This is a genomic window from Pseudomonas sp. H1_G08, assembly GCF_054681355.1.
In genome coordinates, this window is record NZ_CP162822.1 from 2,510,641 (window position 1) to 2,972,013 (window position 461,373).

General features: G+C 60.2%; 403 protein-coding genes, 6 tRNA genes, 3 rRNA genes and 6 pseudogenes (2 of these 418 cut by a window edge). 206 read left to right on the plus strand and 212 right to left on the minus strand.

Translation table 11 applies throughout. The features are described 5' to 3' along the window. A protein-coding gene (locus AB4N85_RS11345; RefSeq protein ID WP_016775221.1) for a LysR family transcriptional regulator crosses the window boundary here: on the minus strand, positions 1-820 show its 5' portion. 95 nt of this gene lie to the left of the window's left edge; only the first 820 of its 915 coding nucleotides appear in the window; the start codon lies at positions 818-820; its stop codon lies beyond the left edge, outside the window. Between the two features lie 250 nt (positions 821-1,070). Here AB4N85_RS11345 and AB4N85_RS11350 point away from each other — a divergent pair, with 250 nt between their 5' ends. Then, complete coding sequence (locus AB4N85_RS11350) at positions 1,071-2,879, plus strand: monovalent cation:proton antiporter-2 (CPA2) family protein (protein WP_460068069.1); 1,809 nt, start codon at positions 1,071-1,073, stop codon at positions 2,877-2,879. A gap of 121 nt (positions 2,880-3,000) precedes the next feature. Here the strand turns inward: AB4N85_RS11350 and hcnC are convergent, their stop codons facing one another. The 4 genes from hcnC to AB4N85_RS11370 form a co-directional block, all read right to left on the minus strand. Then, positions 3,001-4,260, minus strand: a complete 1,260-nt coding sequence (gene hcnC, locus AB4N85_RS11355; protein ID WP_041477018.1) for a cyanide-forming glycine dehydrogenase subunit HcnC — start codon at positions 4,258-4,260, stop codon at positions 3,001-3,003. Further along, positions 4,253-5,662, minus strand: coding sequence for a cyanide-forming glycine dehydrogenase subunit HcnB (gene hcnB / locus AB4N85_RS11360; RefSeq protein WP_460068072.1), 1,410 nt, complete (start codon positions 5,660-5,662; stop codon positions 4,253-4,255). The genes hcnC and hcnB overlap by 8 nt, the downstream gene beginning before the upstream one ends. After that, positions 5,659-5,973 (minus strand): (2Fe-2S)-binding protein, encoded by a 315-nt coding sequence (locus AB4N85_RS11365; protein WP_130927315.1) that lies wholly within the window; start codon positions 5,971-5,973, stop codon positions 5,659-5,661. Before AB4N85_RS11365 ends, hcnB begins: the two co-directional genes overlap by 4 nt. A 238-nt stretch (positions 5,974-6,211) precedes the next feature. After that, on the minus strand, positions 6,212-6,751 hold the full coding sequence (locus AB4N85_RS11370; protein WP_150634971.1) for a hypothetical protein: 540 nt from the start codon (positions 6,749-6,751) through the stop codon (positions 6,212-6,214). Between the two features lie 490 nt (positions 6,752-7,241). On the opposite strand from AB4N85_RS11370, the gene AB4N85_RS11375 reads away from it, so the two are divergent. Together AB4N85_RS11375 and AB4N85_RS11380 are read left to right on the plus strand one after the other, a co-directional pair. After that, entirely contained in the window at positions 7,242-7,607 is a 366-nt protein-coding gene (locus tag AB4N85_RS11375; RefSeq protein ID WP_460068075.1) for a DUF6124 family protein, read from the plus strand. Positions 7,608-7,620: 13 nt separating this feature from the next. Next, positions 7,621-7,980 (plus strand): DUF6124 family protein, encoded by a 360-nt coding sequence (locus AB4N85_RS11380; RefSeq protein WP_224787204.1) that lies wholly within the window; start codon positions 7,621-7,623, stop codon positions 7,978-7,980. Positions 7,981-8,159: 179 nt separating this feature from the next. Here AB4N85_RS11380 and AB4N85_RS11385 read toward each other — a convergent pair whose 3' ends face one another. Continuing rightward, positions 8,160-9,089 (minus strand): hypothetical protein, encoded by a 930-nt coding sequence (locus AB4N85_RS11385; RefSeq protein WP_056788998.1) that lies wholly within the window; start codon positions 9,087-9,089, stop codon positions 8,160-8,162. A 307-nt stretch (positions 9,090-9,396) separates the two neighbouring features. On the opposite strand from AB4N85_RS11385, the gene AB4N85_RS11390 reads away from it, so the two are divergent. Both AB4N85_RS11390 and AB4N85_RS11395 read left to right on the plus strand, forming a co-directional pair. Further along, entirely contained in the window at positions 9,397-10,080 is a 684-nt protein-coding gene (locus tag AB4N85_RS11390) for a response regulator transcription factor (RefSeq protein ID WP_056788996.1), read from the plus strand. Continuing rightward, positions 10,058-11,452: a sensor histidine kinase gene (locus AB4N85_RS11395; protein WP_123442155.1), complete on the plus strand. Its 1,395-nt coding sequence runs from the start codon at positions 10,058-10,060 to the stop codon at positions 11,450-11,452. The genes AB4N85_RS11390 and AB4N85_RS11395 overlap by 23 nt, the downstream gene beginning before the upstream one ends. A gap of 131 nt (positions 11,453-11,583) precedes the next feature. Here the strand turns inward: AB4N85_RS11395 and AB4N85_RS11400 are convergent, their stop codons facing one another. The 4 genes from AB4N85_RS11400 to AB4N85_RS11415 all read right to left on the minus strand — a co-directional run bounded on the left by AB4N85_RS11400 (position 11,584) and on the right by AB4N85_RS11415 (position 14,303). Beyond that, on the minus strand, positions 11,584-11,994 hold the full coding sequence (locus AB4N85_RS11400; protein WP_150741115.1) for an SRPBCC family protein: 411 nt from the start codon (positions 11,992-11,994) through the stop codon (positions 11,584-11,586). Positions 11,995-12,015: 21 nt separating this feature from the next. Continuing rightward, the gene (locus tag AB4N85_RS11405) at positions 12,016-12,813 is read right to left on the minus strand and encodes an SDR family NAD(P)-dependent oxidoreductase (protein WP_150634968.1); all 798 of its coding nucleotides are present in this window, start codon (positions 12,811-12,813) and stop codon (positions 12,016-12,018) included. Positions 12,814-13,164: 351 nt separating this feature from the next. Further along, positions 13,165-13,833 carry an HAD-IA family hydrolase gene (locus tag AB4N85_RS11410; RefSeq protein WP_460068080.1) on the minus strand — a complete coding sequence of 223 codons (669 nt, stop codon included), beginning with the start codon at positions 13,831-13,833 and terminating at the stop codon, positions 13,165-13,167. Between the two features lie 56 nt (positions 13,834-13,889). Then, positions 13,890-14,303, minus strand: coding sequence for a response regulator (locus AB4N85_RS11415; protein WP_056788985.1), 414 nt, complete (start codon positions 14,301-14,303; stop codon positions 13,890-13,892). A 198-nt stretch (positions 14,304-14,501) separates the two neighbouring features. Here AB4N85_RS11415 and AB4N85_RS11420 point away from each other — a divergent pair, with 198 nt between their 5' ends. Further along, positions 14,502-15,443 (plus strand): class I SAM-dependent methyltransferase, encoded by a 942-nt coding sequence (locus AB4N85_RS11420; protein ID WP_150634966.1) that lies wholly within the window; start codon positions 14,502-14,504, stop codon positions 15,441-15,443. Between the two features lie 122 nt (positions 15,444-15,565). Here AB4N85_RS11420 and AB4N85_RS11425 read toward each other — a convergent pair whose 3' ends face one another. After that, positions 15,566-16,345, minus strand: coding sequence for a helix-turn-helix transcriptional regulator (locus tag AB4N85_RS11425; protein ID WP_460068083.1), 780 nt, complete (start codon positions 16,343-16,345; stop codon positions 15,566-15,568). Between the two features lie 111 nt (positions 16,346-16,456). Between AB4N85_RS11425 and AB4N85_RS11430 the strand changes: the two genes are divergently transcribed. Next, positions 16,457-17,560: a polyamine ABC transporter substrate-binding protein gene (locus AB4N85_RS11430; protein ID WP_460068086.1), complete on the plus strand. Its 1,104-nt coding sequence runs from the start codon at positions 16,457-16,459 to the stop codon at positions 17,558-17,560. Positions 17,561-17,633: 73 nt separating this feature from the next. Continuing rightward, positions 17,634-18,758 (plus strand): DmpA family aminopeptidase, encoded by a 1,125-nt coding sequence (locus AB4N85_RS11435; RefSeq protein ID WP_460068089.1) that lies wholly within the window; start codon positions 17,634-17,636, stop codon positions 18,756-18,758. Positions 18,759-18,975: 217 nt separating this feature from the next. Here the strand turns inward: AB4N85_RS11435 and AB4N85_RS11440 are convergent, their stop codons facing one another. Then, positions 18,976-19,608 carry a TetR/AcrR family transcriptional regulator gene (locus AB4N85_RS11440; protein WP_252876547.1) on the minus strand — a complete coding sequence of 211 codons (633 nt, stop codon included), beginning with the start codon at positions 19,606-19,608 and terminating at the stop codon, positions 18,976-18,978. Positions 19,609-19,766: 158 nt separating this feature from the next. Between AB4N85_RS11440 and AB4N85_RS11445 the strand changes: the two genes are divergently transcribed. Beyond that, positions 19,767-20,207 (plus strand): hotdog fold domain-containing protein, encoded by a 441-nt coding sequence (locus AB4N85_RS11445; RefSeq protein ID WP_095182037.1) that lies wholly within the window; start codon positions 19,767-19,769, stop codon positions 20,205-20,207. Positions 20,208-20,269: 62 nt separating this feature from the next. On the opposite strand, the gene AB4N85_RS11450 is transcribed toward AB4N85_RS11445, so the two are convergent. The 4 genes from AB4N85_RS11450 to AB4N85_RS11465 form a co-directional block, all read right to left on the minus strand. After that, positions 20,270-20,956 (minus strand): GNAT family N-acetyltransferase, encoded by a 687-nt coding sequence (locus tag AB4N85_RS11450; protein ID WP_110600861.1) that lies wholly within the window; start codon positions 20,954-20,956, stop codon positions 20,270-20,272. An 87-nt stretch (positions 20,957-21,043) separates the two neighbouring features. Further along, entirely contained in the window at positions 21,044-21,601 is a 558-nt protein-coding gene (locus tag AB4N85_RS11455) for a YceI family protein (protein WP_252876548.1), read from the minus strand. 62 nt (positions 21,602-21,663) lie between these two features. After that, complete coding sequence (locus AB4N85_RS11460) at positions 21,664-22,689, minus strand: acyltransferase family protein (protein WP_252876549.1); 1,026 nt, start codon at positions 22,687-22,689, stop codon at positions 21,664-21,666. Between the two features lie 88 nt (positions 22,690-22,777). After that, entirely contained in the window at positions 22,778-24,136 is a 1,359-nt protein-coding gene (locus tag AB4N85_RS11465; protein WP_041477039.1) for an MATE family efflux transporter, read from the minus strand. A gap of 198 nt (positions 24,137-24,334) precedes the next feature. On the opposite strand from AB4N85_RS11465, the gene AB4N85_RS11470 reads away from it, so the two are divergent. Both AB4N85_RS11470 and AB4N85_RS11475 read left to right on the plus strand, forming a co-directional pair. Next, the gene (locus tag AB4N85_RS11470) at positions 24,335-24,904 is read left to right on the plus strand and encodes a chorismate mutase (RefSeq protein ID WP_236168587.1); all 570 of its coding nucleotides are present in this window, start codon (positions 24,335-24,337) and stop codon (positions 24,902-24,904) included. 124 nt (positions 24,905-25,028) lie between these two features. Beyond that, positions 25,029-25,508, plus strand: coding sequence for a phage infection protein (locus AB4N85_RS11475; protein WP_423663287.1), 480 nt, complete (start codon positions 25,029-25,031; stop codon positions 25,506-25,508). A 74-nt stretch (positions 25,509-25,582) separates the two neighbouring features. On the opposite strand, the gene AB4N85_RS11480 is transcribed toward AB4N85_RS11475, so the two are convergent. After that, entirely contained in the window at positions 25,583-25,918 is a 336-nt protein-coding gene (locus tag AB4N85_RS11480; RefSeq protein ID WP_024013386.1) for a hypothetical protein, read from the minus strand. Between the two features lie 177 nt (positions 25,919-26,095). On the opposite strand from AB4N85_RS11480, the gene AB4N85_RS11485 reads away from it, so the two are divergent. Next, entirely contained in the window at positions 26,096-27,751 is a 1,656-nt protein-coding gene (locus AB4N85_RS11485; protein ID WP_460068099.1) for a sensor domain-containing diguanylate cyclase, read from the plus strand. A 503-nt stretch (positions 27,752-28,254) separates the two neighbouring features. On the opposite strand, the gene AB4N85_RS11490 is transcribed toward AB4N85_RS11485, so the two are convergent. Beyond that, the gene (locus AB4N85_RS11490) at positions 28,255-28,632 is read right to left on the minus strand and encodes a c-type cytochrome (protein ID WP_252878499.1); all 378 of its coding nucleotides are present in this window, start codon (positions 28,630-28,632) and stop codon (positions 28,255-28,257) included. Between the two features lie 40 nt (positions 28,633-28,672). Continuing rightward, positions 28,673-30,004 carry an aminotransferase-like domain-containing protein gene (locus tag AB4N85_RS11495; protein WP_460068101.1) on the minus strand — a complete coding sequence of 444 codons (1,332 nt, stop codon included), beginning with the start codon at positions 30,002-30,004 and terminating at the stop codon, positions 28,673-28,675. An 89-nt stretch (positions 30,005-30,093) separates the two neighbouring features. Here AB4N85_RS11495 and AB4N85_RS11500 point away from each other — a divergent pair, with 89 nt between their 5' ends. After that, a complete protein-coding gene (locus AB4N85_RS11500; RefSeq protein WP_252878501.1) occupies positions 30,094-30,987 on the plus strand; it encodes a DMT family transporter in 894 nt (297 codons plus the stop codon). A gap of 3 nt (positions 30,988-30,990) precedes the next feature. Here AB4N85_RS11500 and AB4N85_RS11505 read toward each other — a convergent pair whose 3' ends face one another. After that, the gene (locus AB4N85_RS11505; RefSeq protein ID WP_460068104.1) at positions 30,991-31,806 is read right to left on the minus strand and encodes a cupin domain-containing protein; all 816 of its coding nucleotides are present in this window, start codon (positions 31,804-31,806) and stop codon (positions 30,991-30,993) included. A 131-nt stretch (positions 31,807-31,937) separates the two neighbouring features. Between AB4N85_RS11505 and AB4N85_RS11510 the strand changes: the two genes are divergently transcribed. Then, complete coding sequence (locus AB4N85_RS11510; RefSeq protein WP_460068107.1) at positions 31,938-32,456, plus strand: carboxymuconolactone decarboxylase family protein; 519 nt, start codon at positions 31,938-31,940, stop codon at positions 32,454-32,456. Positions 32,457-32,642: 186 nt separating this feature from the next. Then, positions 32,643-34,874, plus strand: coding sequence for a response regulator (locus AB4N85_RS11515; protein ID WP_460068110.1), 2,232 nt, complete (start codon positions 32,643-32,645; stop codon positions 34,872-34,874). Here AB4N85_RS11515 and AB4N85_RS11520 read toward each other — a convergent pair. After that, on the minus strand, positions 34,842-36,287 hold the full coding sequence (locus AB4N85_RS11520) for a SulP family inorganic anion transporter (RefSeq protein ID WP_041477048.1): 1,446 nt from the start codon (positions 36,285-36,287) through the stop codon (positions 34,842-34,844). The two genes, AB4N85_RS11515 and AB4N85_RS11520, sit on opposite strands and share 33 nt — an antisense overlap. Positions 36,288-36,447: 160 nt before the next feature. On the opposite strand from AB4N85_RS11520, the pseudogene AB4N85_RS11525 reads away from it, so the two are divergent. Next, positions 36,448-36,760: pseudogene (locus AB4N85_RS11525) on the plus strand (DUF7693 family protein). A gap of 156 nt (positions 36,761-36,916) precedes the next feature. On the opposite strand, the gene AB4N85_RS11530 reads toward AB4N85_RS11525, so the two are convergent. The 5 genes from AB4N85_RS11530 to AB4N85_RS11550 form a co-directional block, all read right to left on the minus strand. Then, positions 36,917-37,450: a cysteine hydrolase family protein gene (locus AB4N85_RS11530; protein ID WP_095182052.1), complete on the minus strand. Its 534-nt coding sequence runs from the start codon at positions 37,448-37,450 to the stop codon at positions 36,917-36,919. A 64-nt stretch (positions 37,451-37,514) separates the two neighbouring features. Then, positions 37,515-39,242 (minus strand): gamma-glutamyltransferase, encoded by a 1,728-nt coding sequence (gene ggt / locus AB4N85_RS11535; protein WP_252867858.1) that lies wholly within the window; start codon positions 39,240-39,242, stop codon positions 37,515-37,517. Positions 39,243-39,390: 148 nt separating this feature from the next. Further along, the gene (locus tag AB4N85_RS11540) at positions 39,391-39,978 is read right to left on the minus strand and encodes an NUDIX domain-containing protein (RefSeq protein ID WP_252867859.1); all 588 of its coding nucleotides are present in this window, start codon (positions 39,976-39,978) and stop codon (positions 39,391-39,393) included. Between the two features lie 98 nt (positions 39,979-40,076). Beyond that, entirely contained in the window at positions 40,077-40,712 is a 636-nt protein-coding gene (locus AB4N85_RS11545) for a lytic polysaccharide monooxygenase auxiliary activity family 9 protein (protein WP_252867860.1), read from the minus strand. 207 nt (positions 40,713-40,919) lie between these two features. Then, positions 40,920-41,360, minus strand: coding sequence for a hemerythrin domain-containing protein (locus AB4N85_RS11550; protein WP_016775257.1), 441 nt, complete (start codon positions 41,358-41,360; stop codon positions 40,920-40,922). Positions 41,361-41,512: 152 nt separating this feature from the next. Here AB4N85_RS11550 and AB4N85_RS11555 point away from each other — a divergent pair, with 152 nt between their 5' ends. Next, on the plus strand, positions 41,513-41,938 hold the full coding sequence (locus tag AB4N85_RS11555) for a GNAT family N-acetyltransferase (protein ID WP_150634949.1): 426 nt from the start codon (positions 41,513-41,515) through the stop codon (positions 41,936-41,938). A gap of 102 nt (positions 41,939-42,040) precedes the next feature. On the opposite strand, the gene AB4N85_RS11560 is transcribed toward AB4N85_RS11555, so the two are convergent. Continuing rightward, positions 42,041-42,391, minus strand: a complete 351-nt coding sequence (locus AB4N85_RS11560; protein ID WP_041477055.1) for a hypothetical protein — start codon at positions 42,389-42,391, stop codon at positions 42,041-42,043. Positions 42,392-42,524: 133 nt separating this feature from the next. On the opposite strand from AB4N85_RS11560, the gene AB4N85_RS11565 reads away from it, so the two are divergent. From AB4N85_RS11565 to AB4N85_RS11595, 7 genes are all read left to right on the plus strand, one after another. Then, positions 42,525-42,854: a DUF6388 family protein gene (locus AB4N85_RS11565; RefSeq protein WP_041477057.1), complete on the plus strand. Its 330-nt coding sequence runs from the start codon at positions 42,525-42,527 to the stop codon at positions 42,852-42,854. A 165-nt stretch (positions 42,855-43,019) separates the two neighbouring features. Further along, positions 43,020-43,412: a sulfurtransferase complex subunit TusD gene (tusD, locus tag AB4N85_RS11570; protein WP_041477377.1), complete on the plus strand. Its 393-nt coding sequence runs from the start codon at positions 43,020-43,022 to the stop codon at positions 43,410-43,412. 2 nt (positions 43,413-43,414) lie between these two features. Next, positions 43,415-43,771 (plus strand): sulfurtransferase complex subunit TusC, encoded by a 357-nt coding sequence (gene tusC, locus AB4N85_RS11575; protein ID WP_056788922.1) that lies wholly within the window; start codon positions 43,415-43,417, stop codon positions 43,769-43,771. Further along, the gene (tusB, locus tag AB4N85_RS11580; RefSeq protein ID WP_056788919.1) at positions 43,771-44,064 is read left to right on the plus strand and encodes a sulfurtransferase complex subunit TusB; all 294 of its coding nucleotides are present in this window, start codon (positions 43,771-43,773) and stop codon (positions 44,062-44,064) included. Before tusC ends, tusB begins: the two co-directional genes overlap by 1 nt. Next, positions 44,061-44,396 carry a TusE/DsrC/DsvC family sulfur relay protein gene (locus AB4N85_RS11585; RefSeq protein WP_016770652.1) on the plus strand — a complete coding sequence of 112 codons (336 nt, stop codon included), beginning with the start codon at positions 44,061-44,063 and terminating at the stop codon, positions 44,394-44,396. The genes tusB and AB4N85_RS11585 overlap by 4 nt, the downstream gene beginning before the upstream one ends. Then, positions 44,393-45,394, plus strand: coding sequence for a glycosyl transferase family protein (locus AB4N85_RS11590; protein WP_460068118.1), 1,002 nt, complete (start codon positions 44,393-44,395; stop codon positions 45,392-45,394). The genes AB4N85_RS11585 and AB4N85_RS11590 overlap by 4 nt, the downstream gene beginning before the upstream one ends. 91 nt (positions 45,395-45,485) lie before the next feature. Then, positions 45,486-46,487, plus strand: coding sequence for a glutathione S-transferase family protein (locus tag AB4N85_RS11595; RefSeq protein ID WP_150634945.1), 1,002 nt, complete (start codon positions 45,486-45,488; stop codon positions 46,485-46,487). 94 nt (positions 46,488-46,581) lie between these two features. On the opposite strand, the gene cysG is transcribed toward AB4N85_RS11595, so the two are convergent. From cysG to ftsK, 6 genes are all read right to left on the minus strand, one after another. Next, positions 46,582-47,976: a siroheme synthase CysG gene (cysG, locus tag AB4N85_RS11600; RefSeq protein WP_041477064.1), complete on the minus strand. Its 1,395-nt coding sequence runs from the start codon at positions 47,974-47,976 to the stop codon at positions 46,582-46,584. Further along, complete coding sequence (serS, locus tag AB4N85_RS11605; protein ID WP_056788907.1) at positions 47,977-49,257, minus strand: serine--tRNA ligase; 1,281 nt, start codon at positions 49,255-49,257, stop codon at positions 47,977-47,979. Between the two features lie 15 nt (positions 49,258-49,272). Next, a complete protein-coding gene (gene crcB / locus AB4N85_RS11610; RefSeq protein ID WP_016775261.1) occupies positions 49,273-49,647 on the minus strand; it encodes a fluoride efflux transporter CrcB in 375 nt (124 codons plus the stop codon). After that, positions 49,647-50,969, minus strand: coding sequence for a replication-associated recombination protein A (locus AB4N85_RS11615; protein WP_051600478.1), 1,323 nt, complete (start codon positions 50,967-50,969; stop codon positions 49,647-49,649). The genes crcB and AB4N85_RS11615 overlap by 1 nt, the downstream gene beginning before the upstream one ends. 195 nt (positions 50,970-51,164) lie before the next feature. Continuing rightward, on the minus strand, positions 51,165-51,785 hold the full coding sequence (gene lolA / locus AB4N85_RS11620) for an outer membrane lipoprotein chaperone LolA (protein ID WP_016775262.1): 621 nt from the start codon (positions 51,783-51,785) through the stop codon (positions 51,165-51,167). A 67-nt stretch (positions 51,786-51,852) separates the two neighbouring features. Beyond that, positions 51,853-54,261, minus strand: a complete 2,409-nt coding sequence (gene ftsK / locus AB4N85_RS11625) for a DNA translocase FtsK (protein WP_041477069.1) — start codon at positions 54,259-54,261, stop codon at positions 51,853-51,855. A 521-nt stretch (positions 54,262-54,782) separates the two neighbouring features. On the opposite strand from ftsK, the gene aat reads away from it, so the two are divergent. The 3 genes from aat (at position 54,783) to infA (ending at position 56,560) form a co-directional block, all read left to right on the plus strand. Then, entirely contained in the window at positions 54,783-55,463 is a 681-nt protein-coding gene (gene aat, locus AB4N85_RS11630; protein ID WP_095182060.1) for a leucyl/phenylalanyl-tRNA--protein transferase, read from the plus strand. Between the two features lie 58 nt (positions 55,464-55,521). Continuing rightward, entirely contained in the window at positions 55,522-56,229 is a 708-nt protein-coding gene (locus AB4N85_RS11635) for an arginyltransferase (RefSeq protein WP_041477071.1), read from the plus strand. A gap of 112 nt (positions 56,230-56,341) precedes the next feature. Then, entirely contained in the window at positions 56,342-56,560 is a 219-nt protein-coding gene (gene infA / locus AB4N85_RS11640; protein ID WP_002553999.1) for a translation initiation factor IF-1, read from the plus strand. 793 nt (positions 56,561-57,353) lie between these two features. Here infA and clpA read toward each other — a convergent pair. Further along, positions 57,354-59,624: an ATP-dependent Clp protease ATP-binding subunit ClpA gene (clpA, locus tag AB4N85_RS11645; RefSeq protein ID WP_460068124.1), complete on the minus strand. Its 2,271-nt coding sequence runs from the start codon at positions 59,622-59,624 to the stop codon at positions 57,354-57,356. Between the two features lie 30 nt (positions 59,625-59,654). Then, positions 59,655-60,038: an ATP-dependent Clp protease adapter ClpS gene (clpS, locus tag AB4N85_RS11650; protein ID WP_011334948.1), complete on the minus strand. Its 384-nt coding sequence runs from the start codon at positions 60,036-60,038 to the stop codon at positions 59,655-59,657. Positions 60,039-60,262: 224 nt separating this feature from the next. Between clpS and AB4N85_RS11655 the strand changes: the two genes are divergently transcribed. Next, a complete protein-coding gene (locus AB4N85_RS11655; RefSeq protein WP_095182061.1) occupies positions 60,263-60,544 on the plus strand; it encodes a cold shock domain-containing protein in 282 nt (93 codons plus the stop codon). Positions 60,545-60,622: 78 nt separating this feature from the next. Here the strand turns inward: AB4N85_RS11655 and icd are convergent, their stop codons facing one another. Further along, positions 60,623-61,879: an NADP-dependent isocitrate dehydrogenase gene (icd, locus tag AB4N85_RS11660; protein ID WP_056788899.1), complete on the minus strand. Its 1,257-nt coding sequence runs from the start codon at positions 61,877-61,879 to the stop codon at positions 60,623-60,625. Between the two features lie 481 nt (positions 61,880-62,360). On the opposite strand from icd, the gene AB4N85_RS11665 reads away from it, so the two are divergent. The 23 genes from AB4N85_RS11665 to AB4N85_RS11775 all read left to right on the plus strand — a co-directional run bounded on the left by AB4N85_RS11665 (position 62,361) and on the right by AB4N85_RS11775 (position 89,029). After that, positions 62,361-64,586, plus strand: coding sequence for an NADP-dependent isocitrate dehydrogenase (locus AB4N85_RS11665; protein WP_071172899.1), 2,226 nt, complete (start codon positions 62,361-62,363; stop codon positions 64,584-64,586). Between the two features lie 203 nt (positions 64,587-64,789). Beyond that, complete coding sequence (locus tag AB4N85_RS11670) at positions 64,790-65,236, plus strand: NUDIX hydrolase (protein WP_016775271.1); 447 nt, start codon at positions 64,790-64,792, stop codon at positions 65,234-65,236. A 59-nt stretch (positions 65,237-65,295) separates the two neighbouring features. Continuing rightward, entirely contained in the window at positions 65,296-66,420 is a 1,125-nt protein-coding gene (gene mnmA, locus AB4N85_RS11675) for a tRNA 2-thiouridine(34) synthase MnmA (protein ID WP_460068128.1), read from the plus strand. Further along, complete coding sequence (gene hflD / locus AB4N85_RS11680; protein WP_039763308.1) at positions 66,417-67,040, plus strand: high frequency lysogenization protein HflD; 624 nt, start codon at positions 66,417-66,419, stop codon at positions 67,038-67,040. The genes mnmA and hflD overlap by 4 nt, the downstream gene beginning before the upstream one ends. A gap of 126 nt (positions 67,041-67,166) precedes the next feature. Further along, positions 67,167-68,537: an adenylosuccinate lyase gene (gene purB / locus AB4N85_RS11685; RefSeq protein WP_003223822.1), complete on the plus strand. Its 1,371-nt coding sequence runs from the start codon at positions 67,167-67,169 to the stop codon at positions 68,535-68,537. An 86-nt stretch (positions 68,538-68,623) separates the two neighbouring features. Next, positions 68,624-69,793 carry a ribosomal protein uL16 3-hydroxylase gene (locus AB4N85_RS11690; protein ID WP_016775274.1) on the plus strand — a complete coding sequence of 390 codons (1,170 nt, stop codon included), beginning with the start codon at positions 68,624-68,626 and terminating at the stop codon, positions 69,791-69,793. Then, positions 69,786-70,211: a GNAT family N-acetyltransferase gene (locus AB4N85_RS11695; RefSeq protein WP_016775275.1), complete on the plus strand. Its 426-nt coding sequence runs from the start codon at positions 69,786-69,788 to the stop codon at positions 70,209-70,211. Before AB4N85_RS11690 ends, AB4N85_RS11695 begins: the two co-directional genes overlap by 8 nt. Before the next feature lie 287 nt (positions 70,212-70,498). Further along, a complete protein-coding gene (locus tag AB4N85_RS11700; RefSeq protein WP_460068131.1) occupies positions 70,499-71,260 on the plus strand; it encodes a secretin N-terminal domain-containing protein in 762 nt (253 codons plus the stop codon). A 474-nt stretch (positions 71,261-71,734) separates the two neighbouring features. Further along, the gene (gene aceA / locus AB4N85_RS11705) at positions 71,735-73,060 is read left to right on the plus strand and encodes an isocitrate lyase (RefSeq protein ID WP_003223815.1); all 1,326 of its coding nucleotides are present in this window, start codon (positions 71,735-71,737) and stop codon (positions 73,058-73,060) included. Between the two features lie 645 nt (positions 73,061-73,705). After that, positions 73,706-74,119 (plus strand): NADH-quinone oxidoreductase subunit A, encoded by a 414-nt coding sequence (locus AB4N85_RS11710; protein ID WP_003223812.1) that lies wholly within the window; start codon positions 73,706-73,708, stop codon positions 74,117-74,119. A 10-nt stretch (positions 74,120-74,129) separates the two neighbouring features. Beyond that, complete coding sequence (locus AB4N85_RS11715; RefSeq protein WP_016775278.1) at positions 74,130-74,804, plus strand: NuoB/complex I 20 kDa subunit family protein; 675 nt, start codon at positions 74,130-74,132, stop codon at positions 74,802-74,804. 69 nt (positions 74,805-74,873) lie between these two features. Beyond that, positions 74,874-76,658, plus strand: coding sequence for an NADH-quinone oxidoreductase subunit C/D (nuoC, locus tag AB4N85_RS11720; protein WP_252884465.1), 1,785 nt, complete (start codon positions 74,874-74,876; stop codon positions 76,656-76,658). Positions 76,659-76,660: 2 nt separating this feature from the next. Next, positions 76,661-77,158: an NADH-quinone oxidoreductase subunit NuoE gene (gene nuoE / locus AB4N85_RS11725; protein ID WP_003223804.1), complete on the plus strand. Its 498-nt coding sequence runs from the start codon at positions 76,661-76,663 to the stop codon at positions 77,156-77,158. After that, positions 77,155-78,510 (plus strand): NADH-quinone oxidoreductase subunit NuoF, encoded by a 1,356-nt coding sequence (gene nuoF / locus AB4N85_RS11730; RefSeq protein ID WP_024013417.1) that lies wholly within the window; start codon positions 77,155-77,157, stop codon positions 78,508-78,510. Before nuoE ends, nuoF begins: the two co-directional genes overlap by 4 nt. 136 nt (positions 78,511-78,646) lie before the next feature. Further along, positions 78,647-81,361: an NADH-quinone oxidoreductase subunit NuoG gene (nuoG, locus tag AB4N85_RS11735; RefSeq protein WP_095182067.1), complete on the plus strand. Its 2,715-nt coding sequence runs from the start codon at positions 78,647-78,649 to the stop codon at positions 81,359-81,361. Then, positions 81,358-82,365 carry an NADH-quinone oxidoreductase subunit NuoH gene (gene nuoH / locus AB4N85_RS11740; RefSeq protein ID WP_150634937.1) on the plus strand — a complete coding sequence of 336 codons (1,008 nt, stop codon included), beginning with the start codon at positions 81,358-81,360 and terminating at the stop codon, positions 82,363-82,365. Before nuoG ends, nuoH begins: the two co-directional genes overlap by 4 nt. Before the next feature lie 11 nt (positions 82,366-82,376). Then, positions 82,377-82,925, plus strand: coding sequence for an NADH-quinone oxidoreductase subunit NuoI (gene nuoI, locus AB4N85_RS11745; protein WP_016775283.1), 549 nt, complete (start codon positions 82,377-82,379; stop codon positions 82,923-82,925). A gap of 9 nt (positions 82,926-82,934) precedes the next feature. After that, positions 82,935-83,435 carry an NADH-quinone oxidoreductase subunit J gene (nuoJ, locus tag AB4N85_RS11750; RefSeq protein ID WP_007951462.1) on the plus strand — a complete coding sequence of 167 codons (501 nt, stop codon included), beginning with the start codon at positions 82,935-82,937 and terminating at the stop codon, positions 83,433-83,435. 3 nt (positions 83,436-83,438) lie between these two features. Next, the gene (gene nuoK / locus AB4N85_RS11755; RefSeq protein WP_003180046.1) at positions 83,439-83,747 is read left to right on the plus strand and encodes an NADH-quinone oxidoreductase subunit NuoK; all 309 of its coding nucleotides are present in this window, start codon (positions 83,439-83,441) and stop codon (positions 83,745-83,747) included. Then, complete coding sequence (gene nuoL / locus AB4N85_RS11760) at positions 83,744-85,597, plus strand: NADH-quinone oxidoreductase subunit L (protein WP_024013419.1); 1,854 nt, start codon at positions 83,744-83,746, stop codon at positions 85,595-85,597. The genes nuoK and nuoL overlap by 4 nt, the downstream gene beginning before the upstream one ends. Before the next feature lie 39 nt (positions 85,598-85,636). Next, complete coding sequence (nuoM, locus tag AB4N85_RS11765) at positions 85,637-87,169, plus strand: NADH-quinone oxidoreductase subunit M (RefSeq protein WP_016775285.1); 1,533 nt, start codon at positions 85,637-85,639, stop codon at positions 87,167-87,169. A 7-nt stretch (positions 87,170-87,176) separates the two neighbouring features. Then, positions 87,177-88,640, plus strand: a complete 1,464-nt coding sequence (gene nuoN, locus AB4N85_RS11770; RefSeq protein WP_024013420.1) for an NADH-quinone oxidoreductase subunit NuoN — start codon at positions 87,177-87,179, stop codon at positions 88,638-88,640. 131 nt (positions 88,641-88,771) lie between these two features. Next, positions 88,772-89,029 carry a hypothetical protein gene (locus AB4N85_RS11775; protein ID WP_236168571.1) on the plus strand — a complete coding sequence of 86 codons (258 nt, stop codon included), beginning with the start codon at positions 88,772-88,774 and terminating at the stop codon, positions 89,027-89,029. 267 nt (positions 89,030-89,296) lie between these two features. Here AB4N85_RS11775 and AB4N85_RS11780 read toward each other — a convergent pair whose 3' ends face one another. From AB4N85_RS11780 to AB4N85_RS11805, 6 genes are read right to left on the minus strand one after another with little or no spacing between them, the layout of a single operon-like run. Next, positions 89,297-91,039 carry an ABC transporter substrate-binding protein gene (locus AB4N85_RS11780; RefSeq protein WP_016775286.1) on the minus strand — a complete coding sequence of 581 codons (1,743 nt, stop codon included), beginning with the start codon at positions 91,037-91,039 and terminating at the stop codon, positions 89,297-89,299. Between the two features lie 47 nt (positions 91,040-91,086). Next, entirely contained in the window at positions 91,087-91,359 is a 273-nt protein-coding gene (locus AB4N85_RS11785) for a DUF2160 domain-containing protein (RefSeq protein ID WP_038861868.1), read from the minus strand. Positions 91,360-91,369: 10 nt separating this feature from the next. Further along, the gene (locus tag AB4N85_RS11790) at positions 91,370-92,170 is read right to left on the minus strand and encodes a carbohydrate ABC transporter permease (RefSeq protein ID WP_041477086.1); all 801 of its coding nucleotides are present in this window, start codon (positions 92,168-92,170) and stop codon (positions 91,370-91,372) included. Positions 92,171-92,179: 9 nt separating this feature from the next. After that, entirely contained in the window at positions 92,180-93,046 is an 867-nt protein-coding gene (locus AB4N85_RS11795) for a carbohydrate ABC transporter permease (protein WP_007912484.1), read from the minus strand. After that, positions 93,043-94,155 (minus strand): ABC transporter ATP-binding protein, encoded by a 1,113-nt coding sequence (locus tag AB4N85_RS11800; protein WP_252867870.1) that lies wholly within the window; start codon positions 94,153-94,155, stop codon positions 93,043-93,045. Before AB4N85_RS11800 ends, AB4N85_RS11795 begins: the two co-directional genes overlap by 4 nt. Further along, positions 94,155-95,249, minus strand: coding sequence for an ABC transporter ATP-binding protein (locus AB4N85_RS11805; protein WP_016775291.1), 1,095 nt, complete (start codon positions 95,247-95,249; stop codon positions 94,155-94,157). Before AB4N85_RS11805 ends, AB4N85_RS11800 begins: the two co-directional genes overlap by 1 nt. A 383-nt stretch (positions 95,250-95,632) precedes the next feature. Here AB4N85_RS11805 and AB4N85_RS11810 point away from each other — a divergent pair, with 383 nt between their 5' ends. After that, a complete protein-coding gene (locus AB4N85_RS11810) occupies positions 95,633-97,468 on the plus strand; it encodes a sigma-54-dependent Fis family transcriptional regulator (protein ID WP_460068139.1) in 1,836 nt (611 codons plus the stop codon). Positions 97,469-97,649: 181 nt separating this feature from the next. Here the strand turns inward: AB4N85_RS11810 and cysS are convergent, their stop codons facing one another. After that, complete coding sequence (cysS, locus tag AB4N85_RS11815; RefSeq protein ID WP_460068141.1) at positions 97,650-99,032, minus strand: cysteine--tRNA ligase; 1,383 nt, start codon at positions 99,030-99,032, stop codon at positions 97,650-97,652. 18 nt (positions 99,033-99,050) lie between these two features. Beyond that, entirely contained in the window at positions 99,051-100,748 is a 1,698-nt protein-coding gene (locus tag AB4N85_RS11820; protein WP_024013424.1) for a glutamine--tRNA ligase/YqeY domain fusion protein, read from the minus strand. A gap of 251 nt (positions 100,749-100,999) precedes the next feature. Between AB4N85_RS11820 and AB4N85_RS11825 the strand changes: the two genes are divergently transcribed. Next, positions 101,000-101,506, plus strand: coding sequence for a peptidylprolyl isomerase (locus AB4N85_RS11825; RefSeq protein WP_423662201.1), 507 nt, complete (start codon positions 101,000-101,002; stop codon positions 101,504-101,506). Beyond that, complete coding sequence (gene lpxH / locus AB4N85_RS11830) at positions 101,503-102,249, plus strand: UDP-2,3-diacylglucosamine diphosphatase (RefSeq protein ID WP_016775296.1); 747 nt, start codon at positions 101,503-101,505, stop codon at positions 102,247-102,249. The genes AB4N85_RS11825 and lpxH overlap by 4 nt, the downstream gene beginning before the upstream one ends. A 179-nt stretch (positions 102,250-102,428) precedes the next feature. Here lpxH and AB4N85_RS11835 read toward each other — a convergent pair whose 3' ends face one another. From AB4N85_RS11835 to AB4N85_RS11865, 7 genes are all read right to left on the minus strand, one after another. Then, a complete protein-coding gene (locus AB4N85_RS11835) occupies positions 102,429-103,958 on the minus strand; it encodes a DHA2 family efflux MFS transporter permease subunit (RefSeq protein WP_206421885.1) in 1,530 nt (509 codons plus the stop codon). Between the two features lie 238 nt (positions 103,959-104,196). Beyond that, a complete protein-coding gene (locus AB4N85_RS11840; RefSeq protein ID WP_024013427.1) occupies positions 104,197-105,399 on the minus strand; it encodes an HlyD family secretion protein in 1,203 nt (400 codons plus the stop codon). 15 nt (positions 105,400-105,414) lie between these two features. Further along, positions 105,415-106,884, minus strand: a complete 1,470-nt coding sequence (locus AB4N85_RS11845) for an efflux transporter outer membrane subunit (RefSeq protein WP_460068145.1) — start codon at positions 106,882-106,884, stop codon at positions 105,415-105,417. Then, positions 106,874-107,356 carry a MarR family winged helix-turn-helix transcriptional regulator gene (locus AB4N85_RS11850; RefSeq protein ID WP_016775300.1) on the minus strand — a complete coding sequence of 161 codons (483 nt, stop codon included), beginning with the start codon at positions 107,354-107,356 and terminating at the stop codon, positions 106,874-106,876. The genes AB4N85_RS11845 and AB4N85_RS11850 overlap by 11 nt, the downstream gene beginning before the upstream one ends. A 251-nt stretch (positions 107,357-107,607) precedes the next feature. Then, positions 107,608-111,282, minus strand: a complete 3,675-nt coding sequence (locus tag AB4N85_RS11855; RefSeq protein WP_460068147.1) for a translocation/assembly module TamB domain-containing protein — start codon at positions 111,280-111,282, stop codon at positions 107,608-107,610. Then, positions 111,279-113,006, minus strand: coding sequence for an autotransporter assembly complex protein TamA (locus AB4N85_RS11860; RefSeq protein ID WP_460068149.1), 1,728 nt, complete (start codon positions 113,004-113,006; stop codon positions 111,279-111,281). Before AB4N85_RS11860 ends, AB4N85_RS11855 begins: the two co-directional genes overlap by 4 nt. A 66-nt stretch (positions 113,007-113,072) precedes the next feature. After that, on the minus strand, positions 113,073-113,723 hold the full coding sequence (locus AB4N85_RS11865; RefSeq protein ID WP_041477100.1) for a GNAT family N-acetyltransferase: 651 nt from the start codon (positions 113,721-113,723) through the stop codon (positions 113,073-113,075). Between the two features lie 260 nt (positions 113,724-113,983). On the opposite strand from AB4N85_RS11865, the pseudogene xthA reads away from it, so the two are divergent. Further along, a pseudogene (gene xthA / locus AB4N85_RS11870) lies at positions 113,984-114,797 on the plus strand (exodeoxyribonuclease III). A 189-nt stretch (positions 114,798-114,986) separates the two neighbouring features. Beyond that, complete coding sequence (locus AB4N85_RS11875) at positions 114,987-116,321, plus strand: substrate-binding domain-containing protein (RefSeq protein WP_460068151.1); 1,335 nt, start codon at positions 114,987-114,989, stop codon at positions 116,319-116,321. Positions 116,322-116,442: 121 nt separating this feature from the next. Here the strand turns inward: AB4N85_RS11875 and AB4N85_RS11880 are convergent, their stop codons facing one another. Further along, complete coding sequence (locus AB4N85_RS11880; protein ID WP_024013435.1) at positions 116,443-117,672, minus strand: acyl-CoA dehydrogenase; 1,230 nt, start codon at positions 117,670-117,672, stop codon at positions 116,443-116,445. 171 nt (positions 117,673-117,843) lie between these two features. On the opposite strand from AB4N85_RS11880, the gene AB4N85_RS11885 reads away from it, so the two are divergent. The 3 genes from AB4N85_RS11885 to AB4N85_RS11895 all read left to right on the plus strand — a co-directional run bounded on the left by AB4N85_RS11885 (position 117,844) and on the right by AB4N85_RS11895 (position 120,416). Next, a complete protein-coding gene (locus AB4N85_RS11885; protein ID WP_262135995.1) occupies positions 117,844-118,773 on the plus strand; it encodes a LysR family transcriptional regulator in 930 nt (309 codons plus the stop codon). A 199-nt stretch (positions 118,774-118,972) separates the two neighbouring features. Beyond that, entirely contained in the window at positions 118,973-119,371 is a 399-nt protein-coding gene (locus AB4N85_RS11890) for a MerR family transcriptional regulator (RefSeq protein ID WP_039763349.1), read from the plus strand. 145 nt (positions 119,372-119,516) lie between these two features. Continuing rightward, positions 119,517-120,416, plus strand: coding sequence for a hydroxymethylglutaryl-CoA lyase (locus tag AB4N85_RS11895; RefSeq protein WP_137214772.1), 900 nt, complete (start codon positions 119,517-119,519; stop codon positions 120,414-120,416). Positions 120,417-121,066: 650 nt separating this feature from the next. On the opposite strand, the gene AB4N85_RS11900 is transcribed toward AB4N85_RS11895, so the two are convergent. After that, positions 121,067-122,764, minus strand: coding sequence for an AMP-binding protein (locus AB4N85_RS11900; protein WP_460068154.1), 1,698 nt, complete (start codon positions 122,762-122,764; stop codon positions 121,067-121,069). 300 nt (positions 122,765-123,064) lie between these two features. Between AB4N85_RS11900 and AB4N85_RS11905 the strand changes: the two genes are divergently transcribed. The 4 genes from AB4N85_RS11905 to AB4N85_RS11920 all read left to right on the plus strand — a co-directional run bounded on the left by AB4N85_RS11905 (position 123,065) and on the right by AB4N85_RS11920 (position 128,822). Further along, complete coding sequence (locus tag AB4N85_RS11905; protein WP_016775311.1) at positions 123,065-124,228, plus strand: isovaleryl-CoA dehydrogenase; 1,164 nt, start codon at positions 123,065-123,067, stop codon at positions 124,226-124,228. 107 nt (positions 124,229-124,335) lie between these two features. Next, the gene (locus AB4N85_RS11910; protein WP_056788823.1) at positions 124,336-125,940 is read left to right on the plus strand and encodes a carboxyl transferase domain-containing protein; all 1,605 of its coding nucleotides are present in this window, start codon (positions 124,336-124,338) and stop codon (positions 125,938-125,940) included. Positions 125,941-126,060: 120 nt separating this feature from the next. Next, entirely contained in the window at positions 126,061-126,873 is an 813-nt protein-coding gene (locus tag AB4N85_RS11915; protein WP_310216966.1) for a gamma-carboxygeranoyl-CoA hydratase, read from the plus strand. Beyond that, positions 126,873-128,822, plus strand: coding sequence for an acetyl/propionyl/methylcrotonyl-CoA carboxylase subunit alpha (locus AB4N85_RS11920; protein ID WP_460068157.1), 1,950 nt, complete (start codon positions 126,873-126,875; stop codon positions 128,820-128,822). The genes AB4N85_RS11915 and AB4N85_RS11920 overlap by 1 nt, the downstream gene beginning before the upstream one ends. A gap of 42 nt (positions 128,823-128,864) precedes the next feature. Here AB4N85_RS11920 and AB4N85_RS11925 read toward each other — a convergent pair whose 3' ends face one another. Continuing rightward, positions 128,865-129,524 (minus strand): LexA family protein, encoded by a 660-nt coding sequence (locus AB4N85_RS11925; protein WP_071172928.1) that lies wholly within the window; start codon positions 129,522-129,524, stop codon positions 128,865-128,867. A gap of 130 nt (positions 129,525-129,654) precedes the next feature. On the opposite strand from AB4N85_RS11925, the gene AB4N85_RS11930 reads away from it, so the two are divergent. After that, positions 129,655-130,053 carry a DUF6124 family protein gene (locus tag AB4N85_RS11930; RefSeq protein WP_038862224.1) on the plus strand — a complete coding sequence of 133 codons (399 nt, stop codon included), beginning with the start codon at positions 129,655-129,657 and terminating at the stop codon, positions 130,051-130,053. A gap of 104 nt (positions 130,054-130,157) precedes the next feature. Here AB4N85_RS11930 and AB4N85_RS11935 read toward each other — a convergent pair whose 3' ends face one another. After that, a complete protein-coding gene (locus AB4N85_RS11935) occupies positions 130,158-130,376 on the minus strand; it encodes a hypothetical protein (RefSeq protein WP_460068159.1) in 219 nt (72 codons plus the stop codon). A gap of 95 nt (positions 130,377-130,471) precedes the next feature. Here AB4N85_RS11935 and AB4N85_RS11940 point away from each other — a divergent pair, with 95 nt between their 5' ends. Then, positions 130,472-131,623, plus strand: coding sequence for a M14 family metallopeptidase (locus AB4N85_RS11940; RefSeq protein ID WP_056788813.1), 1,152 nt, complete (start codon positions 130,472-130,474; stop codon positions 131,621-131,623). 59 nt (positions 131,624-131,682) lie between these two features. Here the strand turns inward: AB4N85_RS11940 and AB4N85_RS11945 are convergent, their stop codons facing one another. Together AB4N85_RS11945 and AB4N85_RS11950 are read right to left on the minus strand one after the other, a co-directional pair. After that, entirely contained in the window at positions 131,683-132,228 is a 546-nt protein-coding gene (locus tag AB4N85_RS11945) for a cytochrome b (protein ID WP_129999585.1), read from the minus strand. Next, entirely contained in the window at positions 132,225-133,331 is a 1,107-nt protein-coding gene (locus tag AB4N85_RS11950) for a catalase family peroxidase (RefSeq protein WP_252867884.1), read from the minus strand. Before AB4N85_RS11950 ends, AB4N85_RS11945 begins: the two co-directional genes overlap by 4 nt. Positions 133,332-133,487: 156 nt before the next feature. On the opposite strand from AB4N85_RS11950, the gene AB4N85_RS11955 reads away from it, so the two are divergent. The 4 genes from AB4N85_RS11955 to AB4N85_RS11970 all read left to right on the plus strand — a co-directional run bounded on the left by AB4N85_RS11955 (position 133,488) and on the right by AB4N85_RS11970 (position 137,510). Continuing rightward, positions 133,488-133,994 (plus strand): sigma-70 family RNA polymerase sigma factor, encoded by a 507-nt coding sequence (locus tag AB4N85_RS11955; protein WP_150741166.1) that lies wholly within the window; start codon positions 133,488-133,490, stop codon positions 133,992-133,994. Further along, a complete protein-coding gene (locus AB4N85_RS11960) occupies positions 133,991-134,746 on the plus strand; it encodes an anti-sigma factor family protein (RefSeq protein ID WP_122508109.1) in 756 nt (251 codons plus the stop codon). Before AB4N85_RS11955 ends, AB4N85_RS11960 begins: the two co-directional genes overlap by 4 nt. Positions 134,747-134,952: 206 nt before the next feature. Next, a complete protein-coding gene (zapE, locus tag AB4N85_RS11965) occupies positions 134,953-136,083 on the plus strand; it encodes a cell division protein ZapE (RefSeq protein ID WP_252867885.1) in 1,131 nt (376 codons plus the stop codon). 113 nt (positions 136,084-136,196) lie between these two features. After that, positions 136,197-137,510, plus strand: a complete 1,314-nt coding sequence (locus AB4N85_RS11970) for a protein kinase (protein WP_252867886.1) — start codon at positions 136,197-136,199, stop codon at positions 137,508-137,510. A gap of 102 nt (positions 137,511-137,612) precedes the next feature. On the opposite strand, the gene AB4N85_RS11975 is transcribed toward AB4N85_RS11970, so the two are convergent. Next, entirely contained in the window at positions 137,613-138,317 is a 705-nt protein-coding gene (locus tag AB4N85_RS11975; RefSeq protein WP_016775324.1) for a YebC/PmpR family DNA-binding transcriptional regulator, read from the minus strand. Between the two features lie 221 nt (positions 138,318-138,538). Between AB4N85_RS11975 and AB4N85_RS11980 the strand changes: the two genes are divergently transcribed. After that, positions 138,539-139,927, plus strand: a complete 1,389-nt coding sequence (locus tag AB4N85_RS11980) for a type VI secretion system Vgr family protein (protein WP_460068164.1) — start codon at positions 138,539-138,541, stop codon at positions 139,925-139,927. 8 nt (positions 139,928-139,935) lie between these two features. Here AB4N85_RS11980 and AB4N85_RS11985 read toward each other — a convergent pair whose 3' ends face one another. Both AB4N85_RS11985 and AB4N85_RS11990 read right to left on the minus strand, forming a co-directional pair. After that, on the minus strand, positions 139,936-141,327 hold the full coding sequence (locus tag AB4N85_RS11985; RefSeq protein WP_460068166.1) for an FAD-dependent oxidoreductase: 1,392 nt from the start codon (positions 141,325-141,327) through the stop codon (positions 139,936-139,938). A gap of 72 nt (positions 141,328-141,399) precedes the next feature. Next, a complete protein-coding gene (locus AB4N85_RS11990; RefSeq protein WP_016775327.1) occupies positions 141,400-142,725 on the minus strand; it encodes an MFS transporter in 1,326 nt (441 codons plus the stop codon). Positions 142,726-142,995: 270 nt separating this feature from the next. Here AB4N85_RS11990 and AB4N85_RS11995 point away from each other — a divergent pair, with 270 nt between their 5' ends. Beyond that, positions 142,996-143,868 carry a LysR family transcriptional regulator gene (locus AB4N85_RS11995; protein WP_252867889.1) on the plus strand — a complete coding sequence of 291 codons (873 nt, stop codon included), beginning with the start codon at positions 142,996-142,998 and terminating at the stop codon, positions 143,866-143,868. 124 nt (positions 143,869-143,992) lie between these two features. Here AB4N85_RS11995 and AB4N85_RS12000 read toward each other — a convergent pair whose 3' ends face one another. Continuing rightward, entirely contained in the window at positions 143,993-144,859 is an 867-nt protein-coding gene (locus tag AB4N85_RS12000) for a LysR substrate-binding domain-containing protein (protein WP_252867890.1), read from the minus strand. Positions 144,860-144,972: 113 nt separating this feature from the next. Between AB4N85_RS12000 and AB4N85_RS12005 the strand changes: the two genes are divergently transcribed. Together AB4N85_RS12005 and phnX are read left to right on the plus strand one after the other, a co-directional pair. Continuing rightward, entirely contained in the window at positions 144,973-146,082 is a 1,110-nt protein-coding gene (locus AB4N85_RS12005) for a 2-aminoethylphosphonate--pyruvate transaminase (RefSeq protein WP_095182102.1), read from the plus strand. Between the two features lie 142 nt (positions 146,083-146,224). Beyond that, positions 146,225-147,052, plus strand: a complete 828-nt coding sequence (gene phnX, locus AB4N85_RS12010; RefSeq protein ID WP_095182103.1) for a phosphonoacetaldehyde hydrolase — start codon at positions 146,225-146,227, stop codon at positions 147,050-147,052. Between the two features lie 86 nt (positions 147,053-147,138). Here phnX and AB4N85_RS12015 read toward each other — a convergent pair whose 3' ends face one another. Further along, positions 147,139-147,480, minus strand: coding sequence for a hypothetical protein (locus tag AB4N85_RS12015; protein WP_143498023.1), 342 nt, complete (start codon positions 147,478-147,480; stop codon positions 147,139-147,141). On the opposite strand from AB4N85_RS12015, the gene AB4N85_RS12020 reads away from it, so the two are divergent. Continuing rightward, entirely contained in the window at positions 147,458-147,970 is a 513-nt protein-coding gene (locus AB4N85_RS12020) for a hypothetical protein (protein WP_460068170.1), read from the plus strand. The genes AB4N85_RS12015 and AB4N85_RS12020 overlap by 23 nt on opposite strands. 137 nt (positions 147,971-148,107) lie before the next feature. Here AB4N85_RS12020 and AB4N85_RS12025 read toward each other — a convergent pair whose 3' ends face one another. Both AB4N85_RS12025 and AB4N85_RS12030 read right to left on the minus strand, forming a co-directional pair. Beyond that, complete coding sequence (locus AB4N85_RS12025) at positions 148,108-149,031, minus strand: 1-aminocyclopropane-1-carboxylate deaminase/D-cysteine desulfhydrase (protein WP_252867892.1); 924 nt, start codon at positions 149,029-149,031, stop codon at positions 148,108-148,110. Positions 149,032-149,156: 125 nt separating this feature from the next. After that, positions 149,157-151,196, minus strand: a complete 2,040-nt coding sequence (locus tag AB4N85_RS12030) for an NADPH-dependent 2,4-dienoyl-CoA reductase (RefSeq protein WP_056788766.1) — start codon at positions 151,194-151,196, stop codon at positions 149,157-149,159. A 208-nt stretch (positions 151,197-151,404) separates the two neighbouring features. On the opposite strand from AB4N85_RS12030, the gene AB4N85_RS12035 reads away from it, so the two are divergent. Both AB4N85_RS12035 and AB4N85_RS12040 read left to right on the plus strand, forming a co-directional pair. Next, positions 151,405-152,535 (plus strand): nitrilase-related carbon-nitrogen hydrolase, encoded by a 1,131-nt coding sequence (locus AB4N85_RS12035; protein WP_252867893.1) that lies wholly within the window; start codon positions 151,405-151,407, stop codon positions 152,533-152,535. 3 nt (positions 152,536-152,538) lie between these two features. Next, on the plus strand, positions 152,539-153,579 hold the full coding sequence (locus tag AB4N85_RS12040; RefSeq protein WP_095182107.1) for an AraC family transcriptional regulator: 1,041 nt from the start codon (positions 152,539-152,541) through the stop codon (positions 153,577-153,579). A 387-nt stretch (positions 153,580-153,966) separates the two neighbouring features. On the opposite strand, the gene AB4N85_RS12045 is transcribed toward AB4N85_RS12040, so the two are convergent. The 11 genes from AB4N85_RS12045 to AB4N85_RS12095 form a co-directional block, all read right to left on the minus strand. Further along, a complete protein-coding gene (locus AB4N85_RS12045; RefSeq protein WP_252867894.1) occupies positions 153,967-154,821 on the minus strand; it encodes a DUF2242 domain-containing protein in 855 nt (284 codons plus the stop codon). 749 nt (positions 154,822-155,570) lie between these two features. After that, positions 155,571-157,442, minus strand: coding sequence for a SurA N-terminal domain-containing protein (locus AB4N85_RS12050; protein WP_236168547.1), 1,872 nt, complete (start codon positions 157,440-157,442; stop codon positions 155,571-155,573). A gap of 227 nt (positions 157,443-157,669) precedes the next feature. Further along, positions 157,670-157,942, minus strand: coding sequence for an HU family DNA-binding protein (locus AB4N85_RS12055; protein WP_016775333.1), 273 nt, complete (start codon positions 157,940-157,942; stop codon positions 157,670-157,672). 149 nt (positions 157,943-158,091) lie between these two features. Then, complete coding sequence (lon, locus tag AB4N85_RS12060) at positions 158,092-160,488, minus strand: endopeptidase La (protein WP_016775334.1); 2,397 nt, start codon at positions 160,486-160,488, stop codon at positions 158,092-158,094. A gap of 163 nt (positions 160,489-160,651) precedes the next feature. After that, complete coding sequence (gene clpX / locus AB4N85_RS12065) at positions 160,652-161,935, minus strand: ATP-dependent Clp protease ATP-binding subunit ClpX (RefSeq protein WP_016775335.1); 1,284 nt, start codon at positions 161,933-161,935, stop codon at positions 160,652-160,654. Between the two features lie 112 nt (positions 161,936-162,047). Then, entirely contained in the window at positions 162,048-162,683 is a 636-nt protein-coding gene (gene clpP, locus AB4N85_RS12070) for an ATP-dependent Clp endopeptidase proteolytic subunit ClpP (RefSeq protein ID WP_016775336.1), read from the minus strand. A 92-nt stretch (positions 162,684-162,775) separates the two neighbouring features. Continuing rightward, positions 162,776-164,086 (minus strand): trigger factor, encoded by a 1,311-nt coding sequence (tig, locus tag AB4N85_RS12075; protein WP_016775337.1) that lies wholly within the window; start codon positions 164,084-164,086, stop codon positions 162,776-162,778. 401 nt (positions 164,087-164,487) lie between these two features. Then, a tRNA-His gene (locus AB4N85_RS12080) sits at positions 164,488-164,563 on the minus strand. A 77-nt stretch (positions 164,564-164,640) separates the two neighbouring features. Next, positions 164,641-164,725, minus strand: a tRNA-Leu gene (locus tag AB4N85_RS12085). A 57-nt stretch (positions 164,726-164,782) separates the two neighbouring features. After that, positions 164,783-164,858 (minus strand) — tRNA-His (locus AB4N85_RS12090). Positions 164,859-164,890: 32 nt separating this feature from the next. Next, positions 164,891-164,967 (minus strand) — tRNA-Arg (locus AB4N85_RS12095). A gap of 275 nt (positions 164,968-165,242) precedes the next feature. Between AB4N85_RS12095 and folD the strand changes: the two genes are divergently transcribed. Together folD and pbpG are read left to right on the plus strand one after the other, a co-directional pair. After that, positions 165,243-166,097, plus strand: coding sequence for a bifunctional methylenetetrahydrofolate dehydrogenase/methenyltetrahydrofolate cyclohydrolase FolD (gene folD / locus AB4N85_RS12100; protein WP_016775338.1), 855 nt, complete (start codon positions 165,243-165,245; stop codon positions 166,095-166,097). Positions 166,098-166,327: 230 nt separating this feature from the next. Further along, positions 166,328-167,266: a D-alanyl-D-alanine endopeptidase gene (gene pbpG, locus AB4N85_RS12105; RefSeq protein WP_073471341.1), complete on the plus strand. Its 939-nt coding sequence runs from the start codon at positions 166,328-166,330 to the stop codon at positions 167,264-167,266. A gap of 54 nt (positions 167,267-167,320) precedes the next feature. Here the strand turns inward: pbpG and AB4N85_RS12110 are convergent, their stop codons facing one another. The 3 genes from AB4N85_RS12110 to AB4N85_RS12120 all read right to left on the minus strand — a co-directional run bounded on the left by AB4N85_RS12110 (position 167,321) and on the right by AB4N85_RS12120 (position 168,508). Further along, complete coding sequence (locus tag AB4N85_RS12110) at positions 167,321-167,527, minus strand: hypothetical protein (protein WP_252867895.1); 207 nt, start codon at positions 167,525-167,527, stop codon at positions 167,321-167,323. 12 nt (positions 167,528-167,539) lie between these two features. Beyond that, a complete protein-coding gene (locus tag AB4N85_RS12115; protein WP_056788754.1) occupies positions 167,540-167,746 on the minus strand; it encodes a DUF6021 family protein in 207 nt (68 codons plus the stop codon). A gap of 90 nt (positions 167,747-167,836) precedes the next feature. Further along, positions 167,837-168,508 carry a cysteine peptidase family C39 domain-containing protein gene (locus tag AB4N85_RS12120; RefSeq protein WP_252867896.1) on the minus strand — a complete coding sequence of 224 codons (672 nt, stop codon included), beginning with the start codon at positions 168,506-168,508 and terminating at the stop codon, positions 167,837-167,839. 235 nt (positions 168,509-168,743) lie between these two features. On the opposite strand from AB4N85_RS12120, the gene AB4N85_RS12125 reads away from it, so the two are divergent. Beyond that, positions 168,744-168,908 (plus strand): hypothetical protein, encoded by a 165-nt coding sequence (locus AB4N85_RS12125; RefSeq protein ID WP_252867897.1) that lies wholly within the window; start codon positions 168,744-168,746, stop codon positions 168,906-168,908. Between the two features lie 191 nt (positions 168,909-169,099). Here the strand turns inward: AB4N85_RS12125 and AB4N85_RS12130 are convergent, their stop codons facing one another. Both AB4N85_RS12130 and AB4N85_RS12135 read right to left on the minus strand, forming a co-directional pair. Then, on the minus strand, positions 169,100-169,849 hold the full coding sequence (locus AB4N85_RS12130) for a TerC family protein (protein ID WP_016775343.1): 750 nt from the start codon (positions 169,847-169,849) through the stop codon (positions 169,100-169,102). Positions 169,850-169,878: 29 nt separating this feature from the next. Further along, entirely contained in the window at positions 169,879-170,121 is a 243-nt protein-coding gene (locus AB4N85_RS12135; RefSeq protein WP_024013465.1) for a hypothetical protein, read from the minus strand. A 133-nt stretch (positions 170,122-170,254) separates the two neighbouring features. Here AB4N85_RS12135 and nhaR point away from each other — a divergent pair, with 133 nt between their 5' ends. Then, positions 170,255-171,154, plus strand: coding sequence for a transcriptional activator NhaR (gene nhaR / locus AB4N85_RS12140; protein WP_016775345.1), 900 nt, complete (start codon positions 170,255-170,257; stop codon positions 171,152-171,154). On the opposite strand, the gene AB4N85_RS12145 is transcribed toward nhaR, so the two are convergent. Beyond that, a complete protein-coding gene (locus AB4N85_RS12145; RefSeq protein ID WP_024013467.1) occupies positions 171,149-172,306 on the minus strand; it encodes an MFS transporter in 1,158 nt (385 codons plus the stop codon). The two genes, nhaR and AB4N85_RS12145, sit on opposite strands and share 6 nt — an antisense overlap. Before the next feature lie 307 nt (positions 172,307-172,613). On the opposite strand from AB4N85_RS12145, the gene sstT reads away from it, so the two are divergent. After that, entirely contained in the window at positions 172,614-173,846 is a 1,233-nt protein-coding gene (sstT, locus tag AB4N85_RS12150) for a serine/threonine transporter SstT (protein ID WP_460068179.1), read from the plus strand. Positions 173,847-174,004: 158 nt separating this feature from the next. Here the strand turns inward: sstT and AB4N85_RS12155 are convergent, their stop codons facing one another. After that, positions 174,005-174,514 (minus strand): DUF1993 domain-containing protein, encoded by a 510-nt coding sequence (locus tag AB4N85_RS12155; protein WP_041477165.1) that lies wholly within the window; start codon positions 174,512-174,514, stop codon positions 174,005-174,007. Positions 174,515-174,639: 125 nt separating this feature from the next. Between AB4N85_RS12155 and AB4N85_RS12160 the strand changes: the two genes are divergently transcribed. Further along, entirely contained in the window at positions 174,640-175,284 is a 645-nt protein-coding gene (locus AB4N85_RS12160; RefSeq protein WP_150741184.1) for a YceH family protein, read from the plus strand. Positions 175,285-175,416: 132 nt separating this feature from the next. Here AB4N85_RS12160 and AB4N85_RS12165 read toward each other — a convergent pair whose 3' ends face one another. Both AB4N85_RS12165 and AB4N85_RS12170 read right to left on the minus strand, forming a co-directional pair. Further along, on the minus strand, positions 175,417-175,935 hold the full coding sequence (locus tag AB4N85_RS12165) for a cupin domain-containing protein (protein ID WP_460068182.1): 519 nt from the start codon (positions 175,933-175,935) through the stop codon (positions 175,417-175,419). A 187-nt stretch (positions 175,936-176,122) separates the two neighbouring features. Then, positions 176,123-176,941 carry a shikimate 5-dehydrogenase gene (locus AB4N85_RS12170; protein WP_353188765.1) on the minus strand — a complete coding sequence of 273 codons (819 nt, stop codon included), beginning with the start codon at positions 176,939-176,941 and terminating at the stop codon, positions 176,123-176,125. 243 nt (positions 176,942-177,184) lie between these two features. Here AB4N85_RS12170 and AB4N85_RS12175 point away from each other — a divergent pair, with 243 nt between their 5' ends. The 3 genes from AB4N85_RS12175 (at position 177,185) to AB4N85_RS12185 (ending at position 178,276) form a co-directional block, all read left to right on the plus strand. Next, positions 177,185-177,565, plus strand: a complete 381-nt coding sequence (locus tag AB4N85_RS12175; RefSeq protein ID WP_460068186.1) for a hypothetical protein — start codon at positions 177,185-177,187, stop codon at positions 177,563-177,565. 230 nt (positions 177,566-177,795) lie between these two features. After that, positions 177,796-177,990 (plus strand): hypothetical protein, encoded by a 195-nt coding sequence (locus AB4N85_RS12180; protein ID WP_056789862.1) that lies wholly within the window; start codon positions 177,796-177,798, stop codon positions 177,988-177,990. A 103-nt stretch (positions 177,991-178,093) separates the two neighbouring features. Then, positions 178,094-178,276, plus strand: coding sequence for a hypothetical protein (locus tag AB4N85_RS12185; RefSeq protein WP_041477171.1), 183 nt, complete (start codon positions 178,094-178,096; stop codon positions 178,274-178,276). Here AB4N85_RS12185 and AB4N85_RS12190 read toward each other — a convergent pair. After that, positions 178,273-179,334, minus strand: coding sequence for an AI-2E family transporter (locus AB4N85_RS12190; RefSeq protein ID WP_041477173.1), 1,062 nt, complete (start codon positions 179,332-179,334; stop codon positions 178,273-178,275). The genes AB4N85_RS12185 and AB4N85_RS12190 overlap by 4 nt on opposite strands. Before the next feature lie 156 nt (positions 179,335-179,490). Here AB4N85_RS12190 and trhP point away from each other — a divergent pair, with 156 nt between their 5' ends. Next, the gene (trhP, locus tag AB4N85_RS12195) at positions 179,491-180,819 is read left to right on the plus strand and encodes a prephenate-dependent tRNA uridine(34) hydroxylase TrhP (protein WP_252867898.1); all 1,329 of its coding nucleotides are present in this window, start codon (positions 179,491-179,493) and stop codon (positions 180,817-180,819) included. Positions 180,820-180,978: 159 nt separating this feature from the next. Here the strand turns inward: trhP and AB4N85_RS12200 are convergent, their stop codons facing one another. After that, complete coding sequence (locus AB4N85_RS12200) at positions 180,979-181,209, minus strand: hypothetical protein (protein WP_095182117.1); 231 nt, start codon at positions 181,207-181,209, stop codon at positions 180,979-180,981. 91 nt (positions 181,210-181,300) lie between these two features. Then, positions 181,301-182,014 carry a FadR/GntR family transcriptional regulator gene (locus AB4N85_RS12205; RefSeq protein WP_016775357.1) on the minus strand — a complete coding sequence of 238 codons (714 nt, stop codon included), beginning with the start codon at positions 182,012-182,014 and terminating at the stop codon, positions 181,301-181,303. A gap of 354 nt (positions 182,015-182,368) precedes the next feature. Here AB4N85_RS12205 and AB4N85_RS12210 point away from each other — a divergent pair, with 354 nt between their 5' ends. Both AB4N85_RS12210 and gudD read left to right on the plus strand, forming a co-directional pair. After that, positions 182,369-183,715 carry an MFS transporter gene (locus tag AB4N85_RS12210; RefSeq protein WP_024013478.1) on the plus strand — a complete coding sequence of 449 codons (1,347 nt, stop codon included), beginning with the start codon at positions 182,369-182,371 and terminating at the stop codon, positions 183,713-183,715. 25 nt (positions 183,716-183,740) lie between these two features. Then, positions 183,741-185,084 carry a glucarate dehydratase gene (gudD, locus tag AB4N85_RS12215; protein WP_310217041.1) on the plus strand — a complete coding sequence of 448 codons (1,344 nt, stop codon included), beginning with the start codon at positions 183,741-183,743 and terminating at the stop codon, positions 185,082-185,084. Positions 185,085-185,211: 127 nt separating this feature from the next. Here gudD and AB4N85_RS12220 read toward each other — a convergent pair whose 3' ends face one another. Continuing rightward, complete coding sequence (locus AB4N85_RS12220; RefSeq protein WP_056788727.1) at positions 185,212-186,084, minus strand: LysR family transcriptional regulator; 873 nt, start codon at positions 186,082-186,084, stop codon at positions 185,212-185,214. A 160-nt stretch (positions 186,085-186,244) separates the two neighbouring features. On the opposite strand from AB4N85_RS12220, the gene ampC reads away from it, so the two are divergent. Next, complete coding sequence (ampC, locus tag AB4N85_RS12225; protein ID WP_460068191.1) at positions 186,245-187,411, plus strand: class C beta-lactamase; 1,167 nt, start codon at positions 186,245-186,247, stop codon at positions 187,409-187,411. A 282-nt stretch (positions 187,412-187,693) separates the two neighbouring features. Here ampC and AB4N85_RS12230 read toward each other — a convergent pair whose 3' ends face one another. From AB4N85_RS12230 to AB4N85_RS12240, 3 genes are all read right to left on the minus strand, one after another. Further along, positions 187,694-188,257 (minus strand): DUF4174 domain-containing protein, encoded by a 564-nt coding sequence (locus AB4N85_RS12230; protein WP_460068193.1) that lies wholly within the window; start codon positions 188,255-188,257, stop codon positions 187,694-187,696. 186 nt (positions 188,258-188,443) lie between these two features. Beyond that, positions 188,444-189,229, minus strand: a complete 786-nt coding sequence (locus AB4N85_RS12235) for a sulfite exporter TauE/SafE family protein (protein WP_041477188.1) — start codon at positions 189,227-189,229, stop codon at positions 188,444-188,446. A gap of 235 nt (positions 189,230-189,464) precedes the next feature. Beyond that, positions 189,465-190,214, minus strand: a complete 750-nt coding sequence (locus AB4N85_RS12240) for a hypothetical protein (RefSeq protein WP_056788708.1) — start codon at positions 190,212-190,214, stop codon at positions 189,465-189,467. 344 nt (positions 190,215-190,558) lie between these two features. On the opposite strand from AB4N85_RS12240, the gene AB4N85_RS12245 reads away from it, so the two are divergent. The 3 genes from AB4N85_RS12245 to AB4N85_RS12255 all read left to right on the plus strand — a co-directional run bounded on the left by AB4N85_RS12245 (position 190,559) and on the right by AB4N85_RS12255 (position 193,273). Continuing rightward, a complete protein-coding gene (locus AB4N85_RS12245) occupies positions 190,559-191,707 on the plus strand; it encodes an aldose epimerase family protein (protein WP_460068196.1) in 1,149 nt (382 codons plus the stop codon). Positions 191,708-191,956: 249 nt separating this feature from the next. Next, positions 191,957-192,778 (plus strand): aldo/keto reductase, encoded by an 822-nt coding sequence (locus AB4N85_RS12250; RefSeq protein ID WP_460068198.1) that lies wholly within the window; start codon positions 191,957-191,959, stop codon positions 192,776-192,778. A gap of 24 nt (positions 192,779-192,802) precedes the next feature. Continuing rightward, on the plus strand, positions 192,803-193,273 hold the full coding sequence (locus tag AB4N85_RS12255; RefSeq protein ID WP_056788700.1) for a DUF1810 domain-containing protein: 471 nt from the start codon (positions 192,803-192,805) through the stop codon (positions 193,271-193,273). On the opposite strand, the gene AB4N85_RS12260 is transcribed toward AB4N85_RS12255, so the two are convergent. Continuing rightward, positions 193,238-195,598 (minus strand): DNA polymerase II, encoded by a 2,361-nt coding sequence (locus AB4N85_RS12260; protein ID WP_460068200.1) that lies wholly within the window; start codon positions 195,596-195,598, stop codon positions 193,238-193,240. The two genes, AB4N85_RS12255 and AB4N85_RS12260, sit on opposite strands and share 36 nt — an antisense overlap. 398 nt (positions 195,599-195,996) lie before the next feature. Between AB4N85_RS12260 and AB4N85_RS12265 the strand changes: the two genes are divergently transcribed. After that, the gene (locus tag AB4N85_RS12265) at positions 195,997-196,437 is read left to right on the plus strand and encodes a CBS domain-containing protein (RefSeq protein ID WP_056788691.1); all 441 of its coding nucleotides are present in this window, start codon (positions 195,997-195,999) and stop codon (positions 196,435-196,437) included. A 177-nt stretch (positions 196,438-196,614) separates the two neighbouring features. On the opposite strand, the gene AB4N85_RS12270 is transcribed toward AB4N85_RS12265, so the two are convergent. Continuing rightward, positions 196,615-197,238: a glutathione S-transferase N-terminal domain-containing protein gene (locus AB4N85_RS12270; protein ID WP_041477196.1), complete on the minus strand. Its 624-nt coding sequence runs from the start codon at positions 197,236-197,238 to the stop codon at positions 196,615-196,617. A gap of 1,066 nt (positions 197,239-198,304) precedes the next feature. On the opposite strand from AB4N85_RS12270, the gene AB4N85_RS12275 reads away from it, so the two are divergent. The 12 genes from AB4N85_RS12275 (at position 198,305) to AB4N85_RS12330 (ending at position 211,704) form a co-directional block, all read left to right on the plus strand. Then, positions 198,305-199,129, plus strand: a complete 825-nt coding sequence (locus tag AB4N85_RS12275; protein ID WP_252867907.1) for an energy transducer TonB — start codon at positions 198,305-198,307, stop codon at positions 199,127-199,129. 45 nt (positions 199,130-199,174) lie between these two features. Further along, positions 199,175-199,882: a MotA/TolQ/ExbB proton channel family protein gene (locus AB4N85_RS12280; protein ID WP_041477200.1), complete on the plus strand. Its 708-nt coding sequence runs from the start codon at positions 199,175-199,177 to the stop codon at positions 199,880-199,882. Next, positions 199,882-200,283, plus strand: coding sequence for an ExbD/TolR family protein (locus tag AB4N85_RS12285; RefSeq protein ID WP_073471362.1), 402 nt, complete (start codon positions 199,882-199,884; stop codon positions 200,281-200,283). Before AB4N85_RS12280 ends, AB4N85_RS12285 begins: the two co-directional genes overlap by 1 nt. 211 nt (positions 200,284-200,494) lie before the next feature. Beyond that, a complete protein-coding gene (locus AB4N85_RS12290) occupies positions 200,495-203,206 on the plus strand; it encodes a TonB-dependent receptor (RefSeq protein ID WP_460068203.1) in 2,712 nt (903 codons plus the stop codon). A 226-nt stretch (positions 203,207-203,432) separates the two neighbouring features. After that, positions 203,433-205,298, plus strand: a complete 1,866-nt coding sequence (locus tag AB4N85_RS12295) for an extracellular solute-binding protein (protein ID WP_460068205.1) — start codon at positions 203,433-203,435, stop codon at positions 205,296-205,298. Position 205,299: 1 nt separating this feature from the next. Beyond that, entirely contained in the window at positions 205,300-206,364 is a 1,065-nt protein-coding gene (locus tag AB4N85_RS12300; protein ID WP_056788670.1) for a microcin C ABC transporter permease YejB, read from the plus strand. Continuing rightward, positions 206,364-207,386 carry an ABC transporter permease gene (locus tag AB4N85_RS12305; protein ID WP_252867910.1) on the plus strand — a complete coding sequence of 341 codons (1,023 nt, stop codon included), beginning with the start codon at positions 206,364-206,366 and terminating at the stop codon, positions 207,384-207,386. Before AB4N85_RS12300 ends, AB4N85_RS12305 begins: the two co-directional genes overlap by 1 nt. A gap of 1 nt (position 207,387) precedes the next feature. Next, positions 207,388-209,022 carry an ABC transporter ATP-binding protein gene (locus AB4N85_RS12310; RefSeq protein WP_460068208.1) on the plus strand — a complete coding sequence of 545 codons (1,635 nt, stop codon included), beginning with the start codon at positions 207,388-207,390 and terminating at the stop codon, positions 209,020-209,022. A 170-nt stretch (positions 209,023-209,192) separates the two neighbouring features. Then, complete coding sequence (locus tag AB4N85_RS12315) at positions 209,193-209,714, plus strand: DUF3455 domain-containing protein (RefSeq protein ID WP_252882365.1); 522 nt, start codon at positions 209,193-209,195, stop codon at positions 209,712-209,714. 161 nt (positions 209,715-209,875) lie between these two features. Further along, positions 209,876-210,403, plus strand: a complete 528-nt coding sequence (locus AB4N85_RS12320) for a sigma-70 family RNA polymerase sigma factor (protein ID WP_310217083.1) — start codon at positions 209,876-209,878, stop codon at positions 210,401-210,403. After that, positions 210,400-211,092, plus strand: coding sequence for an anti-sigma factor (locus tag AB4N85_RS12325; protein ID WP_150741205.1), 693 nt, complete (start codon positions 210,400-210,402; stop codon positions 211,090-211,092). The genes AB4N85_RS12320 and AB4N85_RS12325 overlap by 4 nt, the downstream gene beginning before the upstream one ends. A gap of 132 nt (positions 211,093-211,224) precedes the next feature. Then, a complete protein-coding gene (locus AB4N85_RS12330) occupies positions 211,225-211,704 on the plus strand; it encodes a hypothetical protein (protein WP_024013496.1) in 480 nt (159 codons plus the stop codon). Positions 211,705-211,774: 70 nt separating this feature from the next. Here the strand turns inward: AB4N85_RS12330 and AB4N85_RS12335 are convergent, their stop codons facing one another. Next, entirely contained in the window at positions 211,775-212,857 is a 1,083-nt protein-coding gene (locus tag AB4N85_RS12335; RefSeq protein WP_310217087.1) for a DUF1615 domain-containing protein, read from the minus strand. A gap of 268 nt (positions 212,858-213,125) precedes the next feature. On the opposite strand from AB4N85_RS12335, the gene AB4N85_RS12340 reads away from it, so the two are divergent. From AB4N85_RS12340 to AB4N85_RS12350, 3 genes are all read left to right on the plus strand, one after another. Further along, positions 213,126-215,330, plus strand: a complete 2,205-nt coding sequence (locus tag AB4N85_RS12340) for a TonB-dependent receptor (protein ID WP_252876609.1) — start codon at positions 213,126-213,128, stop codon at positions 215,328-215,330. Positions 215,331-215,532: 202 nt separating this feature from the next. Beyond that, on the plus strand, positions 215,533-217,059 hold the full coding sequence (locus tag AB4N85_RS12345) for an FAD-dependent oxidoreductase (protein WP_252867916.1): 1,527 nt from the start codon (positions 215,533-215,535) through the stop codon (positions 217,057-217,059). A 122-nt stretch (positions 217,060-217,181) separates the two neighbouring features. Next, positions 217,182-217,625 carry a hypothetical protein gene (locus tag AB4N85_RS12350; protein WP_252867917.1) on the plus strand — a complete coding sequence of 148 codons (444 nt, stop codon included), beginning with the start codon at positions 217,182-217,184 and terminating at the stop codon, positions 217,623-217,625. 96 nt (positions 217,626-217,721) lie between these two features. Here the strand turns inward: AB4N85_RS12350 and hemB are convergent, their stop codons facing one another. Both hemB and AB4N85_RS12360 read right to left on the minus strand, forming a co-directional pair. Then, a complete protein-coding gene (gene hemB / locus AB4N85_RS12355) occupies positions 217,722-218,696 on the minus strand; it encodes a porphobilinogen synthase (protein ID WP_016775388.1) in 975 nt (324 codons plus the stop codon). A gap of 255 nt (positions 218,697-218,951) precedes the next feature. Continuing rightward, the gene (locus AB4N85_RS12360) at positions 218,952-219,650 is read right to left on the minus strand and encodes a glutathione binding-like protein (RefSeq protein ID WP_041477217.1); all 699 of its coding nucleotides are present in this window, start codon (positions 219,648-219,650) and stop codon (positions 218,952-218,954) included. A gap of 283 nt (positions 219,651-219,933) precedes the next feature. Between AB4N85_RS12360 and AB4N85_RS12365 the strand changes: the two genes are divergently transcribed. Next, the gene (locus tag AB4N85_RS12365) at positions 219,934-220,608 is read left to right on the plus strand and encodes a hypothetical protein (protein ID WP_024013504.1); all 675 of its coding nucleotides are present in this window, start codon (positions 219,934-219,936) and stop codon (positions 220,606-220,608) included. A 109-nt stretch (positions 220,609-220,717) separates the two neighbouring features. On the opposite strand, the gene mnmH is transcribed toward AB4N85_RS12365, so the two are convergent. The 10 genes from mnmH to AB4N85_RS12415 all read right to left on the minus strand — a co-directional run bounded on the left by mnmH (position 220,718) and on the right by AB4N85_RS12415 (position 234,331). After that, a complete protein-coding gene (gene mnmH, locus AB4N85_RS12370) occupies positions 220,718-221,821 on the minus strand; it encodes a tRNA 2-selenouridine(34) synthase MnmH (RefSeq protein ID WP_252867918.1) in 1,104 nt (367 codons plus the stop codon). Continuing rightward, positions 221,821-222,855: a selenide, water dikinase SelD gene (selD, locus tag AB4N85_RS12375; protein WP_073471375.1), complete on the minus strand. Its 1,035-nt coding sequence runs from the start codon at positions 222,853-222,855 to the stop codon at positions 221,821-221,823. Before selD ends, mnmH begins: the two co-directional genes overlap by 1 nt. 172 nt (positions 222,856-223,027) lie before the next feature. Beyond that, complete coding sequence (locus tag AB4N85_RS12380) at positions 223,028-224,167, minus strand: hypothetical protein (RefSeq protein WP_252867919.1); 1,140 nt, start codon at positions 224,165-224,167, stop codon at positions 223,028-223,030. Between the two features lie 200 nt (positions 224,168-224,367). After that, positions 224,368-225,483: a SoxR reducing system RseC family protein gene (locus tag AB4N85_RS12385; RefSeq protein ID WP_252867920.1), complete on the minus strand. Its 1,116-nt coding sequence runs from the start codon at positions 225,481-225,483 to the stop codon at positions 224,368-224,370. Then, positions 225,473-229,057 carry a toxin VasX gene (locus tag AB4N85_RS12390; protein WP_460068217.1) on the minus strand — a complete coding sequence of 1,195 codons (3,585 nt, stop codon included), beginning with the start codon at positions 229,055-229,057 and terminating at the stop codon, positions 225,473-225,475. Before AB4N85_RS12390 ends, AB4N85_RS12385 begins: the two co-directional genes overlap by 11 nt. Beyond that, a complete protein-coding gene (locus AB4N85_RS12395; protein WP_252867922.1) occupies positions 229,054-229,920 on the minus strand; it encodes a DUF4123 domain-containing protein in 867 nt (288 codons plus the stop codon). The genes AB4N85_RS12390 and AB4N85_RS12395 overlap by 4 nt, the downstream gene beginning before the upstream one ends. Then, on the minus strand, positions 229,917-231,920 hold the full coding sequence (tssI, locus tag AB4N85_RS12400; RefSeq protein ID WP_252867923.1) for a type VI secretion system tip protein TssI/VgrG: 2,004 nt from the start codon (positions 231,918-231,920) through the stop codon (positions 229,917-229,919). Before tssI ends, AB4N85_RS12395 begins: the two co-directional genes overlap by 4 nt. Before the next feature lie 270 nt (positions 231,921-232,190). Continuing rightward, positions 232,191-233,147, minus strand: coding sequence for a quinone oxidoreductase family protein (locus AB4N85_RS12405; RefSeq protein WP_252867924.1), 957 nt, complete (start codon positions 233,145-233,147; stop codon positions 232,191-232,193). A gap of 31 nt (positions 233,148-233,178) precedes the next feature. After that, positions 233,179-233,352: a DUF1427 family protein gene (locus tag AB4N85_RS12410; protein ID WP_073471384.1), complete on the minus strand. Its 174-nt coding sequence runs from the start codon at positions 233,350-233,352 to the stop codon at positions 233,179-233,181. 211 nt (positions 233,353-233,563) lie between these two features. Continuing rightward, positions 233,564-234,331, minus strand: a complete 768-nt coding sequence (locus AB4N85_RS12415) for an AraC family transcriptional regulator (protein WP_252867925.1) — start codon at positions 234,329-234,331, stop codon at positions 233,564-233,566. A gap of 146 nt (positions 234,332-234,477) precedes the next feature. On the opposite strand from AB4N85_RS12415, the gene AB4N85_RS12420 reads away from it, so the two are divergent. Together AB4N85_RS12420 and AB4N85_RS12425 are read left to right on the plus strand one after the other, a co-directional pair. Continuing rightward, positions 234,478-234,705, plus strand: a complete 228-nt coding sequence (locus tag AB4N85_RS12420) for a DUF6555 family protein (RefSeq protein WP_016775403.1) — start codon at positions 234,478-234,480, stop codon at positions 234,703-234,705. A 49-nt stretch (positions 234,706-234,754) separates the two neighbouring features. Then, positions 234,755-235,027 carry a hypothetical protein gene (locus tag AB4N85_RS12425; protein ID WP_252867926.1) on the plus strand — a complete coding sequence of 91 codons (273 nt, stop codon included), beginning with the start codon at positions 234,755-234,757 and terminating at the stop codon, positions 235,025-235,027. A gap of 21 nt (positions 235,028-235,048) precedes the next feature. Here AB4N85_RS12425 and AB4N85_RS12430 read toward each other — a convergent pair whose 3' ends face one another. The 3 genes from AB4N85_RS12430 to AB4N85_RS12440 all read right to left on the minus strand — a co-directional run bounded on the left by AB4N85_RS12430 (position 235,049) and on the right by AB4N85_RS12440 (position 236,668). Then, positions 235,049-235,216, minus strand: a complete 168-nt coding sequence (locus tag AB4N85_RS12430; RefSeq protein ID WP_016775405.1) for a metallothionein — start codon at positions 235,214-235,216, stop codon at positions 235,049-235,051. Positions 235,217-235,726: 510 nt separating this feature from the next. Then, entirely contained in the window at positions 235,727-236,179 is a 453-nt protein-coding gene (locus AB4N85_RS12435) for a DMT family transporter (protein ID WP_095182148.1), read from the minus strand. A 3-nt stretch (positions 236,180-236,182) separates the two neighbouring features. After that, positions 236,183-236,668, minus strand: coding sequence for a DMT family transporter (locus AB4N85_RS12440; protein ID WP_252867927.1), 486 nt, complete (start codon positions 236,666-236,668; stop codon positions 236,183-236,185). A 113-nt stretch (positions 236,669-236,781) separates the two neighbouring features. On the opposite strand from AB4N85_RS12440, the gene AB4N85_RS12445 reads away from it, so the two are divergent. After that, positions 236,782-237,717, plus strand: coding sequence for a LysR family transcriptional regulator (locus AB4N85_RS12445; protein ID WP_122603781.1), 936 nt, complete (start codon positions 236,782-236,784; stop codon positions 237,715-237,717). Between the two features lie 200 nt (positions 237,718-237,917). Here the strand turns inward: AB4N85_RS12445 and AB4N85_RS12450 are convergent, their stop codons facing one another. The 3 genes and pseudogenes from AB4N85_RS12450 to AB4N85_RS12460 all read right to left on the minus strand — a co-directional run bounded on the left by AB4N85_RS12450 (position 237,918) and on the right by AB4N85_RS12460 (position 241,110). After that, on the minus strand, positions 237,918-238,739 hold the full coding sequence (locus tag AB4N85_RS12450; protein ID WP_370695145.1) for a methyl-accepting chemotaxis protein: 822 nt from the start codon (positions 238,737-238,739) through the stop codon (positions 237,918-237,920). Between the two features lie 84 nt (positions 238,740-238,823). Further along, positions 238,824-239,759 (minus strand): annotated as a pseudogene (locus AB4N85_RS12455) (cache domain-containing protein); the annotation flags it as partial. A 34-nt stretch (positions 239,760-239,793) separates the two neighbouring features. After that, positions 239,794-241,110 carry a Na+/H+ antiporter family protein gene (locus tag AB4N85_RS12460; RefSeq protein WP_024013513.1) on the minus strand — a complete coding sequence of 439 codons (1,317 nt, stop codon included), beginning with the start codon at positions 241,108-241,110 and terminating at the stop codon, positions 239,794-239,796. Positions 241,111-242,655: 1,545 nt separating this feature from the next. On the opposite strand from AB4N85_RS12460, the pseudogene AB4N85_RS12465 reads away from it, so the two are divergent. Next, positions 242,656-242,802 (plus strand): annotated as a pseudogene (locus AB4N85_RS12465) (HAMP domain-containing protein); the annotation flags it as partial. A 102-nt stretch (positions 242,803-242,904) separates the two neighbouring features. Continuing rightward, positions 242,905-243,660, plus strand: a complete 756-nt coding sequence (locus AB4N85_RS12470; protein ID WP_370593523.1) for a methyl-accepting chemotaxis protein — start codon at positions 242,905-242,907, stop codon at positions 243,658-243,660. 203 nt (positions 243,661-243,863) lie between these two features. On the opposite strand, the gene AB4N85_RS12475 is transcribed toward AB4N85_RS12470, so the two are convergent. The 4 genes from AB4N85_RS12475 to AB4N85_RS12490 are packed head-to-tail and all read right to left on the minus strand — an operon-like array spanning position 243,864 to position 246,465. Further along, entirely contained in the window at positions 243,864-245,177 is a 1,314-nt protein-coding gene (locus AB4N85_RS12475) for a sensor histidine kinase (protein ID WP_150634871.1), read from the minus strand. Continuing rightward, positions 245,174-245,842, minus strand: a complete 669-nt coding sequence (locus tag AB4N85_RS12480) for a response regulator transcription factor (RefSeq protein ID WP_016775412.1) — start codon at positions 245,840-245,842, stop codon at positions 245,174-245,176. The genes AB4N85_RS12475 and AB4N85_RS12480 overlap by 4 nt, the downstream gene beginning before the upstream one ends. A 3-nt stretch (positions 245,843-245,845) precedes the next feature. Then, entirely contained in the window at positions 245,846-246,157 is a 312-nt protein-coding gene (locus AB4N85_RS12485) for a PepSY domain-containing protein (protein ID WP_016775413.1), read from the minus strand. Continuing rightward, positions 246,157-246,465 (minus strand): PepSY domain-containing protein, encoded by a 309-nt coding sequence (locus AB4N85_RS12490; RefSeq protein ID WP_016775414.1) that lies wholly within the window; start codon positions 246,463-246,465, stop codon positions 246,157-246,159. The genes AB4N85_RS12485 and AB4N85_RS12490 overlap by 1 nt, the downstream gene beginning before the upstream one ends. Positions 246,466-246,757: 292 nt before the next feature. Here AB4N85_RS12490 and AB4N85_RS12495 point away from each other — a divergent pair, with 292 nt between their 5' ends. The 4 genes from AB4N85_RS12495 to codA all read left to right on the plus strand — a co-directional run bounded on the left by AB4N85_RS12495 (position 246,758) and on the right by codA (position 251,046). Continuing rightward, on the plus strand, positions 246,758-247,837 hold the full coding sequence (locus AB4N85_RS12495) for a patatin-like phospholipase family protein (protein ID WP_460068224.1): 1,080 nt from the start codon (positions 246,758-246,760) through the stop codon (positions 247,835-247,837). A gap of 85 nt (positions 247,838-247,922) precedes the next feature. Next, positions 247,923-248,279, plus strand: a complete 357-nt coding sequence (gene queD, locus AB4N85_RS12500) for a 6-carboxytetrahydropterin synthase QueD (protein WP_007915588.1) — start codon at positions 247,923-247,925, stop codon at positions 248,277-248,279. A gap of 245 nt (positions 248,280-248,524) precedes the next feature. After that, positions 248,525-249,796: a cytosine permease gene (codB, locus tag AB4N85_RS12505; protein WP_122603777.1), complete on the plus strand. Its 1,272-nt coding sequence runs from the start codon at positions 248,525-248,527 to the stop codon at positions 249,794-249,796. A 14-nt stretch (positions 249,797-249,810) separates the two neighbouring features. Next, complete coding sequence (codA, locus tag AB4N85_RS12510; protein ID WP_460068226.1) at positions 249,811-251,046, plus strand: cytosine deaminase; 1,236 nt, start codon at positions 249,811-249,813, stop codon at positions 251,044-251,046. Between the two features lie 129 nt (positions 251,047-251,175). Here codA and AB4N85_RS12515 read toward each other — a convergent pair whose 3' ends face one another. Continuing rightward, on the minus strand, positions 251,176-252,156 hold the full coding sequence (locus tag AB4N85_RS12515) for a diaminopimelate epimerase (protein WP_460068228.1): 981 nt from the start codon (positions 252,154-252,156) through the stop codon (positions 251,176-251,178). Between the two features lie 244 nt (positions 252,157-252,400). Between AB4N85_RS12515 and AB4N85_RS12520 the strand changes: the two genes are divergently transcribed. Next, positions 252,401-253,552 carry an MFS transporter gene (locus AB4N85_RS12520; protein WP_150634866.1) on the plus strand — a complete coding sequence of 384 codons (1,152 nt, stop codon included), beginning with the start codon at positions 252,401-252,403 and terminating at the stop codon, positions 253,550-253,552. Positions 253,553-253,637: 85 nt separating this feature from the next. Here the strand turns inward: AB4N85_RS12520 and AB4N85_RS12525 are convergent, their stop codons facing one another. The 4 genes from AB4N85_RS12525 to AB4N85_RS12540 all read right to left on the minus strand — a co-directional run bounded on the left by AB4N85_RS12525 (position 253,638) and on the right by AB4N85_RS12540 (position 258,419). Further along, positions 253,638-256,064: a TonB-dependent siderophore receptor gene (locus AB4N85_RS12525; RefSeq protein WP_310217149.1), complete on the minus strand. Its 2,427-nt coding sequence runs from the start codon at positions 256,062-256,064 to the stop codon at positions 253,638-253,640. Between the two features lie 98 nt (positions 256,065-256,162). Continuing rightward, the gene (locus tag AB4N85_RS12530) at positions 256,163-257,146 is read right to left on the minus strand and encodes a FecR family protein (protein WP_252867932.1); all 984 of its coding nucleotides are present in this window, start codon (positions 257,144-257,146) and stop codon (positions 256,163-256,165) included. A gap of 88 nt (positions 257,147-257,234) precedes the next feature. Continuing rightward, positions 257,235-257,726, minus strand: coding sequence for a sigma-70 family RNA polymerase sigma factor (locus tag AB4N85_RS12535; RefSeq protein ID WP_406226855.1), 492 nt, complete (start codon positions 257,724-257,726; stop codon positions 257,235-257,237). A 252-nt stretch (positions 257,727-257,978) separates the two neighbouring features. Continuing rightward, positions 257,979-258,419 carry a carboxymuconolactone decarboxylase family protein gene (locus AB4N85_RS12540; RefSeq protein ID WP_016775423.1) on the minus strand — a complete coding sequence of 147 codons (441 nt, stop codon included), beginning with the start codon at positions 258,417-258,419 and terminating at the stop codon, positions 257,979-257,981. A 189-nt stretch (positions 258,420-258,608) separates the two neighbouring features. Here AB4N85_RS12540 and AB4N85_RS12545 point away from each other — a divergent pair, with 189 nt between their 5' ends. Beyond that, the gene (locus AB4N85_RS12545; protein WP_041477257.1) at positions 258,609-258,962 is read left to right on the plus strand and encodes a hypothetical protein; all 354 of its coding nucleotides are present in this window, start codon (positions 258,609-258,611) and stop codon (positions 258,960-258,962) included. Between the two features lie 159 nt (positions 258,963-259,121). On the opposite strand, the gene AB4N85_RS12550 is transcribed toward AB4N85_RS12545, so the two are convergent. The 3 genes from AB4N85_RS12550 to AB4N85_RS12560 all read right to left on the minus strand — a co-directional run bounded on the left by AB4N85_RS12550 (position 259,122) and on the right by AB4N85_RS12560 (position 262,357). After that, positions 259,122-260,690: a sensor domain-containing diguanylate cyclase gene (locus AB4N85_RS12550; RefSeq protein ID WP_252882386.1), complete on the minus strand. Its 1,569-nt coding sequence runs from the start codon at positions 260,688-260,690 to the stop codon at positions 259,122-259,124. Positions 260,691-260,864: 174 nt separating this feature from the next. Next, positions 260,865-261,638 (minus strand): aldolase, encoded by a 774-nt coding sequence (locus tag AB4N85_RS12555; protein ID WP_460068232.1) that lies wholly within the window; start codon positions 261,636-261,638, stop codon positions 260,865-260,867. Between the two features lie 11 nt (positions 261,639-261,649). After that, the gene (locus AB4N85_RS12560) at positions 261,650-262,357 is read right to left on the minus strand and encodes a haloacid dehalogenase type II (protein WP_460068234.1); all 708 of its coding nucleotides are present in this window, start codon (positions 262,355-262,357) and stop codon (positions 261,650-261,652) included. 109 nt (positions 262,358-262,466) lie between these two features. On the opposite strand from AB4N85_RS12560, the gene AB4N85_RS12565 reads away from it, so the two are divergent. Beyond that, complete coding sequence (locus AB4N85_RS12565; protein ID WP_217852083.1) at positions 262,467-263,324, plus strand: LysR substrate-binding domain-containing protein; 858 nt, start codon at positions 262,467-262,469, stop codon at positions 263,322-263,324. Positions 263,325-263,501: 177 nt separating this feature from the next. On the opposite strand, the gene AB4N85_RS12570 is transcribed toward AB4N85_RS12565, so the two are convergent. Further along, positions 263,502-264,170, minus strand: a complete 669-nt coding sequence (locus tag AB4N85_RS12570) for a ribonuclease T2 (RefSeq protein ID WP_252876638.1) — start codon at positions 264,168-264,170, stop codon at positions 263,502-263,504. Positions 264,171-264,334: 164 nt separating this feature from the next. Between AB4N85_RS12570 and AB4N85_RS12575 the strand changes: the two genes are divergently transcribed. The 8 genes from AB4N85_RS12575 (at position 264,335) to AB4N85_RS12610 (ending at position 270,644) form a co-directional block, all read left to right on the plus strand. Beyond that, on the plus strand, positions 264,335-264,805 hold the full coding sequence (locus tag AB4N85_RS12575; RefSeq protein WP_095182417.1) for a hypothetical protein: 471 nt from the start codon (positions 264,335-264,337) through the stop codon (positions 264,803-264,805). A gap of 101 nt (positions 264,806-264,906) precedes the next feature. Continuing rightward, a complete protein-coding gene (locus tag AB4N85_RS12580; protein ID WP_095182415.1) occupies positions 264,907-266,604 on the plus strand; it encodes a copper resistance system multicopper oxidase in 1,698 nt (565 codons plus the stop codon). Between the two features lie 11 nt (positions 266,605-266,615). Continuing rightward, entirely contained in the window at positions 266,616-267,485 is an 870-nt protein-coding gene (locus tag AB4N85_RS12585) for a copper resistance protein B (RefSeq protein ID WP_460068237.1), read from the plus strand. Positions 267,486-267,517: 32 nt separating this feature from the next. After that, complete coding sequence (gene copC / locus AB4N85_RS12590; protein ID WP_056791417.1) at positions 267,518-267,892, plus strand: copper homeostasis periplasmic binding protein CopC; 375 nt, start codon at positions 267,518-267,520, stop codon at positions 267,890-267,892. Between the two features lie 3 nt (positions 267,893-267,895). Then, positions 267,896-268,765: a copper homeostasis membrane protein CopD gene (copD, locus tag AB4N85_RS12595; RefSeq protein ID WP_323621292.1), complete on the plus strand. Its 870-nt coding sequence runs from the start codon at positions 267,896-267,898 to the stop codon at positions 268,763-268,765. A 58-nt stretch (positions 268,766-268,823) separates the two neighbouring features. Beyond that, complete coding sequence (locus AB4N85_RS12600) at positions 268,824-269,609, plus strand: transporter substrate-binding domain-containing protein (RefSeq protein WP_056791423.1); 786 nt, start codon at positions 268,824-268,826, stop codon at positions 269,607-269,609. Between the two features lie 178 nt (positions 269,610-269,787). Next, entirely contained in the window at positions 269,788-270,222 is a 435-nt protein-coding gene (locus AB4N85_RS12605; protein ID WP_315435434.1) for a YeeE/YedE family protein, read from the plus strand. 2 nt (positions 270,223-270,224) lie between these two features. Further along, complete coding sequence (locus AB4N85_RS12610) at positions 270,225-270,644, plus strand: DUF6691 family protein (RefSeq protein ID WP_076563632.1); 420 nt, start codon at positions 270,225-270,227, stop codon at positions 270,642-270,644. A 58-nt stretch (positions 270,645-270,702) separates the two neighbouring features. On the opposite strand, the gene rimA is transcribed toward AB4N85_RS12610, so the two are convergent. The 4 genes and pseudogenes from rimA to AB4N85_RS12630 all read right to left on the minus strand — a co-directional run bounded on the left by rimA (position 270,703) and on the right by AB4N85_RS12630 (position 274,404). Beyond that, entirely contained in the window at positions 270,703-271,512 is an 810-nt protein-coding gene (gene rimA / locus AB4N85_RS12615; protein WP_460068242.1) for a S6 modification regulatory phosphodiesterase RimA, read from the minus strand. A gap of 141 nt (positions 271,513-271,653) precedes the next feature. Then, the gene (locus tag AB4N85_RS12620) at positions 271,654-272,526 is read right to left on the minus strand and encodes a methyl-accepting chemotaxis protein (RefSeq protein ID WP_370695147.1); all 873 of its coding nucleotides are present in this window, start codon (positions 272,524-272,526) and stop codon (positions 271,654-271,656) included. Between the two features lie 33 nt (positions 272,527-272,559). Further along, positions 272,560-273,681, minus strand: a pseudogene (locus AB4N85_RS12625) (methyl-accepting chemotaxis protein); the annotation flags it as partial. 360 nt (positions 273,682-274,041) lie between these two features. Beyond that, a complete protein-coding gene (locus tag AB4N85_RS12630; protein WP_016775441.1) occupies positions 274,042-274,404 on the minus strand; it encodes a DUF6124 family protein in 363 nt (120 codons plus the stop codon). Positions 274,405-274,930: 526 nt separating this feature from the next. Here AB4N85_RS12630 and dusA point away from each other — a divergent pair. After that, a complete protein-coding gene (gene dusA, locus AB4N85_RS12635) occupies positions 274,931-275,917 on the plus strand; it encodes a tRNA dihydrouridine(20/20a) synthase DusA (RefSeq protein WP_460068244.1) in 987 nt (328 codons plus the stop codon). A 27-nt stretch (positions 275,918-275,944) separates the two neighbouring features. Further along, complete coding sequence (locus tag AB4N85_RS12640; protein ID WP_353188501.1) at positions 275,945-276,364, plus strand: DUF2388 domain-containing protein; 420 nt, start codon at positions 275,945-275,947, stop codon at positions 276,362-276,364. Here the strand turns inward: AB4N85_RS12640 and AB4N85_RS12645 are convergent, their stop codons facing one another. Next, positions 276,365-277,198, minus strand: a complete 834-nt coding sequence (locus AB4N85_RS12645; protein WP_016775449.1) for an undecaprenyl-diphosphate phosphatase — start codon at positions 277,196-277,198, stop codon at positions 276,365-276,367. It abuts the gene before it with no gap. Positions 277,199-277,686: 488 nt separating this feature from the next. On the opposite strand from AB4N85_RS12645, the gene AB4N85_RS12650 reads away from it, so the two are divergent. From AB4N85_RS12650 to AB4N85_RS12660, 3 genes are all read left to right on the plus strand, one after another. Continuing rightward, a complete protein-coding gene (locus AB4N85_RS12650) occupies positions 277,687-278,427 on the plus strand; it encodes a winged helix-turn-helix domain-containing protein (RefSeq protein ID WP_460068247.1) in 741 nt (246 codons plus the stop codon). Between the two features lie 277 nt (positions 278,428-278,704). Then, positions 278,705-279,364 carry a winged helix-turn-helix domain-containing protein gene (locus tag AB4N85_RS12655; RefSeq protein WP_041477289.1) on the plus strand — a complete coding sequence of 220 codons (660 nt, stop codon included), beginning with the start codon at positions 278,705-278,707 and terminating at the stop codon, positions 279,362-279,364. Positions 279,365-279,754: 390 nt separating this feature from the next. Beyond that, positions 279,755-281,149, plus strand: a complete 1,395-nt coding sequence (locus tag AB4N85_RS12660) for an undecaprenyl-phosphate glucose phosphotransferase (RefSeq protein ID WP_252867993.1) — start codon at positions 279,755-279,757, stop codon at positions 281,147-281,149. 323 nt (positions 281,150-281,472) lie between these two features. On the opposite strand, the gene AB4N85_RS12665 is transcribed toward AB4N85_RS12660, so the two are convergent. From AB4N85_RS12665 to galE, 6 genes are all read right to left on the minus strand, one after another. Then, complete coding sequence (locus AB4N85_RS12665) at positions 281,473-283,551, minus strand: YjbH domain-containing protein (RefSeq protein WP_460068249.1); 2,079 nt, start codon at positions 283,549-283,551, stop codon at positions 281,473-281,475. Further along, positions 283,548-284,309: a capsule biosynthesis GfcC family protein gene (locus AB4N85_RS12670; RefSeq protein WP_095182396.1), complete on the minus strand. Its 762-nt coding sequence runs from the start codon at positions 284,307-284,309 to the stop codon at positions 283,548-283,550. Before AB4N85_RS12670 ends, AB4N85_RS12665 begins: the two co-directional genes overlap by 4 nt. Continuing rightward, a complete protein-coding gene (locus tag AB4N85_RS12675; protein WP_024013610.1) occupies positions 284,306-284,971 on the minus strand; it encodes a YjbF family lipoprotein in 666 nt (221 codons plus the stop codon). Before AB4N85_RS12675 ends, AB4N85_RS12670 begins: the two co-directional genes overlap by 4 nt. 12 nt (positions 284,972-284,983) lie before the next feature. Next, positions 284,984-286,099 (minus strand): polysaccharide biosynthesis/export family protein, encoded by a 1,116-nt coding sequence (locus AB4N85_RS12680; protein WP_460068252.1) that lies wholly within the window; start codon positions 286,097-286,099, stop codon positions 284,984-284,986. Between the two features lie 91 nt (positions 286,100-286,190). Further along, complete coding sequence (locus AB4N85_RS12685; RefSeq protein ID WP_016775457.1) at positions 286,191-286,427, minus strand: hypothetical protein; 237 nt, start codon at positions 286,425-286,427, stop codon at positions 286,191-286,193. 230 nt (positions 286,428-286,657) lie between these two features. Beyond that, positions 286,658-287,674: a UDP-glucose 4-epimerase GalE gene (gene galE / locus AB4N85_RS12690; RefSeq protein ID WP_252876644.1), complete on the minus strand. Its 1,017-nt coding sequence runs from the start codon at positions 287,672-287,674 to the stop codon at positions 286,658-286,660. A gap of 387 nt (positions 287,675-288,061) precedes the next feature. Between galE and galU the strand changes: the two genes are divergently transcribed. Together galU and AB4N85_RS12700 are read left to right on the plus strand one after the other, a co-directional pair. Then, on the plus strand, positions 288,062-288,895 hold the full coding sequence (gene galU, locus AB4N85_RS12695) for a UTP--glucose-1-phosphate uridylyltransferase GalU (protein ID WP_024013613.1): 834 nt from the start codon (positions 288,062-288,064) through the stop codon (positions 288,893-288,895). A gap of 32 nt (positions 288,896-288,927) precedes the next feature. Continuing rightward, positions 288,928-289,341 carry a mannose-1-phosphate guanylyltransferase gene (locus tag AB4N85_RS12700; RefSeq protein ID WP_016770593.1) on the plus strand — a complete coding sequence of 138 codons (414 nt, stop codon included), beginning with the start codon at positions 288,928-288,930 and terminating at the stop codon, positions 289,339-289,341. 178 nt (positions 289,342-289,519) lie between these two features. Here AB4N85_RS12700 and AB4N85_RS12705 read toward each other — a convergent pair whose 3' ends face one another. The 8 genes from AB4N85_RS12705 to AB4N85_RS12740 all read right to left on the minus strand — a co-directional run bounded on the left by AB4N85_RS12705 (position 289,520) and on the right by AB4N85_RS12740 (position 299,096). Continuing rightward, positions 289,520-290,650, minus strand: coding sequence for an SGNH/GDSL hydrolase family protein (locus tag AB4N85_RS12705; protein WP_252867997.1), 1,131 nt, complete (start codon positions 290,648-290,650; stop codon positions 289,520-289,522). A gap of 110 nt (positions 290,651-290,760) precedes the next feature. Further along, positions 290,761-291,807: an acyltransferase family protein gene (locus AB4N85_RS12710; RefSeq protein WP_252867998.1), complete on the minus strand. Its 1,047-nt coding sequence runs from the start codon at positions 291,805-291,807 to the stop codon at positions 290,761-290,763. A 12-nt stretch (positions 291,808-291,819) separates the two neighbouring features. Beyond that, positions 291,820-292,923 carry a hypothetical protein gene (locus AB4N85_RS12715; protein WP_252867999.1) on the minus strand — a complete coding sequence of 368 codons (1,104 nt, stop codon included), beginning with the start codon at positions 292,921-292,923 and terminating at the stop codon, positions 291,820-291,822. Then, positions 292,914-294,146, minus strand: coding sequence for an MATE family efflux transporter (locus tag AB4N85_RS12720; protein WP_353188495.1), 1,233 nt, complete (start codon positions 294,144-294,146; stop codon positions 292,914-292,916). Before AB4N85_RS12720 ends, AB4N85_RS12715 begins: the two co-directional genes overlap by 10 nt. Then, positions 294,143-295,255 carry a polysaccharide pyruvyl transferase family protein gene (locus AB4N85_RS12725; RefSeq protein WP_041477306.1) on the minus strand — a complete coding sequence of 371 codons (1,113 nt, stop codon included), beginning with the start codon at positions 295,253-295,255 and terminating at the stop codon, positions 294,143-294,145. Before AB4N85_RS12725 ends, AB4N85_RS12720 begins: the two co-directional genes overlap by 4 nt. Before the next feature lie 15 nt (positions 295,256-295,270). Next, positions 295,271-296,353, minus strand: a complete 1,083-nt coding sequence (locus tag AB4N85_RS12730) for a glycosyltransferase (protein WP_252868001.1) — start codon at positions 296,351-296,353, stop codon at positions 295,271-295,273. 40 nt (positions 296,354-296,393) lie between these two features. Beyond that, the gene (locus AB4N85_RS12735; protein WP_252868002.1) at positions 296,394-298,616 is read right to left on the minus strand and encodes a polysaccharide biosynthesis tyrosine autokinase; all 2,223 of its coding nucleotides are present in this window, start codon (positions 298,614-298,616) and stop codon (positions 296,394-296,396) included. Between the two features lie 39 nt (positions 298,617-298,655). Continuing rightward, positions 298,656-299,096, minus strand: a complete 441-nt coding sequence (locus AB4N85_RS12740) for a low molecular weight protein-tyrosine-phosphatase (protein ID WP_073471426.1) — start codon at positions 299,094-299,096, stop codon at positions 298,656-298,658. 289 nt (positions 299,097-299,385) lie between these two features. Between AB4N85_RS12740 and AB4N85_RS12745 the strand changes: the two genes are divergently transcribed. Then, positions 299,386-300,342, plus strand: coding sequence for a glycosyl hydrolase family 5 (locus AB4N85_RS12745; RefSeq protein ID WP_095182384.1), 957 nt, complete (start codon positions 299,386-299,388; stop codon positions 300,340-300,342). 202 nt (positions 300,343-300,544) lie between these two features. Beyond that, complete coding sequence (tal, locus tag AB4N85_RS12750; RefSeq protein ID WP_041477315.1) at positions 300,545-301,471, plus strand: transaldolase; 927 nt, start codon at positions 300,545-300,547, stop codon at positions 301,469-301,471. 214 nt (positions 301,472-301,685) lie between these two features. On the opposite strand, the gene rssC is transcribed toward tal, so the two are convergent. The 3 genes from rssC to AB4N85_RS12765 all read right to left on the minus strand — a co-directional run bounded on the left by rssC (position 301,686) and on the right by AB4N85_RS12765 (position 304,384). Beyond that, entirely contained in the window at positions 301,686-302,168 is a 483-nt protein-coding gene (rssC, locus tag AB4N85_RS12755) for an anti-sigma factor antagonist RssC (protein ID WP_003226553.1), read from the minus strand. Beyond that, a complete protein-coding gene (rssB, locus tag AB4N85_RS12760) occupies positions 302,168-303,349 on the minus strand; it encodes a two-component system response regulator RssB (RefSeq protein ID WP_041477317.1) in 1,182 nt (393 codons plus the stop codon). Before rssB ends, rssC begins: the two co-directional genes overlap by 1 nt. 345 nt (positions 303,350-303,694) lie before the next feature. Continuing rightward, positions 303,695-304,384 carry an MlaA family lipoprotein gene (locus AB4N85_RS12765; protein ID WP_150741249.1) on the minus strand — a complete coding sequence of 230 codons (690 nt, stop codon included), beginning with the start codon at positions 304,382-304,384 and terminating at the stop codon, positions 303,695-303,697. Positions 304,385-304,583: 199 nt separating this feature from the next. Here AB4N85_RS12765 and AB4N85_RS12770 point away from each other — a divergent pair, with 199 nt between their 5' ends. The 3 genes and pseudogenes from AB4N85_RS12770 to AB4N85_RS12780 all read left to right on the plus strand — a co-directional run. Beyond that, the gene (locus AB4N85_RS12770; RefSeq protein WP_252868003.1) at positions 304,584-305,204 is read left to right on the plus strand and encodes an HAD family phosphatase; all 621 of its coding nucleotides are present in this window, start codon (positions 304,584-304,586) and stop codon (positions 305,202-305,204) included. Between the two features lie 108 nt (positions 305,205-305,312). Beyond that, positions 305,313-305,576 carry a DUF4404 family protein gene (locus AB4N85_RS12775; protein ID WP_150741251.1) on the plus strand — a complete coding sequence of 88 codons (264 nt, stop codon included), beginning with the start codon at positions 305,313-305,315 and terminating at the stop codon, positions 305,574-305,576. 56 nt (positions 305,577-305,632) lie between these two features. Further along, positions 305,633-305,737: pseudogene (locus AB4N85_RS12780) on the plus strand (metal ABC transporter ATP-binding protein); the annotation flags it as partial. Positions 305,738-305,763: 26 nt separating this feature from the next. Here AB4N85_RS12780 and queF read toward each other — a convergent pair. Together queF and copI are read right to left on the minus strand one after the other, a co-directional pair. Next, the gene (queF, locus tag AB4N85_RS12785; protein ID WP_252868004.1) at positions 305,764-306,594 is read right to left on the minus strand and encodes an NADPH-dependent 7-cyano-7-deazaguanine reductase QueF; all 831 of its coding nucleotides are present in this window, start codon (positions 306,592-306,594) and stop codon (positions 305,764-305,766) included. 61 nt (positions 306,595-306,655) lie between these two features. Then, a complete protein-coding gene (gene copI / locus AB4N85_RS12790; RefSeq protein WP_252868005.1) occupies positions 306,656-307,189 on the minus strand; it encodes a copper-resistant cuproprotein CopI in 534 nt (177 codons plus the stop codon). Positions 307,190-307,355: 166 nt separating this feature from the next. On the opposite strand from copI, the gene AB4N85_RS12795 reads away from it, so the two are divergent. Both AB4N85_RS12795 and AB4N85_RS12800 read left to right on the plus strand, forming a co-directional pair. After that, positions 307,356-308,036: a heavy metal response regulator transcription factor gene (locus AB4N85_RS12795; RefSeq protein ID WP_252868006.1), complete on the plus strand. Its 681-nt coding sequence runs from the start codon at positions 307,356-307,358 to the stop codon at positions 308,034-308,036. Next, positions 308,036-309,382 carry a heavy metal sensor histidine kinase gene (locus AB4N85_RS12800; RefSeq protein WP_252868007.1) on the plus strand — a complete coding sequence of 449 codons (1,347 nt, stop codon included), beginning with the start codon at positions 308,036-308,038 and terminating at the stop codon, positions 309,380-309,382. Before AB4N85_RS12795 ends, AB4N85_RS12800 begins: the two co-directional genes overlap by 1 nt. A gap of 119 nt (positions 309,383-309,501) precedes the next feature. On the opposite strand, the gene AB4N85_RS12805 is transcribed toward AB4N85_RS12800, so the two are convergent. The 3 genes from AB4N85_RS12805 to AB4N85_RS12815 all read right to left on the minus strand — a co-directional run bounded on the left by AB4N85_RS12805 (position 309,502) and on the right by AB4N85_RS12815 (position 312,751). Beyond that, positions 309,502-310,746 (minus strand): lipoprotein-releasing ABC transporter permease subunit, encoded by a 1,245-nt coding sequence (locus AB4N85_RS12805; protein WP_150741255.1) that lies wholly within the window; start codon positions 310,744-310,746, stop codon positions 309,502-309,504. A gap of 63 nt (positions 310,747-310,809) precedes the next feature. Further along, the gene (gene lolD, locus AB4N85_RS12810) at positions 310,810-311,508 is read right to left on the minus strand and encodes a lipoprotein-releasing ABC transporter ATP-binding protein LolD (protein WP_024013628.1); all 699 of its coding nucleotides are present in this window, start codon (positions 311,506-311,508) and stop codon (positions 310,810-310,812) included. Further along, the gene (locus AB4N85_RS12815) at positions 311,501-312,751 is read right to left on the minus strand and encodes a lipoprotein-releasing ABC transporter permease subunit (protein ID WP_024013629.1); all 1,251 of its coding nucleotides are present in this window, start codon (positions 312,749-312,751) and stop codon (positions 311,501-311,503) included. The genes lolD and AB4N85_RS12815 overlap by 8 nt, the downstream gene beginning before the upstream one ends. Before the next feature lie 94 nt (positions 312,752-312,845). Between AB4N85_RS12815 and AB4N85_RS12820 the strand changes: the two genes are divergently transcribed. Together AB4N85_RS12820 and AB4N85_RS12825 are read left to right on the plus strand one after the other, a co-directional pair. Beyond that, positions 312,846-313,427: a PilZ domain-containing protein gene (locus AB4N85_RS12820; RefSeq protein WP_016775478.1), complete on the plus strand. Its 582-nt coding sequence runs from the start codon at positions 312,846-312,848 to the stop codon at positions 313,425-313,427. 14 nt (positions 313,428-313,441) lie between these two features. After that, positions 313,442-314,164 (plus strand): glycerophosphodiester phosphodiesterase, encoded by a 723-nt coding sequence (locus AB4N85_RS12825; RefSeq protein WP_041477331.1) that lies wholly within the window; start codon positions 313,442-313,444, stop codon positions 314,162-314,164. Between the two features lie 42 nt (positions 314,165-314,206). Here AB4N85_RS12825 and sthA read toward each other — a convergent pair whose 3' ends face one another. Continuing rightward, the gene (gene sthA / locus AB4N85_RS12830; protein WP_016775479.1) at positions 314,207-315,601 is read right to left on the minus strand and encodes a Si-specific NAD(P)(+) transhydrogenase; all 1,395 of its coding nucleotides are present in this window, start codon (positions 315,599-315,601) and stop codon (positions 314,207-314,209) included. Positions 315,602-315,802: 201 nt separating this feature from the next. Then, positions 315,803-316,849 (minus strand): FAD:protein FMN transferase, encoded by a 1,047-nt coding sequence (locus AB4N85_RS12835; protein WP_252868008.1) that lies wholly within the window; start codon positions 316,847-316,849, stop codon positions 315,803-315,805. 75 nt (positions 316,850-316,924) lie between these two features. On the opposite strand from AB4N85_RS12835, the gene tcuC reads away from it, so the two are divergent. Then, on the plus strand, positions 316,925-318,223 hold the full coding sequence (tcuC, locus tag AB4N85_RS12840; RefSeq protein WP_252868009.1) for an MFS transporter: 1,299 nt from the start codon (positions 316,925-316,927) through the stop codon (positions 318,221-318,223). Positions 318,224-318,329: 106 nt separating this feature from the next. Here the strand turns inward: tcuC and AB4N85_RS12845 are convergent, their stop codons facing one another. Next, complete coding sequence (locus AB4N85_RS12845; protein ID WP_236169416.1) at positions 318,330-319,793, minus strand: glyceraldehyde-3-phosphate dehydrogenase; 1,464 nt, start codon at positions 319,791-319,793, stop codon at positions 318,330-318,332. 354 nt (positions 319,794-320,147) lie between these two features. Between AB4N85_RS12845 and mfd the strand changes: the two genes are divergently transcribed. From mfd to AB4N85_RS12860, 3 genes are read left to right on the plus strand one after another with little or no spacing between them, the layout of a single operon-like run. Then, positions 320,148-323,597 (plus strand): transcription-repair coupling factor, encoded by a 3,450-nt coding sequence (gene mfd, locus AB4N85_RS12850; RefSeq protein ID WP_460068267.1) that lies wholly within the window; start codon positions 320,148-320,150, stop codon positions 323,595-323,597. A 10-nt stretch (positions 323,598-323,607) separates the two neighbouring features. Beyond that, positions 323,608-324,174: a CsiV family protein gene (locus tag AB4N85_RS12855; protein ID WP_041477336.1), complete on the plus strand. Its 567-nt coding sequence runs from the start codon at positions 323,608-323,610 to the stop codon at positions 324,172-324,174. 11 nt (positions 324,175-324,185) lie between these two features. Next, entirely contained in the window at positions 324,186-326,876 is a 2,691-nt protein-coding gene (locus AB4N85_RS12860) for a DEAD/DEAH box helicase (RefSeq protein ID WP_252868010.1), read from the plus strand. A 148-nt stretch (positions 326,877-327,024) separates the two neighbouring features. Here the strand turns inward: AB4N85_RS12860 and AB4N85_RS12865 are convergent, their stop codons facing one another. The 4 genes from AB4N85_RS12865 to AB4N85_RS12880 all read right to left on the minus strand — a co-directional run bounded on the left by AB4N85_RS12865 (position 327,025) and on the right by AB4N85_RS12880 (position 332,955). Beyond that, a complete protein-coding gene (locus tag AB4N85_RS12865) occupies positions 327,025-330,318 on the minus strand; it encodes a DEAD/DEAH box helicase (RefSeq protein ID WP_460068269.1) in 3,294 nt (1,097 codons plus the stop codon). Positions 330,319-330,327: 9 nt separating this feature from the next. After that, the gene (locus tag AB4N85_RS12870) at positions 330,328-331,065 is read right to left on the minus strand and encodes an S-methyl-5'-thioinosine phosphorylase (protein ID WP_016775487.1); all 738 of its coding nucleotides are present in this window, start codon (positions 331,063-331,065) and stop codon (positions 330,328-330,330) included. A gap of 13 nt (positions 331,066-331,078) precedes the next feature. Next, the gene (nagZ, locus tag AB4N85_RS12875) at positions 331,079-332,089 is read right to left on the minus strand and encodes a beta-N-acetylhexosaminidase (RefSeq protein WP_252868011.1); all 1,011 of its coding nucleotides are present in this window, start codon (positions 332,087-332,089) and stop codon (positions 331,079-331,081) included. A gap of 158 nt (positions 332,090-332,247) precedes the next feature. Next, complete coding sequence (locus AB4N85_RS12880; RefSeq protein ID WP_016775489.1) at positions 332,248-332,955, minus strand: TetR/AcrR family transcriptional regulator; 708 nt, start codon at positions 332,953-332,955, stop codon at positions 332,248-332,250. 229 nt (positions 332,956-333,184) lie between these two features. On the opposite strand from AB4N85_RS12880, the gene lexA reads away from it, so the two are divergent. Both lexA and sulA read left to right on the plus strand, forming a co-directional pair. Beyond that, complete coding sequence (lexA, locus tag AB4N85_RS12885; RefSeq protein WP_016775490.1) at positions 333,185-333,793, plus strand: transcriptional repressor LexA; 609 nt, start codon at positions 333,185-333,187, stop codon at positions 333,791-333,793. A 10-nt stretch (positions 333,794-333,803) separates the two neighbouring features. Next, positions 333,804-334,277 (plus strand): SOS-induced cell division inhibitor SulA, encoded by a 474-nt coding sequence (sulA, locus tag AB4N85_RS12890; RefSeq protein ID WP_041477346.1) that lies wholly within the window; start codon positions 333,804-333,806, stop codon positions 334,275-334,277. Between the two features lie 97 nt (positions 334,278-334,374). Here sulA and AB4N85_RS12895 read toward each other — a convergent pair whose 3' ends face one another. From AB4N85_RS12895 to AB4N85_RS12925, 7 genes are all read right to left on the minus strand, one after another. Beyond that, on the minus strand, positions 334,375-334,608 hold the full coding sequence (locus tag AB4N85_RS12895; protein ID WP_003226592.1) for a hypothetical protein: 234 nt from the start codon (positions 334,606-334,608) through the stop codon (positions 334,375-334,377). Between the two features lie 106 nt (positions 334,609-334,714). Further along, the gene (locus tag AB4N85_RS12900; protein ID WP_041477347.1) at positions 334,715-335,239 is read right to left on the minus strand and encodes a DUF6586 family protein; all 525 of its coding nucleotides are present in this window, start codon (positions 335,237-335,239) and stop codon (positions 334,715-334,717) included. Positions 335,240-335,383: 144 nt separating this feature from the next. Further along, the gene (gene topA, locus AB4N85_RS12905) at positions 335,384-338,017 is read right to left on the minus strand and encodes a type I DNA topoisomerase (protein WP_056791529.1); all 2,634 of its coding nucleotides are present in this window, start codon (positions 338,015-338,017) and stop codon (positions 335,384-335,386) included. Between the two features lie 114 nt (positions 338,018-338,131). Then, positions 338,132-338,368 carry a DUF1653 domain-containing protein gene (locus AB4N85_RS12910; protein ID WP_016775494.1) on the minus strand — a complete coding sequence of 79 codons (237 nt, stop codon included), beginning with the start codon at positions 338,366-338,368 and terminating at the stop codon, positions 338,132-338,134. A 93-nt stretch (positions 338,369-338,461) separates the two neighbouring features. Further along, complete coding sequence (fadA, locus tag AB4N85_RS12915; protein ID WP_095182362.1) at positions 338,462-339,637, minus strand: acetyl-CoA C-acyltransferase FadA; 1,176 nt, start codon at positions 339,635-339,637, stop codon at positions 338,462-338,464. Positions 339,638-339,666: 29 nt separating this feature from the next. Beyond that, the gene (gene fadB, locus AB4N85_RS12920; protein ID WP_024013640.1) at positions 339,667-341,814 is read right to left on the minus strand and encodes a fatty acid oxidation complex subunit alpha FadB; all 2,148 of its coding nucleotides are present in this window, start codon (positions 341,812-341,814) and stop codon (positions 339,667-339,669) included. 526 nt (positions 341,815-342,340) lie between these two features. After that, positions 342,341-342,778, minus strand: a complete 438-nt coding sequence (locus tag AB4N85_RS12925) for a hypothetical protein (RefSeq protein WP_041477352.1) — start codon at positions 342,776-342,778, stop codon at positions 342,341-342,343. Between the two features lie 103 nt (positions 342,779-342,881). Between AB4N85_RS12925 and AB4N85_RS12930 the strand changes: the two genes are divergently transcribed. Beyond that, the gene (locus AB4N85_RS12930; protein WP_016775498.1) at positions 342,882-343,319 is read left to right on the plus strand and encodes a universal stress protein; all 438 of its coding nucleotides are present in this window, start codon (positions 342,882-342,884) and stop codon (positions 343,317-343,319) included. Positions 343,320-343,511: 192 nt separating this feature from the next. Here AB4N85_RS12930 and AB4N85_RS12935 read toward each other — a convergent pair whose 3' ends face one another. After that, positions 343,512-345,434, minus strand: a complete 1,923-nt coding sequence (locus AB4N85_RS12935; protein ID WP_016775499.1) for an ATP-binding cassette domain-containing protein — start codon at positions 345,432-345,434, stop codon at positions 343,512-343,514. 214 nt (positions 345,435-345,648) lie between these two features. Here AB4N85_RS12935 and AB4N85_RS12940 point away from each other — a divergent pair, with 214 nt between their 5' ends. Continuing rightward, positions 345,649-347,577 (plus strand): transglycosylase SLT domain-containing protein, encoded by a 1,929-nt coding sequence (locus AB4N85_RS12940; RefSeq protein ID WP_252868012.1) that lies wholly within the window; start codon positions 345,649-345,651, stop codon positions 347,575-347,577. A gap of 82 nt (positions 347,578-347,659) precedes the next feature. Here the strand turns inward: AB4N85_RS12940 and AB4N85_RS12945 are convergent, their stop codons facing one another. Further along, positions 347,660-349,441, minus strand: a complete 1,782-nt coding sequence (locus tag AB4N85_RS12945; protein WP_252868013.1) for an ABC transporter transmembrane domain-containing protein — start codon at positions 349,439-349,441, stop codon at positions 347,660-347,662. A gap of 258 nt (positions 349,442-349,699) precedes the next feature. Here AB4N85_RS12945 and AB4N85_RS12950 point away from each other — a divergent pair, with 258 nt between their 5' ends. Next, positions 349,700-349,879: a PA1571 family protein gene (locus AB4N85_RS12950; protein WP_024013646.1), complete on the plus strand. Its 180-nt coding sequence runs from the start codon at positions 349,700-349,702 to the stop codon at positions 349,877-349,879. A gap of 154 nt (positions 349,880-350,033) precedes the next feature. On the opposite strand, the gene pdxB is transcribed toward AB4N85_RS12950, so the two are convergent. Beyond that, on the minus strand, positions 350,034-351,179 hold the full coding sequence (gene pdxB, locus AB4N85_RS12955) for a 4-phosphoerythronate dehydrogenase PdxB (protein ID WP_252868014.1): 1,146 nt from the start codon (positions 351,177-351,179) through the stop codon (positions 350,034-350,036). Positions 351,180-351,339: 160 nt separating this feature from the next. Between pdxB and AB4N85_RS12960 the strand changes: the two genes are divergently transcribed. Further along, positions 351,340-352,749 (plus strand): MATE family efflux transporter, encoded by a 1,410-nt coding sequence (locus AB4N85_RS12960; protein ID WP_041477396.1) that lies wholly within the window; start codon positions 351,340-351,342, stop codon positions 352,747-352,749. 48 nt (positions 352,750-352,797) lie between these two features. On the opposite strand, the gene tusA is transcribed toward AB4N85_RS12960, so the two are convergent. Beyond that, positions 352,798-353,046, minus strand: coding sequence for a sulfurtransferase TusA (gene tusA, locus AB4N85_RS12965; RefSeq protein WP_016775503.1), 249 nt, complete (start codon positions 353,044-353,046; stop codon positions 352,798-352,800). 162 nt (positions 353,047-353,208) lie between these two features. Next, positions 353,209-354,282 (minus strand): 23S rRNA (cytidine(2498)-2'-O)-methyltransferase RlmM, encoded by a 1,074-nt coding sequence (gene rlmM / locus AB4N85_RS12970; protein ID WP_041477361.1) that lies wholly within the window; start codon positions 354,280-354,282, stop codon positions 353,209-353,211. A 222-nt stretch (positions 354,283-354,504) separates the two neighbouring features. On the opposite strand from rlmM, the gene acnA reads away from it, so the two are divergent. Further along, complete coding sequence (gene acnA, locus AB4N85_RS12975; RefSeq protein ID WP_252868015.1) at positions 354,505-357,246, plus strand: aconitate hydratase AcnA; 2,742 nt, start codon at positions 354,505-354,507, stop codon at positions 357,244-357,246. A gap of 314 nt (positions 357,247-357,560) precedes the next feature. Here the strand turns inward: acnA and AB4N85_RS12980 are convergent, their stop codons facing one another. Beyond that, the gene (locus AB4N85_RS12980; protein WP_016775506.1) at positions 357,561-358,049 is read right to left on the minus strand and encodes an SRPBCC family protein; all 489 of its coding nucleotides are present in this window, start codon (positions 358,047-358,049) and stop codon (positions 357,561-357,563) included. A gap of 176 nt (positions 358,050-358,225) precedes the next feature. Here AB4N85_RS12980 and AB4N85_RS12985 point away from each other — a divergent pair, with 176 nt between their 5' ends. Both AB4N85_RS12985 and AB4N85_RS12990 read left to right on the plus strand, forming a co-directional pair. Continuing rightward, entirely contained in the window at positions 358,226-359,140 is a 915-nt protein-coding gene (locus tag AB4N85_RS12985) for an ADP-ribosylglycohydrolase family protein (RefSeq protein WP_252868016.1), read from the plus strand. Positions 359,141-359,180: 40 nt separating this feature from the next. Then, entirely contained in the window at positions 359,181-359,585 is a 405-nt protein-coding gene (locus AB4N85_RS12990) for a lysozyme inhibitor LprI family protein (RefSeq protein WP_056791550.1), read from the plus strand. A 44-nt stretch (positions 359,586-359,629) separates the two neighbouring features. Here AB4N85_RS12990 and mrdA read toward each other — a convergent pair whose 3' ends face one another. The 6 genes from mrdA to AB4N85_RS13020 all read right to left on the minus strand — a co-directional run bounded on the left by mrdA (position 359,630) and on the right by AB4N85_RS13020 (position 366,938). Then, entirely contained in the window at positions 359,630-361,522 is a 1,893-nt protein-coding gene (mrdA, locus tag AB4N85_RS12995; protein WP_056791554.1) for a penicillin-binding protein 2, read from the minus strand. A gap of 191 nt (positions 361,523-361,713) precedes the next feature. Then, positions 361,714-361,829, minus strand: a 5S ribosomal RNA gene (gene rrf / locus AB4N85_RS13000). Positions 361,830-361,983: 154 nt separating this feature from the next. Beyond that, positions 361,984-364,877 (minus strand): 23S ribosomal RNA (locus AB4N85_RS13005). A gap of 238 nt (positions 364,878-365,115) precedes the next feature. Further along, a tRNA-Ala gene (locus AB4N85_RS13010) sits at positions 365,116-365,191 on the minus strand. A gap of 10 nt (positions 365,192-365,201) precedes the next feature. Next, positions 365,202-365,278, minus strand: a tRNA-Ile gene (locus AB4N85_RS13015). Positions 365,279-365,401: 123 nt separating this feature from the next. Next, a 16S ribosomal RNA gene (locus AB4N85_RS13020) occupies positions 365,402-366,938 on the minus strand. Together the 16S, 23S and 5S rRNA genes with 2 tRNA genes alongside form the textbook arrangement of a ribosomal RNA operon. Positions 366,939-367,605: 667 nt before the next feature. Here AB4N85_RS13020 and rhtA point away from each other — a divergent pair. Next, complete coding sequence (gene rhtA, locus AB4N85_RS13025) at positions 367,606-368,493, plus strand: threonine/homoserine exporter RhtA (protein WP_236168541.1); 888 nt, start codon at positions 367,606-367,608, stop codon at positions 368,491-368,493. Positions 368,494-368,660: 167 nt separating this feature from the next. After that, positions 368,661-368,942, plus strand: a complete 282-nt coding sequence (locus AB4N85_RS13030) for a hypothetical protein (protein WP_236168540.1) — start codon at positions 368,661-368,663, stop codon at positions 368,940-368,942. On the opposite strand, the gene AB4N85_RS13035 is transcribed toward AB4N85_RS13030, so the two are convergent. Beyond that, a complete protein-coding gene (locus tag AB4N85_RS13035; RefSeq protein WP_236168539.1) occupies positions 368,943-369,512 on the minus strand; it encodes a TetR/AcrR family transcriptional regulator in 570 nt (189 codons plus the stop codon). 92 nt (positions 369,513-369,604) lie between these two features. Between AB4N85_RS13035 and AB4N85_RS13040 the strand changes: the two genes are divergently transcribed. Continuing rightward, positions 369,605-370,333 (plus strand): SDR family oxidoreductase, encoded by a 729-nt coding sequence (locus AB4N85_RS13040; protein WP_236168538.1) that lies wholly within the window; start codon positions 369,605-369,607, stop codon positions 370,331-370,333. A 41-nt stretch (positions 370,334-370,374) separates the two neighbouring features. Beyond that, the gene (locus AB4N85_RS13045) at positions 370,375-370,971 is read left to right on the plus strand and encodes a 2-hydroxychromene-2-carboxylate isomerase (protein ID WP_236168537.1); all 597 of its coding nucleotides are present in this window, start codon (positions 370,375-370,377) and stop codon (positions 370,969-370,971) included. Between the two features lie 44 nt (positions 370,972-371,015). On the opposite strand, the gene AB4N85_RS13050 is transcribed toward AB4N85_RS13045, so the two are convergent. The 5 genes from AB4N85_RS13050 to AB4N85_RS13070 all read right to left on the minus strand — a co-directional run bounded on the left by AB4N85_RS13050 (position 371,016) and on the right by AB4N85_RS13070 (position 375,714). Continuing rightward, a complete protein-coding gene (locus tag AB4N85_RS13050; RefSeq protein ID WP_236168536.1) occupies positions 371,016-372,824 on the minus strand; it encodes an aminopeptidase P family protein in 1,809 nt (602 codons plus the stop codon). 68 nt (positions 372,825-372,892) lie between these two features. After that, a complete protein-coding gene (locus tag AB4N85_RS13055; protein WP_460068283.1) occupies positions 372,893-374,059 on the minus strand; it encodes an aminotransferase class V-fold PLP-dependent enzyme in 1,167 nt (388 codons plus the stop codon). A gap of 205 nt (positions 374,060-374,264) precedes the next feature. After that, positions 374,265-374,879 (minus strand): LysE family translocator, encoded by a 615-nt coding sequence (locus AB4N85_RS13060; protein WP_076563682.1) that lies wholly within the window; start codon positions 374,877-374,879, stop codon positions 374,265-374,267. 101 nt (positions 374,880-374,980) lie between these two features. Continuing rightward, positions 374,981-375,250 (minus strand): hypothetical protein, encoded by a 270-nt coding sequence (locus AB4N85_RS13065; protein ID WP_016770723.1) that lies wholly within the window; start codon positions 375,248-375,250, stop codon positions 374,981-374,983. A 101-nt stretch (positions 375,251-375,351) separates the two neighbouring features. Beyond that, a complete protein-coding gene (locus AB4N85_RS13070; RefSeq protein WP_236168533.1) occupies positions 375,352-375,714 on the minus strand; it encodes an antibiotic biosynthesis monooxygenase in 363 nt (120 codons plus the stop codon). Positions 375,715-375,807: 93 nt separating this feature from the next. Between AB4N85_RS13070 and soxR the strand changes: the two genes are divergently transcribed. From soxR to AB4N85_RS13120, 10 genes are all read left to right on the plus strand, one after another. Beyond that, entirely contained in the window at positions 375,808-376,260 is a 453-nt protein-coding gene (gene soxR / locus AB4N85_RS13075) for a redox-sensitive transcriptional activator SoxR (protein ID WP_056788635.1), read from the plus strand. A gap of 112 nt (positions 376,261-376,372) precedes the next feature. Beyond that, a complete protein-coding gene (locus AB4N85_RS13080) occupies positions 376,373-376,831 on the plus strand; it encodes a VOC family protein (RefSeq protein WP_056788589.1) in 459 nt (152 codons plus the stop codon). Between the two features lie 215 nt (positions 376,832-377,046). After that, complete coding sequence (locus AB4N85_RS13085; RefSeq protein ID WP_016770800.1) at positions 377,047-378,246, plus strand: PepSY-associated TM helix domain-containing protein; 1,200 nt, start codon at positions 377,047-377,049, stop codon at positions 378,244-378,246. Then, positions 378,243-378,785, plus strand: a complete 543-nt coding sequence (locus AB4N85_RS13090) for a thiamine pyrophosphate-binding protein (protein WP_252868020.1) — start codon at positions 378,243-378,245, stop codon at positions 378,783-378,785. Before AB4N85_RS13085 ends, AB4N85_RS13090 begins: the two co-directional genes overlap by 4 nt. Next, entirely contained in the window at positions 378,782-379,120 is a 339-nt protein-coding gene (locus AB4N85_RS13095; RefSeq protein WP_252868021.1) for a hypothetical protein, read from the plus strand. Before AB4N85_RS13090 ends, AB4N85_RS13095 begins: the two co-directional genes overlap by 4 nt. Continuing rightward, on the plus strand, positions 379,117-379,692 hold the full coding sequence (locus AB4N85_RS13100; protein WP_217851603.1) for a DUF6162 family protein: 576 nt from the start codon (positions 379,117-379,119) through the stop codon (positions 379,690-379,692). The genes AB4N85_RS13095 and AB4N85_RS13100 overlap by 4 nt, the downstream gene beginning before the upstream one ends. 35 nt (positions 379,693-379,727) lie before the next feature. Continuing rightward, a complete protein-coding gene (locus AB4N85_RS13105) occupies positions 379,728-380,657 on the plus strand; it encodes a metal ABC transporter substrate-binding protein (RefSeq protein ID WP_056788579.1) in 930 nt (309 codons plus the stop codon). Further along, entirely contained in the window at positions 380,654-381,505 is an 852-nt protein-coding gene (locus tag AB4N85_RS13110) for a metal ABC transporter ATP-binding protein (RefSeq protein ID WP_122707196.1), read from the plus strand. Before AB4N85_RS13105 ends, AB4N85_RS13110 begins: the two co-directional genes overlap by 4 nt. Then, positions 381,505-382,404, plus strand: a complete 900-nt coding sequence (locus AB4N85_RS13115; protein WP_007917717.1) for a metal ABC transporter permease — start codon at positions 381,505-381,507, stop codon at positions 382,402-382,404. Before AB4N85_RS13110 ends, AB4N85_RS13115 begins: the two co-directional genes overlap by 1 nt. After that, positions 382,405-383,310 (plus strand): metal ABC transporter substrate-binding protein, encoded by a 906-nt coding sequence (locus AB4N85_RS13120; protein WP_073472505.1) that lies wholly within the window; start codon positions 382,405-382,407, stop codon positions 383,308-383,310. Between the two features lie 198 nt (positions 383,311-383,508). On the opposite strand, the gene AB4N85_RS13125 is transcribed toward AB4N85_RS13120, so the two are convergent. The 5 genes from AB4N85_RS13125 to AB4N85_RS13145 form a co-directional block, all read right to left on the minus strand. Further along, on the minus strand, positions 383,509-383,733 hold the full coding sequence (locus AB4N85_RS13125) for an MbtH family protein (RefSeq protein WP_252868022.1): 225 nt from the start codon (positions 383,731-383,733) through the stop codon (positions 383,509-383,511). 82 nt (positions 383,734-383,815) lie between these two features. Further along, on the minus strand, positions 383,816-385,228 hold the full coding sequence (locus AB4N85_RS13130; RefSeq protein ID WP_252868023.1) for an aspartate aminotransferase family protein: 1,413 nt from the start codon (positions 385,226-385,228) through the stop codon (positions 383,816-383,818). A gap of 106 nt (positions 385,229-385,334) precedes the next feature. Then, positions 385,335-385,856 carry a GNAT family N-acetyltransferase gene (locus AB4N85_RS13135; protein WP_122707202.1) on the minus strand — a complete coding sequence of 174 codons (522 nt, stop codon included), beginning with the start codon at positions 385,854-385,856 and terminating at the stop codon, positions 385,335-385,337. 215 nt (positions 385,857-386,071) lie between these two features. Then, entirely contained in the window at positions 386,072-387,397 is a 1,326-nt protein-coding gene (locus AB4N85_RS13140) for an ATP-binding protein (protein WP_016770811.1), read from the minus strand. Beyond that, on the minus strand, positions 387,394-388,074 hold the full coding sequence (locus AB4N85_RS13145; protein ID WP_122700104.1) for a response regulator: 681 nt from the start codon (positions 388,072-388,074) through the stop codon (positions 387,394-387,396). Before AB4N85_RS13145 ends, AB4N85_RS13140 begins: the two co-directional genes overlap by 4 nt. Positions 388,075-388,327: 253 nt before the next feature. Between AB4N85_RS13145 and AB4N85_RS13150 the strand changes: the two genes are divergently transcribed. From AB4N85_RS13150 to dsbG, 4 genes are all read left to right on the plus strand, one after another. Beyond that, positions 388,328-389,020, plus strand: a complete 693-nt coding sequence (locus AB4N85_RS13150) for a hypothetical protein (RefSeq protein WP_252868024.1) — start codon at positions 388,328-388,330, stop codon at positions 389,018-389,020. A gap of 97 nt (positions 389,021-389,117) precedes the next feature. After that, the gene (gene dsbD, locus AB4N85_RS13155; RefSeq protein WP_252868025.1) at positions 389,118-390,851 is read left to right on the plus strand and encodes a protein-disulfide reductase DsbD; all 1,734 of its coding nucleotides are present in this window, start codon (positions 389,118-389,120) and stop codon (positions 390,849-390,851) included. Beyond that, positions 390,851-391,732, plus strand: a complete 882-nt coding sequence (locus AB4N85_RS13160; protein WP_110646813.1) for a TlpA disulfide reductase family protein — start codon at positions 390,851-390,853, stop codon at positions 391,730-391,732. Before dsbD ends, AB4N85_RS13160 begins: the two co-directional genes overlap by 1 nt. Beyond that, on the plus strand, positions 391,708-392,478 hold the full coding sequence (gene dsbG / locus AB4N85_RS13165; RefSeq protein WP_252868026.1) for a thiol:disulfide interchange protein DsbG: 771 nt from the start codon (positions 391,708-391,710) through the stop codon (positions 392,476-392,478). Before AB4N85_RS13160 ends, dsbG begins: the two co-directional genes overlap by 25 nt. A 123-nt stretch (positions 392,479-392,601) precedes the next feature. Here the strand turns inward: dsbG and AB4N85_RS13170 are convergent, their stop codons facing one another. Further along, the gene (locus tag AB4N85_RS13170) at positions 392,602-393,417 is read right to left on the minus strand and encodes an alpha/beta fold hydrolase (RefSeq protein ID WP_252868027.1); all 816 of its coding nucleotides are present in this window, start codon (positions 393,415-393,417) and stop codon (positions 392,602-392,604) included. A gap of 227 nt (positions 393,418-393,644) precedes the next feature. Then, positions 393,645-406,643 carry a non-ribosomal peptide synthetase gene (locus AB4N85_RS13175; protein ID WP_460068293.1) on the minus strand — a complete coding sequence of 4,333 codons (12,999 nt, stop codon included), beginning with the start codon at positions 406,641-406,643 and terminating at the stop codon, positions 393,645-393,647. 370 nt (positions 406,644-407,013) lie between these two features. On the opposite strand from AB4N85_RS13175, the gene AB4N85_RS13180 reads away from it, so the two are divergent. Further along, positions 407,014-407,568 carry an RNA polymerase factor sigma-70 gene (locus AB4N85_RS13180; protein ID WP_008088195.1) on the plus strand — a complete coding sequence of 185 codons (555 nt, stop codon included), beginning with the start codon at positions 407,014-407,016 and terminating at the stop codon, positions 407,566-407,568. 136 nt (positions 407,569-407,704) lie between these two features. Here the strand turns inward: AB4N85_RS13180 and AB4N85_RS13185 are convergent, their stop codons facing one another. The 3 genes from AB4N85_RS13185 to AB4N85_RS13195 all read right to left on the minus strand — a co-directional run bounded on the left by AB4N85_RS13185 (position 407,705) and on the right by AB4N85_RS13195 (position 410,318). Next, positions 407,705-408,718 (minus strand): GNAT family N-acetyltransferase, encoded by a 1,014-nt coding sequence (locus AB4N85_RS13185; protein ID WP_056788546.1) that lies wholly within the window; start codon positions 408,716-408,718, stop codon positions 407,705-407,707. 85 nt (positions 408,719-408,803) lie between these two features. Further along, positions 408,804-409,601, minus strand: a complete 798-nt coding sequence (locus AB4N85_RS13190; protein WP_041478456.1) for a substrate-binding periplasmic protein — start codon at positions 409,599-409,601, stop codon at positions 408,804-408,806. 93 nt (positions 409,602-409,694) lie between these two features. Next, entirely contained in the window at positions 409,695-410,318 is a 624-nt protein-coding gene (locus AB4N85_RS13195; RefSeq protein WP_056788543.1) for a TetR/AcrR family transcriptional regulator, read from the minus strand. A gap of 184 nt (positions 410,319-410,502) precedes the next feature. On the opposite strand from AB4N85_RS13195, the gene AB4N85_RS13200 reads away from it, so the two are divergent. The 8 genes from AB4N85_RS13200 to ppnP all read left to right on the plus strand — a co-directional run bounded on the left by AB4N85_RS13200 (position 410,503) and on the right by ppnP (position 420,009). Next, positions 410,503-412,287 (plus strand): acyclic terpene utilization AtuA family protein, encoded by a 1,785-nt coding sequence (locus tag AB4N85_RS13200; protein WP_460068297.1) that lies wholly within the window; start codon positions 410,503-410,505, stop codon positions 412,285-412,287. A gap of 12 nt (positions 412,288-412,299) precedes the next feature. Next, the gene (locus tag AB4N85_RS13205) at positions 412,300-413,184 is read left to right on the plus strand and encodes an SDR family oxidoreductase (protein ID WP_256809686.1); all 885 of its coding nucleotides are present in this window, start codon (positions 412,300-412,302) and stop codon (positions 413,182-413,184) included. Between the two features lie 3 nt (positions 413,185-413,187). Continuing rightward, the gene (gene atuC, locus AB4N85_RS13210; protein ID WP_460068299.1) at positions 413,188-414,804 is read left to right on the plus strand and encodes a geranyl-CoA carboxylase subunit beta; all 1,617 of its coding nucleotides are present in this window, start codon (positions 413,188-413,190) and stop codon (positions 414,802-414,804) included. 30 nt (positions 414,805-414,834) lie between these two features. Beyond that, positions 414,835-415,992 (plus strand): citronellyl-CoA dehydrogenase, encoded by a 1,158-nt coding sequence (atuD, locus tag AB4N85_RS13215; RefSeq protein ID WP_056788533.1) that lies wholly within the window; start codon positions 414,835-414,837, stop codon positions 415,990-415,992. Further along, positions 415,989-416,786 (plus strand): enoyl-CoA hydratase/isomerase family protein, encoded by a 798-nt coding sequence (locus tag AB4N85_RS13220; protein WP_460068302.1) that lies wholly within the window; start codon positions 415,989-415,991, stop codon positions 416,784-416,786. Before atuD ends, AB4N85_RS13220 begins: the two co-directional genes overlap by 4 nt. 292 nt (positions 416,787-417,078) lie before the next feature. Continuing rightward, the gene (locus AB4N85_RS13225) at positions 417,079-419,040 is read left to right on the plus strand and encodes an acetyl/propionyl/methylcrotonyl-CoA carboxylase subunit alpha (protein WP_236168513.1); all 1,962 of its coding nucleotides are present in this window, start codon (positions 417,079-417,081) and stop codon (positions 419,038-419,040) included. A 70-nt stretch (positions 419,041-419,110) separates the two neighbouring features. After that, positions 419,111-419,653: a 3'-5' exonuclease gene (locus tag AB4N85_RS13230; protein ID WP_236168512.1), complete on the plus strand. Its 543-nt coding sequence runs from the start codon at positions 419,111-419,113 to the stop codon at positions 419,651-419,653. 71 nt (positions 419,654-419,724) lie between these two features. Further along, positions 419,725-420,009 carry a pyrimidine/purine nucleoside phosphorylase gene (gene ppnP / locus AB4N85_RS13235; protein WP_024013687.1) on the plus strand — a complete coding sequence of 95 codons (285 nt, stop codon included), beginning with the start codon at positions 419,725-419,727 and terminating at the stop codon, positions 420,007-420,009. Positions 420,010-420,080: 71 nt separating this feature from the next. Here ppnP and AB4N85_RS13240 read toward each other — a convergent pair whose 3' ends face one another. Both AB4N85_RS13240 and AB4N85_RS13245 read right to left on the minus strand, forming a co-directional pair. Continuing rightward, the gene (locus AB4N85_RS13240) at positions 420,081-420,887 is read right to left on the minus strand and encodes an MOSC domain-containing protein (protein ID WP_252868031.1); all 807 of its coding nucleotides are present in this window, start codon (positions 420,885-420,887) and stop codon (positions 420,081-420,083) included. Between the two features lie 190 nt (positions 420,888-421,077). Beyond that, positions 421,078-422,013 (minus strand): chemotaxis protein CheV, encoded by a 936-nt coding sequence (locus AB4N85_RS13245; protein ID WP_016770829.1) that lies wholly within the window; start codon positions 422,011-422,013, stop codon positions 421,078-421,080. A gap of 454 nt (positions 422,014-422,467) precedes the next feature. On the opposite strand from AB4N85_RS13245, the gene AB4N85_RS13250 reads away from it, so the two are divergent. The 3 genes from AB4N85_RS13250 (at position 422,468) to AB4N85_RS13260 (ending at position 424,951) form a co-directional block, all read left to right on the plus strand. Beyond that, positions 422,468-422,938, plus strand: a complete 471-nt coding sequence (locus AB4N85_RS13250; protein ID WP_095182263.1) for a hypothetical protein — start codon at positions 422,468-422,470, stop codon at positions 422,936-422,938. Between the two features lie 463 nt (positions 422,939-423,401). After that, on the plus strand, positions 423,402-424,295 hold the full coding sequence (locus AB4N85_RS13255) for a sensor histidine kinase (protein ID WP_252869562.1): 894 nt from the start codon (positions 423,402-423,404) through the stop codon (positions 424,293-424,295). Next, a complete protein-coding gene (locus tag AB4N85_RS13260; protein WP_041478445.1) occupies positions 424,292-424,951 on the plus strand; it encodes a response regulator in 660 nt (219 codons plus the stop codon). Before AB4N85_RS13255 ends, AB4N85_RS13260 begins: the two co-directional genes overlap by 4 nt. Here AB4N85_RS13260 and yegS read toward each other — a convergent pair. After that, the gene (gene yegS / locus AB4N85_RS13265) at positions 424,935-425,852 is read right to left on the minus strand and encodes a lipid kinase YegS (protein WP_217851645.1); all 918 of its coding nucleotides are present in this window, start codon (positions 425,850-425,852) and stop codon (positions 424,935-424,937) included. The genes AB4N85_RS13260 and yegS overlap by 17 nt on opposite strands. A gap of 315 nt (positions 425,853-426,167) precedes the next feature. Between yegS and AB4N85_RS13270 the strand changes: the two genes are divergently transcribed. Continuing rightward, entirely contained in the window at positions 426,168-426,476 is a 309-nt protein-coding gene (locus tag AB4N85_RS13270; protein WP_172834003.1) for a hypothetical protein, read from the plus strand. Positions 426,477-426,535: 59 nt separating this feature from the next. Here AB4N85_RS13270 and AB4N85_RS13275 read toward each other — a convergent pair whose 3' ends face one another. Together AB4N85_RS13275 and moaB are read right to left on the minus strand one after the other, a co-directional pair. Then, positions 426,536-427,762, minus strand: coding sequence for a molybdopterin molybdotransferase MoeA (locus AB4N85_RS13275; protein WP_252868032.1), 1,227 nt, complete (start codon positions 427,760-427,762; stop codon positions 426,536-426,538). Beyond that, positions 427,746-428,285 (minus strand): molybdenum cofactor biosynthesis protein B, encoded by a 540-nt coding sequence (gene moaB / locus AB4N85_RS13280; protein ID WP_016770598.1) that lies wholly within the window; start codon positions 428,283-428,285, stop codon positions 427,746-427,748. Before moaB ends, AB4N85_RS13275 begins: the two co-directional genes overlap by 17 nt. An 81-nt stretch (positions 428,286-428,366) precedes the next feature. Between moaB and mobA the strand changes: the two genes are divergently transcribed. Together mobA and AB4N85_RS13290 are read left to right on the plus strand one after the other, a co-directional pair. Beyond that, on the plus strand, positions 428,367-428,969 hold the full coding sequence (gene mobA / locus AB4N85_RS13285) for a molybdenum cofactor guanylyltransferase MobA (protein ID WP_056788518.1): 603 nt from the start codon (positions 428,367-428,369) through the stop codon (positions 428,967-428,969). A 78-nt stretch (positions 428,970-429,047) separates the two neighbouring features. After that, on the plus strand, positions 429,048-429,269 hold the full coding sequence (locus AB4N85_RS13290) for a YgdI/YgdR family lipoprotein (protein WP_016770600.1): 222 nt from the start codon (positions 429,048-429,050) through the stop codon (positions 429,267-429,269). An 82-nt stretch (positions 429,270-429,351) separates the two neighbouring features. Here AB4N85_RS13290 and AB4N85_RS13295 read toward each other — a convergent pair whose 3' ends face one another. From AB4N85_RS13295 to AB4N85_RS13305, 3 genes are all read right to left on the minus strand, one after another. Further along, positions 429,352-430,242 carry a pseudouridine synthase gene (locus AB4N85_RS13295; protein WP_095182188.1) on the minus strand — a complete coding sequence of 297 codons (891 nt, stop codon included), beginning with the start codon at positions 430,240-430,242 and terminating at the stop codon, positions 429,352-429,354. A 70-nt stretch (positions 430,243-430,312) separates the two neighbouring features. After that, positions 430,313-430,630, minus strand: coding sequence for a hypothetical protein (locus tag AB4N85_RS13300; RefSeq protein ID WP_016770837.1), 318 nt, complete (start codon positions 430,628-430,630; stop codon positions 430,313-430,315). 113 nt (positions 430,631-430,743) lie between these two features. Continuing rightward, positions 430,744-430,980 (minus strand): glutaredoxin family protein, encoded by a 237-nt coding sequence (locus AB4N85_RS13305; protein ID WP_095182189.1) that lies wholly within the window; start codon positions 430,978-430,980, stop codon positions 430,744-430,746. Between the two features lie 198 nt (positions 430,981-431,178). On the opposite strand from AB4N85_RS13305, the gene AB4N85_RS13310 reads away from it, so the two are divergent. Continuing rightward, the gene (locus AB4N85_RS13310) at positions 431,179-432,891 is read left to right on the plus strand and encodes a cation:proton antiporter (RefSeq protein WP_252868033.1); all 1,713 of its coding nucleotides are present in this window, start codon (positions 431,179-431,181) and stop codon (positions 432,889-432,891) included. Here AB4N85_RS13310 and AB4N85_RS13315 read toward each other — a convergent pair. Continuing rightward, on the minus strand, positions 432,888-434,096 hold the full coding sequence (locus tag AB4N85_RS13315; RefSeq protein ID WP_041478438.1) for an ammonium transporter: 1,209 nt from the start codon (positions 434,094-434,096) through the stop codon (positions 432,888-432,890). The two genes, AB4N85_RS13310 and AB4N85_RS13315, sit on opposite strands and share 4 nt — an antisense overlap. Before the next feature lie 300 nt (positions 434,097-434,396). Between AB4N85_RS13315 and AB4N85_RS13320 the strand changes: the two genes are divergently transcribed. The 8 genes from AB4N85_RS13320 to AB4N85_RS13355 all read left to right on the plus strand — a co-directional run bounded on the left by AB4N85_RS13320 (position 434,397) and on the right by AB4N85_RS13355 (position 445,772). Further along, positions 434,397-434,711, plus strand: coding sequence for an ElaB/YgaM/YqjD family protein (locus AB4N85_RS13320; RefSeq protein WP_016770842.1), 315 nt, complete (start codon positions 434,397-434,399; stop codon positions 434,709-434,711). A gap of 2 nt (positions 434,712-434,713) precedes the next feature. After that, positions 434,714-435,100: a phage holin family protein gene (locus tag AB4N85_RS13325; RefSeq protein ID WP_008079909.1), complete on the plus strand. Its 387-nt coding sequence runs from the start codon at positions 434,714-434,716 to the stop codon at positions 435,098-435,100. Continuing rightward, positions 435,097-435,435: a hypothetical protein gene (locus AB4N85_RS13330; protein ID WP_016770844.1), complete on the plus strand. Its 339-nt coding sequence runs from the start codon at positions 435,097-435,099 to the stop codon at positions 435,433-435,435. The genes AB4N85_RS13325 and AB4N85_RS13330 overlap by 4 nt, the downstream gene beginning before the upstream one ends. Positions 435,436-435,555: 120 nt before the next feature. Then, positions 435,556-436,719 carry an EAL domain-containing protein gene (locus tag AB4N85_RS13335; RefSeq protein WP_041478435.1) on the plus strand — a complete coding sequence of 388 codons (1,164 nt, stop codon included), beginning with the start codon at positions 435,556-435,558 and terminating at the stop codon, positions 436,717-436,719. A gap of 69 nt (positions 436,720-436,788) precedes the next feature. Continuing rightward, positions 436,789-438,117, plus strand: coding sequence for a deoxyguanosinetriphosphate triphosphohydrolase (locus AB4N85_RS13340; protein WP_252868034.1), 1,329 nt, complete (start codon positions 436,789-436,791; stop codon positions 438,115-438,117). A gap of 380 nt (positions 438,118-438,497) precedes the next feature. Beyond that, a complete protein-coding gene (locus tag AB4N85_RS13345; RefSeq protein WP_041478434.1) occupies positions 438,498-439,124 on the plus strand; it encodes a response regulator transcription factor in 627 nt (208 codons plus the stop codon). 8 nt (positions 439,125-439,132) lie between these two features. Continuing rightward, entirely contained in the window at positions 439,133-442,777 is a 3,645-nt protein-coding gene (locus AB4N85_RS13350) for a transporter substrate-binding domain-containing protein (protein ID WP_460064672.1), read from the plus strand. Positions 442,778-442,826: 49 nt separating this feature from the next. Further along, on the plus strand, positions 442,827-445,772 hold the full coding sequence (locus AB4N85_RS13355; protein ID WP_252868036.1) for an HD domain-containing phosphohydrolase: 2,946 nt from the start codon (positions 442,827-442,829) through the stop codon (positions 445,770-445,772). Here AB4N85_RS13355 and AB4N85_RS13360 read toward each other — a convergent pair whose 3' ends face one another. Both AB4N85_RS13360 and AB4N85_RS13365 read right to left on the minus strand, forming a co-directional pair. Then, positions 445,773-446,255 carry a GAF domain-containing protein gene (locus tag AB4N85_RS13360; RefSeq protein ID WP_016770850.1) on the minus strand — a complete coding sequence of 161 codons (483 nt, stop codon included), beginning with the start codon at positions 446,253-446,255 and terminating at the stop codon, positions 445,773-445,775. Continuing rightward, positions 446,252-447,142 carry an ATP-binding protein gene (locus AB4N85_RS13365; RefSeq protein WP_041478431.1) on the minus strand — a complete coding sequence of 297 codons (891 nt, stop codon included), beginning with the start codon at positions 447,140-447,142 and terminating at the stop codon, positions 446,252-446,254. The genes AB4N85_RS13360 and AB4N85_RS13365 overlap by 4 nt, the downstream gene beginning before the upstream one ends. A gap of 165 nt (positions 447,143-447,307) precedes the next feature. Between AB4N85_RS13365 and AB4N85_RS13370 the strand changes: the two genes are divergently transcribed. Beyond that, the gene (locus tag AB4N85_RS13370) at positions 447,308-449,629 is read left to right on the plus strand and encodes a hybrid sensor histidine kinase/response regulator (protein ID WP_252868037.1); all 2,322 of its coding nucleotides are present in this window, start codon (positions 447,308-447,310) and stop codon (positions 449,627-449,629) included. Here the strand turns inward: AB4N85_RS13370 and AB4N85_RS13375 are convergent. The 3 genes from AB4N85_RS13375 to msrB all read right to left on the minus strand — a co-directional run bounded on the left by AB4N85_RS13375 (position 449,616) and on the right by msrB (position 451,053). Continuing rightward, positions 449,616-450,071, minus strand: a complete 456-nt coding sequence (locus tag AB4N85_RS13375; RefSeq protein ID WP_056788501.1) for a MarR family winged helix-turn-helix transcriptional regulator — start codon at positions 450,069-450,071, stop codon at positions 449,616-449,618. The genes AB4N85_RS13370 and AB4N85_RS13375 overlap by 14 nt on opposite strands. Next, complete coding sequence (locus tag AB4N85_RS13380; protein ID WP_016770854.1) at positions 450,068-450,553, minus strand: glutathione peroxidase; 486 nt, start codon at positions 450,551-450,553, stop codon at positions 450,068-450,070. The genes AB4N85_RS13375 and AB4N85_RS13380 overlap by 4 nt, the downstream gene beginning before the upstream one ends. A 104-nt stretch (positions 450,554-450,657) precedes the next feature. Beyond that, positions 450,658-451,053, minus strand: a complete 396-nt coding sequence (msrB, locus tag AB4N85_RS13385) for a peptide-methionine (R)-S-oxide reductase MsrB (RefSeq protein ID WP_252868038.1) — start codon at positions 451,051-451,053, stop codon at positions 450,658-450,660. Positions 451,054-451,277: 224 nt separating this feature from the next. On the opposite strand from msrB, the gene AB4N85_RS13390 reads away from it, so the two are divergent. After that, the gene (locus AB4N85_RS13390) at positions 451,278-452,489 is read left to right on the plus strand and encodes a pyridoxal phosphate-dependent aminotransferase (protein ID WP_016770856.1); all 1,212 of its coding nucleotides are present in this window, start codon (positions 451,278-451,280) and stop codon (positions 452,487-452,489) included. A gap of 303 nt (positions 452,490-452,792) precedes the next feature. Then, positions 452,793-453,680 (plus strand): protease HtpX, encoded by an 888-nt coding sequence (gene htpX / locus AB4N85_RS13395; protein ID WP_007908619.1) that lies wholly within the window; start codon positions 452,793-452,795, stop codon positions 453,678-453,680. A gap of 172 nt (positions 453,681-453,852) precedes the next feature. Here the strand turns inward: htpX and AB4N85_RS13400 are convergent, their stop codons facing one another. After that, the gene (locus AB4N85_RS13400) at positions 453,853-454,509 is read right to left on the minus strand and encodes a thiopurine S-methyltransferase (protein ID WP_460064680.1); all 657 of its coding nucleotides are present in this window, start codon (positions 454,507-454,509) and stop codon (positions 453,853-453,855) included. A 103-nt stretch (positions 454,510-454,612) separates the two neighbouring features. Between AB4N85_RS13400 and AB4N85_RS13405 the strand changes: the two genes are divergently transcribed. Beyond that, on the plus strand, positions 454,613-455,380 hold the full coding sequence (locus tag AB4N85_RS13405) for a DODA-type extradiol aromatic ring-opening family dioxygenase (RefSeq protein ID WP_252868040.1): 768 nt from the start codon (positions 454,613-454,615) through the stop codon (positions 455,378-455,380). A 159-nt stretch (positions 455,381-455,539) separates the two neighbouring features. Here the strand turns inward: AB4N85_RS13405 and AB4N85_RS13410 are convergent, their stop codons facing one another. Beyond that, positions 455,540-457,213 carry a DEAD/DEAH box helicase gene (locus AB4N85_RS13410; protein ID WP_016770859.1) on the minus strand — a complete coding sequence of 558 codons (1,674 nt, stop codon included), beginning with the start codon at positions 457,211-457,213 and terminating at the stop codon, positions 455,540-455,542. Positions 457,214-457,632: 419 nt separating this feature from the next. Here AB4N85_RS13410 and AB4N85_RS13415 point away from each other — a divergent pair, with 419 nt between their 5' ends. Continuing rightward, positions 457,633-458,424 (plus strand): crotonase/enoyl-CoA hydratase family protein, encoded by a 792-nt coding sequence (locus tag AB4N85_RS13415; RefSeq protein WP_460064684.1) that lies wholly within the window; start codon positions 457,633-457,635, stop codon positions 458,422-458,424. A gap of 109 nt (positions 458,425-458,533) precedes the next feature. Here the strand turns inward: AB4N85_RS13415 and AB4N85_RS13420 are convergent, their stop codons facing one another. Beyond that, positions 458,534-459,289 carry a spermidine synthase gene (locus AB4N85_RS13420; protein WP_056788491.1) on the minus strand — a complete coding sequence of 252 codons (756 nt, stop codon included), beginning with the start codon at positions 459,287-459,289 and terminating at the stop codon, positions 458,534-458,536. A 151-nt stretch (positions 459,290-459,440) separates the two neighbouring features. Between AB4N85_RS13420 and AB4N85_RS13425 the strand changes: the two genes are divergently transcribed. Then, positions 459,441-460,787 (plus strand): class II 3-deoxy-7-phosphoheptulonate synthase, encoded by a 1,347-nt coding sequence (locus tag AB4N85_RS13425; protein WP_095182202.1) that lies wholly within the window; start codon positions 459,441-459,443, stop codon positions 460,785-460,787. An 89-nt stretch (positions 460,788-460,876) separates the two neighbouring features. On the opposite strand, the gene AB4N85_RS13430 is transcribed toward AB4N85_RS13425, so the two are convergent. Next, positions 460,877-461,373, minus strand: the final stretch of a protein-coding gene (locus tag AB4N85_RS13430) for a winged helix-turn-helix domain-containing protein (protein WP_460064688.1). 730 nt of this gene lie beyond the right edge of the window; 497 of the gene's 1,227 nt are visible here — the last part of the coding sequence; its start codon lies beyond the right edge, outside the window; its stop codon occupies positions 460,877-460,879.

Genomic DNA, 461,373 nt, shown 5'->3' on the forward strand with positions numbered 1-461,373 from the left:
TGATGCCGACACTGCGCATCACCTGCGGCTCAATCAGCGGCACCCGCGTCAGGATCGGATGATCCGGCCCGGGCATCGCCATCAACGGCACCGCTGCCACGCCCAGACCCGCCTCTACCAGACCGATCATCGTCGTCACATGCCGCGTCTCGCAGATGCTCTGACGCTGCGGCACCACCCCGCCCAAGGCCTGATCGAGCAGAAAGCGATTACCCGAGGTCTTGTCCAGCGCGATGTAATCCTGCTGATAGAACTCGTCCCAACTGACGCTGCTGCGCCCGGCCAGCGGATGATCGCGACGACAGGCGACAACGTAGCACTCCTGCACAAGCGGTTCGAACTCGACTTTGGCATCCTGCGTGCCGAGAAAACTCAAACCGAAATCCGCCTCGCCATTGACCACCGCACTCAACACATCGTGAGCGCTGGAATCGAGGACTTTGACCTTGATCCGCGGAAACTGCTGGTGATAGCGCGCGACCACGCGGGGCATGAAGTAGTAGGCCGCCGAGGGCACGCAGGCGACGGTGACATGGCCCAGACGGGTCGAGGCGACTTCGCTGATGCCGAGCAAGGCAATGTCGAGATCATCCAGCAAGCGTTCGACGCTGGGCATGAAGCCGCGCCCGGCCTGGGTCAGGCTGACCTTGCGCGTGGTGCGCTCGAACAGTTTCACGCCGAGGGCGTCTTCGAGCTTTTCGATGCGCCGACTCAGCGCCGGTTGCGACAGGCGCACGGTGTCGGCAGCCTTGCGAAAACTGCCCTGCTCGACCACCGCGCGAAAGGCTTGCAGGTCGTTGAGGTCGAAGTTGATGGCCATGGCGTTTCCGGAAATTGATGCGCAGGGGTTATAAATGTAACCAGTTGATGCAAATTATTACAGACCTGATGGAAGCTGCCCTTGTGGGAGCGAGCCTGCTCGCGAACGCGGGGCATCAGTCAATGGATAGATGGCTGACCCAGCGCATTCGCGAGCAGGCTCGCTCCCACATTGGTTCTCGAATGGTCTGGAGACCGCGTAACCCTTATCCTTGTCACCCTCGCCGTAGCCGTAGTCAGGAGTCGTTCCAATGCCCCATGAAGGCAATCTGTTGCAAGCCGCCGTCGTGTTTCTGTTCGCGGCCGTGCTCACCGTGCCTTTGGCCAAACGTCTGCAACTGGGCGCGGTGCTCGGTTATCTGTTTGCCGGGGTGATCATCGGCCCGTCGGTGCTCGGTCTGATCGGCAACCCGCAAAGCGTTGCGCATATTTCCGAGCTGGGCGTGGTGTTGCTGCTGTTCATCATCGGCCTCGAATTGTCGCCGCGGCGCTTGTGGGTGATGCGCAAATCGGTGTTCGGCGTCGGTCTGGCGCAGGTGCTGCTGACCGCGTCGGTGATCGGCGTGCTGGCACTGGCGGTGTTCGGCCAGCCGCTGAACAGCGCGATTGTGCTGGGCCTCGGTCTGGCGCTCTCCTCCACGGCGTTCGGCCTGCAAAGCCTCGCCGAACGCAAGGAACTGACCAGCCCCCACGGGCGTCTCGCGTTTGCGATTCTGCTGTTCCAGGACATCGCCGCGATTCCATTGATCGCCCTGGTGCCGATGCTCGCCGGTGTCGATCATCACACCAGCACCGCCGACGATATTCGTCACAGCTTGCAGGTGCTCGGCGGCATTGCCGTGGTGGTGATCGGCGGACGGTATCTGCTGCGTCCGGTGTTCCGCGTGGTGGCAAAAACCGGTCTGCCGGAAGTGTCCACCGCCACCGCGTTGCTGGTGGTGATCGGCACAGCATGGCTGATGGATCTGGTCGGTGTGTCGATGGCGCTGGGTGCGTTTCTCGCTGGTCTGCTGCTAGCGGATTCGGAATACCGGCATGAGCTGGAAGCGCAGATCGAACCGTTCAAGGGCCTGCTGCTCGGGCTGTTTTTCATCAGCGTCGGCATGGGCGCCAATCTCAGCCTGTTGTTGAGCGCGCCGATCACCGTATTGGGCCTGACCTTGATGCTGATCGGTCTGAAATTGCCGCTGCTGTTCGTGGTTGGGCGCTTGGCAGGAGGATTGAACAAGATCAGCGCAATCCGCCTCGGCATCGTCCTTGCCGCCGGCGGTGAGTTTGCGTTCGTGGTGTTCAAGATCGGTCGCGATCAGGGCCTGTTCGAGCCGCGTCTGTACGACCTGCTGGTGCTGACCATCACTCTGTCGATGGCGCTGACGCCGTTGTTGCTGTTGATCTGCGCGCGTCTGGTCAGCCCGAAAGTGCAGCCGGTGGAAGTGCCGGAGAAATTCCGCGAAATCGACACCGAAGCGCCGCGCGTGGTGATTGCCGGCATGGGCCGGATGGGCCAAATCGTGGCGCGGATTCTGCGTGCGCAGAACATCAAGTTCGTTGCGCTGGACACCTCGGTGGAAACCATCGAACTGTCACGCAGCTTCGGCGGCGTACCGGTGTTCTACGGCGACCCGATGCGCCCGGAAATCCTTCACGCGGCGAAGGTCGGCGAGGCGGAATATTTCGTCATCGCCACGGACGATCCGGAGACCAACATCAAGACTGCCGAAGTGGTGCACAAGCTATATCCGCACATGAAAATCATCGCCCGCGCGCGTAACCGTCAGCACGTGCATCGCCTGGTGGATGTCGGCGCGGAAGCGATTCGTGAGACCTATTACTCGAGCCTGGAAATGAGCCGGCGCACGCTGGTCGGCCTCGGTCTGACGCAAGCCCAGGCCGATGCGCGGATCAAGCGTTTCAAGCATCACGACGAACAGGTGCTGGAGGCGCAACACGCCGTCTACGACGATGCCGCCAAAGTCCTGCAGACCGCCCAGGAAGCCCGGGCGGAACTGGCCAAATTGTTTGAATCGGATCAGCTCGAAGAGGAAGCGCGCAAGTCCTGATCGTGCCTTGGCCAGAACCAACTGTGGGAGCGAGCCTGCTCGCGAAAGCGTGGTGTCAGTCACCCAATACTTCACTGACAGATTGCATTCGCGAGCAGGCTCGCTCCCACAGGGGATTGGGTCAGGCCAGTTCCAGCGCGGGCGCAGGCTCGACGGCTGTGACTGCAAACCGATCCGCCAGAAACGGCGTGATATCCAGCGGCAAGGGCTCGTCATTCACCAGTTTATCCAGCAGCACACCGGTAATCGCCGAGGTCAGAATCCCGGTGCGGAAGTGCCCGCAAGCATTCAGATAACCCTCGACCCCACGCATCGGCCCGAGGATCGGCAACTCATCCGGCGAGCCCGGGCGCAATCCCGCCCAGGTGCGCTTGAGGTTGACGTCCGCCAGCTCCGGCAGACAGCGCACCGCGCCCTGCACCAGCCCGGCGATTTCCGGGTAGGTGGTGGTGACGTCGAAGCCTTTGTCTTCGGTGGTGCTGCCGATAAGGATTTCGCCGTTGTCCTTTTGCGCCACGTAGCAATCGCTGGTGGTCAGGCAGCCGTTGAGGATTTTCGGCATGCGCTCGGTCAGCAGGATTTGCCCTTTCACCGGTTTCACCGGAATACGAATTCCAGTCGCCCACTCGCTCAAATCCGCCGCCCAAGCACCGGCGGCGTTGATCAGCGTCTTGCAGTGGAACACCCCCGCCTCCGCCGTCTGCACGCCGGTCACGCGAGTGCCGTGATGCAGCACGCCGGTGACGTTGGTGTTGACGAAGATATCGACGCCGTTCTGCCGCGCGCCTTCCATGTAGGCATCCGCGAGGCGGAACGGGCTGACCTGATGATCGCAGAGAAACTCCAGCGCCCCGCGCGCCTCATGGCTGACACTCGGTTCCGCCGCGCGCAACGCCGCCTGATCGAGCCAGCGCACTTGATCAGCCAGATGCGGAATGCAGCCGACGATGTGCTCGGCGTAGAGCCGGTCTTCGTCGTCATAGATCACGAATTTCAATCCGGTCTTCTCGAACTTGCAATCCATGCCGTGGTTGTCTTTCAGCTCGCGGTGCAGCGCCGGGTACAGCGCGTTGGACTGCAAGGCAAAATCGAAAAACGACGCCGGCAAGATATGCGGCGTACTGGCGTCCACCGCCACCGCTGCGCCCTGGGTTTCGCGCTTGCGGTTGGCCGACATCATGCGAAAGAAAATCACCCCGCAGCCGAGGCCGACCGACTCGCCGATCGCCCACAAACCGCCAGCCGAAGCGCGAGTCGCGTTGCCGGGGCGCTTGGCGTCGATCAGCGCAACTTTCAGATTTTTGCGCTTGGACAATTGGTAGGCGCAGGAGGCGCCGATCACTCCGCCACCGGCAATGACCACGTCGTAGAACTTACTCATGGCAAGCGCCCTCCTTGCCAAGGGACTGGAACGCGGAAAACGGCACCGGATCAATCGGGAAGCGCGGGCGCAACCAGCCGACATCCTGACGTCCGGTGGCCTGGCGCAGGCGATCGCTGCAATAGCCGACGCACATCCGCCCCTGGCAATCGCCCATGCTCACGCGGGTGCGCATTTTCAGGCTGGCGATGTCTTGCACACCCTGCTCCAGCGCCAGATCGATGTCGGCGCGGGTCGCATGTTCGCAGCGGCAGATCACCGTGTCGGCTGCGGGCAAAGCGATCTGACCAACGCCGCGCTCGGTGTAGCGATCCACCGCCGCACGAAAGCGCACGATGGCTCTGAGCTTGCTCGCGTAACGATCGCGGCGCACCCGGGCCAGCTCGGCGTCGAGCACACCGCGTTGCAGCAGGATCGAAGTGGCGGCGATCTTGCCCGCCAGCATCGCCGCTTCACCGCCGCGGATCCCGCCCATGTCGCCGGCCAGATGCACATGCGCCACGCTGCTTTGCTGCCAGACATTGGCGTGCGCACGCAGGTAGCCATCGTCGCTGAAGCCGTGATCAAGGCCCATCTGCTGGCTCAATTGCGTGCGCGGAATAAAACCGTAACCGACCGCCAGCGTCTGCGCTTCGAAACGCTCGACCCGCGACAGATCTGCCTCCCACGTCGACGAATACGGCGCGACGCTCACGCTTTTCAACTCGCCCTCGCCGTGGGCCTCCACCACGCCCCAGCCATAGTTCATGGGGATGCCGTGCAGCTTCAGATAAGCGAGCATGCTCAAGCCGTCGAGGAACAGCTGCGGTTTGTTCAGCAGCGCCAGACTCTCGCGGGCGATCTTGCCGAACGCACACGCCTCGTAGACGCCAGCGACACGCACGCCGGAGGCATGCAACTGGGTCGCAACCAGCGGCAGCAACGGCCCGGTGCCGGCGATGACCACCGGCCCCCGCGGCTTGACCACGCCACTCTTGATCTGCAATTGAAGACCACCGAGCAGAATCACTCCCGGCAACGTCCAGCCGGGAAACGGCACGCTGCGTTCGTGACATCCAGCGGCCAACAGCAGTTGCGGATAAGCGATCTCGTGCAGTTGCTCATCACCGTCGAGCACCACCACTGCGCGGGTGCCTTCGGCGCCGACCACGCGATGGTTGAGGCGCACGTCAATCAGCCCTGACTGCTGCTGAAATTCACCGTGCAGTTTGTCCAGTACTTCCGAGTAACGCGGCCCGAGATAATCCAGTTGCACACCATCACGCAACGGCCCGCGATAGACCACGCCGCCGAGGCGCGAAGCCTCTTCGAGCAAGGTGCAGCGCACGCCGTGGCGCGCCAGTTCGATGGCCGCCGCCATTCCCGCCGGCCCGCCGCCGACAATCAACGGTTGCAGGCTCATACGACCTCCTGCCCGACGACGCGGTTGACTCGGGTTTCAATCAGCATGCCGTCGCGCACTACGGTCTGGCAGGCGCGGCGCTTGTGCCGACCGTTGATTTTCACCAGACAGCACTGGCACACGCCCATGCCGCAATAGGCGCCGCTGATCTGATCGTGGTCATTGCGTGCGATCTGGCGCACGCCGAGGGACTGGATGACGCTGAGAACGGTTTCGCCGATGGCGGCGCTGACCGCTTGGCCATTGATGTGCACGGTCATGTCCGCCTGCACCAAGGGCTGGATATCGAAGGTTCTTTCTAGGCAGTTCATTACGGTGTTCGTCCGTGAAGATTCAGTTGAGGTTGTGTCAGCTCCTTGCTGCACTACGCCTCGTCGACGCTTTTTATTGCTGTGTTTTCAACGTCGACGCGGATACTTCGTCAGCGCAACAAGGTGCGCGACAAGCACTGTAGCTCATACCTCAGCGAAGGCCTGGATCATTTACGGTAGGCGATATCGCCAGACGAAATATTGATCCAGGCCAGTGAAAATGGCGGGATGGAAACGGTTAGTTGGAGAAGACGAACTGGCCTTTGATCTTCTTTGCGCCGATCAACGCAAGGTCCGGGAACAGCAGGTTTTTCAGCCAAGCGACGTAGAAGATCATCGCCAGCGTGATCGCCACGCCGACCACCGTACCGATCGGGTCATCCGCATATTCCTTGAACATGCGCGGCATCTGGCTGATCGAGAGCATCACGTACACCGTATAGGCATGGGCCGCGTTGCGATAAAAACCCCAGGCAAAAAGCAAAGGCACGCCACCGGCGAACAAACCAAGTCCGATGGCGAAACCGCTGCTGATGGTCAGCCCGAGGAGATAGCCGCCCACCAGACCGATCAGCGCCTGAACGTAAGTCAGTCCGAGAAGGATCTTGATCTTGCCGGCGTGTCGTTCAATCAGATTCGGATCGGGGCGTGAGCCGATCAGGTACGCCAGCGCCTTGTCTTTCAGCGCACCACCGGAGAATGCCTTGAAAGTCTCGGTTTTCGAGCGCCCCCCATCGAGCATTTCGCTGACCTGGCGTTTGGTTTCCTTCTTGTCCAACGTGTTCTTCCTTAATTGAAAAATCGGGGGAGTGAAGCTAGGGCACTTCGGGAACCGATTGTCGCTTTGTTGAGTTGCCGAAAGCAAAAGGCTCAGGCATGCCGGCCCTTACGCGGTGGATAAACGCAATTTTTCGATCATGTTTAAATCACACGCGCTGTTACGGCATCGGACCTACAACGCCTTGCGTCGCTGCCTACGGGTGCATCAGAATCCGCCGGCTTACACGGCTATCGGTAGGGCTATATCGTTTCCCTGTCACTGCAAAACAGTGATCGGGTTTGGTAGCCCGTTTCTTGATAGTTGTATGGCGTCCCTTTAAGCGGCCCCTCCTTTGAGGGTCAGCTCTTCATGGTGACCATGCGTGGGGCTCATTCGTGAGCGCCGGGGTTAACTATCTTGACCGGTCTACCAACCTGCGCGTGGCCGCCACCCTTCGTTTGGTAGCGATAGTGACGGCTCTTCATTCCTTCAAGATAGAGAGTCATCCATGTTCAAAGTAACGCCAAACCCGCCAGAAGCCGATTCGATCCCGTACGACCCCGCTCTGGAGCCTCAGCGCATAAAAAACGCCGCCGCTCGCGCCATCAACTTTTATCTCGATCCGCAAACCCTCAAGACTACGATTCCCAATCGCCAACCGGGCCGGATCTTTCTCGTCGACCCAACGGTGGACGAGGAAACCTTGCTCCTCGAAGCCTGTGAATCGCTGGCTGCGGCGAACGACATGGCCCGCGAGATAAGCAACGTCATCGAGCCTGCACAGCGCCGTTCGCTGCTGATGTTGCAGCAAGTGATCATGCTGAGTGAGCTGGTCGTCAATCGCGTGCTCGACAGCCGACGCGTGTCGAACTAGCCGCAACCGAGGTATGAGGGGGCGTGCTCCCTCACTGCCAGCGTGCACGTCACCCCGTGGCGCTCTCTCTCACACCAAGCGGCTCTCATCGGAGTTAAAGCTGATGTCACACACACCGTCCAATCCGCCGGCCAGGATCAACGCCACGCCGTACAGCCCCAATACTCTGTTCATGGTCAACCCGCAATCCGACACCGAATCCTTGCTGGTCAACGCGTGCGAATCCCTGGCGTCCGCCACGGTGATGCTCGGTGACTTTGCCGGGATGCTCGAAGGCTCACGGCGCAATACCCTATTGGGCATTGCGCAAGTGGTCATGTTGGGAGAACTGGCCGTGAACAAAGCGCTGGATAATGTCGTGCCGACCGAGTAATTCGCCAAGCTTGCGTTTGCAGTTCCCAAACGCAAAAAAGCCGCTTTCACCCGAAGATGAAAGCGGCAGAGGCATCCTGCCTCAGAGGGATCAGTGTACGAACAGGGCGATCAGGATGATGATCGGGATCGGTACGCCGAGGAAAAACAGCAGTAATGAGCGCATGGTGACTCTCCTTTTTAACGGACCGGAGTGGTAGTGGTGTAGGTGTCGACTTCAACGTACTCGACTGCATCGCGACGACGACCGCCGAAGGTGGCTGCCAGGCTGGCGAAGAACGCACCGGCCAGCAGCGCGACGAACATCCACAGCGAGGTGTAGGCCGCGACTTTGGCGGCGGTATCGGCCGCTTGCTGAGCTTTCAGTTTGGCGTCAGCGATGGCTTTCTGGGTGTTGGCGTAAATTTCGTCGACACGACGTTCAGCATCGGCCTGGCTCAGATTGGTACGTTGCGATACCAGTTGTGCGAGGTAGGTACGGTCTTCGGCGCTGAGCTGACCGTTGGCCAGGCTTTGCGTGAAGATGCGGGTCACAGTGCCGCGTGCAGCGTCATCGCTGACGGCAGCAGGACGATCATCGCGGAACAGGCTGTCGACGAAGTAGCCGTACTGATCGCTGTCAGTATTGGCTGCGGCAGAGCCGGCGGCCTGGCTCATCGCACCGGCAGCACCGCCGACTACGTTGGCACCCGCCTGCACACCGCCACTGACGACGCTGCTGACCGAACCGACCACCAGCACAGCGGTCACCAAAGTAGCGACGCACCAGGCGAGGAAACCATGTGCGGTGTCGCGGAAGTAGACTTCGTCACCGTGCATGTTGGCCCACTTAACGCGCAGACGGCCGGCAATGTAGCCGCCCATGCCGGAAGCGATGATCTGCGTCACCGCCAGCCAGACGATCGTTGAAATGCCCAGGCCCTTGGCGCTGACGCCTTCTCCGGCCCACGGTGATACAGCCGAAAAGCCCAGGCCAAACCCGAGCAGCACCAGAATCATCGACAGCGCGGCGGCAGCCGCAGCACCGGCGAAGATCGCGCCCCAGGACACGCCTGACACGCTGCTCGACTCTTCCAAGGCAGGATAATAGCCATCAGGGGATCTATTCATTGTTGTAGTGCTCCAGGCATGAAAAATGGTGTTACAAGTCGTCGTGTGAGGAATTGCAGTGACCGTGCCAGTCAAACACTTTTAATAACTTCTTTTCTTTCAATGAGTTACAAAACTTGAACTTCCTCGGACCGTGCAACTTGCAATAAAGCGCATCCGATTGCGGGTTTTCTGCATTAACCAAAGCGTGGCAAATCCGATCAGTCCTGATTCACCAGGCGACGAAGATGAAAGTTAATTTAAAGCGCCACGGCAAATTCTTGGCAAAATGCTGCCATTCCGTTTGAACCGATCAGCAGGCCTGCCTATGACTCGTATCTTGACCATCGAAGACGACGCCGTGACCGCGCGGGAAATCGTTGCCGAACTGAGCAGCCACGGGCTGGACGTCGACTGGGTCGACAATGGCCGCGAAGGCCTCGACCGCGCCGTGAGCGGCAACTACGACCTGATTACCCTCGACCGCATGCTGCCCGAGCTTGATGGTCTGGCCATCGTCACCACCCTGCGCACCATGGGCGTGGCGACGCCGATTCTGATGATCAGCGCCCTCTCCGACGTCGATGAGCGCGTGCGCGGCTTGCGCGCGGGTGGCGATGACTACCTGACCAAGCCGTTCGCCACCGATGAAATGGCCGCGCGGGTCGAAGTGTTGCTGCGCCGGCAGAACAGCGTCGCCACCCAGGCCACCACGCTGAAAGTCGCCGACCTCGAGCTCGACCTGATCAGCCACGAAGCCCGCCGCGCCGAGCAGGTGCTGACGCTGTTGCCCACCGAATACAAACTGCTCGAGTTTCTGATGCGCAACAGCGGCCAGATTCTCTCGCGGATGATGATTTTCGAAGAGGTCTGGGGTTATCACTTCGACCCGGGCACCAACCTGATCGACGTGCATATCGGCCGGCTGCGCAAAAAGATCGACGCGGCCGGCAACGTTCCGCTGATCCGCACGGTACGGGGCTCGGGCTATGTCATTGCCGAACCCGTCTGACGGCTGGCGCTCCTCCAGCAGCCGCTTGCTGGCGCTCTACAGCTCGCTGTTCGTGGCCTGGAGCGCGATCCTCATGGGGGTCATGTATTACGAGGTGTCCGGCTACCTCGACAAGCTCGCCAAACATTCGTTGATGCAACGTCAGCACCTGTTCTCGCATTTTCGCGGCGAGCAACTCGAAGACGCGCTCGCGGCCAGCATGACCTTCGATATTCGCGGTATCGACGCCTATGGTCTGTTCAGCGCTGACGGTGTTTACCTGGGCGGCGCACTCCAGCAAATTCCCGAAGGACTGCCGCTCGACGGCAAGATCCATATGCTCGCCGAGTGCGCCGATTCTGATGACCCGACCCTGCCGAGCGACAGCTGCGATGCCGTGGCCACGCAAACCCGTGACGGGCGCTGGCTGGTGCTGCTGCGTGACAACGGTTCGCTGTTCGCGGTGACGCGGATCATTTTGCACGCGCTGTTCTGGGGGGTGTCGCTGACGATTATTCCCGGGGTCGCCGGTTGGCATCTGCTGCGGCGTCGACCGTTGCAGCGCATCCGCGCGATCCAGAACAGCGCGCAGGCCATCGTAGCCGGTGACCTGACGCACCGCTTGCCGCTGTCCAATCGCCGCGATGAACTGGACATGCTCGCCGCCATCGTCAACGCCATGCTCGAGCGCATCGAGCGCTTGATGAACGAGGTCAAGGGCGTCTGCGACAACATCGCCCACGATTTGCGCACGCCGCTGACTCGCCTGCGCGCGCAGTTGTATCGCATGCAGCAACAGGCCGGCGAAGGTTCGCAAGAAGCGGCGCAACTGGACTTGGTACTGGCTGAAGCGGATACGCTGATGGCGCGCTTTCGCGGTTTGTTGCGGATTTCCGAGCTGGAGGATCGCCAGCGCCGTTCAGGTTTCGTCGAACTTGATCCGGTGCGTTTGCTGGAGGAGTTGCACGAGTTCTATCTGCCGCTGGCCGAGGAAGGCGATCTGCGTTTCCAGTTGAACATGCCGGAGACGCTGCCGCCGCTCAATGGCGACCGCGCGTTGCTGTTCGAAGCGTTGGCGAACCTGCTGAGCAACTCGATCAAATTCACCCCGCCCGGCGGCACGGTGATGTTGCGTGGGGTCAATGCCAATGGACAGACGCGGATCGAGGTGCACGATTCAGGCCCGGGGATTCCCGAGGCGGAACGTGAAGCGGTGTTCCAGCGGTTTTACCGCACCGAGGGTGGCCAGCCGCAGAGTGGCTTTGGTCTGGGGCTGTCGATTGTCGCGGCGATTGTCAGCTTGCACGGCTTCAGTCTTGAAGTCGGCAGCAGTGATCTGGGTGGGGCGAAACTGGTGCTGGATTGTCGGCAGAGTTTGATTAGTCAGGCCTGACGTCTCGCGCCGATCGTTCCCACGCTCCCCGTGGAATTGCCTCAAGGGACGCTCCGCGTTCCGGCTTTCGAAATGGGACGCAGAGCGTCCCGGGCTGCATTCCCACGCAGAGCGTGGGAACGATCTGCGTCTCAGGTTGGGTAATTGGCCCGCAAGGCTTCAAGACCGCCCTGGTAGATGCCGTTGAACAGCGCCACCACTTCTTCATCGCTCACGCCGACCGCATTGAAGCGCCCCGACCACGTCACCCGCGCGCCCTGCCCCTGGGCTTCAACCTTGATCGTCGCCAGGTAATCGCTGGCCGGAAACGGTGCCTGTTCGATCGAATAGCTGTACGTTCGGGCAGCGTTGTCGAAAGTCTGCAGACGTTCGACCACTACGCCGCCGTCAGCGGTGTGCAGGGTGCGCACTCGCCCGCCTTCGCTCAGTTCACTGTTGGTGATCAACGGCAGCCAGTCCGGCAGCGTGTTGAAGCCGCCGATCAACTGCCAGACCTGATCGGCCGAGGCCGGGATGTCGATGGTTGCAGATGCAGTTGGCATAAAACCTCTCTTTTGGAAAATTCAGATAGTCAGGCTGTCGACCACGCCGCCATCAACGCGCAAGGCTGCGCCCGTGGTGGCCGAGGACAGTGGTGAAGCAATGTACGTGACCAGATGCGCCACTTCCGAAACATCCGCCACGCGCTGGATGATCGAGGTCGGACGGGCCTTGCGCACAAAGGCGTCGGCTTCGTCGCGCAGCTCGCGCCCGGACTCGGCGGCCGCGTCTCTGAGCATGTCCTGCAGACCATCCGTGAAAGTCGGCCCCGGCAGGATTGCATTGACCGTGACACCGGTACCAGCCAGACGTTTGGCCAGGCCGTGGGACACCGCCAGGTTGGCGCTTTTGGTCACGCCGTAATTGAGCATGTCCGCCGGCGTCGCCACGCCGGATTCCGATGACAGAAAGATCACCCGGCCCCAGCCCTGCTCAACCATCGCCGGCACATAATGCCGCGCCAGGCGCACGCCGGAAATCACGTTGACCTCGTAGAAGCGCGTCCACTCGCTGTCGGGAGTCTCGAAGAAATCGACGTCGTTGAAGATGCCGAGGTTGTTCACCAGAATGTCCGCGCGCGGTTCGGCGGCGAACAGCTTTTCCGCCCCCTCGGCCGTGCCCAGATCAGCGGTCAGACCGCGCAACTGTGCGCTGGACACGGCTTGGCGAATGCTCGCCAGTGCCTGCTCGACCTTGGCCGTGTCGCGACCGATGACCACCACCGTGGCGCCGGCTTCGGCCAGCGACTGGCTGATGCCCAGACCGATGCCGCCGGTACTGCCGCTGACGATGGCCAGTTTTCCACTCAGATCGATCTTCATGCGTTTACCTCATTAGCAAGGAGTTCCACCGCGCTCGACTTTAGCGACGATTTCACAAGCATGGATCAGCGTAGTTGCGATATTGCCGGCATGGTTGAGCTGCCGACCGGTGACGGGGATGTTGTTTGATCGACGATCCCCTGTGTCTGGCAGACCGTAGCCCCTCACCCTAGCCCTCTCCCGGGGGAGAGGGAACCGATCGAGTTGTGCTGAGTTTGCCCTCGACCTGAAAGACCATAGCGATTATGGATTCAGAGAAGACCTTTCACGTCGGCGTATTACCTGAATATCCCCCGGTCAGTCCCCTCACCCTTCGGGAGAGGGCTAGGGTGAGGGGCATTTCAGAACAGATCAGATTTCCGTCAGACGAAGCAGACCATCGGCGCCGACCCTGACGCCGATGGCATCGTAACTGGCCAACGTCGCATGCAACGTTTTGATCGGGTGCTGGTGCGTGGTGGTGATGATCATCAACGCGGCGCCCGCCGCTTCCGCAGCCTGAATACCAACCGTGGCGTCTTCAAAAATGAGGCAATCCGCCGGCTCGACACCGAGCTTTTTCGCCGCCAGCAGATACCCCGCAGGATCAGGTTTGCCAGCCTTTACATCTTCCGCCGTGATCATGACCGCCGGCTCGGGGATACCCGCCGCCGCCATCCGCCGCAACGCCAGATCGCGAGGCGCAGACGTCACCATTGCCCAGCGATCTTTCGGCAGAGCGTTGAGAAAGGCTGCCGCCGCAGGAATCTCGACAATGCCTTCAACGTCATTGATTTCCGCTGCGGTGATGAACGCCGCTTGTTCCTCGGCATCCACTCCCGGCAGATTCAGTCGGGTGATGGTGTCGATCGCCCGTGCGCCATGGATGGTCGGCAAAAACGTCTCGACCTCCACGCCATGGCGCACCGCCCACGCTGACCAGATGCGCTCGGCGGCGGCGATGGAATTGAGGACGGTGCCGTCCATGTCGAACAGAAACGCGCCGAATGCGCGATCAAAAACCGATGCTTGTGCAGACAAAAGAACAAATCCTCTGACAGTTGGCCGGGCAGCCTGGCCCGGCAATGTAGCACTAGTCAGTGCAGCTGCGGGGCCTTGGATTTGAACGCACTTTCCACACAGTCGAGCAATTGACCGATCGCCCACGGCTTCTTGATGAACGCCACCGAATGCTTGACCCCGGAGGTCTCGGGCGTCTCGTAGCCGGACATGACCATCACCGGTTTTTCCGGCCAGCGATCGCCGACCAGATTCGCCAGGTCGGCGCCGTTAAGCGTGCCGGGCATGGTGATGTCGGTCAGCAATAGCGCGACGTTCGCCGCGTGTTCTTCCAGATACAGTGAGGCGGCGTCGGCGCTGGTTTGCGGTTCGACCTTGAACCCTTCCTCCTGGAGAATTTCGCAAAGAAACTCCAGAATCAACGGATCGTCCTCGACAACCAGAATCAACCCGCCAGGAAGGTGCGCGCTCGACGTAGGTGTAGGGCACATGAACAGCACTCCCCCGAATTACATTTTTGATAAGCGGTTTTGAATCCGCTGCTTATCTGGTATGAGCAGCGCGCCCTGTAGAAATTCATTTTTGATACAGAGGATTTCGCCAAGGTGTTGTTTTTCGAAGCGCAGCGCCCATCGAATCCCCTCATTTGTGGTTAAAATGCCGGCCCTTTGCCTGGCCGATCCTGATCCATGAACCCTGAAGCCCTCGCTACCCTCCACGCTCATTTGCTGCCCGCACTGGCGGCGGCGCCCAGCGAAACCCGTCGTTTTTTTCACGGGCGCGGGCGCTGCTGGCCGGGGTTGGAGCAGTTGACCGTGGACTGGTTGCAGGGCGTGGTGCTGGTGTCGCTGTTCAAAGAACCGGCGCCTGAGCAACTGCAGGATCTGCGGGATTCGCTGCTGCAACTCGCCGCCTCGCCCCAATGGCAGCAATCCGGCGCGCACACTTTGCTGATCCAGCATCGTTATCTGCCGCAGAGCACGGCCGAATGGCTTATCGGCGAGGAAATCGAAGAAATGACCATTGTCGAGGGCGGCTTGCAGTACCGCGTCGACCTGGGACGCAAGCAGAACACCGGACTGTTTCTCGACATGCGTTACGGCCGCAACTGGGTGCGCGAACAGGCAGCGGGCAAGCGGGTGTTGAACCTGTTCGCTTACACCTGCGGCTTTTCCGTAGCGGCAATCGAGGGTGGCGCCAGCCATGTGGTGAATCTCGACATGTCCCGTGCGGCCCTGAGCCGAGGGCGTGACAATCACCGCCTGAACGGCCACGACCTGAGCAAGGTCAGTTTTCTCGGCCACGACCTGTTCAAATCCTGGGGCAAAGTGATCAACAGCGGCCCGTACGATCTGGTGATCATCGACCCGCCGTCGTTTCAGAAAGGCAGCTTTTTGCTGACCAAGGACTATCAACGCGTATTGCGCCGCTTGCCGGAACTGCTCACCGCGCAAGGCACGGTGCTGGCGTGCATGAACGATCCGTCGTTCGGTTCCGACTTTCTCATTGATGGCGTGACCCAGGAAGCGCCGAGCCTGCGCTTCGATCATCGGCTGGACAATCCGCCGGAGTTTCCCGATATCGATCCAGAGAGCGGCCTGAAAACCCTGATCTTCCAGCGCAGCCACTAACACAGCGTAAGTTCACCTGTGGGAGCGAGCCTGCTCGCGAAAGCGCAGTGTCAGATAACAATTTTGTTGACTGGTACACCGCTTTCGCGAGCAGGCTCACTCCCACACAAATTCTGCGTTGGTCACAAAGACGTCGGCCGCAGCACCAGCGCAAACAACTCACCATGCCCGGTGACGTTGAGCTTGTGATAGAGATTGCGTCGATGCACTTTCACGGTCTCCGGCGAAATCCCCATCTGCTGGGCCATCGCCTTGCTGGAAAAGCCCTGCAGGATCAGACGCGCCGTGTCGATCTCGCGCGCGGTCAGCCGGGCATCGAAACGGTCCAGCAGCGTCGCCAGATCGCCTACCACCGCGTCAGCCACCGGCCCTTGCGGCGGCAGCAACTGCATGTGGCGATGCATCGCCGCCAATACCCAGTCACGAATGCACAACAGTCGGCCCTGCTCGGCCATGCCAAACGCGGTCGAGCGGCCCAGGGACAAGCCGAGTACCGCGCCTTCGACGTTGATCAGAAACTGCAATTCATCCTCGCCCACCACGGCACGAAAGTAGCTCTGGTAATACTCGCTGTGCAGAAACTGATCCGGCGCAACGGACGTCAGGCTGTGCAGGCCGTCGCTGATCCCGCTGACGGCGGCTTGATAGAACGGATCGAGCAGGTACATGCCGGCGGTATAACCGGCCAGCTCCTGCTGGTCGTCCACGCCACCCTTGCTGTCGAAGTCGATCAGCAAACGCGGCGGCTGGCCGGGCTGCATCAGGGCGACGAGGGCATTGTCCAGCGGCACCAGCAGGCGCAGGGTGTCGACCAGCGCGCGCCAGAAACCCTCCTGCCCGAGGTGGGAAAATACCCGCGCCAGACTCTGATGCACCGGCAGTTCCTGCAACAACGCGTCCACGCACTACCCCTTTCGAGTAACCCATGATGGGAATGGGGCTGGTGTGACCGGCCCGTTAGCCTGACCACTCCAGTTCATCACCGGCCTGCGACAGGCCAGGAGTGCCGCATCATGCGTCGTCACCGTGGATCTATCAACCCGGGCCTGCTGGCCTGTTTTTGTCTCTCCTCGGTCGCCATGGCGGCAGACGTACCGAGCGTGCATGTCTACAACTGGTACGACTACATCGGGCCGAACACGCTGCACGATTTCCAGCGCGACAGCGGCATCCGGCCGGTGTACGACACCTTCGACAGCGCCGAAGTGCTCGAAGGCAAACTGATGACCAGCCGCAGCGGCTACGACGTTGTCGTGGCGAGCAACTTCAGCCTGCCGACCCTGATCAAGGCCGGCGCCCTCGCCCCCTTGCCTCGCGATCAACTGCCAGGCTGGCAAAACCTCGACCCCGATCTGCTGAAAAAACTCGCGGTCAACGATCCGGGCAATCAGTACGCTGTGCCTTACCTGTGGGGCACCAACGGCATCGGCTACAACGTCGACAAAGTCCGCGCCGTGTTGGGTGACAAAGCGCCGGTGGACTCCTGGGAGTTGCTGTTCAACGAAGCCAATCTGGCCAAACTGGCCGAGTGCGGCGTGGCGATGCTCGATTCGCCGTCGGAAATGCTGCCGGTCGCCCTGCATTACCTGGGCTTGCCGCCCAACAGCACCGATCCCGAGGACTACAAAAAAGCCGAAGCACTGCTGCTCAAGCTGCGCCCGCACATCGCCTACTTCAACTCCTCGAAGTTCATCAGCGATTTGTCCAACGGCAATATCTGCGTGGCGGGTGGCTGGTCCGGGGCGATGCTCGAAGCCAAAACCAACGCCGAGCAGGCCAGCAACGGCGTAAAGATCGCCTACAGCCTGCCAAAGGAAGGCGCGCCGGTGTGGTTCGACACTCTGGTACTGCTCAAGGACGCGCCCAATCGCGCCCAGGGCCTGGCGTTTATCGATTACCTGCTGCGGCCGGAGGTGATCGCGCCGGTCAGTGATCACTTGTCATACCCGAATGGCAATCGCGCCGCGACAACGCTGGTGGCAGCAGCAACTCGCGACAACCCGGCGGTCTACCCGTCCCCTGCCGCCATGGCCACCCTCTACACCCTCGAACCCTTGCCCAAAGCCGCCGAACGCGTGCGTACGCGGGTGTGGAGCAAGGTCAAGAACGGCCAGTAACCCGCGCAAGAAATCTGCCTGCCTCATCCGAGCGGTAAGCCGCCCGACCTTTTGAATGAAGAGACTGAATCTTATGAATCCGCGTGCCCGTGATCTCGATATCCTGATTGGCCAGATGCAACCCGGCCCGCTCAATGCCATCACCGATGTGCCGGGCGTGCGCGTCGGTCAGAGCAATGTACGCGGTCGCAGCAGCAGCGGCCGTGACATCTGCACCGGCGTCACGCTGATCGAGCCGCGCCCCGGCTCGACCTGCCAGCAACCGTGCTTTGCCGGCGTGCATGTACTCAATGGCAACGGCGATGCGACCGGGCTGGAATGGATTCGCGAGGCCGGTCTGCTGACCAGTCCGATTGCCTTTACCAACACCCACAGCCTCGGTGTGGTGCGGGATGCGCTGATTGTGCTGGACCGTGAGCAACAGCCGGATGACGGGCGGCTTTACTGGAATATGCCGGTGGTGCTGGAAACCTTCGATGGACTGCTCAATGACATCAACGGCTTTCACGTCAAGCCCGAGCATGTCGCCGAGGCACTGAACGGCGCCGTGGACGGCCCGGTGCTCGAAGGTGCGGTGGGTGGTGGCAGCGGCATGATCTGCCATGAGTTCAAGGGCGGTATCGGCACCGCATCGCGCCGTTTGAGTGCTGCCCAGGGAGGCTGGACCGTTGGCGCGATCGTGCAGGCCAACCACGGCATTCGCAGTGAACTACGCGTCGATGGCTACCCGGTCGGACGCTATATGGAACAGAAGGATTCACCGTTCCTGCGGGCAGCGCTGCCGCACCCGGGCATGGGCTCGATCGTCGTTTGCCTGGCGACTGATGCGCCGCTGCTGCCCCATCAATGCACGCGCCTGGCACAGCGTGCCAGCCTGGGCCTGGCGCGTACCGGCGGAGGTAACGAAGACCACAGCGGCGACATCTTCATTGCCTTCGCCACCGGCAATGATCACGTCCCGCCCGCCGCTTATGAGGCTAAACGCGCAGCCACCTGCGACGGCTTGCGCATGGTCAACAACGACCACATCAGCGAGCTGTTTCTGGCCGCGACCGAAGCCGTTGAAGAAGCGATCATCAATGCCCTGCTCGCCAGCGACAGCAGCGAGGGCAACGGCCATTCGGTGCCGGGCCTGGATGCGCAGACGCTTCTGGCGGCGCTGAAAAAATCCGGTTGGCCGGGGTCGCTCCCGGCATAATCCGGCATTGTGCAAGGACGACTGGCGGTACTTGAGTCGTCCATTGCACGCTCCCAGGATGAAGCTACGCGGTGCCTGGATTGATCCGGCGCTGCGTAGGCGTGGGTGTACTGACTCCCAATCAAGCCCAAGTTCTGCTTCACACGCCTCTTGAGCCTCACGGGCTCTACTTCCTCCCCATCAAAGAGCTTTGAGGCTCTTTTTTTGTCTGCGTATTTCAGTCCTCGGCGAGACCTTCGGCGCGAATCGACCGCCATGCCGCCTGCGCAAGCACTTCGCGATAAGCCATCGGACTGCCCTTAACTCGCCCTGCCAGCCAGGCCCGGCAGTAACTGTCCGCCTGGCCGATGATCAGCGATGGCAGCAACTCCGCAGGCAAATCCTTAAGCTCAGCGGCGCGACCCGATTCGGCCAACCACTGGCCCAAGCGCAGGTTGCGCGTCTTGTTGCGCTCGGCCAGCTCTTCCTTGAACGGGCCTTTGGTCACTGCGAATCGTGCGTGGTACTGAAAACGCGCCCACTGCGGCTGCTGCTCGACCCAGTCGACATAGCTGAAGACCAGCGCCTGCACTCCTTCCTCCGTGGTATTGGCCGCGTCCAGATACGCATCACGCAGACACGCCTGATCCTCCAGCGCGGTGAAAAACAGCGCCGCGACCAGCCCTTCCTTGTTGCCGAAATGGTGGTAGATCGCGCCAACGCTGGTGTCGCACTCGGCACGGATCATTTCGATGGTGGTGGCTTCGATCCCCTGTTCATTGAACAGGCTCAGGGCCTTGCGAAAGATATCGCGTTTGAGTTCGGCGCGGCGGCCGGGGTAGCTGCGTTCCAGTAGATCGGCGGTGTCCATGCTGCTCGGGTCCAAAAACGGAGGTTGATAAAGGCGTCACGTGCCCGTGAACAAATCGCGCCTAGGTTGACAGATTTGCCGCGAACAGAATACCGTTCCGTTACAGAACATTATTCTGTGACGGAACATAATTCTGCAAACCACCCAGTGAGGCTTCCATGAGTCAATCTCTCAGCATGTTCAACAGCGTCGGCGCGGATGCATTCAGCAAAATGGCCTGTCAGTTCGCCCCGTACTTCAGCACCATCAATCCGCTGATCAGCGAATTGCGCCCGAACGCCGCCACCGTACAAGTGCCGTTTCGCAAGGAAATTACCAATCACCTTGGCACGGTGCATGCGATCGCCCTGTGCAACGCGGCGGAACTGGCCGGCGGAATGATGACCGACGTCTCGATCCCGCCCGGCGCGCGCTGGATTCCAAAGGGCATGACCGTGGAATACCTGGCCAAGGCGAAAACCGACGTCACCGCCGTGGCCAGCGCCGAAGGTGTGGATTGGCAAAGCGATGGCGACAAGGTGGTCAACGTCGACATTCACGATACCGAGGGCAAAAAAGTCTTCACCGCGCGCATCACCATGAACGTCAAGATCGGTTGAGATTGCAGGCACAAAAAAGCCCTCGTTGCGCAATGCGCAGCAAGGGCTTTTTACTGGCCGGGTCAGTGCAGAGTCAGGCGCTGACGGACAAACTCTTCTACGTGGCGGCTGGTCTGGTCCAGATGGCGGTCGCGTTGTTTTTCCGCATCGAGCATCGCGCGCTTGCCGTTTTTCTGCAGCAAGTAAGTATGAATCTGCTGCACTTCCAGCGAGCGGTAGATCGGCGTGGTGTCGATGAACCCGCGCAAGCCGTTGCTGCGGTAATGCCGCGTGCTCATCAGCACCTGAGTCTCGCGCTGGCCGATCACTTCAAAACCCAGCGCCTCGAAATACGGCACCTTGCCAATGCTGCAGGCCAGTTCCGCATGCGGATAGCGCCCGACCATGTCCGCGAGCATCGCCCGCGCCACACCTTGGCGCCGATGGCCTTCACGCACCGCCATGTACGCGACGCTGCACGCCTCCCAATCGCCCTGCACCGGCAGACAGATGAGAAATCCGATGACTTGCTCTGGATCCTCATCGTCAGTGGCCACCAGCAATTCCACCTCGGTGCCCTTCTGGCCGTTCAACGCCTCGAGGTACAGATGCACCTCATAACCCACCGCGTACTGATAAACGTTGTACAGCAGATTGCTCGGGCCGAGGCCGACAGCACTGATGTCGGTCAGGTAATCGACGACCATTTGCAGGATCTGGCTGTTGACGCTTTCCGGGCATGGGGAGGTGTAGTGGGTGATGCGTGGCATGGGCAAACTCCGGCGATAAAAAACGTTGCCGATGATCAGAGCCGTCGACGAACCGCGACATCATACCGCGCCGAATCTATCGAACCGTCACTGTTGTGGCGCCACCACCCTGAATTTGATGTAGATGTCCTTCGACACCACGCTGTCCGCCCACTCCCCTGCGCCGAGGCCGAACTCCTCACGGTTGAGCACCAGCTCGCCGTCGAAAATGCCAATGGCGTTGTCCGGTTTCAGCTCCACCGGCACCTCGACATCGCGAGTGACGCCCTTGAGCGTGAGCTGACCGGCGACCTGGTAACGATGCTCGGCCACCTGGGTGAAGCGGCGGGACTCGAATACCGCGAGCGGGAATTTTTCAGTATCGAACCAGGCGGGTTTCACCAGCTCGGTATTGGCGTCTTCGCTGCCGGCGTCAATGCTGCTCAGGTCGATATGCAAGGTGGTGCGGGCGTTGGCAAGGTTTTCGGTATCTAAATCCAGAGCCGCCTCGAACTTGCCAAAGGTGCCGTACATTCGCGAGCCCATCTGGTTGTAGGTGAAACTGATCTGGCTGGCGCTGGTGTTGACCCGGTTATATTCAGCGGCCTGCGCACAGGCCATGACAAAGGATGTAAACGCGGCAACCAGCAGCAATCGCGACGTCATGGAATTCTCCGGGCGGCGTGTGTCGTCGAGGGCCTTGGTTGACTTAAGCAAACAGCCGAGCGTTATGCCAGTTCACGCTCACCCAAAGGGGATACAATTTTCTCGGCGCTCCCCGGTTGAACCGGCCTTTCCTTCGCCCTGCCGCGCAGGTGGTGACGCAACTTCAGCGCCGGTCGCTCGACGCAGTAATACGTCAGGCCACTGCAGAAAAATGACAACGCCAGCACCGCTCCGACAACGTAGGCGTCATACGCGACGGGCCAAAAACCCCGCAGTAGATACATCACCACAAAGTGGTTAAGAAACACGCCATAACTGATATTGCCCAGGAACTCGTCCATCCGGTGGAACTTGAGTTTGGTCAACAGGTAGACCAAGGGAATGCCCACGGCGATACCCAGAGTGACTTCGGCATTGAACGGACGACGCTCAATCCATCCGACCATGATCGCTACAAACAGCAGTCCCGCCGCAGCGGCTGTGCCGGTGACAACGACCATTGCTCTGATATTGCGTTGGTATAGATAACAGCCGCACAGGAAGATGAACAACACACCCGGCAACAGACGATATCCATAGACATCGGTATTGATGAAGCCCAGGCAGGCCAGCAGAAAAACCCCGACCGAGACAGCAAAGGCGACACCCTGCGCCTTGCAAATCAGCAGAAATGGAATCAGCAGGTAGAAACTCATTTCCAGCCCCAGCGACCAGCCCGGTGGCAGGATCTCGGTCCCGCCGACGCCGAACATGTAATAGCCAAGCGGTAGCATGAGCAAACTGGTGGACAGGGTCTTCCATGTCAGCTCAGCCGCTTGGGGCGTACCGGGCAACAGAAAATGAATAACCAGACACGAGGCGACGAAGTAGACCAGAAATTGCGGATACAACCTCAGAGCCCTGTCGATATAGAACAGACCGATCTTCCTCGGCTCACGGTAGTTTCGCTCGATGAGCGAAGCCATGACGAATCCACTGATGATCAGGAACGAGATGACGGCGATCACACCAGGATTCAGTCCGGCGAACTTTTTGCCCATATGAGATACAGCGACCAACACCGCCAACAGCAGTCGAAAAGCTCCCACTTGAACCCTCGTCATTCCCTTATTGTTGTGGGCGCATACGCTACGATGCTTTCGTCTCGGGGGACAGAGAAATGTTTGTCCGCCGTGCCTAAATCAACCGCTCGATCTTCTGGTGTTTCCAGACCAGTTTGTAATAGAGCGTCTGCAGTATCAGCATCCCCAGATAGGCAACCGGAAAAGCCATCCACACACCCTGCAAACCGAACTGCCCATCGAGCCAGTACGCCGCCGGCAACTGCACGCCGACCACGCAGACAATCGAAATGACCACCGGCACCAGGACGGTGCCGCTGGCGCGCATGATCCCGCCGATGATGGCCTGGAAGCCGAACACCAACAGGCTCCAGAGCATGATGTGCAGCAGATGCTCGGCCATCGCCCGGGTCGAGTCCTCGGTCAGGAACAGGCCCAGCAACCAGTGCGATAGCAGATAACCCAGCACAATCAGGCCACCGGTCAGGCACACGTTGATCAACAGCCCGGTGCGCAGGATCGGCCCCATGCGTTGCAAATGCCCGGCGCCGATCGCCTGGGCACCGAGGATCGATGCGGTGATCGCAATCGACAGCGCCGGAAACTGCACATAGTTGACGATCTGCGTTACTGCGCCATAGGCCGCCGTCGCTTGCGAGCCGTGCTGGTTGACCAGTGCCAGGATCACCAGCTCCGATAACGACAGCACGATCATCTGTACGCCGGTGGGCAGGCCGATGCGCAGGACCTTGCCGAGAATGGCCCGATCCAGTCGCAGCGCGGCAAAGAACTCTCGATCCGGCGCCAGCGGATGGCCCTTGCGGATCAGCCGCCAGGCCAGCCACGCCATTGCTGAGAGATTCCCCGCCAGCCCGGCATACGCCGCGCTCTGAATGCCCAACGGTGGCAAGCCCAGCCAGCCGCGAATCAACGCCGGCGTCAGCGCCAGCCCCACGGTGGTGGAGACGATCAGCGCGAGTAGTGGCGACAGCGTATCGCTGACACCACGCAGCAATTGGGTGAACAGCACGAATACCAGTAGCGATGGCAGAATCCACAACATGACGTGGGCATAGTCCACCGCGTCGTCGAGCACATCCGCCGGCGTGCCCAACCCCGTCAGTGCCTGTCGCGCAAACACCGTGCCCAGCACTGCCGCGACCAAACCGATCAACACACCCAGTAGCAACGTCGCTCCGGCAATCGCCTTGACCATGTGCGTTTCGCGCGCGCCCCACGCCTGACCGATCAACACGCCCGCGCCAGCTCCAAGGCCGATGACCAGGGCGATGAAAAAGAACACGACGGGAAACATGCCGGATACCGCCGCCAGCGCCTGGGTGCCGAGCATCTGGCCGATGTAGATGCTGTTGACCGTCCCGGACATCGATTGCAGGAAGTTCGACAGGACCATCGGCGCGAGAAACAGCAGATAGGTTTGCCAGAGCGGCTTGGCGAAGGTGGCGCTTTGCATTGAATGGAGGTCCATCTCGACGGCGGCAGGCCTGATTGACGATAGCTTCGGTGAGTTGCGTGCAGCGTGCAATCAACATTTCCCATCGGCGTTGATTGCCTGTTTTGCATTTGTGTAAATGCCAGGCATCGCTTTGTGTCAGTGTGCGGCTGTGGTAAATCAGCGATTCTGTCGACACGTAATATTGAGGCTCGGTTCATGCGTAACGTTGCAAATTTTCTGCTTGGTTCCCTCCTCGCTCTGTCGGCCGCCTACGCTCAAGCGGCCGCACCCGCAGCGGCGCCTGCTTCATTGAAACCGCTACTGGCCACTTTGAATGAACGCCTGAGCATCGGCGATCTGGTTGCGTTGACCAAGTGGGACAGCGGCAAGCCGATCCAGGACAGCCCGAGAGAGGCGCAGGTCATCGCCAATGCCCGAACTCTGGCCGCCGAACATCAACTCGACGCAGACGATGTCGCGCAACTGATCGCCGCACAGATGGAAGCGAACAAACTGGTGCAATACGGCCTGCTCGCGCAATGGCAAGCGGCAGGTGCTGCACCGGACACACCGCGTCCGGATCTGGGCAAACAGATCCGCCCGCGCCTGGATGAACTGCAAAAGCGCTTGTTGCAGCAGTACGCCGCCTTCGCGCCCTATCGCCAGGATCCGAATTGCCCGGCATGGCTGGCCAATGTCCGCAACGGTCTGGCCGCTGATTCGCTGCATGACATGGCGCTGATTCGTGCCAGCGGCGAGTTGTGCATTCGGGCAAAAGCCCTCTGAATCGCCGCTCATGGCAAACATCATCGGCGTCGATGTTCACCATCACGTCAATGAAGTTCTCATAAAAACTGCGCGGCGTAACATCGGCTCCAGACAAACAAACAACTTCCTGGAGCACACGATCATGAAACGCCAAACCCTTCTCGGCATCGCTTTCTCGGTTTTCGCAGTTAACGCTTTTGCAGCAACACCTGCTCACACCCTGGTCGCTGAAGGCGGCTCGGACAAGTTGATCGAAAGCCGCGTCGCTGAGGGTGGCTCTGATCGTCTGATCGAACGCCGCGTCGCTGAGGGTGGTTCGGATCGTCTGATCGAACGCCGTGTTGCCGAGGGTGGCTCTGATCGTCTGATCGAACGCCGCGTTGCCGAGGGTGGCTCTGATCGTCTGATCGAACGCCGTGTTGCCGAGGGTGGCTCTGATCGTCTGATCGAACGCCGTGTTGCCGAGGGTGGCTCTGATCGTCTGATCGAACGCCGTGTTGCCGAGGGTGGTTCTGATCGTCTGCTCGAACGCCGCGTTGCTGAAGGTGGCTCTGATCGTCTGCTCGAACGCCGTGTTGCCGAGGGTGGTTCTGATCGTCTGATCGAGCGCCGCGTTGCATGAATCTACTGCATGACCGCAACACCCATGAAAAAGCCCGGCCTGATCAGCCGGGCTTTTTTGCATTCAACCGTCGCTTACTGCGCGGTTTTCAGCTTGACCACATCACCGGAGATGGTGGTGGTGTAACCGGTCAGGACCCAGGCCCAGAACCAGTTTTCCTGAACCTGCGTGTTGATCATTGCATCGCCGCCCTTGGCTTGGATGGCCGCGTTTTGCGCGCGCACAAATCGGCTGTTCTGGCGGATAGGGATGATGCCAAACAGCAGCAGGCCGGTGGCCGATGCTTCGCTGTGGCCAACCACGGTGTATTGGTTGCTGTCGTAATGGGCGGTTTTCATCGGGGCGCCGGTGCAACCTGCCAGAACCACACCGAACAGTGCGGCGGCGACTACTTTGCTGAGGTATTTCACGGTAAAACTCCATGGGAAAACGCCCGGGATCCGTCTCTCGGGCGGCGCGCATTCTAACCAAAATGATGGCTCATTAACATCAATCTTCTTTATATTTACATGAACCCGTTCGCTGGCCGCCCATCGGCGATGTCGCATACCATGGCGCCACTTCAATAAAGACAGACACCCGCCTCCATGTTCAAAGCCAGTCTGCGTAGCCATCTCACCCTGTGGTTCGGCGGTTTGTCCCTGCTGACGTTATTGAGCGTCGGCTTTTATGTCGGTCATATCGCCACCGAACAAATGAAGCAGGCCAGCGGCAACGCCTTGCTGAACACCGCGCGTGCAGCGGCGACGCTGTTGGGCGAACAACTGCGCGAACGGCAACTGGAGGTCTACCTGCTCAGTCGCGCACCGCATCTGGAGCGCGGAGATCTGGACAACCCAGCCATCCTCAAGTCGATGCAGTTGCGCACCCAGGCGCGCGCCGAATATGCGTGGATGGGCGTCACCGACGCCGAGGGCAACGTCCGCCAGGCCGTCAATGATCTGCTGGTCGGTCAATCGGTGCAGAAACGCCCGTGGTTCCAGATCGGCTTGCGCCGGCAATACACCGGCGATCCCCACGAAGCAGTGTTGCTGGCCAAGTTGTTGCCGGGCCTGCCCAATGGCGAGCCGTTGCGCTTCATCGATTTTGCCGCGCCAATCCACAATGCCGAAGGGCAGGTGATTGGCGTGCTGGGCGCACATGCACACTGGAGTTGGGTGACGCGCATCGTCGAGTCGGCGGCGTTTTCCCACAAAAACTCGGCGCCGGATATCCAGGCGCTGATCGTCGACCACGATGGCAAGGTGCTCTACCCCGAAGCGCTGATGGGCCAACAACTGGCGACCAACGATCCGGTATTGTCGGGCTGGACGGCGGCCAACGGGTACCTGACCAGCATGGTCACCGTGCCGACGCCATCGGGCACGGCGCTGTCGTGGTCGATTGCCATCCGCCAGCCACTGGAGACTGCGCTGCAACCGGCGCGGACGCTGCAATACGAACTGTTGATACTCGGCGTTTTCGCCGCCATCGTTTTCGGTCTAGTGGCTTATTACCTGGCGCTGTACCTGAGCCGGCCGATCGAACAACTCGCGCACTCGGCCAAACAGGTGCAGAACAACCAGTCCGGCGCGCAGTTCCAGCTGCAGCATCCGGTACTGGAAATCGCCCAGCTCGGCCAGTCCATCGACGCAATGACGCAGTCGCTACTAGGCAAGGAGCGCGAACTGCAAGAAGCCAACGCCTCGCTGGAAGCCACCGTGGCGCAACGCACTGCCGCACTCACCGAGGCCAACGCCGAACTGCTGAGTCTGGCCACACACGACGGCTTGACCGGCGTTTACAACCGTCGCCGTTTTGACGAAAAAATCACTGAATACTCGCTGCTGTCCCGACGCACCGGGCGCCCTTTTGCCCTGCTGCTGATCGATGCCGACCACTTCAAACGCATCAATGACAGCCACGGCCACGCGGTCGGTGACGAGGTCCTGCAACAACTGGCGACCTTGATCCAGAACAGCGTACGCAGCACCGATTTCGTCGCCCGCTACGGCGGCGAAGAGTTCGCCGTACTGCTGCCGGAAGTCGCGCAACCCGACACCCCGGAAGTCGTTGCCGAAAAAATTCGCGCAGCGGTCGCCGAAGCGCAGTTTCCGGGCGCCGGCAACGTCACGGTGAGTATTGGCCTTGGCCTGACAGATCCGGCAGACAAAAACCACACGGCCCTGATCAAACGCGCCGATCAGCAGCTGTACCAGGCCAAGGCTGCGGGGCGCAATCAGGTGGCGTTCCATGCTCACTGACACCGGCGTATAGCAACCAGAGACAGGCTGCCATCGCTGGCAAGCCAGCTCCCACAGGGATGGGGTAAAGCCGGCGATATTGGTCGTTTGGAGAACCGCTTTCGCGAGCAGGCTCGCTCCCACAGAAAAGCAAAGCAGCGCAGCTGCCCGCGGCGAAGCCGCCCCACTCAACAATGAGCGTTAGCTCGAGTGCTTTTGATCTTGATCTACCGGCGACGTCGGAAGGCTGAGCGGAGGGATTGATCCGGGCGTGGGAGCGCAGCGACCGTCTGGCGCAGCCAGACACAGCGGAAGGAGGTGCAGCGAAGCAAACCGTAGCCGCTGCGCCCGGATCGATCCCGCAGCGAAGGGACCCGAGCCTGCGAGGGCCGAACGCAGGAGCAAGCCTTTTGGGTTACCTTTTTGGCGTTTGAAAAAGGTGACCCGCCGTAAGGGCGGAACCCTAAGCAGCCGTTACCGCAGCAATGGATATGTACTCAATCAGCCAGGAAACCATCGCCCGACTAGGGCTCAGCACTGAACCTCTGCAGATAAGCCAACAAATTATTCAACTTCTCCTCATCACTCAGCCCCCAGAAAATCATCCGCGTCCCCGGCACCACCCCTTTCGGATCCTTGAGATAAGCCTTCAACGTCGCCCGATCCCAAGTAATCCCCGAGTTCTTCATCGCATCGGAATAAACATAATTTGCCGAAGTCCCCGCAGCCCGGCCAACGATGCCGTTCAACTGCGGACCAAACCCCGAACGAGCCGACTCGCCAACCTGATGGCAACCGCCGCACAGACGCGGAAAGATTTTCGCCCCGGCTTCAGGATCGCCCTCAGCCTGAGCGCTGGTGCTGAAGATCAAGGCGAGAAGCAGTGCTGTGGTGAATTTCATTAAACAGTCCAAACCTGGCTTTTCATGGCGTGAACGCAGTTTACAGATAAGCGCCGACAATCGTTCTGACAGTGATCAACGCCTGACGCAACACGTGCATGTCCACCGACCCGAGAGCCAGACGAATCGCATGGGGCGTATTGGCCGACAGCGAAAACGGCTCGGCGGTGGTGACCGAAATCTGCTGCTGCATCAACTCGACCACGATCTGATCGGCACGCACATCTTCGGGCAACGGCAACCACAGAAAATACGAGGCCGGATGAGCAATGTAGCGCAGCCCTTTCAGCACCTCGGCCGCCAACGTCTGCCGGGCCATGGCATCACTACGCTTCTGCTCCTCAAGCACGGTGACGGTGCCGTCGTCGAGCCAACCGCACGCAATGGCGGTCATCACCCCGGGCGTGTTCCACGTTGTCGCGCGAATGATTCGTTCCAGTGCGGGCACTTGAGGCAGCGGCGCCGCGATGAAGCCGACGCGCAAACCGGTGGCGATGTTTTTCGACAGGCCCGATACGTAAAACGTCCGTTCCGGTGCCAGATCGATCAAGGTTCGCGGCGGATTTTCCACCAGAAACGCGTAGGCCGCATCTTCGATAAGTGTCAGATCATAGCGCCGGGCAATCGCCACCAATTGCTCGCGCTGTTCCAGTGGCATGACCCAGCCCAGCGGATTGTGCAGCGTCGGCATGCTGTACACGGCGCGCACCGCACGCTGGCGGCAGAGCCTGTCCAGTGCCGGCAAATCCGGGCCGTGCTCTGTCATCGGGATCGCTAGCACTTCCAGATGCAACGCGTCGGCCAGCACCTTGAACCCGGAATAGGTCAGCGTATCGGCGGCGATCACATCACCGGGCTTGAGCAGGGTCATCAGCGTCACCGCCAAACCTTGCTGAGCGCCATTGACGATCAGCACTTGGTCGGCTTCAACGGTCACGCCGCGTGTCGACAAATGTCGCGCCACCGAGGCGCGTTCGTGGGCACGTCCGGCGTGGGGTTGATAACGCAGCAACGCTTCGAGATCGCCGGACAACGCCAGTTGCCGCAACGCCGTGCGCAACAGCTCAGCCTGACCGGGCAACGACGGATAGTTGAAATTCAGGTCGATCATGCCGACCGCTACGTCTTTCTGATCGATGCCCTGCCCCGGCGCCAGCGACGTTTCCCGCACAAAAGTGCCGCGCCCGGCTTCGCCACTGACCAGGCCCATCGCCTCAAGCTCGGCATAAACCCGTGAAGCGGTAACCAGCGCCAGTCCTTCCTGCGCCGCCAGTTGCCGATGCGTAGGCAATCGCGTGCCCGGCGGCAGTCGTCCGCCACGAATATCCGCCGCATAACGGTCAACCAAGGTCTTGTAACGGGATCGGGGCATGCAGGCTGTATCCATGACAATTTTTTGATTGTGCTGATTCTCAGCCCTAGGATCGCCGCAATACAACCCACTATTTGAGCGCAACCGACATGCACACAACATCGACTGCGGCCCACCCGGCGCTGGAAAAAACCAGTGGCTGGATCAACGGTTTTATCGGCGTGCTGATTTTCAGCGGTTCGCTGCCGGCCACACGTTTGGCGGTGCTGGAATTCGATCCGGTGTTTCTGACCGTGGTGCGAGCAGCGATTGCCGGCGCACTGGCGGTCGGACTTCTGCTGTTGTTCAAGCAACCGCGACCGTCGCGCCATCAGTGGCTGTCGCTGGTGATTGTGGCGCTGGGCGTGGTGTTGGGTTTTCCGCTGCTGACCGCGTTGGCATTGCAGCACGTAACGTCAGCGCATTCGATCGTGTTTGTAGGATTGCTGCCGCTGGCCACGGCAATGTTTGGTGTCTTGCGTGGCGGTGAGCGGCCACGGCCGGTGTTCTGGATCTTTTCGGTGCTGGGCAGCGCATTGGTGGTGGGCTTCGCCCTGTCCCAGGGACTGAGCGCCTCGCCGACTGGGGATCTACTGATGCTCGCGGCGATTCTCGCCTGCGGCCTCGGTTACGCCGAAGGCGCGAAACTGTCACGCAGCCTCGGCGGCTGGCAGGTGATCTGCTGGGCGCTGGTAATGTCGTTACCGCTGATGGCAGTGCTGAGCCTGTGGCTGGCGCCCGCCTCGTTCGGCAACATCAGCTTGCCTGCGTGGATGTGCCTGGGCTACGTGTCGCTGTTCAGCATGCTGATCGGCTTTGTGTTCTGGTATCGCGGCCTCGCCCAGGGCGGGATTGCGGCGGTCGGGCAGTTGCAGTTGCTGCAGCCGTTTTTCGGTCTGGCGCTGGCGGCGACGTTGCTGCACGAGCAGGTCAGCGTCGGCATGCTCGGCGTAACGCTTGGGGTGATTCTCTGCGTGGCCGGGGCGAAGAAATTTGCCAAATAGTATTCAGTGTCCGGCTTTCCATCGCCGAGGACTCAGCCCGGTCTTGCGCCGAAAGGCCCGGGCCAGCGCGGACGGACTTTCGTAACCGACCTCTTCGGCAATCAGCGCAATCGGCCGGCCTTCGCGCAGGCGTTTCTGCGCAAGACTGACGCGCCAGCTCAGCAGATAATCGGCCGGTGTCTGCCCGACCACGCGGCGAAACTGCTCGGCAAAACCGGCGCGGGACTGGTTCGCCGCCGCCGCGAGATCGGCCACCGTCCAAGGCTTGTGCGGCTGCTCATGGATCAGGTTCAAAGCGCGAGACAAGCGCGGGTCAGCCAGCCCGGCCATCATGCCCGGTTGCTGATCTCGACTGCCGATGAGATGGCGCAGCAACAGAATCACCAGCAATTCGAACAGGCGATCCATCACCGCCACGCGCCCGCAATGCCCTTCAAAGGCTTCATTGAACAGCCAGTCAAGGGTGCTGCGCAGTTCCGGGATGTCGGTGAGTTTCAATACCAGATAGTCGGGTAGCGCGGCGGCCAGGGCATTGCCCGAGCCGCCGTCGAAGGTCAGCGATGCACAGACAATCTGACTGGCCATGGCTTCGTCGGCAAAAATTCGATGGGTAAACGGCCGGGGAAAGAAAATCAGTGACGGTTCGTCCAGACGGATCTCCCGCTCGTTGCCCGGTTTGAGCAGCAACGCCCCGGCTTGCAGAACATGCACGTGCCCGACCGGCTCGCCTTCGTGAACGCTCACGCCGCAAAACGCGCCGCTATGAAAGGTGCCGGCGTTCACGCCGAAATGACTGAGTAATGTGGAAAGGCGATCCATGGCTGACTCCCGAAGGCATATCTGGACGATCTGCCGCATATCCTCGACGATTTGCCGCCAAAGCGCCATTGGCAGCCCCTAAGATCTCTCCATCGCCGCTGCACTTCGCTGCGGAATTTCGGAGAATCACCATGAGCCGCATCCCCGCTATCAGCCTCGACACCGCCACCGATGCCACCCGTCCTGCACTGGAAGGCGTGAAGAAAAAAATCGGCTTCCTGCCCAACGTCTTCACTACCCTCGCCCAAGCGCCAGTTGCATTCGACACTTACCTGCAAGCTTCGGCGATCCTCGGCAAGACCTCGCTCAGCGCCCAGGAAAAAGAAGCCGTCTACCTCGCCACTTCGCAAGTAAACGGCTGCGACTACTGCCTGTCCGCACACACAATGTTCGCCGGCAAGGCCGGGCTCTCGCCACAGGACATCGTCGCGGCCCGTCAAGGCGAACTGAATGCCTACGCAGCCCTCGCCCGCCAACTGACCGAAACCCGTGGCCACTTGAGCGATGAACAGTTGGCCGCTGCTCGCGCTGCCGGTATCGATGACCGCAAGATTATCGAAGTGATTGCCCTGGTGGCCATGCAGACATTGACCAACTACCTGAACAACACGGCGTTGACCGACATTGATTTCCCGGCCGTCGAGGCCTGAGCAGTCGCTCACGAACTGAAGAAAAATCCGCTGGCGAAAAGATGCTCTTTTCGCCAGCGCTGTTTTTTGCTGCCATGATGTAGGTCAGAATAATTCGCAGCGCAAACAGTGTCTGGTGCGCTGAAACCAAACACCCTGCGCGCAGGTCTTTGTTCTCAGACAAATGCCCGGAAAGATACGAACCCCATGACAGACTGGTTGCAAGACAACGGCGAGATGGCCGGGCAGATCCGCCGTCACGACTGGGCGAATTCGCCCCTCGGCCCGTTGGAAAACTGGCCCGATGTACTCAAGACCACTGTCTCGCTCAGTCTCGCCTCGCATTTCCCTCAGGCGATCGTCTGGGGCCCGCAATTGATCACTCTCTATAACGACGCCTTCGTGCCGATTCTCGGCGACAAGCCGCATGCGCTGGGACGTCCTTTCAGCGACATCTGGAAAGAAGCCTGGCATGAGATCAGCCCGATAGCCGAGGCGGCCTATGCCGGCCAAGCCACCTACATCGAAAACTTTGCCCTGAAGATCGAACGCGGCAACGGTCCGGAGCAGGCGTTCTTCACTTTCTGTTACAGCCCGATTCGTGACTCCCACGGCAATGTCGTCGGCATGCTCGACACGGTCACCGAGACCACCCAGACCGTTTATCTCAACCAACGCCTGGCCGTCCTCGATGCCATCGGCGAAGCGGTGACCAATGCCACCGATGCGCAAGCAATCCTGGCGGCGAGCACCCGGCTGATGGTCGAGCAGTTGCAATTGTCCAACTGCGCGTACGCCGACATGGATGCCGACGAGGACGGCTTCACCATTCGCGGCGACTATGCGGCACCGGGTTCGCCAAGCATCGTCGGCCACTACCGCCTGCGCGATTTCGGTGAGAAGGCAGTGCGTCTGCTGCGCGCCGGGGAACCGCTGGTCATCCATGACAACCGCAGCGAGCTACCACCGGAAGAGTCGGCGACCTTTCAGGCCATCGGTATTACCGCGACCATTTGTGTACCACTGATCAAGCAGGGCCGTCTGACCGCATTGATGGCCGTCCACGACAAAGTGCCGCGGGTCTGGTCGCAATTTGAGCAGGCATTGATGAGCGAAGTGACCGAACGGTGCTGGGCGCACATCGAGCGGGTGCGCGCCGATGCCAATGTGCGTGAAGGCCTGCTGGCGCTGGCTGAGCTCAACGCCACGCTGGAGCAACGGGTCGAAGAGCGCAGCTTGCGCCTGGCCCAGGCCGAGTCGGCGTTGCGCCAGTCGCAGAAGCTCGAAGCCATCGGCCAATTGACCGGCGGCGTCGCCCACGACTTCAACAATCTGCTGACGATCATTCGTTCGTCGGTGGATTTTCTGCGCCAGCCCAACCTGCCGGAAGAACGCCGTCAGCGCTACATGCGCGCGGTGTCCGACACCGTCGAGCGCGCCTCCAAGCTGACCAGCCAGTTGCTCGCCTTCGCCCGCCGCCAGCCGCTCAATCCGCAGGTAGTCGACGCCGGCGAACGTTTGGCAAACATCGGCGAGATGCTCGAATCGGTCACCGGCGCGCAGATTCACGTGTGCGTCGAACGCCCGGATCACCCCTGCTACATCCGTGTCGACCTCAGTCAGTTCGAAACCGCGTTGATCAACATTGCGCTTAACGCCCGCGACGCCATGAACGGTCAGGGTGAGCTGAAATTGCGCCTGGAATGCCACAAAGCGCTGCCGCCGATTCGCGGTCACGCCGGGTCCAGCAGCCATTTCGTGTCGATTGCCCTGGCCGACACCGGTGCCGGCATCGACGCACACACCCTTGAACACATCTTCGAACCGTTCTTTACCACCAAGGCTGTCGGCAAAGGCACGGGGCTGGGGCTGTCGCAGGTGTTCGGCTTCGCCAAGCAATCGGGCGGCAACGTCGACGTCTCCAGCGTCCTTGGACAAGGCACCGAGTTCACCTTGTATTTGCCGCAAGTGCCGGCGGACGAGGCTGAACAGGACAGCACCGAGGACGATGGCGAGGTACAGCCGGCCTGCGAAAAACGCCGGGTACTGGTGGTCGAGGACAATCTCGACGTCGGCCGTTTCGCCAACCAGATCCTCCAGGATCTGGGCTATGAAACCGCATGGGCAACCAACGCTGAAGAAGCCCTGCAGTTGGCGGGCAGCGATGCCAGCGCGTTCGATGCGGTGTTTTCCGACGTGGTCATGCCGGGCATCACCGGCGTCGCGCTGGCCAGGGAGCTGCGCCAGCGCCGCCCCGATCTACCGGTGATTCTGACTTCCGGCTACAGCGAAGAACTGGCCCGCAGCGGTTACGAAGGTTTCGAGTTTCTCGCCAAGCCCTACTCCGCCGAACAGGTCTCGCGGATTCTCGGCAAGACCTGGCTCAAGGACGCAAAACCAGCGGCGTCAGTCGTGATCGACGCCGGCGCGCTTGAGTAATTTCTTGCAGCGTTCCGACAGATGAAACACCTGTAAGTGCTTGCCAGCCTTGGCGTAGCGTTCACGCAGGGTTTTCAACGCGGCAATCGCCGAGTAATCGACAAAGCTCAGGTGTCGGCAGTCGAGAGTGACTTTCGCCGGATCGTTGGCCGGATCGAACTGATTGAGAAACGGCGTGGTCGAGGCAAAGAACAGCGTGCCGTGCAGGCGATAGAGCTTGCTGCCGTCGGCCTCCAGGTGTTCATCGGCGTACAGTTCGCGCGCCTGCTGCCAGGCGAAATTGAGCGCGGCGATGATGATCCCGCACAGCACGGCCGTGGCCAGATCGGTGAACACGGTGATGGTGGTTACGGCGATGATCACCAGCACATCGTGCAGCGGCACCTTGTTGATCACCCGCAACGACGCCCAGGCGAACGTCTGCTGCGATACCACAAACATCACCCCCACCAGTGCGGCCAGCGGGATACGCTCGATCAGCGGCGACAGAAACAGAATGAACAACAGAATCAGCACACCGGCAACAACACCGGACAAGCGCCCGCGCCCGCCGGAGCTGAGGTTGATCACGGTCTGGCCGATCATCGCGCAACCGCCCATGCCGCCGAACGCACCGGACACCATGTTGGCCGCGCCGAGCGCCACGCACTCACGATCCGGATAGCCACGGGTTTCGGTGATTTCGTCGGTCAGGTTCAGTGTCAGCAAGGTTTCCAGCAGTCCGACCATCGCCATCAGGATTGCGTACGGGGCGATGATGCGCAGCGTTTCCAGGCTCCATGGAATGTCTGGCATGGCGAAAGTCGGCAGACCGCCGGCAATGTGCGCCATGTCGCCGAGGGTGCGGGTCGGCAGGCCGAAGAGGTAAACCAGCAGGCCGACACCAAGGATCGCCACCAGCGCCGGCGGTACCGCTTTGGTCAGGCGCGGCAGAATGTAAACGATGGCCATGGTCAGCAGCACCAGCCCGGTCATCAGATACAGCGGCGTACCGCTGAGCCAGTGCTCGCCGCTTTTGAAGTGCTCCAGTTGCGCCAGGGCAATGATGATCGCCAGGCCGTTGACGAAACCGAGCATCACCGGATGCGGCACCATGCGCACCAGTTTGCCCAAGCGCAACAGCCCGAACGCCATCATGATCAGACCGCCGAGCAGCACCGTTGCCAGCAGATATTGCACGCCGTGTTGCACCACCAGCGCGACGATCACCACCGCCATCGAGCCCGCCGCGCCGGAAACCATGCCCGGCCGGCCGCCAAACAACGCTGTCAGCGTGCAAATGATGAACGCGCCGTACAGGCCCATCAGCGGATTGAGATGCGCGACCAGGGCGAAAGCAATGCATTCGGGCAACAGGGCGAACGAGGTGGTGAGTCCGGCGAGGACGTCGGCGCGCAGACGAATCGGTTTCATGGCTTACCTGACTGAGCGGCCGCTGGGCACGGCTGCTGTTTTCGCGAAAAAAGAGGGAGGCGAATGTTACGGAATTGTTCGGCCTCGGGCCAGTGAAACGCTGACATGGAGTGGCGCGGGCCTTATCCTTGCAGGCTTGTCCATCGAATCGAGTCGCAGCATGTCAGCGTTTTTGTCCGCCCGGGATGTGTGTCAGCGTCTGCGAAGCTGCGCTGGGCGTGCTTGCGTTCGAAGTCTGCGAGGTAATGTCCCAGTCCGGGCTGATTGCCGTTTACATCGAGGGCTGGCATCTGCTGTTGGACTTCGCCGAGGGACACTTGCATCACTGTGAATACGCGCGCAACTGCGCCGGGGATGAAGCGACGCTGGACACTTGGCAGCGTTATGGCACGGACCCGGTGAGTCTGCTCAGCACATGGGAACTGGCGCAGATCGAGCGGTTGCTGCGTGATGCGAATCGCGTCCAAACCTAGTGCATCGTTTCCGACTGCGGTGCTCTCTGATGTTGAGACCGACCAAATGCCTGTGGGAGCGAGCCTGCTCGCGAAGGCGGTATATCAGTCGGTTTGATGTTGGCTGTCATAGCGCTTTCGCGAGCAGGCTCGCTCCCACAGGGGGTTTGTGTGAGTTCAGAAGGTGATTTGGGCTGCCGGTTTGACGTCGATCCGTGCCACGGAACTGGTCAGGGCGGCGAAGTCCTTGTTGTGTTGGGCAATGATGTCTTCGGCGCTCATGTTGCCGTTATCGACCGTCGAATGTGCATCTTGCGCGACTACGACGTCGTAGCCCAGCTTATGCGCGCTGCGCACCGTGGCGTTGACGCAGTAATCGGTTTGCAGGCCGCAGATGATCAGGCGTTCGAAGTCCTCGCTGGGCAGCAGCTTGCCGAGATCGGTCTGGTAGAAAGAATCCCCGGTAGTCTTGCCTACACGCAGGTCTTTCGTCGAAGTCAGCAAACCTTCGGCCAGTTGCCAACCGTCCGCCCCATGCACGAACGGACCGTCCTTTTCTTCGTGCTGAATCAACACCACCGGAACGCCAGCTGTGCGGGCGCGTTGGCTGAGATCATTGATCGTGGCGATCACGCGGTCGATTTCAAAACACTGATATTCACCAGCACACAGTGCTTGCTGGACGTCGATGATCAGTAATGCGGTGGTCATGTCGAGCCTTCCTTGATCAGTCCTTGAGATGGGGCGGACCTGAGCCCGCCCCTTTTTACTCCGCTCAGTAACCCAGTGACAAGCCGGTATTACGCCGTGGATCATTGGCGCCGTAGAAGCGATTCTTGCCAACCGGTTTGCCGTCCAGTGACGGCGCGCCGACCAGAATCGCGGCGATGTGGTTGGGATCCTGCGGGCCGGCAAACTTGTGGCCCCAGCTCTCGAGGAGCTTTTTCGTATCCGGGCTGGCGGCGAAGTCTTCGAGGTTGGTTTCCTCCGGCATCCACTGCTGATGGAAGCGCGGCGCGTCGACCGCTTCCTGCAGGCCCATGCCGTAATCGATCACATTGAGCATGGTCAGCAAGGTCGCGGTGATGATCCGGCTACCACCCGGCGTGCCGACCACCATCACCACTTTGCCATCCTTGGTGACGATGGTCGGACTCATTGACGACAGCGGCGCCTTGCCCGGTGCGATGGCATTGGCCTCACCCTGGACCAGCCCGTACATGTTCGGCACGCCGACCTTGGAGGTGAAGTCGTCCATTTCATCGTTGAGAATCACCCCGGTCTTGCTCGCCATCACGCCTGCGCCGAACCAGTCGTTGAGGGTGTAGGTGACCGAGACCGCATTGCCCCACTTGTCGACGATCGAATAGTGCGTGGTGTTGCTGCCTTCATGCGGCGCTACACCGGGTTTGAGCTCAGCCGACACGCCGGCCTTTTGCGGCTGGATGGCGTTGCGCAGTTTGGTCGCATAGTTCTTGTCCAGCAGGTGCTCGATCGGATTCTTCACGAAATCCGGATCGCCGAGGTAGCTGTTGCGATCAACGTACGCGTGGCGCATCGCTTCGATCTGGTAGTGCATGCTCTGAGCGGAATGGTAGCCCAGGTCCTTCATCGGATAGCCTTCGAGGATATTCATGATCTGGCAGATCACCACCCCACCGGAGCTGGGCGGTGGCGCCGAGACTACGTGATAGCCGCGATAATCGCATTCCACCGGGGCCAGTTCGCGAGTCTTGTATTTGTCCAGGTCGGCCTGGCTGATGATGCCTTTGTTGGCTTGGCTGGACGTGACAATGGCATCGGCGACCCAACCTTTGTAGAAGCCGTCGGCGCCCTTCTCGGAAATCGTCCGCAGGGTTTTCGCCAGATCCTTCTGCACCAGTTTCTGCCCGACCTGCATCGGCTCGCCGTTGCTGAGGAAGATCGAGCCGGAATCGCGCATGTCCTTCTTGAACACATCCGTCGCGTATTCGAGCAGCTCGACATCGCCCTGCTGCAGCTCGAAACCGTCTTCGGCCAGTTTGATCGCCGGGGCAATCATGTCCTTGCGCTGTTTGGTGCCATATTTGCTCAGCGCCAGCTCCATGCCGGACACAGTGCCCGGCACCCCGACGGCCAGATGGCCGCGCGTGCTCAGTTCCGGAATGACGTTACCGTCCTTGTCCAGATACATGTTGGCGGTCGCTGCCAGCGGGGCTTTCTCGCGGAAGTCGAGAAAGGTCTTACGTCCGTCCGCCAGTTGAATGGTCATGAACCCGCCACCGCCAAGATTGCCCGCAGCCGGATAGACCACCGCCAGCGCATAGCCCACGGCCACTGCCGCATCCACGGCATTGCCGCCGTTTTTCAACACATCGACGCCGACATGGGTCGCCAGATGTTGCGCGGTGACCACCATGCCGTTTTCCGCCGCCACCGGCGCCACTGATGCCGCGTGAGCCATGAGACAGCTGAGCGCCAGGGAGGTCGCAATGAGCGATCTGGCCAAAGGTTCGTACTTCATGAGTCGATCTCTTTTTGTTTTTGGGGACTGCGCAAAACGCAGGGCAACGCTTCAGAAGCAACAAGCAGTATGGTCGGCTTTGCGTATTGCGCCTCCCCGTTCAGCCAGTGTGCTGAGCCATCGCAGCCGTTGGCAGCTCCTGCCCGAATCAAGCGAAGAGGTTATTCATCGCTGCGTATTGCAACAGCATGATGGTCTTGGCGTCACAGATCTCGCCGCGTTGAAATGCTGCCAGTGCCTTATCGAAGCCCCATTCGAGCACTTCCAGTTCTTCGGTTTCCTCTTCCAGCCCACCACCGTCGCTGACTTTGGACGCGGCGTCGTATTCGGCGATAAAAAAGTGCAGCTTCTCCGTCACCGAGCCGGGGCTCATATACGCCTCGAATACTTTCTTCACGTCATGCACGCGATAACCGGTTTCCTCCTCGGCTTCGTCACGAATGCGTTGCTCCGGCGCGGCACCTTCCAGCAACCCCGCCGCCACCTCGATCAACAATCCATCGTGGCCGTTGACGAACACCGGCAAACGAAACTGGCGGGTCAGCACAACCGTGCGCTTTTCGCGGTTGAACAGCAGAATCGCCGCGCCGTTGCCCCGGTCGTAGACCTCGCGGGTCTGGCGCTGCCATTCACCGTTGTTGCGGTGGTAGTCGAAAGTGATTTTCTTCAGCAGATACCAGTCGTGGGACAACACCTGTGTGTCGACGATGTTGACCCGTTCGGCTGTGTTGGACATCGCGTCTGATCCTGTTTTCATGGGGGACTGCCATGGTCGGACAATTGCGCCGACAAAAAAAGCCCGGCAGCGCTACCGGGCTCGTTCAGCTTGGGTTGTTACTGGAAGTCGACGTCGAAGGCCTGGTAGAAGGCGTTGCCGGTGTTGGCGACGATCCACATCAGCACAATGACGTGATGACCCTTCTTGTTCGTCGGCAGTTGCACTTGGTGATCAACCTTGGCCTTCAATTCGCCGGCATGGCTGTAATACGGCACTTGCGGGTAGAAGTCTTCGAAGAACGGCTGGGTTTCGAGCTGCGCACGGCTGATGCGTTGCTGTGGATCCCAGCCGTCTTTGGTGATCAGCCAGCGATAACCACGGGTGGTGTGCGGCGCGGTGTACGCCCAGCTGACCTCGAGAATCTGCCCCGGATCGACATTAAGCAGCGGCCAGTTGAATGAACGGCCGAGCTTCTTGCTCATCTCGTCGTCGGTGTAATTGACGCAATCGCGGGCATCGGTCTTGCCGCCGCTGAGAATGTAGCCATCGGCCGGCGGCGCGACGCTGTCCGAGTCGGTCTCGAAGGGTTGCGGGAACGGCCCGGCATTCACGGCCGGAAAGTTTTTGCCGCCCTCCATTTCATTGACTTGCCAAGCGCCGAGCAAGCCGAGGTCAATGGCCACTGCGCCGCGACTTGCTGGCGTGATGACACGACCGTGTTTGAGTTGGGTTTGTGGGATTGCCTGATTCATCATGTTCACTCCGTTGATTTGAGAACTCTCCTTCCCGAGGAGAGGCCTTCAAGCTAACGGAGGTGAATTTTTTGTCCATCGGCGCTTTTGTCACAGTCCCACCGTGCAAGACGTAAAACGCCCGGAAATACTGGATGCATAACCAGTGCCCGACGACGCATCGCACTCAACGTGTAGCTGAACACCTACACGCCGAGTCGCCTTTGGTCATTCAGACAGTTGCGCCTGATACTCCTTTTCGTACTGCCCGGCGAGTTGCGTTTTCTGTTTATCGTCGAGCAGCTTGCCGGCCATCTGGAAGAATTTGTGCTCTTCTTCCTCGAGGTGATGATGAACCTTGTCGGAGAGCTTCTTGGCCGTGGCCAGCCACGCCGGACTGGACATCTCGGTCTCGTCGAGTTCTTCCATCATCTCGTCCATTTCGTGGTGCTCGGCGATGGCGTGGCGGCTCAGGTCAACGCCTTCGTCGATTTCCATCAACGGGATGTAGAAGTGCCGCTCTTCAGCGGTTTCATGCGCTTGCAGTTCTGCTTTGAGCTGCTTGTAGGCCTCGACCCGCTCAGGGCTGTCGCCGCTGGTCGCGATCAGAGCCTTGGCGTAAGTGCGCTGGCGCTCGTGGCTTTCGCGCAGGGCTTCAAAAATATTCACGGGATTTCCTCATCAATCGCGCTCAGGGAAAGACGCGATAAAAGCCTAGACCGCAACGCTGGTTTGACGGTTCCGCTTGTTCGATCGAAGGGCTTGGAGGCGTTTGCCCGGACGGGTTAGGCTGGGCGTTCAATTACACAAGGAAGTCATGCATGAATTTGCGTATCGAGTTGACAGAAAATCCTACCGAGGAACAGCGCCAGGCCATTCTCCAACCGTTGATTGAATACAACGATGCGAAGACCGGCATATCGAAAACCGAGCCGTTCGCCTTGATGGTAAAAGATGAGTATGGCGCGATACTGGGCGGGTTGTACGGGCGAGTGACTTTGCGCTGGATGTTCATCGATTTGCTGTCAGTACCGGAACAAAGTCGCGGACTGGGGATTGGTTCCCGGTTAATGGCACAGGCAGAAGCGTTGGCCGAAGATAGAAACTGCTACGGAATCTGGCTCGACACCTTCGATTTTCAGGCGCCGGAGTTCTACAAGAAGCTGGGCTTCAGCCAGTTCGGTGAGATCGTTGACTATCCACCGGGGCACAAGCGGCATTTTTTCCAGAAGCGGCTGATCGACTGACTGTATCGCCCTTTGCGCGAGCAGGCTCGCTCCCACACTGGAAAGCATTCAACCTGTGGGAGCGAGCCTGCTCGCGACAGCGCCAGCCGCCTCGACACACAATCAGAGGCAGGTCGCCATCGCCGCCATGCGCCGCATCGCGACAAAATCACTCTGCTGTGCGTAGTAATTCAAAGTCGTACCCGAGGCTTCGGTAATCACATCGACAAACGACTCCGCTGAACGCGTGTAGACCGTCGTGCCGCCAGACTCGCGCGGCTCCAGATAGGCCGCCGCGTCGACGCCGAAAACCGCTTCATCCTGCCAGGCGAATTGCACGCACCGGGCGACGTCTTTCTCCGGCTTGTCCGAGGTCAGGACCTTGTCCGGGCTCTTGCTGCGAGCATCGTTCATCACCGAACCGGCGCACCCGGCCAACAGGGCCGCCGCCAGCACTACCATCAGCATTCGCATTGCATTTGCTCATCGAGAAAAAAGCGGACTGTAGCACTGCAACGCGGCAAATCGTTCTGCTTTACTGTTTTTATGCGCGACACGCGTGAGCAGCTGCGGCACTCTGAGATCTTCAGCCACACAAGGACATTACATGGCGCCTAGCGACCAACGACATGAACACGCCCTGAAACTGTTTCTCGATGCGCGACCCGAACTGCGCGAGACCCTCGACCATCTCAACCCGCTGCTGGCTCAGGCCAAGGGTGAAACCCAGGCGCAGTACCGCGAAGAACGCTTGCATGAAGCATTCGAGGCTGAGGCAGAAAGCCAGGGGTTGTTTGCCTGGGAGCTGACGTTGCAGCTGACCGCTGATTCACCGGAGGACTATCAGGCGCAACGCCTGGAAGTGCATCGGGAAGTGGCGGAAATGGCGGGGATGGACTGGATCGAGTATTGCGATCTTTACGGCATCACCCCGTAATCGATGTAGGAGCTGCCGAAGGCTGCGATCTTTTGATTTTGCTCTTCAAGATCAAAAGATCGCAGCCTTCGGCAGCTCCTACAAAGGTATCTGCGTAAAACTCGGGTTTCGCGGCACGAGCGATAAAGCTTTATCATGGCCGCAGTTTCGCTGATCGAGTCCATCATGAAGTTCGCCATCGCGCTGTTTTCCGCCGCCCATGCGCCCTCCTCGCGCCGTGCCCTGCTGTTTGCCCAGGCCGCGCTGGCCGGCGGCCATGAGATTGTCCGGCTGTTCTTCTATCAGGACGGCGTGTTCAACGCCTCCGATGCAGTGGTGACGCCGCAGGATGAACAGGATTTGCCCAAGCAATGGCGCGCCTTCATCAACGAAAAGCAACTGGATGGGGTGGTCTGCATCGCCGCCGCTCTGCGCCGTGGTGTGTTGAACGAAGAAGAAGCCAAGCGTTACCAGCGTGAAGCGATTTCGCTCAGCGCGCCGTGGGAATTGTCCGGTCTGGGTCAATTGCACGATGCCGTGCAGGACGCTGACCGTCTCATCTGTTTCGGAGGCGCTTGAACATGGCCAAATCGCTGTTGATCATCAGCCGCCAATCGCCATGGTCCGGCCCCGGTGCGCGGGAAGCGCTGGATATCGTGCTCGCCGGTGGCGCCTTTGATCTGCCGATCGGTTTGCTGTTTCTCGATGACGGCGTGCTGCAACTGGCCGCCGGGCAGAACGCCAAGGCCTTGCAGCAGAAAGACCTCAGCGCCAATCTGCAGGCGCTGCCGATGTTTGGTGTCGAAGAGCTGTTCTATTGCGCCGAAAGCGCCAATGCTCGCGGTCTTGGCAAACTGTCGCTGGACGAAGCGCAGCCGCTTGCTGCTGAACACATCACCGCCCTTATTGACCGTTACGATCAGGTGATCACCCTCTGATGTCGACTTTGCATGTGTTGTCTCATTCCCCGTTCGGCGACGATCGTCTGAGCAGTTGCCTGCGCCTGCTCGGCAGCGCCGATGCGGTATTGTTGTCCGGCGATGCGGTGTATGCGCTGCAACCGGACACTGTGCCGTTCTCAACCCTTCAAGAGCGAGCAATCAGACTGTTTGTATTGATTGAGGACGCACAGGCGCGTGCGATCGAGATTCCAGACTGGGCCGAGGCCATCGACTACCCGGCGTTTGTCGAACTGTCGATCCATCACGCCAAGGTCAACAGCTGGCTATGAATTCAATGACCGTCGGCGCCCGCGCCATCGAACTGGACAAGGACGGCTTTCTCGTTGACCTCAGCGACTGGTCGGCTGAAGTCGCCAGCGCCCTCGCCGCCGCTGAAGACATCGAGTTGACGCCCGAACACTGGGAAGTCCTTGAGCTTCTGCGTAGCTTCTACGCCGAATTCCAGCTATCGCCGGCCACGCGGCCGCTGATCAAGTACACCGCGTTGAAACTCGGCGCGGACAAAGGCAACAGCCTGCACCTGAACCGACTGTTCAAAGGCACCCCTGCCAAACTCGCCGCGAAACTGGCGGGCCTGCCCAAACCGACGAATTGCCTATGAACGACTTTCCAGCTTTGACCCTCGAAACGCCTGCCGAGCATCCGTTCGCGCAATTCGTGCGCATTCTCGGCAAGGGCAAGCGCGGCGCCCGCGACCTGACGCGCGAGGAAGCCCGCGAGGCCATGGGCATGGTGCTCGATGACAAGGTCGAAGATACGCAACTGGGTGCCTTCCTGATGTTGCTGCGGCACAAGGAAGAAAGCGCAGAGGAAATGGCCGGTTTCACCGAAGCCCTGCGCGCACGCTTGCAGGCACCGGCACTGAATGTCGACCTGGACTGGCCGACCTACGCCGGCAAAAAACGCCACCTGCCGTGGTATCTGCTGGCGGCCAAGTGCCTGGCGCAAAACGGCGTGCGCATCTTCATGCATGGCGGCGGTGCACACACGGCCGGGCGCCTGTATAGCGAACAACTGCTGGGCGAACTGAACATTCCCCTGTGCCGCAATTGGCAGCAGGTCGGCGCGGCACTGGACAACGGCGGCCTGGCGTTTATGCCGCTCGTGGACTGGGCGCCGCAGTTGCAAAAGATGATCGACCTGCGCAATACCTTGGGCCTGCGGTCGCCGATCCACTCGCTGGCGCGGATTCTCAATCCGTTGGGCGCACGCTGCGGCCTGCAAAGCATTTTTCACCCGGGTTACCAGGCGGTGCATCGCGATGCCAGCGGCTTGCTCGGCGACGCGGCAATTGTGGTCAAGGGTGATGGCGGTGAAATCGAGATCAACCCCGACGCCACCAGCCACCTTTACGGCACCAGCGGCGGTCAGAGCTGGGACGAAGAATGGCCGCAGCTGTCAGCGCAGCGCCACGTCAAACCCGCTTCGCTGGAAATCGAGCACTTGAAAGCCGTGTGGCGTGGCGATGTGGTCGACAGTTACCCGCAAATGGCCTTGATTGCGACCATGGCCCTCGCCCTGCGCGGTCTCGGTCAGAATCGCGAACAGGCCTTTGCGACCGCAGAGCAATATTGGGCGGCACGCAACACATCGATCTAACCGATCATTAGCGCCCGATCTTTGCGCTTTTTGTTCGAACTCATCGGAATAGACTCGACTCCAACGAATATTGGTTTTGGGAGTCTTGATCATGGGTTTACTCGTCGACGGCCACTGGCAGGACAAGTGGTACGAAAGCAGCAAGGACGGCGCGTTCCAGCGCGAACAGGCGCAACGCCGCAACTGGGTGACCGCCGACGGTCAACCAGGCCCCAGCGGTGAAGGCGGTTTCACTGCTGAAGCCGGGCGCTATCACCTCTATGTTTCCCTCGCCTGCCCTTGGGCGCATCGCACGCTGATTCTGCGCAAACTCAAAGGGCTGGAAGGTCTGATCGACGTGTCGGTGGTCAGCTGGCTCATGCTGGAGAACGGCTGGACCTTCGACAAGGCGCTGGGTTCGACAGGCGACAAACTCGATGGCTTCGATTTCATGCATCAGCGATACACCGCCGACACGCCTGATTACACCGGGCGCGTGACGGTGCCAGTGCTGTGGGACAAGAAACTCAAGCGCATCGTCAGCAATGAATCGGCGGAAATCATCCGCATGTTCAACAGCGCCTTCGACGGGATCACTGGTAACGATCTGGACTTTTATCCGGCGCCGCTACGCAACGAGATCGATGCGCTGAACGAGCGGATCTACCCGGCGGTGAACAACGGTGTCTATCGTGCCGGGTTCGCCACCTCGCAACAGGCATACGAACAGGCGTTCGATGAAGTATTCGCCGAACTGGATCATCTGGAGCAACTGCTGGGTGCCAATCGCTACCTGAGCGGGGAATACCTGACCGAGGCCGACGTGCGCCTGTTTACCACGATGATTCGCTTTGACGCGGTGTATCACGGGCACTTCAAGTGCAACCTGCGGCGGATTGCCGATTACCCGAATCTGTCGAACTGGCTGCGCGAGATGTATCAATGGCCGGGTATTGCCGAGACGGTGGATTTCCAGCACATCAAGCATCACTACTATGGCAGCCACAAGACCATCAACCCGACCGGCGTGGTGCCGAAGGGGCCGCAGCAGGATTTCAGCGTAGCGCATGACCGGTCGCGGTTGATCGGGAAAGGGGTTTGGTTAAAGGGCTAACAGCAGAAGCAAAAGATCGCAGCCTTCGGCAACTCCTACATGAGAAAGCGTTCCTCTGTAGGAGCTGCCGAAGGCTGCGATCTTTTGATCTGACTCAGACCTGCGCTTGAGCCCCTTCAAACCACGCCAGCTTCTCGCGCAGCTGCACCACTTCGCCGACGATCACCAGAGTCGGCGCATGCACTTCATGCTCCGCCACCATTCGCGGCAGATCCGCCAGCGTGCCGGTGAAAACCCGCTGATTGACTGTAGTGCCCTGCTGAATCAGCGCCGCCGGGGTATCCGCCGCGCGACCATGCTTGATCAACTGCTCGCAGATAATCGGCAGGCCCACCAGGCCCATGTAGAACACCAGCGTCTGCGCCGGAGCCACCAGGTCAGCCCATGGCAGATCGGTGGAACCATCCTTCAAGTGGCCAGTGACAAACCGCACGGACTGCGCATGGTCACGGTGGGTCAGCGGGATCCCCGCATAAGCGGCGCAACCGCTGGCCGCCGTGATGCCTGGCACCACCTGGAATGGAATACCGTGGGCCGCCAGTTCTTCGATCTCTTCGCCACCGCGGCCGAAGATAAACGGATCGCCGCCCTTCAACCGCACCACACGCTTGCCAGCCTTGGCCAGATCGACCAGTTGCTGGTTGATCTGATCCTGCGGCACGGCGTGTTCGGAGCGCCGCTTGCCGACATACACCCGCTCGGCATCGCGACGGCACAACTCGAGAATCGCCGGCGCCACCAAGCGGTCATAGAGCACCACATCGGCTTGCTGCATCAGACGCAGTGCGCGGAAGGTCAACAGATCCGGATCACCCGGACCGGCACCGACCAGATAAACCTCGCCAGTGGTGACCATTGGCTCGCCATCGACCTTGGCCTGCAACAGGCGCTCGGCTTCAGCGCCCTGCCCGGCCAGTTGACGATCGGCGATCGGGCCCTGGAAAACGTCTTCCCAGAAGCCGCGACGCTGCTGAACATCCGGAAACAGGTTTTTCACCTGATTGCGGAAACGCGCAGCTAATCCAGCCAACTGGCCGTAAGTCGAAGGAATCCAGGTTTCGATTTTCGCGCGGATCAGACGCGCCAGTACCGGCGCATCGCCGCCGCTGGACACGGCGATGATCAACGGCGAGCGATCGACGATCGCCGGGAAGATCACGCTGCACAAGGCCGGCGCATCGACCACGTTGACCGGCACGCAACGGCGGTGGGCGTCGGTGGAGACTTGCGCGTTGAGCGTTTCGTCGTCGGTAGCGGCAATGATCAGCCCGCAACCGTCCAGATCCGTTTCGGCGTAACCGCGCAACAGGCATTCACCGCCGCTGGCAGCGACCAGTTCGGCCAGTTGCGTTTCGATTTCAGGTGCGACCACCCGCAGTAGCGCACCGGCATCGGCCAGCAGGCGGGATTTGCGCAAGGCAATTTCCCCCCCACCGACAACCAACACACGACTGCCGCGCAGGTTGTGAAACAGCGGCAGATATTTCATTTAGCCGATGACCTCAAGGCCACCCATGTAAGGCTTCAGCACGTCCGGCACACGGATCGAACCGTCGGCCTGCTGGTAGTTTTCCAGTACCGCAACCAGAGTACGACCGACCGCCAGACCAGAGCCGTTCAAGGTGTGCACCAGCTCAGGCTTGCCGGTTTCCGGGTTACGGAAACGCGCCTGCATGCGCCGCGCCTGGAAGTCGCCGCAATTGGAGCACGAGGAGATTTCGCGGTATTTGTCCTGGCTCGGAATCCACACTTCGAGGTCGTAGGTCTTGACGGCGCTGAAGCCCATGTCGCCGGTGCACAGCGCCAGGGTGCGGTAAGGCAGGCCGAGCAGCTGCAGGACTTTTTCGGCGTTGGCAGTCAGGCTTTCCAGCGCTTCCATCGATTGCGACGGCTCGACGACCTGGACCATTTCGACTTTGTCGAACTGGTGCTGGCGGATCATGCCACGCGTGTCGCGACCCGACGCACCGGCTTCGCTGCGGAAGCACGGGGTGTGGGCGACAAACTTGATCGGCAGCAGTTTCGAATCGACGATTTCGCCGGCAACGATGTTGGTCAGTGACACTTCGGCGGTTGGAATCAGGTACAAATCGGCTTCGCCTTCGCGGGCAATCTTGAACAGATCTTCTTCGAACTTCGGCAGCTGGCCGGTACCTTGCAGCGCCGGAGCCTGAACCAGATAAGGCGTGTAAGCCTCTTCGTAGCCATGTTCGGTGACATGCAGGTTGATCATGAACTGCGCCAGTGCGCGATGCAGACGCGCGATCGGGCCACGCAACAAGGCGAAACGAGCACCGGACAGCTTGGCGGCGGTTTCGAAGTCCAGCCAGCCGAACTTCTCGCCGAGGGCGACGTGGTCTTTCACTTCGAAATCGAACTGGGTCGGGGTGCCCCAACGGCGCACTTCGACGTTGTCGTCTTCGTCCTTGCCGACCGGAACCGATTCGTGCGGCAGGTTGGGGATACCGAGCAGGATCGAATCGAGTTCGGTCTGGATCGCGTCCAGCTCGACCTTGCCAGCGCTCAGCTCGCCTGCCATGCGCTCGACGTCCGCCATCAGCGGCGCGATGTCTTCGCCGCGCTGCTTGGCCTGCCCGATGGATTTGGAACGCGCGTTACGCTCAGCCTGCAGTGCTTCGGTGCGGGTCTGGACGGTCTTGCGCTGTTCTTCCAGCGCTTCGATGCGCGCGGTGTCCAGGGCAAAGCCACGGGAAGCCAGGCGATCCGCTACGTCCTGAAGGTTGCTACGTAACAGTTTGGAATCGAGCATGTCGGTTTCTCGTTATCAAAGTTTGGTCAGGGACAGGCCGGCCCACGTCGCGAGCAGCCCGCCGAATACGCTGAGTGCCGCGTAGCCCAGGGCCAGCAATACTTGCCCGCTTTCCAGCAGGCGCACCGTATCCAGTGAAAAGGATGAAAAAGTCGTCAGCCCCCCGAGGAAGCCGACCATCAACCCGGCGCGCACCTCGATCGGCACCTCCGGGCGTATCAGAAACAGGCCGTACAACACGCCAATCAGCAGGCAGCCCACGATATTAACGGCCAGCGTCGCGGTATAGAAGTGCCGCGGCCAATTGGCGCTGACCCAATTACCGGTAGCAAAGCGCAATAAAGTGCCGGCAACACCGCCGACCGACACTGCAAGGATCAATGGAACCACTATTTTCTCCGCTGCCGAGGGCTCAGACGATCGAGTTGAGCGAGGTGATTGAGTTTTTCGCCGATCTTCAACTCCAGGCCGCGGGGTACGGGCTGATAGAACGGAATCGGCTCGAGTTCTTCCGGAAAATAGTCTTCACCGGCAGCATAAGCGTCCGGCTCGTCGTGGGCGTAACGGTATTCGTCGCCATAACCCAATTGCTTCATCAGCTTGGTCGGTGCATTGCGCAAATGCAGCGGCACTTCCAGCGAGCCGTTTTCGGCAGCCGCGCGCAGTGCAGTTTTGAAGCCCATGTACACCGCGTTGCTTTTCGGTGCACAGGCCAGATAAGTGATGGCCTGGGCGACCGCCAATTCGCCCTCGGGGCTGCCGAGACGCTCCTGCACTTCCCACGCCGCCAGGCACAGGCTCAGCGCACGCGGGTCGGCGTTGCCAATGTCTTCGCTGGCCATGCGCACCACGCGCCGGGCCAGATACAGCGGATCGCAGCCGCCGTCGATCATCCGCGCAAACCAGTACAGCGCGCCGTCGGGATTGGAGCCGCGCACGGATTTGTGCAGCGCCGAGATCTGGTCGTAGAACGCTTCACCGCCCTTGTCGAACCGCCGGCGCGTATCGCCGAGCAGACTTTGCAGCAGCTCGATGCCGATTTCGCTGTTGTCTTCTGCCAGATCAGAGGCGTTTTCCAGCAAATTGAGCAGACGCCGGCCATCGCCATCCGCGGCCGACAGCAACATCTGGAAGCCTTCATCGCTCAGGGTCAGGTTGCGCTTGCCCAGGCCGCGCTCTTCGGTGAGTGCGCGGTGGACCAGTTTGCGCAAGGCCGCTTCGTCGAGGCTTTTCAGCACGTAGACGCGGGCCCGAGACAATAAGGCGTTGTTCAGTTCGAACGAAGGGTTTTCGGTGGTGGCGCCGATGAAGATCAGCGTGCCGTCTTCAACGTAAGGCAGAAACGCGTCCTGCTGCGACTTGTTGAAACGGTGTACTTCGTCGACAAACAGGATCGTGCGCTTGCCGTACTGGCCGGCCTGCTGCTTGGCAATTTCAACGGCCTGACGGATTTCCTTGACCCCGGCGAGCACCGCCGAGACCGTTTCGAAGTGCGCATCCGAGACTTCTGCGAGCAAGCGCGCCAGGGTGGTCTTGCCCACGCCCGGCGGTCCCCAGAAGATCATCGAATGCAGCGCGCCCTGCTCCAGCGCCTCACGCAAAGGCTTGCCGCGAGCGAGCACGTGTTCCTGACCGACGTACTCATCCAGATTGGCCGCACGCAGACGGGCGGCCAAGGGTTGGGCAATCGGTGCACTGCGAAACAGATCCATCACGTAGCGTTGAAACCTCTGATTTTCTGAAATCTGCTGAAGTACCTGTGGTGAGGGGACTTATCCCCGTTGGGCTGCGAAGCGGCCCCAAAAGCGACGACTGCTGCGCAGCCGGACGGGGATAAATCCCCTCGCCACAATAGCCCCTCAATAGCAGGCCCTCACCACAAAGGCCCTGACACAAAGTGCCGGTGTTTATTCCTGGATAACGTCGGCACCTTTGGGAATGTCGAATTTGAACTTGGACGCAGGCACCGCTTCGTTGGCCTTGACCCCGGTAAACAGGATATTGGTGCGCTGGCCGACGCTGTCAATCAGTTGCATGTCATTGAGCAGGCCGTTGCGGAACGACAGGCGCAGATTGTCGAACAGGGTGTCCTTGGTTTTCGGCTTCAGGGTGAAGTCGATCACGCCGCCCGCCTCTTTCGCGCTGATATCGAAGCTCTGGCTGATCTTCGAGACATCGCCGGACAACAGCAAGGCCGGCGTCTGGGTCAGACGCTCATCGAGCTTCTTGATGGTTGCCTGCTCCAGATCCGGGTCCCACAGGGTGACTTTCTTGCCATCGGAGACCATGGTCTGCTCGGCCGGCGCATTGGTGTGCCAGTAGAACAGGCCCGGACGCTGCAGGGTCATGTTGCCGGTGGTTTCCTGCAACTGGGTGCCGGTGCCATCGAGGGTCAACTGCGAAAAGTTCGCCGACAGGGTTTTCGATGTTTCGAGCAATTGGGTCAGACGCGCCACGTCCTTTTCATCGGCGTGGGCCGTGAGTGTGGTCAGCGCCAGTACTGGCAACAGCATGCGGATAAGGCGCATGAGAGTCCTCTTGAATACTCGTGGGAGAGCGAGTGGCGCGTCATTGCGCCACTCGAGTCGTTGCGTTTCAGTCGCGTACCGGGCCCGGGGCCAGGACTTCACGCGAACCGTTGGTGTTCATTGAGGTAACGACGCCAGCCATTTCCATCGCCTCGATCATCCGCGCGGCACGGTTGTAGCCGATCTTCAGCTTGCGCTGCACAGCGGAAATCGACGCACGACGACTTTCGAGGACGAACTGCACCGCTTCGTCATACAGCGCGTCGGCTTCCGGATCATCACCGTCGCCACCACCGCTGCTGCCTTCAAAGCCGCTGCCCGCCTCTTCGACACCGTTGAGAATGTCGTCGTTGTACTCAGGCGCACCGCGCAATTTCCAGGCCTCGACCACGCGGTGAACCTCATCGTCGGAGACGAACGCGCCGTGAACCCGGATCGGCAAACTGGTGCCCGGCGGCATGTAGAGCATGTCACCGTGCCCGAGCAGTTGCTCGGCGCCACCCTGGTCGATGATGGTTCGCGAATCGATCTTGCTCGATACCTGAAACGCCATACGTGTCGGGATGTTGGCTTTGATCAGACCAGTGATCACGTCCACCGACGGGCGCTGGGTGGCAAGAATCAAGTGAATCCCCGCCGCACGCGCCTTTTGCGCAATACGCGCGATCAGTTCTTCAACCTTCTTGCCGACGATCATCATCATGTCGGCGAATTCGTCCACCACTACGACGATGGTCGGCAGTTTCTGCAGCAGCGGCGCTTCGTCGTGAATGCTTTCGCGCTTGTACAGCGGATCGCTCAACGGCTCGCCGGCATCCTGGGCTTCCTTGACCTTGGCGTTGAAGCCGGACAGGTTACGCACGCCCATTTTCGCCATCAGCTTGTAGCGACGCTCCATCTCGGCAACGCTCCAGCGCAAGGCGTTGGCGGCGTCCTTCATGTCAGTCACAACCGGGCAGAGCAGGTGCGGAATGCCTTCGTAGATCGACAGCTCAAGCATCTTCGGGTCGATCATGATCAGCTTGGCATCGTCCGGGCCGGACTTGAACAGGATCGACAGGATCATCGCGTTCACGCCCACGGACTTACCGGAACCGGTGGTACCGGCCACCAGCAAGTGCGGCATCTTCGCCAGGTCGGTGATGACCGGCTTGCCGCCGATATCGTGACCGAGCGCCAGGGTGACCGGGGATTTGAAGTTGTCGTACTCGGGGGTCGACAGCACCTCGGAGAAACGTACGATCTGGCGGTCTTCGTTGGGAATCTCGATACCGACAGTGGTCTTGCCCGGAATCACCTCGACCACCCGCACACTGGTCACCGCCAGCGAACGCGCCAGGTCTTTGGCCAGGTTGGCGATGCGGCTGACTTTTACCCCGGCGGCAGGCTGGATTTCGTATCGGGTAATCACTGGACCCGGATGGATCGAATCAACGGTGACTTCGACGCCGAATTCCTTGAGCTTGATTTCCAGCAAGTGGCCGACCGCTGCCAAGGACTCAGGCGAATAGTTGAGCTGTTTCTTTTCCGCAGGATCAAGAATGGAGATCGGCGGCAAGGTGCCTTCGACCGCGCTGTCGACGAACAACGGCGCCTGCTTCTCTTTCTGCACGCGCTTGCTCGGCTCCGGCGCCTTGGCCGGTGCCGGCGCGATCACCGGTGGCACCTGCTTCTCGCGGTCGGACATGTGCTTGCTCAACGCTTGCTCGCGCTCGATCAGGCGTTCCTTGACCTTGGCCTGTTCGCGTTTGTCGGTGACAGTCGGTGCGACCACATCGTGGACGCGGTCATCGACCTCACGCAGTTGCGCAACCAGTTGCTTGCGTTCTGTGCGCGCCGACCACCAGCGGTTGAGCGCGCCCTGGAACAGTTCGAACAGATCGAGGGTGATCTTGCCGGTGACATCCATCACCTTGAACCACGACAGGTCGGTGAATACGGTCAGGCCGAACAGGAACAGAGCGATGAACAACAGCGTGCTGCCCTGGATGTTCAGCGCATTCTTCGCCAGATCGCCAAGGCTTTCGCCCAGGGCACCGCCAGCGCCGGCCGGCAGACCGGTCGCGGCATGGAAATGAATGTGCGCCAGCGCAGCACCGGAGAGCACGAGGAATACCAGGCCGATCAGACGCCAGGAAAACAGCCAGCCGCTCCACTGCCATGGTTCGTGGCGTTGACGGAAGATCTGGTACGCCTTGACCGCCAGCAGCAACGGAAAGATATAGGCGAAGTAACCGAGCACCATGAACAGGATATCGGCGCTGTATGAGCCGGCCGGGCCGCCGAAGTTCTGCACATCGTCGATCTTGCTGTTATGGCTCCACCCCGGATCGTCCTTGCCGTAGGTCAGCAAAGCCATCATCAGGAACAGGCACAAAGCGCCAATGGCGATCAATGCACCTTCCTTGAGCCGGTAGTGCAGTTGCTGGCGCCAGAGCGGAACGACTGTTTTGGGTGCTTCGGTGGTCTTCTTCAAAACGCTTCTTTTCCTGCGCCCGAGGCGCGTCCATCTATTGAATGACGATAAAAAACTGCCCAATCCAGGCAGGTAAAAAAGGTGAAAAGCTCAACTGGGACTACTTTTAACACTGTGCCACTGGTTTTATAAACACAGCCATAAACACTGTGCGCAGCGTATAGCCTGTCACAACCCGGCATTGTACGGGTTTGTGCGCCCGATGCCATGTTTCAGACCCCAGCCTTGAGCATAGCCAAACGTACATGCACTGCGTTGCAATTGGAGCATGCATTGTCTTTTGTGACAAAGGCTTATGAGCTGTATTTGATGAACGTAGCGAACCTGGCCGGATCAGGCTCACAGGAATGCTCGACAGCATCGGTACGGTGACGCTTACGACCACGGGCGACACATCAAGTTGCAGCTCAATGCTCACTGCAGCAGACATCCGTGCAGGACAGCGGCGCCGTTTCGCGGCAAACTCTTTCGCGGGGCCTGCACGCCCCTGACTGCCCTCCCCTTCTGCAAGCCTGGATGCCATGCTGACTTGGTTACAACGTAACTCCCTGACCTTTCCGCCACTGGAAAAAGCCATGCGCGAGCCGAACGGATTGCTCGCCGCCGGCGGCGATCTTTCCGCCGATCGACTGATCCAGGCCTATCGCCATGGCTGCTTCCCCTGGTTTTCCGAGGGCCAGCCGATTCTCTGGTGGTCGCCAGACCCTCGCACCGTGCTGTTTCCCGACGAACTGCACGTCTCGCGCAGTCTCGGCAAGCTGCTGCGCAAGCAACGCTATCAAGTGACCTTCGATCAGGATTTCGACGCCGTCATCCGCGCCTGCGCTGCACCGCGTGATTACGCCGACGGCACCTGGATCACCGAGGCCATGCAGGATGCTTACGTAGAATTGCATCGGCGCGGTTTCGCGCATTCGGTTGAGGTCTGGGACGAGGGACAGCTGGTCGGCGGCCTGTACGGCCTGGCGATGGGCCAACTGTTTTTTGGCGAGTCGATGTTCAGCCGCGCTGACAACGCGTCCAAATATGGCTTTGCCACGCTGGTCCAGCATTTGAAAGCCGCCGGTTTTGTGCTGATCGACTGCCAGATGCCGACCGATCACCTGCACAGCCTCGGTGCGCGGTCGATTCCGCGCGGCGAATTCGCCGACTATCTGCGGCGCCATCTAGATCAACCGAATTCAGCGACCTGGGTTTGCTGAGCGACTTTTGCGCAGGTGGCTTACACTTAATCCACCAGCTTATCCCGAGGGTTGATTCATGACCGAGTTGGCGCGTTTGAAGTTTTATGCCACTCAGCCCCACTCTTGCAGTTATCTGCCCGAGGAGCAGGCCACGACGCTGTTTCTCGACCCGAGTCAGCCCATGGATGTGCATGTCTACGCAGACCTGTCGGAAATGGGCTTTCGTCGCAGCGGCGATCATTTGTACCGGCCGCATTGCCAGAATTGCAATGCGTGCGTGCCTGCGCGCATTCCCTCCGCACAATTCATCACTAATCGCCAGCAAAAGCGCATCTACAAACGCAACGCGGATTTGCAGGTGCAGCCGGTCAAACCGCACTTCAGCGAAGAATATTTCGACCTGTACCAGCGCTACATAGAACAGCGCCATGCCGACGGCGACATGTACCCGCCAAGCCGCGATCAGTTCTCGACGTTCCTGGTGCGTGACCTGCCCTTCTCGCGCTTCTACGAGTTTCGACTCGACGGACGGTTGCTCGCGGTGGCGGTGACCGATCTGCTGCCCAACGGTTTGTCAGCGGTGTACACCTTCTACGAACCGAACGAAGAACGCCGCAGCCTCGGCCGTTACGCAATCCTCTGGCAAATCGCCGAGAGCCAGCGTCTGGGCCTTGAGGCCGTGTACTTGGGTTACTGGATCAAGAACTGCAAAAAGATGAACTACAAGACGCAATATCGGCCCATCGAATTGCTGATCAATCAGCGCTGGGTCATCCTGAACTGAAGCTGCGGCCTAAACCCCTTGGCGTAAACACCATTTTTCGGGCACAATGCACGCCGCTTTTGCCTGGCGCAGTTGCACCGGGCCATTCATTGGATACCGAGGGCTTTACTGCATGTCGAAAGAAGACAGCTTCGAAATGGAAGGCACTGTCGTCGACACCCTGCCCAACACCATGTTTCGTGTGGAGTTGGAAAATGGGCACGTCGTAACCGCGCATATTTCCGGCAAGATGCGCAAGAACTACATTCGTATTCTTACCGGTGACAAAGTGCGCGTCGAGCTGACGCCCTATGACTTGAGCAAAGGGCGGATCACTTACCGCGCTCGTTAATCAAGTCAATACAGAACGCCCGGGTTATGCCGGGCGTTTTTGTTTGTCTGGGAATTGGGTTTTGTGGGCATATCCGTTGCTGCGGGCGCTGCCGCTGGCGGCTTCGCTCTTACAGCGAGTCACCTTTTCCAAACGCCGGAGTGCCGGCCCAGCAAAAAGGTAACCCAAAGGCTTTGCCCCGGCGTACGGCCCGCTCGCTGGGGCTCGGGGTACCTTCGTTACGGGATCGATCCCGTAACGAAGCCTGCCGAAGGGGCAAAAGATCAAGAGCCAGAGCAAAAGCAGAAGCCAGATCAAAAGATCGCAGCCTTCGGCAGCTCCTACAGTTGGATCGCGCCACTGCTCAAGAACAGATCGGCTGTCAGGCCGCCTTCGCGAGCAGGCTCGCTCCCACAGAAAAGCAAAGCAGCGCAGCTGCCCCACTCAACAATGAGCGTTAGCTCGAGTGCTTTTGATCCACCGGCGACGTCGGAAGGCTGAGTGGAGGGATTGATCCGGGCGTGGGAGCGCAGCGACCGTCTGGCGCAGCCAGACACAGCGGAAGGAGGTGCAGCGAAGCAAACCGGAGCCGCTGCGCCCGGATCAGTCCCGGAGCGAAGGAACCCGAGCCTGCGAGGGCCGAACGCAGGAGCAAGCCTTTTGGGTTACCTTTTCGGCGTTTGGAAAAGGTGACCCGCCGTAAGGGCGGAACCGTAATCAGCAACACCCGCAGCAACGGATATTCACCTCAAAACCCGCAACGCCAAACAGCAAAAAGGCGCCCGAAGGCGCCTTTCCAATCTACATCAAGCCATCAGGCCATCTCAGCCGTGGTTTCGAAGTCGAACGTCAACTCCCCATCCTTGATGTCGATGTGCACCACACCGCCATGCTCGGCCAGCTCGCCAAACAGAATCTCCTCCGCCAGCGGACGCTTGATCTTGTCCTGGATCAGACGCGCCATCGGACGTGCGCCCATCGCCGAGTCATAACCACCCGCCGCCAGCCAACTACGCGCAGCATCAGTAACCTCAAGCAACACACGCTTGTCTTCCAGCTGCGCCTGAAGCTCGGTGAGGAACTTGTCCACCACACTTTTGATGACATCATGACTGAGGCGACCAAACTGGATAATGGTGTCCAGACGGTTACGGAATTCCGGCGTGAAGCTCTTCTTGATCACTTCCATCGCATCGGACGAGTGGTCCTGATGGGTGAAACCGATCGAAGCCCGCGCGGCCGTCTCGGCACCGGCGTTGGTGGTCATGATCACGATCACATTGCGGAAGTCCGCCTTGCGCCCGTTGTTGTCGGTCAGCGTGCCGTGGTCCATGACCTGCAACAACAGGTTGAAGACTTCCGGATGCGCCTTCTCGATTTCATCGAGCAGCAATACGCAATGTGGCTGCTTGGTGATCGCTTCGGTCAGCAGACCGCCCTGATCGAAACCGACATAGCCTGGAGGCGCACCGATCAGACGCGATACGGTGTGACGCTCCATGTACTCGGACATGTCGAAGCGCACCAGCTCGATGCCCAGCGCCTTGGCCAGTTGTCGCGCGGCCTCGGTTTTACCGACACCGGTAGGCCCGGCAAACAGGAACGAACCGACCGGCTTGTCCGGCGATTTGAGCCCGGCACGGGACAATTTGATCGCAGTGGACAGCGAATCGATCGCCGCGTCCTGACCAAACACCGTCAGCTTCAGGTCACGCTCCAGGTTACGCAGCAGCTCTTTGTCGGAACTGGTGACATGCTTCGGCGGAATCCGCGCGATTTTCGCGACGATGTCCTCGACCTGCGGCACTTCGATACGCTTAACGCGCATCTCCACCGGTTGCAGACGCTGGTAGGCGCCCGCCTCATCGATCACGTCGATGGCCTTGTCTGGCATGTGCCGGTCATTGATGTAGCGCGACGCCAGTTCGGCAGCGGCACGCAACGACTCATCGCTGTATTCGATATTGTGATGCTGCTCGAAACGCCCTTTCAGGCCACGCAGGATACCGATGGTGTCTTCCACCGACGGCTCGACGACATCGACCTTCTGGAATCGACGTGCCAAGGCACGGTCCTTCTCGAAGATGCCGCGAAACTCCTGGAATGTGGTCGAACCGATGCACCGAATGTCGCCAGACGACAGCAGCGGCTTGAGCAGATTGGACGCATCCATCACGCCACCGGACGCAGCACCCGCACCGATGATGGTGTGGATCTCGTCGATGAACAGGATCGCCTGCGGACGTTTCTTCAGTTCATTGAGCAGCGCCTTGAAGCGCTTCTCGAAATCACCGCGATACTTGGTACCCGCGAGCAGAGCGCCGAGGTCGAGCGAATAAACAACCGCATTGGCCAGCAGATCCGGCACCTGATTGTCGACGATGCGCTTGGCCAGGCCCTCGGCAATCGCGGTTTTACCCACGCCTGCCTCACCCACCAGCAGCGGATTGTTCTTGCGCCGGCGCGCAAGAATCTGCGCGACACGCTCGACTTCCGACTCACGACCAACCAACGGATCAATGCGACCCTGGCGCGCGAGTTCGTTGAGGTTGCTGGCATAAGCATCCAGAGGATTGCCTGAAGAAGAAGACTCACCGCCCTCGTCGTCCTGCATATCTTGTTCACCTTCAGAGTGATCGCCGTGCCCCGGTACTTTCGAAATGCCGTGGGCGATGTAGTTGACGACATCGATGCGCGCCACGCTCTGCTGTTTCAGCAGGAACACGGCCTGACTCTCTTGCTCACTGAAGATGGCGACCAGCACGTTGGCGCCGGTCACTTCGCGCTTGCCCGAGCTCTGTACGTGAAAAACAGCACGCTGCAGGACACGCTGGAAGCCCAGGGTTGGCTGGGTTTCGCGATCCTCGTCATGGACGGGGATCAATGGCGTGGTGGAGTCGATGAACTCCTGCAGATCATGCTTGAGTTTGTCGAGGTTTGCGCCGCAGGCACGCAAAACGGTGGCGGCAGCCTCATTATCCAATAGGGCCAGCAGGAGATGTTCGACGGTCATGAACTCATGACGCTTCGAACGAGCCTCCTTGAAGGCAAGATTGAGGGTGACTTCGAGCTCGCGGTTTAACATAGCTTCACCTCATACCCAAGTGGTCGGCGATTAACCGTCCTTCTCGATTTCACAGAGTAGCGGATGCTGGCTTTCCCTGGCGTACTGGTTGACCTGCATGGCCTTTGTCTCGGCGATGTCGCGGGTAAACACTCCACATACTGCCCGTCCTTCTGTATGGACGGCCAGCATGACCTTGGTCGCCAGCTCGCGATTCAGGTTAAAAAACACCTCGAGCACTTCGACGACGAAATCCATCGGTGTGTAGTCATCGTTGAACAAAACCACCTTGTACATCGGCGGCGCCTGTAACGCGGGCTTTGCTTCCTGAACAGCAACGCCTGCCGAATCGTCGTCGTGCTCCTGTGGAAGATCCTTTTGGAGAAGCGGGCGATCCTGATTGAATGTTAGTCGAATCTGGCTGATTGCATGCATGGAAAAAAAGGTTCGTCAGTTGTGCGAATACAGTGGTGGGGGCGGTTGCACACGTTTTCAACTACGACTGCCCGGTCACCTTGACTATCGGGAAAACGGTGTTACAACCAATAGAGCCCACAGTGGGTAAAAAAGATCCGCGGAGTCAATTCTTTTATCGAATTCGATTGCGGATGTCGTGGATGATACTCCAGCGATGGAGTCTGTTGCAGAGGGATTTGAGCATGGCTGTCGGCAAGGTGAAATGGTTCAACAATGCCAAGGGATTCGGCTTTATCAATACCGACGCCCGGGAAGGTCGCGATGAGGATGGCAAGGACATTGATTTCTTTGCCCACTACTCGGCCATTGAAATGGATGGGTACAAGACCCTGAAAGCAGGTCAGGCGGTGAACTTCGAGATCGTTCAAGGCCCTAAAGGCTTGCATGCCGTGAAGATAACTTCGGTCGAAGTCGCTTCGGCGCCGAGCTCGATTGCCACGGAAAAACAAACGGCAACCAGTTGAAGCCTCAAAACATTCGGTCATAAAAAAACCGCCTGACTCAACCCATCGAGTCAGGCGGTTTTTGCGTGCCTGCAACTTTTACATATGCGAAATCAGCGCATCTCCGAACCCGGAGGACGAAACCAGCTTCGCGCCATCCATCAAACGCTCGAAATCATAAGTAACAGTCTTCGCGCCGATCGCACCGTTGGTGCCCTTGATGATCAGGTCCGCCGCTTCAGTCCAGCCCATGTGACGCAACATCATCTCGGCCGAGAGAATCAGCGAGCCCGGGTTGACCTGATCCTTGCCGGCGTATTTCGGTGCGGTACCGTGGGTCGCCTCGAACATCGCTACGGTGTCGGACAGGTTGGCACCCGGCGCGATACCGATACCGCCCACTTCCGCCGCCAGGGCGTCAGACAGGTAGTCACCGTTGAGGTTAAGCGTAGCGATGACATCGTATTCGGCCGGGCGCAGCAGGATCTGCTGGAGCATGGCGTCGGCGATGGCGTCCTTGACCACAACGTTCTTGCCGGTTTTCGGGTTCTTGAACTGCATCCACGGACCGCCATCGAGCAGCGTCGCACCGAATTCTTCGGCCGCCACTTCGTAGGCCCATTCCTTGAAGGCACCTTCGGTGAACTTCATGATGTTGCCTTTGTGCACGATGGTCAGCGAGTCGCGGTCATTGTCGACCACGTATTGCAGAGCCTTGCGCGCCAGACGCCTGGTGCCTTCGCGGGAGACCGGCTTGACGCCGATGCCGCAGTTTTCGTCGAAACGGATCTTGGTGACGCCCATTTCTTCTTTAAGGAATTTGATGACCTTGGTTGCTTCCGGCGAACCGGCCTTCCATTCGATACCGGCGTAAATGTCTTCGGAGTTCTCGCGGAAGATGGTCATGTCGACATCGCCGGGCTTTTTCACCGGGCTCGGCACGCCTTCGAACCAGCGCACCGGGCGCAGGCAGACGTACAGGTCGAGTTGCTGACGCAGGGCCACGTTCAGCGAGCGGATACCGCCACCGACCGGAGTGGTCAGCGGGCCTTTGATGGAGACCACGTAATCCTTGACCGCGTCGAGGGTTTCCTGCGGCAGCCAGGTGTCCTGGTCATAAACCTGAGTGGCTTTCTCGCCGGCATAGACTTCCATCCAGGAAATCTTGCGCTTGCCGCCGTAGGCCTTTTCAACAGCAGCATCGACAACCTTGATCATCACCGGACTGATGTCGACACCAATACCGTCACCTTCGATGAAGGGGATGATCGGGTTATCAGGAACATTGAGAGAATGGTCTGCATTGACGGTGATTTTGTCGCCGACGGCTGGAACCTGAATCTTCTTGTAACCCATGCTGAACTCCATTGTTTGGATTGAACACCTGGCTTGCTTCGAGCGTAACCCAGTTGAATCAACACGCAAACCCTATGTTCCTGCGCCGCGCACATCTCGTTTCCTACAAGCCTGAAAGCAAAGGGAAAAGCGCCAAACTCCAGCATTCGTAACGAGTCTTTGCCCGGTCGCGCCCTGCGACCTTTAGACCAATGGATGAGAATCGTTGCATATGAACCATCGGCAGATTGCCAGCTACCTATGTATAATGCCGCCCGCTGACCACAGGGTCACGACGGCTGGCCTCTCTAGCACGAGACTTTCCGCCTGATTGGTCGGGTTGTTACCGCAGCCTGACTGCTTGACGCTCTACTGATGCACCCAACATCACCGCGAAGAATCTCGACATTCGGTTCATGGATGACTTTGAACGAACGCGCTTACCCGGCGCCCCTCGAGTTTCTGCGCACGCTTTAGCAAAGAAGAGAGAGTTAATCCGAATATGCCCACCCGCTCGAAGATCATCTATACCTTCACCGACGAAGCTCCTGCCCTCGCCACCTATTCCCTGCTGCCGATCATCGAGGCTTACACCGCCTCGGCCGATATCGCCGTGGAAACCCGCGATATCTCTCTTGCAGCGCGCATCCTGGCAAGCTTCCCCGAGCAACTGGGCGACAAAGCCGTAGCCGATCACCTCGCCGAACTGGGCGACCTGGCCGTTACGCCTGAAGCCAACATAATCAAGCTGCCGAACATCAGTGCTTCGGTGCCACAGCTGCAAGCCGCGATCAAAGAGCTGCAGGCGCAGGGCTACAACCTGCCGGACTACCCGGAAACCGTGACCAGCGACGCCGACAAAGACGCCAAGGCGCGTTACGACAAGGTCAAGGGCAGCGCCGTGAACCCGGTTCTGCGTGAAGGCAACTCCGACCGCCGCGCTCCGCTGTCGGTGAAGAACTACGCGCGCAAGCACCCGCACAAGATGGGCGCCTGGGCCAAGGACTCCAAGTCTCACGTCGCGCACATGAGCACCGGCGATTTCTACGGCAGCGAAAAAGCTGTCCTGATCGACGCCGCTGACGCCGTGAAGATCGAACTGATCGCCAAGGACGGTGCTGCCACCGTTCTGAAAGAAAAAACCACCGTTCAGGCTGGCGAGATCCTCGACTGCGCCGTGATGAGCAAAAACGCCTTGCGTGCGTTCATCGCTGCCGAGATCGAAAGCGCCAAGGCCCAGGGCGTGCTGCTCTCGGTTCACCTGAAAGCGACCATGATGAAGGTCTCCGACCCGATCATGTTCGGCCAGATCGTTGCCGAGTTCTATAAAGACGCACTGACCAAGCACGCTGACGTGCTGAACCAGATCGGCTTCAATCTGAACAACGGCATCGGCGATCTGTACGCGCGCATCAAGGCCCTGCCGGCCGAGCAACAAGCGCAGATCGAAGCCGATATCGCAGCGGTCTATGCCGTTCGTCCTTCGCTGGCGATGGTCAACTCCGACAAAGGCATCACCAACCTGCACGTGCCGAGCGACGTCATCGTTGACGCCTCGATGCCAGCGATGATCCGTGACTCCGGCAAGATGTGGGGCACCGACGGTCAGCTGCACGACACCAAGGCTGTGATCCCGGATCGTTGCTACGCGACCATCTACCAGGCTGTGATCGAAGACTGCAAAGCCAACGGCGCTTTCGACCCGACCACCATGGGCAGCGTGCCGAACGTCGGTCTGATGGCGAAGAAAGCCGAAGAGTACGGCTCCCACGACAAGACTTTCCAGATCAAGGCTGACGGCGTTGTTCGCGTCACCGACAGCAAGGGCAAGCTGCTGATGGAACAGGCTGTCGAAGCCGGCGACATCTTCCGCATGTGCCAGACCAAAGACGCGCCGATCCAGGACTGGGTCAAACTGGCCGTCAACCGTGCTCGCGCGAGCAGCACGCCGGCGATCTTCTGGCTCGACCCGATGCGCGCTCACGATGGCGTGGTGATCGAGAAGGTTCAGGCCTACCTGAAGGACCACGACACCAGCGGTCTGGACATCCAGATCATGGCGCCGGTCGACGCGATGAAGTACACCCTGCAGCGCACCCGCGAAGGCAAGGACACCATTTCGGTGACCGGCAACGTACTGCGCGACTACCTGACCGACCTGTTCCCGATCATGGAACTGGGCACCAGCGCCAAGATGCTGTCGATCGTGCCGCTGATGAACGGCGGCGGCCTGTTCGAAACCGGCGCCGGCGGTTCGGCGCCGAAGCACGTGCAGCAACTGGTTGAAGAAAACTTCCTGCGCTGGGATTCGCTGGGTGAGTTCCTTGCCCTCGCCGCTTCCCTTGAGCACCTGGGCGTGAACTACAACAACCCGAAAGCACTGGTGCTGTCGAAAACCCTGGACCAGGCCACCGGCCAGTTCCTCGACAACAACAAGTCGCCATCGCGCAAGGTCGGCAACATCGACAACCGCGGCAGCCACTTCTATCTGGCGATGTACTGGGCTCAGGCCCTGGCTGCCCAGACCGAAGACGCTGCACTGCAAGCGCAGTTCGCGACTCTGGCCAAAACCCTGACCGAGAACGAGGCAACCATCGTTGCCGAGCTCAACGCCGTTCAGGGCAAGCCAGTCGACATCGGCGGTTACTACCACGCCGACGCCGAGCTGATCAGCAAGGCCATGCGTCCAAGCGCAACCTTCAACGCGGCGATTGCTGCGCTGGTTTAAGGTTGTAATGCGGTGAACAGACCCCGGCCTTGTGCCGGGGTTTGTGTTTCCGGGTTTTGTGATCACCACAAAACTTTGTGGGAGCTGGCTTGCCAGCGATGGCGGTTTATCATCCAGCATGGATGGTGACTGAACCACCACTATCGCTGGCAAGCCAGCTCCCACAGGGATTGGGATTTAACCAATAGATTGAGGAAGGTTTTATGGAATGGCTCCCCCACATCACCGTCGCCACCATCGTCGAGGACAACGGTCGCTTCCTGATGGTCGAAGAGCACAAAGGTGGGCGTAATGTGCTCAACCAGCCCGCCGGCCATCTCGATCCGGATGAAACCCTGATCGATGCGGCCATTCGCGAAACCCTCGAAGAAACCGGCTGGGACGTCGAGCCGACAGGCGTGATTGGCATTTATCTGTACACCGCACCGAGCAACGGCGTGACTTACCAGCGCATATGCTTCAGCGCCAAAGCCGTGCAGCATCACCCGGATTACCAGCTTGACGACGGCATCGTCGGCGCCAAGTGGCTGACCCGCGACGAATTAATCGCCCAGCGCGATAACTGGCGCAGTGAACTGATCATCCGTTGCATCGACGATTATCTGGCCGGTCATCACTTCAGCCTCGAACTGATCCGCCCTTCTCTTTAGCCTTGCGGCCGCGAGCCTGATAGAATCGCGCCCTTTTCCAAGACACTCATTGAATCCCTATGCGTGATCCAGCCCCTTCTGACACATCCAAGAAGCGCGTCATTGTCGGCATGTCCGGCGGCGTGGACTCTTCCGTTTCCGCCCTTCTCCTGATCGAGCAGGGTTACGAAGTGGAAGGCCTGTTCATGAAGAACTGGGAAGAAGACGACGGAACGGAATACTGCACCGCGATGGACGACCTGGCGGATGCTCAGGCTGTCTGCGACAAGATCGGCATCAAGCTGCACACCGCCAACTTTGCCGCCGAGTACTGGGACAACGTGTTCGAGCACTTCCTCGCCGAATACAAGGCCGGGCGCACGCCGAACCCGGACATCCTGTGCAACCGCGAGATCAAGTTCAAAGCGTTCCTCGACTACGCGATGATGCTCGGCGCCGACCTGATCGCCACCGGCCACTACGTGCGCCGCCGTGATATCGATGATCGCACCGAACTGCTCAAGGGCCTCGATCCGAACAAGGATCAGAGCTATTTCCTGCACGCCGTCGGCGGCGAACAGATCGCCAAGACCCTGTTCCCGGTCGGCGAACTGGAAAAGCCGCGAGTGCGCGAGATTGCCGAGAAGTACGAACTGGCCACCGCCAAGAAGAAGGATTCCACCGGAATCTGCTTCATCGGCGAGCGCCGTTTCAGCGATTTCCTCAAGCAATACCTGCCGGCACAACCGGGCGAGATCAAGACCACCGAAGGCGAAGTCATCGGCCGTCACCACGGCTTGATGTACCACACCATCGGCCAGCGTCAGGGCCTCGGCATCGGCGGCTTGAAAGATGCCGGTGACGAGCCGTGGTACGTGCTGCGCAAGGATCTGCAGACCAACGAGCTGATCGTCGGCCAGGGCAACAACCATCCGTGGCTGTTCTCCAGCGCCCTGCTCGCCTCGGAAATCTACTGGGTCAACCCGATCGACCTGAGCCAGCCGCTGCGCCTGACGGCGAAAGTGCGCTATCGCCAGAGCGATCAGGCCTGCACCCTGGAAAAAACCGCCAGCGGTTATCGCGCCGTGTTCGACGAACCGCAACGCGCGGTGACGCCGGGCCAATCGGTGGTGTTCTATGACGGTGAAATCTGCTTGGGTGGCGGCGTGATCGAAGTGGCCGAGCCGTGGAGCGGCCAGGCATGAGCCCGACTCAGGAGCAACTGACAGCGCTGGGCGGTGTGTTTCTCGCCGCCGTGCTGGTCGATCGCATCGCCAAGACCGGCCAGACCAACGAGGCCGGCCTGAGTTGCATGCTCGGCAGCCTGCTGGTCCGCGACCCGAAAGATACGCTGGACGTGTACGGCGGCGACGACATCAATCTGCGCGAGGGTTATCGCGCGCTGATTGGCGCCCTTGAGCGCGATCCGAGCACCTTGCAGCGCGAGCCGTTGCGCTACGCCCTGTCGATGCTCGGTCTGGAGCGGCAACTGGCCAAGCGTGACGACATGCTTGAGACGATTGCCAAACGCCTGCCGCAGATCCAGTCGCAGGTGGAGCATTTTGGCCCGGCCCACGAAAACGTCGTGGCCGCTTGCGGTGCGTTGTACCAGGACACTTTGAGCACTCTGCGCCAGCGCATTCAGGTGCACGGCGACATGCGCAACCTGCAACAGCCGAGCAATGCCTCGAAGATCCGCGCCCTGCTCCTCGCCGGTATCCGCTCGGCGCGCCTGTGGCGGCAGCTCGGTGGTCATCGCTGGCAGTTGGTGATCAGCCGCCGCAAGTTGCTTAAAGAGCTTTATCCGTTGATGCGCAGCGAGTAAACGCCGCGTCATGAAGGCTTTGTAGTCTGTAACGCGTAATACGCCGGTCAGTTGGCGACGGACCGGCGGATTTTTTCATGTATGATACGCGCCCCATTTCGTTGCCCGACTGTCCGAGAACACCCCATGCAGCTCTCTTCGCTCACTGCGGTTTCCCCTGTTGACGGCCGCTACGCCGGCAAAACCCAGGCCCTGCGCCCGATTTTCAGCGAGTACGGCCTGATCCGTGCCCGCGTTCTGGTTGAAGTGCGCTGGCTCCAGCGCCTGGCCGCCCATGCTGGCATCCCTGAAGTGCCAGCCTTCTCCGCCGAGGCCAACGCCGTTCTCAATGAACTGGCTGAAAACTTCTCGCTGGAGCACGCCGAGCGCGTCAAAGAGATCGAGCGCACCACCAACCACGACGTCAAAGCCATCGAATACCTGCTCAAAGAGCAGGCGGCCAAGCTGCCGGAGCTGGCCAAGGTCAGCGAATTCATCCACTTTGCCTGCACCAGCGAAGACATCAACAACCTGTCCCACGCCCTGATGCTGCGCGAAGGTCGTGACGACGTGATGCTGCCGCTGATGCGCCAGACCGCCAACGCCATCCGCGAACTGGCCATCCGTTTCGCCGACGTGCCGATGCTGTCGCGCACCCACGGCCAGCCGGCTTCGCCGACTACTCTGGGTAAAGAACTGGCCAACGTGGTTTACCGTCTCGAGCGTCAGATCGCTCAAGTCGCTGCCGTGCCGCTGCTGGGCAAGATCAACGGCGCTGTCGGCAACTACAACGCACACCTCTCGGCCTACCCGCAGATCGACTGGGAAGCCAACGCCCGCGCCTTCATCGAAGACGAGCTGGGCCTGGGCTTCAACCCGTACACCACGCAGATCGAACCGCACGACTACATCGCCGAGCTGTTCGACGCTATCGCACGCTTCAACACCATCCTGATCGACTTCGACCGCGACATCTGGGGCTATATCTCCTTGGGTTATTTCAAGCAGCGCACCATCGCTGGTGAAATCGGTTCGTCGACCATGCCGCACAAGGTCAACCCGATCGACTTCGAAAACTCCGAAGGCAACCTGGGTATCGCCAACGCATTGTTCCAGCACCTGGCGAGCAAGCTGCCGATCTCCCGCTGGCAGCGCGACCTGACCGACTCCACCGTCCTGCGCAACCTCGGTGTCGGCTTCGCCCACAGCGTGATCGCTTACGAAGCCAGCCTCAAAGGCATCAGCAAACTCGAGCTCAACGAGCAGAAGATTGCCGCTGACCTCGATGCTTGCTGGGAAGTATTGGCCGAGCCGATCCAGACCGTGATGCGTCGCTACAACATCGAAAACCCGTACGAAAAGCTGAAAGAACTGACCCGTGGCAAGGGCATCAGCCCTGAAGCGTTGCAGACTTTCATCGATGGCCTGGACATGCCAGCCGAAGCCAAAGCCGAGCTCAAGCAACTGACGCCGGCCAACTACATCGGCAACGCAGTGGCACAAGCCAAACGCATCTGATCGACCGTTTGCTCCGTTTGAGACGCCCGGCCGCGCCGGGCGTTTTTATTCCCGTCTGAAAAGTGCTTTTTTTCAATAGGTTACATATGAATTCCGATATTCCTCTTCAACTTCTGGGCGGCCTCACAGCACGCGAATTCCTGCGTGACTACTGGCAGAAAAAACCGCTGCTGATCCGTCAGGCGATTCCTGACTTCGAAAGCCCGATCGACGCCGACGAACTGGCCGGCCTGGCCCTGGAAGAAGAAGTCGAATCGCGCCTGGTGATCGAACATGGCGAGCGTCCATGGGAACTGCGTCGCGGCCCGTTCGCCGAAGACGAGTTCAGCAAATTGCCAGAAAAAGAGTGGACCCTGCTGGTGCAAGCGGTTGATCAGTTCGTGCCGGAAGTCAGCGAACTGCTGGAAAACTTCCGCTTCCTGCCGAGCTGGCGCGTCGATGACGTGATGATCAGCTTTGCCGCACCGGGTGGCAGCGTCGGCCCGCATTTCGACAACTACGATGTGTTCCTGCTGCAGGGCCATGGCAAGCGCAACTGGAAAATCGGCCAGATGTGCGATTCCGAGAGCCCGCTCCTGCAGCACGCTGACCTGCGCATCCTCGCTGAATTCCACGAGACCGAAGAATGGGTGCTGGAGCCAGGCGACATGCTCTACCTGCCGCCGCGTCTGGCCCATTGCGGCGTCGCGGTCGACAACTGCATGACCTATTCGGTCGGTTTCCGCGCGCCGAGCGCCGCTGAAGTGCTGACCCACTTCACCGACTTCCTCAGCCAGTTCCTGACTGACGAAGAGCGCTACACCGATGCCGACGCCAAGCCGGCGGTCGATCCGCACCAGATTCAACACGATGCACTGGATCGTCTGAAAAGCCTGCTCGCCGAACACATGAGCGACGAGCGTCTGCTGCTGACTTGGTTCGGCCAGTACATGACCGAGCCGCGCTACCCCGAATTGGTGGTCGGCCCGGAAGACGTCGAAGAAGAAGACTTCCTCGCCGCCCTGCAGGACGGCGCCGTGCTGATCCGCAACCCGAGCGCGCGCCTGGCCTGGTCGGAAGTCGATGACGATCTGCTGCTGTTCGCCAGCGGACAGAGCCGTTACCTGCCGGGCAAGCTGCGCGAACTGTTGAAGCTGATCTGCGCCGCTGACGCGCTGCACGCCGACAACCTCGGCGAATGGCTGAGCGATGAAGACGGCCGCAGCCTGCTCTGCGAACTGGTCAAGCAAGGAAGCCTGGGGTTCGCCGATGAATAAAATTCGCGTTCGTGTCGCAGACTGGCAGAAGGATATCGCCGAGATCCGGCGCATTCGTGAAACGGTGTTCATCGCCGAACAATCGGTGCCACCCGAGCTTGAGTGGGACGCCGATGACGCGACCGCCGTGCATTTTCTGGCGTTCGAAGGCGACTTCCCGATCGGCACGGCGCGGCTGTTGCCCGACGGCCACATCGGCCGGGTTTCGGTACTCAAAGACTGGCGCGGAATGAAGGTCGGTGACGCGTTGATGCAAGCGGTCATCGCCGAAGCCGAAGCGCGCGGCTTGAAGCAACAGAAGCTCAGCGCTCAGGTGCAAGCCACGGCGTTCTATGAGCGCCTGGGCTTCAGCCTGGTCAGCGAGGAGTTTCTCGAGGCCGGCATTCCGCATGTCGACATGGTTCGGCATTCGGCCTGATTCCGAGACCTCTAGATCCCTGTGGCGAGGGGATTTATCCCCGCTGGGCTGCGAAGCAGCCCCAAATCCAGAAAACTCGGTGAGTCAGTTAAATCGAGCGCGCTGGGTCGGCGACTGCTGTGCAGCCGAGCGGGGATAAATCCCCTCGCCACAATGGCCGCAAGCACACCACAAAACGCCCCGCCATTTTCGGATGCCGGGGCGTTTTGCTGTCTACGATTCAACTTGCCCCACCCCGGGCCGACAAACTGGCAATATCAAGCCTTTCGAACGCGGAGATAACGGACATGTCCCTACGCACCCTGCTCACCACCCTGCTGCTCGGCTGCAGTTTTTCGGTGCTGGCAGCCACAGAAATCGTCCCCCTCAAATACCACACCAGCGCCGACATGCTGCCGGTGGCGCAGGACTTCATCGGCCAGGACGGTCAGGTCAGCGCTTACGGCAACCAACTGATCGTCAAGGCCGAGCCGGGCAAGATACAGGAACTGAAAGATCTGCTGGCGCAACTCGATACCGCACCGAAGCGCTTGCTGATCACCGTCGACACCAACGAAAACAATGGCCGCGGCGACGAAGGTTATTCGGTCAACGGCGCCCAGCCGAACCAGACCCGGATCATCAGCCGCAGCACCACCAGCCGCAACGGCGGCGTTCAGCAAGTGCGGACCAGTGAAGGCACTCCGGCGCTGATTCAGGTTGGCCAAAGCGTGCCGATCACCAACACCCAGAGCGACTCCTACGGCGGTTACAGCAGCGAGACCCAATACCGCAACGTCACCCAGGGTTTCTACGTCACCGCCAGCGTCACCGGCGAGACCGTTCATCTGGCGATCAGTACCAACCGTGACCGCATGAGCCAGGAACGTCCCGATGTAGTGAACGTGCAAAGCACCGACACAACCGTCACCGGACGCCTCGGCGAATGGATCACCCTGGCGGGCGTCAACAGCCAGACTCAGGCCGACAAACAGGGGCTGACCCGCAGCTACTCGACTCAAGGCCGGGATGACATGACCTTGCGGGTGAAAGTCGACACACTGGACTAAAGCACCGAAAACTGACTGATTAGTCGTATTAGACGAAACATGTAGTGCCTTAAAAAAAGCACTACAAAACGTTTGACGAGGCCAAAAAGCGAAGGCATGATGGCCTCGCTCCCGCTAATCAGAGGCCCTGGCAAGGGCCTTCGAAGCGCCGTTCGCACCTATCCCGCGAACCGTTTCGTGTCTGTACCGCCCACAAGGTGTGTTTGACGAGGTTGCCGACTGGAACGAAGTTGTCCCGAGGGACGGAAGCGTATTTAGGTAACCCGGCTTCACGCTGCTGACCGTATAAAGGCCCACGACGCCGGAATGCGCCCGCACCGCGCCACTACCTGCTCACTTCCCCTCGAGCCCATCGTTCATCCCGTCGCCTACCCCGCCGAATCCGACTTGACCACCTAAGCTTCTGGTCAGCGAGCGCAGGAATTTTCCACCGCAGAACAACTTTTCATAAAAGACGCGACGAGGTTTATCTCCATGGCACTGACACGCGAACAGCAAATTGCAGCCCTCGAAAAAGACTGGGCCGAGAACCCGCGCTGGAAAGGCGTGACTCGCACTTACTCCGCTGCCGACGTGGTCCGCCTGCGTGGCTCGGTTCAGCCTGAGCACACCTTCGCGAAGATGGGCGCCGAGAAGCTGTGGAACCTGGTTACCCAAGGTGCCAAGCCGTCCTTCCGTCCAGAGAAAGATTTCGTCAACTGCATGGGCGCCCTGACCGGCGGCCAGGCTGTTCAGCAGGTCAAGGCCGGTATCCAGGCGATCTACCTGTCCGGCTGGCAGGTGGCTGCGGACAACAACTCCGCCGAATCGATGTACCCGGATCAGTCGCTGTACCCGGTTGACTCGGTACCGACCGTGGTCAAGCGCATCAACAACTCGTTCCGTCGTGCTGACCAGATCCAGTGGAAAGCCGGCAAGAATCCGGGCGATGAAGGCTACATCGACTACTTCGCGCCAATCGTGGCCGACGCTGAAGCCGGCTTCGGCGGCGTACTCAACGCCTACGAGCTGATGAAGAGCATGATCGAAGCAGGCGCCGCCGGCGTTCACTTCGAAGACCAACTGGCTTCGGTGAAGAAATGCGGCCACATGGGCGGCAAGGTTCTGGTGCCAACCCAGGAAGCCGTACAGAAGCTGACCGCTGCCCGTCTGGCAGCTGACGTTGCCGGCACGCCGACCATCATTCTGGCCCGCACCGACGCCAACGCGGCTGACCTGCTGACTTCCGACTGCGACCCGTACGATCAGCCATTCGTGACCGGCGAGCGTACTCAGGAAGGTTTCTACAAGGTACGTGCCGGCCTGGATCAAGCGATCGCCCGTGGCCTGGCTTACGCTCCGTACGCCGACCTGATCTGGTGCGAAACCGCCAAGCCGGATCTGGAAGAAGCCCGTCGCTTCGCTGAAGCAATCAAGAAGGAATACCCGGACCAGCTGCTGTCGTACAACTGCTCGCCTTCCTTCAACTGGAAGAAGAACCTGGACGACGCGACCATCGCCAAGTTCCAGCGCGAACTGTCCGCCATGGGCTACAAGCACCAGTTCATCACCCTGGCCGGCATTCACAACATGTGGCACAGCATGTTCAACCTGGCGCACGACTACGCCCGCAACGACATGACCGCCTACGTGAAGCTGCAAGAGCAGGAATTCGCTGACGCCGCCAAGGGTTACACCTTCGTTGCGCACCAGCAGGAAGTGGGTACTGGCTACTTCGACGACATGACCACCGTGATCCAGGGCGGCTCGTCCTCGGTGACCGCGCTGACCGGTTCGACCGAAGAAGAACAGTTCCACTGATTCGGCTAACCTGAGCAAACGGCCTTTGCGGATCGAATAAAAAGCTAACCGCAGAGCCGCAAGACTGACGCCCCGACTGGATCGGGGCGTTTTTTTGCCTGTTGGAATCTCAAAGACACTACAAATCCCCTGTGGGAGCGAGCCTGCTCGCGAAGGCGATAAGTCAGCTTGCACATCTGGAGGCTGATCCACCGCTTTCGCGAGCAGGCTCGCTCCCACAGGGCTACCGTCAGCCGAGAGATGGAACATTGATCTGAACCGGTACAAGCGTCAGAAATTTCCGCTAAAACGGTAGGCTTCGCTACTTGCAGTAACGCGCAAGTAAGACAACTTCCCAGCCACTCACTCGTTAAACAGTTACAAAACCACGCCAAACGATATCAATTATCATTTAGCAGCAACTATGTTCGTTACAAAGCCTACAAAACATAATTGACGGAAACCCGGCTAATGCCCGCAACGCATGGGCCGCAGCGCCTTCAGGAGACGCTACGTCCTTAATCCGGTAAATAATTTCGCCTTTGGAATTTTACTTGCCGGGTGTTTAGCCATAAAATCAGCCCGATTGATTGCTGCGACATATCGTCACTGCCTTATTTCTTTATCAAGCTCAGAGACCTTTGCTCTCTGTTAAGGATTACCAGCATGCCCGAAGCGACAGGACTCATGGCCCACAACTGGGGCTTTGCCATTTTCCTTCTGGGTGTCGTCGGCCTGTGTGCCTTCATGCTTGGCGTCTCCAGCCTCCTCGGGTCAAAAGCCTGGGGTCGCAGCAAAAACGAACCGTTCGAGTCGGGCATGCTACCTACCGGTGGCGCCCGCTTGCGGCTCTCAGCCAAATTCTATCTGGTCGCGATGCTCTTCGTGATCTTCGATATCGAAGCCCTCTTTCTCTTTGCATGGTCTGTGTCCGTCCGCGAAAGCGGCTGGACCGGATTCGTCGAAGCTCTCGTTTTCATAGCAATTCTGTTGGCAGGTCTTGTCTACCTGTTCCGAGTGGGCGCCCTTGACTGGGCTCCGGAAGCTCGTCGCAAGCGGCAGGCGAAGCTGAAACAATGAGGCTTTGGCAATGCAATACAATCTCACCAGGATCGACCCCGATGCTCCTAACGAGCAGTATCCGATTGGCCAGCGGGAAACCGTTGCCGATCCGTTAGAAGATCAAGTCCACAAAAACATTTTCATGGGCAAGCTGGAAGACGTGCTGAGCGGCGCGGTCAACTGGGGACGTAAGAACTCCCTGTGGCCGTACAACTTCGGCCTGTCGTGCTGCTACGTGGAAATGACCACCGCCTTCACGGCGCCCCACGACATCGCGCGCTTTGGCGCCGAAGTCATCCGGGCCTCGCCGCGTCAGGCCGACTTCATGGTTATCGCCGGTACCTGCTTCATCAAGATGGCGCCGATCATTCAGCGTCTCTACGAGCAAATGCTCGAACCGAAATGGGTTATCTCCATGGGTTCGTGCGCCAACTCCGGCGGCATGTACGACATCTACTCCGTGGTTCAAGGGGTGGACAAGTTCTTGCCCGTGGACGTCTACGTACCTGGCTGCCCGCCCCGTCCGGAAGCATTTCTGCAAGGCTTGATGCTGTTGCAGGAATCGATTGGACAGGAGCGTCGTCCGCTTTCCTGGGTCGTTGGTGATCAAGGCGTGTATCGCGCCGACATGCCATCGCAGAAGGAACAGCGCCGCGAACAGCGAATCGCAGTCACCAATCTGCGCAGCCCTGACGAAGTCTGATCCAGTTCTGTTCCAAGTAACGAGAAGCTGGCTTCATTCTTTACGTTGACCGAAAGCGAAAAAATAACCATGACTACAGGCAGTGCTCTGTACATCCCGCCTTACAAGGCAGACGACCAGGATGTGGTCGTCGAACTGAACAACCGTTTTGGCGCCGAAGCGTTCACCGCGCAGGCAACCCGCACCGGCATGCCGGTGCTGTGGGTGACCCGTGCCAAACTGGTTGAAGTCCTGACTTTCCTGCGCAACCTGCCCAAGCCGTACGTCATGCTCTATGACCTGCACGGCGTGGACGAGCGTCTGCGCACCAAGCGTCAAGGGCTGCCGACCGGCGCCGATTTCACCGTGTTCTATCACCTCATGTCGCTGGAGCGTAATAGTGACGTGATGATCAAGGTGGCCTTGTCCGAAGGCGACCTCAGCATGCCTTCCGTCACCAGCATCTGGCCCAACGCCAACTGGTACGAGCGCGAAGTCTGGGACATGTTCGGCATCGACTTCAAAGGCCACCCGCACCTGTCGCGCATCATGATGCCGCCGACCTGGGAAGGTCACCCGCTGCGCAAGGACTTCCCGGCGCGCGCCACCGAATTCGATCCGTTCAGCCTCAACCTCGCCAAGCAGCAGCTTGAGGAAGAAGCCGCGCGTTTCCGTCCGGAAGACTGGGGCATGAAGCGTTCCGGAGCCAACGAGGACTACATGTTCCTCAACCTCGGCCCGAACCACCCTTCGGCGCACGGTGCGTTCCGCATCATCCTGCAGCTGGACGGTGAAGAGATCGTCGACTGCGTCCCGGACATCGGATACCACCACCGTGGCGCCGAGAAGATGGGCGAGCGTCAGTCCTGGCACAGCTACATTCCGTACACCGACCGTATCGACTACCTCGGCGGCGTGATGAACAACCTGCCGTACGTGCTTTCGGTCGAGAAGCTCGCCGGCATCAAAGTGCCGCAGAAGGTCGATGTCATCCGCATCATGATGGCCGAATTCTTCCGGATCACCAGCCACCTGCTGTTCCTCGGTACCTACATCCAGGACGTCGGCGCCATGACCCCGGTGTTCTTCACTTTCACCGACCGCCAGAAGGCGTACACGGTGATCGAGGCGATCACCGGTTTCCGTCTGCACCCGGCCTGGTACCGCATCGGTGGCGTCGCCCACGACCTGCCGCGCGGCTGGGAAAAACTGGTCAAGGATTTCGTCGAGTGGATGCCCAAGCGTCTGGACGAATACACCAAGGCCGCCCTGCAGAACAGCATCCTCAAGGGGCGTACTGTCGGCGTCGCTGCCTACAACACCAAAGAGGCCCTGGAATGGGGCGTCACCGGTGCCGGCCTGCGTTCGACCGGTTGCGATTTCGACCTGCGCAAAGCGCGTCCGTACTCGGGCTACGAGAACTTCGAATTCGAAGTGCCACTGGCCGTCAACGGCGATGCCTATGACCGCTGCATGGTCCGCGTCGAAGAGATGCGCCAGAGCATCAAGATCATCGATCAATGCATGCGCAACATGCCGGAAGGCCCGTACAAGGCGGATCACCCGCTGACCACGCCGCCGCCGAAAGAGCGCACGCTGCAGCACATCGAAACCCTGATCACGCACTTCCTGCAGGTTTCGTGGGGCCCGGTCATGCCGGCCAACGAATCCTTCCAGATGATCGAAGCGACCAAGGGCATCAACAGTTATTACCTGACGAGCGACGGCGGCACCATGAGCTACCGTACCCGGATCCGTACTCCGAGCTTCCCGCACCTGCAACAGATCCCTTCGGTGATCAAAGGCAGCATGGTCGCGGACTTGATTGCGTACCTGGGTAGTATCGACTTCGTTATGGCCGACGTGGACCGCTAAGCATGAACAGCACGCTTATCCAGACAGACCGTTTCACCTTGAGTGAAACCGAGCGCTCGGCCATCGAGCACGAGCTGCATCACTACGAAGACCCGCGCGCGGCGTCGATCGAAGCCCTGAAGATCGTCCAGAAAGAACGCGGCTGGGTGCCGGATGGCGCCCTCTACGCGATCGGCGAGATCCTCGGCATCCCGGCCAGCGACGTTGAAGGCGTGGCGACGTTCTACAGCCAGATCTTCCGTCAGCCGGTCGGCCGTCACATCATTCGCGTCTGCGACAGCATGGTCTGCTACATCGGCGGCCACGAGTCGGTGGTCAGCGAAATCCAGAACAATCTGGGCATCGGCCTGGGTCAGACCACCGCCGACGGTCGTTTCACCCTGCTGCCTGTCTGCTGCCTCGGCAACTGCGACAAGGCACCGGCGCTGATGATCGACGACGACACCTTTGGCGACGTGCAGCCTGCTGGCGTGGCCAAACTGCTCGAGGGCTACGTATGACCCTGACATCTTTTGGTCCAGCCAACCGCATCCAGCGCTCGGCCGAGACGCACCCGCTGACCTGGCGTCTGCGCGATGACGGCGAAGCCGTGTGGCTCGACGAGTACCAGGCCAAGAACGGTTACGCCGCTGCGCGCAAAGCCTTCGCCGAGATGGATCAGGACGCGATCGTCCAGACCGTCAAAGACGCTGGCCTCAAGGGTCGCGGCGGTGCCGGCTTCCCCACTGGCGTGAAGTGGGGCCTGATGCCCAAGGACGAATCCATCAACATCCGCTACCTGCTGTGCAACGCGGATGAAATGGAGCCGAACACCTGGAAAGACCGCATGCTGATGGAGCAACTGCCCCATCTGCTGATCGAAGGCATGCTGATCAGTGCCCGCGCGCTGAAAACCTACCGTGGCTACATCTTCCTGCGCGGCGAATACACTACCGCCGCCAAGCACCTCAACCGTGCCGTGGAAGAAGCCAAGGCGGCCGGCCTGCTGGGCAAGAACATTCTCGGTTCGGGTTTCGATTTCGAGCTGTTCGTCCACACCGGCGCCGGGCGTTACATCTGCGGTGAAGAAACCGCACTGATCAACTCCCTCGAAGGCCGCCGCGCCAACCCGCGATCCAAGCCGCCCTTCCCTGCCGCCGTCGGCGTGTGGGGCAAGCCGACCTGTGTGAACAACGTCGAAACCCTGTGCAACGTGCCGGCGATCATTGCCGACGGCGTTGACTGGTACAAATCGTTGGCCCGCGAAGGTTCCGAAGACATGGGCACCAAGCTCATGGGCTTCTCCGGCAAGGTCAAGAACCCGGGCCTGTGGGAACTGCCATTCGGCGTCACCGGTCGTGAACTGTTCGAAGATTACGCCGGCGGCATGCGCGACGGCTTCAAGCTCAAGGCCTGGCAGCCAGGTGGCGCCGGTACCGGTTTCCTCCTGCCCGAGCACCTCGACGCACAAATGTATGCCGGCGGTATCGCCAAGGTCGGCACCCGGATGGGTACCGGTCTGGCGATGGCGGTGGATGACAGCGTCAACATGGTCTCGCTGCTGCGCAACATGGAGCAGTTCTTCGCTCGCGAATCCTGCGGTTTCTGCACCCCGTGCCGCGATGGTCTGCCATGGAGCGTCAAGCTCCTGATGGCCATCGAACAGGGCAAGGGCCAGCCGGGCGACATCGAGACCCTGCTGGGCCTGGTCGGTTTCCTCGGCCCGGGCAAGACCTTCTGTGCTCACGCACCGGGAGCCGTGGAGCCGCTGGGCAGCGCGATCAAATACTTCCGTCCAGAGTTCGAAGCCGGTATCGCGCCTGTCAGCGCCGCCGTCCCGCCTCTGGCAAGGCCGATCGTAGTCGGCGCTTAAACGCTTAAAAAGGCGAAGGGTCCGTGCCCTTCGCCTTTCGTCCGATGACGCCCTCCGGGGCTGTTTGGATTCGGACGCATAACAAGATTCCATTAGCCACGCCCGCTGACACCGGGCCAACGAAGACCTTTGAACCATGGCCACTATCCACGTAGACGGCAAAGCGCTCGAAGTCGACGGGGCAGACAACCTGTTACAGGCATGTCTGTCGCTGGGCCTCGACATTCCATATTTCTGCTGGCATCCCGCGCTCGGTAGCGTCGGGGCCTGCCGCCAGTGCGCGGTCAAGCAGTACACCGACGAGAACGACACCCGTGGTCGCATCGTCATGTCCTGCATGACCCCTGCCACCGACAACACCTGGATCTCCATCGACGATGAAGAATCCAAGGCGTTCCGCGCCAGCGTTGTCGAATGGCTGATGACCAACCACCCGCACGACTGCCCGGTGTGCGAGGAAGGCGGTCACTGCCACCTGCAAGACATGACAGTGATGACCGGCCACAACGAGCGCCGTTATCGCTTCAGCAAACGCACCCACCAGAACCAGCAACTCGGCCCGTTCATTTCCCACGAAATGAACCGCTGCATCGCTTGCTACCGCTGCGTGCGTTTCTACAAGGACTACGCCGGCGGTACCGACCTCGGTGTATTCGGCGCCCACGACAACGTGTACTTCGGTCGCGTTGAAGACGGCACCCTCGAAAGCGAGTTCTCCGGCAACCTCACCGAGGTCTGCCCGACCGGCGTGTTCACCGACAAGACTCACTCCGAGCGCTACAACCGCAAGTGGGACATGCAGTTCGCCCCGAGCATCTGCCATGGCTGCTCGAGCGGTTGCAACATCTCCCCGGGCGAGCGTTACGGTGAACTGCGTCGCATCGAAAACCGTTTCAACGGTTCGGTGAACCAGTACTTCCTCTGCGACCGTGGCCGTTTCGGTTATGGCTACGTCAACCGCACCGACCGTCCACGTCAGCCGCTGCTGGCCGACGGCACCAAGCTCGGCCTCGACGCTGCGCTGGACAAAGCCGCCGACCTGCTGCGCGGACGCAACATCGTTGGTATCGGTTCGCCGCGTGCCAGCCTTGAGAGCAACTACGCGTTGCGCGAACTGGTCGGTGCCGAGCACTTCTATTCGGGTATCGAAGCCTCCGAACTGGAGCGCATTCGTCTGGTCCTGCAGGTGCTGAACGACAGCCCGCTGCCAGTGCCGAACATGCGCGACATCGAAGACCACGACGCGATCTTCGTCCTCGGCGAAGACCTGACCCAGACCGCCGCGCGTATGGCGCTGGCTCTGCGTCAGTCGGTCAAGGGCAAGGCTGAAGACATGGCCGAAGCCATGCGCGTACAGCCTTGGCTCGACGCGGCGGTGAAGAACATCGGCCAGCACGCGCTGAACCCGCTGTTTATCGCCAGCCTCGCCGAAACCAAACTCGACGACGTTGCCGAAGAATGCGTACACGCAGCTCCGGATGATCTGGCGCGCATCGGTTTCGCCGTGGCTCACGCGCTGGATGCCAGCGCGCCGGCCGTTGAAGGTCTGGACACCGAAGCCCTGGAACTGGCGCAGCGCATCGCCGATGCCCTGCTCGCCGCCAAGCGTCCGCTGATCATCGCCGGTACTTCGCTGGGCTCCAAAGCCTTGATCGAAGCCGCCGCGAACATCGCCAAAGCCCTGAAGCTGCGCGAGAAGAACGGTTCGATCAGCCTGATCGTGCCGGAGGCCAACAGCCTCGGCCTGGCCATGCTCGGTGGCGAGTCGGTCGACGACGCGCTGCAAGCGGTCATCGATGGCAAGGCCGACGCGATCGTCGTGCTGGAAAACGATCTGTACACCCGCACTGCCAACGCCAAGGTCGATGCCGCATTGAACGCCGCGAAAGTGGTGATCGTCGCCGACCATCAGAAAACCGCCACCACCGATCGCGCGCACCTGGTTCTGCCAGCGGCGAGCTTCGCCGAGGGCGACGGTACGCTGGTCAGCCAGGAAGGCCGCGCCCAGCGCTTCTTCCAGGTTTTCGATCCGCAATACATGGACGCGAGCATTCTGGTGCACGAAGGCTGGCGCTGGCTGCACGCCCTGCGCGCGACCCTGCTGAACCAGCCGATCGACTGGACGCAACTCGACCACGTCACCGCTGCCGTTGCCTCGAGCACCGCGCAACTGGCGCGCATCGTTGATGCTGCACCGTCGGCTGCTTTCCGCATCAAGGGTCTGAAACTGGCCCGTGAGCCGCTGCGTTACTCCGGTCGCACCGCAATGCGCGCCGACATCAGCGTTCACGAACCACGCACTCCGCAAGACCAGGACACCGCGTTCGCTTTCTCCATGGAAGGTTACTCGGGCTCCGCCGAACCGCGTCAACAAGTGCCATTCGCATGGTCGCCGGGCTGGAACTCGCCACAAGCCTGGAACAAGTTCCAGGACGAAGTCGGTGGTCATCTGCGCGCTGGCGACCCGGGCACACGCCTGATCGAAAGCACTGGCGACTCGCTGAACTGGTTCGCTGCTGCGCCGCGCGCATTCAATCCGGCGCCGGGCACTTGGCAGGCCGTGCCGTTCTACCACCTGTTCGGCAGCGAAGAAAATTCTTCGAAAGCCGCGCCGGTGCAAGAGCGCATTCCGGCTCCGTACGTGGCGCTGGCGAAATCCGAAGCGGATCGCCTCGGCGTCAACGACGGTGCCCTGCTGAGCCTGAACGTTGCCGGCCAGACCCTGCGTCTGCCGCTGCGCATCAATGAAGAACTGGGCGCCGGTCTGGTGGCATTGCCTGCGGGCATCGCCGGCATTCCACCGGCATTCGCCGGCGTATCCGTCGACGGTCTGCAGGAGGCAGCGCAATGACCTGGTTCACCCCTGAAGTGATCGATGTGATCCTGACGGTCATCAAAGCCATCGTGATCCTGCTGGCCGTGGTGGTCGCGGGCGCCTTGCTCAGCTTTGTCGAACGTCGCCTGCTGGGCTGGTGGCAGGACCGTTACGGTCCGAACCGCGTTGGCCCGTTCGGCATGTTCCAGATCGCCGCCGACATGCTGAAGATGTTCTTCAAGGAAGACTGGACCCCGCCGTTTGCCGACAAGGTGATCTTCACTTTGGCGCCGGTGGTGGCCATGTCCGCCCTGCTGATCGCCTTCGCGATCATCCCGATCACCCCGACCTGGGGCGTGGCGGATCTGAACATCGGCCTGCTGTTCTTCTTCGCCATGGCCGGTCTGTCGGTGTACGCGGTGCTGTTCGCCGGCTGGTCGAGCAACAACAAGTTCGCCCTGCTCGGCAGCTTGCGTGCCTCGGCGCAGACCGTGTCCTACGAAGTGTTCATGGGCCTGGCCCTGATGGGCATCGTGGTGCAGGTCGGCTCGTTCAACATGCGCGACATCGTCGAGTACCAGGCGCAGAACCTGTGGTTCATCATTCCGCAGTTCTTCGGCTTCTGTACCTTCTTCATCGCTGGCGTCGCCGTGACTCACCGTCACCCGTTCGACCAGCCGGAAGCGGAACAGGAACTGGCCGACGGTTACCACATTGAATACGCCGGTATGAAATGGGGCATGTTCTTCGTCGGTGAATACATCGGCATCATTCTGATCTCGGCGCTGCTGGTCACCCTGTTCTTCGGTGGCTGGCACGGTCCGTTCGGCATCCTGCCGCAACTGTCCTTCGTCTGGTTCGCACTGAAGACCGCGTTCTTCATCATGCTGTTCATCCTGCTGCGCGCTTCCATCCCGCGTCCGCGTTATGACCAGGTGATGGATTTCAGCTGGAAATTCTGCCTGCCACTGACCCTGATCAATTTGCTGGTGACCGCTGCGATTGTGTTGATGAACACGCCTGCGGTTGCGGTTCAGTGAGGATTTGACCCATGTTCAAATATATTGGCGACATCGTTAAGGGTACCGGTACCCAGTTGCGCAGCCTGGTCATGGTTTTCGGCCACGGCTTTCGCAAGCGCGACACCCTGCAATACCCCGAGGAGCAGGTCTACCTGCCGCCGCGCTACCGTGGCCGCATCGTCCTGACCCGCGACCCCGATGGCGAAGAACGCTGCGTAGCCTGCAACCTGTGTGCCGTGGCCTGCCCGGTGGGTTGCATCTCGCTGCAGAAAGCTGAAACCGAAGACGGTCGCTGGTACCCGGACTTCTTCCGGATCAACTTCTCGCGCTGCATTTTCTGCGGTCTCTGCGAGGAAGCCTGCCCGACCACCGCGATCCAGCTGACCCCGGATTTCGAGATGGCCGAGTTCAAACGTCAGGACCTGGTGTACGAGAAAGAAGATCTTTTGATCTCCGGCCCCGGCAAAAACCCTGATTACAACTTCTATCGTGTTGCAGGTATGGCAATCGCTGGCAAGCCGAAAGGCGCTGCGCAGAACGAAGCCGAACCGATCAACGTGAAGAGCTTGCTGCCTTAAGGAAGAACGATGGAATTCGCTTTCTATTTCGCATCGGGTATTGCTGTGGTGTCCACGCTGCGTGTGGTCACCAACACCAACCCCGTGCACGCCCTGCTCTACCTGATCATCTCGTTGATCGCCGTGGCCATGACCTTCTTCGCCCTCGGCGCGCCGTTCGCCGGTGTGCTGGAAGTGATCGCCTACGCCGGCGCCATCATGGTGCTGTTCGTGTTCGTGGTGATGATGCTCAACCTCGGTCCCGCCTCGGTGCAGCAGGAACGCACCTGGCTCAAGCCCGGCATCTGGGCAGGACCGGTGATTCTTGCCGCGCTGCTGCTGGCCGAACTGCTGTATGTGCTGTTCGCTCACCAGAGCGGCCAGGCCATCGGCCACACCACCGTAGACGCGAAAGCCGTGGGCATCAGCCTGTTCGGCCCGTACCTGCTGGTGGTCGAACTCGCCTCGATGCTGCTGCTCGCCGCAGCCGTCACGGCGTTCCATTTGGGCCGTAACGAGGCGAAGGAGTAAGACATGCCTGCTATCCCTCTCGAACATGGTTTAGCCGTTGCCGGCATCCTGTTCTGCCTTGGTCTGGTCGGCCTGATGGTCCGCCGCAACATTTTGTTCGTGTTGATGAGTCTGGAAGTGATGATGAACGCCTCTGCCCTGGCCTTCATCGTTGCGGGCGCCCGCTGGGCGCAGCCGGATGGACAGATCATGTTCATCCTGGTGATCAGCCTTGCCGCAGCCGAGGCCAGTATTGGCCTGGCGATCCTGCTGCAACTGTATCGCCGCTTCCACACGCTCGATATCGACGCTGCCAGTGAGATGCGCGGATGAACCTACTCTTTCTGACTTTCGTATTCCCTCTGATCGGGTTCCTGTTGCTGTCGTTCTCGCGCGGCCGCTTCTCGGAAAACCTCTCGGCGCTGATCGGTGTCGGTTCGATCGGCCTGTCGGCCATCGTCACCGCTTACGTGATCTGGCAATTCAACGTCGCGCCGCCGGAAGGTGGCGTGTACACCCAGGTGCTGTGGCGCTGGATGTCGGTGGAAGGTTTCCAGCCGAACTTCGCGCTGTACCTGGATGGCCTGTCGGTGACCATGCTCGGCGTGGTCGTCGGCGTCGGCTTCCTGATCCACCTGTTCGCGTCCTGGTACATGCGTGGTGAAGACGGTTACTCGCGCTTCTTCTCGTACACCAACCTGTTCATCGCCAGCATGCTGTTCCTGATCCTCGGCGATAACCTGCTGTTTATCTACTTCGGCTGGGAAGGCGTGGGCCTGTGCTCGTACCTGTTGATCGGTTTCTACTACAGCAACCGCAACAACGGTAACGCGGCACTCAAGGCATTCATCGTCACCCGCATCGGCGACGTGTTCATGGCCATCGGCCTGTTCATCCTGTTCCAGCAACTGGGCACGTTGAACGTCCAGGAACTGCTGGTGCGTGCGCCTGAGCACTTCAAGGTCGGCGATTTCTGGATCGTTCTGGCAACCCTGATGCTGCTCGGCGGTGCTGTCGGCAAATCGGCTCAGCTGCCGCTGCAAACCTGGCTCGCGGATGCGATGGCCGGCCCTACCCCGGTTTCGGCACTGATCCACGCCGCGACCATGGTGACCGCCGGTGTCTACCTGATTGCCCGTACCCACGGTCTGTTTGCGCTGGCGCCGGACATCCTGCACCTCGTCGGCATCGTCGGTGGCGTGACCCTGGTACTGGCCGGTTTCGCCGCGCTGGTGCAGACCGACATCAAACGTATCCTCGCCTACTCGACCATGAGCCAGATCGGCTACATGTTCCTCGCGCTGGGCGTTGGCGCCTGGGAAGGCGCGATCTTCCACCTGATGACCCACGCCTTCTTCAAGGCCCTGCTGTTCCTTGCTTCCGGTGCGGTGATCGTCGCCTGCCACCACGAGCAGAACATCTTCAAGATGGGCGGTCTGTGGAAGAAACTGCCACTGGCCTACGCCAGCTTCATCGTCGGTGGTGCCGCGCTGGCCGCTCTGCCACTGGTTACCGCAGGCTTCTACTCCAAGGACGAAATCCTCTGGGAAGCGTTCGCCAGCGGCAACCAGGGTCTGCTTTACGCAGGTCTGGTCGGTGCGTTCATGACGTCGCTGTATACCTTCCGCCTGATCTTCATCGCGTTCCACGGTGAAGCCAAGACCGAAGCCCACGCCGGCCACGGCATTGCCCACTGGCTGCCGCTGTCGGTACTGATCGTGCTGTCGACTTTCGTCGGCGCGATGATCGTGCCACCGCTGCACGGCGTACTGCCGCAAAGCGTCGGGCATGCCGGTGGCGAAGCCAAACACAGTCTGGAAATCGCCTCGGGCGCCATCGCCCTGGCCGGTATCCTGCTGGCAGCGCTGCTGTTCCTCGGCAAGCGTCGCTTCGTCACGGCGATCGCCAACAGCGGCATCGGCCGTTTCCTTTCGGCCTGGTGGTTCGCTGCCTGGGGCTTCGACTGGATCTACGACAAACTGTTCGTCAAGCCGTACCTTGCGATCAGCCATGTACTGCGCAAAGACCCGCTCGACCAGACCATCGGTCTGATCCCGCGTATGGCCAAGGGTGGTCACACTGCCCTGAGCCGCACCGAGACCGGTCAACTGCGTTGGTACGCCGCCTCGATGGCTGCTGGTGCCGTGCTGGTGATCGGCGCCATCGTGCTGGTAGCGGTCTGATATGAACCTTGCGAATTTGCGAAAGGAAACGAGCCCGTCATGATTCTGCCTTGGCTAATCCTGATCCCCTTCATCGGCGGCCTGCTGTGCTGGATGGGTGAGCGCTTCGGCGCTACCCTCCCGCGCTGGATTGCGCTGTTGACCATGACCCTGGAACTCGCGCTCGGCCTCTGGCTGTGGGCCCACGGTGACTATTCATTCGCACCGGCGCCGGGCGCCGATCCGACCTGGGCGCTTGAGTTCAAGCATGTCTGGATCCAGCGTTTCGGCATCAACGTGCACCTGGCCCTCGACGGCCTGTCGCTGTTGATGATCCTGCTGACCGGTCTGCTGGGTATCCTCTCGGTACTCTGCTCGTGGAAAGAGATTCAACGTCACGTTGGCTTCTTCCACCTGAACCTGATGTGGATCCTGGGCGGTGTGGTCGGCGTGTTCCTCGCCCTCGACCTGTTCATGTTCTTCTTCTTCTGGGAAATGATGCTGGTGCCGATGTACTTCCTCATCGCGCTCTGGGGTCACAGTTCTTCGGACGGCAAGAAAACCCGGATCTACGCAGCGACCAAGTTCTTCATCTTCACTCAGGCGTCCGGCCTGATCATGCTGGTGGCGATCCTCGGTCTGGTGCTGGTCAACTTCAACAACACCGGCGTGATCACCTTCAACTACGCCGACCTGTTGAAAACCAAGATGTCGATGACCACCGAGTACATTCTGATGCTCGGTTTCTTCATCGCTTTCGCGGTCAAGCTGCCCGTCGTACCGTTCCACTCCTGGCTGCCTGATGCTCACGCCCAGGCACCGACTGCCGGTTCCGTCGACCTCGCCGGTATCCTGCTGAAAACCGCGGCCTACGGTCTGCTGCGTTTCGCCCTGCCGCTGTTCCCGAACGCTTCGGCGGAGTTCGCGCCGATCGCCATGACCCTCGGTCTGATCGGGATCTTCTACGGCGCGTTCCTGGCGTTCGCACAAACCGACATCAAGCGTCTGATTGCCTTCTCTTCCGTTTCCCACATGGGCTTCGTGTTGATCGGCATCTACTCCGGCAGCCAACTGGCGCTGCAAGGCGCAGTGATCCAGATGCTGGCGCACGGTCTGTCGGCAGCGGCGCTGTTTATCCTCAGCGGTCAGTTGTACGAGCGTCTGCATACGCGTGACATGCGTGAGATGGGCGGTCTGTGGTCGCGTATCGCTTACCTGCCGGCGATCAGCCTGTTCTTCGCGGCGGCGTCGCTGGGCTTGCCGGGCACCGGTAACTTTGTCGGCGAGTTCCTGATCCTGATCGGCTCCTTCGCCAGCGCTCCATGGGTCACGGCGATTGCCACTTCGGGTCTGGTGTTCGGTTCGGTCTACTCGCTGATCATGATTCACCGTGCCTACTTCGGCCCGTCGAAATCCGACGCGGTGCTGCACGGCATGGACGCGCGCGAACTGATCATGGTGCTCGGTCTGGCGGTGTTGCTGATTTACCTCGGCGTCTACCCGCAACCGTTCCTCGACACCTCTGCCGCCACCATGCATGGCGTGCAGCAGTGGCTCGGCACCGCCTTCTCTCAACTCGCTTCGGCCCGGTAAGAGCGCTATGGAATTCACGATTCAACACTTTATTGCGCTTGCGCCACTGTTGATCACCAGCCTCACCATTATCGTGGTGATGCTGGCAATCGCCTGGCGCCGCAACCACTCGCAGACCTTCCTGATTTCGGTGGCGGGTCTGAACCTGGCCCTGCTGTCGATCCTGCCTGCGTTGAAAGTCGCGCCTCTGGCCGTCACCCCGTTGCTGCAGATCGACGCGTTTGCCTGTCTGTACATGGCGATGATCCTGGTCGCCACGCTCGCCTGCGTCACCCTCGCCCACGCTTATCTGGGTGATGGCGGTTCGGGCTACCCGGGCAACCGCGAAGAACTGTACCTGCTGATCCTGATGGCCGCCGCCGGTGGTCTGGTTTTGGTCAGCGCGCAGCACCTGGCCGGGTTGTTCATCGGTCTGGAACTGCTCTCGGTACCGGTCTACGGTCTGGTCGCTTACGCCTTTTTCAACAAGCGTTCGCTGGAAGCCGGCATCAAGTACATGGTGCTGTCGGCCGCCGGTTCCGCGTTCCTGCTGTTCGGTATGGCGCTGCTCTACGCCGACGCCGGTTCGCTGAGCTTCGTCGGCATCGGTCAGGCCCTGGCCGCGACCGGCCTGCCAAGCCCGCTGGCGCAACTGGGCCTGGGCATGATGCTGATCGGTCTGGCGTTCAAGCTGTCGCTGGTACCGTTCCACCTGTGGACGCCGGACGTCTACGAAGGTGCTCCGGCACCGGTGGCGGCGTTCCTCGCCACCGCTTCGAAGGTCGCGGTGTTTGCGGTGATGGTGCGTCTGTTCCAGCTCTCCCCTGCTGCCAGCAGTGGTGTGCTGAGCGATGTGCTCAGCGTTATCGCGGTCGCCTCGATCCTGTTCGGTAACCTGCTGGCCCTGACCCAGAGCAACCTCAAGCGTCTGCTCGGTTACTCGTCCATCGCGCACTTCGGCTATCTGCTGATCGCGCTGGTGGCGAGCAAGGGTCTGGCGGTGGAAGCCATCGGCGTCTATCTGGTGACTTATGTCATCACCAGCCTCGGCGCGTTCGGCGTGATCACCCTGATGTCCTCGCCGTACAACGGCCGCGACGCCGACGCCCTGTACGAGTACCGCGGCCTGTTCTGGCGCCGTCCGTACCTGACCGCCGTGCTCACCGTGATGATGCTGTCCCTGGCCGGCATTCCGCTGACCGCTGGCTTCATCGGCAAGTTCTACATCATCGCCAGCGGCGTCGAAACGCGTCAGTGGTGGCTGGTCGGCGCACTGGTACTGGGCAGCGCCATCGGCGTGTTCTACTACCTGCGCGTGATGGTCACCCTGTACCTGATCGAGCCAAACCTGCGTCGCCACGACGCCCAGCTGCACTGGGAACAGAAAGCAGGCGGCGTGATGCTGCTGGCCATCGCCCTGGTCGCATTCTTCCTGGGTGTGTACCCGCAGCCGTTGCTGGTGCTGGTACAACAGGCGGGTCTGGCGGGCTGATTGCTCGGCTGATCTGGCTGGAAATGGAAACGGCACCTTCGGGTGCCGTTTTTTGTGGGATTTAAGGCTGCGATCTTTTTGACGTTAAACGCTCTCTCCTTTTCAGGAATTTGCCTTCAAAGGAGTGAGCAATGGCTGATATAGCGCAGAAGGTAATTGCGGTTAAATTTGAGAATCACCTATCAAATGGAGATCCACGAACCATGAAGCGCAATATCATTTCAGAGTTGTCGGATGATTCAGGCACATTGACTGAGCAACGCCAAAGCGAAATAACCGAGGAGAAACCGCCGGTAAAACGTATTGGTTTAATGAAGGGCAGATACAAAACTTCCGATGACTTTGATGCACCACTGCCTGACGCCTTGCTGGACTCCTTCGAAAGCTAAAGCTACCGGTGGTTCCTTAATCCGTCATTTCTACAGATATCCCGCTTGGAGGTGAACCTGCCCGCAATGACGTCATGTCAGTTAAAAATGCGTCGGCTGACCCACCGCTTTCGCGAGCAGGCTCGCTCCCACAGGGACCTAAGGTGTCATCGGATGTTTTTGAGCAGACCTATCCATTGTGAGAGCGAGCCTGCTCGCGAAAGCGGCAGATCAGGCAGCAAAAAAAACGGCACCTTCCGGTGCCGTTCGCTTCTTACATTTCCAACATCATTTACGCGCATCCGCCCAGGATTTCAGCAGTTCGCTATAGCTCACCGTTTCACCCTTCGGCTTCTCGTTGGCCAGTTTCGGCTTCGGTGCGCCCGGTTGATCGAACCAGTATTGCGCATCGCGTTCCGGGTTCATCTTCGGCGCGCAAGTGGCCTGGGCCTTGGAGCGTTCGAGGCGTTCCATGATGCGGTCCTGATCCTTGGCCAGGCCATCGAGCGCCTGTTGTGGGGTCTTCTCGCCGCTGGCGGCTTCGGCGATATGGCTCCACCACAGTTGCGCCAGACGCGGGTAGTCCGGCACGTTGGTGCCGGTCGGCGACCATTGCACGCGGGCCGGGCTGCGATAGAACTCGACCAGACCACCGAGTTTCGGCGCCAGATCGGTCATCGCCTGCGAGTTGATGTCCGACTCGCGAATAGGTGTCAGACCGACGATGGTTTTCTTCAGCGAAACAGTTTTCGAGGTCACGAACTGCGCGTACAGCCACGCCGCGAGTTTCTGTTTCTCAGGCGTGGATTTCATGAATGTCCACGACCCCACATCCTGATAGCCGAGCTTCATGCCCTCTTCCCAATACGGGCCTTTAGGCGACGGCGCCATGCGCCATTTCGGCGTGCCGTCGGCGTTAACCACCGGCAGGCCGGGTTTGGTCATGTCGGCGGTGAACGCGGTGTACCAGAAAATCTGCTGGGCGATGTTGCCCTGCGAGGGCACCGGGCCGGACTCGGAGAAGGTCATGCCGGCCGCTTCCGGTGGCGCATATTTCTTCAGCCAGTCGACGTATTTGGTGGTGGCAAACACGGCCGCCGGGCCGTTGGTGTCGCCGCCACGGGTCACGCTGGAGCCGACCGGGTGGCAGTCCTCGACGCGGATCCCCCACTCGTCCACCGGCAAGCCGTTCGGCAGTCCCTTGTCGCCGCCACCGGCCATGGAGAACCAGGCATCGGTGAAACGCCAGCCCAGCGACGGGTCTTTCTTGCCGTAGTCCATGTGGCCGTAGACGCGTTTGCCGTCGATTTCCTTGACGTCTTCGCTGAAGAATTTGGCGATGTCTTCATAGGCCGACCAGTTCACCGGCACGCCTAATTCGTAGCCGTACTTTTCCTTGAACTTGGCTTTCAGATCGGCGCGCTCGAACCAGTCGGCGCGGAACCAGTACAGGTTGGCGAACTGCTGGTCGGGCAGTTGATAGATCTTGCCGTCCGGCGCGGTGGTGAAGGAGATGCCGATGAAGTCCTTGATGTCGAGGGTCGGCGAAGTGAAGTTTTTGCCCTCGTTGGCCATCAGGTCGGTGATCGATTCGGTCTTGCCGTAGCGAAAGTGCGTGCCGATCAGGTCGGAGTCGTTGACCCAGCCGTCGTAGATGTTCTTGTCCGACTGCATCACCGTCTGCATTTTCTCGACCACGTCGCCTTCCTGCAGCAGGTCGTGGGTGAGTTTGATCCCGGTGATTTCGCTGAAGGCCTTGGCCAGCACCTTGGACTCGTATTCGTGAGTGGTCAGGGTTTCGGAAACGACCTTGATGTCCATGCCACGAAACGGCTCGGCGGCCTTGATGAACCACTTCAGTTCTTCAAGCTGCTGTTCGGCCGTCAGGGTCGAGGGCTTGAACTCGCTGCCGATCCATTTTTTCGCAGCATCTTCGTAGGCGTCGGCCCAGGCAGATGCGCTCAAACCGCTGAGTGCCAGCATGGCTGCCAATGAAATGCTATGTCGCAGCTTATTGTTTTTATCGAACATAGAGACCTCCTGTTTAAGTTGTGGAGCCGCGTTGCCGAACGATTCGACTAGCCCCAACGCATCACAGCCAACAGCCACACCAGGGACAACGCGGACGCCACCCAGATGCTCCAGTCGGTGACGCCGATTACCAGCAAATGCAGGTAGGCGCTGCCGAGAAGACCGATAAACAAGCGATCGCCACGGGTGGTGGCAATCGGCAGAAACCCGCGCCGCAGAATGCTCGGCGAGCGCAATTCCCAGGTGGTCATGCCCACCAGAATCAGACCGATGCCGATGAAGAACGCGGCGGTCGGTGTCGTCCAGCTCATCCATTCCATCATCAGCTCCTCAGACTCGACCGAGGGCAAAGCCCTTGGCCACGTGGTTGCGCACAAACCAGATCACCAGCATGCCCGGCAGGATGGTCAATACCCCCGCCGCTGCCAGCACGCCCCAATCGATCCCCGATGCCGACACCGTGCGCGTCATCACTGCCGCAATCGGCTTGGCGTTAACCGAGGTCAGCGTGCGCGCCAGCAACAGTTCGACCCAGGAAAACATGAAGCAGAAAAACGCCGTGACGCCGATACCGGAGCCGATTAACGGGATGAAAATCTTCACGAAGAACTTAGGGAAACTGTAGCCGTCGATGTAGGCCGTTTCGTCGATCTCCTTGGGCACGCCAGACATGAAACCTTCCAGAATCCACACCGCCAGGGGCACGTTGAACAAGCAGTGCGCCAAGGCTACGGCGATGTGCGTGTCGAACAGGCCGATCGACGAATACAACTGAAAGAACGGCAGCAAAAACACCGCCGGCGGCGCCATGCGGTTGGTCAGCAGCCAGAAGAACAGGTGTTTGTCGCCGAGGAAACGATAGCGTGAAAACGCGTAAGCCGCCGGTAACGCCACGCTCAGGGAAATCACCGTGTTGAGGCTGACGTAATACAGCGAGTTCAGATAGCCGGTGTACCAGCTCGGATCGGTGAAGATCACCTTGTAGTTCGCCAGCGTGAATTCCTGTGGGAAAAGCGTCAGGCCGCCGAGGATTTCGGTGTTGCTCTTGAACGACATGTTCAACAGCCAGTAGATCGGCACCAGCAGGAACAGGATGTACACCAGCAACGGAATAAGCTTTCTCTTGCTCATGGCCGGGCCTCAGCGGTTGGCGTCGGAGTGCGTCATGGCGGTATAGAACAGCCACGACACCAACAGGATGATCAGGAAGTACACCAGCGAAAACGCCGCTGCCGGACCGAGGTCGAATTGCCCTACAGCCATCTGCGTCAACGTCTGACTCAAAAAGGTCGTGGCATTGCCCGGCCCGCCGCCGGTGAGCACGAACGGCTCGGTGTAGATCATGAAACTGTCCATGAAGCGCAGCATCACCGCGATCAGCAGCACGCTCTTCAGCTTGGGCAACTGAATGTGGCGGAACACCGCCCAGGCCGAGGCGCGGTCGATCCGCGCCGCCTGGTAATAGACGTCGGGAATCGCCCGCAGGCCGGAGAAACACAACAGCGCGACCAGCGAAGTCCAGTGCCAGACGTCCATCACCAGCACCGTCACCCAGGCGTCCATGGTGTTGGCCGCGTAGTTGTAGCTGATGCCCATCGCATTGAGGCTGGAACCGAGCAGGCCGATGTCCGCGCGGCCGAAAATCTGCCAGATGGTGCCGACCACGTTCCACGGAATCAGCAGCGGTATCGCCAGAATGATCAGCACCACCGAGGACCAGCGACCCTTGGTCGGCATGGTCAGCGCGACGGCGATGCCCAGCGGGATTTCGATCAGCAGCACGCAGGCGGAATAGATGAACTGGCGCAGCAGCGAGTCGTGCAGACGCGGATCAAGCAGCACTTGCTTGTACCAGTCAGCGCCAACGAAGTAGCGGCTGGACTGGTCGAAGATGTCCTGCACCGAATAGTTGACCACGGTCATCATCGGGATCACCGCACTGAATGCCACCAGCAGGAACACCGGCAACACCAGCCACCAGGCCTTGTTGTTCTGCACTTTGTTCATGGCTGCGCCTCCTCGTCGCTGACTTCCAGGAGAAATTCATCGGCATAGACCATCAGCCATTGCGCCGGGAAACTGATGTACGCGGTGCCCTGGGGCACCGGTTTGTCTTCGGCCAGACGCACCTTCAACGGCGCGCCGTCGAGGTTGAGAGTCATGATCTTGTAGGTGCCGAGGTCTTCGACGTGTACGACTTTGGCCTGCATCGCGTCGTCAAACGGCTCGTCCCACACATGAATGAACTCCGGGCGGATGCCGACCCTGAGGTTTTTCCACTGGCCGTGCTCGATATGGCGCTGCAAGGCATCGGACAACGGCAGGTGCGTCGAGGCGAAACCGACGCCCCCGGGCTGCGGCTGCACCTCAATCAGATTCATCCCCGGGCTGCCGATGAAATAGCCGACAAAGGTGTGGCTCGGCCGCTCGAACAATTCCCGTGGCGTACCGAACTGGACGATCTGGCCGCCGTACATCACTGCGATCTTGTCGGCGAACGTCGAGGCTTCAAGTTGGTCGTGGGTGACGTAGACCATGGTGATGTTGAACTGCTCGTGGATCTGCTTGAGCTTGCGCCGCAGCTTCCACTTCAGGTGCGGGTCGATCACCGTCAGCGGCTCATCGAAGAGGATTGCCGAGACGTCATCGCGCACCAGTCCACGGCCCATGGAGACTTTCTGCTTTTCGTCGGCGGTGAGATTGCGCGCCTTCTTGCTCAGCAGATTCTGCAGGTCGAGCACCTCGGCAATTTCCTGCACCTTGCTGTGCACTTTCGCCTCGGCCATGCCCTGGTTTCGCAGCGGGAAAGCGAGGTTGTCGAACACGGTCATGGTGTCGTAGACCACCGGAAACTGGAAAACCTGGGCGATGTTGCGCTTCTCCGGCGTGAGGTCGTTGACCGCTTTGCCGTCAAACAACACGTGGCCCTGGGACGGGCTGAGCAGGCCGGAAATGATGTTGAGCAAGGTCGACTTGCCGCAACCGGACGGGCCGAGCAAAGCATAGGCGCCACCCTGCTCCCAGACGTGATCCATCTCGCGGATCGCATAATCCTCCGCGCCGCTCGGGGTTTTGCTGTAGCTGTGGGCGAGGTGCTGCAAACGGATTTCGGCCATCAGGCAACCCTCGCGACACGCCGGCCCGGTGCTTGCACCAGACGGCCCTGCGCATCGAAAACGAACAGTTTGTGGGTCGGGATATAGATGCGGATCGGCGCATCGACGTCGTATTCATGAACACCCGGCAAGTGCAGCACCAGCAGGAAATGCTCGTTGCGCACATGCAGGAAGGTTTCCGAGCCGCTGATTTCGGCGACCTCGACGGTCACGGCCAATTCGAGATCGTCATCGTTGCTCGGCACCAGCGAGATATGACTCGGGCGTACGCCGAAGCGGAACTCACCCTCGCCCACCGGGCGCAGATCGACGTTCAACGGAAAGTGGACGAAGTTGGCGAAGCTGACTTCGTTGCCGGCAATGCGTCCCGGCATCAGGTTGATCGGCGGTTCGGAGAACAATTCAGCGGCGAGCACCGACTGCGGCTGGTGATAGACCTCGGTCGACGGCCCGCTCTGGATCACCCGGCCTTCGTGCAGGATGGTCGTGGTGCCGCCGAGGGCCAGCGCTTCGTTGGGTTCGGTGGTGGCGTAGATGGCGATGGTGTGGCGCGCCTTGAACAGCTCGCGCATTTCCTGACGCAGCTCTTCGCGCAGCTTGTAGTCGAGGTTGACCAACGGCTCGTCGAAGAGGATCAGTTCAGCATCCTTGACCAGGGCGCGGGCCATGGCCGTGCGCTGTTGCTGCCCACCGGAGAGCTCCAGCGGATAGCGCTGCAAGAACTTCTCGATGCGCAGCATGCGTGCGGTTTCCTGCACCTTGCTGTGGATGATCTCTTTCGAAATACCGGCCTGACGCAGTGGCGAGGCGATGTTCTCGAACACCGTCATGGTCGGGTAATTGATGAACTGCTGATAGACCATCGACACGTTGCGCAGCCGCACCGGGCGCTGGGTGACGTCGACACCGTTCATCAGCACGCGGCCGCTGTCGGGCTTGTCGAGGCCGGCCATCAGGCGCATGAGGCTGGTCTTGCCGGACAGGGTGCGCCCGAGCAGTACGTTGAAGGATCCGGGTTCGAATTTCAGGCACGCATCGTCGATCCAGATCTGGCCCTCGACGGTACGGCTGACGTGCTCCAGGGTGAGTGACATGGCTCGGCCTTTTTTATTTTTGGAGTCAAGCGACCGGAGCAACAGAGCGACATTCGTGCCAGAAATGGCAAGTGGTTGATTTGCCGTGAAAATCGTTGATTACGCGAGGAAATGGCGTTCACAGCTGAACACTTTTGAACAGTCGGGGTGATTGACAATGAACAATAGTGAACAACACTCTATGCACGCTTTTGCCCAATCCTGAATGCAAAATGGATCCCCTGTGGGAGCGAGCCTGCTCGCGAAAGCGGTGTGTCATTCAATGAATCCATTGACTGAACCGACGCTTTCGCGAGCAGGCTCGCTCCCACATGGGGATTTGTGTAGTTTTGAAGATCGGGCTCATAACAATAATAAAATCGCTGCACTCAGAGGCTCGCCCCATGGCCGCACCTGCTTCGCCGCTGTCCCACGACGCGATCGTCCAGACCTCCTGGCAACGTTGCCGCGCGTTCGGCCTCGACCACCAGAACGCGCCGGCCTTCGATCAATTACCCGCCGCCGGCATTGCACGATTGCTCGACAGCCATCATTCGCTGGTGCAGACCACGCATCAGGAAGTCCTGCCCTACTACGAAAACATCCTCAGCAACTCCAATTGCCTGATCATGCTTGCCGACAATCAGGGCCAGGTGCTGACCTCATGGGGCACGCAGCGCTTTATCGAACCGAATCTGGCCCGGGGCTTTCAGGCCGGGGCGAGCTGGATGGAGCGCAGCAGCGGCACCAACGCGATCGGCACCGCCCTGGCCTGTGAGCAGGCGGTGCACATCGAACACGACGAACACTTCCTCAAGGCCAACCGCTTCATGACCGGCTCCGCCGCGCCGATTTTCGACGCCGAGCGCAAGGTCATCGCCGTGCTCGATGTCTCCAGCGACAGCTACCTGCCGCCCTCGCACACCCTCGGCATGGTCAAGATGATGAGCCAGACCGTGGAAAACCGGCTGATCCTCAACCTGTTCCATGGCCAGCATTTTCAACTGACCTTCAACACCGGGTTGAACAACCTCGACAGCCAGTGGGCCGGGTTGTTGATTTTCGATGAGAGCGGACAGGTGCTGTCGGCCAATCGCCGCGCCGACAATTTGCTCGGTGTGCGTTTGTCGCGCGTCAGCGTTGAAAGCCTGTTCAAGGTGTCGCTGCTGGAGTTGATCAATCAGCCCGAGGGTTTGCCGTTTGCTTTGCAGACCTCCGGGCGCAACCGTTTCCAGTGCTTGCTGAAACGGCCGAAACAGGCGCCGGTGCAAGCGCGGGTGTTTGTCGCCGAGGACAAGCCTGCGCCAGCCAGCGTGATCAGCCTCAACACGCTGCATTTCGGCGACAGCCGTGTGGAAAAAGCCGTGCGCCAGGCCGAGCGTTTGCTGGAGAAAGACATTCCGCTACTGATTCACGGTGAAACCGGCGTCGGCAAGGAAGTGTTCGTCAAAGCCTTGCACCAAGCCAGCTACCGGCAAAAACAGGCATTCATCGCGGTGAACTGTGCAGCGATCCCCGCTGAACTGGTCGAGTCTGAGTTGTTCGGTTACGAGAAAGGCGCGTTCACCGGGGCCAACCAGAAAGGCAGCATCGGCCTGATCCGCAAGGCCGACAAAGGCACGCTGTTTCTCGATGAGATCGGTGACATGCCGCTGCCGACCCAGGCGCGTTTGTTGCGAGTGTTGCAAGAGCGTTGCGTGCAGCCGGTGGGCAGCAGCGAGTTGTTCCCGGTTGATCTGCGGATCATTTCCGCGACCAACCGTTCGTTGCGCGAGCAGGTGCAACTGGGCCGATTCCGCGAAGACTTGTACTACCGCATCGGCGGCCTGACCCTGGAGCTGCCACCGTTACGCGAACGCAGTGACAAGCAGGCGCTGTTCAAACGGCTGTGGGAGCAACATCGCGAGCCAACGCAATGGGCGGGGCTGAGCCCGGAGGTGTTGGAGCTGTTTGAAAAGCATCCGTGGCCGGGGAATTTGCGTCAGGTCAGCAGCGTGATGCAGGTGGCGCTGGCCATGGCCGAGGAACAACCAGTGCGGCCTGAGCATTTGCCGGATGATTTTTTTGTCGATCTGGAGATGGAGCCGGTGGAAACAGCGGCGCCGCTGGGGCTGGATTTGAATGATGTTGAGGCGTTGAATCGCGAGTTGAAGGCGGCCGGGGGAAATATTTCGCATCTGGCGCGGCGGTTGGGGGTTAGCCGGAATACGCTTTACAAGCGGTTGCGGCAGGCTGAATGACAAGTTGTCTGGACGGGCCTCTTCGCGAGCAGGCTCGCTCCCACAGGGGATCGATCGTTCCCACGCTCCGCGTGGGAATGCAGCCCGGGACGCTCCGCGTCCCTACAGAGCCGAACGCGGAGCGTCCGTTGAGGCATTCCCACGCAGAGCGTGGGAACGATCATGGTAGGGGCTTTGGGCCTCAGTCAGCCAGACGCCAGGTAGTCCCACCCTTGCCGTCTTCCAGCACGACACCCATCGCCGTGAGCTGATCGCGAATCCGGTCCGACTCGGCCCAGTCTTTCGCCGCCCGAGCCGCCAGACGCGCCGCGATCAGTACATCGACTTCAGCCGCATCGATACGCCCTTCAGCGCCCGCCTGCAGGAAGTCATCGGCCTCAAGTTGCAACACGCCCAGCACACTCGCCAGTTCCTTCAGACGTGCCGCCAGCCCCGCCGCTGCATCAAGATCGCTCTCGCGCAGACGGTTGATCTCGCGCACCATCTCGAACAGCACAGCGCACGCTTCAGGGGTGCCGAAGTCGTCGTTCATCACCGTGGTGAAACGCTCGACGAACGCCTCGCCACCGGCCGGCGCCACGCTCGGCAGGCCTTTCAGCGCATGGTAGAAACGCTCCAGTGCGCCCTTGGCGTCCTTGAGGTTGTCTTCCGAATAGTTGATCGCGCTGCGGTAGTGGCTCGAGACCAACAGGTAACGCACCACTTCCGGGTGGTACTTGTCGAGCACGTCGCGGATGGTGAAGAAGTTGTTCAAGGACTTGGACATCTTCTCGCCATTGATGCGGATCATGCCGCAATGCATCCACGCGTTGGCGTAGGTCTTGCCGGTGGCCGCTTCGCTCTGGGCGATTTCGTTTTCGTGGTGCGGGAACTCCAGGTCGCTGCCGCCGCCATGAATGTCGAAAGTCTCACCGAGGCAGCAGGTCGACATCACCGAGCACTCGATGTGCCAGCCCGGACGCCCGGCGCCCCATGGCGATTCCCAGCTCGGCTCGCCCGGCTTGGCGGCTTTCCACAGGACGAAGTCGAGCGGGTCTTGTTTCGACTCGTCGACCTCGATGCGCGCACCGATGCGCAAATCTTCGATCTTCTTGCGCGACAGCTTGCCGTAGCCCATGAACTTGGCGACGCGGTAGTACACGTCGCCATTGCCCGGTGCGTAGGCGTAGCCCTTGTCGATCAGGGTCTGGATCATCGCGTGCATGCCAGCGATGTGATCGGTGGCGCGCGGTTCCATGTCCGGCTTCTGGATGTTCAGGCGCGCTTCGTCTTCGTGCATCGCGGCGATCATGCGCTCGGTCAGCGCTTCGAACGACTCACCGTTCTCGCGGGCGCGATTGATGATCTTGTCGTCGATGTCGGTGATGTTGCGCACGTAGGTCAGGTCATAACCGCTGAAGCGCAGCCAGCGCGTCACCAGGTCGAACGCAACCATGCTGCGGCCGTGGCCGAGGTGGCAGTAGTCGTACACGGTCATCCCGCAGACGTACATGCGCACCTTGTTGCCATCCAGCGGCTTGAAGACTTCTTTGCTCTTGGTGAGCGTGTTGTAGATCGTTAGCACGTTAGTTCCTTGACTCACTCACTGGCCCCACGAATCACGCAGGGTCACGGTACGGTTGAATACCGGCTGACCGGGTTTCGAGTCCTTCAGATCCGCGACGAAGTAGCCTTCGCGCTCGAACTGGAAACGGTCTTCCGGCTGTGCGTTGCCGAGCGATGGCTCGGCGCGACAACCGGTCAGCACTTGCAGCGAGTCAGGGTTGATGTTGTCGAGGAAGCTGGCGCTGTCTTCGGCCTTCTCCGGGTTCGGCGAACGGAACAGGCGATCGTACAGACGTACTTCGCACTCGACGCTGGCGGCGGCCGGTACCCAGTGGATCACGCCTTTGACCTTGCGCCCTTCCGGGTTCTTGCCCAGGGTATCCGGGTCGTACGAGCAACGCAGTTCGACGATGTTGCCGTCGGCGTCCTTGATCGCTTCGTCGGCGCGGATCACGTAGCTGCCACGCAGACGCACTTCACCGGCCGGTTCCAGGCGCTTGTAGCCCTTCGGCGGCTCTTCCATGAAGTCTTCACGGTCGATGTAGATTTCCCGGGCGAACGGCAGCGCGCGCACGCCCATGTCTTCTTTCGGATGGCGTGGCAGTTCGAGGTTTTCGACCTGGCCTTCCGGGTAGTTGGTGATGACCACTTTCAGCGGACGCAGCACGCACATGGCGCGCGGGGCGCTGTGGTCGAGGTCGTCACGGATGCTGAATTCGAGCATGCCGAAATCAACCACACCGTCGGAACGGTTGGTGCCGATCATTTCGCAGAAGTTGCGGATCGATTTCGGCGTGTAGCCACGGCGACGGAAGCCCGACAGCGTGGACATGCGCGGATCGTCCCAGCCATTGACGTGCTTCTCGTCAACCAGTTGCTTGAGCTTGCGCTTGCTGGTGATCGTGTAGTTCAGGTTCAGACGGCTGAACTCGTACTGGCGCGGGTTCGCCGGCACCGGCAGGTTCTCCAGGAACCATTCGTACAGCGGGCGATGGCTTTCGAACTCGAGGGTGCAGATCGAATGGGTGATGCCTTCGATGGCGTCCGACTGACCGTGGGTGAAGTCGTAGTTCGGGTAGATGCACCACTTGTCGCCGGTCTGGTGGTGATGCGCGTGGCGGATGCGATACATGATCGGGTCGCGCAGGTTCATGTTCGGCGAGGCCATGTCGATCTTCGCCCGCAGCACGCGGGCGCCGTCCGGGAATTCACCGGCCTTCATGCGCGCGAACAGGTCGAGGTTTTCCTCAACCGAACGGTCACGGAACGGGCTGTTCTTGCCCGGCTCGGTCAGGCTGCCACGGTATTCCTTGGCCTGTTCCGGGGTCAGGTCGTCGACGTAGGCCTTGCCGGCCTTGATCAGCTCGACGGCCCAGTCGTGCAACTGGTCGAAATACTGCGAGGCGTAGCGCACTTCACCGGACCATTCGAAGCCCAGCCATTTGACGTCGCTTTCGATGGCGTCGATGTATTCCTGATCTTCCTTGGCCGGGTTGGTGTCGTCGAAACGCAGGTGCGTGACGCCACCGAACTCCTGGGCCAGGCCGAAGTTGACGCAGATCGACTTGGCGTGGCCGATGTGCAGGTAGCCGTTGGGCTCCGGCGGAAAGCGAGTCACGATCTGGGTGTGCTTGCCCGAGTCCAGGTCTGCCTGGATGATCGGCCGCAGGAAGTTGACCGGCACGGCAGGGCCGGACTTGGCATTCGAGGTAGGGTCGACAGTGGGCTTGCTCATAGGATCCTTGACGTACAGGTGCGCGGCCGCAAAGAGGGGCCAGACAAAACAAAGCCGCTATCATAGCCGATGCTGTCAAGGGCCTGACAGAGCAGCTCTTATAAAGGCACGCATTTAATCGCCGGGAAATGAAAAACCGCCTCGAAATTCGCGCCTGTCACGCTAAACTGCGCACCTTGGCCGAAGCAGGCTGAACCGGTTGTGGGGCTAAAGGTCCCAGAACCACGAATTCCCTATGAAGAGTAATGACCATGACTCAAGTCAAACTGACCACCAACCATGGCGACATCGTCATCGAACTGAACGCTGAAAAGGCGCCGATCACCGTTGCCAACTTCATCGAGTACGTCAACGCCGGTCACTACACCAACACCGTATTCCACCGCGTCATCGGTAACTTCATGATCCAGGGCGGCGGTTTCGAGCCTGGCATGAAAGAAAAGAAAGACAAGCGCCCAAGCATCCAGAACGAAGCGGACAACGGTCTTTCCAACGAAAAGTACACCGTCGCCATGGCCCGCACCATGGAGCCGCATTCGGCTTCGGCGCAGTTCTTCATCAACGTCGCCGACAACACCTTCCTCAACCACAGCGGCAAGACCACTCAGGGCTGGGGCTACGCGGTATTCGGTAAAGTGACCGCCGGCACCGACGTTGTCGACAAGATCAAAGGCGTGTCGACCACTTCCAAGTCCGGCCACCAGGACGTACCCGCAGACGACGTGATCATCGAGAAAGCCGAGATCATCGAAGCGTGATATTGCTGATTTCAGACTTGCATCTGGAAGAGGAGCGCCCGGACATTACCCGGGCGTTTCTGGATTTGCTCGCCGGACGCGCCCGCTCGGCGAGTGCGTTGTACATCCTCGGCGACTTCTTCGAGGCGTGGATTGGCGACGACGCCATGACGCCCTTTCAGCGCTCCATCTGCCAGGCCCTGCGCGATTTGAGCGACAGCGGCACGGCCATATTCCTGATGCACGGCAATCGCGACTTCATGCTCGGCAAGGCCTTCTGCAAACAGGCCGGCTGCACCTTGCTGAAGGACCCGAGTGTCGTGCAGTTCTACGGCGAGCCGGTGCTGCTGATGCACGGCGACAGCCTGTGTACCCGCGACGTTGGCTACATGAAGCTGCGCCGCTACCTGCGCAACCCGATCACCCTGTTCATTCTCCGTCATCTGCCGCTGAGCAGCCGCCACAAACTGGCGCGCAAGCTACGCAGCGAAAGCCGTGCACAGACGCGGATGAAAGCCAATGACATTGTCGATGTCACCCCGGAAGAGATTCCGCGAGTGATGCAGGCATTCGGCGTGAAGACTCTGATCCACGGCCACACCCACCGCCCGGCAATTCACAAGCTGCAGCTTGGTGAACAAGCGGCGAAGCGGATTGTGCTGGGAGATTGGGATCGTCAGGGTTGGGCGTTGCAGGTGGATGAGAGCGGGTATGCCTTGGCGCCGTTCGATTTCGCCCCGCCGCTGGCATTGCCGCACGGCTGAAGAGCTTTACCCCCTCACCCCAGCCCTCTCCCCCAGGGGGGCGAGGGGGAAAGGGAGCTGATCGCATGCAGTTCAAAACCTGAGTTCGACTCGGTATCGCAAGTCGATGTACCTCGAACATGCACCGCGGTCAGTCCCCTCTCCCTCCGGGAGAGGGTTAGGGTGAGGGGCTCTTGATTCTAGTGCCCCGAAGCTGCCGGCCCGGCCTTGGCGGCAAACGGCGGTTTCGCCAGCCATACAATCAAAATCAGCCCCATGAACCCCCAGCCCAGCAACGTGAAGTAATCCACGGTCGAAAGCATGTACGCCTGGCTCGTGAGGATCTGGTCCATCTGCGCATACGCCGACTGACTCGCCCCACCCAACTGATTCAAGGTCTCGCGCGTTGCCGGCTCAAACGTGCTGATGCTTTCGCTCATATACGCATGATGCTGATCGGCCCGGCGAATCCAGATCCAGGTGGTCAACGACGCCGCAAAGCTGCCGCCCAGTGTCCGCAGGAAAGTCGCCAGGCCTGCGCCATCAGCGATCTGGCTTGGCGGCAAGTCCGACATCAGAATACTCAGGGTCGGCATGAAGAACAGCGCCACACCGATACCCATGAACAACTGCACCAGCGCGATGTGCTGGAAGTCGACCTCGTTGGTGAACTCGGCACGCATGAAGCAGCTCAGGCCAATCGCCAGAAACGCAATCCCGGCGAGCAGACGCAGGTCGAACTTGTGCGCGTACTTGCCGACGAATGGCGACAGCAACACCGGCAGAATCCCGATCGGCGCCACGGCAAGTCCCGCCCAGGTCGCGGTGTAGCCCATTTGCGTTTGCAGCCACTGCGGCAGGATCAGGTTGATGCCGAAGAACCCGGCGTAACCCAAGACCAGCACCAGCGTGCCGATGCGGAAGTTGCGATAGGCGAACAGGCGCAGGTTGACCACCGGATGGCGGTCGGTCATTTCCCAGATCACGAACACCGCCAGGGCGACCACGGAAATCGCCGCGCCGATGATGATGAAGTTCGATTCGAACCAGTCCAGATCATTGCCCTTGTCGAGGATCACCTGCAACGCGCCGACGCCAATGATCAGGGTGATCAGGCCGACGTAATCCATCGGCTGGCGACTGGTCACCACCGGCCGTTTCGCCAGTTGCGAACGCACCACCATCACCGCAAAGATGCCGATCGGCACGTTGATAAAGAAGATCCACGGCCAGCTGTAACTGTCGGTGATCCAGCCGCCGAGAATCGGCCCGGCAATCGGCGCGACCACCGTGACCATCGCCAGCAATGCCAGGGCCATCCCGCGTTTCGCCGGCGGATACACCGCGATCAACAGGGTCTGCGTCATCGGGTACAGCGGCCCGGCCACCAGGCCTTGCAGCACACGAAAGCCGATCAGCTCAGGCATCGAAGTGGAGATACCGCAGAGAAACGACGCCAGCACAAACAGCATCGTCGCCCACAGAAACAGCTTCACCTCGCCGAAGCGGCGGCTGAGCCAACCGGTCAGCGGCAGCGCAATCGCGTTGCTCACGGCGAACGAAGTGATGACCCAGGTGCCCTGCTCCGAACTCACCCCGAGGTTGCCGGAAATCGTCGGCAGCGCCACGTTGGCGATGGTCGTGTCGAGCACTTGCATGAACGTCGCCAGCGACAGGCCGATGGTGCTGAGCAACAGGCTGGGCGGCGTGAAAGAAGCGTTATTGCTCATTGTGAATCCTATGAAACCTGATGGTCGCTGCGGTCTGATGAACACAGCCGGCCCTGTGGTAACAGGCCCTTGTGGCGAGGGGATTTATCCCCGCTGGGTCGCGAAGCGGCCCCTCTTTTGGCTCAGGAAAAACGGGCCTGCTGCGCAGTCCGGCGGGGATAAATCCCCTCGCCACAGATAAATCCCCTCACCACAGATAACCGCTCACCACAGAGCCTGCTTCTGATCCGGTGTGCTCTCAGCGCTGTGCGGTCTTGCCTGCTGCTGCGCTGTTGTCGTGAATCAACTGGGCAATCATCGCGTCCGCTTCGGCCAGTTGGCGGTCATACACATTGGTGCTGAACGAGGCCTTTTGCGGCGGTTGCTGGGCCAGCACCGGGCCGCTCTGGTCGTGCAGATTGACCTCGACATTGGTCGACAGACCGACACGCAGCGGGTGCTTGGCCAGCTCTTCGGCGTTGATGTGGATACGCACCGGCACACGCTGAACAATCTTGATCCAGTTACCGGTGGCGTTCTGTGCCGGCAGCAGAGCAAACGCGCTACCCGTACCGGCACCGAGGCTGTCGACGGTGCCGCTGTATTTCACGTCGCTGCCATAAATATCGGCCTCGATATCGACAGGCTGGCCGATGCGCATGTCGCGCAGTTGGGTTTCCTTGAAGTTGGCATCGATCCACAGCTGATCCAGCGGAATCACCGCCATCAACGCGGTGCCCGGCTGCACGCGCTGACCGAGTTGCACGGTGCGCTTGGCGACGTAACCGGTGACCGGCGCGATCAAGGTGCTGCGCGCATTGGTCAGATAGGCCTGACGCAGATCGGCAGCCGCCGACATCACGTCTGGATGCGACGAGACCACGGTGTCGTCGACCAGTGCGCTAGTGGTTTTCAGTTGCTGTTTGGCGTTGGCCAGTGCGTTCTGCGCCGAGGTCAGGTCGTCGCGGGCGTGGGACAGTTCTTCCTGGGAAATCGCCCCGCCTTGGGCGAGATTTTTGCGGCGGTTGTAGTTGTCCTGGGCTTTCTGCACTTCGGCCTGCTGCGCGTTGACCTGGGCTTTCATGCCGTCGACGTTGCTGTACAAACCGCGCACCTGACGCACGGTGCGGGCCAGTTTGGCCTTGGCACTTTGCAGGCCGACTTCGGCATCGTTGGGGTCGAAGTTGACCAGCACCTGGCCTTCCTGGACCAGATCACCGTCGTCAGCGCCGATGCTGACCACGGTGCCGGTGACCAGCGGTGTGATTTCCACGACGTTGCCATTGACGTAGGCATCGTCGGTGCTTTCGTTAAAGCGCCCGATGAACTCGTGATAGGCCCAGACGCCGGCAATGGCGAGCAGGACGACCACGGCGAGGGCCAGCAGCATCACCTTGCGTTTGCGCGGGTTGCCGGTGTCCGGGGTGTTGTCTTGAGCTTGGGTGTTTTCGGCAGTGGCCATGACAAATACCTTGAATTAATGGTGCGACGAGGCGGGGCTGGCGTTGGCTGCGTTCAGGTTTTCACCTTGAAAGCCGCCGCCCAGCGCTTGCATCAGTTGAATCGACAGGTCGATCTGCTCGGCATTGAGGGTCGCCAGCTGACGCTGGGCCTGGAGCAATTGCTGCTCGATGCTGAGCACGTCCAGGTAGTTGCCGATGCCGGAACCGTAACGCTGGACGACGGTGTTGTAAGAATCCTGAGCGATGTCGGTGGCATGTTGCTGCGCGCCGATCTGCCGGCCGATATCGCGTAACTGATTGATCGTATCGCCGACATCGCCCAGGGCTTTGACCAGACTCTTGTTGTACTGCGCCACCGCCAGATCGTAATCGGCGTCGCGGGCATCAAGGTTGGCGCGCAGGCGGCCGCCATCGAAAATCGGCAGCGATACGGTCGGCGCGATGTTGAAGAAACGGCTGGCCGAACCGAACATCGCATCACCCAGCAACGACTCGGCGCCGGCCGAGGCCGACAGGTTGAGGTTGGGATAGAAGCGGGTTTTCGCCGCATCGATGCCTTTGCTCGCCGCCTCGACCCGCCAGCGCGCCGCGACCAGATCCGGGCGGCGGCCGAGCAGTTCCGCCGGCAACACCGACGGCACCGCCACGGCGCTGGCTTGCAGAACTTTCGGTCGAGCGATTTCGTTGCCACGATCCGGGCCTTTGCCGAGCAATACCGCCAAGGCAATCTTCGCGCTGTTCAGGCGTTTTTCCGCGTCGATCAGGCTGGCCTGAGAACTGGCTTCCAGACTCTGGGTTTGCTGGAACTGGTACTGGCTGTCGATCCCCGAACTCAAGCGGCGCTGACTGAGGTCGAGCATTTGCCGGGTGCGCTTGAGGTCTTCGCTGGCAAGGTCGTAAACGATGTGCGCCTGACCGAGATCGCTGTACGCACGGGCGACGTCAGCGGCAAGTGTCAACTGCGCCGCCTGACGGTCGACTTCAGCAGCGCGCGCCTCGCCGAGTGCGGCTTCCCAGGCATCGCGCTGGCCGCCCCACAAATCGAAGTTGTAATTGAAGCCGGCGCTGACATTGCGCACCGTCGCGTAAGCCCCGCCCTGCCCGCGCGGATCCTGGTCACGAGCCAGCCGCGAACGGCTGATGCCGGCGCTGGCGTCGAGGGTCGGATAACGTTCGGCATCGGCGGCATAGGCGGCGGCACTGGCCTGATGGGCGCGGGCTGCGGCGATCTGCATGTCCGGGCTGTCGTGCAGGGCTTCGCGGATCAGGCCGTCGAGTTGCGGATCGCCGAGGCTGCTCCACCAATCGCTTTTCGGCCACGCCGCTGGCGACAGGGTGACGCCGTCGAGAGACTGCGATGTCTTCAGGCTCTTCGCGTCGAGGCGCTGGCCTTCGGTGTCGAGGCCGCTGTAATTGGCGCAACCGGCGAGGATCATCGCCGACAACAGCAGCGTCAGACTGCTGCGCAAAGTGTTAGCGCTCATTGTGATCACCTAGACGCTGGATGGTGATCGGGTCACCGGCGGCCAGCAGGATTTTCTTGAGGATGTATTCCAGGGTTTTCAGCTCTTCGCGGGAGATCGCGCCGGCCAGTTCATTCATCGCATCGGCACCGATGTGCGGCAGGCGATCAGCCAGTTGCTGGCCCTGCTCGGTCAGTTTCAACTGCACCTGACGCCGGTCGCCTTCGCTGCGCTGGCGAAGCAGAAAAGCCTTCTGCTCGAGGCGATCGAGCATGCGCGTCATCGACCCGCTGTCCAGCGACAGATGGCGGCACAGCTCGGCCGGGGTGTCGACGCCGAACTGGGCCATGATGATCAACACCTTGAACTGCGCGGCGGTGATGCCGTGGGGTTCCATGTGGGTATCGATGATCCGGTCCTTGAGCAACGCGGCACGACCGAGCAACAGGCCGAGGTGGCAATGTTTGAATTCTTCCGGAGTGAAATGCTTCATGGGTCGACCTGATAACTGCCTAGGCAGTGAATGTATGTCGAGATGTTACTGCTTAGGCAGCGAATGTCAACGCAATAGTTAGGGGGCTTTGTAATTAATCACTGACCGGCCACGCGGGATCGTTCCCACGCTCCGCGTGGGAATGCAGCCGGGGACGCTCTGCGTCCGTTTTTTTTGAGAGCCGGGACGCAGAGCGTCCCTTGAGGCATTCCCACGCAGAGCGTGGGAACGATCATTGGAGAGAACGCGCTCTAGAAATCCCGCTTGTAGAAAATATCCAGCGAACTCGCCACGCCGCTCGCCGCTTCGACGTAGACCTTCTTGCTCAGTTTGTAGCGCAAGGCGATGGTGCTGGCCGGTTCGAAGACGCCGACGCCGTAGCGCAGGCTGAGTTTTTCGGAGATGTTGCCGCTGGCGACGACGCTGGTGTCGTTGCCGCTGCCCTGGGTGTCGAGCTGGAAATCCTCGATGCCCAGATCCTTGGCCAGACCACTGGTGACCCCGGCGCTGCCCATCAGGCCCAGGCCCAGCGCGGCTTGCGCGAGCATGTTGTTGTCTTCGCCATTGGTGCTCAGCGGGCGGCCCAGCACCAGGTACGACAGCGCCTGTTCCTGACTCATCGCCGGTTCGGAGAAGATCTGCGTGGTCGGCTGTTCGGCGCTGCCGCTCAGGCGAATACCGGCGATGACGTCGTCGGTCTGGCGGATCGCTTCGATGTCCAGATATGGCTGGTCGATGGGACCGGCGAACAACAGACGCGCGCGACGCACGGTCAGGCGCTGGCCATAGGCGCGATAGCGGCCGTCGTTGAGCCAGAGCTCGCCACGGGTGTCCATGTTGTCGCCGATGTGCACCTGACCTTGCAGATTGGCGGTCAGGCCGAAACCGGCAAAGCTCAGCTTGTCCTGGCCGACGATCACGTCGATGTCCATTTTCATCGCGATCGGTGGTTTGCCCTCTTCGGTCTGCGCACCAACGATGATCGTGTCGTCGGAGACTTTTACCGTCGATGGCGGCAGCTCGCGCACGGTGATTTCGCCTTTCGGCACCAGCACCTTGCCAGCAACTTTCAGCTCATCGCCGGCCATGGAAATCTTCAGATCCGGGGCCATTTCCAGTTTGGCGTAGGGCTCGACGCTGACCGGCAATTGCGTGCCCTTGAGCGCCAGATCGACCACCAGCGCCTGCCCCCAGGCGACGTTGCCGTTGAGGCTGCCCTGACCGGTCTTGCCGCTTTGCCAGCCGCCGTCCAGGCGTACCGATTCACCGGCAATCGCCGCAGTCAGTTGCAGGTTCTGCAGCTCCATCGGCAGTTCGGCGCCGGACACTTCGCCATCGCTGAGCTGCACAGTGCCGTTGACCAGCGGCGCGAGCAAACCACCGGAGATCGTGCCACTGCCGTTGAGGCGGCCGGTGAGTTTCTCGACCATCGGTACAAACGGCCGCGCCACCGACAGGTCGAGGCCAGAGAGGCGGAACGAGCCGCTCAGCGGTTTGTTCTTCGGCAGCGGATTGAGCTGCGCCTGGACCATCAATTCGCCGAGTTTGCCGCCGACAAAATTGAGCTCGGTGTCGACGCGCTTGGGCGTGAGCTTGCTGCTGAGTTTGAGGGTCTGGTAGGGGAAATCCAGCCAGCGATCCTTGTCGCGCACGCGCAGGGTGCCGCCGCTGGCGTCGACACTGACCACGCCGTTCGGGCCGCTGGCCGGAAGGTCCAGTTGCAGATCGGCGTTGAGCCGGCCCTGCCAGGCGAAGTCCTTGGGCAACCATTGCGCAAGGCTTTCGATCGGGAATTGCTTGAGGTGATAACGCAGCTTAGGCTCGGGCATCAGGCGCTGATCTTCGCCACACAGGCTGGCATTGCCGGACAGCCAGCAATGCGCGCCGAAATTGATCTGGCCGTCCGCCAGGCGCTCCAGTCTGGCCGGGCTTTGCAGCTTCCAGTCCTGGCCACCGGCCTGAATGTCGCCACTGGCCAAGCGTCCGCGCCAGTTGCCCTTGTCGAGATTGCCGTCCAGACCCAGCGCCAGTTTCAGCTTCGGTCCGATCAGGTCGAGGTTGAGTTTCTGGCTTTTGATATCGCCCTGAGCACTGGCGGTCAGGGTGCCCAGCGAGGTGTCGCCGGTCTGAATGCCGCTGCCTTTGAGATTGATCTTCGCTCGTTGCGCGCTGTCGAGCGTGGCGTCGAGGTTGAGGCTTTGCAGGCGATTGTCCTGGAAGGCCAGTTGCGAACCTTGCAGATCAAGCTTGCCCTGTGGCGCCTTCAGCGTACCGGCGACGTTGATCTGGCCGTTGATCTGCCCGCGCAATTGCGGCCACAACTGGGCCAGACGCGGCAGCTTGATGTCGATCTGTCCGCCGAGTTTGTCCTGCAGGCTGCCCTTGCCGTTGATGCTGTTGTCGCCGAGGCGGATCTGCAGGGCATTGAGGTTCCAGCGCTCACCCGCGCCGTCAGCCTTGGCCTGCAGAATCGCCGGTTGGCCGCGCAATTTGCCTTTGAGGTCGAGGTCGGCGCTGAGGCTGAGCTGATCATTCTTCATTTCGCCCTTACTCTTCAACGGCCCGGCCAGAGTACCCGGCAGTTCGGCGACCCAGTACGCCGGGTTGAGCGCCGACAGATCCAGCGCAGTATCCCAGGCGATGCCATCGGCGAAGCGCACATTCACGTGTCCTTCGGCCTTGCCCTGCCCGGCCTGCATGACCAGTTGCGGCAAGGCGATCTGTTCCAGACTGCCACTGAACGGACTGCTCAAGGTGAACGCCCCGGCCGGGCCATCCAACGCAGCGTCGAAGTTGCCGAGGTACTGACCGTCGGTGTAGGACACTTCGCCAGTGAAAGTACGCAATGCGACTTGTGGCTCGTCGATCTCCGGATAGAGCCGGTGCCACGGGAAGTCTTGCCAGTTGATATTGGCCTGGGCGCTGAGACCCTTGCTCCAGTCGACATTGCCGGTGAGCTTGAGGCTTTGCGTGTCGTTGGCGTTGAGGTCGAGGCCGGCGATCTGCGCGCCGTTGGCGTCAACCTTGCCCTTGAGCAGCAGCGCCACCGGTGATTTCTCGGCGGGCAACGATGCGTTGCCGAGCAGTTGATAACCGTTTTTCAGGTCGCCTTCGCCCGTGAGCACAAGCTGATTGAATTGCAGGGTGTCCGGCAGATCGGCGCTCGGCTTGAACGCGTCGCTGGTGATGCGCACCCTGGCCGGCAGGTTTTCCGCCAGCGCTTGCAGCTCGCCGTTCAACTGGCCGTCGAGGTAGCCACGGCTGTCGGCGTGCAGGTTGAGGGTTTTCAGCAGGTCGCCGTCGACTTTCAGCGCCAGCGTCCACGGCTCGCTGCCGGGAGACGGCAAAGTCAAATCGCCCTGAATCGTCAGCGGCCAGTTGCCGCTCGGTTGCAGCAGGCCGGACAGGTTCAGGCTGAGCTCGTCGCGCTGCAATTTCACGCTGTCGATCTGCAGGCCCTGAGCAGTCCAGTGCGCCGCCAGTTGCAAGCCCTTGAGCTGTTCGCTGCCGTTGAACAACAGGCTGCCCACCTCGACGTCGCCCAATTCGATGGCCAACGGCAATTGCAGGTCCGACAGTTTGATCGGGCCGCTCTCGGTGGTTTCTTCGCTCGGCGGGAATTGCAGGATCACCTGATCGGCCTTGAGCTGATCAATGCACAAGGTCATGCGCGTCAGGCACAGCGGCGACCAGGCGAAGATTGCCTTGTTCAGCTCGACGCGGCTTGTGTCCTGCTGCCACACCAGGTGATCGGCACTCCACTGCCCAGCGAGGCGACCGTGGAAATTCTCCACGGTCAAGCCGGGCACAAGGCCCAGCGCCCAACGACTGCCGGCCTGCGTGCCAAGCAGTGCGGCCAGGCTCAAGACGATCAACAAGACCAGCGCCAACAAAGTCAGCGCCGTTATTTTCACACCACGCTTCACAGCTCAGGCCCCATGGAAAAGTGCAGCCGGATGCCGCCGTCGTCGTCCAGCGCATGGGCCAGGTCAAGGCGGATCGGCCCGACCGGCGAGACCCAGCGCACACCTACACCGACCCCGGTCTTGAGGTCGGGCAGTTCGAGTTTGTTGAAAGAGTTGCCTTGGTCGACGAAGGTCGCGACCCGCCATTTCTCGGCGATCGAATACTGATACTCGACGCTGCCGGCAATCATGTAACGGCCACCGATGCGGTCGCCGTCAGAGTTTTTCGGCGACAGGCTCTGATAGTCGTAACCGCGCACGCTCTGATCGCCACCGGCAAAGAAGCGCAGCGACGGCGGAATCGAGTTGTAGCCGTTGGTGGCGCTGCCGCCGACCTGCATGCGACCGAGCAAGCGGTGCTTGTCGAACACCGTGGTCAGGCCCTTGACCAGCGCGGTGCCGTATAGAAGGTTGTTGTCCGAACCGAGGCCTTCCTTGGCCACTTTGCTTTCGAAGCTCAGGCGATAGCCGTTACGCGGGTCGATGCGGTTGTCGCTTTTCAGATAGGAATAACTGATGCCGGGCATGAGCAACGTGCTCAGGCCGGAGTCGTCGCCGAGTTCGTATTCTTCACGTTGCCATTTCAGCGAGATCACCCGCTGCCAGCCGCTGGGCAACTTGCTGTGCCATTCCGGGCCGAAAGTCAGCAGTTTGCTGAGGGTGTCGGAGCCTTCGATGTCTTCGAACTGATAGCCGCCGGCCCAGCGCAGTTTGTCGGTCAATGGCGGGTCGAGCGGGATGTCGTAGAACAGCCCGACGTTCTGCCGGGGCGCCGAGAGCTCGGCCTCCCAGCCATAGCTGTCGCCCTGCGGGTTGACCCAGTGACGCGTCCAGTTGGCCTTGATCCGTGGGCCGACGTCGGTCGAATAACCGAGGCCCAGACCCATGGTGCGCGGCTTGCGCGTGTCGAGTTTGACGGCGACCGGAATCACATCGTTCTGCGCTGCCGTCGGTGCCGCGTCGACGCGCACGCCTTCGAAATAGCCGCTCGATTGCAGATCGCGATTGAGTTCGGCGATCAGTTCCGAATCGTAAGGCTCGCCTGCCTTGAACGGCACCATGCGTTGCAGCAGGTCTTCGTCGAACGGCGTGTGGCCCTCGAAACTGACTTTGCCCAGCGCATAGCGCGGGCCGCTGTCGTAGATCAATTCGATGTCGGCGACACCTGCGCGCGGGTCGACCATGAGTTTCTGGCTGGTGAAATGACCGCTGAAGTAACCGAAGCGCGAGGCCTGGTTCTGGATCACCCGTTTGGCGTCTTCGTAACGGCCATGGTTGAGCACGGCGCCGGACTTGAGCAGGTCGCTTTTCGGTACGCGAAAGGATTTCAGCGATGCCGCCGGGCCATCGACACGCACGGTGACGTTGCGCAGGCGAATCGGTTCGCCGGGATCGATGTTCAGCACCAGACGCGGTTTTTCCCCGCCCTTGACGTCACTGTCGATCTGCGGCTGGTAGTAGCCCAGCGCCTGAGCCGCTTTGCGCGCCTGCTCTTCGGCGCCGCGACTGAAACGCAGCAAGGCTTCTTCGTCGCGATCGCCGAGGCTGCCGATATAGCCTTCTATATTGGCCTTGAGTTCATCGTTGGACGGCTTGATCCGTACATCCAATTCACTTTGCGCCAGCGCCGCGCAGCTGGATAACAGCATCAGCACGCCGCTGGTAAATCTTCGTGGAAACTTCATAGGCGCGGATGCTATCACGGGCTCGGGAGCCTGATAGAACAGGTAATTTGTGAAGAAGTTCGATCATTATCCCGTTGCTGTTTGTAACACCTGCGGATTGGCGTGGAAAAATACGTGTTCGCGCACCGGCCCGACGGCAACCTCGCCGATCTCCTGATAACCCTGCCTTTTATAGAATTCCAGGTAGCGCGGGTTGCCGGTGTCGAGCACCACGCCTTGCGATGTTTCATCGACGGCGCACCAGTTGTGCACGGCAGTGAGCAATTGTTCGCCGTAATGCTTGCCCTGAAACTGCGGGTGAACGCCGAGCAACGGCAGCATGTGCACCGAATCACCCGGCACGCATGCAGCAACGGCATCGTGGTATTCCAGATAACGCCGGGTGCAGCGAAAACCGGTGCTGAGCACCATGCGCAGGCGCCATGCCCAGCTTTCGGTAACGCCCAGGCGCCGTTGCGGCGGTGCGATCAGGGCGATGCCGATCAAGCGATCGTTGACCAACAGGCCGATTGCCGGCAGGTCCTGGAGAAAATGCTGTTTGACCAGCTCGCGCACCGTGGCGCGCACCCGTTGTTCATAGCCGGGACGTTCGGCTTCGAACAGGTAGCCGAAGGTCGGCTCGTGGCGATAGGCCTGATACAGCAACGAGCGGGCTTCGCGCGAATAGCCGCGGTCGAGCATGTGGATGTCGGCAACGGCGGTCTGGGTTTCAGGCATTGCAGTGATTCTCCCCGGGGGCGCGCTCGGAGGCTGGCGCGCTTGTTGGTACGAACCTTGGGCGGATGTGGTGGTTCCCCTGACAGGTATAGACCAAGTCGGGATCTTCATCGATCTCGCCGGCCTCTTCGCGAGCAGGCTCGCTCCCACAGAGGCGCTGCATAGGGCATCACAAATCCCACAGGTGAAATTGATTTCTCCCACACTGGCCCATCTCCCCCATGTCAGCTAGCATCGCCCTTTTGCCAGGACTGCCGACCATGAAGATTGTTTCCTTCAACATCAACGGACTGCGTGCCCGTCCGCATCAGCTGGCAGCGCTGATCGAAAAACATCAGCCCGACGTGATCGGCCTGCAGGAAACCAAGGTCCACGACGACCAGTTCCCCCACGATGACATCCGCGCCCTCGGCTATCACGTGCATTTCCATGGCCAGAAGGGTCATTACGGTGTCGCCCTGCTCTCGCGCAACGAGCCGATCGCCATCCACAAAGGCTTTGCCACCGATGAAGAAGACGCGCAACGGCGCTTTATCTGGGGCACTTTCGCTGATGCCAATGGCGTGCCGGTGACGATCATGAACGGCTATTTCCCACAAGGTGAAAGCCGTGACCATCCAACCAAATTCCCCGCCAAGGAGCGTTTCTACAGCGATCTGCAAGCGCTGCTGGAAAGCCAGTTCCACAACGAACAGCCACTGGTGGTGATGGGCGATGTGAACATTTCCCCGGAAGACTGCGACATCGGCATCGGCCCGGACAACATGAAGCGCTGGCTGAAAACCGGCAAATGCAGCTTCCTGCCGGAAGAACGCGAGTGGATGGCGCGCCTGAAAAACTGGGGCCTGACCGACAGCTACCGTCACCTCAATCCCGACGTGAGCGACATGTTCAGCTGGTTCGACTACCGCAGCCAGTGGCTTTGAAGATGAGCCCAAACGCGGCCTGCGCATCGATGTAATTCTGGCTTCCCATGGCCTGCTGCCACGGGTCAAGGATGCCGGCGTGGACTACGAACTGCGCGGCATGGAAAAGCCATCGGACCATGCGCCGATCTGGCTTGAGCTGGCCTGATCCAGACTGAGGGAATTTTCATTGTGGGAGCGAGCCTGCTCGCGAATGCGGTGGATCAGCGACAAATTTTTCGACTGACACGCCGCCTTCGCGAGCAGGCTCGCTCCCACAGGTAATCCCCTGTCATATTTCGGTCACGCGCCTGACTTAATCTCCCCGGCAATCCCCTTGGCTTGATTCGGTGCCGGCATGACCCTGCGTGTTCTCTGCGTTTTCCTGTTGAGTGGCTGGCTGTCGATCTACGCCGCCGCCCTGCCGATCCCCGAAAACGGCCCGGCTTTACGCATTCAGGGTTCCAACACCATCGGTGCCGATCTGGGTCCGGCGCTGGTCGAAGGTCTTTTGCAGCAACAAGGCCTGCTGAAAATCCACCGCGAAACCCCGGACACCGCCAACGAACAACGCATCGTCGGCCAGACCGCACAAGGGCAACGCGTGATCATCGAAGTTGCCGCTCACGGTTCCAGCACCGGTTTCGCTGCGTTGAAAAACGCCAGCGCCGATCTGGCCGCCTCTTCCCGTGAGATCAAGGACAGCGAACTGCTTGCCCTGCAAACCCTCGGCGATCTGAAAAGTCCGGCGGCCGAGCAAGTCATTGCCATCGACGGCCTGGCGATCATCCTCAACCCGGCCAACCCGCTTGAGCAGTTGAACACCGAGCAACTGGCGCGGATTTTTGCCGGCGAAGTGAAAACCTGGGAAGAACTCGGTGGCCGTGGCGGCGCCATTCATTTATATGCGCGGGATGATCAGTCGGGAACATACGACACCTTCAAGGAACTGGTCCTGAGCCGGCGTGGGAAAAGTCTGAGCAGCGCGGCGAAACGTTTCGAATCCAGCGAGCAATTGTCCGACGCCGTCAGCGCCGATCCGCAAGGTATCGGCTTCATCGGCTTGCCCTATGTGCGTCAAGCCAAAGCCGTAGCGATTGCCGATGGCGCCTCGCAAGCGATGCTGCCGCTGAACAGTCTGATCGCCACCGAAGACTATCCGCTGTCGCGGCGCTTGTTCTTTTATCTGCCGCCGGACAGCCGCAATCCGTGGGCGCAGGCGTTGGCCAGCTTTGCCCAGAGCCCAGAGGGTCAGGCGATCGTCGCGGCCAGCGGTTTTGTCAGCCAGACCGTACAAGCCATGAGCGTGGCGCCGAATGCGCTGATGCCCGAGGGTTACCAATCCCTCAGCCGGCATGCCCAGCGTCTGACAGTGAATTTCCGTTTTGCCGAGGGCAGCGCCAGTCTGGACAACAAGGCGCGGCAGGATCTGGCGCGGGTGCTCGACTATATAAAGCGCCATGGCAAGACCGAACGGGCGGTGACGCTGGTGGGGTTTGGTGATTTGAAGGATGACCCGGCGCGGGCCGATCTGCTGTCGAAGCTGCGAGCGATGGCGGTGCGGCGCGAGCTGGTCAAAAACGGTGTGGTCATGCGCGAAGTCCGTGGCTTCGGCGCACTGATGCCGGTGGCGACCAACAGCGCGGATGAAGGGCGGATCAAGAACCGGCGGGTTGAGGTTTGGGTGTATTGATCCTGATGTCGATGTGCTGAGTGTACAGGCCCTTTCGCGAGCAGGCTCGCTCCCACATTGGATCTGTGGCGTGCACAAATCTTGTGGGAGCGAGCCTGCTCGCGAATGAGGCGACGCGGTATTACTGGCCGCTACGCATCATCTCCTTCGGCACATACTTGCCGATCTCGAACTTGCCAATCGCCGCGCGGTGCACTTCGTCCGGGCCGTCGGCCAGACGCAGGGTGCGTTGCATCGCATACATATAAGCCAGCGGGAAATCGTTCGACACCCCTGCCCCACCGTGCATCTGGATAGCGCGGTCGATCACCCGCAGGGCCACGTTCGGTGCGACGACTTTGATCTGCGCAATCTCGCTTTTCGCCACTTTGTTGCCGACGGTGTCCATCATGTACGCCGCTTTCAACGTCAGCAGACGCGCCATGTCGATCTCCATCCGCGAGTCGGCGATCTTGTCGATGTTGCCACCCAGACGCGCCAGCGGTTTGCCGAACGCGGTGCGGCTCACCGAACGTTTGCACATCAGTTCCAGCGCACGCTCGGCCATGCCGATCGAACGCATGCAGTGGTGAATGCGGCCTGGGCCAAGGCGACCCTGGGCGATTTCGAAGCCGCGTCCTTCACCGAGCAGGACGTTTTCGTACGGCACGCGAACGTTGTCGAACAGCACTTCGGCGTGACCGTGCGGTGCGTCGTCGTAGCCGAACACCGGCAGCGGACGGACGATTTTCACCCCGGGGGTGTCGACCGGCACGAGAATCATCGAGTGCTGGGCGTGACGCGGCGCGTCGGGGTTGCTCAGGCCCATGAAAATCAGGATCTTGCAGCGCGGATCGCAGGCGCCGGAAGTCCACCATTTCTTACCGTTGATCACCCACTGATCGCCATCGCGCACGGCCCGAGCGGCCATGTTGGTCGCGTCGGAAGATGCCACGTCGGGCTCGGTCATGGCGAACGCCGAACGGATCTCGCCGCGCAGCAGCGGCTCGAGCCAGCGCTGTTTCTGCTCTTCGTTGGCGTAGCGCACCAATACTTCCATGTTGCCGGTGTCCGGCGCCGAGCAGTTGAACGGCTCCGGCCCCAGCAGGGAACGGCCCATAATTTCCGCCAACGGCGCGTATTCAAGATTGCTCAGGCCGGCGCCCAGCTCGGACTCAGGCAGAAACAAATTCCACAGACCCTCAGCCTTGGCCTTGGCCTTGAGCTCTTCCATGATTGCGGTCGGCTGCCAGCGATCGCCCTCGGCGACCTGGCGTTCGAACACCGCTTCGGCCGGGTAAACGTAAGTGTCCATGAACGCAGTCACGCGCTCACGCAGTTCCTGAACCTTGGGCGAATAAGCGAAATCCATGGGTAGTTACCTTCTCGGGCAGAGGTTGTTCAAGTCATGCAATCGATGCTAGAACAGCGCTGATCATTTACCTAGCCTATTCTCGGCGTGTATAAACATTCATCACCAATATATGATCCGCTGATCGTCAGCCCCAAAACACTTGCACTTAATAACAAGAGAAGCCGCGTTATGAATCTGAGCAAGGTCGACCTGAACCTTTTCATCGTCTTCGACGCGATCTACACGGAAGCCAACCTGACCCGCGCCGGGCAGATTGTCGGCATCACCCAGCCGGCGGTGTCCAATGCCCTGGCGCGGTTGCGCGAAACCTTCAACGACCCGCTCTTCGTGCGTACCGCTCAGGGCATGGTGCCCACGCCGATGGCGCAGAACATCATCGGCCCGGTGCGCAACGCCCTGTCGCTGCTGCGCGTGTCGGTGCAGGAAAGCCGCATCTTCAACCCGGCGCAGGCGGCCAAGACTTACCGCATCAGCATGACCGATTTGACGGAGGCAATCATTCTGCCGCCCTTGTTCCAGCGTCTGCGCCGCCTGGCGCCGACGGTGATCATCGAAAGCTTTCTGTCCAAGCGCCGGGAAACCACCAAGGAACTGGCCGCCGGGCGTCTGGATTTCGCCGTGGATGCGCCGCTCAACACCGACCCGCAGGTACGCCACGTCAAGCTGATGGACGACCGTTACGTCTGCGCCATGCGCAAGGGCCATCCAATGGCGAGCAAGGAAAAACTCAGTCTCGATGACTATTTGTCGCTGACTCACATCCATATTTCCAGCCGCCGCAGTGGTCTGGGCTATGTCGATCTGGCGCTGGGCAAAATGGGCATCCAGCGCAAGATCGCCCTGCGCTCGCAGCACTATCTGATGGCCTCGCAAGTGATGCAGCAGACCGACATGGTCATGACCGTGCCGGAACGCTTCGCCCGCCGCCATGATCTGCAATCGTTCAATTTGCCGGTGAATGATGTGCCCTCGGTGGAAACGCATTTGTACTGGCACGAAAGCACCGACCAAGACCCGGCCAACCGCTGGATGCGCGAGCAGATGATCGAGTTGTGCCAACAGGTGACGGCGCAGGAGAAGAAGCTGGAGAAGGTGTAGGGCTTTTTTACCGCGTTATCGTTCTTCGCGAGCAGGCTCGCTCCCACAATGAATTGCATTTCATCTGAAGGAACGCGGTCGAATGTGGGAGCGAGCCTGCTCGCGAAGAGGCCTGTACAGACACCCCAAAACCATCCCGCTTGACGTAAACGTAAACCACCGATTAGCTTAGCGCCATGCCCCTTTTCCGAGCGCTTTCATGAGCAGTCAGACCTACAGCATTTCCGACCTCGCCCGCGAGCTGGACATCACCACCCGGGCGATCCGCTTTTATGAAGAGCAAGGCCTGCTCAGCCCCGAGCGTCGTGGCCAGGAACGTATCTATTCGCCGCGCGACAAGGTCACTCTGAAGCTGATCCTGCGCGGCAAGCGCATCGGTTTTTCCCTGGCCGAATGCCGCGAGCTGATCGAGCTCTATGATCCGTCCGGCGGTAACACCAAACAGCTCAACAGCATGCTGGCAAAAATCAGCGAACGCCGCGAACAGCTCGAACAGCAGTTGCTGGATATCGAACAGATGAAGCTTGAGCTGGATACAGCAGAAGAGCGCTGCGTGCAGGCGTTGGAGCAGACGCTCAAGAGCCAGCAGGCGGTCTAGCCAACACTGGCGCCCCTGTGGGAGCGAGCCTGCTCGCGAATGCATTCTGTCATCCAACATTAACGGTGACTGATCCACCGCTTTCGCGAGCAGGCTCGCTCCCACAGGGTTCTTCGTGAACTAAAAAAACAGGCAGGTCCCACCCATGTCCCTCCCCTCCCAAGTACGCCTGATCGAAGTCGGCCCGCGCGATGGCCTGCAGAACGAAGCCCAACCGATCAGCGTCGCTGACAAGGTGCAACTGGTCGATGCCCTGAGCGCCGCCGGGCTCGGCTACATCGAAGTCGGCAGTTTCGTCTCGCCGAAATGGGTGCCGCAGATGGCCGGCTCCGCCGAGGTGTTTGCGCAGATCCAGCGCAAACCCGGCGTGACCTACGGCGCGCTGGCGCCGAACCTGCGCGGCTTTGAAGACGCGCTAGCCGCCGGGGTCAAGGAAGTCGCGGTGTTCGCCGCCGCCTCCGAGGCGTTCTCGCAGCGCAACATCAATTGCTCGATCAGCGAGAGCCTGGCGCGGTTTGCGCCGATCATGGAAGCCGCGAAACAACACGGCGTTACCGTGCGCGGTTATGTTTCCTGTGTGCTGGGCTGCCCGTATGAAGGCACGGTTGCGCCGGAGCAAGTGGCGATGGTCGCGCGCGAGCTGTACGCGATGGGCTGCTACGAAGTGTCGCTGGGCGACACCATCGGCACCGGCACGGCGGGCGCGACCCGGCGCCTGTTCGAGGTGGTCTCGGCGCAGGTACCACGGGACAAGCTTGCCGGGCATTTCCACGACACCTATGGCCAAGCCATGGCCAATATCTATGCCAGCCTGCTCGAAGGCATTGCGGTGTTCGACAGCTCTATCGCCGGCCTCGGCGGCTGCCCGTACGCCAAAGGCGCGAGCGGTAACGTTGCGACCGAAGACGTGGTGTACCTGCTCAATGGCTTGGGCATCGAGACCGGTATCGACCTGGACGCCTTGATTGCCGCGGGCCAGCAGATCAGTGCAGTGCTCGGCCGTCCAAGCGGTTCGCGAGTGGCCAAGGCACGCAGCGCGCAGTGAGGTGTTACCGCTGGATCAGTGAAGTGGGCAAAAGCGAGTAACACGGAAACAAATTGTCTGGCTTTGCCCTGGGGTGAAAAAGCCCGAAAAACTTAAATCACTGATTTATAAGACTTTTTAAAAGTTGGCACGACACCTGCTATCTCTATGGCATAACAAGAATAAAAAGCCGCAAACCAATAAAAACAAGACGAAACGACTCTGACATAACAAGAACAACACGGCAGAGACGCAGCTAACAGATTTTTTTGGAGAAGGTGTGCTTTTCAGGGTGCTCTCAGGAGTGACCCGCAACCGGGCAGAGAACAATAAAACTACCTTCAGGTAGCTCCCGAATCGGTTGGATCGTTAACGAGAAAGCAGATCAGCGCTCAAAAAAATACGTTTGCTCTTGATCCCGGATGGGGGTCGCCAAAAAGCTGTACAGGGCCACGGTTGCCAAAAACAACAACAGACCGACCCTCAATAATAAAAAGAGCACGCAACGACAAATTAAAGGGGAGCTTCGGCTCCCCTTTGTGCTTTCTGTGATTCCTGAATCCCCCGATCCCTGTGGGAGCTGGCTTGCCAGCGATTGCGGTAGAACATTCAACATTGATGCTGGCTGACCTGACGCCATCGCTGGCAAGCCAGCTCCCACAGGGTTTAGGTTACCGCTCGGTTATTTTCAGCTCCTCGATACTGATCTCACGCATCCTGAATTTCTGGATCTTGCCCGTCACCGTCATCGGAAACGCGTCGACGAATTTGAAGTAACGCGGTGTCTTGAAATGGGCGATGCGTTCCTTGCACCAGGTTTGCAGCTCCAGCTCCGAGGCGCTGTGGCCGGGGTGGAATTTGATCCAGGCGACGATTTCCTCACCGTAGCGCGAGCACGGAATACCGATCACCTGCACGTCCGCCACCGCCGGATGGGTGAAGAAGAATTCCTCCAGCTCACGGGGATAAACGTTCTCCCCGCCACGAATGATCATGTCTTTGTTACGCCCGGCGATGTTGACGTAACCCTCCTCGTTCATGCTCGCCAGGTCGCCGGTGTGCATCCACCCCGCCTCATCGATGGCTTCGGCAGTAGCCTGCGGGTTGTTCCAGTAGCCGAGCATCACGCTGTAACCGCGCGTGCACAATTCGCCGATGGTGTTGCGGGGCACCACGTTGCCAGCGGTGTCGATGATCTTGCTTTCCAGTTGCGGTTGGGTGCGGCCGACCGTGGTGACACGCAACTCCAGCTCATCCGCTGGCCCGGTCTGCAGCGACACCGGACTGGTTTCGGTCATGCCGTAGGCGATCTGCACTTCGCTCATGTGCATTTCGTTGATGACCCGGCGCATGACCTCGATCGGACAGGTCGCGCCGGCCATGATCCCGGTGCGCAGGCTCGACAGGTCGAAGGTCTGCCGCTGCGGCTGATCGAGCATGGCGATGAACATGGTCGGCACACCGTACAGCGCCGTGGCTTTTTCCTCGGCCACCGCTTGCAGGGTCAGCGCCGGATCGAAAGCATCGTTGGGGTAAATCATCGTGCTGCCATGGGTGACGCAACCGAGGTTGCCCATGACCATGCCGAAGCAATGATACAGCGGCACCGGAATCACCAGCCGATCGGCAGCCGTCAGGCCGAGGCTTTCGCCGACCATGTAGCCGTTGTTGAGAATGTTGTAGTGACTGAGGGTCGCGCCCTTGGGGAAACCGGTAGTGCCGGAGGTGTACTGGATGTTCACCGGTTGATCGAAATGCAGACTGGTGCTGCGTTCGCGCAGCTGTTCGGACGAGACGCTGGCGGCCAGATCGCTGAGCTGCGACCACGGCAGAAAACCGGGCGGCGGATTGGCATCGAGGCTGATCACGCCGCGCAGCTCCGGCAGACGCTCGCTGCGCAGCTGACCGATGGCGTGCTCGGTCAATTCTGGCGCCAGGCTCTGGAGCATTGCGTGGTAATTCGAGGTCTTGAACGCTCCGGCGCAGACCAGCCACTGGCAGCCGGATTGCTTGAGCACGTACTCGAGTTCGGAGCTGCGGTAGGCCGGATTGATGTTGACCAGGATCACGCCGATCTTCGCCGTGGCGAACTGGGTAATGCACCACTGCGCGCAATTCGGCGCCCAGATGCCGAGGCGATCGCCGGTCTGCAAGCCCAGCGCGAGCAAGGCCCTGGCCTGCTCATCCACCGCCTCGGCCAGTTGCCGCCACGAATACCGCAGCCGTTGATGGCGCACCACCAACGCCTCGCCGTCCGGGTGTTGCGCGACAGTCTGATCGAAGCGCTGACCGATGGTCATCGCCAGCAGGGCTTGGTCCTGAGAGCCACGGCTGTAGCTGCGCTGCGGGTTTGCACTGGGTTGATCCATGACGACCCCTATTGTCTTTATTAGTGGGTTTTCCCGGTTTTGAATCCCTGTGGGAGCGAGCCTGCTCGTGAATACGCTGCGTCATTCACCCTTTAGGGCGACTGATACAGCGCTTTCGCGAGCAGGCTCGCTCCCACCAGAAACAAACCGATATCTGATCCTGAACTGCCCTTACTCTCGCCCAAGTTGACGCTTACGTAAAGCCGATTGACAGTCGATCTCTGGAAGCTTTACGTTAACGTAAAGCTGAACGCCGATTCGTCGTGCGCTCCACCCGATAAAAAAGCCAAAAGGTGCCACATGAGCTATCCATCCCTGAATTTCGCCCTCGGTGAAACCATCGACATGCTGCGCGATCAGGTGCAGTCCTTCGTCGCCGATCAGATCGCCCCGCGTGCCGCGCAGATCGATCACGACAACCTGTTCCCCGCCGACATGTGGCGCAAATTCGGTGACATGGGCCTGCTCGGCATCACCGTGCCGGAAGAGTACGGCGGCGCGGGTCTGGGTTATCTGGCGCACGTAGTGGCGATGGAAGAAATCAGCCGTGGCTCGGCGTCGGTGGCGTTGTCCTATGGCGCGCACTCCAACCTTTGCGTCAACCAGATCAACCGCAACGGCAACCACGAACAGAAAAGCAAATACCTGCCAAAACTGATCAGCGGCGAGCACGTCGGCGCGCTGGCGATGAGCGAGCCCAACGCCGGTTCCGACGTGGTATCGATGAAACTGCGCGCCGACAAACGCGGCGACCGCTTCGTCCTCAACGGCAGCAAAACCTGGATCACCAACGGTCCGGACGCCAATACCTACGTGATCTACGCCAAGACCGACCTGGAAAAAGGCCCGCACGGCATCACCGCGTTCATCGTCGAGCGCGACTGGAAAGGCTTCAGCCGCAGCAACAAGTTCGACAAGCTCGGCATGCGTGGCTCCAACACCTGCGAGCTGTTTTTCGATGACGTCGAAGTACCCGAAGAGAACATCCTCGGCGTGCTCAACGGTGGCGTGAAAGTGCTGATGAGCGGCCTCGATTACGAACGCGTGGTGCTCTCCGGTGGCCCGACCGGGATCATGCAGTCGTGCATGGACCTGATCGTGCCGTACATCCACGACCGCAAGCAGTTCGGCCAGAGCATCGGCGAATTCCAGCTGATCCAGGGCAAAGTCGCCGACATGTACACCCAGCTCAACGCCAGCCGCGCTTATCTGTACGCGGTGGCCCAGGCCTGCGAGCGCGGCGAGACCACCCGTAAGGACGCTGCCGGGGTGATCCTCTACACCGCCGAACGCGCCACGCAAATGGCCCTCGACGCGATCCAGATTCTCGGCGGCAACGGCTACATCAACGAATTCCCCGCCGGCCGCCTGCTGCGCGACGCCAAGCTCTACGAAATCGGCGCCGGCACCAGCGAGATCCGCCGCATGCTGATCGGCCGCGAACTGTTCAACGAGACGAAATGAATTTCGTCAGCTGCAAGCCGCAAGCTACACGCTGCAAGAGATCCACGCTCTTGCCCCGACTTGCAGCTTGCCGCTTGTAGCTAGAAGCTGCTTACGGAGTAAGCCCCATGATTCTGCACACTCAGCTCAACCCGCGCTCGGCGGAGTTCGCCGCCAACAGTGCGGCGATGCTCAAACAGGTCGACGCGCTGCACACCTTGCTCGCTCAAGTGGCGCAGGGTGGCGGTGTCAAAGCTCAGGAACGCCACACCTCGCGGGGTAAATTGCTGCCGCGCGAGCGCATCAATCGCTTGCTCGACCCCGGCTCGCCGTTTCTCGAAATCAGCCAACTTGCCGCCCATGCGGTTTACGGCGAAGACGTGCCGGCTGCCGGGGTGATCGCCGGCATCGGTCGCGTTGAAGGCGTTGAATGCATGATCGTCGCCAACGATGCGACGGTAAAAGGTGGCTCGTATTACCCGCTCACCGTGAAAAAACACCTGCGCGCGCAGACCATCGCCCAGCAGAATCGCCTGCCGTGCATTTATCTGGTGGATTCCGGTGGCGCCAACCTGCCGCGTCAGGACGAAGTGTTTCCGGATCGCGAGCACTTCGGGCGGATCTTTTTCAATCAGGCCAACATGAGCGCCATGGGCATCCCGCAGATCGCCGTGGTCATGGGCTCGTGCACCGCCGGCGGCGCGTATGTGCCGGCGATGGCGGACGAAGCGATCATGGTGCGCAACCAGGCGACGATTTTCCTCGCCGGCCCGCCGCTGGTGAAAGCCGCGACCGGTGAAGTGGTCAGCGCCGAAGACCTCGGCGGCGCCGATGTGCACTGCAAGACTTCTGGTGTGGCCGACCATTACGCCGAGAATGATGAACACGCCCTCGCCCTCGCCCGCCGCAGCGTTGCCAACCTCAACTGGCGCAAGCTCGGCGAGGTGCAGCAGCGCACGCCGATTGCGCCGCTGTACGCCAGCGACGAGTTGTACGGCGTGGTTCCGGCTGACGCCAAGCAGCCATTCGATGTGCGCGAAGTGATCGCGCGGCTGGTCGACGGTTCGGTGTTCGATGAATTCAAAGCGCTGTTCGGCACCACGCTGGTCTGCGGTTTCGCGCACTTGCACGGCTACCCGATCGCGATTCTGGCAAACAACGGCATCCTCTTCGCCGAAGCTGCGCAGAAAGGTGCGCACTTCATCGAACTGGCCTGCCAGCGCGGCATTCCGCTGCTGTTTCTGCAGAACATCACCGGTTTCATGGTCGGCCAGAAATACGAGGCCGGCGGCATCGCCAAGCACGGCGCGAAACTGGTGACCGCGGTGGCCTGTGCCAAGGTGCCGAAATTCACCGTGATCATCGGCGGCAGCTTCGGTGCCGGCAACTACGGTATGTGCGGGCGCGCTTACGATCCGCGTTTCTTGTGGATGTGGCCGAACGCGCGGATTGGCGTGATGGGCGCCGAACAGGCCGCCGGTGTGCTGGTGCAGGTCAAGCGCGAACAGGCCGAACGCAGCGGTCAGGCGTTCAGCGCCGAGCAGGAGACCGAGATCAAGCAGCCGATTCTCGATCAGTACGAAGAACAGGGTCACCCTTATTACTCCAGCGCTCGGCTGTGGGACGACGGCGTCATCGACCCGGCGCAGACCCGCGATGTACTGGCCCTGGCCTTGTCCGCGTCGCTGAACGCGCCAATCGAACCGAGCCGCTTCGGCGTGTTCCGGATGTGATGTTTTTTTGTGGGAGCGAGCCTGCTCGCGAATGCGCTCTGTCAGGCAGCGGATAGATCGACTGATACCCCGCTTTCGCGAGTAGGCTCGCTCCCACAAGAACCGTGGAGACGGATGAATATGAGCGACTTCAATACCCTCGAACTGCAAAACGACCCACGCGGTTTCGCGACGCTGTGGCTAAATCGCGCGGAGAAAAACAACGCGTTCAACGCCGAGATGATCCGCGAACTGATCCTCGCCCTCGACAAGGTCGCCAGCGATTCGAACCTGCGTTTCCTGCTGCTGCGCGGGCGTGGCAAGCATTTCAGTGCCGGTGCCGACCTGGCCTGGATGCAGCAATCGGCGGAACTCGATTACCACACCAATCTTGACGATGCCCGCGAACTGGCCGAGCTGATGTACAACCTCGCCAAGCTGAAAATCCCCACTCTGGCTGTGGTTCAGGGCGCGGCGTTTGGTGGCGCGCTGGGCTTGATCAGTTGCTGTGACATGGCGATCGGCGCCGATGACGCGCAGTTCTGCCTGTCGGAAGTACGCATCGGCCTGGCACCGGCCGTGATCAGCCCGTTCGTGGTGCAGGCGATCGGTGAGCGTGCGGCGCGGCGCTATGCGCTGACTGCCGAGCGCTTCAGCGGGCAGCGGGCGCGGGAGATCGGCTTGCTCGCCGAAAGCTATCCTGCGGCTGAACTGGAGCAACAGGTCGAACAGTGGATCGACAACCTGCTGCTCAACAGCCCCGCGGCCATGCGCGCCAGCAAGGACTTGCTGCGCGAAGTCGGCAACGGCGCGCTGACCCCGGCCCTGCGCCGCTACACCGAAAATGCCATCGCGCGGATTCGCGTCAGCCCTGAAGGCCAGGAAGGCTTGCGCGCCTTCCTGCAAAAGCGCCCGCCGAGCTGGCAAGCCGCATCCACCAAGGAGTCGCGTTGATGAGCGCACCTGTGATTACCACCCTATTGGTGGCCAACCGCGGCGAAATCGCCTGCCGAGTGATGCGCACCGCCAAGGCCCTGGGCCTGACTACCGTCGCTGTGCACAGCACCACCGACCGCGATGCGCGGCACAGCCGTGAAGCCGATATCCGCGTGGATCTGGGCGGCAGCAAGGCTGCCGAGAGTTATCTGCAAATCGATAAATTGATCGCCGCCGCCAAGGCCAGCGGTGCCCAGGCGATTCATCCCGGCTATGGCTTTCTCTCGGAAAACGCTGGATTCGCCCGCGCCATCGAAGCCGCCGGGCTGATCTTCCTCGGCCCGCCCGCCTCGGCCATCGACGCGATGGGCAGCAAATCCGCCGCCAAGGCGCTGATGGAAAAGGCCGGTGTGCCTTTGGTGCCGGGCTATCACGGCGAAGCGCAGGACCTCGACACCTTCCGCGAAGCTTGCGAACGCATTGGTTATCCGGTGCTGCTCAAGGCCACCGCCGGTGGTGGCGGCAAGGGTATGAAGGTGGTTGAGGATGTCAGCCAACTGGCTGAAGCCCTCGCCTCGGCGCAGCGCGAAGCGCAATCGTCGTTTGGCGACTCGCGGATGCTGGTGGAAAAGTATTTGCTCAAGCCACGTCACGTGGAGATTCAGGTGTTCGCCGATCAGCACGGCAACTGCCTGTATCTCAACGAGCGCGACTGCTCGATCCAGCGCCGTCACCAGAAAGTCGTCGAAGAAGCCCCGGCGCCGGGCCTGTCGCCCGAGTTGCGCCGAGCAATGGGCGAAGCGGCCGTGCGTTCGGCGCAGGCGATCGGTTATGTCGGCGCCGGCACCGTGGAGTTTTTGCTGGATGCGCGCGGCGAGTTTTTCTTTATGGAGATGAACACGCGGCTGCAGGTCGAGCACCCGGTGACCGAAGCAATCACCGGGCTCGATCTGGTCGCCTGGCAGATTCGCGTCGCCCGTGGGGAAGCGCTGCCGATCACTCAGGCGCAGGTGCCGCTCAATGGTCATGCGATTGAAGTGCGCTTGTATGCCGAAGATCCGGCGAATGACTTCCTGCCGGCCACCGGGCGTCTGGACTTGTATCGCGAATCGGCGCAGGGACCGGGGCGGCGGGTGGACAGCGGCGTTGAGGAAGGTGACGAGATATCGCCCTTCTACGACCCGATGCTCGGCAAGCTGATTGCCTGGGGTGAAGATCGCGAACAGGCACGCTTGCGTCTGTTGAGCATGCTCGACGAGTTTGCGATTGGCGGGCTGAAGACCAACATCAATTTCCTGCGCAGGATCATCGCGCATCCGGCGTTTGCGGCGGCAGAGCTGGATACCGGGTTCATTCCGCGCTATCAGGAGCAATTGCTGCCCGCACCAGGAACGTTGAGCGATGAGTTCTGGCAGTCGGCGGCGCAGGCGTTTGCGCAGAGTCTGCCGCAGCGTGCGCGGGCGGATGATCCCGCCTCGCCCTGGTCTTGCGGTAGTGGTTTGCGCCCAGGTTTGCCGGCGCAAATCACCTTGCATTTGAGTTGCGAGGGACAGGATCGCGCGCTGACTTTGGGCTCTGCGGCCTCTGCGACACTGCTGGGCGAAGCGCTGGTCGTCGAGCATGACGGCGTGCGCCGCACGTTACGGGCGATTCGTCAGGGTGGCGTGTTGTATCTGGAATGGGACGGCGAGTTGCGGCGCATCGAGGCGTTCGATCCGATCAGCGCCGTCGAGGCCAGCCACAGCCATCAGGGCGGGCTGACCGCGCCAATGAACGGAAGCATCGTACGCGTGCTGGTCGAAACGGGACAGTCGGTTGAGGCCGGGGCGCAACTGGTGGTGCTTGAAGCCATGAAGATGGAACACAGCATCCGCGCGCCGCAGGCCGGTGTGATCAAAGCGCTGTACTGCCAGGAAGGCGATATGGTCAGTGAAGGCAGCGCTTTGGTTGAACTGGAAGAGGGATGAAATAAAAGGGTCGATCCTGGCCTTGCGCGAGGATCGATCCGTTCAGTAACGCGCCGTTGCCTGAACCACCACGCCGATGATCCGGCATTCATCGGTGAGCAGGGTTTTCGGCCAGGTCGGATTGAGCGGCACCAGGTAACGCTGGCCGGCCTGTTCGTCGAGCTTGCGGAAAATCGCTTCTTCGCTGTCCGGCCACTGGGCGATCACCAGTTTGCCAGGCACCGCCTCCAACTCCGGATCGACCAGAATCAGCATGCCCTCGGCAACGCTCTGCCCGCTCGGCGCGGTCATCGAATCCCCCGTCACCGTCAGCCAGAACGCCGCACCGCCGCGAGCGTGGTAATCCGTCAGTTCGAAGCGCTGCTTCGCTGATGCTCCGGGATAGCTCGCCGCAGTGTCACGCACTTCGCACGGTGCACGCCAATCGCAGACCGGATAACGGAAGTACGGGTTGTACTTCTGCGCCAGCGGCATCTCGTCTTCCGGCGTCGGCTGCGGTTCGCGAATCACCAGAACGACTTCGAGGAAGTCCATTCCCAGCGCCTTGAGCACGCGGTTCATTTCGGTAACACCGGGTTCGCGACGCTTGTTCAGCCAATGACCGATCCCGCCCTGGGACATGCCGACGCGCTCTCCGAGCTCTGTTTGAGTGACTTTGAGTTCACTCATCTTGGCCTTGACCAACTCAATCCATTTATCCATGTGCCGCACCTTACGCGGACGTCTTCGACCGGCAAAACACATATTGTAGTATTTAAATCCTAGTCACAAATACAGGCGGTACTATCCTAGAGGAACGGACTTTCAATCGAACATGGAGTGACGTTTCATGATGAATATCAGCAGCAAAGACTTGCCCGATCTGCAAATCGACACCAGCTTCACCTCCCCTCAAGGCAATGCCGCCGCACAGCGCGCGCTCGACTACTACTTGAAACCGGCTGTTTCAGAACCCGAGACGGACGAACGTTTTTTCAATGTCAAAGGCCATCTCAGCGGCGAAGAAGCGCTGGTGCATGCCTCGGACTTGTTGCGATGTGCAGCCGCCACCGCGTTCAAGGCCGCAGAAAACCTGCAAGGCACCAGTCGCGATCTGGCCTTTTCGGTGGTGCACATGGTGGATATGGCGCGGGCGATGGTCGATCATTCGATCGACAACGACGAAGTCACGGCGGACAAGGTACGGGCGGACAGGAAAGAATTTTCCCATCGCGCAGATAAAAACATTTGACTTGCAAATGATAATGATTATTATTGCAAGCAGCTGGTCGCGAGATCAGTCGATGGACCAGAGACCTTAGGTCGGTCTTCTGGACTATCTCCTCATCAGGCTAATCACGGTTTTTGACCCGGCTTTTTGCCGGGTCTTTTTTTGCCCGTTTTTCGGGCTTGTGTCTTCAGGCTAATGAAGTCTTTGGGTGCTGCAAATACGATGGCGCGGATAATATCAAAAGAATATTGATTGGCAAGCCGAGCCCAGCCACATTGGGCGAAACTAATGGCAATCAGCACTTGAGAATCAATCGCATAGCCTCTAAGCTGCTGGCGCGTCACGGAAGACGCCCCCCGCTACACCCGCGATTCCCCTCGGTTTCAGCCCTGCCTGCGTGTAAAGTACCGGTCATAAAAATCCTGATCAGGAACCGACCATGACCGTGGCCAAATCTTCGTTCGACATCAGCGCCAATTTCGACAGCGGCAATATCCAAGTCATCGATATCAGCAACCCGCTCAGTCCCGTCCTGGCCATCCGCCCGGACACCCGCAGCGCTCATTTTCAGTGGTTCCACTTCAAGGCCAGCGGCCTGCATGTGCACCAGGAACACTGGTTTCGCCTGGTCAACGCCAGCCAATCGACCTACAGCAAAGGCTGGCCGGGCTATCAAGCGGTGGCGTCGTATGATCACGTCAACTGGTTCCGCATCCCCACCAGCTTCGAAGGCGACAGCCTGCGCTTCTGCCTCGAAGCGGAACAGACCCACGCCTGGTTCGCCTACTTCGAACCCTACAGCCGCGGCCGCCACGACTGGTTGATCGAGCAAGCGCTAAGCAAGGCTGGCACCGAATTGCTGGCGACCGGCAAAAGTGTCGAGGGCCGCGACATTCAGCTGCTGCGCAAAGGCACCGGTGCCGAAGGCCAGCGCAAAATCTGGATCATCGCCCAGCAGCATCCGGGCGAGCACATGGCTGAATGGTTCATGGAAGGTGTGATCGAGCGTCTGGAGCGCCAGGATGATCCGGTATTGAACAAACTGTTGGCCAGCGCCGATCTGTATCTGGTGCCGAACATGAACCCGGACGGCGCGTTCCACGGCCACCTGCGCACCAATGCCATGGGGCAGGACTTGAACCGGGCCTGGCAGAACGCCAGCCAGGACATCAGCCCGGAAGTGCTATTCGTTCAGCAGCAGATGCAAAAGTATGGCGTCGATGCGTTTATCGACGTACACGGCGACGAAACCATACCTCACGTTTTCACCGCCGGCTGTGAAGGCAATCCTGGTTTTACGCCGCGCATCGAAAAGCTTGAAGAGCATTTCCGCAGCCACTTGAAGCACACCACCAAAGACTTCCAGACCACCTATGGCTACACCCGCGACGAACCGGGACAGGCCAACATGACCCTGGCCTGCAACAGCGTCGGACAGAAATACGACTGCCTGTCGCTGACCCTGGAGATGCCGTTCAAGGACCACGACGACCACCCGGACAAGATCACCGGCTGGTCGGGCAAACGTTCCAAGCAACTGGGTAAAGACGTGTTGACCACCCTCGCCGACATGGTCGACACCCTGCGCTGATCCCCTTCCCTGCAACAACAAAAGATCGCAGCCGGCCTGCGATCTTTTGCGTTATAGGGTCAGCCGCGATCGCGCCCGCGCAACATGCTGTCGAGCACTTCGTCACGACGCACCCAGCCATGGAACAGCGCCGCCGCCAGGTGCAGCAGCACTGTCAGAAACAGCAGATACGCCAAATAGCCATGGGACTTGCGCAGCAACGCAAACAGTTGCGCGTCGGCCGGCACAATTGGCGGCAGATGCAGCGACGCCGAGAGCATCACCGGCTCGCCCGAGGCACTGATCATCGCCCAGCCGAGCAACGGCAACACCAGCATCAACGCATACAACAAGACGTGGGAAGCCTTGGCTGCGAGCACCTGCCAGCCCGGCAGATCATCCGGCAGCGGCGGTTGGCGCGTGGTGAAGCGCACCAGCAGGCGCACGATCACCAGCGCCAGAATCGCGATGCCCAGGGGCTTGTGCAGATGAATCAGCCATTCATGGCGAGACGACACCGAAGTGACCATGCCCGCGCCGATAAACAGCATGGCGATGATCATCAGCGCCATCAGCCAGTGCAGCAGGCGCGCCAGCAAAACGAAATGCGTCGGTTGCTTGTTCATGGACGAGCCTCCTGTTTGGCGGCGGGCAACTGGCTGACTTCGCTGGTGCGACGCAGGTAGGAATCGGCATAGCCGGCAGAACGCGCGGCCAGCAGTGGATCTTCCGAGCCTTGAATCCCGGCCGGCAGCACCAGCGGGTCGTAGTTGATGTCACGGCACTCGCCACTGAGTTGCGGCTGGGTCTTCTCCAGCACCAGGGTTCCGGCGTTCAACACTTTGCGATCTGCGGGCCAGGTCTTGCTGGCATCGTTCACCGGGTCACCGGCGTTGGCCAGGGTGATGTTCAACTGAAAGCGCAAGGGTGCGGCGGCCAGGCGTTGCACCAGATCCTTCTCGAGAAAGTCCGCGCCTTCAGGAGCCGTGGCACCCGCCGCGTCCTGCGCCAGCGGCGTCATGCTCCAGCGTACGGCCTGTTTTTTACCGTTGCCATCGACCAGATAGAACGCATTGATGCTGTTATAGGTTTCGGTGGCGTAGCTGGCCGAAGGCTTGGCGGTCTTCACCCACGTCAGAAACGGCACGGCTTCCGGATGTGCGGCAAAAAACGCCGGCACCTTCGTCGGGTCTGGCTTGCCGGTGGCTGGATCCGGCGACTGCGCCTGCTGCAATTGGTAGAACGCTTCGGGCGTGCCCACCGGAAACACCGGCATGCTGTTCATCCCGGTGCGCCATTGCTGACCGTTCGCCTGGGTGAAGCGCAGCGCCAGGCTGCGGATCGGTACGGCGCTGTCCGGCGCATAGGGATTGCCCGCCGGCAAGGCAAAACGACCCACCACCGGTGTCTGCGGCAGGTTGAACACTTGTGCTGTAGAGAATGCCCGCGCCTCGCCACTGCTTTCGAAATGGCCGATCACGCACACGCCCTTGGCGTGATTGCGACGAAAGCCGGGATGCACGCCGTTGTTCTTTTCCAGCACATCGACCAACGCTTTTGGCGTCAATCGTTGTGGGTCAAAGTTGCCATGCACGTAGGCAAACGCCCCGGCCACGGCGGCGACTATCACGGCAATGCCGCCCAGACGTAGAACCAGGCTCGCGGCGCTCAGTGGCTCGCGCGGCGGCCTGCCGGGCGGTGCAGCGTTGGGGGACGAGCGATCAACCATGAATATCTCCAGGCCATCGGCCACAAGTGGAAAGAGTCAGCAAGACGCACCCCGTCCGGGTTTATTCCACGGCGCGGTATTTATTTTTGCGCACGGGGAATAACCTGCGCTGACGGGCGTCTTCCTAGTCCACAGCGTAGCGACCAGCAGACATTCATGAGCGAATTCGACGAACAGTTGAGAGAAATCATTCCCAGATTGCGCCGCTTCGCCGTGTCGTTGACGCGCAACAGCAGCAGCGCTGACGATCTGGTCCAGGCCAGCCTCGAGCGGGCGCTGTCGGCGTGGGGCGAAAAACGCGCCGATGGCGACTTGCGCGCCTGGCTGTTTGCAATCCTCTATCGGCAATTTCTCGATGCGCACCGTCGTTCGCGGCGCTATGCGCGAATGCTCGAGTTTTTCACCGGTCGCGACGATGCCGAGCCCTCGGTGGAACGCGCGGTGATTGCCCAGTCGACCCTGCAAGCCTTCGAACGCCTGCCCACCGAACAGCGCGCCTTGCTGCTGATGGTCTCGGTGGAAGGCCTGTCCTATAAAGAGGTCGCCGAGATCCTCGGCGCCCCGATCGGCACCGTGATGTCGCGCCTGTCCCGCGCCCGCCAGGCCTTGCGCCAACTCAGCGACGGCGAAATCAGCAGCCCTTCCTTGCGGATACTCAAATGATCAGCCTGCCTCCCAGCGAACGTGATTTGCACGCCTACGTCGACCACCAGCTCAGCGACGCCGATCGGCGCGTACTCGAGACCTGGCTGGCCAGCCACCCTGAAGAAGCGGCTCAGGTGCGCGCCTGGCAACGCGATGCTCAACAGTTGCGCGCAGCGCTGAGTGGCGCCTTGCAGCAACCGGCCAATCCGGCGCTCGACCCGATGATGATTCGCCAGCGCCGCCGCCAGCAGTCTCGTCGGCATCTGGCCAGCGCGGCGGTTTTGCTGATCGCCGTCAGCGTCGGCGGTTTCAGTGGCTGGCAGGCCCGGGAAATGACCCTGGCGCGCCCTGCGCAATTGCCGATGACTGACGCGTTGCAAGCCTATCGTCTGATCGCCCAGCAAGGCGTACTGCCCGCCGATTACAAGGTCGACAGCGATGGCGACATGCAGCGTTGGCTCGACCGCTACTTCAGCGGTGCCGGGCGATTGCCGGACTTGAAAGCTGCCGGATTCGAGCCGGTCAGCGGGCGCTTGCTCAGCACCGATGAAGGCGCGGCGGCGATGGTGATGTATGAGGATGGCAGCGGTCACAAAGTGAGCTTTTACCTGCGTCCACCGGGGCCGAAAAACACCCTGCTGCCGCGTGGCTCGCGCAGCGATGGCGATCTGCAGGCCGATTACTGGTCAGGGCCGGGCTACAACTATGCGGTGGTCAGCCCGACCGACTCGCCGGCAGCGCAGTTGCTCAAGCAATCGCCACCGTTCTGAAATCCGCCCCTTGTAGGAGCTGACGAGTGCAACGAGGCTGCGATCTGTTCGCGGCAACCCAGGATCAAAAGATCGCAGCCTCGTTGCACTCGTCAGCTCCTACAGGGGAATCATGCATATTTCATGGAGCCTATGTCCGAGGTCTGGTTAAACTTTAGCGCCGAGCTCCGGTGGAGCCGGCCCAATCAACCAGGAGCCTGTCCCGCGTGCCCGCCCGAACGCCGAAACGATCACGACTGAGCCAACGCTGGCCGTTGTTGCGCCGCCTGTTCGGCAAAAGCCTGCCCGTCAGCGCCGGGCACGATGCTCATGCCGCGACCATCCGCGATTATTTCCGCGACAAGGCCAAAAGCCAGGGCTACACCCTCAGCCGCAGTCAGCAGCACGTCATCGACTGCATGGCGCAGCAGGCCAGCGTACTGCTGGGCGACAGCGGCCACACGCCGCCGAGTCTGTACCTGTACGGAGCCGTCGGGCGAGGCAAGAGCTGGTTGCTCGACGGTTTTTTCCAGGCACTGCCGATCCCGCGCAAACGTCGCCTGCACTTCCATCAGTTTTTTGCCCGGCTGCACGACGGCATGTTCCGTCACCGCCAGGAGGAAGATGCGCTGGAAATCACCCTGGATGAGTTGCTGGAAGATTGCCAGGTGCTGTGTTTCGACGAATTTCATGTGCACGACATCGGCGACGCGATGCTGATCACGCGTTTGTTCAAGGCCCTGTTCAAACGGCGGATCATGTTGCTGGTAACCTCCAACTATGCACCCGAGGGCCTGCTGCCCAACCCGCTGTATCACGCACGCTTCAAACCGGTGATCGAGCTGATCAACACGCGCATGCAGGTGATGGAAGTCGGCGGCGACCACGACTACCGCACGCTGAACCGCCAGCATTCGCATCAAGTGTTTACCCAAGGGCATTACGTCTGGCCGGCTTCAACAGCGCAGCGCCAGGCTCTGGACCTGCCACCAGCCGACGCGCCTGCCCTTGCCCTCGAGGTTGGCAAGCGCCAGCTTCAGGCCCGTTTTTGCCAAGGCCGGCGAGTCGCGTTCACCTTCAACGATCTGTGCGAACAGCCAACGGCAGTGATGGATTATCTGCAACTGTGCCAGCGCTTCGACCAGTGGATCATCGATGACCTGCCGCAGCTCGGCGAGTGCCCGATCGCCGTGCAGCAGCGCTTCATCAATCTGATCGACGTGCTCTACGATCAGGACAAACACCTGACCCTGCTCGGCCGGTTGCCGCTGGGCCAGAGCCTGGAAGGTCACGCCATTGACCTGGCGCGCACGCGCAGCCGGTTGGGGCAATTGCAGGCAATCCACGCTCCCAACTGACTCCCACCAGGTCCCGGGACAACTCAAAATCCGTTCAGCATCCGCTTTACCGCTATCATGTCGCCCATTCCAGCGCCCCCACGTCGCTCCACCGATCAATAGCGAAACCAGACATGCACACCCTTGCTCAACTGCGCGCCGGCGAACTGTCAGGCATCACCCGCCTCGACCTGTCCTGCGGGCTGACCGAATTCCCCAACGAAATTTTCCAACTGGCCGAGACGCTGGAAGTGCTTAACCTCAGCGGCAACGCGTTATCCAGCCTGCCCGCTGACCTGCACCGCCTGGCCCGCCTGCGCGTGCTGTTCTGCTCCGACAACCAGTTCAGCGAACTGCCGGCGTGCCTCGGCCAATGCACCGCGCTGACCATGGTCGGCTTCAAGGCCAACCGTATCGTCAATGTGCCCGGTGCCGCCCTGCCGCCGCAGCTGCGCTGGCTGATCCTCACCGATAACCGCATCGAAAGTCTGCCCAGCGAACTCGGTGAACGCCCCGCTTTGCAGAAGCTCATGCTCGCCGGCAATCGCCTGCAATCGCTGCCAGACTCCCTGCGCCACTGCCATCGGCTGGAATTGCTGCGCATCGCTGCCAACCAACTCAGCGAACTGCCGCAGTGGTTGCTGACCTTGCCGAGCCTGACCTGGCTGGCCTACGCCGGCAATCCGCTGGAGACCGAAGCCGATGCCGCTGCCCTTGAGGCCACGCCGCTGATCGACTGGTCGGCGCTGCGCCTGGAGCAGCAACTGGGCGAAGGCGCTTCCGGGGTGATTTCCCGGGCGGTCTGGCAGCGTGACGATGGCACGGCGCAAGCGGTTGCGGTGAAGCTGTACAAAGGCGAGATGACCAGCGACGGCTCGCCATTGCATGAGATGAACGCCTGCATCACCGCAGGCCTGCACCCGAACCTGATCCGCGTCGAAGGGCGCATCAGCGGCCATCCCGATCAACAGCAGGGGCTGGTGATGCAACTGATTGATCCGAGCTTCGGCAATCTCGCCGGTTTGCCCAGCCTGGACTCGTGCTCGCGGGATGTTTATGCCGAAGGTTGCCGGTTCCCCGCCGAGGTCGCCCTGCACGTCGCCAAAGGCATCGCCTCAGCGGCCGAGCACCTGCACCGCCAAGGCATCACCCACGGCGATCTGTATGGCCACAACATTCTGTTGAACGATCGCGGCGATTGTCTGCTGGGGGATTTCGGCGCGGCGTCGTTTCATGCCACCGGCGATGATGTGCAGACGCGCGCATTGCAGCGCCTGGAAGTCCGTGCGTTCGGTGTGTTGTTGGGGGAATTGCTGGGGCGTGTCGACTCAGGATTGAGTACGGAGCGGCGCGCGCAACTGCAGGCGCTGGAACGACGTTGCTGTCAGGCCGATGTGCTGGGGCGGCCGGGTTTCAGTGAAGTCATCGAGGTGCTGGAAAATCTTTGACCGCTGCGCAGTCATTCGCGAGCAGGCTCGCTCCCACAATGGAATGTATTTCAAATGTGGGAGCGAGCCTGCTCGCGAAGAGGTCATTACTGGCGCGACAGATCAGCCAGCCAGACCGACGAACATGTCCTGCACGTCATCATGGTTGTCGAGGCCTTCGAGGAACGCTTCGACTTCAGCCATCTGCTCGTCGCTCAAGCCGCTGACCGGGTTCTTCGGCTGGTAGCCGAGCTTGGCCGAGAGCACGGTGAAACCTTGTTCGGGCAGGGCTTTCTGCACAGCGTCGAGGTCGGTCGGGTCGGTGAGGAACAACGTCGCGCCCTCTTCACCCGGCTCGAAATCCTGGGCACCAGCTTCGATCGCAGCCATTTCCGGATCGGCATCCGGGCTGTCCGGCGCGGCTTCGATCATGCCGACGTGGTTGAACATCCACGCCACCGAACCGGAAGCGCCCAACTGGCCCTTGCGGAATGCCACGCGGATTTCCGCAACGGTGCGGTTGATGTTGTCGGTGACGCATTCAACGATCAGCGGCACCTGATGCGGGGCGAAGCCTTCGTAGGTCACGCGATGGTATTGCACGGTTTCACCCAGCAGACCGGCGCCTTTCTTGATCGCGCGATCGAGGGTTTCTTTTGGCATCGAGGCTTTCTTCGCCTGTTCGACCACCAGACGCAGGTGTGCGTTGGTGGCGGTATCGGCACCGTTGCGTGCAGCAATGGTGATTTCCTTCACCAGTTTGCCGAAGATCTTCCCTTTGGCGTTGGCTGCCGCTTCTTTGTGTTTAACCTTCCACTGTGCGCCCATTACTCACTCTCTTGATCTGTGGCGCCGAGACATCTATTGGCCGACGCGTGGCGGCAAGTTTATACGGCCTAAAGTCGGCAATCGACCAAAAAAACAGCCGACGGAATCGACATCTTCACCAAAGCATGTAGGGGGATTCTGAAAAGCGCCTTTGACATGACCATTCAGCCCGACGGTTTCGTACCCTTGAAACCCCGTATCGCCTGACAGGGCCTGCTCGAATGCTCAATGACAAGGAAAGTCCCTTCACCCTTACGCTGACCGACAGCGGATTGCGCCTGCCGGTGGTGCGTTTTCGCGGCGAGGAAGCGCTGAACCAGCCTTACCGTTTCGATATCGAACTGCTCGGCCTGGCCCCGGCCATCGTCCCGGGATCCTTCCTGCACAGGCCAGCCTTTTTGCGGCTCAGTGAGCAGCACGGGTTCCACGGCGTCATTTCCAGCGCCAGCTGCGAACATCGCGGCACCCATCGGGTCGGCTATCGACTGATTCTGGTGCCGCATCTGCAGCAACTGGCGCAAACGCACAAGCGCCGCGTGTTTACTCACCTGAGTGTGCCGCAGATCATCCAGCAACTGCTCGAAGAACATGCCCTGCCAGCGCACAGCTACCGCATTGAAATGAGCGTCGGTCACTACCCGGCAAGGGCGTTTTGCATTCAGTACGAAGAAAGCGATCTGGCATTGCTGCAGCGGCTATGCGAAGAAGAAGGCATCCACTATCACTTCGAACACGGGCCGCACGGACACGTCGTGGTGTTCGCCGACGACAGCCTGAGTCTGCCGCAGGAACCGGTTGAAATCCCTTTCAATGCTGATGAGCAACCACCATCGCCCTGCGTCAGCGCACTCTATCAACAGCATCGCGCGGCGCCCGTGCCGATGCTGCATGCGGTGCGCAATCGTGGCCAGCCAACCGGCAACGCTGAAGCCGCCAACGAAGTCTCCACCGAGTTGCCGATGCCCGCGCGATCGCCGGAACGTCTGTACGCCGAACAGCGCAGCCGACGTCATCTGCAACGCCAGCGCTGCCAGTTGCGTTCCATTCACGGGCGCAGTGATTGCAGCGATTTGCTCAGTGGCCGACTGCTGCTTGTGGCCGACCATCCGATTCATCATTTCAACGAACAATGGCTGATATGCGCCGTGCGCCACCAAGGGCAGCACCCTTCGATCCTTGATCCGGCGCCAAGCGTTGAGCGTTATCACAACGACTTCACTGCACAGCCCTGGTCGACCGACTTCCGTCCGCCACTCAAACAAGCTCGCCCGAATATTGCCGGTTATCACTTGGCGAAAGTCGCGGGTGCGCCTGGGCAACCTGCGCAAGTGGACGAAAACGGCTGCCTCGCTGTAAGCCTGTGGCCGTCTGCGGATAAATGCGCCAGCGACGCCCTGTGGCTGCCGATCGCCATGAGCCGGCTCAGCGGCCCCGTCGCCATCGATCAATTACCGCGTGCCGGCAGTGAAGTGTGGGTGAGTTTCCTCGACAGCGATCCAGACCGACCGATCCTGTGCCTCAGCCACGCACGCCAGCCACCGGAGCGCGAATCAGAACCCGCGCGCGACAGCCTGTTGCTCGACTGGCTGAGCCACCGCGCCGAGCATTGATTGGCGCCTCAGCCTTTGTCCGCCTTGCCCGCCGCCGCCGCGAACTTGGCCAGGCGCACGTCCAGATGCCGAGGCCGGCGTCCGTGATCTTCGGCGCGCTCCTTGCGGCGGATGGCGTTGCGCACCATCAGCGAGCCGAGGTAGCGAATCGGTTCCGGCGGGAAATAACCCAGCGGCCCGTTGACCAGCGGCGAACGGGTCCACGGGTTATCCAGGCCCTGCACCAGCGCGGCGAGAATCTGCCCGCCCATGTGACACGGGCCGACGCCGCTGCCGGAATAACCGAAGCCGTAAAACACGTTGCCCGCCGAGCTCATCTGGCCGAAGAACGGCAAACCGGTCACCGAACGATCCGATGGGCCGTTCCACGTCGCGTCGATTTTGACCTCGGCGAAGGCCGGGAAAAAATCCGCGAGACTGCGCTTGAGCAATCCGGCATAAGGCGTCGGCTGATCGAACACCGGCAGCATCCGCCCGCCATAGGCGAAGGTGTTGCCGCCCTTGCCGAGCATGATCCGGCCGTCCGGGGTGTTGTGGTAGTAATGCACGAAAATCCGCGAATCGAGGACGCTGACGCCGCTGGTCAAACCGATTTGCTGCAGCAGGTCCGGGCGCGGTTCGGTGATCAGCATGTCACTGGAAACGATCGCCACACTGCGCTCGAACTGAGGAAACGCGCGGGCCATCCACGCATTCATCGCCAGCACCACGCGGTCGGCGATGACCTTGCCGCCGGGTGTGTGGATGCGTGCCGGGCGGCCCTCTTCCAGACCGGTCATCGCCGTGCCTTCATGTATCTTCACGCCCAATTGCAGCGCCACCCGGCGCAGACCGCGTACCAGTTTGCCCGGTTGCACGCTGGCAGCCGCCGGGGAAAACCAGCCCTCCAGGTGTTTTGCTGAGCCAGCCATGCGCTGCACATCGGCGAGCGGCCGCTGGCTGAACGAGTTGATGCCATTACGCTCCAGCGCCGCGATCACCGCATCAGTTGCGCCGACCTGGGCGCGATTGGTCGCGGTGTACAGCGTGCCGTCGAGGCGGTAGTCGGCATCGAGGCCGTACTGCTCGCAGAACTCGCCGATCGCATGGATGCTGCGCTCCGATTCCCTGACCAGACGCACCGCTTCTTCAACGCCGAACAAGCGCTCCAGGGTGAAATACTTGGCCGACCATGACAGTGCGCAACCACCATTACGGCCACTGGCGCCGGCACCGCAGATGTCTGCTTCGATCAGCAGCACCTCCAGCTCGGGGTTTTGCTGCTTGAGCATGATCGCCGTCCACAATCCGGTGTAGCCGCCGCCCACAATGCATACATCGGTGCGCACCTCGCCTTGCAGCGGTGGACACTGCTCGGATGGGTCGGCCTGCAAGGCTTGCTCGAGCCAGAACGGTCGCATGGGAAATCTCCAGTCAGAAAGCCACGACGCAGCCTGCCGCGCACCGCGCAGCAGGCCACGGGGCGAAGGGTTTCAGGAACGCAGCGGTTTGACGCTCAGCGGGCAGTTGGGGATCGCCGCGCGCGGCTCCATCACGCCGACCGGCCGACTGTTCCAGTGCGGAATCAGCACCAGCGCCGAGAACAGCGCGCATCCGGCGAAGACGATGAACACCGTCACCGAGTCGAAGTAGCCCGGCAGCAAACCGCCGAGCACTGCGCCAACGGAGCCGCAGCCGTTGACGAAACCGGCGGCGGTGGCACCGGCCTTGGCCTTGCCGAAATCGATGGCGGCCGCACCGCTGATCATCGAGTCCGGGCCGTACAACGTCAGGCCCATGACGAACAGCAACGCGACGACCAACAACACGCTGCCGGTGTTCAGCGCAGCCATGAACAGCGCCAGCGTTACGGTCAGCGCCAACAGACTCAGCACGCAGGCCGGCATGCGTCGGGCGCCGAAGAGTTTGTCCGAGGCCAGGCCGATCATGATCGGCCCGAGCAATCCGGCCAGTTCAAACGCGGTGGGAATGATCGCCGCGCCAACCTTGCCGACACTGGGCATCTGCTCGAAAACAATCACTGGCCCCCACAACAGAATCGCGTAGCGCGCCGGTTTCAGCAGGAAATACGCCAGGCCCAGCACCAGCACCGTGCGGTTGCGCAGGATTTCCTTTAACGGCTCCCACACGCTGAGTTTGCTGTTGGCTGCGGTTTCCTCGGCGGTCAGTTCCGGCTCGGGCTCCACCGCCGGCAAGCCGACGTCTTCCGGTTTGTTGCGCTGGAAGATAAAGAACAGCACGGCCACCACCGCGACCACCGCCGCGCTGGAAATGAATGCCGCGTGCCAGGTGCCGACCAGCGTGTAGGCCCACCAGCCGGCGAACGGCGAGGCGACCAGACCACCAAACGCGTAACAGGAACTCCACAAGCCGAGCACGCGCCCGCGCTGCTCTGACGGGAAGAAGCTGCCAAGGTTTTTACACAGCCCCGACCAGCCAGTGGACTGCGCCAGACCTTGAATCAACATGCACGTGGCGAAGATCGGCAATGTAGCGAAACTGCCCATCACCAGCGCCGCAGCGGCGGATATCAGCAAACCGCCAAGCACTACGACTCGCGGGCCAAAGCGATCGGCGAGCATGCCCCAGGTGAACTGTCCGAGGGCATACGCCGCCAGATAGATCGCGTCGAGGTTGGCCATGGCCATTTTGTCGAGGGTGAAATCGGGGTCTTCGGCGATGCCCAGTTTGGCCACCGAAAACGCTTTGCGGGTGAAGTAGAACGCGGCGTACGCGAGCCAGGTAATAGCGAAGATCTGCACGCGCCAACGCGCCAGGGTGCCGATGTGCTTGTTCATGGTGGTTCTGACCTCAGGGTGTGAGTGTGCCGGCAGAATCGTTAAGAAAAACGCCTGTGTTTTTTATTGTTGAGCACTGCGATACCGCCCCTTCCCTTCGGCGATAACGGTCAGATGAGTCTGCTGTTGCACGCACAGGCTCATGGGCCGGCGCCGCTGCTCGACCGAGCAGTCAGCGATGGCGTGAGCCGATCAAAGCAATTACTGTTTAATAAATAAAATCGATTTATCGTATTTCACAAATAAGCCGAGCTTGTTACTGGAGCCACCATGTCTGTCTCTCACGCCCAACTCAAAGCGTTCCACGCGGTGGCCGTCCATGGCAGCTTCACCCGCGCCGCCGAGCGGCTTTATCTGACGCAACCGGCGATTTCCGACCAGGTGCGCAAACTCGAAGAACGCTTCGGCGTGCTGCTGTTTCACCGCAATAAACGTTCCGTACGCCTGACCGATCTCGGCGAGCGCCTGCTGGCGATCACCCAGCGCCTGTTCGTGATCGAAGCCGAAGCGCAGGAATTGCTGCAGGAATCCCAGGCCCTGCAGACCGGCAGCCTGATTCTCGCGGTGGACGCGCCGATCCACGTGTTGCCGCAGATCGCACGGTTCTGCGAGCGCTACCCGGGCATCAGCGTGAAAATCGAAACCGGCAATACCGATGAATCGCTGTTTCGCCTGTTCAACTATCAGGCCGATCTGGCGCTGCTCGGCCGCGACGTAAACGATGAACGCTTGCTGTGTGTGCCGTTGCGCAACGATCCGATGGTGGCGTTCGTTTCGCGCAATCATCCGTGGGCCGAGCGCGAATCGATCTGTCTGGCCGATCTGGATGACACGCCACTGGTGCTGCGTGAGACCGGTTCGGTGACCCGGCAGACCCTGGAAGAGGAAATGGCCCGCGCAGGTTTGCGCATCCGCCCGGCGATTCAGGTTGAAGGTCGGGAAGCGGCGCGCGAAGCCGTGGTGGTGGGGATCGGGGTTGGTGTGGTTTCAGCGGCGGAGTTCGGCGCCGACTCACGGGTCTGCGCGTTGCCGATCACCGACTGCACGAGGCGCCTGACCGAAACCCTGGTGTGCTTGCGCGAACAGAGTACGCGGCGGGTGGTGGCGACGTTTCTCGATATGGTTCGCGAGAGCCTGACCTGACTCACTCCCTGTCCTGATCGTTCCCACGCTCTGCGTGGGAATGCCTCAACGGACGCTCCGCGTTCGGCTTTGGATGGGACGCAGAGCGTCCCGGGCTGCGTTCCCACGCAGAGCGTGGGAACGATCACGGTGCGGCTAGCGCCAGATCAAAAAACGCCTGAATCAAGCGCAACTCGCGCCGGCGCTCCATGCAGCCAATCATGTGCCGGTTCATCAGCCCTTCCCCGGCAATCGGGATCGCCACCACGCGCGGGTCATGACTGACCTCCACCGATGACACCACACCGACACCCAACTCGGCCGCGACCGCTTCGGTCACCGCCTCGCGACTGTCCAGCTCCAGCAACACCCGCGGCTGAATCGAGGCCTGCGCACACGCTTGATCAAAAGTGCGCCGGGTAATCGAACTCGGCTCGCGCAGGACCATGATCACTTGGTCCAGCTCCTTGAGTTTCACGTCAGCGGAGCGATTCGCCCAGCGATGCCCCGCCGGCACCAACGCGCAGATCCGCGATTCGCTCAGCGCTTGCAGATGCAGGCCCTTGCGCGGCTCGACCTCGGTCAGCACCGCGACATCGGCGTGTTCCGACAACAGCGCCGCCAGGGTTTCCTGGGCATTGCCCAGACGCAGGTTGACGGTGATCCCCGGATAGCGCGCGCGCAAACTTGCCAACATCGGCATGACCATGTGCGGCCCATCCGCCGCCACCTCCAGACGCCCGGTCAACAATTGCCGATTGGCCTCGAGCAGCGTCTGCGCTTCTTCCGCCAGACCGAACATGGCGCGGGTGATCGCCGCCAGTTTGGTGCCCTCCTCGGTCAGTTCCACCCGTCGCGCGGTGCGCCGCAGCAAGGTGATCTGGTAGTGCTCTTCCAGTGCCTTGATGTGTCCGGTGACCGCCGGCTGGCTGATGAACAACCGCGCAGCCGCGCGGGTGAAGCTGCCTTCGCGGGCCACGGCATCGAAGGCGCGCAGCTGAAACAGATTCATGGATAACCCTCACTGATGGCTGGCATAACAACAAACAATTTGATTGATGAAGCGGCGAATTGCAACGTAGGCGCCGTAGCTTCATCCCACAGCGTTTTCGCGAGGACACCCGAATGAGTACCGCCGCACCGATTCTGCTCACTCCCGGCCCGTTGACCACTTCGGCCCGCACCCGTCAGGCCATGATGGTCGATTGGGGTTCGTGGGATGACCGCTTCAACCAGCTGACCGCCAGCCTGTGCGAGCAATTGCTGGCCATCCTCAACGGCGCCGCCAGCCACCATTGCGTACCGTTACAGGGCAGCGGCACCTTCGCCGTCGAAGCGGCGATCGGCACGCTGGTACCGCGTGATGGCAAAATCCTCGTGCTGATCAACGGCGCTTACGGCAAACGGCTGGCGAAGATCTGCGATGTGCTTGGGCGCTCGTTCAGCACCTTCGAAACCGCCGAAGACGAACCGACCACCGCCGCCGACGTCGACCGCTTGCTGCGCGCCGACGCTGACATCACCCACGTGGCGCTGATCCACTGCGAAACCAGCACCGGCATTCTCAATCCGCTGGCAGAAATCGCCGAGGTCGTCGCGCAACACGGCAAACGTCTGATCATCGACGCCATGAGCTCATTCGGCGCGTTGCCGGTGGATGCGCAAAAAGTACCGTTCGACGCGCTGATCGCCGCCTCCGGCAAATGCCTGGAAGGCGTACCGGGTATGGGTTTTGTCTTCGCCCGCAAGGAATCGCTGGCCGCCGCGGCTGGCAACTCGCACTCGCTGGCGATGGACCTGTACGACCAGCACGCCTACATGATGAAAACCGGGCAATGGCGCTTCACCCCGCCCACCCATGTGGTCGCGGCGCTGCACGAAGCGTTGCTGCAATACCGCGAAGAAGGCGGTCTGCCGGCGCGGCATGCGCGTTATGCCGCCAACTGTCAGGCGCTGATGGAAGAGATGAACAAGCTCGGCTTGCGCAGCTTCCTGCCGGCGGCGATTCAGGCGCCGATCATCGCCACTTTCCATGCCCCGCAGGATCCGCGCTACCAGTTCAAGGACTTCTATGAGCGGGTCAAGGCCAAGGGTTACATCCTCTACCCCGGCAAGCTGACCCAGGTCGAAACTTTCCGCGTCGGCTGCATCGGCCACGTCACCCCGGACGAAATGCGCCAGGCCGTAGCAGCAGTAGGTGAAGTGCTGCGCGAGATGGAAGTGCTCGATATCTGAGCCTCACCAAAAATCCCCTGTGGGAGCGAGCCTGCTCGCGAAAGCGTCGTCCCAGGCGACACATACGCTGATGTCAGACCGCTTTCGCGAGCAGGCTCGCTCCCACATTTTGATCTCATTTTCAAATCAGGAATTGATTACCATGAACTACACCAATCCAAGCAAGCTGCAAGCCGCGATCCTCGACTGGGCCGGTACCGTGGTCGATTTCGGCTCGTTCGCGCCGACGCAGATCTTCGTCGAAGCCTTCGCCGAGTTCGATGTGCAGGTGTCGATTGAAGAGGCCCGTGGGCCGATGGGCATGGGCAAGTGGGATCACATCCGCACCCTCTGTGATCAGCCGCAAGTGGCGGAGCGTTATCGCAAGGTATTCGGTCGCACGCCGACCGACGATGACGTCACCGCTATCTACAACCGCTTCATGCCGTTGCAGATCGAGAAAATCGCCGAGCACTCGGCACTGATTCCCGGCGCGCTGGACGCCATCGCCCAACTGCGCGCACAAGGCATCAAGATCGGTTCCTGCTCCGGTTACCCGAAAGCGGTCATGGACAAAGTCGTCGAACTCGCCGCCAGCAACGGCTACGTCGCCGACCACGTGGTCGCCACCGACGAAGTGCCAAACGGTCGTCCATGGCCGGCGCAAGCGTTGGCCAACGTGATCGCTCTGGGCATCGACGATGTTGCAGCGTGCGTGAAGATCGACGACACCGTGCCGGGCATTCTCGAAGGTCGCCGGGCCGGCATGTGGACGGTTGCGCTGATTTGCTCGGGCAACGCGCTGGGTCTGGATTATGAGGGTTTCCGCGCGCTGGGCAGCGATGAACTGGCCAGCGAGCGCCAGCGCATCCACGCGCTGTTCGCAAGTTCGCGGCCGCATTACATGATCGACACCATCAGCGATCTGCCGGAAGTGATCGCCGACATCAACAAGCGTCTGGCCAACGGTGAGATGCCGCAAAACGCCTGAGGCCGATAACCGGAACACCGCTGATCCATGACAATCAGCGGTGTTTTTTTGCACTGTCTTAAATAAATATATTGCCCGGTTATTACTTACTCTGAAACAAGGTTGCCCTCTGCGTCGTACGCACTACCATCGGGATGTTTAACGCTTCCGTCAGGCAATTGTTCAGTACCATCTTCCCAGACAATACGGCCATCCGGATATTCAACGGTATTATCAGACCATACGATTCGCCCGTCCGGATACTCTACCCGGCCGTCGTCATATTGAATGATGCCGTCGGGACGCTTGATCGAAGTCTTATCAACGTCAACCACGCTACCGTCAGGCAGTGTGGTCGAACCATCGACATTGACGGTCGCACCGAGTGTTTGAATCAGCGTAATCAAGGCCACCGGATCGATGTTGATGTTAAGGGTCGGCCATGGCATTGGCGGACGCTTGGTATCGACCGGCGCTACTGGTGCGGTCGGCGCAACTGGTTTGGTTGGGGCTACCGGTTTGGTTGGCGCCACTGGTTTGGTCGGTGCTACTGGCTTGGTTGGCGCCACTGGCTTGGTCGGCGCTACCGGTTTGGTTGGTGCCACTGGCTTGGTCGGCGCTACCGGTTTGGTTGGTGCTACTGGCTTGGTTGGCGCTACCGGCTTGGTCGGCGCTACCGGTTTGGTTGGTGCTACTGGCTTGGTTGGTGCCACTGGTTTGGTCGGTGCCACTGGTTTGGTCGGTGCTACGGGTTTGGTTGGCGCCACTGGCTTTGGTGTAGTGGTAGTGGTAGTGGGGCGAGGCTTGGAGATCGGACTTTTCATATTCACACTCAAATTTACAAATATAATTATGATCTTTAATAACAAACTAAAGAGCCGAACCAACAATAATCACGCACAACAAACTATTCAAATCAAAAGAACCTACAAGATATAAGCAACATAGAGTTACGCCCACAGATCAACGCACACCAACAACTTTAAATAAGCAGAAATAATAAACCGTACAAACAAGACTTTTGTGTGTTGCAAATATCATTAAGCCGAAACGCATGTACTGATCGCGTCCATCGGCTATGTCAATGCAAATCCGCGTCGCCCCTGCAAGCCCCCCGTGTGGATAAAGATCAGACGCGTGCCGATGGCAAATTCGCCTGCTTCGACATGCTGCTTGAGCGCCAGCAAGGCCTTGCCGGTGTACAGCGGTTCCAAAGGGATGCCGCTGGTTTGCTCGGTCTGATCGATGAAGGTCAGCAACGCCTCGTCAACTATGGCGAAACCACCACGGCTGGCGTCGATCAGTTGATAGTCCGCCGCAGGCTCGGTGGCGGGCGCGAGGATCGACTCGATGTTCGGCGCTACGCCGTGATCATCCGGTACCGCCAGAGCACCGTACACCGCGCGCTTGCCTTGCTCGGCGAGCGCCAGCCCGGCCAGTGTCGTGCCGGTGCCACAGGCCAGCCACCAGGCGTCGAAATCATCCCAGCCCAGCTTGGCCAATTGCTCTTCGGCTTGCTGCCTGATCGCTGCGCAACCCAGTGCGCCGGCCAGTCCACCACCGCCCTCGGGCACTGCACGCAGCGTCGGATATTGCGCTTGCCATGGCGTCCAGAATCCCGCTTCGTGCCGCGCGCGATAGCCGGCGTAACCCAGCCAATGCAACTGCATGCCGAACGCTTGCAGATCCCGCACTGTCGGCGTGTCCTGCGGGTGCCCGCGCAGCAGTCCCACGGTTTTGAAACCCAGCCGTTTGCCCGCCGCCGCCAGCGCATGCAGGTGATTGGAATGCGCACCGCCGAGGCTGATGATGCCCTCGGCACCGGCACGCTCGGCGGCTTTGAGGTGTTCGACGAGTTTGAACCACTTGTTGCCGCTGATCAGCGGGTCGATGCGGTCCAGGCGCAGGATCGCAACCTCGATGCCGGCAGCTGCAAGCCAGTCCAGATGGAGCGGTTCGAGAGGGGCCGGGGGTAGCCAGTTGGGGGGAGGCAAAAGCATGGGCACTGCACAATCTGGAAAAGACCACATACTAGTAGGAGCTGCCGCAGGCTGCGATCTTTTGATCTTGCTTTTGAAATCAGGATCAACAGATCGCAGCCTTCGGCAGCTCCTACAGAATGTGTTTACAACTCAGCCGCCAGCCGCGAACCCTGATTGATCGCGCGCTTGGCGTCCAGCTCCGCCGCCACATCCGCGCCGCCGATCAAGTGTACGTTCTGCCCGGCTTCAACCAGACCATCGTGCAACTCACGCAACGGATCCTGCCCCGCGCAGATCACGATGTTGTCCACTGCCAGCAGTTGCGGCTCGCCGGATTCGCCGATGCGAATGTGCAAGCCTTGGTCATCGATGCTCAGGTATTCGACGCTGTTGAGCATCTGCACCTGTTTGTTCTTCAGACCGGTGCGATGAATCCAGCCGGTGGTTTTGCCCAGACCGTCGCCGACCTTGGTTTTCTTGCGCTGCAACAGGAACACCTCACGGGCCGGCGCATGCGGTGCCGCTTTGATTCCCGCCACACCACCACGGGCCTCCAGTTGCGTGTCGATGCCCCACTCTTTCCAGAACGCCGCGCGATCCAGACTGGTGGCTACGCCTTGATGAACGAGAAATTCCGAGACATCGAAACCGATCCCGCCAGCACCGATTACCGCGACACGCTTGCCGACCGGTTTGCGCTCGAGGATCACATCCAGATAACTCAGCACCTTGGCATTTTCGATGCCCGGAATCGCCGGCACGCGCGGGGCGATACCGGTGGCGAGAATGATTTCGTCGTAGCCGCCCTCAACCAACTTGGCCACGTCGACGCGGGTGTTCAGGCACACCTCGACATTGGTGGTTTGCAGCTTGCGGTTGAAGTAGCGCAGGGTTTCGAAAAATTCCTCCTTGCCCGGCACGCGCTTGGCAATGTTGAACTGGCCACCGATCTCACTGGCCGAATCGAACAACGTCACCTGATGACCGCGCTCGGCGGCCACGGTGGCGGCAGACAAGCCGGCAGGGCCGGCACCGACCACGGCGATTTTCTTGATCTGCTGCACCGGCAGGTAATTGAGTTCGGTCTCGTGGCAGGCACGCGGGTTGACCAGACAACTGGTGAGCTTGCCGCCAAAGGTGTGGTCGAGGCACGCCTGGTTGCAGCCGATGCAGGTGTTGATTTCGTCGGCGCGGCCTTCGGCGGCTTTGTTGACGAAGTCCGGATCGGCGAGGAATGGTCGGGCCATGGAGACCATGTCGGCATCGCCCTCGGCAAGAATCTGCTCGGCAATTTCCGGGGTATTGATGCGGTTGGTGGTGATCAGCGGGATGCTCACCGAGCCGCGCAACTTGGCCGTAACCTTGCTGAACGCTGCACGCGGAACCTTGGTGGCGATGGTCGGAATCCGCGCTTCGTGCCAGCCGATACCAGTGTTGATGATGGTCGCACCGGCCTGCTCGATGGCTTTGGCCAGCATGACGATTTCATCCCAGGTGCTGCCACCTTCGACCAGATCGAGCATCGACAGGCGGAAGATGATGATGAAATTCGGCCCGACCGCTTCGCGCACACGACGGACAATTTCTACCGGCAGGCGCATGCGGTTTTCGTAGCTGCCACCCCAGCGGTCAGTGCGGTGGTTGGTGTGCGCGGCGAGGAACTGGTTAATGAAGTAACCTTCCGAGCCCATGATCTCGACGCCGTCGTATTCGGCGGTTTGCGCCAATACCGAGCAGGTGACGAAATCGCTGATCTGTTTTTCGATGCCCTCTTCGTCCAGCTCTTTGGGCTTGAACGGGTTGATCGGCGCCTGAATCGCGCTCGGTGCTACTTGTTTCGGGCTGTAGGCGTAACGCCCGGCGTGAAGAATCTGCATGCAGATCTTGCCGCCCGCCTCGTGCACCGCGCGAGTGACGATGCGGTGCTTGAGCGCCTCTTCCTCGGTAGTGAGCTTGGCCGCGCCGGAATACACGCCGCCCTCGTCATTCGGGCCGATGCCGCCGGTGACCATCAGGCCGACACCGCCACGGGCACGTTCGGCGAAGTACGCCGCCATGCGTTCGAAGCCACCCGGCTTTTCTTCAAGGCCAGTGTGCATCGAGCCCATCAGGGTGCGGTTGCGCAGCGTGGTGAATCCCAGGTCCAGCGGGGCCAGCAGATGCGGGTAATGAGCGGCGGTCATCGGTAACTCCACAACGAGCGATCACGGAAAAGTTGCGGGAGCTCTGCGTCCCCCGTCAGTCATGTTCGACAGACTAAGAGTCGCACCGCTGTCACTCAATGACCGTAACTGACAAGTTATTGATCCAAATGCGCAGCGCCCCTTGGCAACCCGGGCCATGGGCCCTACCCTAGTCGGCACATCCTGTACCCGGTTGTTGTTGGTTTTCATGCGCAAACTTCTGTATCTGTTTTTCTCCATGGCCCTCGTTGCCGCCCTGACCACCTACGCCATGTGGGCGGCAGACCGGCCGGCGGGACATTACCTGTCGGACCTGCGCATCAAGCTCGCCGTCAATCAGGGCACGCCCGGCGATCGTGGCAATCTGCTCGGCATCCAGCCCGAACTGTTCCCCACCGATTACCAAAGCTCCGCACGCCTGCACCGCAAACTCGCGGCGTATCTGCAGCAGGCCCGTGATCAAGGCTTGCTCAACGAAAAAACCGTGGTGGTGTTGCCCGAGCACGTCGGCACCTGGCTGATGATCAGCGGCGAGAAAGACGAGTTGTATCAGGCGCCAACGCTGGCGGAGGCAATGAACTGGCTGGCGGCGAGCAATCCACTCCTGTTTGCCCGAGCGTGGCTGCGGGCCAAGGGCGAGCAACGCCTGGATGACGCTTATCTGCGGATGAAAGCGAAGGCCATGGCCAAGGATTACCAGGCGCTGTTCGGCGGTCTGGCCAAGGAGTTCCAGGTCACCCTGGTGGCCGGCTCCATCGTGCTGCCGGAGCCAAGCATCCGCGACGGCCGGCTCAAGCCCGGCAGCGGCGCCCTGTTCAACAGCAGCGTGGTGTTTGGTCGCAACGGCGTACCGTTGGGCCAGCCGCAGCGGCAGATGCATCCGATCTTTGATCAGCAAGGTGTGATTCAGGCCGAAGACAAACACGCCATCCAGGTCGTCGACACACCGGCCGGACGCTTAGGCATCCTGATCGGCAGTGACAGCTGGTATCCCGCCAACTACCGCACCCTCGATGAGCAAGGCGCGCAACTGGTGGCGGTGCCGGCGCAGGTTATTGGCCAAGGCGCCTGGGACAAGCCATGGCGTGGCTACAAGGGCTCGAGCACGCCGGGCTCGGTCAGCCTCAAGCCCGGCGACCTCAGTGAAGGTCAGGCCTGGCACCGACTGACCCTCACCGCACAACCACCGAGCAGCCGCGCGATTGCCGGCGTCAGTGTGTTCATGCGCGGGCAGTTCTGGGATAAGTCGAGTACCGGCACAAGCTTCCTCAGCAGCAACGGCCAGCAGTTCGCCGATGGCGAGGCCCGTGGTGCGCGCTTGCTGAACGTCTGGCTGTAAACCATGAAGCCACAGCCGATGCGCCTCGGGGATCTGTCAGTGGGCGTCGTCCATAGTCTGGCCGATGCCGTGCGCAGCCACGACGTCGATCCGCTGCCTCTGCTTGAACAATATGGCCTTGATGCCGCGCGACTGGCCGAGGCCGGGGCGCGCTTGTCGATCCCGCGTTACATGCGCCTCGGCCATGCGGCGATTCAACTCACCGGCGACCCGGCTCTGGGCCTGCGCATGGGCCGGATGATCCGCTTGAATCAGGCCGGTCTGGCCGGCATCACTGCGGCGCAAGCACCCACCGTGCGTGAAGCGGCCCGCTGCCTGACGCGCTTCGAGCCGCTTTACGGCTCGAACTATCGCGGGCAGTCCAGTTTCCACGAAGACGCCAACGGTGCGTGGCTGCGCTTCTACTCGATCAGCCCGTACAACACCTATAACCGCTTCGTGGTCGACTCGATCCTCGCTGGCTGGCTGCATCAGTTGTCGAGCCTGTGCGGCGAAACGTTACGCGCCGAGCGAATCGAAATCGAATTCGAAGCGCCGGATTACCGCGACGCCTACACAATGCTCGGTGAATGCCCGATCCAGTTCAGCGCCGAGCGCAACCAACTGCGCCTGAGCCTGAGCAGCCTCGCCCTGCGCAACCCTGAACACTGCCCGAGCACCTGGCGACATCTGCTGCAATTGTGCGAGCGGGAGCTGGAACAACTGACCCGCACCCGCAGTTTGCGCGAGCGCATCACCCAATTGCTCGGCCCGCTGCTCAATGGCGGCCGCGAGCCGGATCTTGAAGAAGTCGCGGCACGCCTGAAACTGCCGACCTGGACCTTGCGCCGCAAGCTCACTGAGGAAGGCACGCAATTTCGCGCGATCCTCAATGACACACGCCGCGATTTGGCGATGACCTACATCCGCGACACCGAACTGGCGTTCGGCGAAATCGCCTACCTGCTGGGCTTCGCCTCAGCTGAAGCCTTCCAACGCGCATTCAAGCGCTGGAGCGGGCAGACGCCCGGCGAATCCCGACGAAATTACCGCTCGGGAGCCTGAAGCTCAGAGTTCCGTCGCGTCGTCAGCCGGTTCTGGTTGATCCAGTTCAAAGGCCTGGTATTCAAGCAATTCTTCCTGATACTCATCCATCGTATAAATCCCCCAAACCGCTCGCTGTGAAAATGGCCTGATCAATCGACCTGTGCCCCGAGCATAAAGTGCCCGTGTGAAGGAAAAGTGAAACGCTGCCTTCATGAATAAAACGTAGCAGGTGGTTGGGGATTTATCGCGGCGATGATGCCGCAGGTGTGTAACCAGATTTTAAGCCAACCCGAAAACCACTGTGGGAGCGAGCCTGCTCGCGAAGCGGTGTGTCAGTCTAATCATCTGTCGACTGATACACCGCTTCGCGAGCAGGCTCGCTCCCACAGGGTTTCGCTTGGTTTCTTATTGGCCCGACGCAGGCATCGCCGGAATCGGCTCGGATGGTGGCGGAATATCCGGGTTGGTCGGCGGGGTGATGGTTTCGCTGGCCGGCGCTGGCTCTTCCTCTGGCGCTGGCGCAGGCGTAATCGGCGTCGACTCCGCTGGCGGTACCACCGGCTCGGAACTCACTGGCGCGGCTTCAACCGGGGCCGGTGCAGGTTCCGCAGCCGGCGCGGGGGCCGGTTCCGCTGCAGGTGTCGGCGCCAGAGGCGCAGGTGCAGGTGCCGCTTTTGGTTCTGGCACACCAAGATCGGTTTTCGGCTTTTCTTCGATGTGTGCAGCTTTCTTCGCATCGGCGGGCAGGAACTGCTCCACCAGTGTGAAGAAACGCTCGTAGAACTTCTGCGCAATGACCGTCTCACTGGCGACCTTGACCATCGAGTCGTCCGAGGAGCCGATCGGCATCGACACCGAGCCCAACACACCAACCCCGAGGCTGGCCGAGTTGTTGGTCTTCTTCAGCGCATAACGGTCCTGCAAGGCGTTGGCGAACACCGTCGCATGATGCCCGGCGCTGCCATCTTCGGCGCAGACCACATTGAAGCTGATCTCGAGGTGCGTCTCGCCGGTCTGCTGGAAGCTCTTGTGCCCGCTGACCAGCTTCGGATCACTGCTGGTAATGATGTAGCCCTGACTGAGCAACGCGCGCCGGGCCGCTTCGCAACTGGCGGTGTCGGTTACCGGGTAATTGCGCGAAAAGGTGCCGGAGTCATCGAAGTTCTCATGCTCATAGATCGGCTTGTCCTTCGAACAACCGGCCACCGCAGTCAACAAAAGCGCCAGCCCGACAACACGCATGGGAGTGGAAATCAACATTGAACATCCTGAGGGAAAACAGTCCGGGGCGTATTGTGCAACAGATCGTTGCCCCATGGCGCATGGAATAGTGTCAAGAATCGGTTACAACTTTACCGGTCATGGCCGTCAGGAAAAAGCCGCGTGGACAAATGATCGATCAACGCGCGCAATTTCGCCATGGCTTGTCGGCTCGACGGCCATAACACCCCAGAACCGACCGGCGTGTTCTAAAGCAAAAGAAAGGTAAAAACTCAAGATCAGGTCGGCTGCCAAGCCGCCTTCGCGAGCAGGCTCGCTCCCACAAAAGCAAAAGCAAAGCAGCGCAGCTGCCCGCGGCAAAGCCGCCCCACTCAACAATGAGCGCAAGCTCGAGTGCTTCTGATCTTGCTTTTGATCCACCGGCGACGTCGGAAGGCTGAGTGGAGGGATTGATCCGGGCGTGGGAGCGCAGCGACCGTCTGGCGCAGCCAGACACAGCGGAAGGAGGTGCAGCGAAGCAAACCGGAGCCGCTGCGCCCGGATCGATCCCGCAGCGAAGGAACCCGAGCCTGCGAGGGCCGAACGTAGGAGCAAGCCTTTTTGGGTACTTTTTCGGCGTCTGGAAAAAGTGCCTCGCCGTAAGGGCGAAACCGCCAGCCGCCGCACCCGAAGAAACGGATATTCACCCAAACCACCCAGAGCATGGCCGGCCCAAAGGCCGCCACGCCCAAAAAACAAAAAAGCCCCGACCAACCAGGCCGGGGCTCCTTCAAACGTCAGTCAAAAGATCAGAACCGCTCGATCTTCGCCTCAGCTTCCAACTGCTTGCGATACGCCGCAAAGTCCTGCTGCCCTTCACGGGAAGCCAGGAAGCGACGATATTGCGCCTTCTCTTCATCAGTAGGCGCAGCAGCTTCGTTAACACCGTTGAGGCGCACCACCATCAGGCTGCCATCCGGCAAGGTAACGCTGGAGAACGTCGGCTTGTCCTTGGCAGCCGGCTTCGGCATACGGAACAGTGCCTGCAGCACAGCCGGATCAACCCCTTCCTGACCACGGGTGGCCGCTTCGGTGATCTTCCAGTTCTGACCGTCAATGGCCTTGTCCAGCGGCGCCTTGCCGTCGCGCAGATCAGCGATCAGCTTCTCGGCGCGTGTCTTGGCCTCGGCACTGGCGTGCTCCTTGGTCAACTGAGTGCGGATCGCCGCGCTCACGCTTTCCAGTGGCAATTGCGCAGGCTTGAGATGCTCCTTGGCGCGCAGCACGATCACGGTTTCCGGGTCCAGCTCGATGGCGGTGCTGTTGGCACCTTCATCAATCACTTCCGGACTGAACGCGGCAGTGACCACGGCACGGTTGGCTGCAACACCTTCGCCACCTTCACGGCCGAACGGCTTGGAAGTGTGCACGGTCAGTTTCAGATCTGCTGCTGGCTGCGCCAGGTCAGAGGCTTCGAACGCCGAGTCTTCCAGTTGTTTGGTCGCCTCGACAAAACGCTGCTCGACCTGCGCGGCTTTCAGCTCGCGGGTCAGCTTGTCTTTCAGGCTGGCCAGGGTCGGCACTTCAGGCGCTTCCACGCCCAACAGCTTGATCAGGTGATAACCGAAGTCGGTACGAATCGGCTCGGACACCTGGTCTTTCGACAAGGAGTACAGCGCTTTTTCGAAAGCCGGGTCGTAAACGCCAGGACCGGCATAACCAAGGTCACCACCATTGTTGGCGGAACCCGGATCCTGCGAGAATTCCTTGGCCAACGCTTCGAACTTCTCGCCCTTGGCCAGACGCGCCTGGACTTCGTCGATCTTCGCCTTTGCCTGCGCTTCAGTAGTCTTGTCGTTCACTTCGATGAGGATGTGCGCGGCACGACGCTGTTCCGACAGGTTGGCGATCTCTTTCTGGTAAGCCGCCTCAAGATCTTCATCCTTGACCGCAACCTGATCGAAGAACGACGATTTCTTCAGCTCGACGTAATCGATGATCACCTGATCCGGCGTCATGAATTCCTTGGCGTGCTCGTCGTAGTAAGCCTTGACCTCGTCATCGGTCAGCTTGACCGCAGCCGGGTCGGCCTTGACGTTAAGAGTGGCGAAATCACGGGTCTGTTTTTCCAGACGGGCAAAAGCCAGCACTTCGGCGTCGGTGACGAAACCGCTGCCGGCAACACCAGCGCGCAACTGGCCGATAAGCATTTCCTGAGCCAGCATCTGACGGAACTGCATGCGGCTGTAGCCCAGTTGACGGATCACCTGGTCGAAGCGCTCGGAGCTGAACTTGCCGTCGACCTGGAATTCAGGCGTCTGCAGGATCACTTGATCCAGCGCGGCTTCGGAGAACGAGAACTTCGCCTGTTCGGCGCCTTGCAGCAGCAACTTGCGGTCGATCAGGCCTTTGAGCGCCGATTCGCGGAGCATTTTTTCGTCGAGCAAGGACGCATCGAAGTCCTTGCCCAGTTGTTGCATCAGCTGACGGCGTTGCATATCAACGGCCTGGCTCAGCTCGTTCTGGCTGATTTCGTCACCGTTGACCTTGGCCGCCTCGTTCTTGTGAGTCGTGGCCTGGAAAATGGCATCGAAACCGGTCAGGGCCATCAGTGCAACGATGACCCCGATAATGGTCTTGGCAATCCAGCCTTGTGAATTGTCCCTGATATTTTGCAGCATGCGTCCCCCAGAAACGGTTGAACTTCAATTTAGGCAACCGTGGAGCGTGGGTAGAATCCGGATAGAAGAAAGGCGCATCCGAGGATGCGCCTTCTCGTAACTGGCGGAGCGGACAGGGCTCGAACCCTCGATCCCGGCGTTACAGGTGCCTGTTCCAGCCACCTGCTCTACCGCTCCGCTGCCAAGTCAGGCTTGACCCCGACCCGGATGGGTAAAAACCTGGAAACTCAGTTAACAGCTTCTTTCAGCGCTTTACCGGCTTTGAAACCTGGCTTCTTGGCAGCCGGGATTTCCAGAGACTTGCCAGTTTGCGGGTTGCGACCGGTACGAGCCGGACGGTCAGTCACGGAGAAAGTACCGAAACCAACCAGAACAACGGAGTCGCCAGCCTTCAGAGCGCCAGTGACGGATTCGATTACAGCGTCCAGCGCACGGCCAGCAGCAGCTTTCGGGATATCAGCGGATGCAGCGATAGCATCAATCAGTTCCGACTTGTTCACTCTAAGTCCCCTTATATCTATTTTGAGATGTTTCTAAGTTTTTTGGTGAAAGCAAAAACGAGTGCTGAATGGCCTACAGACACTTAAGAGCCGCTTTATAACAAGGGCTCTAAAATGCTGTCAAGGAAAGCCCCCCAGGCTAAAACGTATTAATGCGTGCTAATTCTTTCCTTGGCATCAGACTCGCGTTTTTCGTCCTTGGCAACTATCTCCGGAGCCACATCCGGCAAGGGCTCCGGCGCGTATTGCAGCGCAATTTGCAGGACCTCGTCAATCCATTTAACCGGCTTGATCTGCAGATCCTGCTTGATATTGTCAGGAATCTCCTTCAGATCGCGGACGTTTTCTTCCGGAATAATCACAATCTTGATTCCGCCGCGGTGAGCCGCCAGCAGTTTTTCTTTCAAACCGCCAATTGCCAGCACTTGCCCACGCAGAGTGATCTCACCGGTCATGGCGACATCGGCGCGCACCGGAATACCGGTCAATGCCGAAACCAGCGCCGTGCACATACCGACGCCAGCACTTGGGCCGTCTTTCGGCGTAGCACCTTCCGGCATGTGAATGTGCGTGTCGCGCTTCTCGTGGAAGTCCAGCGGGATGCCCAGACTCTTGGCGCGGCTGCGCACAACGGTCTGTGCGGCAGTGATCGATTCGACCATCACATCACCCAGCGAACCGGTCTTGATCAGTTGACCTTTACCCGGAATCACTGCGGCTTCGATAGTCAGCAATTCACCGCCAACCTGAGTCCACGCCAGGCCAGTCACCTGCCCCACCTGATCCTGCTGCTCGGCCAGGCCGTAGCGGAACTTGCGCACGCCGAGGAAATGCTCGAGCAGGTCAGCTGTCACTTTTACCGAGAAGCGTTTTTCCAGCGCATGCTCTTTGACTGCCTTGCGGCAGACCTTGGCGATCTGTCGCTCGAGCCCCCGCACGCCCGCTTCACGGGTGTAATAACGGATGATGTCGCGGATCGCTTCCTCATCGAACTCCAGCTCGCCCTTCTTCAGACCATTGGCGGCGATCTGTTTCGGCGAGAGGTATTTCACAGCGATGTTGATCTTCTCGTCTTCGGTGTAACCCGGCAGACGGATGACTTCCATCCGGTCCAGCAGCGCTGGCGGGATATTCATCGAGTTCGAGGTGCACAGGAACATCACATCAGAGAGGTCGTAATCGACTTCCAGATAGTGATCGTTGAAGTTGTGATTTTGCTCGGGATCAAGCACTTCCAGCAACGCCGAAGCCGGATCGCCACGCATATCGCTGCCCATTTTGTCGATTTCATCGAGCAGGAACAGCGGGTTGCGTACGCCCACTTTTGTCATCTTTTGAATCAATCTACCCGGCATCGAACCGATGTAAGTCCGGCGGTGACCACGAATTTCCGCTTCGTCACGCACGCCGCCCAAGGCCATACGTACGAATTTGCGATTGGTGGCGTGGGCAATCGATTCCGCCAGCGAGGTTTTACCCACACCTGGAGGACCAACCAGGCACAACACCGGGCCACGGATTTTCTTCACGCGCTTCTGCACGGCGAGGTATTCAAGGATGCGCTCCTTGACCTCTTCGAGGCCGTAGTGATCGGCGTCGAGAATGTCTTCTGCACGGGCCAGGTCGAGGCGTACTTTGCTCTGCGCCTTCCACGGCACCTGCACCAGCCAGTCGATGTAGGAGCGCACCACGGTGGCTTCAGCCGACATCGGCGACATCTGCTTGAGCTTGTTCAGCTCAGCGGTGGCCTTGGCCAGCGCATCTTTCGGCAGGCCGGCAGCATCGATGCGCTTTTTCAGCTCTTCGATTTCATTGTGGCCTTCGTCGCCGTCACCGAGTTCTTTCTGAATGGCCTTCATCTGCTCATTCAGGTAGTACTCGCGCTGGCTGCGCTCCATTTGCTTTTTGACGCGGCCGCGAATGCGTTTTTCAACCTGGAGCAGGTCGATTTCGGCATCCAGCAGTGCCAGCACGTGCTCGACACGGGCCGACAGATCGATGATCTCGAGGATTTCCTGCTTCTGCTCGATTTTCAGCGCCATGTGCGCGGCCATGGTGTCGACCAGACGACCGGGCTCATCGATGCTGTTGAGCGACGACAGGACTTCAGCCGGAACCTTCTTGCCCAGCTGGACGTATTGTTCGAACTGCGACAGCAGCGTGCGCACGAAGACTTCCGACTCGCGCTCGGCGGCGTCGACTTCTTCGATCAGAGAAACTTCGGCGCGGCAGTGGCCATCGACTTCGCTGAAGCGCTCGACAGTACCACGCTGCTCGCCTTCGACCAGAACCTTGACGGTGCCGTCAGGCAGCTTCAGCAGTTGCAGAACCGTGGCAATTGTACCTACGCGATAGAGAGCGTCTTCACCGGGATCATCGTCAGCCGGGTTTCTCTGGGCCAGCAGCAGAATCTGCTTGTCACCCGTCATCGCGGCCTCGAGGGCTTCGATGGATTTCTCGCGCCCCACGAACAGCGGGATAACCATGTGCGGATAAACCACGACATCACGCAATGGCAGGAGAGGCAATTCGATGGTTGTCTTCATGATTTCGCCTCTACGGCGGCCGTATGGCCGTAATCAGATGGAATTAAGCTTGAAACCAAGATGGGGGCTGCCTCGAAAAAAAACAAGCGCAAAGCGGAGGTAAAAAACGACTTAAAAAAAAAGAGGCCCGAAGGCCCCTTCTTTGTTGCGGCGCTGTGAACGCTTACGCGTCCGGCGCTGCCTTGGCCGTCGGCTCACTGTTTTCGTAGATATACAGTGGCTTGGACTTGCCTTCGATCACGCTTTCATCGATCACGACTTTGCTCACCTCGGACTGCGAGGGGATCTCATACATCGTGTCGAGCAGCACACCTTCGAGAATCGAACGCAGGCCACGGGCACCGGTTTTACGTTCCAGGGCACGCTTGGCGACCGATTTCAGCGCGTCGGAACGAAATTCCAGATCCACGCCTTCCATCTCGAACAGCTTGGCATACTGTTTGGTCAGAGCATTTTTCGGCTCGGTGAGGATTTGCATCAGCGCAGCCTCGTCGAGCTCGTCCAGTGTCGCCAGGACCGGCAGACGACCGACGAATTCCGGGATCAGACCGAACTTGACCAGATCGTCAGGCTCGACTTCACGCAGGGATTCACCGACCTTCTTGCCTTCTTCCTTGCTGCGCACTTCGGCGTTGAAGCCGATGCCGCCTTTGGTGGAACGGTTCTGAATGACCTTTTCCAGGCCGGAGAACGCACCACCGCAGATGAACAGGATGTTACGGGTGTCGACCTGCAGGAATTCCTGCTGCGGATGCTTGCGGCCACCTTGCGGCGGTACCGAAGCGACCGTGCCTTCGATCAACTTGAGCAAGGCCTGCTGCACGCCTTCACCGGAAACATCGCGGGTGATCGACGGGTTGTCGGACTTGCGGGAAATCTTGTCGATTTCATCGATGTAGACAATGCCCATCTGGGCTTTCTCTACGTCGTAATCGCACTTCTGCAGCAGCTTCTGAATGATGTTCTCGACATCTTCACCCACGTAACCGGCCTCAGTGAGGGTGGTTGCGTCGGCAATGGTGAACGGAACGTTCAGCAAGCGGGCCAGTGTTTCGGCCAGCAGGGTTTTACCGGAGCCTGTCGGGCCGATCAGCAGAATGTTGCTCTTGCCGAGTTCGACGTCGTCAGCCTTTTTGTCACGCTGGTTCAGGCGCTTGTAGTGGTTGTACACCGCTACGGCCAAAACCTTTTTCGCACGCTCCTGACCAATGACGTACTGGTCAAGGATGCCGCTGATTTCTTTAGGCGAAGGCAATTTATGCGCGCTGCTTTCGGCCTGTGCTTCCTGCACCTCCTCGCGGATGATGTCATTGCACAGGTCGACGCACTCGTCGCAGATAAAGACCGAGGGGCCGGCAATCAATTTGCGCACTTCATGCTGGCTTTTGCCACAGAAGGAGCAATAGAGCAGCTTGCCGTTGTCCTCGCCGTTGCGGGTGTCAGTCATTCGTTCGATCCAAATCCGATAGGCTTGCAACACAAGATGAAGGCTATTGCGGGCTTTTTCAAGCCCGCCGCTGATCGGACATGCCGATCAGGCCTGTTTTGCGCTGCTTATATTAAGCTGGACGCTGGTTGATCACTTCGTCGATCAGGCCGTATTCCTTCGCAGCTTCAGCACTCATGAAGTTGTCGCGATTGGTATCGCGCTCGATTTCTTCCAGAGTACGGCCGCTGTGCTTGGCCATCAGCATGTTCAGACGCTCGCGGATGAAGAGGATTTCCTTGGCGTGGATTTCGATGTCCGACGCCTGGCCCTGGAAACCGCCCAGTGGCTGGTGAATCATCACGCGCGAGTTCGGCAGGCAGAAACGCTTGCCCGGTGCACCTGCGGTAAGCAGGAATGCGCCCATGCTGCACGCCTGACCGATGCAGGTGGTCGACACGTTCGGCTTGATGAACTGCATGGTGTCGTAGATCGACATGCCGGCAGTCACCGAACCGCCCGGCGAGTTGATGTACAGATGGATGTCCTTGTCCGGGTTTTCCGCTTCAAGGAACAGCAGTTGCGCACAGATCAGGTTGGCCATGTAGTCCTCTACCGGGCCCACCAGAAAGATCACTCGCTCCTTGAGCAGGCGCGAGTAGATGTCGTAGGCGCGTTCGCCACGAGCGGACTGCTCGACAACCATCGGGACCAGGCCGCCGGCGGCCTGGATATCAGAGTTCTGCTGAATATAAGAATTACGGAACATGCTCTGCAGTCGCTCCCAAATAGTTATGTCTTGAATACGCATAAGCCAGCTCGAGAGCTGGCTTATGGTGTGCACTTCTAACGCAAAATCAATCAGTCGGCTGCTGGAGCTTCTACCGGCTTGACTGCTTCTTCGTAGGAGACCGATTTGTCGGTCACACTAGCTTTCTGCAGAACAGTATCCACAACTTGTTCTTCCAGCACAACCGAACGCACTTCGTTCAGTTGCTGCTCGTTTTTGTAGTACCACGACACGACCTGCTCTGGCTCCTGGTAAGCGGAAGCCATTTCCTGAATCATTTCGCGAACGCGAGCTTCATCAGGCTTGAGGTCGAACTGCTTGACTACTTCAGCAACGATCAGGCCCAGCACGACGCGGCGCTTGGCTTGCTCTTCGAACAGCTCGGCCGGCAGTTGGTCTGGCTTGATGTTGCCGCCGAACTGCTGAACAGCCTGCACGCGCAGACGGTCAACTTCGTTGGATAGCAGAGCCTTTGGCACTTCGATCGGGTTGGTGGCCAGCAGACCGTCCATTACCTGATTCTTGACCTTGGATTTGATTGCCTGACGCAGTTCACGCTCCATGTTCTTGCGAACTTCGGTGCGGAAGCCGTCGATGCCGCTTTCCTTGATGCCGAATTGAGCGAAGAACTCTTCGTTCAGCTCAGGCAGCTTAGGCTCGGACACAGTGTTGACGGTCACGGTGAACTCGGCGGTTTTGCCAGCCAGATCCAGGTTCTGATAATCCTCAGGGAAGGTCAGGTTCAGAACGCGTTCTTCGCCGGCTTTAGCGCCAACCAGGCCTTCTTCGAAGCCCGGGATCATACGGCCGGAACCCAGTACCAGCTGAGTGCCCTTGGCGGAGCCGCCAGCGAACACTTCGCCGTCAACCTTGCCAACGAAATCGATGTTCAGCTGGTCTTCGTTCTGAGCAGCGCGGTCGGCCACTTCGAAACGGGTGTTCTGCTTGCGCAGGATGTCGAGCATCTTGTCCAGATCAGCGTCAGCCACTTCAGCGCTCAGACGCTCAACGGTGATGCCTTCGAAGCCAGCAACGGTGAACTCAGGGAAGACTTCGAATACAGCAACGTATTCCAGATCCTTGCCCGCTTCGAGCGACTTTGGCTCGATCGAAGGCGAACCGGCAGGGTTGAGCTTCTGCTCGACCACAGCTTCGTAGAAGGAAGACTGGATGACGTCGCCTACCGCTTCCTGACGCGCATCAGCACCGAAACGGCGCTTGATTTCGCTCATTGGCACTTTGCCTGGACGGAAGCCAGCAATTTTGGCCTTTTGGGCAGTCTGCTGCAGACGCTTGTTGACCTGAGTCTCGATGCGCTCTGCCGGCACGGTGACGCTCATGCGGCGCTCGAGAGCAGTAGTATTTTCAACAGAAACTTGCATGGATATTCCTCGTTGCACAGACGTTAGCCGGCCGTTTCCGACCCCAGAATCAAGGGCATGCATTCTAGTGGGTCAAACTCAAGAAGTCACCCTACTGGAAACGGGTAAAAAAACAGCAGGCAATTTATAGGGAGCGCCGCACGAATGCCGTGCACTCCACTGGCGAATACAAGCGATCACGTCAGGGCTCTGCAGCAACGCTTCTATATATAGAAGCAACTATCAGATACGCCTCGACAGGTGTTCCAGCAAAACCGGAACGACGAGCAGTTCAGCGTCATCCGATCCTTTAAAAGCGATGAAGTGCCCTGCCCTGCGCCTCGAAATCGGCCATGGCCGGATTTCGAAACCGCTAAAACAAAAAAGGCGCCAGACTGTTAAATCTGGCGCCTTTCGAAATATGGGGTGGACGATGGGGATCGAACCCACGACAACGGGAGTCACAATCCCGTGCTCTACCAACTGAGCTACGCCCACCATATTGCGTAACAAAAAAGCCAAACAACTTCTTTGTCGAAACTTCATCAGGCCCTAGGCACAGATGAAGCTTTATTTGGTGCGGATGAAGAGACTCGAACTCTTACGCCTCGCGGCGCTGGAACCTAAATCCAGTGTGTCTACCAATTCCACCACATCCGCGGATGAAGCTTTTAAAGCAAAGGCGCCAGACCGTTAAATCTGGCGCCTTTCGAAATATGGGGTGGACGATGGGGATCGAACCCACGACAACGGGAGTCACAATCCCGTGCTCTACCAACTGAGCTACGCCCACCATATCGCGTTACTTGTGCCAAAGCTGCCTAATGGCGCACCCGGCAGGACTCGAACCTGCGACCATCCGCTTAGAAGGCGGATGCTCTATCCAGCTGAGCTACGGGCGCCTTGTTAATCTGTACTCTTAAAGGACTACAAACTAAGTGCTTTCCAGTGTCGCAGAACCTTGATTCCGCCTCACCTTCTTAACCAGTGCTAGGCTGTGCCCGACAAGTGCGACGAATAGTATAGAGGGCTCCAAAGGTCGTCAAATCCTTTTTGAAAAAAATTCATTTAATTAAAGGAGTTAGAGGAATTTGCTGACCAAGCGCCTTTGCCCTCACCGCTCGACATGCGAGAATGCGTTCTCATTTTTTCCCCTCTCGATGGTTAATCACGCGCAATGACTGCACAACTAATCGACGGCAAATCGATCGCCGCCAGCCTGCGCCAGCAGATCGCCCAACGAGTTGCCGAGCGTCGCCAGCAAGGCCTGCGCACCCCCGGCCTCGCGGTGATCCTGGTCGGCAGCGATCCTGCCTCTCAGGTTTATGTCTCGCACAAGCGTAAAGACTGTGAAGAGGTTGGCTTCCTCTCTCAAGCCTACGACCTGCCCTCCGACACCACTCAGGACGCCCTGACCGATCTGATCGATCGCCTCAACGACGATCCGGCTATCGACGGCGTTCTCCTGCAGTTGCCTCTGCCCGAACACCTCGACGCGTCCAAGCTGCTGGAACGCATCCGCCCGGACAAAGACGTCGACGGTTTCCATCCCTACAACGTCGGCCGCCTGGCCCAGCGTATTCCGCTGCTGCGCCCCTGCACCCCGAAAGGCATCATGACCTTGCTGGAAAGCACTGGCGCTGATCTTTACGGGATGGACGCGGTAGTCGTGGGCGCCTCCAATATCGTCGGTCGCCCGATGGCCATGGAATTGCTGCTGGCCGGCTGCACCGTCACCGTGACTCACCGCTTCACCAAGGATCTGGCGGGCCACGTCGGCCGCGCTGATCTGGTGGTCGTTGCCGCCGGCAAGCCGGGCCTGGTCAAGGGCGAGTGGATCAAGGAAGGCGCGATCGTGATCGACGTCGGCATCAACCGTCAGGACGACGGCAAACTGGTCGGTGATGTCGTTTACGAAACCGCCCTGCCCCGCGCCGGCTGGATCACCCCGGTACCGGGCGGCGTTGGCCCGATGACCCGCGCCTGCCTGCTGGAAAACACGCTCTACGCCGCAGAAACCCTGCACGTCTGATCGAATTTTTCCGCTGCACCAGAACCCCGCCTCGTGCGGGGTTTTTAGTGCCTGAGAAAAAACTTCAACCGTTCGCCGGAAACCGCTCTTTTTACAGGCCTTTTCACGAGATTTTCAGGTCTTACAAACAACCATCGACAGTTCTTCAGCCATACTCCTAAAATGCGCCGGTTTTGAGAAATAACCCGTTACAAACTAACGGTATATCCAACCTTTTAGAGTTCGCCCGCGTGAAAATTCGTCTCTCGATTCTGAGCCTGTTGTTTGCTGTTACAGGCACATTCATCACGCCAACGATCAACGCTGCGGAAACCACCGCTGCTCCACGTGACGCTTCGACATTGAAGATCGCGTCTGGCAGCGCCCTGCTCATGGATATGCAGACCAACAAAGTCATTTATTCCAGCAACCCTGACGTGATCGTACCGATCGCTTCCGTCAGCAAGCTGATGACTGGCCTTGTCGTGGTGGAAGCTCGACAGAACATGGACGAATGGATCGATGTCGATATCAGGAACACCCCGGAAATGAAGGGTGTGTTCTCCCGCGTCAAACTCAAGAGTGAGCTGCCTCGCCGCGAGATGCTGCTGATCGCCTTGATGTCTTCGGAAAACCGTGCCGCCGCCAGCCTCGCGCACCACTATCCAGGTGGCTACGCTGCTTTTATCGCGGCAATGAACGCCAAGGCCAAGGCGCTGGGCATGACCAGCACGCACTTTGTCGAGCCGACCGGGCTGTCAGAGCGCAACGTTTCCACCGCGCGCGACCTGAGCAAATTGCTGGTGGCCGCGCACAAGCAACCGCTTCTGGTGCAACTGACCACCACCAAGGAAAAGACCGTGGCGTTCCGCAAGCCCAACTACACCTTGGGCTTCCGCAATACCGACCACTTGGTCAATAAGGCCGATTGGGACATCAAGATTACCAAGACCGGTTTTACCAACCCGGCCGGCCATTGCCTGGTGCTGGTGACGAAGATGGGCAACCGTCCGGTCGCTTTGGTGATTCTCGATGCGTTTGGCAAATACACGCATTTTGCCGACGCCAGCCGTATCCGCAGCTGGGTGGAAACCGGGCGCAGCGCCAGTGTTCCAGCGGTGGCACAGCAGTACAAAGCCGACAAGAACCTCAAGAGCCGTCAGAGCGGCGTGGTCGAAGCGGCAAAGTAGATCCGGCAATCATGAAGAAGCCCCGAATGTTCGGGGCTTTTTTTCGTCTGCGCGTCAGTCGTTGGGCAGTGGCATCTTGTCGTCATCAGGAATGCCATCGCCCGAGCTCGGCTCTGGCGAAACGTCCGGCGTCAGCACATTTGGCCGCGCCATCGGGTCGCGCATCGGGCTGTCCGGGTCCAGCACCGGATCAACCTCCGGCTCCGGCGTGGTCGGTACCCTGTCAGGTTTGTGGTCATCGAAGCTTGAATCGGTACTCATACGCACCTCACATCAAGGTTTCAGATCGGCTAACGGATCATAGGGCTTGGCCGGTTTCTTCGGATCTTCACCGGGCTCGACATCCTGCGGGGCCTTAGCCGGACCGACCGGATCAACTTGCGGATCCTCGAGGTCCGGCGAATCCGGATCGAAGCCCAGATCATCGCCCGAGGAATGTTCGGACGAGTGTGGGCCTTTCGGGGTTTGGGAATCTGCCATGTTGCCTCCTTGATTCACCCGCGAAGCACGGGCATTAATCTTCAGAGGCCGGCCCGGCGCAGTCGTGCCCGGCAGATGACGAACGGAGGTTTATTGCGCCGCCAGAGCCTTTCGCGCCTGCGCCGCAGCGTTTTCTTCACCGGCCTGGGCCAGTTCATCGGCGGCTTTCAGCCAAAGGGAGCGGTCGACGGCAGCCGGGATCTGCGACGGTTTCTGAATCAGGATCGCCCAGCCACCGGCCTTTTCGAGCGCTGCTTGAAAGCTGCCGAAATCCATCAACTGCCGACGATTCATGCCGGCGCGCAGCAGGACCTTCTGTTTTTTGCGGTCGTAGCCGGACAGGATCGCGTAACGCGGCTCGGCCCAGAATGCCGAACCTTCACTGAAACGCACCATGACCGGGTAGCCCGCCGCGACCTGGGTCAGCAAGGCTGGCAGCTGGCTGTCGAGCGGATAAACCACCAGGCCATATTCGCGGGCGAGGTTCTGCATGTTCTGCTGCAGCTTGTCCTCAGCCCCCGGCAAGTGCAGCGGTTTTTCCAGAAGGCCCGGGGTGATGACGATGCCTTGTTGCGACAGCAGACTGGCCAGCACCTGTGGCCCACTCTGGTTGGCTTCGCCACGATAGAAGGTGCCGCTGAGTTCAACTCGCTCTGGCAAGCGTTTGACTTCTGGCGCTACGTTGCCCGCACATCCGCTCAGCACCACCGCGCAAGCGCCGGCAAGCAACGCTCCGCGCACTCGAGAAAATACCTGCACCATCAATCACTCTCTTCCAGACGCCGGTCATCGTGTTCCGGCAACGCCAGCGATCATAGAGCCGCACCCGCCAGAGGTATAGCCTTAAACGGCAGAGCGGGCGATTGCATAGAGCAAACTGATTGGTCACTAACGACCTTTGGTCAATAGCTTGAAACACCCCATTGACTAGACTGTCACTGAAATAGAGCGAATTGCGAAAAGCGAGCGCCCGACGCAGGGCGAAGAGGAGGCACCAATGAGCCTGACCATGACCATCGTAATGTTGATAGCCGGCTGGCTGGCCGTGGCGACTGCCATGTTGTGGGGTGTGCTGCGGATTTCGCGGCGGCATCATCCGGTGCAGACGATGCCGGTTGAGGAAACAGAGAAGCATCCAGTGCGGCACGCTGCTGCGCATTGAAGATCAAGAGCCCCTCACCCTAGCCCTCTCCCGGAGGGAGAGGGAACTGACCGGCCCCCTCTCCCTCGGGAGAGGGCTGGGCGGGCGGCGTTCCGATGAGGGGCAAGCTCTAAACCACACCCCCCAACACCAAAGCGAAAAAAAACCGCCTGAGCTCAACCAGCCCAGGCGGTTTTTTGTGTTCTCAGCAATTACGCCTGCTGAGCAACCTTCTTCTGCTTCGCCCGGCGCGACAGCATGTTCAACACTTCGATACCGGCCGAGAACGCCATGGCCGCGTACACATAACCTTTCGGTACGTGGGCGCCGAAGCCCTCAGCGATCAGCGTCATGCCGATCATGATCAGGAAGCCCAGCGCCAGCATGACCACCGTCGGGTTATCGTTGATGAACTTGGCCAGCGGATCAGCCGCGAGCAGCATCACCAGCACCGACACCACCACCGCGATGATCATGATCGGCAAGTGTTCGGTCATGCCGACAGCGGTAATGATGCTGTCGATCGAGAACACCATGTCGAGCATCAGGATCTGACCGATGGCCGCGGCAAAACCCAGGGTTACGGTCGAAGTCGCGGTCTTCGGGTCTTCCGGCGACGGGTCCATGCTGTGATGGATCTCGGTCGTGGCCTTCCACACCAGGAACAGGCCACCGGCGATCAGGATCATGTCCTTCCAGGAGAACGCCTGGCCAAGGATTTCGATCACAGGCTCGGTCAACTGCACGATGAACGCGATGGTGCTCAACAGGGCCAGACGCAGAATCAGGGCCATGCCGATACCGATACGACGCGCCTTCTGCCGATGCTGTTCGGGCAATTTGTTGGTCAGGATCGAAATAAAGATCAGGTTATCGATGCCGAGCACGATTTCCATTACCACCAGTGTGGCCAAAGCAACCCAAGCGGTGGGGCTGGCGGCGAGTTCTAACAGATATTCCATGGGTCAGTCCTGACTCTGTGTAAGACGGTTTAGATGGTCTTGGAGGAAGATTCGGATTCTTCCGCTTGTTTTTCCGGTGTTTCTTTTTTCTCGATCAAACCACCAGTGGCATCGCTGAGCGCTTGCTCAGCGGCTTTATGGGTGTCGTCGATTGCTTGTTTGGCGGTTTCAGCCGCCGCGCCCATCAGTTGTTGGGCGCTTTTTTCCGCCTGATCACAACCGGCCAGAACCAGTAAAGACGCAAACATCACTGCGGGAAATGTGTATTTCATAAGGTTTCCTTCGAATGAACAGACAGGCGCACACACCGGCCGTCGATGGCTGGGCATTCTAGGGAGATGAACACTTCAGGAAAATTCGTATTTTTAGCGGCTATACTTCGGTTTTCACGAAGTGGCCATCACTATGCTCAATTACCGACAACTGCATTACTTCTGGGTTGTAGCCAAAACCGGCAGCATCGTCCGGGCGTGCGAGCAGCTGAACCTGACGCCACAGACGATCAGCGGACAGATTTCACTGCTCGAACAAACCTATGGCGTGGAATTGTTTCGCCGGGTTGGCCGACAGCTGGAGCTCACGGAAGCCGGGCGCCAGGCCCTGCCCTACGCCGAGCAGATGTTTCAACTGGGCGGCGAGCTGGAGCTGATGCTGCGAGCGCAGCCCAACGAGCAGCAGATCCTCTTTCGCGTCGGCGTGGCCGACGTGGTGCCCAAATCCATTGTTTATCGCCTGATCGCGCCGACCATGGAATTGAGCGAGCCGCTGCGCATCACCTGTCGCGAAGACAAACTCGAACGTCTGCTCGCTGATCTGGCCATCCAGCGTCTGGATCTGGTGATTTCCGACAGCCCGATGCCTTCGCATCTGGACATCAAAGGCTACAGCCAGAAGCTCGGTGAGTGCGGGATCAGCTTCTTCGCCACCGCCGAACTTGCCGCGCAGTATGGCCAGGATTTCCCGCGCAGCCTGCACGGCGCACCGTTGCTGATTCCCGGCGCGGAAACCGTGGTGCGCAGCCGTTTGCAGCGCTGGTTCGCCGAACAGCAGATCCAGCCGCAGATTGTCGGCGAGTTCGATGACAGTGCTTTGATGCAGGCCTTCGGCCAATCCGGCAGCGGGATCTTTATTGGCCCGAGCGTGATTGCCGAGGAAGTGAAGCGCCAGTACGGCGTCGAGTTGATCGGCCAGACCGACGCCGTGAGCGAGTCGTTCTATGCCATCTCGGTGGAGCGCAAGGTCAAGCACCCTGGCATCGTAGCGATTACCGAGGGCGCCCGACGCGAGCTGTTTACCGGGTTATGAAGCGCAGACTTCACGCGGCTTCAGCGTCATCAGCACCATGGCGAGGAACACCGACAGCAAAATGAAGCCGGCAGCGGCAAAGCCGAGAAAGCCCAGCCCGGCACTGTCGATCACCCGGCCGCCGACCATCGCGCCCAAGCCGATGCCGAGATTGGCCCCGGCGATGTTCAGCGACGCGGCGAAGGCCGGCGCTTCCGGCGCGGCTTTCATCAGGCGCACATGGCTGACCAGGAACAACGCCGCCTGGGTCACGCCCCAAATGCCCATCGCCACCGCCAGGCCGACTGGCGAATGAATGTTCGGCACCAGCGAGACCATGCCCGCGATCATGAACGCACAGAACAACACCGACGCCCCCAGCGGATGCCGATCCACCGCACGCCCGCCAAGCGAGTTGCCGATCAGCCCGACTGCGCCAAACGCCATCAGGCACCAGCCGACCACGGTGCCGTTGAATCCGGCAAGTCGTTCGAGGATGTCGGCAAGGTAGGTGTAAGCGGTGAACATGCCGCTGAACACCAGAATCGACAACAAGATATGGCCGAGCATCAGCGGGCTGCGCAGGATCTTGAACTGCGAACGGAAGCTGACCTGATGCTGGTGCAGACTGGTTTTCGGCAGATAGACAAACAGCAGCAAGGCTTTGGCAAACGCGATCAACGCCAGAATGCCGAATGCGCTGCGCCAGCCGAACGCATCGGAAATCAGCGTGCCGACCGGAATGCCAAACACCGTGGCGCAGACAATACCGAAGCCGATCTTGGCGATGGCGCGGCCGGCGAAATCCGGGCCGACGATGTCCACCGCCGTCTCACTGGCCAAGGCCCAGAACACCGGCAAACCCAACGCCGGAATCAGACGCGCGATGGCCATCACCCAGATATTCGGCGCCAACGCTGCAACGGTATTGGCCAGACCGAACATGATCAGAATGCTGATGAACAGTTTGCGCCGTTCGAAACGGGCGAAATACGCGGTCAGGAATGGGCCGAACAGCGCCACGGTAAAGGCAAACAAGGTCACCAGCAGCCCGGCTTGCGGGATGCTGACTTCGAGGTCTCGGGCGATCGCCGGCAACAGGCCGACAATGACGAATTCCGTGGTCAGCACCGTGAACCCGGCGGCGGACAACAGAAGAATAGGCAACAGCATGCGCAACTCCAGCAAAACGACGACACCAGCGATGACCCGGAGGCCCGCTGGCAGAACTTGAAAATGAGGATGGCGAAGCTTAACAGACTGCGTCCGCACTGAGTTGCCCAAAACTGCCGATCTGCCGGGCCGATCCGGTGGCAGATCGTCACAGGCCTGAAGGTTCACGCCTACGCTGTGATAAAGTCCGCGCCCTGAAAATCGTACAGCTGTTCAACGTGCCGTTTGGCGGCGTTGATGTCACTTCGACAGGCGTTTCGTGACTGCCCACGACGCTTCGCACCCTATAAAAAACAGAGATGCCGCTATGACCGCTTCATCCCCTTCGTTACTGCAACGCCTGAAACGCCTGAGTCTGGTGACCCAGATCGTCATTGGTCTGATCGCCGGTATCGCCCTGGCCCTGATTGCACCGGAGCTGGCGAAGTCCACCGCGTTCATCGGCAAGGTGTTTGTCTCGGCGTTGAAAGCCGTGGCGCCGATTCTGGTGTTCGTGCTGGTGATGGCCTCGATCGCCAACCACAAGCACGGTCAGGAAACCCACATCCGCCCGATCCTGTTCCTCTACCTGCTGGGTACATTCAGCGCTGCGGTGGTGGCCGTGGTCGCCAGCATGGCGCTCCCGTCAAATCTGGTGTTGTCCACCGAGAACGTTGCCGTGACTGCGCCCGGCGGCATCGGCGAAGTCCTGCAAAGCCTGTTGCTGAGCGTCGTCGACAACCCGGTCAGCGCGCTGATGAATGCCAACTTCATCGGCATTCTGGCCTGGGCGATCGGCATGGGCATTGCCATCCGCCACGCTGGCGACACCACTCGCGAGGTACTGGGTGACTTGTCCAATGGCGTCACCGTGATCGTCCGCGTGGTCATTCGCTTCGCGCCGCTGGGCATTTTCGGCCTGGTCGCTTCGACACTGGCCACCTCCGGTTTCGGCGCGCTGCTCGGCTATGCGCACCTGCTGGCAGTGCTGCTGGGCTGCATGCTGTTCGTCGCGCTGGTGATGAACCCGCTGATCGTGCTCTGGAAGCTGCGCCGCAATCCGTACCCGCTGACCCTGATGTGCCTGCGCGAAAGCGGCATTACCGCGTTCTTCACCCGCAGCTCGGCGGCGAACATTCCGGTCAACCTGGAATTGAGCAAGCGCCTGGGCCTGCACGAAGACACCTACTCGGTATCGATCCCGCTGGGTGCGACCATCAACATGGCCGGTGCGGCGATCACCATTACCGTGCTGACCCTGGCGGCGGTGCACACTTTGGGCATCGCAGTGGACATTCCGACCGCAATCCTGCTCAGCGTCGTCGCAGCCATTTGCGCCTGTGGCGCGTCCGGTGTGGCCGGTGGTTCGCTGCTGCTGATTCCGCTGGCGTGCAGCCTGTTCGGCATCCCGAGCGAGATCGCCATGCAGGTCGTGGCGGTGGGCTTCATTATTGGCGTGCTGCAGGATTCGGCGGAGACCGCGCTGAACTCGTCGACTGACGTGCTGTTTACCGCGGCGGCTTGCCTGGGCGAGGAAGAGAAGGCTCAGCGTACGGCGTAACCGCCTTACCTTGTGGGAGCGAGCCTGCTCGCGAAAGGGGCGAGACATTCAGTATTAATATCGCCTGATACGCCGCATTCGCGAGCAGGCTCGCTCCCACAGAAAAACAAAAGCCCGCCAAGGCGCGAACCTTGGCGGGCTTTTTCGTATCCGGGCGTTTAGAACGCGCCCATGTAATCGCGCTTGCCCACTTCAACGCCGTTATGACGCAGCAGCGCGTAGGTGGTGGTGACGTGGAAGAAGAACTGCGGCAGGCCGTAAGTCAGCAGATACGCCTGACCACTGAAGCGCTTCTCTTTCGGCGTGCCCGGACGGGTCACGATTTCGATGCCTTCCTTGCCGTCGATCTGCTCTGGCTTGATCTCGCCAATGAAGGCCAGAACCTTGGTGATCAGCGCTTGCAGTTCGGCAAAGGTAGTTTCAGTGTCGTCGTACTTCGGCAGTTCGACTTCGGCCAGACGCGCCGACACGCCTTTGGCGAAATCCACGGCGATCTGCACCTGACGCACCAGCGGGAACATGTCCGGGTACAGACGCGCTTGCAGGAAGACGCTCTGGTCGATGTTTTTCGCGCTGGCGTGGGCTTCGGCCTTTTTCAGCACATCGCTCAGGGCGTTGAGCATTTGTTGAAAAACCGGGACGGATGCGGCGTACAGTGAAATGGTCATGGCAGTCTCATGTGATGGCTGGGTAATACGTGGTGGCGATTATAGCCATGCTTGATGAGCACACGGCTTGCCTTTTGTTTGGCAAGGATTAGGCTAGGCGGCTTCGACTGCAGAGGGAACGCGCGATGAGCAACGAACAAGAATCCACCTCCGAACAGCCACGGTTAAATGCCACGGAAATCCGCATTCTCGGTGCGCTGATCGAAAAACAGGCCACCAGCCCCGAAACCTATCCGCTGACCCTCAACGCACTGGTGCTGGCCTGCAATCAGAAAACCAGTCGCGAGCCGGTGATGAACCTCAATCAGGGTCAGGTCGGGCAGAGCCTGCGGGCGCTGGAAGGTCGAGGTTTCACCCGGCTGGTGATGGGCAGCCGCGCCGACCGCTGGGAGCACAAGGTCGACAAGGCGCTGGAACTGGTGCCAGCACAGGTGATTCTGACGGGTTTGATGTTTCTGCGCGGTCCGCAGACCGTCAACGAACTGCTGACTCGCAGCGGGCGCATGCACGAGTTCGAGGACGCCGAGCAGGTGGTTCATCAGCTTGAACGGCTGATCGCACGCGGTCTGGCGGTATTGATTCCGCGTCAGGCCGGGCAGCGTGAGGATCGTTATACCCATGCCCTGGGCGACCCGGCGGATGTCGAGGCAATATTGGCGGCGCGGCAAAATCCTGGGGAGCGCTCGAGCGCTGGCGTTTCCCTGGAGCGTATCGAAGAACTGGAAGCGCGGATCGCCGCACTGGAAGAACGCCTGGCCCGCCTCGAATAATCGCAACAGAACCTCTGTGGGAGCGAGCCTGCTCGCGAAAGCGTAGTGTCAGTCACCACGATCTTGGATGACCCGCCGCCTTCGCGAGCAGGCTCGCTCCCACAGGGTCTGCGCGATATTCAGCAGCCCGCATCACTCCCCATCCCAATAATCCACCCCATCCACCTGCCGCGCGACAGCGACAAAGCCCGAGGCCTTGCCCTCGGCATCCACCGTGAAATTATCCATCACCGCATACTTGTTCGAATCCGGATACTCGCAGATCTCCGGCTGCTGCTGAGTGCTGATCGCCAGATAACGCAGCTCATCCGCGCTGGTATTGATGATCTGGTGAGCCTTTTCCGGTCCTCCCGGTGGGCAGGCGATCACATCACCGGCGCGGATCGGAAAACGCTCACCTCCCAACCGCACCTCGCCCTCCCCGGCCACCATGTAGAACATCTCCTCATTGACCCGATGGCTGTGGAATGGACTACCGCGCATGCCTGCTGGCAGCGCGTACAGACGGTAACCGAGTTTCTGCGCACCGAGTTGCTGGCCGATCCGCGCGAAACGCTGCAGATAACGACCGGCGGTGTCGCCTTCAGGGGCCAGGGCTTCGGGAAGGGCTTCGAGTTCGACCTCGTTGAGATTGAGGATGGGCGGATGCATGGGCGGCCTCGGTTATGGTTTTTGTGGTGGGCACGTCTGTGCGTGCTGGCGAGGATTATAGATAGTGATCCAGAACCGCAGCGCGGCCTTCGCGAGCAGGCTCGCTCCCACATTCAATCGCATTCCAGCTCAACCTGTGGGAGCGAGCCTGCTCGCGAAGAGGCCAGCCCAGCCACTAAAAGATCAATCAGCCACGCGCAAAATCCACCGCCGCCGCAAACTGAGCCTCATTCGGCCGCACCCCGGTGTACAGGACAAACTGCTCCAGCGCCTGAATCGCAATCACCTCAAGCCCGGTGATCACTCGCTTGCCCTCGGCCCGCGCCCGCACAATCAGCGGCGTCTCCGAAGGGATCGCCACCACGTCGAATACAGTCTCAGCCGCCTTGATCACTTCAGGCTCGAACGCCAGTTGCCCCGCCTCCGGCCCGCCGTCCATGCCTACCGGGGTGACATTGATCAGCATCTGCGGGCGCTCGTCACCCAGCTCGGCCTGCCAGCGATAACCCAGCGAATCCGCCAGGGCGCGGCCGGCCCGCTCGTTACGGGCGACAATCAAACCGTTCTTGTAGCCACCATCGCGCAGGGCGCTGGCCACCGCTTTGGCCATGCCGCCGCTGCCGCGCAGGGCGAAGGTGGAATCCTTCGGCACCGCGTTGCTTTCCAGCAATTGCGCGACGGCGATGTAATCGGTGTTGTAGGCCTTGAGGTGGCCACCAGTGTTGACGATGGTGTTGATCGACTGGATCGCCGCCGCCGACGCATCCAGCTCATCGACCAGCGCAATGCAGGCTTCCTTGAACGGCATGGACACGCCGCAGCCACGAATGCCCAGTGCCCGGATGCCACCGACCGCGCCGGTCAGGTCCTGGCTGCTGAACGCCTTGTAGTAGAAGTTCAGGCCCAGCTGTTCATACAAATGGTTGTGAAAACGCAGACCGAAATTCCCCGGCCGCCCGGACAGGGACATGCACAATTGGGTGTCTTTGTTCGGGTTCATCTGCATGAAACTTCTCCTTCAAACGCACTTTCGGATGGACGGGATTGGCCAGCCCACCGGGTTCTGAATCATCATTGCGGCTTGTCTGTGGCGCTGCGCAGCCGGGTAAAGAAGCCGCTACAGACCTTACACAAAATTTACCCAGCGGCTGTGCTGAATTTCGCAAATTTGCTGTCTTAGCTGTATCCCCGCGACAACTGTGGGCCTGATTCAGGCCGCGGCGCCGGGTCGAAGAACCGAGGACTTATCATGATTCGTAAACTTCCCATCATGGCTTTGTTGATTGGCGCACTTGCCGTCACCGGCCAGGCTGAAGCGGGTGGTGGCCATGGCTGGCAGGGCGCTGCAGTGTTTGGCGCGATCGTCGGCTCGGCCATCATCGGCTCGGCACTGATCAACCAGGATCGGCCGGTGTACGTGCAGCAGCAGCCGGTTTATGTACAGCCGCAACCGGTCTACGTGCAGCAACCGCCACCGCCGGTCTATTACCAGCCGGCGCCGGTGTATGTGCAGCAACCGGTTTACGTGCAGCCGGCCCCCGTCTATTACGGTCCGCCTCGTGGTTATTACGGTCGGCCCCACGGCTACTACGGCGGCCCGCATGGCTACTACGGCGGTCCACGCTGGTAAGCGCAACACAGAGCCCCGTTTTCAAGCGGGGCTTTTTTATGACCGCTGGTCGGCCAACGTCTGAAAAAATCTCGCCAGGGTCGCTGTGAGAACAGTTTGAGCAGCTAAAGTCGGCATGATGGAATCGACCGTAGTGATTTTTTTCATCAAACGGTCACCGCTTTGTCATGACGGAACCGCAATCTGAATCCGTCCGTAAACAACAGATCGATAACAACAAGGACGACTGTATGCCCACACAAAACCCGCACCGCATCGTCGGTCTGTGCACCTCGAACAAGGTGTACAGCGCGCTCACCGAGCTCAAGCACCTGGAAGGCCATCGCTGCGCCAAGCTGCTGTCCCTGCTCGCCGAAAACCTCGTGCACAAGGGCCTGCTCAATGAGCGCGAAGTCATGCACATGCTCGATCAAGTGGTCGAATGACGCCAGACCTCACTGGCATCAATGACCACTATCGAAAGCGTTGATTGTCCGTCGTGCCGGCAAATCCCTAAGGTAGCCCCATCAGTTTGATGGAGGTTTTCCCATGGCACAGGTTCAAATCATGTCGGTGATCGGCAGCGCAGTTCCCGCTTCGCTGCGTGCATCCGGTTTGCTCGCTTGCTGGTATCTGGTGCGCGATGGCGAGCCGATCAGCGGCCCGCTCACCTCGTTACCAGCGGCGCAGGCCTTGTCGCAACAGGTCGCCAGCAGCACGTTTCATGCTTAAGGCAGTTGCACCTTGGGCTTGGTCTCGACGAACAGCGCCCAGCTCGACAGGAACAATGCGGCAATCAGCGGCCCGATCACAAAGCCATTGAGGCCGAAGACCGCGAGGCCGCCGAGGGTCGAGACCAGAATCAGGTAATCGGGCATTTTCGTATCTTTGCCCACCAGAATCGGGCGCAGCACGTTGTCGACCAGGCCGATCACGAATACGCCGAACAAGCCCAGCACCACGCCCTGCCAGATCATGCCGCTGAGCAGGAAGTACACCGCCACCGGCGCCCAGACAATCCCCGCGCCCACCGCTGGCAACAGCGACAGAAACGCCATCAGCACCGCCCAGAGCAATGCGCTGGGAATGTCGAGAAACCAGAAAATCAGCCCGCCCAGCGCGCCCTGGGTCACGGCCACGACCACGTTGCCCTTGACCGTGGCACGCACCACGCGGTTGAACTTCAGTTGCAGGCGGCGCTTGTGGTTTTCTTCCAGCGGCACAGCAGTGCGCATCTTGCGCGCCAGCTCGGGGCCGTCACGCAGAAAGAAAAACAGCAGATAGAGCATGATGAAAAAGCTCACCACGAATTCGAACGTGCCCTGACCGAAACTGAACGCCTGAGTCGCCAGCGCCTGGCTGCCCTGCATCGCCGCTTTGACGATCTTCTCGCGCAGGCTGTCGAGTTCGCCCATGCCAAAGCGGTCGAGCAAGTGCTGAAAGTAAGGCGGCAGGCTGTGCTTGAACTGCGCCAGATACGCAGCGATGTCCAGCTCGCCACTTTCGATGTTCTTGTAGACAGTCGCGCCTTCCTGCACCAGCAGGATGCTGACGATGATCACCGGCAGAATCGCGACCACCAGGCACAGGCTCAAGGTGCACAGCGACGTCACGTTGCGTTGCCAGCCGAACTTCTGCTGCAACCTGCGCTGTACCGGTGCAAACAGAATGCCGAGGATGACAGCCCAGAATACCGCGCCGTAGAACGGCAGCAGAATCCAGATAAAGGCCACCGTGACCAGCACCAGTAGCACTGTCAGGGATTTGAATTGCAGACTCTTTTCGTTCATATCCGGTCCATGTCAGTCAGGCGTCACGCACGCCCGCCCCACTTAGTCAGCCGCCGAGCGCGCGAGTGCCATGTTTATTCATGGAGCATAGATCCAGATCAATGAACCCTCGCAACAGCTGCCCTACCCTGCGCGGCTTTTGCGACCGACATCCAAATGCAGACTCTCATCGCCCCCGAGCTTCTCGCCCCCGCCGGCACCCTGAAAAACATGCGCTACGCCTTCGCCTACGGCGCCGATGCGGTCTACGCTGGCCAGCCGCGCTACAGCCTGCGGGTGCGCAACAACGAGTTCGATCATGCCAACCTGGCGCTGGGCATCCGTGAGGCGCAGGCGCAGGGCAAGCGTTTCTACGTCGTGGTCAACATCGCCCCGCACAACGCCAAGCTGAAGACGTTTCTCAAGGATCTGGCGCCGGTGATCGAGATGGCCCCGGATGCGCTGATCATGTCCGACCCCGGCCTGATCATGCTGGTGCGCCGGCATTTTCCGCAGATGCCGATTCACCTGTCGGTGCAGGCCAACACGGTGAATTGGGCGAGCGTCGAGTTCTGGCAGCAACAGGGGCTGAGCCGGATCATTCTGTCGCGCGAACTGTCCCTCGAAGAAATCGGTGAAATCCGCGAGCAGGTGCCGGGCATGGAGCTGGAGGTGTTCGTGCACGGCGCGCTGTGCATGGCCTATTCCGGGCGCTGCCTGCTTTCCGGTTACATGAACAAGCGCGATGCCAATCAGGGCACCTGCACCAACGCCTGCCGCTGGAAGTACACGGCGCAAGAAGCGACGGAAAACCAGCTCGGCGAGATCGTCCAGACCTTTGAACCCGAGCCGACGCTGGGTCTCGGCGCACCGACCGATCAAGTCTTCCTGCTCCAGGAAGCCAACCGCCCCGACGAATTGATGCCGGCTTTCGAAGACGAACACGGCACCTACATCATGAACGCCAAGGACCTGCGCGCGGTGCAGCATGTCGAACGGCTGACGCGCATGGGCGTGCACTCCTTGAAAATCGAAGGCCGGACCAAATCGCATTTCTACTGCGCACGCACCACCCAGGTATATCGCCGGGCGATCGATGATGCCGTGGCCGGGCGCGAGTTCGATCGCAGCCTGATGCTGGATCTGGAATCGCTGGCCCAGCGCGGCTACACCGAAGGTTTTCTGCGCCGACATGTGCACGACGAATATCAGAATTATCAACACGGCAGTTCGGTGTCGGAGCGGCAGCAGTTCGTTGGCGAGCTGACCGGCGAGCGCCGGGATCGCCTGGCCGAAGTGAAAGTGAAGAATCGTTTTGCCGTGGGCGATCATCTGGAACTGATGACGCCCAAGGGCAATTTCCATTTTGATCTGCATGAATTGCAGAGTGTCAGCGGCCAAGCGATCGAAGTGGCGCCGGGGGACGGGCATACGGTGTACGTGCCGATTCCGGACGCGGTGGATTTGCGCTTTGGGTTGTTGATGCGGGATTTGCGTGTTGGTTGACTGGCGATCTTGTCTGGCACTCGCAGCATGGCCGTAATTTGCTGCGAAGCCGATGCCGTCTTCGCGAGCAGGCTCGCTCCCACAGGGAGTTTGTGTCATCCACTGTGGGAGCGAGCCTGCTCGCGAAGAGGCCGGCCCACTCAATGAATAATCCAGACCTCAGCGCAAATCATCCGACAACGGCGTCGGCTCGTCTGCCGACGGTACATTGTCGTCATCCGGCGGATCCTTCCAGTCATCCGGCCGGTCGGCATCGCTCAATGGGTCGCGGCCAGGGTCCATGCCCGGCGGGGCGTCGTGATCGCTCAGGGTCGGCTCGTCAGTGCCGGATACGGGGCGGGTCTGCTCGGTGGGCGCCATGCCACCGGGAACAAGCGAGTCATCAGCCATGCTGCACCTCACAATACTGGCCCGGATTATCCGGGGCGTATTGTTTGGAAGCGCGACCGTTGACGGCGTGCGATAGATCAGACCAGCGGCATCAGCCTTGGGCGATAAAGCGATCACGACTGTTGGTCAGGTGCAGCCACATCGCGGCACGGGCGGCATCGGCGTCCTGACGTTTGATCGCGTTCAGAATCGCCTCGTGTTCCAGATTGGCCAAGTGGCCGAGCTTGCTCAGATCCGCCGCGCCACGCTCGGCAGCATTCAGGCGATTGCGCGGGATCATCGCACTGCCCAGGTGCTGCATGATTTCGCTAAAACAAGCATTACCGGTGGCCTCGGCGATCAGCAGATGGAAACGCCGATCGGCCTCCACGCAGCTGTCGTTGTTGGCCAGCAGCCGTTGATAGTCATCCAGCGCCTGACGCATCTGCTGGACCTGCTGCTCACTGCGCCGCTGCGCCGCCAGCGCCGCCGCTTGCGTCTCCAGGCCCATGCGCAATTCGAGAATGCTGCGCACGCCGAGCGCCGTATCGACGTTCAGGCGCAGGCCCTGCTCCGCTGCACGCTCGATCACGAAAGTGCCGATGCCATGGCGCGTCTCCACCAGCCCCGAGGCCTGCAACTTGGAAATCGCCTCGCGCACCACCGTGCGGCTGACGCCGTGCTCCTGAACGATGGAGTTCTCCGAAGGCAGCTTGTCACCGGGCGACAGTTGTCCGAGCAGGATGCTCTGGGTGAGCTTTTCCACCAGGTCATGAGCGAGGTTGTGCGTGCGTTTGCGCGCGGGCGCGTCGAGGTCTTCTTGCATGATCGGTTCCGGTGATCGGGGCTTGCCGATCGTAGCACTGCGGGATGACGGTTGAGATGGATTTTAGCGGTCGATAGGCCATCTACTTGTATGACAACACTCAATTACGTCGAATATTTTCAATAGCCAGCCATCACGCATCACCATTCATATCTCAAAAAGGCGCTCCGCTCGACTGGCGCAACAATCAATAAATACGAGCTTAAATCCTGTTTTCGCATAAAAAACCGAACAATCAGAAGAATTTGATCGCCCTCCCCACTTGTAGGACAAAAAATTACAGTTGTATGATGTCTAGCAACAACGCAGCACCCAGCCCTACCCGCATAAAAATAATCAGTGGGAGAAACATCAGTGAAAACCTCCATCTCCGGGATGCAGGACAGCGTCGACCCGACGCTCGCCTCAGCCATCTCCAAAGTCAAACGCCACGTCCTGCCGCTCTTCGTGATCATGTTCATCGTCAATTACATTGACCGGGTGAACATCGGCTTCGTCCGCACCCACATGGAAACCGATCTGGGCATTGGTGCTGCCGCCTATGGCTTCGGCGCCGGGCTGTTTTTCATCGGCTACGCGCTGTTCGAAGTGCCGTCCAACATGCTTTTGCAGAAAGTCGGCGCACGCATCTGGCTGACCCGCATCATGTTCACTTGGGGCATAGTCGCGGCCTGCATGGCCTTCATCCAGAACGAAACCCACTTCTATATTCTGCGTTTCCTGCTCGGTGTCGCCGAGGCCGGGTTCTTTCCCGGGGTGATTTATTACTTCACCCGTTGGCTGCCCGGCGTCGAGCGCGGCAAGGCGATCGCGATCTTCCTCAGCGGCTCTGCCGTGGCCTCGCTGATCTCCGGCCCGCTGTCCGGTCTGCTCCTGCAGATCAATGGGTTGGGCATGCACGGCTGGCAGTGGATGTACTTCATCGAGGGGATGTTCTCGGTGTGCCTGTGCGTGTTTGTCTGGTTCTGGCTGGATGCCAAACCCCACGACGCCAAATGGCTGAGCCGCGCCGAACAGGATGCGCTGGTCAGCGCCATCGACGACGAGCAAAAGGCCCGTGAAGCCGCGACGCCGATCCGGCCTTCGCTGGGCAAACTGCTCAAGGACCGGCAGATCATTCTGTTCTGCCTGATCTACTTCTTCATTCAGTTGACCATTTACGCGGCGACTTTCTGGCTGCCGAGCATCATCAAGAAGATGGGCGAACTCAGCGACGTGCAGGTCGGCCTGTTCAACTCGATTCCATGGTTGCTGTCGATCGTCGGCATGTACGCCTTCGCCTCGCTGTCGGCGAAGTGGAAACATCAGCAAGCGTGGGTCGCCACTGCCCTGTTGATCGCCGCAGCGGGGATGTTCATGTCCACCACTGGCGGGCCGATCTTTGCCTTCGTCGCGATCTGCTTTGCGGCGCTGGGTTTCAAATCCGCCTCGTCGCTGTTCTGGCCGATTCCCCAGGCTTATCTGGATGCACGCATCGCGGCGGCAGTGATCGCGCTGATCAACTCGGTGGGCAACCTCGGCGGCTTCGTCGCGCCAACCACCTTCGGCCTGCTGGAACAGCACACCGGCTCGATTCAGGGCGGCCTCTATGGTCTGGCCGCGACCTCGATCATCGCCGCAATCATCGTCTTCGCCGCGCGCACCACGCCGAAACCCGCTGCTGAAAAGGCTGTGGCCGACGCCGCGCCGAAACACGCCTGACTTCGTCTCGACAAGGAAAACAATAATGACTACTCACGACACCGCCAAAGCTCCGATCATCACCGACATGCAAGTGATTCCGGTGGCCGGTCACGACGGCATGCTGCTCAACCTGAGCGGCGCCCACGGGCCGTTTTTCACCCGCAACATCGTCATCCTCAAGGACAACGCCGGCCACACCGGCGTCGGCGAAGTGCCCGGTGGCGAGCGCATTCGCCAGACCCTGGAGGACGCGCGCAATCTGGTGGTCGGCAGCCCCATCGGCACCTACCAGAAGATCCTCAACCAGGTGCGCCAGACCTTCGCAGACCGCGATGCCGGCGGCCGTGGTCTGCAGACGTTCGACCTGCGCATCACCATTCACGCGGTCACCGGCCTGGAAGCCGCCCTCCTCGACCTGCTCGGCCAACATCTGGACGTGCCGGTGGCGGCGCTGCTCGGTGAAGGTCAGCAACGCGACGAAGTGAAGATGCTCGGTTATCTGTTCTACGTTGGCGATCAACACGAAACCGATCTCGCCTACCGCAGCGAACCGGACGCCGACAACGACTGGTTCCGCGTGCGCCACGAGAAAGCCATGACCGCCGAAGCGGTCGTGCGTCTGGCGGAGGCGGCGCATGCCAAATACGGCTTCAAGGATTTCAAACTCAAGGGCGGCGTGCTCAGCGGCGATGCCGAAATCGAAGCGGTCACGGCACTGGCCGAGCGTTTCCCCGACGCGCGGATCACCCTCGATCCGAACGGCGCCTGGTCGCTGAAAGAAGCAATTCGTCTGTGCCGCGATCAGCACCAAGTGCTCGCCTACGCCGAAGACCCTTGCGGCGCGGAAAACGGTTATTCCGGGCGCGAAGTCATGGCCGAATTCCGCCGCGCCACCGGGCTGAAAACCGCGACCAACATGATCGCCACCGATTGGCGTGAAATGGGCCACGCGATTCAGTTGCAGTCAGTGGACATCCCGCTGGCCGACCCGCACTTCTGGACCATGCAGGGTTCGGTGCGCGTCGCGCAGATGTGCCACGAATGGGGCCTGACTTGGGGTTCGCATTCCAACAACCACTTCGATATCTCTCTGGCGATGTTTACCCATGTCGCCGCTGCGGCACCGGGCGACATCACGGCCATCGACACCCATTGGATCTGGCAGGACGGCCAGCGTCTGACCAAGGCACCGCTGCAAATTGTCGACGGCTGCGTGCAAGTGCCGCAGAAACCGGGACTGGGCGTGGAACTGGACATGGATCAAGTGGCCAAGGCCCACGAACTGTACAAAGGCATGGGCCTCGGCGCGCGGGATGACAGCGTGGCGATGCAGTTCCTGATTCCGGGGTGGAAATTCGATAACAAACGGCCGTGTCTGGTGCGGTGATCCAGCAGGCGCCGCTGATTTCAATTGTGGGAGCGAGCCTGCTCGCGAAGGCGTCAGGTCAGTCGATAGTGCTGTCGCTGATGCACCGCTTTCGCGAGCAGGCTCGCTCCCACAAGGGGGGTTTGTGTCAGGCAGAAACTTGCAGTAACCACGCCTTGAACGCGTTCATCGCCGCCGTTTCCGCTCGCGACTGCAACCGCGTCAGCCAGTAACTGCCGGTGGTGATCTCGATCGCGAACGGCTGGCAAATCGCATCAGCCGCCAGTTGCCGGGCGAACATCAGTGGCGGCGCCAACGCCACGCCGCCGCCCTGCAACGCCGTTTCCATCATCGCCAGTGAAGAGTCGAAGACGATGCTTTGCGGTGGCGCGGCCTGGGTCGCCAGGCCCGCCGCCTGAAACCACTGCGGCCATTCATCAGTGCGATAGGAACGCAGCAAGGTCTGCTGCAACAGGTCCGCCGGCGCGTGCAGTTGCCGGGCAATCTCCGGCACGCATAACACCGACAACGGCGCATCGAGCAAGCGTGTCGCCTCAATGCCATGCCAGGCGCCAGCGCCGAACCGAATCGCGTAATCCAGCCCTTCCGCCGCCACATCGACCCGGTTGTTGTGGGTCGACAGGCGTAAATCGATCAGCGGATATTTCGCCCGAAAGTCCGCCAGCCTCGGCAACAGCCAGCCCACCGCAAACGTGCCCACTGCGCCGACCGTCAACATGTCGCGATACTGCCCACCGGCCAGACGCTCAAGCATCTGCGCAATGTGGTCGAATGAGGTGCTGAGCACCGGCAGCAAGGTTTCGCCTTCACTGGTCAGCATCAGCCCACGGGGCAGGCGTTTGAACAGGGTCAGGTTGAGCTGCGCTTCCAGGCTTTTGACCTGATGGCTGACCGCTGCCTGCGTTACGCACAGTTCGACGGCGGCGCGGGTGAAGCTCAGGTGGCGTGCCGAAGCTTCAAACGCGCGCAGAGCGTTGAGCGGCAGTTGCGGTCGAATCATGGGTTGTCCCAAATTTTTCTAAGGCTTCGTGCGAGTTTTCATCGTTTGTCGAAGGTCGGCAAAGTGCCTAAATTAACCGCGCTGATCAGCCGCCCGATGAAAAAATCACCCGCAGTGTAGCGGGATACAACAAACGACACTCATGGAGAGTGATTCACTCATGTGTTCCTTCAACCCGAGCAAGGTCTTTTCCCACAGCGCTTTCGCACTGTTCTTCGGCAGCGTTACCTGCCATGCCGCGACGCCGACCGATGGGCAATTGCAGGCACTGGTCAGCCAAGCCGTCACCCCAGTGATGCAACAAAACAACATCCCCGGGCTGACCGTGGCGATCACGCTGAATGGCCAGGCGCATTACTTTAATTACGGAGTCGCTGCCAAAGACACCGGGCAAAAGGTCAGCGAAAACACCCTGTTCGAAGTCGGCTCGGTGAGCAAAACCTTCACCGCCACCCTCGCCGGTTACGCCCAGGCCACCGGCAAGCTTGACCTGTCGAGCAAGGCCAGCCAGCTCTGGCCGGAGCTCAAGGGCAGCGCCTTCGACAACATCAGCGTGCTGCAACTGGGCACCTACAGTGCTGGCGGTCTGCCGTTGCAATTTCCTGCCGAGGCGGATTCTTCCGACAAGATGCTCGGCTATTACCAGCAGTGGAAACCGCAATTTCCCGTCGGCAGCCATCGCCTGTATTCCAACCCGAGCCTGGGCCTGTTCGGCTACCTGACGGCGAAAAGCCTCGGTCAGCCGTTCGAGCAGGCAATGACCCAATCCCTGCTGCCGAAACTCGGTTTGCAGCACACCTTCCTCAGCGTGCCGCCAGCGCAGTCGAAGCTTTACGCCCAAGGCTACGACAGCGCCGACCAACCCGTGCGCGTCAGCCCCGGCGCCCTTGACGCCGAGGCCTACGGCATCAAAACCAGCGCCGCCGACCTGCTGCGTTACGTCCAGGCACAACTGAAACCGGCCAGCCTTGCGCCTGATCTGCACCAAGCCATCGCCAACACCCACGTCGGTTATTACCGCGTCGGCGACATGACCCAAGGCCTGGGCTGGGAACGCTACGCCTACCCGATCAGCCTGGAAAAACTGCAAAACGGCAACTCGACCCCCATGGCCATGGAACCTCACAAAGTCGAGTGGCTGACCCCACCGCAAGCTGAGCCGGCCAATGTGCTGTTCAACAAAAGCGGTTCTACGCGCGGCTTTGGTGCGTATGTAGCGTTCGTGCCGTCGCGGGACATGGGCATCGTGATTCTGGCCAACAAGAATTACCCGAACGTCGAACGGGTGAAGATTGCGCACACGGTTTTCGCGGCGTTGGCGGATTAAGAGCAAAAGATCGCAGCCCGAGCCTTCTGCGGCTCCTACAGGATCGGGTTTTCACTCGGTTAACGTTGGAGGTGTCGCAGGCTGCAACAACTTTCGATCAGAAGATGACTTGTGGGAGCGAGCCTGCTCGCGAATGCGCTCGATCAGTCACCTTTCAGCGCCTGAAAAACCGCTATCGCGAGCAGGCTTGCTGCCACATTTGAACTGTGCACTTCACAAAAAAATGTGGGAGCTGGTCTACCAGCTCCCACAGGGATTTTGCTTCACTCACGCAACGCGCAATCAATCATCCGGCATCTGCGGCGGTTTGCTCGGTTTCGCCGGTTTGCTGCCCTTCGCGCCTTTGGCCGGTTCCGGCTCGGTGGCGGCAGGTGTTTGTGCGGCGGCGGCCGCAGCGGCGGCTTCTTTTTCGGCCATGGGCATGGCGTCGATGGTTTCGAAGATTTTTGCCAGGCTCAATGCCTTGGCTTCATCACCCGAGGCGGAGAGCTTGGTTTCGCCGTCCTTGCCAACCAGGAACACTTTTGGATAAGCCCCCGCGCCGAGCTTCAGCGAACGCAGCAGGGCCATGGTGTCCTGCTGGCCCATGTCCTTGCCGTCGAGCTGGCCGGACATGCTGAGGATGGTGTAGACCTTGATGTTGCGGTCGGTGACGCCCTTTTTGTTGGCCGGGTCTTCCAGTGACTTTTTCAGGCTCAGCCACACCGGATCAACGGTGCTTTGCGCAATCACGATCAGCGGACGGGCGCGGCCCACGTCCCCGGCCAGGGGTGAATCGCTGTCGGCGGCTAACAGGGGGCCGGCGATTGCCAGCAAGAGGGTCAGGGTCAGGGACCTGATGAGCATGCGCATCTCCTTTTGATATCCACGCACTACTGATTGCGCATCGTGGCGATTGTTCCGGCGGCGTCTGGCAAAAAGGCATTGCCCTGTCAGAAGCTTAGGTCAGGGAGAACTTTGCGCAACATGACGTAAGCGATCATCGGCACATCCCTACGGCCGCTGCACAGGAAGTGTTTTCTCCAGGCTGACTCAGAACGCCAACTTGTAACCAATCAACACCAGCATCGTCGCCAGGCACGGGCGCAGGACTTCGTCGGAGATGCGTCCGGTCAGGTGGCTGCCGAGCCAGATGCCGGGCAGCGAGCCCATCAGCAGGAAGCCCAGCACGCCCCAGTCCATGTTGCCCATGCTTGCGTGGCCGAGGCCGGCGACGAGGGTCAGTGGTACGGCGTGGGCGATTTCGGTGCCGACCAGGCGCCGGGTTGGCAGCAGTGGGTAGAGGATGAACAAGGCGACGGTGCCCAGTGCGCCGGCACCGATCGAGGTCAGGGCGACCATGGTGCCGAGGATCAGACCGGTGATCACCGTCATCACGTTAAGCCGCGAACCGCTCGGGTTGTAGTTGCCGCCGGCGCGTTTGTGGGCAAATTCGAGCAAGCGTTTCTTGAAGAAAATCGCCAGGGCGGTGGCGAAGAGGACGAAGCCGAGCGCCTGCTTGATGATGGCGTTCATCGCGTCCGGCGCGGTGTGCAGGGTGCTGAGGAACCACAGGGTCATGGCCACGGCTGGCACGCTGCCGAGGGTCAGCCAGCCGGTGATCGCCCAGTCGATGTTCTTGTTTTTTTTGTGAACGAGGACGCCGCTGGATTTGGTGATCGCGGCGTACAGCAGGTCCGTACCCACTGCCGTCGCCGGGTTGATGCCGAACCACAGCAGGATCGGCGTCATCAACGAACCACCGCCGACACCGGTCATGCCGACGATAAACCCCACCACCAGCCCGGCAATCACCAGGCCGAAATTTGCCAATTCCATTCAAACGTCCAGAAAACGACAGGAAAATCTGGCCCGCAGCATAGCGATTTTTCTTATAACCACATATATCGATGCGGTCTATGGTTATGCCATATCGAATTTACTGCAGTTCCCTGTGGGAGCGAGCCTGCTCGCGAAGGGGGTGTCAGCCGACCGATGAGTTGAATGACGCAACGCATTCGCGAGCAGGCTCGCTCCCACAGTGGCCCCTGGCGCTACAGAAAACCTGCCGGGTTCACTGCACCGGCAGGAAATTCAGAAACAACAGACTCTGCGCATAATTCAGGCCGATCCTGCGATAGCGCTCATCGAGCATCTGCGTGAGCAGGTCCAGGCGCGCGACGATTTTGCTGAATTCGGTGGCGAAGCTGAGGTTGCTGCCCTCCTCCGAGATTTCGTTGGAGAACAGCAACGGCTGGCCTTCCTTGTTCTGCCGTTGCGACAAAATCCACATGGCTTTTTCGATGTTGCGCGCGGCGTTGTGCACGAACGTCGGGTTGATCGCGTCGGTCATGTAGAACTCGGTGCGATTGCCGTGGGCGGTAACCAGCATGCTACCGATTGCATAGATGAAGGCGCCGACGCGGTCGCCGAGGAATTCCGGACTCATCGCATAGCTCAGTGCCGCCAGATCCTTGCGTCCGCCCAGCACGGGCAACGGCTGCTGTTGCTCGACAGCGAGACGCACCTGTTTCACGGCGGCGTTGACGGTGAGGAAACCGGATTTGCGCAGTTCTTCCGGGTTGCGCAAGTAAAGCTTGCCCATCAATCGATAGAGACTGTCGAGGTTATCGCGCATCGCCAGGGTGGCCATACGGTCGACGCTGGTCTGGAGAAATTCCTGCGGCTGCCCTTCTCGTATCTGATTGAAAAATCCATTGCCGTTCTGGTGGCTGCAGCCGCTGAGCAACAGCGACAACAGGCAGGCCAGCAGCAGGCACGGGCGGCGGTGAGCGACGGTGATCAGGGCAAAAACACTCGGCATGAAATCTCGGACAGGCACATTCCTGTGCGGCGGGAGTCACCGCATCCTGGCCATGCATAGAGCCGCCGATTACGAAAAAGTGCGGTGCCCGGGCGGTGAGCCGACCTTCGGTGCTTTTCGCCATATCAATTAGTCGGACTTTATATTTGCCAACAGCGGTAAATCCGCTATAAATCTTCTTTCTCGACTCAAATAGCATGACTAGTGACATGTAGGAGCTGCCGAAGGCTGCGATCTTTTGATCTTGCTTCTAAAAATCAAGATCAAGATGAAGATCAAAAGATCGCAGCCTTCGGCAGCTCCTACGGTCAATACGAAAACAACAACAAAAAGGAAGGTCAACCATGCTTCAATCCCGTCACCTGCTCTCCGGCCTCGGACTGTCCCTGATGATCGCTACCCTTTCCGCCAACGCGGCGGGCCTGACCGCCGAACACAAAGCCTTCGGCAAAACCAATGACGGCACGCCCGTCGAACAATACATCCTGCGCAACAGCCACGGCATGCAGGCCACCGTGATCACCTACGGCGCGACCCTGCAAGCGCTGAAAGTCGCCGACAAGCACGGCAAGTTCGACGACATCGTCTTGGGTTTTGACGATGTGCAGGGCTATCAGAAAGGCACCGCGTACTTCGGCGCGACCATCGGCCGCTTCGGCAACCGTTTGGCCGAAGGTGCTTTCGAACTCGATGGCAAGCGCTATCAAGTGCCGCAGAACGACAAATCCAACGCCCTGCACGGCGGCCCCGAAGGTTTCGACAAGAAAGTCTGGAAGGCCAAAGAAACCAAGGACAAGGATTCGGTGGGCGTAACCCTGACCTACCTGTCGGCAGACGGCGAGATGGGCTTCCCGGGCAATCTGACCACCGAAGTCACCTATCGCCTGACCGACAACAACGAGCTGCGCATCGACTACAAGGCCAGCACCGACAAGCCGACCGTGCTCAACCTGACCAACCATAGCTACTTCAACCTGGCCGGCGCCGGTAATGGCGATATTCTCAAGCAAGTCGCCATGATCAACTCCAGCCATTACACGCCAGTCACCGCCAAACTGATCCCGACCGGGGAGCTGGCGGCTGTCGCCGGCACGCCGATGGACTTCAGCAAACCGACGGCAATCGGCACGCACATCAAGGCTGATCATCCGCAGCTGAAATTCGCCGAGCCGAAACAGGGCGGCTTCGATTTCAACTGGGCGCTGGACACCAAGGGCGATGTCAGCAAGCTCGCCACCGAAGTCAGCGATCCGCAATCCGGACGGGTCCTGCAACTGTTCACCAGCGAGCCGGGCGTGCAGTTCTACACCAGCAACTTCCTCGACGGCACGGTCAAGGGCAAGGGCTGCAAGGTCTATCCACACTGGGGCGCGTTCACCCTCGAGACCCAGCACTACCCGGATTCGCCGAACCAGCCAGACTTCCCGAGCACGCGGCTTGATCCGGGGCAGACTTACGCCCACAGCGTGATCCTGAAGTTCTCCACCAAGTAACCTGCCATGCTCCCCCTGTGGCGAGGGGATTCATCCCCGTTGGGATGCGAAGCAGCCCTGATCCTGCAACACGCGCTGTATCAGACAGCGTTCTATTGCAGGTTTTTGGGGCTGCTTCGCAGCCCAGCGGGGATAAATCCCCTCGCCACGATTGACCGGTTTCATCCTTGACTCCTCCTTCCTTCCGGGAACCCTTGCTCTATCCTGCTGCCCACTAAAGATATCGACTCTTTAAGGCAGGAGGTTTGGATGCGTACTCTTGAATTGGCCGGCGTGCAGGTTCCCGTGATTGGTCAGGGCACCTGGCGCATGGGCGAGGATCGTTCGGCGCACAGCCGTGAAGTGGCGGCGCTGCGCACCGGCATCGAGCTCGGCATGAGCCTGATCGACACCGCCGAGATGTACGCCGAGGGCGGTGCCGAAACGGTGGTCGGCGAAGCCATCGCCGGTCTGCGCGATCAAGTCTTTCTGGTCAGCAAGGTCTACCCGCACAACGCCAGCCTCCAGGGCATCCCGCAAGCCTGCGAGCGCAGTTTGCGTCGGCTCGGTACCGACTACATCGATCTGTATCTGCTGCACTGGCGCGGTCAGTATCCGCTGGAGGAAACCGTCGAAGCCTTCGAACGCCTGCGCGAGGACGGCAAGATCGGCCGTTGGGGCGTGTCGAATTTCGATGTCGATGACCTCGATGAACTGTCCAGCTCGGCCTGCGCCACCAATCAGGTGCTGTACAACCTCGAGGAGCGCGGCATCGAATTCGATCTGCTCCCGTGGTGCCAGCATCAGCGCCTGCCGTTGATGGCTTACTGCCCGATCGGCCAGGGCGGCGCGATGCTCGCCGAGCCGGTTCTGCAAGACATTGCCAGCCGTCACAACGCCACTCCAGCGCAGGTTTCGCTGGCGTGGCTCCTGCGTCAGGACGGCGTGATTGCGATTCCCAAGGCTGTGCGCCCGGAGCATGTGCAACTCAATGCCGAGGCGGCGCAGTTGCAACTGGACGCCGGGGATCTGGCGGCGCTGGACAAGGTGTTTCCGGCGCCACAACGCAAGCAGCGACTGGCCATGGTCTGAGCTGCCGACTGCGAGGGCTTCGCCATGAGAAGCACAGATCTGCACGACCCGTACAACCTGCAACGTTTTGTCCAGGCTCAGGACCCGGTGTTCGAACGGGTCCAGCGTGAACTCGAGACGGGCCGCAAGCGCAGCCACTGGATGTGGTTCGTCTTCCCGCAGTTCGCCGGATTGGGCGGCAGCGAGATGGCCCGGCGCTTTGCCATTGGTTCAGCCGAGGAAGCCCAGGCCTATCTGGCCCACGAGCTGCTCGGGGCGCGGCTGCGCACTTGCACGCAACTGGTGCTGAATGTGCCGCAGCGCTCGATTGCAGACATTTTCGGCCATCCCGATGACCTGAAATTTCATTCTTCGATGACTTTGTTCGCCCAGTTCAGCGCCGAGGACAGCCTGTTCCATCAGGCACTGGAGCGCTACTTCCACGGCATTCTCGATGAATGGACGCTGCAATTGCTCGACTCAAAACAGGCCCAGTTGCCCACCGATCAGGGTTGAGAAGTCGTCGTCGACAAACGGCAGAATCGCATCCGCCACCGGTTGCAGCTGCCGAGTGATGTAGTGGTCGTAGTCGATGGCGGCGCGGCGTACCTCCAGCGGCTCCGGGCCGGCCAGGGTGATGACGTAGCTGATCCAGCCGCCGTTCTGATATTGCCGGGGCCGCCCCTGCTCGGCGTTGTAGTCGTCGGCCAGCCGCGCCGCGCGGACGTGCGGCGGCACGTTGCGTTCGTAATCGTCGAGGGTGCGGCGCAGGCGTTTGCGGTAGATCAGCCGATCGTCGAACTCGCCAGCGAGCGTCTTGCGCACGTAGTCGCGCACGTAATCCTGATACGGCTTGCGCTGGAAAATCCGCTCATACAGCTCCTGCTGAAATTGCCGGGCCAGCAGCGACCAGTCGGTGCGCACGGTCTCCAGGCCCTTGTAGACCATTTCTTCGCTGCCATCGGCGCGGGTAACGAGGCCGGCGTAGCGCTTCTTGCTGCCCTCCTCGGCGCCGCGAATCGTCGGCATCAGAAAGCGCTTGTAGTGAATCTCGAACTGCAATTCCAGCGCGCTTTCCAGCCCGTATTCCTCGCGCACATGCGCGCGCCACCAATCGTTGACGTGCTTGACCAGCGCATGGCCGATCTGCGCTGCTTCTTCCTGGCCGTGCAGACTGCGCAGCCAGACGAAGGTTGAATCGGTGTCGCCGTAAATGACCGCGTGGCCCTGTTCTTCGATCAACTGGCGGGTGCGCAGCATGATTTCGTGGCCGCGCAAAGTGATCGACGAGGCGAGCCGGGTATCGAAAAAACGGCAACCGCTGGAGCCGAGCACGCCGTAGAAGGCGTTCATGATGATCTTCAGCGCTTGGGACAGCGGCGCGTTGTGCTCGCGCTTGGCGGTTTCGCGCCCTTCGGCCACTCGCGCCACGATGGACGGCAGACAATGGCGGGTGCGCGAGAAGCGTGCGCCACGAAAACCCGCTACCGAGTCAGCGTCGTCCGGGTGTTGCAGGCCCTCGATCAAGCCCACCGGGTCGATCAGAAAGGTGCGAATGATCGACGGGTAGAGGCTTTTGTAATCGAGGACCAACACCGACTCGTACAGACCCGGCCGTGAATCCATAACGAAACCGCCGGGGCTGGCCTGGGGTGGATTGGTGCCCAGATTGGGTGCAACGAAGCCCTGGCGGTGCATCAACGGCATGTACAAATGGGTGAACGCGGCGACCGAACCGCCGCTGCGGTCGGCCGGCAAACCGGTAACGCTGGCGCGCTCAAGCAGGAACGTCAGCAGTTCGGTCTTGGCGAAGATCCGCGTGACCAGTTCGCAGTCCTTGAGGTTGTATTTGGCCAGAGCAGGCTTGTCCTCGGCGAACATGCGGTTGATCTCGTCCATGCGCTGGTATGGGTTGTTGATCGCCTTGCCTTCGCCGAGCAGGGTCTGCGCGACGTTTTCCAGGCTGAACGAAGGAAAACTCCAGGTCGCCGAACGCAACGACTCGATGCCATCGATGATCAGCCGCCCCGCTGCCGAGGCGAAGTAGTGATTGCGGCTGCCGTGCTCGCGCCACTGCATTTCTTCGCCGCCACGACCGATCTTCAGCGGCACGCCGAGACGCCGCGCGTGTTCGTGAAGGATGCGCAAATCGAACTGCACGACGTTCCAGCCAATGATCGCGTCGGGGTCGTGGCGGGCGAACCAGTCGTTGAGCTTCTTGAGAATGAGCGTGCGCGAATCGCAGTATTCGAGGTCGAAATCGACAATACTGGCATCGCCATTCGGCGCGCCGAGCATGTACACCTGGCGCTCGCCACAGCCTTCCAGCGCGATGGAATACAGCTCGCCGTTTTCGGTGGTCTCGATGTCGAGCGAGACCAGACGCAGTTTCGGCCGGTAATTGGGGTCGGGTTTCAGTTGGGCGTTGATCAGCACGCCGTCAGTATCAGGCGTGCCGCCGAACAGCACCGGCGCGGTGATGAAGCGCTCCATCAGATAGCGTTCCGGTGGGCGCACGTCGGCTTCAAAAACATCGATGCCGGCGCGGTTGAGCGCGGTTTCGAGGCGCATCAACTGGCCGTGCTGCTGGCAATACAGACCGAGCACCGGACGATGCTGAAAATCCAGCAGCGCCAACGGTCGCAGTTCCACATTCTTTTCATCGTGCAACAGCCGTTCGGCCGCTTCCCGCTGGGCGGCGGGAATAAACGCCACCGATGGCTGATGCGCCAGACGCACACGGCGCGGCCCGGCGTCGGTCGCCAGCCAGAACTCGACTTCGGTGCCGGCCGGCGTATCGCGCCAATGCCGGGTCAGGACGAAGCCCTGCTGTAAATCCACCACTGCGACCTCGAAAACTGGAACTGACCGGCATTCTACGCGGCATTTGTGGCTAGGGGGTTTATCCCCTTTGGCCTGCGCAGCAGGCCCTTTCATTAAAAGCGGGGCCGCTTCGCGGCCAGCGGGGATAAATCCCCTCGCCACAGATAAATCCCATCACCACAGATAAATCCCATCACCACAGATAAATCCCATCGCCACAGATAAATCCTCTGCCACAGATAATCCCCCCCTTGTTACAGATAAATCCCCTAGCCACAGACGCTTCATTTACCGATACAAAGAAGTTTTTTCCGGCAAATGGCGTTTTTTGCACGCTAACTGCCGCTTTGCCACCTTGCTCTGCGCAGCTGCGTCTACGATGCTTGATGAACAACGACAACACCTGAGTAACCGCCATGAAGACCGTCGCCCAACTGCTCAAGCTCAAAGATCAGAAAAATCAGGAAGTGCACCAGATCAAACCCGATCACATGGTGCTCGAAGCGCTGATGAAGATGGCCGAGAAAAACGTCGGCGCCTTGCTGGTGGTCGAAGACGACAAAGTGGTCGGCATCATCAGCGAGCGTGACTATGCACGCAAACTGGTACTGCACGGGCGCTCTTCGGTGGGCACGCCAGTACGCGACATCATGGTCAAGGACGTGATCACCGTGGATACCCGACAAACCGTCGACACCTGCCTTGGCATCATGTCGGACAAACGCCTGCGCCACTTGCCGGTGGTCGAGGACGGCAAGTTGATCGGCCTGTTGTCGATCGGCGATCTGGTGAAGGAAGCGATTGCCGAACAGGCCGAGCTGATCAAACAGCTGGAGCAGTACATTCGCGGCGACTGAGCCCACCGCCGTGATCCCCTTGTGGGAGCGAGCCTGCTCGCAAATGCGCCAGGTCAGTGATGATCGTTCCCACGCTCTGCGTGGGAATGCGCCCGGGACGCTCCGCGTCCCTCTAAAGCCGAACGCGGAGCGTCCGTTGAGGCATTCCCACGCAGAGCGTGGGAATGATCGCGCCTGTCAGGCCGGCCAGTGCCGCTCAAACACCGGTGCCAGCACCGGGTGCCGGTCGATCCTTTGCAGCCACGCATAAAAGCCCGGGCGGGTCTGGCGCAGGTGTTCGCGGCTGCCGGCCCAGCGGCTCACCACGGCCGCCAGCACATCCAGTGCGCCGGGCGTTTCATCATCCAGATACAGCTCCCCGGAAAACTGATCGGCAAACACCTCCCAACTGAAGTGCAGGCGCTGGCGGGTGCCGGCGATCAGGTTTTGCCGTGCGCTCTCATCAGGCGTGATCAACCAGCGCTCGGGGTAATCGATGATGCCGACCGCTGCGTAGCAATTGCTGACGATGTAGGCGAGACCGCGAATCGCCTGATCACGATCGGCAGCCTTGCTCGGCAGCAGGCCGGATTTGGGAAACGTCAGGCCCAGGTGAATCAGGATCGCCGCGCTTTCAGTCATGGCGCTGCCGTCCGGCAGTTGCAGGGTCGGTATCTGTTTCAGCGGATTGAGTTTGCCCAGCGCCTCGTCGGCCTCGGCGCTGGCTTCGGTATCAATGAAGCGATAGGCGATCTGGCACAACTCCAGTGCCGCCTCGATGGCAGCCGCGCCGGAATTCTTGTGCCCGTAGAGCTGGTACATGTCCGTTCCCCCGATAAGGCCTTTGCACAGGGTAGATGGCTGGCTGGCCTGATGTAGAAAATTCTGCAAATGTGTCGTGATTGGCACGTTTTTCCCATGCACTGCCGACTTGCGAAATCAACCTTCGCCAATCAGCGCTGGCGGTGCCCATCCCGCACCAAGAGCATTCATCGAACGCTATCCGCGTTCTTGTAAGGTGCGACAGCGAACCAAAAGTTCGCCTGTCCGAGCTGGCAACAAGGAGTTCACCCGTGAATCTTCAAATGCTCCGCCGTACGACATACCCGACTCACTCGCAAATCCAGCCCCAAGTTCAGCCGAACCTATTCAGCCTGGCGCGTTTCTCCTTTATTACCTGAAACCCACACTTTGCGTGCTTGGCGATTGAGCGATCGCCGGGCGCCGAGTGTTATTTATTTTTTAAATACGGCAATTAATAAAAGGCACAACAACAAGATTGTCGAACAATGACTACCCGTCATTGAAGCTGCACCAAAAGCGCACGCCCAAATGTGATGCAGTTACCAATACTCCAGAATCAAAATAAGGAACTTGTCCCGTGAGCCGCTGAATGACTGACCTGCACCAAATCGATTCGCTACGCACCGATAGGTGCTAAGCCTGATCACCGAGCAGCCGCTCTATCCCGCCGATCGGCGTGATACAGCGTTCCCTCTGACTCGCTCTGGAAAAAGCCCTTCTGCGAGGACTTGAGGACCGCTTCGCGCCGAATAAACAGTGGGCGAAACTGAAACTTATATAAATGCGACATCAGTAACACCGAAGATATGCGTTCAACCCGTTTCAGCAACATCTGGCACACCTGTTGCAAACTGTAACAAACCTGAGACAGCTCACGTCTCCGCACAACAACAAGCCACGGAATGGATAATGAACAATCGATATAGATGCTACTAAGCCATTAAGTTTGTTCGAGGCCGTTTAAACAGATAGTCCAACTATCGGCTCGCGTACACCTTGAAGAAAGTTGCACCCACTCACTCGAACATCAGCCATATGTTCGGACGGCACCTTATTGCCCTTCATCTGACCCGAGGGAGCTTTAATGAACGATGCGGTAAAGCACAAGCCCCTGCCGGGGCCGTTGCGGCAAGCGCCGGTCCCGCCGGCAACGGGCAGGCCGGCGTTTACAGCCAACACGTCACGACCCGGCGGGTTGAACAAACCACAGTTGCTCTTGCTGATCGCCGTGTCGGCGCTGATACACGGCGGCGCGTGGTGGTTCTTCCATCAGGCGCGGCCGGAGCCACTGCCGACGCCGCCGGAAATTCCGGAAATGACCGTCGAGCTGACCAGCCCGACGCCTCCGGCCCCACCGACACCGGAACCACCACCGCCGCCCCCGCCTCCACCGCCGCCGGAACCCGAGCAGCCTGTGGAAGACGAGGACGCGGTCAAGCCGCCGCCCAAACCGGTGGAGAAGCCCAAGCCAATCGAAAAACCAAAACCGGTCGAGAAACCCAAACCGGTGAAGAAAGTCGAGCCACCGAAAGCGCCGCCAGCCCCGGCGCAACCTGCCGCACCTGCGGCGCCGACGACACCGAGCGCACCACCGGCACCACCTGCTGCGCCCGCTCCGGTCAAGGAGTCGGCGGCGATTTCCGGCCTGGCCAGCCTTGGCAACCCGCCGCCGGAATACCCGTCGCTGGCGCTGCGCCGCAACTGGGAAGGCAGCGTGGTGCTGCGCATTCAGGTGCTGGCCAACGGCCGTGCCGGTGCGGTGACGGTGACCAAGTCCAGCGGCAAGGCGCAACTGGATGAGGCGGCCGTCGCGGCGGTGAAGAACTGGAAGTTCATTCCGGCCAAGCGCGGTGACACGCCGATCGACGGCTTCGCCACCCAGACCATCGATTTCAAATTGCCGCAATGACGGCGCAACCGACTCATTACTGATTAACGCAAGCGAGGTGTAGCCATGAACGATTCACTGTCTTCGATGATTGTCCCCGGTGTGCTCTGGGGTCTGGTGCTGTTTTCCGTGGTCAGTTGGGCGATCCTGCTGGTCAAGTCGGCCCAGTACCTGCGCCAGAAAGCGCAGAACAAACAGTTCGCCAAAGCCTTCTGGAGCGCGCCGGACCTGCTCACCGCCGCCGAACACGCCAGCCAGTATCCGGGCTCGCTGGCGCGCATCGCCAGCAGCGGTTTTGAAGCCCTGCTGGTGGAAGATTCGCCGCGTACCACGCAGCAACTGGCGCACACCATCAACCGTTCCGATCGCTTGGAACGCAACCTGCGCCAGCAGATCCAGAAGGAACGTCGCTCGCTGGAAAACGGCCAGGCGATCCTCGCCAGTATCGGCAGCACCGCGCCGTTCATTGGTTTGTTCGGCACCGTGTGGGGAATCATGGAAGCCCTGCAAAGCATCGGCGAAACCGGCTCGGCCAGCCTTGAGGCGGTCGCCGGGCCTATCGGCCACGCGCTGATCGCCACTGGCGTGGGCATCGCCGTCGCGGTGCCGGCGGTGCTGATCTACAACTTCTTCCTGCGTCGGCTGAAACTGGCCTCAGCGGACATGGACGACTTCGCCCACGACTTCGACGCCCTCGCCTCGCGCAGTGCCTTTTCCATCAGCCGCCAGGCCATTGCCAGCAAAAGCACCACCGCCGTGCGGGAGGCCAGCTGATGTCGTTTTCCACTCAAGACAGCGATGAAGTGCTCAGCGAAATGAACGTCACGCCGCTGGTCGACGTGATGCTCGTGCTGCTAGTGGTGTTCATTGTCACCGCGCCGCTGATGACCAACGCGATCAAGGTCAACCTGCCGAAAACCGACGCCGTCGCCCCTGCCGAAAAGAAAGACCCGGTGGTGGTCAGCGTCGATCAGGATGGCAAGTTCTATCTGGCCAAGACCGAACTGGCCCCGGAATCCCTTGAGGCCAGCCTCAGGGAGGTCAAGGCCAAAGACGCCGACGTGCGCGTGCAGTTGCAGGCCGACGCCGCCGTCAATTACGGCCAGGTGGCCAAGGCCATGGCATCGATCGAACGCTCCGGCATCAGCAAGATTTCGGTGATGACCACCCACTGAGTGCGGTGCCGGATGGGTGTTGAAAAACCCGCCCGGCGCCGCTGAAAAAAAGAAATCCCGTCGCACCCGGCCGACCGAAAAAACGCCCCGCGTCTTCGGAGGGGATCGGCTTGCTTGAAGAAAGTGGTTTTCCGCGCGCGGTATCACCGGAAGCGGAGCAATGAGCGGCTCACAAGGCCAATTCGATAACGTCTGAAAATCGGAAACAACCATGCTGATGAACACTCCACGCTTCACGCTCAAACCTTTGGTGGCAACGATGTCTCGCCACCGTTTTGTTCCGCTGTATCTGGTGGCCATGGGGATGGGCGCCGGGACCGTGCAAGCGGCCGAGGACGACAACAGTGCCACGCCGGCAGCCGCTGTCGTGGCGGCGCCGACCACGCAACTGCAACGGGTCGAAGTGACCGGTTCGGCGATTCGCCGGGTCGATGCGGAAACGGCGGTGCCGATCACCATCCTCAAGGCTGAGGAACTGCGCAAACAGGGCGTGACCACCACCGCCGAACTGGTCCAGCGCATCACCGGCAGCCAGTCGATCAACAACAGCGCCGGCTCCGTCGGCGCGGCCACTGGCGGTGCGTCGTTTGCCGACATGCGCGGCATCGGCGCGAACAAGACGCTGGTGCTGCTCAACGGTCGACGCCTGGCCAACAATGCCCTGTCGGGGACCAACTCGGCCGGCGGCGCGGTGGACCTGAACATGATCCCGTTCGCCGCCATCGAGCGCGTGGAAGTGCTGCGCGACGGCGCCTCGGCCCTGTACGGCACCGACGCCATCGGCGGTGTGATCAACTTCATCACCAAGAAATCCCTTACCGACGGCGCGTTGACCCTCGGTGGCGAAACGCCGACCCACAGCGGTGGCGGCGCGACCAAGGACATGAGCGCCAGTTGGGGCTACGGCGATCTGGAAGAAGACCGCTTCAACGTCCTCGGCGTGTTCAACTACAACAAGCAGCAGAACCTCGACGCCAACGACCGCTCCTTCGCCACCGACTACGCGCCCGGTCGCGGTCTCGATCAGACCTCCGGCACCGCGTTCCCCGGCAACTACAGCCAGAACGGCAACGCCACCAACCCGTTGGCCAACAGCAACTGCAACGGCCCCAACCTGATCGCCCGCGACGGCTTGTGCCGCTTCAGCACCCGTGAATTCATCGACCTGGTGCCACAGACCGAGAAGACCTCGTTCTTCGGCAAGACCACTGCCAAGCTCGGCGATGATCACAATGCCAACCTTGAATATTTCTGGTCGCGCAACAACAACGCCGTCGCCGTCGGCCCGGCGCCACTGACTGGTCTGAGCCTGGATTCATCGTCGCCCTACTACCCCGGCAACGGCATCACCCCGGCGCCGACCGATTTCGCCCTCGACCCGACGCAGCCGGTCGATGTCAACTGGCGTGAAACCGCTGCCGGCCCGCGTGAATCGAAAGACCAGAACACCAGCCAGCGCTTTCTGCTGAGCTTCGATGGTCTGGTTGGCGGCTGGGATTACAACGTCGGCGCCTCGTACAACCAGAACAAAATCGTCTCCAGCGTCACCAGTGGCTATGTCAGCGATCAGGCGATGATTGACGGCCTGGCCAGCGGTTTGCTCAACCCGTTCGGCCCGCAGACCGCTGCCGGCCAGCAGTACATCGATGCCGCCGCCTACCACGGCGCCTACTCCACCGCCGTGGGCCGCGTCGCCGGTTTCGATGGCCGCGTCAGCCGTGAAATCGGTGACTGGTTCGGCGCAGGTCCGTCCGGCCTGGCTCTGGGCGGCGAGTACCGCAAGGAGAAATTCCATCAGGACTTCGAGTCGTTCGCCGGCGACATCCAGAGCCTCGGCATCGACCCGGCCGGCAGCGTCGAGGGCGACCGCAGCGTCAAGGCCGCCTATGCCGAACTCAACGTGCCGGTGCTCGACAGCCTCGAACTGTCCGCCGCTGTGCGCCACGACAAATACAGCGACTTCGGCAGCACCACCAACCCGAAATATTCGTTCCGTTATCAGCCGATCAAAGAGCTGGTGGTGCGTGGTGCCTACAGCGAAGGTTTCCGCGCGCCATCGCTGTACGAGCTGTATTCGCCGCGCAGCATCACGTTCACTCAGGGTTACTACAACGATCCGGTGCTGTGTACCGGCGGCGTGGTGCAACCGGGCGGCAACGGCGGGCGCGATTGCGGTCAGCAATTCCTCAACCAGATTGGCGGCAACGAAGATCTGGCCCCGGAGAAGGCGCGCAACGTGACGTTGGGCTTCGTCTACCAGCCGATCAGCAACCTCTCGGTGGGTCTGGATTTCTGGTGGATTCACATCTCCAACCAGATCCAGCCGTTCCCGGAATCCACCGTGTTCGATCAGGCCGGCTCCTATCCGGACCGCTTCGTGCGCAACGCCGACGGCACGCTCAACTACATCGTTACCGGCAACGCCAACCTCGGCATCGTCGAAACCAATGGTGTCGATGTGTCGCTCGACTATCGCTTCCCGAACACGCCGTACGGTCAGTTCGGCCTCGGCCTGCAAGGCACCTATGTCGACGAGTACGACTTCCAGAGCACCATCAAAGGCCCGTTCACCGACAAGGTCGGCGACTTTCAGGGTGACGGCGTGATCGCGCGCTGGAAGCACAACCTCACCGGCAGCTGGAGCCTGGGGGCGGCGCGAGCAGCGCTGACCAACCGCTTCACCACCGGTTACAACGACTATGACCGCGACACCCATTCGCGCGTGGCCTCGTATTCGGTGTGGGATCTGTCGGCCGGCTACACCTTCAACAAGGTACTCGACGTCGATGCCGGGATGAAGAACGTGTTCGATCGCAACCCGCCGTTCTCCAACCAGGCCTACAACTTCCAGAGCGGCTATGACCCGCGCTACACCGACCCGCTGGGCCGGACATTGTTTGCGCGCATGGCTTACCACTTCTAACCCCAAATAAAACGCATCCCTCTGTGGGAGCGAGCCTTTGTAGTGAGGGGATTTATCCCCGATGGGGTGCGAAGCGCCCCCAGGACCTGCCGACGCGGAGCATCAGAAGTACCGCATGCATTGATCTTGCGACTGCTGCGCAGCCGATCGGGGATAAATCCCCTCGCCACAAAGGCTCGCTCCCACCGGGGGTACGGGTTCCTTCAGGGATTTCAAGGGTGACTTCATGAGTTTTTTGCGCAACATGGCTGGCCTGCTGCTCGGCAGTGCGCTGCTGTGCACTGGCACTTCGGCGCTGGCCGGCGGCAGTCACGCGCTGACGGTGTACGGCGAGGCGCCGAAATATCCGGCTGGTTTCAAACATTTCGATTTTGTTAACCCTGACGCGCCCAAGGGCGGTTCGCTCAGCCGTGCGTCGATGGAGATCGGTCAGTACAACTACATCACGCCGTATGCCGATCAGGGCATTTCGGTGGTGCAGGTCAATGACTGGGTATACGCGCCGCTGGCGTTCCGCTCGCTGGACGAGCCCTACACGGTTTACGCTCTGGTCGCGCAGCAGATCGAGCGCGATCCCGAAGGTTTGTGGGTGCGCTTCACCCTCAACCCCAAGGCACGCTTTGCCGACGGCACGCCGATCACCGCCGAAGACGTGCGCTACACCTTCAACCTGCTGATGACCAAGGGCAGCCTGAGTTACCGCCAGCAATACGCCGACGTGCAGGACGTGCTGGTCGAAGGTCCACGGCAGGTCCGTTTCACCTTCAAGAACAACCTCAATCGCACCCTCGCGCTGGATCTGGCGACGCTGCGCGTGCTGCCCGAGCACTGGTGGAAAACCCGCGACTTCGCCAACGGCGGCGGCTTCGAGCCACCGCTGGGCAGCGGCCCGTACCGGGTGAGCAAAGTCGACGCCGGGCGCAGCATCAGTTTCCAGCGTGACCCGGACTGGTGGGGCAAGGACCTGCCGGTCAGTCGCGGCATGTACAACTTCGACAGCCTGACGGTGAATTTCTACGGCGACACCGACGTCGCCCGCCAGCTGTTGCAGGCCGGCGCGTTCGACTACAACCGCGAGTTCTCCTCCTCTGGTTACGTGGTCGGTTATGACAGCCCGGCACTGCGTGACGGCCGCTTGCAGCAGTCGATCCTCGCCCCGGACAAACCCACCGCCGCTCAGGGCTTCGTGTTCAACCTGCAGAACTCGTTCTTCAAGGATCGCCGCGTGCGTCAGGCGATCAGCCTGCTCTGGGATTTCGAGTGGACCAACAAACAGATGATGCGCGGCTTCTACGTGCGTCAGAACAGCTTCTGGCCCAAGAGTGAAATGGCCGCCAGCGCCCTGCCCGATGCCGAGGAATTGAAGATCCTCGAACCGTTGCGCGGCAAGGTCCCTGACGAGGTGTTCACCACGGTCTATGAGGCGCCGAAAACCGATGGCAGCGGCTACATCCGCGACAAACAACTGCAAGCGCTGAAGCTGCTCGCCGAAGCCGGTTGGACGGCGAAAAACAATCGTCTGGTCAACGCCGCCGGCGAGCCGCTGGAATTCACCTTTCTCGATGGCCAGGGCGGCTTCGATCGCATGCTGCTGCCGTTCAAACGCACCCTCGCGCAGATCGGCATCACGCTCAATCTGCGCCGCATCGATTCAGCGCAATACATCAACCGCCTCAACGCCCGCGACTACGACATGATCGTCTGCGCTTTCCCGCGCAGTGGCGATCCGATCGTCTCCCCGGGCCGCGAGCTGTACAGCCTGTATGGCTCGCAAAGTGCCACGCAAGTCGGCAGCTCGAACGCGATGGTGCTGGCCGATCCGGCAATCGATCAACTGATTGACGGGCTGGTCCAGGCCAACAGCCGCGAAGCCATGGTGCATTACGCCCGCGCCCTCGACCGGGTGCTGCAATGGGGTTACTACATGATTCCCAACTACTACTCCAAAGGCACGCCGACGGTGTATCAGAACCGCTTCGGCATGCCCGCCGTGCAACCTTCGTATGACGAAGGTCTCAACACCTGGTGGGAAGTCTCGGCCAGGCCGCTGACGACTCAGCAGATGAGCGCTCAGCTTGCGGGAGGCCAGTGACATGCTGCGTTATCTGAGTCGCCGTTTGCTGCTGATCATCCCCACGCTGTTGTGCATTCTGGTGGTGAATTTTCTTATCGTGCAGGCCGCACCCGGTGGCCCGGTGGAACAAGCCATCGCCCGCCTGCAAGGCTTTGGCGGGCACAGCATGGGCGGCGGTGGCGAAGTCGCGGCGGTCGGCGGTGCCGGGCGCAGCAGCCGTGGGCTGGACCCGGCGCTGATCGAGGAAATCAAACACCATTACGGCTTCGACAAACCGCTGCACGAACGCCTGTGGCTGCTGCTGAAAAACTACGCACAACTGGATCTGGGCAACAGCTTCTTTCGCGGCGCCAAGGTCACCGACCTGATCGTGCAGAAGCTGCCGGTGTCGTTGTCGCTGGGCTTGTGGGCGACGCTGATCACCTACCTGATTTCGATTCCGCTGGGCATTCGCAAGGCGATCAGGAACGGCAGCGCCTTCGATGTCTGGAGCAGCACCGCGATCATCGTTGGCTATGCCATGCCAGCGTTTCTCTTCGCCATTCTGTTGATCGTGGTGTTCGCCGGGGGCAGCTACGTCAACTGGTTTCCGGTGCAGGGATTGGTGTCGGACAACTTCGACAGCCTCAGCACATTGGGCAAGGTCGGCGACTACCTCTGGCACCTCGTACTGCCGGTCACGGCGCTGGTGATCGGCGGCTTCGCCACGCTGACGATCCTGACCAAGAACAGCTTTCTCAACGAGATCAGCCGGCAGTACGTGATCACCGCACGAGCCAAGGGCCTGACCGAGCGGCGCGTGCTGTACGGCCACGTGTTTCGCAACGCCATGCTGCTGGTGGTGGCCGGCGTGCCGTCGGCACTGATCGAAGTGTTTTTCGCCGGTTCCCTGCTGATCGAAACCATCTTCAACCTCGACGGCCTCGGGCGCATGAGCTACGAAGCGGCGGTGTCGCGTGACTATCCGGTGGTGTTCGGCGCGCTGTTTCTGTTCACCCTGTTCGGCCTGCTGATCAAGCTGATCGGCGACCTCTGCTACACCCTGCTCGACCCGCGCATCGATTTTTCGGCGAGGACTGCCTGATGTTCACACTGTCGCCTCTGGGCCAGCGCCGCGTCGCGCAATTCAATGCCAACCGCCGTGGGCGCTGGTCACTGCGGCTGTTTATCGGCCTGTGCCTGATCTGCCTCGGTGGCGAGCTGATCGCCAATGACAAGCCGCTGGTGATCCGCTACCACGACGCCTTCTACTTTCCGATCCTCAGCGATTATCTGGAAACCGATTTCGGCGGCGAGTTGCCGTTCCAGCCGGATTACGCCAGCAACTACGTACACAAGCTGATCGAGGATCAGGGCGGCTGGATGCTGTTTCCGCCGATCCCGTTCAGTTACGACACGGTCAACTACGACCTCACCGAACCGGCGCCCAGCCCGCCGTCATCGAGCAATTGGCTGGGCACCGATGATCAGGCTCGCGATGTTCTGGCGCGGGTGATTTTCGGCACGCGGATCTCGATTCTGTTCGCGCTGATCCTCACCGCCATCAGCGCGTTGATCGGCATTCTCGCCGGGGCTTTACAGGGTTATTACGGCGGCTGGGTCGACTTGCTCGGGCAGCGCGTACTGGAAATCTGGTCGGGGTTGCCGGTGCTGTACCTGCTGATCATTCTGTCCGGCTTCGTCTCGCCGAGTTTCTGGTGGCTGCTGGGGATCATGGCGCTGTTTTCCTGGCTGGCGCTGGTCGACGTGGTGCGCGCCGAGTTCCTGCGGGGGCGCAATCTCGAATACGTGAAAGCCGCGCGCGCGCTGGGCCTGACCGACAGCGAACTGATGCGCCGGCACATTCTGCCCAACGCCATGACTTCCACCCTCACCTACCTGCCGTTCATTCTCACCGGCGCCATCGCCACCCTGACCGCGCTGGATTTCCTCGGCTTCGGCATGCCCGCCGGCACCGCATCGCTGGGTGAACTGATCGGCCAGGCCAAACGCAATCTGCAGGCACCGTGGCTGGGGCTGACGGCGTTTTTTGCCCTGGCGTTGATCTTGTCTTTGTTGGTTTTCATCGGTGAAGCGTGCCGAGATGCCTTTGATCCGAGGAGCTGACATGCAAGACAACCTGATTGAAATTCGCGACCTGCGGGTGGCCTTCGCCGGGCAAGAAGTGGTGCACGGTGTGAGCCTCGATATTCGCCGTGGCGAGTGTCTGGCGCTGGTCGGCGAGTCCGGCTCGGGCAAGTCGGTGACGGCGCATTCGATTCTGCGTTTGTTGCCGGGCAAGAACGTCAGCAGCAGCGGCGCGATTCGCTACAACGGCGTGGATTTGCTGCACGCCAGCGAACAGCAGATGCGTGGTTTGCGCGGCAATCGCATTGCGATGATTTTCCAGGAGCCGATGACCTCGCTGAACCCGTTGCACACGGTGGAAAAACAGATCAGCGAAGTGTTGGAAATCCACAAGGGCCTCAAAGGCCGCGCCGCCCGCGCGCGGACGCTGGAGCTGCTCGAGCTGGTGGGTATTCGCCAGCCGTTGCAGCGACTCAAAGCCTATCCGCATCAGCTTTCCGGTGGTCAGCGGCAACGGGTAATGATCGCCATGGCGCTGGCCAACGAGCCGGAACTGTTGATTGCCGATGAACCGACCACGGCGCTGGACGTGACCGTACAGAAGAAGATTCTTGAGCTGCTGATCGAGTTGCAGCAGCGCCTCGGCATGTCGCTGTTGCTGATCAGCCACGACCTCAATCTGGTACGCCGGATCGCTCAGCGCGTGTGCGTAATGCGTCAGGGCGAGATCGTTGAACAGGCCGATTGCGAGACGCTGTTCCAAGCGCCGCAACACCCCTATAGCCGGTTGTTGATCGAAGCGGAACCGAGCGGCGCGCCAGTGCCCAGTAAGTACGAGCACAACCTGCTGGAAGTCGATGATTTGAAGGTGTGGTTTGCCCTGCCGAAAAAACTCTTCAGCCGTCAGCAGGATTACATCAAAGCGGTGGACGGCGTCAGTTTCACCCTGCAACGCGGCAAGACGTTGGGCATCGTCGGCGAGTCGGGTTCGGGCAAGTCGACGCTGGGTCAGGCGATCCTGCGACTGGTCGAATCAGAGGGCAATATCCGTTTCGGCAACAAGCAGTTGAGCCTGCTCAATCAGCGTCTGATGCGCCCGTTGCGCCGGCAGATTCAGGTAGTGTTTCAGGATCCGTTCGGCAGCCTCAGCCCGCGCATGTCGGTGCAGCAGATCATTGCCGAAGGCTTGCTGACCCATGGCATCGGCAGCGAGGCCGAGCGCGAGGCAGCGGTGATTCGCGTGCTCGAGGAAGTCGGCCTCGATCCGCAAAGCCGCCATCGTTACCCCCACGAGTTTTCCGGAGGCCAGCGCCAGCGCATCTCCATCGCCCGCGCACTGGTGCTGGAACCGGCGCTGATCCTGCTCGACGAACCGACGTCGGCGCTGGATCGCACGGTGCAGAAGCAAGTGGTGGAATTGTTGCGCCAGTTGCAGATCAGGCATGGGCTGACCTATCTGTTCATCAGCCATGATCTGGCGGTGGTACATGCGCTGGCGCATGACTTGATGGTGATCAAGGATGGCAAGGTGGTTGAACAAGGGTCGTCGCGGGAGATTTTCGCTGCGCCGCAACATCCGTATACCCAAGAGTTACTGAAGGCCTCGGGTCTCAAGCCGTACAGAGAACCCTGTGGGAGCGAGCCTGCTCGCGAATGCGGTGCATCAGTCACATAAGTGCTGGCTGGCCCGACGCTTTCGCGAGCAGGCTCGCTCCCACAGGTTTGATAGGTGGTGTTTGAAATTTATTTTTCCGGCACTGCATCCAATCGCCTCCGCCACGGGTAGTCCCTGTAACAGCCCACTCTGGTGCTGTCAGCGCCCTACCCTTTTCGGAGAATCATCGGATGAACATCACCCAGCTGATTGGCTTCACCGGTTTGCTCGCCTTCACCGCGACCACCTTCGCCCAGAGCAGTTATCCCGACGCGATCAAGGTGCCGGACGGGCACAAGATTGCCCTGGAAACCACCGGGGTTGGCGAGATCACCTACGAATGCCGCGACAAACCCAATATGGCCGGGCAGACCGAGTGGACCTTTGTCGGCCCGAAAGCGGTGCTCAATGATCGCAGCGGCAAACAGGTCGGCACCTATTTCGGCCCGCCAGCGACCTGGCAAGCCAAGGACGGTTCGAAAGTCACCGGCACACAACTCGCCGTGGCACCGTCGAGCCCGGGCAACCTGCCCTATCAACTGGTCAAGGCCAATCCGGCCGAGGGCAAAGGCGCGATGACCGGGGTCAGCTATATCCAGCGTGTCGCGCTCAAGGGCGGCGTAGCGCCGGGCAGTGAGTGCACAGTGGCGAACAAGGGCAAGCAGGAAGTGGTGAAGTACCAGGCGGATTATATTTTCTGGGCGGCGAACTGATATCCGGAAGCAGTGCACAATCCTGTGGGAGCGAGCCTGCTCGCGAAGACGGAGTGTCAGTCGCCTTATTACTTTCTGACCCACCGCATTCGCGAGCAAGCTCGCTCCCACAGGGAACCATGCCTCTGGATGTTTGGGAAATGTGAGCTAGATTGCACCCCATGCCTTTACCCGAATCCGTTTTCGATTACGAAGCCCGCCTCGCCGCCTGTGCCCGGGGCGAGCGCGCGGCTTTGCGCGATTTGTATGTGCAGGAAGGCCCGCGCCTGCTCGGTGTGGCCAAGCGGCTGGTGCGCGATACGGCGCTGGCGGAGGACATTGTGCATGAGGCATTCATCAAGATCTGGCACGGCGCGGCCGGGTTCGACCCGGCGCGCGGCTCGGCGCGGGGCTGGATGTTCAGCGTGACCCGGCACCTTGCCTTGAATCAGTTGCGCAAGCAAAGTCGGGAAACGCCGTTCAGCGAAGAACATGAGGCAGCGGCGCCTGATGAGCTGGCCGATATTCACTCGGCGCGCATTCATCGCTGCCTCGAACAACTGGAACCGCAGCGGCGCAGCTGCATCCTCCATGCCTACGTCGACGGTTATAGCCACGCGCAGATTTCCGCGCGCCTCGACACGCCGCTGGGCACGGTCAAAGCGTGGATCAAGCGCAGCCTCAATGCTTTGCGGGAGTGCATGGGATGACCGGCGAATCAGCGCAGGAACGGGATGAACTGGCCGGCGAATACGTGCTCGGCACCTTGTCGTTCGAGCAGCGCATCGAGGTGCAACGGCGCCTGCCGAACGATCCCGAACTGCGTGCAGCGGTGGATGCCTGGGAGCGGCGTCTGCTGGAGCTGACCGATCTGGCCGAACCTCAGCAACCCTCGGCGCAGCTGTGGCCACGCATCGAGCGCAGTCTCGAACGGCTTACGGTGAAGAAGCCGCTGACCTCGTGGTGGAATCTGCTGCCACTGTGGCGTGGCCTGAGTGCGGCGGGCCTGGCTGCGACGCTGATTCTGGGCGCGATGCTACTGACCCAGACTGCGCCGAAACCGAGTTATCTGGTCGTGCTGGTGGCGCCGCAGGACAAGGCGCCGGGTTGGGTGATTCAGGCGAGCAATGCGCGGGAGATCCAGTTGATTCCGCTAGGGGTGGTCGAGGTGCCGGCGGACAAGGCGCTGGAGTTCTGGACCAAGGCTGACGGCTGGTCGGGACCGGTGTCATTGGGACTGGTCAAACCGGGGCAAGCGTTGTCGGTGCCGCTGGACAAGTTGCCGCCGCTGCAACCGAACCAGCTGTTTGAGCTGACCCTGGAAGGCGCCAATGGCTCACCGATCGGCAAACCGACCGGGCCGATTCAGGCGATCGGGCGTGCGGTGAAGGTGCTCTGAGGCTCTGCTACGCGGTTGTCCGCAACCATCATCGACGTCGATGTTCACCATCACGGCAATGAAGTTCTCATAAAAAATTCCGGGCGTAACATCAGCTCCATACCAACCAACAACACCCCGGAGCACACCATCATGAAACGCCAGACTCTTCTCAGCATCGCTTTCTCGGTTTTCGCAGTTAACGCTTTCGCCGCCACCCCGGCGCACACCATGATCGCCGAAGGCGGCTCGGACAAACTGATCGAAAGCCGTCTGGCTGAAGGCGGTTCGGATCGTCTGATCGAACGCCGCGTTGCCGAAGGTGGTTCGGATCGTCTGATTGAACGCCGCGTTGCCGAAGGTGGTTCCGATCGTCTGATCGAACGCCGCGTTGCCGAAGGTGGCTCTGATCGTCTGATCGAGCGCCGCGTTGCCGAAGGTGGTTCGGATCGTCTGATCGAACGCCGCGTTGCCGAAGGTGGTTCGGATCGTCTGATCGAACGCCGCGTTGCCGAAGGTGGCTCTGATCGTCTGATCGAGCGCCGCGTTGCCGAAGGTGGTTCGGATCGTCTGATCGAACGCCGCGTTGCTGAAGGTGGCTCGGATCGTCTGATCGAACGCCGTGTTGCCTGATGCATCACTGCAAGCGCAACACCGCAGAGAAACCCGGCTCCCGCAGCCGGGTTTTTTATGTCTGCGTGTTTTATCCGGCCTTCGCCATGCAGCGCTTGTAACGCTCGTCCACGCGCTTGGCGAACCAGGCAGTGGTGAGTTTGCGGGTGATCTTCGGACTCTGCAGCACAATCCCCGGCAATACCGCGCGCGGTAACGCCTTGCCTTCGGCCCGCTCCGCCAGTTCGAACACGCGTTGATAGAGTCTGGTCTCTTCGAATTCCAGGGTTTTGCCCTTCTCCAGTTGATCGCGAATCGTCGGGTTGCGCATGCCCAGCGACTTGCCGAGGGTGCGCACCGCCAGTTCGGTACTGCCGGGCATGATCGAGTCGTAGCGAATCAGGTCGCCGTCCAGAGTCAGGGGGATGCCGGACGCGCGGCTGACCGCATTCTGAAACGCGGCATTGCGACTGGCGTACCAGCCGGCGTTGAAATCGGCGAAGCGATACAACGGCTCGCGGTAATTCACCGGGTAACCGAGCAAATGGGCGATGCCGAAATACATGCCGCCGCGCCGGCTGAACACTTCACGGCGGATCGTGCCGTCCACCGTGTACGGATAATCCTTGGCGTGCTCCTCGGCGAATTCGATGCTGACCTGCATCGGCCCGCCGGTGTGCACCGGGTTGAAGCCGCCGAACAGCGTACGGCCCATCGGCACCATGCCGATGAAGTCGTCGAAAATCGCGCTCAGTTCCTTTTCACTGCGCGCCGCATTCAGACGCTCGCTGTAGCTCTTGCCGTTGGGCGAGCGCACTTGTAAAGCGCCGCTGACCAGCAGGCTGGGGATGTGCACCTTGGCGGCGCGGCGGTCGATTTCGTCGCGGGCAATCTTGCCCAGCCCGGGCACCGTCGGGTCGGCTTGGAAAGTCGATTCCTGCTCGGCCACGGCCAGTACCGAACACAGATTTTGCGTGGTGGTGCTGATGCCTTGTGCGGCAAACGCAGCGTAGATGTCCGTGGCCCAGCCCTGACGGTCGGCGGTTTTTGCCGGCAACAGCCGAACGATTTCCGCCTTCACTTCAGCCGGCGGACGCGGCGCCGGTTCGTTGCTGCGCTGGCTGGCGCAACCGGCGAGCAGTAGCACGGCGCCGAGAGTAATGAGTAATCGCATGTTGCTCCATCCAATCAAATTCGCCACAACACCATACACAACCCCCGTAGGAGCTGCCGCAGGCTGCGATCTTTTGATCTTGCTTTTTGCAGATCAGATCAAGATCAAGATCAAAAGATCGCAGCCTGCGGCAGCTCCTACACGCTGATGACAAACTGATTGCAAAACGTTACTGCGAAACCCTATCATTCGCGCCTGGAGTCGCATTAGCGCAAGGAGTTCCGCGCCGCCCTTATTTTTCTTTGGCCGCTCGCCTCCAGGATCCGACATGCCCGCTTCAGCTCGACTCGGCGCTCCATTTCGCCCGACTTTGCTTGCCCTGCTGTGCTCCCTGACCGTTACCGCCCACGCCGCTGAACAAAACAGCAAAGAGCTGGTGCTCGACGACGTCAACGTCAATGCCCAAGCCCCGACACCCAACGCCCTGCCCCCGGTCTACGCTGGCGGTCAGGTTGCGCGCGGCGGCCAGTTGGGCGTGCTCGGCAATCAGGACATGATGGACGTGCCCTTCAGCGCCGCGTCCTACACCGAGCAATTGATCCAGGATCAGCAGGCGGAAAACGTCGCCGATGTACTGCTCAACGATTCTTCCGTGCGCCAGGCCTCGGGCTTCTCCAACCAGGCGCAGGTCTTCATGATTCGCGGCCTGCCGCTCAATGGCGACGACATTTCCTATAACGGCCTGTACGGCGTGTTGCCCCGGCAGATCATTTCCACCGATGCGCTGGAGCGCGTGGAAGTGTTCAAAGGCCCCAACGCTTTCATCAACGGCGTGACCCCGACCGGTTCCGGCATCGGCGGCGGCGTCAACCTGCAACCCAAGCGGGCCGGCGACGTGCCGCTGCGTCGTTACACCACCGACATCAACAGCGAAGGCCGCATCGGTCATCACTTCGACATCGGCCAGCGTTTCGGTGAAGACAACCGCTTCGGCGCGCGGGTCAACCTGTCGCAGCGCGAAGGCGACACCGGTATCGATCACGAGAACCAGCGCTCGAAACTGTTCGCCATCGGTCTGGATTATCGCGGCGATGCGCTACGGGTTTCCGGTGACTTTGCCTATCAGAAGGAACGCGTTAACGGTGGCCGCAGCTCGGTCAACCTCGGCACCGCCACGCACATCCCGGACGCGCCATCGGCGGACACCAACTACGCGCCGAAATGGGGCTACACCGACATCGAAGACACCTTCGGCATGCTCCGCGCCGAGTACGACCTCAACGACAGCTGGACCGCCTACGCCGCCGGTGGCGCCAAGCACACCCGTGAAGTCGGGCGCTATAACTCGACCACGCTGGTCGGCAACAACGGCGCCTCGTTCACCACCGGCTCGTTCGTCCCGCATGACGAGGACAACACCAGCGTCATGGCCGGCCTCAACGGCAAATTCAACACCGGCCCGGTCAGCCACAAGCTGAATTTCGGCCTGACCGGGATCTGGGCCGAGCAGCGCAGTGCCTATGACTTCGACCTGACCCGCTACTCCAACAACATCTATCACCCGATCACTACCCCAGCGCCGGTAGGCAACTTCTCTGGCGGCGATCTCAACGATCCGGGCATCGTCGGCAAGACCTTCAACCGCAGCGTGGCGATTTCCGACACCCTCGGGTTCTTCGACGATCGCCTGCTGGTCACCGCCGGTCTGCGTCGTCAGCAACTGGTGGTGCAGGGTTACAGCTACGCCAGCTACGGCAGCGGCCCGCGTTCGTCGAGCTACGACGAATCGATCACCACTCCGGTGTACGGCATCGTGTTCAAGCCGTGGGAGCATGTGTCGTTCTACGCCAACCATATCGAAGGCCTGGCCCAAGGGCCGACTTCGCCGACCAGCTCCGGCGGTTTCCGCGTCACCAACGGCAACGAGGTCTACGCACCGAAACGCTCCAAGCAGACCGAACTGGGCGTGAAAGTCGACATGGGCACCTACGGTGCGAGCCTCGGTGTTTACCGCATCGAACAGCCAAGCGATGGCTACTGCGAAATCAACAGTCCGACCACTTGCACCTACGTCCGTGAAGGCGAACAGATCAACAAAGGCGTGGAGATGAACGTGTTCGGCGAGCCGATCGACGGCCTGCGCCTGATCAGTGGCCTGACCCTGATGGACACCGAACTGAAAAACACCCTCAATGGCGCCAACGACGGTAACCACGCCATCGGCGTACCGACCTTCCAGTTCAACGCTGGCGTGGACTGGGACGTGCCAGGCCTGCAAGGCGTTGCGCTGAACGCGCGGATGCTGCGCACCGGCGGACAATACGCCGACGCAGCAAACAACCTCAGCCTGCCGACGTGGAACCGCTTCGATGCCGGCGCGCGTTATGCGTTCAAGGTGTCGGAGAAGGATGTGACCGTGCGGTTCGGTGTTGAGAACCTGGCGAACAAGAAGTACTGGGAATCGGCTCAGGGCGGCTACCTGACCCAGGGCGAACCGCGAGTGGCGAAGTTGTCGGGGACGATCGACTTCTAAGCGTCATTGCGTCGTAAAAAAAGGCCCCGCAGCTTAACGGTTGCGGGGCCTTTCTGGTTTTTGTGGTGCTTGACCGGACGCTTCGCGAGCAGGCTCGCTCCCACACTGGAATGCGTCCCCTGTGGGAGCGAGCCTGCTCGCGAAGAGGCCGGAACTGGCGACCTGATCCATACTTGCTGCACAGCCACAGGAGGACAGCCCCATGAACCGCAGCGACGTGCTGATCATCGGCGCCGGCCCGACCGGTCTGGTCCTGGCGCTGTGGCTGAGCAAACTCGGCGTGCGCGTGCGCATCATCGACAAGACCTCGGCGCCAGGCACCACTTCCCGCGCTCTGGCCGTGCAGGCACGCACCCTTGAGCTGTATCGCCAACTCGACCTCGCCGACACCATCGTGCGTCGCGGCCATCAGGTCGCTGCGGCGAATTTCTGGGTCAACGGCAAACCGGTCGCGCACCTGCCACTCAAACGCATCGGCGAAGGCCTGACGCCCTACGCGTTTGTCGAGATTTTCCCGCAGGACGAGCACGAACGGCTGTTGCTCGAGCGCCTCGAAGATTACGGCGTCAGTGTGGAGCGCAATACCGCACTGGACAGCTTCGAGGAAACCGGCGACACCCTCACCGCCCACCTGCGCCTGCCCGATGGCCGGCAGGAAGTCTGTCAGGCCTGTTATCTGGCCGGTTGCGACGGCGCCCGTTCGGTGGTGCGCAAAGCCCTCGACACCGACTTCCCCGGCGGCACCTATCAGCAGATTTTCTACGTCGCCGATATCACGGCCAGCGGCCCGGCGCTCAATGGCGAGTTGCATCTGGACCTGGACCAAGCGGATTTTCTCGCGGTGTTTCCACTGGCCGGCGAAGGCCGCGCGCGACTGATCGGCACGGTGCGTGACGAACGCGCCGAGCGTGCCGAAACCCTGCAATTTGCCGACGTCAGCAGCCGCGCCATCGAACACCTGAAAGTGCATATCGAAGACGTGCACTGGTTCTCCACTTACCGCGTGCATCACCGGGTGGCCGAGCACTTTCGCAACGGCCGGGCGTTTCTGCTCGGCGATGCCGCCCATGTACACAGTCCGGCCGGTGGCCAGGGCATGAACACGGGCATTGGCGATGCAATCAATCTGGCCTGGAAGCTCGCCGCCGTGCTCAGCGGTGGTGCCGAACCGAAACTGCTCGACACCTACGAAACCGAGCGCATCGCCTTCGCTCGCCGACTGGTCTCCACCACCGACAAGGTCTTCAGTTTCGTCACCGCGCAGGGTCGCATGGCCGATCTGCTACGGATGCGTGTGGCGCCGTTTCTGCTGCCGAAAATGGCCGGGTTCGAAGCCAGCCGCGAATTCCTGTTTCGCACGGTCTCGCAAGTCACCCTCAACTATCGCGGCATGCCACTGAGCCAGGGTGAAGCCGGCCACGTGCACGGCGGCGACCGCTTGCCGTGGGCGCATGATGGCGAAGGGGATAATTTCGAACCGCTACGGCAGCCATGCTGGCAGGTGCATGTGTACGGCGACACCAGCGACGAGATGATCGCCTGGTGCGCCGAACACCACTTGCCGCTGCACGTCTTCGACTGGCGCCCGGCGTTCAAAACGGCGGGGTTGGGGCGCAACGGGTTTTACCTGCTGCGGCCGGATACCTATGTGGCGATTGCCGATAGCAGCGCCGATCCGAAGGTGATCGAACGCTACTTCCTCGATCACGGCATCCGGCCTTTTCAGTGACCTTCACACTTTGTTGGCCAGCCATTCGTCGGAAAGACCTGAACACCTGTCAACTCTGACAGTGGACGCATTGCGCAGCGCCACCTCTAATCATTGCTCACCGTTTTCAAGGAGCAATCAAGATGGAACTGTCCACCGCAGAACAAGTGCAAGACATAGAGGTCACTGGAACATTAAACGCACTGTTCGAAGTCGCCGACCACCAACCTTTAAATGCTGCTTTGATCGAGTTGCGTTCAACCCAGCGGGTAAAATATGAGTTCCGAGGGAGAACGGAGGCCAACGACAGGTCTTTTATATTTCAAATTTTCAGCGATCTGGAAGATGGAACATATGAAATACCTTCGACCTACTACCAGTACGCCGCATTCTACTTTGCAAATCATGCAGGTTGGACGTACGCATCGCCCAATCAATCAATCTTGCATCTAACGATTTCTGAAAATAAAACTCGTTTCAGTGGAGTAATCAAAGCTGATTTCGATCCAGTCGAACACAAAACTGGTGCTTCAACGCTGTATGTCACTGCGTCGCTAGGTGTCAAACTCAGCAAAGCTCTTTTCTGATAAAAATCGAATCATGGAGACGATCGCAACCTGACGCCTCTGCCTACAAGGAGCAACCATTCCATACAGGCAATGCTGCAAGTTGCGATTCCTTTCTCAGATCCCCGCCAACGCCAGATCCATCGCAAAGTAAGTGAAGATCAGATCCGCCCCCGCACGCTTGATTGCGCCAAGGCTTTCGCGGACCACGCGATCCTCATCGATCGCCCCAGCCTGGGCGCCGAACTTGATCATCGCGTACTCGCCGCTGACCTGATACGCCGCCAGTGGCAGGTTCGAGGCCTGGCGGATGTCGCGGATGATGTCGAGGTAAGCACCGGCCGGTTTGACCATCAGCGCATCGGCACCTTCCTGCTCATCGAGCAGCGATTCGCGCAGGGCTTCGCGGCGGTTCATCGGGTTCATCTGATAGCTTTTGCGATCGCCCTTGAGCGCGCTGCCGCCGGCCTCGCGGAACGGGCCGTAGAGTGCCGAAGCGAATTTGGTCGAGTAGGCCATGATCGGAATCTGCGTGAAGCCGGCAGCGTCGAGCGCCTGGCGAATCGCGCGCACCTGGCCGTCCATCGCCGCCGACGGCGCAATCACGTCAGCACCGGCGCGGGCGGCCGCTACGGCTTGTTTGCCGAGGTTGATCAGGGTCTGGTCATTGTCGACTTCGTGGTTGTGCATCACGCCGCAATGGCCGTGATCGGTGTATTCGCAGAAGCAGGTGTCGGACATCACGATCATTTCCGGCACGGCGTCCTTGGCAATGCGCGACATGCGCGACACCAGACCGTCTTCGCGCCAGGTGTCGCTGCCGTTGGCATCGAGATGATGGGACACGCCAAAGGTCATCACAGACTTGATCCCGGCACGGGCATAGCGCTCGATTTCACTGGCCAGTTTACGCTCGGGGATGCGCTGCACGCCGGGCATGCTGGTGATCGGCACGAAGTCGTCGATGTCTTCCTCGACGAAGATTGGCAGGACCAGATCGTTCAGGCTGAACTCGGTTTCCTGGAACAGACTGCGCAGGCTCGCATTGCGGCGCAGACGGCGGGGACGTGCTTCGGGGAACTGACTGGACATGGGGCCTTTCCTGAAAACAGCGGATGAGACGAAAGTCGTAGGGGGCGAAGCTTATGCCTTGCGGCGGGTGCGGGACAAACCTGGATCAATCAAGAGAGCGTTACCGGGCTTGTAATAATCCTGCATGTACATTTCAAATTCCTGTGGGAGCTGGCTTGCCAGCGATGGCGGCAGGTCAGTCACCAATGAGGTTGACTGTGCTGGCTTCATCGCTGGCAAGCCAGCTCCCACAGGGGGCATGTGTACAACTGAAAGTCAGGATGGGATGGTCAGGCCGCGGATGACTGCCGGGCGAGCTAGAAACCGCTCCAGCACTCGGGTGACGTTGGGGAAATTCTCAATCCCGACCAGATCCCCCGCCTCGTAAAATCCGAGCAGATTGCGCACCCACGGGAACGTGGCGATGTCGGCGATGGTGTAGCGCTCGCCCATGATCCAGTCGCGGCCTTCGAGGCGAGTGTTGAGCACATTCAGCAGGCGTTTGCTCTCCTCGACATACCGATCGCGGGGACGCTTGTCCTCGTAATCCTTGCCGGCAAATTTGTTGAAGAAACCGAGCTGGCCGAACATCGGGCCGATGCCGCCCATCTGCCACATCAGCCATTGGATGGTCTCGTAGCGCAGCGCGCCTTCCTGAGCGAGCAGCTGGCCGCTCTTGTCGGCCAGATAAATCAGGATCGCGCCGGATTCGAACAGCGGCAGCGGTTTATCTTCAGGGCCATGTGGGTCAAGGATCGCCGGGATCTTGTTGTTCGGGTTCAGCGAGAGAAATTCCGCCGAGGTCTGGTCGTTGGTGTCGAAACCGACGCGGTGCGGCTCGTACGGCAGGCCGATCTCTTCGAGCATGATCGACACTTTGACGCCGTTGGGGGTCGGCAGGGAGTAGAGCTGAATCCAGTCCGGGTACTGCGCCGGCCATTTCTGAGTAATCGGGAATGCAGACAGATCGGTCATTGGAAGCATCCAGTCACAAATTGAAAACCGATCATAAAGTAGGCCTGCTGCCGCGCCTACACGAACCGTAACATCCTGTCGCTAACCTGCCTGCATGCCCGCAAAGGTTGCCGTTAGAGTGCTGCGCACTGGCCCGGATCGAACCAAACGGGCATTACAGGACTCTGAGTTATGCCTTTCTCGCAGAGGAAGCTGTTTATGACAGGGAAACACCCGGTGCTGGGAGCCCGCGGTGCAAAGGTTTGTCAGCCTTAACCGATATTGCTGAAGAACCTTCGAATTGATGACGAACCTGATGAGTTTCGCCAAACGTTTCAAACATCGCGCGTACGTGGCCCTGCCCTCCCTGCTGGCAGTCAGCGCGCTTTTTCTGTCCCTCGAATCCAGCGAAAGCCGCGCCCAACCGGCGGACGGCACACAGACGCTGGTGTTCCTGCGCCATGCGGAAAAGCCCGAAGGCGGCCTCGGCCAGCTCAACTGCCAGGGCCTGAACCGCGCCATCGACCTGTCGACGCTGCTGCCGGAAAAATTCGGCAAGGCCGATTACGTGTTCGCCGCCAACCCGACGCGCAACGTCGAGGAAGGCGAGCTGGATAATTCCTACAGCTACATTCGTCCGCTGATGACCATCAGCCCGGCCGCGATCAAGCTCGGCCTGCCGGTGAACATCGAATTCTCTGCCAACGACACCAGCGATCTGGCCCGCGAGCTGCTGGACGAGAAGTACCACAACTCGACGATCTACACCGCCTGGTCCCACGGTTATCTGCCGGATCTGATCAACAAGGTCGCCGGCAACGCAGTGGGCGAGCGACAGAAGATCACCGATGACTGGGCCGGCGATGACTTCGATTCGCTGTATGTGCTGACCCTGAAGTGGCACAACGGCAAGGCCAGTTTGCAGAGCCATGTCTACAAACAGGGGCTGGATAACGGCAAGGACACTTGCCCGACCTGAGTTTTGTATCGCCCGATCTTGCGTCTTCGCGAGCAGGCTCGCTCCCACAGGGGAACGCATTTCAACTGTGGGAGCGAGCCTGCTCGCGAAGAGGCCAGTTGCTTGCGCCTCAAGCCTTCTGATTCACCCTCGCACGCAAATACTCGATCACCGCCTGACGCTCCCCGGCAAACTCGATCCGCCCGCCCTTCTTCTCGCGCTGGAAGACATACATCGGGTCGTAATACTCGCGCAGCAAACCCTCGATCCAGCCGCAATGCAGATCCACCGCACCGCTGCGGCCCTGCTCGGCCAGCGCCTGTTCCATCAATGCCAGCATCCGCGAATGGCGCTCACCGCCGAGGCGTTTCTGTACGTTGTTGAGACTCTCCAGCAGACGTTCGGAAAACAGCGCAAACCCGGTGTCGCCGTGGAGGGAGGCAAACTCCGCCGACAGATCAATGACGTAATCACGCAGGATCCGCTCGACACGGTGCTCGAAACGATCTTCCAGCCATACCATCGGGTACTGCTGCATGCCCTGATACAGCGGCAACGGCAAGGCGCAACTGCCGACCACACGGCTCTCGTCTTCGAGCACAAACTGCTCGATCCCGGCATCGCGCTTCTTCATGAAGTCGATGGCCAGGCGATTCTCGAAATCGATATTCGACGGCTGCCCGGTGGCACGTTTGCCGAAACTGGAGCCGCGATGGTTGGCGTGGCCTTCCAGATCCACACCGTTGCGCAACTGCACCAGCACTTCGGTCTTGCCGGTGCCGGTCATGCCGCCGAGCAAAACAAAATCACACTGCGCGATGGCTTGCTCAAGGGTGTCGATCAAAAAACTGCGCATTGCCTTGTAGCCGCCGCCGACGCGCGGATAGTCGATGCCCGCCTCGTCGCGCAGCCACTGCTGGGTGATCTGCGAGCGCAAACCACCGCGAAAACAGTACAGATAACCATCGGGATGAGCCCGGGCGAAGTCGGCCCAGGCCTGGATGCGCTCGGCTTTGACTGCGCCGGACACTATTTGATGGCCCAGCTCGATTGCCGCCTGCTGGCCATGCTGCTTGTAGCAGGTGCCGATCTTCTGCCGTTCCAGATCATTCATCAGCGGCAGATTGACCACGCCGGGGAACGCGCCTTTGTGAAACTCGACCGGCGCGCGGGCATCCATCATCGGCCGGTCGTTGAGGAAAATATCGCGGTAGTCGGTGCAGTCGCGGAGCATCAAATCACCTCGACCGCGTTCGTCTGTCGCTCAACCAGTTCGCCGATCGGCGCAAGGCTCAGGCCCAGTTCGGCGGCGACGCCGAGGAACTCGGCATTACCTTCAGGCGTGACCGCAATCAGCAGACCACCGCTGGTCTGCGGATCGCACAGCACGCGTTTGTGCAACTCCTGCACGCGGCCAACCTTGCTCGAATAGCTGTCGAAGTTGCGCAGCGTACCGCCCGGCACGCAGCCCTGATCGAGGTAGTACTCGACGCTGTCCAGACGCGGCACGCGGTCATAGGCGATGCGCGCGGTCAACTGGCTGCCGTCGGCCATTTCCACCAAGTGCCCGAGCAGGCCGAAACCGGTGACGTCGGTCATCGCCGTAACGCCGGCGAGTTTGCCGAAGCGGCTGCCAGGCTTGTTCAGGGTGCACATCCAGTCGCGGGCGACACCGACGTCGGCGGCGCGCAACTTGCCCTTCTTTTCCGCGGTAGTGAGGATGCCGATGCCCAACGGTTTGGTCAGGTACAACAGGCAACCGGCGGTAGCGGTGTCGTTGCGTTTCATGTGGCGCTTTTCCACGAGGCCGGTGACGGCGAGGCCGAAGATCGGCTCCGGCGCATCGATCGAATGCCCCCCCGCCAACGGAATGCCCGCCGCGTCGCACACCGAGCGACCGCCACGAATCACTTCCCGCGCCACCTCCGGCGCCAGCACATTCACCGGCCAACCGAGGATCGCGATCGCCATCAACGGATCGCCGCCCATCGCATAGATATCGCTGATCGCATTGGTCGCGGCGATGCGGCCGAAGTCGAACGGGTCATCGACAATCGGCATGAAGAAATCGGTGGTCGACACCACACCGCGCTCGGCATCGATCGCATACACCGCCGCGTCATCGCGCGATGCGTTGCCGACCCAGAGTTTTGGATCAAGGTTCTGTGCGCCGCTGCCGGCGAGGATCACTTCCAGCACCTGTGGGGAAATCTTGCAGCCACAACCGGCGCCATGGCTGTATTGGGTCAGACGAATCGGCTCGCTCATGGGAAAGTCTCTGGCAATGAATGGGGCGGATTCTAGCAGAGCGCGAGAGCGCAGATTTTTGTGCTGACCGAGCGGCCCCTTCGCGAGCGGGCTCGCTCCCACATTTGTAGCGTGGTCTCCTGTGGGAGCGAGCCCGCTCGCGAAGGCAATCGAACCTGCCTGCACCGCCCAGTCAGCCCCGCCTGCAAACCTCAGCAAAAATCTGCGTAATCGGCCGATGCGGCTGGCGCTTGTGCATCCGCCGCACTTGTTCGCTCAGCCGCAGCAACTCTTCACTGGGCTTGGCCCATTGCTCTTTCGGCAGCGGCTCAGACCATTCGCGCATGACTTCCGGCAGCGCCTGTTTGCCGATTCTTTCCAGACGGCGCACTTCCCATTCGACCAAACGGTTGGGAATCGTCCATAAAGTCATGACGTGATACAGGTACCAGAAGAACCCCGAAAGCCGCGAGCGGCGGCCTTCACGAATCTGCTGGTGCATCCGCGCGCGGGCGTTACGAAAAGTGTGCAGGCCTTCGTGGGGTGGGTCGTCTGGGCCTTGAAGGTCTTGCAAATCCTGAATGGATTTGAGGTCGTTGACTTCGTACTCCATGTAACCGCGAATCGCTTCCCAATGGCTGATCGCGAGCTCCAGGCCGGCGCATTGGAATTCCTGGCTTATGAGGGTTTCACCTTGGTAGAAACCGATGCCCATACCGTATTGGCGATGGATGCCGAACTGGGTGGCGCCCTTGGCTTCGATGATCCAGGCGGACAGCGATTCCCATGGGACGAAGACAGGTTCGGTGGCGCCTTCGGGCATGAAGCAGACTTCGCGGCGTTGGCGGTTGAAGCGGGTTGGGATGAGGGAGAGGCGCTTTTTGTGGACGTGGTGCCAGACGCCGAGGCCGATGAACAGGGTCAAGGGGCCGCAAATTAACTCATTTTCCAATGCCACTTCGAATACACCTACCATTGATTCCCAAATTGCCTCGTTCCCATAGCCAAAAAGAATTCCTAGCAAGCCCGTGAACAAAGGAAATAAAACGAGCACCATAAAAGTGCCTGCGGTCGTTCCGCCGAAAATTAGCTGCCATGGGAATACCTCCAGTGAGCCGAGACCAAAATCCATGTATCCGTCATTGAACGCTCCGATATGAGGTCCGTAAGGCGGCATTGATGTAGGTAATGGCAACGGTGCGAGATAGGTAATCTTCCCGCTAGGAAACGGCTCAATATCGCCCGCTTTTTTAACCCCCTCATATTCCGAACTGGAAAGAGGATTACTGCGATTATTCAGCATGGTCAGCCCTTCCGAGGTATTGATTTTCAACCAGCAGAACCATCGGGTTTTCCTTGGCCGACCCGGTAGCAACCACTGAGAAATGGCCGCCACCCCGAGGGTCTCCCACTTTGTCCAAGATCAACCGAAACATCCGCGTCCAACGCGGTCCTCTGTGGGAGCGAGCCTGCTCGCGAAGGCGCTCAAACAGGCAAAAACCTCCCACCCTCTGGCCACAAAACTGCTCAACATCAGCACTCAGCTCGCCTGCAAACCTCAGCGAAAATCTGCGTAATCGGCCGATGCGGCTGGCGCTTGTGCATCCGCCGCACTTGTTCGCTCAGCCGCAACAACTCTTCACTGGGCTTGGCCCATTGCTCTTTCGGCAGCGGCTCGGACCAGGCACGCATGACTTCCGGCAGCGCCTGCTTGCCGATTCTTTCCAGCCGACGCACTTCCCATTCAACCAGGCGATTGGGAATCGTCCATAAGGTCATGACGTGATACAGGTACCAGAAGAACCCCGAAAGCCGCGAGCGCCGGCCTTCACGGATCTGCTGATGCATCCGCGCGCGGGCGTTACGAAAAGTATGCAGGCCTTCGTGGGGCGGGTCGTCCGGACCTTGCAGGTCTTGCAGGTCCTGAATCGATTTGAGGTCGTTGACTTCGTACTCCATGTAACCGCGAATCGCTTCCCAATGGCTGATCGCGAGCTCCAGGCCGGCGCATTGGAATTCCTGGCTTATGAGGGTTTCACCTTGGTAGAAACCGATGCCCATGCCGTATTGGCGGTGGATGCCGAACTGGGTGGCGCCCTTGGCTTCTATGATCCAGGCGGACAGCGATTCCCATGGGACGAAGACAGGTTCGGTGGCGCCTTCGGGCATGAAGCAGACTTCGCGGCGTTGACGGTTGAAGCGGGTTGGGATGAGGGTGGCGCGGGTTTTGTGGACGTGGTGCCAGACGCCTAGGCCAATAAACAAGGCAATTAAACCCGTTGAGAAAGCCAATTTGTAAATGGCAAAAAAAATACCCTCAATGACTTCTTTAATGAACTCCCAGCTATCACCTAACAGAAGTCCTATAAACCCTCCCATCAGTGGATATAGGAACGCGATCATTAATGTGCCGCTGAATGGTCCGCCTAAAATGACTTGCCAAGAAAAAACCTCCAGTGTCCCTAAACCGAAATCCATATAAACGTCATTCAGTTCACCAATATGCCGACCGTAAGCTGGCATTGATGTTGGTAATGGCAAGGGCGCGAGATAGGTAATTTTTCCGCTCGGAAACGCCTCAATGTCACCGGTCTTTCTAGGCTGTCGAAGCGGGCGAGTTGCTAATGGATCATCGTGATTATTCAGCATGGTCAGCTCTTTCTAACAGGTGAGCCTCAACCAGCAAAACTGGAGGTTTTTCTTTGACCTGTTGGGGAGTAACAACCCCAAAATGACCCTCACCACGCGGATCGAGGTGAATGACGCGAGTTCGAGATGCCCATTCACCCTTTTTATTCAATGTCTGAACGCACACAGCCAATTCCAGCGTTTCTTTCGCGGGAACAAATTCCGACCCGAGGCCCGCTGGATACTGGAGACAAAGTATCAGTCCTTCTGGGCTGGACTTCACGATGCGCAGGCTGCTTAAAATCTCGTCACTAATGACATCTCGCTGCTCTCGTGGTGCTCCTCGACTGTGCAGCGGAATTGAAATGCGGTGCGCGCCGATACCTAAACGGGAGGTTGGGTTGCCGCCAAACGGACGCAGCAGATCATTCAGCGTTAGGGTCGGCAATGCTAAGTGAATATCGCTGGGTTTGGCTTTGAATAACAGATCCTTCAGCCAAGAGTCGTACAGATTTGGGCCAAGCTGCGCGTAAGGTGCGTGAATTAAAAAAGCCAGATAACTTTGATAGTCATCAAGTGAGTGGTCGCCACGCATCTCGCTATCCCTACTCCACGGTGTGATTTTCAACCATTTATCGTGAGCACTGATGTTGTAGCGGCTGTACAGCAAGCTACCCCCCAGCTCTAGAACAGTAAAAAGTGCTCCAGCGAGATTGAAGCGGAAAAAGACGGTGGATAAACGTGTGCCAGCAGCGGCCCAAGCAGCTCTACGAGCGGCATTACTTGACGCCTTCAATACCTTGAATGTGGAGTGGACAGTGTTGGTCAAACCATAGCCACTAACTGATGTCATGCCACCAGCTCCCATCGTCGCCAATGCAGCTGCGCTTTGCGCCGAATGATTTCCACTGCGAACCGCCTGTTCCCAGTTTTTGCGTTGCGTGACAATACTGTTCGTAGAAGAAGCCAACCCTGACAAATATGTAAAAAAACCCAATCCCACATGCAATTTCCCCATCTGCACGTGCACGGTCTGCAAGGCATGGAGCTGAACGCTTGCCACTAGAGAAGCGCAGCGAACTTTTAACGCCGTATCAGCAAGACTTTGTGCGGCACTAAATCCCGCCGCTCCCGTTGCAACGACTGAATTCATCAACGAGGTCCACACTCTTTCATTTACAGCCTGCCTGCGCAGCTCCCGATAAACCCCCACCAAATTCACCACCTGCACCAACACCACCAACAACCCCATCCCCTCCGTCCGCACCAGACTCGCCTTCGAAACCCCCGCCACCCCCGCACGAATATTCTCCAGCAACCCGCGCAATTCCCCTTGCTGCGCCGACGGAAACACCACCGTCAATCCCGCTTTCGCCGGGGTGGCGCCATACAGCCGTGCCGAGCGATCCGGCAGTTCGTCGATCGGGCTTAACGCCGCCGCGAGGCGGCCTTCGAACAGCGCCAATTGCGTGCGCACGCGGACGATTTCCTGCTGCAATTCCACCGCCCGGGCGGTTTTGTGGCCTTGGCGGTTTTTGTTGTGGGTGAGCTGGTTGCGTTCGCGGTTGAGGGTTTTCAGGTAGTCGCGCTCGCGCAGCACTTCCTTGATCGTGGCTTGCAGCGCCGCTTGTTCCGCCGGGGTGGATACGGTGAAGGTCACGCCGCTGGTTCGCGCGGCGTCGAAGACGCGCAGGCGCAGGGCTTTGGGCAGGCGCTGGAACAGTTCGTCGAGGTCGGGGATTTTCTCGCCGGCAAGATCAAAACCTTCCAGTGCCCGGCTCAGGCCCAGGTTCAGCGCCGGGCTGTAGGTGTCTTGCACCGCATCGGCGAGGACGCGGCTGTGTGCCGGCAGATCGTCGAGGGCCGGCAACTGCGGCTGCTCGATGCTCTGCAATTTGGCCAGCCAGTCCGGCAGGTTGTTGAACATCGCCATGCCGGCGTTGAACAGCGTTGAATATTGCCCGGCCTGTTCGGTCTGCAAGCGCAGCGGCAAGGTGTAGAACAGCGGGCGGGTCAGTTGCGGGTGCTGCTCGAGGTAACCGAGCATTTGCTCATTGGCCGCGTCGCTACGGCCGATGTCCTTGAGGCAGGCGTATTCGCTGGCGAGCGCCTGATCGATCTGCACTTGCCCGTCGAAATACCACGCCGAGCGATGGAAACGCCCGGCGCACAGCAGTTGCGCGCGATCGGCGGTGATGCGTTCGAGCAGGCGATTCCAGCGTCCGAGGTTGTCGCGATGATTGTTCAGCACCTCGTCCATCGCCGGGCGGTCGATCAGGTCGTTGATGCCGCGCTTACCGCTGAGCAATGGGCCGTCGAGCACGTCTTTCATGCGCCGGCTCTGGTCCTTGCCGAGCTCGACCAGTGTGTTCAGATGACGCTCGACGAAATCGGCCGGGGCGACTTCAACAAAATATTCGCGGGTGTAAAAGCGCCGATCCGCCTCGGCGGTGACGCGAGCGTGCGCGGTAAAATCCGGGGCGACGCCGTCGAAACGGTTCAGCGCCAATGACTCATCCAGTGCCTTTTCGCGAAGCTGTTGCAACTCAGGCGTGGCTTCGACTGCAGCTGGCTCGACCTCACCACCCTTGTTCAAATACTCAAGCAGCGCCTGCCGGGTATTTTCCCGATCCGGCTCGGGCAATTGCTCCAGTTCAGCGAACAATGCCTGGGCGCGCGGATCGTCGCTGGCCTTGGCCAGGGTGTCGAAATCCTGAGCGCCGAGCTGGCTCAGCGACTCGATGTAACTGGCCAGCAGATAGTCGCGCTCGTTGTTGTCGGTGTTGCTCCACTGCTCGATCCAGCCGACCACCAGGTCCTGATAATCGGCCAGATCGCGCATCACCCCGAGGTCGTCGTTGACCAGCAGAAACAGCGTGTCGTCCTGATAAGGTCCGCGCACCCGGCCAAGAAATTCGCCGATATGCGCCTCGCGAAAACGTCGCGGGTTTTCCCACAGATAGGGTTCGCGCTCGTGCCCCGGCGCATCGCTGACCTGCACCGCCGGCATCCGCGTGGCGTCCGCCTCGGCCAGCGGTTTCGCCGTGCAGGCCACTTCCGCCAGCCACTGTTTGGCCTGGGCCACGGTAAGCAGATGCTCGCCGCCGATCAGACAATGCACCGGGCCGAGATCGACCGCCTGCATGAAGTGCTCGCGTTCCTGCGCACTGTCCAGCACCTGTCGGCACTTCGCCGCGCTCAACTGCACGTCGGCGAAGGTCACGTAAAGGGTGCTTTTGCGCGAAAAGATCAACGCCGGACGTTCTTCGATGGCGCTGCGCTGATCCTCGCTGACGCTTTTGCCGCGATGCAGCAATGCGCTGATGACGCCTTCAAGCACGCGGTATTCGTAGAGCTCACCGCTGAGACTGTCGACGATGTACAGCCAACCGTCGCGCAGGCGGCGGATGCCCATGGGGCGCGTGGTCAGGGTGTACGGCAGCGTGATTTCGGTGCTGGGGTCGAAGGGTTTTTCCACCAGGCCGTACGCGAGGGGCAGCAGTTGCACGTGGGTTTTGCGCAAGGGGCAGGCGGCGGGGCCGATGATCGGGGCTTTGGACGCGGCGGCTGCCGCAAGGTCGGCGGGATGGTTCATGGTCGGACTCTTTCAGACGCCCATTGGCGGGCCATTGAAACGGCCAGCGTCAAGCGCTCACCGATCGGTTGCAGGGAGGGCTCGTGTAGCAAGTGCTGGATCTGCGGATGCTGATCCGGATCAGCACCATTGAGAGACGCGACAAGGTTGGCGAAGTAAAGCCATTCCGATTGGCTGCTCAGGCCGAGCGCGCTGGCTTTTGCCTCGATTTGTTCCAGAAGCATCCAACGTTCAGCGATGGTTTCCCCGGTATGAAACCGGGGAAAATATTCAAGCAAATACGCATCGACTTGTAGCAACACCCGCCGCCGATCCACCCGATCCAGCGCGGCATCCTGCTCCGCACTCAACCGATACGGCGCCACCAGCGCCCCACCCTGCCCGTGCCGAGGTCGCTGACAGTGCCAGACTCCCCGCGCGCCATCCGCCGTGACCACGCACCCCAGCGGCCCGAACAGACTCGCATCGCCGCTGGCAAACAGCGCCTGCGCCACGGCGGCATCCGCCAGCCGCAACAACACCGGCGAGCCGACCGGCAACTCGACGATCAGCAACTGACGCAAGTGCGCGACGATTTCATGCGCCGGCGCGGCGCTGAACAACAGCACGCCCCATTCCTGTTGGGCGTGCTGGCGATAAAACCGCGCTACCGGATCGTCAGCGTCAGCGAGCGCCACCAGCAGCGGCGAGACGTCACGCAGGGCCGAAAACGGTGGCTGGTCGTACAGCGCAAAAGCGTTGGCGGCGGGGTCGAGCCTTCGCAGTTGCGCCGGCAAATCGGCGATCGTCGCACCGTCGAGCAGCACAAACGCCTGCTGTTCAGCCCACGGCAAACCTTCAGGCCAATCCGTCAAAAGGCTCATGCCTGGGCCGCCTCGCAAATCAGGCAACGCGAGGTCCGCGTGGTCAGCAGCGCATGCCGTTGCTGCACGGCATCGAACGTCGCCTTGAGCAACGGCGCAGCCCCCGGTAGCAACGGTTCCGCTGGCAGACACACCGTTGGCGCCCCGCCCTGCACCACCGGCACACTGCTGAAAATGCCGGCGGCGCCGACCGTCAGCCAATGCCCGCCAGCAGCCAGGGTGATCTGCAGGCCGCTGTTGAAAACCACCTGCTCGCCCGCGCCGAAATGCAGCTGCTGCGCGGCACTGACGCGCTGGCTGGCGACCCGCACATGCTGCTCGCCCTGCACCCACAGATGATCGTCCTGCTTGAGTTCAGTCAGGCGGTTGCCGTGGGTCAGGTGATGTTCTTCGTCGCGCAACTCAAGGCTGGAAACGCCGCCAATCACTTGGCTGTGCAGGTTGTCGATCTGCACACGCAAGTCGTTGAGCACGTGCTGCACCAGGTCGCGCTGCGCCCTGATGGAGATTTCTTCCGCGCCTTGCCGGTCCTCGATGCGCAGTTCGTTGTAACCACCGCCACCGGGACTGCTCTGGCTGCGCCAGATGCTACGCGTCTGTTGCGCCGGCAGGTCCAGTGGCACCGGGGTTTCGGCGTTGGGCAGGCAGGCGAGCACATACGGTTTGTCCGGATCGCCATCGGTGAAGCCCACCAGCACTTCCATACCGACGCGAGGAATCTGCACGCTGCCGTAGCGGTCATGCGCCCAGGCAGTGGCCACGCGCAGCCAGCAACTTGACTGTTCATCACGCTGGCCGTCGCGATCCCAGAGCATTTGCACTTTCACGCGGCCGTAGGCATCGCTGTAGATTTCTTCGCCGGGCGGGCCGGTCACCACTGCCAACTGACTGCCGCTGACGCGCGGTTTGACATGCCTGAGCTGCGGGCGAAACACCACGTCCCACGGTGTCGCGACGAAATGGTTGCGATAGCCCTGACTGAAACCATCAGCGTCGACCTGCTCGGTGAACGCTTCTTCGAGCACTTGCGGCTGTTTGCCGATGTGCTCGACCTCGGTCAGCAACCATAAATCGTTGCAGTCGGCGCGCGAGTAATCCGCCATGGTCATGAAACTGCCGCCGCGCATCAGCGCCTGATTGCTACGTCCGTTAGCCAGACGATAGTCGGCACCATGGCGCTCCAGCGCACACTGGCTGAGGTGCTTGCCGCGCTCGCGATGGGTGAACTGCCCGGGAAACTCATAATCTTCCAGCAGCGGAACCCGCGCTGCACTGACCTTGGCGTCCAACTGCACTGCGGGCTTTTCGAAGTGATAATCGCGGCGCTCGACGATGTTGGAGCGTGGCTCCAGGCGCACAGTGAACTGGTCGATAACCGGCGCATCGGCAACCAGGCCGTTGCCCTGCAAATAGCGCGTCGTCACGTCGTGTTTGAGGAACGCCGTTTGATCGTCGCCGAACACCAACAGGTGCGCCTCACGGCGGTGGCGGAAGTGAAAGTGCAAGCCCTCCTCTTCGCACAGCCTCTGGATGAAGTGCAGATCGGATTCCTGATATTGCACGCAATACACTCGCGCCGGGTACTCGGCGCTGAGCTGAAAATGCCAGGCATCGGCCTGCATGCCGTGATCGCTCAACACATTGGCGATGATCTGCGGCACGCTCAGGTTCTGGAAAATCCGCTGATTGCGCCGATGCGCGAGGTAGGCAAGGTGTGGCGCCAGGGTGATCTGGTAACGGCTCAGCCGAACACCGCAATCACCCTGGCCGACCCGATAGACCAGCCCGTGCATGCCGCTACCGTCGGCACCGAAACAGAGAAAGGCCGGCCGATGCAGCAAGCCTTCCAGATCCACATCGGGCCGCTCGCTGACCAGCTCGAGATCCAGTTCATAGGTCTGGTTGAGCACTTCCCGGGTGCGAAAACCGAACACTTGAAGATCGTGGGCAACGCCTTCTATCTCGAGAGTGAAAACAACGGGCCTGCCAGCGATGCGCATCCACCTGTCCCTGTGTCTGATTGAAAGACGGGACTGTGCAACGGTGCACTGCAATGGGTGAAGTCAGAGGTTTCCCTGTTTTGCCGGTCTGCGAGCGAAAAGGACGTGGCCCACAGAGAAACGCCCTGGATCCTACGGAAATGATCCCGAATCCTATGCCTTTCCCCTGTGGGAGCGAGCCTGCTCGCGAAAACGGTGTGTCAGTCGCCGACGGTTTAACTGATCTACCGTCATCGCGAGCAGGCTCGCTCCCACAGGGATTTGCGTGAGTCAGGGCAGCAAGATGATCTTGTCGCCACCACCTTGATTGACCTCCTCATAGCGCGCCAGCCCTTCAGCCAGCGGCACCTCCACCAGGCCCTGCGGCAGCGGCAAGCGATCCTCATCGAAGAACCGCCCGAACTGCTCGAGCATCGCCGCGCACGCCTCAACGCCGTACAACAACGAGTTGATCCCGACCACCGAGCCGCCCTTGCGATACAGCGCCAGCGCCGGCAATTGCACATGGCCGTCGACCGGTGCGGCGATGATGGCGATGCGGCCGAAGGTCGCCAGTGCCGCCACCGAGGCGGGCAGCCAGAAACCGGTGGTGTCGAAGATCACATCGGCGCCGCCGCGATACACCGCATTGACCTGGGCACCGAGGTCTTCTGGCTTATCCAGTTGAATCGTCTGATAGCCCTGCTGCTGCAAATCGGCTACCTGCTCGGGCCGGCGCGCCGCCGCCAGCAATTGCGCGCCGCGCACTTTTGCCAGGGCCAAAGCCGCAGTTGCCACTGCCCCGCCGCCGATCACCAGCAAGCGCGTGTCGGCGCTGACCAGACTGCGTTCCAGCGCATCCCACGCCGTGGTGTACGGCACGCCAAGGCTGGCCGCCTGAGCGAAACTCAAATGCGCCGGTTTGTGCGACACGCCACGGGCCGGCAATTTGACGAATTGCGCATGTGCGCCGTCGGCGAAGAAGCCCAGCTCGCGCCCGGTACCCCAGACTTCCTGACCGATCAGTGCTTGTGGCCCCTCGACCACCACCCCGGCAAAATCCCGCCCCGGAACCCGTGGCAGTGTGGTGTAGGGAAAACGCCCGAGGACGTTTTTCACATCGCTGGGGTTGAGGCCGGCAGCCTTGATCTGCACCAGCACTTCATCGGCGCCGGGCACCGGGGTCGGAACGTCGACGAAGCGCAGGGAAGACAGGTCGCCGGTCTGATCGAATTGCAACGCTTTCATGGGCACATCCACCGAAAAGAAAAAGGGAAATTCAGGACAACCAGCCAGCGACCAGTTGCCGGCCCAGCGGCCACAACTGCTCACCGGCCAACATGCCAAGCAGACCGACCAGCGCGATGGCCGGTGGTGCGGGAGAACGGAAATCGAGCGCGCCGTAGAGCAGGCCGACGCCCAGGCCGATGGCCAGAGAAATGAGGTAGTTCATGAAAGGAACTCCGCCGCGATAAGTGATGGGCAGAGTCTAGGGAATGAGCCGGAGCGGTATCGGCCAAGGACTTCTGAATTTCGGACAAACCTTCTGCAGCCGCCATAGAACCGTGTGGGAGCGAGCCTGCTCGCGAATGCGGTCTTCCAGTCAGCACTTCATTGCCTGGTGCAAAGCTTTCGCGAGCAGGCTCGCTCCCACATGGATCTGTTCAAGTTGCCGAGAATTGCGAAGGCGCTACGCCAAGTTCCCGGCGAAACATGTCGCTGAAACTGCTCGGTGAATAACCCAGTTCGCGAGCAATGACGCTCACCGCCACGCCTTGAATCAACGCCGCCACCGCCGTCGCCAACTGCACCTGGCGCCGCCATTCGGCGAAGCCCATGCCGAGGCTGTCCTTGAACAAGCGCGCCAGGGTACGCACGCTGGCCCCGGCGTTCTGCGCATGCTGCTCGAACGGGATCTCCAGCGACGGCGCGGCCATCACCGCCTGACACAGATTCATCAAACGCCGGTCGGACTCATCCGGCAGTGTAATCTTCAACTGCGAACGCCTGGCCCGGCGCAGCTCCAGCAACGCCAGCCCGACCAGTGCGTCGTAATACTCAGCCTCGCCGGCATCGCCCTGCGCCACCAGCCCGACGATCAACTCTCGCAGCAAACCACCGACCTCGATCACCTGCACCGTCGCATCCAGCGTCGCCGCCAGCGCCGGGCGCAGGTAGATATTGCGCATCTGCAAATCCGACACCACCCGAATCCCGTGCGGCACCCCCGGCGGCAACCACACCGCCCGCTGCGGCGGCACCACCAGCGCTTCGTGCGGGGTTTCGACCCACATCACCCCGCTCATCGCATACAGCAACTGCCCCCAGACATGCTCGTGCGGCTCGATGAACAAACCACGCGGATAGGTCCGCGCCAGCGGTTGCACGGGCACATCGGTGTCGGTCAGATCAGGGGGCGCGGCGAGGGCCATGGCGAGCGTTCACAGGGGGTTGGCGAAGCCGCCATGGTAACCAGCACGCCGCGCACTCGCCAACGATAGATACCGTCGGACAATCCGAATGAATTTTCCCGGCACAGCGCGATCCGTTTAATACCACAGGGAGGAATTCGGGCTTTATGAACAACGCAAAACTTTACGTCATCGACTACACACTGCATGGCACCCCCAAGTCGTTCATTATCCGCTCGGACAAAATGGACAACGCCGAAGCCTGGCATTGGGCAAGCTGCGACGCGGGCGTGGGTCGCATCCCGCGCTTCGGCCGCGAGAAAGTGCAAAAAACCAGCAAACCGATGGCAGAAAAATTCGGTCTGGAAAACGTCACCTGGCGCCAGACCAACTGACCCCACCGCCTCCACCGCAGGCTTGGCAATCGACAGGGGGAATCGACCGATGACCGACACTTATCACACGGCCCGACTGGACTACGGCCTGACCACCTTCTTCGGCCAGATCACCAAAACGGTGAATTGCCAAGTCGCACTGGAAACGGTCGCGGATGACCCTTACCGCTTCACCTTGTGCGTCCAGGCACCGGTACCGGAAGACCTCCACCAAGCCAAGGTTGTGGTGGTCAAGGTCGAAGGGCGAACACTGCAAGGCACGGTGAGGCACTTTGAACGACATGAAGACGACAGTCTGAAAATGGAAGTGGAGCCTGATTAGGCTCCACTTTTTTTGCCCCGCTTATTTCGGATGAGCGCAACCGCAACCCTTCATCGCACACTCTTCACCGTGTTTGTGGTGATGAGCGCAAGCCTCGCAGCAATAGTGTTTACCGTGTACAGCGTAGGAATGTTCGCCTTCTTTGATCGTGCAGTTGCAGCCCGGGCAGTCGCATTTTTTATCGGACATGGGACAGACTCCTTGCGTAGTGGTTGTCTGAGGCTTGAGTGGTAAGCCGTAAGGGACAGTGTAGAAGGTGGTGTTGCAGGCTGACCAACTGTTGAGAGATTGGGCGACGCAGAGATGGCTTTCGCGAGCAGGCTCGCTCCAACAAAACAGCAAAAGCAAAAGATCGCAGCCTTCGGCAGCTCCTACACACAATGAGCGCAAGCTCGAGTACCGCCCTTGATCTTGCCGTGCCGGCCCCATCGGCAGGCTGAGCGAAGGGATTGATCCGGGCGTGGGAGCGCAGCGACCGTTTGGCGCAGCCAAACACAGCGAGTGTAGGTGCAGCGAAGCAAACCGGAGCCGCTGCGCCAGGATCGATCCCGCAGCGAAGGAACCCCGAGCCCCAGCGAGCGGGCCGAACGCCGGGGCCAAGCCTTTTGGTTACTTTTTGGCGTCTGAAAAAGTGACCCGCTGTAAGAGCGGAACCGTAATCAGCAACAACCGCAGCAACGGATATGTACTCAAATCCAATCACTCAGAACGCAAACTGCTCCGATACATAAACACCAAAGCCACCGCCAGACACACCATCGCCAACATCCGACTCGGAGACAAGCCGATCGCCGGATTCCCCAACCAGCCGAAATTGTCGATCAACATCCCCATCCCCAACTGCCCGACAATCACCGCCACCGTCGCCACAGCCGTCCCGACCACCGGCACCGCACCCACCATCACCATCATGTACACCACGCCGAACAGCGCCCCGGTCAACTGCCACTTCGGCACCTCAAGCAGACTCACCGCCTGCGCCGGCTCGAAAAACAGAATCAACAACCCGGTCACCACCGCGCCCACCGCAAAGGTCAGCAAACTGCTACGCAGCACCCCCACCGTTTCACCCAGACGCCCATTGATCGCGGCCTGCACACTCAACACCGCACCGGCCAATACCACCACCACCAACAAAATCACCAGACCCATCACTCACCCCCGCGCAATCAGAACCAAAGCCACCACAATCAAGCCCAACGCCAGCCAGCGCTCGCCGTTGACCTTCTTGCGCGTCGCGCCGAACCAGCCGAAATGGTCGATCAGCACACTCTTGCCGACCTGACCGGACAAAATCGCGATCATCGTCATGGCAATGCCGATATGCGGCGTCGCCAGCGTCAACACCACCACGTAGATCGGCCCGAGAAAACCGCCGATCAACTGCCAGCGCGGCAACTGGGTCAGCGCCGGACCTTTCTGTGGGCCGGCGAACAGCAAGAGCAAAAACAGAATTGCCGAACCCACACCGAAGATGCTCAACGTCGCCCATAAATGCCCGACCTGCTCACCCAGCGGCCCGAGCAATCCGGCTTCTACCGACAAGCCCATGCCAGCGAGGATCACCAGCGGCAGCAACAGCAGACGCAACACCGATCTTTTCACCGGTGCAGCAACCACCCCTTCATCCAACGTCTGCATACATAACCTTCCACGCTCAAAAACAATGGCGCGGATTATCGGCTGGCGCCGCTGTGCGATAAATGGGAGCATCCGGACAACACTTTTGCGCATCACGCACAGCGAGACATGGCATGCACGGGCTCAACGAACTCGGGTTCAAAGCGTTAAGGCTGTTTGTGGCGGTCCTCGACCACGGCAGTTTTTCCGAAGTCGCCCGCCGGGAAGGGGTCGCGCCCTCCTCCATTTCGCGGCAGATCCAGTTAATGGAACAGGCGCTTAACCAGCAATTGCTCTACCGCCACACCCGCGCCGTCACCCCGACCGAAGCCGGGCGCACGCTCGGCCACCATGCGCGGTTACTGCTGGTGCAATTGGAAGAGGCCGAACAGGCGTTGCAGGAACAGCAAAGCGAACCCACCGGACTGGTGCGCATCAACGCGCCAGTGGTGTTTGGCCAACGCCATCTGACGCCCTGGCTGGGCGAGCTCTGCGCGCGCTATCCGAAGCTGCAACTGGATATCCAGCAAACCGACCATTACGTCGACCCGCTACAGGAAGGCGCCGACCTGCTGTTTCGCATCGGCGCGCTGCACGATTCGAGCATGCAGGCACGCATTGTGGCGCCGCACCGTTTTCAGGTCGCCGCCAGCCCGGCCTACCTCAAACGCCACGGCACGCCGCAGCACCCGGACGAACTCGCGCAACATCAGTGCCTGGCCTACAAAGGCGCGGCCGGTCAGCAGCGCTGGTTTTTCCGCCGTGATGGCGAGGACTGGACGCCGTACACCGTCAAAGGCCCGATCACCGGCAACCACGCCGACACCCTGACCCAAGCCGCCCAGCAAGGCTTAGGGCTGGTGATGTTTCCGTCGTGGCTGATTGGCGAAGCGGTGCGCGAGGGCACACTGGTGCCGGTGCTGGGGGAATATCAGGTGTCGAACAGCCTGGAACCGCAGCAGATCGCCGTGCTGTGGCCGGGGAGCCGACGGTTGTCGGTGAAGGTGAGGACGGTAATTGATTTTTTTGTCGAGTGCTTTGGCGAGATTCCTTATTGGGACAGAGCCTGAAGATCAAGAGCCCCTCACCCTAGCCCTCTCCCTGAGGGAGAGGGAACCGACCGAGGTGTCCCACCTACTGCATCGACCTGAAAAACCGCGTCGACTATGGATTCAAAGCAGGACTTTCAGGTCGGCGTAATCCCCCAATATTCCCCAATCGGTTCCCTCTCCCTCTGGGAGAGGGCTAGGGTGAGGGGCTTTTCAGGCCATCAGATACGGAACTGCCCCACCAGCTTGCCCAACCGCTGCCCCAGCTCCGCCAGACTGCGCGACGTTTGCGCGCCCAGTTGCGTTTCATCGGCGACGCTGTCCACCGCCACCGCAATCTGATGCACGCTGCGGTTGATCTCTTCGGCCACGGCCGTCTGCTCTTCCGCTGCGCTGGCGATCTGCGCGTTCATCGAGTTGATCGTGGCGATCAACTGCGCCATCGCGTCCAGCGACGCGCCGGCCTGATTGGCTTGCTGCGAAGTGCCGTCGCCGGCCTCGCTGGAACGGCGCATCGCTTCGACCGCCTGCTGCGTGCCGGCCTGCAAGCGGTCGATCATGCCCTGGATTTCCTGGGTGCTGATCTGCGTGCGGCTGGCCAGTGCGCGTACTTCGTCCGCAACCACCGCAAAGCCACGACCGGCCTCACCGGCGCGCGCCGCTTCGATCGCGGCGTTGAGCGCCAGCAGGTTGGTCTGCTCGGCAATCGAACGAATCACCCCAAGCACGCCGACAATCGAACTGACGTCCTGCTGCAGGCTGTCCAGCGACACGCCGCTGTTGCGGATGTCGTCGACCAGCGCATGAATCTGTTTGATGCTGCCCGCGACCACGCGCTTGGCGCTCTGGCCTTCTTCGTCGGTCTGCTGAGCGGCGACGGCGGCGTTCTGTGCGCTCTTGGCGACTTCCTGGGCGGCGGCGGACATTTCGTTGATCGCCGTGGCGACCTGATCGGTTTCGTGGCGTTGACGCTCCATGGCCTGATCGGAACGCTGCGCCTGTTCCGAGACCTGGGTGACCAGACCGGTCAGTTGCGTGGTCATCTCGGTGATCTGCCGCACCAGGCCGTGGATCTTGTCGACGAAACGATTGAACGAGCCGGCCAGTTCGCCGAGTTCGTCCTGGCTGGTGATGTTCAGGCGCCGGGTCAGGTCGCCCTCGCCCGCCGCGATGTCGTCGAGGTTGGCTTTCATCAGGGTCAGCGGGCGCAGAATGGTGTTGGCCAGCAGCATGCCCGCTGCCGCGATCACCAACAGCACCAGCACCGCAACGCCGACGATGCTCAGCACCACGCCTTGCACGCGCTCCTGCACTTGCGCCTCGACCTGCGCCACTTGCGCTTCGATGCCGTCGAGGTTGACCGAGGTGCCGACCGCCATGTCCCACTTCGGCAGGTATTCGGTGTAGCCGAGTTTCGGCACCAGCACCTTGGCGTTACCCGGCAGCGGTGAGCTGTATTGCAGATAGTGGGTGCCGTCCTTGGCCACTTTGACCAGGCCGAGGTTGACGTAGACGCCGTTCGGATCGCGGTTGTCCTTGAAGCTTTTGCCCACGCCGTCGGGGTCGTTGGCCTTGAACAGACGCACGGTCTCGGAGTCGTAGCCGAAGAAGTAGCCATCCTTGCCGTAGCGGATGCCCGAGAGCAATTTGATCGCTTGCGCCCGCGCCGCGTCATCGCCCGGTGCGGCGGCGTCGTACAGCGGTTTGATCGTGGTCATGGCCACGGCGACGTAACTTTGCAGGGTGGCCTTGGCGTCGCTGAGCAGCCGCTCGCGGGTCTGTTCGACCTCCTTGCGCGCCTGTTCCTGGAGGATGAACAGCGTGGTCACGCTGATGACCAGCGCAAAGAGCAGCACCGGCAGAACGGCAAGGGACAGGACTTTAGCCTTGAGACTCAGGCGCATCGGGGGACTCACTCTTTTGATTTTGTTGGCGTGGTTAAAGGCTTTAACGGCACGCCGGGGCAAAAGTTGAGTCCGCAGGCACTGCGTGTCCCTGTGGGAGCGGGCTTGCCCGCGATGGCGGTGTGTCTGAAAGACGAATAACGAATGTGCCGACGCCATCGCTGGCAAGCCAGCTCCCACAGGGTTCAGTGGTTTAGAGAACCATCGCCGCCACCCAGCCAAACACCAGCAGCGGCAGGTTGTAGTGCAGGAAGGTCGGTACGACGGTGTCCCAGATGTGGTGATGCTGGCCGTCGATGTTCAGCCCCGAGGTCGGGCCGAGGGTCGAGTCCGAGGCCGGCGAACCGGCATCGCCCAGCGCGCCGGCAGTGCCAACGATGCAGACAATGGCGATCGGGCTGAAGCCCAGTTGCACGCACAAAGGCACGAAGATCGCTGCGAGAATCGGCACGGTAGAGAACGACGAACCGATGCCCATGGTTACCAGCAAGCCCACCAGCAGCATCAACAAAGCCCCGACGCCTTTGCTGTGATTGATCCAGGCCGCCGACGATTCGACCAGCGTCTGCACCTGCCCGGTGGCCTTCATCACCTCGGCAAAGCCTGAGGCGGCGATCATGATGAAGCCGATCATCGCCATCATTTTCATGCCTTCGGTGAACAGATCATCGGTCTCGCGCCATTTGACGATGCCCGACACCGAGAAAATCAGGAACCCGACCAGAGCGCCGATAATCATCGAGTCCAGCAGCAACTGCACCACGAATGCCGAAGCAATGGCCACACCAGCGATCATCAGGCTCAGCGGGTTGTAGTGCACCGCCGTCTGCTCGACCTGTTCGATTTTGGCCAGGTCATAAACGCGCTTCTTGCGGTAGCTGATAAACGCCATCGCCAGGCCGAAGACCATGCCCAGCGCCGGAATACCCATGGCATGGGTGACATTGATGCCGCTGATGTCGACGCCGCTGCGGGCGACGTTGGCCAGCAGGATTTCGTTGAGGAAGATGTTGCCGAAGCCCACCGGCAGAAACATATACGGGGTGATCAGGCCAAAGGTCATGACGCAGGCGATCAGACGGCGATCGAGTTGCAGCTTGGTCAGTACATATAGAAGTGGCGGCACCAGCAGCGGAATGAACGCGATATGGATCGGCAGGATGTTCTGCGAGGCAATCGCCACCACCCACAGCAGGCCGATCAGCAGCCATTTGACGTTACCGCCGCCGGTTGCGTGCTGCCGATCCACCATGGCCAGGGCCTTGTCGGCCAGCGCATGGGCCAGGCCGGATTTGGCAATCGCCACGGCGAAAGCGCCGAGCAAGGCGTAGGACAACGCCACCGTCGCGCCGCCGCCCAGGCCGCTGTTGAACGCCTTGAGTGTTGCGTCGATGCCCAGACCGCCGGTCAGGCCACCGACCAGCGCCCCGACGATCAGCGCGATCACCACATGCACGCGCGACAGGCTGAGGATCAGCATGACGCCGACGGCTGCTATGACTGCATTCATTTCACTACCTCAAAAAACACTGCGGGTGAAAACACACCGCCAGACAGGATGAGTCCGCCCGGCGCTGGCCGGCGGATTTGTATGAAGGGTCTTATTAGAGGGCGCGCACTGTGCCGCAGAGTGGCGGCGGTGTCAAAGCTCTGTGGCGAGGGGATTTATCCCCGTTGGGTGGCGAAGCCGCCCCCGGCAAACTTTAAATCAACCCTGTACGCAGGTGTCACGACTGCTTCGCAGCCGAACGGGGATAAATCCCCTCGCCACAGGACCACAGGACCACAGGACTACAGGACCACAGGCCCCGCATGCGGCAATCGGTCATATTGCGCTCACGGCATAAAGAAAGCCGAAACGCGGCCGCTACAGTGCAAAGTCTCAGATATTTATCGGATAAGGATGTTTTCCATGTCGCTCAGACAACTTTCCATCCAGTGGAAAATCACCCTGCTCGCCGGCCTCTGCCTGGCCGGTATCGTGACCCTGTTGGTCGGTCTTTCGCTGTATCGCATGGAACACAGCTCGGCGCTGGTCAAGGCCTCGAGCATGGAGATGCTCACCGAGTCGGCGCAGGCGCGGATCGAATCGCAAGGTGAAGTGCAGGCTGCCGGCATTCGTCAGCAATTCATGGACGCCTATCAGTACGGCCACGGTTTCTCGCGGCAGGTACTGTTTTTGCGTGAGCAGGCCGAGAAGCGCTTTCTCGATGCCTTCGACCTGCGCGAGGACATGACCCGTCAGGTCAAATCCGCGCTGCAAGCCAACCCGGACCTGCTCGGCCTGTCGCTGGTTTTCGAAGCCAATGCGCTGGACGGCAAGGACGAATTGTTCGCCGATCAGGCTGAACTGGGCAGCAACGACAAGGGCCGTTTTGCCCTGTACTGGTCGCAGCCGACGCCGGGCAAAGTCACTTCGATGGCGCTGCCGGAAAGCGACATGAGCGACACCAGCACCGGCCCCAGCGGTCAGGCCGCCAACGCCTGGTTCACCTGCCCGCGCACCACGCTCAAACCCTGCGTGATCGAGCCGTACTTCTATGTCATCGATGGCCAGAAAGTGCTGATGACCAGCATCGTCTTCCCGCTGCAGGTCAATGGCAAAGTCATCGCCTCGCTGTCGGTCGACATCAACCTCAATAGCCTGCAAGCGATCAGCCAGAACGCCAGCCGCAAGCTTTACGACGGTCAGACCGCCGTCAGTATCGTCAGCCCCGCCGGCCTGCTCGCCGGTTACAGCCCGGATGCCGGCAAACTCAGCCAGCGCCTGGATGCGGTAGATCAGGCCAGCGGCAGCGAGTTGCTGCGCCTGCTCGCCTCGAGCACTGGCGTGAGCAGCCTGCACAGCAACGGCCAGTTGAAAGTGCTGTCGCCGTTCCAGCCGATTCCCGACGGACCGGCGTGGGGCGTGTTGCTCGATGTGCCGGAGAAAGTCCTGGTCAGCCGCGCCGAAGCGCTCAAGCAGCAACTGGATGCGAGCAATACCTCAGGCACGCTGATCGAACTGAGCCTCGGCCTGTTCGCCGCCCTGATCGGTCTGCTGCTGGTGTGGCTGATGGCGCGCAGCGTGACCAAACCTATCCTCGGTGTGGCGCACATGCTTGAAGACATCGCCAGCGGCGAAGGCGACCTGACCCGGCGTCTGGCCTACGACAAGCAGGACGAGCTCGGCCAGTTGGCCGGTTGGTTCAACAAGTTCCTCGACAAGTTGCAGCCGATCATCGCCGAGGTGAAGCGCTCGGTGCAGGACGCGCGCAACACTGCCGACCAGTCATCGGCCATCGCCACCCAGACCAGCGCCGGCATGGAGCAGCAATACCGTCAGGTCGATCAGGTCGCCACCGCGTCCCACGAAATGAGCGCCACCGCCCAGGACGTCGCGCGCAGTGCCGCCCAGGCCGCCGAAGCCGCCAAGGACGCCGACCGCGCCACCCGCCAGGGTCTGACCGTGATCGACCACACCACCGCGAGCATCGACACCCTCGCCGCCGACATGAGCGCAGCGATGGTTCAGGTCGAAGGCCTGGCCGCCAACAGCGAGAAAATCGGCACGGTGCTGGAAACCATCCGCGCCATCGCCGAGCAGACCAACCTGCTCGCACTCAACGCCGCCATCGAAGCCGCCCGCGCCGGTGAAGCCGGACGCGGTTTTGCTGTGGTCGCCGATGAAGTGCGCAACCTCGCGCGCCGCACTCAGGAGTCGGTGGAGGAAACCCGCCAGGTCATCGAGCAATTGCAGAACGGCACGCAGGAAGTGGTCGGTGCGATGGGCAACAGCCATCGTCAGGCCCAGGGCAGCGTTGAGCAGGTGGGCCAGGCTGTCACGGCGTTGCGGCAGATCGGCGATGCGGTGACGGTGATCAGCGACATGAACCTGCAAATCGCCAGTGCTGCCGAAGAGCAGAGCGCAGTGGCTGAAGAGATCAATAACAACGTGGCAACGATTCGCGATGTGACCGAGTCGCTGTCCGGGCAGGCCAATGAATCGGCGCGCGTGAGCCAGTCGCTCAACAGCCTGGCGAATCAGCAGCAGCGGTTGATGGATCAGTTTCGCGTTTGATGCACAAGTGCGGGGTGTCAGTTCCAATCCCCCCTCACCCCAGCCCTCTCCCCCCAAGGGGGCGAGGGGGAAAGGGAGCCGATCTTCATGCCATTCAAGTCCTGAGTTCGACTCGGATTTCAAGTGGGTGAATCTCTCAAGAACAACACAATCAGTCCCCTCTCCCTCTGGGAGAGGGTTAGGGTGAGGGGCTTTTCAAGGGCTCACCGCCGAGGCAGTTCAATCACCACTTTCAACCCGCCCCACTCGCTTTCGCCCAACACCAGCAAGCCACCCCACGTTTCGACAATATCCCGCACGATCCCAAGGCCGAGCCCATGCCCGTGGGTCTGCTCATCCAGCCGCGTGCCACGGCTGAACACCTGAGTGCGCTGCTCTTCGGGAATCCCCGGGCCGTCATCTTCCACGCTCAGGGCAAAGCCGTCAGACCGTTCGATTACACTCAAGCGCACCTCGGCATCGGCCCATTTGCAGGCGTTGTCGAGCAGGTTACCGAGCAGTTCGAGCAAATCCTCGCGGTCCCACGGCAGCTGCAAACCCGGCGGTGCGACGTAGCTCAGGGCCAGATGCTCGCCGTGAATCATGTTCAGCGTCGCCAGCAACCCCGGCAACTCGGCATCGCAATCAAACAACGCGCCGGGCAGCGCATCCCCCGCCAACCGCGCGCGATTGAGTTCGCGATTGAGGCGCTGCTGCACCTGCTCCAGTTGTTCCTTGAGGATCCTGCGCAGCTCGGGATGGTCATCGAGCTTGTCGCTGGAGGCCAGGCTGAGCAGCACCGCCAACGGGGTTTTCAGCGCGTGGCCAAGGTTGCCCAAGGCATTGCGCGAGCGCTTGAGGCTGTCTTCGGTGTGGGCGAGCAAATGGTTGATCTGCGCCACCAGCGGTTCCAGCTCCACCGGCACCTGATCGTCGAGTTGCGAGCGCTGGCCCTGCTGCAACTGAGCGATCTGCTCGCGCGCGCGTTCCAGCGGTTTCAGCGCGCGGCGCACGGTCAGGCGTTGCAGGAACAGGATCAACAGCAACGCCGCCAGCCCCAGACCGAGGCCGATCTGGCGCATGCGCTGGAAGCTGTCGCTGACCGGCGTGTAATCCTGGGCGACGCTGATCGAGATCGACTGACCCAGGCGTCGATAGTCCGAGCGCAGTATCAACAAGCGTTGCCCGTCCGGGCCAAGTTGCAGATTGCTGTGCAGCCCCGGGTGTTGCAGCAGCGGCAGTTCCTGATCCCACAGCGAGCGCGAACGCCAGTGGCTGTCGGAGAAATCGATGCGAAAGTAGTGCCCGGAAAACGGCCGCTGATAGGCCGGCGACAGATGCCGCTCATCCAGCTGCAAACCTTGCGGGCCGCGCACCAGCGCTACCAGCAGGCTTTCGCTGTCGTTGCGCAGGCCGGCTTCGAGGTAGCGCTGCAAACCGACTTCGAACAACCACAGGCTGGTTTGCGCCAGCACCAGACCGACCACCACCATCACGCTGATCAGACCCAGGCTCAAACGGCGCTGGATTGATCTCATGAAGCTTGCCCGCCGAACAGGTATCCCTGACCGCGACGGGTTTCGATCACGCTTTTGCCGAGCTTGCGCCGCAGGTGATTGACGTGGACTTCGAGGACGTTGGAGTCACGCTCGGTCTCACCGTCGTAGAGGTGTTCGGCGAGGTGGCTTTTCGAGAGGATCTGCTCGGGGTGCAGCATGAAATAACGCAGCAGGCGGAATTCAGCGGCGGTCAGCTGGATGTCGGCGCCGTCGCGAACCACGCACTGGCGGCCTTCGTCCAGATGCAGGCCGGCGGCTTGCAGGGTCGGCTGGTTGGCCTGGCCCTTGGAGCGGCGCAACAGTGACTGAATGCGCAGGTACAGTTCTTCCGGGTGGAACGGTTTGGTCAGGTAATCGTCAGCGCCGGCTTTCAGCCCTTCAATGCGCTCGGCCCAGGAGTCGCGCGCGGTAAGGATCAGCACCGGAATCGCCAGACCGGCCGCGCGCCACTGCGCCAACACGTCCAGCCCCGGCACGCCGGGCAGGCCGAGATCGAGGATGATCAGGTCATAGGGCTCGCTGCTGCCCTGATACACCGCGTCACGACCATCGGCCAGCCAATCCACCGCGTAGCCTTGGCGCTGCAGGCCGGCGAGCAATTCGTCGGCCAGCGGTACATGGTCTTCCACCAGAAGCAAACGCATCGATCAATCTTCCTTGTCTTTGACTAACTCGCCGGTATCGGCCTTCAGGTGCAGCTCGCGCGCCACGCCCTCGACCGTCAGCAATTCGACTTCGTAAATGTACACGTCGTGTTTTTCTTCCAGCTCAACTTCCAGCAGTTTGGCGCCGGGGTAGCGATCCATGGCCTGCTGCAGCACTTGCTCCAGCGGCAGGATCACGCCATCGCGACGCAGGGCCAGCGCCTCGTCCTGATCGAGGTCGCGAGCCATGGCCGTACTGCACAACAACACCAGCGCCAGCGCCGTCAGGCGGGTGGCGCGACTATTCAGCTTCATTACGTATCCTGATGATCCCTGAGCACTTCACCATCGACCGCGTTCAACTCCAGATCCCACTTCAGCCCTTTCGGGTCGCGCAGTTCGATCTGGTAAATGAACTTGCCGTACTCTTCCTCCAGCTCGGTTTCGGTGATTTCCGAACCGGGGTGTTTTTCCAGGGCGATGGCGTTGAGCTTCTCGAAGGAGACGATAGTACCAGCGTCGCGCAAACGAAGCGCTTCGTCAGGTCCGAGATCGCGCGCCAGCGCAGTGTTGGCGCCAAGGCCGAGGATCGAGGCAGTGGTCAGGGCAGTCAGGGTTTTCATGGGTGTCTCCGAATTCTTATATGTTGCTTACGGTGGGCACCATAGCGAGGTCAACTTAACTGAAACTGAATGGCCATCATTGTGCCCCACTGTTGGCAAGATTCCCTGTGGGAGCGAGCCTGCTCGCGAAGACGGAGTGTCAGCTGCAGCGATGTTTCTGACCCGCCGCTTTCGCGAGCAGGCTCGCTCCCACACTGGTTTTGCGTCTGCCCCGTTTGTGGGACAGGCTCACTCCTACATGGGCCTGCAACATGTGCTTATAATCGCCAGCTTGCTAACGATCGAGACCGGTATGACCGCCATCCACATCAAGTTTCCCGCCCTCACCCTCAAGGCCGGCCCACGGGCCATGGCGCGGATTCGTACGCAGGGTTTGCACGCCGCGGACGTCGGCACCCTGCCCGGTGCAGCCGGTGGGCCGAAGGCGTTGGGGATTCAGGGGCTCGATCTAGCGTTGTTCGGCGAGTGGCTGCCGGATGCGCCGCGTGAGCGTTCGCTGATCGGCGCCTCGGTGGGTTCCTGGCGCTTCGCCAGCGCCTGCCTGCCGGACGCCGCCGAAGGCATTCGCCGCCTCGGTGAGCTGTACGCCGAGCAGCATTTCAACAAAGGCGTGAGCATGGCCGAGATCAGTCAAAGCTCGCAGCGCATGCTCAATGACCTGCTCGACGGCCGCGATGCGAGCATCCTCGAGAACGCCGATTACCGCTTGAACATCATGGTGGTGAAAAGCCAGGGCCGCCTCGCCGAAGACCATCGCGGACGCCTCGGTCTGGCGCTGGGTTCGGTGATCGCCGACAACCTGCGCGGCCGTGCACGGCTGTCGCGACACTTTGAGCGGCTGATCATCCACGATCCACGCCTGGCGCCGCCGCTTGATGCCTTGACCGATTTCCCCTCGCGTTTCGTTGCGCTCAATACCGGCAACCTGCGCCAGGCCCTGCTCGCTTCCGGGTCGATTCCGATGGTCATGGAAGGCGTGCGCGACCTGCCCGGCGCCGGCGCGGGTACGTTCCGTGACGGCGGTTTGCTCGACTACCACCTCGACCTGCCCTACAGCGGCGACGGCATCGTGCTTTATCCGCACTTCACCGATCGGGTGATTCCCGGCTGGTTCGACAAGACCCTGCCATGGCGCCGCGCTTCGGTGCAGCGTCTGCAGGATGTGCTGCTGGTCGCGCCATCGAAGGAATATCTGGCGCGCCTGCCCTACGGCAAACTGCCCGATCGAAATGACTTCAAACGCTTTATGGGCGATGCGCCGAGCCGGCAGAAATACTGGCACGCGGCGATGGACGAGAGCCGGCGACTGGGTGACGAATTCCTCGAGCTGACGGCCAACGGTCGCCTCGCCGACCGCTTGCTGACCCTTTAGTCAGCACGGCCAAAGACAAGCTGATAAACTCGCCGCCTGCCCGAATCGCTGCGGCGAACGCCATCTGAACAGAGCCGAAAATACCGTGGAAATCTTCAAAGAGTTTACTTTCGAATCCGCCCACCGCCTGCCGCACGTCCCGGACGGCCACAAGTGCGGCCGCCTGCACGGCCACTCATTCAAGGTCGCGCTGCACCTGAGCGGCGACCTCGATCCGCACACTGGCTGGATTCGCGATTTCTCCGAGATCAAAGCGATTTTCAAGCCGCTGTATGAGCGCCTCGACCACAACTACCTGAACGACATTCCTGGCCTGGAAAACCCGACCAGCGAAGTGCTGGCCAAATTCATCTGGAATGAGATGAAGCCGTTGTTGCCGGAACTCAGCGCGATCCGCATTCATGAGACGTGCACCAGCGGCTGCATCTATCGCGGCGAATAAGCAACAGATCTCCCCGCCCCTGTGGGAGCGAGCCTGCTCGCGAAAGCGTCGTTCCAGTCAATTTATTCGGTGACTGACACTCCGTATTCGCGAGCAGGCTCGCTCCCACATTGGGCTCCTGGTGCTTTCAGTGCACTGCTTTTGCGCTGAAAACCCCAGTCGCGTCTCCACATTCGGTCACTTGCGCCGCTTGGCACGACCGCTGCAACCCTTCTGCGTCTTCCCCTTCCAGCAAGGACTGCCCCATGACGCAGAACGCCTCCGGCAACGATTACCCGCTCAGTGAAGTCCCCATGCACGCGCGCAAAGGCCTGGCCTCGACGGCGATGGTGTTACTGGGCTTCACGTTTTTCACTGCGACCATGTTTGCCGGCGGCAAGCTCGGGGTTGCGTTCGGTTTCGCCGAGATGATGGCGGTGATCATTGTTGGCAATCTGCTGCTGGGCCTTTACGCCGCAGGGCTGGGTTACATCGCCTTCAAGAGCGGCCTCAATTCGGTGCTGATGGGGCGTTTCTGTTTTGGCGAGGTCGGCAGCAAGCTCAGCGATCTGATTCTCGGCTTCACCCAGATTGGTTGGTACGCGTGGGGCACGGCGACGGCGGCGGTGGTGATCGGCAAGTATTTCAATCTCGATGAAACCACCGTGCTGGTCCTGATGGTGCTGTTCGGCCTCGGCTTCTGCGCTACGGCGTACATCGGTTATCGCGGACTGGAGATTCTCTCGTACATCGCGGTGCCGGCGATGATGTTGCTGCTGATGCTGTCGATGTGGGCAGCGACCGTGAAAGTCGGCGGCTTCGAAGGCTTGCTCAGCGTGGTGCCGAGCGGTTCGCTGGACTGGTCGACAGCGATCACCCTGGTGTTCGGCACCTTCGTCAGCGGCGCAACGCAAGCCACCAACTGGACGCGATTTTCGCGCTCGGCAAAAGTCGCGGTGCTGGCCAGCCTGATCGGTTTTTTCATCGGCAACGGGCTGATGGTGCTGATCGGCGCGTACGGCGCGATCGTCTATCAACAGCCGGATGTGGTTGAAGTGCTGCTGTTGCAGGGCTTCGCCATGGCCGCGATGGCCATGCTGTTGCTGAACATCTGGAGCACTCAGGACAACACCATCTACAACTTCGCCGTGGCCGGCTGCAACCTGCTGCGCACCGGGCGGCGCAAGACCGTGACCCTCGGTGGCGCGGTGATCGGCACTCTGCTCGCCCTGCTGGGCATGTACGACATGCTGGTGCCGTATCTCATCCTGCTCGGCACGGTGATTCCGCCGATTGGCGGGGTGATCATGGCTGACTTCTTCTACCGCTGGCGCGGGCACTATCCGCGTCTGGCCGACGCACGGTTGCCAGCGTTCAACTGGCCGGGCCTCGGGGCCTACGGGGTCGGAACCGTCGCTGCGTTCAGCTCGCCCTGGGTCGCGCCGCTGGTAGGGATCGCCGCTGCCGCGCTAACGTATGTCATCGTCACCGGTGTGCTGGGCGCACGTCGCGTCAGCGCACCACTACAAGACCTATAAAAAGGATTTGCCTGATGCACATCATCAACGCCCGCCTGCGCAACCAGGAAGGCCTGCACGAATTGCACCTCGAAGACGGCCTGATCCACAGCATCGCCCGTCAGACCGAAGCGCCGACCCTCGGCGCGGATGACCTCGATGCCGGCGGCAATCTGGTGGTGCCGCCCTTCGTCGAGCCGCACATCCACCTCGACGCCACCCTCACCGCCGGCGAGCCGCGCTGGAACATGAGCGGCACGCTGTTCGAAGGCATTGAATGCTGGGGCGAGCGCAAAGTCACCATCACCGAAGAAGACACCAAGACCCGCGCCAAGAAGACCATTCAGGCCCTGGCCGCCCACGGCATTCAGCACGTGCGCACCCACGTCGACGTCACCGACCCGCAACTCACCGCGCTCAAGGCCATGCTCGAAGTGCGCCAGGAAAGCCGTCACCTGATCGATCTGCAAATCGTCGCGTTCCCGCAGGAAGGCATCGAGTCGTTCCGCAACGGTCGCGAGCTGATGGAAGAAGCGATCCGCATGGGCGCCGACGTGGTCGGCGGCATTCCGCATTTCGAATACACCCGCGATCAGGGCGTCAGCTCGGTGAAGTTCCTCATGGACCTGGCCGAGCGTACCGGCTGCCTGGTCGACGTGCACTGCGACGAGACTGACGATCCGCATTCACGTTTCCTCGAAGTGCTTGCCGAAGAAGCGCGCAGCCGCGACATGGGCGCCCGCGTCACCGCCAGCCACACCACGGCGATGGGTTCTTATGACAATGCCTACTGCGCCAAACTGTTCCGCCTGCTCGGCCATTCCGGCATCAGCTTTGTTTCCTGCCCGACCGAAAGCATTCATCTGCAAGGACGTTTCGACAACTTCCCGAAACGCCGGGGCGTGACCCGCGTCAACGAACTGCTCGAAGCCGGCATGAACGTGTGTTTCGGTCAGGATTCGATCGTCGACCCGTGGTATCCGCTGGGTAACGGCAACATCCTGCGCGTGCTTGAAGCGGGTTTGCACATCTGCCACATGCTCGGTTATCGCAACCTGCAAAGCGCGCTGGATCTGGTCACCGACAACAGCGCCAAAGCCATGCACCTGGGCGAGCGTTACGGACTCGAACAGGGCCGCCCGGCGAACCTGCTGATTCTCTCGGCGGACAGCGACTACGAAGTGATCCGCAGCCAAGGCCTGCCGCTGTATTCGATTCGCGGCGGCAAGGTGTTGATGAAGCGGCAGATGCCGGTGGTGGAGTTCAGTTGAGATTGCGCTGGGGCTGATGGCCTCATCGCTGGCAAGCCAGGCTCCCACAGGTTTTGTGTTGAGCACATGATTGGGCCCTCATGCAAAACCCTGTGGGAGCCTGGCTTGCCAGCGATGGCGTCGGCCGAATCAATCCATCAACCGCGCCGTGCCAAACAATCTGACGCGCAGCAATTCCCCTTGCGAAACCTCAAGCAAAACCGGTGCGGTGCCACCCGGCATGACCACCCGCACTTCTCCCGCCTCGACCCAACCCACCCGCCACGCGGCACACGCGACCGCACTGGCGCTGGTGCCGGATGACGCGGTTGGTCCTTCGCCACGTTCGAATACCCGGGCGAGGATTTGCTGCGGCGACGCCAGCGCGGCCCATTGCAGATTGACGCCCGCCGGGCAGGGATTGCCGGCACCGGTGGGCATGGCATAGGCAATTGCCGTCAGCCTCTCGTTCAGGGGCGATTCACTCATCTGTTCGTTGCTCGGCAAAGCGGACGCATCGCCGAGCAGCGTTACACAGTGCGGATTGCCGATGCGTACGAATTGACTATGGGTCCAGGCGGGATCGAGTTGCGCCAAGGGCTGGACATGGCTGACGTCGCGATTGTTGATTTGAACGCTCTCGACTGCCTGCGCCCCGACGGCTTGCGGGCCGAATACGGGCCAGCCGAGGTCGAGCCAGAAACCGCGCACGCCTTCGACTTCGGCCGGTTTCACCGAGGTTGCTACCGGCTCACCTTTGTCATGATGGACACGCAACACTGCACCCTGCTCCGGCAGCAAGCCTTGCTCGGTCAATGCCTGAGAAAAAATCGTCAGGCCGTTACCGCTGCGCTCGGCGAGACTGCCGTCGGTGTTGACGATCAGCACATCGAACGGCGCAGATGCCTGAAACGGGCCGATCAGCAGGCCGTCACTGCGGTGGGGTTTGCCGTTGGCCGGACGCTGGCCTTCCGGCCAATCGCAGCACAGGGCGATAGCGGCTTCGCTCCAGTGCTGCCGAGATGCGGCGCAGGCGTCGGCGCTTGTCGGCAACGCGATTCCGGCCTCGCGCAAGGCTTGGGGTGAGACCACTCCGTAGATATTGCCGCGTGCGTCGTAGAACGTCGTCATGCCTTGTTCCCATATTCCATGCTGGCGAAAATCCGACTGTAAACCGCAAACCAGTGTGGGAGCGAGCCTGCTCGCGAAGGCGGTGCGTCAGTCGACAATTCCATATTTGACCCACCGCTTTCGCGAGCAGGCTCGCTCCCACAGGGTAGGATGTTCACCGTTATGCCCCGAAAGGCCTGAGATCGAACCTCAACGCCGCCAGAATGTCACTCGGGATGCAGTTGTTTTTTTGCCAAGGATCGATATGACCAGCCTCAACCCCCAAGACACGTTCGTCCCCGGACGCCTGCAACAGATGTCCACCCGCGTCGCTTTTTTCATCGCTGGCCTCGGCATCGCCGCCTGGGCGCCGCTGGTGCCGTATGCCAAGGCGCGGGCCGGGCTGGATGAGGGCACGCTGGGGTTATTGCTGCTGTGCCTGGGCGTAGGCTCGATTCTGGCGATGCCGCTGGCGGGGATTCTTGCCACACGTTTTGGTTGCCGACGTGTGGCCACCGCCGGCACCTTGCTGATCTGCGCGGCACTGCCGTTGCTGGCGACGGTGTCGTCGATCCCGGCGCTGATCGCCACATTGTTCATGTTCGGCGCCGGTCTCGGCACGGTGGATTCGACGGTGAACCTGCAAGCAGTGATCGTCGAGCGCGCCAGCGGCAAGCACATGATGTCGGGGTTCCACGGCCTGTTCAGCCTCGGCGGCATCGTCGGTGCGGCGGGTGTCAGCGCCCTGCTCGGCCTCGGGCTGACACCGCTGGCAGCGATGCTGGTCGTCGTCGTGTTGCTGATCGGCGCCCTGCTCAAGTGCGTGCCGCACATGTTGCCCTACGGCAGCGAAAGCTCCGGCCCGGCGTTCGCCATTCCCCATGGCATCGTGCTGTTTATCGGCGGCATGTGCTTCATCGTTTTCCTTACCGAAGGCGCGGCGCTGGACTGGAGCGCAGTGTTCCTCGCTCAGGAACGGGGGATCGACACGGCTTATGCGGGAATGGGTTACGCAGCGTTTGCCCTGACCATGACCGTCGGCCGTCTGCTGGGTGATCGCATAGTGCGCAAGCTGGGGGCTACGCGGATCATTCTGTTCGGCGGTCTGTTGGCGGCGGCGGGACTGTTTCTCGCCACCTTCGCGCCGAGCTGGCAAGCGGCGCTGCTCGGTTATGCGCTGGTCGGCGCCGGTTGCTCGAACATCGTGCCGGTGCTGTACACGGCGGTGGGCAAACAAACGGTGATGCCGGAAAGCATCGCGGTACCGGCAATTACCACGCTGGGTTATGCAGGGATTCTTGCCGGGCCAGCGGTGATCGGTTTTGTCGCCCATGCCAGCAGCCTGAGTTTTGCCTTTGGATTGATGGCAGTGTTGCTGGTGGCTGTGGCGATCGGCGGCAAAGTCCTCAAGGTCTGAAAGCTTCGCGAGCAGGCTCGCTCCCACAGGGTTTCAGTGGTCCATGTGGGAGCGAGCCTGCTCGCGAAGAAGGCACCGCGCTCTATCAGAAGCCTACGCTGGCCTGCACGAAGAACGTGCGCGGTGCGCCGACATACATCCCCGAGTTGTTGTCGCTGGAGCGGGTGAAGTATTGCTTGTCGAAGACGTTCTTCACCCCGGCGCCGAGCTTCAGGTTCGACACCTGCGGACCAAAGTCATAACCGCCGCGCACGTTCCAGGTCACGTAACCCGGGATGTCGCCGTACTGCCCGTCTGCTGTGCCTTCGGTGATGTAGTTGCCATTGAAGCTGCCATCCGCATTCACACCGGTGCCCGGCGAACGCTGTTTCGATTGGGCAAAGCCGTCGATGTTCCAGGTCCAGCGGTTGATGTCGTAACGCAAACCGACTGTCGCAACCTGCCGCGAATAGAACGGCAGATCGCGACCCTTGAAGCCGGGGATCTCGCCTTCATAAGTGGCGCGGGTGTAGGTGAGCCCGGCGTTGGCGGTCAGGCCATCGAGGCGCGGGTCGAGTGCGGCCATGTCGTAATGCACCGAGGCTTCAATGCCTTGGTGCTTGGTCGCGCCGAGGTTGGTCCAGCCGACATCGTTGCTGATGTATTGCAGTTCGTCATCGAAGTCGATGTAGAACAGCGTCACCTCGCCGCCCCAGACATCATCGTTGTAACGCGTGCCGATCTCGTAGGTCTTGGCCTTTTCCGGCTCCAGACCGTTGGCGGTGCTGTCACCCGAACCGCCCTGGCCGAGCTGGAAATACTGCAGGCTGCCGAACGAGGTTTCGTAATTAGCGAACAGCTTCCAGGCATCGGACAGGTGATACATCACGCTCAGCGCCGGCAGCGGCTCATTGCTTTCGATGCTGCGGTTTTTCTCCGGTACCGGGCGGCCAGCGGTGTCGAGCACGGCGCGGTCGTGCCAATCGGTGCTGATGTGTTCGAAGCGAATGCCTGGGGTGATGGTCCAGTTGCCGACGTCGATCTTGTTGTCGACATACACCGAATTGGCCTCGGTGCCGCCAGTGCGATCCTGGAACACATGGCCGTCGGAGGTCGGCGTGACCACCGGCTGGTTGTTGACCAGCGCCAGACGACTCGATTCTTCGTGCATGGCCTCTTTCAGATAGCGATAACCGACGCTGACTTCCTGAGTGGTCGGGCCGACATCGAACACCCGCGACACGCGCGGCTCGATGCCCAGGGTGTAATAGGAACGCGGGTACGAGCTGAGGGTGCGCTGATCGCGCGCGGCGATGGTACTGCCGCGAAAGCTGTCGGTGTAATAGGTGAGAATTTCTGCCTGGGTGCGCTCGTCGATCTGGCGGATCCACTTGAACGACACGTCTTTGCGCCGGCCTGTGAACTGGTCGTAGTCACGCACCGACTCGTACGGTTTGTCATCGTACTGACGCTGAGTCAGGCCACCCGGCATGTCGGCACTGGCGTCGTAGTAGTGGAAGTTGAGGCTGAAATCGTCCTTATCGGTCGGCGCCCAATGCGTCTTGAGCAGCACGTCGTCGATGTCATTGCCGTTGTTGCGCTCGCGATAACCGTGACCGTTGACGCCGGAGTACAGCAGCGCGACGCCCATGCCGTTGTCGGCGGTGCCACCGACGAACGCGGTGTCGATGTGTTTCCAGCCGCCGTACTGCGTGGTTTCCAGGGTGGTGCCGATTTCGCCGGTGGTTTTCTCCGGAATCGCGCGGGTCACGAAGTTGATCACGCCGCCGACGTTCTGCGGCCCGTAGCGCACGGAACCGGCGCCGCGCACGACGTCGATGCTGTCGAGATTGCCCGAGGAAATCGGCGCCATCGACAGTTGCGGCTGGCCGTAAGGCGCGAACGCCGCTGGCACGCCATCGATCAAAACAGTCGAGCGTGGCGACAGGCGCGAAGTCAGACCGCGCACGCCGACGTTGAGGGAAATATCACTGCCGCCGGTGCCATTGGAGTCCTGCACCTGCACGCCAGGCACGCGCTTGAGCACGTCGCTGACGTTCATCGCGCCCTGCTCGACCATCGCTTCGCGGCGAATCACCGTGCGTGCGCCGGGGTGGTTCTGCACCACCGCAGCGTCCGCGTCACCGAGCCAGTCGCCGACCACTTTGATGTCGGTCACACCCAGTTCCAGCGGGCCGTTGCTGGCTGCGGAAGTGGCGGCCGGGGCGAGCGTCACCGAGCCTTCATTGATCTGATAATCGAGGCCGCTGCCCTGCAGCAACTGCCGCAGCGCCTGCTCTGGCGCGAGGTCGCCGTCCACCGCCGGAGCTTGTTTGCCGGCCACCAGCTCAGGGCTGAAAAACACCTGCAGCGAGGTTTGCTGGCCCAGTTCGCTCAAGGCTTGGCCTAGCGGTTGCGCGCGGATATGAATGGCTTCAGCGGCAAACGCCAACGGCATCGCGGCGCTGACTGCCAGCGCGAGAGCCAGTGGCAACCAAGGGGATTTTTTATTGTGGGTTGTGGTGATGTTCACGTCGTACGGAGTCCTGTGGATCGCAAGAGTGTGCGGCTGTTAATGCAAACCAGTTGCAGTTGAACAGGAAGACGATGAACGGGGAAAAAACCTGAATGCTATCTGGAAATTATTTCCTGACTGCCATCGGCAAGGGTGCGCACCGTCACCGGCAGGATGCTCGGCAAGGCTTTGAGCAAGGCGTCGGTGTCGTCGGATTTGAACACGCTGGTCAGGCGCAGGCTGGCCACGTTCGGCTGGGATACGGTCAGCGGTTTGTCGCGATAGCGCGATACTTCCGCCGCTACTTCGCCGAGGCTGGCGTTGTTGAACACCAGTTTGCCGTTACGCCATGCGGTCAGTTCCGCCGGGTTGACCGCGTAGGCCGGCAGGACTTTGCCTTGGCCATCGACCGCCGTGCCGAGGCCTGCGGTGAGGTTGATGAATTGGTTGTCCGGGGCAGCACTTCCCTGCACCTTCACCGTGCCCTGCTCCACCGCCACGCGGGTTTGCGTGGCATCGCGGCGCACATCGAAACGCGTACCGGTGACCGTGACCCTGCCGCTGCCCGCTTCGACAATAAACGGACGCGAGGCGTCGTGTTCAACGCTGAACATCGCCTCGCCCGCGCTCAATTCGATAACCCGTCGATCCTGCTCATAACGCACCTGCAAGCGGCTGCGACTGTTCAGATCGATTACAGAACCGTCCGGCAACGCCACATGCTTGCGCTCGCCCGGCGCCGTGGCGAATTCAGCGCGGTAACCGCCCGGATGATTCAGCCCGCTGAACAGGCCAAGCCCCAGCGCCACGGCCAGAACACTCGCGGCGACGGCATAACGCAGCATCGGCCGACGTTGGCGGCGAGCTGGCGGAGTTTCAACCAGCGCTTGAAGACGTGAGGTCGGCAGCAAATCAGCCGCCGCCCACAAGCCCTGTAGCAACTGGAATTCTTCGCGGTGCTGCGAATGCTCGTTCAGCCAGGCCTCGAAGCGCTGCTGTTGCTCGACGCTGACATTCGGTTCCTGCAAACGCACGAACCATGCCGCCGCCTCGTCACGCACCGCCGCTTGCCCACAGGCGCAATCTCTCGTCTCCATCATGGAATATTCTGTCCGGCTGAGGTTGAGACCAGGCACGCCCCCCTGTAGGAGCTGCCGAAGGCTGCGATCTTTTCGACGTCACTCGTCATCATGACTGCAAGCCATCCAGCCGCTCACGCAGATGGCGCAGGGTGCGGATCATATACTTTTCGACCATGTTCTTGGACAGCCCCAGGCGTTCGGCGATTTCTGCCTGCGTCAGGCCTTCGATCTTCTGCCATACAAAGATCTTGCGGCAGTTGAGCGGCAGCTCGGTGAGCGCGCGTTCGATGGAATCGGCCAACTGGATCGCGTGCATGTAATGCTCCGGATCGCCCGCCGACGATGCACTGTCATCGACCGCCTCCGACTCCATGACGCCCCGCCGGTCCTCACGCCGATAACCATCAACGGCGATATTGCGCGCGGTCTGATGCAAATACGCACGCGGCTGCTGCACCGCCGCCGAATCCGCCTCGAGCACCCGCACAAAGGTGTCGTGCGCCAGATCCTCGGCCTGCGCGCGATTGCGCAGGCGACGAGTCCAGGTGCCGATCAACTCTTCGTAATGCTCGAAAAAGCCGGGTCTGCGGGAGCGCATGGGGGATGGGCGGCGTGGTGAGAAAGGGGCGTGAATAGTAATGCTTCGTATTAATACAAAGCAATGCACGCTGTGATGGTGTTCTTGATGCGCAAGGTACAAGCACCGACGACGCCGAGCTCCGATGGGCATTGAATAGGACCCTGTGGGAGCGAGCCTTCTCGCGAATGCGGTATGTCAGCAACGATGATGGTGACTGACACGTCGCCTTCGCGAGCAGGCTCGCTCCCACAAGGTAAAAGCGTGAATGTCTCAGGCCTGCGGCAGTTTGCGGAAGCCCACTGCCAGGCGATTCCAGCCGTTGATGGTGTTGATCGCCACCGTCAGGTCAACCAGTTCCTTCGGCGAAAACTGCGCAGCGACGACTTCATAGTCTTCGTCCGGCGCGTGGGTCAGGCTCAGTTGCGTCAGCGACTCGGTCCACAGCAGTGCGGCACGTTCACGCTCGCTGAAGAACGGCGCTTCCCGCCATGCTGTCACGGCGAACAGGCGGCGTGGGGTTTCGCCGTCCTTGATCGCGTCGGCGGTGTGCATGTCGATGCAGAATGCGCAGCCGTTGATCTGTGAAGAGCGCAGCTTGACCAGTTCGAGCAGGCTCTTTTCCAGCGACAGTTTCGAGACGGCATTTTCCAGCGCCATCATCGCTTTCATGGCATCGGGGGAAGCGGTGTAGAAATCGGCACGAGGTTGCATGGTGGGCTCCGGGGTAGCGATTGAATGTGTGGCTACGTTAGTCCCCGGGGGTGGTTCGGCAAATAGCCAATATTGCAGAAGAACGGTAGGCCACTTGGCGCGGCGACTGACCGCTCGTCACTCGACGGGCACCAAGGTTTCAGTGCGCCTGACCAATATGAGGTAATCCCCTTTATCAGGAGACGTACCATGATGACGCGCAAATTCACTTCGTTATTGTTGGCCGGCCTGCTCGCCACGGCATCCGCCGCCAGCTTCGCTGCCAACGACAGCACCGATGCGACGGGCACCAAGTCCGGCGGCGCCAGCAGTTCAACCATGCCGCCAGACAGCACGCCGGGCTCGCCTTCCGTTGACAGCAATTCGGGTGGAACCAATAACGGAACTGGCACAGGAACCGGGACAGGGACAGGAACTGGTTCGGGCATGGGCACTGGAACGGGCACCAATGGCGGCGCCAGCGGTTCGGGTTCCGGCGCGGGTGGCGGGACCGGTTCGGCCGGCGGCGGCACGGGTGGTGCGGGCGGTGGCACGGGCAGCTGAACGAACAAGAGCCATCCCAGATAGTCCTGCTTACATCAGGACCCAATGTGGGAGCGAGCCTGCTCGCGAAAGCGGTATGTCAGCCAACCTTGATGCAAGCTGACACACCGATTCGCGAGCAGGCTCGCTCCCACTTCTGATGTCTGTTGATTGAAAGAATCAGCGATCCGAACGCATCAGCTCGGCAAAACCCTCTTCAGCTGTAAACACCGCCGCGCGATTGCGCCCGGCATTTTTCGCCTCATACAACGCCGCATCCGCGCGCTGGATAAACACTTGCGGGCTGTCGTTGCCGTGCGGAATAAACGCATAACAGCCCAGGCTCACCGTGAGATAACCGGTCGGCGAGCCACTGTGGATGATGTGCTTGTCGATCACGCTGCGGCGAATCTGCCCGGCTATCGCCAGCGCACCGTTGATGTCCGTATCCGGCAACAGCACAGCGAACTCTTCACCACCGTAACGCACCGCCAGATCCGACTTGCGCTGGCAGCAGGCCTTCACCACTTGGGCCACCTGCGCCAGGCATTGATCGCCGGCGACATGGCCGTAAGCGTCGTTGTAGCGCTTGAAGAAATCGATATCGAGCATGATCAGGCTGACCGGGCTGACCTGGCGCGCGCCCCGGGCAAATTCGATGTCCAGCGAGCGCTCGAACAAGCGTCGATTGGCCAGTCCGGTGAGGCTGTCGTGGGTGGCGATCTGCTCCAGCGCCAGTTGCGCCTTGCGCAGATTTTTCTCGATACGTTCGCCATCGCGCACTTGATGAATGAACACCCAGCCGAACAGGCCAACCCCGAGAATCACCAGCGCGACAATCACGCTGGACTGAAAGGCGCGGTCATACCAGCCCTGCAGAATCGTGTCTTGCGACGTCGCAGCAGAGACCACCAGCGGATACGAGGCGAGCTGTCGATAGCCATACAAGCGGGTCACGCCGTCGACCACGGAGTTGAGCATCGCGGTGCCAGCGTTAGCGTTCGGCAGCAGGGTTTGATAGATCTCGCCGTGGGCCACCGAGGTGTTGATCAACGACTCATCAAAGGGCCGTCGCGCCAGCAAGGTGCCGTCGGTCAGCGCCAGAAACATGATGCCGCTGTCATCGAGGCTGAAGCTTTTGAAGAACTGATCGAAGTAGGACATGCGGATGCCCGCCATCAGCACGCCCTGAAAGTTGCCGAGCTGGTCGTTGACGCGTCTGGAAATCGGAATGATCCACTCGCCGTTTTCGCGGCTGCGAATCGCCGGACCGATGTGCGCAACGGTCGACGCATTCTGCTGATGGAACTTGAAATATTCGCGATCGGCCACGCCATTGCCACGAGGCAGATCGGCGAACGAAGTAATGACCCACTGCCCTTCGCGATCGAAGAGAAAGATGCCATGCAACTGATCCAGTTGCTGCGCGCGGCGGGCAAAGATCCGCTGCAACCGAGGGCGCTGCGCCGCCCCGTAACCATCGTCCTGAATCCAGTCGACCAGGCTGGTCATCACCAGATCCGCCGCCCGCACAGTGTCCTCGGCCTGCTGCGCCATGGCCCTGGTCAGGTTGCCCGAAGCCATTTTCGCCACCGCCAGATCCTGACGCCGCGACTGCTCCAGTTGCAGGTACAGCAGACCGCACAGGCACAGGCTCACCGCAACGATAAACAGCACCGCCGCTTTGCGTAGCGGCAACCGTTTGAGCGTGCCGGGGGCCTGATGCGGATCGTGATTGGGGATTGGCAAAAGCATGTCCTGGGCAGGTACGACAGGGGCGCGAGCCCGAAACCCTTGTATGTGTGAGCGTAGCCCACCGGGATGTACCGGGCAAACGCCCGCCTCCCGCCCAGTTATCGGCGCGTCGCGAGTTTGGATGATCGCTTTTCGTCGATTTATTTACGATTGCTTCTTTACGGTTAATCAGTTGTGCAGGGCCAGCCGCCGCATCGCGCTGGTCAGGTGCGCGCGGGCACTTTGCGCATCACCTTCGCGCATTTGTTCATAGGCGCGCTGCGCAATCGCATGGGGCACCGGTTTCAATTCGCGCTGAGTGGCCAGTGCCAGCAGTTGCACCTGCGCGGCGCGTTCCAGGTAATACAGATCGTCCCAGGCTTCGGCAATGCTCGGCGCGGCGATAATCACCCCGTGGTTTTTCAGAAAGAGAATGTCGGCGTCGCCCATGACGCTGGCGATGCGGTCACCTTCGGATGCGTCCAGTGCGAGACCGTTGTAATCCTCGTCCACCGCTGTGCGCCCGTAAAACTTCAGCGCAGTCTGCCCCAGCCACAGCAGCGGCGGGCCTTGCAACAGGCACAACGCGGTGGCGTGCGGCATGTGCGTGTGGAACGCGACTTTTACCCGTGGCAGTTGTTTGTGCAGGCGCGCGTGGATGTAGAACGCGGTCGCCTCGGGCTCGCCTTCGCCATCGACCACGTTGCCGGCGAAGTCACAGACCAGCAGATTCTGCGCGGTCACTTCCGAAAAAGCGTAGCCGTATGGATTGACCAGAAACAGATCATCATGCCCCGGCAGCATCGCCGAAAAGTGATTGCAGATGCCCTCCTCCAGCCCATGCAGCGCGGCCAGTTGAAAGCACGCGGCGAGTTCGTTGCGGGCGGTGATGATCGCTTCGGTTTCCAGGTTCAGCGTCGCGGTTGGTCTGGCTTTGCCAGTGCCGCTCAAGATATGAGCCATGGCAATCCTCCTTAGGTCCAGCCGAGGGATTTGAACAGCGGCAGCACTTGATCGAGGCTGGACAGGATCGCGTCGGGGCGATAGTCGGGCAACAACTGGCGCCCGGTGCCGCGATCGATCCACACGCAACGAAAACCCATGTCCCGCGCCGCCGTGTGATCGAGCATGGGGCTGGCGCAGATGTGCACCACTTCATCCCGGGTCACGCCCAATTGCTCATGAGCGTAGTCGAACAGGCGCGGCGCCGGTTTGTAGGCACCGGCCTGTTGCGCGGTGATCACCCGGTCGATATGGCCGCCGAGTTGCGCGACGTTACCGGCGATGGTGTCGTCGTCAGTGTTGGAGACAACGCACAGCTTGAAGCCCATGGCTTTGAGCTGCGCGAGGGTGTCGACCACTTCGGCAAATGGCGGCATGTTCGGGATGGCCGCCGCCAGACGCTGACTGTCCTCGGACTGGCTCGGCAAGCCCAGTTCTGCCAGCGCCAGTTGCAGGCCGAGGGTGCTGAGTTCGCGAAAGGAATGGTGCGGCGGCGTTTGTTCGAGACGGTGCTCGTGACGGTCGTAGACTTCAATCAACTTAGTGGCGTCGACTGTGTGCTCGCCCTTGTCGCTGAGCATTTTCTCGACCACGGCTTTCAGCCCTTCATCCCACTGAATCAGCGTGCCGTAGCAATCGAAGGTCAGCCATTGCGGGCGTGGCGTGTTGTTCAAGGTCATCGGTCGATTCCTCCAGAGTGAGGACTTCAGCTTATGAGCGTGCGGTGATAGTGTGAAATTAAATAAACACGCCATCGTCATTCGCAAATCAACTATCAGGAACGCCGCCATGCTGGATCTGGAATTGCTGAAAACCTTTGTCTGCGTGGTCGACGAAGGCAGCTTCACCCGTGCTGCGGAACGTGTGCACCGCACCCAATCGACGGTCAGCCAGCAGGTGCGCAAACTCGAAGATCTGGTCGGCCACCCGCTACTCCTGCGCGACCGCACCGGAGTGAACGTCGCGGTCACCGAACACGGCGAACTGCTGATCCACTACGCGCGCCGATTGCTGGCGCTGTCCGCCGAAGCCACGCAAGCGCTGGCCAGCGACGTCGACCTGGAAGTGCTGCGCATCGGCATGCCGGAAGACTTCGACGCCCGGCGCATGGCGTTGATCCTCGCCGGTTTTACCCGCAACCATCCGCAGGCGCGCCTGGAAACCATCAGCGGCATGAGCCTCGACCTGCGCCAACGCCTCGACGCCGGCGACATCGACATTGCCCTGATCAAACGCGAACCCGACAGCGGCCCGGCATGGGCCACCTGGCCGGAACGACTGGTCTGGGTCAAAGGCACCGACTTCGACACCTCCAGCGGTGTGCTGCCGCTGGCGCTGTTTCCGCAGGGCTGCCTGTACCGACAACGGGCGATTCGCCTGCTCGATGTGGCGCAGCGACCGTGGCGAGTGGCGTTCGGCAGCCACAGCCTGACCGGGATTCAAGCGGCGGTAGCGTCTGGGTTAGGGATTTCGGTTTTGCCGGTTTCGGCGCTATTGCCAGAGCATGAGGTGTGTAGGGATCTGCCGGAGTTGGCGCCGACGGAACTGGCGCTGGTCAGCCGCGAGGGGGTATTGAGTGGGTTGCAGCGGGGGCTGGTGGAGTTTTTGCGTGGGGAATTGGGGGTGGATGCGGGGGGATTTGCCTGAATCCCCCGAGGATCTTTATTCGGGTTTGTTGATTTCGCGGAGGAGGTCGGCGGTGGGGATGTTCATGGTGTTTGAGTAGTAGCGTGGTTCGTATTCATATTCACATTTCAAAATCCTCAGACCAAAAAAACAGGCGCTCACGGGAGCGCCTGTTTTTCCTGGCTCATTACGGATGGCTCACCGTACCGGCGGCACCCGAATATCCCCCGCCCGACACTGCGTCTTCACCCCTTTGCCACACGCGCCGAACTGCAAATCCTTGTCCATGCACACCCGCACTTCCGACAGCTGCGGGCCGCTGCAAATCACCGCAATTCCATCCTCGGAAATACCCGGATTGGCCTTGCGAAACAGATCGACAATTTCCTGCGCTTCGAAGTAGTACGACGTCGAGCCGAACGGCTGTAACGCCTGCGGAATCTTCACCGCGCCGAGGGCCTGATCGGACTTGTCCAGATAGCCCACCGCGCCAAGACCGCTGCAGGTACCGTGCTTGGACCATTCGTGATCGAGGAGTTTTTTCGTCGGGTACATCGTCAGGCCCTTGCTGGTTTCTGCCGCCGATAGCCTGGTCAGCGGTGGGCAGGATTCTGGCCAGCCGCCCTTGGCGTATTGCGGCCACAAACCGTGCAGGACAAAACCATAACCCTTGCCGGTGCACTGCGCGTCGTCCTTGTGCGTCAGACAAAAAGTCGGCGACCAGGACAGCGCCAGCAGGTAGTAGTCGAACACCCCCGCCACCGATTCCGCCTGCGCTTTCATCGATGCCGGCTGACGCGCCGAACTCGTGCCGATGCTACCGGCCGTCAGCGCGATCAGCGCCAGAATTGTAAACAGCTTTTTCATTAACCCGTTCCTTGGGACGCCTGCGTCCGTGGTTTTCGTTGTTGGCCAGACCTGGCCAGTGCTGATTTCGACACGCTTGTATTGCAAGCGCATGACGCAAGGCAAGGCCCTGCGCCGTGCAAAGGTCTACGCTGAACAGGCAGACATCCAACAAGGGAACCGACATGAGTAAAGCAGACGAACTCGCCGCCAGACTCAAGCAGACACGGCACACCCAGGCTGATGCGGTGCTGGAAATCGATTGCTGGCCTGCTCAGGTGTACGACTTGTACCACCGCATTGAGGGCTGGCTGCAACCAGTCACCGAAGTAGGACTGAAGATTCGGCGAAATCCTACGCACGTTTGCGAAAGTTCGCCGGATGGTGAAAGCCACGACTACGCCATAGACCAGTTGGTGATCGAGGCTAATCATCACAGCCTTACGTTCGATCCGATTGCGCGGTTTACCGAGGATGGTTGCGGACGTGTCGAGATCAAGGTACCGGGGCGCGATCAGTCGTTGCTGCGCACGGTTGACGAGCATGGCGAAAGCCATTGGTGGTTGCAGACTATCGAGACCGGCCAGGAGCTGGATGCGATTGCGCTGACGGAAAACAATCTGCTGCAAGTGGTGCAGCAAGGGCTGGGCCTGTAAGGCGTCCGAGTCAACTGACAAAACTGTAATGTTCGCCTCAGCCACTGAAAGCTGAGGCTGGCTAGTCTCTCTGTCATGAGTCAGACGGGGATTTCCAGCGCATGCCTTCCACTCCAACAAGACGTACCTTTGTCAAAGGCCTGGCCGCTGGCAGCGTGCTCGCAGGCCTCGGGCTGTGGCGTACACCGGTCTGGGCGCTGAACGGCGCCGCCCCCCTCAACGAACTGAGCGGCAACGAATTCGAGTTGTTCATCGGCGAAACTCCGGTCAATTTCACGGGTTCCGCACGCACGGCGATGACCATCAACGGCAGCCTGCCCGGCCCGCTGTTGCGCTGGCGCGAAGGCGATACCGTGACGCTGCGGGTGCGAAACCGGCTCACGGCTGACACCTCGATTCACTGGCACGGCATTCTCCTGCCGGCGAACATGGACGGCGTACCGGGCCTGAGCTTCCACGGCATTGAACCGGGCGGCGTGTATGTCTACCAATTCAAGGTCCGGCAGCACGGCACCTACTGGTATCACAGCCATTCCGGCTTACAGGAGCAGGCCGGCGTCTACGGGCCGCTGGTCATTGAGGCTAAAGAGCCGGAGCCGTTCCAGTACGATCGCGACTACGTGGTGATGCTCAGCGACTGGACCGACGAAGACCCGGCCAGCCTGATTAAGACCCTGAAAAAACAGTCCGACTACTACAACTTCCACAAACGCACCGTCGGCGATTTTATCGACGATGTCAGTGAAAAAGGCTGGGGCGCCACGGTCGCCGATCGCAAGATGTGGGCGCAAATGAACATGAATCCCACCGACATTGCCGACGTCAGTGGCGCCACGTATACCTTTTTGATCAACGGCCAGGCCCCCGATGACAACTTCACCTGGCTGTTCCGTCCCGGCGAAAAACTGCGCCTGCGCCTGATCAACGGCTCGGCCATGACCTATTTCGATGTGCGCATTCCGGGACTGAAGATGACGGTGGTGGCTGCCGATGGCCTGTACGTCAAACCGGTCAGCGTCGATGAACTGCGTATCGCAGTGGCCGAGACCTATGACGTGATCGTCGAACCTGAAAGCGAGGCCTATACCCTCTTCGCTCAAGCGATGGATCGCACTGGCTACGCCCGTGGCACTCTCGCCACACGCGCCGGCATGTCGGCAGCAGTGCCGGCGCTGGATCCGCGTCCGTTGGTGAGCATGGACGACATGGGCATGGGCGGCATGGATCACGGCAGCATGGACATGAGCACCATGGATCACTCCGCCATGGGCCCGATGCAAGCCCATCCCGACAGTGAAAACAACAATCCGCTGGTGGACATGCAGGCCATGATCACCGCGCCAAAGCTTGACGACCCAGGCCTCGGCCTGCGCAACAACGGCCGCCGAGTGCTGACCTACGCCGACCTGCGCAGCACCTTCGAGGACCCGGACGGCCGCGATCCGGGCCGCACGATAGAGCTGCACCTGACCGGCCACATGGAGAAATTCGCCTGGTCGTTCAACGGCATCAAATTCTCCAATGCCGAGCCTTTACGGCTGAAATACGGCGAGCGCATCCGCTTGGTGCTGGTCAACGACACCATGATGACCCACCCGATCCACCTTCACGGGATGTGGAGCGATCTGGAAGACGAAAACGGCAACTTTCAGGTGCGCAAACATACCATCGACATGCCGCCCGGCAGCCGCCGCAGCTATCGCGTCACCGCCGACGCCCTCGGCCGCTGGGCCTATCACTGTCATCTGCTTTATCACATGGAAACGGGCATGTTCCGCGAAGTGCGGGTGGAAGAATGAAGAGGTCCATCATGACTCGACTCAGCGTGTTTCCGCTGCTGCTCGCCGGCACCTCAGCCATGGCCGCCGACGACATGCACGGTATGGATCACAGCCAGATGCCCGGGATGGATCATTCGGCAATGCAAAGCATGGACGACGGCATGATGCAGCCCGCCGCGCCCAGCGAAAGCCGCACGCCGATTCCGTCTGTGACCGCCGCCGACCGCGCTGCGGTGTTCGCCAGCCCCGGCGGTCATCAGGTGCATGACAGCGTCATCAACAGTTACTTTCTTGCCGACAAACTCGAATGGCAGAACGCCGATGACGGCAGCGCTTTGGCCTGGGACCTGTCCGGCTGGATCGGCGGGGATACCGATCGGCTGTGGCTGCGCTCTGAAGGCGAGCGCAACAACGGCAAGACCGAAGACGCGGAAATTCAAGCTCTGTGGGGCCATGCCATTTCGCCATGGTGGGACGTGGTCAGCGGCGTGCGTCAGGACTTCAAACCCGGCGCACCGCAAACCTGGGCCGCGTTCGGTCTGCAAGGCATGGCGCTGTACAACTTCGAGGCCGAAGCCACGGCTTTCCTTGGCGAGGGCGGCCAGAGCGCGGTACGTCTGGAGGGCGACTACGACATCCTGCTGACCAATCGACTGATCCTGCAGCCGACCGCTGAACTGAATATCTACGGTAAGAACGATCCGCAGCGAGGCATCGGCTCAGGGTTGTCCAATACCGAGGCGGGCCTGCGGTTGCGCTATGAAATCCGCCGCGAATTCGCGCCTTATATCGGCGTGACGTGGAATCGCACTTACGGCAACACCGCCGACTATGCCCGCGAAGAAGACGAGGATCGCAGTGAGGCGCGCCTCGTCCTAGGCGTCAGGCTGTGGTTCTGAATTCTTCTACAAAAACAAACCGGAGACCTTGCATGCGCACATTAACCCTGCCCCTGATATTCGCCAGCGGATTGCTCCTGAGCACCCTCGCCCAGGCCCATCCGAAACTGCTTTCGTCAACGCCAGCCGAAGGCGCGGAAGGCGCCGCGCCGGGCAGGATCGAGCTGCACTTTTCCGAGAACCTGGTCACGCAATTCTCCGGGGCCAAACTGGTAATGACCGAAATGGGTGGCATGGCTCACTCGCCGATGCCGATGAAAGCCAAAGTCAGCGCCAGCAGCGATCCGAAAACCATGCTGATCACCCCGCTCGCCCCGCTGCCTGCCGGCACCTATCAGGTGCAGTGGCGCGCGGTGTCCGCAGACACGCACCCGATCACCGGTAACGTCACGTTCAAAGTGAAGTGAACAATGGCGGACCTGCTCAACATCATCCTGCGGTTCGCCTTGTATGTGGATTTGCTGCTGTTGTTCGGGCTGGCGTTGTTTGGCTTGTACAGCTTTAACACGTTGCTGCAGTTCCGTCGGTTATTGCGGGGCATGGCAGTGACAGGGGCATTGCTGTCAGTGGCCGGGCTGGTGCTGATGACCCGCGCCATGAGTGGCGAAACACAGCTCGCGGCGTTGTGGCCGCACCTGCAGATGATGGTGTTGGAAACGGACGTCGGCCTGGCGTGGGCACTGCGGATGACAGCGCTGGCCATCGTGGTGATCCGGCCGGGTCTGTGGCCAGCGTCGTTGGCAGGCGCCATTGCTCTCGCTTCGCTGGCGTGGAGCGGGCATGGCGCGATGGACGAAGGATGGCTGCGGTTCTGGCACTTTCTCAGCGACATCTTGCACTTGCTTGCGGCGGGAGCGTGGTTGGGTGCCTTGCTGGCGCTGGTGTTGATGGTGAGCGGGCGGATCGGTGATACACGCCTTCGCTTGATAGCCGATGCAGTGAAACGCTTCGAATGGGTGGGCGCTGTGATCGTGCTGACGGTGTCGGTCACCGGCGTGATGAATTATCTTTTCATCGTCGGCCCAAGGCTCGACGGAGTGCTGTTCGGCACTTACGGGCTGCTGCTGGCGATCAAGGTGCTGGCGTTCGCCGTGATGCTGGTGCTGGCTGCGTTGAACCGCTTTCATCTTGGACCGTCACTGCAACGATCGCTGCGCGACGGCCAGCACCTCATCGCCGCGAACGCGCTGCGGCGCAGTGTGGTGATGGAGCTGGCCCTTGCCCTGTTGATCGTGGCGCTGGTGGCGTGGCTCGGCACATTGAGTCCGGACCCGGGATGACACCCGTGGAAGGCTTTCACTACACTGGGCCACCTTCCCTTTCAGAAGCCCGATCTCAATGACAACACTAAAAAGCACGATGATCCTCGGCGGCCTGCTGACCCTGGCGACTGGCGCTCACGCCGACCCGGCCTCGTCTCACCTCGACAGCATTCAGCAACAAGGCCAGTTACGCGTCTGCACCACCGGCGACTACAAGCCCTACACCTTCAAGCGCAGCGACGGCGACTTCGAAGGCATCGACATCAGCATGGCCCGCTCCCTGGCCGACAGTCTCGGCGTCAAGGTGCAATGGGTGCAGACCACCTGGAAAAACCTGATGCCCGACATGCAGGCCGGCAAATGCGACATTGGCATGGGGGGCATCTCGGTCACATTGGAACGGCAGAAAAAAGCCTACTTCAGCAACACCCTCGATACCGACGGCAAAATCCCGCTGGTGCGCTGCGCCGACCAGTCCAAATACCAGACCATCGACCAGATCAACCAGCCCAACGTGCGCTTGGTGGAACCTGCCGGCGGCACCAACGAAGCCTTCGTCCACGCCTTCCTGCCCAAGGCGCAACTGGCCCTGCACGACAACGTGACGATCTTCCAGCAACTGCTCGACAACAAGGCCGACGTGATGATCACCGACGCCTCGGAAGCGCTGTATCAGCAGAAACTCAAACCCGGTTTGTGCGCGGTGAATCCGCATCAATACATGCAATACGGCGAGAAGGCTTATCTGCTGCCGCGCGATGACATCAGTTGGAAACTGTATGTCGATCAGTGGCTGCATTTGAGCAAGGTCACTGGCAAGTATCAGCAGACGTTGAGTGAGTGGATTGCGGTGCCGCAGTAAGCCACGGAACCCGGCGGACGCGCGCATTGAGGGAACCGTTCGCTCAATGCACGCGTTGGAGAAAAGTGGCAGCCGTGATTCAAAAAGCAGACAAGGCCTACACTGAAATCACAGCGACACGTTCGCTTCTGCCGAGAGGCAAACCGCACATCAACCACTACTGCGCTCGAGGCATCCCATGAATGTCGACTGGCTCAATTTCACGCCTTGGTCTTCCCTTGCCGGCGGCGCGCTGATCGGTATGGCCGCGAGTCTGTTCGTGGTCGGCAATGGGCGTATTGCCGGCATCAGCGGCCTGATCGGCAGCCTGCTGCAAAGCAATCGTGAAGGCGCCAGTGAGAAGGCGCTGTTCATCCTAGGCCTGTTGGTGGCGCCACTGCTGTGGGGATTGTTCAAGGCGTTACCGCTGATCGAGTTCCAGAGCGGCTGGTCAGGGCTGATTCTCGCAGGGTTACTCGTAGGGCTTGGCACACGCTACGGCTCAGGTTGCACCAGCGGCCATGGCGTTTGTGGCATATCGCGCCTTTCGCCACGTTCGATGCTCGCCACTGCCTGCTTTATGCTCAGCGGGTTCTGCACCGTATTTGTCCTGCGCCATCTGACGGGAGTCTGAACGTGCTCAAACTCAATGCATTCCTGGCCGGCCTGCTGTTCGGCGTCGGATTACTTCTGGCGGGCATGGCCAATCCGACGAAAGTCCTGGCGTTCCTCGACGTGGCCGGGGCCTGGGATCCCTCGCTGGCATTGGTCATGGTGGGCGCCATTGCCATCGCTATCGGCCCGCTGACCTGGGCACGCCGGCAACGCAAATCCGTACTGGGCAACCCCATGCAACTACCCGCCCGAAAAGAGCTGGACCGACGTCTGGTTGGTGGCAGCCTGCTGTTCGGGGTCGGTTGGGGGATAGCCGGCATCTGCCCCGGCCCGGCAGTGACCATCCTGTTGACGGGCCACTGGCAGGCAATCGTTTTCGTATTGGCGATGCTGGCAGGCATGGGGCTATTTACGCTGCTGGAAACCCGACGCAACCCGTGACCGCAGAACGACCGACATTCAGGCGCATAGCACCCACGGCAGCCATTGTTGGTGGCTGTCAATGTTTTGCAGAAGAGCGCGGATTGGATGATCTCCCCAGCCACGCACTCGTCGAGATCTGCGCCAACGATTTGAACGAGGGCCTGGCGAACCAGTAGCCCTGCATCAGATAAATGCCGCAATCGGCGAGAAAGTCTCTTTCCTCGGCCTCTTCTATGCCCTCGGCGATCACTTCCACGCCTAACTCTCTACACATGTTCACCACGTTGCGCACGATGGTCTGGCGTACGCGGTCACGGTGAATATTGCGGATCAGCGCCATATCCAGCTTGATCAGGTCCGGTTGAAAATCCGCCAACAAATTAAGGCCGGAATAGCCTGCGCCAAAGTCGTCGATGGCCGTCTTGAAACCAAACTCACGATACTCACGCAAGATATTCATCAAGTGTTTGTTGCTTTCGACGTGCTCGCCTTCCACTGCTTCGAAGATCAGCCGCTCCAGCGGAAAGCCGTATGTGCGCGCCGCTTCCAATGTGCTGCGGATACACATTTCCGGACGGTACACGGCGTTCGGCAGAAAGTTGATCGACAGGTACTGCGTCATGCCTAACTCAGCCGCCGTGGAAATCGCCCGCACACGACACAGTTGATCGAATCGATAACGGTTCTGATCGTCCACCTGCTCGAGGACAGACAAGGCGCCTTCACCGTTTACGCCGCGAACCAACGCTTCATGGGCAAACGTCGTTTGATCGCGCAGATCCACAATGGGCTGGAAAGCGAAGGCGAAATCCATCTCTGGCACACCTTTGTTTCTACAGCCCTGGCAGCCACCGGGAGACGCGAATGATTTTGGAAAGTCGGTCATGAACCACCTGATGACGGCGTGCAACCTTCCATGGCGATAAATAAAACAGCTGCTGGCCTTAGTTATCTGCAAACAAGGCAATAACTGTAGCCCTGCGGCGCCTGAATAGTTGAAGGCACCGCGTGCGCCAAGTTGAAAAGATCAGGTGCGGAAATGCGCGGTCATTCGCTGCAGGTCCTGCCCCAGGGACGCCAATTCGATCGTCGCCGCCGCACTTTCTTCGCTGGCGACAGCCGACTGGTCAGCCACATCACGCACACTGACAATGCTGCGGTTGATTTCGTCGGCCACGGCACTTTGCTGCTCGGCGGCGGCCGAGATCTGCAGACTCATCTCCTGGATCGTACCGATGGACTGATTGATCTCGGTAATCGCCAATTCGGCCTTCTGCGCCAGTACCACCGTATCGAGGGTGCGCTCGCGGCTTGAGGTCATCAGCGTCGCGGCCGCTTGCGTGCCTTGTTGCAGGGTAACGATCAGCGCTTCAATTTCCTTGGTCGAGTCCTGCGTGCGCTGCGCCAGCGAGCGCACTTCGTCTGCCACCACAGCAAAACCACGACCCTGCTCTCCCGCCCGCGCGGCTTCGATAGCGGCGTTCAACGCGAGCAGATTGGTCTGCTCGGCGACGGCTTTGATAACATCGATGACTTTGCCGATCTGCTCGCTGTCCTGAGTCAGCACGTTCATCGCACCGCCCAACTCCTCAATGGCCATGGCAAGTTCGCTGATCTGCACCGTCGCCTGCTTGACCACCGTGCTGCCATGGCGCGCCTGCTGATCGGCGAGGGTCGCGGCAGCGGAGGCATCGGTGGTGTTACGCGCAACTTCCTGCACCGTCGAAGCCATTTCGTGCATCGCTGTGGCAACTTGATCCACTTCACTTTTTTGCTGACGTACACCTGCGCTGGTCTGCTCGCTCATGGCCGAGAGCTTTTCCGCAGAGGTGGAAATCTGCGTGACGCCATTGCCGATACCTTGCACCAGCGTGTTCAGGTTCTGCGCCATCTCCTGCATCGCATTTTGCAGATCGCCCAACTCATCTTTGCGCGCAGACCTGGCCTGTACCGTCAGGTCGCCTTTGGCAATCCGTCGTGCCAGATCAACCGTCAGCGCTAGCGGCGCAGTGATCTGGCGCGAGATGACCACCGAAGCCAACAGCCCGATCACCAGCGCCAACGCAGTCAATACCGCCATCTGAATAAAAGCCGAATGCTGATCCTCATGTGCAAGGCGCTGCTGGGTGTCCATCAGGCCACTCATGATCTTGTCCATCGCCTTGCTTTCCTGGTCGACCTGCTCGCGCATGTTCTGCTTCTGCTCAAACAGCCCGGCCACTTCCACCAGTACTTCGCGATAACGCCGCATGCCGGCGTGGGCTTCTTCCAGTTGGCTCGACAGCGCCGTCGGCAGGCTGGTGCGCGCCTTGCTGATATCACTCAAGAAGGTATCGATGGTTTCCATCAGCAGTTTTTTGTTCACGTCGTTGGGCACCGCAATGTAACGACGCAACATCAGGCGAAACGTGGTCATGCCATTGCGCAAATCGGCCACCGTGCGCAGCTCCCGAACGCGTTCACCATCGGCAGACGCCAAGGCACTGGTCGTGGTGCCTTCAAGCATGCCGGCAAAAGTTTGCGCGTACTTGTCCGACAGCGCCGTCAGCGGTTTCAGCGCATCGGTGGTCGACTGATCGGCAGCGATCAGCCGTTTGACCTTCTGGTCGTAGGCAACAATCGTGGTTTGCAAAGCCTTCAAGGCTTGCTGGTTTTCAGCGCGGGTCAGTGTATCCAGCGCCTTGCCCACAAGGCCCTGCAAGACATTCAACTGCGCGTTATAGGACTCGGCGAAGGCTGCGTCAGCGGCGGCTTCGTACTGTTTCTCGGACAGACGCATATTTTGCGTAGCGTCATTCAACGTGCCGATCAGACGCGTCGTACTCAAGCGATCAACCAGCACGCTGTTGCTGTTATAGCCAATGAAGGCAACCGCCAAAACGGCCAGCAGAAGAATGCCGAAGCCGGTTCCCAGCTTGCGGGAAACTTTGATGTCACCGAGGAAATTCGATGCTACTGCCATATTCAGCCTCAAACGTCCTGACGCGAAACGCCAGGCACAAAAAATTGATCTCCGGTAACCACAGTCACCGTCCAGACATTCGGGGGTCGTCATCCAGGGCGTAATACGGGACGCTCCAGCGGTCCCGGGAATGCATATGCCTATGCTGTTGAAGCGTCGAAAAGGGACCCGACGCGAGCACCGGTAGACAAACCCAGCACGTCGCAACAGAGCATTTGCACGCTGGAATTATCGTTTCAGCAAAGGTGTCTGGAGGGATGCTATTAATTTTGCGAAAACTTGTACAACTTTATATTTTTGTATAAACGTTGAACTTTTTGAGTGGCGTGATGACGCATTGCCATCATGATTTGTGGCACATCGCTATCGGCGTGAAAAGACGATGAAAATGTCAATGCAGAACCCCGCCCCTCTGCAGCAACGGCGTGCCGCATGCCACAGAGGGACACGGGTTTACGGCTTGATTTCAACCTTATCCAACGCCTGATTCACCGCCAACTCCGCCAACATCACCACCTGCGCAATGCCTAGCGCAGATTTGCGGCGCGAGTTATCCAGCGTCGCGGCAAAGTTGTTGAGCATTTCGGAGGCAGAACCCAGGGTTTCGCAGGCATTGGCCAACAGGGATTCCATGTCGTACTTCGGATTGGCGAGGTACATGCGTTCGGGCGCATCGGTGCTGGCCCTGATTAGGCTGGCGGGAAGGAGATAGTGATCAAGCGCGCGCTCGGCGGCTTCGTGGAGTTTTTTGGAATTGGCGGATTCGTAGGGGGATGCGGGGTCGGTTTCTGGCGGGTTGGGTGTTGGTTTGAACATGGTGTAACTCCTGACGGATTAACGAAAAGGAGCCATCACTCTCGCTACCAAACGAAGGGTGGAGGCCATACGCAGGTTGGTAGACCGGTCGTCAGGAACCCCGGCGCATCCGAAGACGCCCCGCGCATGACCACCATAAAACGAAGACGAGAAACGTCATCGCAAGACAGTAGTCTTGTGCTTCTGACGGAACGGGCTACCAAACCCGACCACTGTTTTCAGTGACCCGGAGACGATAAAACCCGCAGGCTAGACGCACAAGCCGGCGGATTCTGTCTTAGGTGTAGGGGGAGGCGCAAGACAAGGTAGGCTTCGGATAACTTTCACCAGTCAGATTTAAACAAGCGCCTGCGCAATCGTTTAAACGCATACTGAAGGACAGAAAACAGGCAGAAATACACTTCCTCCCATCAGGCCGAGCGCGTCGGAGCCCAGTTCAAACCACAAACAGCGCCTCGCAAGCCTTTGCCTGTTCGCAGACCTGATAAACTCTTGCGCCTTCGCCTTCTTGATCCAGATTCCTCACATGTCCCTACAACCCGTCACACTCTCCCGCCGCTTCTCCGTCGCCCCGATGATGGATTGGACGGACCGCCACTGCCGGTACTTCCTGCGCATCCTGTCCAAGCACGCCCTGCTCTACACCGAAATGGTCACCACCGGCGCGCTGCTCAACGGCGATCACGAACGTTTCCTGCGTCACAACGAAGCCGAGCACCCGCTGGCGTTGCAGCTCGGTGGTAGTGTTCCGCTCGATCTCGCCGCCTGCGCGCGCATGGCTCAGGAGCACGGTTACGACGAGGTGAACCTGAACGTCGGCTGCCCGAGTGATCGTGTGCAAAACAACATGATCGGCGCGTGCCTGATGGGGCATCCGCAGTTGGTGGCGGATTGTGTGAAGGCGATGCGTGATGCGGTGTCAATTCCGGTGACGGTGAAGCACCGCATCGGCATCAATGGGCGCGACAGTTATGCCGAGCTGTGTGATTTCGTCGGTACGGTGCGGGATGCTGGCTGCACGAGTTTTACCGTGCATGCGCGGATTGCGATTCTGGAGGGGTTGTCGCCGAAGGAGAATCGTGACATTCCGCCGCTGCGCTATGACGTGGCGGCGCAGTTGAAGGCGGATTTTCCGGAGCTGGAAATTGTGCTGAACGGCGGGATCAAGACGATAGAGGCCTGCCATGAGCATCTGCAGACGTTCGACGGCGTGATGCTCGGGCGTGAGGCTTATCACAATCCGTATTTACTGGCGGAGGTGGATCAGCAACTGTTCGGCAGTACCGCGCCGGTGATCAGTCGGGCTGAGGCGCTGGCGCAATTGCGGCCGTATATCGCCGAACATCTGCTGGCCGGTGGGGCGATGCATCACATCACTCGGCATGTGCTGGGCCTGGGCACGGGGTTCCCGGGGGCGCGGAAATTCCGGCAGCTGTTGTCGGTGGATATTCACAAGGCCAAGGATCCGCTGGCGTTGCTGGATCAGGCGGCTGAGTTGCTTGAAGGTCGTTGATTGATGATTTGATTGGGCGGGCGGCGCATGAGCGTTGCCCGCTGTTTTGATGTACTGACAGGATGTCTTTTGTTTATGCCCGCGTTTATTTTTTCAGGTTTCAAGCGTTTCACCCTCCTCGCTTTGTTCAGCTTCACTTCCAACGTTTATGCGCACTGCGATGGCTTTTGCATGGGCCGTACCGATACGCCGTGGGAGGTGACGCAGCTTTCCGGCTTCACTTTGGTGTCTTTGATCCTCGCACCTATTTCGTCTAGCCAGGAAACGACCGACAGTCACAAGCGTGTTTACTCTGCCGAGGAGCAAGAAGACGCGCGACTCTATCTGGCCAGCGACGGCATGCTGCAAGCCGCGTATTTCACCTCGGCCTTGCAGCGCTTTCGTCAGGAGTCGTCGGATTCGACGTTAAACGATCTTGCCGTGGCGGCGTTGATCAGCGCGCAGTGATCAGGCGGCCGCTGCGGCGGTCCAGTTGACCCAACCAAACAGCCAGGTTGCCAGAATCAACAAACCAAAACCGATCCGGTACCAGGCGAACGCGGCATAGCTGTGGTTAGCGATAAATTTCAGCAGGCCACGCACGGCGATCATGGCGAAGATGAACGCGGTGACGAAGCCGAGGGCGAAGACTGGCAGGTCGTTGGGTTGGAACAGGTCGCGGTATTTGTAGCCGGAATAAACGGCGGCACCAACCATGGTCGGCATGGCGAGGAAGAACGAGAACTCGGTGGCGGCTTTGCGCGAAAGGCCGAAGAGCAGCCCGCCGATGATGGTCGAGCCGGAACGCGAGGTGCCGGGAATCATCGCCAGGCATTGTACGAAACCGACCTTCAACGCGTGGGACCAGCGCATGTCGTCGACATGTTCGACGCTGACTACATGGCTGCGCTGTTCGGCCCACAACATGACGATGCCGCCAACAACCAAGGCCACCGCAACGGTGATCGGGTTGAACAGGTATTCATGAATCGCGTCGGCGAATAACACGCCGAGGATAACGGCAGGGAAAAACGCGATCAGCAGATTAAGGGTGAAACGTTGCGCGTTGCGCTCGGTGGGCAGGCCTTTGACGATTTCGAAGATCTTCGGACGAAATTCCCAGACCACAGCAAGAATGGCCCCCAGTTGAATAATGATGTTGAACGCCATCGCGCGTTCGCCGCCAAACTCGAGCAGGTCGGCGACAATAATCTGGTGGCCGGTACTTGAAATGGGCAAGAACTCGGTCAAGCCTTCTACCGCGCCTAATATCAACACCTGGAAAAGGGTCCAGAAATCCATTAATCCTCCGTCAGAGCACTCAGGGTGAGCGACCAGTCAATAACACTCAGGGGTTGAGTATCTGAAGTAATGCATACAGCGATTCGCCGATCCGGAAGAATAGGGTTTATGCAGAGTTAGACTCAAGAGCTGTTAGTAATCGTCGGCCGACGAACTAAACGGAAAAAATTTACATCTATTACAACAAATATTTCAGTTCAGATATGAAGTGTGATCAACCTCACATTGTTGACATGGCCAATCAGTGGCAAAAGGACATAGACAAAGCCATCGCCACAAGCTCAAAATAGTGGCACCATTGCATATAGCCATCATCTACGCGCTAGTTCACAACCCCGAGAAAATCAACTAAAAGCTTGAAAAGCTTAGTTATTGTTAGAAATCTCGGGAGACACGTCTAAAATCCGCGCAAATGTTACCAATTGTCAGTCACAGATAAGAACCGGTGCTTTAACATCCCGATGTCAGCACCTAATTCGAGTCAACGCATGATGCTCTCAGGGAACTTGGCGACGAGAAGTCCGCGCCCGACAAATGATGAATCCGGTGTTCTTGCGCTGGGTCGTACACTGGGTGTGGCTGATCATTTCAGATCGCTGATCGCAAAGCACGTGCAGCCCGATATGACTCTGGAAACAGGTGCTTTCACTAGTTCATATAAGCAGCACGGTTACATCGCTTCCTACCGCGCCATTTTCGTCATCATCGATAGTCCACAAGCTATCGAAGAAAATCTGGCCTTGGTGCAGAACCTGCGCGATGACAACTTGAAGCCGCTTATTTGCGCAATTGTCACCGGCCGCGGTGCCGTCAACAAGATCAAGTATTTTCTCGCCGGGGCGGATGCCTGTATCAAGCTCAACACATTGAGCGATGACAGCGAAGACTTGCTGGCGGAGTTCTTCAACAGCGAAGACTGGCAACGAGATATCAATCTCACGCTTGATCCGACGCGGATCTGCCTGATGGACAGTCGGCGCAAACTGGATATCTCTTTCGCCGAAATGAAGATCCTCGAGGCCTTTGCGCACACCGGCAATCACATTCTGAGTCATGATGAAATCGCCAGCATCATGGGCCTCAACAGCAATTTCTACGATCCTCGGGCACTGGAAAAATCAATCAGTCGCTTGCGTGGAAAAATCAAGGACATGTATGGTACAAACGCGATTCAGAGCATCCGCGGCTACGGCTATCGCCTGATGCGGGGCCTGATATCGACTGCCTGAGTCTCGGGCAGTCTTCCCTTTTGCATACGTACGAAGGATCGTCTGATGCAGCCATATCGTTTCAATTGCGCCTCATACTTATTAAAACTCAAGCACTTGAATGAGCACGGCATCACGCCACATAACAATAAAACTCCATAACATAGCAGCAGATCGAGTGGAATTTATCGATGGCCATTTTCGGCCAGAACCCTGCCTACGATTACTTCCGAGGAAGTCATTGCTCGCCTGCCGATTTATCTTTTAGCCAATTTTGGTGTGTATTTAGGAGAGAGACATGGAAACGAGTACAACCCTCCCCAGAAAATATTTTGTTGTTGTGACGCACAGCACAACGTCGCAACGTGAACTGGAAAGCATCTTGTCCAGTGAGCGTTTCAATTCGTTTGGCACGTCGCAGGCACAAATGTTTGTTGAAGGTGTTGCTTCGCCCTCTTCCGCCCCGATGGTCATGGAGTTCAGTTACCCAAGCCTCAGCCGAAAGAATGTTGCGCGCAGTATCGAACATGATACTCAACGCATACTGGCCACTCTTGAAAATGAATGGCGAGCCGCGCAAACAGACAATCCGTTTCAAAGCTTCCCGACCCGCAGTGCAGAACGCGCTCATATCTCCAATGTCAGCGAGAGCACTGAGCCTTGCAGCGATACCTGGCATCTTGACGATGAACAAGGCGTGCTGCTCAAGGACAATGTTGCGATCAGCCTGACTGGCCTGGAAACCGCGCTGGTGAGGAAAATGCTGAGCCATGAAGAGCGTGTGGTCAGTCGTGATGACCTGATCATCAGTATTGGCCGGGAACCGGAACAATACCGTGGCCTGGAAATGTGCCTGAGCCGGTTGCAGGACAAGTTCAAGAGTGCGAGTAATGGCGAGCGATTGTTCCGTGCCGTAAGAAATCGCGGATATTGCCTGATCCAGGAAGTCGTAGCGTAATCACCGGCGCCACTAAAACCGAGACAAACAGATATAAAGTGCGACTACAACAACAAGAAGAGCACTCTGTCTGGTTTTCCCTCCCTGATTCAATAAAAGCTTCCCTGCCTCCACCCCGCAACAGTAACAAATACCCCCTCGCCTTTTCATCCCCCGCTCTACGACCTTTTCTAACAGCCATCTATTTAATTATTAAAAAGTTGGCACTGTGCCATCTTGTTAGAACTCGTCAGACACCATTCCCGGCAATAACTTAGTCTATTGGCTGACGACAGTTCGGCTCTCGATGTTGTTACCTCAAGACACTCGCTAAAACAAAAACAATAAGTCTGCATAACAACTCGGCTTTCAACTGTTGAAACCTGAATGGACGTCTTTTGGGGATATCGTATGGATCTTTCTCTCAGTATTAATCGAAGCACGGGCCTCAAGGGACTGACCTTTTGGGGCCAATGGGCGCTGGCACAGGCTTTCGTTGTGACGCTGCTGTTCATCCTCGCTGAACAGCACACCGGCACCGTCGCGTTCTACTACCGAATGTGCGCCACCCTCGCCGTCCTGGCCTCGGTGCCCGCTTACACATTCACGGGTGTTTACCGCAAACGCGACAACTACCTGACCGGCCTCGGCCGCCTGTTCATGGGTTGGTCGATAACCATGGCCGCGCTGGCGTGCATCGCCTTTGTCTGCCAGGCCGATGAGCTGTTTTCCCGTCAGGTGATTCTGAGCTGGGCGGTGTACGGCTTCCTCGGTCAGGCGTTCCTCTACGCGCCGCTGCATGCGTTTTCCAAGTTCTACCAGCGTTCGCGTAAAAGCGAACACCGGACGCTGATTGTCGGCACTGGCGAACTGGCGCTGGGCCTGGCGAAGAAACTCAGCCAACTGGAAAACCTGCCGCTGATCGGGCTGGTCAGCAACGGAGACAAGCCCGCTCTCGGCTCCGATGCACCGCGTGTCGTTGGTGCTCAGGACGAGTTGCTTGAGCTGATCGAAGCCCACGACATCCGTCGTTTGTACATCACCCTGCCCCTGTGCGAAGCCGCGAAGATCGAAGCGATGTATGTCGATTTGCTCGGGGCCAACGTCGATGTGGTGTGGGTGCCGGACTTGAACAGCCTGACCCTGCTCAACCACTCGGTGAAAGTCGTGGACGGCCTGCCGGCGATTTACCTGAACGAAAGCCCGCTGACCAGCCGCCCGACCGCTGCTCTGAGCAAGAGTCTGGTGGAGAAAACCGTGGCGTTCCTGGCGATCATTGCGCTCAGTCCGCTGCTGTTGATCATCGCTCTGGCAGTGAAAATCAACTCGCCCGGCCCGGTGTTTTTCAAGCAGGACCGCCATGGCTGGAACGGCAAGGTGATCAAGGTGTGGAAATTTCGCTCGATGCGTGTTCACGATGACCGTGAAGTGAAACAGGCCAGCCGTAATGACTCGCGCATCACCGCAGTAGGTCGTTTTATCCGCCGTACTTCGCTGGATGAGTTGCCGCAGTTGTTCAACGTGTTGCAGGGGCACATGGCGCTGGTGGGGCCACGGCCGCATGCGGTGGCGCACAACAATTACTACTCGGGCAAGATCCTCGCTTACATGGCGCGTCACCGAATCAAACCGGGCATCACTGGCCTGGCACAGATCAGCGGCTGCCGGGGTGAGACCGACACCATCGACAAGATGCAAAAGCGTGTCGAGATCGACCTGCAGTACATCAACAGCTGGTCGTTGTGGCTGGATCTGAAGATCCTCGTGAAGACGCCGTTTACGTTGTTGTCGAAGGATATTTACTGAGGTTCAGCGCTGCAGATCACAAGGGGACGAAAGTCCCCTTTTTTGTGGGCGGGATTTTGGTAACCAGTATCGACTACCGGCACAAACCTTGTAGGAGTGAGCCTGCTCGCGATGGCGGTGGGTCAGTCAATGACGATGTCGGCTGACACGAAGCTATCGCGAGCAGGCTCGCTCCCACAGGGATTCGGGTGATGACCTGGATGTGTGGCGTGACGCCGATCAACTGTGGGAGCGAGCCTGCTCGCGAAAGCGGTGTGTCAGGCACTGGAGATATTGGATGTGCCGGACCATTCGCGAGCAGGCTCGCTCCCACAGACCAGCGCTTACTCGGTAATCTTCTCGAAGTTGCGATAGAACATGTCCCCTTCCCGGCTATCCGTCATCGAGTGCAGTTGATAGCTGCGGCTCAGTCTGGCGCCGCCATCTCGGGTCAGTGGTGCCCAGACCAGGTTGGCGCGGCGCATGGTCGACATGCTCATCATTTCGTCGAATGGGATCGACAGGTACAGGCCCTTGTCGAAACTACCTTCGCCATATTCCGCGCTGCTGGCCGTGGTGATGGTCGCCCAGGCTCCAACGCGCACGCCGTTAAAAAACTCGCGCGAGATGTCCACGGTGGTGCCCCAGTCTCCGGCCAGATAGCGACCAACACTGACCGCCGCCAGCGTGTCGAACGGCAGGTCGGTATAGCCGGTGATATGCCCGGTCACTACCGAGTAATCGCGCAAGGCAAAGCCCTGATCGAAATCACGCTGGCGCACCCAGTTCAGGTCCGCGCCCAGCGACCAGCGTTCGCCGGTCGGGCGGAACAACACTTCCGCGCCGACGCCGGCAAACATCGATTCCAGATAGCCGCCGTACACCATGCCGTACAGATCCTTGTCCAACTGCTCGGCATGGCTGAGCTGGAACAACGGCATGGTCGTGTTTGACGTGGTCAGGTACTGGCGCAAATCCGTGCGCACGCGGGGCAATCCGCTCGGCGCGTCGTAGACGAATTTGTCGAAGTTGTTGACCAGATTGGCGCTGAGCAAACCGCTCCACCAGGTGTTGCGGTTGAAGCGATATTCAGCGTCCGCATCCGCACTGAATTGATAGAGCAAACCGTCCGGGCCACCGACGTTCTGCTTGAAGCCCAGACCCACGCCATAGCTGAAATGCTGCGGCGCTTCGGTGTAGAGGGTCTTCTCGTTGCGCGGCATCGCCGGGTTGATTTCGGTGGTGCGATGCAGCGACTCCAACGGTTCTTCATTGTTGATCACTTCGCGGAAGGTCTGGCGCGGCAGGCTGGTTTCTTCCAGCGGCAGGTCGTAGCGCTTGTTGACCACGGTGAACCAGTCGATGTCGTCGTTGACGCTGTTGTCGAGAATCCGGCTCGCGCGGCCAACGGCTTTGGACGAATGGAAATACCGCTGCTGCTCGCCGTAGACGATCAGTTCGGAATCGCGCTGGCTGATGCGCTCGACCTTGTACCCGGCGTTCTGCTGCAAACGCCGCGACACATCGGCCCAGTTGACCTGTTCCATCGAGGTCGTCGGCGCCTTCGCCGGCAGCGGTTCGGGGGTCGGATCGTAGGTCTTGGCCGGCGCCTTGCGGCTGACGAAATTGGTGTGAAAGGTCACGCCGAACATCGCCGTATTGCCCCGTTCCCAGGCAGCGCTCAGATCGATCGAATCGGTCACCTTGAACACCGCGCCAAGGTTGATCGGCGAGTCCTGTTTGATCTCGTTGTCCTTCGGCTCGTTCTTGTAGTCGTTGCCTTCGAATTCCAGCTTCAGGCTCAGCCGATCCCACGGCGTCTGGTAGCTCACGCCACCGAACAGAGAAGGCTTGCCACGAAAGTACGAGCCGGAGTTGACGTCGCCGGTGCCTTCCAGCGCCGGGCGCGTATCGAAGCGATTGCTGACGTAGCCCAGCGGGTTGTCGAAGTCGCCGCGATTACCGATGTAGCCCCAGGCGATGCCGGCGCTGAAGTCGAAATTGTCGAAGCGCTTGTTGGCGACGAAGAATTCGCTGGAGAACAAACCGGTACCACCGATATCTCGGAAGCCCAGCGCCACTTCCGGCGCCCAGTGGCTTTCCTGCCACAGGCGCACCTTGGCGTCGACCGCCTTGTCCTTATAGCTTTGACTGCCGCTGAGGGCCTCCGAGCCGTACGGCCGGTTGGTGATCGCGGTGTAGCGGAACGAACCTTCGAGCCAGTCCAGCGGTTGCAACGACACGCTGTAGCGGCTGTACGGGTCGGTGCGGTTGGCATTGACGCTCAGCTCGCCGGCCGGGGCCATGCGCGCCGTCGGCGTCTGCAACAGACCGGCGCCACCGAAGTCATTCTGGGTGATGCGCGGCTCGGCGTGAGCCAGACCGCAGGGCAATAACAACACAGCTGCAAAACGTAACTTCAACGAACCACCTCGGCCAGCTGCGTGGCAATGAATTCGGCCAACTGCTGATTCAATTCAGGAAGAGGCGGATCTAGATCATCATTTTTTATCGGCACCAGAATCCTGCTGCCGGCCACCGGAAACTGCCCGGACTCGCGATTCCAGTGCGCGATGCCGACGCGCCGCGAGACGCCGTTGGGCTGGATCAACCACAGGTAATCGGCCTCGGCATCGTCGAGAATCGAGCAGCCTTCGAGATATTCGCGGGCCTCCTGCAATGGCTGGTACGGCAGGTGACATGGCTCGGTGACCGCGCCCAACACCTGCACTTCATCAACCCGTTTCGGATAGATCAGCCGATCGCCGTCATCCAGACGAATGTTGCGCGCGAAGCCGACTTCCACCGCCACCGGATCGAGGTCAGCGATCTGCCGTCCGGTCACTGGCATTTGTCGGACTTCTTCAGCAACGCGCTGTGCCAGTGCCGCGCGGCTTGGCCGATCAAACAGCGTCGCCATGCGCTGCAGCACCTCGAGATCGAACAGCACACCAACCTTGAGCCGCGTCTGTTCCTCGACCAGCGACTGGCGCAACAAGCCGCCCGCCAGCCAATAGCCTTCGGCATTGGGCACGGCTTCGCTGATCACATCGAACAGGCGTCCACCCGGCGGCAATGCGATCGGACCGGGATTGGCGACGTCGCCGGACACAGTGACGGCGGCCTGACTCGCCCCTGCGATCAGCAAAAGACCCGCAGCCAAAATGCTTGAGCGCTTCACGGCAGATGCCTGCGATCAGGCGTCAGCTGAACCAGCTTGACGCGCAATTGCGAGGTCAGTTGTTGCTCGCTTTGCAGAATGAAACCGTCGCGCGGGTCGACCCAGTAACGGTTGGTCGCGCTGAGGCCGATGGCCGGCGCGTCGATCTGTTCGTCCACGCGCAGCACCGAGTAAGCCTTGTCGAGAATCTCCAGGGTCTCGGTGGAACGGCGCGAAAAGCGGCTGTTGACGATCACGCCGACTTCCTGGCCCTTGTACAGATCGATCCAGCGCCGTGTGGTGAAACCGTCGGCGACGTGATGCAGACCGTGCTTGAACGGCGAGTCATCGGCCAGCCGCGTGCCATCCAGATCACCTTGCAGGCCGAGGCCGATGCTGCGCACGGCGAGGCCATCGCGCAGCAGCAACACCTGCTTGCCGGAGGCGACCCAGAATTGCAGGTCTTCGCGCTCGCGCACCAGCGCCAGTACACCTGAGCCGGACGGCGTGGTCAGTTTCAGTTGCGGGTAGTTGACCCCGGCGACCTCAGCCGCTGTCACATCAACCTCGTCGGGGCCGACGACGGCGGCTTTGAGGTTGTTCAGCGATGCGCTCATCAACGGGTTACAGCCGCACAGCAACGAGGCCGCCATCAGGCAGACGCCCACTTTCAATAGGTTCACAGTCGGGCGGCCTTATTTGCTGTTGTTGCTGTATTCGCTCCAGTTCTTCGCTGCCGAAGCCCCGGTGCCGACAATCGACGCCGACGGCACCAACTGGCTGATGAAACGGTTCCAGCGAGTGATGTTGGCCGGGCCGACATAGACCACATCCTGCGGCCGCACCTGAAAGTGCGAGGCCAGTGCCATGGCGGTCGGCGATTCGGCTTCGAGCTGATAGATCTTCGCCGGCTCGACGTCGAGGTTTTCCACGCCGCGAATCACGTACACCGCGTTGCCGTTGGAACTGGTCTGACTCAGGCCACCGACCGAACCGAGCACGTCAGAGAGGTTCATGGTCGCGGTCTTGAAGCTCAGCGCGCGCGGCTGGTTGACTTCGCCCATGACGTAGATGCGCTTGTTGTCGTTGTACGGCAGATACAGCTGATCGCCGCCCTTGAGGTAGACGTTCTGCAGTTCGGAATCCTGCTGATTGAGCGTGTCGAGATTGAGTGGATAGACCCGCCCGTTGCGCGTCAGCAGCAGGCCCGACAAGTCGGCGTTATTGGTGTCGATGCCAGCGGAACCGAGGGCTTCGACCACGCTCAACGGATTGGTCGAAATCGCTTGCGGGCCGGCCTTCGTCACGGCGCCGGTGACCACGACTTTCTGACTGGCGAAGCGCAACACCGCGACGTCGACCTGCGGCTCGGCGATGAATGCCGACAGGCGTTGTTCGATGTCCGCACGCAGTTGCTGGATGGTCCGGCCGGCGGCCTGGACTTCCTTGATGAACGGGTAATACAGCGTGCCATCGGAGCGCACCAGTCGGCCGTTGGCATCGATCTGTTGTTGCGCGCCGGAGGGGGCGGTGAGCTCCGGGTGATCCCAGACGGTGATGTACAAGACGTCGTTGTTGCCGATGCGATATTCCGCCGGCGTTACCAGCAGCTCCGCCGGCAGTGACTCACGCTTTTGCGTGGCGCGGTTCATGGCGATCAGCTTCGGGGTGATCGGGATCAGCTCGACCCGACTGCTTTCGCTGGCACCCTGGCGGGTGATATCGCTGGTGCTCAGGTACTGGCCGGGGGAAAACATGCAACCTTGCAAAGCGAGACTTGCCAACATTAAAAGATAAACACTACGAGTCATAATGGCACTACGCTATTCAAGGGCGAATCCAAAAAACAAAGTCACCCGACTTGCGTCGGGCGACTCTGTACTGCACTAACAAATGTTCCTGTTAGTTATGCGTGCCGGTTGTACCGGTGGTACCCGTCGTACCGGTGGTACCGCCGTTGGCACTGCCACCGCTGTTGGACGCCGCTACAGCACTGGCAACCATTGCAGTACTGGCCGCGGGCGCTTGCGAAGCCGCCACACTGCCACCTACATTGGTTACCGCTGTCAACGGCGCTTCAGCGGCGGCAGCCCAGTTGCTCAACATCGTCAACAGGGCAACTGCCATCACTTTTTTCATAACAACTCCTTTCTAACATTCGAACTGTTAAAAAACAGATCTGTGTCAGAGCTGGTAGCTTTCAAGTCCGCAAAGAGCGCGAACAAGATCCGTTGTTCTTTCACAGTCCTGTGCAACTGCTAAAGTCGAACGGCAGGTTTATATCTACGGACTTGCAAAAGGCATTGCCAGTGTAATTTCCCGACGTTATCTAACAACCTGACTGAAACTAACATCGGACTAAATGGCCATCACCCTGAATAACCATTGGGATGATTCGACTGCCAGCGCCAAGTGTCGGCAACCATGTCCTGCAAGTTGCGCGTGGCTTTCCAGCCGAGCTCTTTCGCCGCTTTCGAAGCATCGGCAAAACTCTCGGCGATATCACCGGCGCGGCGCGGCATCATCCGGTACGGCACCGGCCGCCCGCAGGCCTGTTCGAAGGCATGCAGCACTTGCAGCACGCTGTAGCCATCGCCGGTGCCGAGGTTCCAGGTGTGAATGCCGGTGCGCTCGCTGATCGACTGCAACGCTTTCAAATGCCCATCCGCCAGATCGACGACATGGATGTAATCGCGCACGCCGGTGCCATCGGCGGTCGGGTAATCGTTACCGAAGATCGACAGTTCGCGCAGACTGCCGACCGCGACCTGGCTGATATACGGCACCAGGTTGTTCGGGATGCCGTTGGGGTCTTCGCCCATGTGCCCGCTGGCGTGGGCGCCGATCGGATTGAAATAGCGCAGCAGCGCGATACTCCAGCGCGGCTCGGCGAGGCTCAGGTCGCGCAGCACGTTCTCGACGATCAGCTTGGACTGGCCGTAGGGATTGGTCGGATTGCCCGTCGGAAAATCCTCGCGAATCGGCATTTCCTCGGGCTCGCCGTACACCGTCGCCGAGGAACTGAACACCAGCCGGAACACCCCCGCCGCTGCCATCGCCTGACACAGGGTGATGCTGCCGCCGACGTTGGTTTCGTAGTATTCGAGCGGTTTACGCACACTTTCGCCCACGGCTTTCAGCCCGGCGAAATGCAGCACGGCGTCGATCTGATGCTCGCGGAAAATACGATCCAGCAACGCGCGATCGCAGACGTCGCCGCGAATCATCCATGCACTTTTGCCGCAAATGGCCTCAACGGCGTGAAGTGCTGCGTCGCTGCTGTTACAAAGATTATCCAGAACGACAACTTCATAACCTGCTTCAAGCAATGCAAGTGTGGTATGCGAGCCGATATAGCCGGCACCACCCGTTACCAGAATCTTCATAGCGCGGTCCGTTATTGAATAAATACCCGGTAGCGTGTCAAGCCATGCCTGGTGGAGATGCGGAGCAATTCACACAAACAGGGCGACAACAACCTCAAACAAATTTAGTTCAACCACTGGCAATAATTATTTTTGCCGGTCAAACTGTTTGACGGGTACTTATTAGCACTCCCTGGACACTTATCACTATCGACAGATACCGACTAAAAATAACTAACAACCAAGTAGTCGACATCTCATAACATTAGCGCTTTTTAACAGCGCAACTAATTGCCAGCAACAACCTGACTCGGGTATTAAAGTAAGCCTTCAATAATCATTGAAACTTGCCGCCACTTTCTGGTGCGCAACCGTCGCCTGTGTTCCATGACTGTCCAGGATACTTTTATGATTCGTAAATGTTTGTTCCCCGCTGCCGGCTACGGCACGCGTTTCTTGCCGGCGACCAAAGCCATGCCGAAAGAGATGCTGCCGATCGTCAACAAGCCGTTGATCGAATACGCCGTTGAAGAAGCACGGGACGCCGGCCTGCAACACATGGCCATCGTCACCGGCCGGGGCAAGCGCGCGCTGGAAGACCACTTCGACATCAGCTACGAACTCGAGCACCAGATTCGTGGCACCGAGAAAGAGAAATTCCTCGCCGGCACCCGCGAGCTGATCGACACCTGCACCTTCTCCTACACCCGTCAGGTGGAAATGAAAGGCCTGGGCCACGCCATTCTCAGCGGCCGCCCATTGATCGGCGACGAGCCGTTTGCCGTGGTGCTGGCCGACGACCTGTGCCTGAACCTCGAAGGCGACGGCGTGCTGTCGCAGATGATCCAGCTGTACAAGAAGTTTCGCTGCTCGATCGTCGCCATTCAGGAAGTCCCGGCCGACCAGACTCACAAGTACGGCGTGATTGCCGGTGAGCTGATTTCCGAGGGCATCTACCGGGTCAACAACATGGTGGAAAAACCGGCGCCGCAGGACGCGCCGTCGAACCTGGCGATCATCGGGCGCTACATCCTCACCCCGGACATCTTCGACCTGATTGCCGACACTGAACCGGGCAAGGGCGGCGAAATCCAGATCACCGACGCACTGATGAAACAGGCGCAGAACGGCTGCGTGCTGGCCTACAAATTCAAAGGCCTGCGCTTCGATTGCGGCGATGCCGAGGGTTACTTGCAGGCGACCAATTTCTGCTACGACAACGTGTACCTCAAGGGCCGCTGAGACGGCTTTTCTCTCCCCACAGGCAGGCAACCATGAACATTGCACAACATTCGACAGAGATTGAACGTGAGGTGGGCAACCTCGGGGTGATGAGCTGGTTGTCGCGCCATCAACCGCTGCCCAGCGCCAACGAAACCTGGCTGGGCACGATTCTGCTGGTGGAGCGGATCGGCGTGTTTCCTGCGTCCGGCGATATTCGCCGGCCGCTGCGTGATCCCTATCCGCTACTCGCGCATCTGAAGGCGTTGTATGGCGAACAGGCGCTGGAAATGGATGACCGCGATGGCCTGAAAGTGATCTTCAGCGACTGGCGCTTTCGCGTGCGCATCTGCTGCAACGACCCGGCGATCATCATTAATGTTGAAACCCGTTGTGATGCGCGGTTGATGCCGCGCAAGCTTGACGAACTGCTGGGGCTCATCGACGCCTTCAAGCACGACGCCTGATCACCCGGGCGTCACGCCGATCCATTGTGGGAGCGAGCCTGCTCCCGAAAGCGCCAGCACAGTCAGCATTGATCGTTCCCACGCTCCGCGTGGGAATGCATCCGGTGACGCTCTGCGTCACGCTGCGGAGGGACGCGGAGCGTCCCGGGCGGCATTCCCACGCGGAGCGTGGGAACGATCATGGTGGCGAGTCGTCGCAACCGGTACTCGTACCAGTTATCCAGACATAAAAATAATCGGCAATCACCTTCCCGCCCGTGGCCGGCAACGGATGAATCCTGTCCGGGCCGATCATCGCGCTGGCGTAGCGTTTGACGTCGGGGCCGAATGCGCATTGCAGGTTGGCGAAACCGAGCTGCTGCTCACGCGCCCACGGCTCGAGCACCTGCGCATAGGCCGACAACGGGTAAGCGCTGGAGCGCGTAGTGTCCTGACGCATGATCAGGTTGATGCTCGCCGCTGGCTGGATCTCGCGCAGCATGCTCACCAGGCCCTGAACGTTCTGCAGGTACTGCGCAGGTTTGACGCCGAAGCCCTGATCGTTGCCGCCGAGCATGATCAGGTACACGTCGGCCGGAATCTTCGACACCACAGCTTTCCATTGCGTCTGCCACTGCGGATCGGCGTGATAGAAATCCGCCGATGCCGCGCCGGAGGCCGCCAGTTTCGACACTCGCACGCCCTGCTGATGGTTACCCAGCCACAGGCCGAACAGTGTCGGCGCGCCCTTCACCACTTCCAGTCTGAATGACCAGTCTGCGGCTGATGGAGCGCCCGCTAGCGCGACTTCCTGAACACCTGAGCCTGCGAGTTTCAACGGTTGCCAGTCTTGGGCGGGCGACCAGCGATAGCGCAACTCATCGGACTCGCCATTGCCCAGATACAACAGTTTCGCCTGAGTGACCGTGGTATCGATGCGCGGCGAAGGGCTGGCATCGACTTGCAACCAGGCACCCGGCTTGCCGCTGATCGTGCGACTGTCCGGGCTGGCCTGGCCCAGGTCGGAAACCTTCCAGCCGCCGCCGAAGTATTTGTCGCTGCTGCGGGTGTATTTGAAATGCGTGCCGCCCAGCGCCGCGCCGTGGTTGAAACCGACGTAACCGGGGCCGGCAAAACCCACCTCGGCGGCCACTCGCTGCACCAGTTTGTTCAGGTAGAAATCCTGCCCGGCGGTGTAGCTGTCGCCGATCACCGAAACCGCCAGCACCTTGCCGGCCTTGCCGTCGCGCCACTGCGCAAAGCGCTGGCGGGCATCTTCTATCGTGATGGCCGAGGTGGCGACTGGTTGAGGGGCGTCTACTGGCATCATTGAATATTTTCCTTTGTCCGGGATGGCCCCTTCGCGAGCAGGCTCGCTCCCACAAAAGACCTTGTGCAATTCACACAACCTCTGTGGGAGCGAGCCTGCTCGCGAAGCTTTCAGCTGTTCTGCGTCTGCACCACCGGAGCGACAATCACCGGCGCTTTCTTCTTCGCCGCCCGCTCGCCAAGGAACAGCACCGAGGTGAAATTGAACCGGCTGAACACCATCGCCAACAGCACCGGCCCGAGCAATCCGCAACTCAGACCACCAAGCACCAGCAAACTCTCATCCTTTACGCCCAGGCGCCCGAGGACAAACCGCGAGGTCGCTGCGAACAGCACATGAAAAAGGAAAATCGCATAGGAATACCCGCCGAGCCAGGTCAGCGCTTTCGAGCGCATGTCACTCGACAGCAACGCAATGCAAGACACGCAACCCACCGTCAAACCGATCAGGCTGCGGCGATAGACAATCAGCTCACGATCAATCGCCGCGACGTACAGCAACGTCAGCGAGATCAGCACAAACAATAACGGCCCGATCACTTTGAAACGCTGCTTCAAAACATCGACATTTTCCTGACCGATCATCCCTGCAACAAAAAACGGCAGCAGGTAAATTGCACCGTTGATACCGAACGCATCCAGCGGCAACGGCGGCAGCAGGAACAACACCGCAGCAAACGCAAACAAGCCATTCAGCCGCGTTGCTGAACGCAGCAGGCCACGCCATTCCAGCAAGCCGACGAAGATGAAAATGCTGAACACCGCCTGCAGGAACCAGAAGTGGTTGATCGGTACCCAGAACGACAACAACGCGTCGATCACGCCGACGTCCTTGTTCACCCCCGGACCCACCGCTTGCAGCACCGAGAACGGCACGCCGACGCAGAACAGCGGCACGATCAGCCGCCGCACCTTGCCAGCGAAGAAGGCGGAAAAGTCATTGCCGCGAATCTTGTAGATCGAATAGATGTAGCCGGAGATAAACGTGAACAGCGGCATGCGCACGTACACCATCGAGTCGGCGATGACCCGGAACGGCGAGCCGATGTCGATCTTCAAGCCGCCGCCCAGCGGGCCGATGACGTGATAGAGCACCAGCAGCAGGCACGCCAGGCCGCGCAGGGTTTCGATCTCCAGGGATTTTTTCTTGCTCGACATAGAGCACCTGCCTTAAGTGAGAATTCTTGATTCGATCTGCACCGGTTTGTTCGCGCGCAGCATCAAGCCCAGGCCGACGAACAACACCGGCACGACCATCGAGAAGTGTCGGGCAAAGGAGCCGAAGTCCGGCTCGAACAAGCCTTGCACCAACAGAAACGCCAGCGGAATCGCGATCAGTTCCTTGGGTTTGGTCTGGATCGGCGCGCCCTTGTAGTCGGTCGAAGTGATGACCTTGAACAGCAGCAGCGCGGTCATGATCATCAGCGCAACGAAGATCACCTGCCCCGGCCCGGACAGCAGAATCAGCTCAACCGGGAACGACAGGCGGAAGAAAATGATCATCGAATCCAGTGCCTGGGAGACGAAGTCACTGCCGCTGAGCCACGAGACGATCAGCGACTTCGAGCCTTCCTCGCCCGCCGTGCGCAGCTCGTTGTTGCTCGCGCGGATCGATGACACCGGAAAGCCCAGCGCCAGCTGAATGGCCATGGCCACCGCCAGATAAAACAGAAACAGCATCAGAAAGAAGGTGAAGCGCGAGACGTACTTTTTCATCACGCAGACGCCGACCCACGACAGCGAAAACAGAATCCAGTACGGCCGGATCAGCACGCCGTAAATCACCGCCGAGAGGAAAAAACCGCCGCGATATTTGCGCGTCAATGCGCTGAGCAGAATGCTCAACACCGCCACCGACACGATGATTTCCTTGGTCAGGTTCTCGAGGAAAAACGAGCGCACGATGCCCCACAGGCACAGGGTGCCGAAAATGGTCAACGGCATGCGCCGAAACACCACCACCGGAATTGCGGTGAGGAAGAAATTGCAGAACATGCCGTAGGCCCAGGCATTGGTCAGGTTGATCCCGGTAGGCCGCAGCAGGAACGCCGAACACTCGTAGGAGGAGCGATCCGGCGAGAACGGGTTCCAGAAATTGCAGTTGTCGGCACGCGCATATGACGACCACAACGTCATCGCATCCGGCCCCGGATCACGCGGCACTAGCAACGGCATCGCCACTGACAGAAACAGTCCGGTGAACAGGATCAGAAAGGAAATCGACGAATCGAATGTGCGCCCGCGAAACTCGATGCGCGGCAGTTTCAGGCCCATGACAGCGCAGCCTTCTTCGCGCCGGTGACACGGGTCAACACTGCAATCACACTGAGCTGCACGACGATGGCGAAAACATTGCCCCACGCCGCGCCATAGATCGAATAGTGTTTGATCAGCACATAGCTGACCGGCACCGAAATCAGCAGGCAAAGCGCCGCGCTGGCCAGCGACACCCGGCTGTTTTTCGAAGCAATCAAACCGCCCCAGACGATGTCGCCAATCGCCCGCAAGGCGAAGGAAAAAATCAGCACCGCGAGGAGCGCGTTATCCGGACGCGGCACGCTGGCGGCGACGTAATCGAGCAGCACATTGAAAAACACATAGATCGCCACGGCCACAACGGCGGAGACCGCTAGCGAGCGCATCACCCATTTGTTGACGAACAGTTGCCTGACCGTGAACGCCTGTTGATCGGCCTGGAAACGCTTGGCCAACACCGGAATGCCGACCACCGCCACCACCGCATACGACAACGCCTGCAAAGTGTTGGCCGCCGACCACGCGTACACATATTTACCGAGGCTGGCGTAGGGCTCCAGGTCGATGATCAGAAAGCGCTCGGCGTACTGACTCAGCGCGATCAGACCGGTGCCGAGATAGAACGGCAACCCGGCCTTCCACACCGTCGCGGTGTCCAGCGTCGCTGCTTCGCGGCCCTTGTGCACGTTCACCACGATCAGGTAACCCGCAATGATCACCAGCACGTTGGCGGCGACCCACAGCCACAACACACTGGCGATGCCCGCGACCCAGCCGAGCACCATGCCGCCCACCGCCAACACCGCCCACAGGCCGGTCTTGATGAAGAACAGCAAGGCGCCGGCGGTGGCTTTCTGCGCAGAAAACACGAAGGAATTGATTTCGAACGACAGGTGCTCGGTGAGCAGCACCAGGGTCACGCACAGGATCAGCGTGGCGGTCGCTTCCACCGACTGGAACAGCGAATAGACCAGCACCGTCAGTACCGACAACAACAGCCCGACCGCCAGATACAGCAGCAGAACCTTGTCGACCACCCGCCGCGAGCTGCCGCCGACGCTGATCAAACGGTTGATCTCGGAACTGAAGCCGACGCTGTAGAACTTCGAAGCGATCAGCGAAGCCGCGACCACCACACCGTAAAAACCCAGCGCCTCGTAACCGAGGTAATGGGTGATGGCCAACACCAGCAAGAACTTCGCGCCCAAGGCTCCGCCGCGAAGCAACAGCCGAAATATCATCGAACGACACCCTTGATAATTTCGTCCATGGCCACGGTTTTCGCTTCGATTTCGCGGCAGGTGTCAGTCAGGCGCTTGCCGAAATCCGCCAAGGCATTGGGCGCGTAAACGGTGTTGATGATGGTGTCGACGTCGATGTCGCCGCCGTTGATCACCCAGTCCTCGACGCCCATGTCCTGATAGGCGCCAAAGCCTTTGCGCTCGTAGCTGATGTGGTACGCCGGCACGCCGGAGAGCAGCGATTCGATGGCGCCGTGCAGACGCACCGAGATCACCAGGTCCGGTTGGTATTTGGCGATGGTTGCCTTCAGCGACAGCAGGTCTTCGTTGATGCCCAGCTCACGGTAGAACGCGCCGTCATCGTTGCCGCGCACCGCGCTTTGCACGGCGCAGACCACTTTGCTTTTGTTCTTCAGGCGCTGCAGCAGCAGTTTCAGATTGGCCACGTAAGCGACCTTCTTCTCTTTGCTCCACTCCGGTGGCTTGCGCAGCACCACGCAGACGGTCGCCGGCGAGGCGGCGCAGCGGGTGAATTTCGGTTGCTGAAGAATCTTGCTCGCCAGCGACTGCACGGCCAGATCCGGCGCGCGGTAGACGTTTTCGCAAGCGTCAAAAATCGCCGAGGAACGGTTGTCACGCACGAACACCGCATCGGCGCTGGCGTAGTGTTCGACGATCTTGCTGCTCTCGCCGTGGAATGGGCCGATGCTCTGCGGCAGGTACACCGAAGGCACCTTGCTGAGGATCGCGGTTTCCAATTGCTTGGCATGGCCGAGCTTCAGCTTGATGTGCTCGAAGGCGCTTTTCGAACGCATGTAACCGCCGCCGACACCGACGATCAGATCGGTTTTCTTCAACAGATCGGCGAGCCCGGCGTAGGACTGATTGAGAAACACCGCTTGCTTGACCCGCCCCAGACCCTTGGCCGCCATCACCGGCGCATCGAAACGCGGGTGCGGCAGATAGTTGAACGACTCAGGGTCGGACGCCACGACACTGATCGCGGTGTCGTCACCGAAGTTACGCTGCACCAGAGCAATGGCCAGATCGACGAGCAGACCGTCACCGGAGTTGGACGCACTGTAGCCATGCAAAATCGTTACGTTCATAAGCTTGAGTTCTACTTAATAAGTGGGAGCGTGATACAGGTCGTAGGTCTGGCGGATCATCAACGCGGCGCTGAAACGTTCGCGGACAATGCTCCGGCCTTCGTTGCCGAGGTCGAGCAGTCGCGGCTTCTGGATGATCGTCAAAACGTCGGCCAGCGCCTGGTGATCGCCGGAGGGGAAGACGTAGCCGGACACTTCATTGGTGACCAGTTCCGGCAGTGAAGTGCAGTTGCTGGCGATCACCGGCAGCCCCATGGCCATGCCTTCCAGCGGCACCATGGCAAAGCCTTCCCAGCGACTCGGTACGATCAGCGCATCGGCTTTCTGATACAGCGCCTGCACTTCACTCGGGGTCACCCACGGCAGGTACTCGACCGAATCCATCGGTGGGCACTCGACCGAATCTTCGTTGACCGCACTGCCAACCACGGTGAGTTTCAGGTCGTTGCGGTTGACCTTGGCGTAGGCCTTGAGCAGCACGTCGAAACCTTTCTGGTAATCCAGGCGCCCGACGAACAGCAGATGAATCGGCTCGGCGCCGGCGGTTTTTGGCGCGTCATCCTTGTGATGAATGCCGTTGTAGATGAGCTTCATGCGCTTGCGCTCGATGCCGAAACGCGCGGCTTTATCCAGCTCGTACTGGCTGACGCAAATGATTACGTCGGTGACTTTCTGCAACACCCGCTCGATCCACGCGTAGACCTTCTGCTTGGTCGGCGAGCTTTCCATCAGGAACGAAAACGCATGCGGGCAGTAGACGATTTTCGGCTTGCGCCATGGTCGCAACAGCACACACACCACACGGCCGATCACCCCGGAAAAGGTGCTGTGCAAATGCACGACGTCGGGTTTTTCCTTGAGCAGCACCTGGCTCAGACGCCAGGCGAAACGCAGCAGCGACGGCACGTTGCGGCCACTACGTGGAAAGGTGCGCACCTGCTGCGGGGCGATGCCGTGCAGCTCCTTGGCCTGATCCTCGGGCACCAGATAGACCAGTTGATAATTCGCTGCGTCGTCTTCTGGGGATGTCGAGATCGTGCGGATCACCGTCGCCACGCCACCTTTGATCGTCTCTGCCACGTGCAGTATTTTTTTCACAACTCACCCACTTCAAACAGGAAAGAACAATCGGCAACCATCAGGATTTGTCGGACGCGTATTCGTAGTTGTAATAGCCGGTGCCGCCGTAATAGCTGGCCGCACGTTTCTCGACGCCGTTGAACACCGCGCCTTTCAACTCGATGCCGTTCTGGGCGAAGCGGCGAATGGTCAGTTCGATCTCTTTGGCCGGGTTCACCCCGAAGCGGGTGACGATCAGGCTGATGCCGGCCTCGCGACCGACGATGGCGGCATCAGTCACTGCCAGCAGTGGCGGCGTGTCGATGATCACCAGGTCGTAGCGCTCGCTCAGTTGCGCCAGCAGTTCGCGGAAATTGGCGTGCATCAGCAGCTCGGAAGGATTGGGCGGCACCTGCCCCCGGCTGATGAAATGCAGGTTGTCGACTTCGACTTTGTTGATCGCCTGCTCAAGGGTGCAGCGCTTGACCAGCAGGTCGGACAAACCATTGCTGATCGGCGTGTTGAGGGTTTTGTGCAGGTGCCCTTTGCGCATGTCGGCATCGATCAGCACCACGCGCTGGCCGCTCAGGGCCATGACCGCCGCAAGGTTGGACGAGACGAAGGTCTTGCCGACCTGCGGGCTCGGCCCGGAAATCATGATGCGGTTGTTGGTCGAATCGAGCCCGGCAAAGTGCAGGCAGGTGCGCAGGCTGCGGATCGATTCGATCGACAGATCGGTCGGATTGCGCAGCGCCAGCAGATACGCCGGCTTGTCGACGCCATCGCGGGCGCGGCCCTTTTTGTTGTCCTCTTCTTCCTGCAAGGCGCTGTAGGGAATCGACGCGTAAACCGGCAGGCCCAACTGCTCGATGCCTTCCGGGCCTTCAAGGCCACGGCTGAGGGATTTGCGCAGCAGCACCAGCGCCACGCCGACAAACGCGCCGAGCAATGTCGCGATCAGCACGATCAGTGGTTTCTTCGGTTTGATCGGATTGGTCAGGTCGACATCGGCAGTGTCGATCAAGCGCACGTTGCCGACGGCCCCGGCGCGGACGATGTCCAGTTCTTGGGATTTGTTCAGCAACTGCGTGTAGATCTGCGACGCCACCTCGACGTCGCGGGTCAGGTTGAGCAATTCCTGCTGGGTGGCCGGCAGGTCCTGAACCTTGCCTTCGAGGGATTTCTGCTGCTGGGTCAATTCGCCGATCTGCGTCATCAAGGCGCGATAGGCCGGGTGCTGTTTGGTGAACTTGCGATCGAGCTCGGCCTGCTGCATTTTCAGCTCGGAGATGCGCGTTTCCAGCGCCACCGACTGGCCCAGCACCGACTGGGTTTCCAGCGAAATGTTCACCGTCTTGCCGTGGGTCTGGTAGGCATTCAAAGCGTCGCTGGCCTTGGCCAGATCACGCTTGACCTGGGGCAACTGGCTCTGCAGAAACGCCAGGCTCTGCGCGGCCTCCGCCGAAGTGCGGCGTACGTTTTGCTCGACGTAGAGCGAGGCGATCTTGTTGAGGATCTTCACCGCCTCGGCCGCGTCGGAGCTGGCCAGCGCCAGACGAATGATCCCCGACTCCTTGCCTTGTTCGGAGATATCCAGCGCGTCCTGATAGCCCTGAATGGTCACAATCCGAGGATTGCGCACCACCTGAAAGCGCGTGCCGGGGTTGGCCATCAGGTGCGCGATCTGCCCTTCTACACCGTCATTGGCAAACGCTTCGCCGGCCACGCCTTCGGCGAGCAGATTGTCGTTTTCATCGAACAGCTCAAAGCGCTGCTGCTCGCCGGCGATCAGGGTAAGTTTCTTGCCGAGCAGGTCTTTCGGCAATTGCAGCCGATTGAATTCCAGACGTTCGCCGCCCCAGGCATAACTGTTCAAACCGAAACGCGGCGGCGCGACGCTGGTCTCGCTGTCTCCGCGATAACGCCGCGAAAGAAAGCCACCGATCAACGGGAACGTGTTGGGGGTGACGTCGATATCCAGGCGCAGGTCGTCAACGGTTTTGCCGATCACCGCGCGGGATTTGATGATGCCGATTTCGGTCACCGACGGCGATTGGCCGCCGAGCATGCTGTTGAGGTCGGAGAAACCGAGCATGTCGTTCTTTTTCGGTTCGACCTGCACCAGCGCGTTCGCCAGGTACACCGGCGTCGCCAGAACCGCATAGGCGACGCCGGTGACCATGAAGGCGCCCGTCAGCGCGCCGATCAGCCACTTCTGGTCGATCAGGCTGCCGAAGATGCCGAGCAGATCAATACTGTCTTGATCTTTGTCGCGGGTGCCGATTACGGACGGTAACTGCATAAGTCTGTTCTTACCATTTACTGTTCTGAAGAAGATTCATCAATGCCCGAGGCGCTTCGCCCATGAACTAACAGCATCTTCAATCAATGCATGGGCATGAATAAACGCGGCTTTGCCTTGACGATACGGATCATGTATTTCGCGCTCGCTCTGCCACTTGCCGAGCAGAAACACTTTGCCTCGGGCGTGCGAGGCAATCTTCAGCACTTGATTGACGTGGGCTTTTTCCATGACCAGGATCAGGTCCGAGTCATTGACGATGTCCGAAGTCAGTTGCCGCGCCTTGAAGGCCTCGGCGCAATGCCCGTGTTCTTCGAGAACCTGCCGCGCCGAGGCTTCCACGCCCTCGCCCACGCGGGCGGACAGGCCGGCTGAGGAAACGGTGATGGCGGACTGGCCCAGCGCGTTGCGCAGCAGCAGTTCAGCCGTCGGACTTCGGCATATATTGCCCACGCAGACAACGAGGATCTTTTTGAACAAGTCTTGCTTTCCTGTGTAATATCAAACAGCCAACATGCCGTGAAAGTTAATGAACCCTCTCGACTTTCCTGCACTCAGAAATAGCTTCGCCCTGTTAGTACAGGAACATTAAGTACCACAGCGTTTTAAGCCGCCCCAACCACAATTAGCGGACTAAAAATAACTGTGATTTTCAGTTGCTGTTTTCCTGACAAAAAATAACATTCGCGCACTTAGTGCCATCACCGTTATCGGAAATTGAGTAACGGGATAAATATTCGTAGTTGTCATTCTCTTCAGGAGAGCAGACATGAAAACAGCACAGCGCAATAAACTCGCCGCCCTCGCCCTGATGGCGCTCGGTGCCGCCAGCCAGGTTCACGCCAGTGAGCTGTTCCCCAACCTTCCGGCGAAAACCATCGGCGTGCAGGTGAAAATCCAGAGCTTTACCGCCGCCGATGCCGCGCAGATCAAGGCAGCAGGCTTCAGCTTTGTGCGCTTCGGTGTGTGGAGCGACAGCCTCACCGCCAAGACGTATCAGAAACAGGTCAGTGACGCCTTCGCCGCCGCCGCTTCCGCCGGCCTGCCGGTGCTGCTGACGGTGCGCGCGATCAAGGCACTGCCGGCCACTTCGCCCGAGGAACTGAACGCCGCCGGCGGTAAGTTCGCCAACACTGTGACCGGGCTGGAAAAATCCTGGAGCTCGCAATTGGTGGCGATCGAAATCTGGAACGAGCCGGACCTGGAAACCTATTGGCCGACGCGCAATTTCGACACAACGTTCGTGCCGTTCATGGCCGGCATGTGCAAGGCCTTCGAAGCTCAGCCACAGACGACACCACGGGTCGGTTTCGGCTTCGCCCGGCCGCCAAGCGCGGGCTCGGCGTCGACGGTGGCGCTGAAAAGTATCGTCAGCGAGTACCCCAAATGCTTGAACGCCGTGTCCTACCACCCTTACGGCATGACCGCCACGCAGATCAGCAACGCGCAGACCTTCATCCAGCAGAACTTCAATCTGCCGGGGGTCATCAGTGAATGGGGGGTGTCGGCCCTCGCCTCCAACGGCGGTCCTGAGGGGCAAGCAACCAAGATCAATGCGTTTATTACCGACGTTAAACGCCTCAATATTCCCCTGACCTCTATCTATGAATGGCGGAACAGTGATTCCGGCAGCAACGATCGCGAGAAGAACTTCGGCTTTCTGACCTCTGACGGCCAGCCAAAACCGGCGCGGTTGTCCGTGGAAGGTGTGTTGAACGCTGAGTAGGCGTTGGGCGACCGGCCTGTTCACAGGTCGGTTGCTTTGAACCTGTGGGCTGTTTTGGCATCGTATTCAGCGACACCGCGCCCCGCCTTTCAAACAATCGTTTTCAGGTTGTTGCCGCAGGGGCCATCGATCCACGAATGCACCCTTGAGTGCCCGTCAGCGCTCGGGTAATGTCTTCAGACCCATAGGATAGAGCACGCCCATGACTTCCAAGCTGGAACAACTCAAACAGTTCACCACCGTGGTTGCCGACACCGGCGACTTCGAAGCGATCGCCCGAGTCAAACCGGTCGACGCCACCACCAACCCTTCCCTGCTGCTCAAGGCTTCGGCCATTCACGGTTACGCCGAACTGCTGAACGATTGCGTTCGCGACTGCAAGGGCGATGTCGGCCTGGCCAGCGACCGTTTCGGCGTCGCAGTGGGCAAAGAAATTCTCAACGTGGTTCCGGGCCGCATCTCCACCGAAGTGGATGCGCGCCTGTCCTTCGACCAGGATGCGATCCTCAAGCGCGCGCATCGCCTGATCGAGCTGTACGACAAGGCCGGCGTCGGCCGCGACCGCGTGCTGATCAAGATCGCCTCGACCTGGGAAGGCATCCGTGCCGCCGAGATCCTCGAGAAGGAAGGCATCCAGACCAACCTGACCCTGCTGTTCTCTTTCGCCCAGGCCGCCGCCTGCGCCGACGCCGGGGTGTTCCTGATTTCGCCGTTCGTGGGCCGTATCTACGACTGGTACAAGAAGGCCAACGGCAACGACTACACCGGCGCTGATGATCCGGGCGTGCAGTCGGTGACGCGCATCTACAACTACTACAAGGCCAACGACTACAAGACCGTGGTCATGGGCGCGAGCTTCCGTAACATCAACCAGATCGAGCAACTGGCTGGCTGCGATCGCCTGACCATCAGCCCGGAACTGCTGGAGAAGCTGGCCGCCGATACCGGCAAGCTGGAACGCAAACTGGCGCCGGGCAATGCCGGTGAAGCACGCCTGAGCCTCAACGAAGCGCAATTCCGCTGGTTGTCCAACGAAGACGCGATGGCCACCGAGAAACTGGCTGAAGGCATCCGTCAGTTCGCCCGCGACCAGGAAAAACTGGAAGCATTGCTGCAGGCCAAGCTGTGATTTGAGTCTGTAGAACGCAAAAAGGGCGAACCTGTGAGGGTTCGCCCTTTTTCATTTGCCTGCACTGATAAATGTATCGACCGACCCGACGCCATCGCGGGCAAGCCCGCTCCCACAGGGTATGTGGAGAACCTAAGTTTGAGGTTTCACGCGATCATTGTGGGAGCGGGCTTGCCCGCGATGAGGCCAGCCCAGACACCATCAATTCATGAGGTCAGTGTCTTTCCAGGGCATTGACCAGATCATGAAACGCTTCACGATTGGAATCGTTCAGGCCCATGAGAATCTTGTGCGCTTCCAGCACCTTGATTCGCACCACTTCTTCGGACTGGTCCTGATCCGGCAGGTCGTCCAGGCACTCCGGGCACGGCACCGGGTGGTTGACGATGTTGAACACCTGCTCGAAGCCCATCGACTGCAAAAGCCGAGTAATGTCTTCGTGGGTGGTGACAACCGTCGGCAACAGGCCGACCTTCTGCCGCGACAGGATCGACAGTTTGGCCAGCAGGCCCAGGGTGGTGCTGTCGATGCTGCGGGTTTCGGTCAAATCGATCACGATCGCGTTGAAATTCAGCGCGGTGAAGATTTTCTCAATAGTCGCATCCAACGCCGAACACAGGGTCAGGCGAACTTCACCGACGAACTTCAGGACAAAGGTGCCGTCCTGCTCGGCGAACTGGATTCTACCGGTACTCATTAAAGATTCCTGCTCAACACCAACAGGGCGATATCATCCGGCATCTCCCCTAGCGTGGCCAAACCAAACACTTGCCGCAGACCATCCAGGCTGCCGCCCGCTGACTTCACCCGTTCGGGCAAAGCAGCCTCTTTTTCTTTGAGCGTTGCTTCCGGCAAAAGGTCCAGAATGCCATCAGACATCAGCGTCAGGCTGAACGTCGGCGGCAGCTCAAGCACGTGGTCTTCGTAGGTGGCTTCGTTGAAAAGCCCCACCGGCAGACCACGGCCTTCGAGATAACGAACACTGTCAGGCGTGTACAACACAGGCAAAGGCAGATGGCCGCCGATGCTATAGGTCAACAAACCGGTCTCCTCGTCGATGACTCCACCGACCATTGTGACGTGTTTACCCAGCTTACAACTGATCAGCCCCCGGTTGATATGACCGAGCACTTCCGAAGGTTTGAACTCCGGCAAGGTACCGCTGCGTTTCGATTCGAAGAGCAGACGCGTGGTCATGAACTTCAACAGCACGGTGACGAAGGCTGATGACGCACCATGCCCGGAAACATCCGCCAGATAAAACGCGACCCGGCGCTCGTCAACGCGGAAATAGTCGACAAAATCACCCGACAGGTACAGCGACGGGATGATCTGGTGGGCAAAGTTGAATTCGTCGATGCTCCACGGGCTTTCCGGCAGCATGTTCATCTGCACCTGGCGACCGGCGTTCTGGTCTTCCTGGAGCAGGTTCAGGCTGGCTTCAAGCTCGCGATTGGCCTTTTCCAGCTTCTCGCTGTAGCGCTGGTTTTCCAGCAGCAGCCGCGCACGATCCAGGGCCCGGCGCACGGAGTGCTCGAGCACAGCCAGATCTTCGAGAGGCTTGATCAGGTAATCCGCCGCACCCAGGCGCAGGGCCTCGACTGCGTCGTTCATTACCCCGGCACCCGAGACCACGATCACCGGCGTCTCCGGTGAGCGCTCGGTAACCTGACGGATCAGTTCGAGACCGCCCATCTGCGGCATGCGCAGATCGCAGATGACCAGATCGGGCTCGTCTTGCTCGAATACCTGAAGACCCTGTTGACCGTTGCCGGCCTGCAGGACGCTGAAACCACTGTCTTCCAGATAGGCCGCGAGGCTCGCGCGCACTACCTCGTCATCATCGATTATCAGCAGCGTGGCACTGGTTTTTGGCATGTGGGCAAACGGCGCCAGAATTAGGTTGGCGTAGTGAGCGGGGCAACGGCCCTGCGCAGACTACTGGATTCGCTTTCTAGCCTCTCTGTTGCAGCGCTTTCAAGCATTCGCCTGGCGCGCGGTTTTAAACAGAGGTGCCCTTCTAAGGCGCAGACGGTACTCCCATCCGCAGAGCGTTTCAAGCATGCGCCGATTGTCGCTTGACGACTTTGTTTGTCAAATCACCGGGAGTTATAAGAACCGCTCCAACGGTAACCCGATGGAAGGTAGTGGCAGTCGCAGGCGACGCTCTGGCGCGGACAAAAAAGGCGACCCGAGGGCCGCCTTTTTCATCACCGGTCAAAATCAGAAATCGTCTTCAACCTGACCGTCCTTCACCTTGAACTCGCGGTTCTGCAGGTAAGCGTTGCGGATGAAGGTGTATTTATCGCCGCTGATCAGCTTCTCGCTCGACAGCAGGCTGGCGCGGGTGTCGACGATGTTCAGGCCGAAGATCGAGTTACGCGTCGGCACGTGGTCGATGTAGCGGTACATGCCGGTGAAGCTGTCGACGTATTTGGACGGTGCGTCACGCAGGGTGCTCGGCCCCATCAGCGGCAGCATCACGTACGGGCCGCTGCCCACGCCCCAGTAACCGAGGGTCTGACCGAAGTCTTCGTCGCTGCGGTTCAAGCCCATCTTGGTGCCGACATCAAAGAAGCCGAGCAGACCGAAGGTGGTGTTGAAAATCAGTCGGGCGGTATCAACGCCCGCCGCAGCCGGTTTGGCCTGGAGGATGTTGTTCGCCAGGTTGGTCACGTCACCGACGTTGCGGAACATGTTGTGAATGCCGTCTTCGACGAACTGCGGGGTGATGAACTCATAACCCTGGGCCAATGGCTTCAGCGCGTAGGTGTCAACGAAGTCGTTGAACTGGAAAATCGGCCGGTTGACGCTTTCCCAAGGGTCTTCTTCGGTGGCCGCCTGGGTGGCGAACGGCGCCAGCAACAGGCTGGCACATACACTTAGCTGAGTGAGCGAAGGGCTCCAGCGCATAGAAAAACTCCTTGGATTCGATACTGGCGCGGTCCTCTCGGCCCGGGCATTAAGGCCGCTAGTATAAGCGTAAACGGCGATTTGGGCAGTGCGCCGCTGCAAGGATATGCAGGAAGTTTCCTACGCAGGCTTTCACCCGCCTGTCATGCAACTGTCACCCCAGCGCCTTAGTCTTGAGCGTTATTTCAGGGACGTTGCCATGACTCACGCCGAAACCTTGCCCGTCGCCGCGCCCGGCCTGACTGCCGTGCTGTTCGGCCTGAGCGGTTGCCTGGTGGATTTCGGTGCCCGCGCCGCGCAAGAGCTCAACTCCCAGCCGGAACATGCCAAAACTACACCGGGCGCACTCGATAGCCTGAAAAGTTTGCAGCGCCAGGGAATTCCCTGCGCGTGGCTCGACGAATTGCCCCCTGCCCTCGCTCAGCCACTGGCCGCGTCGCTGCCGGACTGGATCAAACCGACGCAACATTCAGCAACAATGAATCCGTGGCCAGCGCCCAACGCGTGCTGGCAGGCGTTGATGAGTTTGAACATCGACCGCCTCGACGGTTGCGTGCTGGTCAGTGGTGAGCCGCGCCTGTTACAGGCCGGTCTGAATGCCGGGTTATGGACGATTGGCCTGGCGTCCTGTGGCTCGCTATGCGGCCTGAGCCCGAGCGAGTGGCAGGCGCTCTCGCAAAAGGAACGCGAAAAGTTGCGCGGCAAGGCAACCGTGCAGTTGTTCGGCCTGGGCGTGCATTCGGTGATCGATCATCTCGGCGAACTGGACGCCTGTCTCGCCGATATCAGCTTGCGCCGCGCCAAAGGCGAAAAGCCCTGACCGGCGTCATGCAGGTTTACCGAGAGTGGATTAATCTAAAGGTCAGCCATAGACCTTTGGCGCGTGGCTGCGGTCAATGCCAGTGCCTATTGATAAAAGGAAACCACCATGCCCGCCCAAGAACTGCAAAAACAGCTCGATACACTGCGCGAGCAGCTGAAACACAATCCACCGCTGTCGGAAGCAGAGCGTGAAGATCTGCATGCGCTGATGGCGCAGATCGAATCGGAGATCCAGCTGGAAACTGCCACCCAGAACGCAAGCATCGCCGATGGCGTGAACCTGGCAGTGGAGCGCTTCGAAGTCGAACACCCGGCGATCGCCGGCACCCTGCGCAACATCGTCAACGCGCTGGGCAGCATGGGCATCTGACGCCCCGCCGCACAAAAAAGCCCTGCCAGCGATGGCAGGGCTTTTTCATTTGCAAAATGTGCATGCAAGCCCTTGTGGGAGCGAGCCTGCTCGCGAAGGCGTCGTGTCAGTCGACATCATCGTTGAATGACACACCGCATTCGCGAGCAGGCTCGCTTCCACATTGGATGTCGCACATTCAGGATCTTTATTGACGTACGAGCCGATGATTCGGCAGTTGTACGCTTTCGGTACTGCGATACGGATTGATATCCAGCCCACCCCGGCGAACGTAACGTGCAAACACGGTGAGCTTTTCAGGTTTCAACAACCGCTGCAGATCAAGGAAAATCCGCTCAACGCATTGTTCATGGAAGTCCGAATGCTGGCGGAAGCTGACGATGTACTCCAGCAGGCTGGCGTGATCCAGCGCCGCGCCGCGATATTCCACCACGACGCTGCCCCAGTCCGGCTGGCTGGTCACCGGGCAGTTGGATTTGAGCAGGTGGCTGTGCACGCTCTCCTCGACCACGCGCGAATTGTCGCAACGCAGCAGCTCCGGACGCGGGTGTTCATAATTGCTCACGCTGATATCCAGATCGTCGATGCACACGCCCGGCAACCCCACCACGCCTTCGGCTTCGACGTCCTTCAGACTGCGAACCCGAACGCCCACAGGTTTGCCGGCAGCGGCGGACAGATCCTTGACCAGCGTCGCTTGCAATATGGCAACGTCGGCGAACGGCGTCTGGTTCAGCGAGTTGAGGTAGAGCTTGAACGACTTCGATTCGATGATGTTCGGCGAGTCCGCCGGGATGCTGAATTCAGCGATCGCCACCACCGGTTTGCCCGAGGGCAGCAGCCACGACAGCTCGAAGCAGTTCCAGAAATCCACGCCTTTATACGGCAGGGTTTCGGCGGTCAGGCCCAGCTCGGCCCATTTCGCGGTGCGCGGAATCGGGAACAGCAGGGACGGCGTGTACGTGGCGATGTATTCGCTGGATTTGCCCAGCGGCGAATGTTCGGCTGCGGGATGCATGGCGGAAACCTGACTGAAGAATCAGCGGATTCTACCAGCCTTTGCCCGCGCCTTTGAGTGCTTACTGACTGACTGTCAGTTTGCCGACCATGCCCGCCTGATAATGCCCGGGGATATTGCAGGCAAACTCGAGCACCGTGGCCTTGCTGAAGGTCCAGGTCAACTCGGCGGTTTTACCGGGCTCGACCAGCACGCTGTTGGGGTCGTCATGCTGCATGCCGTGGCCTATCGCCGCGTGATTCATGCCCGCCATGTCGTGGGACATTTCTTTCATGCCTGTCGGCGTTAGCATGCCGCTTTGCTGCATCTGCAACATTTCCTGCTGGTGACTGGCATGCATCGCCGCATCACCGAGGTTGAATTCATGCAGCAACTGGCCTTTATTCACCAGTACAAAGCGAACCGTCTCACCGGCCTTGACCTGTATGGCTTTCGGGTCGAAGTTCATGTCGCCCATGACGATTTCGATACTGCGCGTGGCTTGGCTCGCCGCTGCCGGCTGGCCGAAGGCGAAGGTGTGCGCCGGTGTCGCCCAGGCTGGCGAACTCAATGCCAGCAGACAGGTGGCTATTTTCAGCGAGGTGCGCAAAAACATGGTCGTACTCCAACAAGAGAAGGTTCAGCCTGTGGGAAACTCTAACCACCCAGTGCTGGCATCGACCTGACAGGCAGATTACAACTTTGTCAGCTTGGCGCTTATCGCCGGATCTCACGGTATAACGCCCTCGCCCTTTTTCATCCCGAAGCAGCCCGAGTCGCCCATGAAACTGTTGATCGTCGAAGACCAAGCGAAAACCGGCCAATACCTGCGTCAGGGCCTGACCGAGGCCGGATTCAATACCGAGCTGGTGGCCGATGGCATCAGCGGCCAGCAATTGGCCTTGAGCGGCGATTACGCGCTGTTGATCCTCGATGTGATGCTGCCCGGGCGCAGTGGCTGGCAGATTCTGCAAGCGGTGCGCCGCGCTGGCCTCGAAACGCCGGTACTTTTTCTCACCGCCAAAGACGCCGTGGAGGACAGGGTTCACGGCCTCGAACTGGGCGCCGACGATTATCTGGTCAAGCCATTCGCCTTCTCCGAATTGCTCGCCCGGGTGCGCAGCCTGTTGCGACGCGGCAGCGCAATCGCCCAGGAAACCAGCCTGCAACTGGCCGATCTGCGCCTGGATCTGATCCGCCGCCGGGTCGAACGCAGCGGCCAGCGCATCGACCTGACCGCCAAGGAATTCGCCCTGCTGGAAATGCTCCTGCGCCGCCAGGGTGAAGTGTTGCCGAAGTCGCTGATCGCTTCGCAGGTCTGGGACATGAATTTTGACAGCGACACCAACGTCATCGAAGTGGCGATCCGCCGCTTGCGCCTGAAGATCGACGATGACTTCCCCAACAAGCTGATCCACACCGTGCGCGGCATGGGTTACGTGCTCGAAGAGCGTTCGCTGTGATGCGTAGCCTGTCCTTGAGCACGCGCCTGGCCCTGTTGTTTGCCGCCTGCACTGCGGTGGTCTCGCTGTTCGCCGGGGTGCTGTTCGACCGCGCCAGCGAGGCGCACTTCATCGAACTCGATCAGCAACAACTGGAGACGAAACTGATCGGCCTGCGCCGCGCCTTGCAGGATCTCCAACCTGCCCAGCGCGAGGCGCGGCTGGCCGATGAACTCAGCCGTCAGGCGGATCTGTCATTGCGCATCACCAGTGGCGACGGGCAGCACTGGTACGACAGCTCGGTGCAGATTCCGAAGAATCTGCCCCTGCAAACCGGCCTGTCGACCATCAGCCATGACGGCACCGATTACCGCGTGCTGCGCGCCCCGCTCTATCCAGACACAGCGGATTCGCCGCAACTGACGCTGCTGCTGGACATCACCCATCACCAGCATTTTCTTACGCGCATGCAGCATCTGATCTGGCTGACCGTCGGCCTGTCGGCGCTGGCTACTGCCGTGCTCGGGGCCTGGGCCGCGCGCAGCGGTCTGCGCCCGTTGCGGCGGATGAGCGCAGTGGCCCGTGGGATTTCTGCGCAATCGCTCAACGCCCGACTGCCTGAAGAGAAGATGCCACCAGAGCTTGCAGAAATGGCCTACAGCTTCAACGCCATGCTCGCACGCCTCGACGACTCGTTTCAGCGCCTCTCGGCGTTCTCCGCCGACATCGCCCATGAACTGCGCACACCGTTGTCGAATCTGCTGACCCACACCCAGGTCACCCTCACCCGCCCCCGGGCACTGGAGGATTACCGCGAAGCGCTGCACAGCAACCTCGAAGAACTGCAATGGATGGCGCAACTGGTCAACGACATGCTCTACCTGGCCAAGGCTGACCACGGCTTGCTGATGCCCAAGCGCGAACCACTGGAGCTGGCGGATGAGGCCGACATGCTGCTGGAGTTTTTTGCGCCATTGGCGGAAGACGCTGGCGTGAGCTTGAGCCGTGAAGGTGAGGCGCAAATCGAAGGTGATCGCGGCATGTTGCGCCGAGCCTTGTCGAACCTGCTGGATAACGCACTGCGGTTTACCCCGGCCGAGGGTTATGTGCGCTTGAGCATCGTCGACGAGGGGGAAACCGTGCGCGTCTGCGTCGAGAACAGTGGCGAGGGTATTTCCGCGCAATTACTGCCACGTCTGTTCGACCGCTTCTATCGAGCGGATCCGGCGCGGCAGGAAGGCAGCAGTGAGCATGCGGGGTTGGGCTTGGCAATTACCCAGTCGATCGTGCGTGCCCATGGCGGGCAGATTCATTGCGAATCTGAAGCGGGTTGGACGCAATTTGTAATCGAGTTGCCTCGGACCTGATCGTTCCCACGCTCTGCGTGGGAATGCAGCCCGGGACGCTCCGCGTCCCTTCAAGAGCCGAACGCACAGCGTCCGTTGAGGCATTCCCACGCAGAGCGTGGGAACGAGCATGGAGTCGCTTACGAATATCTCAGCGCATGCGCCGGCTCAATCTTCGCCGCCCGCCACGCCGGATACACCGTCGCCAGGAAGCTCAGGATGAAACCCGCCGAGCAGATCAACAGCACATCCCCACCCTGCAGTTCCGAGGGCAGGTTGCTGACGAAATACACATCCGAACTGAAGATGTGCTGCCCGGTCACACGCTCGACCCAGCCGACCAATTCACTGACGTTAAGCGCGGCGATAACGCCCAGCACGCCGCCAATGATGGTGCCGACAATACCGATCACCGTGCCCTGCACCATGAAGATCGCCATGATCTGCCGGGGCGTGGCACCGATCGTGCGAAGGATCGCGATGTCGGCGCCCTTGTCGTTCACCACCATGATCAGCGTCGCAATGATGTTGAACGCCGCCACCGCGACGATCATCAGCAACAGCAGGCCGATCATGGTTTTTTCCATCTTCATCGCGCTGAACAGGCTGCCCTGGGTGTGAGTCCAGTCGTCAGCCTTGAAGTCAGCACCGAGGCCACCGGCAATGTCCGCAGACACCTTCGGCGCGGCGTACAGATCCTTGACCGCCAGACGCACGCTCTGCACCTGATTCGGTTGCCAGTGCTGCATGGTCGCGGCGTCGGCGACGTGAATCAGGCCCATCGAGCCGTCCAGCTCGGCGCCGACCTTGAACACGCCAACCACATTCAGGCGCTGCATGCGCGGGGTGATACCGCCCGGCGCGGTGCTGACTTCCGGGACGATCAGAGTGATCTTGTCGCCGACATTGAGGCGGAAACGCCGCGCGGTGATTTCACCGATCACCACACCGAATTCGCCCGGCTTCAAGGCATCGAGGCGACCCTGGACGATGTGCCGGGCAACGATCGACACCTTGCCTTCCTGGGCCGGATCAACGCCGCTGATCTGAATCGGCTGCATCGAACCCTTGTAGGACAGCATGCCTTCCATTTCGGTGAACGGCACGGCGGCAGTCACTTCGGGATTTTTCATCGCAGCGGCAGCGACTGGCTGCCAGTCATCGATCGGCTTGACGCCAACGATGGTCGCATGGGGCACCATGCCGAGGATGCGCGAGCTCATTTCGCGCTGAAAGCCGTTCATCACCGACAGCACCACGATCATCGCCAGCACGCCGAGGGCGAGGCCGATCATCGAGGTCATCGAAATGAACGAAACAAAGCGATTGCGGCGCTTGGCGCGGGTATAGCGCGTGCCGATAAAGATCGATAACGGTCTGAACATTCGCTGGGGCACCGTATAGAAATAAAAGACCCGGCGCCGTTACGGGCGCCGGGTTTCAGCCAGTCAGATGGGGGTCAGGCAACCTTCCTGCAACTGCAGGACGCGGTCCATCTGGCGAGCCAGGTTCATGTCGTGCGTCACCACCAGGAACGCTGTGCGCATCGAAGTGCTCAGCTCCAGCATCAGATCCTGAATGCCTTCGGCGGTATGCAGGTCAAGGTTGCCGGTTGGCTCATCGAGCATCACCAGCCCCGGGTTGTTCACCAGTGCACGGGCAATGGCCACGCGCTGACGTTCGCCGCCGGAGAGTTCCGCCGGTTTGTGTTCCAGACGATGGCCGAGACCGACGCGCTCCAGCAATGCCGTGGCACGCTGGCGCGCCTCCGGGATGGCGGTCTTGCCGATCAACAGCGGCATGCAGACGTTTTCCAGCGCGGTGAATTCCGGCAGCAAGTGGTGAAACTGGTAAACGAAACCAAGCGCGCGATTGCGCAGCAGGCCCCGCTTCTTCTCACTCAACGCCGACAGTTCTTCACCGTCGAGCCAGACGCTGCCCTTGCTCGGCGTATCGAGGCCGCCGAGCAGGTTGAGCAAGGTACTTTTGCCGGAACCGGATTTACCCACGATCGCCACACGCTCGCCCGGGTGCAACTCCAGTTGCAGGCCGGCCAGCACTTGTACCGACTCAGGCCCCTCCTCGTAGGACTTGCCCAGGTTACGGCAGCTCAGAATTGCTTGTTCACTCATGCCCGACTCACTCATAACGTAACGCCTCCGCCGGCTGGGTGCGCGCGGCACGCCAGGCGGGATACAGGGTGGCGAGGAAACTCAGGACCAACGCAGCGGCGCAGACCATGACGACGTCCTGGCTCTGTACCTGCGAAGGAAGATAATCAATGAAATACACGTCAGCATTAAGGAACTTGTGGCCGATCAGCCCTTCAAGCGCCGAAATGGCCGCACTGACATTCAGTGCCGCGAGGATCCCGACCACCGCGCCGATCGCCGTGCCGACCACGCCGATTACCGTGCCCTGAACCATGAACGTGCGCATGATCGTGCCCGGTGTCGCGCCGAGGGTACGCAGAATGGCGATGTCGCCCTTCTTGTCGTTCACCACCATCACCAGCGTGGAAATGATGTTGAACGCGGCGACGGCGACGATCAGCAGCAACAGCAGCCCGATCATGGCTTTTTCCATGCGGATCGCCTGATACAGGTTGCCGTGGGTGCGGGTCCAGTCGCGGGCGTAGTAACGATCTTCGCCGAGCTGCTGGGCGATGTTCCACGCCTCACGCGGTGCCTGGAACAGGTCGTCGAACTTCAGCCGCAGGCCCTGCACCTGATCGGCTTTCCAGCGGTGCATTTTCGCCAGATCCTGCAGATTGGTCACGCCGAGGTAGCCGTCGAGCTCACCGGCGCCGACATGGAAAATCCCGACCACGGTGAAGCGCTTCATGCGCGGGAACATCCCGGCCGGGGTCACGCTGACCTCAGGTGCAACGAAAGTGACCTTGTCGCCGATGCCAACGCCAAGCTTGGTCGCGGCCTTGTCGCCGATGACGATGCCGAAGCTGCCCGGTGTCAGGTCGTCGAGTTTGCCCTGCTTCATGAAGTTGTCGATGATCGACACATTGCGCTCGAGCGCAGGATCAATGGCATTGAGCAACACTTTGGAAACTTGGCCGTTGTTGGTCAGCAGGCCCTGCATCTGGGTGAACGGCGCCACCGCCGTCACCTGCCGGTTCTGCTTGACCTTGTCGGCCAGGCTCTGCCAGTCATTGATCGGCTCGCCGGTCTCGAGAGTGGCGTGGGGCACCATGCCCAGCACGCGGGTGCGCATCTCATGGTCGAAGCCGTTCATCACCGACAGCACGACGATCATCACGACCACGCCAAGGGCGAGCCCGATCATCGAAGTCAGGGAAATGAATGACACAAAATGATTGCGACGCTTTGCACGGGTATAACGCGTGCCGATAAATACGAAGAGAGGTCTGAACATGTCGGGGCTTGTTCGGAGGAAAAAGGAACGTCCTTGTGGCGGGGGTCGAAAACCAGCTTTACACTCAGACCACCGCCGCTACCATGGGTTCGCCATGTCGACATTAGATGAAGAAGATCGCCGCGAATACTACCGTATCGAGGACACGATCGCACTGGAAATTCGGCCCCTGTCCGCTCCCGAAGCCGCAGGCCAGGAAGTGTTGCAGGATGCTTCCCCACTGTTCAACCTGCTCAGCGAACTGCACCTGAGCGAATTCGAGTCCCAGCACCTGCTGCGACAGATCAGCGAGCGCGACCGCGCCATCGCCGCGTTCCTCAAATCGCAGAACAAACGCATCGACCTGCTCAGCCAGGTAATCGCCCTGACGGTGCTCGGACACATCGGCGAGCCGCAGCCGGTGATCATCTCCGAGGGCGGGATCGACTTTCAGTACCCGACGCCGATTGCCACCGGCGCGCACCTGTCGGTGAAACTGGTACTGATGCCGCAGGCACTCGGCCTGCTGCTGCGCGCCCGGGTCACCCATTGCGATCCCAAGGGCGATGGCTATGACGTCGGCACCGAGTTCGAGCGCCCGACCGATGCCCAGCGCCAATTGCTCGCGCGCTACATCTTGCAGAAGCAGGCTCAGGAACGCCGTCTGGCCCGCGAACAGAACGAATCTGGCATTTAACTTAAGGAAGCACCGTGACCCTCATCTACGGCCACCGCGGCGCCAAGGGCGAAGCACCGGAAAACACCCTGAGCAGCTTTCAGGAGTGCCTCAAGCACGGCGTGCGCCGCTGCGAACTGGATCTGCACCTGTCCAAGGACGGCGAGCTGATGGTCATCCATGACCCGACGCTCAAACGCACCACCGACCGTCGCGGCAAAGTCGTCGAGCACACCGCCGCCGAACTGGTGACCTACGACGCGCGCAAGGGTGGCCCGGGCTGGATCCAGCCGTGCCCGATTCCGACGCTGGAAGAGTTGTTCGAGAAATGTGATTTCGAGCACTGGCAGCTGGAAGTCAAAAGCGCTTCACGCACCCGCGCGGCGACTACCGTGCTGGCGATTCGGGAAATGGCTCAACGGCATGGCCTGCTCGACAAGGTGACGATCACCTCGAGTTCACGGGAAGTCTTGAAGGCAGCGCTGGACCTGGTACCGGACGTATCCCGTGGCCTGGTGGCCGAATACGCCTGGCTCGATCCGTTGAAGGTGGCGGCCAGCTACGGTTGCGAAATTCTCGCGCTGAACTGGACGCTGTGTACGCCGGAACGCCTGCAGAAGGCGCAGCGTCAGGGCCTGCATGTGTCGGTGTGGACCGTCAACGAGCCTGCACTGATGCGCAGACTCGCCGACTTCGGCGTTGACAGCCTGATTACAGACTTTCCCGGTTTGGCCACTGCCACCCTTGAGAATTGCTGAAATCGGTCTCCCCGGCCGGCTCAGGCCACCGGCCGGAGCCCGTCAAAAAAGCCGGTTGAGGCCGTCGTACGCTGCGACCCGATAGGCTTCGGCCATGGTCGGGTAGTTGAACGTGGTGTTGACGAAATACTTCAGGGTGTTCAGCTCGCCCGGCTGATTCATGATCGCCTGACCGATATGCACGATCTCCGACGCCTGATAACCGAAGCAATGCACGCCGAGCACTTCCAGCGTTTCGCGGTGGAAGAGGATCTTCAGCATGCCTTGCGGCTCACCGGCAATCTGCGCCCGCGCCATGCTCTTGAAGAACGCCTTGCCGACTTCGTACGGCACTTTGGCCTGGGTCAATTCCTGCTCGTTCTTGCCGATCGAGCTGATCTCCGGAATGGTGTAGATGCCGGTCGGCACGTCATTGACGAAGCGCCAGCTGCCATTGTCGACGATGCTGCCGGCGGCAGAACGACCCTGGTCGTGGGCGGCACTGGCCAGGCTTGGCCAGCCGATCACGTCACCGGCGCCGTAGATGTTCTCCACGCAGGTGCGGTAGTTCTGGTCGACTTCTATCTGGCCACGGCTGTTGACCTTGACCCCGATGTTTTCCAGACCCAGCGTGTCGGTGTTGCCGGTACGGCCGTTGCACCAGAGCAAGGCGTCGGCCTTGATCTTCTTGCCGGATTTAAGATGCAGGATCACACCGTTGTCCACGCCTTCGACGCGGTCGTACTCTTCGTTGTGGCGCACGGTGATGTTGTTGTTGCTGAAGTGGTAGCTCAGCGCCTGGGAAATTTCCGAGTCAAGGAAGCTCAGCAACTGGCCACGGTTGTCGACCAGTTCGACCAGCACACCCAGACCACTGAAGATCGATGCGTATTCGCAACCGATTACACCAGCGCCGTAAACGATCAGTTTGCGCGGGGTGTGACCGAGACTGAGGATGGTGTCGCTATCGTAGATGCGCGGGTGGTGGAAATCGATGTCCGCCGGGCGATACGGGCGCGAACCGGTGGCGATGATGATGTGCTTGGCCACCAGCTTCTCGACCACGCCGTTGCCGCAGACCACTTCGATGGTTTGCTCGTCGGCGAAGCTGCCGGTACCGAAGAACACGTCGACGCGGTTACGGGCGTAGTAGCCGGTGCGCGATGCGACTTGTTTGGAAATGACTTTTTCGGCGCTTTTCAACACGTCCGGGAAGGAAAACCAGCGTGGCTCGCCGATCGCGCGGAACATCGGGTTGGTGTTGAACTGCATGATCTGCCGCACCGAGTGACGCAGTGCCTTGGACGGGATGGTGCCGAGGTGGGTGCAGTTGCCGCCGACCTGACGACGGCTGTCGACCATCGCGACCTTGCGCCCCGCTTTGGCGGCGTTCATTGCCGCGCCTTCTCCCGCCGGGCCGGAACCCAGTACCACCACGTCGTAGTTGTAGACAGCCATGCGTACTCCTCAGAACAGGCCGCGGTGCCAGCAGCACCGGCGGCTAAATCACGCCGAACGGCGGCGCGAAGGAACAATTGGGGGCCAGTGAAGAACCCGGACACAGTCTATAGAAGCGTCAACGCCGCGCACATTAACCCTTGGTCGCGTCGTAGGCTACTTTTGCCTGCACTACAACGCCAGCTTTCGTCTTGTCTTCGGTCAGTTTTTTTCACCGACAAGCTGCGTAAATGCCTGACTGCTGCGGGTGACGAAACCTGTATCGGCACGCAAGACAAAGAATGCAGCAATGTCATGCTTTTGGGCATAGTCCCGTGCCCTTTCCGGCCCGAGAATCAGCAACAGCGTCGATAGTCCATCGGCCATCAACGCTGAAGGATGAATCACCGTGACTGACGCCAGATCATGTAGGACCGGCCTTCCGCTGCGTGCATCGAAGGTGTGGGAATAACGCCGACCGTCCTGCAGAAAATAATGGCGGTAGTCACCGGAGGTGGACACGCCGTAGCCATCGACATCGATAATCCGCTCGGCCACTTGCTGGTCATCGCGAGGCTCTTCGAGAGCGATGCGCCACGCGGAACCATCCGGCTTCTTGCCCCGGGCCTTGAGTTCGCCCGTGGCTTCGACCAGGTAATTGTCGATGCCCATGCCCTGCAATCTGGCGGCGATGGTATCCACGGCGTAACCGGCGGCAATGCTGTTGAAGTCGACTTCGACGGCGGTGTCCTTGCACAACCGCTCGCCGTCGATGCGCAGATGCTGATGGCCGACCCGCTGCATGACCTCGGCCAGCGCGGCCGCATCAGGGATCTTTTCTTCGCGTCCTTGCGGGCCGAATCCCCAGAGGTCCAGCAGCGGTTCCACGGTCAGGTCGTAGGAGCCTTCGCTTTGCATTGAAAGCTGTTCGCCGATGCGGACCAATTCGAGCACCGCTGTCGGCATGGCTTGGCAGCTACCGGCGGACAAGGAGTTGAAACGTTGGATGGCGGAGTCACTGCGGTAAGTCGACAGCTGTTGATCGACTTCGCCGAGGATGCGCTCCATTTCACCGCGCACTTGCGCAGGATCGGCGACCCCGGCGTGGCGCACGTACTTGACCGACCAGGTGCTGCCCATGGTCGAACCGCCAACCTGTTCCAGGGAATCGCCGTTGCCGCAGCCGCCGATTGCCGCCGCGAACACCACAAGCCCCAACCAGCGTCCAGTTAACAATTCTTCATCTCCCCGCAAAACCACGGCGGCCATTATGAACTACAAGCGCCCGCTCGCTTCCCCATGGCTGCAACGCCTTTATACAAAATTGAACAGTGAGTACCTCCCATGTCCTCCACCACGGGCAAAGGCAAAGCGATCTTTCGCGTTGTCAGCGGCAACTTCCTCGAAATGTTCGACTTCATGGTCTACGGCTTCTATGCCACGGCCATCGCCAAAACCTTCTTCCCCACCGACAGCGCGTTCGCTTCGCTGATGCTGTCGCTGGCGACCTTCGGCGCCGGCTTCCTGATGCGTCCGCTGGGGGCGATTTTCCTCGGTGCCTATATCGACCGTCACGGACGGCGCAAAGGGCTGATCATCACTTTGGCGATGATGGCCGCCGGTACAGTGCTGATTGCCTGCGTACCCGGCTACGCGACGCTCGGTGTCGCCGCGCCGCTGCTGGTGTTGTTCGGCCGTTTGCTGCAAGGCTTCTCGGCGGGCGTGGAACTGGGCGGCGTGTCGGTGTATCTGGCGGAAATTTCGACGCCGGGGCGTAAAGGCTTTTTCGTCAGTTGGCAGTCCGCCAGCCAACAGGCAGCCGTGGTGTTCGCCGGCTTGCTCGGCGTTGCTCTGAATCACTGGCTGAGTCCGGAGCAAATGGGCGAATGGGGCTGGCGCGTACCGTTTCTGATTGGCTGCATGATCGTGCCGGTGATTTTCCTCATCCGTCGCTCGCTGGAAGAAACCCCGGAGTTCCAGGCGCGCACCCACCGCCCTACCCTCGGCGAAATCGTCCGCTCGATCGGGCAGAACTTCGGCATCGTCATTGCCGGCATGGCGCTGGTGGTGATGACCACGGTGTCGTTCTACCTGATCACCGCTTACACCCCGACGTTCGGCAAGGCCGAACTGCACCTGTCTGATCTCGATGCGCTGTTGGTGACGGTGTGCATCGGCTTGTCGAACTTCTTCTGGCTACCGGTGATGGGCGCGGTATCCGACAAGATCGGGAGAAAACCCTTACTGCTGACGGCAACGATTCTGGCAATCCTGACGGCCTATCCGGCGCTGTCGTGGCTGGTGGCGAATCCGAGCTTCAGCCATTTGCTGATTGTCGAATTGTGGCTGTCGTTTCTGTACGGCTCGTACAACGGCGCAATGGTGGTGGCGCTGACCGAGATCATGCCGGTGGAAGTGCGCACGACCGGGTTTTCCCTGGCTTACAGTTTGGCAACGGCGACGTTCGGCGGATTTACTCCGGCAGCGTGCACCTATCTGATTCATGTGCTGGACAACAAGGCAGCACCGGGCATCTGGCTCAGTGGCGCGGCGGTGTTAGGCTTGATTGCGACACTGGTGCTGTTCCGTGGCAACCGGCATGAGTTGCGCACCGCGCAGGCCTCGGTAGCCAGCGGCGCCTGACAGAATGCTTTCGCGAGCAGGCCGGCAAGGACGCCGAAGATCCAACAGGCCCACAAACAAAAACGCCCCGACAAAATGCCGGGGCGTTTTCATTCAAGCCTGAGACTTAGCGCGGGAACGCTGGCGGATTCACATCAGCCATGTCTTCCATCACACGAACTACCTGGCAGCTGTAGCCGAACTCGTTGTCGTACCAGACGTACAGAACGACGCGGTTGTCCTGCACGATGGTCGCTTCAGCGTCGACCACACCGGCGTGACGCGAGCCGACGAAGTCGGTCGACACCACTTCCTGCGAATTGACGAAGTCGATCTGCTTGTGCAGCTCGGAGTGCAGCGCCATGTAGCGCAGGTACTCGTTCATCTCTTCGCGGGTGGCGGCTTTCTCAAGGTTGAGGTTGAGAATGGCCATCGACACGTTTGGCGTCGGAACACGAATCGCGTTACCGGTCAGCTTGCCGGCCAGCTCAGGCAGCGCCTTGGCAGCAGCGGTAGCGGCGCCGGTCTCGGTGATCACCATGTTCAGCGCGGCGCTGCGGCCACGGCGATCGCCCTTGTGGAAGTTGTCGATCAGGTTCTGGTCGTTGGTGTACGAATGAACGGTTTCGACGTGACCGTTGATGATGCCGAACTTGTCGTTGACCGCTTTGAGCACCGGCACGATGGCGTTGGTGGTGCAGGAAGCAGCCGAGACGATCTTGTCGTCAGCGGTGATTTCACCGTGGTTGATGCCGTGAACGATGTTCTTCAGCTTGCCCTTGCCAGGCGCGGTCAGAACAACGCGATCGATACCCGGGCACTGCAAGTGCTGGCCCAGGCCATCGGCGTCACGCCATACACCAGTGTTGTCCACCAGCAGCGCGTCTTTGATGCCGTACTGGGTGTAATCCACCTCGGTCGGGTTCTTCGCGTAGATCACCTGGATCAGGTTACCGTTGGCGGTGATGGTGTTGTTTTCTTCGTCGATGGTAATGGTGCCGTTGAACGAACCGTGTACCGAATCGCGACGCAGCAGGCTGGCGCGTTTGGTCAGGTCGTTTTCGGCGCCTTTGCGCACGACGATGGCGCGCAGACGCAGGCCGTCGCCACCACCGGTTTTCTCGATCAGGATGCGCGCCAGCAGACGGCCGATACGACCGAAGCCGTAAAGAACAACGTCGGTACCTTTGCGGGCCGAGGCGTTCTGCTGGCCAACCACGTCAGCCATCTCTTCACGCACGAACTGCTCGGCGCTGCGACCGTTGCCTTCGTTACGGAATTTGAACGCCAGCTTGCCCAGATCCACCGACGCCGCGCCGAGCTTGAGCTCGCTCATGGCCTTGAGCAGTGGGAATGTTTCGTGGACGGAGAGTTCGCTGTCGTCGGAAGAACGGTGGCGAGCAAAGCGGTGAGCTTTGAGAATCGCGATGACAGACTGGTTGATCAGGCTGCGGCCATAGATCGAGCTAACCACGTTGTTATTGCGGTAGAGCTGACCGATAAGCGGAATCATCGCTTCTGCGAGTGCTTCACGGTCGATCCATTCACCAAGACACTGGTCGGGCTTCTGAGTCACGGTAACCTTCCACATGTAGGGGCAGAAAAAAGGGGCTACATTATGCCGCCGACAAGCCCTTTCAGCAATGCGCGCTTGTCGCGCAATCGGTAACAAATTCCCGTTCAAAAAATTTACGCCCTTCTCCAGCCCAATAAAACCGGGGCTTTCAGCGCAGTCAATTTTTCGACGACTGTTAGACGATGTCTGTAACCCTCCGTAACACCACCCGGTTTCGGAACTACATAACCATGAAAAAAGTGCTCGTTTTTATGGTTACCACTACATTTCGTCCAAACCGTGAAGATAGACGCAGTCTGCAACTGACAGGCGGCACCGGAGGCCGCTACAATTACCGACTTTGTCGCAACGCCTGGAGCTCAACCTTCCGTGCCTGTTCTGCGTCTACCGCTACTCCCTGCCGAAGCAGGTAAACAGCACTGGGGCAATCTGCCCGGTGCCGCCCTCAGCCTGGCGATTGCCGAGGCTGCCAGCGCTGCCAAGCGCTTTACCCTGCTGCTGACCGCCGACAGCCAAAGCGCCGAACGGCTGGAACAGGAGCTGAGTTTCTTCGCCCCGGATTTGCCCGTACTGCATTTCCCCGACTGGGAAACCCTGCCCTACGACCTGTTCTCGCCGCACCAGGACATCATCTCCCAGCGCATCGCCAGCCTGTATCGCCTGCCGGAACTGGCCCACGGCGTGCTGGTGGTTCCGATCACCACCGCCTTGCATCGCTTGGCGCCGACCGAGTTCCTGCTCGGCAGCAGCCTGGTGCTGGATATCGGCCAGAAGCTCGACGTCGAACAGATGCGCGCGCGGCTCGAAGCCAGCGGCTATCGCTATGTCGACACGGTGTACGAGCACGGCGAGTTCACCGTACGCGGCGCGCTGATCGACCTGTTCCCGATGGGCAGCAAACTGCCGTATCGCATCGACCTGTTCGACGACGAAATCGAAACCCTGCGCACCTTCGATCCGGAAACCCAGCGTTCAATCGACAAGGTCGAGTCGGTCAAGCTGCTGCCGGCCCGCGAATTCCCGTTGCAGAAAGACGCAGTCACCCGCTTCAAGGCGCGCTTTCGCGAGCGCTTCGACGTCGACTTCCGCCGCTGCCCGATCTTTCAGGACCTGAGCAGCGGTATCACCCCGGCCGGTATCGAGTACTACCTGCCGCTGTTCTTCGACGAAACTTCGACGCTGTTCGATTACCTGCCTCAGGACACACAAGTGTTCTCGCTGCCGGGCATCGAGCAGGCGGCGGAAAACTTCTGGAACGACGTGCGCAATCGTTACGAAGAACGCCGCGTCGATCCATCGCGTCCTTTATTGCCACCGGCCGAATTGTTCCTGCCGGTGGAAGACTGCTTTGCGCGCCTGAAGAACTGGCCACGGGTCGTTGCCAGTCAACAGGACGTTGAAAGCGGCGTCGGCCGTGAACGCTTCCCGGCACATGCGCTGCCGGATCTGGCCATCGAGGCCAAGGCCACGCAACCGCTGGCGGCGCTGGCCGGGTTCCTCGAAGAATTCCCCGGGCGCGTGCTGTTCACCGCTGAATCGGCGGGTCGTCGCGAAGTCCTGCTGGAACTGCTGGAACGTCTGAAGCTGCGGCCGAAAACCGTCGACAGCTGGCCGGACTTCGTCGCCAGCAAGGATCGTCTGGCGATCACCATCGCCCCGCTCGACGAGGGTCTGCTGCTCGACGACCCGGCGCTGGCGCTGGTGGCGGAAAGTCCGCTGTTCGGCCAACGGGTCATGCAACGTCGTCGCCGCGAGAAGCGCAGCGACGTCAGCAACGATGCGGTGATCAAGAACCTCACCGAACTGCGTGAAGGCGCGCCGGTGGTGCATATCGATCACGGCGTCGGCCGCTACCTGGGCCTGACGATCCTGGAAATCGACAATCAGGCCGCCGAATTCCTCACCCTCGAATACGCCGAGAACGCCAAGCTCTACGTACCGGTGGCCAACCTGCACCTGATCGCGCGCTATACCGGCAGCGACGATTCGCTCGCGCCGCTGCACCGCCTCGGCTCGGAAACCTGGCAGAAAGCCAAGCGCAAGGCCGCCGAGCAGGTGCGTGACGTCGCCGCCGAATTGCTCGACATTTACGCCCGTCGCGCCGCCCGTGAAGGTTACGCCTTCGCCGACCCGAAGGCCGACTACGCCACCTTCAGCGCCGGTTTCCCGTTCGAGGAAACACCCGATCAGCAAGCCACCATCGAGGCGGTACGCGAAGACATGCTCGCGCCGAAACCGATGGATCGCCTGGTCTGCGGCGACGTTGGCTTCGGCAAGACCGAAGTGGCCATGCGCGCCGCGTTCATTGCCGTGCACGGCGGTCGTCAGGTGGCGATTCTGGTGCCGACCACCCTGCTCGCCCAGCAGCACTACAACAGCTTCCGCGACCGCTTCGCCGACTGGCCGGTGACCGTGGAAGTGATGAGTCGCTTCAAATCGGCCAAGGAAGTCAACGCGGCGATCGCCGATCTGGCGGAAGGCAAGATCGACATCGTCATCGGCACGCACAAGCTGCTGTCCGATGATGTGAAGATCAAAAACCTCGGGCTGGTGATCATCGACGAAGAACACCGTTTTGGCGTACGCCAGAAAGAACAGCTCAAGGCCCTGCGCAGCGAGGTCGATATCCTGACCCTGACCGCGACGCCGATTCCGCGGACGCTGAACATGGCGGTGTCGGGCATGCGCGATCTGTCGATCATCGCCACGCCGCCAGCGCGGCGCCTGTCGGTGCGCACTTTTGTCATGGAGCAGAACAAGAGCACGGTCAAAGAGGCCCTGCTGCGTGAACTGCTGCGTGGCGGTCAGGTTTACTACCTGCACAACGATGTGAAGACCATCGAGAAGTGCGCCGCCGACCTCGCCGAACTGGTGCCGGAAGCGCGCATCGGTATCGGCCACGGGCAGATGCGCGAACGTGAACTCGAACAGGTGATGAGCGACTTCTACCACAAGCGCTTCAACGTGCTGATCGCCTCGACCATCATCGAGACCGGCATCGACGTGCCAAGCGCCAACACCATCATCATCGAGCGCGCTGACAAGTTCGGTCTGGCCCAGCTGCACCAGTTGCGTGGTCGTGTCGGCCGCAGTCACCACCAGGCTTACGCCTACCTGCTGACACCGCCGCGCCAGCAAATCACTTCGGACGCGGAAAAACGTCTGGAAGCGATCGCCAATACCCAGGACCTCGGCGCCGGTTTCGTGCTGGCCACCAACGATCTGGAAATCCGTGGCGCAGGCGAACTGCTCGGCGACGGTCAGAGCGGGCAGATTCAGGCCGTTGGTTTCACCCTGTACATGGAAATGCTCGAGCGCGCGGTGAAGTCGATCCGCAAGGGCGAGCAGCCGAACCTCGATCAACCGCTGGGTGGCGGCCCGGAAGTCAATCTGCGGGTGCCGGCGCTGATTCCGGAAGATTATCTGCCGGATGTGCATGCGCGGCTGATTCTGTATAAACGCATCGCCTCGGCCACCGACGAGGAAGGCCTCAAGGACCTGCAGGTGGAGATGATCGACCGCTTTGGCCTGTTGCCGGAACCGACCAAGAACCTGGTGCGGATCACCGCGTTGAAATTGCAGGCGGAAAAGCTCGGCATCAAGAAAGTCGACGGCGGGCCGCAAGGCGGACGCATCGAGTTCGAAGCGCAGACGCCGGTTGACCCGATGACCCTGATCAAGCTGATCCAGACGCAGCCCAAGCGCTACAAGTTCGAAGGCGCGACGATGTTTAAATTCCAGGTGCCGATGGAGCGCCCGGAAGAACGTTTCAATACTGTCGAGGCGCTGTTTGAGCGTCTCATCCCGAAATCCGCTTGAAGGACGCCCGATGCGCCTGTTCCGCTCTCTGACTCTGTTGCTTGCACTTGCAGCACCGACGGCGTTTGCCGATGACACGTATCAGGTCGAAATGATCCTGGTGCGCCAGAATGCCGTCCCGGCCATCGTCAGCCGCGCCGCCCCGGAAGACTGGGCCGCAGGCGCCCAGCGTCTGGGCAGCGACAGCCAGCGCACCCCAGCGCTGAATGATGTAGTGAACAAACTCACCGCCAGCGGCGAGTACACCGTGTTGATGCACAAAGCCTGGCAGCAGAACCTCGGCGAAGCGCCGGCGAAAGTCGCAGTGAGCGAAGGTCAGGAACAGTTCGGCCAGTTCCCCATCGAGGGCACGCTGGAAATGAAACTCGGCCGCTTCACCGACGTGACCGCCGATTTCTGGGTCAATCAGATCGACGCCAATGGCCTGGTCACCGCCAGTGAGCGTCTGCGTCAGGACAGCCACACCAAGAACGGCCAGCTCAATTACCTCGACAACGGCCACCTGGCCCTGCTGATCAAGATCACTTCCCTGACCGCGCCAGCGCCTCGCGAAGCGCCTGAAGTCGTGCCGGACTGATCGACGTCCTTATGCCGCCGCCCCTGAGCAAACCGCTGGCCCCGTCGTGGGTCAGCCGATTCAAAGAACAGAGTCTGGAGCGCGGCCGCCGCTACGCTTTGGAGAATCGAGTGCGCATCGCCCAGGTCGGCGATGCGACCATCACCGCCAGTTGCGAAGGTTCTGGCGGTAGCGTTTACCGACAAACCATCCATCTGCGCGAGTCAGCCAAAGCCACCCTGCTGCTGGTCGATGCCACCTGCACCTGCCCGGTGCGCAGCAACTGCAAACACTGCGCGGCGGTGCTGCTGAAAATCCAGGAAACCCTCGACTACCCCGCCGCCGCGAAAGATGCGGAGCTGCTGGAGAAGCTCCAGGCCGTGCTGGAAAACCGCAGCCCTAAAGCGCCACCGCAAGTGCTGGTGGACAATGTGCAACCGGTGCCGCGCCTGTGGCTCGCGAGCGTCGAATTCAGCGCCTTCGAGCCGCGCAACGGCAAGATGCAGCGCTACATTCAGCACCGCGCGGCGCTGTCGTTCAGCTATCTGGACGAATACGTCAGCGGGCAAAAACACAGCGATATCCTGATCCGTCAGGAAGCCCAGACCCTGCGGATAAAACGTCACCCGGACGTCGAACAGTCCTACCGCGAACAGTTACGCATCCTCGGTTTCCGCATCGCCACCCGGCAAAGCAAAGCCCTGCCGGAGAGCGCCGGCGAACTCTACGAGATGGTCAATGACAGCGCTTGGCTGACTTTCACCCTGAATGACTTGCCGAAATTGCGCAGCCAGGGCTGGGAGTTGCAGATCGATGAGGAATTCGGTTTCGACCTGACCGCCGTCGACGACTGGTACGCCACCGTCGAACAGGCGCCGGAGCGCGACTGGTTCGATCTGGAACTGGGTATCATCGTCAACGGCGAGCGCCTGAGCCTGCTGCCGATTCTGCTGAATCTGATGCGCTCGCACACCGAGATCCTCAACCCGGAACGCCTCGCCCGCCGTCGCGATGACGAGCTGATTCTGGTCAACATTCCGCAACGCACCAGCGAGCATGGGCCGTTGCAAGTGGCGCTGCCGCTCGGTCGCTTGAAGCCGGTATTGATGACGCTGGGCGAGTTCTATTTGCAGGAGCCGGGCGAAACAACGCTGCGCCTGAGCAAGGCTGACGCCACCCGGCTCAATTCGCTGGAAGGCCTGCCGCTGTTGTGGGAAGGCGGCGAGCAGATGCGCACCTTCGCCCAGCGCCTGCGCGACATCCGCGATTTCACTGCCGAAGCGCCGCAAGGTCTGAATGCAACGCTGCGCCCGTATCAGCTCGAAGGTTTGAGCTGGATGCAATCGCTGCGACAACTCGAAGTCGGCGGCATTCTCGCGGACGACATGGGCCTGGGCAAAACCCTACAGACCCTGGCGCATATTCTCAGCGAGAAGAACGCCGGACGCCTCGATCGTCCGTGCATGGTGGTGATGCCGACCAGCCTGATTCCGAACTGGCTCGACGAGGCGGCGCACTTCACCCCGCAGCTGAAAGTCCTCGCGCTGTACGGCGCCACGCGCAAAAAGCACTTCGACAATCTGGCCGACTTCGACCTGATCCTCACCACTTACGCCCTGTTGCCCAAGGACCTTGAGCGCTTGGCCAAACAGCCGCTGCACGTTCTGGTGCTGGACGAAGCGCAATACATCAAGAACCCCAACAGCAAAGCCGCCCAGGCCGCCCGCGAGCTGAATGCACGCCAGCGCCTGTGCCTCAGCGGCACGCCGCTGGAAAACCACTTGGGCGAGCTGTGGTCGCTGTTCCATTTCCTGCTGCCGGGCTGGCTCGGCGACGTGAAAAGCTTCAATGCCGATTACCGTGTGCCGATCGAAAAGCGCGGCAGTGAAGTCAGACTGCAACACCTCAACGGTCGGATAAAACCGTTTCTGCTGCGCCGCACCAAAGAGCAGGTCGCAACCGAGCTGCCGCCGAAAACCGAAATCATCCATTGGGTCGAACTCAACGAAGCGCAGCGCGATGTGTACGAGACCATGCGCCTGGCGATGGACAAGAAAGTCCGTGACGAAATCACCCGCAAAGGCGTGGCGCGCAGCCAGATCATCATCCTCGAAGCACTGCTCAAGCTGCGTCAGGTCTGCTGCGACCTGCGCCTGGTCAACGACGCCACCCTGCCCCCGCGCGGCAGCACCTCGGGCAAGCTCGACAGTCTGATGGAAATGCTGGAGGAGTTATTCGAGGAAGGCCGGCGGATTCTGCTGTTCTCGCAATTCACTTCGATGCTGTCATTGATCGAAGAGGAGTTGAAAAAACGCAAGATCGCTTACGCCCTCCTCACTGGCCAGACCCGTGACCGGCGCACACCGGTGAAGGAATTCCAGAGCGGCACGCGGCAGATCTTCCTGATCAGCCTGAAGGCCGGTGGTGTCGGTTTGAACCTCACCGAAGCCGATACGGTGATTCACTACGACCCGTGGTGGAACCCGGCAACCGAGAATCAGGCGACTGACCGCGCGTATCGAATCGGCCAGGAAAAACCGGTGTTCGTCTACAAGATGATTGCCCGGGGCACGGTGGAAGAGAAAATTCAGCACCTGCAGAAGGAAAAGTCTGACCTTGCAGCGGGCGTGCTCGATGGGCGCAAGGCCGGGGACTGGAAATTGCAGAGCGATGATATTGAAGCGCTGTTTGCGCCGTTGCCGGACAAGATCGACAAGCGCTGAAATCGGCGTTGCTGGTTAGATAGCTATCGCTGGCAAGCCAGCTCCCACAGGGTTATGAGCTGTACCGAAGATTGTGATTCAACTCGATATCTGTGGGAGCTGGCTTGCCAGCGATGGGGTCATCCAATATTGCGCAATCACTCAGGGCTCAACCCTTGGAAACCGGCAACGGCGCAAACAACGCCTCGATATCACTCTGTTCCAGTTTGAATCCGCCCGTCGTGCCACCCTCAAGCACCGCCCCGGCCAGCGCCGCTTTCTCCTGCTGCAACGCCTGGATCTTCTCTTCGACGGTGCCTTTGGCAATCAACTTGTAGACGAACACCGGATTGTTCTGCCCGATGCGATACGCCCGATCAGTCGCCTGATTCTCCACCGCCGGGTTCCACCAAGGATCGAAGTGAATCACCGTGTCTGCCGCCGTCAGGTTCAGACCAGTGCCCCCGGCCTTGAGGCTGATCAGGAACAACGGCACCTTGCCGCCCTGGAAATCCCTCACCGGCGTGCGCCGATCGGTGGTGTCGCCGGTCAGCAACGAGTAGGCAAGCCCGCGTTGCTGCAACTCCTGCTCGATCAGCGCCAGCATCGAGGTGAACTGCGAGAACAGCAGAATGCGCCGACCTTCGCCGAGCAATTCTTCGAGCATCTCCATCAGGCTGATCAGCTTGCCGCTGCCCGAGCGCAACGCCTTTGCCGTGAGCGGCATATTGACCAGGCGCAGATCGCAGCAGACCTGACGCAGCTTGAGCAGCGCATCGAGGATGATGATCTGACTGCGCGCCACGCCGCTGCGGGCGATTTCGTCGCGGACCTTTTTGTCCATCGCCACGCGCACCGTCTCATAGACGTCGCGCTGACCATCACTGAGTTCGACCCAGTGGATGATCTCGGTTTTCGGCGGCAACTCGGTGGCGACCTGATCCTTCTTGCGCCGCAGCAAAAACGGCTTGATGCGCGCGGTCAGGTGCTGCATGCGCTGCACATTGCCGTGCTTCTCGATCGGCGTGCGGTAATCGCGGTTGAAGGATTTGCTGTCGCCGAGCCAGCCGGGCATGAGGAAATGGAACTGCGACCACAGCTCACCGAGGTGGTTTTCCAGCGGCGTACCGCTCAAACACAAGCGCTGACGGGCCTGTAAGTCACGGGCGGCCTGGGCGGCTTTGCTCAGCGGGTTCTTGATGTTCTGCGCTTCGTCGAGAATCAGCACGCTCCACGGCTGCGGCTGCAAGATCTCCAGATCCCTGGGCAGCAATGCGTAAGTGGTTAGCACCAAGTCGTATTCGGCGAGATTGGCAAAGTCCTTCTGCCGCCCGGTCCCGTGCAGCGCCAGGACTTTCAACTGCGGCGTGAAGCGCTCGGCTTCGTCGAGCCAGTTGGGAATCAGGCTGGTGGGCATCACCGCCAGTGCCGGACAGTCCAGGCGCCCGGCGTGTTTCTCCGTGAGCAGATGCGCCAGGGTCTGCAAGGTTTTGCCCAGGCCCATGTCATCGCCCAGAATGCCGCCGACTTCCAGCTCGCGCAGGGTCTGCATCCAGTTCAAGCCTTCGAGCTGATACGGGCGCAGTTGCGCGTTGAGGCCGGCAGGCGCAGCAACCTGGGCGTGACTGGAATTCTGCAGACGCTTAGCAAAAGTGCGCAGGCGTTCGCCGCCCTGCCAGTCCAGCGGTACGCCATCGAGCATACTCAGGCGTGCGGCGTCTGGAGCGGTCAAGCGCAGCGCATCGCCCTGGTGTCCGCCCAGATACAGCTCGCCCAGCGTCGCCATCAACGGTTTGACCCGACTCAGCGGCAACGCGACCTTGGCGCCGGCCGGGTCGCCAAAACCGCTGGGCTTGAGCTCGATCAGGAGTTTTTCATCATCGTTGCGCTGCGCCAGATTGACCGGGTCGAGCAAGCGCGGCTGGGTCCGCAACAGGTGCAGAAGGATCGGCAGCAAGCTGTAGCGCTCGCCGTTGACGACGATACCCAACTGCAGATCAAACCACTGATGCGTGGCCTCTTCTTCGACCTCGGCGTACCACTGTTCAACCGGTTGTACATCGAAATGGAAACCGGGACTGATCTCGATTTTCCAATCTGCGGCGCGCAGTGTGGCCAGCCCTTCGTGCATGAACCCGAGCCAGGCGGAATCATCCGGCAAGGTAAACATCTCGCCGGGACGATCCATTGCACTCTTGCGCGTGGCTTTCTTGAAGCCATGTTTTTGCAGGTTCTGGCGCAGCTTCTTTTCCAGCGCCGGTTGACGCTGAATACGCTGGGTTTCGCTGCCATTGAGGATCATCACTTCCGGGTTGCGATCCACCGCCGGATGACCGTTGTAGGTAAACAGCAGAGCGGCGCGGTGCTCCAGCACATATTCCCAGCGCGAGCGTTCCCGGCCGCTGACCAGGGTCAGTTGCGGCTGCGGCAGCACGTCATCGATGATCCGTTCGGTGAGTTTGTGCGGTGGCGCAATTTGGGTCGCCGCGCTCATGCGATGGCTGAACTGCATGGCCTGACGCGCCGGAACGTCTGGCGCCAGGGTCAAATGGCAGGCGAGTTTTTCTTCCAGCTCAGTGAACAGCGGGCCAACCTGGCGCTGCTCGCGATCAAGGTAATAAAGCGGCTCCAGCGCCAGCACGGTTTCCTGCGCGGCTTCGGCACTGCTCCATTGCGCGCGGAATCCGCCATCGGCCTGCTCAGCCCAAGAGAACTGACCGACGCGTTTCGCACCCGGTGTCAGCGCTCGCAGGTCTTCGAAGTCGAGGAACAGCCGCGAGGTACGCAGGAGCATTTCCAGCAGTTCGGCGCCACTGCTGCCTTCCAGCGGATAGCCGCTGTAATAGGCGTGATGGGAATGCATGGCGACCAACAGCCGGGCGATGCGCAGATCCAGCTCGGACAGGTAGCCCGGCTGGCGCATGAGCATTTCCGCGAGCGAGTACATCGGTTTGACCTCGCGTAACTCGCCGCTCTTGAGCTGATAGACCTTGAAAATATCAAGCAGCCACTTGCCGTTCGCAGACGTCGATTTGAGCTTGTAAAACAGACGCGTGCCTGCGGTTTGCGCACTTTCGTCAGCAGGCTTGGCCGGCACGGGAATTGTCGAAAGCCAATGCTCGAGCGCTCGCCCCAACGGGATCTGTGCATCATTGTCAGACGCATCCTCACCCGTGCCCAGCAGGTGATAGATCACTGCCGCGCTGTGCTTGCAGTCCAGTGCAACCGGACAGCTGCACAGGCATCGCAAGCTAACCGATCCCAACCGATCTTCTGACAGGTAAATGGTTTGCTCATACGCCTGAAGTTGCGATCCGACGCAGAACGCCTCAATCTTCCTGTCATCGATTTCGAGGATCTCGACCCGGTCATCGGCGGCATAAGCGCGGGCCTTGGCCAACGCCTTGCTACTGAATGCGTGGGTCCATGTCAGCCCTTTAAGCCGCTCGATGAAAATGCTCATGGACAGTCCTTAGCTGGCCAGCACTCGCGCCAACGTTGATTTCACCTTGCCCATGCCATCGTGCAGGGCCTGTTCGATTTCGGCCATGGTGATCACTTCGGTGGTCTTGCCGGCTGCAGGATTCACCACCAGCGCCAGACAGGCGTAATCCAGATCCAGCTCACGGGCCAGCGCGGCTTCCGGCATGCCGGTCATGCCGACGATGTCGCAGCCGTCACGCTCCAGTCGCACGATCTCGGCGACCGTTTCCAGACGCGGACCCTGGGTGCAGGCATACACGCCTTGATCGCTGTATTCGCAGCCTTCGGCGGCGACCGCGGCAATCAGTTGCTGACGCAACGGCTCGCTGTAGGGAAAGCTGAAATCGATGTGGGTGACGTGCTCCAGATCATCGGCGAAATAGGTGTGCTCGCGCCCACTGGTGTAGTCGACGATCTGGTGCGGCACGCAGAAATGCCCGGTGCCCATGGCCGGATGGATACCGCCCACCGCGTTAACGGCGATGATCGCTTCGGCACCGGCCTGCTTCAACGCCCACAGGTTGGCGCGGTAGTTGACCTTGTGCGGCGGGAAACGATGCGGGTGACCGTGACGGGCGAGGAACAGCACTTCCTTGCCGGCGTATTCACCAATCTGCACCTCGGCTGAAGGCGCGCCGTACGGGGTGTCGACTGCCAGCGACTGGCGAATGCTCAGGCCTTCGAGCTGAGTCAGGCCAGTGCCACCGATGATTGCGTAAACGGTCATAACGAAAAAATCCTTAATCGATCAGTTGAGCGTCTTTGAGCGCGCCGAGGGCGGTGAGCCAACGCGGGTCCTGACGATAATCGGTGCTGGCGAAGGCCTGCCCGCGCATCTTCGCGATGCGCGTGGAAGGCTTGACCTTCATACGCTGGGCAGCACTCAACGCCAGCTCGGCTGCCGCGCGGTCGTTGCACACCAGACCCATGTCGCAACCGGCACTCAGCGCGGCTTCGATGCGGCTGGCAGCGTCGCCGACCACGTGAGCGCCGGCCATCGACAGATCATCGCTGAAGATCACGCCATCGAACTGCAACTCGCCGCGCAGGATGTCCTGCAGCCAGCGTCGGGAGAAACCGGCCGGCTGCGAGTCGACTTGCGGATAGATGACGTGGGCCGGCATGACGGCGGCCAGCTGCTTGCTCAAACGGGCGAAGGGCACCAGATCATTGGCGCGGATTTCGTCGAGACTGCGCTCGTCGTTCGGAATCGCCACATGGGAGTCGGCTTCGGCCCAGCCGTGTCCCGGGAAATGTTTGCCGGTGGCGGCCATGCCGGCGCTGTTCATGCCGCGAATGAATGCACCGGCGAGCAAGGCTGCGCGCTCGGGATCGCCTTCGAAGGAACGGGTGCCCACCACGGCGCTGCGCTGATAGTCCAGATCCAGCACCGGGGCGAAACTCAGATCGAGCCCGACCGCCAACACTTCGGTGGCCATGATCCAGCCGCATTGCTCGGCGAGATACTCTGCATTCGGGTTATCGGCGATGGCGCGCATCGCTGGCAGACGGACGAAACCCTGACGCAAGCGCTGCACACGCCCGCCCTCTTGATCCACCGCCAGCAGCAGATCCGGACGAATCGCGCGGATCGCGGCGCTCAGTTCGCGCACCTGGCGTGGATGCTCGATATTGCGGACGAAAATGATCAGGCCGCCCACTTCGGGCTGACGCAACAATTGGCGATCTTCGGCCGTCAGCCAGGTACCGGCGACGTCCACCATCAACGAGCCTTGCAGGCCAGCAGTCATAGAGATTCCTTGAAAACGAAAAACCCGATCTGCTTGCATTCGCTACCGTGGGCAATGCCCGGACGGTCAGCAGAATTCATGCAGATCGGGTTCAGTACGAGAGTCGGCATGGCCGGCTAGCTTAGCGGATACCAGCTGCCGCGCCCACCCGTGCGCGGTCAAACCTTGGCGGCGACCGGCATGGATTTGCTGCGCGGACGCAATTGCGCGCTGGCCATGGCTGTATCGGTGACGCCGGTTTCGGCGCGCATGCCGGCAGCGAGGAACGGCACCATCAGGCGCATCACTTGTTCGATAGAGGTATTGACGCCGAAATCGGTCTCGGCGATCGCGCGCAAGGCCTTGATCCCGGACATGCTGAACGCTGCGGCGCCGAGCATGAAGTGCACGCGCCAGAACAGCTCGATCGGCGGAATGCGTGGCGCCGCTTCATTGACCAGCAGCATGTAGCGGCGGAACACCTTGCCGTACATGTCTTCCAGATAACGCCGCAAGTGGCCCTGGCTCTGGCTGAACGCGAGGCCGAGCAAACGCATGAAGATCGACAGATCGTTACCGCTGCGAGGCTGCACGACGAGCGCTTGCTCGACGAGGATTTCCAGCAGCTCTTCGAGGGTCGGCTTGTTCTCAGGCTTGGCCTGACGGCGCTCCAGCTCTTTATCGAGGCTGACGCAGAACGGACCGAGGAAGCGCGAGAACACAGCTTGAATCAGCGCCTTTTTCGAGCCGAAGTGATAATTCACCGCAGCCAGATTGACGCCAGCCTTGCTGGTGATCAAACGCAATGAGGTTTCAGCGAATCCTTTCTCCGCGAACAACTGCTCGGCAGCATCAAGAATGCGTTCAACGGTTTCCGACTGGGCCATGGCTACTCCGCCTGACAAACACTTGTTTGAAACATACGTTTCAGCCTAAGCCTTGTCAAGCCTGCCGGTTCGTTTTGGGAATGGTCGGTCAGCTATTTAACCACACAAGGCGCCAGCATTAATAAGCGCCCTTCGCGACCGCTCGGCGGGCGGCAAAAAAACGCCCATTGCCAAGACTGCTTCACTGTATATAATCCCAGTCACTGTATAAAAAGACAGAGCGATCAATATGCTAAAGCTGACGCCACGCCAAGCCGAGATTCTGGCCTTCATCAAACGTTGCCTCGAAGACAACGGCTATCCGCCCACCCGTGCGGAAATCGCTCAGGAATTGGGTTTCAAATCGCCAAATGCGGCGGAAGAACATCTCAAGGCCCTGGCCCGCAAGGGCGCGATCGAGATGACCCCGGGCGCTTCCCGCGGCATTCGTATTCCCGGCTTCGAAGCCAAGGCCGACGACTCCACCCTGCCGATCATTGGCCGAGTGGCTGCCGGCGCGCCGATCCTCGCCCAGCAGCACATCGAAGAATCCTGCAACATCAACCCGACCTTCTTCCATCCTCGCGCCGACTACCTGTTGCGTGTGCACGGCATGAGCATGAAGGATATCGGCATCTTCGACGGCGACCTGCTGGCAGTGCATACCACCCGCGAAGCGCGTAACGGCCAGGTTGTGGTTGCGCGTATCGGCGACGAAGTGACGGTCAAACGCTTCAAGCGTGAAGGCAGCAAAGTCTGGCTGATTGCCGAGAACCCCGAGTTTGCCCCTATCGAAGTCGACCTGAAAGATCAGGAACTGGTGATCGAAGGCTTGAGTGTCGGCGTCATTCGCCGCTAAAGGAGGCTCCATGCAGTTCCCACACACACCTCAGCAAACACAACTGCCTTTATTTGAAGCGTTTCTGGCGCAACCGATTGCGCCGATCCTCAAAGACGTGGTCGAGCGTGACTGGAATGCCAAACCTGACGCCTTCAGTGAGCTATCACTGCGTGGTGCGGCCGGGAACTGCCTGAACCTGCTAGCGCCGATCCTCCGTGAATTGAGCGAGGATCAGGATGCGCGCTGGCTGACGCTGATCGCCCCACCCGCCAGCCTGACGCAAACCTGGCTGCGCGATGCCGGCCTGAACCGCGAACGCATCCTGCTGCTGCAACCGCGTGGCACGCAGAGTGCTCAGCAACTGGCGTGCGAAGCGTTGCGACTGGGTCGCAGCCACACCGTGGTGACCTGGCTAAACCCGTTGAATGCCAATTCACGGCAACAACTGATCAGCGCCGCGCGCACGGGCGAAGCTCAGAGCCTGAACATTCGTTTGGGTTGATTGTTGAGTAATGCGCGCTGTGTGAAGCGCAGGGCTTCTCCAAGGACAGAGAAGCCGATCTGAAGCGCAAGCGACCGAGAAAAGGCCAAAGCGTGGATCAATGAAGAACCCGCGGCCCTTCTTCCTTATCAAACTCGCCTTCAACCATACGACCTGCCATCTGCACGCCGACGCTCAACATCGCTTTGGCAATTTCAACGTGCTGGCCTTGCAGGAACGCCTTGGCATCCTCGGAGAAATCCAGCGTCACCAGAGAACCTTCGTCCTCGGCCCTGCGCAGTTCGATTCGGCCGTCTGGTAACTCGACAATTTCTAGAAAGGACGTTGGCATATAAGTCTGTTCTCCACGAAAGGCAGCGATTATATAGACATCATTCGAGCTTCGCTCGGGATCTTGACCAGCAGCATGTTTCAGATTGCCACTGCGCCAAATCCAATCAGCACTCATTCAAACCTTCACGGAAACGCAGGGCCAGACCTTTAAGGTTCTGCCGCCAGCTCTCCAGCTCGTCTCGACTGAGCTCTTCCGGCGCCTCTTCTTCATCAAGATTAATCGCTTGGATCAGCGGCTGCGTCACGTCGCCTTTCGGCTTGCGTGGCGCCCTCGGTGGCTGAAACAGTGCTGCGTGCGCCGCCAGCAGTTTCGCCAGCCAGGTTTCCGGATTACCGGCCAGCTCGACCATTTCGGCCAACTCCGGAATGGCGATCGACTCCAGCACTTCGCGCTTCAACAACTCCTCTGCCCTCGGCGAATTGGCCTGCGGCAGACGATAAAAGCCGGCGATCTCATGACACAAGCCCAGCAGTGCGCCGTAGAGGTGGAACAACGCCGACTCACGCCCGGCCTGGATCAGCGCCAGAGAATTCATCGCCCGCCCTTCTTCAGCACGAGCCAGAGCTTCGAGTGACAGGCCGGCGAAATAGATCTTCTGGTTGGTGCGGGTATAGAGTTCGTGGGCCATGACGGCAGCCTCCACAACGAAATAATTGCTTCACACAGGCCCGGCAGTGTCATGGATCAGCCGATGCCAGCGCAAGCAAAAAACAAAAAGGCCGCATGAAAACCCGAAGGGTTCATGCGGCCTTTTTGCTGTTCAGACTAGCGCTTACTCAGCCTTGGCCTTTGCGCTGCGCTTGTCTTCAACAGTCCACTTGCCACCGTCGTAATACGCTTTCCAGCCTGTCGGCTTGCCGTCGACTTCGGTCTGTACGTATTGCTCCTTGGTCTTGCGGCTGTAGCGGATGACCGCTGGCAGACCGTCAGGATCCTTTTGCGGAGCCTCGCACAGGAAGTGGTACTTCGGATCGATCTCGTCCTTGTGCGGCAGAATCTCGATCACCAGCGGAGCGCGAGTCTCGCGGTTTTTCGGGAACTGACTGGCGGCCAGGAACAGACCGGACGCACCATCGCGCAGGATGTAGGTGTCGTTGACCTTTTCGCATTTCAGCTCAGGCATCTTCACCGGATCCATCTTCGGCGGCGCCGCGTCACCGCTCTTCAGCAACTTGCGGGTGTTCTTGCACTCAGGGTTGGTGCAACCGAAGAACTTGCCGAAACGGCCGGTCTTGAGCTGCATTTCGCTGCCGCACTTGTCGCATTCCAGGCTCGGACCTTCATAGCCCTTGATGCGATAGCTGCCTTCTTCAATTTCGTAACCGGCGCAATCCGGGTTGTTGCCGCAGATATGCAACTTGCGCTTCTCGTCTAGCAGGTAGGCGTCCATCGCCGTGCTGCAGATCGGGCAGCGATGCTTGCCACGCAGTACCAGCGATTCCGATTCGCCCTCGTCGTCCGCTGCGATTTCATCGCCCGGCACCAGGTTGACGGTGGCCTTGCAGCGCTCTTTCGGCGGCAGGCTGTAGCCCGAACAGCCGAGGAACACGCCAGTCGATGCGGTACGAATCTGCATCGGACGACCGCAAGTGGTGCACGGAATGTCAGTCATGACCGGCTGGTTGGCGCGCATGCCGCTGTCCGGGTTTTCCGCTACTTCGAGTTTCTTCTTGAAGTCGCCATAGAACTCGTCCAGCACGTTTTTCCAGTCGCGCTCGCCCTGCGCCACGTCATCGAGGTTCTCTTCCATGCCGGCGGTGAAGCCGTAGTCCATGAGATTGGAGAAGCTCTCGGACAGACGTTCGGTGACGATGTCACCCATCTTTTCCGAGTAGAAACGACGGTTGTGCAGGGTCACATAACCGCGATCCTGAATGGTCGAAATGATCGCAGCGTAAGTCGAAGGACGACCGATGCCGCGTTTTTCCATCTCCTTGACCAGACTGGCTTCGGAATAACGCGCCGGTGGCTTGGTGAAATGCTGCGACGGGTCAAGCTTGATCAGCTTCATCACATCGCCCTGGGCCATGTCCGGCAGCACGTCATCATCGCCAGGCTTGGCAATTTGCGGCATCACCCGGGTGTAACCGTCGAACTTGAGGATACGGCCCTTGGCACGCAGCTCGAAGTCGCCAGCGCCGACGCTGACGGTGGTCGACAGGTACTGCGCCGGCAGCATCTGGCAGGCTAGGAACTGGCGCCAGATCAGCTCATACAGACGCTCGGCATCGCGCTCCATACCCGCCAGCTTGCTCGGCGTGGTATTGGCGTCGGACGGACGAATCGCTTCGTGAGCCTCTTGCGCGCCTTCCTTGCTGCTGTAAACGTTCGGCGTTTCCGGCAGGTATTTCTTGCCGAATTCGTCCTCAATGTATGTGCGCGCCATCGCCACGGCGTCGGCCGAGAGATTGGTCGAGTCGGTACGCATGTAAGTGATGTAGCCAGCTTCGTACAGACGCTGGGCCATCATCATGGTTTTCTTCACGCCGAAACCGAGGCGGTTGCTCGCAGCCTGCTGCAAGGTCGACGTGATGAACGGCGCCGACGGCTTGCTGCTGGTCGGTTTGTCTTCGCGCTTGACGATGTTGTAGCTGGAAGACTTGAGCTTCTCCAGCGCAGCCATGGCCTGGGCTTCATTCAGCGGCTTGAAGGCTTCGCCTTTTTCGCGAGCCACTTCGAAACGCACGGTCGAGCCTTTGGTGGTGCCGAGATCAGCGTGCACTTCCCAGTATTCTTCGGGATTGAACGCACGGATTTCACGCTCACGCTCGACTACCAGCTTCACCGCAACCGATTGCACGCGACCGGCGGACAGACCACGGGCGATCTTGGCCCACAGCAGCGGCGAGACCATGTAGCCGACGACGCGGTCGAGGAAGCGACGCGCCTGCTGGGCGTTGACACGATCAATGTCCAGCTCGCCCGGCTCGGAGAAGGCTTCCTGGATCGCCTTCTTGGTGATTTCGTTGAACACCACGCGCTTGTAACGGCTGTCGTCACCACCGATGGCTTCGCGCAGGTGCCAGGCAATGGCTTCCCCCTCGCGATCCAAGTCGGTTGCGAGATAGATGGTGTCAGCATCCTTGGCGAGCCGGCGCAGCTCTTCGATGACCTTTTCTTTGCCCGGGAGGATCTCGTACTGGGCTTTCCAGCCGTGTTCGGGATCGACGCCCATGCGCGAGACCAGCTGCTTGCGCGCTTTCTCTTTCGGCGAGAGCACCGGACCTTCGCCCGCAGCAGCCTTGCCGCGCTTGGCGGCTGGCTCTTTGCTGGCGCTAGCCGAACCGCTGGTGGGCAGGTCTCGGATATGGCCGATACTCGACTTCACCACGTATTGGTTACCCAGATACTTGTTGATGGTCTTGGCCTTAGCCGGGGATTCCACAATGACCAGCGATTTGCCCATGGATCAGAAAATTCCTGAATTCTAGAAGTGAAAGGCGGTTGGCGCCTGACGCGGCACCGCTATATATAGTTGATACAAGGTGAGGTCAAGCGCAGGGTTGTTTGCGCAGTCGCCTCATGCCTTGTCAAAAAGGCTCGGTTCGGCTTGCACCAAAGCAAAGCGCGGCACCTGCTCGCCGTCAACCTCGACCGACTCGACGAACATGCTCAGCGGGCGCACCCAAAAGCCGTAATCGCCATACAGGGCTTGGTAAAAGACCACTTCTTCTTCGGTTTCCGAATGGCGCGCAACACTGAATACACGGTATTGCGGACCTTTGTAATGCTGGTAGAGCCCAGGTTGTATCGGCATGCTTCGGCCCTCACTGAAATCTTTTCGAAAATAAATAAAAAACCCAAAAACAAAAACCGGGGCACTGGGCCCCGGCTTCCATCGACGAGACGCTTAAACGCGTTCGAAGACGGTGGAGATGCCTTGGCCGAGACCAATGCACATAGTGGCCACCCCGAAGGTGCCGCTATTCTGCTTCATCACGTTCAACAGGGTGCCGGAAATACGTGCACCGGAGCAACCGAACGGGTGACCCAGGGCGATCGCGCCGCCGTGCAGGTTAACCTTCTCGTTCATCTTGTCGAGCACTTTCAGATCTTTCAGCACTGGCAGAGCCTGTGCAGCGAAAGCTTCGTTGAGCTCGAAGAAGTCGATATCGTTGATGCCAAGGCCCGCACGCTTCAGGGCTTTTTGTGTTGCCGGCACTGGACCATAGCCCATGATCGCCGGGTCCACACCCGCCACTGCCATCGAACGGATAACCGCCATCGGCTGGATACCCAGGTCCTGGGCACGCTGCGCCGACATCACGATCATGCACGAAGCACCATCGGTGATCTGCGACGAAGTACCGGCAGTCACGGTGCCGCCTTTCGGATTGAAGGCCGGCTTGAGTGCCGCCAGACTTTCCAGGGTGGTTTCCGGACGAATGGTTTCGTCGTAGTCGTACAGTTTCAGGAAACCGTTCTCGTCGTAACCCTGCATCGGGATGATTTCGTCCTTGAACTTGCCTTCCACGGTTGCCTTGTGGGCCAACTGGTGGGAACGCACGCCAAAGGCATCCTGCTGCTCACGGGTGATGCCGTGCATCTTGCCGAGCATTTCAGCGGTCAGGCCCATCATGCCCGAGGCTTTCGCCGCGTACAGCGACATGTGCGGGTTCGGATCGACACCGTGCATCATGCTCACGTGGCCCATGTGCTCGACGCCGCCGACCACGAACACGTCACCGTTGCCGGTCATGATCGCTTGCGCAGCAGTGTGCAGCGCGCTCATCGACGAACCGCACAGACGGCTGACGGTCTGGCCGGCCGAAGTGTGCGGAATCTGGGTCATCAGCGACGCCATGCGCGCGATGTTCCAGCCCTGCTCCAGGGTCTGGTTGACGCAGCCCCAGATCACGTCCTCGACTTCCGCCGGGTCGACCTTGGTGTTGCGTTCCAGCAGTTTGCTGATCAGGTGCGCCGACATGTCTTCAGCGCGGGTGTTGCGGTGCATGCCGCCCTTGGAGCGGCCCATCGGAGTACGACCGAAGTCGACAATCACGACGTCTCTAGGATTCAAGCTCATAAGTTCACTCTCACTCTAGTTGGGGGCGCTTAACCGAAGAAGCTCTGGCCGTTCTTGGCCATTTCGCGCAGCTTCGCGGTCGGGTGGTACAGCGCGCCCAAATCAGCGTACTGGTCAGCCAGGGCAACGAACTCGGCAACACCGATCGAATCGATGTAGCGCAGCGCACCGCCACGGAATGGAGGGAAACCGATACCGTAGACCAGACCCATGTCGGCTTCGGCGGCGGTTTCAACGATGCCGTCTTCCAGGCAGCGCACGGTTTCCAGGCACAGCGGGATCATCATCCAGTTGATGATGTCTTCGTCAGTGACTTCGCGCTGCTCGTAAACGATCGGCTTGAGCACTTCGAGTACCGACGGATCGGCGACTTTCTTCTGCTTGCCTTTCTTGTCGGCCTCGTAGGCGTAGAAGCCCTTGCCGTTCTTCTGGCCCAGGCGTTTGGCTTCGTACAGCACGTCGATGGCCGAACGACGGTCATCCTTCATGCGATCCGGGAAACCTTCAGCCATGACGTCGCGACCGTGGTGACCGGTGTCGATGCCGACCACGTCCATCAGGTAAGCCGGGCCCATTGGCCAGCCGAATTTTTCCATCACTTTGTCGATGCGAACGAAGTCGACACCGGCGCTGACCAGCTTGGCGAAACCGCCGAAGTACGGGAACAGCACGCGGTTGACCAAAAAGCCCGGGCAGTCATTGACGACGATCGGGTTCTTGCCCATTTTCTTCGCGTAGGCAACGGTAGTGGCGATCGCCAGTTCACTGGACTTCTCGCCACGGATCACTTCCACCAGCGGCATCATGTGCACCGGGTTGAAGAAGTGCATGCCGACGAAGTTTTCCGGACGCTTGAGGGCCTTGGCCAGCAGGCTGATGGAAATGGTCGAGGTGTTGGACGCGAGGATGGTGTCCTCTTTGACCTTGTCTTCGACTTCAGCCAGTACCGCTTGCTTGACCTTCGGGTTTTCGACCACAGCTTCGACGACCAGATCGACGTGACCGAAGTCGCCGTAGGACAGGGTCGGACGAATGCCGTTAAGCACTTCAGCCATCTTCGCAGCGGTCATGCGACCCTTGTCAACGCGGCCGACCAGCAGCTTGGCGGCTTCGGCCAGACCCTGCTCGATACCGTGCTCGTTGATGTCCTTCATCAGAATCGGCGTGCCTTTGGAGGCCGACTGATAAGCGATACCGCCACCCATGATGCCGGCGCCGAGTACGGCAGCCTGCTTCACGTCTTTGGCGATTTCGTCGTAGGCCTTGGCCTTTTTCTTCAGCTCCTGATCGTTCAGGAACAGGCCGATCAGGCTCTGTGCGGCAGAGGTCTTGGCCAGTTTGACGAAGCCTGCAGCTTCCACTTCCAGCGCTTTGTCGCGACCGAAGTTCGCGGCTTTCTGGATGGTCTTGATCGCTTCAACCGGCGCCGGGTAGTTCGGGCCGGCCTGGCCAGCCACGAAACCTTTGGCGGTTTCGAAAGCCATCATTTGCTCAATGGCGTTCAACTTGAGTTTTTCAAGTTTCGGCTGACGCTTGGCCTTGTAATCGAACTCGCCGGAGATGGCGCGCTTGATCAGCTCAAGGGCAGCTTCCTGCAATTTTTCAGGGGCGACTACGGCGTCGACGGCGCTGACTTTCAGCGCGTCTTCAGGGCGGTTTTCCTTGCCGGCGGCAATCCACTCGATGGCGTTGTCGACACCGATCAGGCGTGGCAGGCGTACGGTACCGCCGAAGCCCGGGTAGATGCCCAGTTTCACTTCCGGCAGACCAATCTTGGCCTTGGTGGACATGACGCGATAGTCAGCCGCCAGGCACATTTCCAGACCGCCACCGAGGGCGATGCCGTTGATGGCCGCGACGGTAGGCACGTTGAGGTCTTCGAAATCGCTGAAGATCTTGTTGGCTTCGAGATTGCCTGCAACCAGCTCGGCATCCGGCAGCTTGAAGTTGTCGACAAATTCGGTGATGTCGGCGCCGACGATGAACACGTCCTTGCCGCTGCTGACGATCACGCCCTTGATCGAAGCATCTGCCTTGATGGTGTCTACGGCCTGACGCAGTTCGTTCAGGGTTAGACGGTTGAACTTGTTGACGGACTCACCCTTGAGGTCGAATTTCAATTCGACGATGCCACTTTCAAGAGCTTTAACCGTGATGGCTTTACCTTCGTAAATCATCAACTGATCTCCACGATATGGAAGCTGAACAGTACACGTCGGACGCAGGCATATGGCTCAGAAGGACGCTTTGTTCGTCGATGCTGACACCTGTCCGCCTGGCACACCCGCCAACGCGATAGTCGGGATTCTGTAGGAGCAGTCTGTAAGACAAACGCTCAATTCATACGCCCGTTTGATTCGGGTACGTCACCTTCACGGAATTTCAGACAATTGTCAATCGCCCTAAATTCGGGCTGAAATGCGACTTTGCGGTCATTTCTGCACCATGATGAGCAGCAACACCCGCCCCGATGTTCAGCCATTCATAGAATCAATAGTTAGAAAAGTCGCCCTAATTTCCGCCGAGCCCTGTTCAGAAGGCTACGCTGGGCGGACTGCGAGGAAATTTGCCGAGGCGATCAAAGCGCCTGCCGCAAAAAAAGTTACCGGCCTGCCTGGCCAATCCGCCCGACGAATCATGTCGGGCTTTTTATTGCGCGTCTGCCGGACGTTTCACACCGTTGCAGTGAGAAAAGTCCGCGCATCACGCCAGTGCTTTCAGGGTCGCGTCGATATCCTGCAGAACCGTCGCCTCGCCCTTCTCGCCCCAGTACAAGGCGATCATCTGCTTGTCCGCTTCGATCTTGAAAACATTGCCCGGCAATTTTTCGAAATAATCGAGCAGGATCCGGTCATCGCAGACTTCTTGCCATTGATTGACCCACACGCCCGGGGTTTTCTGCCAATAGGTCCAGCACGCCGGTTGACTGCCACGCCGGGGTCGGTGGTACTGGGCGCAGGGATTCGGCGGCTCCGGCAGCAGCCAGTGCGGCCACTCCTGCGGCGCCAGCTGCATGGCCAGGCCGATGCGTCGCGCCTCCATGCGCAGGGCCATGCGCCCGCTCTGCGTTCGCGATGGGCGCAACCATGCCAGCGGACTTAAAACTACCAGCAGGATTGACACCACCAGCCAGACCGTCATATCTGTACTCCCGATTTTTGATGAGCCCATTGTGTCACTTGCGAACCAATGCGCTTGAAACCAGCCATACTTACCAATATCGAACCCTCAGGAGGAGCACCTCATGCCCTACCACCACATACTGGTCGCCGTAGATTTGACCGAAGAGTGCGACCCTGTGATCCACCGCGCCCGCGAGCTGTCGGTGAGCAACGCTGCCAAGTTGTCGCTGGTGCATATCGTTGAACCGATGGCCATGGCCTTCGGTGGCGACGTGCCAATGGACCTGTCACAACTGCAACAACAGCAGTTCGATCAGGCCAAGGAGCGTCTTGAAAAACTCAAATCGAAATACCCCGAGCTCGAAGGCGCCAATTGCCATCTGACCTACGGCCAGCCACGCCAGGAAATCCATCATTTCGCCAAGGAACAAGCGTGCGATCTGATCGTGGTCGGAAGCCATGGCCGTCATGGCTTGGCACTGCTGCTCGGCTCGACCGCGAATGACGTGCTGCACGGTGCGCCATGCGATGTGCTGGCGGTACACCTGGTCAAACGCTGATCTGTCTTGCTCTTTGTGGGAGCGAGCCTGCTCGCGAATACGTCGGCACATTCAATATGAGTGCCGCCTGACACACGGCTTTCGCGAGCAGGCTCGTTCCCACAGTTGACCTGCTCCAGCCTGTAGATCGCGTTACATATGAAAAGCCCGGCGCTCATCACTGAGCGCCGGGCTTTTTCACATCAGGAGCAATCAGGCATCCAGCTCGGCCCAACGCTCCACCAACGCATCCAGCTCGGCCTGCAATTGCTCCAGCGAAGCAATCACCTTGGCCGTTTCCGCCGGCGGACGCTGATAGAAACCGGCTTCAGCCATTTCCGCTTCAACCGCGGCGATTTGCTGCTCCTTGGCGTCGATGTCGCCCGGCAAGGCTTCCAGCTCACGCTGCAGCTTGTAGCTGAGTTTCTTCTTGGCAACCGGAGCGGCAGCCGCAGGCGCAGCCACCGGAGCCGGCTCAGCGCTAACCACCGCCGAGTTCAGGTCAGCCTTGCCCGACTTGCTTTCAGTCACGCCCAACAGACGCGGCGAACCGCCCTGACGGATCCAGTCCTGATAGCCGCCGACGTATTCACGAACCTTGCCTTCACCTTCGAAGACCAGGGTGCTGGTCACCACGTTATCGAGGAATGCCCGGTCGTGGCTGACCATCAGCACGGTGCCGTTGAAAGTCAGCAGCACTTCTTCGAGCAGCTCGAGAGTTTCCACATCGAGGTCGTTGGTCGGTTCGTCGAGCACCAGCAGGTTCGCCGGTTTGCTGAACAGCTTCGCCAGCAACAGACGCGCACGTTCACCACCCGACAACGCCTTGACCGGCGTGCGTGCACGCTGCGGGCTGAACAGGAAGTCGCCGAGATAGCTCAGCACGTGACGGCTCTGCCCGTCGATGTCGATGAAGTCGCGACCTTCGGCGACGTTGTCGATCACGGTTTTTTCCAGATCCAGCTGATGGCGCAACTGGTCGAAGTACGCCACGTCGATCCGGGTGCCCTCTTCCACTTTACCGCTGGTCGGTTGCAGACCGCTGAGCATCAGTTTCAACAGGGTGGTCTTGCCGGTACCGTTGGCGCCGAGCAGACCGATACGGTCGCCGCGCTGCAGGACCATGGAGAAATCCTTGATCAGGAACGGCCCGCCCGGATGCGCGAAGCTCACGTTCTCGAGGACCATCACCTGCTTGCCGGATTTGTCCGCGGTTTCCAGCTGGATGTTGGCCTTGCCGGTACGCTCGCGACGCTCACTGCGCTCAACGCGCAGGGCTTTCAGGGCGCGCACGCGACCTTCGTTGCGAGTGCGGCGGGCCTTGATGCCCTGACGGATCCACACCTCTTCCTGAGCCAGACGCTTGTCGAACAGCGCGTTGGCGGTTTCTTCAGCGGCCAGCGCAGCTTCTTTGTGCACGAGGAAACTGGCGTAGTCGCCGTTCCAGTCGATCAGCCCACCGCGATCCAGTTCGAGGATTCGCGTGGCGAGGTTTTGCAGGAAGGAACGGTCGTGCGTGATGAACAGCACGGCGCCCTGGAAATCTTTCAGCGCCTCTTCGAGCCAGGCAATCGCACCGATGTCCAGGTGGTTGGTCGGTTCGTCGAGCAGCAGCAGGTCCGGTTCGGACACCAGCGCCTGCGCCAGCAGCACGCGACGACGCCAGCCGCCGGAGAGTTCGGCGAGGGTCTTGTCGGCCGGCAGTTGCAGACGGCTCAGGGTGCTGTCGACCAGCGTCTGCAGGCGCCAGCCATCACGGGCTTCGAGGTCGTGCTGAACATGCATCAGCTTGTCCAGATCAGCGTCGGTGACGATGTTCTGGCTCAGGTGATGATATTCGGCGAGCAAGGCGCCAACACCATCGAGGCCTTCAGCCACCACGTCGAATACCGTCCGGTCGTCGGCCACTGGCAATTCTTGCGGCAATTCGCCGATTTTCAGACCGGGGGCACGCCACACCGAGCCGTCATCGGGCTTCTGGTCGCCCTTGACCAGTTTCATCATGCTGGACTTGCCAGTGCCATTGCGGCCGATGATGCACACCCGCTCACCACGGGCGATCTGCCAGGACACCTTGTCCAACAACGGCATAGCGCCGAACGCAAGGGACACATCGCTGAATTTGAGCAGGGTCATGAGCTTCTCCAAAAACCGGGCGCGCATTCTACCTGACTTGAGGCTTCAGCAGGCCGGCAATTTGTCTGTCGAAGCACTCTGCACAACATTTGTTGCGAACTTGTGCAGCGAGGCTCGCAAAGCTTTCGCCGCTTGCTGGCAAAAGGCTAAGCTACAGTCAATTCAGTGCGGATTCCGATCGGCACTTGTCATGATTTCTCTGCCCGGATGTCTCATGCGCAGTCGCCTTTTCAGTGTTTTGTCCTGCTTGTTTCTTACCGCCGCTGCCGCTCAATCCGTCCAGGCGGTGGACTTGTCCACCCAACGCCAGTATTACGATGAAGCCAAGCGCGCCTTGGCCAAGGGTGATACCGGCCCGTATTTCCGTTACAGCCAGGCGCTGGCCGATTATCCGCTGGAACCGTATCTGGCCTACGACGAACTGACCGCGCGTCTGAAGACCGCGAGCAACGCAGAAATCGAGAAATTCCTCGCCGAACACGGTGACCTGCCGCAGGCCAACTGGATGAAGCTGCGCTGGTTGCGCTGGCTCGCCGATCGTGGCGACTGGGCGACCTTCGTCAAGTATTACGATCCGAAGCTGAATTTCACCGAGCTCGACTGCCTCAACGCGCAGTACCAAATCAGCCACGACAAGAAGGCTGAAGGCTATGCCAACGCAGAAAAACTCTGGCTGACCGGCAAATCGCAACCCGCCGCCTGTGACGCGCTGTTCGGCATCTGGGCTGCCGACGGCCAGCTTACCGAGCAGAAACGCTGGGAGCGCACCAAACTTGCTGCGCAGGCACGCAACTATCCGCTGGCCAACAGTCTGATCAACGGCCTGACCACCCTCGCCCCGCGCGGTCGTTTGCTGGTCGACGTGGCGCAGAAACCCGAATTGCTCAATCAGCCGTCGCGCTTCAGCCCGGCCGACGAGCCGATGTCAGACGTCGTCAGCCTCGGCTTGCGCCGCCTCGCTCGGCAGGATCCGGACAAGGCCATGGCTTTGCTCGACGGTTACGCCAGCAGCATGCATTTCTCTCGCGATGAGAAGGTCGCGATCGCTCGCGAGATCGGCCTGACCCTCGCGCGCCGCTTCGACAGCCGCGCGCTGGACGTGATGACCAAATACGATCCGGAGCTGCGCGACAACACCGTCTCGGAATGGCGCCTGCGCCTGCTGCTGCGTCTGGCACGCTGGAACGATGCCTACGAATTGACCAAACGTCTGCCGCAAGACCTGGCCACCACCAACCGTTGGCGCTATTGGCAGGCGCGCAGTCTGGAGCTGGCCGAGCCACAAAACCCGCAAGCGCTGACCCTGTACAAGAATCTGGCGCGGGAACGAGACTTCTACGGCTTCCTCGCCGCAGACCGTTCACAGTCGCCTTACTCGCTGAACAACAAGCCGCTGGTGCTCAGCCAGGCGTTGATCAACAAGGTTCGTAACACCCCCGGCGTGCGGCGCGCGCTGGAGTTTCATGCACGCGGGCAGATCGTCGACGGGCGTCGCGAGTGGTATCACGTCAGCCGTCATTTCAACCGCGATGAAATGGTCGCCCAGGCCAAACTGGCCTACGACCTGAAATGGTACTTCCCGGCGATTCGCACCATCAGTCAGGCGCAGTACTGGGACGATCTGGACATCCGCTTCCCGATGGCTCACCGCGATACCCTCGTGCGTGAAGCCAAGGTTCGCGGCCTGCATTCGAGCTGGGTGTTCGCCATCACCCGACAGGAAAGCGCGTTCATGGACGACGCGCGCTCCGGCGTCGGCGCCAGCGGTCTGATGCAACTGATGCCAGCCACCGCCAAGGAAACCGCGCGCAAATTCAGCATCCCCCTGGCTTCGCCGCAGCAGGTGCTCAATCCAGACAAGAACATTCAGCTCGGCGCCGCTTACCTCAGCCAGGTGCACAGCCAGTTCAACGGCAACCGCGTGCTCGCCTCCGCCGCTTATAACGCCGGGCCAGGCCGCGTGCGTCAGTGGCTGCGCGGCGCTGATCACCTGAGTTTCGACGTCTGGGTGGAAAGCATCCCGTTCGACGAAACCCGTCAATACGTGCAGAACGTGTTGTCCTACTCGGTGATCTACGGGCAAAAACTCAACTCGCCGCAACCGCTGGTGGATTGGCATGAGCGGTATTTTGACGATCAGTAATCACCAGGCTGACGCCGAATCATGAAAAATGCCCGTATCGTGAGATGCGGGCATTTTTTTGGTCGGTTACTCGGTCGATTGCTCAGTCTGCTGTGACAGATCGACCATCATTGAACTGCAACGCCGCCAGCCGTGCGTACAGCGGATTGCTGGCGATCAACTCCTGATGTGTCCCCACCGCTACCAGCTTGCCTTGATCCATCACCGCAATCCGGTCAGCGTTCTTCACCGTGGCCAGCCTGTGAGCGATCACCAGCGTGGTGCGGTTTTCCATCAGCGTTGGCAGGGCCTGCTGGATCAGATGTTCGCTCTGTGCGTCGAGGGCGCTGGTGGCTTCGTCAAGGAGCAGGATCGGCGCGTCCACTAGCAAGGCGCGGGCAATGGCCAGACGTTGGCGCTGACCGCCGGACAACCCGAGGCCGCCATCTCCCAGATGAGTTTGATAGCCGTCCGGCATTTGTTCGATAAAGTCGTGGGCGTGGGCAATTCGCGCAGCTTCCTTGACCTGTTCAAGCGTGGCCGTCGGGCTGCCGTAGCGAATGTTGTCCTCCACGCTGCCGAAAAACAACGCGGGGGTTTGCGAGACCAGGGCGAAACAGCGGCGCAGATCCAGCGGGTCAAGGCTGGTCAGCGGCACGCCATCGAGGAAAATCTGCCCCTCGCGTGGATCGTAGAAGCGCAGCAACAAGTCGTAAACCGTGGACTTGCCGGCGCCGGACGGCCCCACCAATGCCAGGGTCTCACCCGCCCTCACCGTCAGATTCAAGCCATCGACGGCGTAGCTTTCCGGACGCGAGGGGTAGGAAAAGCGCACGTCGCGCAGCTCAAGTTCACCTTTGACTCGCGCTGGCAGAGTGACCAGTCCGGTCAACGGTGGCTGGATGATGTTTTCCGAACGCAGCAATTCTGCGATCCGCTCCGCTGCGCCAGCAGCGCGCTGCAGCTCGCCGATCACTTCGCTCAGCGTGCCGAACGCACTGCCGACAATCAGGCTGTAGAAAACGAACGCCGCCAGTTCCCCAGCCGAAATCCGCCCCGCCATCACATCCATGCCGCCGACCCACAACATCACCGCCACCGCGCCAAGCACCAGCACGATCACCAGAGTGATCAGCCACGCACGCTGGAAGATCCTCTTACGCGCGGTTTCGAACGCCTGCTCGACGGTAGAAGCGAAACGCTGCTCGTCCTGCACTTGATGGTTGTAGGCCTGCACGGTTTTGATCTGACCAAGGGTTTCCGACACATAGCTGCCAATGTCGGCGATGCGGTCCTGGCTCTGGCGCGACAGATTGCGCACGCGGCGGCCGAAAATCAGGATCGGCGCGATCACCAGCGGCAGTGCAATCACGACAATGCTGGTCAACTTCGGATTGGTGATGAACAGCAACACCACACCACCGATGACCATCAGCAGATTGCGCAGGAACAGCGAAAGCGACGAGCCGATCACCGATTGCAGCAGCGTGGTATCAGCGGTCAGACGCGACTGGATTTCCGAGCTGCGGTTGTCCTCATAAAAGCCTGGATGCAGATACACCAGGTGATTGAACACTTGGCGGCGAATGTCGGCGACCACGCGCTCGCCTATCCACGACACCAGATAGAAACGGGCAAAGGTGCCCAGCGCCAGTCCGAGCACCAGCAACATGAAAATGCCGATCGACTGATTCAGCAGATGCGGCGAACGGGTCATGAAACCCTGGTCTACCAACAACTTGATGCCCTGCCCCATCGACAGGGTAATGCCGGCGGTAACGATCAGCGCGAGCAGTGCGCCGAAGGCATGCCAGCGGTACGGCAGGAGAAAATGGCTGGTCAGGCGCAGGGCGCGCCGATGTCGGGAAGAAAGCATGGAGATCATGGCGTTCACGTCTGCGCAGATGGATCGGGCCAGCCTACAGACTCAGATGGGGTGGAACTCTGTAAATCACAATGAGTCAGGTTAAATATGCCCGGGATGTCCGGATACTAGAAACGATTGGTCTAAGGTTGCGGTTGAGACGAGCGGTCATTTCTGTTTGAGTAGAGATGCCGCCCGCCGACAGACCGCAGGGAGTTGTCACAGCCTGGTCACGTGGCGGTTTTAACTTAGGCACACAACCTGATGAGGAGACAGGCCATGTCCTTGCAACACAGCAGCGAAGACAAGATTGAAGTGATCCGCACCAAACCCGACCAGTCTCTGGGTTGCTCGATTATCGATGAGCAGGGCCGCGAAGTACCGATCACTGAAGACATGATCCAGGACGCGTGCCGCGAACTGGAGAAGCGATTGGTCAAGCCTGCCGAACAAGAGTGATGTAGCCACCGTCTTCCTGACCCGGCCCTGATTGGCCGGGTTTTTTATGTCTGTAATTTAGCTGCGAATCGTGTAGGAGCTGCCGAAGGCTGCGATCTTTTGATCTTCAAAAAGCAAGATCGAGAGATCGCAGCCTCGTTTCACTCGACAGCTCCTACAGGACACGGGTTGCCCCCAGCGCCGCCACAATCTGCCGCAACAACGGCGACTCCCCTTCAATCCGCACCTTCAGCCCTTCGATCTCGCGTCGCACCGGATATTGCTTGCGCAACGCGTCAAACGCCGAGCGCTGCTCAGCGACATTTCCCACCAGGCTGCGGCGGAAATCCGCATCATCGCGGCGCGGGTCGTACACGCCCCGGCACAACATCGCCAGTGCCCACGCCGGATCGCAGTCACCGTGCAGGGAAACTTCCGACAACCAGGTTGCTGGCAGCAGATCGCTGAGCTGGATAGCTGCAGGTTGGCCGCTGAAAGCGCAGTAGGCCTGATAGATTTGCGCGGTCCCGCGTTGCTTGCCATCGAGGCTGTAACCGGCAATATGTGGCGTCGCCAATACGCAGAGTTCGGCCAGCGCAGGGTCGACTTCCGGCTCTTTTTCCCAGACGTCGAGCACCGCTTGCAGGTCCTCGCGCTCCAGCAGCACCTCACGCAGCGCTGCATTGTCCACTACAGGGCCACGCGCCGCGTTGATCAGCCAGGCACCCTGCTTGAGTTGCTGCAAACGCTGTTGATCGAACAGGTGCCACGTCGCGTCGTCGCCATTGCGAGTCAAAGGTGTATGCAGACTGATCACGTCGCACTGCTCGATGATCTGCTCAAGGCTGACATAATCGCCGCCCTCGGCAGCCTGACGCGGCGGGTCGCAAACCTTGACGTTCCAGCCCAGGCCCTTGAGGACCTTGATCAAGCGCCCCCCCACTTCACCAGCGCCGACGACGCCGTAAGTACGCTGCGTCAGATCGACCCCTTCGATTTCGGCCAGCGTCATCAGACTGCCCAGTACGTAATCGACCACGCCACGGGCATTGCAACCCGGCGCGCTCGACCAGCAGATCCCGGCCTCGTTGAAGTAATCGAGATCCAGATGATCGGTGCCGATGGTGCAGGTGCCGACAAAGCGCACCTTGCTGCCTTCGAGCAGCGCGCGATTGACGTTAGTCACCGAACGCACCAGCAACACATCGGCGTGCTCAACCGTCGCGCGGTCAATGGAGCGGCCCGGCACTCGGCGGATGTCGCCGAAACCGGCAAAAAAAGCATCGAGCAGCGGGATATTTTCGTCGGCAACAATCAGCATGGCGGGCTCCTTGGGCGGATCGGCAGTTTAGGTGCTGACGCGTCGATCAGCCAGCAGGGTTTGCGCTTACAAATGCGCAACAGAGGATTTTTCCTGACCGAAGCGTCAGCGGCGTAGAATGCGCCGCTCTGCGCATCAATACTTTCTGGACGCTTTGCCTGTGAACCCTGTAACTGACCAACCTGTCGCCGTCTCGCTGAGCCGCCCTGCGCGGATTCGCCTGGAGTTGAAAAACCTGCTCGCCCTGGCCCTGCCGATCATCATCGCGCAACTGGCGACCACGGCCATGGGCTTCGTCGATGCGGTGATGGCCGGGCGCGTCGGCCCCAAGGACCTGGCGGCAGTGGCGCTGGGCAACTCGATCTGGGTTCCGGTGTTTCTATTGATGACCGGCACCCTGCTGGCCACCACACCAAAAGTCGCCCAGCGTTTCGGCGCCGGCAAGCACAGCGAAATTGGCCCGATTGTGCGTCAGGCGTTGTGGCTGGCATTGGTAGTCGGATTGATCGCCACCTCGATGCTGATCGCTGCCGAGCCGGTGCTGCACCTGATGAAGGTCGATCCCGAGCTGATCGGCCCGTGCATGCAATATCTGCACGGCATCGCCAGCGGCTTGCCGGCGGTGGCCTTCTATCACGTGCTGCGCTGCACCAGCGATGGCATCGGCCGCACCCGCCCGGCCATGGTGCTGGGCCTCTGCGGTCTGGCGCTGAACATCCCGCTGAACTACATCTTCATCTACGGCCACTTCGGCGTGCCGGCCATGGGCGGCGTCGGCTGCGGCTGGGCCACGGCAATCGTGATGTGGGTAATGGCGCTAGGCCTGGCCGGGTACGAACGCTGGGCACCGGCCTATCGCTCGAGCGAATTGTTCAGCCGCTTCGACTGGCCGCAGTGGGCGGTGATCAAACGTCTGCTGTCGATTGGTTTGCCGATCGGCATCGCGGTGTTTGCCGAGTCGAGTATTTTTGCCGTAATCGCCCTGCTGATCGGCAGCCTCGGCGCGACGGTGGTGGCCGGGCATCAGATCGCGCTGAACGTCAGCTCGCTGGTATTCATGATTCCCTATTCGCTGGGCATGGCGGTCACCGTGCGTGTCGGTCAGGCGCTTGGGCGCGAAGAACCGCGTGAAGCGCGCTTTGCCGCCGGAGTCGGCATGGGCACGGCGCTGGCCTACGCCTGCCTGTCGGCGAGCCTGATGCTGGCGCTGCGCGAGCCGATTGCGGCGATCTATACCGCTGATCCAACGGTGATTCATATTGCCGCGATGCTGATTGTCTATTCGGCGCTGTTCCAGTTTTCAGATGCAATCCAGGTGACTGCGGCCGGTGCACTGCGTGGCTATCAGGACACTCGGGTGACGATGATCCTGACTCTCTTCGCCTACTGGGGCATCGGTTTGCCGGTGGGTTATGCGCTGGGCCTGACCGATTGGCTCGGCGAGCCACGCGGTCCGAGCGGTTTGTGGCAGGGTTTGATTGTCGGCTTGAGCTGCGCAGCGTTGATGCTGTCGATTCGTCTGACACGCAGTGCGCGCAAGCGGATTCGAATCAGTCGTTCGGCGGGTTGATCACCCATAAAAAAAGACCTGCATTTGCAGGTCTTTTTTTGCCCTGAGTCAGGACTTCTTGCGAATCCAGTACAGATAGGTGCCGGCCTCTTCGTGCTGGCTGACCAGCTCATGGTCAAGAAACACGCAGAACTTGGGGATATCGCGCTTGGTCGAGGGATCGGTAGCGATCACCTTGAGCAGGCCGCCGGGTACCAGATCGCGAATGTGCTGGTGCAACATCATCACCGGCTCCGGGCAATTGAGGCCGGTGGCGTCGAGGGTGCCGTCGACCGGGGTATCGATCATTTCACTCATGGTTCACTCCAGAAACTGGCCGACATTGTCGCGCATTGCTTGGGATATCGTCCAACCCATGTGGGAGCGAGCCTGCTCGCGAAGGCAATCCGTCAGTGAACACATCGCTGGCTGCCCCACCGCTTTCGCGAGCAGGCTCGCTCCCACAGGTTCAGTATTGTGTCAGCGCGATTTGGTTTTCCTGGTGTCGTGCCGGCGCAGATGGCAAGTCACTTCCTCGCGGTCGTGATACAGCTGCTTGCAGCCGATATCAACCTTGATCCCACGAGCCTTGAAACCATCGGCAATGCGCTCGAGCAGACGCTTCACTTCGGCATAACGCTGTTTCATCGGCAGCTTCAGGTTGACCACAGCCTCGCGGCAATGCCCCTCGCCGATCCACTCTTCCAGCATCGCCGCGTTGCGCGCCGGTTTCTCGACGATGTCGCATACCATCCAGTCCACCGGCTGCTTCGGCTTGAAGGTAAAACCGTCCGCCATCAGATGCTGGACCAGCCCGGTTTCCATCAGGCTTTCAGCCATCGGGCCGTTGTCGATAGCCGTCACCAGCATGCCCCGGTTGACCAGTTGCCAGGTCCAGCCGCCCGGCGCGGCGCCGAGGTCAACGCCGGTCATGTCGCTGTGCAGGCGATCTTCCCACTGATCACGTGGAATGAAGTGGTGCCACGCCTCCTCCAGCTTCAAGGTCGAACGGCTGGGCGCCTCGCGAGGAAACTTCAGGCGTGGAATGCCCATCGGCCACATTGCCGAATTGCCGGCATCAGCCATGCCGAGGAACACTTCGCGTCCGCTTTTGAAGGTCAGCAACAATCGCGGCTTGCTGGCGTCTTCCACCAGTTTGCCAGCGGCGGTCAGCGCCTTGCGCAGCGGGCCTTCGAATTTTTTGCAGAAATTCGACAGTTCCTTGCCGTCATTGGTATCGACCACTTCCAGCCACAGACTGCCAAACACCGGGAAATCGGCCATGTGCGCGAGGATTACGCTGATGCGATCGTTTTCCGGCAGATCAATGAAAAAGCCCCGCGCCCACTGCCGAGGGAAGATCAATTCGGCGAAACGCTGACCGCGCATCAGGCGTTCGGCGCCGTCGGCTTCAGTGCAGACAAACTCGGCGCAGGCCGTGGCGGTTTTGGCTTTGGCGTAACCGGCGACATTGAGACGGGCGGCGAGATCGGAAATCTCCGAACAGACTTCGCCTTCGAAGCCGGGCCGGCAATGCATGAATAGGGTGTTCATTCTTACTCCTGGGCAACGGTCGATCATTCGACCGTCGCGCGATGCTCAAGCCTTGCGTTGCCGCAATGCCTGTCACGAAAACCGGCGCATGATAGCTGAAGTCGGAACCATGGTTGCGCCGATAGAGTCCAGTTATTAGCCAGCTACTCAAAACAGGGCTAGGTTTAATGCTCTGCCCGTCCCCTCAGTCCGTAGCCGTGCGGGCTCAAAGGAGTGATCGTAATGCCGTCCCTCGATAGTCTGAAGTCACTGAAAACCCTACAAATCGATGCCACGACCTACCATTATTTCAGCCTGCCGGAAGCCGCCAAAAGCCTGGGCGACCTCGACAAGCTGCCGATGTCGTTGAAGGTACTGCTGGAAAATCTGCTGCGCTGGGAGGACGAAAAAACTGTCACCGGCGCTGACCTCAAAGCCATCGCCGCCTGGCTCAAGGAGCGCCGCTCCGATCGCGAAATCCAGTACCGCCCTGCCCGTGTATTGATGCAGGATTTTACTGGTGTCCCCGCCGTCGTCGATCTCGCCGCAATGCGCGCGGCAATGGCCAAGGCTGGTGGCGATCCGCAGCGGATCAATCCGTTGTCGCCGGTGGACCTGGTGATCGACCACTCGGTGATGGTCGACAAGTTTGGTAGCGCCAGTGCGTTTGAACAGAACGTCGACATCGAAATGCAACGCAACGGCGAGCGCTATGCCTTTCTGCGCTGGGGCCAGAGTGCGTTCGATAACTTCAGCGTGGTCCCGCCGGGTACCGGCATCTGCCACCAGGTCAACCTCGAATATCTCGGCCGCACCGTTTGGACCAAAGACGAGGATGGCCGCACCTACGCGTTCCCCGACACGCTGGTCGGCACCGACTCCCACACCACCATGATCAACGGCCTCGGCGTACTCGGCTGGGGCGTGGGCGGGATCGAAGCGGAAGCGGCGATGCTTGGGCAACCGGTATCGATGCTGATTCCGGAAGTGATCGGCTTCAAACTCACCGGCAAACTCAAGGAAGGCATCACCGCCACCGATCTGGTGCTGACCGTAACGCAGATGCTGCGCAAGAAAGGCGTAGTCGGCAAATTCGTCGAGTTCTATGGCGATGGTCTCGCCGATCTGCCACTGGCCGACCGCGCAACCATCGCCAACATGGCCCCGGAATACGGTGCGACGTGCGGCTTCTTCCCGGTCGACGATGTCACGCTGGAATACCTGCGCCTGTCCGGCCGGCCGCCGGAAGTGGTGAAACTGGTCGAGGCCTACACCAAGGCTCAAGGCCTGTGGCGTCTGCCGGGTCAGGAGCCGGTGTTCACCGACAGCCTGGCTTTGGACATGGGCAGCGTCGAGGCCAGCCTGGCCGGACCGAAACGTCCGCAGGATCGCGTCTCGCTGCCGAACGTCGCGCAGGCCTTCAGTGATTTCATCGACCTGCAATTCAAACCCACCAGCAAGGAAGAAGGACGCCTGGAAAGCGAGGGTGGCGGCGGCGTAGCAGTGGGCAACGCCGATCTGGTGGGCGAAGCGGACTACGAATACGAGGGCAAGACCTATCGCCTGAAAAACGGTGCAGTGGTCATCGCCGCGATTACCTCCTGCACCAACACTTCCAACCCGAGCGTGATGATGGCGGCCGGGTTGCTGGCGAAGAAAGCCGTCGAGAAAGGTCTGACGCGCAAGCCCTGGGTCAAAAGCTCACTGGCCCCCGGTTCGAAAGTCGTCACCGACTATTACAAGGCTGCCGGGCTGACTCAGTACCTTGATCAGCTCGGTTTTTCGTTGGTCGGTTACGGCTGCACCACCTGCATCGGCAACTCCGGGCCACTGCCGGAGCCGATCGAGAAAGCCATTCAGAAAGCCGATCTGACCGTCGCGTCGGTCTTGTCCGGCAACCGCAACTTCGAAGGTCGCGTACACCCGCTGGTGAAAACCAACTGGCTGGCCTCGCCTCCGCTGGTCGTCGCCTACGCACTGGCTGGCAGCGTGCGCACCGACATCAGCAGCGAACCGCTGGGTGAGGATCAGCAGGGCAATCCGGTATACCTGCGCGATATCTGGCCGAGCAGCCGGGAAATCGCCGAAGCGGTGAATCAGGTCAACACGGCGATGTTCCACAAGGAATACGCCGAAGTGTTTGCCGGTGATGAGCAATGGCAGGCCATCGAGGTGCCGCAAGCGGCGACTTACGTGTGGCAGGACAATTCGACCTACATTCAGCATCCACCTTTCTTCGACGACATTTCCGGCCCTCTGCCGGAAGTCAAAGACGTCAAAGGCGCGCGGGTCTTGGCCTTGCTCGGCGATTCAGTGACCACCGACCACATCTCCCCCGCCGGCAACATCAAGATCGACAGCCCGGCCGGGCGATACCTGCAGGAAAAAGGCGTGGAGCCGCGCGACTTCAACTCCTACGGTTCCCGTCGCGGCAATCATGAAGTGATGATGCGCGGTACGTTTGCCAACATCCGTATTCGCAACGAGATGCTGGGTGGCGAGGAAGGTGGCAACACACTTTACATTCCCACCGGGGAAAAAATGGCGATCTATGACGCAGCGATGAAATATCAGGCGTCGGGTACGCCGTTGGTGGTGATTGCCGGTCAGGAGTACGGCACCGGGTCGAGCCGTGACTGGGCGGCGAAAGGCACCAATCTGCTGGGCGTCAAAGCGGTGATTGCGGAGAGCTTCGAACGTATTCACCGCTCTAATCTGGTCGGCATGGGTGTGCTGCCGTTGCAGTTCAAGCTTGATCAGAATCGCAAGAGTCTCAATCTGACCGGCAAAGAGACGTTCGAGATTCTGGGATTGACCGGCGTCGAGCTGAGGCCGCGGATGAACCTGCCGCTGGTTATCACTCGGGAGGATGGGCGTCAGGAGAGAATCGAAGTCTTGTGCCGCATTGATACGCTGAATGAGGTCGAGTACTTCAAATCCGGGGGGATCCTGCATTATGTGTTGCGGCAGTTGATTGCTTCGTGACGGGATGACATTCGCGCAGGCTGTGATCTTTTTGACCTGGCTTTTAAAAGCAGGATCAAAAGATCGCAGCCTTCGGCGGCTCCTACATTCAGGCGAAAAAAAACCCGCCGAAGCGGGTTTTTCCCAAGACCATTATCGACTCCCTGTCGGCAGCGATCCTTGCGATGGTCGATCGTCCATGATCCTGAAACACTCCCTGTGTCTCAGTTGATGTGTGTAGATTACCCAGTGGATCCAATCAGCAATAGTCGTAAAAGCTACCAATGCGTGTAAGACATTCGCCATACAAACACTGCCGAAAACCCTTAGACCTGTCAGGCACCGCCGCTTTCACGAGCCCTGGCGCTTTCGGCGAGAAACTGTTCAAGCCTGCTCAACTGCTCCTCCCAGCCGCGACTGTCCATGTAATACGCCTCTTTCTGACGGATATCAGGGATGTGCGCGAAGCCGGACTCCGAGACCTTGAGTAGAGTGCCGTCCTCGAAGTCCTGCAATTCGAACTTGACCAGCGTGGTCGGCTCTTGCGAGTAGTCGATCTTCGGGTTGACCGCATACGGGTGCCAGCGGAAAGAAAACAACTGCTGCGGCTCGACCCGCTCGATCAGCACATTCCACAATACGTGTTCATAACCGGGGTACGTGACCTGGCCCTGCGTCCACTCACCGGCAATGAAGCGCCGGCCCTCAAGTGCCACGCCAAACCACTGACCGAACGCCTCTGCATCGACCAATGCGCGCCAGACATGGGAACGCGACGCCTTGAGCGTGATCTTGCGTTCGAAACTGTTAGGTACTGGTTTCATACGTCACCTCCTGTTCTGAACACTAGGCTTGTATGACCACATGTCCAATGCGAAGTTGTATCCAGGCGCTGCAGGCATCGATCCGAGCAGACACATCCTGCGGTAGTTTCCGCTCTGTGATCGGCGCCGCTTGACCTGTTATCTTTCCAGCGAATCCGCAGAAACAAGGACGAATCATGCAGCCCTCTCTTGCCGATCGGTATCGCGGCGCCCTCCTCGGCCTGGCTTGCGGCGATGCGGTCGGCACAACAGTTGAGTTCCAGCCGCGAGGATCATTCCAGCCGCTGAGCGACATGGTCGGCGGTGGCCCGTTCCAGCTCAAGCCAGGGCAATGGACCGATGACACCTCAATGGCACTCTGCCTGGCCGAGAGCATGCTGCGCAAAAACGGTTTCGACGCGGCTGATCAGATGGGCCGCTATCTCAATTGGTGGAAATGGGGATATCTGAGCTCCACCGGTGAATGTTTCGACATCGGCATGACCGTGAGCCAGGCGCTGGAACAGTTTCAGCGAACCGGGAAGCCTTTCGCGGGGTCGACTGATCCATTGACTGCTGGCAACGGGTCGCTGATGCGATTGGCTCCTGTCGTACTGTTTTATTTTCCCGACGCTAGACAGATCCAGATCCACGCTGCCGACAGTTCGCGCACAACCCATGCGGCGCCGGAGGCAATCGAGTGCTGCCAATTGCTGGCTGATCTGATCGCACGAGCGCTTGAGGGAGCCGACAAAACGCAACTGCGCCAATCGCTACTTGCAGAGTATTCGCAACCCAAGGTGGTTGCGATCGCGCGGGGTGAGTATCTCGGCAAAAAAGAAAACGAAATCAAGGGCAGCGGCTATAGCGTGCAATCATTGGAAGCCGCTTTGTGGTGCTTCCATCACACGCAAACGTACGCTGACGCGATACTGAAAGCAGCCAATCTCGGCGATGATGCGGATACCACAGCTGCTATCGTGGGTCAGTTGGCCGGTACTTACTACGGCGCTCGGGCAATTCCCGAGCACTGGCTGGAGCGGCTGCATGACGGCGAGGAAATTACGGCCACTGCGGATCGCTTGCTTGAGGCCTCCCGGCTACGTACATAACACTCGATACACTCTTTCCACTCGATACAGCGAGAACCTTATGTCAGTGCGTCTGCTTCTGGCCTCTGCGCCCTTTTTGTTTGCCCCTTTCGCCCATGCCGCCGTTGATTGCGCCAACGCCAGCGATCAGGCGACGATGAATCAATGCGCGGGGCAAGCCTTCAAAGCGGCAGACAAGGAACTGAATACGCTCTATCAGCAGATCACCGGACGCCTGAAGGACAACCCGGACGGAAAGAAGCTGCTGGTCAACGCGCAGCGGGCGTGGGTCAGCTTTCGGGATGCCGAGTGCAAGTTTTCGGCTTCTGGGGTGGCAGGCGGGAGTGTGTATCCATTGGTTTACAGTAGTTGTCTTACAGACGTAACCAAGGCCAGAGTAGAAACCCTCAAGCAGTATTTGAAATGTGAGGAAGGTGATATGAGCTGCCCGGTACCCGGTGCGTAATCACAGGCGCCGCTTACGGAGCCTGTGCTGTGAACCGTTACGCCTCAGACGTGAGGATCGCCCGGCGCTTTGCTCGGCGCAGCGTATTGAGGTTTAAGGTGACCATCCTGATCGAGTAACCAGGCGTCCATGATCTGCCGCACTACTGGACCGGCAACACGACCACCCGCCTCGCCGTTCTCGATCATTACCGAGATGGCGATCTTCGGATGCTCGGCCGGTGCGAATCCTACAAACAGGGCGTTGTCACGGTGGCGCTCCAGGGTTTTCTCACGGTTGTAGCGCTCCCCTTGCTTGATCGCTACCACTTGCGCCGTGCCACTCTTGCCGGCGATGCGGTATTGCGCACCCGCAGCGGCCGCACGGGCAATACCTCGAGCATCGTGCATGACCATCTGCATACCGTGGTTGACCTGCTCCCAATCCCGCGGATCTTTAAGCAGGATATTTGGCATTGGATGCTCATCAACCGGAGCTACACCGTCGACCGACTTGGCCAAATGCGGCCGATTCCATATCCCCTTATTGGCGATCAGGGCAGTGGCCTGGGCCAATTGCAGCGGTGTGACCTGCATGTATCCCTGGCCGATGCCGAGAATAACCGTCTCGCCGGGATACCAGGCCTGTCGCCGTGTAGCGCGTTTCCACGCCTGCGACGGCATCAGACCGGGGGACTCTTCAAACATGTCCAGCGAGACTTTTTCACCAAGGCCGAACATCGCCATGTAGTCGTGCAGACGATCGATGCCAAGCTTGTGCGCCAAGTCGTAGAAGTAGGTGTCGTTGGAACGCATGATCGCCGCGTCCATGTCCACCCAGCCATCACCGCTGTGGTTCCAGTTGCGATACTTGTGATCGAAGTCCGGTAGTTGGTAATAGCCGGGATCGAATACGCGGGTCTGCGGAGTTACGACGCCTGCGTCCAGCCCTGCGATGGCGACTTCCGGCTTGATCGTCGAGCCCGGGGCGTACAGACCACGCAACACGCGGTTGAACAATGGCCGATCAATGGAATCCCGCAGCGCTGAATATTCCTTCGAACTGATCCCGGTGACGAACAGATTCGGATCGAAACTCGGATTGCTGACCATCGCCAGCACTTCTCCGGTGGACGGGTCGAGAGCTACCACTGAACCACGACGGTCGCCCAAAGCGGCTTCGGCAGCTTCCTGCAGCTTTACATCGAGGCTCAGGACGATGTTTTTGCCTGGCACCGGATCGGTGTGCTTGAGTACCCGTAGCACGCGGCCTTGAGCATTGGTCTCGACTTCTTCGTAACCGACATGGCCGTGTAACTGCGCCTCATAGAAACGCTCGATACCGGTTTTACCAATGGACTGCGTACCTCGGTATTCCACGGAGTCGAGGGTTTTAGCTTCCTTTTCATTGATCCGACCGACATAACCGATCGAATGAGCGAAATGTGCGCCGAGAGGATAGTGCCGGACAAACTGCGGTTCGACATCAATCCCCGGCAGGCGAAATTCGTTCACCGCCAGGACGGCGATCTGCTCTTCCGTCAGCTCATAAAACAGTGTGACCGGTGTGAATGGATGCCGGGATTGCTTCATCGCCTTGTCGAATACCGTACGGTCTTCAGCAGGCAAGTGCAGCAAGTTGATGACTTCGTCCAATTCTTGATTGACGTCGGTTGCACGCTCACGGGTGATGGTCAGGTTGTAGCTGGGACGGTTGTCGGCGAGTAATACGCCGTTGCGGTCGTAGATCAATCCCCGCGTCGGCGGTATCGGCAGGACATGGACACGGTTGTTTTCGGAGATGGTCGAGTGGTAATCGAATTCCACGACCTGGAGAATGTACAGCCGCACCACCAAAGCGCAGCTGATGGCGAACACGAACAGAGCACAGGCAATCAAGCGTTTGTTGACCAGCCTCGTCTCTTTTTCATGGTCCTTGATCGGGATTGGTTCAGGCATTTCTACAGCAACTCTTAGACGTAAATGAGTGCCGATCCGTGGGCAGGACATCAGTCCGTTAAAAAACGAGCTGCACCATACCAAAACTCGCCATCCACTTCAGGATGAATTTCCCCGGTGGCAGGCTAAAAACTTTCTCGCAGGCAAAACAAAACCCCAACTGCTTTCGCAATTGGGGTTTCGGAATTTAATCTTGACGATGACCTACTCTCACATGGGGAAACCCCACACTACCATCGGCGATGCATCGTTTCACTGCTGAGTTCGGGATGGGATCAGGTGGTTCCAACGCTCTATGGTCGTCAAGAAATTCGGGTACTGACTCGGGACCAGATGGCCTCGCTTCAGCAAATTGGGTATGTGACAGCTAGGTGTTTGTGAGTTTCGAACTTTCGGTTCGTTTCGTCTTCACACACCGCAATCTGGCGCCTTTTCAGGTCAGCAAATTGCTTGGGTGTTATATGGTCAAGCCTCACGGGCAATTAGTATTGGTTAGCTCAACGCCTCACAGCGCTTACACACCCAACCTATCAACGTCGTAGTCTTCGACGGCCCTTCAGGGAACTCAAGGTTCCAGTGAGATCTCATCTTGAGGCAAGTTTCCCGCTTAGATGCTTTCAGCGGTTATCTTTCCCGAACATAGCTACCCGGCAATGCCACTGGCGTGACAACCGGAACACCAGAGGTTCGTCCACTCCGGTCCTCTCGTACTAGGAGCAGCCCCTCTCAAATCTCAAACGTCCACGGCAGATAGGGACCGAACTGTCTCACGACGTTCTAAACCCAGCTCGCGTACCACTTTAAATGGCGAACAGCCATACCCTTGGGACCGGCTTCAGCCCCAGGATGTGATGAGCCGACATCGAGGTGCCAAACACCGCCGTCGATATGAACTCTTGGGCGGTATCAGCCTGTTATCCCCGGAGTACCTTTTATCCGTTGAGCGATGGCCCTTCCATACAGAACCACCGGATCACTAAGACCTACTTTCGTACCTGCTCGACGTGTCTGTCTCGCAGTCAAGCGCGCTTTTGCCTTTATACTCTACGACCGATTTCCGACCGGTCTGAGCGCACCTTCGTACTCCTCCGTTACTCTTTAGGAGGAGACCGCCCCAGTCAAACTACCCACCATACACTGTCCTCGATCCGGATAACGGACCTGAGTTAGAACCTCAAAGTTGCCAGGGTGGTATTTCAAGGATGGCTCCACGCGAACTGGCGTCCACGCTTCAAAGCCTCCCACCTATCCTACACAAGCAAATTCAAAGTCCAGTGCAAAGCTATAGTAAAGGTTCACGGGGTCTTTCCGTCTAGCCGCGGATACACTGCATCTTCACAGCGATTTCAATTTCACTGAGTCTCGGGTGGAGACAGCGCCGCCATCGTTACGCCATTCGTGCAGGTCGGAACTTACCCGACAAGGAATTTCGCTACCTTAGGACCGTTATAGTTACGGCCGCCGTTTACCGGGGCTTCGATCAAGAGCTTCGCGTTAGCTAACCCCATCAATTAACCTTCCGGCACCGGGCAGGCGTCACACCCTATACGTCCACTTTCGTGTTTGCAGAGTGCTGTGTTTTTAATAAACAGTCGCAGCGGCCTGGTATCTTCGACCGGCATGAGCTTACGGAGCAAGTCCTTCACCCTCACCGGCGCACCTTCTCCCGAAGTTACGGTGCCATTTTGCCTAGTTCCTTCACCCGAGTTCTCTCAAGCGCCTTGGTATTCTCTACCCAACCACCTGTGTCGGTTTGGGGTACGGTTCCTGGTTACCTGAAGCTTAGAAGCTTTTCTTGGAAGCATGGCATCAACCACTTCGTCACCCAAAGGGTAACTCGTCATCAGCTCTCGGCCTTAAGATCCCGGATTTACCTAAGATCTCAGCCTACCACCTTAAACTTGGACAACCAACGCCAAGCTGGCCTAGCCTTCTCCGTCCCTCCATCGCAATAACCAGAAGTACAGGAATATTAACCTGTTTTCCATCGACTACGCTTTTCAGCCTCGCCTTAGGGACCGACTAACCCTGCGTCGATTAACGTTGCGCAGGAAACCTTGGTCTTTCGGCGTGGGTGTTTTTCACACCCATTGTCGTTACTCATGTCAGCATTCGCACTTCTGATACCTCCAGCAAGCTTCTCAACTCACCTTCACAGGCTTACAGAACGCTCCTCTACCGCATCATCCTAAGATGATACCCGTAGCTTCGGTGTATGGTTTGAGCCCCGTTACATCTTCCGCGCAGGCCGACTCGACTAGTGAGCTATTACGCTTTCTTTAAAGGGTGGCTGCTTCTAAGCCAACCTCCTAGCTGTCTAAGCCTTCCCACATCGTTTCCCACTTAACCATAACTTTGGGACCTTAGCTGACGGTCTGGGTTGTTTCCCTTTTCACGACGGACGTTAGCACCCGCCGTGTGTCTCCCATGCTCGGCACTTGTAGGTATTCGGAGTTTGCATCGGTTTGGTAAGTCGGGATGACCCCCTAGCCGAAACAGTGCTCTACCCCCTACAGTGATACATGAGGCGCTACCTAAATAGCTTTCGAGGAGAACCAGCTATCTCCGAGCTTGATTAGCCTTTCACTCCGATCCACAGGTCATCCGCTAACTTTTCAACGGTAGTCGGTTCGGTCCTCCAGTCAGTGTTACCTAACCTTCAACCTGCCCATGGATAGATCGCCCGGTTTCGGGTCTATTCCCAGCGACTAGACGCCCTATTAAGACTCGCTTTCGCTACGCCTCCCCTATTCGGTTAAGCTCGCCACTGAAAATAAGTCGCTGACCCATTATACAAAAGGTACGCAGTCACAGAACAAAGTCTGCTCCCACTGCTTGTACGCATACGGTTTCAGGATCTATTTCACTCCCCTCTCCGGGGTTCTTTTCGCCTTTCCCTCACGGTACTAGTTCACTATCGGTCAGTCAGTAGTATTTAGCCTTGGAGGATGGTCCCCCCATATTCAGACAAAGTTTCTCGTGCTCCGTCCTACTCGATTTCATGACTAAGAGATTTTCGCGTACAGGGCTATCACCCACTATGGCCGCACTTTCCAGAGCGTTCCGCTAATCTCAAAGCCACTTAAGGGCTAGTCCCCGTTCGCTCGCCACTACTAAGGGAATCTCGGTTGATTTCTTTTCCTCAGGGTACTTAGATGTTTCAGTTCCCCTGGTTCGCCTCTTGCACCTATGTATTCAGTACAAGATAACCATCTTATGATGGCTGGGTTCCCCCATTCAGAGATCTCCGGATCAAAGTCTGTTTGCCGACTCCCCGAAGCTTTTCGCAGGCTACCACGTCTTTCATCGCCTCTGACTGCCAAGGCATCCACCGTATGCGCTTCTTCACTTGACCATATAACCCCAAGCAATCTGGTTATACTGTGAAGACGACATTCGCCGAAAATTCGAATTTCTCAATTAAGAGAACTCACAAATTTTACCTTAGCCTGATCCGTTACCAGTGAAAGTAACGTTCAGTCTATCTTTCTATCACATACCCAAATTTTTAAAGAACGATCTAATCAAAAGACTAGAAATCAATATTCAGCTCGAATATTCATTTCTAAACTCTCAAACTTCGAAGCAGTTTATGGTGGAGCCAAGCGGGATCGAACCGCTGACCTCCTGCGTGCAAGGCAGGCGCTCTCCCAGCTGAGCTATGGCCCCATAACAAAATTGGTGGGTCTGGGCAGATTCGAACTGCCGACCTCACCCTTATCAGGGGTGCGCTCTAACCAACTGAGCTACAGACCCAATTTCGAGCTTGTAACTGTTAGCTCAGAGCTATCAGCTTGGAGCTTAAAGCTGCTTCTATCGTCTTCTTCAATGAATCAAGCAATTCGTGTGGGAGCTCATGCAGCAGCTGATGTCGTCGATTAAGGAGGTGATCCAGCCGCAGGTTCCCCTACGGCTACCTTGTTACGACTTCACCCCAGTCATGAATCACACCGTGGTAACCGTCCTCCCGAAGGTTAGACTAGCTACTTCTGGTGCAACCCACTCCCATGGTGTGACGGGCGGTGTGTACAAGGCCCGGGAACGTATTCACCGCGACATTCTGATTCGCGATTACTAGCGATTCCGACTTCACGCAGTCGAGTTGCAGACTGCGATCCGGACTACGATCGGTTTTATGGGATTAGCTCCACCTCGCGGCTTGGCAACCCTTTGTACCGACCATTGTAGCACGTGTGTAGCCCAGGCCGTAAGGGCCATGATGACTTGACGTCATCCCCACCTTCCTCCGGTTTGTCACCGGCAGTCTCCTTAGAGTGCCCACCATTACGTGCTGGTAACTAAGGACAAGGGTTGCGCTCGTTACGGGACTTAACCCAACATCTCACGACACGAGCTGACGACAGCCATGCAGCACCTGTCTCAATGTTCCCGAAGGCACCAATCCATCTCTGGAAAGTTCATTGGATGTCAAGGCCTGGTAAGGTTCTTCGCGTTGCTTCGAATTAAACCACATGCTCCACCGCTTGTGCGGGCCCCCGTCAATTCATTTGAGTTTTAACCTTGCGGCCGTACTCCCCAGGCGGTCAACTTAATGCGTTAGCTGCGCCACTAAGAGCTCAAGGCTCCCAACGGCTAGTTGACATCGTTTACGGCGTGGACTACCAGGGTATCTAATCCTGTTTGCTCCCCACGCTTTCGCACCTCAGTGTCAGTATCAGTCCAGGTGGTCGCCTTCGCCACTGGTGTTCCTTCCTATATCTACGCATTTCACCGCTACACAGGAAATTCCACCACCCTCTACCATACTCTAGCTTGCCAGTTTTGGATGCAGTTCCCAGGTTGAGCCCGGGGATTTCACATCCAACTTAACAAACCACCTACGCGCGCTTTACGCCCAGTAATTCCGATTAACGCTTGCACCCTCTGTATTACCGCGGCTGCTGGCACAGAGTTAGCCGGTGCTTATTCTGTCGGTAACGTCAAAATTGCAGAGTATTAATCTACAACCCTTCCTCCCAACTTAAAGTGCTTTACAATCCGAAGACCTTCTTCACACACGCGGCATGGCTGGATCAGGCTTTCGCCCATTGTCCAATATTCCCCACTGCTGCCTCCCGTAGGAGTCTGGACCGTGTCTCAGTTCCAGTGTGACTGATCATCCTCTCAGACCAGTTACGGATCGTCGCCTTGGTGAGCCATTACCTCACCAACTAGCTAATCCGACCTAGGCTCATCTGATAGCGCAAGGCCCGAAGGTCCCCTGCTTTCTCCCGTAGGACGTATGCGGTATTAGCGTTCCTTTCGAAACGTTGTCCCCCACTACCAGGCAGATTCCTAGGCATTACTCACCCGTCCGCCGCTGAATCCAGGAGCAAGCTCCTCTCATCCGCTCGACTTGCATGTGTTAGGCCTGCCGCCAGCGTTCAATCTGAGCCATGATCAAACTCTTCAGTTCAAACATCTTTGGGTTTTTAAGAAACCCTAAACTTGGCTCAGCAATCGTTGGTTACATCTTTGATTTCTCGCGGAGTAACTTGTGATGCTGATAATCTTGTTGACTATCAGTCTGACTGCACAAGCACCCACACGAATTGCTTGATTCAGTTGTTAAAGAGCGGTTGGTTAAGATCTTTCGTCTCAACCGAGGCGCGCATTCTACAGCAGCCTCATTTGCTGTCAAGTGATTATTTTCAGAAGTTTTCGAAGAATTCTTCAACAACTTCAACCACTTGCGCTTCCGATCTCTCGTTAGCGGGAGGCGAATTCTACAGCGTTAATCGCTGCTGTCAACACCTCTTTTTCTCCGCTTTCGACCGAGAAGATCGAACCGTTAAAAGAGCTACACATCACTGCTCTTTCAACTCCTTCCAGACTTCGATGATTTGAAGCAAGCCGCCGTCGAAAACTGCGTAACTCTTTGAATCTCAAGGAGTTTTCCGTTTCGACTGCGCCGGAAGTGGGGCGAATTATAGACCTCTGGAATCTGCCGTCAACCGTTAATTTCGCTTTTCTTTCAAATCAGCAAAAACGCTTTCTATATATAGACGCGACCCCATCCAATGCGCAGTATATTGCCCACTACCACAACAATACTGTGTTTTTGCCTTGGATGCTGCCGCGCAATGAATGATCAACCTCGCTCCCTTGCTTCCACATTGTTTCCGGTTTGCCTGCTCATGATAGCCATGGCGTCCATCCAGTCGGGCGCTTCTCTGGCCAAAAGCATGTTCCCCATTATCGGCGCACAAGGAACAACCACGCTGCGCCTGATCTTTGCCAGCGTGATCATGCTGCTGTTGCTCCGCCCATGGCGCGCAAAGTTGACCGCCAAATCCCTTCGTACCGTCATCGTCTATGGGATGGCACTGGGAGGAATGAACTTCCTCTTTTATATGTCGCTGCGCACAGTGCCGCTGGGCATCGCCGTTGCGCTGGAATTCACCGGCCCTCTGGCTGTAGCTATATATGCGTCTCGCCGAGCCATCGATTTTGTATGGATTGCGCTTGCTGCGGCCGGCTTGCTTCTATTGATACCTACCGGGGCAACCACTGTCGGCATTGATCTGGTCGGAGCGGGCTATGCGCTGGGCGCCGGGGTCTGCTGGGCGCTGTACATTTTGTTCGGGCAAAAGGCCGGCGCCGATAACGGGGTGACGACGGCAGCCCTCGGCGTAATGATCGCCGCGCTGTTCGTGGCACCGATCGGAATCGTTCATGCCGGCGCTGCGCTGCTTACACCATCACTGATTCCGATCGCTATCGGCGTCGCCATTCTGTCCACCGCCCTGCCCTACACCCTGGAGATGGTCGCGCTGACGCGTATGCCCGCGCGCACCTTCGGCACGCTCATGAGTATCGAGCCGGCCTTCGGCGCGCTGTCAGGTCTGCTTTTTCTCCAGGAATACCTTTCATTGTCACAATGGCTGGCCATCCTGTGCATTATTCTGGCTTCAGTGGGCGCAACCATGACCATGGGTAGCGGAGCAAAGCCTGCTGTCGCGGCTGACTGAAGCGTAGCGAAAGTGGCTCTGGTAATTGGCGCTCATTTAGGCCATGTTTAGCTGCGTAACCCATCGCCAGGCATGGATTTTTTCGCAAAGGACGGCACCACGCTGCAAACGCGAGCGAATACAGGCAGACCCGAGCACCAGACTCGCGGCCGCTATTAAGGATGGTAATGAAACGAATTTTGCTAATGATCGCCCTACTGGCGATCGCGAGTTGCGCGGCGACTTCGGAAACCCAGGTCAAACGCGGCAAGAAGGGACTGCACATCAACTGTTCCGGTCTTTCATCCTCATGGGACAAGTGCTACAGCAGCGCAGCCAACTCCTGCGCCCCCAAGGGTTACAAGGTGATCGCCAAATCCGGGGATGCCGTCGAGGAACCTGGCGATTATCCGTTCGGCCTGAACCCCGCCGGTTATACCAGCCGCAGCATGATCGTCATCTGCAGATAACTACTCGGCTCGTGGCAAAGCGAGCTGACGAGTGATTTGCTCATGACTCGAGCGCAACACCGTACGCTGCACGTCCGGTGTTGCCAGCATTCGCGCGACCACCAACGCACCCACACATTGCGACAGCACCGACCAGGCCAGACTCTCGCTTTCCAGGATCTCAGCCCAGCCCTGCTGAAGACGGCAGATCCACTGTTCAGCCTGCTCACGCACCTGCATATCGGCACGGGCAACCTCTGCGCCCAATGTCGGCAGCGCGCAACCGGACTCTGGTTGCTCGACGTGGGCCATGCTCAGGTACTGCTTCAGACAACGCTCCAGCCGCTGCCTATCTGCACCGCCCTGGCCACCAAGGCGCTCAAGACTTTCACTCAACTCTCGCTCGACGATGGCAGCGAACAACGCATCCTTGGATGAAAAGTGGCTGTAGAACGCCGCGCCACTCAAGCCGATGGCTTTCATCAAGCCATCCACGCCCACCGTGGAAAACCCCGATTTCTTTGCCGACAGCGCGCTGCTTTGCAGCAATCGTTCGCGGGTTTCCGATTTGTGCCCGGGTGAATAACGCATGTCCTCTCCTGAAAATAGATCGCCTTGACGCTGCCCAAATCCTAGCATAACGTTCGTTAACTAAACGATCGTTAACCCAAAGGGATTCACCCATGAATAACAAGAAGGTCGTGTTGGTTGTCGGTGCCGGTGATGCCACCGGCGGGTCGATTGCCAAGCGCTTTGCCAGTGAGGGGTTTATAGCCTGTGTGACCCGGCGCAGCGCCGACAAATTGCAGCCTCTGGTTGACGCAATCATCGCTGAGGGCGGTGAGGCCCATGGTTTTGCCTGCGATGCGCGCAAGGAAGAAGACGTCATCGCCTTGATCGAAGACATCGAAACCCGCGTCGGCCTGATCGAGGCCTTTGTCTTCAACATCGGCGCCAACGTGCCCTGCAGCATTCTCGAAGAAACCGCGCGCAAATATTTCAAGATCTGGGAGATGGCCTGCTTCTCCGGTTTTCTCAATGCCCGTGAAGTGGCCAAGCGGATGGTCACTCGGCAGCGCGGCACGATTCTGTTCACTGGTGCCACGGCCGGGCTGCGCGGTGCTTCTGGATTTGCCGCTTTCGCTGGAGCCAAACATGGCATCCGCGCACTGGCGCAAAGCATGGCGAGAGAGTTGGGGCCGATGAACATTCATGTCGCCCACGTCGTGGTTGATGGTGCGATCGACACCGACTTCATCCGCAACAGCTTTCCCGAGAAATACGCGACCAAGGATCAGGACGGCATTCTCGATCCAGAGCACATCGCTGAAAACTATTGGTATCTGCACAGTCAGCCACGGGATGCCTGGACTTTTGAGCTGGACCTTCGGCCCTGGAACGAACGCTGGTAAGCCCTCCTCCCTCATTACAACAATAAGAGCGCAATTTGATCATGACGAAATCCGTGGAATTCTATTTCGACCTCGGCAGCCCCACCACCTATCTGGCGCACACCCAGCTAGCGAAAATCTGCGCCGATACCCATAGCGAACTGATCTACATCCCGATGCTGTTGGGTGGCGTGTTCAAAGCCACCGGCAACGCTTCGCCGGCAATGATTCCGGCCAAGGGCCGCTACATGTTTCAGGACCTCGATCGCTTCGCCAAACGCTACGGCGTACAGCTCAGATTCAATCCGCACTTTCCAATCAACACGCTGATATTGATGCGTGCCGTTACTGGCATGCAGATGCGCCAGCCGCAGCGTTTCGCCGAATTCGTCGATTGCCTGTTCAGGGCGCTTTGGGTAGAAGGTCGTAACCTCAACGATCCGCAAACCATTGCTGCCGTGCTGACTGAAAACGGCTTCGACCCCCAAGAGATAATCGCGCTGACCAACGACGAATCAGTAAAAGCCGCACTCAAGGAAAACACCGAAGCCGCCATCAAACGCGGCGTTTTCGGTGCCCCCAGCATGTTTATCGGCGATCAGTTGTTCTTCGGTCAGGATCGACTCGACTTCGTGGAAGAGGCATTGCGCCAGGACTGAAGCCAAGCCCCAAGGCATCGCGAGCGGTGCCTTGGGTAAATCGATCAAATGGCCACAGTGCGCTCGTTCAACCAGCTCAACGCCGCGCCATCCAGCAATGGACTCAGTCGCTCACGCACTTCGCGGTGGTAGTCGTTCAGCCACTGCTTTTCTTCGTGGGTCAGCAGGTCAGCAATCAGGCAGCGGGTATCGATCGGGCACAGCGTCAGGGTTTCAAACTTGAGGAAGTCGCCGAATTCGCTGCTGCCGGCCTCACGGTTCATCGCCAGGTTTTCGATGCGCACGCCCCAGCGGCCCGGGCGATAAGTGCCGGGTTCGATCGAGGTGATCATCCCCGGCTGCATCGCCGTCTGCGGTGCCGGTGCCGCTTGATAAGCAATTACCTGCGGACCTTCGTGAACGTTGAGGAAATAGCCCACGCCATGACCGGTGCCGTGACCGTAGTCGACGTTGTCAGCCCAGATCGGCGCACGAGCGATGGCGTCGAGCAGCGGCGACAGAATGCCTTTCGGGAAACGTGCCCGCGACAAGGCAATCACGCCTTTCAGCACGCGCGTGCAATCCTGCTTCTGCTCTTGCGTCGGCGTGCCCACCGGGACCATCCGCGTGATGTCAGTGGTACCGCCGAGGTATTGGCCACCGGAATCGATGAGCAACAGACCATCGCCCTCGATCACCGCATGCTCTTCTTCGGTAGCGTGATAGTGCGGCATCGCACCATTGGCGTTGAACGCGGCAATCGTGTTGAAGCTCAGCGAAACGTAATCGGGACGACGTTCACGGGCAGCGGTAAGTTTCTCGTCGATGATCAGTTCGGTGATGCGCTCGCGCCCCCACGCCGATTCCAGCCAGGCAAAGAATTCGCACAACGCTGCGCCATCCTGCTCCATCGCTTTACGGATGTGTTGAGCGTCGGCTTCGCTTTTCTGCGATTTGGCCAACGTAGTCGGGTTGAGGCCCTCGACCAGTTTCACGCCACTGTCGAGGTTATCCAGCAACCCCGTGGTCACTCGCGCCGGATCGACCAGCAGGCTCGCGCCACCCGGCACAGACCGCAACGCATCGGCCACTTCGCTGTAATCACGTAGCGTTACGCCATCCTGTTCGAGCACGGCACGCAGATCGGCATCGACCTTGCTCAGCGCCACAAACAGCGTGGCCTGTTGCTGATTGATCAAGGCGAACGAAACAAACACCGGATTGAACGAGACATCACCGCCGCGCAGGTTGAACAGCCAGGCGATGTCATCCAGGGTGGCGATGAAGTGCCAGTCGGCACCACGTTCTTGCAAGGTTTCGCGCAATTTCGCCAGCTTCTCGCCACGACTGATAGTCGCTTGCGGCGGCAGATGCTGATAGATCGGCGCGTTCGGCAGGCTCGGGCGATCACGCCAGACTTCCTGTAACAGGTCGATATCGGTGCGCAGGCGAGCGCCGCGTGCCTCAAGCTTGCTGCTCAGTGTGCGCGCCGAAGCCACCGCCATTACCGCGCCGTCCACCGCAACCACGCTGCCCTCGGGGGTTTGCTCCGCCAGCCAGTCCAGCGGGCTCGGCTGCCCCGGTTGCAGTTTGACCAGTTCGATGCCGCTGCCGTTGAGCTCTTTCGTCGCCTGTTCCCAGTAACGACTGTCGGCCCACACACCGGCGAAATCCGCAGTGACGATCAGCGTACCGACCGAGCCGTGGAAACCCGACAACCACTGCCGGCCTTGCCAGTAACCCGGCAGGTATTCCGAAAGATGCGGGTCGGCGGACGGCACCAGCAGCGCGTGGATGCCTTCGCGGCGCATCAGTTCACGGGTATGCGCCAGGCGCTGAGGCACCGATCCTTCGGTCAAGGTGTGGGAACTCATCATGTCTCCTGCTAATCGCGTCATCGTTATTGTTCGTAGCCTTCGCGGCCATGGAAAGCGTCTGCTGTTTAGAGCCCTGTCGCCCAGAATGCCGGAGCACTGGCGCAGGCGGTTGTGATCAGGTCAACGGCCTTGTCGACATCCTCGACTTTGGTAAACCGCCCGAGACTCAAGCGAATGGTGCGCCCCGCAAGCCGCGCATCGTGTCCGAGCGCGAGCAGCACGTGGGACGGTGCGTTGCTCGCGGAATTACACGCCGACGTCGCGGAAAACGCGATCGAATGGCTCAATGCGGCGCTGTTGAACTCGCCCTCGCTGAAGGTCAGGCTCAGGGTGTGCGGAATACGTTGCGAGGCACTGCCGTTGAGGCGCACGCCGGGCAACTTCAAAAGCTGTTCGAGCAAGCGTTCGCGCAAAGCGATGATGGATTTTTTCTCTTCATCGAATGCGTCGGCGGCCAAAGCGAAAGCAGCGCCCATCCCGGCAATCTGATGAGTCGCCAGGGTTCCGGAGCGCAGGCCACCTTCATGACCGCCGCCGTGGATCTGTGCCTGCAAGCGTTGCTGCGCCTGCGGGGCGACATACAAGGCGCCGATGCCCTTGGGGCCGTAGAGTTTGTGTGCGGAAAAGGACATCAGATCCACCGGCCAGCGGCTCAGATCGATCGCGACTTTGCCCGCGCCTTGCGCCACATCAACATGAAACAACGCCTGTCGACTGCGCACCACTTCGCCAATCGCCTCGACATCGTTGACCGTGCCCAACTCGTTGTTGACCAGCATCAGCGAGACCAGAAAGGTGTCGTCACGCATCGCTTCGCTGACCGCTTGCGGCGTGATCAAGCCTTGGGCGTCCGGCACCAGATAGGTCACGGCAATGCCCGAATCCTGCAATTGCCGGGCGGTGTCGAGAATGGCCTTGTGTTCGATCTGACTGGTAATGATGTGCCCGCCGCAAACGCCACGGGCCTGAGCGACGCCTTTGAGGGCGAGGTTGTTGGATTCGGTGGCCCCGGAGGTCCAGACAATCTGCTCAGGCTGCGCGCCGACCAGATCGGCAACTTGCCGACGTGCCTGCTCGACCGTCTGCCGGGCCTGTTGGCCGAAAGCGTGGGAGCTGGACGCCGGGTTACCAAAGTTACCGTGAAAACCCAGACACTCGATCATCACCTGGATGACCCGCTCGTCCACCGGGGTGGTGGCGGCGTAATCGAAATACAACGGACGTGTGTTCATAAAGGACTCGCAGAGCGTGTTCCGGGATCAGGAGGCTCGTGTCTGCAAACGACAATGCACAGCCTCGTGGGCTGTGCATGGGTTCGAGAGCGTCATCAATACCTGATCGGATGCCGTTAAAGAAGTAGGGCTTCATTTAAAAGTGCGTAGGAACGCTCCTGAAACCGAGCTTAACAGGCATCGGGCCGGCGATTGAAGCAATGCGTCAGTGAAAGCTTTCCAGAAGTAACGGATACAGCGAGATCACCAACAGCGCTGCCATGCCCCAATTGAACACGCGCAACCAGCGCGGATCTTTCAGCACATTGCGCAACAGCGTGCCGCACGCCGCCCACAGGCCGACACTGGGCAGATTGATGATGGCGAACACCGCCGCGATGATCACGACGTTATAGAAATAACCCTGCATCGGCGTGTACGTGCTGATGGCACCGATTGCCATGATCCACGCTTTGGGATTGACCCACTGGAACGCTGCGGCGCCCAGATAGCTGATCGGTTTCGCCTCGCCGTGGGCACTGTCGCCGACCGGGCCGGAGTGGGCGATTTTCCACGCCAGATACAACAAATACGCCGCGCCGACATAACGCAGCACCGTATACAGAATCGGGTAGGCCTGAAACACCGCGCCAAGGCCGAAGCCTACCGCTACCACCAACAGGAAGAAGCCGCAGCTGATGCCGAGCATGTGTGGAATGGTGCGGTTGAAACCGAAATTCACTCCGGACGCCAGCAACATGGTGTTGTTCGGCCCCGGTGTGATCGAGGTGACAAGCGCAAACAGGGCAAAGGCCAACAGCAGATCAAGCGAGAGGTTCATCGAGGCAGTCCATCCAGGGTCATTCAGCTGTTGACCCTATCCCACACGGCCCGGCAAACCCACGGACAGTTAGGGAAAACTTCAAGCAGTACAGTTTGCTGTCAGCTTGGACGGCCGTGCAGCTGTATGGCACGTTCGGCGCTCATCTCACCCTGCTGATCGAAGCCGAAAGTCTTCTGCGGCTGGCCGAGCAATTGGGCTTTTTTGGCGTGGTATTCGTCGAACGACAAGCCGCTGCGGTTCAGGGCCTCCAGCGCCAGCTCGCGGGATTCTTCAGCGGTGTAAGGACGCAGCTCTGGCGAAACATGGCCAGCACAACCGGCGAGTACGGAAACAGCGAGCATCAGCGAAACAGTCAGTAAACGGTTCATGGGAGCGTCCTGGCGAGCAATGTGGGGTCGATGGAGAAAGGCTACGCCCGGGCACGCTCGCGCAGAAATCAACGCTCTCAATAGTGGCTATCAGGTTGGCACTAATACTGGCTGACCGGCAGACGGCAGTGCAGCGCGTCGTCGTGGCTGCGGGCAATGCTGCTGTGCACTTGGAACGAGTTGAAGGTCACGGTTTTCGCCCGATGCGTACGGATCAACTGCCAGAAATCCTCTTCGCCGCGTTCGAAACCGCGAAATGCCGCATCGCCCGCTTCGCGACTTTGCCACTGCAAAAAGCTCAACACGCGGCGGCCGTCGTCGCTGGCTTGCACGCTGGCGCTGAGAAATCCGTCGTAACGCAGAGCCAGACCCTCGGTCTGCGTGGCCAGAGCCGAGACCAGCGCCGCTTGCTGACGGGGTTCGATTTCGAATTCGATCAATTGGGTAAAGCTGCGATTGCTCATGGAAAGCCCCCACTCATGTTGAAGCGAGCCTTGCGACCCGAAGAGCTGCAGGGTAAAACCTCTAGTTAAGTCAAGGTCAAGAGCATTTTCAGCATGATCAGCAAAGACCAGGTGCACAAGCCTCTCACCGTGGGTGAGGTTGCGGCGCGCAGTGGCGTCGCGGTCACGGCGCTGCACTTTTATGAAGCCAAAGGTTTGATCAAGAGTGAACGCAATGCCGGCAACCAGCGCCGCTATCCGCGCGCCGTCCTGCGCCGGGTGGCGTTGATCAAAGTCGCGCAACGGCTGGGAATACCGCTGGCGGAAATCGGCGAAGCGCTGAAGATCCTGCCGCAGGATCGCGCGCCATCGGCGGCGGACTGGAAAATGCTGTCTGAACAATGGCAGCGCGAGCTCGACGAACGAATCAGGCAATTGACGCTGATGCGCGATCAGCTCACCGGGTGCATCGGCTGCGGCTGTCTGTCCATGGAAGCGTGTCCGTTACGCAATAAAGGCGACATGCTCGGTGACCGAGGCCCAGGCCCGCACTTTCGCGATGAATGATGATTGCTGCTCGTCGGCGGAAAATCTGTGCAGTAAGGACGGTTCTATAGTGATTGCTCCGGGTAAGTCCGGTGTAACCACATCTGTTGAAAACAAAAACAGGGAGAACGTCATGAGCGTCAAACCCATTCCCGAGGGGTATCACAGCATTACCCCGTATCTCGGCATCCAACAGGCTGCCGAGGCCATCGAGTTCTACAAGAAAGCCTTCAATGCCAGCGAAGTCATGCGCCTGACCATGCCCGACGGCAATATCGGCCACGCCGAACTGCGCATCGGCGACAGCGCGATCATGCTTGGCACCCCTTGTGATCAGGGGCCGTTGAGCAATCCGCAGCAGGCGGTGTCGATCGGCTTGCACCTGTATGTCACCGATGTCGACCAGTCCTTTCAACAAGCGCTGGATGCCGGGGCGCAAAGCGTCTCCGAGGTCAAAGACCAGTTTTATGGTGATCGCAGCGGCACGCTCAGAGATCCGTTCGGCCATCTGTGGTTTCTCGCCACGCACAAAGAGGATCTGAGCGAAGAGCAGATTCGCCAGCGGGCGATGGAGATGTTTAACCAAGGTTGAGGGTTTTTTACCTCGGATCAACCGGCAGAAATACACTGCCGATGTAATTGCGAAACATTTACTTTCATATCCGCTTTCGGGATTTTCTTCGCTCATCCGTCTTATAGGAATGCAGGCCGTTCGCGTAGGCAAAAGCCACGAACGGTCTCCCGGGGGAGTTCCGTGCTGCGAAGCCCGTAGCCCGGCCCCTTCCACCGCAATCAAGACGCGCAATCATGTCGAAGAAATCCCGTTCCAAACTGTGGTTCCTGGTGCATAGCTGGCTGGCGTTGCCGATCTGGTTCTTTGTGCTGATCGTCTGTGTCACCGGCACGCTGGCGGTGGTCAGCCAGGAGATTGTCTGGCTGGCCAACCCGCAAATGCGCGCCAGTCAGCCGTCGGACGACGCGCCGCGACTGAGCTACGACCAGATCCTCGCCGCGATCAAACAGGCCGAGCCGCAAACCCTGGTGCAGAGCATCAATCGTCCGGACGAGTCGCACTTTGCCCTCGACGTCGAAGTCAGCTACCCCGACGGGCGCTCGTTGACGGTCTATGTCAATCCGTACACCGGAGTCATTCAGGGCACCGCGCCGGCCTTCGATTTCAAGGCGTTCACCCGCGCCCTGCACGGCTGGTGGCTGGTGCCGTTCACCAACGGCTACAGCTGGGGCTGGTATCTGGTGTCATTGCTCGGCGTGCCGATGCTGGTGTCGCTGATTACCGGGCTGGTGGTCTACAAGCGCTTCTGGAAAGGTTTTTTGCGCCCGACCCTGCGTGTACGCCATGGTGCGCGGATCTTCTGGGGCGACTTCCATCGCCTGTGCGGCATCTGGTCGATCTGGTTCATCGCGGTGATTTCCATCACCGGCATCTGGTTCCTGATCAAAGCGATCCTGTTCGATAACCAGATTTCCATTTCCAGCGAGCCGATCATCCCGGCGATGTCCCGCGAAAGTGTGCCGATCTCGGCAGCCGGCACCCCGCCGCCGCGCATCAGCCTGGATCGCGCAATAGAAATCGCCCAGCAGAAGATTCCGGGGCTGGAGGCCAGTTACGTCAACCTGCCGGGCAATGCCTACTCGCACATGAGCGTCAGCGGCCGTGGCTGGTATCCGCTGATGTATCAGACCGCGACTCTCAACCCGTACAACGGCGAAATGGCTTCCTCACGCTTGCTGTCCGATCGGTCCTCGCTGGAATTCGTCACCGAATCCATGCGCCCGCTGCACACCGGTGACTTCGGTGGAATCTGGATCAAGTTGATCTGGTTCTTCTTCGGTCTGTTGCTGAGCATGATGATCCTCAGCGGCCTGCTGATCTGGACCAAGCGCACCGCGTTGGCCACCGCCAATGCGCTGAAACGCGAGGACAAGAAAAACCGCGTCACCGCCCAACCGGCGCTGCGCCGTGAACCTTCGGAGGCCAGCCTGTGAACAAAGCCATCTCGATCACACCGCCGTCGCGCCTGTCGCGTTTCTGGCACAAGTGGCGCTTCCATATCAACGTTCTGCTGTTGCTGATCCCGCTGGGCTTCATGCCGAAATACTTTGCCGATGCTTCGCTGTTTCGCGGCGACAGCGGCCTGGGCCAGCGTGAAATAGGCACCGTTCAGGTTGGCCCGTGGAGCCTGCGTCTGGCCGAGTTACGCGAAGAGGCGCCGCACCTGAGCGGCCCGGCCGGCTACATGAAGGATTTCACTGCCGCCGTCTGCGACAGCTGTGTCGAACAGGTCAAGGCCACTTACCTGCGCATCGGCAAGCCGCGCAGCCTGCGTGCCGCCGGCACGATCTTCTTCGGTACCCCTTACCGCATGGGCACGCAGATGCCGATCCCGGCAAAGACCAAACCTGACGCCGAGCTGTGGATCACCATGGAAGGCTGGGACGGCAGCATGCACCAAGCCGCGATTCCCCTGAGCCAAGCCTCCCCCGCCACGGTTGCGTGGCTGAACAAACAAGGAGCCAAACCATGACTCGCTCACCCCTTCATACCCGTTTGATCGCCAGCGCCGCGCTGCTGCTGAGCGCCGGTTTCAGCGCCAGCGCCCTGGCGCACAACCCGATGTGCGAATGCAAAGCCATCGATGCCGAACAGATCAAATGCACCGGCGGTTTCTCCGACGGCAGCGGCGCGCCGGGGGTGACCCTCGATGTGATCGGCTATGACGAAACCATTCTGGTGCCGGGCAAATTGGGTGATGACTCGACGCTGACGTTCAAGAAGCCCGGCAGCGAGTTCTATGTGCTGTTCGACGCCGGACCAGGCCACGTGGTGGAAATCGACCAGGCGGATATCGAAGCCCCATGAGTAGCCCGACGACGCAAGTGGTACGTCCGGCCGGTGCCGGTCATGAAACCCTCAATGTGCTGCTGTTGTGCCTGCTGATCCTCGCGGTCGCCGGCTCGGTGGTGGCGTGGCGCGGGGTTTCCCATGAACCGGAGCCGGTCGCCAGCAACCAGTACGACGCCCGCCGCGATCTCAGCGCCGCTGAGCAAGGCATCTATGCCGACCTGCGCGTGACCCTCGACGAAATCCGTCTACTGCGCGAAGAGCAACAAGCCCTGCCGACGCCACAGGTGCTGGCCGAAGAAGGTTTCGCGCCGTTCGCGCAGGATGCCAGTTCGGTCAGCCGTGGCGGTCACGCATGGCAGATGTTCGCCGATCGTGCCTATTTCGGTCGGAGTGCGACGCCTGATGTCGCCGGTTCGTTTTTGATGCGTGTCGGCACTGACGCCAACGCGGCGCCGGACATCTGGCTGAACCGCAGCGCCGACCTCGCGCCTGCGGAGGATCTGTCCGACGCGGCGCTGTCCGCCGCTGGCTGGAAACAGATCGTCGCGCAATTCGATGCCGGGGTTACCCGCGAACATCGCCATTGATTCCTCGCCTTTATCCGAGAGAAGACTGCTTGCCCATGTCCATTTCATCTCCTCGCCGTCCATTGTTACGCCTGTTTCTGCTTGGCCTGTGCGCCTGCCTGCTGAGCCCGTTGGCCAGCGCCGAGCAAGGCAAACGCCTGCGTATCGGCATCACTCTGCATCCGTATTACAGCTACGTCGCCAACATCGTCGGCGACAAGGCCGAAGTGGTGCCGCTGATTCCCGCCGGCTTCAATCCGCACGCCTACGAGCCTCGAGCTGAAGACATCAAGCGCATCAGCGGGCTGGACGTGATCGTGCTCAATGGCGTCGGCCATGACGACTTCGCCGACCGGATGATCGCCGCCAGTGAAACACCCAATGTCAAAACCATCGAAGCCAACGAGAACGTGCCGCTGCTGGCGGCCACCGGTGTCGCTGCGCGCGGCGCCGGCAAAGTGGTCAATCCGCACACGTTCCTGTCGATCAGCGCCTCCATCGCCCAGGTCAACAACATCGCCCGCGAACTGGGCAAGATCGATCCGGACAACGCCAAGACCTACACCCAGAACGCGCGTGCCTATGGCAAACGCCTGCGGCAGATGCGCGCCGACGCTTTGGCCAAACTCACCCAGGCACCCAACGCCGAACTGCGCGTGGCCACAGTGCATGCGGCTTACGACTATCTGTTGCGCGAATTCGGTCTGGAAGTGACGGCCGTGGTCGAGCCGGCCCACGGCATCGAGCCAAGCCCGAGTCAGCTGAAAAAAACCATCGACCAGTTGCGTGAACTCGACGTCAAAGTGATCTTCTCGGAGATGGATTTCCCGTCCAGCTACGTCGACACCATCCAGCGCGAATCCGGGGTGAAGCTGTACCCGCTGTCGCACATTTCCTACGGCGAATACACCGCCGACAAGTACGAAAAGGAAATGACCGGCAACCTCAACACCGTGGTCCGGGCGATTCAGGAGTCGGGGGCATGACGTCGAAAGAAACCTTGATCCCTGACAACACCAATAACCCGGTGGGAGCGAGCCTGCTCGCGAAGGCGCCGGATCAGGCAACATCTTCGCTGAATGACGCACCGCATTCGCGAGCAGGCTCGCTCCCACAGGGGATAACCGGGCCATCGCTGGAGTTTACGGAAGTGAGCCTGACGCTGGGGCGCACGACGATTCTCGACAAGGTCAGCTTCCAGGTGCAGCCCGGCAGCGTGCATGCGCTGGTCGGCCCCAATGGTGGCGGCAAGAGTTCGCTGATCAAAACGCTGCTGGGGCAGATGCCGCATCAGGGCCAGCTCAGCCTGCACTGGCCCGGCGAGCCCGGCACCATTGGTTACGTTCCGCAGGCGCTGGAGTTCGATCGCGGCTTGCCGATGACCGTCGACGATTTCATGGCCGCCATGTGTCAACGCCGTCCGGCCTTTCTCGGTTTAAGCAAACACTACGCCGGCGCCATCGGCGAGGCACTGGAGCGCGTCGGCATGCAGGACAAGCGCAAGCGGCGCATGGGCGCGCTGTCCGGCGGCGAGCGGCAGCGGGTGCTGCTCGCGCAGGGCTTGATTCCGGCGCCGCAACTGCTGGTGCTCGACGAGCCGATGTCGGCCCTCGATGAGGCCGGGATCCAGGTGTTCGAACGTCTGCTGACTGACTGGCGCGCGGCGGGGATCACGGTGTTGTGGATTGAGCATGACCTGGAAGCGGTGGGTCGGCTGGCCGATCGGGTTACCGGCCTCAACCGCCGCGTGCTGTTCGATGCCACACCGCAACAGGCACTGACTCCGGAGCGTCTCCTGACGCTGTTTTCCACCCATCCACGGAGCGCGGTCTGATGAGTTACGAAGCCTTTCGTTTGATGGTCCAGGGTTGGGCGTCTTCCGGTTATCTGCCGGAAGCGCTGGCCTACGGCTTTGTCGTCAACGCCCTGCTCGCCGGCCTGCTGATCGGCCCGGTGCTGGGCGGGCTCGGCACGCTGGTGGTGGTCAAGCGCTTCGCGTTCTTTTCCGAAGCAGTCGGCCATGCCGCGTTGACCGGTGTCGCCATCGGCATCCTGCTCGGCGAACCCTACACCGGCCCGTACGGCAGCCTGTTCGGCTACTGCCTGCTGTTCGGCATCCTGCTCAACTACCTGCGCAACCGCACCGGGCTGGCACCGGATACGCTGATCGGCGTGTTTCTCTCGGTGTCACTGGCACTGGGCGCGAGCCTGCTGCTGATTCTCGCCGGCAAGATCAACGTGCACATTCTGGAAAACGTGCTGTTCGGTTCGGTGTTGACCGTCAACGGCAATGATCTGGCGGTGCTGGCGATCGTCGGTTCGCTGGTCATGGCCCTCGCCCTGCCGCTGTACAACCGCATCATGCTCGCCAGTTTCAATCCGCAACTGGCGGCGGTGCGTGGCGTAGCGGTGAAGACCCTGGATTACCTGTTCGTGATCCTGGTGACCTTGATCACCGTCGCGGCAGTGAAGGTGATTGGCGCGATTCTGGTCGGTGCCTTGCTGGTGATTCCGGCGGCAGCGGCGCGCTTGCTCAGTCAGTCGCTGAAAGGGTTTTTCTGGTGCTCGGTGCTGATCGCTACCGTCAGCACCCTGTGCGGGATTCTTGCGCCGATCGTATTCGATCTGCCGATCCCGTCCGGCGCCGCGATCATTCTGGTCGCCGGCATCGCTTTCGCCCTCGCCGCCATTGCGCGCGGCGTCGTCCCCAGCCTGAAAGGGAACCTTGGATAAATGGCTTTTTCATTGCGTAACCTGACTCTGGCCATGGCCCTGTGTGGCGTGGTCTGCACTCCGTTGATGGCGGCTGAAACTGCGAAACCGTTGCGCGTTCTGGCCTCGTTACCGATCACCTATGGATTGGGCGAAGCATTGCTCAAGGGTACCGACGTCAAACTTGAACGTGCGGCGCCGGCCAACCTTCCGGGTAGCCGTCAGACTGCGTATTTCACCGGCCGTGGCGCTCCGGCGCTGAGCAAACTGGCCACCGACGCGGACGCGGTAATCGGTCTGCGTTCGCTGTGGGCCGATGATCCGCTGTACCCGATCGCGCGGCGCAGCAACATCCGTATCGTCGAAGTCGATGCTGCGCGCCCGGTCGACGGCGCCCTGCCCGGCATCGCCGTGCAGCCGGGCCTGCAGGTTGATGGCCTGAACAGTCAGCCATGGCTGGCGAGCAACAACATGGGGCGCATGGCCGATGTGATGGCGGCGGACCTGGTGCGCCTGGCGCCGAGCGCCAAGCCTGCAATCGAAGCCAACCTGGCGGCGTTGAAACAGCGTTTGCTGAAACTCAGCGCGGACACCGAAGCGCGTCTGGCCGAGGCGGACAACCTGAGCGTGATGAGCCTGAGCGATCACTTCGGCTATCTGATTGGCAGCCTCAACCTTGAACTGGCCGGACAGGACGCGCGGCCTGATGCCGAGTGGACGCCAGAGGAGTTGAAGAAGCTGACGGCGACGCTAAAGGACAATGACGTGGCAGTGGTGCTGCACCATCGCCAGCCAGCGGAGCCGGTGAAAGCAGCGATTGCCGAATCCGGCAGCCGCCTGGTGGTGTTGAGTACCGATGCGGCCGATCCGCTGGCGGAGCTGGAGGGGAATGTGGATTTGTTGCTCAAGGGGTTGAGCGGAGCGTAGTCAGGCTGATACCGAGTCATCGTTCATCGCTGGCAAGCCAGCTCCCACAGAGTTTTTGGCGAACACACATTTGTGATCAACCACAATACCTGTGGGAGCTGGCTTGCCAGCGATGAGACTGTGCAGACAATACAAATTCAAGACATGAAAAAACCCGCTGACCATCACTGGTCCAGCGGGTTTTTTATGCCCGGTCGCTTATTGCGCCGCGACTTGCGCATCCATCTTCTGGCGCAGGCTCAACGGGCGCATGTCGGTCCAGACTTCTTCGATAAAGGCCAGGCATTCCTTTTTCAGGCCGCTCTTGCCCACGGTACGCCAGCCTTGCGGCACGGCTTTGTAATCGGGCCAGATCGAGTATTGCTCTTCGTGGTTGACCACGACCTGAAAGAGGATGTCCTCGCGGTCGAATACTGACGTCATGCTGGTTCTCCATCGTTGTAAGGTCGGCTGCACAACGGATGCAGCCGGGTATGTAGAAAGAACGTTCGCCGCGCGGAAAAATTTACAGCGCGGCGCTGGCAGCGCACAAAGCGCGACCAAAGATCTCGGCCACCCGATCGATTTCCGCGGCGCTGATCACCAGCGGCGGCAGGAAGCGCACCACCGCGCCATGGCGGCCGCCGAGTTCCAGAATCAGCCCGCGCTTGAGACATTCGCGTTGCACCAACGGCGCCAGGCGCGCAAATGCTGGCGGATGACCGAGCGCGTCGGGTGCGCCGTTCGGGTCGACCAGTTCGACGCCAAGCATCAAGCCGCGCCCTCGGATATCGCCCAGCTGCGGGAAGTCGCGCTGCAGAATGTGCAGATGCTCGCTGAGCCGATCACCCATGGCAGCAGCGTGCTCGCAGACTTTGTGCTCGACCAGGTAACGCATCACCGCTGAACCGGCGGCCATGGCCATCTGATTGCCGCGGAACGTGCCGGCATGGGCGCCGGGTTGCCAGGTGTCGAGCCAGTCGCGGTAAACCACCACCGCCAACGGCAGGCTGCCACCGATGGCTTTGGACAGTACAACCACATCCGGAACGATGTCCGCGTGTTCAAAGGCAAACATCTTGCCGGTACGGGCGAAACCGCTCTGGATCTCATCAACGATCAACGCCACACCGGCCTTCTCGGTGATCCGGCGCAAGCCGCGCAACCACTCGACATCCGCTGGAATCACCCCGCCCTCACCCTGTACCGCCTCAACGATCACCGCCGCCGGCAATTGCACCCCGGCCTCGGGATCGTTGAGCAGGCTTTCCAGATAACTCAGATTGGCGTTGACGCCCGCTGCGCCGCCCAGACCGAACGGGCAACGGTAATCGTAGGGAAAAGGCATGAACTGCACGCCGTTGCTGAGCAACGCACCAAGTGGTTTTTTCGGCCCCAGGCTGCCCATCAGGCTCAACGCCCCCTGACTCATGCCGTGATAACCGCCGGAAAATGACAGCACGGTGCTGCGCCCGGTTGCGGTGCGCACCAGTTTCAGCGCTGCTTCCACGGCGTCGGTGCCGGTCGGGCCACAAAACTGGATCTTCGCTTGCGCCGCCAACTCCGTCGGTAGCAGCCCGAACAGGTCCTGGACGAATTGATCCTTGACTGGCGTAGTCAGGTCGAGGGTGTGCAGCGGCAACTCATCGGCCAGCACTTGCTGGATCGCCTCGATCACCACCGGGTGGTTATGCCCCAGCGCCAGCGTGCCGGCTCCAGCCAGGCAGTCGATGAATGTACGTCCTTCAACATCCTCGACATACAAGCCCTTGGCACGCTTGAGCGCCAAGGGAATACGCCGAGGATAGCTGCGTGCGTTGGACTCCTGCCGGCTCTGCCGCGCCAACAACGGTGATTCGTTGAATTCGAACAACGTTTCCGCCGGCGCCGAGGCGACCCGGGCCGACGACGCTTCGATAAGACTGGTGGCGACTGACATCTCTCGACCCCTCAATTCGCTATGGATAGTGACCAGAACAGCACACCGACAGGTGCGCGTTCCGGTCGCGGGGCGCACTTGCAGGTTTTCCTGTTCTGGAAACGCTTCAGCGCGGTGCGGATTTACACCCGTGATCGAGTTGTCCGGCCGGTGAGGACAAAGGTTTGCGCAGCGGCACGGTTTGCAAGCCGTTGCAGAGACCGGGTAGCGCTGCCTGTTGGTAACCCAGGTGCCGATAGAACCCCTCGGCGGTGCGCGTGCTGTTGAGGTGAGCATTGCGCACACCGCGAACCCGCAACCAGCCTTCGACATTCTGCATCAGCGCCCGGCCGACGCCTCGGCGGAAGGATTCCGGCTGGACGTAACACAGCAGGATTTCGCCACTGACCCGAGCCATGCCGACACCAACCGGTTTGTCATCAAGCAAAGCGACGCAGAGATAGAAATGTGGGTCGGCGAGCCGGCTACTGATGAAATCGGCGGGAGAACGGTTGAGCCAGTCGCTGACGAGAAGTGGATGGTTGCGGTGATCGAGTGCACATCCGATACGGATCGAACGCTCGACAATACGGTTGATGATGCCGGTGTCGGCCAGGGTGGCCGGACGTATGCAGACGGGTGCTTCCATGGCGCAGTTCCCTCAATCCATTGAGTCAAAGCTGGGTTGACCTTAGCCCCAACCCTGGCGGATAGCGAACGCCGAGAAGTTACATTTGATGTGGCAGAACATGTTCTTTTGTGAGAGCGAGCCTGCTCGCGAAAGCGTCAGGCCAGTCAACGTCGATGTTGAATGACTTCCGCATTCGCGAGCAGGCTCGCTCCCACAGGGGATCCAAGGTGAGATCAGAGGGTTTGCAACGGCATGGTCAGTTCGACCCGCAAGCCATCCGGGCGGCTGTCGAAATGCAGGGCGCAGTCACAGCGCTGAACAATCGCCTGGACAATCGCCAGACCCAGCCCGCAGCCGGTGCTCTGCCCGTTGCGCCAGAAGCGTTGGGTCAGATGCTGCAAATCATCTGGCGCAATGCCGGGGCCATGGTCACGCACGACAAAACGCACGCGATTGCCGATGTTTTCCAGATGGACCTCGACCGCGCAATCTTCAGGTGTGTGACGCAAGGCGTTGTCGAGCAGGTTGCGCAGTGCAGCAATCGCCAGCACGGCAGGCATTTGCAGCGGCGCGGCGGACAAGTCGTCAGGCACGTGCAGTTTGATCCGCAGCCGTTCACCGCCGGTAGCGTCCTGGATCGCCAGTCTGGCCACTTGTTCGGCGCTGCATTGCGAGCCGTCATCAAACGACAGACTGCCTTCGACCCGCGCCAGTAACAGCAATTGCTCAAGGGTGCGATGCAAGCGATCGGCGCCCTCTTCGGCGCGCGCGAGCGACTGATCGCGGGCGCTGCCGTCGGTCATGCGCGCCACTTGCAGGTGGGTCTTGATCGCCGTCAGCGGACTGCGCAGTTCATGCGCGGCGTCGCCGGTCAGACGACGTTCACGTTCGATGGTCTTGCCGATGCGCTGGAACAACTGGTTCTGGGTTTCCAGCAGCGGCTTCAGTTCGCTGGGAAACGCCTGCAACTGCAATGGTTCAAGAGAGTCGGCATTGCGCCGCATCAGCGCCTCGCGCAGACGATTGAGCGGCGCCAGCCCCTGCCCGATGCCTAGCCACAGCAGGCACAGGCAACCCAGCAAGGCCACGCCGACCGGCACCGAAGCAGCGAGCAGAATCGACATGTTCAAGGCTTCGCGCTCGATCTGCCGATCCGCCGTAGTGATGCGCACATCGCCGCGGGCCAGGGTGAAGCTGCGCCACGGTGCGCCGTCGATCATCTGATCGTGGAAGCCCATTTTCTCGGCTTCCAGCGCTTGCTCGGGGTTGTTGTGGCTTCGCGCGAGAATCTCGCCGCGCAATGAGCTGACCTGACAGGCCATGCCGCCGGGAATGTTCAACTGTTCAGCACTGAAGTGGGTGCCCTCGCCCTTGCTTGGCAGCGTCGGCAATTGCTCGAGCAAACCGGCGACCATGCGCGCCGAGGCCACCAGACGCTGGTCGAGGGAAAACATCATCTGATTGCGCAGGTCGCTGAGCATCCACGCCGCCGCCAGCGCCCAGATCAACGCGAAGGCGGCGCCGAGCGTCAGGCTCAGGCGCAGGCGCAGACTCATCATTTGCCTTGCTCTGCGCCATCGGCGGGGCCGAGGCGATAGCCCAGACCACGCACGGTTTCGACGATGCCTTTGCCAAGCTTGCTGCGCAGATGATGGATATGCACGTTCAGCGCGTTGCTTTCCAGTTCGTCGTTGAAGCCGTAGACGCTGTCCTTCAGTTGCTCGGTGGACAGCACCCGGCCGCGATTGTGCAGCAGCGCCTGCAACAGCGACTGCTCACGGCGCGAGAGGTCCACCGGTTGCCCGGCGAGTCGGGTTTCGCGGCTGCTCGGGTCGTAGGTCAGCGCGCCGTGCTCAATCAGATTGACACTACGCCCTGCCACCCGGCGCAGCAGGGTTTGCAGGCGAGCGAACAGTTCGCGCAGGTCGAAAGGCTTGAGCAGATAGTCGTCGGCGCCGGCCTGCAGACCATCGACACGATCGGTCACCGAGTCACGGGCAGTGAGGATGAGAACCGGGATTTCCAGGCCGCTCTGCCGCAACTGTTGCAGCAACTTGAGGCCATCTTCGTCCGGCAGGCCGAGATCGAGCACCATCACATCGAATTCGGCGACCTTGAGCATCGCCCGCGCCTTGGACGCGGTGTTGACGTGCTCGACGGTCAGACCCTGAGCCTTGAGTCCGGCGACGATGCCGCTGGCGATCAGCTCATCGTCTTCGCAAACCAGTACGTGCATAGGGGCTCCGGAAATAAAAAAGGCGAGTGAAGCAGGCAAGGATTAAGGGGCAATTATGGCGGCACACGTCGACTTCGCAAAGCTGCACAAGAATGCAGTCAGATTGTCGCAGCCCAGCAACCGACGCGAGCACGCCTAGCAAACTTTATTACCCCGCTATCCATTCAGAAACAATTCCAGCCTTTATCGCCAACGCAACTTCATCTAGTTTCAACTGGCAACTTCAACCCCAAACTTAAATGGATTTTTAAACATGACCAACTTGAATAACTTTGTTGCCATAGACTGGCGCTCCGGCCCTGATCGAATTTATTTTTTCTTCAAGGACACCGATACCTATTCGCGATTTGATATTGGCGATAATAGTGTCCCGTCCAATTATCCAGCCGCCACGGCAGGCAACTGGGACAACTTCGCCCCGTATACCAAAGATCTGCGCTTTGGCTTGACTACCACTTCCTTCGGCTGGAACGCCGAAAGTGACGAGGATATTGCCTGGCTTTTCTTTTATGACGGAACAACTCCGATGGTCTGCAAATACGATCAGGACAGCGATAAAGTTGCCGGCTTCTACAAGGTAGCCGACTCGGTGTGGAAGCCGATTCTTCCATATTTTGACAAGATCATCGCTGGCACCTGGTTTCAACTGACCGGCTACCCTTTCCTGTTTCGATTCATCCTCGATGACGGCCACTACTTGTCTTTCGACTACAAGGCCAAGACCGTCAAGTACAACCGTTTCGGCGAATATCAGCTGGGCGCGCTGAAACCTTACAAGGACCGGATAATCACCGCGGCGCAGAATGACCGGACATTTGCAGACAGTTACTGGTATATCTTCCTGACCAACAATCAGTACCTCACTTACAACATTCAGTCCGACCGACTCGTTGCCGGCCCCACAACCATTGATGACGGCAATTGGCCCGGCCTGCTGCGTGGTTGATTGGTCAATCCCGGCGAGCCTAGTAGGATAGGGTTAATTATCGGTTAATCGCCGCCGCCCATCCTGCACCCCACTTGCACAGGGACAAGGCTCCTCCATGCGTCATTTTTTTCTTCTGTTTGCTCTACTGGTTTCCGGTCTGGCTCAGGCCGGAAACAATCCGTTCGAGTCCAAGCCGGACTTTTTACCCGTCGACAAGGCATTCGTACTCACCTCCGAGCGTCTGGACTCGGGCGAAACCCAGCTGTTCTGGCAGATCACTGACGGCTATTACCTGTATCAGAAACGCCTGAAATTCGATGGACTGGCCGCCGATCAGCAGCCGGTGTTGCCTGAAGGCGAATCCCACAGCGATGAGTTCTTCGGCGAGCAGCCGGTGTACCGCCAAGGGCTGGAAGTAAAAATCCCGGCGGCGGCCAGCGGTCAGATCAAAGTCAGCTATCAAGGTTGCGCCGATGCCGGTCTGTGCTATCCACCGCAAACCAGGGTGATCGATCTGGGTGGCAAAGCCGCAGCAACAACAGGCGCTGAAGCCCCGGATCAGGCTTTGGCCAGCAGTCTGCAACAACGGGCGCTGGGCTGGAGTCTGCTGGTGTTCTTCGGACTCGGCCTGCTGTTGGCGTTTACCCCGTGTTCGCTGCCGATGCTGCCGATTCTCGCCGGGATGATCGTCGGCAGTGGCGCCACACCACGGCGCGGGTTTGCCTTGGCCAGCAGCTACGTGATCTGCATGGCACTGGTGTATGCGGCGATGGGCGTGATTGCTGCGCTGCTCGGTGCGAACCTGCAGGCGTGGTTGCAGAATCCTTGGTTACTCGGAGCATTTGCCGCCATTTTCGTGGTGCTGGCATTGCCGATGTTCGGCTTCTTCGAGCTGCAACTGCCGGTGGCCCTGCGTGATCGCCTGGAACATGCGTCGCGCAGCCGCAGCGGCGGCAGCCTGATCGGCGCCGGCGTGCTGGGCGCATTGTCCGGTCTGTTGGTCGGGCCGTGCATGACCGCGCCACTGGCCGGCGCGCTGCTGTACATCGCGCAGAGCGGTAACGCGTTGCACGGCGGTCTGATTCTGTTTGCACTGGGCATCGGCATCGGTGTGCCGCTGTTGCTGCTGGTCACTGTGGGCAACCGTTTCCTGCCGAAACCCGGCGCGTGGATGAATCTGCTCAAGGGCATATTCGGCTTCCTCTTTCTTGCCACTGCATTGTTGATGCTGCGCCCGGTACTGGACCCGTCGTTGTGGCTGGGGCTGTGCGGCGCTCTGCTGTTGATCGCCGCTTACAGCGCTTGGAAACAATCCGAAGGTTTTGGCCGCGTCGCACAGATGTTTGGCGCGCTGTCCCTGTTGCTCGGTTTGTGGGGCAGCTTGTTGGTGATCGGTGCGGCGGGTGGCAGCGATGATCCGTATCAGCCATTGCAGGTCTACAGCGCCGGCCCTGTCGCCAGCGCAGCGCCGACGGGCCACGATGCCTTCAGCACAATCAAGGAACCGGCCGTCCTGCAACGCGAACTCGACGCGGCCAAGGCCCAGGGTCAGTGGGTGCTGCTCGATTACTACGCCGACTGGTGCGTGTCGTGCAAGGTCATGGAGAAGAAGGTGTTCGGTGAAGCCAAGGTCGTGCAGGCCCTGAGCGATGTGCGCCTGCTGCGCCTGGATGTGACCGCCGATAACGCCGCCAGCCGCGAGCTGCTCAGTCGCTACAAAGTGCCGGGGCCGCCGACGTTCATCTGGATCGGCGCTGACGGCGAAGAACGCCGCAGCCAGCGCATCACCGGCGAGGTCGATGCCGACACCTTCCTGCAACGCTGGTCCGCCACCCGAGATGCCAACTGATGCTGACGTTCACCCTCGGCACCTTCGCCATCGCGCTCAACCACCTGCTGCTGATCAGTGCTCTGGCGCTGGCGACATTTGTCGGCTGGCGAGTGGCCAAGCGCGGCGGCGATAACCCCGAGTCAGCGCTGTTCAGCCTGTTCTTGCTGGGCATGCTCGCGGCGCGCATTGCGTTTGTCGCGCTGTACTGGTCGCACTATCGCAATGACCCGTGGCAGATCATCGATCTGCGCGACGGCGGTTTCCTCGCCTGGCCCGGAGTGATCGTGCTGCTGCTGGCGGCGTTGTATCGCGGCTGGCGCCGGCCCGCTTTGCGCCGTCCGCTGGGCTTCGGCGTGGTCAGTGGCGTGGCGTTCTGGCTGCTTGCCACCCTGTCGCTGAATATCTACGAACAGGGCACCCGGCTGCCGGATATTGCCCTGCGCAACGCCGCCGGGGAAAAGATCAAGCTCAGCGACTATCAGGGCGGCCCGCTGGTGATCAACCTGTGGGCGACCTGGTGCCCGCCGTGCCGGCGAGAAATGCCGGTGCTGGAAAACGCCCAGCAACAGCGCCCTGATCTGACGTTCTTGTTCGTCAATCAGGCCGAAAGCATGCAAAGCGTGGCCACGTTCCTGGAAACCCAGGGCCTGAGCCTGAACAACGTGCTGTTCGACCGCAATGGCCGTCTCGGTCAGGCCGTGGGTTCCATGGCGTTACCGACTACGCTGTTCTATAGCCCGGACGGTCGCTTGCTGACCAGTCACCTCGGTGAACTGTCGAACGCCAGCCTCGCCCGCGCCCTGGAAACCTTCGACACTTCACCTTCAAGCCCGAATCAGGCCGTTGCCCCGGCCAACTCTGCAAGGAAACTGCCATGCCCCGCCTCCGCCACCTGCTGACGCTGACCCTGGGCACTGCCCTGCTGCACTTGCCGTCGGTACAGGCTGCTGAAGAACTGCCCGCCGCAATCAAAAAGATCGAAGCCAAGGGCGCGAAAATCGTCGGCCAGTTCGACGCCCCCGATGGCCTGCGCGGGTACGCCGCGCAATACCAGAATCGCGGCATGGCGCTGTACCTGACCCCGGACGGCAAACACGTCGTGGTGGGTAATCTGTACGACGCCGACGGCAAGGATCTGAGCAGCGAGCCTTTGCAGAAACTGGTCTACGCGCCGATGTCCAAGGAAGTCTGGGCCAAGTTCGAGGCGAGCAACTGGATTCAGGACGGCAACAAGGATGCACCGCGCACGGTGTACCTGTTCAGCGATCCGAATTGCCCCTACTGCAACATGTTCTGGGAACAGGCGCGGCCATGGGTCAAGGCCGGCAAAGTGCAGTTGCGCCACATCATGGTCGGCATCATCCGCGAAGACAGCCCGGGCAAATCAGCCGCGCTGCTGGCGGCGAAAGACCCGGCCAAGGCCCTGGAAGATCACGAAAAGGCCGGCAAGGGCAGCGCGCTCAAGGCTCTCAAAGACATTCCGGTCGCCGTGCAGAGCAAACTCGCGGCGAACATGCAATTGATGGAAGACCTCGAACTGCAAGCCACCCCGGCGATTTTCTACATGGATGACAAAGGCGAACTGCAACAACAGCAAGGCGCGCCTTCGCCGGACAAGTTGGTGAAGATTCTCGGGCCTAAGTAGTTTTTTCATTGCTTGGACCGGCTCTTTCGCGAGCAGGCTCGCTCCCACAGTTGACTGCATTCCCTCAGCCAGAATGCGATTAACTGTGGGAGTGAGCCTGCTCGCGAATGAAGCTCACTCGGTCTAGCGGTTGCGCTCGGCCAGAAACGCCAGCAGCGCCTCAGTGACAAACCCGGGATTCTCCAGATTTGAGATATGCCCCGCCTCCGGTACCAGCACGCACGGGCAACCAATCAATTCAGCCATTTCCCGGGCTTCCGAGGGTGGCCGGGGTTTGTCCTGATCGCCGCACAGCACCAGTGTCGTCGACGGGTTCAGCTCGCTCAGACGTGGCAACAGGTCGTTGCGGCCAAACGTGATGCGTCCCATCGGTACGATGCTGTCGCGCAGACGCTCGGGCGAGTAGCTCTTCAATTTCGCGCGGAAGTCCTGATACAGCGCCGACTGCGGGTCGATGCCCGGGCGGAAGAAGATCGGTACGACGATGTCGAGCAATTGTTCGGAGATAGTGCCGCTGTCTTCGATCTGCTTGAACAACGAGAAGTAATATTGCCGGGTCGGTTCCGGCTCGACGCCGACGTAGGTGTCCATCAGCACCAGACCGTTGAGACGTTGCGGTGCGGACAGTGCCAAACGCGCGCCCCACATGCCGCCGACGGATAGTCCGACGAGGGTGACGCGGTCGATGTCCAGGTGATCGAGCAAGGCCTGCGCCTGTCGGGCGATGTCGTCCAGCGATGTCGTGCCTTCAGGTAACTTGCCGGAATCGCCATGGCCCCACAGATCCAGGGCGATGACGCGATAATGCGGGGTCAGCGCGGCGATCTGCGGCGCCCACATCGCTTGATCCCAGAGATAACTGCCAGCCAGCAACACGGCGGGGCCGGTGCCTTGATCAATGTAGTGCAGTGCTTGTCCGTCAACCGTGAAAAAGGGCATCGACCACCTCCGCGAGAAAGAACAGAACCGGCAGACTGAGCTGCCGGTTAATGATCGTCAAGGATGGAAATGTACAGTCATGTACTGGTGATTTGTGTTGAATTCACCGGCGCCATCGCTGGCAAGCCAGCTCCCACAGGGTTCAACGTCGTTCACAAGATTTGTGCTCACCGCAAAAACTGTGGGAGCTGGCTTGCCAGCGAGGGGCCGGCCCAGGCGCCGGAGAACTACAACCCCTCCAGCTCCGCCATCAGATCATTCAACCGGTCAACCTTCTCCTCTGTAATGTCGCTGGCCGCCAGCCCATCGATGTACTCGGCCAGTTCCTCCACCGTGCTGCATTCGAACATCGCGCGCAGCGGCACGTTGCGTTGCAGGGCTTTTTGTACCCGCGAAGCGATCTGCGTAGCCAGCAACGAATGCCCGCCCAGTTCGAAGAAGTTGTCGCGCACGCCGACCTTTTCCACTTTCAGCACCTCAGCCCAGATATCAGCCAGGGTCTGCTCCAGCTCGTTGCGCGGGGCCAGATAATCCTCGCTCTGCAACTGACCGATCTCCAAGGCCGGCAAGGCTTTGCGGTCGAGTTTGCCGTTGGCATTGAGCGGCATCTGCTCCAGCCATAGCCAGTGCAGCGGCACCATGTATTCGGGGAGTTCGGCACGCAGGCGTTGCTTGATCCGCTCCAGGCGTTCGCCCGGATTGAGCGCTGCATCGGCCGCGACCAGATAACCGACCAGATGCTTGCCGTTGACGCCCTCCTGCACACCAACCGCCGCGTCGCGCACTTCCGGTTGTTCGTGCAGGCGCGCTTCGATTTCACCGAGTTCGATGCGGTAGCCGCGAATCTTCACCTGATGATCGACGCGGCCGACGTATTCCAGCACGCCGTCCGCGCGGCGCCGCGCCAGGTCACCGGTGCGGTACAAGCGCTCGCCCGGCGCGCCGAACGGATTCGGCACAAACACCGGCGCGGTGCGCAGCGGATCGCTGACGTAACCGCGACCGACGCCGGTGCCGGCAACACATAACTCACCCACCGCGCCCAAAGGCACCAGATCCAGCGCGCCATCGACCAGGTACAGCAAGTTATTGTCGGTCGGCGTGCCGATCGGCAAGTAACTGCCGCGCGTCGAGGCCATGTCGACACGGAAGAACGCCACGTCATCCGAGCATTCCGCTGGGCCGTAAGCATTGACCAGACCAATATCCGGGTAACGCAGCAGCCATTGATGCGCCAGTTCCGGCGGCATCGCTTCACCGGTCGGCAGCATCCAGCGCAAGCCGTCGAGGCTCAGACGCTCGGAGCCGAGCATGCCCTGAATCAGCGACGGCACACTCTCCAGCACAGTGATGCCCTGCGCCTGCACATGCGCCAGCAGACCTTGCGGATCGTGGGCAATCGCGTTCGGTACGATGTCGACCCGCGCGCCGAACAATGGCGCGGCGAGGAACTGCCAGACGGAAATGTCGAAGCTTTGCGAGGCGGTCTGCGCAGTCACATCGGCCTCGCTCAAGTCGAGGTACGGACGTTTGCTCAACTGGTTGTTGAGCATGCCGCGCTGCTCGACCATCACGCCTTTAGGCAGCCCGGTCGAACCCGAGGTGTAGATCACATAGGCGAGATTATCCGGGCCACTATGGATGCCGAGATTGTGCGTCGCTGCCGCCGACGCCTGCACCTCTTCCCACACCAGCAGGCGCGGACGATTCGAACAGCCAAACTCCTCGAGCAAGGTCTGCGCCTGTTCACGGCAAGCGGCGCTGCACACCAGCAACGGCGTGCGGCTCAGCTCGATGATGCGACTCAGACGCTGGCTCGGCAGGCCCGGATCCAGCGGCAGATAACCAGCGCCGGCCTTGAAGCTGCCGATGATCATGCCGAGCAGGTCGAGATTACGCTCGGCCAGCAGCGCCACTGGTTGGTCCATGCGCACACCGGCAGCGACCAGGGCATGGCCGAGGCGGTTGGTGTTGTGATTCAGTTCGGCATAGCTCAAATGCTGATCGAGGCAACTGGCGGCGATGCGCTGCGGATGCGCCGCGACCTGCGCTTCGAACAACGCCACGTAGCTTTGCTCCAGCGGATAGTCGTGGCCGCTCTGGTTGCAACCTTGCAACAGGAAATCGCGTTCTTCGTCGCCCAGCAGCGGCAAATCGGCCATGTCGCCATGGAAACCGTCGACCAGCGCCAGCAGCAGGCGCTTGAACTCATTGAGCATGCGCTCGACCGTCGATTCGTCGAAGTAACGCTGGTCATACGACAAATGCAAGCCAAGGTCATCGCCCGGGTAACACACCGCCGTCAACGGGAAGTTGGTGTGGGTGCGGCCTGAATCCGAGGTCGCATTCAGGCTCTGTGCACGATCAAGCACCGAGACTTCCACCGGGGCGTTTTCGAAGACGAAGAGGCTGTCGAACAGCGGCTGGCCTTTGGGCAATTCGCTCTGCTCCTGGATATTCACCAGCGGCAGGTATTCGTACTCGCGCAGTTGCATGTTGCTGTCGAGCAAAGCGCTGAGCCACTGGCGCACGCTGCTGCGCTGATCGTCCGCAGGCATCTTCACCCGCAGGGCAACGCTGTTGATGAACAGGCCGACGGTGCGTTGCATTTCCGGCATCTCCACCGGCCGCCCGGCCACAGTCACGCCGAAGAGCACGTCGCGATCGCCGCTCAGACGCCGCAAAACCAGAGCCCATGCAGCCTGGGCGAAGGTGTTGACGGTCAGTTGATGAGCCTGCGCAAGTTCCCGCAGCCGCATTCCGTCCTCGACATTGAGGCGGGTGTAGCGGTCGCCGACGATCATGCCGCCGCTTTCGCCAGCGTGCTCGCGCAAAAACGGCCGGTCGCTCGGGATCGGCGTGGTGCGCTCGAAACCTTGCAGATTCTGCCGCCACCACTGCCGCGCCTCGGCCAGGCTCTGGCGTTGCAGCCAGCCGATGTAGTCGCGATATCGCGGCGGCACGCTCAACTGCGCTTCACGACCTTCACCGAGGGCGGTGTAGATCTCGAAAAAGTCGTTCATCAGCAGCGAACGGCACCAGGCATCGATGAGGATGTGGTGGTTGCTCATCATGAACCAGTAACGCGCCGCGCCGACCTTGATCAGGCGCAGGTGAAACGGCGCCTGATTGAGCAGATCGAACCCGGCTTCGCGCTCGCTTTTCAGCAGCGCTTGCAGCTGTGGTTCCTGCTCGGTTTCGGCGACGGCGCTCCAGTCCAGATACTCGATCGGCGTGCGCCCCGGCGTGTGAATCACTTGCAGCATGTCTTCGCCAACGTTCCAGCAGAACGAAGCGCGCAATGCTTCATGACGAGCGATCACCGCTTGCCAGGCCTGGGCGAAACGCTCGGGGTCGAGCTCGCTGTTGATGCGATATCGATCCTGCATGTAGTACAGACCGGTGCCCGGCTCGAGCAAGGTATGCAGGAGCATGCCTTCCTGCATCGGCGTCAGCGGGTAGACATCTTCGATGTGCGCGGCCGGCACCGGCAGCGCATCGAGTTGCGCCTGAGTCAGTCTGGCTAGCGGGAAGTCCGATGGCGTCAGGCCGCCGGCGCCCTCTTGCAGACAATGGGCGATCAGGCTTTGCAACTCACCGAGGTAGGCGGCGGCCAGATCGTTAATGGTTTGCACCTCGTAACGCTCGGCACTGAAAGTCCAGCGCAGCAGCAATTCACCACCGTAAATCTGACTGTCGACACTCAGCTCGTTGGGCAACGGCGCCTGCGGATCGTGGGCTGCACCGATTGGCTCATCCAGCGGACGGAACAGCACATCGCTGCCGAAGCTCTGGTCGAACTGGCCGAGGTAGTTAAAGGTGATCGGCGCCTGTGGCAGCGCGGCCATGCTCTGGCGGCAGCCGTCATCGGCCAGATAACGCAACACGCCATAACCGAGACCTTTATGCGGAACGGCGCGCAATTGTTCTTTGATCGCCTTGATCGAAGCGCCCTGCCCGGCGGCCTCTTCGACATTGTGCGGAGTCAGGCGCAGCGGATAAGCGCTGGTGAACCAACCGACGGTGCGGGTCAGATCGATCTCGTCGAACAAGGTTTCGCGACCGTGTCCTTCCAGTTGAATCAGTGCCGAGGGCTGGCCACTCCAGCGGCACAGCACACGGGCCAGCGCGGTCAGCAGCAGGTCGTTGACCTGAGTGCGATAAGCGCTCGGTGCCTGTTGCAGCAATTGTCGGGTGCGCTCGGCATCGAGGCGCACGCTGACGGTTTGCGCATGACGATTCTGCCTACCGCCCTGCGGGTTTTCGCAAGGCAGATCAGCGCTCGGCCCGGCCAGTTGCGTTTGCCACCAACCGAGCTCTTCACGCAGGGATTCGCTGCCGGCATAAGCCTGCAAACGCGCGGCCCAGTCCTTGAAGGCGCTGGTTTTCGCCGGCAGTTTCAGCGGCTGCGCAGCGTCGAGTTGGCGATAGGCGGTTTGCAGATCATCCAGCAACACGCGCCAGGAAACGCCGTCGACGACCAAGTGGTGGATGGCGATGAACAGGCGTTGCTGAACATCCGCAACATCGACCAGCACCGCGCGCAGTAACGGGCCGTTGTGCAGATGCAGACTGCGTTGCGCGTCGGCGAACAGGGCTTCGCACTGATCCAGCGAATCGACGCTGACTTGCCAGAGCACATCCTCATTCGTCAGCGCTTGATGCGTCGCTTGCCATGCATCATCGGTTTCAGTGAAACGCAGACGCAGCGCATCGTGCTGTTCGATCACCGCCTGCAAAGCTTGCTGCAATCGTTGCGGCTCAAGGCGCGCAGTCGGTTCCAGCAACAGCGCCTGATTCCAGTGCTGACGCTGGGGAATGTCCGTATCGAAGAACCAGTGCTGAATCGGTGTCAGGCGCGATTCGCCATCCACCAGGCCCTGCTCGGCCATCACCTGCTCGGTGCGGCTGGCGACTGCGGCGAGGGTCTGCACGGTCTGGTGCTGGAACAGGTCGCGCGGACTGAAATGAATGCCCTGCTGACGCGCGCGGCTGACCACCTGAATCGACAGAATCGAGTCGCCGCCGAGTTCGAAGAAGTTATCGTTGAGGCCGACCTGCCTGACGTTGAGCACGTCGCACCAGATCTGCGCCAGGGTCTGTTCCAGCTCGTTGCTCGGTGCGACATAGTCCTGACGATTGAGCTCCAGATCCGGCGCCGGCAAGGCGCGGCGGTCGAGTTTGCCGTTGGCGGTCAGCGGCATGCTCGCCAGCAGCAGCAGGTGAGTCGGCACCATGTAATCCGGCAGTTGCGCCTTGAGGTGCGACTTGAGCGCTTCGCGCAGTTCAGCCTGTTGCGCTTCGCCTTGCCCGGCGACCTCCGTAACGAGGTAACCCACCAACTGCTTGCCACTCGGCGCATCCAGCGCCAGCACCACTGCTTCGCGGACCGAAGGGTGATCGAGCAGGCGCGTTTCGATTTCGCCCAGCTCGATGCGGAAGCCCCGGATTTTCACTTGATGGTCGATCCGCCCCAGATACTCGACCAGACCATCGGCACGCTGGCGCACCAGGTCGCCGGTGCGATACATGCGCCCGCCATCAGCGGCGAACGGGTCAGCGACAAAACGCTCGGCGCTGATGCCCGGGCGGTCGTGATAGGCCTGAGCCAGACCGGCGCCGCCGACAAACAATTCACCGGTCGCGCCTTGCGGCACCAAGGCCAGATCGGCATCGAGAATGTAGGCGACCCGTGCGCCGATCACGCTGCCGATCGGCACACTGCCGGCGCCCTCTTCCAGTACCTGCGGCGCCAGACTGGCCAGCGGCATGACCACGGTTTCGGTCGGGCCGTAAGCATTGAAAAACTGCGCCGGTTGGAATGCCGCGCGAATGCGCTGCAGATGCTCGCCGGTCAGCGCCTCACCGCCGGTGATGATCATGCGCACCGGCAGGACTTCATTTTGGGTCGCGAGGAACTGCGCCAACTGGCTGCCGTAGCTCGGCGTGAAGCCGAGGACGTTGATCCGATGCGCACGAATCAAGCCGCAGATTTCTTCCGCGTCCCACTGCCCTTGCGCCCGCAGTACCACCTGCGCACCGCTGAGCAGCGGCACCAGTAGACGTTCGGTGGCAGCGTCGAAGTTGATCGAATAGAAATGCAGTTCACAGTCGTCCGGGCGCATGCCGAAGCGCTCGATCACGGCCTGGCAGTGCATGGCGATTTCACCGTGGGAGACCACCACGCCTTTCGGTTTGCCGGTCGAGCCGGAGGTGTAAATCAGATAAGCCTGATGTTGCGGCAGGCTGATAAACGGCAACTCGCTGGCCGGGTAGTCGGCCAACCCGGCGCTGTCATCTTCCAGACACCAGCGCGCCACGCTTGGCGGCAACTCACCGAGGGCTTCGAACATCGCCCGATCGCTGAGCAGCAGGCCGACGCGACTGTCTTCGATCATGTAATGCAGGCGGTCGAGCGGGTATTCCGGATCCAGCGGCACATAGGCGCCGCCCGCCTTGAGAATCGCCAGCAGGCCGATGACCATTTCCAGCGAACGCTCCAGCGCCAGACCGACCCGCACTTGCGGGCCGACCCCGCGTTCCCGCAGCGCCCAGGCCAGACGATTGGCCCGGGCATCGAGTTCGGCGTAGCTCAGGGTCTGCCCGGCGAAAGTCAGTGCTGGTGCGTCTTTGCGCGCCAGTGCCTGTTCGGCGAACAGATGATGAATGCACTGATCGAGACGATGCTCGCCCGGCTCGATGCCGAGGCTGTCGAGCAGGTGCTGTTGCTCAGGCTTATCGAGCAGCGGCAGTTCACTGAGCCGTTGCTGCGGATCAGCGATCAACGCTTCAAGCAGGTTGCGCCAATGCCTGGCCATGCGCGCGATGGTCGGTTCGTCGAACAGATCGGTGCTGTAAGTCAGGCAGCAGCCGAGGCGATGGTCGAGGTCGGTGACTTCCAGATTGAGATCGAACTTGGTCGCCCGCGCATCGTTGGCCAGGTACTCGACGGTCATCCCAGCGAGCGTGCGGCTCTGCTGGAATTCCCAGCGCTGCACGTTGCACATCACCTGGAACAGCGGGTTGTAAGCCGCGCTGCGTGGCGGCTGCAAGGCTTCGACCAGATGATCGAACGGCAGATCCTGATGGGACTGGCCTTCGATCACGGTGTGGCGCACCTGCTCGAACAGTTCGCCGACCGACATCTGCCCGTCGAGCTGGCAACGCAGCACCTGGGTGTTGAGAAACGCCCCGATCAGCCCTTCACTCTCCGGGCGGATGCGGTTGGCCACCGGCGCACCGATGCGCAGGTCGGTCTGGCCGCTATAGCGGTACAGCAACGTGGCGAGCGCGGCGGTCATGGTCATGAACAGGGTCAGACCGTTTTGCGCGTTGAACGCCCGCACCCGCGCGGCGAGATCGTCGCTCAGATCGAAACGGAACAGCTCGCCCTGATGGCTCTGTACCGGTGGACGCGGACGGTCGCCGGGCAGTTCCAGCAGCGGATGTTCGCGACCGAGCTGCGCGGTCCAGTAATCGAGCTGGCGCTGGCGCTCGCCGGACTCCAGCCAGTTGCGCTGCCAGACGCTGTAGTCGAGGTATTGCACCGGCAGCGGCTCAAGCGGCGAGGCGCGCTCATCGACGAACGCTTCATACAGCGCGCTGAGTTCACGGGCAAAGATGTCCATCGCCCAGCCTTCGGTGACGATGTGGTGCAAGGTCAGGACGAAGTAATGCTCGTGCTCGGCGGTCTTGACCAGACAGGCGCGCAGCAGCGGACCGGTTTCCAGATCGAACGGCTGGTGCGCTTCTGCATCGGCCAGTTGCTGGACTTGTAGCTCCCGGACTTCTGCCGGCAGGCTGGAGAAATCTTTCCAGCCCATGCGCACGCCGGTCTCGGGATGCACTTGCTGGCGGGCGACACCGTCGACACTTGGGAATGTGGTGCGCAGGGTTTCGTGGCGCAGGATCAGCGCCTGCAACGCCGCCTCGAAATGCTCGACGTGCAGCACGCCGCGCAAGCGCGCCATGCCCCCGACGTTGTACGCCGGGCTGTCCGGCTCCATCTGCCAGAGGAACCACATGCGCTGCTGCGAATAGGACAGCGGCACCGCTTGGCTGCGGTCGACTGTGCCAATTGGCAACTGTTGATTGGTGCGGCCGCTGACCTGGATCAGGCGAATCTGTTCGGCGTAATCGCCCAGTTCGCTGTGCTCGAACAATGTGCGCAGCGGCAGTTCGACGTCACAGGCCTGACGTGTGCGCGAAATGATTTGCGTGGCCAGCAGCGAGTGACCGCCGAGGGCGAAGAAATCATCGCGCAGGCCAACCCGCTTCAGACCCAGCACTCCGCGCCAGATCCCGGCGATTTGTTGCTCCAGTTCGCTGACCGGCTCGATATGTTCACGCACCTGCCATTGCGGCTCGGGCAAGGCGCGGCGGTCGAGTTTGCCGCTGGGACTCAGCGGCATCGCATCAAGGCGCAGCAATTGTGCGGGCACCATGTATTCCGGCAGCTCGTCAGCGAGGGCAGCTTTCAGCCGAATAATTTGCTCATCGGCATTTTCCTGCGCATCGGTCGCCGTGAAGTAGCCGATCAGTTGCGCACCGGCAGCGGTTTCCCGCACCAGGACCACGGCCTGGGCGACGCCATTTTGCGCCAGCAGTCGCGCCTGGATTTCTTCAGGTTCGACGCGAAAGCCGCGCAGCTTGACCTGCTGATCGAGACGACCGAGGTATTCGATCACGCCGGCGGACGTCCAGCGCGCACGGTCGCCGGTACGGTACAAACGGGCGCCCTGCTCACCCAGTGGATCGACGACAAAACGCTCGGCGGTCAACGCCGGACGACCCAGGTAACCGCGAGCCAGACCAATACCGCTGATGCACAGCTCGCCCGGCACGCCTGCCGGCACTGGATTGAGATCGGCATCGAGAATGCGGCAGATCACATTGCCCAGCGGCCGGCCAATCGGCGAGCGCTCGCCATCGGCAGTTGTGCAGTGCCAATGGGTGACGTTGATCGCGGTTTCAGTCGGCCCGTAACGGTTGTGCAATTGCACCGCCGGCAATTGCGCCAGTACCCGATTGCGCAGCTCGGCGGGCAAGGCTTCACCGCCGGAAAACACCCGGCGCAGGCTGGTGCATTCGGCACTCAGCGGCTCATCGATGAACAGCGCCAGCAGCGGCGGGACGAAGTGCAGCGTGGTCACGCCGTATTGCTGGACCCGTTGCGCGATGCGATACGGGTCACGGTGCTCACCGGGCGCGGCAAGCAGCAGCCGCGCGCCGCTGATCAGCGGCCAGAAGCATTCCCACACCGAGACGTCGAAACTGATCGGCGCTTTTTGCATCAGCACGTCGGTTTCGTCGAGGCGGTACGTGTCCTGCATCCATTGCAGGCGCTCGGCCAGCGCGGCGTGGGTGTTGCCGACGCCTTTCGGTTGCCCGGTGGAACCCGAGGTGTAAATCACGTAGGCGAGGTTGTCGCCGTGCAGTCGCAGGCCCGGTGCCTGGCTCGGCCATTTATCCAGGTGCAGCGCATCCATGGCGATCACGCTGACGCCATCGCTGGCCGGCAGACGCTCGAGCAATTGCGTCTGGGTCAGGAGCAGTTCGACGCCACTGTCGCGGAGCATGTACGCGAGACGTTCGGCCGGATAATCCGGATCAAGCGGCACATAGGCGCCGCCAGCCTTGATGATCGCCAGCAGGCCGATCAGCAGTTGCGGCGAACGCTCGGCGGCAATGGCCACGCACACGTCAGGGCCGACGCCCTTGTCGCGCAGGTAATGGGCGAGCCGGTTGGCTTGCGCGTGCAGCTCGGCAAAATCCAGACGACCGCCGTCCCACACCAGCGCGGTGCGTTGCGGGGTTTTGCGCACTTGTTGCTCGAGCAGGTCCGGCAGCCATTGTTGCGCCGGGCTGCACGGGGCCACGCTCCAGTCTTTCTGCTGATTCTGCTCGCTGGCGGTCAGCAAGCGCAGATCGCCGATGGCCTGCTGTGGCTGTTCGCAAACTTCGCTGAGCAGATTGTGGAAATGCTCGGCCAGGCGCTCGATGGTCGCGGCGTCGAACAGTTCGCTGGCGTAGTCGAACGCCAAGCTCAGGCGCCCGTTACGATCCTCTTCACTGTGCAACTGCAGATCGAACTTGGCTTCGCGACTGTGCCACGGCAGTTCTTCGGCGAGCAGACCCGGCAGGCGCTTGAGCGCACTGAGGTCGCGCTGCTGATGGTTGAACATGACTTGGAACAGTCCCTGTTCGCGGGCCTGCGGGAACGCTTCGAGCAATTGTTCGAAGGGCAGATCCTGATTGGCCTGGGCGCCGAGTGCGGCCTGGCGCGTCTGGTTCAGCAGCTCGGCAAATGTCAGGCGCGAATCGATTTGCGCACGCAACACCTGGGTATTGATGAAGAAGCCGATCAGGCTTTGGGTTTCCAGGCGCGGACGGTTGGCGTTGGGCACGCCGATGCGAATGTCGCGCTGACCGCTGTAGCGGTGCAGCAAACTTTGCAACGCAGCGAGCAGAAGCATGAACGGCGTGGCTTCGTGAGCCTGCGCGGTCTGGCGGATCGCCTCGCTGAGTTCGGTACTCAAGCGCACGCTGTGGCGCGCGGCGCTGTGGTTGTGTCTGGCCGAGCGCGGGTGATCGGTGGCCAGTTCCAGTGGCGGATGTTCTTCGCCCAGTTGCGCTTGCCAGTACGCCAGTTGCCGCTCGCCCTCGCCTTGCGCCAGCCATTGCCGCTGCCAGTTGCCGTAATCGGCGTATTGCGTGGGCAGCGCTGCCAGTGTCGCCGGCGTCCCTTGGGTTGCCGCCGCGTAGAGACGCGAGAATTCGTCGAGGAGAATATTCAGCGACCAGCCGTCAGCGATGATGTGGTGCAGGGTCACCTGTAACTGATGCTGTTCATCATCGAGGCGCACCAGCGTCACTCGCAGCAACGGGCCTTTTTCCAGATCGAACCGAGTGCGCGCCTCGTCTTCGCGAATCTGCTCGGCACGGGCTTCACGCTCGGGCATTGGCAGGTCGCTGATGTCGATCAGTTGCAGGTTGAATTCGGCATCAGCGAGCACTTGCTGCAATGCCACGCCGTCGCGCTCGAAGAAACGTGTGCGCAAGGATTCGTGGCGTTCGAGCAGTTGCTGGAAACTTTTGCGCACGGCGTCTTCGTCGAGTTCGCCACGCAGGCGCAGACCACCGGGAATGTTGTAGGCGCTGCTCTGTGGATCGAGTTGCCAGGTGATCCACAGACGGTTTTGTGCCAGCGATTGCGGCATCGGTTCGCTGCGCGGCAACGTGCTGATCGGAACTGGAGCGCTCCCGCCGTCCTGTTTTAGCTGCGCCACAGCGGCAGCGAAGGTGGACAGGGTTGGCGCTTCGAACAGCAGGCGCAGGCTCAGCTCCACATCGAGTGCTTCGCGAACCCGCGCAACCACTTGCGTGGCGGCGATCGAGTTGCCGCCGAGCAGAAAGAAATGGTCGTCGCCACTGACCTGCTTGACGTTGAGTTGCTCGGCCCAGATTTGCCCGATCAACGCTTCAAGATCCGAAGTGCTGCTGGTCGCGTTTTCCGTTGCCGCTGTAATCGAAGGGAAGAGCGCGTAACTGTCGAGACTGCCATCAGCCAGACGATTGCGGCACGCCGAGCGCTGCAGTTTGCCACTGGAAGTTTTCGGCAACGCGCCCGGATTGAGCAGCACCACCACGCTTGGCGCCTCCTGATACGCCTCGGCCACGGCTTGGCGAATAGCTTTGATCAGCGCATCTGGCGCAAGGATTTTCTGCACGCTGCGGCTGATTTCCGCAGCGATGCCGATGCCCTCTTCGCCGTTGTGAGTGACCGCGAACGCCGCCACACGCCCCTTGCGCACCACTTCGACTTCGCGCTCGACAGTCTGCTCGATGTCCTGCGGATACAGGTTATGGCCACGGACGATGAGCATGTCTTTCAGACGCCCGGTGACGAACAGTTCGCCGTCACGGATAAAACCCAGGTCGCCGGTGCGCAACCAGGTGCGGCCGACGTGCTGGACAAAAGTCTTGGCGCTGGCTTCGGGGTTGCGCCAGTAACCGTGGGCGATGCTCGGGCCGGCGGCCCAGACTTCACCGACGGCATTGTCGGTCAGTTCCTCGAGCGTGTTGGGATCGACAATCAGCACCGCGTGCTCAGGCTGACTGATGCCGCAGCTCATGATCGCGCTGCCGTCGCCCGGCTCGGCGCGGTTTTGCGCCAGCGCCTGATCGTCCACGCGCAGTGCCGGGATGCCGGTGCCGCGCGGCGTGCCGGCGACAAACAGGGTCGCCTCGGCCAGACCGTACGAAGCCATGAAGCTGTTGTCGCTGAAACCGCAAGCAGCGAATTTTTCCGCGAAGCGTTCAAGGGTGTCGAGGCGAATCGGCTCGGAGCCAGAATAGGCCACGCGCCATCGACTGAGATCGAGGCGCTCAAGGGCCGACTCGCTGACCCGCTCACTGCACAAACGGTAGGCGAAATCCGGGCCGCCGCTGATGGTGCCGCCGTATTCGGCAATCGCTTCCAGCCAGCGCAACGGCCGGCCGAGGAAGTACGCCGGCGACATCAGAATGCACGGTACGCCGCTGAAAATCGATTGCAGCAGACCGCCGATCAGACCCATGTCGTGATACAGCGGCAACCAACTGACGATGACGTCGTCCGGGTTGACGTCGATGCCGAAGCCGTGACGGATCAGCAGTTCATTGGCGACCAGATTGCCATGGCTGACTTGCACGCCCTTGGGGAGCGCGGTGGAGCCGGAAGTGTATTGCAAAAAAGCGATGTGCTCGGGCGGCAGGGGCGGCTCAACCCACTGTTCGGCCAGTGCGCTGTCCAGAGTGTCGACGCACAACAGCGGCGGCGCGCCTTCGATTTGCTGCAAGGCGTCGCGCAGATCGGCGCTGGTCAGCAACAGCCTGGGCTCGGCGTCGGCAATGATCGACAGCAATCGCTCCTGATGATGACGACGGGCGGATTCCGGCGGATAGGCCGGTACCGCAATCACACCGGCGTACAGGCAACCGAAAAACGCCGCGACGTAATCCGCGCCACTGGGAAACAGCAGCACCGCACGCTCACCGAATCCGGCCTCGGCCTGCAGCGCAGCGGCGATGGTGCGCGCGCGTTGATCCAGTTCGCGATAGCTGAGCACCACAGCCTGCTCCGGGTTTTCGGCGAGAAAACGCAAGGCCAGTCGGTCCGGCGTCAGGGCTGCGCGACGCTTGAGGGCTTGGACCAGGGTGCTGGGGAGTTCGAACGCGTCGGTCATGAGGTTTCCTGCCTGAATTCGGCTTGCAAGTGGAATCGGGTGGCTGCGTCACACCTGTCGAGAGGCGTGCGGGGCGCGGTCTGTGCCGACCGCGCAAGGCATCGGAATGCGCTGAGGCCGGGGATCTGCACCCGGGCCATTCACCAATGAGAACGGATGGAGTGGGGAAATAATTAGTCGGCAGGCACGACGTCCAGCGGGGCCAGGGTGCGGCGGCGTGTCGCAGTTGGCAAAACACATCGACTTACAGCACTACTTCTCTTTCTCATTTGACAATCATTATCATTCAACATAATTTGTCGCTCGATGTGTAGGACGGCGCCGTCCCCCGAGGCCCTCCCACTAACCTATTGGCAGCAAGGTGATTTCCATGACGGAACAAGTATCCACAAGCAGGTGCGATTCACCGCTACTTCAGGCATTCGTCGACAATCGACTGATTCTGGTCAAGATTGCAGCCCGCATTACCGGTTGCAGGTCTCGTGCCGAAGACGTGGTTCAGGATGCGTTTTTCCGACTGCAATCGGCGCCGCCGATCACGTCGTCGATCAAGGCTCAGCTGAGCTACCTGTTCCAGATCGTGCGCAACCTCGCCATCGATCACTACCGCAAGCAGGCGCTCGAACAGAAATACTCAGGCCCGGAAGAGGAAGGCTTGAACGTGGTGATTCAGGGCGCTTCGCCGGAAACTTCGCACATCAACTTCTCGACTCTGGAACACATCGCCGATGCGCTGACCGAGCTGCCCAGCCGCACCCGCTATGCCTTCGAGATGTACCGTCTGCACGGCGTGCCGCAGAAAGACATCGCCAAGGAACTGGGCGTATCGCCCACCCTGGTCAACTTCATGATTCGTGATGCTTTGGTGCACTGCCGCAAGGTCTCGGGCAGTCGGCGGGATGCGGTGATTGCGGGTCGTCGTTAGGATCCGGATTCTGCGTCAAGCCATTCGCGAGCAGGCTCGCTCCCACAGGGTTTGATCAACGACACAAACCCAGTGTGGGAGCGAGCCTGCTCGCGAAAGCGGCCTCAGACCCAACGAAATTCCGAGGCCGAACACATCAGGCCAACCGGCACCGATCAAAAAACCGCTCCCGCCCCAGAATCATCAGCGCCGCGCGCTTGTGCGGAAAATCGAATTCCTTCTCGCAGTGAAAACATTGGTTGTGCATATGTCCGATCATCTTCGCGTTGTCGGCACGCGGCTCGGCGACCACGCGCTGGGTCCGTGGATCATCGAGAAACAGGTAATGCACCAGCGCCGATAACCAGCTCGCCACTTTATGCGGGCCGCGATGACTTTCCTCGCCGACCAGCATGTGAATGCCACGGTCGTAATCGCCGGCATCGTAGAACGGCGCGATGCGATCTTCCTTGGCCCAGTAGGCTTCGAAGTAAGCGAAAGGCTGGTCATCGAAACAACCAATCAGCGTCAGCGTATGCGGATCGGCCTCGAGCTTGCCGAGGTATTCGCGATGCTGCTCAAGGCTGCCCTCCTCCTGCCAGAAACTCGCCACGCGCGGGCTGTTCTGCCAGCGATTGAAGCGCGACAGATCTTCTTCGATTTCCAGCGTTCGCAAGGAAATCCATGCGCCGAGCCGCGCATCGAAACGCCGGTAGACTTCACCGCGCGGTTTCACCGGTCGCAGCGGATGGCGCCTGCCGTGGCTGATGACCATTTGCTGCGGATAGCTGCCGGTCAGTGAAGTGCCCAGCCACGGCTGCGGCAATTGCCAGAACAGCGTGCGCTCGCAGCGATATTCGCCGGCGACTTCGGTGTTGATCAGCAAACCACTGCGCAAGGCTTCGGTTGGTGGCTGATCGAGTTGCCAGGTCAATTGCTGACATGCCGGATCACGGGCGAACAGCCAATAACAGGCCGCCCACAAGGCTTGGCCGGGCGGCAGGGCAAAACGCTCATCAAGCTGGATCGGGCCATTGGCCTCGCGGTCCAGGCGCAGCCGAATCAGCGGTTGCCCGTCCAGGCACAGGCTCAGCCGGCTCTCGGTAGCATCAGCGATCAATCGACTGCCCGAGGGCAATGCCAGGGCAGTGAGGTCATTCAGATTGGACATGGGTCGGGCTCACGTAATCGTCGACAGTTCAACGAAGTGACGTGAGCCGGGAGGGGAAATTTAAGCGCGAGAGGCAATTAGCGCTTCAGTGATGAGGCGCCGGCATCACGGCAATCCTGTAGGGCTCGAAAATCCTCAGCAATTCGCCGTTGTCGCGCAAACGCTGCAACAGGTTGCCGAAGGCTTCGCCGGTGATAGGAGCGCTTGGCCGCAGAATCGCGTAATGGTGATAGATCTGATCGGTACGCTGCGACGCCAACAGCTCATCGCGGACCTTCTCGTTGCGCAGCAGGTAATCGAACAGATAGGAACGGGTGACCAGGGCAATGTCGGCGCGCCCGCGCAGGACCATCAGCAGGTTGCTGTCGTGGGAATAGGTCAGCGTCGCGTTGTAGTTTTTCGCGAGATATTTCGGGTCGGCGTTGAAGTCGGCGAATTCGTAGTGATAACCGCTGAACAGCGCCAGACGTTTGCCCGACAGGCTCGAGAAGTAGTTTTGCTGGCGGCCGTCTTCGCGTTGCGCGACAAAAATCTCGGCGTCTTCCAGGCCCATGTCGACGTCGTCGTGGGGAATGTCCTTCCAGCCCCACTCGGGGTTCTCGAAGATCGCCATATCGATGCGGCCTTGCTTGAAATCACCGAAGCGGCGCGGGATCGACGTCGGCACCAGGACAAATTGATAATCGCTCTGCGAGCGGTTCAGCGCCTCGACCAATTGCGGCAACAGGCCGGTGTCGGCGCCGTTTTCCGGGCGAATCGTATAAGGCGGGAAATGCGCGGCGCCGACCCGGACCAATTGCGCTGACTGAGCGGGCAATACCCATAACGCAGCCAGCGCAGCGAGCAGCAGCCCGGCGGCTGTCCGAATTGGCGAAGACTTCAAAACACCCCACTCCCCGAAAAAAATAGCGATCAATGCATTCAAGCTAGGCGGTTTCGCCGACTTAGCCAGTTTCCCGGCCGGTCCGACAACCGTTCAACGCGCTTCGAGGACCAGAATCAACGCTTCATCGGCGAGTTGATCGAGGCTCAAACTGCCGCCGGCACGGAACCAGGTGGTGGTCCAGGACAGTGCGCCGGTAAGGAAACGTCGGGTAATAAAAACGTCGCCGCGAATAAAGCCGGCGTCCTTGGCCTCGCCCAGAACCTGCAGCCAGATGTCTTCATAAACATCACGCAAAGCGAGGACTTTAGCCTGGCCGTCCTCGGACAATGAGCGCCATTCGTACACCAGCACGGCCATCGCCTCGCCACTGCCGCCCATGATCGACTGCAACTCGCAACGAATCAGTGCCAGCACCCTTTCGCGCACATTGCTCGCCTCGGCCAAGGCTGCGCGCATCAACGCGGTGTTGTAGCGGATGGTTTCCTCCATCACCGCGCGGAGTATTTCATCCTTGCTTTTGAAGTGATGAAAAATACTGCCCGACTGAATGCCCACAGCACTGGCCAGATCACGCACTGTGGTGCGCTCATAGCCTTTGTTGCGAAACAGGTGAGCCGCCACTTGCAGCAATTTGCCACGGGCGCTGTCCGGGTCGGTCAACTGGCCTTGGTCGACCAGTTCGCGCATGACCCGCAGGGCTTTTTGCTCGTCCACCCGTTCTCTCCTACAGTCGATCAGTGTGTTGCCCCCTGTAACCGCAGGGTTGCGCGCAATTTAAGCCGCGCGCGGGCACCAAGCAAGCGCTTGGGCAGAAGAATGTTTCGCCTGTTTACAAACCAAGCGCTTGCTTGGTAGCCTCCAGACACTTCTGTCGCAGGTCCCTGAGTCGGAGATAAAAATGCCAACCACCGTGCGAATCGGCTGCGCCAGTGCTTTTTGGGGCGACACCTCCACCGCTGCCGCCCAGCTTGTCTCCAGCGGAAACCTGGATTATCTGGTGTTCGATTATCTGGCCGAGATCACCATGTCGCTCATGGCTGGTGCGCGTCTTAAAGACCCACAGGCCGGGTTCGCGGGTGACTTCGTTGAAGTGCTGGCGCCGCTGCTGACGCAACTGGCCGAACAGAAAATCCGCGTGATCAGCAATGCCGGCGGGGTCAATCCGCAGGCTTGCGCGGCGGCCCTGCAAGCGGCCTGCGACCAGGCTGGGGTCCAGCTGAAGATTGCCGTGTTGCTCGGCGATGACCTGCAAGGACAGCTCAAAAGCCCCGCCGACATCCGCGAAATGTTCAGCGGCGCCCCATTGCCGCGTATGTGCGTGTCGACCAACGCCTACCTCGGCGCGCCGGGAATTGTCGAAGCTTTGCGCCTGGGTGCCGACATTGTCATCACCGGCCGGGTGGTCGACAGCGCCGTGGTCAGTGCGGCGTTGGTTCACGAATTCGGCTGGTCGTGGCATGACTACGACAAACTCGCCCAGGCCGCACTGGCCGGGCACATCATCGAATGCGGCGCGCAGTGCACCGGCGGTAATTTCACCGACTGGCGCGAGGTGCCGGATTACGAGCACATCGGTTTTCCGATCGTCGAGGTCAGCGCCGGTGGCCAGTTCCTCGTCAGCAAACCCGAAGGCTCCGGCGGACTGGTCACACCATTGACGGTCGGCGAGCAGATGCTCTACGAAATCGGCGATCCGCAGGCCTATCTATTACCCGACGTGATCTGCGATTTCAGCCAGGTCAAACTCCAGCAACAAGGCAAAAACGTCGTGCACGTGCACGGTGCCAAAGGCCTGCCGCCTACCGACAAATACAAGGTCAGCGCCACGTACCCGGACGGTTTTCGCTGCACCGCCAGTTGCCTGATGGCCGGCATCGACGCAGTGGACAAGGCGCGGCGGGTCAGTCAGGCAATCATCGACAAGACCGCCGAGATGTTCAGCCTGCGCGGCTGGGCGCCGTACAGCGAAACCCATGTCGAACTGCTCGGCAGCGAAGCCACCTACGGCCCCCACGGCCAGCGCCGCGACAGCCGTGAAGTGGTGATCAAAATCGCCGTGCGCCATCCCGACAAACGCGCACTGGTACTGTTTTCCAGAGAGATCGCCCAGGCCGCGACCGGCATGGCGCCGGGCTTGACCGGCATCGTGGGCGGTCGTCCGACCGTATACCCCCTCATCCGTCTGTTCTCTTTCCTCATCGATAAAAGCGCCTGCACCCTGCAAGTCGACATCGCAGGCGAACGTCATCCGTGCGCCCTGCCCGACCCGGTGGCTCTGGACAGTGCAGATTTGCCGCTCGCCCAGCAACCACCGAAACCCCTGGGCCGCGCCGATGCCAGTGCGCCGTTGGTGAAACTGGCGGTGGCGCGCTCCGGCGACAAGGGCAACCACAGCAATATCGGCGTGATGCCGCGCCATCCCGATTACCTGCCGTGGATCGCCGAAGCGCTGACCACCTCGGTGGTGGTCGACTGGATGCGGCACGTCCTCGATCCGCTTCTCGGGCGTGTCGAACGCTGGTATCTGCCCGGCACCCACAGCCTCAACTTTCTTTTGGAAAACGCCCTCGGCGGTGGCGGTGTCGCCAGTCTGCGCATCGACCCGCAAGGCAAAGCCTTCGCCCAGCAACTATTGGAAATCCAGATCCCGGTGCCGCAGAGCGTCGCCGAACAGCTCGACTAGAGGATGGTGTGCATGGCTTACGCGTCGATTTTCCGCGCCGATCTGTTCAGCGGCCAGAACCTGATTGTCACCGGTGGCGGCAGCGGCATCGGTCGCTGCACCGCCCATGAACTGGCGGCCCTCGGCGCCAATGTGCTGCTGGTCGGGCGCAAGCCGGAAAAGCTCGAAAAAGTCGCCGCCGAAATCGCCGAGGACGGCGGCCGCGCGCACTGGAAGGCCTGCGATATCCGCGATGAAGAAGCGGTCAAGCAACTGGTCAAAGAGCTGATCGCCGAACACGGGCCGATCCACGGCCTGGTCAACAACGCCGGCGGCCAATACCCGTCGCCCTTGGCCTCAATCAATCAGAAGGGCTTTGAAACCGTGCTGCGGACCAATCTGGTCGGCGGCTTTCTGATGGCCCGCGAAGTGTTCAACCAGTCGATGAGCAAACATGGCGGCAGCATCGTCAACATGCTCGCTGACATGTGGGGCGGCATGCCCGGCATGGGCCACTCGGGGGCAGCGCGTTCGGGCATGGACAATTTCACCAAGACCGCCGCGTTCGAGTGGGGTTACGCCGGGGTCCGGGTCAACGCGGTGGCGCCGGGCTGGATTGCGTCCAGCGGCATGGACACTTACGAAGGCGCATTCAAAGCGGTGATTCCGACCCTGCGCGAGCATGTGCCGCTCAAGCGTATCGGCACCGAATCGGAAGTCAGTGCGGCGATCGTGTTTCTGCTCAGCCCGGCGGCGGCATTCATCAGCGGCACCACAGTGAAAATCGACGGCGCCGCCAGCCTCGGCAGTCGCGCCTGGCCGCTGCACAAGGCCAGCCACAGCGAATCATTCAATGGCTTCCACCGCGCGTTTTTACCAGAAGTGTTGCGTCCCGACGTGCTCAAGGACAAGGAATAAGCCATGGCGCAGATTCAGTCGCAACTCGATCCGCACAGCGAAGCGTTCGCGCGCAACCGCGCGGCCATGCTCGCCGCCATCGAGCAGGTGCAGCAGCTCGAACAGAACCTGCTGAACAAGGCCGCCGAAGCCAAAGAAAAATTCAGCAAACGCGGGCAACTGTTGCCCCGCGAGCGCTTGAACCTTTTGCTCGACCCCGGCGCGCCGTTCCTCGAACTGGCCAGCCTCGCCGGCTACAAGTTGCATGACGACAAGGACGGCAGTTCGGCCGGTGGCGGGCTGATTGCCGGCATCGGTTATGTCTGCGGCATCCGCGCGATGGTGGTCGCCAACAACAGCGCGATCAAGGGTGGCACGATCTCGCCGAGCGGCCTGAAAAAATCCCTGCGCCTGCAACAGATCGCTCGGGAAAACAAACTGCCGATGATCACCCTCGCCGAAAGCGGCGGCGCCAATCTCAACTACGCGGCAGAGATCTTTGTCGAAGGCGCGCGCAGTTTCGCCAATCAGGCGCGCATGTCAGCAATGGGTTTGCCGCAGATCACCGTGGTACACGGCTCGGCCACGGCGGGCGGCGCCTATCAACCGGGATTGTCGGACTACGTGGTGGTGGTGCGCGGCAAGGCCAAGCTGTTCCTCGCCGGCCCGCCATTGCTCAAAGCGGCGACCGGCGAAGTGGCCAGCGATGAAGAACTCGGTGGCGCCGAAATGCACGCGCAGGTCGCCGGCACTGCCGAATATCTCGCCGAAAACGACGCTGACGGCATACGCCAGGTCCGCGACATCATGCGCATGCTGCCATGGAACGAGCAGTTGCCGTGGCTGCCGCAGCCGCAATTCAAAGAACCGCTCTACCCTATCGACGAACTGCTCGGGCTGATCCCCGACGATGCAAAAAAGCCCTACGACGTGCGCGAAATCATCGCGCGGATTGCCGATGAGTCGGACTTTCTCGAGTTCAAAGGCGAGTTCGACCAGCAAACCATTTGCGGCCAACTGAGAATCCAGGGCCGCGCCTGCGGCTTCATTGGCAACAACGGCCCGATCACCCCGCAAGGTGCGAGCAAGGCGGCGCAGTTCATCCAGTTGTGCGACCAGAGCCAGACGCCGCTGCTGTTTTTCCACAACACCACGGGGTTCATGGTCGGCACCGAATCGGAACAGCAAGGGGTGATCAAACACGGCTCGAAACTGATCCAGGCGGTGGCCAACGCACGGGTGCCTAAACTGACCATTGTCGTCGGCGGTTCCTACGGCGCCGGCAACTACGCCATGTGCGGACGCGGGCTCGATCCGCGTTTCATTTTCGCCTGGCCCAACAGCCGCACAGCGGTGATGGGCGGCGCTCAGGCCGGCAAGGTTCTGCGCATCGTCACTGAGGCCAAACAGCTCAAGGACGGCATCGAGCCCGATCCGAAAATGCTCGACATGCTCGAACAGATGACAGCGCAGAAACTCGACAGCCAGTCCACCGCACTGTACGGCAGCGCCAACCTGTGGGACGACGGCCTGATCGACCCGCGCGACACCCGCACCCTGCTTGGCTACTTGCTGGATATTTGCCACGAAGCCGACAGGCGTACGCTGCAACCCAACAGCTTCGGCGTCAGCCGCTTCTGACCGCCACGGATCCTACGGAGAACAACAACAATGATCTTCACCCCGGAACACGAAGCCCTGCGCCGCACCGTCCGCCAGTTCGTCACGCACGAGATCAACCCGCACGTCGAAGAATGGGAAAAGGCCGGGCGCTTTCCCATTCACGAAATCTTCCGCAAGGCCGGTGAGCTGGGCCTGCTGGGCATTTCCAAGCCGGAAAAATTCGGCGGCATGGGCCTCGATTACAGCTATTCGATCGTCGCCGCCGAAGAGTTCGGCACCATTCATTGCGGCGGGATTCCGATGTCGATCGGCGTGCAGACCGACATGTGCACCCCGGCGCTGGCGCGCTTCGGCTCCGATGAACTGCGCGAAGAATTTTTGCGTCCGGCCATCACTGGCGAACAGGTCGGTTGCATCGGCGTTTCCGAAGTCGGCGCCGGCTCCGATGTCGCCGGGCTGAAAACCACGGCACGCAAGGACGGCGATGACTACGTGATCAACGGCAGCAAGATGTGGATCACCAACTCGCCGAGCGCCGATTTCATCTGCCTGCTGGCCAACACCTCGGACGACAAGCCGCACATCAACAAGTCGCTGATCATGGTGCCGATGAACACCCCGGGAATCAGCCTCAGTTCGCACCTGGACAAGCTCGGCATGCGCAGCTCGGAAACCGCGCAGGTGTTCTTCGACAACGTGCGCGTGCCCCAGCGCAACCGCATCGGCCATGAAGGCGCGGGGTTCATGATGCAGATGCTGCAGTTCCAGGAAGAACGTCTGTTCGGCGCGGCGAACATGATCAAGGGCCTGGAATATTGCATCGACAGCACCATCGAGTACTGCAAGGAGCGCAAGACCTTCGGCAACGCGCTGATCGATAACCAGGTGATCCACTTCCGCCTCGCCGAATTGCAGACCGAAATCGAATGCCTGCGCGCCCTGGTCTATCAGGCCACCGAGCAATACATCAAAGGCCAGGACGTCACGCGCCTGGCATCGATGGCCAAGCTCAAGGCCGGACGCCTCGGCCGTGAAGTCAGCGACAGCTGCCTGCAATATTGGGGCGGCATGGGCTTCATGTGGGACAACCCGGTGGCCCGCGCCTATCGCGATGTGCGCCTGGTCTCGATTGGCGGCGGCGCCGACGAAATCATGCTGGGGATCATCTGCAAACTGATGGGCATCCTGCCGGGGAAAAAGAAATGAGCAACCTGCCCGATTGCCAGGCGCTGTTGCTGGAGCTGCATGGTGGCGTGCTGCACATCACCCTCAACCGCCCGGACAGCCGCAACGCGATGAGCCTGCAAATGGTCGCCGAACTGCGCGCGGTGCTGGCGGCGGTGCACGATGACCGCACAGTGCGGGCCTTGGTGCTCAGCGGTGCCGGCGGGCATTTTTGTGCCGGCGGCGACATCAAGGACATGGCCAGCGCACGGTCGCAGGGCGCAGACGCTTACCGCGAGTTGAACCGGGCGTTCGGTGCGTTACTGGAGGAAGCCCAGCACACGCCGCAGGTGCTGATCACCGTGCTGCAAGGCGCCGTGCTCGGCGGCGGCTTCGGCCTGGCTTGCGTCAGCGATGTTGCGATTAGTGATCACAAGGCGCAGTTCGGTTTGCCGGAAACCAGCCTTGGCCTGATCCCGGCGCAAATCGCACCGTTTGTAGTGCAACGGATCGGTCTGACCGAAACCCGCCGACTGGCCCTGACCGCAGCGCGTTTCGATGGCCACGAGGCGCATCGTTTGGGGCTGGTGCATTTCGTTGAACAGGATGCGCAAGCGTTGGCCGAGCGACTGGATGAGGTGTTGCAACAGGTGCTGCGCTGCGCACCGGAAGCGAATGCGATGACGAAAAAATTGTTGCTGGCGAGTGCCGGACAGCCGTCGAGCGCATTGCTCGATGAGGCGGCGCAGTGGTTCAGCGCGGCGGTGACTGGAGACGAGGGAATCGAGGGGACCATGGCATTTATGCAGAAACGTAACCCTCGGTGGGTCAGCTAAAAGCTTCGCGAGCAGGCTCGCTCCCACAGGTCGAAATGCATTCCAAATGTGGGAGCGAGCCTGCTCGCGAAGAGGCCCGCACCTTCGCCGCCCAAAACTCAGGAGCCCCCGAGTTCGCAGTTGAAATGCGCTCCAAATGTGGGAGCGAGCCTGCTCGCGAAGAGGCCCGCACCTTCGCCGCCCAAAACTCAGGAGCGCCCGAATTCGCGGTTGAAATGCGTTCCAAATGTGGGAGCGAGCCTGCTCGCGAAGAGGCCATCCCATTCACCGCTATCATTTCAGGAACCCCACCATGCCTACCCTCCACAAAATCCTGATCGCCAACCGCGGTGAAATCGCCTGCCGCATCCAGCGCACGGCCCAGGCGCTGGGCTATCGCACCGTCGCCGTGTTCAGCGACGCCGACGCCGATGCGCTACACGTGCAAATGGCCGACCAAGCCGTACATATCGGCCCGGCGCCGGTGCAGCAGTCCTACCTCAACATTGCGGCGATCATCGACGCCGCCCGACGCAGCGGTGCCGATGCGATTCACCCGGGCTACGGTTTTCTCTCGGAAAACGCCGATTTCGCCCGCGCCTGCGCCGAAGCCGGGCTGATTTTCATCGGCCCCAGCGTCGAAGCGATCGAACTGATGGGCAGCAAACGCCTGTCGAAAATCGCCATGCTCGACGCCGGCGTGCCGTGCATTGCCGGCTATCAAGGCGCAGCGCAGGACGACGCGACGCTGCTGGCCGAAGCCGAGCGCATCGGTTATCCGCTGATGATCAAGGCCAGCGCCGGCGGCGGCGGACGCGGCATGCGCCTGGTGCACGAGGCCAGCGAACTGCCGGCGCAACTGCGCACCGCGCGGTCCGAAGCAATGAACGGTTTCGGCAGCGACGAGTTGATTCTCGAACAGGCATTGATCGAACCGCGCCACGTCGAAGTGCAATTGTTCGGCGACCAGCACGGCCATCTGGTCTATCTCGGCGAACGCGATTGCTCGATCCAGCGCCGCCATCAGAAAGTCATCGAAGAAGCGCCGTGCCCGGTGATGACCGCCGAGCTGCGCCAGGCCATGGGCGAAGCAGCACTCAAGGCCGGGCGCGCGGTGGATTACGTCGGCGCTGGCACCGTGGAGTTCCTGCTCGACGCGCGCGGCCAGTTCTACTTTCTGGAGATGAACACCCGTCTGCAGGTCGAGCATCCGGTGACGGAATTGATCACCGGGCTGGATCTGGTCGCGTGGCAGTTGCTGGTTGCCGAGGGCCAGCCGCTACCGCTGACGCAGGCACAGATCCGCCTCGACGGTCACGCCATGGAAGTGCGCCTCTTCGCTGAAGATCCCGCTGCGGATTTTCTCCCGCAAACCGGCCGAATTGCCGCATGGCAACCGGCGTCGGGCCACGGTGCACGGATCGATCATGGTCTGCTTGAAGGTCAGTCGGTGAGCCCGTTCTACGATCCGATGCTGGGCAAACTGATCGCCCACGGCGCCACCCGCGAAGAGGCGCGGCGCAAGCTGTTGCGTGCGGTGCAGGACACCGTGCTGCTCGGTGTGCAAAGCAATCAACGTTTGCTCGAGGGCCTGTTGCAACATCCGCAGTTCATCAGCGGCGATTTCAGCACCGCCTTCATCCAGCACCATTTTTCCAGCCATGCCAGCCTCAACACTTATGTGCCGACGACGGAGCAACTGGCGATTGCCGTGGTGTTGTTCTATCAGGCCAGCGCCCTGCCCCATCGCGCCCCGCTGAACGGCTGGCGCAACAACGCGAGCGTGCCGTTGCACTATCGACTCGGCAGTGACGAGCAGGACTGGACGCTGTCGGTGCTGGCGCGCAAATCCGGCGAATGTGTCGTGCAGCTGGGCGAACGCACGCTAGAGTTGAAAATCATCAAGCACACCGCGCAATCGGTAACCATGGAAATCGACGGCCTGCGCCAGCGTCATGCCTACCGTCTGCACGATGGGCACCTGTGGCTGTTCACCCATCCAGGCAGCCTGCGCCTGGAGGATCGAACTCATGCGCCGATCGACAGTCAGACCAGCGTCGCTTCCGGCACCCTCAAAGCACCGATGGACGGTGCCATTGTCGACGTGCTGGTCTGCGAAGGCAGTACCGTCAGCAAAGGTCAATTGCTGGTGGTGCTGGAGGCTATGAAAATGGAGCATCCGTTGAAGGCCGGCATCGATGGCGTGCTCAAACGGGTGCAAGTGAAGGTCGGCGATCAGGTAAAAAATCGTCAGGTTCTGTTGCAGGTCGAGTAGTCGCCCGGGCACAAGCGCGGGGTTTGACTACGCTCTGATAAATCAGAACGCGGAAATCAGGAACCCTGCGATGCCCCATTGGCTGGTCATAGATCTGGAAGCCACCACAGACGAGGGTGGCTGGCCGGTCACGGAGATGGAAATAATCGAGATCGGTGCGACCCTGGTCGACCGCGCCGGGCGCGAACAGGATCACTTCCAGCGCTTCGTCAAACCGACCCGCCGTCCATTGCTGACGCCATTCTGTCGGGAGCTGACGCACATCACTCAGGCCAACATCGATTCGGCGCAACCGCTGAGCGAAGTCTGGCCGGCCTTTGAGCGTTGGCTGGCACAGCATCAGGCTCGCCTTGAAGGCTGGGCCAGCTGGGGCGGTTACGATCGCCAGCAGTTGCTGCAGGAGTGGCAGCGCCTGAACATCGACAGCGGTCTGAGCAAAGTCCCGCACATGAACCTCAAACAGCGCTTCGCCAAGGCCCGGCGCCTGGAACGACCGCTGGGGCTCAACGCCGCGTTGCAGCTAGCGGGCATGCAGTTCAACGGCCAACAACATCGCGCGCTGGAAGATGCCCGCAATACCGCACGGTTATTGCCGCTGGTTCTGCCGCTCTAGACGCGTGACGGCGCGAAAAGCCTTGTGCATACTGGCCGCCCCCTTTTAAGCCCTTTTCGAGGAATCCGCCCATGTTTAAAGTCAACGAGTACTTCGACGGCACCGTCAAGTCGATCGCCTTTGGCACCGCTGAAGGTCCGGCGACCATTGGCGTCATGGCCCCGGGCGAATACGAATTCGGCACCAGCCAGCGCGAGATCATGCATGTGGTTTCCGGCGCGCTGAGCGTAAAACTGCCAGACAGCAGCGACTGGGAAACCTTCGCCGCCGGCAGCCAGTTCAACGTCCCGGCCAACAGCAAGTTTCAGCTGAAAGTCGAAGTGGATACCGCTTACCTGTGCGAATACCGCGGCTGATCCCGACGGTTTCACAGCGCAAAAAAATGCCCGCGTCCAAAAGACCGGGCATTTTTCGTTTCAGCGACAACCTATTCGAGGATTTCCACCGGCATGCCGACTTCCAGGCGGCCTTTGCCGTCGTTGACCAGATTCTGTCCGAACATCGCGCCATCGGCGGTTGAGCGATGTTTCTGTAACGTCGCGAACGGCTCGCGATCGGCGCTGCGCTCACCGGTTTGCGGGTCAACAGTGGTCATGATGCAACGCGCACATGGCTTGACCACGCGGAATTCGATATCGCCGATGCGAATGCGTTTCCATTGGTCCTCGGCGTAAGCCGCGCTGCCTTCGATCACCAGATTCGGACGGAAGCGCAGCATCTCCAGCTCTCGCCCTACCGTTTCCGAGAGGGCCAGCCGCGAGGCTTCGCCGATCAGCAGCAATGGATAACCGTCGGCGAACGCCACTTGATCGTCATCCTTGCCGAACCCCGACTGCGTGGTGCGTGCCCGCTCGAGCGGCATCTGCACCAGACGTGTCGGCTTGCCGAGGAAGTCGCTGACAAACCGCGCGGCTTGATCACCGGCGTCCGGCACACGCAGGGTGTCACGCCAGATCGTCACACCGCGCAGCTCGGCGTCGGCAGTGGGCAGCGCGACTTCGATAGATCCCTGCTCGGGAGCGCTGAGGGTCAAACCGCCGCCGGCATTCCATAACGCCGACAACTGACTCATCTTCGCTTCGGCACGCTGGGTCAGAAAGCGCCCGCTGGCCTCGTCCACCAGCATCCAGCGTCGGTCGCCCACCAGCCCGAGCTTGTCCAGCTCGATGCTTTGCAGGATTTCGCCCTTGCCGGATTTCAACGGGTAACGATAAAGCGCGCTCAGACGCAGCATGGCCAGCTTCCTGATGGAAAAACGCCACCCTATACGAGCTTCAATACCGAATCAAAGCCGTCATTAATGTAAATACACTTCTGTGGGAGCGAGCCTGCTCGCGAAGAGGCCGGCACATTCACCATCAATGTGTCCGACCCTGCGCTTTCGCGAGCAGGCTCGCTCCCACAGGAAGCAAGATGTGCGTGTTTCAGGCCGGCACGGCGTCGAGCATCAGACGCTGGCGCACCACATCAACCAATTTGTCCGGCTGGAATTTGGAAAGGAAGTTGTCGCAACCGACCTTCTTCACCATCGAGTCGTTGAAACTGCCGGACAGCGAGGTGTGCAGCACGACGTACAGGCCACGCAGGCGAGGGTCGTTGCGGATCTCCGTGGTCAGGCGATAGCCGTCCATTTCCGGCATTTCCGCATCGGTGAAGATCATCAGCAGTTTATCGGTCATATGCACGCCGGTATCGGCCCAGGCCTTGAGCATGTTCAAGGCTTTCAGACCGTCGCTGGCAATGTGCATTTTCACCCCGAGCTGGCCGAGGGTATCGCGCAATTGCGAAAGCGCTACGTTGGAATCGTCCACCAGCAAGACTTCGCGGCCACGGGCGCGCTCGAGTACCGGATCGTCGAGTTTCTCGCGCGAGACCTTGGCGTTGTACGGGACGATTTCAGCGAGGACTTTCTCGACGTCGATGATCTCCACCAGTTGATCGTCGACCTTGCTGATCGCGGTCAGATAATGCTGGCGGCCGGCACTGGTCGGCGGCGGCAGAATGGCTTCCCAGTTCATGTTGACGATGCGGTCGACACCGCCGACGAGGAAGGCCTGCACCGAACGGTTGTATTCGGTGACGATGATCGTGCTGTTCGGGCCCGGCACCAGTGGGCGCATACCGATTGCCTGGGACAGGTCGATCACCGGCAATGTCTGCCCACGCAGATTGACCACGCCGCAGACGAAGGGATGACGCTGCGGCATCAGGGTCAGCTTGGGCAGTTGCAAAACTTCCTGAACCTTGAACACGTTGATCGCGAACAGCTGGCGTCCGGCCAGGCGAAACATGAGGATTTCCAGGCGATTCTCACCCACCAGTTGCGTGCGTTGGTCTACCGTGTCGAGAATGCCGGCCATCAATGACTCCTGGGCTTGTTCTGATGAATTCACTATGGGGGTTTATCGGCTGCATTCAGCTAATCTTGATTGCTGTAAAGCACGTCGCTAAAAATGCCACAAACGGCCATTGATGTCACACTGACATCATGCTTTACTGGCATTCGTGATTTCATCTGCTAGATTCATTGCGGCGCGACCTCGGTTTGCACGTTAGGTTCCCGCGCCTAAGGGATTCCCCTAGGATCAATCAGGCCCAACCTGATATTCGCCATTTCCAATAGCCATTACTGTGACGCCATTCTCATTGCATGAACGGAGTCAGGCTATTGTGTGCGATCGCAATTCAGTGGCAACCCACCCTCTGGAACCCCTCGGTCCGTGCACCTGCACCGCCGGGCGCGATCTGCCGACGATTCACGATCGTCGCCACACACGGCCATCCGTCAACCAACACGACGTGGTGGAGATGAACATGCCAATCGACCGTAAAGACTGGGCGCAACGCTTCCCCGAATTTCTGGTCGAGGCTGAAACGCTTCTCGCCAAGTCCGAAGAATGCCTGAGCCATCTGCAACTGATCAGCAATGACAAGGATGCCATCGACTGCATGCTCGGCACTCTGCTGAAGCTGGCCGGCCGGGCCGAAGCACTGGCGCTGGAAGCGATCTCCGAGTTTTCCCTGCACATCTACAGCCTGCTCAATTTGCAGCAGGACCACGTCGATCTGCACGAGCAGGCCCTCGATGCGTTACGCGACTGCCTGACCTTGATGGCGTGGCAGCTTGAGCTGGTCGATCCCAAGACCGGGCAACTGACCCTGGATAAAAGCGAACAGACTGATCTGCTCGAGGCCTTCGCGGCACAAATGGGCCAAACCTCGTTCGAGCCCAAGAGGGTGAGCAAACGTTTGCTCTCTTCATCCTTTACCGCGCGCCAGGCTTGAGTCAGTAAGTCGCGATATTGTCGTAAATGAATACTTCGTGCCTGAAAGCGACAATCCGGGGCAAATAATCAGCCCGACCAACGGTTAATTTTCAGGTGCCGCCATCAGGGTTTTCCCTGTGCCCACCGAGCGACACTTCCAGGCAAATCGAAGTGGCCCAAATACAACAACTCCAGCTTTTTCCAATATGGAACTTGCGTCCACGATCCGATATTTCCTGACTGAATAGACATATATAGCAACCGCGACCAACGGTATGTTAAGTGGTATTATGCCGCCGGTTAGTTGCCTGCCGGTTAATGGCATACTGACTTCAGTGTTACCTTTTCGATGTTATTGCCGGTCAATGATCGCTTAATGAATGCGGTATGAATCAATAACATAAATGACAGTATTTCCACACAGAGATCCGCCAGTCACCGGTCGGTCTGCCCGCAGCGAACATCCATTGGCTCCATCCGTTATGTACGCCAGTCTCAAGTCACTCATTACATGGCCACCTTCTCGGGAAAACGCCCGGCGCTTCACACTTGTTCTGTGTGTTCTGGCGACCTTGGGCAGTCTGCTGGCGTATGTTGTTTCCGCACGCCTTCCTTTGGGATTGCTGGCGCTCGACATCGCCGCCACCGCGTGCGTCTGGGTGCAATATCGCTTGTCGCGCAAATCGATCAAGTTTCAACCACAAGAGCTGGCTGATCGACTGTTGCAAGTTCAGGAAAACGAGCGCCATCGCCTCAGCCGGGAATTGCACGACGATATCGGCCAGTTGCTCACTGCCGCCAAGCTGCAAAGTGACTGGCTCAAACGCCGCCTGCCGGAGGATCTGCAGGAACAATGCAAGGTGCTCTGCGACACACTGGATGAAACCCTTACCAAGGTGCGTGACGTCTCGGCGATTCTCAATCCACGTCAATTGACCAGTCTGGGCCTTGAAGCGAGCCTGCGTGCGCACTTGCTCAAGACGCTGGCCAACACACCGGTCAACTGGAGTCTCGATTGCCAGCAACGGCTCAACGGCATCCCCGAGGAAATGGCCGTCGCCGCGTTTCGCATCGCCCAGGAAGCGGTGACCAACATCCTGCGCCACGCACAGGCAAAAAACCTGTTGATTCGGGTACAGCGATTGCCGCAAGGTCTGACGCTGTTGATCAGTGATGACGGCCTGGGTTTTGCCCCGGCGGCCGACCCGGCCAGAGAAGGTCAACGCGGCATGGCCGGAATGGCCGAGCGCATCGAACAGTTGGGGGGCACATTGAGCGTTAGCAGCGAGCCGGGCAAAGGCACTCGAATCGAAGCACTTTTCCCGTGGGCGCCGCGAGCGCTCGAACGGGCCAGTACGAATAAGGTTATGCGTTGACTTGTAACTTACTTCTGGTGGATGACCACTCGCTGATCAGAGCCGGCGTGCGTGCTCTGGTTCTGGATATTCCCGGTTACGCGGTAATCGGCGAAGCCAGTGATGGTTCGCAATTGCTCGAAATGGTCGAGCAACTGAGCCCCGACATCGTATTGCTGGACATCTCGATGAGGGAAACCGGTGGCCTGGAAGCGCTGCAACGCCTCAAGCGCGTTCGGCCGCAGAGCAAAGTGCTGATTCTGTCGATGCACACCGATCCGGCGCTGATCATGCAAGCGCTGGAGTCCGGTGCCCATGGCTACCTGCTCAAGGACACCACGGCCACCGAGCTCGAGCACGCGCTGGAAGCCCTGCGCAACAACGAACGCTATCTCAGCCCGGCCATCGCTCACACCGTGATCAATCAGGCACTGACCCGCAACCAGAAAAGCCAGCCGGACATCGCCGATTCGCACAATCTGACCGCGCGCCAGCTGGAAATCCTTCGCCTGATCGTGCGCGGCAAATCGACCCGGGAAATCGCCAACGGCCTGGGCTTGAGCGTCAAGACCGTGGAAACCCACCGCGCACAGATCATGAAGCGCCTGCAGATCTATGACGTGGCGGGCCTGGTGCTGTTCGCCGTGCGCGAGCAGATCATCAGCCTTGATGACTGATTGACGGTTGTTGGCCCAATAACGGCGAGTCTTTCGGCAAGTGCACCTGCAACGCTGCGGGTTTCGCAACAAAACGCAGACTGTCGCCTTCCAGCGGCTCGCCGTCGAGATTGATGCTCAGCCCTTCGGCGACCTTGATCTCGACCCACGGCAATCGCGCCCGCACGAACATGTTGTCGAGGCCGAAGCCCTCGCTCAGCAGATTCTTCAGCGTGCCGACCAGTTCTTGCGGTGCCGGCAGGATACTGATGTCCAGCAAACCATCATCGACCTGTGCCTCGGGGCACAGCACATGGCCGCCACCCGCCTGCCGCCCGTTACCGATGCCCAGCGCCAGCAGCTCACCCTGCCAATGGAAATCCGGGCCTTGCAACTCGCCGTAAGCGGCATGCAGTTCGCTGAACCGGGTCAGGCCGGTAAACAGATACGCGGCGCCGCCCAAGACCTTCTTCAGATCTTCCGAAGTATTGGCGGTCACCTGGCTGCCGAATCCGCCGGTCGCCATGTTCAGGAAAATCTGCCCGCCCACTTCGCCCAGATCGATATCCGAGGGCTGAACATCCAGTAGCTCAAGGGCTTCGGCAGGCTCCAGGGAAATACCGGCGGCGCGGGAGAAATCGTTGGCGGTTCCCAGCGGCAGCAACACAAGACTGGCTTTTTGCGGATGCTGAGCCAGCGCCTCAGCAATATCGCGCAACGTGCCATCACCGCCACCGGCGATGATTTTGCTGTAGCCGGCCGCCAACGCTTCCTCGACCAGACGCTGGGCGTCGCCGGCCTCCCAGGTCACTCGCACAGCCAGCTCCCAGCCTTGCTCACGCTTGGCTTCGACGGCAGCGCGGACATCCTCGTTGAGTGCCTGTTTGCCATGCAAGATCAGCAGTGCCCGGCGTTCACTCATAACGTCACTCCAAGAATTGAAATCGATTGAAACATCTTGACCACTGTGCGCCTTAAAAAAGCCACCGAGCTGGCAATTAATTCTTCGTCCAACTGCTGGCGTCCTACACAGCGGTATTTTTTCTTACGAAACAAGAGGAATCGGCTTAATTGACCCCGTCCGACCATTGGGTCACCGTGTGCCAGCAGCATCAACCTTCAACCCAATAACACAAGGATGTGCCGGTAATGAACGGATACCCCCCGATTTATTTCCATGAATCGAGCAATGGCAAAACCAGCAAGCGTGCAGTTGATACGATCGGCGAGAACTTCCATGCACAACCATGAAACCAAGGCACCGGTGAGCCCGGTCGCCGCTCTCGCCGAAAGTCGTGCCAGCAAGAAACCAGACTTCTGTAACAGCGCCAAGACCCCTGGAGAGTTTGATATGGAACCCCGAGTCAGCGAGCTGGAGACTCACTTCAAATACATGCGCCGCGATATGGACGAAGTGCTCAATGATGTCCGGACGATCAAACACCGCCTGGCGTATTCGGCGGGTGCCACCGCTGTCATCCTCGGACTGCTGGGCTGGGTGGCCAACAGCCGATTCGACCAGTTGGTGACATTGATCAGCAACTGACCGAATCATTCGTTGCACGCGCCGTGCGTATCAGCCGACGCGTGCATGGGCGAGATGCTCTACCCCAGAAGGTCACTGAGGGGAATGAAGCTCACTGCATCACCCTCGCTCAGCGTGCGGCCTTCTCGGACTTCCACCAATCCGTCGGCCCACGCCGCGCTACGCAGCACACCCGAACTCTGGTTGCGGTAAAGGATCGCCCGCCCCTGCTCCAAGCGCCCGCGCAGATATTCACGACGGTTGCCGGCCACCGGCCAGACAAAGCCTGCTGGCACTGCAAACTTGAGCGGCTCGACATCTTGCACACCCAGGCGTCGCAACAGATAAGGCCGCGTCAGCAAGGCGAACGTCACCAGCGTAGAGGCGGGATTGCCGGGCAGGCCAATCACCGGCACGTTGCGGAAATGACCGAACGTCAACGGTTTTCCAGGCTTGATGGCCAGCTTCCACAAGGCCAGTTCGCCTTCCTCTCGCAAGGCAATGCCGAGAAAATCCGCTTCACCGACCGAGACACCGCCAGTAGACAGAATCAGATCGACATTTTGCAGCTCGCCCAGCCGCGCCCGCGTCGCGGGTAGATCGTCCGGAAGAATTCCGCCATCGATGACTTCGCAGCCCAGACGCTGCAGCCAGCTGCACAGAAGTACGCGATTGCTGTTGTAGATCTGGCCCGGCCCCAATGCCTGACCGGGTTCAACCAGTTCGTCCCCAGTGGACAGAACCGCCACCCGCGGCTTGCGCACGACGTTAACCCCGGCACAGCCAAGCGAAGCAGCCAGGCCCTGCTCAATCGGTCCGAGCCGGGTGCCAGCTTGCAGCACCAATTCACCGACCGTGGTTTCCTGGCCCTGCGGACGAATGTTCTGCCCGGCCTTCAAAGGCTCAAGAAAGCGCACTCGGCCGTCGGCCTGAACTTCGGCGTTTTCCTGCATCTCGACACAGTCAGCGCCCGCCGGTAACGGCGCCCCGGTAAAGATGCGTGCGCAGGTACCTGGTTCCAACGACTGCGGAGATTGCCCGGCAAACACCTTTTGACTGACCGGCAGCGGCTCGCCCTGCCAATCAGCCAGGTTCAAGGCGTAGCCGTCCATGGCGCTGTTCGGCCACGGCGGCAGATCCAGCGTCGAGATCAGATCTTCAGCCAGCACCCGCCCTTCGACTTGAGACAGCGGCAAGTATTCGCGCTCGACAATGCGCGACGCATCGGCCATGGCCAGCAAACGCTCGAGCGCCGTTTCGACAGGCAGCAGACTGCCGGTCTTGCCCGGCTTACCCACGGGATTCACACGGCGCCGCCTGCTTCAGGTGGGTGACAAAGTTGCACGGACGATGACGGGCGTCCAGTTGCTCAGCGAGAATGCCGTCCCAGCCGGTGCGCACTGCATTGGTCGAACCCGGCAGGCAGCACACCAGCGTGCCGTTGGCCAGACCAGCCAAGGCCCGGGACTGCACGGTCGAAGTGCCGATATCGGCCACGGAGATCTGGCGGAACAGTTCGCCGAATCCGTCGACCTGTTTGTCGAGCAGGCATGCCACCGCTTCCGGTGTGCTGTCACGCCCGGTAAAGCCAGTGCCGCCGGTGATCAGCACAACCTGGACCACATCGTCGGCAATCCAATTGGCGACTTGCGCGCGAATTTTGTAGAGATCATCTTTAAGCAAAACACGCTCGGCCAGCGCGTGACCGGCCGCGATCAAGCGATCGACGAAGACCTGGCCGGAGGTATCGGTTTCCAGGGTTCGGGTGTCGCTGACAGTCAGCACCGCAATATTGAGCGGCACGAAAGGTACATCAGCCTTGGCTTTCATAGGCTCTTCCAGTTGTAGGGGAAACAGCCCGGTGTTATATCACAGCGGCTCATTTTTCCGCCGCCCCTCTGGAGAGTCGTCATGCCCTCGAACAAGCCGTTGCCACCCTGCTCCGTCCTGCTTCTGGCCGGTGGACGCGGTCAACGCATGGGCGGTCAGGACAAGGGCCTCATCGAGTGGCTGGGCGAGCCGTTGATCGCGCATCTCCAGCGCAAGGTACGGCCGCTGACCGACGATCTGATCATCTCGTGCAACCGCAATCGCGAGCGTTATGCCGGGTTTGCCGATCAGTTGGTAATGGATGATGAAGGCGATTTCCCCGGGCCGCTGGCCGGTATTCGTGCTGGACTGAAAGCGGCGCGCCATGCGCATTTGCTGGTGTTGCCATGCGATGTGCCGCGAATCGACACGGCGTTGCTGGAAGCCATGCTGACCACTGCCGATCTGCAACGTGAAAAACCTTTAATGCTGCGCCACGGCGAGCACTGGGAACCGCTGTTGTGCGTGATTCCGGTGGCGCTGTTGCCAGCGTTCGAAGCAGCCTGGAATGCAGGCGAGCGCAGCCCGGGCAGGGTGATGCGCAGTCTCGGCGCCGTCGCATTGCAATGCCCTGACAACGACCCGCGACTGGCCAACCTCAACACCCCCGAATTGTTACATCTGCACAACACTGTGTCAGACTGACACTATCCAAGGAACTCTCACGCCTTGTTTACGTCTCAAGCTCAGTAACCAGAAGATTTCCCATTCGGAGACACACTCATGACTCAACGGACCCTCGCCACTTTCATGCTCGCACTGGGCCTGGCAACCCTCGCCGGTTGCTCCTCGCCGACAGTGATCACCTTGAATGACGGTCGCGAAATCCAGGCCGTCGACACCCCGAAATACGATGATGATTCGGGCTTCTACGAGTTCCAGCAGCTGGACGGCAAAGAGACCCGCATCAACAAGGATCAGGTTCGTACCGTTAAAGAGCTGTAAGGCTCCGCGTCGTTACCGGATACAGAAAAGCCCGCATTGTCATGCGGGCTTTTTCATGGGCGCTCGGAAAGCAGTTTCAGCATTACCACTGCAAGGTGATTCGACTCTCGAACTCCCGCAATTCCCCGGTCACCGGGTCAATGAAGCGCAGGCCTTGCGCAAGCAGCTTCAACGGGTTGGCGTAGTCGTCCTCGACATCTTTCAACACCGTCGGATAAAACGGGTCGTTGCAAATACTCGCTCCCAGCGCCGTCATGTGCACCCGCAACTGATGCTTCTTGCCCGTCACGGGATACAGGCCATAGCGCCACAGATCACCATTTTTCTCACGCACCTCCACTGCCGTTTCGGTGTTGCTGGCGCCAGGCCCTTCTTGCATGCGGAAGAACGGCTCGCCATCGACCAACCGGCTCTTGTGCACCAACGGGAAATTCAGCTCGGGCAACGCCGGGGCGATCGCTTCATAGCGCTTGTCGATCTGCCGCGTCGGGAACAACGACTGATAGGCCGAGCGGGTTTGCGGGTTGGCCGAGAAGATCACCAGACCTGCCGTGTGCCGGTCGATGCGGTGCAGCGGCACCAGATGCGGATTGTCCAGCCGACGGATCAGCCGGCGCAGCAGGGTTTGTTCGACATATTCTCCGGCCGGGGTGACTGGCAGAAAGTGGGGTTTGTCGGCCGCCACCAAGTGTTCATCGGCATAGAGAATCGACTCGAGCACCGGGATCGGCTTCTCGTCCGGCACTTCGCGAAAGTAGTGAATGCGCAAACCTTCCTTGTACGGCAAGTCCAGCGCAATCGGCTGGCCCTGCGCATCCAGCACCCGCCCGCGAGCAATCCGGTCAAGCCATTGTTCGCGGCCGATAGCGCTGAAGTGCTCGCACAGGCAATCGAGTACCGTCAGCCAGGGACCGGGCGGCAAATACAAGGTGCTGGCCTGATTGTGCGCAGCGGAAAATACGGGGCTGGTCATACGAAACAGAAATCCTCAATGCAGGCCGGCATTATCCAACAGTGAGGCAAAGCCACCTAGCGCAGTTTCATCAGGCCGGAATCGACTTGAGGGCCGCCGCTTCGGTGAACTCCTTCAGCCAGCGCAACACATCGACCGCCTCCCAGCGACCCGGATCGTACAAGGCATACAGCAGGCCCTGATAACCGACCACATCCAGTTGCTTGTGATACCCGGCGCGTTGAAACAGGGCTTCGATTTCGGCAAAGCAGGTGTTGAAATGCAGCTTGTTGAACGGCGTCTTGCCTTCCGTGACCAGCCCGTCCAGGCGCAATTCGAGGACGGCCTCGCGCACCACGTCGACCGACATCCGGTTAACGCTGCTCTTCAACTGTTCGACATTGACCACGGTTCATCCCTCTGACTCGATTGCTGTATGGACATACAGTAACCGAAGAAGTCAGCGAGCGCCAACGCAAGGATGTATCGCTGCGACCAGCGGAAGAACGGTAGTAAACCCCATCATCGTAAAAACGCCGCGATTTCATCGCCACTGAACGGCCAATCCAGCTCCGCGCCAGTGTCAACGCGCCGCAGTACCGGGATGCGCAAGCTGTATTTTTCGAACCACGATTCGTCTTCGGCAATGTCCACCAGTTCAACCAGCAGACCATGCTCGACGAAGGGCATCAGCTCGGCTTCGGCAACTTCACACAGATGACACCCGAGGGTGCCGAACAGCTGACATTCTGGAGACATGACGGCATTACCGGAAAACAAGTGAGCCCATTCTAGGACGCCACTAAACCCTCGTCGACCCAGTGCCGCTCAAAGGACCCAGCGCTCCCGGCGCAAAATCCTGACGCAAATCATTCAGCGCAAATTGCAAATGCGTCATCCTCGCGGACTTTTTGCCTCTACGCTTCAGAGGCCAACGCCCTGACAGCGGAGTGTCCCGTGTTTGCAAATCTGTTGATCATCCTCGCCTCATCCCTGGTGGTGATTGCCCTGTTCCGGCGCCTGCGACTGCCGCCGGTACTGGGTTACCTGTGCGTGGGATTACTGGTCGGGCCGAACGCATTCGACTGGGTCAACGAGAGCGAACATCTGCCGGATGTCGCCGAGCTGGGCGTGGTGTTTCTGCTGTTTTCGCTAGGCCTGGAGTTCTCCCTGTCGAAGATGATTGCGCTGCGCCAGGTGGTGTTTCGCCTCGGCAGTCAGCAAGTGCTGATCAGCGCAGCGCTGCTCGGCACCCTGTTGATGGGCCTGGGCATGCCGCTGATGCCGGCGCTGTTGCTCGGTGCCGGATTATCGCTGTCATCCACGGCGATCGTGACCAAGGAGCTGGGCAGTCTTGGTGAAGTGTTCAGCAGCCACGGCCAGAACGCGGTCGGCGTGTTGCTGTTTCAGGACGTTGTCGCGGTATTGCTGCTGACACTGGTTCCGGTCTTCGCCGGCACCAGCGAGCAGGCCTGGTATTGGGCCTTGCCGTTGACCCTGGGCAAAACCTTGGTGCTGTTCTTCGGCCTGCTGCTCGCCAGTCGCTGGTTATTGCCACGGCTGTTTCATGAGGTGGCGGCCTCGCGTTCGGCGGAGCTGTTCGTTCTTCTGGCGCTGGTGATCGTGCTGCTGACCGCCTGGCTCACGCACTTGCTGGGGCTGTCGCCTGCACTCGGCGCTTTCCTTGCCGGCATGTTGCTAGGGGAAAGCCATTACCGGCACCAGATCGAAGCTGACATCCGGCCCTTTCGCGACATCCTGCTCGGCGTGTTCTTCGTCAGCATCGGCATGCTGATCGACCTGCAATTGTTCGTCAGTCACAGCCTGTTGATCATCGGCCTGACGCTCGGCCTGATGCTGATCAAAGGCATCGTGGTCGCGCTGCTGGTGAAGTGGCGCGGCAGCGACAGCGAAACCGCATGGCGCAGCGGCCTCGCCCTGGCCCAGGGTGGCGAATTCTGTTTTGCCTTGATGGCGCAGATGCAGCAGAACAGCCTGTTGCCGGCCGAGCCGGGTGCACTGCTGCTTGCGGCGACGTTCTGTTCGATGCTGCTCACGCCACTGCTGTTGCGTGCGGCGCCGCGCATTGCCGCCGTGCTGCACCGCAAGCCCAATCAGGAAGCGCAGATCGAACAGATCAGCGCGCTCAACGCCGACCTCGACCAGCACGTGGTGATCTGCGGCTACGGTCGCGTCGGCCAATCCATCGGCCGCTTCATGGGCAATGCGGGGCAAGCCTATGTTGCGCTGGACAACGATCCGGTGCGGGTGCAGGAAGCCGCATCCGCGGAAAGCGACGTGCATTACGGCGACTCGTCGCGTGGCGATCTGCTTACTGCGGTTGGCCTGTTGCGCGCCAGGCTGCTGGTGATTGCCGTGGATCAAAGTGACGTGGCGTTGCGCATTCTGCGCGAAGCCCGGCGACTCAACCGACAGGTGCCGATTCTGGTACGCACCCGTGACGACAGCCAATCGGCGGAACTCAGAGCCGCCGGCGCCACTGAGGTGGTGCCGGAGCTTCTGGAGTCGAGCCTGATGCTCGCTTCACACGCGCTGATCATGCTTGGCCTGCCCGCGCACAAAGTGCAGGAGAAGGTCGATCAAGTGCGTATCGATCGCTATCGCCTGCTCCACGGTTTCTATCCCGGAGCCAATGATGAGGAAATCTAGTCCTGACTCACCGCGCCGATCTTGTGCAGCGACAGGTCGGCGCCGTAATACTCTTGTTCCTGACTCAGGCGCAGCCCATGCAATGCCTTGATCGCGCCGTAGACGACGAAGCCGCCGACCAGCGCTACCGCGACGCCAAGCGCAGTGCCGATCAACTGGCTGATCAGGCTGACGCCGCCCAGGCCACCCAGCGCAGACTGACCGAAGATGCCGCAGGCAATCCCGCCCCACACGCCACACAAACCATGCAACGGCCAGACACCCAAGACATCATCGATGCGCCATTTGACTTGCGCAGCGGTAAAGCACCAGACAAACAAGGCTCCGGCGATCGCGCCCGTTACCAGCGCACCGACCGGATGCATCAGGTCGGAGCCGGCGCAAATCGCCACCAATCCCGCCAACGGACCGTTATGCAGAAAGCCCGGGTCATTGCGCCCAACGATCAACGCCGCGACGGTGCCACCGACCATGGCCATCAGCGAGTTGACCGCGACCAGGCCACTGACGCCTTGCAGCGTCTGCGCGCTCATCACGTTGAAGCCGAACCAGCCGACAATCAGGATCCACGAGCCCAGTGCGAGAAACGGAATGCTCGACGGCGCGAACGCGACAAGGCGCCCATCGCGATAGCGACCATTGCGCGGGCCGAGCAGCAGAACAGCGGCCAACGCCAGCCAACCGCCCACGGCATGCACCACCACCGAGCCGGCGAAATCATGGAATGCCGCGCCAAACTGCGCCGCTAGCCAGCCTTGCAAACCGAAGTTGCCGTTCCAGATCAGCCCTTCGAAGAACGGATAGATAAACGCCACGATCAGCGCCGTCGCGCACAACTGCGGGACAAACCGCGCGCGTTCGGCAATGCCGCCGGAAATGATCGCCGGGATCGCGGCAGCGAAGGTCAGCAGAAAGAAAAACTTCACCAGTCCATAGCCATGGTCAGCCGTGAGCACCGCCGCCGGTTGCATGAAGGTGACGCCATAGGAGATCCAATAGCCTATAAAGAAATAGGCCAGGGTCGAGACGGCGAAATCGCTGAGGATTTTCGCCAGCGCGTTGACCTGGTTCTTCTGCCGGACCGTGCCGACCTCCAGAAAGGCGAAACCGGCGTGCATCGCCAGTACCATCACCGCACCGATCAGAATGAACAACGTGTTGGAGCTGTGAACCAGCGTGTCCACAGCGCTTTGCAGATTTTCCATGAGGAGGCAGACCCAAGGCTAAAAGGCACCAAAGCGGTTCATGTGTGCATTTCATGCACCAAATTACGACTCATCAAATATCCAACGGCAGGGTTGATGAACTGATTTGGCGCATATATCGATGTCTGATCACGAACCGCGAGCAAATGAATTAGAGTTTTCTGCTCGGACGCCCGGCAACAGCGCACATATACCGAGCGACGCACCACGACACAGCAAAAGTTGTACCAGGCATTTGCACTGAACCTTCGCGCAAGGCTCATACTCGAACGCTTCAAAGCCACCTACGGAGATCCACCCATGGCCAGCATCAAGGCAAAGACTGCTCAAGAAATCCTGATGAACGACTTCCAGACTCTGGTTGCCGACACCGAACGCCTGCTTGAGCACACCAAGACCCTCGCGGGTGATCAGGCCGATGAGCTGCGTGCCCAGATTCATGACAGCCTGCTGCGTGCCCGGGAAACCCTGAAGGTGACCGAAGACACGCTGCGTGAGCGCGGTCAGGCGGCCGTAACCGCTACTGAAGACTATGTGTCGGCCAACCCATGGCAGTCGGTGGGCATCGCTGCCGGCGTCGGCTTTCTGATCGGCCTGCTGGCAACTCGGCGCTGATCATGTCGATCGGTGAATCCGGCCCGACTGCGGGCACCGCCTCCTCCACGCGTCGCCTCGGCGCTGCCGTTCTGGGCCTGCTGCACAGTCATGTCGAACTGTTCGGCATCGAACTGCAGGAGCAGAAATCACGCACTGTCAGCCTGCTGCTGTTCGCCGGCCTGGCGCTGGTTTTTGCCCTGCTGTTGCTGGTAGGTCTGTCGACGCTGGTGATGATCATCTTCTGGGACACCTACCGCCTGGCGGCGATCATCGGCCTGTGCGTGTTTTACACGCTGGCGTCGATCTTCTGCGGTCTGCGCCTCAAAGCGGCGATTTTCGATGAGTCCTCGCCTTTCCACGGCACGCTCGAAGAGCTGGCCAACGACCGGGAGCGCCTGCTGCCATGAGCCTGCCTGAACTTCCGCACAACAGCTCGCGCCGGGAAATGCGCAAGGCGCTGATCCGCCTGCGCATGGAAATGCACCGTCAGGAGATCCGCCACGAAACCGCGCAAGTGCTGCAACCGTTGCAGCGCATGCGTGGCATGAAGCAGAACGTGCAGGATGGTTTCGGCATCAAGCATGCGCCGTTGTGGGGCGTGGCGGCGGTGACGCTGCTGGGCTTCCTCACCGGTAAAGGCTCGAAACGCAGCAGTGGTGGCGGCTTGACGCGACTGCTGCGTCTGGGCACGACGCTTGGGCCGCTGATCAGACTGGTCATGCACAGCTCAGGCAAACGCTGAATCGCCCTTTTGGCTACATTCTTGCAGTAGCGCCGGGATGAATCTCCTTATCGGGAGATTCCATCCCGCGTGCCTATCCGGCAAGCGCGGCCAAACCAAAAACAAGATTAAGGACTTGCCGTGATCGACGGGCAACCGCTCGCCTGTTTTCAGCCTTTCATCGATACCGCCACCGGCCGCATTGCAGGCGTCGAAGCATTGGGTCGCCTGCGTCAGAGCGATGGTCAACTGACCTCGGTAGGACCGTTGTTCGCCGATCCGCGCACGCCGGCCACTGCCTTGCGCCGTCTCGACCGGCAAATCCGTGATCACGCCCTCAGCCGCCTGCATGAAGCGCCGGCCGAGTGGTTTCTCAGCCTGAACATGTCGCCACGCTGGATCAGCCGCCTGCGCGCCGATCAAGCGCTGCCAAGTCTCAAACAACTGGCGCGACACGAGGTTGATCCGCAGCGCATCGTATTTGAAATCACCGAACTGGGTGGTAACAGCGAACGCCTGGCCCACGTGGTCGGGCGCTACCGTGACGCAGGGGCGAGAATCGCCATTGATGATTTCGGCGCAGGCTATTCGCAGCTGGATCGGGTCCTGGCCCTGCAACCGGACATTCTCAAGCTCGATATGCGCCTGTTTCAGGCTGCAGCCCTCGGCGGACCGAGCAGCGATGTGGTCAAGGCTCTCGCCCAGATGGCCGAGAAAACCGGCTGCTGGATCATCGCCGAAGGCGTCGAAACCGAAGCGCAGCTGAATTTCGCGCTGGAGTGCGGCTCGCGCTATGTGCAGGGATTTCTCTTCGCCCGAGCACAAGAAGAATTCTTCGCTACCGATGCCTTCGTCGCGCATTTCGCGCAATTGCGGCAACGCTACGTGAAGCAGAAACTCAGCGAGCGCGGGCGGCTGATGCAAATGCGTCAGCAGCTCAGCGAGCTGATGGCGATTCTGCAGCAATGGGCGCAGGCCCGCGCCCCGCTCAGTGCATTGCCGCAATTGCAGGCGTTTCCCTGGCTGCTGCGCTTTTATCAGTGCGACCGCCACGGCACGCAACTGACCCCCAACCTGGAATGGCGCCATGACGGCTGGTTTGCCGATGATCGCTATCTGGGGCACAACTGGTCGTGGCGACCGTACTTCTATCATCTGCTGGCCGAAGGCTGGGAAGAACGCCGCCTGACCCTGTCCAACACCTATCGCGACGCCACCAGCAACCAGTATTGCCTGACTGCGGGGCAGTTTTTCGATAACGGTGAACGCTTGCTGTTGATCGATATCGACGCAGCAGGCCTGTAGTTCCGCTTGCAGGCGCGCAGCCGAACCGGGAAGCTAGGGCGATCAGTCACCAGACGGAGAGATTCAGCCTTGGATTGGCCAACCCTGCTCAACCGCGAACGCCTCGGCAAGCCGCTGCACAGCCCGCAAGAACTCGGCCGCAGCCCTTTTCACAAAGACCATGACCGCATCATTTTCTCCGGGGCCTTCCGCCGCCTCGGGCGCAAGACCCAAGTGCATCCGGTCACCAGCAACGATCACATTCACACGCGCCTGACCCATTCGCTGGAAGTCAGTTGTGTCGGCCGTTCGCTGGGCATGCGTGTCGGTGAAACCTTGCGCAGCGCGCTGCCAGACTGGTGCGACCCGGCCGACCTCGGCATGGTCGTGCAGTCGGCCTGCCTGGCCCATGACATCGGCAATCCGCCATTCGGCCATTCCGGCGAAGACGCGATTCGCCACTGGTTTCAACAAGCCGCCGGACGTGGCTGGCTGGACGGCATGAGCGAGGCCGAGCGTGGTGATTTCCTCAATTTCGAAGGCAATGCTCAAGGCTTTCGCGTGCTGACGCAGCTGGAATATCACCAGTTCGATGGCGGCACGCGCCTGACTTACGCGACGCTGGGCACCTATCTGAAGTACCCGTGGACCGCGCGCCACGCCGACTCCCTCGGCTACAAGAAACACAAATTCGGCTGCTACCAAAGCGAACTGCCGCTGCTCGAACAGATCGCGCACAAACTCGGTCTCCCGCAAATCGAAGACCAGCGCTGGGCACGCCATCCATTGGTGTACTTGATGGAGGCTGCCGATGACATCTGCTATGCGCTGATCGATCTCGAAGACGGTCTGGAAATGGAGCTGCTCGAATACGCCGAAGTCGAGTCACTGCTGCTCGGTCTGGTCGGCGACGATTTGCCGGAAACCTATCGCCAACTCGGCCCGCAGGATTCCCGGCGGCGCAAACTGGCGATCCTGCGCGGCAAGGCCATCGAGCACCTGACCAACGCGGCAGCGCGAGCATTTGTCGAACAGCAGGATGCCCTGCTCGCCGGCACACTGCACGGCGATCTGGTCGAACACATGCACGGGCCGGCAAAGCGCTGCGTGTTGAACGCCAAGGACATCGCGCGCAAGAAGATCTTCCAGGACAAGCGCAAGACGCTGCATGAGATCGGCGCGTATACCACGCTGGAGATTCTGCTCAATTCGTTCTGCGGTGCCGCGCTGGAGCAGCACAACGGCCGCACGCCGTCGTTCAAGAGCCGGCGTATTCTCGATTTGCTCGGCAACAATGCGCCGGACCCTCAAGGTTCGCTGCACCGTTCGTTTCTGCGCATGATCGATTTCATCGCCGGCATGACCGACAGTTACGCCAGTGACATGGCACTGGAAATGACCGGCCGCTCAAGTCATTGATCGTCCCGCATCAGCCGGCCATTGGTCTGGCCGGCTGATGCCCGGTGAGTTTTCGCCACGAACGTTATACGCGTTCTTTAAACTGGTCAGACTGGATCGCGCTGACCCAGGCAACCAAACAAAACGAACCGCACTTGTTAAACACAACTTTAAACACCAGTAAATAATTGGAGATCAATATTGGCTCTCGGATAATTTCCATCTTCGGCGAATTGAACGCTCGTGCTTCCTTACGCCAATCCTAATTTCAACGTAGTCCATTTCTTCATTACGCGTAGGATTAATCCGATAACGTAGTCGCGACACTACCAGTCCATGCGAGTGCTCATGCATCTGAGCTAAGGTGCGCGCTTTATTCATGCTTGCATGGGACTCTATTTATGAACTCCGTTTTTATTGTGGACGATCATCCGGTCATCCGCCTCGCCGTGCGAATGCTCCTGGAACATGAAGGCTACAAGGTCGTCGGTGAGACCGATAACGGTGTCGATGCCATGCAGATGGTCCGTGAATGCATGCCCGACCTGGTCATTCTCGATATCAGCATTCCCAAGCTGGACGGCCTCGAAGTACTGGCCCGCTTCAACACCATGGGTTCCAATTTCAAGATTCTGATTCTGACGGCGCAGTGTCCTACGCTGTTCGGTATCCGCTGCATGCAATCCGGTGCATCGGGATATGTCTGCAAGCAGGAAGACTTGAGCGAATTGGTCAGCGCAATCAAAGCGGTACTTTCCGGTTACAACTACTTCCCCAGTCAGGCACTTAATCCGGTGCGCAGCGATGACACTCGATATGCAGAACTTGAACTATTCAAATCCGTTAATGATCGCGAGCTGATGGTATTGCAGTTATTTGCACAAGGACGCACCAACAAGGAAATTGCCAAGGGCATGTTTCTGAGCAACAAGACCGTCAGCACTTATAAAAAGCGTCTGATGCAAAAACTCAAAGCCAGATCCCTTGTAGAACTTATCGAGATGGCCAAACGCAACGCACTCGTGTGAGACCCCACATGCCCAGCCGTCTGAAGGACTACCTGATCACCTTGAGCGCCGTTCTGTATCTGAGCGCCAATGCCTTCGCCTCGCCAAGCCCCTCACCCGACTATGCGTTGCTCAGCCGCTCGGCAACCGAGGCTGTCGGGATTGTCCTGCAACCGTCACAACGGCAATGGCTACAGACTCGCAGCGAACTGAAACTGGGTACCTCCGCACCTGATTACCCGCCATTCGACATGACCGTCAGTGGCCAGGACTACGAGGGACTGACCGCCGATTACGCAGGGATTCTCGGTCAGGCCACCGGTTTGCCGATTCGCGTGCAACGCTTTCCCTCGCGCGAGGCTGCAATTCGCGCCTTGATCGATGGCCAGATCGACCTGCTTGGCACAGCCAACGGCTACGAAGCAGGCAATGCCAACCTCGCGCTCTCCACACCTTACGCGGTCGATCAGCCGGTACTGGTGACCCGCGAAGATGAAACCCGCTCGCTAACCGAAGGCCTCGCCGGCCTGCGCCTGAGCATGGTGTATCACTATTTGCCGCTGCCGGAGATCAAGGCGCTGTATCCCAAAGCGCTGATCACCTGCTATCCGTCCTATCAGAACGCAATCAACGCGGTGGCCTTCGACCAGGCCGATGTGTTTCTCGGCGACACCCTCTCCACCCATTACATGATCAACAAGGGCTATCTCAACAACGTCCGCATGGCCAACTTCGGCAAGCAGGAAGCCCATGGCTTCAGCTTCGCCGTGCGGCGCAGCAATCCGCAGTTGCTGGGCATCATCGACACAGTGCTCGCAGCGATCCCGCGCAGCCAGCGCGATGACATCGCCAAACGCTGGAGCGCCGGCAGCGACCTGCTGCTCACCGACAGTAAACTCCAGCTGACGGATCGTGAGGAGAGCTGGCTCAAGCAGCATCCCGTCGTCAGCGTAGTGGTCAATGAGGCGTACGCACCGCTGACCTTCTTCGACAGCGCCGGCAATTTCCGCGGCATCAGTGCCGACCTGCTCGAACTGATTCGCTTGCGTACCGGCCTGCGTTTCGAAATCCAGCGCAGTCGCAACGATGCGGAAATGATCAGGCAGATCGACAATCACAAGGCCGATCTGATTGCCGCCCTGCTGCCCAGCGCCGAACGTGAAAAAAACCTGAGTTTCAGTCGTCCCTACCTGGAAAACTCCTACGTGCTGCTGACCCGCAAAAGCGCCGACAGCCCGACCAACCTGGCCCAACTCAAAGGCAAGCGTCTGGCGATCGCCCAAGGCAATCCGCTGGTCGCCTACTTGCATGAGAATTTTCCGGGCATCGAACTGATCGAAACCCCCGACACCTTCAGCGCCGTGTCGATGCTGGCCGACAATCACGTCGACGGCGCGGTGAACTCGCTGGTGATCGCCAACTATTTCATCTCATCGCGCATATTCGATCGGCCATTGCAAATCACCACCACGATCGGCACCAGTCAGGCAGCCTTCTCGCTGGCGACCGCCCGTGACAACACCGAACTGGCCTCGATCATCAACAAGGCGCTGCTGAGCATCGCTCCCGAGGAGCTCGGCGTAATCAATGGCCGCTGGCGCGGTTACTCCACGGCATCACAGAACATCTGGCAAAACTACCAGCGCCTGTTCTACCAAGTAGTCGCAGCCGCCGGCCTGATCCTGCTGCTGTTGTTGACGTGGAACGCCTACATGCGCCACCAGATCAAGCAACGTCAGGCTGCCGAACGCGCGCTGAACGATCAACTGGAGTTCATGCGCTCGCTGGTCAACGGCACACCACACCCGATCTACGTGCGAGATCGCCAGGGTCTGCTGCAAAGTTGCAACGACAGTTATCTCGAAGCGTTCAACGCCAGACGCGAGGACATCATCGGCAAAGGCGTCGTGCAAGGCACCCTGAGCAATGCGTTCGAGGCCGAGGCGTTCCAGGCCGATTACCAGAGAGTCATTGCCGAAGGCATTCCCTTGATACTCGACCGGCCTCTGCACATCGGCAGCCGCCGCCTGACGATTTACCACTGGATACTTCCCTACCGCGACTCCAGCGGTGCCGTCCAGGGCATCATTGGCGGCTGGATCGATATCAGTGAACGCCGCCAATTGTTTGAAAAACTGCGTGCGGCCAAAGAACAGGCAGACGAGGCGAACCGGGCCAAAAGTACCTTCCTGGCAACTATGAGCCACGAGATCCGTACACCGATGAACGCCGTGATCGGCATGCTCGAACTGACCCTGCGACGCATCGATCCGCAACACCCCGATCGCGCTTCGATCGACACGGCCTACCATTCGGCCAAGGATCTGCTCGGGCTGATCGGCGATATTCTCGACATTGCCCGTATCGAATCCGGGCGCCTGAGCCTGTCCCCGGAGTGGATCAATCTGGTCGACACGGTGACCTCCGTTGCGCGCATCTTCGACGGCCTAGCGCGGCAGAAAAACCTTGCCTTGCAAGTCGTCTTCAACCCGCCGCACCCGGCTGTGGATGTGCACCTGGATCCGCTGCGCTTCAAGCAAGTGCTGTCCAACCTGATCAGCAATGCCATCAAGTTCACCGAAAGCGGCCACGTGCGGATCACCCTCGACCTGATCCCGGCAGACGCTGCTGGGCGAACATTGATGCAGCTGACCGTGCAGGACAGCGGCTCAGGCATCAGCGCCGAAGATCAACAGCGCTTGTTTGAGCCGTTCTCGCAGGCGGACAACGGCTGTCGGCAGGCAAAAAACGGTGCCGGCCTTGGGCTGGTCATCAGTCGCAATCTTTGCGAAATGATGGGCGGACAACTGCAGTTGAGCAGCCAGCCCGGCATCGGCACTCAGGTTTGCATATCGCTGCCGCTGGACAGCCTGCCGGCAAAGGCGAATCCGCCGAAAAGCGAACCGTTGATCAAGCCTGCGACCACGCCGTTACATGTCCTGGTAGTCGACGACCATCCGGCCAACCGTTTGCTCATGTGTCAGCAATTGGAGTTTCTCGGTCATCGCTTCAGCATTGCCGAAGATGGCTGCAGCGGCCTCGAAAGGTGGAAGGCCGATCATTTCGATCTGGTGATCGTCGACTGCAACATGCCCTTGATGAACGGCTATGACATGACCCGTGGGATTCGCCAGCTTGAACTGCAAAACCACCGCCCGCCGTGCACCGTGCTGGGTTTCACCGCCAATGCCCAGCCCGAAGAAGTCCAGCGCTGCAAGCTCGCCGGCATGGACGACTGCCTGTTCAAACCGTTGAGTCTGACCTTGCTCGGACAATGGATCGACGGCATCACGCCGGCTTCACCGGCCTCGGTGTTCGACCTGCAAAGTCTGAGCCTGCTGACCGGCAACAACCCCGGGCAAACCCGACGCATGTTGGTGGAGCTGCTCAAGAGCAGCCGCCTCGACCGCGAGGAACTGCTCAGGCTGTCGCCCGAGGATGATCGCGAAGCGCTGGCAGTGGTTGCGCACAAGATCAAGGGCGCAGCCCGCATCGCGCAGGCCTCGCGGTTGATCGAATGCTGCGATGAGCTCGAGGACGCCTGCCAGCGAGCGCTCGCGTCACAGGAGATTGCCCGTCGCTGGGCGGCAACCAGCCAGGCGATGCTCGAACTGGCGCAGGCCCTGCAACAGCAATTGACCCTGGCCGATCAAGGCACAGTGAGCGAGTCTTAACTATGCTTGGACGCTGAGCAGTGAGTTAAACATTCATGGAGAGCCTGCAATGCACAGCCCACTGCGCCCCGAGCAACGCCGGTTGCCGCTGCACGTGCACATCAGCGTCATGTTCACCTTTCTTTTATTGCTCACGGGCGTGGTGCTGGGCCTGTTCAATTACCACCAGACCACGCAGATCATCCTGTCGAGCAGCGAAAAGCTGTTTGACCGCATCGAGCAGGATGTACGCCTCGATCTGCAGGCAACCTATCAACCGATCCGCAACCTGCTGAGCCTGCTGGCGGACACCCCGGCGGCCCACGCGAGTGATCTGCAACAACGCCTGCCGTTGCTCAAACCCTTCAGCCAGTCGCTCACCGATAACCCGGCGCTGGCGTCGCTGTATCTGGGTTATACCAATGGTGATTTCTTCATGGTGCGCGCGCTGCGCACTCCGGCTCTGAAGGCACAGCTTCAGGCGCCGGAAGCGGCGGCCTATCAAGTCTGGAGCATCGAGCATGCTCCACAAGGCGCCGTACGCTCGCAATCATTGTTCTTTGATCAGGCCCTGACACCGATCAACCGCCGCGAGCATCCCCAAGAGCCGTACGATCCGCGCAGCCGGACCTGGTTCAGCGACGCCCTGCGACAGGCCGGGCAGATCACCACCGAGCCCTATGTATTTTTCTCGACCCACAATGTCGGCACCACGCTGGCCCGGCGCAGCGGCGAGAACGCGGTGATCGGCGCCGATCTGACCCTCGCTTCGCTGTCGACCGCCCTGGGCAAGCACCGGGTAACGCCTTCGACAGAGATCGCGCTGTACGACACCGACGGCAACGCCGTGGCTTACCCCGACAGCCATCGCCTGATCGTCGATGACCGCACTGCGCGGCTGGCCAGAGCGGCCGATCTCAGCCCTGAGCTGAACGCGCTGCTCAGCTCCGACACTATCGGCAAGCGTCTGCAAGTAAACGACCGGCAATGGATCGTCGCACGCACCGGCATCGAGGAAGGCGGGCCGAAAGGTCTGCAACTGGCGCTACTGGTGCCGGAAGACGAATTACTGGTGGATGCGTTCCGGATGCGCTGGCAAGGCGCGCTGATCACCCTGGCCATCCTGTTGCTGTGCCTGCCATTGGGCTGGGTGATTTCGCGGATTCTGGTCAAGCCGCTGCATGCCTTGGTCAAAGAAGCCGACGCGATCCGCAGCTTCGACTTCAGTTCTCCGCTGGCGCGCCGCTCGCCCGTACTGGAAGTCGATCAATTAAGCCTGTCGATGGCGCGGATGAAAGAAACCCTGGGCAGTTTCTTCCGCATCACCGACAGCCTGTGCGCCGAAACCCGTTTTGCCCCGCTGCTCGAACGTGTGCTGTTCGAAACCGTACAGATTGCTCAGGCGCAGGCCGGTCTGATCTACCTGCGCGAAGCCGACGGCGCGCGCATGGAACCCTATGGACTGGTGATTGATGGCGTGCCGCAGAAGCTGGAGGCGTTCGACATTCAGGGACGAGAGCTGCATAAAAACACCGGGCCGGCGTGGTTCGAGCAACTGGCCAGCGCCAACAATACCGTCAGCCATCTGGGCTTCGATCAGGCCGGCGACTTGCAGAAAATCCTCCTGGCCATGGAATCACCGCGCATTCACCTGATCGGCATCCGCCTGCACAACCAGCACGATGAAACCATCGGCCTGCTGATTCTGCTGGTCAATGACAGTGGGGAGCCGAGTGATCTGGAAAAGCTGCGGCCTGACCGAATTGCCTTCTTGCAGGCAGTGTCCGGCGCGGCGGCGGTGAGCATCGAAAGTCAGCGTCTGCAAGCGCGGCAAAAACAACTGCTCGACGCGTTCATTCAACTGCTGGCCAGCGCGATCGACGCCAAGAGCCCCTACACCGGCGGCCATTGCCAGCGGGTGCCGGAACTGACGTTGATGCTCGCCCAGGCTGCTGCGGCAAGCCAGGACCCGGCGTTCAGCGCCTACCAACCGAGCGAGGATGAATGGGAGGCGTTGCACATCGCCGCGTGGCTGCACGATTGCGGCAAGGTCACGACGCCGGAATACGTGGTCGACAAAGCCACCAAGCTCGAGACCATCAACGACCGCATCCACGAAATCCGCACCCGCTTCGAAGTGCTCAAGCGTGACGTGTGGATCAACTACTGGCAGACGCTGGCAAGCGGTGCAGACGAAGCGGCGCTGGCCCGCGCCCGTGATAGTGAGTTGCTGACGCTCGATGACGACTTCGCCTTTGTCGCCCGCTGCAATCTCGGTGGCGAGGCCATGGCCGAGGCCGACCTGCAACGCCTCGAGCGAGTGGCGCAACGCAGATGGCTGCGCACCCTCGATGATCGCCTCGGTGTGTCATGGGAAGAAAACCGCCGCCAGGCGAAAACCCCTGCGCAGCTGCTGCCCGTCAGTGAAAGTCTGCTGGCCGACAAACCCGAGCATCTGATCGAACGTGACAAGAGCGAACTGATCCCCGAGGACAATCCCTGGGGCTTCAAACTCGATGTGCCCGCGTACAAGTACAACCGCGGCGAGTTGTACAACCTGAAGATCGGCCGCGGCACGCTGACCCGCGAAGAGCGCTACATCATCAACCATCACATGGTGCAGACGATCATGATGCTCAGCCACCTGCCCTTCCCCGGTCACCTGGACAGCATTGCCGAGATCGCCGGCGGCCATCACGAAAAAATGGACGGCACCGGGTATCCGAAACGGCTGAAACGCGAGGAGATGAGCCTGCCGGCGAGGATGATGGCGATTGCCGATATTTTCGAAGCGCTGACCGCCGCCGATCGCCCTTACAAGAAAGCCAAGTCGTTGAGCGAGGCGCTGGGGATCATGGCGACCATGTGCCGTGAAGCGCACATCGATGCGCCGCTGTTCGGCCTGTTCATCAATGAGGGTGTGTACATGCAGTACGCGACGCGGTTTCTTGATCCCGCGCAAATCGACAGCGTGGATACGGCCAGCCTGTTGCACAAGGCTGGCCTCGGCGGTTGATCAGCAGTCGGTCAGGCGCAGGAAAATCGCCGCCAGTTGTTCGATGCCGGCCTGATCTTCGGCGCCGAAACGCGCCAGCTTCGGGCTGTCGAGGTCGAGCACGCCGATCAGGCGACCGTCCTTGACCAAGGGCACTACCAGTTCGCTGTTGGACGCGCTGTCGCAGGCGATGTGACCGGGGAAAGCATGCACATCCTCGACGCGCTGGGTTTGCAGGCTGGCAGCAGCAGCGCCGCAAACACCGCGCCCGAACGGGATGCGCACGCAAGCGATCTGGCCCTGAAACGGGCCGAGTACCAGCTCTTCGTTGCGATTGAGGTAGAAACCGGCCCAGTTCAGATCATCGAGCTGGTTGAACAGGAATGCGGAAAACTGCGCGGCATTGGCGATGAAGTCGCGTTCGTCCGCCAGTAGCGATTCCAGTTGTGCGGCCAACATACCGTAGCCCTCGAGGCCCTGGCCGCTTTGTTGCAAATCAATCATGCCTTGTGCTCCAGCAATTTCAGTCCCACCCAGTAGCGGGCGAATTGATACGCGCAACGTCCGTTGCGATTACCGCGGCCGGTGGCCCAGCGCACGGCGAGGATGTCCAGTGCTTCGTCGCGCTGCCAGCTCAGGCCGGCCTTGGCGGCCAACTGGCCGATCCAGTGCTCGACGACGTTGAGAAAATGTTCCTGGGTAAACGGGTAGAACGACAGCCACAGACCGAAACGGTCGGACAGGGCGATCTTGTCTTCCACCGCTTCGCTCGGGTGCAGTTCGCCGTCGACGCGCTTCCAGTTTTCGTTGTCGCTTTCCTTTTCCGGCACCAGGTGGCGGCGGTTGGAAGTGGCGTACAACAAGACATTGTCGGGGGCCTGCTCGAGCGAACCGTCGAGCACGCTTTTCAGCACGCGGTAGTCGCCTTCGCCGGATTCGAACGACAGGTCATCGCAGAACAGCACGAATCGTTGCGGCAATTTGGCGACTTGCTCGACCACGCGTGGCAGGTCAGCCAAGTGATCGCGTTCGATCTCGATCAGACGCAGGCCGGCACCGGCGTGCTCGGCCAGCAACGCACGCACCAGCGAAGACTTGCCGGTACCGCGTGAACCCCAGAGCAAGGCGTGGTTGGCCGGCATGCCATCAAGAAATTGTTGTGTGTTGCGCCCCAACTGCTCCAACTGCCGGTCGACGCCGATCAGGTCGGACAGACGCATGTCGAGGCTGACTTCCAGCGGCAACAGGTAGCCGCTGCGACCGTCACGCTGCCAGCGCGCTGCCAGGCATGTGTTCCAGTCAATGACGGGGCGCGGTGCCGGCAACAGTGGTTCGATTCGCGCCAGAACCGACTCGGCGCGTTCAAGAAAAGCATTCAATCGGGAATCCACGTCTTCTCCTCGGGCACTTTCACAGTGATGATGACGATCCAGCGACGACACACAGATAAAATCGCCTCAGCAAGCCTTGTTACAAGGCGATTCGGGAACCTCGGTATCCCTGCATGATCGACTATGCTTGAGCAGCGAAGGGAAACGGAAGTGGTTCAACAACCCATGGATATCAAATTCACCCACCGGCTGTCTTACAAGCAAGCCAGGCTTACCGTGCTGGTCGGGTTCATTCTGGGCACCCTGCTCAGTCTGCTGCAGATCGGCATCGATTATGCCAGCGAAGACGCTTCCATCAACCGTGAAATCCTCGCGCTGCTGGAAATCAGCCACAATCCGGCCTCGCGCATCGCCTATAACATCGACGCCGAGCTCGCGCAGGAGCTCACCCTCGGCCTGCTGCGCTCGCCGGCGATCATCGCCGCGCAACTGATCGACAACAACGAGACCGTGCTGGCCAGCGTCAAACGCCCGGAACTGCAGAGCAGCTATCGGCTGATCAGCGACTTCCTGTTCGGCGCCAAGCGTCATTTCGAAGATCGTCTGTACCTCGACCACTTGCCCAACGAATCCCTCGGCGTCCTCAAGCTTGAAGTCGACACTTATGCCTTCGGCAGCCGCTTCCTGCGCCGCGCGGAAGTCACCCTGCTCAACGGTTTTGCCCGCAGCCTGCTGCTGACCGGGATCCTCCTGGCGCTGTTCTACGTGATGCTGACCAAGCCGTTGGTGCGGGTCATCCGTGAGCTCAGCGGTCGCGACCCGCGCAGCGCCGAGCCGACCACGCTCGAGTGCCCGGCCGGCCACGGCAACGATGAAATCGGCGTGCTGGTCAAGGTCGCCAATCAGCAGTTCGAGAACATCGCCACCGAAATCCAGCAACGGCGCACCGCGGAAAACCGCCTGACCGAATACCTCGCGCAACTGGAAGACATCGTCTCTGCGCGCACCGCCGAACTCAAGGCAATCAACGCCCGCCTCAGTCAATCCAACGAAGAGCTGGAAGTGGCCCGCCGCACTGCGCTGGACATGGCCGAAGCGCGTTCGGCGTTTCTGGCCAATATGAGCCATGAGATCCGCACGCCACTCAACGGTTTGCTGGGGATGATCGCGCTGTCGCTGGATGGCCCGCTCAACGCCGAGCAGCAGCAACAACTGTCAATCGCCCACGACTCGGGCAAGGTGCTGGTGGAACTGCTCAACGATATTCTCGACCTGTCGAAATTCGACGCCGGGCAACTGGAGCTGGAAAACATCCCCTTCGACCTCGGTTCGCTGATCGAAGACACCGCCAACCTGCTCTCGCAGAACGCCGCGCCAAGCGTCGAGCTGACCTGTCTGATCGAGCCGCACTTCCCGGCGCTGGTGCTGGGCGACCCGACCCGGGTGCGGCAGATCGTCAGCAACCTGCTGTCCAACGCGCTGAAATTCACCCGCTTCGGTCGGGTCGATGTGCGTCTGTCGGCGTACAAGGGTGGCGTGCGCATCGAAGTCTGCGACACCGGCATAGGCATCGCCCAGGAAGCGCAGGTGAAAATCTTCCAGCCGTTCACCCAGGCCGGCGCCGGTATCACCCGTCAGTACGGCGGCACCGGGCTGGGGCTCGCGCTGACGTACAACCTGTGCGAGGCGATGCAGGGTCGGCTGACCATCAGCTCCGAAAGCGGCTTCGGCAGCCAGTTCTGCGCCGAACTGCCACTGCCCTCTCACACCCGCGCGCTGCCGCCGATACCGTTACGCGGCAAGGTTCTCGCCATCACCGCTGCCAGCAGTGGCCTGGCGGAATTGCTGAAAAGCCTGTTGCCGGTGTGGTGCCTGGAATACACGCAGCGCACTATTGATGATTCGCTGCTGGGCCTGAGTCCGGATGTGCTGATCACCGATTGCCCGGAATGCCTGTTCGGTCTGCGCCCTAGCATCACCGCGCCGATTCTGCTGGTGACTGCTTACGGCAGTTTTCTGCCCAGCGAAGAAGCCGCCGCCCTCGCCCCCTTGCAGCAGCAAGCCCGGCCGCTGGCGCGCAACGCGCTGTACCAGCATCTGCGACGGATTCTGCAACCGGACGCCGCCACCCTCAGCGAAGCACAAGCGGATGCCTTGCCGTCCGCGCGCCGGGGCAAGGTGCTGCTGGTCGAGGACAACCCGGTCAATCAACTGGTCGCCAAAGGCATGCTCGGCAAGCTTGGCTGCGATGTAGTGGTGGCGGGGCATGGTGCCGAGGCGCTTGATCAACTGGAGTTTGCCGATTTCGATCTGGTGCTGATGGACTGCAACATGCCGGTGATGGATGGCTATGAAGCCAGTCGGCAGATTCGCCAGAGCGGGCGCTGGCCGAGTCTGCCGATTGTCGCGCTGACCGCCAATGCCATGTCCGAGGAACGCGAACGCTGCCGCGCGGCGGGCATGAGCGACTATCTGGCCAAACCGTTTCGCCGCGAAGAACTCGCCGCGTTGCTTGATCAGTGGATGCCGACTACTAAAGCCCTTTGATCTGCCCGAGCAAATGATCGAGGCCGGCGCGCAAATCATTGAGCCGGTCGAGATCTACGCCACTGTCGCAGAGCAGGCGCGCCTTGAGTGGCCCGACCTGCTCGCGCAGTGCTGTTCCGGCAGGCGTCAGGCTCAGGTGCATCTCGCGTTCATCCCGCGCCGAGCGCCGACGCTGGACCAGATCGCTCTGCTCCAGACGCTTGAGCAGAGGAGTCAACGTCCCCGAGTCCAGCGCCAGACGTTCGCCCAAGGCCTTGACCGTCGGTTGCTCCGGCGCAGCATCCTGCCATTCCCACAGCACCAGCATCGCCAGGTACTGCGGGTAGGTCAGGCCCAACTGATCGAGCATCGGCTTGTAGGCGCGAATCACCGCCCGCGAGGCCGCGTACAGCTTGAAGCACAACTGGCTGTCGAGCTTCAGCGAATCAACCGCCAGGCTCATTTCAGTAGAGCTTCGATCTCGCCGCTCAGGTCCTGCGGCTTGGTCGTCGGGGCGAAACGCTTGACCAACTGGCCATCCTTGCCGATCAGGAACTTGGTGAAATTCCACTTGATGCCCTGCGAGCCGAGCAGGCCCGGGGCGCGCTTCTTCAACTGCACGAACAGCGGATGAGCATCGGCGCCGTTGACGTCGATCTTCTTGAACAGCGGGAAGCTGACGCCGAAATTCAGTTCGCAGAACTCGCTGATGGCGCCCTCATTGCCCGGCTCCTGTTTGCCGAACTGGTTGCACGGGAAACCCAGTACCACCAGCCCTTGATCCTTGTAGGTTTGCCAGAGTTCTTCGAGGCCCTTGTATTGCGGAGTGAAGCCACACTTGCTCGCGGTATTGACCACCAGCACGGCTTTGCCGGCGAAATCGGCCAAGGTCTTTTGCTCACCCTTGATGGTGGTGCACGGGATATTCAGCAGGTTGTCGCTCATGGGTCGGCTCCGCAATGGTCAGGAAGGCGCAAACATAACGAGCAATTGAATTGTGTGCAATCTAATTGACCGATAAAAAGGCGACGCGATGTCGCCTGTTTCGGTTATTCCCGGGGCTCGAGATTCAGGCACACCGAGTTGATGCAATAACGCAGGCCGGTCGGTGGTGGGCCATCCGGGAACACGTGGCCCAAGTGCGCATCACAGCGCGCGCATTTCACTTCGGTGCGGATCATGCCGTGGCTGGTGTCGCGGATCTCAGTCATCGCGCTATCGCCGATCGGCGCGTAAAAGCTCGGCCAGCCGCAGCCGGAGTCGAATTTGGTCTTGGAGTCGAACAGCGGCTCGTTGCAGCAGACACAGTGGTAGACACCGTCGGTTTTGGTGTTGTTGTATTTGCCCGAGAACGGGCGCTCGGTGGCACTCATACGGCAGACGTTGTACTGCTCGGGGTCGAGCATGGCACGCCATTCTTCCAGGGTTTTCTGCAACTTTTCCATCATCACACCTCAGCGGCTGAAAAAGCCCGATCTGTACCTTTTCCACGGATCGGGCGGCACGTATGATTGCGCCTCGTCACGCGCCAGTCTGGCAGCCAGACCGGGCGCATTCAAACGGATTCTGAGCGCTAAAGCGCCAGACCTCCGCCTGTGCGAAGACGCAGCAATCCCAGTACGGTTGTCCATTTGCCGCCTGGATCGTTCATTTTCGGGATCACATCGCCATGCAGTTCAGCAAATCGAACAAGCTCGCCAACGTCTGCTACGACATTCGCGGCCCGGTGCTCAAGCACGCCAAACGACTGGAAGAGGAAGGCCAGCGCATCCTCAAGCTGAACATCGGCAACCCGGCGCCGTTTGGTTTCGAAGCGCCGGACGAAATCCTCCAGGACGTGATCCGCAACCTGCCGACCGCGCAAGGTTACAGCGACTCCAAAGGCCTGTTCAGCGCGCGCAAGGCGGTGATGCAGTACTACCAGCAGAAGCAGGTTGAAGGTGTCGGCATCGAAGACATCTACTTGGGCAACGGCGTTTCCGAGCTGATCGTGATGTCGCTGCAGGCGCTGCTCAATAATGGCGACGAAGTGCTGGTACCAGCCCCGGACTATCCGCTGTGGACCGCTGCCGTCAGCCTCGCTGGCGGTAACGCCGTGCATTATCTGTGCGACGAAGGCGCCGACTGGTTTCCGGATCTGGCCGACATCAAGGCCAAGATCACCCCGAACACCAAGGCCATGGTGATCATCAACCCGAACAACCCGACCGGTGCGGTGTATTCGAAGGAAGTGTTGCTGGGCATGCTGGAAATCGCCCGCGCGCACAACCTGGTGGTGTTCTCGGACGAGATCTACGACAAGATTCTTTATGACGACGCCGTGCACATCTGCACCGCTTCGCTGGCGCCGGATCTGCTCTGCCTGACGTTCAACGGCCTGTCGAAATCCTACCGCGTGGCCGGTTTCCGCTCCGGCTGGATCGCCATCTCCGGGCCGAAACACAACGCGCAGAGCTACATCGAAGGCATCGACATGCTGGCCAACATGCGCCTGTGCGCCAACGTGCCGAGCCAGCACGCAATCCAGACCGCGCTGGGCGGCTACCAGAGCATCAACGATCTGGTGCTGCCGCAGGGTCGCCTGCTGGAGCAGCGCAATCGCACTTGGGAGTTGCTCAACGATATTCCCGGCGTCAGCTGCGTGAAGCCGATGGGCGCGTTGTACGCGTTCCCGAAAATCGACCCGAAGGTCTGCCCGATCCACAACGACGAGAAGTTCGTGCTTGATCTGCTGCTTTCCGAAAAACTGCTGGTGGTCCAGGGCACGGCATTCAACTGGCCGTGGCCGGATCACTTCCGTGTGGTCACCCTGCCCCGCGTCGATGATCTGGAAATGGCCATCGGCCGCATCGGCAACTTCCTCAAGTCCTACCGCCAGTAACCGGCCTGGAGTGCGCAACGGATTGGCTGTTGCGCACTGTCTGATTCAGCAACACATCTTTGTTCCGCGCCTTTGCAGCCCTTCTACACTTGCGATGCGAGCCGTACAGACGTGTCTGACCTAATGGCGGCGGGGCGAAAGGCTGTGTCATCCGTGTCGGAATCGAGGGTGGGAATTTTCTTTTTCCTCAAGAAACCGCTGTAGGACACAGTTTGAAATAGTCACTCGGTTGAATAGCCCGGTGCCGCACCTTATATACCCCGCAGTACGCTACATCTTTAGCTTGAGGAGAGTTCTACAACCATGATGCGCATCCTGCTGTTTTTGGCCACTAACCTGGCGGTCGTGCTGATAGCCAGCATCACCCTGAGCCTGTTCGGCTTCAACGGGTTCATGGCGGCCAACGGGGTCGACCTCGACCTCAGTCAGCTGCTGGTCTTCTGTGCGGTCTTTGGTTTCGCCGGCTCGCTGTTCTCGCTGTTCATCTCCAAGTGGATGGCGAAGATGAGCACCGGTACGCAAATCATCAGCCAGCCACGCACTCGTCATGAGCAATGGCTGCTGCAAACGGTCGAGCAATTGTCCCGCGAAGCCGGGATCAAGATGCCTGAAGTCGGGATTTTCCCGGCCTACGAAGCGAATGCTTTCGCTACCGGCTGGAACAAGAACGACGCGCTGGTCGCGGTCAGCCAGGGCCTGCTCGAGCGATTCTCGCCCGATGAAGTGAAAGCCGTACTGGCCCACGAAATCGGTCACGTCGCCAACGGCGACATGGTCACGCTGGCTCTGATCCAGGGCGTGGTGAACACCTTCGTGATGTTCTTCGCGCGGATCATCGGCAACTTCGTCGACAAGGTCATCTTCAAGAACGAAGAAGGCCAGGGCATCGCCTACTACGTGGCGACCATCTTCGCCGAACTGGTATTGGGCATCCTCGCCAGTGCAATCGTCATGTGGTTCTCGCGCAAGCGCGAATTCCGTGCCGACGAAGCCGGCGCCCGCCTGGCCGGTACCAGCGCGATGATTGGCGCTCTGCAACGTCTGCGCGCCGAGCAGGGCCTGCCGGTGCATATGCCCGACACCCTGAACGCCTTCGGCATCAACGGTGGCATTAAACAGGGCTTTGCCCGCATGTTCATGAGCCACCCGCCGCTGGAAGAGCGGATTGACGCACTGCGTCGTCGCGGTTGATTTGATCGCAATAAGAAAGAAGGCCCGCAGTGATGCGGGCCTTTTTTTGTATCCCCAGATCCTGCGCGGGCGGCACTGCCCCTTTCGCGAGCAGGCTCGCTCCCACCTTTGAAACGCATTCCCCTGTGGGAGCGAGCCTGCTCGCGAAGACGCCGGAGCTGCTAATAAAAAACTATCTGGAAGAAACCCGATAAACCCGCTCCACCAACCACTCAACCCCGCCCTGCAGAAACTTCGGGCTCTCAGCCAGAATATCTCGCTCTTCCAGTTTCTCCAGCTGCCAACCCTGGCCGAGCAACCGCTGCACCTCATCATCATTCACCGCAAACGGCGGTCCCGGGATCTGCGTCTGATCGTAATCCAGGGTAATCACCAGCCCTTTCATCTCCGGCGCCAGCAAGTGCTGCAAATGCGCCGCGTAGCGCTGGCGCATTGCGTCCGGCAAGGCAATCAGCGCGGCGCGGTCATATAGCGCAGTACAATCTGCGACGTCCTCGGCCGTCAGCGCAAAAAAATCACCGCACCACAATTCGAACGCAACACTGCGATAAACCTTGAATGCGCCCTGCTCGCTGATCTGCGGCTGCAACTGATGTTCGCTGAAAAACTCCTCGACAGCCTTTTCCGCTAGCTCAACCCCAAACACCTGGTGTCCCTGCCCGGCAAGCCAGAGCAGATCCAGACTCTTGCCGCACAGCGGCACCAGCACACGGGCCGACGGTGCAATCGCCAGCTCCGGCCAGTAGCGCTGCAAATACGGGTTGGCCTCGGCCTGATGAAAGCCGATCTGGTTCGAATCCCATTTCTTGTACCAAAACTCAGGCTGCATGGATCACTCCCGAAAAACCGATGAAAAACCGCAGAAACTTATATTGGATTCAGATCGATGATCTGACTGAAGATGGTTCATCTTAGCGCTCAGGAGCCCGTCCATGTTGCCCAGCCTGTTTATCTCCCACGGTTCACCGATGCTGGCGCTGGAGCCCGGTGCCAGCGGCCCGGCACTGGCGCGACTGGCCGCTGAACTGCCGCGCCCCAACGCCATTGTCATCGTCTCGGCGCACTGGGAAAGCCACGAGCTGCTGGTCAGCAGCCATCCGCACCCGCAGACCTGGCACGACTTCGGCGGTTTCCCCCGTGCGCTGTTTGAAGTGCAGTACCCGGCACCGGGCAATCCGCAGCTGGCCGCCGAGGTGGCTCAACTGCTGAACGCCAGTGACCTGCCGGCGCAGCTCGATCCGCAACGACCGTTCGATCATGGTGTTTGGGTGCCGCTGTCTTTGATGTATCCGCAGGCCGATATTCCGGTGGTGCAAGTCTCGTTGCCGAGTCGCGGCGGACCGGCATTGCAGACGCGAGTTGGCCGTGCACTGGCGAGCCTGCGCGAACACGGCATTCTGTTGATCGGCTCCGGCAGCATCACCCACAACTTGCGCGAGCTGGACTGGCATGCCGGCCCGGAAAGCATTGAACCGTGGGCGCGGGATTTCCGTGACTGGATGATCGACAAGCTGGCGGCCGACGATGAAACGGCGCTGCATGATTATCGCCAGCAGGCGCCGAATGCCGTGCGCAGTCACCCGAGTGATGAGCATTTGTTGCCGTTGTTCTTCGCTCGCGGTGCCGGCGGGGTTTTCAGCGTGGCGCATCAGGGCTTTACGATGGGCGCGCTGGGCATGGATATCTATCGTTTCGGTTAACAGCAAAAGATCGCAGCCTTCGGCAGCTCCTACAGTGGAACACATTCCAAAATGTAGGAGCTGCCGAAGGCTGCGATCTTTTGATCTTGAGAGCAAGCAAAAAAAATCCCCGAACCAGTCGGGGATTTTTTATGTTCGATCAATCAGCCCGAGGGCGGATCAATCTTCGCGGTAGCGACGCAGCTTGAGCTGCTTACCGGCCACGCGAGTGTCCTTCAGTTTGGTCAGGAGTTTTTCCAGACCTTCTTCCGGCAGCTCGACGAGGCTGAAGCTGTCACGCACCTGGATGCGACCGATCGCTTCACGGGCCAGACCGCCTTCGTTGAGGATGGCGCCCAGCAGGTTTTTCGCAGCGATACCGTCACGCGCACCCAGCGCGGTACGGCAACGAGCACGGCCTTCGCCCAAAGGCATTGGCGCGCGACGCTCGCGGTCACCACGATCAGGACGATCACCGGAACGCTCAGGACGGTCGCCACGCGGTGCGTTGTTCGGCACCAGTGGACGTTCCTTCTCGATCGCGGCCAGGTTCAGCGCTTGACCGTTGGTAGCCTTGCGCAGCAGCGCAGCAGCCAGAGCACGCGGGGTGCAACCGATGTCGGCGGTCAGGCGGTCGAGCAGCTCACCGTGAGTCGATTCGGCATCAGCAACCAGCGGCGACAGGCTGTTGGTCAGTTTCTTGATGCGAGCATCGAGAACGGCTTGAGCGTCCGGCAGACGCACTTCGGCAACTTTCTGACCGGTTACGCGCTCGATCACTTGCAGCATGCGGCGCTCACGTGGAGTCACCAGCAGCAGTGCACGACCTTCGCGACCGGCACGGCCGGTACGGCCGATACGGTGCACGTAGGATTCCGGGTCGTACGGCATGTCAACGTTGAACACGTGAGTGATGCGCGGAACGTCCAGACCACGGGCAGCAACGTCGGTGGCGACAACGATGTCCAGACGGCCATCTTTCAGCGAGTCGATGACGCGCTCACGCTGGTTCTGGGCGATGTCACCGTTCAACGCGGCGGCTTTGTAGCCTTTGGCGTCGAGGGCGCTGGCCAGGTCCAGAGTGGCTTGCTTGGTGCGCACGAACATGATCAGGGCGTCGAAGTCTTCGACTTCCAGCAGACTGAGCACGGCCGAGGTTTTCTGGTCAGCGTGAACCAACAGGTGAGCCTGTTCGATCGCGGTAACGGTCTGGGTCTTGGTCTGGATCTTGACGTGTTGCGGATCGCGCAGGTGGCGTTCGGCAATGGCGCGGATCGACTGCGGCAGGGTCGCCGAGAACAGCACGGTCTGGCGGGTCGATGGCAGAGCCTTGAAGATGACTTCCAGGTCATCCATGAAGCCCAGCTTCAACATTTCGTCAGCTTCGTCGAGAACCAGATGGTTCACAGTCGACAGGACTTTCTCGTCGCGACGCAGGTGATCGCACAGACGACCCGGGGTAGCGACAACAATCTGTGCGCCATTACGGATTGCCTTGAGTTGCGGGCCCATCGGCGCGCCGCCGTAGACAGCCACGACGGTGACGCCTGGCATTTGTTTGGCGTAGGTTTCAAAAGCGGTTGCTACTTGCAGCGCCAACTCTCGGGTTGGCGCCAGGATCAGGGCTTGCGGTTCGCGCTTGGCAGGATCGATGCGGTGCAGAATAGGCAGTGCGAACGCGGCGGTTTTACCGGTACCGGTTTGCGCCTGGCCAATCATGTCCTGGCCGGCCATGATGATCGGGATCGATTGCTGCTGAATCGCCGAAGGCTCTTCGTAGCCAGTCGCTGCGACGGCTGCAAGAATATTCGGGTTGAGATTAAAAGCGGCGAATCCGCCGGTTTCCTGGGTCATGGGTCTGCCTCTAAGTGCATCCGCAAAGACCCATGCTCCAAAGCTGCGCATGCCGTGTTGAGACTCAAGAGTCGCCCTGGCAGCTTTGTCGGCGGGGATTTGCGAAAACGAATGAATGAAGATGAATCGTCAAGGAAGAGCCCGCAATGCGGACGTGCAGCCGAAGCTGACTTCGGGAAATGCGCTACCTAAACGCGGCCCGGTTAAAGGCCGGCGCGCACTATACCGGATTTCGCCCGAAAAGGGAGCTTTTTTTGTGGCTCTTATCCGTGTGTCACCGCCGTGTAACGGGGTTTTGCGGATAATCGCGCAACGGTCTATTTTGCAAAGGCCCGGCCCTGCGGGCGATGACGCTTAAACGGTTCACCGACCTGCGGCAAAGCGCCGCGCACCCGCCCTTCCCGCTTGAGGATTTAGCCATGAATCAGCCCTGCGCCGGCCGCGTCAGCCGAGAACGTCGTGGTCATGTGCACTTGATCGGCCTCGATCGGGCGGCCAAGCGCAACGCTTTCGATATCGACCTGCTCAACGACCTGAGCCTGGCCTACGGCGAGTTCGAAGCCGACCGCGAAGCGCGGGTCGCCGTGGTGTTCGGCCACGGCGAGCACTTCACCGCCGGGCTTGATCTGGTCAATGCCAGCGCAGCGCTGGCCGAAGGCTGGCAGGTTCCGACAGGCGGGTGCGATCCCTGGGGCGTTTTCGTCGGGCCACGGGTGAGCAAGCCGGTAATCGTCGCCGCGCAGGGTTACTGCCTGACTATCGGCATCGAGCTGATGCTGGCGGCGGACATCAATCTGTGCGCGAGCAATACCCGCTTCGCGCAGATGGAAGTGCAGCGTGGGATCTTTCCGTTTGGCGGGGCGACTTTGCGTTTCCAGCAGATTGCCGGCTGGGGCAATGCGATGCGCTGGTTGCTCACCGGCGACGAGTTTGATGCACACGATGCGTTGCATCTGGGCTTGGTCCAGGAAGTGATGGCCAGTGAAGACTTGCTGCCCCGTGCGATCGAGCTGGCCGAACGGATTGCCCGGCAAGCACCGCTGGGTGTGCAGGCGACCTTGATGTCAGCGCGACAGGCGTGTTATGAGGGTGAGACAGCGGCGGCGCAGGCGTTACCGGCACTGGTGAAGAAGTTGCTCGCCACTGAAGATGCCCGGGAGGGGGTGAGATCGCTGGTGGAGCGGCGGCCAGGGATTTTCAAAGGGGTGTGAAGAATCTGCTGCCTGTCAGGGCCTTTTCGCGAGCAGGCTCGCTCCCACAGGTCGAACGCATTTCAAATGTGGGAGCGAGCCTGCTCGCGAAGGGGGCGGTACTGCCGGCTCAGGTCGCCGGGCGAATCGCGTTGATCAACGACTGCAACGAGTACCCCAACTGCGGCGCCAGCGCTTCGGCCCGCTGGGTCAGCGCCTGCATGTCCAGCGCCTGATCGAGATCCGCCGGGATAATCAGAATCACGTTGCCCTCCTTCACCGGCAACTCCCAGTAATGCCGGTGATAGAGGCCGCGCAACAATGCCGCGCCCAGTGGTTTGCCATCGTCGGTGGCCCACTGGTTGATCACCAGCCAGCCGCCCGGATTCAGGCGCTTCTGACAATCGCCGAGAAAACTCCAGGCCAGATGCCCGACACCGGGACCGACATCGGTATAGAGGTCGACGAAAATCAGATCCGCCGGCTCGGCAGTCGGCAGCAATTCCAGCGCATCGCCGACGCGGATGTACAAACGCGGATCATCATCCAGGCCAAGATATTCGATGGCCAGGCGCGGCACGTCCGGGCGCAGTTCGATGGCCTCGACGTCTTCGAGCGGCAGAAACTTCAGGCAAGCCTGGGTCAGTGTGCCCGCACCCAAACCGAGAAACAGCGCGCTCTCCGGCTGCTCGTGGCACAGCGCGCCGATCAGCATCGCGCGGGTGTAGTCGTACTCCAGCCAGCTCGGGTCGGCAGTGAACACGCAGCTCTGCTCGATCGCATCGCCGAACTCGAGAAAGCGGTAATCGGCCACTTCCAGCACGCGAATCACGCCGAACTCATCCTGTACTTCGGCGAGCAGATGCTCGACGCGCTCCTCAGTCATTTCGTCTCCTGATGGTCACCGGGCGCGGTGACGCGATGGCACCGCTGTGGCGCCGTGGCAAAGCGGCGATTGTCGGCGATGGGGCGGGAGCAGGTCACGCACTAATTGCTGCTAACATGGCGTTTCCCTGCGTACGAACTTCGAGACCGTGATGAGCCAACCGTGGAGCCCTGACAGCTGGCGCGCCCTGCCGATCCAGCAACAACCGCAATACCCCGACGCCGCGCACCTGCGCCAGGTCGAGCAAACCCTGGCCAGCTATCCGCCGCTGGTGTTCGCCGGCGAAGCGCGCGAGCTGCGCCGGCAGTTCGCCGAAGTTACCCAGGGTCGCGCGTTTCTGTTGCAGGGCGGCGATTGCGCGGAAAGCTTCGCTGAATTCTCCGCAGCGAAGATTCGCGACACCTTTAAAGTGTTGCTGCAGATGGCGATCGTCATGACCTTCGCTGCCGGTTGCCCAGTGGTCAAGGTCGGGCGCATGGCGGGTCAGTTCGCCAAGCCGCGTTCGGCCAACGACGAAACCATCGGCGGCGTGACCCTGCCGGCCTATCGCGGCGACATCGTCAACGGCATCGGCTTCGACGAAAAGAGCCGCGTGCCGGATCCAGAGCGTTTGCTGCAGTCCTATCATCAGTCCACAGCGACCTTGAACCTGTTACGCGCTTTCGCTCAGGGCGGTTTTGCCGACCTGCACCAAGTGCACAAGTGGAACCTGGATTTCATCGCCAACTCGGCGCTGGCCGAGAAGTACAGCCATCTCGCCGACCGCATCGATGAAACTTTGGCATTCATGCGCGCCTGCGGCATGGACAGCTCGCCGCAACTGCGCGAAACCAGTTTCTTCACCGCCCACGAAGCCTTGCTGCTGAACTACGAAGAAGCCTTCGTGCGCCGCGACAGCCTGACCAACGATTACTACGATTGCTCGGCGCACATGCTGTGGATCGGCGACCGCACGCGTCAGCTCGACGGCGCGCACGTTGAATTCCTGCGCGGGGTGAACAACCCGATCGGCGTCAAGGTCGGCCCGAGCATGGACCCCGATGATCTTATCCGCCTGATCGACGTGCTCAACCCGGACAACGATCCGGGGCGTTTGAACCTGATCGCGCGGATGGGTGCGAACAAGGTCGGCGATCATCTACCGGCACTGATCCGCGCGGTCCAGCGCGAAGGCAAGCAAGTGCTGTGGAGCTCCGACCCGATGCACGGCAACACCATCAAGGCCAGCAGCGGCTACAAGACCCGTGACTTCGCGCAGATCCTTGGCGAGGTGAAGCAGTTTTTCCAGGTGCACGAAGCGGAAGGCAGTTATGCCGGCGGCATTCACATCGAGATGACCGGACAGAATGTCACCGAGTGCATCGGCGGCGCGCGGCCGATTACCGAGGATGGCTTGTCCGACCGTTATCACACCCACTGCGATCCACGGATGAATGCTGACCAGTCGCTGGAATTGGCGTTTTTGATTGCCGAGACCCTGAAGCAAGTCCGCCGCTAGACCGAGTAGCCCCAATTCGCGAGCAGGCTCGCTCCCACATTTGCAATGCGTTTCCCTGTGGGAGCGAGCCTGCTCGCGAAAGGGCCGGCTCAGGCAACCTCAATCCGCGCCAATGCCACCCGCAACCGCCCCGCACTCTCGCGCTGACAATTCAACTGCACCCGCGCCAAACCCAACCAACCGGCCATCCGCCGCAAATTCAGCGCCAGCGCCAGCATCCCCTCCTCGTCCAGTCCCGATTCTTCCTCATGCACCGCATGCACCGCCAACTGCCCTGCCGCCCGTTCGGCACGCAGATCAACCCGCGCGGCGATCCGCTCGTTGTGCAAAAACGGCAGCACGTAATAGCCGTAAACCCGCTTGGGCTGCGGTGTGTAAATCTCCAGACGATAGCGGAAATCGAACAAACGCTCGGTGCGGCTGCGCTCCCAGATCAGCGAGTCGAACGGCGACAGCAGCGCACTGGCAATGACCTTGCGCGGCACTTTGGGCTCCGGCAGGCAATAGGCGATCTGCCGCCAGTCGGCGACTTCGCACATCTGCAATTGCCCCGCCTCAACCAGTTCAGCCAGACGCGGCCGCGCAT

Excerpts from the sequence above, each read along its gene's own strand:
- AB4N85_RS11350 (WP_460068069.1), top strand. The coding sequence starts at position 1,071 with ATGCCCCATGAAGGCAATCTGTTGCAAGCCGCCGTCGTGTTTCTGTTC.
- hcnC (WP_041477018.1), bottom strand. The coding sequence starts at position 4,260 with ATGAGTAAGTTCTACGACGTGGTCATTGCCGGTGGCGGAGTGATCGGC.
- hcnB (WP_460068072.1), bottom strand. The coding sequence starts at position 5,662 with ATGAGCCTGCAACCGTTGATTGTCGGCGGCGGGCCGGCGGGAATGGCG.
- AB4N85_RS11365 (WP_130927315.1), bottom strand. The coding sequence starts at position 5,973 with ATGAACTGCCTAGAAAGAACCTTCGATATCCAGCCCTTGGTGCAGGCG.
- AB4N85_RS11375 (WP_460068075.1), top strand. The coding sequence starts at position 7,242 with ATGTTCAAAGTAACGCCAAACCCGCCAGAAGCCGATTCGATCCCGTAC.
- AB4N85_RS11380 (WP_224787204.1), top strand. The coding sequence starts at position 7,621 with ATGAGGGGGCGTGCTCCCTCACTGCCAGCGTGCACGTCACCCCGTGGC.
- AB4N85_RS11385 (WP_056788998.1), bottom strand. The coding sequence starts at position 9,089 with ATGAATAGATCCCCTGATGGCTATTATCCTGCCTTGGAAGAGTCGAGC.
- AB4N85_RS11390 (WP_056788996.1), top strand. The coding sequence starts at position 9,397 with ATGACTCGTATCTTGACCATCGAAGACGACGCCGTGACCGCGCGGGAA.
- AB4N85_RS11395 (WP_123442155.1), top strand. The coding sequence starts at position 10,058 with ATGTCATTGCCGAACCCGTCTGACGGCTGGCGCTCCTCCAGCAGCCGC.
- AB4N85_RS11400 (WP_150741115.1), bottom strand. The coding sequence starts at position 11,994 with ATGCCAACTGCATCTGCAACCATCGACATCCCGGCCTCGGCCGATCAG.
- AB4N85_RS11405 (WP_150634968.1), bottom strand. The coding sequence starts at position 12,813 with ATGAAGATCGATCTGAGTGGAAAACTGGCCATCGTCAGCGGCAGTACC.
- AB4N85_RS11415 (WP_056788985.1), bottom strand. The coding sequence starts at position 14,303 with ATGTGCCCTACACCTACGTCGAGCGCGCACCTTCCTGGCGGGTTGATT.
- AB4N85_RS11420 (WP_150634966.1), top strand. The coding sequence starts at position 14,502 with ATGAACCCTGAAGCCCTCGCTACCCTCCACGCTCATTTGCTGCCCGCA.
- AB4N85_RS11430 (WP_460068086.1), top strand. The coding sequence starts at position 16,457 with ATGCGTCGTCACCGTGGATCTATCAACCCGGGCCTGCTGGCCTGTTTT.
- AB4N85_RS11435 (WP_460068089.1), top strand. The coding sequence starts at position 17,634 with ATGAATCCGCGTGCCCGTGATCTCGATATCCTGATTGGCCAGATGCAA.
- AB4N85_RS11440 (WP_252876547.1), bottom strand. The coding sequence starts at position 19,608 with ATGGACACCGCCGATCTACTGGAACGCAGCTACCCCGGCCGCCGCGCC.
- AB4N85_RS11445 (WP_095182037.1), top strand. The coding sequence starts at position 19,767 with ATGAGTCAATCTCTCAGCATGTTCAACAGCGTCGGCGCGGATGCATTC.
- AB4N85_RS11450 (WP_110600861.1), bottom strand. The coding sequence starts at position 20,956 with ATGCCACGCATCACCCACTACACCTCCCCATGCCCGGAAAGCGTCAAC.
- AB4N85_RS11455 (WP_252876548.1), bottom strand. The coding sequence starts at position 21,601 with ATGACGTCGCGATTGCTGCTGGTTGCCGCGTTTACATCCTTTGTCATG.
- AB4N85_RS11465 (WP_041477039.1), bottom strand. The coding sequence starts at position 24,136 with ATGCAAAGCGCCACCTTCGCCAAGCCGCTCTGGCAAACCTATCTGCTG.
- AB4N85_RS11470 (WP_236168587.1), top strand. The coding sequence starts at position 24,335 with ATGCGTAACGTTGCAAATTTTCTGCTTGGTTCCCTCCTCGCTCTGTCG.
- AB4N85_RS11475 (WP_423663287.1), top strand. The coding sequence starts at position 25,029 with ATGAAACGCCAAACCCTTCTCGGCATCGCTTTCTCGGTTTTCGCAGTT.
- AB4N85_RS11485 (WP_460068099.1), top strand. The coding sequence starts at position 26,096 with ATGTTCAAAGCCAGTCTGCGTAGCCATCTCACCCTGTGGTTCGGCGGT.
- AB4N85_RS11490 (WP_252878499.1), bottom strand. The coding sequence starts at position 28,632 with ATGAAATTCACCACAGCACTGCTTCTCGCCTTGATCTTCAGCACCAGC.
- AB4N85_RS11495 (WP_460068101.1), bottom strand. The coding sequence starts at position 30,004 with ATGCCCCGATCCCGTTACAAGACCTTGGTTGACCGTTATGCGGCGGAT.
- AB4N85_RS11500 (WP_252878501.1), top strand. The coding sequence starts at position 30,094 with ATGCACACAACATCGACTGCGGCCCACCCGGCGCTGGAAAAAACCAGT.
- AB4N85_RS11505 (WP_460068104.1), bottom strand. The coding sequence starts at position 31,806 with ATGGATCGCCTTTCCACATTACTCAGTCATTTCGGCGTGAACGCCGGC.
- AB4N85_RS11510 (WP_460068107.1), top strand. The coding sequence starts at position 31,938 with ATGAGCCGCATCCCCGCTATCAGCCTCGACACCGCCACCGATGCCACC.
- AB4N85_RS11515 (WP_460068110.1), top strand. The coding sequence starts at position 32,643 with ATGACAGACTGGTTGCAAGACAACGGCGAGATGGCCGGGCAGATCCGC.
- AB4N85_RS11520 (WP_041477048.1), bottom strand. The coding sequence starts at position 36,287 with ATGAAACCGATTCGTCTGCGCGCCGACGTCCTCGCCGGACTCACCACC.
- AB4N85_RS11530 (WP_095182052.1), bottom strand. The coding sequence starts at position 37,450 with ATGACCACCGCATTACTGATCATCGACGTCCAGCAAGCACTGTGTGCT.
- ggt (WP_252867858.1), bottom strand. The coding sequence starts at position 39,242 with ATGAAGTACGAACCTTTGGCCAGATCGCTCATTGCGACCTCCCTGGCG.
- AB4N85_RS11540 (WP_252867859.1), bottom strand. The coding sequence starts at position 39,978 with ATGTCCAACACAGCCGAACGGGTCAACATCGTCGACACACAGGTGTTG.
- AB4N85_RS11545 (WP_252867860.1), bottom strand. The coding sequence starts at position 40,712 with ATGAATCAGGCAATCCCACAAACCCAACTCAAACACGGTCGTGTCATC.
- AB4N85_RS11555 (WP_150634949.1), top strand. The coding sequence starts at position 41,513 with ATGAATTTGCGTATCGAGTTGACAGAAAATCCTACCGAGGAACAGCGC.
- AB4N85_RS11560 (WP_041477055.1), bottom strand. The coding sequence starts at position 42,391 with ATGCGAATGCTGATGGTAGTGCTGGCGGCGGCCCTGTTGGCCGGGTGC.
- AB4N85_RS11565 (WP_041477057.1), top strand. The coding sequence starts at position 42,525 with ATGGCGCCTAGCGACCAACGACATGAACACGCCCTGAAACTGTTTCTC.
- tusD (WP_041477377.1), top strand. The coding sequence starts at position 43,020 with ATGAAGTTCGCCATCGCGCTGTTTTCCGCCGCCCATGCGCCCTCCTCG.
- tusC (WP_056788922.1), top strand. The coding sequence starts at position 43,415 with ATGGCCAAATCGCTGTTGATCATCAGCCGCCAATCGCCATGGTCCGGC.
- tusB (WP_056788919.1), top strand. The coding sequence starts at position 43,771 with ATGTCGACTTTGCATGTGTTGTCTCATTCCCCGTTCGGCGACGATCGT.
- AB4N85_RS11585 (WP_016770652.1), top strand. The coding sequence starts at position 44,061 with ATGAATTCAATGACCGTCGGCGCCCGCGCCATCGAACTGGACAAGGAC.
- AB4N85_RS11590 (WP_460068118.1), top strand. The coding sequence starts at position 44,393 with ATGAACGACTTTCCAGCTTTGACCCTCGAAACGCCTGCCGAGCATCCG.
- AB4N85_RS11595 (WP_150634945.1), top strand. The coding sequence starts at position 45,486 with ATGGGTTTACTCGTCGACGGCCACTGGCAGGACAAGTGGTACGAAAGC.
- cysG (WP_041477064.1), bottom strand. The coding sequence starts at position 47,976 with ATGAAATATCTGCCGCTGTTTCACAACCTGCGCGGCAGTCGTGTGTTG.
- serS (WP_056788907.1), bottom strand. The coding sequence starts at position 49,257 with ATGCTCGATTCCAAACTGTTACGTAGCAACCTTCAGGACGTAGCGGAT.
- AB4N85_RS11615 (WP_051600478.1), bottom strand. The coding sequence starts at position 50,969 with ATGGATCTGTTTCGCAGTGCACCGATTGCCCAACCCTTGGCCGCCCGT.
- lolA (WP_016775262.1), bottom strand. The coding sequence starts at position 51,785 with ATGCGCCTTATCCGCATGCTGTTGCCAGTACTGGCGCTGACCACACTC.
- aat (WP_095182060.1), top strand. The coding sequence starts at position 54,783 with ATGCTGACTTGGTTACAACGTAACTCCCTGACCTTTCCGCCACTGGAA.
- AB4N85_RS11635 (WP_041477071.1), top strand. The coding sequence starts at position 55,522 with ATGACCGAGTTGGCGCGTTTGAAGTTTTATGCCACTCAGCCCCACTCT.
- infA (WP_002553999.1), top strand. The coding sequence starts at position 56,342 with ATGTCGAAAGAAGACAGCTTCGAAATGGAAGGCACTGTCGTCGACACC.
- clpA (WP_460068124.1), bottom strand. The coding sequence starts at position 59,624 with ATGTTAAACCGCGAGCTCGAAGTCACCCTCAATCTTGCCTTCAAGGAG.
- clpS (WP_011334948.1), bottom strand. The coding sequence starts at position 60,038 with ATGCATGCAATCAGCCAGATTCGACTAACATTCAATCAGGATCGCCCG.
- AB4N85_RS11655 (WP_095182061.1), top strand. The coding sequence starts at position 60,263 with ATGGCTGTCGGCAAGGTGAAATGGTTCAACAATGCCAAGGGATTCGGC.
- icd (WP_056788899.1), bottom strand. The coding sequence starts at position 61,879 with ATGGGTTACAAGAAGATTCAGGTTCCAGCCGTCGGCGACAAAATCACC.
- AB4N85_RS11665 (WP_071172899.1), top strand. The coding sequence starts at position 62,361 with ATGCCCACCCGCTCGAAGATCATCTATACCTTCACCGACGAAGCTCCT.
- AB4N85_RS11670 (WP_016775271.1), top strand. The coding sequence starts at position 64,790 with ATGGAATGGCTCCCCCACATCACCGTCGCCACCATCGTCGAGGACAAC.
- mnmA (WP_460068128.1), top strand. The coding sequence starts at position 65,296 with ATGCGTGATCCAGCCCCTTCTGACACATCCAAGAAGCGCGTCATTGTC.
- hflD (WP_039763308.1), top strand. The coding sequence starts at position 66,417 with ATGAGCCCGACTCAGGAGCAACTGACAGCGCTGGGCGGTGTGTTTCTC.
- purB (WP_003223822.1), top strand. The coding sequence starts at position 67,167 with ATGCAGCTCTCTTCGCTCACTGCGGTTTCCCCTGTTGACGGCCGCTAC.
- AB4N85_RS11690 (WP_016775274.1), top strand. The coding sequence starts at position 68,624 with ATGAATTCCGATATTCCTCTTCAACTTCTGGGCGGCCTCACAGCACGC.
- AB4N85_RS11695 (WP_016775275.1), top strand. The coding sequence starts at position 69,786 with ATGAATAAAATTCGCGTTCGTGTCGCAGACTGGCAGAAGGATATCGCC.
- AB4N85_RS11700 (WP_460068131.1), top strand. The coding sequence starts at position 70,499 with ATGTCCCTACGCACCCTGCTCACCACCCTGCTGCTCGGCTGCAGTTTT.
- aceA (WP_003223815.1), top strand. The coding sequence starts at position 71,735 with ATGGCACTGACACGCGAACAGCAAATTGCAGCCCTCGAAAAAGACTGG.
- AB4N85_RS11710 (WP_003223812.1), top strand. The coding sequence starts at position 73,706 with ATGCCCGAAGCGACAGGACTCATGGCCCACAACTGGGGCTTTGCCATT.
- AB4N85_RS11715 (WP_016775278.1), top strand. The coding sequence starts at position 74,130 with ATGCAATACAATCTCACCAGGATCGACCCCGATGCTCCTAACGAGCAG.
- nuoC (WP_252884465.1), top strand. The coding sequence starts at position 74,874 with ATGACTACAGGCAGTGCTCTGTACATCCCGCCTTACAAGGCAGACGAC.
- nuoE (WP_003223804.1), top strand. The coding sequence starts at position 76,661 with ATGAACAGCACGCTTATCCAGACAGACCGTTTCACCTTGAGTGAAACC.
- nuoF (WP_024013417.1), top strand. The coding sequence starts at position 77,155 with ATGACCCTGACATCTTTTGGTCCAGCCAACCGCATCCAGCGCTCGGCC.
- nuoG (WP_095182067.1), top strand. The coding sequence starts at position 78,647 with ATGGCCACTATCCACGTAGACGGCAAAGCGCTCGAAGTCGACGGGGCA.
- nuoH (WP_150634937.1), top strand. The coding sequence starts at position 81,358 with ATGACCTGGTTCACCCCTGAAGTGATCGATGTGATCCTGACGGTCATC.
- nuoI (WP_016775283.1), top strand. The coding sequence starts at position 82,377 with ATGTTCAAATATATTGGCGACATCGTTAAGGGTACCGGTACCCAGTTG.
- nuoJ (WP_007951462.1), top strand. The coding sequence starts at position 82,935 with ATGGAATTCGCTTTCTATTTCGCATCGGGTATTGCTGTGGTGTCCACG.
- nuoK (WP_003180046.1), top strand. The coding sequence starts at position 83,439 with ATGCCTGCTATCCCTCTCGAACATGGTTTAGCCGTTGCCGGCATCCTG.
- nuoL (WP_024013419.1), top strand. The coding sequence starts at position 83,744 with ATGAACCTACTCTTTCTGACTTTCGTATTCCCTCTGATCGGGTTCCTG.
- nuoM (WP_016775285.1), top strand. The coding sequence starts at position 85,637 with ATGATTCTGCCTTGGCTAATCCTGATCCCCTTCATCGGCGGCCTGCTG.
- nuoN (WP_024013420.1), top strand. The coding sequence starts at position 87,177 with ATGGAATTCACGATTCAACACTTTATTGCGCTTGCGCCACTGTTGATC.
- AB4N85_RS11775 (WP_236168571.1), top strand. The coding sequence starts at position 88,772 with ATGGCTGATATAGCGCAGAAGGTAATTGCGGTTAAATTTGAGAATCAC.
- AB4N85_RS11780 (WP_016775286.1), bottom strand. The coding sequence starts at position 91,039 with ATGTTCGATAAAAACAATAAGCTGCGACATAGCATTTCATTGGCAGCC.
- AB4N85_RS11785 (WP_038861868.1), bottom strand. The coding sequence starts at position 91,359 with ATGGAATGGATGAGCTGGACGACACCGACCGCCGCGTTCTTCATCGGC.
- AB4N85_RS11790 (WP_041477086.1), bottom strand. The coding sequence starts at position 92,170 with ATGAGCAAGAGAAAGCTTATTCCGTTGCTGGTGTACATCCTGTTCCTG.
- AB4N85_RS11795 (WP_007912484.1), bottom strand. The coding sequence starts at position 93,046 with ATGAACAAAGTGCAGAACAACAAGGCCTGGTGGCTGGTGTTGCCGGTG.
- AB4N85_RS11800 (WP_252867870.1), bottom strand. The coding sequence starts at position 94,155 with ATGGCCGAAATCCGTTTGCAGCACCTCGCCCACAGCTACAGCAAAACC.
- AB4N85_RS11805 (WP_016775291.1), bottom strand. The coding sequence starts at position 95,249 with ATGTCACTCACCCTGGAGCACGTCAGCCGTACCGTCGAGGGCCAGATC.
- AB4N85_RS11810 (WP_460068139.1), top strand. The coding sequence starts at position 95,633 with ATGGCCGCACCTGCTTCGCCGCTGTCCCACGACGCGATCGTCCAGACC.
- AB4N85_RS11820 (WP_024013424.1), bottom strand. The coding sequence starts at position 100,748 with ATGAGCAAGCCCACTGTCGACCCTACCTCGAATGCCAAGTCCGGCCCT.
- AB4N85_RS11825 (WP_423662201.1), top strand. The coding sequence starts at position 101,000 with ATGACTCAAGTCAAACTGACCACCAACCATGGCGACATCGTCATCGAA.
- AB4N85_RS11835 (WP_206421885.1), bottom strand. The coding sequence starts at position 103,958 with ATGAGCAATAACGCTTCTTTCACGCCGCCCAGCCTGTTGCTCAGCACC.
- AB4N85_RS11840 (WP_024013427.1), bottom strand. The coding sequence starts at position 105,399 with ATGGCCACTGCCGAAAACACCCAAGCTCAAGACAACACCCCGGACACC.
- AB4N85_RS11845 (WP_460068145.1), bottom strand. The coding sequence starts at position 106,884 with ATGAGCGCTAACACTTTGCGCAGCAGTCTGACGCTGCTGTTGTCGGCG.
- AB4N85_RS11850 (WP_016775300.1), bottom strand. The coding sequence starts at position 107,356 with ATGAAGCATTTCACTCCGGAAGAATTCAAACATTGCCACCTCGGCCTG.
- AB4N85_RS11860 (WP_460068149.1), bottom strand. The coding sequence starts at position 113,006 with ATGAAGTTTCCACGAAGATTTACCAGCGGCGTGCTGATGCTGTTATCC.
- AB4N85_RS11865 (WP_041477100.1), bottom strand. The coding sequence starts at position 113,723 with ATGCCTGAAACCCAGACCGCCGTTGCCGACATCCACATGCTCGACCGC.
- AB4N85_RS11875 (WP_460068151.1), top strand. The coding sequence starts at position 114,987 with ATGACCCTGCGTGTTCTCTGCGTTTTCCTGTTGAGTGGCTGGCTGTCG.
- AB4N85_RS11880 (WP_024013435.1), bottom strand. The coding sequence starts at position 117,672 with ATGGATTTCGCTTATTCGCCCAAGGTTCAGGAACTGCGTGAGCGCGTG.
- AB4N85_RS11885 (WP_262135995.1), top strand. The coding sequence starts at position 117,844 with ATGAATCTGAGCAAGGTCGACCTGAACCTTTTCATCGTCTTCGACGCG.
- AB4N85_RS11890 (WP_039763349.1), top strand. The coding sequence starts at position 118,973 with ATGAGCAGTCAGACCTACAGCATTTCCGACCTCGCCCGCGAGCTGGAC.
- AB4N85_RS11895 (WP_137214772.1), top strand. The coding sequence starts at position 119,517 with ATGTCCCTCCCCTCCCAAGTACGCCTGATCGAAGTCGGCCCGCGCGAT.
- AB4N85_RS11900 (WP_460068154.1), bottom strand. The coding sequence starts at position 122,764 with ATGGATCAACCCAGTGCAAACCCGCAGCGCAGCTACAGCCGTGGCTCT.
- AB4N85_RS11905 (WP_016775311.1), top strand. The coding sequence starts at position 123,065 with ATGAGCTATCCATCCCTGAATTTCGCCCTCGGTGAAACCATCGACATG.
- AB4N85_RS11910 (WP_056788823.1), top strand. The coding sequence starts at position 124,336 with ATGATTCTGCACACTCAGCTCAACCCGCGCTCGGCGGAGTTCGCCGCC.
- AB4N85_RS11915 (WP_310216966.1), top strand. The coding sequence starts at position 126,061 with ATGAGCGACTTCAATACCCTCGAACTGCAAAACGACCCACGCGGTTTC.
- AB4N85_RS11920 (WP_460068157.1), top strand. The coding sequence starts at position 126,873 with ATGAGCGCACCTGTGATTACCACCCTATTGGTGGCCAACCGCGGCGAA.
- AB4N85_RS11925 (WP_071172928.1), bottom strand. The coding sequence starts at position 129,524 with ATGGATAAATGGATTGAGTTGGTCAAGGCCAAGATGAGTGAACTCAAA.
- AB4N85_RS11930 (WP_038862224.1), top strand. The coding sequence starts at position 129,655 with ATGAATATCAGCAGCAAAGACTTGCCCGATCTGCAAATCGACACCAGC.
- AB4N85_RS11940 (WP_056788813.1), top strand. The coding sequence starts at position 130,472 with ATGACCGTGGCCAAATCTTCGTTCGACATCAGCGCCAATTTCGACAGC.
- AB4N85_RS11945 (WP_129999585.1), bottom strand. The coding sequence starts at position 132,228 with ATGAACAAGCAACCGACGCATTTCGTTTTGCTGGCGCGCCTGCTGCAC.
- AB4N85_RS11950 (WP_252867884.1), bottom strand. The coding sequence starts at position 133,331 with ATGGTTGATCGCTCGTCCCCCAACGCTGCACCGCCCGGCAGGCCGCCG.
- AB4N85_RS11955 (WP_150741166.1), top strand. The coding sequence starts at position 133,488 with ATGAGCGAATTCGACGAACAGTTGAGAGAAATCATTCCCAGATTGCGC.
- AB4N85_RS11960 (WP_122508109.1), top strand. The coding sequence starts at position 133,991 with ATGATCAGCCTGCCTCCCAGCGAACGTGATTTGCACGCCTACGTCGAC.
- AB4N85_RS11970 (WP_252867886.1), top strand. The coding sequence starts at position 136,197 with ATGCACACCCTTGCTCAACTGCGCGCCGGCGAACTGTCAGGCATCACC.
- AB4N85_RS11975 (WP_016775324.1), bottom strand. The coding sequence starts at position 138,317 with ATGGGCGCACAGTGGAAGGTTAAACACAAAGAAGCGGCAGCCAACGCC.
- AB4N85_RS11980 (WP_460068164.1), top strand. The coding sequence starts at position 138,539 with ATGCTCAATGACAAGGAAAGTCCCTTCACCCTTACGCTGACCGACAGC.
- AB4N85_RS11985 (WP_460068166.1), bottom strand. The coding sequence starts at position 141,327 with ATGCGACCGTTCTGGCTCGAGCAAGCCTTGCAGGCCGACCCATCCGAG.
- AB4N85_RS11990 (WP_016775327.1), bottom strand. The coding sequence starts at position 142,725 with ATGAACAAGCACATCGGCACCCTGGCGCGTTGGCGCGTGCAGATCTTC.
- AB4N85_RS11995 (WP_252867889.1), top strand. The coding sequence starts at position 142,996 with ATGTCTGTCTCTCACGCCCAACTCAAAGCGTTCCACGCGGTGGCCGTC.
- AB4N85_RS12000 (WP_252867890.1), bottom strand. The coding sequence starts at position 144,859 with ATGAATCTGTTTCAGCTGCGCGCCTTCGATGCCGTGGCCCGCGAAGGC.
- AB4N85_RS12005 (WP_095182102.1), top strand. The coding sequence starts at position 144,973 with ATGAGTACCGCCGCACCGATTCTGCTCACTCCCGGCCCGTTGACCACT.
- phnX (WP_095182103.1), top strand. The coding sequence starts at position 146,225 with ATGAACTACACCAATCCAAGCAAGCTGCAAGCCGCGATCCTCGACTGG.
- AB4N85_RS12020 (WP_460068170.1), top strand. The coding sequence starts at position 147,458 with ATGTTAAGGGTCGGCCATGGCATTGGCGGACGCTTGGTATCGACCGGC.
- AB4N85_RS12015 (WP_143498023.1), bottom strand. The coding sequence starts at position 147,480 with ATGCCATGGCCGACCCTTAACATCAACATCGATCCGGTGGCCTTGATT.
- AB4N85_RS12025 (WP_252867892.1), bottom strand. The coding sequence starts at position 149,031 with ATGCTTTTGCCTCCCCCCAACTGGCTACCCCCGGCCCCTCTCGAACCG.
- AB4N85_RS12030 (WP_056788766.1), bottom strand. The coding sequence starts at position 151,196 with ATGACCGCCGCTCATTACCCGCATCTGCTGGCCCCGCTGGACCTGGGA.
- AB4N85_RS12035 (WP_252867893.1), top strand. The coding sequence starts at position 151,405 with ATGCGCAAACTTCTGTATCTGTTTTTCTCCATGGCCCTCGTTGCCGCC.
- AB4N85_RS12040 (WP_095182107.1), top strand. The coding sequence starts at position 152,539 with ATGAAGCCACAGCCGATGCGCCTCGGGGATCTGTCAGTGGGCGTCGTC.
- AB4N85_RS12045 (WP_252867894.1), bottom strand. The coding sequence starts at position 154,821 with ATGTTGATTTCCACTCCCATGCGTGTTGTCGGGCTGGCGCTTTTGTTG.
- AB4N85_RS12050 (WP_236168547.1), bottom strand. The coding sequence starts at position 157,442 with ATGCTGCAAAATATCAGGGACAATTCACAAGGCTGGATTGCCAAGACC.
- lon (WP_016775334.1), bottom strand. The coding sequence starts at position 160,488 with ATGAAGACAACCATCGAATTGCCTCTCCTGCCATTGCGTGATGTCGTG.
- clpX (WP_016775335.1), bottom strand. The coding sequence starts at position 161,935 with ATGACTGACACCCGCAACGGCGAGGACAACGGCAAGCTGCTCTATTGC.
- clpP (WP_016775336.1), bottom strand. The coding sequence starts at position 162,683 with ATGTTCCGTAATTCTTATATTCAGCAGAACTCTGATATCCAGGCCGCC.
- tig (WP_016775337.1), bottom strand. The coding sequence starts at position 164,086 with ATGCAAGTTTCTGTTGAAAATACTACTGCTCTCGAGCGCCGCATGAGC.
- folD (WP_016775338.1), top strand. The coding sequence starts at position 165,243 with ATGACTGCACAACTAATCGACGGCAAATCGATCGCCGCCAGCCTGCGC.
- AB4N85_RS12110 (WP_252867895.1), bottom strand. The coding sequence starts at position 167,527 with ATGAGTACCGATTCAAGCTTCGATGACCACAAACCTGACAGGGTACCG.
- AB4N85_RS12115 (WP_056788754.1), bottom strand. The coding sequence starts at position 167,746 with ATGGCAGATTCCCAAACCCCGAAAGGCCCACACTCGTCCGAACATTCC.
- AB4N85_RS12120 (WP_252867896.1), bottom strand. The coding sequence starts at position 168,508 with ATGGTGCAGGTATTTTCTCGAGTGCGCGGAGCGTTGCTTGCCGGCGCT.
- AB4N85_RS12125 (WP_252867897.1), top strand. The coding sequence starts at position 168,744 with ATGAGCCTGACCATGACCATCGTAATGTTGATAGCCGGCTGGCTGGCC.
- AB4N85_RS12130 (WP_016775343.1), bottom strand. The coding sequence starts at position 169,849 with ATGGAATATCTGTTAGAACTCGCCGCCAGCCCCACCGCTTGGGTTGCT.
- AB4N85_RS12135 (WP_024013465.1), bottom strand. The coding sequence starts at position 170,121 with ATGAAATACACATTTCCCGCAGTGATGTTTGCGTCTTTACTGGTTCTG.
- nhaR (WP_016775345.1), top strand. The coding sequence starts at position 170,255 with ATGCTCAATTACCGACAACTGCATTACTTCTGGGTTGTAGCCAAAACC.
- AB4N85_RS12145 (WP_024013467.1), bottom strand. The coding sequence starts at position 172,306 with ATGCTGTTGCCTATTCTTCTGTTGTCCGCCGCCGGGTTCACGGTGCTG.
- sstT (WP_460068179.1), top strand. The coding sequence starts at position 172,614 with ATGACCGCTTCATCCCCTTCGTTACTGCAACGCCTGAAACGCCTGAGT.
- AB4N85_RS12155 (WP_041477165.1), bottom strand. The coding sequence starts at position 174,514 with ATGACCATTTCACTGTACGCCGCATCCGTCCCGGTTTTTCAACAAATG.
- AB4N85_RS12160 (WP_150741184.1), top strand. The coding sequence starts at position 174,640 with ATGAGCAACGAACAAGAATCCACCTCCGAACAGCCACGGTTAAATGCC.
- AB4N85_RS12165 (WP_460068182.1), bottom strand. The coding sequence starts at position 175,935 with ATGCATCCGCCCATCCTCAATCTCAACGAGGTCGAACTCGAAGCCCTT.
- AB4N85_RS12170 (WP_353188765.1), bottom strand. The coding sequence starts at position 176,941 with ATGCAGATGAACCCGAACAAAGACACCCAATTGTGCATGTCCCTGTCC.
- AB4N85_RS12175 (WP_460068186.1), top strand. The coding sequence starts at position 177,185 with ATGATTCGTAAACTTCCCATCATGGCTTTGTTGATTGGCGCACTTGCC.
- AB4N85_RS12180 (WP_056789862.1), top strand. The coding sequence starts at position 177,796 with ATGCCCACACAAAACCCGCACCGCATCGTCGGTCTGTGCACCTCGAAC.
- AB4N85_RS12185 (WP_041477171.1), top strand. The coding sequence starts at position 178,094 with ATGGCACAGGTTCAAATCATGTCGGTGATCGGCAGCGCAGTTCCCGCT.
- AB4N85_RS12190 (WP_041477173.1), bottom strand. The coding sequence starts at position 179,334 with ATGAACGAAAAGAGTCTGCAATTCAAATCCCTGACAGTGCTACTGGTG.
- trhP (WP_252867898.1), top strand. The coding sequence starts at position 179,491 with ATGCAGACTCTCATCGCCCCCGAGCTTCTCGCCCCCGCCGGCACCCTG.
- AB4N85_RS12200 (WP_095182117.1), bottom strand. The coding sequence starts at position 181,209 with ATGGCTGATGACTCGCTTGTTCCCGGTGGCATGGCGCCCACCGAGCAG.
- AB4N85_RS12205 (WP_016775357.1), bottom strand. The coding sequence starts at position 182,014 with ATGCAAGAAGACCTCGACGCGCCCGCGCGCAAACGCACGCACAACCTC.
- gudD (WP_310217041.1), top strand. The coding sequence starts at position 183,741 with ATGACTACTCACGACACCGCCAAAGCTCCGATCATCACCGACATGCAA.
- AB4N85_RS12220 (WP_056788727.1), bottom strand. The coding sequence starts at position 186,084 with ATGATTCGACCGCAACTGCCGCTCAACGCTCTGCGCGCGTTTGAAGCT.
- ampC (WP_460068191.1), top strand. The coding sequence starts at position 186,245 with ATGTGTTCCTTCAACCCGAGCAAGGTCTTTTCCCACAGCGCTTTCGCA.
- AB4N85_RS12230 (WP_460068193.1), bottom strand. The coding sequence starts at position 188,257 with ATGCTCATCAGGTCCCTGACCCTGACCCTCTTGCTGGCAATCGCCGGC.
- AB4N85_RS12235 (WP_041477188.1), bottom strand. The coding sequence starts at position 189,229 with ATGGAATTGGCAAATTTCGGCCTGGTGATTGCCGGGCTGGTGGTGGGG.
- AB4N85_RS12240 (WP_056788708.1), bottom strand. The coding sequence starts at position 190,214 with ATGCCGAGTGTTTTTGCCCTGATCACCGTCGCTCACCGCCGCCCGTGC.
- AB4N85_RS12245 (WP_460068196.1), top strand. The coding sequence starts at position 190,559 with ATGCTTCAATCCCGTCACCTGCTCTCCGGCCTCGGACTGTCCCTGATG.
- AB4N85_RS12250 (WP_460068198.1), top strand. The coding sequence starts at position 191,957 with ATGCGTACTCTTGAATTGGCCGGCGTGCAGGTTCCCGTGATTGGTCAG.
- AB4N85_RS12255 (WP_056788700.1), top strand. The coding sequence starts at position 192,803 with ATGAGAAGCACAGATCTGCACGACCCGTACAACCTGCAACGTTTTGTC.
- AB4N85_RS12265 (WP_056788691.1), top strand. The coding sequence starts at position 195,997 with ATGAAGACCGTCGCCCAACTGCTCAAGCTCAAAGATCAGAAAAATCAG.
- AB4N85_RS12270 (WP_041477196.1), bottom strand. The coding sequence starts at position 197,238 with ATGTACCAGCTCTACGGGCACAAGAATTCCGGCGCGGCTGCCATCGAG.
- AB4N85_RS12275 (WP_252867907.1), top strand. The coding sequence starts at position 198,305 with ATGAACGATGCGGTAAAGCACAAGCCCCTGCCGGGGCCGTTGCGGCAA.
- AB4N85_RS12280 (WP_041477200.1), top strand. The coding sequence starts at position 199,175 with ATGAACGATTCACTGTCTTCGATGATTGTCCCCGGTGTGCTCTGGGGT.
- AB4N85_RS12285 (WP_073471362.1), top strand. The coding sequence starts at position 199,882 with ATGTCGTTTTCCACTCAAGACAGCGATGAAGTGCTCAGCGAAATGAAC.
- AB4N85_RS12290 (WP_460068203.1), top strand. The coding sequence starts at position 200,495 with ATGCTGATGAACACTCCACGCTTCACGCTCAAACCTTTGGTGGCAACG.
- AB4N85_RS12295 (WP_460068205.1), top strand. The coding sequence starts at position 203,433 with ATGAGTTTTTTGCGCAACATGGCTGGCCTGCTGCTCGGCAGTGCGCTG.
- AB4N85_RS12300 (WP_056788670.1), top strand. The coding sequence starts at position 205,300 with ATGCTGCGTTATCTGAGTCGCCGTTTGCTGCTGATCATCCCCACGCTG.
- AB4N85_RS12305 (WP_252867910.1), top strand. The coding sequence starts at position 206,364 with ATGTTCACACTGTCGCCTCTGGGCCAGCGCCGCGTCGCGCAATTCAAT.
- AB4N85_RS12310 (WP_460068208.1), top strand. The coding sequence starts at position 207,388 with ATGCAAGACAACCTGATTGAAATTCGCGACCTGCGGGTGGCCTTCGCC.
- AB4N85_RS12315 (WP_252882365.1), top strand. The coding sequence starts at position 209,193 with ATGAACATCACCCAGCTGATTGGCTTCACCGGTTTGCTCGCCTTCACC.
- AB4N85_RS12320 (WP_310217083.1), top strand. The coding sequence starts at position 209,876 with ATGCCTTTACCCGAATCCGTTTTCGATTACGAAGCCCGCCTCGCCGCC.
- AB4N85_RS12325 (WP_150741205.1), top strand. The coding sequence starts at position 210,400 with ATGACCGGCGAATCAGCGCAGGAACGGGATGAACTGGCCGGCGAATAC.
- AB4N85_RS12330 (WP_024013496.1), top strand. The coding sequence starts at position 211,225 with ATGAAACGCCAGACTCTTCTCAGCATCGCTTTCTCGGTTTTCGCAGTT.
- AB4N85_RS12335 (WP_310217087.1), bottom strand. The coding sequence starts at position 212,857 with ATGCGATTACTCATTACTCTCGGCGCCGTGCTACTGCTCGCCGGTTGC.
- AB4N85_RS12340 (WP_252876609.1), top strand. The coding sequence starts at position 213,126 with ATGCCCGCTTCAGCTCGACTCGGCGCTCCATTTCGCCCGACTTTGCTT.
- AB4N85_RS12345 (WP_252867916.1), top strand. The coding sequence starts at position 215,533 with ATGAACCGCAGCGACGTGCTGATCATCGGCGCCGGCCCGACCGGTCTG.
- AB4N85_RS12350 (WP_252867917.1), top strand. The coding sequence starts at position 217,182 with ATGGAACTGTCCACCGCAGAACAAGTGCAAGACATAGAGGTCACTGGA.
- hemB (WP_016775388.1), bottom strand. The coding sequence starts at position 218,696 with ATGTCCAGTCAGTTCCCCGAAGCACGTCCCCGCCGTCTGCGCCGCAAT.
- AB4N85_RS12360 (WP_041477217.1), bottom strand. The coding sequence starts at position 219,650 with ATGACCGATCTGTCTGCATTCCCGATTACTCAGAAATGGCCGGCGCAG.
- AB4N85_RS12365 (WP_024013504.1), top strand. The coding sequence starts at position 219,934 with ATGACGAACCTGATGAGTTTCGCCAAACGTTTCAAACATCGCGCGTAC.
- mnmH (WP_252867918.1), bottom strand. The coding sequence starts at position 221,821 with ATGCTCCGCGACTGCACCGACTACCGCGATATTTTCCTCAACGACCGG.
- selD (WP_073471375.1), bottom strand. The coding sequence starts at position 222,855 with ATGAGCGAGCCGATTCGTCTGACCCAATACAGCCATGGCGCCGGTTGT.
- AB4N85_RS12385 (WP_252867920.1), bottom strand. The coding sequence starts at position 225,483 with ATGCTGAATAATCACGATGATCCATTAGCAACTCGCCCGCTTCGACAG.
- AB4N85_RS12390 (WP_460068217.1), bottom strand. The coding sequence starts at position 229,057 with ATGAACCATCCCGCCGACCTTGCGGCAGCCGCCGCGTCCAAAGCCCCG.
- AB4N85_RS12395 (WP_252867922.1), bottom strand. The coding sequence starts at position 229,920 with ATGAGCCTTTTGACGGATTGGCCTGAAGGTTTGCCGTGGGCTGAACAG.
- tssI (WP_252867923.1), bottom strand. The coding sequence starts at position 231,920 with ATGCGCATCGCTGGCAGGCCCGTTGTTTTCACTCTCGAGATAGAAGGC.
- AB4N85_RS12405 (WP_252867924.1), bottom strand. The coding sequence starts at position 233,147 with ATGAAAGCGTTGCAATTCGATCAGACCGGCGACCTGTCTTCCCTGCGC.
- AB4N85_RS12410 (WP_073471384.1), bottom strand. The coding sequence starts at position 233,352 with ATGAACTACCTCATTTCTCTGGCCATCGGCCTGGGCGTCGGCCTGCTC.
- AB4N85_RS12415 (WP_252867925.1), bottom strand. The coding sequence starts at position 234,331 with ATGGCCCTCGCCGCGCCCCCTGATCTGACCGACACCGATGTGCCCGTG.
- AB4N85_RS12420 (WP_016775403.1), top strand. The coding sequence starts at position 234,478 with ATGAACAACGCAAAACTTTACGTCATCGACTACACACTGCATGGCACC.
- AB4N85_RS12425 (WP_252867926.1), top strand. The coding sequence starts at position 234,755 with ATGACCGACACTTATCACACGGCCCGACTGGACTACGGCCTGACCACC.
- AB4N85_RS12430 (WP_016775405.1), bottom strand. The coding sequence starts at position 235,216 with ATGTCCGATAAAAAATGCGACTGCCCGGGCTGCAACTGCACGATCAAA.
- AB4N85_RS12435 (WP_095182148.1), bottom strand. The coding sequence starts at position 236,179 with ATGGGTCTGGTGATTTTGTTGGTGGTGGTGGTATTGGCCGGTGCGGTG.
- AB4N85_RS12440 (WP_252867927.1), bottom strand. The coding sequence starts at position 236,668 with ATGCAGACGTTGGATGAAGGGGTGGTTGCTGCACCGGTGAAAAGATCG.
- AB4N85_RS12445 (WP_122603781.1), top strand. The coding sequence starts at position 236,782 with ATGCACGGGCTCAACGAACTCGGGTTCAAAGCGTTAAGGCTGTTTGTG.
- AB4N85_RS12450 (WP_370695145.1), bottom strand. The coding sequence starts at position 238,739 with ATGACCACGCAACTGACCGGTCTGGTCACCCAGGTCTCGGAACAGGCG.
- AB4N85_RS12460 (WP_024013513.1), bottom strand. The coding sequence starts at position 241,110 with ATGAATGCAGTCATAGCAGCCGTCGGCGTCATGCTGATCCTCAGCCTG.
- AB4N85_RS12470 (WP_370593523.1), top strand. The coding sequence starts at position 242,905 with ATGGAGCAGCAATACCGTCAGGTCGATCAGGTCGCCACCGCGTCCCAC.
- AB4N85_RS12475 (WP_150634871.1), bottom strand. The coding sequence starts at position 245,177 with ATGAGATCAATCCAGCGCCGTTTGAGCCTGGGTCTGATCAGCGTGATG.
- AB4N85_RS12480 (WP_016775412.1), bottom strand. The coding sequence starts at position 245,842 with ATGCGTTTGCTTCTGGTGGAAGACCATGTACCGCTGGCCGACGAATTG.
- AB4N85_RS12485 (WP_016775413.1), bottom strand. The coding sequence starts at position 246,157 with ATGAAGCTGAATAGTCGCGCCACCCGCCTGACGGCGCTGGCGCTGGTG.
- AB4N85_RS12490 (WP_016775414.1), bottom strand. The coding sequence starts at position 246,465 with ATGAAAACCCTGACTGCCCTGACCACTGCCTCGATCCTCGGCCTTGGC.
- AB4N85_RS12495 (WP_460068224.1), top strand. The coding sequence starts at position 246,758 with ATGACCGCCATCCACATCAAGTTTCCCGCCCTCACCCTCAAGGCCGGC.
- codB (WP_122603777.1), top strand. The coding sequence starts at position 248,525 with ATGACGCAGAACGCCTCCGGCAACGATTACCCGCTCAGTGAAGTCCCC.
- codA (WP_460068226.1), top strand. The coding sequence starts at position 249,811 with ATGCACATCATCAACGCCCGCCTGCGCAACCAGGAAGGCCTGCACGAA.
- AB4N85_RS12515 (WP_460068228.1), bottom strand. The coding sequence starts at position 252,156 with ATGACGACGTTCTACGACGCACGCGGCAATATCTACGGAGTGGTCTCA.
- AB4N85_RS12520 (WP_150634866.1), top strand. The coding sequence starts at position 252,401 with ATGACCAGCCTCAACCCCCAAGACACGTTCGTCCCCGGACGCCTGCAA.
- AB4N85_RS12530 (WP_252867932.1), bottom strand. The coding sequence starts at position 257,146 with ATGATGGAGACGAGAGATTGCGCCTGTGGGCAAGCGGCGGTGCGTGAC.
- AB4N85_RS12535 (WP_406226855.1), bottom strand. The coding sequence starts at position 257,726 with ATGCGCTCCCGCAGACCCGGCTTTTTCGAGCATTACGAAGAGTTGATC.
- AB4N85_RS12540 (WP_016775423.1), bottom strand. The coding sequence starts at position 258,419 with ATGCAACCTCGTGCCGATTTCTACACCGCTTCCCCCGATGCCATGAAA.
- AB4N85_RS12545 (WP_041477257.1), top strand. The coding sequence starts at position 258,609 with ATGATGACGCGCAAATTCACTTCGTTATTGTTGGCCGGCCTGCTCGCC.
- AB4N85_RS12555 (WP_460068232.1), bottom strand. The coding sequence starts at position 261,638 with ATGGCTCATATCTTGAGCGGCACTGGCAAAGCCAGACCAACCGCGACG.
- AB4N85_RS12560 (WP_460068234.1), bottom strand. The coding sequence starts at position 262,357 with ATGACCTTGAACAACACGCCACGCCCGCAATGGCTGACCTTCGATTGC.
- AB4N85_RS12565 (WP_217852083.1), top strand. The coding sequence starts at position 262,467 with ATGCTGGATCTGGAATTGCTGAAAACCTTTGTCTGCGTGGTCGACGAA.
- AB4N85_RS12570 (WP_252876638.1), bottom strand. The coding sequence starts at position 264,170 with ATGAAAAAGCTGTTTACAATTCTGGCGCTGATCGCGCTGACGGCCGGT.
- AB4N85_RS12575 (WP_095182417.1), top strand. The coding sequence starts at position 264,335 with ATGAGTAAAGCAGACGAACTCGCCGCCAGACTCAAGCAGACACGGCAC.
- AB4N85_RS12580 (WP_095182415.1), top strand. The coding sequence starts at position 264,907 with ATGCCTTCCACTCCAACAAGACGTACCTTTGTCAAAGGCCTGGCCGCT.
- AB4N85_RS12585 (WP_460068237.1), top strand. The coding sequence starts at position 266,616 with ATGACTCGACTCAGCGTGTTTCCGCTGCTGCTCGCCGGCACCTCAGCC.
- copC (WP_056791417.1), top strand. The coding sequence starts at position 267,518 with ATGCGCACATTAACCCTGCCCCTGATATTCGCCAGCGGATTGCTCCTG.
- copD (WP_323621292.1), top strand. The coding sequence starts at position 267,896 with ATGGCGGACCTGCTCAACATCATCCTGCGGTTCGCCTTGTATGTGGAT.
- AB4N85_RS12600 (WP_056791423.1), top strand. The coding sequence starts at position 268,824 with ATGACAACACTAAAAAGCACGATGATCCTCGGCGGCCTGCTGACCCTG.
- AB4N85_RS12605 (WP_315435434.1), top strand. The coding sequence starts at position 269,788 with ATGAATGTCGACTGGCTCAATTTCACGCCTTGGTCTTCCCTTGCCGGC.
- rimA (WP_460068242.1), bottom strand. The coding sequence starts at position 271,512 with ATGACCGACTTTCCAAAATCATTCGCGTCTCCCGGTGGCTGCCAGGGC.
- AB4N85_RS12620 (WP_370695147.1), bottom strand. The coding sequence starts at position 272,526 with ATGCAGGAGATGGCGCAGAACCTGAACACGCTGGTGCAAGGTATCGGC.
- AB4N85_RS12630 (WP_016775441.1), bottom strand. The coding sequence starts at position 274,404 with ATGTTCAAACCAACACCCAACCCGCCAGAAACCGACCCCGCATCCCCC.
- dusA (WP_460068244.1), top strand. The coding sequence starts at position 274,931 with ATGTCCCTACAACCCGTCACACTCTCCCGCCGCTTCTCCGTCGCCCCG.
- AB4N85_RS12640 (WP_353188501.1), top strand. The coding sequence starts at position 275,945 with ATGAGCGTTGCCCGCTGTTTTGATGTACTGACAGGATGTCTTTTGTTT.
- AB4N85_RS12645 (WP_016775449.1), bottom strand. The coding sequence starts at position 277,198 with ATGGATTTCTGGACCCTTTTCCAGGTGTTGATATTAGGCGCGGTAGAA.
- AB4N85_RS12650 (WP_460068247.1), top strand. The coding sequence starts at position 277,687 with ATGATGCTCTCAGGGAACTTGGCGACGAGAAGTCCGCGCCCGACAAAT.
- AB4N85_RS12655 (WP_041477289.1), top strand. The coding sequence starts at position 278,705 with ATGGAAACGAGTACAACCCTCCCCAGAAAATATTTTGTTGTTGTGACG.
- AB4N85_RS12660 (WP_252867993.1), top strand. The coding sequence starts at position 279,755 with ATGGATCTTTCTCTCAGTATTAATCGAAGCACGGGCCTCAAGGGACTG.
- AB4N85_RS12680 (WP_460068252.1), bottom strand. The coding sequence starts at position 286,099 with ATGACTCGTAGTGTTTATCTTTTAATGTTGGCAAGTCTCGCTTTGCAA.
- AB4N85_RS12685 (WP_016775457.1), bottom strand. The coding sequence starts at position 286,427 with ATGAAAAAAGTGATGGCAGTTGCCCTGTTGACGATGTTGAGCAACTGG.
- galE (WP_252876644.1), bottom strand. The coding sequence starts at position 287,674 with ATGAAGATTCTGGTAACGGGTGGTGCCGGCTATATCGGCTCGCATACC.
- galU (WP_024013613.1), top strand. The coding sequence starts at position 288,062 with ATGATTCGTAAATGTTTGTTCCCCGCTGCCGGCTACGGCACGCGTTTC.
- AB4N85_RS12700 (WP_016770593.1), top strand. The coding sequence starts at position 288,928 with ATGAACATTGCACAACATTCGACAGAGATTGAACGTGAGGTGGGCAAC.
- AB4N85_RS12705 (WP_252867997.1), bottom strand. The coding sequence starts at position 290,650 with ATGATGCCAGTAGACGCCCCTCAACCAGTCGCCACCTCGGCCATCACG.
- AB4N85_RS12710 (WP_252867998.1), bottom strand. The coding sequence starts at position 291,807 with ATGTCGAGCAAGAAAAAATCCCTGGAGATCGAAACCCTGCGCGGCCTG.
- AB4N85_RS12715 (WP_252867999.1), bottom strand. The coding sequence starts at position 292,923 with ATGGGCCTGAAACTGCCGCGCATCGAGTTTCGCGGGCGCACATTCGAT.
- AB4N85_RS12720 (WP_353188495.1), bottom strand. The coding sequence starts at position 294,146 with ATGATATTTCGGCTGTTGCTTCGCGGCGGAGCCTTGGGCGCGAAGTTC.
- AB4N85_RS12725 (WP_041477306.1), bottom strand. The coding sequence starts at position 295,255 with ATGAACGTAACGATTTTGCATGGCTACAGTGCGTCCAACTCCGGTGAC.
- AB4N85_RS12735 (WP_252868002.1), bottom strand. The coding sequence starts at position 298,616 with ATGCAGTTACCGTCCGTAATCGGCACCCGCGACAAAGATCAAGACAGT.
- AB4N85_RS12745 (WP_095182384.1), top strand. The coding sequence starts at position 299,386 with ATGAAAACAGCACAGCGCAATAAACTCGCCGCCCTCGCCCTGATGGCG.
- tal (WP_041477315.1), top strand. The coding sequence starts at position 300,545 with ATGACTTCCAAGCTGGAACAACTCAAACAGTTCACCACCGTGGTTGCC.
- rssC (WP_003226553.1), bottom strand. The coding sequence starts at position 302,168 with ATGAGTACCGGTAGAATCCAGTTCGCCGAGCAGGACGGCACCTTTGTC.
- rssB (WP_041477317.1), bottom strand. The coding sequence starts at position 303,349 with ATGCCAAAAACCAGTGCCACGCTGCTGATAATCGATGATGACGAGGTA.
- AB4N85_RS12765 (WP_150741249.1), bottom strand. The coding sequence starts at position 304,384 with ATGCGCTGGAGCCCTTCGCTCACTCAGCTAAGTGTATGTGCCAGCCTG.
- AB4N85_RS12770 (WP_252868003.1), top strand. The coding sequence starts at position 304,584 with ATGACTCACGCCGAAACCTTGCCCGTCGCCGCGCCCGGCCTGACTGCC.
- AB4N85_RS12775 (WP_150741251.1), top strand. The coding sequence starts at position 305,313 with ATGCCCGCCCAAGAACTGCAAAAACAGCTCGATACACTGCGCGAGCAG.
- queF (WP_252868004.1), bottom strand. The coding sequence starts at position 306,594 with ATGCATCCCGCAGCCGAACATTCGCCGCTGGGCAAATCCAGCGAATAC.
- copI (WP_252868005.1), bottom strand. The coding sequence starts at position 307,189 with ATGTTTTTGCGCACCTCGCTGAAAATAGCCACCTGTCTGCTGGCATTG.
- AB4N85_RS12795 (WP_252868006.1), top strand. The coding sequence starts at position 307,356 with ATGAAACTGTTGATCGTCGAAGACCAAGCGAAAACCGGCCAATACCTG.
- AB4N85_RS12800 (WP_252868007.1), top strand. The coding sequence starts at position 308,036 with ATGCGTAGCCTGTCCTTGAGCACGCGCCTGGCCCTGTTGTTTGCCGCC.
- AB4N85_RS12805 (WP_150741255.1), bottom strand. The coding sequence starts at position 310,746 with ATGTTCAGACCGTTATCGATCTTTATCGGCACGCGCTATACCCGCGCC.
- lolD (WP_024013628.1), bottom strand. The coding sequence starts at position 311,508 with ATGAGTGAGTCGGGCATGAGTGAACAAGCAATTCTGAGCTGCCGTAAC.
- AB4N85_RS12815 (WP_024013629.1), bottom strand. The coding sequence starts at position 312,751 with ATGTTCAGACCTCTCTTCGTATTTATCGGCACGCGTTATACCCGTGCA.
- AB4N85_RS12820 (WP_016775478.1), top strand. The coding sequence starts at position 312,846 with ATGTCGACATTAGATGAAGAAGATCGCCGCGAATACTACCGTATCGAG.
- sthA (WP_016775479.1), bottom strand. The coding sequence starts at position 315,601 with ATGGCTGTCTACAACTACGACGTGGTGGTACTGGGTTCCGGCCCGGCG.
- AB4N85_RS12835 (WP_252868008.1), bottom strand. The coding sequence starts at position 316,849 with ATGGCCGCCGTGGTTTTGCGGGGAGATGAAGAATTGTTAACTGGACGC.
- tcuC (WP_252868009.1), top strand. The coding sequence starts at position 316,925 with ATGTCCTCCACCACGGGCAAAGGCAAAGCGATCTTTCGCGTTGTCAGC.
- AB4N85_RS12845 (WP_236169416.1), bottom strand. The coding sequence starts at position 319,793 with ATGTGGAAGGTTACCGTGACTCAGAAGCCCGACCAGTGTCTTGGTGAA.
- AB4N85_RS12855 (WP_041477336.1), top strand. The coding sequence starts at position 323,608 with ATGCGCCTGTTCCGCTCTCTGACTCTGTTGCTTGCACTTGCAGCACCG.
- AB4N85_RS12860 (WP_252868010.1), top strand. The coding sequence starts at position 324,186 with ATGCCGCCGCCCCTGAGCAAACCGCTGGCCCCGTCGTGGGTCAGCCGA.
- AB4N85_RS12865 (WP_460068269.1), bottom strand. The coding sequence starts at position 330,318 with ATGAGCATTTTCATCGAGCGGCTTAAAGGGCTGACATGGACCCACGCA.
- AB4N85_RS12870 (WP_016775487.1), bottom strand. The coding sequence starts at position 331,065 with ATGACCGTTTACGCAATCATCGGTGGCACTGGCCTGACTCAGCTCGAA.
- nagZ (WP_252868011.1), bottom strand. The coding sequence starts at position 332,089 with ATGACTGCTGGCCTGCAAGGCTCGTTGATGGTGGACGTCGCCGGTACC.
- AB4N85_RS12880 (WP_016775489.1), bottom strand. The coding sequence starts at position 332,955 with ATGGCCCAGTCGGAAACCGTTGAACGCATTCTTGATGCTGCCGAGCAG.
- lexA (WP_016775490.1), top strand. The coding sequence starts at position 333,185 with ATGCTAAAGCTGACGCCACGCCAAGCCGAGATTCTGGCCTTCATCAAA.
- sulA (WP_041477346.1), top strand. The coding sequence starts at position 333,804 with ATGCAGTTCCCACACACACCTCAGCAAACACAACTGCCTTTATTTGAA.
- AB4N85_RS12895 (WP_003226592.1), bottom strand. The coding sequence starts at position 334,608 with ATGCCAACGTCCTTTCTAGAAATTGTCGAGTTACCAGACGGCCGAATC.
- AB4N85_RS12900 (WP_041477347.1), bottom strand. The coding sequence starts at position 335,239 with ATGGCCCACGAACTCTATACCCGCACCAACCAGAAGATCTATTTCGCC.
- topA (WP_056791529.1), bottom strand. The coding sequence starts at position 338,017 with ATGGGCAAATCGCTGGTCATTGTGGAATCCCCGGCTAAGGCCAAGACC.
- AB4N85_RS12910 (WP_016775494.1), bottom strand. The coding sequence starts at position 338,368 with ATGCCGATACAACCTGGGCTCTACCAGCATTACAAAGGTCCGCAATAC.
- fadA (WP_095182362.1), bottom strand. The coding sequence starts at position 339,637 with ATGAGCTTGAATCCTAGAGACGTCGTGATTGTCGACTTCGGTCGTACT.
- fadB (WP_024013640.1), bottom strand. The coding sequence starts at position 341,814 with ATGATTTACGAAGGTAAAGCCATCACGGTTAAAGCTCTTGAAAGTGGC.
- AB4N85_RS12925 (WP_041477352.1), bottom strand. The coding sequence starts at position 342,778 with ATGACGGTCTGGCTGGTGGTGTCAATCCTGCTGGTAGTTTTAAGTCCG.
- AB4N85_RS12930 (WP_016775498.1), top strand. The coding sequence starts at position 342,882 with ATGCCCTACCACCACATACTGGTCGCCGTAGATTTGACCGAAGAGTGC.
- AB4N85_RS12935 (WP_016775499.1), bottom strand. The coding sequence starts at position 345,434 with ATGACCCTGCTCAAATTCAGCGATGTGTCCCTTGCGTTCGGCGCTATG.
- AB4N85_RS12940 (WP_252868012.1), top strand. The coding sequence starts at position 345,649 with ATGCGCAGTCGCCTTTTCAGTGTTTTGTCCTGCTTGTTTCTTACCGCC.
- AB4N85_RS12945 (WP_252868013.1), bottom strand. The coding sequence starts at position 349,441 with ATGATCTCCATGCTTTCTTCCCGACATCGGCGCGCCCTGCGCCTGACC.
- AB4N85_RS12950 (WP_024013646.1), top strand. The coding sequence starts at position 349,700 with ATGTCCTTGCAACACAGCAGCGAAGACAAGATTGAAGTGATCCGCACC.
- pdxB (WP_252868014.1), bottom strand. The coding sequence starts at position 351,179 with ATGCTGATTGTTGCCGACGAAAATATCCCGCTGCTCGATGCTTTTTTT.
- tusA (WP_016775503.1), bottom strand. The coding sequence starts at position 353,046 with ATGAGTGAAATGATCGATACCCCGGTCGACGGCACCCTCGACGCCACC.
- rlmM (WP_041477361.1), bottom strand. The coding sequence starts at position 354,282 with ATGAACACCCTATTCATGCATTGCCGGCCCGGCTTCGAAGGCGAAGTC.
- acnA (WP_252868015.1), top strand. The coding sequence starts at position 354,505 with ATGCCGTCCCTCGATAGTCTGAAGTCACTGAAAACCCTACAAATCGAT.
- AB4N85_RS12980 (WP_016775506.1), bottom strand. The coding sequence starts at position 358,049 with ATGAAACCAGTACCTAACAGTTTCGAACGCAAGATCACGCTCAAGGCG.
- AB4N85_RS12985 (WP_252868016.1), top strand. The coding sequence starts at position 358,226 with ATGCAGCCCTCTCTTGCCGATCGGTATCGCGGCGCCCTCCTCGGCCTG.
- AB4N85_RS12990 (WP_056791550.1), top strand. The coding sequence starts at position 359,181 with ATGTCAGTGCGTCTGCTTCTGGCCTCTGCGCCCTTTTTGTTTGCCCCT.
- mrdA (WP_056791554.1), bottom strand. The coding sequence starts at position 361,522 with ATGCCTGAACCAATCCCGATCAAGGACCATGAAAAAGAGACGAGGCTG.
- rhtA (WP_236168541.1), top strand. The coding sequence starts at position 367,606 with ATGAATGATCAACCTCGCTCCCTTGCTTCCACATTGTTTCCGGTTTGC.
- AB4N85_RS13030 (WP_236168540.1), top strand. The coding sequence starts at position 368,661 with ATGAAACGAATTTTGCTAATGATCGCCCTACTGGCGATCGCGAGTTGC.
- AB4N85_RS13035 (WP_236168539.1), bottom strand. The coding sequence starts at position 369,512 with ATGCGTTATTCACCCGGGCACAAATCGGAAACCCGCGAACGATTGCTG.
- AB4N85_RS13040 (WP_236168538.1), top strand. The coding sequence starts at position 369,605 with ATGAATAACAAGAAGGTCGTGTTGGTTGTCGGTGCCGGTGATGCCACC.
- AB4N85_RS13045 (WP_236168537.1), top strand. The coding sequence starts at position 370,375 with ATGACGAAATCCGTGGAATTCTATTTCGACCTCGGCAGCCCCACCACC.
- AB4N85_RS13050 (WP_236168536.1), bottom strand. The coding sequence starts at position 372,824 with ATGAGTTCCCACACCTTGACCGAAGGATCGGTGCCTCAGCGCCTGGCG.
- AB4N85_RS13055 (WP_460068283.1), bottom strand. The coding sequence starts at position 374,059 with ATGAACACACGTCCGTTGTATTTCGATTACGCCGCCACCACCCCGGTG.
- AB4N85_RS13060 (WP_076563682.1), bottom strand. The coding sequence starts at position 374,879 with ATGAACCTCTCGCTTGATCTGCTGTTGGCCTTTGCCCTGTTTGCGCTT.
- AB4N85_RS13065 (WP_016770723.1), bottom strand. The coding sequence starts at position 375,250 with ATGAACCGTTTACTGACTGTTTCGCTGATGCTCGCTGTTTCCGTACTC.
- AB4N85_RS13070 (WP_236168533.1), bottom strand. The coding sequence starts at position 375,714 with ATGAGCAATCGCAGCTTTACCCAATTGATCGAATTCGAAATCGAACCC.
- soxR (WP_056788635.1), top strand. The coding sequence starts at position 375,808 with ATGATCAGCAAAGACCAGGTGCACAAGCCTCTCACCGTGGGTGAGGTT.
- AB4N85_RS13080 (WP_056788589.1), top strand. The coding sequence starts at position 376,373 with ATGAGCGTCAAACCCATTCCCGAGGGGTATCACAGCATTACCCCGTAT.
- AB4N85_RS13085 (WP_016770800.1), top strand. The coding sequence starts at position 377,047 with ATGTCGAAGAAATCCCGTTCCAAACTGTGGTTCCTGGTGCATAGCTGG.
- AB4N85_RS13095 (WP_252868021.1), top strand. The coding sequence starts at position 378,782 with ATGACTCGCTCACCCCTTCATACCCGTTTGATCGCCAGCGCCGCGCTG.
- AB4N85_RS13100 (WP_217851603.1), top strand. The coding sequence starts at position 379,117 with ATGAGTAGCCCGACGACGCAAGTGGTACGTCCGGCCGGTGCCGGTCAT.
- AB4N85_RS13105 (WP_056788579.1), top strand. The coding sequence starts at position 379,728 with ATGTCCATTTCATCTCCTCGCCGTCCATTGTTACGCCTGTTTCTGCTT.
- AB4N85_RS13110 (WP_122707196.1), top strand. The coding sequence starts at position 380,654 with ATGACGTCGAAAGAAACCTTGATCCCTGACAACACCAATAACCCGGTG.
- AB4N85_RS13115 (WP_007917717.1), top strand. The coding sequence starts at position 381,505 with ATGAGTTACGAAGCCTTTCGTTTGATGGTCCAGGGTTGGGCGTCTTCC.
- AB4N85_RS13120 (WP_073472505.1), top strand. The coding sequence starts at position 382,405 with ATGGCTTTTTCATTGCGTAACCTGACTCTGGCCATGGCCCTGTGTGGC.
- AB4N85_RS13125 (WP_252868022.1), bottom strand. The coding sequence starts at position 383,733 with ATGACGTCAGTATTCGACCGCGAGGACATCCTCTTTCAGGTCGTGGTC.
- AB4N85_RS13130 (WP_252868023.1), bottom strand. The coding sequence starts at position 385,228 with ATGTCAGTCGCCACCAGTCTTATCGAAGCGTCGTCGGCCCGGGTCGCC.
- AB4N85_RS13135 (WP_122707202.1), bottom strand. The coding sequence starts at position 385,856 with ATGGAAGCACCCGTCTGCATACGTCCGGCCACCCTGGCCGACACCGGC.
- AB4N85_RS13140 (WP_016770811.1), bottom strand. The coding sequence starts at position 387,397 with ATGATGAGTCTGCGCCTGCGCCTGAGCCTGACGCTCGGCGCCGCCTTC.
- AB4N85_RS13145 (WP_122700104.1), bottom strand. The coding sequence starts at position 388,074 with ATGCACGTACTGGTTTGCGAAGACGATGAGCTGATCGCCAGCGGCATC.
- AB4N85_RS13150 (WP_252868024.1), top strand. The coding sequence starts at position 388,328 with ATGACCAACTTGAATAACTTTGTTGCCATAGACTGGCGCTCCGGCCCT.
- dsbD (WP_252868025.1), top strand. The coding sequence starts at position 389,118 with ATGCGTCATTTTTTTCTTCTGTTTGCTCTACTGGTTTCCGGTCTGGCT.
- AB4N85_RS13160 (WP_110646813.1), top strand. The coding sequence starts at position 390,851 with ATGCTGACGTTCACCCTCGGCACCTTCGCCATCGCGCTCAACCACCTG.
- dsbG (WP_252868026.1), top strand. The coding sequence starts at position 391,708 with ATGCCCCGCCTCCGCCACCTGCTGACGCTGACCCTGGGCACTGCCCTG.
- AB4N85_RS13170 (WP_252868027.1), bottom strand. The coding sequence starts at position 393,417 with ATGCCCTTTTTCACGGTTGACGGACAAGCACTGCACTACATTGATCAA.
- AB4N85_RS13175 (WP_460068293.1), bottom strand. The coding sequence starts at position 406,643 with ATGACCGACGCGTTCGAACTCCCCAGCACCCTGGTCCAAGCCCTCAAG.
- AB4N85_RS13180 (WP_008088195.1), top strand. The coding sequence starts at position 407,014 with ATGACGGAACAAGTATCCACAAGCAGGTGCGATTCACCGCTACTTCAG.
- AB4N85_RS13185 (WP_056788546.1), bottom strand. The coding sequence starts at position 408,718 with ATGTCCAATCTGAATGACCTCACTGCCCTGGCATTGCCCTCGGGCAGT.
- AB4N85_RS13200 (WP_460068297.1), top strand. The coding sequence starts at position 410,503 with ATGCCAACCACCGTGCGAATCGGCTGCGCCAGTGCTTTTTGGGGCGAC.
- AB4N85_RS13205 (WP_256809686.1), top strand. The coding sequence starts at position 412,300 with ATGGCTTACGCGTCGATTTTCCGCGCCGATCTGTTCAGCGGCCAGAAC.
- atuC (WP_460068299.1), top strand. The coding sequence starts at position 413,188 with ATGGCGCAGATTCAGTCGCAACTCGATCCGCACAGCGAAGCGTTCGCG.
- atuD (WP_056788533.1), top strand. The coding sequence starts at position 414,835 with ATGATCTTCACCCCGGAACACGAAGCCCTGCGCCGCACCGTCCGCCAG.
- AB4N85_RS13220 (WP_460068302.1), top strand. The coding sequence starts at position 415,989 with ATGAGCAACCTGCCCGATTGCCAGGCGCTGTTGCTGGAGCTGCATGGT.
- AB4N85_RS13225 (WP_236168513.1), top strand. The coding sequence starts at position 417,079 with ATGCCTACCCTCCACAAAATCCTGATCGCCAACCGCGGTGAAATCGCC.
- AB4N85_RS13230 (WP_236168512.1), top strand. The coding sequence starts at position 419,111 with ATGCCCCATTGGCTGGTCATAGATCTGGAAGCCACCACAGACGAGGGT.
- ppnP (WP_024013687.1), top strand. The coding sequence starts at position 419,725 with ATGTTTAAAGTCAACGAGTACTTCGACGGCACCGTCAAGTCGATCGCC.
- AB4N85_RS13240 (WP_252868031.1), bottom strand. The coding sequence starts at position 420,887 with ATGCTGCGTCTGAGCGCGCTTTATCGTTACCCGTTGAAATCCGGCAAG.
- AB4N85_RS13245 (WP_016770829.1), bottom strand. The coding sequence starts at position 422,013 with ATGGCCGGCATTCTCGACACGGTAGACCAACGCACGCAACTGGTGGGT.
- AB4N85_RS13250 (WP_095182263.1), top strand. The coding sequence starts at position 422,468 with ATGCCAATCGACCGTAAAGACTGGGCGCAACGCTTCCCCGAATTTCTG.
- AB4N85_RS13255 (WP_252869562.1), top strand. The coding sequence starts at position 423,402 with ATGTACGCCAGTCTCAAGTCACTCATTACATGGCCACCTTCTCGGGAA.
- yegS (WP_217851645.1), bottom strand. The coding sequence starts at position 425,852 with ATGAGTGAACGCCGGGCACTGCTGATCTTGCATGGCAAACAGGCACTC.
- AB4N85_RS13270 (WP_172834003.1), top strand. The coding sequence starts at position 426,168 with ATGCACAACCATGAAACCAAGGCACCGGTGAGCCCGGTCGCCGCTCTC.
- moaB (WP_016770598.1), bottom strand. The coding sequence starts at position 428,285 with ATGAAAGCCAAGGCTGATGTACCTTTCGTGCCGCTCAATATTGCGGTG.
- mobA (WP_056788518.1), top strand. The coding sequence starts at position 428,367 with ATGCCCTCGAACAAGCCGTTGCCACCCTGCTCCGTCCTGCTTCTGGCC.
- AB4N85_RS13290 (WP_016770600.1), top strand. The coding sequence starts at position 429,048 with ATGACTCAACGGACCCTCGCCACTTTCATGCTCGCACTGGGCCTGGCA.
- AB4N85_RS13295 (WP_095182188.1), bottom strand. The coding sequence starts at position 430,242 with ATGACCAGCCCCGTATTTTCCGCTGCGCACAATCAGGCCAGCACCTTG.
- AB4N85_RS13305 (WP_095182189.1), bottom strand. The coding sequence starts at position 430,980 with ATGTCTCCAGAATGTCAGCTGTTCGGCACCCTCGGGTGTCATCTGTGT.
- AB4N85_RS13315 (WP_041478438.1), bottom strand. The coding sequence starts at position 434,096 with ATGGAAAATCTGCAAAGCGCTGTGGACACGCTGGTTCACAGCTCCAAC.
- AB4N85_RS13320 (WP_016770842.1), top strand. The coding sequence starts at position 434,397 with ATGGCCAGCATCAAGGCAAAGACTGCTCAAGAAATCCTGATGAACGAC.
- AB4N85_RS13325 (WP_008079909.1), top strand. The coding sequence starts at position 434,714 with ATGTCGATCGGTGAATCCGGCCCGACTGCGGGCACCGCCTCCTCCACG.
- AB4N85_RS13330 (WP_016770844.1), top strand. The coding sequence starts at position 435,097 with ATGAGCCTGCCTGAACTTCCGCACAACAGCTCGCGCCGGGAAATGCGC.
- AB4N85_RS13345 (WP_041478434.1), top strand. The coding sequence starts at position 438,498 with ATGAACTCCGTTTTTATTGTGGACGATCATCCGGTCATCCGCCTCGCC.
- AB4N85_RS13350 (WP_460064672.1), top strand. The coding sequence starts at position 439,133 with ATGCCCAGCCGTCTGAAGGACTACCTGATCACCTTGAGCGCCGTTCTG.
- AB4N85_RS13355 (WP_252868036.1), top strand. The coding sequence starts at position 442,827 with ATGCACAGCCCACTGCGCCCCGAGCAACGCCGGTTGCCGCTGCACGTG.
- AB4N85_RS13360 (WP_016770850.1), bottom strand. The coding sequence starts at position 446,255 with ATGATTGATTTGCAACAAAGCGGCCAGGGCCTCGAGGGCTACGGTATG.
- AB4N85_RS13370 (WP_252868037.1), top strand. The coding sequence starts at position 447,308 with ATGGATATCAAATTCACCCACCGGCTGTCTTACAAGCAAGCCAGGCTT.
- AB4N85_RS13375 (WP_056788501.1), bottom strand. The coding sequence starts at position 450,071 with ATGAGCCTGGCGGTTGATTCGCTGAAGCTCGACAGCCAGTTGTGCTTC.
- AB4N85_RS13380 (WP_016770854.1), bottom strand. The coding sequence starts at position 450,553 with ATGAGCGACAACCTGCTGAATATCCCGTGCACCACCATCAAGGGTGAG.
- msrB (WP_252868038.1), bottom strand. The coding sequence starts at position 451,053 with ATGGAAAAGTTGCAGAAAACCCTGGAAGAATGGCGTGCCATGCTCGAC.
- AB4N85_RS13390 (WP_016770856.1), top strand. The coding sequence starts at position 451,278 with ATGCAGTTCAGCAAATCGAACAAGCTCGCCAACGTCTGCTACGACATT.
- htpX (WP_007908619.1), top strand. The coding sequence starts at position 452,793 with ATGATGCGCATCCTGCTGTTTTTGGCCACTAACCTGGCGGTCGTGCTG.
- AB4N85_RS13400 (WP_460064680.1), bottom strand. The coding sequence starts at position 454,509 with ATGCAGCCTGAGTTTTGGTACAAGAAATGGGATTCGAACCAGATCGGC.
- AB4N85_RS13405 (WP_252868040.1), top strand. The coding sequence starts at position 454,613 with ATGTTGCCCAGCCTGTTTATCTCCCACGGTTCACCGATGCTGGCGCTG.
- AB4N85_RS13410 (WP_016770859.1), bottom strand. The coding sequence starts at position 457,213 with ATGACCCAGGAAACCGGCGGATTCGCCGCTTTTAATCTCAACCCGAAT.
- AB4N85_RS13415 (WP_460064684.1), top strand. The coding sequence starts at position 457,633 with ATGAATCAGCCCTGCGCCGGCCGCGTCAGCCGAGAACGTCGTGGTCAT.
- AB4N85_RS13420 (WP_056788491.1), bottom strand. The coding sequence starts at position 459,289 with ATGACTGAGGAGCGCGTCGAGCATCTGCTCGCCGAAGTACAGGATGAG.
- AB4N85_RS13425 (WP_095182202.1), top strand. The coding sequence starts at position 459,441 with ATGAGCCAACCGTGGAGCCCTGACAGCTGGCGCGCCCTGCCGATCCAG.